Origin of the sequence: Lysobacter arenosi, from assembly GCF_016613475.2 — a bacterium.
In the GTDB taxonomy this organism is placed as follows: domain Bacteria; phylum Pseudomonadota; class Gammaproteobacteria; order Xanthomonadales; family Xanthomonadaceae; genus Lysobacter_J; species Lysobacter_J arenosi.
The window spans coordinates 3,293,122-3,710,000 of record NZ_CP071517.1; the positions used below are offsets into that span (position 1 = coordinate 3,293,122).

The 416,879-nt window shown below is 66.9% G+C and carries 365 protein-coding genes, 3 tRNA genes, 8 pseudogenes and 1 riboswitch (2 of these 377 only partly in view); of the genes and pseudogenes, 200 read left to right on the plus strand and 176 right to left on the minus strand.

What is annotated here, in order from left to right:
- Together HIV01_RS15135 and HIV01_RS15140 are read right to left on the minus strand one after the other, a co-directional pair.
- Positions 1-6,075 carry the 5' end (the start) of an SdrD B-like domain-containing protein gene (locus HIV01_RS15135; RefSeq protein ID WP_207526997.1) on the minus strand. The gene continues 6,549 nt to the left of window position 1, outside the view, so only the first 6,075 of its 12,624 coding nucleotides appear in the window; its start codon is at positions 6,073-6,075; its stop codon lies beyond the left edge, outside the window.
- 320 nt (positions 6,076-6,395) lie between these two features.
- Positions 6,396-7,943, minus strand: coding sequence for an arylsulfatase (locus HIV01_RS15140; RefSeq protein ID WP_200609241.1), 1,548 nt, complete (start codon positions 7,941-7,943; stop codon positions 6,396-6,398).
- A 208-nt stretch (positions 7,944-8,151) separates the two neighbouring features.
- Here HIV01_RS15140 and HIV01_RS15145 point away from each other — a divergent pair, with 208 nt between their 5' ends.
- Together HIV01_RS15145 and HIV01_RS15150 are read left to right on the plus strand one after the other, a co-directional pair.
- Positions 8,152-8,637, plus strand: coding sequence for a DUF202 domain-containing protein (locus HIV01_RS15145; protein WP_200609239.1), 486 nt, complete (start codon positions 8,152-8,154; stop codon positions 8,635-8,637).
- Positions 8,638-8,700: 63 nt separating this feature from the next.
- The gene (locus HIV01_RS15150) at positions 8,701-9,273 is read left to right on the plus strand and encodes a MarC family protein (protein WP_280633601.1); all 573 of its coding nucleotides are present in this window, start codon (positions 8,701-8,703) and stop codon (positions 9,271-9,273) included.
- A 3-nt stretch (positions 9,274-9,276) separates the two neighbouring features.
- On the opposite strand, the gene HIV01_RS15155 is transcribed toward HIV01_RS15150, so the two are convergent.
- Entirely contained in the window at positions 9,277-9,660 is a 384-nt protein-coding gene (locus HIV01_RS15155) for a hypothetical protein (RefSeq protein ID WP_207526999.1), read from the minus strand.
- Complete coding sequence (locus HIV01_RS15160) at positions 9,661-10,446, minus strand: mechanosensitive ion channel family protein (protein ID WP_207527000.1); 786 nt, start codon at positions 10,444-10,446, stop codon at positions 9,661-9,663.
- An 18-nt stretch (positions 10,447-10,464) separates the two neighbouring features.
- On the opposite strand from HIV01_RS15160, the gene HIV01_RS15165 reads away from it, so the two are divergent.
- Positions 10,465-11,247 (plus strand): response regulator transcription factor, encoded by a 783-nt coding sequence (locus HIV01_RS15165; RefSeq protein WP_245156828.1) that lies wholly within the window; start codon positions 10,465-10,467, stop codon positions 11,245-11,247.
- A 9-nt stretch (positions 11,248-11,256) separates the two neighbouring features.
- Here the strand turns inward: HIV01_RS15165 and HIV01_RS15170 are convergent, their stop codons facing one another.
- Positions 11,257-12,594 (minus strand): sensor histidine kinase, encoded by a 1,338-nt coding sequence (locus tag HIV01_RS15170; protein ID WP_200609233.1) that lies wholly within the window; start codon positions 12,592-12,594, stop codon positions 11,257-11,259.
- A 301-nt stretch (positions 12,595-12,895) separates the two neighbouring features.
- Here HIV01_RS15170 and HIV01_RS15175 point away from each other — a divergent pair, with 301 nt between their 5' ends.
- From HIV01_RS15175 to HIV01_RS15185, 3 genes are all read left to right on the plus strand, one after another.
- On the plus strand, positions 12,896-14,938 hold the full coding sequence (locus tag HIV01_RS15175; protein ID WP_200609231.1) for a S8 family peptidase: 2,043 nt from the start codon (positions 12,896-12,898) through the stop codon (positions 14,936-14,938).
- A 116-nt stretch (positions 14,939-15,054) separates the two neighbouring features.
- A complete protein-coding gene (locus tag HIV01_RS15180; RefSeq protein ID WP_200609229.1) occupies positions 15,055-18,837 on the plus strand; it encodes an ESPR-type extended signal peptide-containing protein in 3,783 nt (1,260 codons plus the stop codon).
- 135 nt (positions 18,838-18,972) lie between these two features.
- A complete protein-coding gene (locus HIV01_RS15185) occupies positions 18,973-20,853 on the plus strand; it encodes a S8 family peptidase (RefSeq protein ID WP_200609227.1) in 1,881 nt (626 codons plus the stop codon).
- A 577-nt stretch (positions 20,854-21,430) separates the two neighbouring features.
- Here HIV01_RS15185 and putA read toward each other — a convergent pair.
- Entirely contained in the window at positions 21,431-24,652 is a 3,222-nt protein-coding gene (gene putA / locus HIV01_RS15190; RefSeq protein ID WP_200609225.1) for a bifunctional proline dehydrogenase/L-glutamate gamma-semialdehyde dehydrogenase PutA, read from the minus strand.
- 514 nt (positions 24,653-25,166) lie between these two features.
- Here putA and coxB point away from each other — a divergent pair.
- From coxB to HIV01_RS15210, 5 genes are read left to right on the plus strand one after another with little or no spacing between them, the layout of a single operon-like run.
- Positions 25,167-26,108 (plus strand): cytochrome c oxidase subunit II, encoded by a 942-nt coding sequence (coxB, locus tag HIV01_RS15195; RefSeq protein WP_200609223.1) that lies wholly within the window; start codon positions 25,167-25,169, stop codon positions 26,106-26,108.
- 41 nt (positions 26,109-26,149) lie between these two features.
- Positions 26,150-27,763, plus strand: coding sequence for a cytochrome c oxidase subunit I (gene ctaD / locus HIV01_RS15200; protein ID WP_200609221.1), 1,614 nt, complete (start codon positions 26,150-26,152; stop codon positions 27,761-27,763).
- 14 nt (positions 27,764-27,777) lie between these two features.
- Positions 27,778-27,909: a hypothetical protein gene (locus HIV01_RS18225; RefSeq protein WP_280633569.1), complete on the plus strand. Its 132-nt coding sequence runs from the start codon at positions 27,778-27,780 to the stop codon at positions 27,907-27,909.
- Complete coding sequence (locus HIV01_RS15205) at positions 27,906-28,499, plus strand: cytochrome c oxidase assembly protein (protein ID WP_200609219.1); 594 nt, start codon at positions 27,906-27,908, stop codon at positions 28,497-28,499. Before HIV01_RS18225 ends, HIV01_RS15205 begins: the two co-directional genes overlap by 4 nt.
- A gap of 46 nt (positions 28,500-28,545) precedes the next feature.
- Positions 28,546-29,427: a cytochrome c oxidase subunit 3 gene (locus HIV01_RS15210; protein ID WP_200609218.1), complete on the plus strand. Its 882-nt coding sequence runs from the start codon at positions 28,546-28,548 to the stop codon at positions 29,425-29,427.
- Between the two features lie 143 nt (positions 29,428-29,570).
- Here HIV01_RS15210 and HIV01_RS15215 read toward each other — a convergent pair whose 3' ends face one another.
- Positions 29,571-29,786, minus strand: coding sequence for a twin transmembrane helix small protein (locus tag HIV01_RS15215; RefSeq protein ID WP_158732522.1), 216 nt, complete (start codon positions 29,784-29,786; stop codon positions 29,571-29,573).
- Between the two features lie 66 nt (positions 29,787-29,852).
- Between HIV01_RS15215 and HIV01_RS15220 the strand changes: the two genes are divergently transcribed.
- The 5 genes from HIV01_RS15220 to HIV01_RS15240 are packed head-to-tail and all read left to right on the plus strand — an operon-like array spanning position 29,853 to position 34,715.
- Positions 29,853-30,575, plus strand: a complete 723-nt coding sequence (locus HIV01_RS15220) for an SURF1 family protein (protein WP_200609216.1) — start codon at positions 29,853-29,855, stop codon at positions 30,573-30,575.
- A gap of 10 nt (positions 30,576-30,585) precedes the next feature.
- Positions 30,586-31,191: a hypothetical protein gene (locus tag HIV01_RS15225; RefSeq protein ID WP_200609214.1), complete on the plus strand. Its 606-nt coding sequence runs from the start codon at positions 30,586-30,588 to the stop codon at positions 31,189-31,191.
- A gap of 19 nt (positions 31,192-31,210) precedes the next feature.
- On the plus strand, positions 31,211-32,404 hold the full coding sequence (locus tag HIV01_RS15230; protein ID WP_200609212.1) for a COX15/CtaA family protein: 1,194 nt from the start codon (positions 31,211-31,213) through the stop codon (positions 32,402-32,404).
- A gap of 26 nt (positions 32,405-32,430) precedes the next feature.
- Positions 32,431-33,354 (plus strand): heme o synthase, encoded by a 924-nt coding sequence (gene cyoE / locus HIV01_RS15235; protein WP_200609210.1) that lies wholly within the window; start codon positions 32,431-32,433, stop codon positions 33,352-33,354.
- Between the two features lie 29 nt (positions 33,355-33,383).
- A complete protein-coding gene (locus HIV01_RS15240; protein WP_200609208.1) occupies positions 33,384-34,715 on the plus strand; it encodes a Xaa-Pro dipeptidase in 1,332 nt (443 codons plus the stop codon).
- Between the two features lie 27 nt (positions 34,716-34,742).
- Here the strand turns inward: HIV01_RS15240 and HIV01_RS15245 are convergent, their stop codons facing one another.
- The 5 genes from HIV01_RS15245 to rpsU form a co-directional block, all read right to left on the minus strand.
- On the minus strand, positions 34,743-35,192 hold the full coding sequence (locus HIV01_RS15245; RefSeq protein ID WP_200609206.1) for a hypothetical protein: 450 nt from the start codon (positions 35,190-35,192) through the stop codon (positions 34,743-34,745).
- 199 nt (positions 35,193-35,391) lie between these two features.
- Positions 35,392-37,395 (minus strand): S9 family peptidase, encoded by a 2,004-nt coding sequence (locus HIV01_RS15250; RefSeq protein WP_200609204.1) that lies wholly within the window; start codon positions 37,393-37,395, stop codon positions 35,392-35,394.
- Between the two features lie 46 nt (positions 37,396-37,441).
- A complete protein-coding gene (gene dnaG / locus HIV01_RS15255) occupies positions 37,442-39,223 on the minus strand; it encodes a DNA primase (protein ID WP_200609202.1) in 1,782 nt (593 codons plus the stop codon).
- A gap of 25 nt (positions 39,224-39,248) precedes the next feature.
- Complete coding sequence (locus HIV01_RS15260; RefSeq protein ID WP_200609200.1) at positions 39,249-39,695, minus strand: GatB/YqeY domain-containing protein; 447 nt, start codon at positions 39,693-39,695, stop codon at positions 39,249-39,251.
- Between the two features lie 150 nt (positions 39,696-39,845).
- Positions 39,846-40,061, minus strand: a complete 216-nt coding sequence (gene rpsU / locus HIV01_RS15265; RefSeq protein ID WP_031371286.1) for a 30S ribosomal protein S21 — start codon at positions 40,059-40,061, stop codon at positions 39,846-39,848.
- Positions 40,062-40,261: 200 nt separating this feature from the next.
- On the opposite strand from rpsU, the gene tsaD reads away from it, so the two are divergent.
- The 4 genes from tsaD (at position 40,262) to HIV01_RS15285 (ending at position 43,134) form a co-directional block, all read left to right on the plus strand.
- Complete coding sequence (tsaD, locus tag HIV01_RS15270; RefSeq protein WP_200609198.1) at positions 40,262-41,296, plus strand: tRNA (adenosine(37)-N6)-threonylcarbamoyltransferase complex transferase subunit TsaD; 1,035 nt, start codon at positions 40,262-40,264, stop codon at positions 41,294-41,296.
- 52 nt (positions 41,297-41,348) lie between these two features.
- Positions 41,349-41,702 (plus strand): dihydroneopterin aldolase, encoded by a 354-nt coding sequence (gene folB / locus HIV01_RS15275; RefSeq protein ID WP_200609196.1) that lies wholly within the window; start codon positions 41,349-41,351, stop codon positions 41,700-41,702.
- 9 nt (positions 41,703-41,711) lie between these two features.
- On the plus strand, positions 41,712-42,194 hold the full coding sequence (folK, locus tag HIV01_RS15280; RefSeq protein ID WP_200609194.1) for a 2-amino-4-hydroxy-6-hydroxymethyldihydropteridine diphosphokinase: 483 nt from the start codon (positions 41,712-41,714) through the stop codon (positions 42,192-42,194).
- Between the two features lie 109 nt (positions 42,195-42,303).
- Positions 42,304-43,134 carry a DUF6159 family protein gene (locus tag HIV01_RS15285; RefSeq protein ID WP_200609192.1) on the plus strand — a complete coding sequence of 277 codons (831 nt, stop codon included), beginning with the start codon at positions 42,304-42,306 and terminating at the stop codon, positions 43,132-43,134.
- Positions 43,135-43,181: 47 nt separating this feature from the next.
- Here the strand turns inward: HIV01_RS15285 and HIV01_RS15290 are convergent, their stop codons facing one another.
- Complete coding sequence (locus HIV01_RS15290; RefSeq protein ID WP_200609190.1) at positions 43,182-43,922, minus strand: pteridine reductase; 741 nt, start codon at positions 43,920-43,922, stop codon at positions 43,182-43,184.
- Positions 43,923-43,981: 59 nt separating this feature from the next.
- Between HIV01_RS15290 and HIV01_RS15295 the strand changes: the two genes are divergently transcribed.
- From HIV01_RS15295 to HIV01_RS15305, 3 genes are all read left to right on the plus strand, one after another.
- Complete coding sequence (locus tag HIV01_RS15295) at positions 43,982-45,160, plus strand: class I SAM-dependent methyltransferase (RefSeq protein ID WP_200609188.1); 1,179 nt, start codon at positions 43,982-43,984, stop codon at positions 45,158-45,160.
- An 11-nt stretch (positions 45,161-45,171) separates the two neighbouring features.
- Entirely contained in the window at positions 45,172-45,561 is a 390-nt protein-coding gene (locus HIV01_RS15300; RefSeq protein ID WP_200609186.1) for a VanZ family protein, read from the plus strand.
- A 148-nt stretch (positions 45,562-45,709) separates the two neighbouring features.
- The gene (locus tag HIV01_RS15305; RefSeq protein WP_200609184.1) at positions 45,710-48,220 is read left to right on the plus strand and encodes a TonB-dependent receptor plug domain-containing protein; all 2,511 of its coding nucleotides are present in this window, start codon (positions 45,710-45,712) and stop codon (positions 48,218-48,220) included.
- Between the two features lie 127 nt (positions 48,221-48,347).
- Here the strand turns inward: HIV01_RS15305 and HIV01_RS15310 are convergent, their stop codons facing one another.
- The 3 genes from HIV01_RS15310 to HIV01_RS15320 are packed head-to-tail and all read right to left on the minus strand — an operon-like array spanning position 48,348 to position 52,631.
- On the minus strand, positions 48,348-49,571 hold the full coding sequence (locus tag HIV01_RS15310) for a multifunctional CCA addition/repair protein (RefSeq protein ID WP_200609182.1): 1,224 nt from the start codon (positions 49,569-49,571) through the stop codon (positions 48,348-48,350).
- Positions 49,572-49,614: 43 nt separating this feature from the next.
- Entirely contained in the window at positions 49,615-50,514 is a 900-nt protein-coding gene (locus HIV01_RS15315) for a complex I NDUFA9 subunit family protein (RefSeq protein ID WP_200609180.1), read from the minus strand.
- A 26-nt stretch (positions 50,515-50,540) separates the two neighbouring features.
- A complete protein-coding gene (locus HIV01_RS15320) occupies positions 50,541-52,631 on the minus strand; it encodes a lytic transglycosylase domain-containing protein (RefSeq protein ID WP_200609178.1) in 2,091 nt (696 codons plus the stop codon).
- A 99-nt stretch (positions 52,632-52,730) separates the two neighbouring features.
- Between HIV01_RS15320 and HIV01_RS15325 the strand changes: the two genes are divergently transcribed.
- From HIV01_RS15325 to HIV01_RS15345, 5 genes are all read left to right on the plus strand, one after another.
- Positions 52,731-53,531 carry a sulfite exporter TauE/SafE family protein gene (locus HIV01_RS15325; protein ID WP_200609177.1) on the plus strand — a complete coding sequence of 267 codons (801 nt, stop codon included), beginning with the start codon at positions 52,731-52,733 and terminating at the stop codon, positions 53,529-53,531.
- Positions 53,532-53,828: 297 nt separating this feature from the next.
- Entirely contained in the window at positions 53,829-56,732 is a 2,904-nt protein-coding gene (locus HIV01_RS15330) for a TonB-dependent receptor (protein ID WP_200609175.1), read from the plus strand.
- 192 nt (positions 56,733-56,924) lie between these two features.
- Positions 56,925-57,488: a hypothetical protein gene (locus tag HIV01_RS15335; protein ID WP_200609173.1), complete on the plus strand. Its 564-nt coding sequence runs from the start codon at positions 56,925-56,927 to the stop codon at positions 57,486-57,488.
- A 66-nt stretch (positions 57,489-57,554) separates the two neighbouring features.
- Entirely contained in the window at positions 57,555-57,881 is a 327-nt protein-coding gene (locus HIV01_RS15340) for a hypothetical protein (protein ID WP_207527001.1), read from the plus strand.
- 282 nt (positions 57,882-58,163) lie between these two features.
- Complete coding sequence (locus HIV01_RS15345; protein ID WP_200609169.1) at positions 58,164-58,415, plus strand: YdeI/OmpD-associated family protein; 252 nt, start codon at positions 58,164-58,166, stop codon at positions 58,413-58,415.
- Between the two features lie 9 nt (positions 58,416-58,424).
- On the opposite strand, the gene HIV01_RS15350 is transcribed toward HIV01_RS15345, so the two are convergent.
- Complete coding sequence (locus HIV01_RS15350) at positions 58,425-59,237, minus strand: arginase family protein (protein ID WP_200609167.1); 813 nt, start codon at positions 59,235-59,237, stop codon at positions 58,425-58,427.
- A 308-nt stretch (positions 59,238-59,545) separates the two neighbouring features.
- Here HIV01_RS15350 and HIV01_RS15355 point away from each other — a divergent pair, with 308 nt between their 5' ends.
- The 15 genes from HIV01_RS15355 to HIV01_RS15425 all read left to right on the plus strand — a co-directional run bounded on the left by HIV01_RS15355 (position 59,546) and on the right by HIV01_RS15425 (position 70,322).
- On the plus strand, positions 59,546-59,761 hold the full coding sequence (locus HIV01_RS15355) for a hypothetical protein (protein WP_200609165.1): 216 nt from the start codon (positions 59,546-59,548) through the stop codon (positions 59,759-59,761).
- A 34-nt stretch (positions 59,762-59,795) separates the two neighbouring features.
- The gene (locus HIV01_RS15360; RefSeq protein ID WP_245156829.1) at positions 59,796-61,352 is read left to right on the plus strand and encodes a multicopper oxidase family protein; all 1,557 of its coding nucleotides are present in this window, start codon (positions 59,796-59,798) and stop codon (positions 61,350-61,352) included.
- The gene (locus HIV01_RS15365) at positions 61,349-62,494 is read left to right on the plus strand and encodes a hypothetical protein (RefSeq protein WP_200609161.1); all 1,146 of its coding nucleotides are present in this window, start codon (positions 61,349-61,351) and stop codon (positions 62,492-62,494) included. Before HIV01_RS15360 ends, HIV01_RS15365 begins: the two co-directional genes overlap by 4 nt.
- A 2-nt stretch (positions 62,495-62,496) precedes the next feature.
- On the plus strand, positions 62,497-63,072 hold the full coding sequence (locus HIV01_RS15370; protein WP_200609159.1) for an SCO family protein: 576 nt from the start codon (positions 62,497-62,499) through the stop codon (positions 63,070-63,072).
- A 161-nt stretch (positions 63,073-63,233) separates the two neighbouring features.
- Positions 63,234-63,593, plus strand: coding sequence for a hypothetical protein (locus HIV01_RS15375; protein ID WP_200609157.1), 360 nt, complete (start codon positions 63,234-63,236; stop codon positions 63,591-63,593).
- Positions 63,594-63,653: 60 nt separating this feature from the next.
- Complete coding sequence (locus HIV01_RS15380; protein ID WP_200609154.1) at positions 63,654-64,010, plus strand: hypothetical protein; 357 nt, start codon at positions 63,654-63,656, stop codon at positions 64,008-64,010.
- Positions 64,011-64,188: 178 nt separating this feature from the next.
- Positions 64,189-64,566: a hypothetical protein gene (locus HIV01_RS15385; protein ID WP_207527002.1), complete on the plus strand. Its 378-nt coding sequence runs from the start codon at positions 64,189-64,191 to the stop codon at positions 64,564-64,566.
- A 97-nt stretch (positions 64,567-64,663) separates the two neighbouring features.
- Positions 64,664-65,113 carry a hypothetical protein gene (locus HIV01_RS15390; RefSeq protein WP_200609151.1) on the plus strand — a complete coding sequence of 150 codons (450 nt, stop codon included), beginning with the start codon at positions 64,664-64,666 and terminating at the stop codon, positions 65,111-65,113.
- 82 nt (positions 65,114-65,195) lie between these two features.
- A complete protein-coding gene (locus HIV01_RS15395) occupies positions 65,196-65,672 on the plus strand; it encodes a YbbD-related protein (protein ID WP_200609149.1) in 477 nt (158 codons plus the stop codon).
- Between the two features lie 364 nt (positions 65,673-66,036).
- Positions 66,037-66,429 carry a hypothetical protein gene (locus HIV01_RS15400; RefSeq protein WP_200609147.1) on the plus strand — a complete coding sequence of 131 codons (393 nt, stop codon included), beginning with the start codon at positions 66,037-66,039 and terminating at the stop codon, positions 66,427-66,429.
- Between the two features lie 820 nt (positions 66,430-67,249).
- The gene (locus tag HIV01_RS15405) at positions 67,250-67,858 is read left to right on the plus strand and encodes a hypothetical protein (RefSeq protein WP_207527003.1); all 609 of its coding nucleotides are present in this window, start codon (positions 67,250-67,252) and stop codon (positions 67,856-67,858) included.
- Positions 67,859-67,980: 122 nt separating this feature from the next.
- Positions 67,981-68,235 (plus strand): hypothetical protein, encoded by a 255-nt coding sequence (locus HIV01_RS15410; RefSeq protein ID WP_207527004.1) that lies wholly within the window; start codon positions 67,981-67,983, stop codon positions 68,233-68,235.
- 167 nt (positions 68,236-68,402) lie between these two features.
- Entirely contained in the window at positions 68,403-69,032 is a 630-nt protein-coding gene (locus HIV01_RS15415; RefSeq protein WP_200609141.1) for a hypothetical protein, read from the plus strand.
- A 73-nt stretch (positions 69,033-69,105) separates the two neighbouring features.
- The gene (locus HIV01_RS15420; protein WP_200609138.1) at positions 69,106-69,711 is read left to right on the plus strand and encodes a hypothetical protein; all 606 of its coding nucleotides are present in this window, start codon (positions 69,106-69,108) and stop codon (positions 69,709-69,711) included.
- Between the two features lie 125 nt (positions 69,712-69,836).
- The gene (locus HIV01_RS15425) at positions 69,837-70,322 is read left to right on the plus strand and encodes a hypothetical protein (RefSeq protein ID WP_200609136.1); all 486 of its coding nucleotides are present in this window, start codon (positions 69,837-69,839) and stop codon (positions 70,320-70,322) included.
- Between the two features lie 21 nt (positions 70,323-70,343).
- Here the strand turns inward: HIV01_RS15425 and HIV01_RS15430 are convergent, their stop codons facing one another.
- From HIV01_RS15430 to HIV01_RS15460, 6 genes and pseudogenes are all read right to left on the minus strand, one after another.
- Positions 70,344-70,895: a sugar O-acetyltransferase gene (locus HIV01_RS15430; protein WP_245156830.1), complete on the minus strand. Its 552-nt coding sequence runs from the start codon at positions 70,893-70,895 to the stop codon at positions 70,344-70,346.
- Positions 70,896-70,955: 60 nt separating this feature from the next.
- Positions 70,956-72,302: an SUMF1/EgtB/PvdO family nonheme iron enzyme gene (locus HIV01_RS18190; RefSeq protein WP_245156831.1), complete on the minus strand. Its 1,347-nt coding sequence runs from the start codon at positions 72,300-72,302 to the stop codon at positions 70,956-70,958.
- A gap of 40 nt (positions 72,303-72,342) precedes the next feature.
- Complete coding sequence (gene nirK, locus HIV01_RS15445; RefSeq protein WP_200609129.1) at positions 72,343-73,860, minus strand: copper-containing nitrite reductase; 1,518 nt, start codon at positions 73,858-73,860, stop codon at positions 72,343-72,345.
- A 19-nt stretch (positions 73,861-73,879) separates the two neighbouring features.
- Positions 73,880-74,035 (minus strand): hypothetical protein, encoded by a 156-nt coding sequence (locus tag HIV01_RS15450; RefSeq protein WP_200609127.1) that lies wholly within the window; start codon positions 74,033-74,035, stop codon positions 73,880-73,882.
- Between the two features lie 429 nt (positions 74,036-74,464).
- Positions 74,465-76,798: pseudogene (locus HIV01_RS15455) on the minus strand (nitric-oxide reductase large subunit).
- Positions 76,799-76,936: 138 nt separating this feature from the next.
- The gene (locus tag HIV01_RS15460; RefSeq protein ID WP_425600237.1) at positions 76,937-77,617 is read right to left on the minus strand and encodes a DUF7010 family protein; all 681 of its coding nucleotides are present in this window, start codon (positions 77,615-77,617) and stop codon (positions 76,937-76,939) included.
- A 44-nt stretch (positions 77,618-77,661) separates the two neighbouring features.
- Between HIV01_RS15460 and HIV01_RS15465 the strand changes: the two genes are divergently transcribed.
- Positions 77,662-78,045, plus strand: coding sequence for a YbjQ family protein (locus tag HIV01_RS15465; RefSeq protein ID WP_200609123.1), 384 nt, complete (start codon positions 77,662-77,664; stop codon positions 78,043-78,045).
- Positions 78,046-78,108: 63 nt separating this feature from the next.
- On the plus strand, positions 78,109-78,807 hold the full coding sequence (locus HIV01_RS15470; protein WP_200609121.1) for a hypothetical protein: 699 nt from the start codon (positions 78,109-78,111) through the stop codon (positions 78,805-78,807).
- A gap of 34 nt (positions 78,808-78,841) precedes the next feature.
- On the opposite strand, the gene HIV01_RS15475 is transcribed toward HIV01_RS15470, so the two are convergent.
- The 4 genes from HIV01_RS15475 to HIV01_RS15490 all read right to left on the minus strand — a co-directional run bounded on the left by HIV01_RS15475 (position 78,842) and on the right by HIV01_RS15490 (position 82,264).
- Complete coding sequence (locus HIV01_RS15475; protein WP_200609119.1) at positions 78,842-79,600, minus strand: endonuclease/exonuclease/phosphatase family protein; 759 nt, start codon at positions 79,598-79,600, stop codon at positions 78,842-78,844.
- Between the two features lie 19 nt (positions 79,601-79,619).
- Positions 79,620-80,444 (minus strand): thiol:disulfide interchange protein DsbA/DsbL, encoded by an 825-nt coding sequence (locus tag HIV01_RS15480; RefSeq protein ID WP_200609117.1) that lies wholly within the window; start codon positions 80,442-80,444, stop codon positions 79,620-79,622.
- A 127-nt stretch (positions 80,445-80,571) separates the two neighbouring features.
- On the minus strand, positions 80,572-81,231 hold the full coding sequence (locus HIV01_RS15485) for a thiol:disulfide interchange protein DsbA/DsbL (protein WP_200609116.1): 660 nt from the start codon (positions 81,229-81,231) through the stop codon (positions 80,572-80,574).
- A 151-nt stretch (positions 81,232-81,382) separates the two neighbouring features.
- Positions 81,383-82,264 carry a c-type cytochrome gene (locus HIV01_RS15490; RefSeq protein WP_207527005.1) on the minus strand — a complete coding sequence of 294 codons (882 nt, stop codon included), beginning with the start codon at positions 82,262-82,264 and terminating at the stop codon, positions 81,383-81,385.
- 217 nt (positions 82,265-82,481) lie between these two features.
- Here HIV01_RS15490 and yihA point away from each other — a divergent pair, with 217 nt between their 5' ends.
- Positions 82,482-83,102: a ribosome biogenesis GTP-binding protein YihA/YsxC gene (yihA, locus tag HIV01_RS15495; protein ID WP_200609112.1), complete on the plus strand. Its 621-nt coding sequence runs from the start codon at positions 82,482-82,484 to the stop codon at positions 83,100-83,102.
- Positions 83,103-83,199: 97 nt separating this feature from the next.
- On the opposite strand, the gene HIV01_RS15500 is transcribed toward yihA, so the two are convergent.
- The 3 genes from HIV01_RS15500 to HIV01_RS15510 all read right to left on the minus strand — a co-directional run bounded on the left by HIV01_RS15500 (position 83,200) and on the right by HIV01_RS15510 (position 88,871).
- A complete protein-coding gene (locus HIV01_RS15500; protein ID WP_207527006.1) occupies positions 83,200-85,947 on the minus strand; it encodes a TonB-dependent receptor in 2,748 nt (915 codons plus the stop codon).
- Positions 85,948-86,245: 298 nt separating this feature from the next.
- Positions 86,246-87,244: an alpha/beta hydrolase gene (locus HIV01_RS15505; RefSeq protein WP_207527007.1), complete on the minus strand. Its 999-nt coding sequence runs from the start codon at positions 87,242-87,244 to the stop codon at positions 86,246-86,248.
- A 7-nt stretch (positions 87,245-87,251) separates the two neighbouring features.
- Positions 87,252-88,871 (minus strand): alpha-glucosidase family protein, encoded by a 1,620-nt coding sequence (locus tag HIV01_RS15510; RefSeq protein WP_200609107.1) that lies wholly within the window; start codon positions 88,869-88,871, stop codon positions 87,252-87,254.
- A gap of 219 nt (positions 88,872-89,090) precedes the next feature.
- Between HIV01_RS15510 and HIV01_RS15515 the strand changes: the two genes are divergently transcribed.
- The 3 genes from HIV01_RS15515 to HIV01_RS15525 all read left to right on the plus strand — a co-directional run bounded on the left by HIV01_RS15515 (position 89,091) and on the right by HIV01_RS15525 (position 94,651).
- A complete protein-coding gene (locus HIV01_RS15515; protein WP_245156832.1) occupies positions 89,091-91,379 on the plus strand; it encodes a glucosidase family protein in 2,289 nt (762 codons plus the stop codon).
- Positions 91,380-91,459: 80 nt separating this feature from the next.
- Positions 91,460-92,947, plus strand: a complete 1,488-nt coding sequence (locus HIV01_RS15520; protein ID WP_200609106.1) for an MFS transporter — start codon at positions 91,460-91,462, stop codon at positions 92,945-92,947.
- A 9-nt stretch (positions 92,948-92,956) separates the two neighbouring features.
- Positions 92,957-94,651: an alpha-amylase family glycosyl hydrolase gene (locus HIV01_RS15525; protein ID WP_200609105.1), complete on the plus strand. Its 1,695-nt coding sequence runs from the start codon at positions 92,957-92,959 to the stop codon at positions 94,649-94,651.
- A 1-nt stretch (position 94,652) separates the two neighbouring features.
- Here HIV01_RS15525 and HIV01_RS15530 read toward each other — a convergent pair whose 3' ends face one another.
- Positions 94,653-95,696, minus strand: a complete 1,044-nt coding sequence (locus HIV01_RS15530) for a LacI family DNA-binding transcriptional regulator (RefSeq protein ID WP_425600238.1) — start codon at positions 95,694-95,696, stop codon at positions 94,653-94,655.
- 337 nt (positions 95,697-96,033) lie between these two features.
- Here HIV01_RS15530 and HIV01_RS15535 point away from each other — a divergent pair, with 337 nt between their 5' ends.
- A complete protein-coding gene (locus tag HIV01_RS15535) occupies positions 96,034-97,398 on the plus strand; it encodes a glutamate--cysteine ligase (RefSeq protein WP_200609103.1) in 1,365 nt (454 codons plus the stop codon).
- A gap of 56 nt (positions 97,399-97,454) precedes the next feature.
- A complete protein-coding gene (locus tag HIV01_RS15540) occupies positions 97,455-98,792 on the plus strand; it encodes an amidohydrolase family protein (RefSeq protein WP_200609102.1) in 1,338 nt (445 codons plus the stop codon).
- 47 nt (positions 98,793-98,839) lie between these two features.
- On the opposite strand, the gene HIV01_RS15545 is transcribed toward HIV01_RS15540, so the two are convergent.
- Positions 98,840-100,480, minus strand: coding sequence for a tetratricopeptide repeat protein (locus HIV01_RS15545; RefSeq protein WP_200609101.1), 1,641 nt, complete (start codon positions 100,478-100,480; stop codon positions 98,840-98,842).
- Between the two features lie 158 nt (positions 100,481-100,638).
- On the opposite strand from HIV01_RS15545, the gene ppc reads away from it, so the two are divergent.
- The 4 genes from ppc to fghA all read left to right on the plus strand — a co-directional run bounded on the left by ppc (position 100,639) and on the right by fghA (position 106,192).
- Positions 100,639-103,395: a phosphoenolpyruvate carboxylase gene (gene ppc / locus HIV01_RS15550; protein ID WP_200609100.1), complete on the plus strand. Its 2,757-nt coding sequence runs from the start codon at positions 100,639-100,641 to the stop codon at positions 103,393-103,395.
- Positions 103,396-103,560: 165 nt separating this feature from the next.
- The gene (locus HIV01_RS15555; RefSeq protein ID WP_200609099.1) at positions 103,561-104,670 is read left to right on the plus strand and encodes an S-(hydroxymethyl)glutathione dehydrogenase/class III alcohol dehydrogenase; all 1,110 of its coding nucleotides are present in this window, start codon (positions 103,561-103,563) and stop codon (positions 104,668-104,670) included.
- Between the two features lie 81 nt (positions 104,671-104,751).
- Complete coding sequence (gene gfa / locus HIV01_RS15560; RefSeq protein WP_200609098.1) at positions 104,752-105,333, plus strand: S-(hydroxymethyl)glutathione synthase; 582 nt, start codon at positions 104,752-104,754, stop codon at positions 105,331-105,333.
- 28 nt (positions 105,334-105,361) lie between these two features.
- A complete protein-coding gene (gene fghA / locus HIV01_RS15565) occupies positions 105,362-106,192 on the plus strand; it encodes an S-formylglutathione hydrolase (RefSeq protein ID WP_200609097.1) in 831 nt (276 codons plus the stop codon).
- On the opposite strand, the gene HIV01_RS15570 is transcribed toward fghA, so the two are convergent.
- From HIV01_RS15570 to HIV01_RS15600, 7 genes are all read right to left on the minus strand, one after another.
- A complete protein-coding gene (locus tag HIV01_RS15570) occupies positions 106,189-106,860 on the minus strand; it encodes a Dph6-related ATP pyrophosphatase (protein ID WP_200609096.1) in 672 nt (223 codons plus the stop codon). The two genes, fghA and HIV01_RS15570, sit on opposite strands and share 4 nt — an antisense overlap.
- Entirely contained in the window at positions 106,857-107,201 is a 345-nt protein-coding gene (locus HIV01_RS15575) for a hypothetical protein (RefSeq protein ID WP_200609095.1), read from the minus strand. Before HIV01_RS15575 ends, HIV01_RS15570 begins: the two co-directional genes overlap by 4 nt.
- Positions 107,202-107,257: 56 nt before the next feature.
- Complete coding sequence (locus HIV01_RS15580) at positions 107,258-108,205, minus strand: DegV family protein (protein ID WP_200609094.1); 948 nt, start codon at positions 108,203-108,205, stop codon at positions 107,258-107,260.
- Positions 108,206-108,361: 156 nt separating this feature from the next.
- Positions 108,362-109,009 carry a 2-hydroxychromene-2-carboxylate isomerase gene (locus tag HIV01_RS15585; RefSeq protein WP_200609093.1) on the minus strand — a complete coding sequence of 216 codons (648 nt, stop codon included), beginning with the start codon at positions 109,007-109,009 and terminating at the stop codon, positions 108,362-108,364.
- Positions 109,010-109,022: 13 nt separating this feature from the next.
- Positions 109,023-109,427, minus strand: a complete 405-nt coding sequence (locus HIV01_RS15590) for a DUF1761 domain-containing protein (protein WP_158732474.1) — start codon at positions 109,425-109,427, stop codon at positions 109,023-109,025.
- Positions 109,428-109,561: 134 nt separating this feature from the next.
- Positions 109,562-110,863 carry an amidohydrolase family protein gene (locus HIV01_RS15595; RefSeq protein WP_200609322.1) on the minus strand — a complete coding sequence of 434 codons (1,302 nt, stop codon included), beginning with the start codon at positions 110,861-110,863 and terminating at the stop codon, positions 109,562-109,564.
- A gap of 44 nt (positions 110,864-110,907) precedes the next feature.
- Complete coding sequence (locus tag HIV01_RS15600; protein ID WP_200609091.1) at positions 110,908-112,392, minus strand: amidohydrolase; 1,485 nt, start codon at positions 112,390-112,392, stop codon at positions 110,908-110,910.
- A 217-nt stretch (positions 112,393-112,609) separates the two neighbouring features.
- Here HIV01_RS15600 and HIV01_RS15605 point away from each other — a divergent pair, with 217 nt between their 5' ends.
- Positions 112,610-113,386, plus strand: a complete 777-nt coding sequence (locus HIV01_RS15605; protein ID WP_200609089.1) for an AMP nucleosidase — start codon at positions 112,610-112,612, stop codon at positions 113,384-113,386.
- A gap of 144 nt (positions 113,387-113,530) precedes the next feature.
- Here HIV01_RS15605 and HIV01_RS15610 read toward each other — a convergent pair whose 3' ends face one another.
- Positions 113,531-113,830: a hypothetical protein gene (locus HIV01_RS15610; RefSeq protein ID WP_200609087.1), complete on the minus strand. Its 300-nt coding sequence runs from the start codon at positions 113,828-113,830 to the stop codon at positions 113,531-113,533.
- A gap of 233 nt (positions 113,831-114,063) precedes the next feature.
- On the opposite strand from HIV01_RS15610, the gene HIV01_RS15615 reads away from it, so the two are divergent.
- From HIV01_RS15615 to HIV01_RS15625, 3 genes are all read left to right on the plus strand, one after another.
- Complete coding sequence (locus tag HIV01_RS15615; RefSeq protein ID WP_200609084.1) at positions 114,064-114,630, plus strand: lysozyme inhibitor LprI family protein; 567 nt, start codon at positions 114,064-114,066, stop codon at positions 114,628-114,630.
- A gap of 2 nt (positions 114,631-114,632) precedes the next feature.
- Complete coding sequence (locus tag HIV01_RS15620) at positions 114,633-115,184, plus strand: DUF924 family protein (protein WP_200609082.1); 552 nt, start codon at positions 114,633-114,635, stop codon at positions 115,182-115,184.
- Between the two features lie 149 nt (positions 115,185-115,333).
- Positions 115,334-115,474, plus strand: a complete 141-nt coding sequence (locus HIV01_RS15625) for a hypothetical protein (RefSeq protein WP_200609080.1) — start codon at positions 115,334-115,336, stop codon at positions 115,472-115,474.
- A 186-nt stretch (positions 115,475-115,660) separates the two neighbouring features.
- On the opposite strand, the gene grxD is transcribed toward HIV01_RS15625, so the two are convergent.
- Entirely contained in the window at positions 115,661-116,587 is a 927-nt protein-coding gene (gene grxD, locus HIV01_RS15630) for a Grx4 family monothiol glutaredoxin (protein ID WP_200609078.1), read from the minus strand.
- Between the two features lie 101 nt (positions 116,588-116,688).
- Here grxD and HIV01_RS15635 point away from each other — a divergent pair, with 101 nt between their 5' ends.
- On the plus strand, positions 116,689-117,474 hold the full coding sequence (locus HIV01_RS15635) for a polysaccharide deacetylase family protein (protein ID WP_200609076.1): 786 nt from the start codon (positions 116,689-116,691) through the stop codon (positions 117,472-117,474).
- Positions 117,475-117,482: 8 nt separating this feature from the next.
- On the opposite strand, the gene HIV01_RS15640 is transcribed toward HIV01_RS15635, so the two are convergent.
- Genes HIV01_RS15640 through HIV01_RS15650 form a run of 3 tightly spaced genes read right to left on the minus strand, consistent with a single transcriptional unit; the run spans position 117,483 to position 120,078 of the window.
- Positions 117,483-118,193: a class I SAM-dependent methyltransferase gene (locus HIV01_RS15640; RefSeq protein WP_200609074.1), complete on the minus strand. Its 711-nt coding sequence runs from the start codon at positions 118,191-118,193 to the stop codon at positions 117,483-117,485.
- On the minus strand, positions 118,190-118,819 hold the full coding sequence (locus HIV01_RS15645; RefSeq protein ID WP_200609072.1) for an SGNH/GDSL hydrolase family protein: 630 nt from the start codon (positions 118,817-118,819) through the stop codon (positions 118,190-118,192). The genes HIV01_RS15640 and HIV01_RS15645 overlap by 4 nt, the downstream gene beginning before the upstream one ends.
- Before the next feature lie 5 nt (positions 118,820-118,824).
- Positions 118,825-120,078: an aminotransferase class I/II-fold pyridoxal phosphate-dependent enzyme gene (locus HIV01_RS15650; RefSeq protein WP_200609070.1), complete on the minus strand. Its 1,254-nt coding sequence runs from the start codon at positions 120,076-120,078 to the stop codon at positions 118,825-118,827.
- A gap of 216 nt (positions 120,079-120,294) precedes the next feature.
- On the opposite strand from HIV01_RS15650, the gene rsgA reads away from it, so the two are divergent.
- Positions 120,295-121,452, plus strand: coding sequence for a ribosome small subunit-dependent GTPase A (gene rsgA, locus HIV01_RS15655; protein WP_425600239.1), 1,158 nt, complete (start codon positions 120,295-120,297; stop codon positions 121,450-121,452).
- 75 nt (positions 121,453-121,527) lie between these two features.
- Positions 121,528-122,790: a flavohemoglobin expression-modulating QEGLA motif protein gene (locus tag HIV01_RS15660; RefSeq protein ID WP_200609068.1), complete on the plus strand. Its 1,263-nt coding sequence runs from the start codon at positions 121,528-121,530 to the stop codon at positions 122,788-122,790.
- 137 nt (positions 122,791-122,927) lie between these two features.
- Here the strand turns inward: HIV01_RS15660 and HIV01_RS15665 are convergent, their stop codons facing one another.
- The gene (locus HIV01_RS15665) at positions 122,928-124,268 is read right to left on the minus strand and encodes a hypothetical protein (RefSeq protein ID WP_200609066.1); all 1,341 of its coding nucleotides are present in this window, start codon (positions 124,266-124,268) and stop codon (positions 122,928-122,930) included.
- Positions 124,269-124,394: 126 nt separating this feature from the next.
- Between HIV01_RS15665 and HIV01_RS15670 the strand changes: the two genes are divergently transcribed.
- On the plus strand, positions 124,395-126,692 hold the full coding sequence (locus HIV01_RS15670; protein WP_200609064.1) for an NADP-dependent malic enzyme: 2,298 nt from the start codon (positions 124,395-124,397) through the stop codon (positions 126,690-126,692).
- Here the strand turns inward: HIV01_RS15670 and HIV01_RS15675 are convergent.
- The 4 genes from HIV01_RS15675 to HIV01_RS15690 all read right to left on the minus strand — a co-directional run bounded on the left by HIV01_RS15675 (position 126,689) and on the right by HIV01_RS15690 (position 131,748).
- Positions 126,689-127,072, minus strand: coding sequence for an STAS domain-containing protein (locus HIV01_RS15675; RefSeq protein ID WP_200609062.1), 384 nt, complete (start codon positions 127,070-127,072; stop codon positions 126,689-126,691). The genes HIV01_RS15670 and HIV01_RS15675 overlap by 4 nt on opposite strands.
- A 47-nt stretch (positions 127,073-127,119) precedes the next feature.
- Positions 127,120-127,536, minus strand: a complete 417-nt coding sequence (locus tag HIV01_RS15680; protein ID WP_200609060.1) for an ATP-binding protein — start codon at positions 127,534-127,536, stop codon at positions 127,120-127,122.
- Positions 127,536-129,518 (minus strand): SpoIIE family protein phosphatase, encoded by a 1,983-nt coding sequence (locus tag HIV01_RS15685; RefSeq protein WP_200609058.1) that lies wholly within the window; start codon positions 129,516-129,518, stop codon positions 127,536-127,538. The genes HIV01_RS15680 and HIV01_RS15685 overlap by 1 nt, the downstream gene beginning before the upstream one ends.
- 91 nt (positions 129,519-129,609) lie before the next feature.
- Complete coding sequence (locus HIV01_RS15690) at positions 129,610-131,748, minus strand: TonB-dependent receptor family protein (protein WP_207527009.1); 2,139 nt, start codon at positions 131,746-131,748, stop codon at positions 129,610-129,612.
- A gap of 55 nt (positions 131,749-131,803) precedes the next feature.
- On the opposite strand from HIV01_RS15690, the gene HIV01_RS15695 reads away from it, so the two are divergent.
- The 6 genes from HIV01_RS15695 to HIV01_RS15720 all read left to right on the plus strand — a co-directional run bounded on the left by HIV01_RS15695 (position 131,804) and on the right by HIV01_RS15720 (position 142,928).
- Positions 131,804-132,121, plus strand: coding sequence for a hypothetical protein (locus HIV01_RS15695; protein WP_200609054.1), 318 nt, complete (start codon positions 131,804-131,806; stop codon positions 132,119-132,121).
- Positions 132,122-132,385: 264 nt separating this feature from the next.
- Positions 132,386-135,088 carry a pyruvate dehydrogenase (acetyl-transferring), homodimeric type gene (gene aceE / locus HIV01_RS15700; RefSeq protein WP_200609052.1) on the plus strand — a complete coding sequence of 901 codons (2,703 nt, stop codon included), beginning with the start codon at positions 132,386-132,388 and terminating at the stop codon, positions 135,086-135,088.
- 426 nt (positions 135,089-135,514) lie between these two features.
- Entirely contained in the window at positions 135,515-137,026 is a 1,512-nt protein-coding gene (locus HIV01_RS15705) for an ATP-binding protein (RefSeq protein ID WP_200609050.1), read from the plus strand.
- Positions 137,019-139,853: a Z1 domain-containing protein gene (locus HIV01_RS15710; RefSeq protein ID WP_200609048.1), complete on the plus strand. Its 2,835-nt coding sequence runs from the start codon at positions 137,019-137,021 to the stop codon at positions 139,851-139,853. The genes HIV01_RS15705 and HIV01_RS15710 overlap by 8 nt, the downstream gene beginning before the upstream one ends.
- A complete protein-coding gene (locus tag HIV01_RS15715; protein WP_245157013.1) occupies positions 139,837-140,847 on the plus strand; it encodes a PD-(D/E)XK motif protein in 1,011 nt (336 codons plus the stop codon). The genes HIV01_RS15710 and HIV01_RS15715 overlap by 17 nt, the downstream gene beginning before the upstream one ends.
- Positions 140,844-142,928, plus strand: a complete 2,085-nt coding sequence (locus HIV01_RS15720) for an AIPR family protein (protein WP_200609044.1) — start codon at positions 140,844-140,846, stop codon at positions 142,926-142,928. The genes HIV01_RS15715 and HIV01_RS15720 overlap by 4 nt, the downstream gene beginning before the upstream one ends.
- A 101-nt stretch (positions 142,929-143,029) precedes the next feature.
- On the opposite strand, the gene HIV01_RS15725 is transcribed toward HIV01_RS15720, so the two are convergent.
- Together HIV01_RS15725 and dcm are read right to left on the minus strand one after the other, a co-directional pair.
- Positions 143,030-143,491 carry a very short patch repair endonuclease gene (locus HIV01_RS15725; RefSeq protein WP_245156833.1) on the minus strand — a complete coding sequence of 154 codons (462 nt, stop codon included), beginning with the start codon at positions 143,489-143,491 and terminating at the stop codon, positions 143,030-143,032.
- A 31-nt stretch (positions 143,492-143,522) separates the two neighbouring features.
- A complete protein-coding gene (gene dcm, locus HIV01_RS15730) occupies positions 143,523-144,896 on the minus strand; it encodes a DNA (cytosine-5-)-methyltransferase (protein WP_200609040.1) in 1,374 nt (457 codons plus the stop codon).
- A 190-nt stretch (positions 144,897-145,086) separates the two neighbouring features.
- Between dcm and HIV01_RS15735 the strand changes: the two genes are divergently transcribed.
- Positions 145,087-145,839, plus strand: coding sequence for an HNH endonuclease (locus HIV01_RS15735; protein ID WP_200609038.1), 753 nt, complete (start codon positions 145,087-145,089; stop codon positions 145,837-145,839).
- Between the two features lie 18 nt (positions 145,840-145,857).
- On the opposite strand, the gene HIV01_RS15740 is transcribed toward HIV01_RS15735, so the two are convergent.
- Complete coding sequence (locus HIV01_RS15740; protein ID WP_200609037.1) at positions 145,858-147,174, minus strand: type II restriction endonuclease; 1,317 nt, start codon at positions 147,172-147,174, stop codon at positions 145,858-145,860.
- Between the two features lie 207 nt (positions 147,175-147,381).
- On the opposite strand from HIV01_RS15740, the gene HIV01_RS15745 reads away from it, so the two are divergent.
- From HIV01_RS15745 to HIV01_RS15755, 3 genes are all read left to right on the plus strand, one after another.
- On the plus strand, positions 147,382-147,969 hold the full coding sequence (locus HIV01_RS15745; protein ID WP_200609035.1) for a hypothetical protein: 588 nt from the start codon (positions 147,382-147,384) through the stop codon (positions 147,967-147,969).
- 183 nt (positions 147,970-148,152) lie between these two features.
- Positions 148,153-148,899: an SDR family NAD(P)-dependent oxidoreductase gene (locus HIV01_RS15750; protein ID WP_200609033.1), complete on the plus strand. Its 747-nt coding sequence runs from the start codon at positions 148,153-148,155 to the stop codon at positions 148,897-148,899.
- Positions 148,900-149,037: 138 nt separating this feature from the next.
- Positions 149,038-149,859, plus strand: a complete 822-nt coding sequence (locus HIV01_RS15755) for an energy transducer TonB (protein WP_200609031.1) — start codon at positions 149,038-149,040, stop codon at positions 149,857-149,859.
- 12 nt (positions 149,860-149,871) lie between these two features.
- Here HIV01_RS15755 and HIV01_RS15760 read toward each other — a convergent pair whose 3' ends face one another.
- The 3 genes from HIV01_RS15760 to HIV01_RS15770 all read right to left on the minus strand — a co-directional run bounded on the left by HIV01_RS15760 (position 149,872) and on the right by HIV01_RS15770 (position 151,701).
- Complete coding sequence (locus tag HIV01_RS15760) at positions 149,872-150,600, minus strand: oxygen-binding di-iron domain-containing protein (RefSeq protein ID WP_200609029.1); 729 nt, start codon at positions 150,598-150,600, stop codon at positions 149,872-149,874.
- 109 nt (positions 150,601-150,709) lie between these two features.
- Positions 150,710-151,261 (minus strand): hypothetical protein, encoded by a 552-nt coding sequence (locus tag HIV01_RS15765; protein ID WP_200609027.1) that lies wholly within the window; start codon positions 151,259-151,261, stop codon positions 150,710-150,712.
- 29 nt (positions 151,262-151,290) lie between these two features.
- Complete coding sequence (locus tag HIV01_RS15770) at positions 151,291-151,701, minus strand: DUF2784 domain-containing protein (RefSeq protein ID WP_245156834.1); 411 nt, start codon at positions 151,699-151,701, stop codon at positions 151,291-151,293.
- A 90-nt stretch (positions 151,702-151,791) separates the two neighbouring features.
- Between HIV01_RS15770 and HIV01_RS15775 the strand changes: the two genes are divergently transcribed.
- The gene (locus HIV01_RS15775) at positions 151,792-152,916 is read left to right on the plus strand and encodes a helix-turn-helix domain-containing protein (protein ID WP_245156835.1); all 1,125 of its coding nucleotides are present in this window, start codon (positions 151,792-151,794) and stop codon (positions 152,914-152,916) included.
- Here HIV01_RS15775 and HIV01_RS15780 read toward each other — a convergent pair.
- Complete coding sequence (locus HIV01_RS15780) at positions 152,881-153,576, minus strand: DUF2306 domain-containing protein (RefSeq protein WP_200609025.1); 696 nt, start codon at positions 153,574-153,576, stop codon at positions 152,881-152,883. The two genes, HIV01_RS15775 and HIV01_RS15780, sit on opposite strands and share 36 nt — an antisense overlap.
- Positions 153,577-153,742: 166 nt before the next feature.
- Here HIV01_RS15780 and HIV01_RS15785 point away from each other — a divergent pair, with 166 nt between their 5' ends.
- Together HIV01_RS15785 and HIV01_RS15790 are read left to right on the plus strand one after the other, a co-directional pair.
- Positions 153,743-154,978 carry an MFS transporter gene (locus tag HIV01_RS15785; protein ID WP_245156836.1) on the plus strand — a complete coding sequence of 412 codons (1,236 nt, stop codon included), beginning with the start codon at positions 153,743-153,745 and terminating at the stop codon, positions 154,976-154,978.
- Between the two features lie 87 nt (positions 154,979-155,065).
- Complete coding sequence (locus HIV01_RS15790; RefSeq protein WP_200609021.1) at positions 155,066-155,575, plus strand: DUF1697 domain-containing protein; 510 nt, start codon at positions 155,066-155,068, stop codon at positions 155,573-155,575.
- 12 nt (positions 155,576-155,587) lie between these two features.
- On the opposite strand, the gene HIV01_RS15795 is transcribed toward HIV01_RS15790, so the two are convergent.
- Positions 155,588-156,127 carry a DUF6630 family protein gene (locus tag HIV01_RS15795; RefSeq protein ID WP_200609020.1) on the minus strand — a complete coding sequence of 180 codons (540 nt, stop codon included), beginning with the start codon at positions 156,125-156,127 and terminating at the stop codon, positions 155,588-155,590.
- A gap of 170 nt (positions 156,128-156,297) precedes the next feature.
- On the opposite strand from HIV01_RS15795, the gene HIV01_RS15800 reads away from it, so the two are divergent.
- The gene (locus HIV01_RS15800) at positions 156,298-156,696 is read left to right on the plus strand and encodes an SRPBCC family protein (RefSeq protein ID WP_200609018.1); all 399 of its coding nucleotides are present in this window, start codon (positions 156,298-156,300) and stop codon (positions 156,694-156,696) included.
- On the opposite strand, the gene HIV01_RS15805 is transcribed toward HIV01_RS15800, so the two are convergent.
- The gene (locus HIV01_RS15805) at positions 156,693-157,556 is read right to left on the minus strand and encodes a hypothetical protein (RefSeq protein ID WP_200609016.1); all 864 of its coding nucleotides are present in this window, start codon (positions 157,554-157,556) and stop codon (positions 156,693-156,695) included. The genes HIV01_RS15800 and HIV01_RS15805 overlap by 4 nt on opposite strands.
- A 142-nt stretch (positions 157,557-157,698) precedes the next feature.
- Here HIV01_RS15805 and HIV01_RS15810 point away from each other — a divergent pair, with 142 nt between their 5' ends.
- From HIV01_RS15810 to HIV01_RS15830, 5 genes are read left to right on the plus strand one after another with little or no spacing between them, the layout of a single operon-like run.
- Positions 157,699-158,343, plus strand: a complete 645-nt coding sequence (locus tag HIV01_RS15810; RefSeq protein ID WP_200609014.1) for a hypothetical protein — start codon at positions 157,699-157,701, stop codon at positions 158,341-158,343.
- 57 nt (positions 158,344-158,400) lie between these two features.
- Positions 158,401-158,994 (plus strand): TetR/AcrR family transcriptional regulator, encoded by a 594-nt coding sequence (locus tag HIV01_RS15815; RefSeq protein ID WP_200609012.1) that lies wholly within the window; start codon positions 158,401-158,403, stop codon positions 158,992-158,994.
- Positions 158,991-159,455 carry a PaaI family thioesterase gene (locus HIV01_RS15820; RefSeq protein WP_200609010.1) on the plus strand — a complete coding sequence of 155 codons (465 nt, stop codon included), beginning with the start codon at positions 158,991-158,993 and terminating at the stop codon, positions 159,453-159,455. Before HIV01_RS15815 ends, HIV01_RS15820 begins: the two co-directional genes overlap by 4 nt.
- 36 nt (positions 159,456-159,491) lie before the next feature.
- Positions 159,492-160,685, plus strand: coding sequence for an acetyl-CoA C-acyltransferase (locus HIV01_RS15825; RefSeq protein WP_200609008.1), 1,194 nt, complete (start codon positions 159,492-159,494; stop codon positions 160,683-160,685).
- A gap of 52 nt (positions 160,686-160,737) precedes the next feature.
- Positions 160,738-161,445, plus strand: coding sequence for an SDR family oxidoreductase (locus HIV01_RS15830; RefSeq protein WP_200609006.1), 708 nt, complete (start codon positions 160,738-160,740; stop codon positions 161,443-161,445).
- A gap of 42 nt (positions 161,446-161,487) precedes the next feature.
- Here the strand turns inward: HIV01_RS15830 and HIV01_RS15835 are convergent, their stop codons facing one another.
- The gene (locus HIV01_RS15835; protein ID WP_207527010.1) at positions 161,488-162,129 is read right to left on the minus strand and encodes a hypothetical protein; all 642 of its coding nucleotides are present in this window, start codon (positions 162,127-162,129) and stop codon (positions 161,488-161,490) included.
- Positions 162,130-162,245: 116 nt separating this feature from the next.
- Positions 162,246-162,740 carry a hypothetical protein gene (locus HIV01_RS15840; RefSeq protein WP_200609002.1) on the minus strand — a complete coding sequence of 165 codons (495 nt, stop codon included), beginning with the start codon at positions 162,738-162,740 and terminating at the stop codon, positions 162,246-162,248.
- Between the two features lie 195 nt (positions 162,741-162,935).
- On the opposite strand from HIV01_RS15840, the gene HIV01_RS15845 reads away from it, so the two are divergent.
- The gene (locus HIV01_RS15845; protein WP_200609000.1) at positions 162,936-163,922 is read left to right on the plus strand and encodes an NAD-dependent epimerase/dehydratase family protein; all 987 of its coding nucleotides are present in this window, start codon (positions 162,936-162,938) and stop codon (positions 163,920-163,922) included.
- Positions 163,923-163,973: 51 nt separating this feature from the next.
- Here the strand turns inward: HIV01_RS15845 and HIV01_RS15850 are convergent, their stop codons facing one another.
- The 4 genes from HIV01_RS15850 to HIV01_RS15865 all read right to left on the minus strand — a co-directional run bounded on the left by HIV01_RS15850 (position 163,974) and on the right by HIV01_RS15865 (position 166,473).
- The gene (locus HIV01_RS15850; protein ID WP_245156837.1) at positions 163,974-164,423 is read right to left on the minus strand and encodes a hypothetical protein; all 450 of its coding nucleotides are present in this window, start codon (positions 164,421-164,423) and stop codon (positions 163,974-163,976) included.
- A 171-nt stretch (positions 164,424-164,594) separates the two neighbouring features.
- A complete protein-coding gene (locus HIV01_RS15855) occupies positions 164,595-165,194 on the minus strand; it encodes a hypothetical protein (protein WP_200608998.1) in 600 nt (199 codons plus the stop codon).
- 259 nt (positions 165,195-165,453) lie between these two features.
- Positions 165,454-165,795, minus strand: a complete 342-nt coding sequence (locus tag HIV01_RS15860) for an RcnB family protein (RefSeq protein ID WP_200608996.1) — start codon at positions 165,793-165,795, stop codon at positions 165,454-165,456.
- 303 nt (positions 165,796-166,098) lie between these two features.
- Positions 166,099-166,473: a YciI family protein gene (locus HIV01_RS15865; protein ID WP_200608994.1), complete on the minus strand. Its 375-nt coding sequence runs from the start codon at positions 166,471-166,473 to the stop codon at positions 166,099-166,101.
- A 410-nt stretch (positions 166,474-166,883) separates the two neighbouring features.
- Between HIV01_RS15865 and HIV01_RS15870 the strand changes: the two genes are divergently transcribed.
- Both HIV01_RS15870 and HIV01_RS15875 read left to right on the plus strand, forming a co-directional pair.
- On the plus strand, positions 166,884-167,822 hold the full coding sequence (locus HIV01_RS15870; RefSeq protein ID WP_200608992.1) for an ABC transporter ATP-binding protein: 939 nt from the start codon (positions 166,884-166,886) through the stop codon (positions 167,820-167,822).
- Positions 167,819-168,580, plus strand: coding sequence for an ABC transporter permease (locus tag HIV01_RS15875; protein WP_200608990.1), 762 nt, complete (start codon positions 167,819-167,821; stop codon positions 168,578-168,580). The genes HIV01_RS15870 and HIV01_RS15875 overlap by 4 nt, the downstream gene beginning before the upstream one ends.
- On the opposite strand, the gene HIV01_RS15880 is transcribed toward HIV01_RS15875, so the two are convergent.
- From HIV01_RS15880 to HIV01_RS15895, 4 genes are all read right to left on the minus strand, one after another.
- Positions 168,577-169,137, minus strand: a complete 561-nt coding sequence (locus tag HIV01_RS15880; RefSeq protein ID WP_200608988.1) for a DUF3016 domain-containing protein — start codon at positions 169,135-169,137, stop codon at positions 168,577-168,579. The two genes, HIV01_RS15875 and HIV01_RS15880, sit on opposite strands and share 4 nt — an antisense overlap.
- 134 nt (positions 169,138-169,271) lie before the next feature.
- The gene (locus tag HIV01_RS15885; RefSeq protein WP_200608986.1) at positions 169,272-169,511 is read right to left on the minus strand and encodes a DUF3297 family protein; all 240 of its coding nucleotides are present in this window, start codon (positions 169,509-169,511) and stop codon (positions 169,272-169,274) included.
- A 106-nt stretch (positions 169,512-169,617) separates the two neighbouring features.
- Positions 169,618-170,106, minus strand: coding sequence for a DUF4019 domain-containing protein (locus HIV01_RS15890; protein ID WP_200608984.1), 489 nt, complete (start codon positions 170,104-170,106; stop codon positions 169,618-169,620).
- 73 nt (positions 170,107-170,179) lie between these two features.
- The gene (locus tag HIV01_RS15895) at positions 170,180-170,464 is read right to left on the minus strand and encodes a DUF4031 domain-containing protein (RefSeq protein ID WP_200608982.1); all 285 of its coding nucleotides are present in this window, start codon (positions 170,462-170,464) and stop codon (positions 170,180-170,182) included.
- Between the two features lie 271 nt (positions 170,465-170,735).
- Here HIV01_RS15895 and HIV01_RS15900 point away from each other — a divergent pair, with 271 nt between their 5' ends.
- Entirely contained in the window at positions 170,736-170,945 is a 210-nt protein-coding gene (locus HIV01_RS15900) for a cold-shock protein (protein WP_158732419.1), read from the plus strand.
- A 161-nt stretch (positions 170,946-171,106) separates the two neighbouring features.
- Here the strand turns inward: HIV01_RS15900 and HIV01_RS15905 are convergent, their stop codons facing one another.
- From HIV01_RS15905 to HIV01_RS15915, 3 genes are all read right to left on the minus strand, one after another.
- Positions 171,107-171,517 carry a DUF3037 domain-containing protein gene (locus tag HIV01_RS15905; protein WP_200608980.1) on the minus strand — a complete coding sequence of 137 codons (411 nt, stop codon included), beginning with the start codon at positions 171,515-171,517 and terminating at the stop codon, positions 171,107-171,109.
- Positions 171,504-172,271: a HipA family kinase gene (locus HIV01_RS15910; RefSeq protein ID WP_200609313.1), complete on the minus strand. Its 768-nt coding sequence runs from the start codon at positions 172,269-172,271 to the stop codon at positions 171,504-171,506. Before HIV01_RS15910 ends, HIV01_RS15905 begins: the two co-directional genes overlap by 14 nt.
- A gap of 70 nt (positions 172,272-172,341) precedes the next feature.
- A complete protein-coding gene (locus HIV01_RS15915; RefSeq protein ID WP_425600240.1) occupies positions 172,342-173,613 on the minus strand; it encodes a CynX/NimT family MFS transporter in 1,272 nt (423 codons plus the stop codon).
- Between the two features lie 311 nt (positions 173,614-173,924).
- Between HIV01_RS15915 and HIV01_RS15920 the strand changes: the two genes are divergently transcribed.
- Positions 173,925-174,347: a PepSY domain-containing protein gene (locus HIV01_RS15920; RefSeq protein WP_200608976.1), complete on the plus strand. Its 423-nt coding sequence runs from the start codon at positions 173,925-173,927 to the stop codon at positions 174,345-174,347.
- A gap of 153 nt (positions 174,348-174,500) precedes the next feature.
- Entirely contained in the window at positions 174,501-176,180 is a 1,680-nt protein-coding gene (locus tag HIV01_RS15925; protein WP_200608974.1) for a M28 family metallopeptidase, read from the plus strand.
- Between the two features lie 85 nt (positions 176,181-176,265).
- Here HIV01_RS15925 and HIV01_RS15930 read toward each other — a convergent pair whose 3' ends face one another.
- Both HIV01_RS15930 and HIV01_RS15935 read right to left on the minus strand, forming a co-directional pair.
- The gene (locus HIV01_RS15930; RefSeq protein WP_200608972.1) at positions 176,266-176,838 is read right to left on the minus strand and encodes a cysteine hydrolase family protein; all 573 of its coding nucleotides are present in this window, start codon (positions 176,836-176,838) and stop codon (positions 176,266-176,268) included.
- A 117-nt stretch (positions 176,839-176,955) separates the two neighbouring features.
- Positions 176,956-177,282 (minus strand): DUF6249 domain-containing protein, encoded by a 327-nt coding sequence (locus HIV01_RS15935; protein ID WP_200608971.1) that lies wholly within the window; start codon positions 177,280-177,282, stop codon positions 176,956-176,958.
- A 168-nt stretch (positions 177,283-177,450) separates the two neighbouring features.
- On the opposite strand from HIV01_RS15935, the gene HIV01_RS15940 reads away from it, so the two are divergent.
- The 3 genes from HIV01_RS15940 to HIV01_RS15950 all read left to right on the plus strand — a co-directional run bounded on the left by HIV01_RS15940 (position 177,451) and on the right by HIV01_RS15950 (position 179,896).
- Positions 177,451-178,020, plus strand: a complete 570-nt coding sequence (locus HIV01_RS15940) for an RNA polymerase sigma factor (RefSeq protein ID WP_245156839.1) — start codon at positions 177,451-177,453, stop codon at positions 178,018-178,020.
- Complete coding sequence (locus tag HIV01_RS15945; RefSeq protein WP_245156840.1) at positions 178,017-178,511, plus strand: hypothetical protein; 495 nt, start codon at positions 178,017-178,019, stop codon at positions 178,509-178,511. Before HIV01_RS15940 ends, HIV01_RS15945 begins: the two co-directional genes overlap by 4 nt.
- A gap of 104 nt (positions 178,512-178,615) precedes the next feature.
- Positions 178,616-179,896, plus strand: coding sequence for an aminopeptidase (locus tag HIV01_RS15950; RefSeq protein WP_200608967.1), 1,281 nt, complete (start codon positions 178,616-178,618; stop codon positions 179,894-179,896).
- A gap of 40 nt (positions 179,897-179,936) precedes the next feature.
- Here HIV01_RS15950 and HIV01_RS15955 read toward each other — a convergent pair whose 3' ends face one another.
- The 6 genes from HIV01_RS15955 to HIV01_RS15980 all read right to left on the minus strand — a co-directional run bounded on the left by HIV01_RS15955 (position 179,937) and on the right by HIV01_RS15980 (position 184,131).
- Positions 179,937-181,160 carry an RtcB family protein gene (locus tag HIV01_RS15955; RefSeq protein ID WP_200608965.1) on the minus strand — a complete coding sequence of 408 codons (1,224 nt, stop codon included), beginning with the start codon at positions 181,158-181,160 and terminating at the stop codon, positions 179,937-179,939.
- A gap of 67 nt (positions 181,161-181,227) precedes the next feature.
- Positions 181,228-182,352: a slipin family protein gene (locus HIV01_RS15960; RefSeq protein WP_200608963.1), complete on the minus strand. Its 1,125-nt coding sequence runs from the start codon at positions 182,350-182,352 to the stop codon at positions 181,228-181,230.
- Positions 182,353-182,688: 336 nt separating this feature from the next.
- Positions 182,689-182,756 (minus strand) — tRNA-Pro (locus HIV01_RS15965).
- 1 nt (position 182,757) lies between these two features.
- A tRNA-OTHER gene (locus HIV01_RS15970) sits at positions 182,758-182,828 on the minus strand.
- A 395-nt stretch (positions 182,829-183,223) separates the two neighbouring features.
- Entirely contained in the window at positions 183,224-183,541 is a 318-nt protein-coding gene (locus HIV01_RS15975; protein WP_200608961.1) for a hypothetical protein, read from the minus strand.
- Positions 183,511-184,131, minus strand: coding sequence for an arylesterase (locus HIV01_RS15980; RefSeq protein ID WP_245156841.1), 621 nt, complete (start codon positions 184,129-184,131; stop codon positions 183,511-183,513). Before HIV01_RS15980 ends, HIV01_RS15975 begins: the two co-directional genes overlap by 31 nt.
- 145 nt (positions 184,132-184,276) lie before the next feature.
- On the opposite strand from HIV01_RS15980, the gene HIV01_RS15985 reads away from it, so the two are divergent.
- Together HIV01_RS15985 and HIV01_RS15990 are read left to right on the plus strand one after the other, a co-directional pair.
- Positions 184,277-184,990 carry an ABC transporter ATP-binding protein gene (locus tag HIV01_RS15985; RefSeq protein WP_200608957.1) on the plus strand — a complete coding sequence of 238 codons (714 nt, stop codon included), beginning with the start codon at positions 184,277-184,279 and terminating at the stop codon, positions 184,988-184,990.
- Positions 184,987-187,485 (plus strand): ABC transporter permease, encoded by a 2,499-nt coding sequence (locus HIV01_RS15990; RefSeq protein WP_207527011.1) that lies wholly within the window; start codon positions 184,987-184,989, stop codon positions 187,483-187,485. The genes HIV01_RS15985 and HIV01_RS15990 overlap by 4 nt, the downstream gene beginning before the upstream one ends.
- 7 nt (positions 187,486-187,492) lie before the next feature.
- On the opposite strand, the gene HIV01_RS15995 is transcribed toward HIV01_RS15990, so the two are convergent.
- Entirely contained in the window at positions 187,493-187,753 is a 261-nt protein-coding gene (locus tag HIV01_RS15995; RefSeq protein ID WP_200608953.1) for a hypothetical protein, read from the minus strand.
- 146 nt (positions 187,754-187,899) lie between these two features.
- Between HIV01_RS15995 and HIV01_RS16000 the strand changes: the two genes are divergently transcribed.
- The 3 genes from HIV01_RS16000 to HIV01_RS16010 are packed head-to-tail and all read left to right on the plus strand — an operon-like array spanning position 187,900 to position 190,414.
- Entirely contained in the window at positions 187,900-189,036 is a 1,137-nt protein-coding gene (locus HIV01_RS16000) for a class I SAM-dependent methyltransferase (protein ID WP_200608951.1), read from the plus strand.
- Positions 189,033-189,740, plus strand: coding sequence for a pseudouridine synthase (locus tag HIV01_RS16005; RefSeq protein WP_200608949.1), 708 nt, complete (start codon positions 189,033-189,035; stop codon positions 189,738-189,740). Before HIV01_RS16000 ends, HIV01_RS16005 begins: the two co-directional genes overlap by 4 nt.
- Positions 189,737-190,414 (plus strand): HAD family hydrolase, encoded by a 678-nt coding sequence (locus tag HIV01_RS16010; RefSeq protein ID WP_200608947.1) that lies wholly within the window; start codon positions 189,737-189,739, stop codon positions 190,412-190,414. The genes HIV01_RS16005 and HIV01_RS16010 overlap by 4 nt, the downstream gene beginning before the upstream one ends.
- A 6-nt stretch (positions 190,415-190,420) precedes the next feature.
- On the opposite strand, the gene HIV01_RS16015 is transcribed toward HIV01_RS16010, so the two are convergent.
- Positions 190,421-190,966, minus strand: a complete 546-nt coding sequence (locus tag HIV01_RS16015) for a DUF1415 domain-containing protein (protein WP_200608945.1) — start codon at positions 190,964-190,966, stop codon at positions 190,421-190,423.
- A 7-nt stretch (positions 190,967-190,973) separates the two neighbouring features.
- Positions 190,974-191,456, minus strand: coding sequence for a YajQ family cyclic di-GMP-binding protein (locus tag HIV01_RS16020; RefSeq protein WP_200608943.1), 483 nt, complete (start codon positions 191,454-191,456; stop codon positions 190,974-190,976).
- 162 nt (positions 191,457-191,618) lie between these two features.
- On the opposite strand from HIV01_RS16020, the gene HIV01_RS16025 reads away from it, so the two are divergent.
- The gene (locus tag HIV01_RS16025; RefSeq protein WP_200608941.1) at positions 191,619-192,698 is read left to right on the plus strand and encodes an NAD(P)-dependent alcohol dehydrogenase; all 1,080 of its coding nucleotides are present in this window, start codon (positions 191,619-191,621) and stop codon (positions 192,696-192,698) included.
- 56 nt (positions 192,699-192,754) lie between these two features.
- Positions 192,755-193,597, plus strand: a complete 843-nt coding sequence (locus HIV01_RS16030; RefSeq protein ID WP_200609309.1) for a DMT family transporter — start codon at positions 192,755-192,757, stop codon at positions 193,595-193,597.
- Between the two features lie 80 nt (positions 193,598-193,677).
- Here HIV01_RS16030 and HIV01_RS16035 read toward each other — a convergent pair whose 3' ends face one another.
- Both HIV01_RS16035 and HIV01_RS16040 read right to left on the minus strand, forming a co-directional pair.
- Positions 193,678-193,872 carry a hypothetical protein gene (locus HIV01_RS16035; protein WP_200608940.1) on the minus strand — a complete coding sequence of 65 codons (195 nt, stop codon included), beginning with the start codon at positions 193,870-193,872 and terminating at the stop codon, positions 193,678-193,680.
- Positions 193,873-194,050: 178 nt separating this feature from the next.
- Positions 194,051-194,701, minus strand: coding sequence for an OmpW/AlkL family protein (locus HIV01_RS16040; RefSeq protein ID WP_200608938.1), 651 nt, complete (start codon positions 194,699-194,701; stop codon positions 194,051-194,053).
- Positions 194,702-195,000: 299 nt separating this feature from the next.
- Here HIV01_RS16040 and HIV01_RS16045 point away from each other — a divergent pair, with 299 nt between their 5' ends.
- The 4 genes and pseudogenes from HIV01_RS16045 (at position 195,001) to lpdA (ending at position 199,833) form a co-directional block, all read left to right on the plus strand.
- Positions 195,001-195,822, plus strand: a complete 822-nt coding sequence (locus tag HIV01_RS16045; protein ID WP_200608936.1) for a DUF2884 family protein — start codon at positions 195,001-195,003, stop codon at positions 195,820-195,822.
- 105 nt (positions 195,823-195,927) lie between these two features.
- Positions 195,928-197,349 (plus strand): dihydrolipoyllysine-residue acetyltransferase, encoded by a 1,422-nt coding sequence (locus HIV01_RS16050; RefSeq protein WP_200608934.1) that lies wholly within the window; start codon positions 195,928-195,930, stop codon positions 197,347-197,349.
- A gap of 26 nt (positions 197,350-197,375) precedes the next feature.
- Positions 197,376-198,023, plus strand: coding sequence for a hypothetical protein (locus HIV01_RS16055; RefSeq protein WP_200608933.1), 648 nt, complete (start codon positions 197,376-197,378; stop codon positions 198,021-198,023).
- Positions 198,024-198,038: 15 nt separating this feature from the next.
- A pseudogene (lpdA, locus tag HIV01_RS16060) lies at positions 198,039-199,833 on the plus strand (dihydrolipoyl dehydrogenase).
- 216 nt (positions 199,834-200,049) lie between these two features.
- Here lpdA and HIV01_RS16065 read toward each other — a convergent pair.
- Positions 200,050-200,265, minus strand: a complete 216-nt coding sequence (locus HIV01_RS16065) for a DUF2061 domain-containing protein (protein WP_200608929.1) — start codon at positions 200,263-200,265, stop codon at positions 200,050-200,052.
- Between the two features lie 321 nt (positions 200,266-200,586).
- Here HIV01_RS16065 and HIV01_RS16070 point away from each other — a divergent pair, with 321 nt between their 5' ends.
- From HIV01_RS16070 to glmU, 10 genes are all read left to right on the plus strand, one after another.
- Positions 200,587-200,955 carry a hypothetical protein gene (locus HIV01_RS16070; RefSeq protein ID WP_245156842.1) on the plus strand — a complete coding sequence of 123 codons (369 nt, stop codon included), beginning with the start codon at positions 200,587-200,589 and terminating at the stop codon, positions 200,953-200,955.
- A gap of 10 nt (positions 200,956-200,965) precedes the next feature.
- A complete protein-coding gene (gene atpB / locus HIV01_RS16075) occupies positions 200,966-201,796 on the plus strand; it encodes a F0F1 ATP synthase subunit A (RefSeq protein ID WP_200608928.1) in 831 nt (276 codons plus the stop codon).
- A 71-nt stretch (positions 201,797-201,867) separates the two neighbouring features.
- Complete coding sequence (gene atpE, locus HIV01_RS16080; RefSeq protein ID WP_158732391.1) at positions 201,868-202,164, plus strand: F0F1 ATP synthase subunit C; 297 nt, start codon at positions 201,868-201,870, stop codon at positions 202,162-202,164.
- Between the two features lie 90 nt (positions 202,165-202,254).
- Positions 202,255-202,725, plus strand: a complete 471-nt coding sequence (locus HIV01_RS16085; RefSeq protein WP_200608926.1) for a F0F1 ATP synthase subunit B — start codon at positions 202,255-202,257, stop codon at positions 202,723-202,725.
- A gap of 8 nt (positions 202,726-202,733) precedes the next feature.
- Positions 202,734-203,261, plus strand: coding sequence for a F0F1 ATP synthase subunit delta (locus HIV01_RS16090; protein ID WP_200608924.1), 528 nt, complete (start codon positions 202,734-202,736; stop codon positions 203,259-203,261).
- A gap of 50 nt (positions 203,262-203,311) precedes the next feature.
- Positions 203,312-204,862 carry a F0F1 ATP synthase subunit alpha gene (gene atpA / locus HIV01_RS16095; RefSeq protein ID WP_200608922.1) on the plus strand — a complete coding sequence of 517 codons (1,551 nt, stop codon included), beginning with the start codon at positions 203,312-203,314 and terminating at the stop codon, positions 204,860-204,862.
- A gap of 85 nt (positions 204,863-204,947) precedes the next feature.
- Complete coding sequence (gene atpG, locus HIV01_RS16100) at positions 204,948-205,811, plus strand: F0F1 ATP synthase subunit gamma (protein WP_200608920.1); 864 nt, start codon at positions 204,948-204,950, stop codon at positions 205,809-205,811.
- An 84-nt stretch (positions 205,812-205,895) separates the two neighbouring features.
- Positions 205,896-207,296, plus strand: a complete 1,401-nt coding sequence (gene atpD / locus HIV01_RS16105; protein ID WP_200608918.1) for a F0F1 ATP synthase subunit beta — start codon at positions 205,896-205,898, stop codon at positions 207,294-207,296.
- Positions 207,297-207,362: 66 nt separating this feature from the next.
- Positions 207,363-207,788 (plus strand): F0F1 ATP synthase subunit epsilon, encoded by a 426-nt coding sequence (locus tag HIV01_RS16110; RefSeq protein WP_158732385.1) that lies wholly within the window; start codon positions 207,363-207,365, stop codon positions 207,786-207,788.
- Positions 207,789-207,955: 167 nt separating this feature from the next.
- The gene (gene glmU / locus HIV01_RS16115) at positions 207,956-209,326 is read left to right on the plus strand and encodes a bifunctional UDP-N-acetylglucosamine diphosphorylase/glucosamine-1-phosphate N-acetyltransferase GlmU (protein WP_200608916.1); all 1,371 of its coding nucleotides are present in this window, start codon (positions 207,956-207,958) and stop codon (positions 209,324-209,326) included.
- Positions 209,327-209,362: 36 nt separating this feature from the next.
- On the opposite strand, the gene HIV01_RS16120 is transcribed toward glmU, so the two are convergent.
- The 6 genes from HIV01_RS16120 to HIV01_RS16145 form a co-directional block, all read right to left on the minus strand.
- Positions 209,363-210,682 carry a sensor histidine kinase gene (locus HIV01_RS16120; protein ID WP_200608914.1) on the minus strand — a complete coding sequence of 440 codons (1,320 nt, stop codon included), beginning with the start codon at positions 210,680-210,682 and terminating at the stop codon, positions 209,363-209,365.
- A gap of 4 nt (positions 210,683-210,686) precedes the next feature.
- Positions 210,687-212,024: a sigma-54-dependent transcriptional regulator gene (locus HIV01_RS16125; RefSeq protein ID WP_200608912.1), complete on the minus strand. Its 1,338-nt coding sequence runs from the start codon at positions 212,022-212,024 to the stop codon at positions 210,687-210,689.
- A 79-nt stretch (positions 212,025-212,103) separates the two neighbouring features.
- A complete protein-coding gene (locus HIV01_RS16130; RefSeq protein ID WP_200608910.1) occupies positions 212,104-213,342 on the minus strand; it encodes an ABC transporter permease in 1,239 nt (412 codons plus the stop codon).
- Positions 213,343-213,353: 11 nt separating this feature from the next.
- The gene (locus tag HIV01_RS16135) at positions 213,354-214,676 is read right to left on the minus strand and encodes an ABC transporter permease (RefSeq protein WP_200608908.1); all 1,323 of its coding nucleotides are present in this window, start codon (positions 214,674-214,676) and stop codon (positions 213,354-213,356) included.
- Positions 214,677-214,686: 10 nt separating this feature from the next.
- Positions 214,687-215,424 (minus strand): ABC transporter ATP-binding protein, encoded by a 738-nt coding sequence (locus tag HIV01_RS16140; RefSeq protein WP_200608906.1) that lies wholly within the window; start codon positions 215,422-215,424, stop codon positions 214,687-214,689.
- Between the two features lie 40 nt (positions 215,425-215,464).
- Positions 215,465-216,754: an efflux RND transporter periplasmic adaptor subunit gene (locus HIV01_RS16145; RefSeq protein ID WP_200608904.1), complete on the minus strand. Its 1,290-nt coding sequence runs from the start codon at positions 216,752-216,754 to the stop codon at positions 215,465-215,467.
- 197 nt (positions 216,755-216,951) lie between these two features.
- Here HIV01_RS16145 and glmS point away from each other — a divergent pair, with 197 nt between their 5' ends.
- The 4 genes from glmS (at position 216,952) to HIV01_RS16165 (ending at position 220,384) form a co-directional block, all read left to right on the plus strand.
- Positions 216,952-218,784: a glutamine--fructose-6-phosphate transaminase (isomerizing) gene (gene glmS / locus HIV01_RS16150; protein ID WP_200608902.1), complete on the plus strand. Its 1,833-nt coding sequence runs from the start codon at positions 216,952-216,954 to the stop codon at positions 218,782-218,784.
- A gap of 106 nt (positions 218,785-218,890) precedes the next feature.
- Positions 218,891-219,286 carry a cupin domain-containing protein gene (locus HIV01_RS16155; protein ID WP_200608900.1) on the plus strand — a complete coding sequence of 132 codons (396 nt, stop codon included), beginning with the start codon at positions 218,891-218,893 and terminating at the stop codon, positions 219,284-219,286.
- A 267-nt stretch (positions 219,287-219,553) separates the two neighbouring features.
- Entirely contained in the window at positions 219,554-219,811 is a 258-nt protein-coding gene (locus tag HIV01_RS16160; RefSeq protein WP_200608898.1) for a GlsB/YeaQ/YmgE family stress response membrane protein, read from the plus strand.
- Positions 219,812-219,958: 147 nt separating this feature from the next.
- Positions 219,959-220,384, plus strand: a complete 426-nt coding sequence (locus HIV01_RS16165; RefSeq protein ID WP_200608896.1) for a DUF4019 domain-containing protein — start codon at positions 219,959-219,961, stop codon at positions 220,382-220,384.
- Between the two features lie 9 nt (positions 220,385-220,393).
- Here the strand turns inward: HIV01_RS16165 and HIV01_RS16170 are convergent, their stop codons facing one another.
- Complete coding sequence (locus HIV01_RS16170) at positions 220,394-220,651, minus strand: hypothetical protein (protein WP_200608894.1); 258 nt, start codon at positions 220,649-220,651, stop codon at positions 220,394-220,396.
- 403 nt (positions 220,652-221,054) lie between these two features.
- Between HIV01_RS16170 and HIV01_RS16175 the strand changes: the two genes are divergently transcribed.
- The gene (locus tag HIV01_RS16175; protein ID WP_200608892.1) at positions 221,055-221,756 is read left to right on the plus strand and encodes a PH domain-containing protein; all 702 of its coding nucleotides are present in this window, start codon (positions 221,055-221,057) and stop codon (positions 221,754-221,756) included.
- A 51-nt stretch (positions 221,757-221,807) separates the two neighbouring features.
- Here the strand turns inward: HIV01_RS16175 and HIV01_RS16180 are convergent, their stop codons facing one another.
- Complete coding sequence (locus tag HIV01_RS16180) at positions 221,808-222,629, minus strand: alpha/beta fold hydrolase (RefSeq protein ID WP_200608890.1); 822 nt, start codon at positions 222,627-222,629, stop codon at positions 221,808-221,810.
- Between the two features lie 226 nt (positions 222,630-222,855).
- On the opposite strand from HIV01_RS16180, the gene HIV01_RS16185 reads away from it, so the two are divergent.
- Positions 222,856-223,566 (plus strand): HD domain-containing protein, encoded by a 711-nt coding sequence (locus HIV01_RS16185; protein ID WP_200608888.1) that lies wholly within the window; start codon positions 222,856-222,858, stop codon positions 223,564-223,566.
- Between the two features lie 7 nt (positions 223,567-223,573).
- On the opposite strand, the gene HIV01_RS16190 is transcribed toward HIV01_RS16185, so the two are convergent.
- The 4 genes from HIV01_RS16190 to HIV01_RS16205 all read right to left on the minus strand — a co-directional run bounded on the left by HIV01_RS16190 (position 223,574) and on the right by HIV01_RS16205 (position 225,959).
- On the minus strand, positions 223,574-224,461 hold the full coding sequence (locus HIV01_RS16190; RefSeq protein WP_200608886.1) for an RNA polymerase sigma-70 factor: 888 nt from the start codon (positions 224,459-224,461) through the stop codon (positions 223,574-223,576).
- A gap of 91 nt (positions 224,462-224,552) precedes the next feature.
- Positions 224,553-224,966 carry a cupin domain-containing protein gene (locus HIV01_RS16195; RefSeq protein ID WP_200608885.1) on the minus strand — a complete coding sequence of 138 codons (414 nt, stop codon included), beginning with the start codon at positions 224,964-224,966 and terminating at the stop codon, positions 224,553-224,555.
- 55 nt (positions 224,967-225,021) lie between these two features.
- Positions 225,022-225,453, minus strand: a complete 432-nt coding sequence (locus tag HIV01_RS16200; protein ID WP_200608884.1) for a cupin domain-containing protein — start codon at positions 225,451-225,453, stop codon at positions 225,022-225,024.
- Positions 225,454-225,479: 26 nt separating this feature from the next.
- Complete coding sequence (locus HIV01_RS16205) at positions 225,480-225,959, minus strand: carboxymuconolactone decarboxylase family protein (RefSeq protein ID WP_200608883.1); 480 nt, start codon at positions 225,957-225,959, stop codon at positions 225,480-225,482.
- 258 nt (positions 225,960-226,217) lie between these two features.
- Here HIV01_RS16205 and HIV01_RS16210 point away from each other — a divergent pair, with 258 nt between their 5' ends.
- The 6 genes from HIV01_RS16210 (at position 226,218) to HIV01_RS16235 (ending at position 235,036) form a co-directional block, all read left to right on the plus strand.
- A complete protein-coding gene (locus HIV01_RS16210) occupies positions 226,218-226,451 on the plus strand; it encodes a sigma factor-like helix-turn-helix DNA-binding protein (RefSeq protein WP_200608882.1) in 234 nt (77 codons plus the stop codon).
- 59 nt (positions 226,452-226,510) lie between these two features.
- On the plus strand, positions 226,511-227,548 hold the full coding sequence (locus HIV01_RS16215; RefSeq protein WP_245156843.1) for a LysR family transcriptional regulator: 1,038 nt from the start codon (positions 226,511-226,513) through the stop codon (positions 227,546-227,548).
- A gap of 246 nt (positions 227,549-227,794) precedes the next feature.
- Positions 227,795-228,322, plus strand: coding sequence for an Ohr family peroxiredoxin (locus tag HIV01_RS16220; protein ID WP_200608878.1), 528 nt, complete (start codon positions 227,795-227,797; stop codon positions 228,320-228,322).
- A 31-nt stretch (positions 228,323-228,353) separates the two neighbouring features.
- Complete coding sequence (locus HIV01_RS16225) at positions 228,354-229,634, plus strand: cytochrome b (RefSeq protein WP_425600286.1); 1,281 nt, start codon at positions 228,354-228,356, stop codon at positions 229,632-229,634.
- Positions 229,635-229,692: 58 nt separating this feature from the next.
- The gene (locus HIV01_RS16230; protein ID WP_200608874.1) at positions 229,693-230,454 is read left to right on the plus strand and encodes an SDR family oxidoreductase; all 762 of its coding nucleotides are present in this window, start codon (positions 229,693-229,695) and stop codon (positions 230,452-230,454) included.
- A gap of 214 nt (positions 230,455-230,668) precedes the next feature.
- Positions 230,669-235,036: an ATP-binding protein gene (locus tag HIV01_RS16235; protein ID WP_207527012.1), complete on the plus strand. Its 4,368-nt coding sequence runs from the start codon at positions 230,669-230,671 to the stop codon at positions 235,034-235,036.
- Between the two features lie 62 nt (positions 235,037-235,098).
- Here HIV01_RS16235 and HIV01_RS16240 read toward each other — a convergent pair whose 3' ends face one another.
- Together HIV01_RS16240 and HIV01_RS16245 are read right to left on the minus strand one after the other, a co-directional pair.
- Complete coding sequence (locus tag HIV01_RS16240) at positions 235,099-235,854, minus strand: FkbM family methyltransferase (RefSeq protein ID WP_200608870.1); 756 nt, start codon at positions 235,852-235,854, stop codon at positions 235,099-235,101.
- Positions 235,855-235,914: 60 nt separating this feature from the next.
- Entirely contained in the window at positions 235,915-238,566 is a 2,652-nt protein-coding gene (locus HIV01_RS16245; RefSeq protein WP_200608868.1) for a hypothetical protein, read from the minus strand.
- Between the two features lie 561 nt (positions 238,567-239,127).
- On the opposite strand from HIV01_RS16245, the gene HIV01_RS16250 reads away from it, so the two are divergent.
- On the plus strand, positions 239,128-244,749 hold the full coding sequence (locus HIV01_RS16250; protein WP_200608866.1) for an ESPR-type extended signal peptide-containing protein: 5,622 nt from the start codon (positions 239,128-239,130) through the stop codon (positions 244,747-244,749).
- A gap of 112 nt (positions 244,750-244,861) precedes the next feature.
- Positions 244,862-245,689 carry an OmpA family protein gene (locus tag HIV01_RS16255; RefSeq protein ID WP_200608864.1) on the plus strand — a complete coding sequence of 276 codons (828 nt, stop codon included), beginning with the start codon at positions 244,862-244,864 and terminating at the stop codon, positions 245,687-245,689.
- A 161-nt stretch (positions 245,690-245,850) separates the two neighbouring features.
- Here HIV01_RS16255 and HIV01_RS16260 read toward each other — a convergent pair whose 3' ends face one another.
- From HIV01_RS16260 to HIV01_RS16270, 3 genes and pseudogenes are all read right to left on the minus strand, one after another.
- A complete protein-coding gene (locus HIV01_RS16260) occupies positions 245,851-246,492 on the minus strand; it encodes a response regulator (RefSeq protein WP_200608862.1) in 642 nt (213 codons plus the stop codon).
- 489 nt (positions 246,493-246,981) lie between these two features.
- A pseudogene (locus HIV01_RS18415) lies at positions 246,982-247,671 on the minus strand (CheR family methyltransferase); the annotation flags it as partial.
- Positions 247,672-247,883: 212 nt separating this feature from the next.
- The gene (locus tag HIV01_RS16270; RefSeq protein WP_200608858.1) at positions 247,884-248,357 is read right to left on the minus strand and encodes a hypothetical protein; all 474 of its coding nucleotides are present in this window, start codon (positions 248,355-248,357) and stop codon (positions 247,884-247,886) included.
- A 225-nt stretch (positions 248,358-248,582) separates the two neighbouring features.
- Between HIV01_RS16270 and HIV01_RS16275 the strand changes: the two genes are divergently transcribed.
- From HIV01_RS16275 to HIV01_RS16315, 9 genes and pseudogenes are all read left to right on the plus strand, one after another.
- Positions 248,583-250,211: a TldD/PmbA family protein gene (locus HIV01_RS16275; protein WP_200608856.1), complete on the plus strand. Its 1,629-nt coding sequence runs from the start codon at positions 248,583-248,585 to the stop codon at positions 250,209-250,211.
- 50 nt (positions 250,212-250,261) lie between these two features.
- A complete protein-coding gene (locus HIV01_RS16280; protein WP_200608854.1) occupies positions 250,262-251,596 on the plus strand; it encodes a TldD/PmbA family protein in 1,335 nt (444 codons plus the stop codon).
- A gap of 68 nt (positions 251,597-251,664) precedes the next feature.
- Entirely contained in the window at positions 251,665-253,290 is a 1,626-nt protein-coding gene (locus HIV01_RS16285; RefSeq protein ID WP_200608852.1) for a TldD/PmbA family protein, read from the plus strand.
- Positions 253,287-253,988 carry a DUF4159 domain-containing protein gene (locus HIV01_RS16290; protein WP_200608850.1) on the plus strand — a complete coding sequence of 234 codons (702 nt, stop codon included), beginning with the start codon at positions 253,287-253,289 and terminating at the stop codon, positions 253,986-253,988. Before HIV01_RS16285 ends, HIV01_RS16290 begins: the two co-directional genes overlap by 4 nt.
- 22 nt (positions 253,989-254,010) lie before the next feature.
- Positions 254,011-255,006: an AAA family ATPase gene (locus tag HIV01_RS16295; RefSeq protein ID WP_200608847.1), complete on the plus strand. Its 996-nt coding sequence runs from the start codon at positions 254,011-254,013 to the stop codon at positions 255,004-255,006.
- An 11-nt stretch (positions 255,007-255,017) separates the two neighbouring features.
- The gene (locus HIV01_RS16300) at positions 255,018-255,932 is read left to right on the plus strand and encodes a DUF58 domain-containing protein (RefSeq protein ID WP_245156844.1); all 915 of its coding nucleotides are present in this window, start codon (positions 255,018-255,020) and stop codon (positions 255,930-255,932) included.
- Positions 255,929-257,089, plus strand: a complete 1,161-nt coding sequence (locus HIV01_RS16305; RefSeq protein ID WP_200608845.1) for a BatA domain-containing protein — start codon at positions 255,929-255,931, stop codon at positions 257,087-257,089. Before HIV01_RS16300 ends, HIV01_RS16305 begins: the two co-directional genes overlap by 4 nt.
- A 5-nt stretch (positions 257,090-257,094) precedes the next feature.
- Positions 257,095-259,252, plus strand: a pseudogene (locus HIV01_RS18420) (hypothetical protein).
- Positions 259,249-261,093 carry a hypothetical protein gene (locus HIV01_RS16315; protein WP_200608843.1) on the plus strand — a complete coding sequence of 615 codons (1,845 nt, stop codon included), beginning with the start codon at positions 259,249-259,251 and terminating at the stop codon, positions 261,091-261,093. The pseudogene HIV01_RS18420 and the gene HIV01_RS16315 overlap by 4 nt, the downstream one beginning before the upstream one ends.
- Before the next feature lie 6 nt (positions 261,094-261,099).
- Here the strand turns inward: HIV01_RS16315 and HIV01_RS16320 are convergent, their stop codons facing one another.
- From HIV01_RS16320 to HIV01_RS16380, 13 genes are all read right to left on the minus strand, one after another.
- Positions 261,100-261,447, minus strand: a complete 348-nt coding sequence (locus tag HIV01_RS16320; RefSeq protein ID WP_200608841.1) for a GFA family protein — start codon at positions 261,445-261,447, stop codon at positions 261,100-261,102.
- A gap of 66 nt (positions 261,448-261,513) precedes the next feature.
- Entirely contained in the window at positions 261,514-262,008 is a 495-nt protein-coding gene (locus HIV01_RS16325; RefSeq protein WP_200608839.1) for a nuclear transport factor 2 family protein, read from the minus strand.
- Between the two features lie 28 nt (positions 262,009-262,036).
- Positions 262,037-262,525 (minus strand): DUF2269 family protein, encoded by a 489-nt coding sequence (locus HIV01_RS16330; protein WP_200608836.1) that lies wholly within the window; start codon positions 262,523-262,525, stop codon positions 262,037-262,039.
- Positions 262,522-263,670 carry a saccharopine dehydrogenase family protein gene (locus tag HIV01_RS16335; RefSeq protein ID WP_200608835.1) on the minus strand — a complete coding sequence of 383 codons (1,149 nt, stop codon included), beginning with the start codon at positions 263,668-263,670 and terminating at the stop codon, positions 262,522-262,524. The genes HIV01_RS16330 and HIV01_RS16335 overlap by 4 nt, the downstream gene beginning before the upstream one ends.
- A gap of 120 nt (positions 263,671-263,790) precedes the next feature.
- On the minus strand, positions 263,791-264,213 hold the full coding sequence (locus HIV01_RS16340) for a hypothetical protein (RefSeq protein WP_200608834.1): 423 nt from the start codon (positions 264,211-264,213) through the stop codon (positions 263,791-263,793).
- Between the two features lie 14 nt (positions 264,214-264,227).
- Positions 264,228-264,623, minus strand: coding sequence for a hypothetical protein (locus tag HIV01_RS16345; protein WP_200608832.1), 396 nt, complete (start codon positions 264,621-264,623; stop codon positions 264,228-264,230).
- A 57-nt stretch (positions 264,624-264,680) separates the two neighbouring features.
- Positions 264,681-264,998, minus strand: coding sequence for a hypothetical protein (locus HIV01_RS16350; RefSeq protein WP_200608830.1), 318 nt, complete (start codon positions 264,996-264,998; stop codon positions 264,681-264,683).
- Between the two features lie 23 nt (positions 264,999-265,021).
- The gene (locus tag HIV01_RS16355) at positions 265,022-265,336 is read right to left on the minus strand and encodes a hypothetical protein (RefSeq protein WP_200608828.1); all 315 of its coding nucleotides are present in this window, start codon (positions 265,334-265,336) and stop codon (positions 265,022-265,024) included.
- Positions 265,333-265,647 (minus strand): hypothetical protein, encoded by a 315-nt coding sequence (locus HIV01_RS16360; RefSeq protein ID WP_200608826.1) that lies wholly within the window; start codon positions 265,645-265,647, stop codon positions 265,333-265,335. The genes HIV01_RS16355 and HIV01_RS16360 overlap by 4 nt, the downstream gene beginning before the upstream one ends.
- 109 nt (positions 265,648-265,756) lie before the next feature.
- Positions 265,757-268,321, minus strand: a complete 2,565-nt coding sequence (locus tag HIV01_RS16365) for a TonB-dependent receptor (protein WP_200608824.1) — start codon at positions 268,319-268,321, stop codon at positions 265,757-265,759.
- A 53-nt stretch (positions 268,322-268,374) separates the two neighbouring features.
- The gene (locus HIV01_RS16370) at positions 268,375-270,402 is read right to left on the minus strand and encodes a tetratricopeptide repeat-containing sulfotransferase family protein (RefSeq protein WP_200608822.1); all 2,028 of its coding nucleotides are present in this window, start codon (positions 270,400-270,402) and stop codon (positions 268,375-268,377) included.
- Positions 270,403-270,529: 127 nt separating this feature from the next.
- Complete coding sequence (gene pcaF / locus HIV01_RS16375) at positions 270,530-271,726, minus strand: 3-oxoadipyl-CoA thiolase (RefSeq protein WP_200608820.1); 1,197 nt, start codon at positions 271,724-271,726, stop codon at positions 270,530-270,532.
- Between the two features lie 22 nt (positions 271,727-271,748).
- Complete coding sequence (locus HIV01_RS16380) at positions 271,749-272,564, minus strand: IclR family transcriptional regulator domain-containing protein (RefSeq protein ID WP_200608818.1); 816 nt, start codon at positions 272,562-272,564, stop codon at positions 271,749-271,751.
- 175 nt (positions 272,565-272,739) lie between these two features.
- Between HIV01_RS16380 and HIV01_RS16385 the strand changes: the two genes are divergently transcribed.
- The 15 genes and pseudogenes from HIV01_RS16385 to HIV01_RS16450 all read left to right on the plus strand — a co-directional run bounded on the left by HIV01_RS16385 (position 272,740) and on the right by HIV01_RS16450 (position 292,455).
- Entirely contained in the window at positions 272,740-274,056 is a 1,317-nt protein-coding gene (locus tag HIV01_RS16385; RefSeq protein ID WP_200608816.1) for an aminotransferase family protein, read from the plus strand.
- 60 nt (positions 274,057-274,116) lie between these two features.
- On the plus strand, positions 274,117-275,685 hold the full coding sequence (locus tag HIV01_RS16390; protein ID WP_200608814.1) for an aldehyde dehydrogenase family protein: 1,569 nt from the start codon (positions 274,117-274,119) through the stop codon (positions 275,683-275,685).
- 7 nt (positions 275,686-275,692) lie between these two features.
- Positions 275,693-276,541, plus strand: a complete 849-nt coding sequence (locus HIV01_RS16395; protein WP_245156845.1) for a CoA transferase subunit A — start codon at positions 275,693-275,695, stop codon at positions 276,539-276,541.
- Positions 276,538-277,332, plus strand: a complete 795-nt coding sequence (locus HIV01_RS16400; protein ID WP_207527014.1) for a CoA-transferase subunit beta — start codon at positions 276,538-276,540, stop codon at positions 277,330-277,332. Before HIV01_RS16395 ends, HIV01_RS16400 begins: the two co-directional genes overlap by 4 nt.
- Before the next feature lie 41 nt (positions 277,333-277,373).
- The gene (locus HIV01_RS16405; protein WP_200608810.1) at positions 277,374-278,705 is read left to right on the plus strand and encodes an acetyl ornithine aminotransferase family protein; all 1,332 of its coding nucleotides are present in this window, start codon (positions 277,374-277,376) and stop codon (positions 278,703-278,705) included.
- Positions 278,706-278,740: 35 nt separating this feature from the next.
- Positions 278,741-281,239, plus strand: coding sequence for a CehA/McbA family metallohydrolase (locus tag HIV01_RS16410; RefSeq protein ID WP_245156846.1), 2,499 nt, complete (start codon positions 278,741-278,743; stop codon positions 281,237-281,239).
- Positions 281,240-281,243: 4 nt separating this feature from the next.
- The gene (locus HIV01_RS16415) at positions 281,244-283,337 is read left to right on the plus strand and encodes a S9 family peptidase (RefSeq protein WP_245156847.1); all 2,094 of its coding nucleotides are present in this window, start codon (positions 281,244-281,246) and stop codon (positions 283,335-283,337) included.
- The gene (locus HIV01_RS16420) at positions 283,334-284,491 is read left to right on the plus strand and encodes a DmpA family aminopeptidase (RefSeq protein ID WP_200608809.1); all 1,158 of its coding nucleotides are present in this window, start codon (positions 283,334-283,336) and stop codon (positions 284,489-284,491) included. The genes HIV01_RS16415 and HIV01_RS16420 overlap by 4 nt, the downstream gene beginning before the upstream one ends.
- 46 nt (positions 284,492-284,537) lie before the next feature.
- Positions 284,538-285,866 carry a Xaa-Pro dipeptidase gene (locus HIV01_RS16425; protein ID WP_200608807.1) on the plus strand — a complete coding sequence of 443 codons (1,329 nt, stop codon included), beginning with the start codon at positions 284,538-284,540 and terminating at the stop codon, positions 285,864-285,866.
- A gap of 95 nt (positions 285,867-285,961) precedes the next feature.
- Positions 285,962-287,335, plus strand: coding sequence for an APC family permease (locus HIV01_RS16430; RefSeq protein ID WP_200608805.1), 1,374 nt, complete (start codon positions 285,962-285,964; stop codon positions 287,333-287,335).
- Between the two features lie 72 nt (positions 287,336-287,407).
- Entirely contained in the window at positions 287,408-288,604 is a 1,197-nt protein-coding gene (locus tag HIV01_RS16435; RefSeq protein ID WP_200608802.1) for an aminomethyl transferase family protein, read from the plus strand.
- Positions 288,604-290,184: a phytoene desaturase family protein gene (locus HIV01_RS16440; protein ID WP_245156848.1), complete on the plus strand. Its 1,581-nt coding sequence runs from the start codon at positions 288,604-288,606 to the stop codon at positions 290,182-290,184. Before HIV01_RS16435 ends, HIV01_RS16440 begins: the two co-directional genes overlap by 1 nt.
- Before the next feature lie 2 nt (positions 290,185-290,186).
- A pseudogene (locus HIV01_RS18425) lies at positions 290,187-290,339 on the plus strand (FAD-dependent oxidoreductase); the annotation flags it as partial.
- A gap of 73 nt (positions 290,340-290,412) precedes the next feature.
- The gene (locus tag HIV01_RS16445; protein ID WP_245156849.1) at positions 290,413-291,708 is read left to right on the plus strand and encodes a phytoene desaturase family protein; all 1,296 of its coding nucleotides are present in this window, start codon (positions 290,413-290,415) and stop codon (positions 291,706-291,708) included.
- 45 nt (positions 291,709-291,753) lie between these two features.
- Positions 291,754-292,455, plus strand: coding sequence for a DUF998 domain-containing protein (locus HIV01_RS16450; protein ID WP_200608798.1), 702 nt, complete (start codon positions 291,754-291,756; stop codon positions 292,453-292,455).
- Here HIV01_RS16450 and HIV01_RS16455 read toward each other — a convergent pair.
- Positions 292,452-293,564, minus strand: a complete 1,113-nt coding sequence (locus HIV01_RS16455; RefSeq protein ID WP_200608796.1) for an aromatic ring-hydroxylating oxygenase subunit alpha — start codon at positions 293,562-293,564, stop codon at positions 292,452-292,454. The two genes, HIV01_RS16450 and HIV01_RS16455, sit on opposite strands and share 4 nt — an antisense overlap.
- Before the next feature lie 261 nt (positions 293,565-293,825).
- Here HIV01_RS16455 and HIV01_RS16460 point away from each other — a divergent pair, with 261 nt between their 5' ends.
- On the plus strand, positions 293,826-294,446 hold the full coding sequence (locus tag HIV01_RS16460) for a hypothetical protein (RefSeq protein ID WP_200608794.1): 621 nt from the start codon (positions 293,826-293,828) through the stop codon (positions 294,444-294,446).
- Positions 294,447-295,661, plus strand: coding sequence for an NAD(P)/FAD-dependent oxidoreductase (locus HIV01_RS16465; protein ID WP_200608792.1), 1,215 nt, complete (start codon positions 294,447-294,449; stop codon positions 295,659-295,661).
- A gap of 545 nt (positions 295,662-296,206) precedes the next feature.
- Here HIV01_RS16465 and btuB read toward each other — a convergent pair.
- The 3 genes from btuB to HIV01_RS16480 form a co-directional block, all read right to left on the minus strand.
- Complete coding sequence (btuB, locus tag HIV01_RS16470) at positions 296,207-298,096, minus strand: TonB-dependent vitamin B12 receptor (protein ID WP_245156850.1); 1,890 nt, start codon at positions 298,094-298,096, stop codon at positions 296,207-296,209.
- A gap of 164 nt (positions 298,097-298,260) precedes the next feature.
- Positions 298,261-298,480, minus strand: a riboswitch (cobalamin riboswitch).
- Between the two features lie 33 nt (positions 298,481-298,513).
- Entirely contained in the window at positions 298,514-298,903 is a 390-nt protein-coding gene (locus HIV01_RS16475; protein ID WP_200608790.1) for a TfoX/Sxy family protein, read from the minus strand.
- Positions 298,900-299,385, minus strand: a complete 486-nt coding sequence (locus HIV01_RS16480) for a GAF domain-containing protein (RefSeq protein WP_200608788.1) — start codon at positions 299,383-299,385, stop codon at positions 298,900-298,902. The genes HIV01_RS16475 and HIV01_RS16480 overlap by 4 nt, the downstream gene beginning before the upstream one ends.
- A 63-nt stretch (positions 299,386-299,448) precedes the next feature.
- On the opposite strand from HIV01_RS16480, the gene bioD reads away from it, so the two are divergent.
- From bioD to HIV01_RS16500, 4 genes are all read left to right on the plus strand, one after another.
- Positions 299,449-300,138, plus strand: a complete 690-nt coding sequence (bioD, locus tag HIV01_RS16485) for a dethiobiotin synthase (protein WP_200608786.1) — start codon at positions 299,449-299,451, stop codon at positions 300,136-300,138.
- Positions 300,139-300,312: 174 nt separating this feature from the next.
- The gene (locus HIV01_RS16490) at positions 300,313-301,506 is read left to right on the plus strand and encodes an efflux RND transporter periplasmic adaptor subunit (protein ID WP_200608784.1); all 1,194 of its coding nucleotides are present in this window, start codon (positions 300,313-300,315) and stop codon (positions 301,504-301,506) included.
- Positions 301,507-301,515: 9 nt separating this feature from the next.
- Complete coding sequence (locus tag HIV01_RS16495) at positions 301,516-304,689, plus strand: efflux RND transporter permease subunit (RefSeq protein ID WP_200608782.1); 3,174 nt, start codon at positions 301,516-301,518, stop codon at positions 304,687-304,689.
- Positions 304,690-304,912: 223 nt separating this feature from the next.
- Positions 304,913-305,545 carry a hypothetical protein gene (locus tag HIV01_RS16500; protein ID WP_200608780.1) on the plus strand — a complete coding sequence of 211 codons (633 nt, stop codon included), beginning with the start codon at positions 304,913-304,915 and terminating at the stop codon, positions 305,543-305,545.
- Positions 305,546-305,780: 235 nt separating this feature from the next.
- Here the strand turns inward: HIV01_RS16500 and HIV01_RS16505 are convergent, their stop codons facing one another.
- Positions 305,781-306,179 carry a phasin family protein gene (locus tag HIV01_RS16505; protein WP_200608778.1) on the minus strand — a complete coding sequence of 133 codons (399 nt, stop codon included), beginning with the start codon at positions 306,177-306,179 and terminating at the stop codon, positions 305,781-305,783.
- A 232-nt stretch (positions 306,180-306,411) separates the two neighbouring features.
- Between HIV01_RS16505 and HIV01_RS16510 the strand changes: the two genes are divergently transcribed.
- Positions 306,412-308,682: a patatin-like phospholipase family protein gene (locus tag HIV01_RS16510; RefSeq protein WP_200608776.1), complete on the plus strand. Its 2,271-nt coding sequence runs from the start codon at positions 306,412-306,414 to the stop codon at positions 308,680-308,682.
- Between the two features lies 1 nt (position 308,683).
- Here the strand turns inward: HIV01_RS16510 and queD are convergent, their stop codons facing one another.
- Both queD and HIV01_RS16520 read right to left on the minus strand, forming a co-directional pair.
- A complete protein-coding gene (queD, locus tag HIV01_RS16515) occupies positions 308,684-309,040 on the minus strand; it encodes a 6-carboxytetrahydropterin synthase QueD (protein ID WP_200608774.1) in 357 nt (118 codons plus the stop codon).
- 10 nt (positions 309,041-309,050) lie between these two features.
- Positions 309,051-310,181, minus strand: a complete 1,131-nt coding sequence (locus tag HIV01_RS16520) for a serine hydrolase domain-containing protein (protein WP_207527015.1) — start codon at positions 310,179-310,181, stop codon at positions 309,051-309,053.
- 296 nt (positions 310,182-310,477) lie between these two features.
- Between HIV01_RS16520 and HIV01_RS16525 the strand changes: the two genes are divergently transcribed.
- Positions 310,478-310,768 carry a BON domain-containing protein gene (locus HIV01_RS16525; RefSeq protein ID WP_245157016.1) on the plus strand — a complete coding sequence of 97 codons (291 nt, stop codon included), beginning with the start codon at positions 310,478-310,480 and terminating at the stop codon, positions 310,766-310,768.
- Positions 310,769-310,859: 91 nt separating this feature from the next.
- Here HIV01_RS16525 and HIV01_RS16530 read toward each other — a convergent pair whose 3' ends face one another.
- The 8 genes from HIV01_RS16530 to HIV01_RS16565 form a co-directional block, all read right to left on the minus strand.
- A complete protein-coding gene (locus HIV01_RS16530) occupies positions 310,860-311,669 on the minus strand; it encodes an alpha/beta hydrolase family protein (RefSeq protein WP_200608770.1) in 810 nt (269 codons plus the stop codon).
- Positions 311,653-312,855: a DUF3182 family protein gene (locus tag HIV01_RS16535; protein WP_207527016.1), complete on the minus strand. Its 1,203-nt coding sequence runs from the start codon at positions 312,853-312,855 to the stop codon at positions 311,653-311,655. Before HIV01_RS16535 ends, HIV01_RS16530 begins: the two co-directional genes overlap by 17 nt.
- Positions 312,856-312,861: 6 nt before the next feature.
- Complete coding sequence (locus HIV01_RS16540) at positions 312,862-313,143, minus strand: hypothetical protein (RefSeq protein WP_200609334.1); 282 nt, start codon at positions 313,141-313,143, stop codon at positions 312,862-312,864.
- Between the two features lie 30 nt (positions 313,144-313,173).
- The gene (locus HIV01_RS16545) at positions 313,174-314,370 is read right to left on the minus strand and encodes a BamA/TamA family outer membrane protein (RefSeq protein WP_200608766.1); all 1,197 of its coding nucleotides are present in this window, start codon (positions 314,368-314,370) and stop codon (positions 313,174-313,176) included.
- Between the two features lie 31 nt (positions 314,371-314,401).
- Complete coding sequence (locus tag HIV01_RS16550; protein ID WP_200608764.1) at positions 314,402-315,355, minus strand: SphA family protein; 954 nt, start codon at positions 315,353-315,355, stop codon at positions 314,402-314,404.
- A gap of 22 nt (positions 315,356-315,377) precedes the next feature.
- On the minus strand, positions 315,378-317,969 hold the full coding sequence (locus HIV01_RS16555; protein WP_200608762.1) for a hypothetical protein: 2,592 nt from the start codon (positions 317,967-317,969) through the stop codon (positions 315,378-315,380).
- A gap of 79 nt (positions 317,970-318,048) precedes the next feature.
- Positions 318,049-318,600 carry a hypothetical protein gene (locus tag HIV01_RS18195; protein ID WP_245156851.1) on the minus strand — a complete coding sequence of 184 codons (552 nt, stop codon included), beginning with the start codon at positions 318,598-318,600 and terminating at the stop codon, positions 318,049-318,051.
- Positions 318,597-319,397: a DUF2092 domain-containing protein gene (locus HIV01_RS16565; protein ID WP_200608760.1), complete on the minus strand. Its 801-nt coding sequence runs from the start codon at positions 319,395-319,397 to the stop codon at positions 318,597-318,599. The genes HIV01_RS18195 and HIV01_RS16565 overlap by 4 nt, the downstream gene beginning before the upstream one ends.
- A 490-nt stretch (positions 319,398-319,887) precedes the next feature.
- Here HIV01_RS16565 and HIV01_RS16570 point away from each other — a divergent pair, with 490 nt between their 5' ends.
- Positions 319,888-320,568 carry a YoaK family protein gene (locus HIV01_RS16570; protein ID WP_200608758.1) on the plus strand — a complete coding sequence of 227 codons (681 nt, stop codon included), beginning with the start codon at positions 319,888-319,890 and terminating at the stop codon, positions 320,566-320,568.
- 44 nt (positions 320,569-320,612) lie between these two features.
- Here HIV01_RS16570 and HIV01_RS16575 read toward each other — a convergent pair.
- Positions 320,613-320,689: transfer RNA gene (locus tag HIV01_RS16575), tRNA-Met, on the minus strand.
- Between the two features lie 147 nt (positions 320,690-320,836).
- Here HIV01_RS16575 and HIV01_RS16580 point away from each other — a divergent pair.
- The 3 genes from HIV01_RS16580 to bfr all read left to right on the plus strand — a co-directional run bounded on the left by HIV01_RS16580 (position 320,837) and on the right by bfr (position 322,346).
- The gene (locus tag HIV01_RS16580) at positions 320,837-321,442 is read left to right on the plus strand and encodes an RNA pyrophosphohydrolase (RefSeq protein ID WP_200608757.1); all 606 of its coding nucleotides are present in this window, start codon (positions 320,837-320,839) and stop codon (positions 321,440-321,442) included.
- Positions 321,443-321,536: 94 nt separating this feature from the next.
- Positions 321,537-321,740 (plus strand): (2Fe-2S)-binding protein, encoded by a 204-nt coding sequence (locus HIV01_RS16585; RefSeq protein WP_200609288.1) that lies wholly within the window; start codon positions 321,537-321,539, stop codon positions 321,738-321,740.
- 135 nt (positions 321,741-321,875) lie between these two features.
- On the plus strand, positions 321,876-322,346 hold the full coding sequence (gene bfr, locus HIV01_RS16590; protein ID WP_158732279.1) for a bacterioferritin: 471 nt from the start codon (positions 321,876-321,878) through the stop codon (positions 322,344-322,346).
- 153 nt (positions 322,347-322,499) lie between these two features.
- Here the strand turns inward: bfr and HIV01_RS16595 are convergent, their stop codons facing one another.
- Entirely contained in the window at positions 322,500-323,081 is a 582-nt protein-coding gene (locus HIV01_RS16595) for a DUF4126 domain-containing protein (RefSeq protein WP_200608755.1), read from the minus strand.
- 77 nt (positions 323,082-323,158) lie between these two features.
- On the opposite strand from HIV01_RS16595, the gene HIV01_RS16600 reads away from it, so the two are divergent.
- From HIV01_RS16600 to HIV01_RS16625, 6 genes and pseudogenes are all read left to right on the plus strand, one after another.
- Complete coding sequence (locus HIV01_RS16600) at positions 323,159-323,902, plus strand: DUF6776 family protein (RefSeq protein WP_200608753.1); 744 nt, start codon at positions 323,159-323,161, stop codon at positions 323,900-323,902.
- 77 nt (positions 323,903-323,979) lie between these two features.
- Positions 323,980-324,360, plus strand: a pseudogene (locus tag HIV01_RS16605) (bactofilin family protein); the annotation flags it as partial.
- A 92-nt stretch (positions 324,361-324,452) separates the two neighbouring features.
- Positions 324,453-325,268 (plus strand): DUF6776 family protein, encoded by an 816-nt coding sequence (locus tag HIV01_RS16610; protein WP_245156852.1) that lies wholly within the window; start codon positions 324,453-324,455, stop codon positions 325,266-325,268.
- A gap of 87 nt (positions 325,269-325,355) precedes the next feature.
- Positions 325,356-325,733 carry an iron-sulfur cluster insertion protein ErpA gene (erpA, locus tag HIV01_RS16615; protein ID WP_200608749.1) on the plus strand — a complete coding sequence of 126 codons (378 nt, stop codon included), beginning with the start codon at positions 325,356-325,358 and terminating at the stop codon, positions 325,731-325,733.
- Between the two features lie 2 nt (positions 325,734-325,735).
- A pseudogene (nudC, locus tag HIV01_RS16620) lies at positions 325,736-326,687 on the plus strand (NAD(+) diphosphatase).
- A 126-nt stretch (positions 326,688-326,813) separates the two neighbouring features.
- Positions 326,814-327,761: a cobalamin biosynthesis protein gene (locus tag HIV01_RS16625; RefSeq protein WP_200608747.1), complete on the plus strand. Its 948-nt coding sequence runs from the start codon at positions 326,814-326,816 to the stop codon at positions 327,759-327,761.
- Positions 327,762-327,792: 31 nt separating this feature from the next.
- Here HIV01_RS16625 and HIV01_RS16630 read toward each other — a convergent pair whose 3' ends face one another.
- Positions 327,793-328,137 (minus strand): CD225/dispanin family protein, encoded by a 345-nt coding sequence (locus tag HIV01_RS16630; RefSeq protein ID WP_200608745.1) that lies wholly within the window; start codon positions 328,135-328,137, stop codon positions 327,793-327,795.
- A gap of 80 nt (positions 328,138-328,217) precedes the next feature.
- Positions 328,218-330,104: an MFS transporter gene (locus tag HIV01_RS16635; protein ID WP_200608743.1), complete on the minus strand. Its 1,887-nt coding sequence runs from the start codon at positions 330,102-330,104 to the stop codon at positions 328,218-328,220.
- Between the two features lie 148 nt (positions 330,105-330,252).
- Between HIV01_RS16635 and HIV01_RS16640 the strand changes: the two genes are divergently transcribed.
- Complete coding sequence (locus tag HIV01_RS16640) at positions 330,253-330,525, plus strand: hypothetical protein (protein ID WP_200608741.1); 273 nt, start codon at positions 330,253-330,255, stop codon at positions 330,523-330,525.
- Between the two features lie 36 nt (positions 330,526-330,561).
- Here HIV01_RS16640 and purD read toward each other — a convergent pair whose 3' ends face one another.
- The 6 genes from purD to prmA form a co-directional block, all read right to left on the minus strand.
- Positions 330,562-331,863 carry a phosphoribosylamine--glycine ligase gene (gene purD, locus HIV01_RS16645; protein ID WP_200608739.1) on the minus strand — a complete coding sequence of 434 codons (1,302 nt, stop codon included), beginning with the start codon at positions 331,861-331,863 and terminating at the stop codon, positions 330,562-330,564.
- Positions 331,864-331,978: 115 nt separating this feature from the next.
- The gene (locus HIV01_RS16650; RefSeq protein WP_200608737.1) at positions 331,979-332,476 is read right to left on the minus strand and encodes a GNAT family N-acetyltransferase; all 498 of its coding nucleotides are present in this window, start codon (positions 332,474-332,476) and stop codon (positions 331,979-331,981) included.
- A 127-nt stretch (positions 332,477-332,603) separates the two neighbouring features.
- Positions 332,604-334,190, minus strand: coding sequence for a bifunctional phosphoribosylaminoimidazolecarboxamide formyltransferase/IMP cyclohydrolase (purH, locus tag HIV01_RS16655; RefSeq protein WP_200608735.1), 1,587 nt, complete (start codon positions 334,188-334,190; stop codon positions 332,604-332,606).
- A gap of 98 nt (positions 334,191-334,288) precedes the next feature.
- Positions 334,289-334,561: a DNA-binding transcriptional regulator Fis gene (gene fis / locus HIV01_RS16660; RefSeq protein WP_158732267.1), complete on the minus strand. Its 273-nt coding sequence runs from the start codon at positions 334,559-334,561 to the stop codon at positions 334,289-334,291.
- 136 nt (positions 334,562-334,697) lie between these two features.
- A complete protein-coding gene (locus HIV01_RS16665) occupies positions 334,698-335,510 on the minus strand; it encodes a DUF3426 domain-containing protein (RefSeq protein ID WP_200608733.1) in 813 nt (270 codons plus the stop codon).
- Between the two features lie 232 nt (positions 335,511-335,742).
- On the minus strand, positions 335,743-336,663 hold the full coding sequence (gene prmA / locus HIV01_RS16670) for a 50S ribosomal protein L11 methyltransferase (protein ID WP_200608732.1): 921 nt from the start codon (positions 336,661-336,663) through the stop codon (positions 335,743-335,745).
- 186 nt (positions 336,664-336,849) lie between these two features.
- On the opposite strand from prmA, the gene HIV01_RS16675 reads away from it, so the two are divergent.
- Both HIV01_RS16675 and HIV01_RS16680 read left to right on the plus strand, forming a co-directional pair.
- A complete protein-coding gene (locus HIV01_RS16675; protein WP_245156853.1) occupies positions 336,850-337,878 on the plus strand; it encodes a hypothetical protein in 1,029 nt (342 codons plus the stop codon).
- Positions 337,875-338,297 carry a hypothetical protein gene (locus HIV01_RS16680; RefSeq protein WP_245156854.1) on the plus strand — a complete coding sequence of 141 codons (423 nt, stop codon included), beginning with the start codon at positions 337,875-337,877 and terminating at the stop codon, positions 338,295-338,297. Before HIV01_RS16675 ends, HIV01_RS16680 begins: the two co-directional genes overlap by 4 nt.
- 122 nt (positions 338,298-338,419) lie before the next feature.
- Here HIV01_RS16680 and accC read toward each other — a convergent pair whose 3' ends face one another.
- The 6 genes and pseudogenes from accC to cutA all read right to left on the minus strand — a co-directional run bounded on the left by accC (position 338,420) and on the right by cutA (position 344,243).
- Positions 338,420-339,787, minus strand: a complete 1,368-nt coding sequence (accC, locus tag HIV01_RS16685) for an acetyl-CoA carboxylase biotin carboxylase subunit (protein ID WP_200608730.1) — start codon at positions 339,785-339,787, stop codon at positions 338,420-338,422.
- Between the two features lie 9 nt (positions 339,788-339,796).
- A complete protein-coding gene (gene accB / locus HIV01_RS16690) occupies positions 339,797-340,267 on the minus strand; it encodes an acetyl-CoA carboxylase biotin carboxyl carrier protein (protein WP_200608728.1) in 471 nt (156 codons plus the stop codon).
- A gap of 72 nt (positions 340,268-340,339) precedes the next feature.
- A pseudogene (gene aroQ / locus HIV01_RS16695) lies at positions 340,340-340,772 on the minus strand (type II 3-dehydroquinate dehydratase); the annotation flags it as partial.
- A 132-nt stretch (positions 340,773-340,904) separates the two neighbouring features.
- The gene (locus HIV01_RS16700; RefSeq protein WP_200608724.1) at positions 340,905-341,507 is read right to left on the minus strand and encodes a TlpA family protein disulfide reductase; all 603 of its coding nucleotides are present in this window, start codon (positions 341,505-341,507) and stop codon (positions 340,905-340,907) included.
- The gene (locus HIV01_RS16705; RefSeq protein ID WP_207527017.1) at positions 341,507-343,909 is read right to left on the minus strand and encodes a protein-disulfide reductase DsbD; all 2,403 of its coding nucleotides are present in this window, start codon (positions 343,907-343,909) and stop codon (positions 341,507-341,509) included. Before HIV01_RS16705 ends, HIV01_RS16700 begins: the two co-directional genes overlap by 1 nt.
- Complete coding sequence (gene cutA / locus HIV01_RS16710; protein WP_200608720.1) at positions 343,902-344,243, minus strand: divalent-cation tolerance protein CutA; 342 nt, start codon at positions 344,241-344,243, stop codon at positions 343,902-343,904. Before cutA ends, HIV01_RS16705 begins: the two co-directional genes overlap by 8 nt.
- Before the next feature lie 130 nt (positions 344,244-344,373).
- On the opposite strand from cutA, the gene HIV01_RS16715 reads away from it, so the two are divergent.
- Positions 344,374-344,862 carry a hypothetical protein gene (locus tag HIV01_RS16715; protein WP_200608718.1) on the plus strand — a complete coding sequence of 163 codons (489 nt, stop codon included), beginning with the start codon at positions 344,374-344,376 and terminating at the stop codon, positions 344,860-344,862.
- A 6-nt stretch (positions 344,863-344,868) separates the two neighbouring features.
- Here HIV01_RS16715 and HIV01_RS16720 read toward each other — a convergent pair whose 3' ends face one another.
- Positions 344,869-345,270, minus strand: a complete 402-nt coding sequence (locus HIV01_RS16720; protein ID WP_200608716.1) for a helix-turn-helix domain-containing protein — start codon at positions 345,268-345,270, stop codon at positions 344,869-344,871.
- 518 nt (positions 345,271-345,788) lie between these two features.
- Here HIV01_RS16720 and groES point away from each other — a divergent pair.
- From groES to glnE, 5 genes are all read left to right on the plus strand, one after another.
- A complete protein-coding gene (gene groES / locus HIV01_RS16725) occupies positions 345,789-346,076 on the plus strand; it encodes a co-chaperone GroES (protein WP_200608714.1) in 288 nt (95 codons plus the stop codon).
- A gap of 107 nt (positions 346,077-346,183) precedes the next feature.
- Complete coding sequence (groL, locus tag HIV01_RS16730; RefSeq protein ID WP_200608712.1) at positions 346,184-347,821, plus strand: chaperonin GroEL; 1,638 nt, start codon at positions 346,184-346,186, stop codon at positions 347,819-347,821.
- Between the two features lie 95 nt (positions 347,822-347,916).
- Entirely contained in the window at positions 347,917-348,525 is a 609-nt protein-coding gene (locus HIV01_RS16735) for a DUF6445 family protein (protein WP_200608710.1), read from the plus strand.
- Between the two features lie 334 nt (positions 348,526-348,859).
- Positions 348,860-351,418, plus strand: a complete 2,559-nt coding sequence (locus tag HIV01_RS18230; protein ID WP_207527018.1) for a S8 family serine peptidase — start codon at positions 348,860-348,862, stop codon at positions 351,416-351,418.
- A 325-nt stretch (positions 351,419-351,743) separates the two neighbouring features.
- The gene (glnE, locus tag HIV01_RS16745; RefSeq protein WP_486624456.1) at positions 351,744-354,557 is read left to right on the plus strand and encodes a bifunctional [glutamate--ammonia ligase]-adenylyl-L-tyrosine phosphorylase/[glutamate--ammonia-ligase] adenylyltransferase; all 2,814 of its coding nucleotides are present in this window, start codon (positions 351,744-351,746) and stop codon (positions 354,555-354,557) included.
- 10 nt (positions 354,558-354,567) lie between these two features.
- Here glnE and HIV01_RS16750 read toward each other — a convergent pair whose 3' ends face one another.
- Positions 354,568-355,524 (minus strand): mitochondrial fission ELM1 family protein, encoded by a 957-nt coding sequence (locus HIV01_RS16750; protein WP_245156855.1) that lies wholly within the window; start codon positions 355,522-355,524, stop codon positions 354,568-354,570.
- Positions 355,525-355,657: 133 nt separating this feature from the next.
- Between HIV01_RS16750 and HIV01_RS16755 the strand changes: the two genes are divergently transcribed.
- The 6 genes from HIV01_RS16755 to HIV01_RS16780 all read left to right on the plus strand — a co-directional run bounded on the left by HIV01_RS16755 (position 355,658) and on the right by HIV01_RS16780 (position 360,330).
- Positions 355,658-356,260 carry a malonic semialdehyde reductase gene (locus HIV01_RS16755; protein ID WP_200608704.1) on the plus strand — a complete coding sequence of 201 codons (603 nt, stop codon included), beginning with the start codon at positions 355,658-355,660 and terminating at the stop codon, positions 356,258-356,260.
- A 38-nt stretch (positions 356,261-356,298) separates the two neighbouring features.
- Complete coding sequence (locus HIV01_RS16760) at positions 356,299-356,889, plus strand: YceI family protein (protein WP_200608702.1); 591 nt, start codon at positions 356,299-356,301, stop codon at positions 356,887-356,889.
- A gap of 10 nt (positions 356,890-356,899) precedes the next feature.
- On the plus strand, positions 356,900-357,607 hold the full coding sequence (locus tag HIV01_RS16765) for a pirin family protein (protein WP_200608700.1): 708 nt from the start codon (positions 356,900-356,902) through the stop codon (positions 357,605-357,607).
- Positions 357,608-357,682: 75 nt separating this feature from the next.
- On the plus strand, positions 357,683-357,880 hold the full coding sequence (locus HIV01_RS16770) for a zinc-finger domain-containing protein (RefSeq protein WP_200608698.1): 198 nt from the start codon (positions 357,683-357,685) through the stop codon (positions 357,878-357,880).
- Between the two features lie 34 nt (positions 357,881-357,914).
- Positions 357,915-359,042, plus strand: coding sequence for a glycosyltransferase (locus HIV01_RS16775; RefSeq protein ID WP_200608696.1), 1,128 nt, complete (start codon positions 357,915-357,917; stop codon positions 359,040-359,042).
- Positions 359,023-360,330 (plus strand): O-antigen ligase family protein, encoded by a 1,308-nt coding sequence (locus HIV01_RS16780; RefSeq protein ID WP_200608694.1) that lies wholly within the window; start codon positions 359,023-359,025, stop codon positions 360,328-360,330. The genes HIV01_RS16775 and HIV01_RS16780 overlap by 20 nt, the downstream gene beginning before the upstream one ends.
- A 12-nt stretch (positions 360,331-360,342) precedes the next feature.
- Here HIV01_RS16780 and lpxL read toward each other — a convergent pair whose 3' ends face one another.
- A complete protein-coding gene (gene lpxL, locus HIV01_RS16785) occupies positions 360,343-361,278 on the minus strand; it encodes an LpxL/LpxP family Kdo(2)-lipid IV(A) lauroyl/palmitoleoyl acyltransferase (RefSeq protein ID WP_200608692.1) in 936 nt (311 codons plus the stop codon).
- A gap of 78 nt (positions 361,279-361,356) precedes the next feature.
- Here lpxL and waaA point away from each other — a divergent pair, with 78 nt between their 5' ends.
- Positions 361,357-362,652 carry a lipid IV(A) 3-deoxy-D-manno-octulosonic acid transferase gene (gene waaA, locus HIV01_RS16790; RefSeq protein WP_200608690.1) on the plus strand — a complete coding sequence of 432 codons (1,296 nt, stop codon included), beginning with the start codon at positions 361,357-361,359 and terminating at the stop codon, positions 362,650-362,652.
- A 61-nt stretch (positions 362,653-362,713) separates the two neighbouring features.
- On the opposite strand, the gene HIV01_RS16795 is transcribed toward waaA, so the two are convergent.
- The 3 genes from HIV01_RS16795 to HIV01_RS16805 form a co-directional block, all read right to left on the minus strand.
- Positions 362,714-364,138, minus strand: coding sequence for a TolC family outer membrane protein (locus HIV01_RS16795; protein ID WP_200608688.1), 1,425 nt, complete (start codon positions 364,136-364,138; stop codon positions 362,714-362,716).
- Positions 364,139-364,207: 69 nt separating this feature from the next.
- Positions 364,208-364,855: a protein-L-isoaspartate O-methyltransferase family protein gene (locus HIV01_RS16800; RefSeq protein ID WP_245156856.1), complete on the minus strand. Its 648-nt coding sequence runs from the start codon at positions 364,853-364,855 to the stop codon at positions 364,208-364,210.
- A gap of 202 nt (positions 364,856-365,057) precedes the next feature.
- Complete coding sequence (locus HIV01_RS16805) at positions 365,058-365,741, minus strand: TetR/AcrR family transcriptional regulator (RefSeq protein ID WP_200608684.1); 684 nt, start codon at positions 365,739-365,741, stop codon at positions 365,058-365,060.
- 122 nt (positions 365,742-365,863) lie between these two features.
- Here HIV01_RS16805 and HIV01_RS16810 point away from each other — a divergent pair, with 122 nt between their 5' ends.
- Positions 365,864-366,931, plus strand: coding sequence for an efflux RND transporter periplasmic adaptor subunit (locus tag HIV01_RS16810; protein ID WP_200609278.1), 1,068 nt, complete (start codon positions 365,864-365,866; stop codon positions 366,929-366,931).
- A gap of 3 nt (positions 366,932-366,934) precedes the next feature.
- Positions 366,935-370,096 carry an efflux RND transporter permease subunit gene (locus tag HIV01_RS16815; protein ID WP_207527019.1) on the plus strand — a complete coding sequence of 1,054 codons (3,162 nt, stop codon included), beginning with the start codon at positions 366,935-366,937 and terminating at the stop codon, positions 370,094-370,096.
- A gap of 7 nt (positions 370,097-370,103) precedes the next feature.
- On the opposite strand, the gene HIV01_RS16820 is transcribed toward HIV01_RS16815, so the two are convergent.
- From HIV01_RS16820 to thrA, 14 genes are all read right to left on the minus strand, one after another.
- Entirely contained in the window at positions 370,104-370,736 is a 633-nt protein-coding gene (locus HIV01_RS16820) for a hypothetical protein (RefSeq protein ID WP_200608680.1), read from the minus strand.
- 73 nt (positions 370,737-370,809) lie between these two features.
- Positions 370,810-371,898, minus strand: coding sequence for a 3-isopropylmalate dehydrogenase (gene leuB / locus HIV01_RS16825; RefSeq protein ID WP_200608678.1), 1,089 nt, complete (start codon positions 371,896-371,898; stop codon positions 370,810-370,812).
- Positions 371,888-372,493 (minus strand): 3-isopropylmalate dehydratase small subunit, encoded by a 606-nt coding sequence (gene leuD, locus HIV01_RS16830; protein WP_200608676.1) that lies wholly within the window; start codon positions 372,491-372,493, stop codon positions 371,888-371,890. Before leuD ends, leuB begins: the two co-directional genes overlap by 11 nt.
- Complete coding sequence (gene leuC, locus HIV01_RS16835; RefSeq protein WP_200608674.1) at positions 372,493-373,941, minus strand: 3-isopropylmalate dehydratase large subunit; 1,449 nt, start codon at positions 373,939-373,941, stop codon at positions 372,493-372,495. Before leuC ends, leuD begins: the two co-directional genes overlap by 1 nt.
- A gap of 62 nt (positions 373,942-374,003) precedes the next feature.
- Positions 374,004-375,590 (minus strand): 2-isopropylmalate synthase, encoded by a 1,587-nt coding sequence (locus HIV01_RS16840; protein WP_200608672.1) that lies wholly within the window; start codon positions 375,588-375,590, stop codon positions 374,004-374,006.
- Complete coding sequence (locus HIV01_RS16845) at positions 375,587-376,681, minus strand: threonine dehydratase (protein ID WP_200608670.1); 1,095 nt, start codon at positions 376,679-376,681, stop codon at positions 375,587-375,589. Before HIV01_RS16845 ends, HIV01_RS16840 begins: the two co-directional genes overlap by 4 nt.
- A gap of 4 nt (positions 376,682-376,685) precedes the next feature.
- Positions 376,686-377,657 carry an aminotransferase class IV gene (locus tag HIV01_RS16850; protein ID WP_245157018.1) on the minus strand — a complete coding sequence of 324 codons (972 nt, stop codon included), beginning with the start codon at positions 377,655-377,657 and terminating at the stop codon, positions 376,686-376,688.
- Positions 377,654-377,890: an ACT domain-containing protein gene (locus tag HIV01_RS16855; protein WP_200608666.1), complete on the minus strand. Its 237-nt coding sequence runs from the start codon at positions 377,888-377,890 to the stop codon at positions 377,654-377,656. The genes HIV01_RS16850 and HIV01_RS16855 overlap by 4 nt, the downstream gene beginning before the upstream one ends.
- On the minus strand, positions 377,874-379,613 hold the full coding sequence (gene ilvG / locus HIV01_RS16860) for an acetolactate synthase 2 catalytic subunit (protein WP_200608664.1): 1,740 nt from the start codon (positions 379,611-379,613) through the stop codon (positions 377,874-377,876). The genes HIV01_RS16855 and ilvG overlap by 17 nt, the downstream gene beginning before the upstream one ends.
- A complete protein-coding gene (gene ilvC, locus HIV01_RS16865) occupies positions 379,613-380,770 on the minus strand; it encodes a ketol-acid reductoisomerase (RefSeq protein ID WP_280633570.1) in 1,158 nt (385 codons plus the stop codon). Before ilvC ends, ilvG begins: the two co-directional genes overlap by 1 nt.
- Entirely contained in the window at positions 380,691-382,439 is a 1,749-nt protein-coding gene (gene ilvD / locus HIV01_RS16870; protein WP_200608660.1) for a dihydroxy-acid dehydratase, read from the minus strand. The genes ilvC and ilvD overlap by 80 nt, the downstream gene beginning before the upstream one ends.
- A gap of 337 nt (positions 382,440-382,776) precedes the next feature.
- The gene (thrC, locus tag HIV01_RS16875; RefSeq protein ID WP_200608658.1) at positions 382,777-384,063 is read right to left on the minus strand and encodes a threonine synthase; all 1,287 of its coding nucleotides are present in this window, start codon (positions 384,061-384,063) and stop codon (positions 382,777-382,779) included.
- Entirely contained in the window at positions 384,060-385,055 is a 996-nt protein-coding gene (locus tag HIV01_RS16880) for a homoserine kinase (RefSeq protein ID WP_200608656.1), read from the minus strand. The genes thrC and HIV01_RS16880 overlap by 4 nt, the downstream gene beginning before the upstream one ends.
- Positions 385,052-387,601: a bifunctional aspartate kinase/homoserine dehydrogenase I gene (gene thrA / locus HIV01_RS16885; protein ID WP_200608654.1), complete on the minus strand. Its 2,550-nt coding sequence runs from the start codon at positions 387,599-387,601 to the stop codon at positions 385,052-385,054. Before thrA ends, HIV01_RS16880 begins: the two co-directional genes overlap by 4 nt.
- 477 nt (positions 387,602-388,078) lie before the next feature.
- On the opposite strand from thrA, the gene thiC reads away from it, so the two are divergent.
- From thiC to HIV01_RS16915, 6 genes are all read left to right on the plus strand, one after another.
- On the plus strand, positions 388,079-389,956 hold the full coding sequence (thiC, locus tag HIV01_RS16890; protein WP_200608652.1) for a phosphomethylpyrimidine synthase ThiC: 1,878 nt from the start codon (positions 388,079-388,081) through the stop codon (positions 389,954-389,956).
- A gap of 137 nt (positions 389,957-390,093) precedes the next feature.
- Positions 390,094-390,771 carry a potassium channel family protein gene (locus HIV01_RS16895; protein ID WP_245156858.1) on the plus strand — a complete coding sequence of 226 codons (678 nt, stop codon included), beginning with the start codon at positions 390,094-390,096 and terminating at the stop codon, positions 390,769-390,771.
- Between the two features lie 337 nt (positions 390,772-391,108).
- Entirely contained in the window at positions 391,109-393,379 is a 2,271-nt protein-coding gene (locus HIV01_RS16900) for a winged helix-turn-helix domain-containing protein (RefSeq protein ID WP_207527020.1), read from the plus strand.
- Positions 393,380-393,523: 144 nt separating this feature from the next.
- Entirely contained in the window at positions 393,524-394,441 is a 918-nt protein-coding gene (locus tag HIV01_RS16905; RefSeq protein ID WP_200608648.1) for a helix-turn-helix domain-containing protein, read from the plus strand.
- A 381-nt stretch (positions 394,442-394,822) separates the two neighbouring features.
- The gene (locus HIV01_RS16910) at positions 394,823-397,663 is read left to right on the plus strand and encodes a TonB-dependent receptor plug domain-containing protein (RefSeq protein WP_245156859.1); all 2,841 of its coding nucleotides are present in this window, start codon (positions 394,823-394,825) and stop codon (positions 397,661-397,663) included.
- 153 nt (positions 397,664-397,816) lie between these two features.
- Positions 397,817-398,803, plus strand: a complete 987-nt coding sequence (locus HIV01_RS16915; RefSeq protein WP_200608645.1) for an aspartyl/asparaginyl beta-hydroxylase domain-containing protein — start codon at positions 397,817-397,819, stop codon at positions 398,801-398,803.
- A 60-nt stretch (positions 398,804-398,863) separates the two neighbouring features.
- On the opposite strand, the gene ppa is transcribed toward HIV01_RS16915, so the two are convergent.
- Together ppa and HIV01_RS16925 are read right to left on the minus strand one after the other, a co-directional pair.
- On the minus strand, positions 398,864-399,418 hold the full coding sequence (gene ppa, locus HIV01_RS16920) for an inorganic diphosphatase (RefSeq protein WP_200608644.1): 555 nt from the start codon (positions 399,416-399,418) through the stop codon (positions 398,864-398,866).
- A 761-nt stretch (positions 399,419-400,179) separates the two neighbouring features.
- Positions 400,180-402,210 (minus strand): sodium-translocating pyrophosphatase, encoded by a 2,031-nt coding sequence (locus HIV01_RS16925; protein WP_200608642.1) that lies wholly within the window; start codon positions 402,208-402,210, stop codon positions 400,180-400,182.
- Positions 402,211-402,464: 254 nt separating this feature from the next.
- Between HIV01_RS16925 and HIV01_RS16930 the strand changes: the two genes are divergently transcribed.
- Positions 402,465-402,983 (plus strand): hypothetical protein, encoded by a 519-nt coding sequence (locus tag HIV01_RS16930; protein WP_200608640.1) that lies wholly within the window; start codon positions 402,465-402,467, stop codon positions 402,981-402,983.
- A gap of 51 nt (positions 402,984-403,034) precedes the next feature.
- Here HIV01_RS16930 and HIV01_RS16935 read toward each other — a convergent pair whose 3' ends face one another.
- The 3 genes from HIV01_RS16935 to HIV01_RS16945 are packed head-to-tail and all read right to left on the minus strand — an operon-like array spanning position 403,035 to position 405,516.
- A complete protein-coding gene (locus HIV01_RS16935) occupies positions 403,035-403,502 on the minus strand; it encodes a DUF2846 domain-containing protein (protein ID WP_200608639.1) in 468 nt (155 codons plus the stop codon).
- 11 nt (positions 403,503-403,513) lie between these two features.
- On the minus strand, positions 403,514-404,215 hold the full coding sequence (locus tag HIV01_RS16940) for a hypothetical protein (protein ID WP_200608637.1): 702 nt from the start codon (positions 404,213-404,215) through the stop codon (positions 403,514-403,516).
- A gap of 44 nt (positions 404,216-404,259) precedes the next feature.
- Positions 404,260-405,516: a 6-phosphofructokinase gene (locus HIV01_RS16945; RefSeq protein WP_200608635.1), complete on the minus strand. Its 1,257-nt coding sequence runs from the start codon at positions 405,514-405,516 to the stop codon at positions 404,260-404,262.
- A gap of 191 nt (positions 405,517-405,707) precedes the next feature.
- Here HIV01_RS16945 and HIV01_RS16950 point away from each other — a divergent pair, with 191 nt between their 5' ends.
- The 3 genes from HIV01_RS16950 (at position 405,708) to HIV01_RS16960 (ending at position 408,486) form a co-directional block, all read left to right on the plus strand.
- Positions 405,708-406,286: an adenylate kinase gene (locus HIV01_RS16950; RefSeq protein WP_200608633.1), complete on the plus strand. Its 579-nt coding sequence runs from the start codon at positions 405,708-405,710 to the stop codon at positions 406,284-406,286.
- A 142-nt stretch (positions 406,287-406,428) separates the two neighbouring features.
- Complete coding sequence (locus tag HIV01_RS16955) at positions 406,429-407,829, plus strand: Mur ligase family protein (RefSeq protein WP_425600287.1); 1,401 nt, start codon at positions 406,429-406,431, stop codon at positions 407,827-407,829.
- Between the two features lie 66 nt (positions 407,830-407,895).
- Positions 407,896-408,486 carry an LON peptidase substrate-binding domain-containing protein gene (locus HIV01_RS16960; RefSeq protein WP_200608631.1) on the plus strand — a complete coding sequence of 197 codons (591 nt, stop codon included), beginning with the start codon at positions 407,896-407,898 and terminating at the stop codon, positions 408,484-408,486.
- A gap of 14 nt (positions 408,487-408,500) precedes the next feature.
- Here HIV01_RS16960 and HIV01_RS16965 read toward each other — a convergent pair whose 3' ends face one another.
- Positions 408,501-410,495, minus strand: a complete 1,995-nt coding sequence (locus HIV01_RS16965) for a bifunctional DedA family/phosphatase PAP2 family protein (protein WP_200608629.1) — start codon at positions 410,493-410,495, stop codon at positions 408,501-408,503.
- A 121-nt stretch (positions 410,496-410,616) separates the two neighbouring features.
- Here HIV01_RS16965 and HIV01_RS16970 point away from each other — a divergent pair, with 121 nt between their 5' ends.
- On the plus strand, positions 410,617-411,297 hold the full coding sequence (locus HIV01_RS16970) for a protein kinase family protein (protein WP_200608627.1): 681 nt from the start codon (positions 410,617-410,619) through the stop codon (positions 411,295-411,297).
- A 35-nt stretch (positions 411,298-411,332) separates the two neighbouring features.
- On the plus strand, positions 411,333-412,181 hold the full coding sequence (locus tag HIV01_RS16975) for an SDR family oxidoreductase (RefSeq protein ID WP_200608625.1): 849 nt from the start codon (positions 411,333-411,335) through the stop codon (positions 412,179-412,181).
- A gap of 4 nt (positions 412,182-412,185) precedes the next feature.
- Here the strand turns inward: HIV01_RS16975 and HIV01_RS16980 are convergent, their stop codons facing one another.
- The gene (locus tag HIV01_RS16980; protein ID WP_200608623.1) at positions 412,186-413,058 is read right to left on the minus strand and encodes an ion transporter; all 873 of its coding nucleotides are present in this window, start codon (positions 413,056-413,058) and stop codon (positions 412,186-412,188) included.
- Positions 413,059-413,207: 149 nt separating this feature from the next.
- Between HIV01_RS16980 and HIV01_RS16985 the strand changes: the two genes are divergently transcribed.
- Entirely contained in the window at positions 413,208-414,434 is a 1,227-nt protein-coding gene (locus tag HIV01_RS16985) for an acetylornithine/succinyldiaminopimelate transaminase (protein ID WP_200608621.1), read from the plus strand.
- Between the two features lie 42 nt (positions 414,435-414,476).
- On the opposite strand, the gene hemL is transcribed toward HIV01_RS16985, so the two are convergent.
- Entirely contained in the window at positions 414,477-415,760 is a 1,284-nt protein-coding gene (gene hemL, locus HIV01_RS16990; protein WP_200608619.1) for a glutamate-1-semialdehyde 2,1-aminomutase, read from the minus strand.
- A 51-nt stretch (positions 415,761-415,811) separates the two neighbouring features.
- A complete protein-coding gene (gene thiE / locus HIV01_RS16995) occupies positions 415,812-416,474 on the minus strand; it encodes a thiamine phosphate synthase (protein WP_200608617.1) in 663 nt (220 codons plus the stop codon).
- Between the two features lie 92 nt (positions 416,475-416,566).
- Here thiE and HIV01_RS17000 point away from each other — a divergent pair, with 92 nt between their 5' ends.
- Entirely contained in the window at positions 416,567-416,758 is a 192-nt protein-coding gene (locus tag HIV01_RS17000) for a rubredoxin (protein ID WP_158732207.1), read from the plus strand.
- A gap of 46 nt (positions 416,759-416,804) precedes the next feature.
- Here the strand turns inward: HIV01_RS17000 and HIV01_RS17005 are convergent, their stop codons facing one another.
- A protein-coding gene (locus HIV01_RS17005) for a DUF192 domain-containing protein (protein WP_200608615.1) crosses the window boundary here: on the minus strand, positions 416,805-416,879 show its end. The gene runs 375 nt beyond the window's last position; the window shows 75 of its 450 coding nt (coding positions 376-450); its start codon lies beyond the right edge, outside the window — the gene reads right to left on this strand; its stop codon occupies positions 416,805-416,807.

Genomic DNA, 416,879 nt, shown 5'->3' on the forward strand with positions numbered 1-416,879 from the left:
GCCCGAACCCAGCGGTATGCCGACGACCCGGGAAGGAATGTCTCCCTGCACGCTGGCCGTACCGCTGCGAACGCCGTTGATGTTGCCGCGGTCGGTAAGGCCGTCCGTGGTCGACGGCGGCTGGGTGGGCTCGGTCAGGGTGTACAGGCCCGGGCGCAGGCCCTCGAACAGGAAGTTACCCAGCGGACCGGTCGTGGTGGAGACGTTGACCGTTTGCAGCAGATCATCGACACCCGACAACGTGATCGTGACATTGCCGATGCCTATCTCGACGCCGTCCTGCACGCCGTTGCGGTTGCCGTCGATGTAGACGCGGCCGGTGATCGTGCCCGGCGGAATCTCGCCGAACAGGTAGCCGTCGACCTGCTGGCTCACCGCCAGCGTGATGCCGGCCACGCGCGAAGGTGTCGTCGACGCTGCGGTGGCGGTGCCACCGCCGGTGCCGGCGACCGTGGTCCCGCTCAGCGTGCCGGTCGGTTGCGTCGGTTCGATGAGGACATAGGTGCCCGGCGGCAGGCTGGTGAATTCCCAGGTCCCATCGGGGTTGCTGGTGAGCGAACGCGTCACCGCGCCGCCGCCGGTGACGACGCCGGCCAAGTCGATCTGCACGCCGCCGATGCCGTTCTCGCCGGCGTCGATCACGCCGTTGTTGTCGCTGTCCAGCCAGACCCTGCCGGCGATCGCACCGTCGGCGATCTCGCCGAACAGATTGTTGATCGATGCATTGCCGGCCCCCAGCGCAATGCTGGCGATGGCCGACGGCGTGGTCGTCACCGGCGTCGCCGTGCCGGCCGGTGTGCCGTTGATCGTGCCGGGCGTGGTGATGCCGTTGGTGGTGCCCGGCGGCTGCGTGGGCTCGATCAGGGTGTAGTTGCCGGGTCGCAGGTCGGTGAAGGCATAGGCGCCGGTGCCATCGGTGGTGGCGCTGGTGTTGACGGCAACGCCGGTGTCGGTGGTGCCGGTGAGCGTGACCGTGACGCCGGCGATGCCGACTTCGCCGCCGTTGATCAGGCCGTCGTTGTTGAAGTCGTAGAACACGCTGCCGGCAATCGAGGCCGGCTGGATCTCGCCGAAGTTGTAGCCAGTGCCGGCGACGGAGATGGGAATCACGATGGCGCTGATCGCCGACGGCGTCGTCGCCAGGTCGGTGGCGGTGCCGCCGAGGCTGCCTGGAACGGTGATGCCGTTGAACGTGCCCGGCGGCTGGGTCAGCTCGGTCAGCGTGTAGGTTCCGGGCACCAGTGCGGGGAAGCCGTAGTTGCCATCGGCATCGGTCGTGGCATCGCGCAGCACCGGCACGCCGTTGTTGGTGGTGCCGGCCAGGCGGATGCCGATGCCGGCGATGCCGCTTTCGCCGGTGTCGATGACGCCGTTGTTGTTCAGGTCGAGCCAGACGCGGCCACTGAGCGCGCCGTCCTGCGGGTTCTCGCCGAAGTTGAACTCGGTGCCCTGGCCATTGCCGACGGCCAGGTCGATGGTGGAGATGCGATCGGTCGTCAGCGGGTCGCCGCCGACCGCGGTGCCGCGTACGCAGCCGCTGACGCACGGCGCGCCGCTGATCAGGCCCGGATTGACTGCCAGCGGCGCGTTGTTGAAGTTGCCGGCCGGCAGCGGCTCGCGCAGCGTGTAGACCACGAGCGGATCGAGGTTGGCGAAACTGTATGCGCCGTTGGCGTCGGTAGTGGTGGTCTGCAATACGCCGCTGGTGGTGGCATCGAGCAGTTCCACCGTGGCGCCGGCGATCGGCGCGTCGGTGCCGGCGTCGCGGGTGTTGTTGAAATTGTTGTCCGCATAGACGAAGCCCGACAGCGTCGCGTTGATCAGCTCGGGGAAGTTGTAACGAACGCCTGCATCCTGGCGGCCGACGGGAATGGTCGCGAAACTCGAATTCGGCGTGCCGCGTGCGTACGCGCCGCCCAGGGACGGTGCATCGGGACCCGTCGCCGGCGGATCGACCGGCCCGTTCACGAACCCGGTCGGCTGCGTCTGCGTGATCGTGTAGCCGCTGGCGTCGGACGGCGACAGTTCGCCGAACGTGAAGTTGCCGCTGGCATCCGTCGTCGTGGTCAGGCTGATGGCGTTGCCGTAGACGTCGGTGCCGGCCAGCGCCAGCGTCACGCCCGGGATGCGCGGCTCGGCGCTCGCATCCTGTGGCACGCCGCCATTGGCGCCGGCACGGTCGCGGTCCTCGAACACGGTGCCGGAGAGGGTCGAGGCGATCACGCCCAGCGGCACCGTCACCGTGTCGTTGCCGTTGACGTTGTCGACCTGCTGGGTCGAGACCGTGGCGGTGTTGCTGCTGGTGCCGCCAGGCGGCACGGCATCCCAGCGCGCCGGCACGATGATTCGCACGCGCCCGCCGGTTCCCGGCACGAAGGTCAGGTCGCCGACCGTGCAGTCGATGGCGCTGCCGTTGAGCGTGCAGGTGCCGGTGCCGTTGGGCACCTCATCGCCGCCCGGCGGATCGGGTCCGACCTTCTCCCAGGTGATCGGGCCAGTGACGATCACGCCCGCGGGCAACGTGTCGGTGACGCGCGTGCCCGGCCCGTTCAGCGGATTGGTGCCGCTGCGGTCGAGGCTGAGGCTGGAGCCAGGCCCGTTGTTGAAGGCCTCGATGACATAGAAGAACGGCTCGCGCACCGTCACCGGGTCGACGGTCGGCGGCAGCGCCACCGTCGGGCTGGCCGCCGGCGCCTGCGTGACCGTGGTCTTGGAGACGGCCAGGTCGGTGCGCGTGCGGATGCTGGTGCTTTCGTCTTCGGTGTTGTTGGCCGGCTGCGTGTCGGTCTCGTTGGCCTGCGAGGTGGCCTCGTCGACCAGCGTGTCGCCGGTCGCCGACGGCGGAGTCAGGTACTCGAATCGCAGGTACAGCTCGCTTTCCGCATCGACGTTGATCACGCCAGGCTGGTTGGTGGGAAAGCCTGCGCCCGGCATCACGCACGACAGCCCGAGCGTTGCCGGGCCGGTGACGGGGTTGGTGCCTGACGTGATGGTGCAGGCAGCGAGGATGAATGTGCCGGTCGCGCTGTTGGAAGCGCCGACAAAGCGGATCGAGGCCCCGGCCTGCGGCGTGATGGTGTCGGTGATGCTGACGCCGGTGGCGATGGACGGCCCGCCGTTGTTGCGGACAGTGATGCGATAGGTGATGAGGTTCTGTGTCGTATCGGTGGGGTCATAGCCCATCGGGTCGACGCCGCCGGTGAAACCGATGTCCACCTTGTTGGTGATGAGGTCCACTTCACCCGTCGCGAACGTCAGCACCGCCGTCTTCACGTCGTCTGCAGGCGTGGCGATCGTGTTGAACTCGAAATCGCCCGAGGCGTCGGTGCCGCCGCTCGGGTCGGCCGCGCCGTCGCCGTCGCGATCGAAGAAGAAGGTCGCGGTGTCGGGGAAGGCGCGGGCCGGGTTGCCGGTCAGGTTGAAAATGGGGGTTATCGACACGGTCAGACTGTTGGTCTGTCCGCTGGCCATGTCCAACGGGGTGCAGGTGATCGTGACCTCACCCGCCGCGCCGCCCTCGGTGAAGAAGCGCGGCCCTGCGGGCGTCGGGACGACGCTCACATTGGCGCCGGGGGCGAGATCGCACGTGGTGGTGCCGCCACCGTCCCGCGTCGCCGAGTTGATGACGAAGCCCGAATCGTTCGGCGGCAGCGCGATGACGTCACGGAAGACTACGGCCGTGGCCGTCGACGGCCCTTCGTTGCGGTAGTCGATGCGCGATTCGCTGGGAACGCCGACCTGGCCCGTCGTGCCGGTGGTGATGGTCTTGGCCGTGGTCTGGACATTGGCGACGCGTGGAATGCGGACGAAGTCCGATGCGCTGTTGTTGCTGTCGTCCACTTCGCCGATCGCACCGGGAACGGCGGGGTCGACGGCGACACCGGCGGTGTTGCACCACGACCCGGCGGGCATCGCGACGGCACCGCAGGTCCCGGCAGGGCGCGTGGCGCTGTCGTCGAGGGGTCCGTTCACGGTGACGGTGGCGGTCGCGCTGGCGCCGGGCGCCAGTTGCGTCGCGCCGGACCGGCACACCACGCTGCCACCGCCGTCGACGCCGCAGGTCCAGGCCGGTGGCGCCACCACGCTGGCGGTGCTGCGACCGCCGATGAATCCGGGGATCGGGTCGTTGATGACCACGCCTGGCGTGGCGTTCGGCCCTGCATTGGTGACGGTGATCGTGTACGTGAAGCTGGTGTAGGTGACCGGCAGCGTGTTGTCGGCCGTGCCCGGTCCGTTGGTCTGCTTGGTGATGCTCAGGTCGGCCGATTGCGTGGTGCTGCCGCTGCCGTCGCCGGAGCAATCGTTGCCGGGATTGCCGTCGACGTTGGCGCCGCCGCTGGTGATCGGCTCGAGCGAGCCGCCGGAACCGCCGGTGCAGGCGTTGTTGGTCAGCGTGCCGGCTTCGCGGGCACGCGTGGTGATGGTGAGCGGTGGAGCGCTCGCTCCCGATGCCAGCGGCAGTGCGGAGGCATCGAGCGTGCAGGTGACCGTCTGCGGCGTTCCCGGTCCGATGTAGACCGGCGGCGCGACCGTGCAGGTCCACGGTGGCGTCGGGCCTGCGCCAAGGAACTGCTCGCCCGGCGCCAGCACGTCGACCACCTGCAGCTGACCGGTCACCGTGTCCGGACCCTGGTTGGTGACGTTGATGGTCGTCGTCATCTGGCTGTCGAGGTCCGGCTCGGTGCCGTCCCACACGTTGACCAGCGCTGGCTGCTTGTCCTTGGTCAGGGCGAGGTCGGCGCCGGGCGTCAGCACCGTGAAGGTGACGCTGCTGCTGTTGTCGTTCGGCTCGGGATCGGCCGTGGTCGTGGTCACGGTGGCGATGTTGGTCTGGTCGCCACTGCTGCCCGGTCCGCTCGACGGCACGGTCGCGGTGATCGTGAATGTGTCGCTGGAACCGGCCGGGTACGGACCGTTGTGCGTGCACGTGCGCTGGCCGCCGAGGGGACCGGTGGTGCACGTCCATCCGGCCGGTTCGTTGCCACCGGTGACGGTGAAGCCCGGCGGCATCGGATCGGTGAAGCTGACGTTCTCCGCGTCGCCCGGCCCGTTGTTCTCGACGATGATGGTGAACGTGACCGTCTGGCCCGCCGTCGCCGGTGCCGGGCTCACGCTCTTGTTGATCTCCATGTCGGCGCCGGCGCCGATGCCGACGGAGACGTCGGCAGTGTTGTTGGCCGGATTCGGGTCGGGTGTGCCGGTTGCAGTGACGGTGGCGCTGTTGACCACGCTGCCGCTGGTCGAGGTCACCTGCGCCTGGAACGTGTAGGTCGCGGTCTGGCCAACCGGAAGCGTGCCGGGGAATGTGCCGTTGGGGCCGCTGAACGTCCATCCCGCACCGCTGGTGCTACCGGCGACGAAGTTCAGGCCTGTTGGAAGCGTGTCGGTGACGCTGAAGTTGGTGGCGTCGCTGGGACCGTTGTTGGTGACGGCGATGGTGAAGGTGACGATGCCGCCGGCCACGGCGGGGTTGGGCGAGGCGGACTTCGCCAGCGAGAGATCCGCCGAATCGATCAGGGTTGTCGATTGCGAGTTGCGGTTGTTGGCCACAACAGCATCGCCGGAGAAGAAGGGATCGGTATCGGGCAGCTCCGCCAGCGTGATGGTCGGTGCCGGGATCGGCAGGTGACCTATCGCGGCGTTCAGCGTGATGATCCCGGGCGCTTGCCCGGCGGTGTTGACCTGGATCTGGAAGGTGAAAGGCTGTCCGCCGATCAGTACCCCTGCCAGGGTGCCGTTGCTGCACTCGATGCGGGTCGGAACCGCCGCGTTCGGCGAGCAGAACGCGGGCAATGAAGCAGCGGTCGTCCCGGCGGGCAGGTCGAAGAGCGTGAAGACACCGGACGCCGAGTCGGCCGCAGTGTTCACGATCGTCACGCTGTAAGTGACGACGCCACCGGCAGGGGTCGGGTCCGAACCGGTATCGGAGAGGTCGGAGATCTGAAGATCGATCGCCAACGCGGGAAAGCTTGCTGCGCACAGGAGCAGGCTCAGCGCCAGCGTGCGCACGAGACGGGTCGCGACATCTAGTATCGGCTCGCCATCCCGTTTCGGACTGACCCGTCCCAGAGCCATGCAAGCCCCTTAGTCGTCGAATACTTCGTCCTCGACCTTCGACTTGCACAATCAGCCATTCGTCGACACAAGCTCGTGCGCCGTGCTGTTTCGTGGTGGCGCAATCGGGAGCGATGAACAGTTCCTTAAGATTGATTTTGCGACGTGGAAGTAATGTGAAACTTGTCACGCGCTCGTTAAGGATGCGCGGGAGCGCTGCCGCGGTGGGTGATATGCCGCACTCAGAAATGTGAAGCACCGGGCCTGACAACAAACACGCAAGTAAAAAATGCGGCCCGCTTCACGCGGGCCGCAGTGATGACTGCATGAAGCCTGGTGCGTCAGGTCCCCGAGGACGCCTCCTTCATCTTTTCCAGAACACCGTCGAGACTGAAGCTGGCCGCCTTCTGCCTTGGCGGGAATTCCTTGAAGGTCATCAGGAACTCCTGGACGATGGCCTGCGCCGGCACGAGCAGGTAGATGTGCCGGAACATCCAGTCGTAGAACGTGTTCGAGGTGATCTCGGCGCGTTCGTAGGGATCCATGCGCAGATTGAAGATGTATGGCGTGCGCAGTACCACGAACGGTTCCTGCCAGATCTTGAGCGTGCCCCTGACGCGCTGCTCCATGAACAACATCTTCCAGTTGTCGTAACGCAGGGCGGCAACATCGCCTTCATCGGTGAAGTAGATGAAGCCTGGCCGCGGGCTCTTCTTTTCCTTGCCGGTCAGATAGGGCAACAGGTTGTAGCCGTCGAGGTGGACCTTGAAGGTCTTGTCGCCAGCCTTGTGACCCTTCTTCAGCTTCTCCTTGATGTCGGGTTCGCCGGCCAGCGCGAGGATGGTGGGGAACCAGTCGAGGTGGCTGACGATCTCGTTGGATTCCTGTCCCGCGGCGATCTTGCCGGGGAACCTCACCATGCACGGGATGCGGTAGGCGCCTTCCCAGCTCGAATTCTTCTCGTTGCGGAACGGCGTGGTGCCCGCGTCCGGCCAGGTGTTCATGTGCGGGCCGTTGTCGGTGCTGTACTGCACGAAGGTGTTGTCGGCGATGCCGAGTTCGTCGAGGAGGTCGAGCATCTCGCCGATGCACTTGTCATGGTCGATCATCACGTCGTGGTACTCGGACTGCCAGCGACCCGACTGCCCGCGACTCTCCGGCTTCACATGCGTCCATGCGTGCATGTGCGACGTATTGAACCAGACGAAGAACGGCTCGCCCGCTTCGTGCGCGGCCTTGATGAACTTCTTGGCCGCAGCCATGAACTCGTCGTCGCACGTCTCCATCCGCTTGCGTGTCAACGGCCCGGTGTTCTCGATCTTCTGCCCACCCTTGCCGTCGGCCCAGCAATGCAGCACGCCGCGCGGACCGAACTTCTTCTTGAAGTCGGGGAAGTCCTTCGCGTTGGGATAGTCAACCTCTTCCGGCTCTTCTTCGGCGTTGAGGTGATAGAGATTGCCGAAGAACTCGTCGAAGCCGTGCATGGTCGGCAGGTGTTCGTCGCGATCGCCCAGGTGGTTCTTGCCGAACTGGCCGGTCCGGTAGCCCAGTGGTTTCAGCGCTTCGGCGACGGTGATGTCTTCAGCCTTCAGGCCAAGCTCGGCGCCGGGCAAGCCCACTTTGGTCAGGCCCGTGCGCAGGCCGCACTGGCCGGTAATGAATGACGCCCTTCCCGCAGTGCAGCTTTGCTCCGCGTAGGAATCAGTGAATATCACGCCTTCCTTCGCGATCCGGTCAATGTTGGGTGTTCGATAGCCCATCACCCCTTTCGTGTAGCAACTCAGGTTCGCCTGGCCGATGTCGTCGCCCCACATGATCAGTACGTTGGGACGTGCAGTGCCTTTTTCTGCACCTTTCTCGGCCTTTCCTGCTGCTGGCTTTGCGGCCATCGCCTTTCTCCGGGGACGCCGCGGGGAGGGCGGCGGGGGATTGTTGTCCCGCGCCGGTTAAAGCGGTGTGGCGATACGACCGGCATCGCAGGGGCGTCACCAACCTGAAGTGCGCTTGGCGTTGCCACGCCCGGCGACTTCACGCCATTACCACTTTGCCCGGCCGATGCTTGCGCGATTGTACTCGCGTGGCCTATCAGGAGCTGTCATGGACGTTCCCGCACCGCCACAGCTTCCGGCGGACATCGCCTCCGAGATCGATGGCAAACCCGACGTCGCAACCTCGTCGACGCGGCTGTCGATCTATCGCACGCGCCTTTCGGTATACCGCACGCAGGTCTCGAACCTGCGCTCGCATCTGGCCAACGAACGCACCCATCTGAGCTACCTGCGCACGACCGTGTCGCTGGTCGGATTCGGCATCACCCTCAACCGCTTCAGCCTGTACCTGGTCCAGCAGAAGGAGCTCTCGGAACAACACACCCGACATTTCCTGCGCGATGCCGGCAACGCCGGCCTGGGCATGGTCGTGCTGGGACTGCTGCTGCTGATGTGGTCGATCTACCGGTACTGGGCCGTCAGCAGGGACATCGAGCGCGGCCAGTACGTCTCCCATCAAAAGGGAACGATCGGCGCCAGCGTCGGGCTGCTCTTGCTGGGCGGCCTGACCGCCGTCTGGCTCTTCGTACGGTGAGGTGACGTGATGCTCCAGCAGGTCCAGCATGAAACGGTCTATGTCCTCACGACAGGCAACGTGATGCTGTTGTTCTTCATCATGCTGGGTCCGGTGAAGATCCTGGCGCCCTTCCATCGAGCGACTGCGACGATGGAACCAAAGGCCGTGCGAAGGATGGCGATCAAGGTCGCGCTGATCAGCGCAGGCACGTTGCTGATTGCCGGGTTGATCGGCAGCGCGATGATGCAGAAGTGGCGGATCACCATTCCGGTGATGGAGCTGACCGGCGGCATCGTCTTCCTGCTGGTTGCACTGAAGCAGGTGCTGGAGCAGTACGGCGATCCGGCCCCGCCCCCGGATTCCGAGCCGCGGCTCATGCATCTGGTCTTTCCGGTGGTCGTCACGCCTTATGGCATCGCTGCGCTGATCGCGCTGATGGCGCTCAGCAGCGACACCGCGCGCTCGACGACGCTGCTCGCCGGCGTGATGGCGGTGATGGCGATCAACCTGGTGGCGATGATGTTCGTGCGCCAGGTCATGCGCGGCGTCGGACCGCTGCTGCTGCAGATCTTCGGCGCGGTGCTGGCGGTTCAGCAGGTGGCGCTGGCGCTGCAGCTGGTCGTGGTGGCCTTGAAGGGGATGGGGGTCGGGTGATCGTCACGGCGCAGGTGGCGCGTCGTTGTCCGATCCCTCCGCGTCTTCCTGGATCTGGCGCTGCGCGTCCTCCTTGGCGTCGTTGCGCGAGAGTCGCGCCCGCTCGTGTGGCGCCAAGGTCGCCTGCGCCTCGGCGGGATGGGAGGCGGTACCGGAGCGCTTTCCGTGCATCGCCTCGACAGCGTCGGTGCCCTTCAGGTCGAACATGCTTCGCAGGTGTACTTCCAATTGCGGCAGCGAGTTGGCAATGCCGTACTTGCGCAGGGAGGTATCCAGCTCCCACATGTAAGCCGCCCGGATCGCGGCGTTCCGGCGCGCGGCGGCTTCCGTCAACCAGACTGCCAGGACGAAATCCGAGGAGCTGTCGCCAAACTTCTCCAGCCACACCTAGGGTTGCTTGTGCCCTTCCATCGCCAAAGTGAACGGGACGTTTGACGCTGCCTCCAGCGCGGCTTTCTTGACCAGCTCCTTGTCGACATCGGGTCCCACCGAGAACGTCACGCGGATGCGCCGGTTCTCCGAACCGTGCGTCCAATTGATCAGGCGCTTGGTGACGAACTCGGAGTTCGGCACCAGTACGTCGATGTTGTCGTTTGTCGTGATCCGCGTGGAGCGGATGTTGATCGAGCGCACGATGCCGCGTATGTCGCCTTCAAGTGCGACGAAGTCGCCGATCTTGAGGGAACGGTCGAACAGCAGGATCAGTCCGGAGATGAAGTTGCTGAAGATGGCCTGCAGGCCGAACCCAAGTCCCACGCCGAGCGCGCCACCAAACAATGCAAGCTCGCTTAGCGGAATGCCCGCCAGGCGAAGCGCCACCAGGGCGGCGATGACGAAGAACGTGTACCGCAGCAGGCGGGAAAGGGTATACAGCGACGCTTGATCAACGTCCTCGTGACCCGTGGCGTAACGCCGCAACAGCGCCTGCAGCACGGCCGACAGTGCGAGGATGGCCGCGACCGCGACGATGGCGGAGACGGCGTCGCCAATCGAGACCGTCCAGCCGAATGTGTCGAGCGGCTCGTGGGCGAGAAGTTTGCGAAGTTTGCCCGGTTCGCCTGGCGATGCGGCGCGAGCCATGGTGAGGGCGCTGGCCTGGATATCCACTGGACAGTACTCCGCTGGAGTTGACATTCTGCGCCCACCCAAGCGGTCAGAATCTTCACGTCCCATTCGCGCTGAAGACCTAGCGTGGCGGACATTGGCGCTACTCTGGCGCCAAGAAGGTCCGACCTCTTCAGCCTGGTGCCCGTCGCTATGCCCACAAATCCACGTCCTGCCTCAAGTGTCCTGCTGCTCGAGGACGACGCCGAGTTGCGGGAGGATGTGCTGTTGCCGGGGCTGGCCGACTACGGTTTCTCGGTGGTCGGCGTCGATACCGCGGCCGCGCTCTACGACATGTTGCGCAACCAGGGCTTCGACGCCGTTGTCCTGGACGTCGGCCTTCCCGACGCGGACGGCTTCAGCGTGGCGCAAGCAGTGCGCGCAATGGTCCCCGGGATTGGCATCGTCATGCTGACCGGCCAGGGCAATGTCGCCGACCAGGTGCGTGGACTGAACCAGGGTGCGGACGCTTACCTTGTGAAGCCGGCGCAAGTCGAGGTTCTCGCGGCCACGCTGCACAGCGTGCTGCGCCGACTGCGTGGCAGTGAGAAGCCCAAGCTGGACCCGCGGTGGCAGATCGATACCGGGCAATGGTGCCTGGTGTCGCCCCAGGGCCGGTCGGTGCCGTTGACCAAGACCGAACAGCGACTGATCACGCGCCTTGCCGGGACCCTGGGTCAACTGGTGACGCGGGACGAGCTTGTCCTTGCGGTCGCTGACAACGTGCACGAGTTCGATCCCCACCGCATCGAGATGGTCATTCACCGATTGCGCCGCAAGGTTCTCAGCCGCTGCGGCGAAGCGCTGCCGCTGGTCGCGGTGCATGGCCAGGGCTATGTGCTGCACGACGAGCCGCAGCCGGACGCCTGATCGCAGCCTTCAGCCCTCTGGCGAACCGCTGTCCGGCTCGACCTCGGGCAGGCGGATGTGGAACACGCTGCCTTGGCCGGGCACGCTTTCCACAGAGATCTCGCCGCCCGAGGCCAGGATCATGTCGTGGATCACGGCCAGCCCCAGGCCAGTTCCGCCGCTGTCGGTCTTGGTGCTGAAGAACGGGTCGAAGATCTTCTCGCGGGTCTGGGCGTCCATGCCGTGGCCCGTGTCGGACAGAAGCAGGCGAGTACCGCCGGAAGCATCGGTGGCTAGGTCAACTCGAAACGTTCCCCCGTCGGGCATCGCGTCACGCGCGTTGGCGGCAATGTTGATGACCATCAATTCGAACTCGCTGCGGTCGACGCGCACGGGATGCGCATGCAGGTTGTCCGGCAACTCCACGCGAACCGAGGCAGGGAACAACTGCCGCAGCATGGGGCGCATGCCGACGACGGCCTGGGCGGCATCGAAGACCTTGACCCGTGCGAGATCGTGGCGACTGAACGACAGCAACTTGCGGGTGATCGCCGTGCCGCGCTCTGCTGCAGTGTCGATGCCGTCCAGGGCTTTCGCGATCGCGGCCTCCTGCAGGTCGCGACGCTCGATGTCGAGGATGCGGTCGCGCTGACCGGCATAGCCGCGGATCAGACTGAGGATGTTGCCGAAATCGTGGGCAATGCCACTGGCAAGGCGGCCGGTTGCCTCCAGCTTCTGCGCGTGAATCAGCCGGGTTTGCGCCTTTTCGCGGGCCTGCATCTCGAGCTGCAGGTTGCGTCCGCGTTGGTCGGATTCCGCCATGGTCTCGCGCAATGCATTGGCGGCCCTGTCGATGATCACGGCGATTACGAACTGCATGGCGACCGCTGTCAGAAGGTTGGCGAATGATGCGTCGACCTGCTCGGTCCGCAGCAGGTCGACGACGAACCCGCTCGCATTGATCACCTGCAAGCTGGCGAAGATCGCCCATAGCGCGCGCCGTCCGAGCATGAGGCCGGCAATGGCCAGGACCATGAACGGCTCGACGTCTCCTCGCGAACTCATCTCCCGGAAGCCGGCATCGAGGGTTTCAACCACCATGCCGGCCAGCACGGCGGCGAGACCCAAGCGGACCGCGAGGCCGAAGCGGCCGCGGCGGATCAGGGCGACGCAGGCCAGTTGCACAGTGGCTATCACCAGCGATGTGGCGAGCGAGATCAGGCCACCGCGCGGCATGCCCGCGTACGCGATGTGGAATGCCCACATCGCGGGCACCGTGATACCCAGGAACAGGAAAAGCGCCTGCATGACGGGCGCATTGCGCCGATCGACCGGGTCGTCGATGGGGACGTCGCTCAGCCAGTGCACGAATGGATGCCAGAACTTCACGTCAGGCCCTGAAAAAAAGTGATGGGACGCGCGCTGGGAGATTAGCGCTGCAGCGTTCGGCGCGTGCCGGCGGGCCGCAGGCACAGGTGAGCAATTGGTGAGCATGCGGTGAAAGGTGCGTGCGTGACAACGCTTGCACCGTTCCTTAGGTTCTCGAACTCGGCAGCCGGCCCAGGACGACGAAGTCAACCCCTGCCGGCAGGGGATTCTTGAGGGGCGCTCGCGTGGACGCAGCGACACCCTTCGCCACTTCGCTAAGCAGTACTGGGGAACCGTAGAGATGAACAAGCGTAAGCAGATCCTTGGCGCCAGCGCACTCGCTGCCGCCGTCATGGCGGCCATGTCCGCGCTGGCCGCCAGCTACGACGCCAAGGGCACGCTTGCGCCGGCTGCCAGGACCACCGAATCGACCGGCGCTGCGGGCGCAGCGATCGCCGCGACCGGGTCGATCCGGACTCTGGGTGGGTCCCTGTCGACGGCGTCGGAGCAGGGCCAGTTCGACCGTTTCATCGTGCGCTACAAGGACGACGCGGTTGCGTCTCGCAGCCAGGCGGCCGTGCTCGGCGCGTTCAACGCCAGCGCCCAGCGCGCAGGCGTGGCCGGCGTGAGGGTCGGTGCCAACGGCGTCGCCACCGCCATGACCGCGAAGTACGTGCGCAAGATGAGCGTGGGCGCCGACGTGATCCAGCTTTCGCGCGCCCTCGACGCAGTCGAGGCCAACGTCCTGCTCGAGCAGCTGCGTGCCGATCCGGCAGTGGCCTACGCGGAACCGGACCTGCTCATGCAGGAGTACGCCGACTTCGTGCCCGACGACACCCACTACGGCACGCTGCAGTGGCACTACTACAACACCAGCGGTGCGACGCTGCCGACCAGCGCCGGCGGCATCAACCTGCCCAAGGCGTGGGGCAGCAACATCGCCACCAACGGCGCCGGCGTGGTCGTGGGCGTCCTCGATACCGGCTACGTCGACCATGCCGACCTCAACGCCAACATCGTGCCTGGCTACGACTTCATCAGCGCCTATACCGCCACACCGACTCCCAACAACCCGGACATGGCCGGTGACGGCGACGGACGCGACGCCGATGCCCACGATGCGGGCAGCTGGGTCACCGCCGGCCAGTGCGGCAGCGGCTCGGCACCGAGCAACTCCAGCTGGCACGGCACCCATGTCGCCGGCACAATCGCCGCGGTCACCAACAACGGTGTCGGCGTGGCGGGCGTGGCTTACAACGCCAAGGTCATGCCGGTGCGCGTGCTCGGCCATTGCGGTGGACTGACCTCCGACATCGCCGACGCAGTGACGTGGGCCTCCGGCGGCAGCGTCCCCGGCATCCCCGACAACGCCAACCCGGTCGAAGTCATCAACATGAGCCTGGGTGGCTCGGGCACGTGCGCCGCCAGCTCGGCGATGCAGCTGGCGGTCAACGGCGCGGTCTCGCGCGGTGTGTCGGTCATCGTGGCGGCCGGCAACAATGGCAGCAATGCCGCCAGCTTCAGCCCCGCTTCGTGCGCGGGGGTGATCACGGTGGGCGCTACCGGCGTCGACGGTTCCAAGGCGTTCTACTCCAATTACGGCCTGAACGTCGCCCTGTCGGCGCCGGGCGGCGGTGCCATCGCCAGCAGCGATGCCCTCGACGCCAGCAATGTCATCTGGTCGACGCTCAACAGCGGCACCACCACGCCGGTGGCCAGCCCGGCCGGTGACCTCTACGCCGGTTACGTCGGCACCTCGATGGCGGCCCCGCACGTGGCCGGCGTTGTCGCGCTGATGCAGAGCGCGGCAGTCGCCGCGGGCCGGCCCGCGCTGACCCCGGCGCTGGTGCGCCAGGTACTGTTGAGGACGGCGCGCGCCTTCCCGACGCAAGTGTTGCCGCCCACCAACACGCCGATCGGCGTCGGCATCGTCGATGCGAACGCCGCGGTGACCATGGCCAAGTCCGCGGTCACGCCGGATCCGGCGATCACGCTGGCCAACCGCACGGCCCGGCAGATCACGAGCACCAGCAAGAACCCGATCTACAACACGACCGCGGGTAGCAGCAACCTGTTCGTGCTCAACAGCGTGCCGGCGGGCAAGGCCAGTCTCAACATCCGCACCTATGGCGGCGTCAACAGCCCGGCGGCAGGTGTAACCAGTGACGTGGCGTTGTACGTCAAGCGCGGCGCGGCGCCGACCACCACGGACTTCGACTTCAGTTCCGTCCGGGCCGGCACTGCCGAGTCGGTGATGATCACCGAGCCCGACGCAGGCAACTACTACGTGCTGGTGGTCAACACCAAGGCCTCGACCGACGAGTACGTCCTGGCCGCGTACTGATCGGCTCATCCGGGCCCGGAAGTCACCGGGCCAACCACACATTCGCGACAACGTCCACGGACGCCCGCTGATCCGGGCATCCGAGGGCGGATATTCGGCTGATCAAAGGATTCATTGTGAACAAGATCTACAGCAAGGTTTGGAACAAGGCGCTGGGCCAGATGGTCGTGGCCTCCGAGTTGGCCAGCAGCGACACGGTCGGCGTGGTTACGGGTGCCAGGCGTTTGTCGCCGGCGCGTCATCCGCTGGGCATGGCGCTGGCCCTCGTGTTGATCAGCGCAACGTCGCTGGTCGCACACGCCGGCGAGGGCATCCATGTCAATGACGGTTCCGACGCGGACTGTGTGGCAGTGCCGGACGACACCAGCGGCGCCGTGCTCGCCATTTCCGACGCCGCGCGCTGCGGCACGTCCGACGCAGACACGCAAACCGACCGCGTGCTGTTCCATGGCGATGGTGCCGGTGCCAACTCGCTCAGCCTGGGCGGCGCTCTCAGTGTCAACAGTGGCCGCATCAACCTGGGTGGCGGCGCTAGTGGCGACATGATGCTTGGCGATGCGTCGACCACGGCCACCGGCGGCAACGCCGTGGCCATCGGTTCGTCGGCGTTTGCCGGCAACAGCAACGCGATTGCGGTGGGTACCGTTGCGACCGCGACCGGCCTGGGCGCCATCAGCGTCGGCGACAACAGCTTCGCGCTGGCCGACAACGCCCTCGCCGCCGGCGTCAACAGCGTCGCGGTCGGCACCGAAAGCAATGCGGTCGGCTACAACAGCAACGCACTGGGCAACAACAGCACGGCCGTGGGCAGCTTCAGTTTCGCGATGGGCGATGGCAGCACCGCCACCGGTTACACCGCCAGTGCGCTCGGCCTCAACAGCACGGCCAATGGTTACGGCGCCGCGGCAGGTGGCAGCTACGACGTGGCGATCGGCCACAACGCCACGACCGATGCGTATGGCTGGAACGTCGCCATCGGCGGCAACAGCTACGCACTGGCGAACGGCGTCTCTGTCGGCTTCCGCTCGTCGGCCAATGGCGGCAGCGCCATCGCCGTCGGCTTCACCACCAACGCCTACGGTGCATATGCCACCGCCATGGGCGCCTTCGCCAACGCCGGCGATGGTTACGCGACCGCGCTGGGCAACGGTGCACGGGCCATGAAGTGGCAAGCCGTTGCGGTGGGGTCGTCCGCCAGCGCGACCGGGTATGGCAGTGTGGCCGTGGGCCCGTATGCATCAGCGTCGGGCGGCAACGCGCTGGCCGTGGGTGGCTCAAGCGCCGCCAGTGGCAATCAGTCCATCGCCATCGGCGTCGACAGCCTGCAATCGGCGTCCGTCGTGGGTGCGATGGCCGAGGGTTCAGAGAGCCTGGCCATTGGCTCCGAAGCCCGGGCCAGCGGCGACAGCAGCGTGGGGCTTGGTGCCCACGCCTGGGGTGGCAACGAGTTCGCCACCGCGGTGGGCGCGGAAAGCTGGGCGACCGGCGCGGCCGCCACTTCGCTGGGCTACAACAGTTATGGCTTCGGAGACAACGCGCTTGCCATCGGCGCCAACGCCTGGGCGATGGCACTCAACAGCACGGCGCTGGGTTCCGAGACCTCGGCCACGGCAGAGAACAGCGTGGCGATCGGCCACGGCTCGGCCACCGGAGATCGCGTCGATACGGTCTCGATGGGCGCGGCACAGACGTGGACCGACGACTACGGTTTGGTCCATGCGGCGATCGACCGTCAGGTCACCAACGTTGCCGCAGGCACCGAGGCGACCGATGCGGTCAACAAGGCGCAGCTGGATGAAGTGGCCGACGGCATCGCCGACGCCAACGACTACTTTGCCGCCACCGGTAGCGGCGACGGCAGCGATGTGGCCGTCGCCACCGGCGATCACGCCACCGCAGCTGGCGCATTCAGCACGGCGACCGGGGTGGAGAGCAGCGCGTTCGGCTTCCAGAGCAGCGCGTGGGGCGATTACGCGACCGCGGCCGGCAGCGGCAGCCTCGCCCTGGGCACATACAGCACCGCGGTCGGCACCGCCTCCACGGCGGTCGGCGACTACAGCACCGCGCACGGCTTCCAGGCGCAGGCGCTGGATGTAGGCGCGACTGCGATGGGCTCCGGTTCGGAGGCCAACAAGTACGGCAGCACGGCGATCGGCACCGATTCGGTGTCCTCCGGTCGCCTGTCGAGTGCGTTTGGCGCGCTGGCCACGGCGACCGGCGAATCCGGCATCGCGATGGGCGTCAACAGCAATGCCTCCGGCAGCTTCGGTAGCATCGCGATGGGTTACGGTGCCGCATCTTCGGGCAATCGCACCGTCGCCATCGGTGCGAGCAGCATGGCGACGGGTAATTTCGGCGTTGCCATCGGCGAAGCCAGCAATGCCACCGGACTGCATTCGCTCGCACTGGGCGGCAAGTCGCACCCCAGCCTCTTTGGCGCACCGCGTGCGACCCAGGCACTCGGCCAGAACTCGATGGCTGTCGGAGCAGGCGCGTACACCGAGGGCAGGAATGCCATCACGATCGGCCCGGGCACCACATGGGGCGAGAACTCCATTGCGGTGGGCCTGAAAGCCTTCGGTCAGTTCAAGGACTCGGTGGCGCTTGGCCCCAATGCGCGCAGCATCCACGAAGGTTCGGTCGCGCTCGGCGCCGGATCGCAGACCAACCGGCTGGGCAGCATTGCGATCGGCAATTCGACCACCGGCCTGACCCGCCAGATCACTGGTGTCGCGGCCGGCACCGAGGCGACCGATGCCGTCAACAAGGCGCAGCTCGATGCCATCGCCACGACCGTTGGTGGCGTCGCTGCGAACGCGGTCGGCTACGACGGCGCGAGCAAGGATCTGGTCACCCTCGGTGGCGCCGCGGGCACCAGCATCGCCAACCTGAAGGCCGGCACCAACGCGATGGACGCGGTGAACTTCGCGCAGTTGTCGTCGCTCGCCGCGGCACTCGGCGGCGGCGCAGCCTTCGACGGCAATGGCCTGATGGTCGCACCCGCCTACACGATCCAGGGTGGCGCTCATGGCGATATCGGCTCGGCGTTCGGCGCGATCGACAGCACGCTGAGCGGCATCATCGGCCGACTTGGCACGCTCGAGCAGACGCCGGGCGTGGGCATGCCGGTCGGCAGCGGTGACGGCCTGGCCATTGGCGATGGCAGCCATGCGCAGGGCGCAAGCGACAGCGCGTACGGCAACGGCGCCACCGTCGCCGCCGACGGCAGCACCGCGGTGGGCAGCAACGCCACGATCAGCGTCGAGGCAACCAACGCCGTCGCTGTCGGCGCCGACAGCAGCGTCACCGCCGCATCGGGCACGGCGCTGGGCCAGGGCGCGTCGGTCAGTGCCGACAACGCGGTCGCGATCGGCCGTGGTTCGGTGGCCGACCAGGCCAACACCGTGTCGATGGGCAGCGCGGGCAGCGAACGTCGCGTGACCAACGTCGCCGCCGGCACCGCCGCGACCGATGCCGCCAACGTGCAGCAGATGCAGGACGGTGACGCGGCAGCGGTGGCCTCGGCCAACGCCTACACCGACACCACCGCGACGCAGACGTTGACGCGCGCCAACAGCTACACCGACAGCAGGCTGCAGGCGTTGGACGACAACTTCAGCAACCTCAGCAACGAGATCGGCCTGCGCCTGGGCAAGCAGGACGAGCGCATCGACCGCCAGGGTGCGATGAGCTCGGCCATGATGAACATGTCGATCAACGCCGCCAACTCGCGCAGCCAGCGCGGCCGCGTGGCGGTGGGTGCCGGCTGGCAGAACGGCGAAAGCGCGCTGTCGGTGGGCTACTCCAAGGCAGTCGGCGAGCGCGCCTCGTTCTCCATCGGTGGTGCCTTCAGCAGCGACGAAAGCTCCGCCGGCGTGGGCTTCGGCATCGATCTGTAAGTCGCATTCCGTCGGCAGCGCGTGAGCCTGCCGACGGACCTCTTGCGGCCAATTCGAATTCAGAAATGCAGGCGAAGCGGCAGGGCAGCGCCACAGCCCGCTTCGCCCCTTCACCATCTTCGGGAGTAGGAACACATGAGCAAGCAAACGCGCGTCATCGGCGCCAGCATCCTCGGCACCGCCATCGTGGCGGCGCTGTCGGCCTTCGCTGCCGGCCACATCGGCGAAGGCGGCACCGCGTTGACCCAGGCCAAGGTTGCTGCGATCAACACCGCCGCGACCGGCACCGGCGCGGACGCATCCCCGGCAAGCAGCACGCACCTGACCACGCTGCTGCCAGCCGCACCGGCGGCGCAGGCAGGTTTCGATCGCTTCATCATCAAATACAAGGATGACGCCGTGGCCGCTCGCAGCCGCACGGCGATGATCGGCGCGATGGGCAATGCTGTTGCCCGCGCAGGCATCCGCGCCGCTGCCGGTGGGGCCGTGGAGGTCAGGCACCTGCGCCGCATGGGCGTGGGCGCCGACGTGGTCAAACTCGGACGTGCACTCGACCGCGTCGAGACCGAAACCCTGTTGGCGCTGCTGCGTTCGGATCCGTCGGTGCAGTACGCGCAGCCCGACCTGCGCCTGCAGCGACTGGACTTCGTGCCCGATGACACCCGTTACGAGCTGCAGTGGCACTACCTCGACAATGCTGCCGGCATCCGCGCGCCGAAGGCGTGGGACCTCTCGCGGGGCGCAGGCATCAAGGTGGCAGTGCTCGATACCGGCTACCTGGACCACCAGGACCTGGGTGCGAACATCGTTCCCGGCTACGACTTCATCAGCGATGTTGCGATCGCCAACGACGGCGACGGCCGTGACGCCGACGCACACGATCCGGGCGACTGGGAAGGCAGTGAGCGCAGTTCCTTCCACGGCACCCACGTGGCCGGCACCATCGCTGCGGTGACCAACAACGCCAAGGGGCTGGCCGGCGTCGCCTTCGATGCCAAGGTCATGCCGGTGCGCGTGCTCGGCACCGGCGGCGGTGACCTTTCCGACATCGCCGATGCGATCACCTGGGCGTCGGGCGGTGCAGTCGATGGCATGGAGGTCAATGCCGATCCGGCCGAGGTCATCAACATGAGCCTGGGTGGTGCTGGAACCTGTTCCAGTACCCCTGCGCTGCAGGCGGCGATCGATGGCGCGATCTCGCGCGGCGTCACGGTGGTTGTCGCCGCCGGCAACAACGGCGCCGATGCCGCCAACTTCACCCCGGCCAGCTGCCCCGGCGTGATCACGGTCGGCGCCCATGGTAGCAACGGCGCCCGTTCGTACTTCTCCAACTACGGCAACACCGTGACGCTGTCGGCACCAGGTGGCGACGCCAGCGGCAGTGCCGATGCGAACGACCGCTGGATCTGGTCGTTGGGTAACAGCGGCACCACCACGCCGGTCGCCAGCCCGGACGGTGACCGCGTCGTCGGCATGATCGGCACGTCGATGGCCAGCCCGCACATTGCCGGCGTGGTCGCGTTGATGCAGACCGCCGCCGTCGCCGCGGGCCAGCCGGCACTCACGCCGGCGCAGGTGCGTTACATCCTGCGCAAGACCGCACGCCCGTTCGTTGTCGCGCCCCCGGCAAGCACGCCGATGGGCGCGGGCATGGTCGACGCCACGGCCGCCGTCCTGGCTGCGCGGACACCGGTGCCGACCAATCCGAGCACGCTGCTGACCAATCGCGTTGCATTGAACGGCCTGGCAGGTGCGATCGGTGAGGGGCTGATGTTCGAGGTCACCTTGCCGGCCGGTCGCCCGAGCCTGAACCTGCGCACTTACGGTGGTAGCGGTGACGTGACCCTGTACGTCTCTCCCGAGATCAAGCCGAGCACGGTCCTGTACGACCGCAAGTCGGACAAGTTCGGCAACGGCGAGGCGGTGGTCTACTCCTACCCGCAGGCCGGCACGTACTACGTGTACGTGGTCGGCGCCAAGGCGTTTGCCGGCGTCTCTGTGATGGCGACCTACTAGCAACAGCAAAAGGGGCGGGGATCGTTCCCCGCCTCGGGACTCGTGGGCCGAGGTCGGCCCACGACGTAAGTTGCATCGGCGCAGCTCACGTCAGCTCCGGCGCCTTCGTTTCGATCGCCTCCTCCGGGTGAGAGGCGGCCTCGAGATCACCGTCTCTTCCACGGCACGTCCTCACGCTGGGCAGTCGCACACTCCGACGATGGGGCGCGAATGCGATGGGGAGTCGATGGGAAGTCGGAGGTAGAGGGGAATGTCGCGAATGGGCGCAATGCTCATCGCTGGAGATGAAGTCGACGTCGATGACGTTGACGTGCTCACCACCAAGACCGTCGACAATCCCGCGCCGGACGTCAGTGCGCCGAGTAGCGGGCAACCCCGTCACATGCAGCGGCGCAGCGTGCCCGCCTGCCGCACTGACGGTCTCCAGCCTGTTGTCGGGGGTGACCCTGGCAACCCTCGCCCCGGCGGCGCCGGACAACACTGCAACGTTTACGTTCACCTGCAATGTGCCCTAGCGGGCACATTCACCGTCCCCTTTCCCTGGCCGCCGAGGCGACCAGGGAAGAGCAGTGCCTTGTTAGTCGCCCAGCGTCAGCAGCGACGCATTGCCGCCGGCCGCCGTCGTGTTGACGGTGATCGTCTTCTCGGTGGTGAAGCGCGGCAGGTAGTGCGGGCCGCCGGCCTTGGGGCCGGTGCCGGACAGGTTCTGGCCGCCGAAGGGCTGCACGCCGACGACCGCGCCGATCTGGTTGCGGTTGACGTAGCAGTTGCCCACCTTCACCCGCGCGCTGATCTTCTCGATCGTCTCGTCGATGCGCGAGTGGATGCCCAGCGTGAGGCCGTAGCCGGTCGCGTTGATCGCGTCGATCACGGCATCGAGCTGATCGGCCTTCCAGCGGATCACGTGCAGCACCGGGCCGAAGACTTCCTTGTGCAGCTGGTCCAGCGACTTCAGCGCATACGCACGCGGGGCGAAGAAGCTGCCGTGCGCGGCGTCGGCGTCGATGGCCACTTCGCCGATCCTGGTCGCTTCCACGTCCATGCGCGCGGCATGGTCGACCAGCATCTTCAGTGCGTCCTCGTCGATCACCGGGCCGACGTCTGTCGACAGCAGGCCCGGGTCACCGACCTTGAGCTCGGCCATCGCGCCGGCCAGCATCGAGGTGACCTTGTCGGCGATGTCGTCCTGCACGAACAGCACGCGCGCTGCCGAGCAGCGCTGGCCGGCCGAGGTGAAGGCCGAGCCGATCGCATCCTTGACCACCTGTTCCGGCAGCGACGACGAGTCGGCGATCAGTGCGTTCTGGCCACCGGTCTCGGCGATCAGCACGCCGATCGCGGCGTCGCGCGCGGCCAGTGCACGGTTGATCGCACGCGCGGTGTCGGTCGAGCCGGTGAAGGCGACGCCGGCGATGCGCGGATCACGCGTGAGCGCGGCGCCGACGGTGGCGCCGTCGCCCGGCAGGAACTGCAGCACGGCCTCGGGGACGCCGGCTTCGTGCAGCAGCTTCACGGCGTAGTAGCCGATCAGGTTGGTCTGTTCGGCCGGCTTGGCGATGACGGTGTTGCCGGCGGCGAGCGCGGCGGCAATCTGGCCGGCGAAGATCGCCAGCGGGAAGTTCCACGGGCTGATGCAGACGAACACGCCGCGGCCGGACAGCTGCAGCGTGTTGGACTCGCCGGTCGGGCCCGGCAGCGCTTCCACCGCGAACAGCTTGCGTGCCTGGCCACCGTAGTAGCGCAGGAAGTCGACTGCCTCGCGCACTTCGGCGACGCCGTCGGGCAGGGTCTTGCCGGCTTCCTTGGTGCACAGCGCCAGGTACTGCGGCATGCGCTGCTCGAGCAGGTCGGCGGCGTACTCGAGGATCGTGGCGCGGCTGGCGGCCGGCAGGGTGTTCCAGGCGTCCTGGGCGGCGACGGCGTTCTTCAGCGCCAGCTCGACCGTGGCGGCGTCGGCGGCCTGCCACTGGCCGACGGTCTCGCGACGGTCGGCCGGGTTGGTCACGGCAATGCTCGGGCCGCTGACAGTCGCGCCCGGCACGAGCGGAGTGGCGCGCCAGTCGCTGCGCGTGGCCTGGTTGACCTGCTCGGCGAGTGCGCGCAGTTGATCGTCGTTGGCGAAGTTGATGCCCATGGAATTGGTCCTGTCGATGCCGAAGCTGCGGTACAGATCGACCGGCTGCGGGATGCGCGGGTGCGCGATGGATTCGAATGCGGAAACGGTGGCGACCGGATCGTGGATGAGGTCATCGATGGCGATGTCCTCGTCGGTGATGCGGTTGACGAAGCTGGAGTTGGCGCCGTTCTCGAGCAGGCGGCGCACCAGGTACGGCAGCAGGTCCTCATGGCTGCCGACCGGCGCGTACACGCGGCACGGTACGTCCAGGCGCTCGGCCGGGATCACTTCGGCGTAGAGGTCGTCGCCCATGCCGTGCAGCTTCTGGAACTCGAAGTGCTTGGCACGGCCCATCGACTTGGCGCGCTGGTGGATCGTGGCGATGGTCTGCGCGTTGTGGGTGGCGAACATCGGGTAGATGGCGTCGCCGGCCTCGAGCATGCGGCGCGCGTTGGCCAGGTAGCTGACGTCGGTGTTGGGCTTGCGCGTGAACACCGGGTAGCCGGACTGGCCGTCGACCTGGGCGCGCTTGACCTCGCTGTCCCAGTACGCGCCCTTGACCAGGCGCACCGGGATGCGACGGCCGTGGCGGCGGGCGAGGTCGGCGATGAAGGCGATCACTTCCGGCGCGCGCTTCTGGTAGGCCTGGATCGCCAGGCCGTAGCCTTCCCAGCCGTTGAGCGAGGCGTCGGCGTAGGCGCCGGCGATCACGTCCAGCGACAGTTCGAGGCGGTCGGCTTCCTCGGCGTCGATGGTGAAGCCGATGCCGTACGACTTGGCCAGCTGCGCCAGCTCGAGCACGCGCGGGGTGAGCTCGGCGAACACGCGTTCGCGCTTGGCGTGCTCGTAGCGCGGGTGCAGCGCCGACAGCTTGACCGAGATCGAAGGTGCGGCGAACACATCGGTGCCGATGAAGTTTCCGCTCTTGCCGATCGCGTGGATCGCATCGCGGTACGCCTGCAGGTAGCGCAGCGCGTCCTTGGTGGTCAGCGCGCCTTCGCCGAGCATGTCGAAGGAATAGCGGTAGCTGGCGTTGGCGCCCTTGGTCGAACGCGCCAGCGCTTCGCCGATCGTCCGGCCCATCACGAACTGGTGGCCCATGATCTTCATCGCCTGGCGCACGGCCAGGCGGATGACCGGCTCGCCGACGCGACCGAGCAGGCGCTTGAAGGCGCCGTGCACGTCGCGCTTGGTCTCGTCGTTGAGGTCGACCAGGTGCCCGGTGAGCATCAGGCCCCAGGTGGAGGCGTTGACCAGCACCGAGTCGGACTGGCCCATGTGCCGCTTCCAGTCGGCATCGCCGAGCTTGTCGCGGATCAGCTTGTCGGCGGTGTCCTGGTCCGGAATGCGCAGCAGCGCCTCGGCGACGCACATCAGCAGCACGCCTTCCTCGCTGCCCAGGTCGTACTGGCGCATGAAGGCTTCGATCGCGCCCTGGTCCTTGGCGCGGGCACGCACGCGCTGAACGATGCCGGCGGCGGTGGCCTGGGCGGCCTCGCGCTCGGCGTCGGGCAGGCGCGCCAGTTCGAGCAGGTCGCGCACGTGCGCGGCCTCGTCGCGGACCCAGCCGGCGGTGATCGCGGCACGGGGGGCGGCCGGCGCGGGCGGGAGTTCGGGGCTGAGCAGGGTTCGCGTCGGCGGCGGGCTGTCGCTGGCGACGGCGGGGGAAGCGTTGATGGTCATCGGGCCCGGGGAGACTGCCGTGGGAAGCCCGATAGTTTAGAGGCTATGGATGTCTCTGGCCTGTGCGCCGGGGGCCGGAACGGGGTCGCGGGCACGGGCAGGGCGACGTCCCTGGATCCCCGCCTTCGCGGGGATGACGGTGAGGGGGTGGGGAGGCGGAAGCTCCTGGGGGGCGGCGGGGCTATGCCCCGCGAGTCCAAAAGGCCCTCAAGCGTGGCAAAGAGCCGTTTTTGCAAGGTCTGTGAGCACCATCATGCGTCGCGCGGGTTGCCGCAACAGTGGTCGGCGGCTACCATTTCTCGGTTATCCGTAGCGCTATGGGGCTGTCCGCCCCGGCGTGATGGGCCCCGAATCAGTGTCCAGGGGCTCGCCAGCCACCTCCGTCCGGACGGTCCCCGCGGGTTGCGCGGCCGGTGCCGGGAGAGGCAGCCCGCGGAGCACGACAAGCAGCCTTGCTCGGTTGCCTGCTCGGTTATTACTTACCTAGGTTTGATATTTTCTGGGGCTCGAACAGATGAAAGTCGGTCGTTTCAAGCAGTGGGCAGCGGGCATCGCCGCGATGGCGCTGCCGGTCCTTGCGTTTGCGCAGGCGGCCGACCCTAAGCGGTGGCAGCTGAACATGGGCAAGGGCGTCACCGCCCAGTCCGTCAATGCCTACGAGGCCCACATGCTCGCGCTGTGGATCTGCGTGGTCATCGGCATCCTGGTGTTCGGCGCGATGGCCGTGGCCATGTTCAAGTTCCGCCACTCCAAGGGTGCGGTGCCGGACAAGGATTTCACCCACTCGACCAGGCTCGAGATCATCTGGACCGTGGTCCCGGTGGTGCTGCTGGTGGCCATGGCGTTCCCGGCGACCAGCAAGCTGATCAAGATGTACGACACCCGCAATGCCGAGATGACCGTCAAGGTCACCGGCTACCAGTGGATGTGGAAGTACGAGTACCTGGGCGAGAACGTGGCCTTCACCAGCCGCCTGGACCGCAAGAGCGACGAGATCCGCCAGAGCAAGGCCATCCCGGACGCCGCCCAGAACCCGCACTATCTGCTCGACGTCGACAACGTCCTGGTGCTGCCGACCGAGACCAAGATCCGCTTCGTGATCACCGCCGACGACGTGATCCACGCCTGGTGGGTGCCGGCCCTGGGCTGGAAGCAGGATGCGATCCCGGGCATCGTCAACGAGGCCTGGACCGACATCAAGGAGCCGGGCATCTACCGCGGCCAGTGCGCCGAGCTGTGCGGCAAGGACCATGGCTTCATGCCGATCGTGGTCAAGGCCGTGCCGAAGGCGGAGTACCAGCAGTGGCTGGCGTCCGAGAAGGCCAAGAACGCCCCGGCCCCGGCACCGGCGCCCGCCGCTCCCGCCGAGCCTGCCGCTGCCCCGGCCGAACAGCCGCAGCCGGAAGGCACCACCCCGAACACCGAAGCCGTCGCCGCTGTCGCGGTTGCGGGCTGATCGGCCCGCGGCATTTAGTCAAGAATTCTCTGAGGTAGGCCATGGCCGTCACGCACGCTGACACCCATCACGATGATCACGCCCACAAGCAGGGCTTCATCGAGCGTTGGTTCTTTTCGACCAACCACAAGGACATCGGCACGCTGTACCTGATCTTCAGCTTCATCATGTTCATCATCGGCGCGGCAATGTCGGTGGTGATCCGGACCGAGCTGGCGCATCCGGGCCTGCAGCACGTCAGTCCCGAGTTCTTCAACCAGATGACGTCGATGCACGCGCTGGTGATGATCTTCGGTGGCGTCATGCCGGCCTTCGTCGGCCTGGCCAACTGGATGATCCCGCTGCAGATCGGTGCGCCGGACATGGCGCTGCCGCGCATGAACAACTGGTCCTTCTGGATCCTGCCGTTCGCCTTCAGCCTGCTGCTGCTGACGCTGTTCCTGCCCGGCGGCGGCCCCGCCGGCGGCTGGACGCTGTACCCGCCGCTGTCGCTGCAGGGTGGCAGCAACGTCGCCTTCACCATCTTCGCCATCCACATGATGGGCATCAGCTCGATCATGGGCGCGATCAACGTGATCGCGACCGTGCTCAACATGCGCGCCCCGGGCATCGACCTGCTGAAGATGCCGATCTTCTGCTGGACCTGGCTGATCACCGCGTTCCTGCTGATCGCCGTGATGCCGGTGCTGGCTGGCGCGGTGACGATGCTGCTGACCGACAAGTTCTTCGCCACCTCGTTCTTCAACGCGGCTGGCGGCGGCGACCCGGTGATGTTCCAGCACATCTTCTGGTTCTTCGGTCACCCCGAGGTCTACATCATGATCCTGCCGGCGTTCGGCGTGGTCTCGGAGATCATCCCGACCTTCAGCCGCAAGCCGCTGTTCGGCTACCAGGCGATGGTGTACGCGACCGCCTCGATCGCCTTCCTCTCGTTCATCGTGTGGGCGCACCACATGTTCACCGTCGGCATGCCGCTCGGTGGCGAGATCTACTTCATGTTCGCCACCATGCTGATCGCGGTGCCGACGGGCGTGAAGGTGTTCAACTGGGTCACCACGATGTGGCGCGGCTCGATCTCGTTCGAGGCGCCGATGCTGTGGGCGATCTCGTTCGTGATCCTGTTCACCATCGGCGGTTTCTCGGGCCTGATGCTGGCGATCGTGCCCGCTGACTTCCAGTACCACGACACCTACTTCGTGGTGGCGCACTTCCACTACGTGCTGGTGACCGGCGCGCTGTTCTCCATCATCGCCGCCGTGTACTACTGGTGGCCGAAGTGGACCGGCCGCATGTACAACGAAGGCATGGCCAAGTTCCACTTCTGGTGGACGATGATCTTCGTCAACCTGCTGTTCTTCCCGCAGCACTTCCTGGGCCTGGCCGGCATGCCGCGCCGCATCCCGGACTACAACGTCGTGTTCGCGGACTGGAACCTGGTCAGCTCGATCGGCGCGTTCGGCATGTTCGCCACGCCGTTCATGATGGCCTTCATCCTGTGGCGCTCGAAGGCGGTTGGCGTCAAGGCCGAAGCCCGCGCCTGGCCGACCGCGCGTGGCCTGGAGTGGACCGTGCCGAGTCCGGCGCCGCACCACACCTTCACCACGCCGCCGGTCATCCGTGACGGCGACCTCGCCCACGGCGACATCACGCATTGATTGAAGTCGAAGTCATGACCCCGATCACCGACCCCGCAGACGTTGCAGCGCGCCGCAAGGCGGCGCGTCGCACCGCCATTTGGGTGGCGGTGGTCGCGGTCACGATCTATGCGCTGTTCCTGCTCAGCGGAGTGCTCGGCAAATGAGCGACGACGTGCAGCAGAAGAAGAACAGCGCCGGCCTCGCCAAGATGGTGGTCGTGGCGATCTTCGCCTTCGGCCTGACCTTCGCGCTGGTGCCGCTGTACCGCATCGCCTGCGAGAAGGTCTTCGGCATCCGCCTGGAGCGCACCGCCGCCGAAGGCGTCGCCGACGCCAAGGCGCCGGCGGCCAAGCGCGTGATCACCGTGCAGTTCGACGGTGGCGTCAACTCCAAGCTGCCGTGGGACTTCACCCCCAACCAGGTCACGATGCAGGTCGTGCCCGGCGAGCAGTACGAGACGACCTACCACGCCCGCAACACCGCGCAGCGCACCATCGTGGGCAGCGCGGTGCCCTCGGTCGCGCCGGCGCGCGCCTCGGGCTACTTCAGCAAGACCGAATGCTTCTGCTTCACCGCCCAGACGCTCCAGGCCGGTGAAGTGCGCGAGATGCCGGTGCGCTTCATCGTCGATCCGAACCTGCCGGCCGACGTGAAGACGATCACCCTCTCGTACACCTTCTTCAAGAACGACACGCTCACCGCACAGGCGCAAGGCACGGCGAAGGCCGCGACCACGCCGGCGTCGGCACCGTGACGTTGCCCCTTTCCTCGTAATCGCACCACTCAGACGGAACGCCGCCATGGCCCAAGCCCATTCGCCAGACGCCAGCCACTATTACGTGCCGCACCACAGCCGCTGGCCGTTCCTCGGTTCGATCGCGCTGTTCATCACCATGATCGGCATCGCCGCCTGGTTCTCGGAACTGGGCACCTGGGGCAAGCCGGCGTTCTTCTTCGGCCTGGCGCTGATCATCGGCGTGCTGTTCGGCTGGTTCAGCGACGTCGTGCGCGAGTCGGTGCGCGGCAACTACAACAAGCAGGTCGACACCTCGTTCCGCATGGGGATGATCTGGTTCATCTTCTCGGAAGTGATGTTCTTCGGCGCCTTCTTCGGCGCGCTGTTCTACGCCCGCCAGCTGGCAATGCCGTGGCTGGGTGGCGTCGGCGACGGCGTGATGACCAATGCGCTGCTGTGGCCGGAATTCAGCGCCGCATGGCCGAGCAACGGCCCGGGCGCGATCGGTGGCGTCTACCAGACCATCCCGGCCTGGGGCCTGCCGCTGCTCAACACCCTGATCCTGCTGACCTCGGGCATGACCGTCACCATCGCGCACCACGCGCTGAAGGCCGGCCACCGCAAGCAGCTGCTGGTGTTCCTGGGCCTGACGGTCCTGCTCGGCGCACTGTTCCTGTTCTTCCAGGCCGAGGAGTACATCCACGCCTACAAGGAACTGAACCTGACGCTGGGCTCGGGCATCTACGGTTCGACCTTCTTCATGCTCACCGGCTTCCACGGCGCGCACGTCACGCTCGGCACGATCATGCTGGCGGTGATCTGGTTCCGTTGCCTGAAGGGCCACTTCACCAAGGACCAGCACTTCGCCTTCGAGGCAGTGGCCTGGTACTGGCACTTCGTCGACGTGGTCTGGCTCGGCCTGTTCCTGTTCGTCTACGTGCTGTAAGCACCGCGACCCGGACCAGGGTTCGCAATCGGCTACAGCGGCGTCGAAAACCTGGTCCAGCAAAAAAGCGACGGCATGCCGTCGCTCTTTTGTTTTATCGGGGGCCGCTTTTTGAGCGGCCGGGTTTCAGGTAGCGCTGGCGGTCAGGGACCGCCGTGGAACTTGATCCAACCCATGTAGTTGGCCAGCACCACCAGCAGTATCAGCGCGATGGACAGCGCGATGCGGCGGGTCAGCGCATTGACGGTGCGCTTGCTCTCGCCTTTGTCCACGAGCATGTAGTAGAGACCGGCGCCCAGGTTCCAGAGAATGACGATCAGGAAGGCGATGATCACCAGGGTCTTGAGTGAATCGTTCATGGCGGCCTCCAGTCGGCTCCATGGCAGGGCGAGGCATTCATTATTGCAGCCGCGCGGAGCGAACGCGTGAGCAGGCGCCGCAACCTCGTCGTCGGCTGGGTCCTGGCCGCGCTCGTCATCGCCGGGTTCGTGCGCCTGGGCCTGTGGCAGACGCACCGCGCCGTCGAGAAGGAAGCGATGCTCGCCGCTGCCGCGCAGGTGCTCGAACGGCGCGATCCGCAGTCGCTGGCCGTCGCCGACGACATCAAACGCGCCCATGCCTACGACTGGGCGCTGGGCCGCGGCGAGTTCGACAAGCGTGACGTGCTGCTGCTGGACAACCAGCAGCGCCACGGCCAGGCCGGCGTGCGCGCCTACCGGATCTTCCTGCCCGAACACGGCGGCCCGTTGCTGGTCGACCTTGGCTGGCTGCCGTTGCCCGGCGATCGGAAGCTGCCGGCGGTGCCGCGACCGGAGGGCACGCTCGAGCTGCGCGGTCTGCTGGCGCCGCCGCCGTCGACCGGACTGGCGCTGGGACCGGCGCTGGGCCGCGACCACGCGGCGTGGCTGATGACGCGCGTCGACCTGGGCGCGATGGAGAAGGCCACCGGCCTGTCGGTGCCGCTGGCGCCGCGCGTGCTGCGCCTGGATCCGGCGATGAAGATCGGCTACGAGCGCGACCTGGAGTTGCTGCCCAACACCCTGCCACCGGAGAAACACCGCGGCTATGCCGTGCAGTGGTTCGCACTGGCCCTGGCGGTGCTCGCCACCGCATTGATCCTGACTTTCCGAAAGCGCCGCCAGGCCTGAAGGACGAAACATGCAACAAGACCTCCACGCCCACGAGCACAACCGCAAGCGCAACCGCATCGCGTTGCTGCTGATCTTCGCCCTGTTCTTCGGCACCATGCTGGTCGCCGGGCTGCTGCGCTTCTCCGGCTGGCGTCCGCAGGGCAGCAAGAACTTCGGCGAGCTGCTCAAGCCGCCGGGCGACCTGCGCGAGATATCACCGCGCCTGCTCGATGGCGGCGAGTACGTGTGGAAGAGCGGCGAGCGCACGTGGCGCATTGTGGTGGCGCCGCCGGCCGACTGCGGCGCCAAGTGCAGCAAGCTCGCCCAAGACATCGACACGGTGTGGCAGCTGTTCGGAAAGGATGCCGACGACGTGCACGTGCTGTGGTCGTGCGCCACGGTCGATTGCAAATGGCCGGCGAGCACGCCGGCACCGGCCACGCTCAAGCTGTTGCAGCCCGACTCGCGCCTGCGCGCGGGCCTGCCGCGCCTGGATGAGCGCGTGCCCGGCAAGGACGGCGATCTGCCCGTCTACGTCGTCGACCCGTACGGCTTCGTCATTCTGCGCTACCCTCCCGGCTTCGATCCGGCCGGGCTGCGCGCCGATGTCGCCAAGCTGCTCAAGCTGAAGTGATCTCATCAAGACGCCAACCATGAACCAAGCCGTGGACTCCAAGCCAGCCGACAGCCGCGCCCCGCGCGCGGTGCAGTACAGGCCGGCGACCTATCGTCACTTCCATCGAATCGCCTGGCTGGCCGTCGCGCTGGCGCTGGGCGTGATCGTGTTCGGCGCGTTCGTGCGCCTGTCCAACGCCGGCCTGAGCTGCCCGGACTGGCCGACCTGCTACGGCCGTGCCGCCTGGCCGACCGTCGCCCACGAGATCGTCGACCACGCCGCCACCGCCATCCGCCCGGTCGAAGTGCACAAGGCCTGGCGCGAGCAGTTCCACCGCATGATCGCCGGCGCGCTGGGCGTGCTGACGCTGACGCTGGCGCTGCTGGCCGCGCGCAAGCGCCGCTACGGCATCGCCCAGGTGCTGGCCGCCGCCGCGCTGGTCGCGATCGGCATCCCGATGTACATGCACGGCGAACACGTCGCCGCCTCGGTCCTGGCGATCGCCGGCGAGGCGATCCTGCTGTTTGCCGCGTTGCGCTGGAGCAACCTCGACCTGGCCCGCGTCGCCGCGATCACCCTGGCGGTGATCATCTTCCAGGCGCTGCTGGGCATGTGGACGGTGACCTGGCTGCTCAAGCCCATCGTGGTGATGGGCCACCTGCTCGGCGGCCTGCTGACGTTCTCGCTGCTGCTGTGGATGGCCTGGCGCGCCACCGACCTGCCGATCCGCCTGGCCGAAGCGGTGACGGTGCGCCGGCTGGTGATCGCCGGCATCGTGCTGCTCGGCGTGCAGATCGCGCTCGGTGGCTGGACCAGCGCCAACTACGCCGCGCTCGCCTGCGGCAACGACTTCCCGCGCTGCGTCGGCCAGTGGATGCCGGCGCATGATTTCCGCGAAGCCTTCGTGCTGTGGCGCGGCATCGGCGTCGATTACGAGGGCGGCATCCTCGACGGCGAGGCGCGCATCGCCATCCAGCTCGCGCATCGCGGCATGGCACTGGTGGTGTTCGCCTACCTGATGTGGCTGGCGTTCAAGCTGGTGCGCACGCCGGGCATGCGCGGCTGGGCGACGCTGCTGGGCCTGCTGGTGCTGGCGCAGGTCGGCCTGGGCATCGCCAACGTCAAGCTCGGCCTGCCGCTGACCGTGGCCGTGCTGCACAACGCCGGTGCGGTGTTGCTGCTGTTCGTGCTGGTCTCGCTGCTCGCGCGCCTGCGCACTCCGGAGCCGTGATGAGCGCATCCCCGTCCAAAGCCCCCATGCCGCATGGCACCGCCAAGCAGTACTGGGACCTGACCAAGCCGCGCGTGGTTGCGCTGATCGTGTTCACCGCGCTGGTGGGCATGTTCCTGGCCGTGCCGGGCCTGCCGCCGCTGAAGGAATCGGTGCTGGGCTTCCTCGGCATCTGGCTGGCCGCATCGAGCGCTGCCGCCATCAACCAGCTGCTGGACTCGCGCATCGACGCCAAGATGGCGCGCACCTCGTGGCGCCCGATCGTCGCCGGGCAGATCACGCCGGCGCAGGCGCTGGTGTTCGCGCTGATCCTGGCGGCGCTGTCGATGGCCATCCTGGTGATCTGGGTCAACACGATCACCGCGCTGCTGACGTTCGCTTCGCTGATCGGCTATGCGGTCGTCTACACCGTGTTCCTCAAGCGCGCCACGCCGCAGAACATCGTCATCGGCGGCATCGCCGGCGCGGCGCCGCCGCTGCTGGGCTGGGCGGCGATCACCGGCATGCGCGGCGAGTGGGACTGGCCGCACGCGCTGCTGCTGGTGCTGATCATCTTCGTCTGGACGCCGCCGCACTTCTGGGCGCTGGCGATCTTCCGCCGTGCCGACTACGCGCGCGCCATGGTGCCGATGCTGCCGGTCACGCACGGCGTGCAGTACACGCGCTGGCAGATCCTGTTCTACACCGTGCTGCTGGTCGCCGTGACCGTGCTGCCGTGGGTGGCCGGCATGAGCGGCCTGTTCTACCTCGGCGGCGCACTGGTGCTGGGCGCGGTCTTCCTGGGCTATGCCTGGAAGCTGATGAACCCGCCCGACGAGATGTATGCGATGAAGGTCTTCAATTACTCCATCGTCTACCTGATGGCACTGTTCGCGTTCCTGCTGCTCGACCACTGGCTGCTGCCGTTCCTGCAGCCGGCGGCGGTGATGGAACTGCAACCGGTACGCTGAACCCTTTCCACCCAACCACGGAACCGTCCATGCTGAAGCAGCGAGATCGCCTGACCCTGTCGTTGTCCTCGCTGTTTGTTGCATTGGCCTTCGCCGGCACCGCGCCGGCCCAACCCGTCACCCCCGGCCAGCCCGCCGAAGGCAAGGGCGAGGTGGTGGTGACGGCGCAGCGCCTGTTCGATGCGCGCAGCGGCCGTTATGTCGACAGCCCGCAGGTGCTGATCCGCGACGGCCGCATCGTCTCGGTCGGCCACGCCGGCGATGCCGCGCCGGCCGGCGCCCGCCGCGTCGACCTGCCCGGCATGACGCTGCTGCCGGGCCTGATCGACATGCACGTGCACCTCGACAGCGACCCGAGCTACGGCGGTTACACCGGCCTGCAGTTCGGCGACCGCTTCTGGTCGATGCTGATGGTGCCGCACGCACAACGCACGCTGATGTCCGGCTTCACGACCGTGCGCAATGTCGGCGCCGATGCCTGGAACGACGTCGGCCTGCGCCAGGCCATCGACGAGGGCAAGATCGTCGGCCCGCGCGTGGTCACCGCCGCCTACTCGTTCGGCGCCACCGGCGGCCACTGCGACTCGACCTTCTTCCCGCCGTCGATGCACCAGCAGAGCGAGTTCAGCGCCGACAGTCCGGAAGAAGCGCGCAAGCGCGTGCGCGAGCTGCGCAAGTACGGCGCCCAGGTCATCAAGATCTGCGCCACCGGCGGCGTGTTCTCGCGCAACACCGAGCCGGGCCAGCAGCAGATGAGCTTCGAGGACATGAAGGCCGTGGCCGACGAGGCGCACCTGTGGGGCATCAAGGTCGCCGCGCACGCGCACGGCGCCGGTGGCATCAAGGATGCGATCCGCGCCGGTGTCGACACCATCGAGCACGCCAGCCTGATCGACGACGAAGGCATCCGCCTCGCCCGCGAGCGCGGCGCCTGGCTGTCGATGGACATCTACAACACCGACTACACCCAGTCCGAAGGCAAGAAGAACGGCGTGCTGGAAGACAACCTGCGCAAGGACCGCGAGGTCGCCGACATCCAGCGCGAGAACTTCCGCAAGGCCAACAAGGCCGGCGTGAAGATGATCTTCGGCACCGACGCGGGCATCTATCCGCACGGCAACAACGGCAAGCAGTTCGCGGTGATGGTCCGCTACGGCATGACGCCGGCGCAGGCGATCCAGGCGGCCACCGTCAACGCCGCGCAGGCGCTGGGTCGCGAGGACGTGGGCGTCGTCGAGGCCAATCGCTGGGCCGACCTGATCGCCGTCAGCGGTGACCCGACCCAGGACGTGACGTTGCTGGAGTCGGTGCCGTTCGTGATGAAGGGCGGCGTGGTGGTGAAGGGCGCCACCGCGCTGTAAGCGCAAGCGCCTGCCTGCGTCGCGGCGCTAGTACGCCGCGACGGTGGCAGCCGGCGAGCCGACGATGACCGGCTTGGCCGAGACCAGGCGCGCGGGATCGAGCAGCGCGCCCATGGTCGGATCGTTCGGATAGCGCGTGCCGTCGAACTCGAGCGCGACCTGGCCTGACTCGCCCTCGCTGCCGACGGTCACCAGCAGGTCGCGCCAGCCGCGATTGCGGCGGTCGGCGACCGCGATCGGTGCCCGCGTGGACACCGAGTCGCTGACCAGCTGGTAGCCGGCCGCACCGCCACGGAACACCAGCAGCGTGCAGCCGTCGGCATCGCACCAGTTCTGGTCGTCCAGCAGCATCAGCAGGTCATCGATGCCGTCGCCGTCGAGATCGACGGTGCCGTCGCGGTGCGCCGGCACTTCGCGGATGCTGCGTGAGGCGAGGAAGGCCGTCAGCGCTGCCTGCGCCCGCTCCTTCTCGTTCATTGGCGCCGGCGCCTGAATGGCGAGAGGCACGGTGGTGGTGGAATGCTTCGCGCACCCGCCGACCAGGACGATAAACAGGGGAATGACCAACCACAGGTTTCGCATGGCCACACTCCAGTGAATGTGGCCAGACTAGGCGCCCGCGTGTGGTGGCCGGGTCAACGTCGGCGACGTCGACCCGGCGTCCATCAGGACACGATCATGAACCCGGTTGCGCTTGCTCGGCGCCGATCAGGTTCTGCTGCCAGAACAGGATCGAGGCGGCGCCGAAGTAGTCGACGTTGGACTTCTTCCTGAAGCCATGGCCCTCGTCGTCGAACAGCAGGTACCAGACCGGCTGGCCGTTGCCGCGCACCGCCTTCACGATCTGCTCGGCCTCGCTGTAGGGCACGCGCGGATCGTTCTTGCCCTGGGCGACGAACAGCTTGGAGGCGATGCGGTCGGCATGGTTGAGCGGCGAGATCTGCTCGAACACCTGTGCCATCTGCGGGTCGCGCTCGTCGCCGTACTCGGCCCGGCGCAGGTCGCGGCGGTAGCTCTCGGTGTTCTTCAGGAACGTGCCGAAGTGCGAGATGCCGACGACATCGATGCCCGCCTTGATGCGGTCGCTGTAGTGCATCAGTGACGACAGCACCATGTAGCCGCCGTAGCTGCCGCCGTACACACCGATGCGGCTGGCATCGAGCTCGGGCTGCTGGCCGATCCAGTCGAGCAGGGCGCCGATGTCCTTGACCGAGTCCTCGCGCTTGGCCGCGTTGTCCAGGTCGAGGAAGGTCTTGCCGTAGCCTTCCGAGCCGCGCACGTTCGGCAGCAGCATCGCCACGCCGAGTTCATTGGCGAGGAACTGCGCGGTCGGGTTGAACGTCGGCAGCGACTGGCCTTCCGGGCCACCGTGGATGTTGATCACCACCGGGATGCGCTTGCCGGCCGGCACGTTGGCCGGGCGGTAGTAGAACGCCGGGATCATGCGCGGCTTGCCGTCGACGGTGTCGAACGTTGGGTAGTGGACCAGGGTCGGGGCGACGAACTTCGCCGGATCCAGGCCACCGACTTCGCTGCGCGTCCAGCGCGTGAGCGATGCCTTGCCCAGGTCGACCACGTGCACATCGCTGGGCGAGGTCGCCGAGTTCATCGTTACCGCCAGGCGCTTGCCGTCGGGCGAGAAACCCAGGTTCACGACCAGGCCGATCGGCAGCTCGGGCAGCTTCACCGGCTTGTGCGAGGGCAGGGCGAGCACGTGCAGCTTGTAGATGCCGTCCTCGTTGGTGGTGTAGGCCAGGTGGCGGCCATCGTCGGCGATCTCCAGGTCCTCGACGTCCCACGGCGTGCTCGCGGTGAGCACTTCGAACTTGCCGGTGGCCGGGTTGTGGAAGCGCAGGCTATGGAACTCCTGCGCCCTGTCATCGATCTGCTCGTTGGAAATGAAGTAGACCGACTTGCCGTCCGGCGCGAACTTGAAGCCCTTGAACGACGCCTTGCCGCCGTCGACCGGGAACATCGTCAGCTTGCCGCTGTCGACATCGACCAGTCCCGGATAGGCCTCGGCCGCCGAGACGTACTTCATCACCAGCAGCTGCCTGCCGTCCGGCGAGAAGTCCATCGCGTTCCACAGGCCACCTTCGGTGACCAGCGCGCGCGACTTCTTCGTGGCGAAGTCCATCACCCACAGGTCGGTGTCCTTGCCGTTGCGCGCGGTGCTGCTCCAGGCGAAGCGGCTGCCGTCGTGGGCGAACAACGGACCCTGGTTGCGCGCCTTGCCGTCGCTGAGCAGCGTGGTGGCGCGCGTCTTCAGGTCGAACCAGTGCAGCTGCCAGAACTCGTTGCCGCCGACGTCCTTGCCGAAGACGAAGCCGTCGAGCTTCGACGCGGCCGGTGCGGCCTCGATCGCGGCCAGCGGCTCGGCGTAGAAGGTGAGCTGCTCGCGCATGCCCAGCGGCTGGCAGACGCGGTGCGCCTGTGCGGTCTCGGCGAAGCGCGTACTGATCAGCATGCAGTCGCCGTTCCAGCCGGCGAAGGTCGCGCCGCGGGTGTTCTGGTAGCGGTTGAGCTGCTCCATCAGCGCCGGCGGAATCGCCGGGATGTTCTCGCTGGTGCGGTTGCCGACCTGTTCGCGCTTGACCTGTGGTGAATTCGACTGCGCCGCGGCGGGCAGGGCGCAGGCCAGCAGCAGCGCGGGCAGGAGGGTGGAAAAGCGTGGCGTCATCGCGTCGGTCCCCAGGGATGAAGGGCCGAGCTTACCGTGGCGAAACCTAGCCGCGGGGGATGGCCCGCGCCCGGCTCGCGCGCAGGCTCAGCAGCTCGCGCATTTCATGCTTCTCGGCCTCGTCCAGCTCCGAGGTGCGCCGCGACTGCAGCGCCTCGATGCGCTGTTGGATCGCCTGCTCTTCCAGGCGCGAGACTGCATCGAGGAACGCCTGCTGGCGCTTGTCGGCATCGTCGAGGACGCGTGCATCCAGCGGTGTCGCCGCCGTGGTTTCCACCGCGCGCGCAGTGGCCAGCTTGGTCAGCGCCGGCGCTTCGCTGCGGTCGGCGAAGTGTTCGAGGATCAGCCCGGTCGAGATGTCAGGGCGCTCGTGCACCAGCTCCACCAGTTCCACCAGCAGGCCGACGCCGGGCTGGTCGAGCGAGGCGAAATGCAGCGAAGAGGGCACCGCGAGTGCGATCGCCGGTTGCTGCAGCAGCATCGTGATGGCGCTGCGTACCAGCGACGGCTTGTTGGCCGTCGGCGTGCTCGCGCGCTGCGGACGCTGCGCGGTCGACTCCGGGCTGTTGGCGCGCGCGCCCACGCCGGTCAGTTCGGTCAGGCGCTGCTTCATCAGGTCGCCGAAGGCGCCATCGGGAATCTGCGCGAGCAGCGGCTTGGCGCGCTCGGCCAGGCGGCCGCGGCCTTCCAGCGTGCCCAGGTTGACGTCGCCGGACAGCGAGTCGAAGAAGAACTGCGACAGCGGCGTGGCCTCGCGCAGGCGCAGCTCGAAGCCATCACGGCCTTCCTTGCGCACCAGCGAATCGGGATCCTCGCCTTCGGGCAGGAACAGGAAGAATGCCTGGCGGCCGTCCTTCATGCGCGGCAACACCGACTCCACCGCCTTCCACGCGGCGCCGCGGCCGGCGCGGTCGCCGTCGAAGCAGAAGTACACGTCGGGTGCATTGCGAAACAGCAGCTCGGCGTGGTCGGGCGTGGTCGCCGTGCCCAGCGTCGCCACGGCGCAGTCGACGCCGTGCTCGAACAGCGCGACGACGTCCATGTAGCCTTCGACGACGATGAGCTTGTCGATCTTGTTGTGCGCCTGGCGCACCTGCCACAGGCCGTACAGCTCGCGGCCCTTGTGGAAGAGCGCGGTCTCGGGCGAGTTGAGGTACTTGGGGCCGTCATCCTTGTCGAGGACGCGGCCACCGAAGGCGATCGTGCGCCCGCGCCGGTCGTGGATCGGGAACATCACCCGGTCGCGGAACTTGTCGTAGACGCGGCCGCTGTCGTTCTTTGAGAACAGGCCGGCGCGTTCGAGCAGCGACATGCGCCGGGCATCGGTGCCGAGCGCGTCACGCAGCGCGTTGAAACCGTCGGGCGCGTAGCCGATGCCGAACTGGGTGCGGACCGCGGCGCTGACGTCGCGGCCATCGAGGTAGGCCTGCGCCTTGGGGCTGCCGGCGAGCTGCTTCTGGAAGAACTTCGATGCGGCCTCGACGGCGGCATAGAGGTCGACGCTGTCGGGATTGACGTTGCGCTGCTGGGTGTCGCGCGGCACTTCCATGCCGGTGCGCTTGGCCAGCTCTTCGACCGCGTCGAGGAACTCGAGGCGGTCGTAGTTCATCAGGAAGCTGATCGCGGTGCCGTGGGCTCCGCAGCCGAAGCAGTGATAGAACTGCTTGGTCGGCGAGACCGTGAAGCTGGGCGAGCGCTCGTCATGGAACGGGCAGCGCGCCGAGTACTCCTTGCCCTGGCGCTTCAACGGCACCCGCGACCCGATCAGCTCGACGATGTCGGCGCGGGCGAGCAGGTCGTCGATGAATGCGTCGGGGATGCGGGCCATCGGAGCTTTGTACCGCGGGAGCGCCTCAGCCTGCCAGACGCTTCTTCACCAGTACCGACACCAGCCCCATGTCGGCCTGGCCGGCCAGCTTGGCCTTCAGCGGGCCCATCAGCTTGCCCATGTCGGCCGGGCCGGTGGCACCGGTCTCGGCGATGGCGGCGTCGATCGCAGCCAGGATCTCGGCCTCGCCCATCTTGGCCGGCACGTAGCGCTCGATCACCACGATCTCCTCGCGCTCGACCTGGGCCAAGTCCTCGCGGTTGGCGGCCTCGTACTGGCTGACCGAGTCACGGCGCTGCTTGACCATCTTGTCGAGCACGGCAATCACGGCGGTGTCGTCGAGCTCGATGCGCTCGTCGACTTCACGCTGCTTGATGGCGGCGTTGATCAGGCGGATCACGCCCAGGCTGTGCTTGTCGCCGCTCTTCATCGCGGCCTTCATGTCATCGGTGAGTCGCGTCTTGAGGCTCATCGGGCTGCTCCCTGGCTGGCGTCCACCCGGCAAGGGTGGCGCGAAGTAAAACACTCGGAAACACAAAAAGCCGGCGGCGCATCGGCGCGGCCGGCTTGTGTGATGCGCTCGTTGACGGGTCCGCGCGTTGCGCGGGGCCCGCTGGGGCGATCAGTACAGGCGCTGACGCTTGGTCACGTCGCGCGAGGCGCGACGCGCCTGGCGCTTCACCGCTGCGGCGGCCTTGCGCTTGCGTTCCTGGGTCGGCTTCTCGTAGAACTCGCGCTTGCGGGTCTCGGCCAGGACGCCGGCCTTCTCGCAGGTGCGCTTGAAGCGACGCAGAGCAAACTCAAAAGGCTCGTTTTCGCGGACTTTGACGCTGGGCATACGTAATCTCGTTTCGGGAACCGGCCCGGGCAGGCCGGGGAAGAGCCGCGCATTATAGCGATGGCCGCCTTGAAGGTGCAACATGGTTCCCCCATCAAGTGCGCAGGCCCTTGATTCCAGACCGTAACGGCCTCGCAACCGCCTCTATGGCGCGCTGCGGTACGTTTTTCTCCCCCCAACCATTCCCTGGACCCAGACCTTTGAAAGTCCTAGGCATCGAAACCAGCTGCGACGAGACCGGTGTGGCCGTCTACGACACCGACACCGGGCTGCGCGCGCACGCTCTATATAGCCAGATCGCCCTGCACGCCGAGTACGGTGGCGTGGTGCCCGAGCTGGCCAGCCGCGACCACGTCCGCAAGCTGCTGCCGCTGGTCCGCCAGACCCTGTCCGAGGCCGGCCTGGCCACCACGGACATCGACGGGGTGGCCTATACCGCCGGCCCCGGCCTGGTCGGGGCGCTGCTGGTCGGTGCCGGCGTGGCCCGCTCGATGGCCTGGGCGCTGGACGTTCCGGCGATCGGGGTCCACCACATGGAAGGCCACCTGCTGGCGCCGCTGCTGGAAGACGATCCCGAGCGCGGCCGCCCGGAGCCGCCGTTCGTGGCGCTGCTGGTATCCGGTGGCCATACCCAGCTGGTCCACGTCGAGGCGATCGGCCAGTACCGCCTGCTCGGCGAGACCCTGGACGATGCCGCCGGCGAGGCTTTCGACAAGACCGCCAAGCTGATGGGCCTGCCGTACCCCGGCGGGCCGCAGCTGGCCGCGCTGGCCGAACAGGGCCGGCCGGGGACGTTCAGGTTCTCGCGGCCGATGACCGACCGGCCCGGACTGGACTTCAGTTTCAGCGGCCTCAAGACCCAGGTGCTGCTGGCCTGGCGCGACAGCGACCAGGCCGAGCAGACCCGCGCCGACATCGCCCGCGGCTTCGAGGATGCGGTGGTCGAGACGTTGGCCATCAAGTGCGAACGCGCGCTGGAAGCGTCCGGCTGCGAGACCCTGGTGGTCGCCGGCGGCGTGGGCGCCAACAAGCGCCTGCGCGCGCGGCTGGAGGAGATGGCGCGCAAGCGTGGCGGCCGCGTCAGCTTCCCGCGCCCGGCGTTCTGCACCGACAACGGCGCGATGATCGCTTTCGCCGGTGCGCTGCGACTGCAGGCCGGCCAGCACGGCGACCTGGCCGTGCGGGTGACGCCGCGCTGGGACATGGCGACGCTGGAAGTCGTGGGTTCGCCGTAATATTCCCCACCCCCAGCCCCCAAACACAGAGCCCGTTGCGGTCATCGCCCCCATGGACCACGTCTTCATCGAAGGCCTCGAGATCGAGGCGCTGATCGGCATCTACGACTGGGAACGGCGCATCCGCCAGCCACTCGTGTTCGACATCGAGATGGCCTTCGACAACCGCATCCCTGCGGCCAGCGATGCCATCGAGGACACGCTGAACTACAAGGCGGTCAGCAAGCGCATCGTCGACTACGTGACGCAGTCGGACTTCGGACTGGTGGAGACGCTGGCCGAACGCGTGGCCGCGATCATCATCGAAGAGTTCGGCGTGAAGCAGGTCCGCCTCAAGCTCAGCAAGCCCGGCGCGGTGCGCGGTGCGCGCGCGGTCGGCGTGTCCATCGTCCGTACCGCGGGCTGACTGCCGCGCATGAGCCTTGCCTACCTGAGCCTCGGCAGCAATGTCGACGCCATTACCCATCTGGGGGCCGCGCTGGCGGAACTGCGTGAGCGCTTCGGCGATGTCGTGTTGTCGGCCGTGTACCGGACGCGCGCCGTCGGCTTCGACGGGCCCGATTTCTACAACGCCGCGGCGATCATCGCCACCGACCTGGAGCCGCAGGCGCTCAACACCTGGTTGCACCAACTGGAAGACCGCCACGGTCGCGACCGCAGCGGTCCGCGCTATGGCGACCGCACGCTCGACATCGACATCGTGCTGTTCGATGACCGTGTGCTGGAAGGCACCGGCAACCTGCGCATCCCGCGGCCGGAACTGAAGCACGCATTCGTGCTGCGGCCGCTGGCGGAGATCGCGCCGGACGTGGTGGTGCCCGGCAGCGGGCAGACGTTGGCGCAGCTTTGGGCCGTGCATCCGGAGCATGGCGCGGACTGGGAGGCGGTTCCGCTCTGAGCAGGAAGTGGGTCGGCCGTCCTGTTTCCGCCCCCGCCCCACTTGCCCTCGTCGCCGCCCGGCCCGAGGATGCGCTCTCGGTCCATGGGGGATCAGCAAGGGGATTGCGATGTTCGAGAAGTTCTCGCGCAGTTGGGAGCTGGTGAAGGCGAGTGCGGCAGTGCTGCGCTCGGACAAGGAGCTGATGATCTTCCCGATCGTGTCCGCACTGGCCACGCTGGTGGTGCTGGCGACGTTCATGGTGCCGATGCTGGGCTGGCGCATTTTCCAGCACGGTTTCGGCGTGACCGGCATGGTCTGGATGTTCATCTTCTACTTCTGCCAGTACACGGTGATCATCTTCTTCAACTGCGCCCTGGTCGGCGCGGCGATGATCCGCCTGGAAGGCGGCGATCCGACGCTGGCTGACGGCCTCAACGCCGCCAAGGCGCGGCTGCCGGCGATCCTCGGCTATGCCGCGATCGCGGCAACGGTGGGCATGCTGCTGCAGGCACTGCGCAACAAGGAGAACAACTTCCTCGTGCGCATGCTCGGCAGCGGCCTGGGCGCGGCGTGGACGCTGGCGACCTTCCTGGTCGCGCCGGTGCTGGTCAGCGAGGAGATCGGTCCGGTCGAAGCGCTGAAGAAGAGCGCCGGCCTGCTGCGCCACACCTGGGGCGAGAACGCCATCGGCAACGTCGGCATCGGCCTGGCCTTCAGCCTGATCATGATCGGCGTGGGCGTGGTGGGCGCATTGATCGCATTCGTCGCCGCGCAGCTGTCGATCGGCCTGGCGGTGACCATCGTGATCGTGTTCGTGATCGCGCTGCTGCTGCTGGGTGTGTACCAGGCGGCGCTGAGCGGAATCTATTCGGCTGCGTTGTACCGCTATGCGACGCAGGGCGAGACGCCGCCGGAGTTTCACGACCTGCGGCTGGAGCAGGCGTTCGCGGTGAAGTAACCGGGGCGTCCCTCTCCCTCGCGCGAAGCGCCGGGGAGAGGGGCCTCTCAGGCGTTCAGTAGCCTGCCGCCATCCAGATGCAGCACCTGCCCGGTGCTGTACTTCGCATCCACCAGCAGCCAACGCACCGCTTCGGCGACTTCCGCCGGCGTGCCGGTGCGTCCCATCGGCGTGCGTCCGAGCATCGCCTCCTGCGCAGCGACATTGGCCGATTCTTCCGGCCACAGGATCGCGCCCGGCGACACCGCGTTGACGCGCACCTCCGGCGCCAGCTCCAGCGCCAGCGACCGCGTCAGCATCAGCAGCGACGCCTTGGCCATGCAGTACAGCGAGTGCTCGCGCAAAGGCCGCTCACCGTAGATGTCGGTGAGGTTGACGATGCCGCCGTGCGCGGCACGCAGGTGCGGCGCGGCCGCCTGCGCCAGGAAGAACGGCGCGCGCGCATTGCTGGCGAAGACCTGGTCCCACTGCGCCGGAGTCGCCGTGCCGATCGGGGTCGGGGTGAAGCTCGAGGCGTTGTTGACCAGTGCGTCGAGCCGGCCGAAGCGGCCGACCGTCTGCGCGACCAGTTCCGGCAGGCGGTCGAACTCGCCCAGGTCGGCCGGCAACAGCTGCGTGCTGCCGGCGCGGATGCCTTCCAGTTCCGCCGACAAGGCCTCCACGTCGGCGCGCGAGCTGCGGTAGTGCAGGGCGAGGTCGTAGCCGGCGCCATGCAGGGTGCGCGCGATCTGCGCGCCGATGCGCTTGGCGCTGCCGGTGATCAGGGCGACGGGGCGGGGTGCTGGCATGGAGGCGATTCTAGGGTGCCTGCATCTTTCCTGCGTCCTGGTCGGGGATAATCGCGTCCATGTCGTCACTCCCTCCCCCAGACGCCGACGCCCTGGCGCACAGCGCCCGCCTCGACACCCTCATCCGCACCCAGATCGCCGGCAACGGCGGGGCCATCCCGTTTTCGCGCTTCATGGAGCTGGCCCTGTATGCGCCGGGCCTGGGCTACTACAGCGCCGGTGCCAGCAAGTTCGGCGAAAGCGGCGACTTCGTCACCGCGCCCGAGATCGGTCCGATCTTCGCCGCCTGCGTCGCCGAAAGCGTCGCACCGGTGTTCCACCAGATCGGCGCGGGTGGCCGCTTCCTCGAGCTGGGCGGCGGCACCGGCGCCTTCGCCGAAGTCGCGCTCAAGCGCCTGATGGAACTTGATGCGCTGCCCGACCGCTACGCCATCCTCGAGCCCAGCGCGGAGCTGCGCGAGCGCCAGCGCGAGCGCCTGCAGCAGCGACTGACGCCGCCGCTGTTCGAGCTGGTCGAATGGCTCGATGCCCCCTTCAACGACGACTGGGACGGCGTGCTGTTCGCCAACGAAGTCATCGATGCCCTGCCGACGCCGCGCTTCGCCATGGAGGCCGGCGAGGTCTACGAGGAGCACGTCGCGATCGAGGAAGGCGCGCTGATCCGCGTGCTGCGCCCGGCCGACGCGTTCCTGGGCAATGCCGTGCGCCACCTCGAACGCAACCTCGGGCGCGAGTTCGAGCAGGGTTTCCGCTCCGAGACGCTGCCGCAGTTGCCCTACTGGGTGCAGGCCGTGTCCGGCGGCATGCGCAGCGGCGCGATGCTGTTCGTTGATTACGGCTACGTGCGCAGCGAGTACTACCTGCCCGAGCGCAACGACGGAACGCTGCGCGCGTTCTACCGCCACCGCATGCACAACGAGCCGCTGCTGTGGCCGGGGTTGCAGGACCTGACCGCCTCGGTCGACTTCACCGCATTGGCCGAAGCCGGCGTCTCGGCCGGCTTCGATTTCGCCGGCTACTGCTCGCAGGCCAGCTTCCTGCTCGGCAACGGCCTGGCCGGCGTACTCGAACGCATCGAGCGCATCGCCGACGAAGGCGAGCGCCTGCGCCGCACCCAGGAGGTCAAGCGCCTGACCCTGCCGTCGGAAATGGGCGAGCGCTTCCAGGTGATGGGCTTCGAGAAGGGCGTCGAGTTCGGCGCCGCCTTCCTCGCCGGTGACCTGAGCTTCCGCCTGTGACGGCGACGAGCATGTTCCGCGACCTGCGCTGGCCCGGGCTGTGGTCTGGCCTGTGGCTGCTGATGGTCGCGGCGGTGGTGGTCACCTCGCTGCTGTCGGCGTCCGACCTGCCGCCGCCGCCGTTCGACGGGGTCGACAAGCTCGAACACTTCCTCGCCTATTTCGTGCTCAGCGGCTATGCGGTGATGCTGCTGGAGCGGCGCCGGCCGCAGGCGGTGGTCGCCGTGGCGCTGATCGCCCTTGGCGTGGGCCTGGAGGTCGCCCAGGGCGCCCTGACCGTCTCCCGCCGCGCAGATTCGGCCGATGCCCTGGCCAATTCCCTCGGCGTGCTGGCCGGGCTGGTGCTCGCGGCGACCCCGGCTTCACGCGCGCTGCAATGGCTGGAAGCCCGGTTCCGCTAGTGTGACGGGCGTCATTTGGCGGGAAAACCGCCATCACACCAGATAAGGCACAGCGAGGCTAGGTATTGCGCAAAGGTTAAAAGGTGGTTAAAGCTCTGGGTCGGGCTCAACAGGGGGAGTCCGCCCACCCTGAGTGAAGGAAGCACCGATGCCTGCAATCACCCGCAATCGATTGGCCCTGGCCGTCACGGCCAGCCTGGCCGCCAGCTTGTTCAGTCCCGCAGTCCTGGCCCAGGAACCCACTGCGGCCCAAGTCCGCTCCGAGGCCACCACCCTCGACCGCATCCAGGTCACCGGCTCGCGCGTGCGCGGCCGCACCGCCGAAGACACGGCCGCACCGGTCGACGTCATCGGCAAGGAAGAGCTCAACGCCACCGGCGCCATGGAGCTCGGCCAGATCCTGCAGATGCTGGAGCCGTCGTTCAATTTCTCCCGCACCTTCGTCAGCGACGGTACCGACATCCTGCGGCCGGCGACGCTGCGCGCGCTGGGTCCGGACCAGGTGCTGGTGCTGGTCAACGGCAAGCGCCGCCACCAGCAGGCGCTGGTCAACGTGCAGCAGACCATCGGCCGCGGTTCGGCCGGTACCGACATCAACTCCATCCCGGTGTCGGCGATCGAACGCGTCGAAGTGCTGCGTGACGGCGCCGCGGCGCAATATGGTTCTGACGCCATCTCTGGCGTGATCAACATCATCCTCAAGGAACAGACCGACCACACCGACATCTCGGTGGAAGGTTCGCAGTACTACGCCGGCGACGGCGAGATGCTGCACGGTTCGGTCAACACCGGCTTCAAGGTCGGCGGCGACGGCTTCATCAACCTGTCGGCCGAAGCGCGCAACCGCAACGAGACCAACCGCGCAGGACCCGACAGCCTGCGCGTGGATCCGCCGCGGGTGACCCAGCGCCTGGGCGATGCCGATGCCAAGGACTACTACCTGTGGTTCAACAGCGGCCTGCCGCTGGCCGGTGGCGAGCTGTACCTGTTCGGTGGCGCGTCCAAGCGTGAAGGCGACTCGTCGGGCTTCTTCCGCAGCGCCGGCGACAACCGCACGGTGCCGGACCTGTACCCCAACGGCTTCCTGCCCAACATCCTGACCACGGTCGAGGACGCCTCGATCGCGGTCGGCTTCAAGCAGCCGATCAACGAGCGCTGGGACTGGGACATTTCGGTCGTCACCGCGCGCAACAAGTTCGGGTTCGAGGAAGGCAACTCGGTCAACGTCAGCTGGTGGTACGAGCCGATCAATCCGGCCAATCCCGCCGGCCCGATCTTCGCCGCCTCGCCGACCAGGGCCGACACCGGCGAGCTGCAGAGCGACCAGACCACGTTCAACCTCGACTTCAGCGGTTATGTCGACGGCATCGGCGGCACGCCGCTGTACCTCGCCACCGGCCTGGAATGGCGCCAGGACGATTACAAGATCCGTCCGGGCGATCCGGTGTCGTACACCTACGGCCGCAACAACGACCGCAACGTCGTCATCGTCGGCCAGACCGGCGACATCGCCCAGCCGGGCATGCAGGGCTTCCCGGGCTTCTCGCCGACCGAAGCGGTCGATGACGGTCGCGACAGCTGGGCGGTCTACCTCGATGCCGAAACCAACCTGAGCGAGAAGTTCCTGCTCGGCGCGGCGGTGCGCTTCGAGGACTACTCGGACTTCGGCAACACCACCACGGGCAAGCTGTCGGCGCGCTTCGACGCGACCGAGGCCTTCGCCGTTCGCGGCACGCTGTCGACTGGCTTCCGCGCCCCGGGCGTGCAGCAGCTGTTCTACAGCCAGCGTTCGACCAACCTCAACTCCGACGGCGTGCTGACCGACACGCTGACCGCGCGCCAGGACAGCGATGTCACCCGCGCGTTCGGCATCGAGCCGCTGCAGGAAGAAACCTCGACCAGCGGCACGCTGGGCTTCGTCTACACGCCCAATGACCGCCTGTCGGTGACCCTCGACGTGTTCCAGATCGACATCGACGACCGCATCATCTTCTCCAGCAACATCGCGCCCGAGTCGGTCGGCACCGACGGCAATGCCTGCACGCCGACCAACAGCAACTGCCCGATCCAGGCCATCCTCGCCCCGATCGGCGTCGGCCAGGTGCTGTTCTTCACAAACGCCATCGACACCCGCACCACCGGCGTCGACCTGACGGTCAACCACAACACCACCTTCCAGGGTGGCAGCACGTTGAACCTGACGGCACTGGTCCACTTCAACGAGACCGAAGTGCGCTCGCGTCGTTCGCAGTCGCCGATCCTGTCGCCGACGCAGCTGTTCGACGACACCCAGGTGACCCTGCTCGAAGAGGGCCAGCCGGGTGCGCACCATGTGTTCCAGGGCATCTGGGAAGACGGCCCGTGGCAGGTGACCGGCCGTGCCAACTACTACGGGTCGGTGTCGGGCGAGGGCTTCACGCCCGGCGTCAAGCAGACCTGGGACGGCAAGTGGCTGTTCGACGCGCAGGTGCGCTATGCCATCAACGACTCGATGGCGGTCACCGTTGGCGGCAACAACATCTTCGACCAGTACCCGGACAAGTGGGATCCGGTGACCGGCGCACCGTTCCCGCAGTTGGGCTTCAAGTACGGCTGGGAGACAATGCCGTTCGGCATGAATGGCGGCAGCTATTACGTCCGCTTCGACTACAGGTTCTAGTCAATACGATTGAACCGGCAGCGGCGAGTCGGCCTTCCGGGGCCGACTCCGCCCGCGGACCTGAGGAAACCGAAAGGGGAGAGAAACGCCGGGCGACGGGGAGGTTGCCCGGCGCTGCTTTTTTCCCTCAGCGCTTCCCGGTCGCCGCGGCGATCGCTTCGATCCGCGCCTTCTGCATCGCCTCGCCCACGGCGGGGCCACTCAACCCAGGCGCGACCTGGTCGGACCGCACCGCCATCGCCGCCGCATGCGCCTCTTGCAGCGCGCGACCTTGCGGGTAGTCGTCATCTTCGTGCCCGGTGCGCCCACGCTTGTCGGCCTCGCAGGCGATCGCCATCTGGGCGATGCGCGCGGGTTTGCGGAAGCCATCGCAACGGCTGATCAGCTCGTACACGGTCTTAGCCTTCAACTCGTCGAAGCGGTGCACGTTGAGGTGTTCGCGGCACACGGCTTCGGCGAGCTGGCGGTGTTCGGTCGGCACCTTGAGGCGTTCGCACAGGGCTTTCAATGGCTTCAAGCCGGCGTGTTCGTGGCCGACGTGGCGCGGCAGTTCATCCGCCGGCGTCAGCGCCTTGCCCAGGTCGTGGGTGAGTGCGGCGAAGCCGATCAGCTCGTCGCCCGGCGCCAGACGCGCGGCCATGTCGCAGACCAGTTCGATGTGGATGCCGGTGTCGACTTCGGGGTGGAACTCCGCGCGCTGCGGCACGCCGTATAGCGCTTCGACCTCCGGCAGCACGACGGCGAGCGCACCGGCATCGTGCAAGGTACGCAGAAACGCTGACGGCGCCGGGCTGGTGATCGCGCGCCGAAGTTCCTTCCAGACGCGCTCGGGCACCAGTGCGGACAGCTCGTCGGACGCGACCATCGCGCGCATCAGCGCCATGGTTTCCGGGGCGATAGTGAAGCCGAGCGGGGCGAAGCGGGCCATGAAGCGCCCGGCACGCAGCACCCGCAGCGGGTCCTCGGCGAATGCCGGCCCGACATGGCGCAGCACGCGCGCCTGGATGTCACGCGCACCGCCATACGGGTCCACCAGCTGGCCGTGCTCGTCCTGGGCAATGGCGTTGATGGTGAAGTCGCGGCGCTGCAGGTCCTGTTCGAGCGTCACCGAGGGATCGGCATCGACGACGAAGCCGCGGTAACCGCGACCGCTCTTGCGCTCGGTCCGCGCCAGCGCGTACTCCTCGCCGGTCTGCGGGTGCAGGAACACCGGGAAGTCGAGGCCGACCGCGCGGAAACCGGCCGATTCCATGGAAGCCTGTGTTTCGCCGACGACGACCCAGTCACGGTCGCCGGCAGGCAGGCCGAGCAGGCGGTCGCGGACGGCGCCGCCGACGAGATAGGTCTTCATGCGGGGATCTTAGCGAAAGCCCGATTCCCTGGGCCGTCGCGGCTCAGCAGCCCGCGAGTATCTCGGGCAGCTTCGGTTCGATGGCCGTCGGCGTGATGCCAAGGCGGCGCAATCCGTCCTCGAAACTCACCGAGTCGAGCTGCAGCGAGCGCCAGTTGTCACGGCTGATCGGCTTGCCCGGAAGGAACTCGCCGATGCCGGCCTGCAACTGGCCGAGCTTCTGCGGCAGGCCGAGGACGACGCGGTAGCGACCGCGTCCACGCGCGGCCAGGCGGACGATGCGCCGCAGCGACATCACGTCCGGGCCAACCAGGTCGAAGCTCTCGCCGATGCTGCGGCGATCATCGAGCGCGCGCGCGAATGCTTCGACCACATCGCCGACCCACACCGGCTGGAAGCGGGCGTCGGCGCGGCCAATCGGCAGCACCGGGGCGAACCGGAGCAGGCCATCGAAGCGGCAGAACAGGCCGTCGCCTGGACCGGCGATCACCGACGGCCGGAACACGGTCCAGTCGAGCCCCGAGGCGCGCACCCGCTGTTCGGCGCGGCCGCGTGATTGCAGGTAGTGGCTGTCGCCGTGGCCGGCGTTGAGCGCGCTCATCTGCAACAGGCGACGCACGCCCATGTCCTTCATCGCTGCGATCAGCGACTCGGTGATGCCGACGAAGACGCGCTCGAAGCCGTCGCCGCGATCGCCCTTCTCGTTGAGGATGCCGATCAGGTTGACCACCGCGTCGGCGTCGTCGAGCACGGCCGACAGGAAGCCGCGGTCGCTGACGTCGCCCTCGATCAGGCTGGCGCCGGTCGGTCGCAACGCACGCTTGCCGGGGTCGACGCCACGACTGAGCACGGTGACGCGGTCGCCCGCCTGCAGCAGGCGCGCAACGAGATGCCGGCCGACAAAACCGGATCCACCCAGGATGACGACGTGACGTTGTGCCATGCCGCGAGTTTAAGGTCGCACGGCCTTCACCGCTGTGATGGGCGCCGTGGTTGGGCAGGGGCATTCGTCGGCGCCGGTGCGGCCGGCGATGCGGCCGGCGCTGCCGGCTGCGGACAGACGAACTGCGTGCGCTTGCCGTCGACGCGGCCGCGCATGCGGTCGCTGACCCTGACCGCGTCGCCGTTGAGACGCCAGTCGTAGAGGACGCTGAAGGCGAGCACGCGTGCCACGTAGTCGCGGGTTTCCTTGTAGCTGATCGTCTCGATCCAGAAGTCCGGGTCCATGCCCGGCCGCTGCGATTGCCAGCGCGACAGCGGCGACGGCCCGGCGTTGTAGCCGGCAATCACCTGGTAGGGCTGGCCGCCGTACTTGTCGAGCAGTTCGCGCAGGTAGGCGGTGCCGAGGATGATGTTGGTGTCCGGGTCGTAGAGGCTTTCCGCGCCGCCCCAGGGCTGGCCGATGCGAGCGGCGACGCCGGAACCGGTGCCGGGCAGGATCTGCATCAGCCCCATCGCGTTCGCACTGGAGCGCGCGCGCGTGTAGAACACGCTCTCGGCGCGGATCTCGGCGGCGACCCAGGCCGGATCGATGCGATTGCTCGCCGCCTCGCGCCGGATAGTGGCCTCGTGGTGCAGCGGGAAGCGAAGGCCGTACAGGCGCAGCTCGTCAGGAATTGCCTTGCCCTGCGCGTTCTTGCCCAGTGAGAACACGGCGCGGTCGAACCAGCCGTTGCCCTGCGCGACTTCCACGGCGATGCGACGCTGATCGTCGTTGAAACGCGACAGTGCATCGTCCCACTCGCGCACGGCCCAGCCGACGCGGTCGATCTTGAACAGCCCCATCGCCCGCACGATCGCCGGATCGCCTGCGATCGCCGCCTGTGCCGAGGCGCTGTCATTGGGCAGCCACGGGCACAGCGCATAGGGCAGCGCGAGCTTGTCGGCGGCCAGGAAGCCGTGGAAGTCGGGCTTCTTCGCTGCCTCGCGGTACAGGCTGTCGGCGGTGGACTTGCTGCCGGCGCGCTCGTTCAGTCGTGCCTCGAAATACATCCAGCGCGTATCGGCGCGCTGCTTGGCGCCCATCTTGTTGATCGCGGCCAGCGCAGCCGACCAGTCCGAGCGCGACATCGCCTCGCGCACGCGCCACTCATGCAGGCGATCGTCGTAAGCGACCGCGGGCACGGCGTTGAGTCGCCGCGCCGAATCGGGTTCGTAGGACGCCACCGACCACAGCGCGATCTGGTACAGCGCGCGACCGCGCTCTTCGTCGCTCAGGCCGAGCGCATCGGCATAGCGCGGCAGGATGGCTTCGGCCGATGCCGGCGACGCCTTGCCGAACTTCGCCAGTCCCTGCGAGGCGATGGCGCGACTGCGTGCGGTCCTGGGCCAGGTCAGCGCACGCTCGTGCGGTGCATCGAGGAAGGCGGCGTAGTCGTTGGCCAGGGCCAGCTGGTCGGCGGGCAGGCCGCGCGCAGCGGCGCGCATCACGCCCGGCTGCCATTCGGCGGCGGCCAGGTCGATGCGTTCCCAGCGAAGCTCCGGCGTCAGACCGCCCTGCGTCGACAGTGCCGCCATCGGCGCATCGCATTGCTCCGGCAGCGACTTGCCGGTGCTGCGCCAGATCGCCTGCGCGTCACTGGTCCATTGCGCATCGGCGCGGCCCTGTGCGAGGCGCGCGCTGAGTTCACCGCAGCGCAGTGCGGTGCTCTTGATCTGCGGACTCCACGCGGCAAGGAACGATGCCCAGTCCTGGCGGCGCGCGGTCGCGGTGAGCCAGCTCTCGCGGAACGATTCGGCGACGGCCTGGCCGCGGTAACGCGACAGGAACGATTGCGCCTGGCCGGCGCTGAGGTTGTCGATGTCGCGGCGCAGGTCGGCGAACTCGACCCAGCCGTAGAGCGGGTGACGCGCGATGTCGGCGTATTGCCCCGCATCGAAGCGGCCCAGTTCGGCCGCCTCCAGCGCGGCGCGCACGCGCGGCAGTTGCGGATCGACGGTGGCCTTGGGCAAAGCGGGCAATTGCACTGGCGGTGCCGCCGCCGTGCTTTGTGCACAGGCAGTTGCGGCAACCGCTGCAATGGACGCAGCGAGTACGATTGTGAACGGGCGGGGGACCATGCATGGGACTATAGCCCAGCGTTGTGAAGTGACCGTCGCCGCAGCGCGCAGTGCAGTCAGTTGCCGTTGTTGTCCGCAAGAAAATTCTCGGGGAGTCCCATGATCACCGCACTGCTCATCTTCCTCGCGCTCGGCTGCATCGCCGGCATTCTCGCCGGCCTTCTCGGTGTGGGCGGTGGCCTGGTGCTGGTGGCGGCGCTCGCATGGCTGCTACCGGGAATGGGCATTCCAAAAGAGGCGGCGATGCATGCCGCACTGGCCAGCTCGCTTGCCAGCATTGTCCTGACCGCGGCGGCATCGGCGCGCGCGCATGCATCGCGCGGCAGCGTGCTGTGGCCGACGGTGGCGTGGATGGTGCCGGGGTTGCTGCTCGGTGGCTGGCTCGGCAGTGGCCTGGCCGTGCGCGTGGACGACAGCGTGCTGCGCTGGATCGTCGCCGGCTACTGCTTCCTTGCCGCGGCGCAGCTCACCTTCGGTCGCAGCCGCGGCACGGGCGATGCCAACCTGCCCGCGCCGACCGGCGTGGCGATGTCGGCGGCCGGGCTCGGCATCGGCGCGGTATCGGCCGTGGTCGGCATCGGCGGCGGCAGCATGACCGTGCCGCTGCTGGTCTGGCGCGGCATCGCGCCGGTGCGCGCCATCGGCACCTCCTCGGCCTGCGGCGTCGCCATCGGCCTCGCCAGCGCGGTCGGCTATGCGCTGCACGCGCCGGCTGGCGCCCTGCCCGAGCATGCAATCGGCTACGTCTACCTGCCGGCGGCGATCGGCGTGGCGGCTGCGTCGGTGTTGTCGGCGCCGTATGGCATGCGCCTGGCGCATCGACTGTCCGGCGACACCCTCAAGCGGGTGTTTGCCGGCTTCCTCGCCCTGGTCGGCACCAGCCTGGTGTTCGGCGGCTGACCCATTTGCTGGTTTCCGACGTACGGTCGGCTTCGCTCATCTCAATGAAGTGAGCGACAGAACCCAGTTTCGCGTCCAATTTCCATACCGAAGTCGCCAGGACGGTTTGGAACTCCGGCCCTGATCGCTCAAAAAGTCAGAAATTCCAGCTCATTCGGCCAACTGTGCCGAAAGTGACGCCGACTTTTTGCCGCTTGTGGCGGCTTTACGAATTGTTTACAACTCAGGGACGCCGCCTGTAGGGGGGTAGGCGCGTACAGCTGTTCAGCCTGATTTTTTCTTTTTTGGAGAGAGTCGATGAAAGCACTACGCCGGCAGTCCCTCACCAGAGCCATACAACTTTCACTGCTGCTCAGCCTGCCTGGTATCGCAGCCGCACAGGACGCAGCCGCGCCCGCGCAGCCCGGATCAGCCACGACCCTCGACACGGTTACCGTCACCGGCAGCCGCATCAAGCAGACCAACGTAGTCACCGCGCAGCCGGTGTACGTGCTCGACCGCAGCAAGATCGAGGCCACCGGCCTGCAGAGCGTGGGCGACCTGCTGCAGCAGCTCAGCTCGAGCGGCAAGGCGCTCAACGCCAAGTTCAATTCCTCCGGCAACTTCGGCTATCCGCCCGACGGCGGCGGCATCGGTGCCGGTTCGGCCCAGGTCGACCTGCGCAACCTGGGTTCGCAGCGCACCCTGGTGCTGGTCGACGGCGTGCGGTGGGTCAACGAGTCGTCCGCGTCGGGTGTGAGCGGCAGCGCCGACCTCAACACCATTCCGCTGGCGATCGTCGAACGCATCGAAGTGCTGGAAGACGGCGCCTCGGCGATCTACGGTTCAGACGCCATCGCCGGCGTGGTCAACATCATCACCCGGCGCAAGTTTGACGGCGCCGAAGTGCACGCCTACTACGGCGAGTACGAAGACGGCGGCGAGACCACCGAAGCCAGCCTGACCATCGGCGGCAGCGGCGAGCGCTGGTCGGGCATCTTCACCGCCAGCTACTTCGAGCAGCAGGAGATCAGCTCGGGCAGTTGGGAGCAGTCGCGGTTCCCGACGCCGGGCACCGGCGTGCGCGGCGGTAGCTCCGGCATTCCGCAGGGTCGCTTCTTCTTCTGCGACCCGACCCGACCGACCACCGGCGTGGGCGGCTGCGATGCCGACACCGAGAACTGGTACGACGTGACCTTGAACAACGGCACCACCACGCCGGTGTTCGATCCCACCAACCCCAACGGCGGCACCTACAACCAGTTCGACCTGTCGGACCGGTTCAACTTCGCGCCGTACAACTTCCTGCTCACGCCGAGCAAGCGCAAGTCGATCTTCGCCAGCGCCACCTATGACCTGAGCGATGACGTCCGCCTGCACGTGAAGGGCCTGTACAACAACCGCACCTCCACCAACCAGGCCGCACCCGAGCCGATCTTCGTCGGCCCCGGCGCCGGCACCGGCGGCATCGCCGACACGATCAGCATCCACCAGGACAACCCGTTCAATCCGTTCGGCTACACGCTCGACGCGAACTCGAACCTGCTGGTGGTGACGCGTCGCCCGGTTGAAGTCGGCCCGCGCATCTTCCACCAGGATGTCGACACGACGTACTTCAACATCGGCCTCGACGGCACCTTCGGCATCGGCGACCGCACGCTGGGCTGGGATGCCAACTACGCCCACTCCGAGAACAAGGCCACGCAGGAATTCCTCAACGGCTACAACGTGGCCAAGATGAAGCTCGCACTGGGTGATCCGGCGATCTGCGCACTGGTCGCAGGCTGCACGCCGCTCGACCTGTTCGGCGGCCAGGGCCGGCCGATGACGCAGGACCAGATCGACTACATCCGCACGCGCCAGATCGATTCGAGCAAGCAGGTGCTGGACCTGTTCCAGGGCAACATCACCGGCGACCTGTTCGACATCGGCGACCGCACTGCCGGCTTTGCCGCGGGCGTGGAGCACCGCCGTTATCGCGGCGACTTCAATCCCGACCCGCTGCGCCAGACCGGCGAATCGCAGGACTCGTTCGCAGCACCGGTGTCGGCTTCGTACGAAGTGGACGAGATCTACACCGAGTTCAGCTTCCCGGTGCTGGCGTCGCTGGATCTCAGTGCCGCGATCCGCTACTCCGACTACTCGACCTTCGGCAACGAAACCACCGGCAAGGTCGGTTTCCGCTGGCAGCCGATCGAGGACGTCGTCGTGCGCGGCACCTACTCCACCGGCTTCCGCGCTCCGAACCTCGGTGAGCTGTTCGGCCTCACCCAGTTCGGCGCAACGCTGGTGGATCCCTGCGGCTCGACCGGTCGTCCGGGCCCGGCGTCGCCTGACCTGGCGGCAGGTTGCGCGGCACAGGGTGCGCCGCCGAACTTCGTCCAGGCCAACACGCAGATCACCACCTTCACCGGTGGCAACCCCGATCTGCAGCCGGAGACGTCCGACAGCTGGACCTTCGGCGTGGTCTACGCGCCGAGCTGGGGTACCGACCAGGCGTGGTCGGACCGCCTCGACTTCGAAGTGGGCTACTACAACATCGAGATCGAGGATGCGATCCAGGCCCGCGACCTGCAGGCGTTGCTGGAGACCTGCCTGCGCGAGGGCGGCGTCAATTCGATCAACTGCACGCCATTCACGCGCGGCGCCGGCGGCAACCTCAACCCGCCCAACAACTTCCTCGACAACCTGGGTTCGATCAAGACCGACGGCGTCGACATCAAGGCCAACTGGGCCGGTCCGGAGTGGAGCTGGGGCCGCCTGAATGCATCGCTGCAGTCGACCTACGTCAACGACTACGAGGCCGTCGACGTCGACGGCAACCGTTCGCAGCGCGAGGTCGGCATCGAAGTCGACGACAGCGCCATCCCGGAATGGCAGACCAACGTGCAGCTGGGTTGGACGCGCGGTGATTTCAACGCCGGTTGGACCGTGCGCTACATCTCGTCGGTGAAGGAGGACTGCGACAACGTGCCTGTCGCCGGTGCGCCGGGTTGCCTGGGCGACACGGAGTTCAACGAGCTCGGTTCGACCACGTTCAACGATGCGCAGTTCAACTGGTCAAACGCGTTCACCGAAGGGCTGAAGCTGACGGTCGGCGTGAACAACATCTTCGGCAAGGAGCCGCCGGTGTGCCTGACTTGCTCGCTTAACGGCTACGACGCCGGTACGTATGACCTGCCGGGTGCGTTCTGGTACGTGAGCGCGGACTATCGCTTCTGATGGTGCGCTCGTGATCGCGCGCTCATGAAGGCGTGATCGCGAACCGGAGTGGAACGGGGACGGCCGATGCATGCATCGGCCGTTTTCTTCTTCGGAGGCGCGTCGATCCAAGTGCGGACGTTCGACAGGCACGGGCAGAGTTCCTGCCTCTTCGCCTAAGATTGATCTCGACAGGGGGGGGCAACTGCCGACATGAAAGACGGGGACATCGATTACTCGAAGTACGAACGACACGAGCTGGAAGAGGCGCTTGAGCGAATCAACGCCGATCTGTACCCAAGGAACCACGCGAACCTGCGTTCTGCCTACCAGGCATTGGTGGGCAAACAGCCGCCTCCCCCTAACGTTCCCCGCCTCCGGCCAGAACCTGCCCAGTTCGAGGACGAGCCGCCGCCTGTTCCGAAGTACGACGAGCATGGCCGCTACGTGCCCAATCACATTCCCGCGGGCGAGCGGCTCAGTCTGGTCGCCCTCTCGCTGCTGCTGTTGACATACGGCAGTTACGGAGTCTGGACGAACGACCTCTACCTTCCCGCGAGGCGAGGCGGAATCCATCTGAATGACTCTTCGGCATGGGCCATGCTCGGCGCGTTTGCGTGCGCTTTCCTCTGCATGCTCGTGTTGGTCGCCGACCACTACGACCGCCGCAACAACGAGCTCAACTATTGGCGCGCGAGTCGCGTTGTCGGCGGGCTTGGCTGGTCATGCTTCGTGCTGTCACTGATCCTCTGGATCTTTCAGAGGTTCCATCAGTAGGAGCGCAATGGCCGCTCCTGGCCGATAGCAGTCATAGGGCCAGGCGGCTCGGTCGGACCAGTGCTAATGTCCGCTTCTGACCCGAAGCGGACACTGGCCTTAGGCGGGGATATGGCAGGCATCCTGATCATCGCGACGGCATTCATTCTGGTCGTGCTGAACACAGTCGCGACTCGAACGGTTGTTTCAGGAGATTTCCCCAAGCGGCAGAAGATGGGCCAATGCCTGCTCATCTGGCTTATGCCGTTCGCTGGAGCAATCCTTGTCTTGGCTTTGGATCGCGATTCACTTCGAGGTGGCCATGACCACCAATCCGTAGACGATAGCTTGCTCGACACAGTGGTTAAGAGCGCTCCTTTCGATCATGCGCCACCGGGGGCTGACGATCACTGACCGAAACGCCCGCTTCTGGCCGTAGCGGATGTCGGGGCTACCCATTCAAGCCGAAGCCGCTTCGCGGCTCGGCTTAACTCAGGCGTTGGCGAATGTCCGCTTCTGGCCGATAGCGGACACTGGTGCCTGCCTGGGAGTCGGGGCCGGTGCTAACGTCCGCTTCCGATCCAAAGCGGACGTATTTTGGTCCACGCGTCTCGTTAACGGCTCTCGGGGAATTGCATGACCACGGACGCAAAAGAGAAGATTCTTGCACTGGTTGCCGAGAACACGGATTGACATATGACCGCTCAAAAGCTCGCTGGCGGCACGGTTCATGAGCTGCCTGCCGATTTCCGGGAAGCCATCGAGTCCGATGGCACGGCCAGGGAACTCTGGGCCGACATCACGCCGCTGGCGCGGAACGAGTGGATCTGTTGGGTCACTTCACCCAAGCAGGAAGCGACCAGGAAGCGTCGCATCGAAGTCGGAATCGACAAGATGCGAGGAGGCATGCGCAGGCCATGCTGTTGGCCCGGGTGTCCGCACCGCTGACCTGCTTGCTCACTTGGCCTGAGAGGGCGGGGCGACTGCCGCCTCGCAGAGGCGTTCTATCACCCGGCTGCCGGCGCGGGCTTCATGTTCGTTGGCGGGAGCAAACTCGGTCACGGTAAAGCCGACCAGATCCGCTTCGCGTGCGATACGCCCCACGAGCGCGATCGCATCGTCAATGCGCAGCTTGCCGTCTGGATAGGCGACGTAGGGAAACTCAAGCGGATCCAGCGCATCCAGGTCGAAATGGATGTGCACCGGTCCGTCGATGGCTGCCTGCGGGGCCAGCCGTTGCAGGTCCAGCTCGCGTTGCAGTTCCCAATCGCCATCGTCGCCCACCTGGATGCCGACGTAGCGAAAGCGCGCCGGCTCGAGCGGCTTTCCAAGGTACGGTCGCATCGGTCCAGGCGCGCGCCCCAGGATCGCGCTGACGGGCATGCCGTGGAAATTGCCGCTGGGGGAGGTTTCCGGTGTATTGGCGTCGAGGTGTGCATCGATCCAGATGACCCGAAGATCCGGATGCACGCCCTTCAAATAGTCGATCACCGCGACATCCACAGCGCAGTCGCCGCCGGCGGTCAGGACGCGCCTGGCGCCCGAGCTGGCGAGGATGTTCTGCGCACTGCGGAACTGCGTGAAGATCGATTGCCAGCGGTGAACGCCGTGGAGCAACTCGTCATCGACTTCGTCATGCGCAGGCGGAACCTGGACCAGCGGGGCAAGCCGTCCGCAGATTTCAGCGGCGGCTTCGGCGCCGCGCGGCAGGTTCGCGTAGCGCCCCGATCCCTGCCATTGCGGGTAAGAAAGACTGAGGTCGAACGGCATGGTTCCGTGCTCCTGTCAGGTCGCCACTATAAGTCCACCATCGAGTCCGGTGTATTTCACCTCTCACGTCGTGCGGCATATCGTGCGCCTGCCTGTGCTTTCACAAGGCCGAAGTGATCCAGTGATCGGATCAGCGCCTTGCCTGCATGACGGCGTTGCGGAAATCGCAGGGTCGGGCCATCGAGATGGTCTATTGCGGCCGCAGCGCGAGCCGCGCTTGCGGCACTGAACACAGATGAACAAAAGAAGATGCCTATGGAACCTACAGCCTCCTGAGTACGCGCGGTGATAATGGCCGCCGTCGGCGCATGGCGACGTTGGATCTTCTTGATGCAGGTCAGCGGTACAAGCGCAACCACGTGCTGGAGCATCTGGCCGATGGGCTGTTCCTGTTCTGTCTCGTCGTCAGCACCATTGCCACCGGCTACATCGCCTGGGTGGTGAGCGAGTTCCAGCACCGGGTTCTCGCGGAAGGGCCCGAAACCGGACGCGAAACGCCGCGCAGGCGCCGGCCAACGAGGTGAACCAATGGAAGCCCACGTGCAAGGAAGTGTTCCCGTGAATCGCCGGCCGTCTGCCCGCAGCAGTGTCGGTGTCCTCGCTGCCGCGTTCGCGCTGCTGCTGTTGGCGGCAGGGTGTACCACCGAGCACAAGGCAAGCACGGCATCGGAGCCACTGCGCGCGCCGAAGGAGTTCAGCTACGGTGCCGATGGCGTCACGCATGCGGACCTGCGGGCATCCCTGACGCATGTCAGCGTCGGCAACGAGCGTTACACCTCACTGGTCTTCAACGACGACTACAACGCACCGCTGATCCGCACGCGTCCCGGCGGAGTCATGTCGATCCGCCTCGACAACGGGATGGACGAGAAGACCAACCTGCATTTCCACGGCATGACGGTGTCTCCGCTGGAAGCAGGCGACAACATCTTCCGCGAGACCCTGCCGCACCAGGTCGGTGTCTACAACCTCAAGCTTCCGCCCGACCACAGTCCGGGCGCGTACTGGTACCACTCGCACTTCCACGGTGGCTCGCAGCGTCAGGTGGAAGCCGGCATCGCCGGACCGATCCTCGTCGACGGCATGCTCGATCCGTTCCCGGAGCTCAAGGGCATCCAGGAGCGAGTGCTGGCGCTGCGCAATTTCCAGAAGACCGCGACCGGCAAGGTGGCCAGCGAGATCATCACCTCCGCCGCATCGATCCGCACCGTCAACGGCCAGGAGCAGCCGATCATCGAGATCCAGCCGGGCGAAACCCAGCTGTGGCACCTGCTCAACATTTCGGCCAACCAGTATTTCCGCGTGCGGGTGAAAGGACAGCCGGTGCAGATCCTTTCGCAGGACGGCAACACGGTCAACCAGGAGGTCATGACCGATGAAATGCTGATCGGCCCTTCCGCCCGGGTCAGTGTCCTCGTGGTGGGTCCGCAGGCGGGCGACCACGCTGTGGAGCTCGGTTCGGGCAACACCGGACCCGCCGGCGACCAGTACAAGGGCGCGCAGTTGGCGGTGCTGCGCTCCAGCGGCGCGCCCGTGTCGACGCGACGGATCGCCAGCGCCTACCCGCAGCTGGAAGATCTCAGCAAGGAGCCGGTCGCGCGGACGCGGCAGTTCGCGTTCGAGGATTCGCCCACCGACGGCAATGCCTTCCTGATCAACGGCCGCCGCTTCGATTACGGCCGGGTCAATACCACCGTCAAGCTGGGCGATCTCGAGGAGTGGCGGCTGTACAACCCGTCGCAGGAGCTGCACCAGTTCCATATCCACCAGACCGACTTCCAGGTCACGCAGATCAACGACAAGCCGGTGCCGTTCATCGGTTATCGCGACAACGTGTACATCCCGGCGACCGGGTCGATCACGGTGCGCATCCCGTTCCGCGATCCCACCATGCTCGGCAAGTTCGTCTACCACTGCCACATCCTCGAGCACGAGGACGGCGGCATGATGCAGGTCGTGCAGGTGGTCAAGCCCGAGGACTACGAGCAGGCGCTGAAGCTCGAGCCGCTGGGCGGCATCTATGGCGAGAACCAGTTGTGCAGCTACCTCAAGAACACCGGTGAGGACCTCAAGGTTCCATACCCGAGCAGCTGGCCGACCGGAGGTGCGCCATGAGCCGGGCAAGGGCAGGGGCCCTGGTACTGGGCACGCTGTGCGGATCGATCGGACTTGCGCCGGAAGCGCGCGCCGACGACGGCCAGTACCCGAACTTCGGCATGGACTACAGCGCACAGCTGCAGTACGACTTCAGCCGCCTCGACGGCGACACCAATGGCGGCCCGCGCAACACCACCGATTTCTATCCGGACATCACCACGTCCTTCTACCTGCGCTTCAGCACGGACGACCAGATCCGCCTGACCACCGAGATCAATCCGGCCGATCCGCCCAACCCGGGCGAGAAGCGCACGTTCGGCGACATCGGGCTGGTGATCGACGAGTTGAACTACTACAAGCTCACCTCACGCACATCCTGGATGATCGGCAAGTTCCAGGTGCCGTTCGGCCGGGCAATGGACCAGGCGCCGGGGCTTTACACCAACGACTACGTGGCGGCCTATGACCTGGGCGGAATGCTCGGTGGAACGTTCGGATACCGCCACTTCAGCCAGAAACTCGGCCTGATCGAGCCCGACATCAGCCTCTACACCTTCGACACGACCGAACTGAGCCGCACCTTCCTGCGCGGCGGTGGTCGCGCGCAACGCTCCGACGGCGGCCCGGCGAACACCGGCAAGCTCGATTCCTACTCGGTCGCGCTGAACTGGACCAGCATTCCGGCGCTGCCGTTCCTCGAGCTGCAGGCCGGCTATATGCGCAACCAGAAAGGCGTGGGCCAGAACGACGGTACCTTGCCGGGCGACGAAGTGGTGCGGATCGTCTCGGCGCGCTACATGTGGGCACGCCTGCCCAGCACCGATCTGGGCGAGACGCTCAGAGGCCACTACCTGGATATCGTCCCCTTCATCGAATACGCCGACGTGGACAACGAGAACGCGGTGCAGGGCAACGACACCAGTTACCTGACCACTTCGCTCACGGTCGACTACGGCCCCTGGTCGATGGGCGCCACGCGCACCGACAAGAAGCGCCCGCCGATCGCCGGTGCCGGCCGCCACGATTACCTCAACGAGCTGAGCGTGACCTACAACATCACCGGCCGGCTGAGCATCGGCTTGTCGGCCGGGACGCAGAAGGAAGCCGGGCAGCGCTCGGACCTGTACGGATTGCAGCTGGCCTACTCTGGAGCGTACTGAGCATGCGCATGCACGCGTTCATCGTCGCCGCGGCGCTCGCGCCGTCGCTGCTGCTGGCAGCGACGCGGACCGACATCGGTGGTTCGTTCAAGCTCACCGACCAGTCCGGCCGCGCCGTCACCGACCGGACCTACCACGGCAAGCCGGTGCTGATGTACTTCGGTTTCGCGTCATGCCCGGATGTCTGCCCGACCGACCTGGCGCGGATGGCGCGCATTGCCCGGCAGGCCCAGCAGGCCACCGGCGTGGCGTTGACGCCGATCTTCGTCACGGTCGACCCGGAGCGCGACACGCCGGAAAGGCTGAGGCCCTACGTCGGCGTCTTCGGAAAGGACTTCGTCGGTCTGACCGGCACCCCGGCCCAGATCAAGGACATCACCGACAAGTACCACGTGTTCTGCAAGAAGGTCCCGTACGGCAAGCAGGGGCAGTACACGATGGACCACTCGACTTTCATGTTCCTGCTCGACAGCAAGGGCCGCTACCAGAATCACTTCGGTCGCAGCGTCGACGAGGCCACGGTAGTGCAACGCATCAGCGCCGACCTGAAGCAGGCCGGCGCCACCGCGGCTAAATAGTTGCTGCGAGCATCATGCACGGGCCGCCCGTCTGATGGGCGGCCGCGGAATGGGAGTGGACGCCTCTTACCCGCTGGGTCCGTCTATGCGCCGGCTTGTTAGCCGGACCCGGCTTGCATAAGCTCAGGCCGAATCAGGCGTCAGGCTCGGGGGGGGGCAGTTTGAATTCCATCGAAAAGCGCGGGCGCATCTACCTGGCTGGGTTCGTTGCGGTCTTGGTCCTCGGCGACCTGCTGCTCAAGGGCTTCCTCCTTGCGGCGGGTACCTTGCGTTGGAGTCAGGTGGTCGGTACTGGCGTCACGCTCCTCGTCTCTTGGTTCCTCTGGCGCGGCTCGGGTTTCGCCTATTGGCTCATGGTCATCTGCACCTCGGCAGCAGTCGTATTCGCCCTTCTTGCGGCGAGTACTATCCCCGCTGGATTGGCAGTTGGGCTCGGGGTGTTCATGTGCTCACTCCTCGTAGTCCTCCTGGTGCCGGCCACTCGTAAGTTCGTTGTGTACCAACGTGCGGCCCGCGCCTGACAGTTCAACCAAGCCGACACCGCTCCGCGGTGCGGCTTAACCCAGGTGTCAGCTACCCATATGAGCCTACAGATCGCTCTGGTGTTCGCACTCGCGGCAGGCATCACGGCGGAGCCGTCACTATGCTCCGGCGTCGAGAGCAAGATTGAACCGGACATGCGGATTCTTGAGTCGGATATCAGTCATGAAAAAGCAATTGCCGCTGCAGACCAGCTCCGAGGCATGATCGAGAGCGACGAACTTGGTGGTGAGTTCCACTTCGCAGCCTTGAACCAGCTGAAGATCATTCAAGGACATGTGCTGCTCACGCAGGCTCATTCCGACCGCCGAGAGTTAGGGCCCAGCTCTGCTGAGGCGGGAGACTCGACCAGGGCACTGTGCGGTTGGCTCGGCAAAGAGGGCTTCTGGTATGACTAGCTTTCCGCGGGCGGTGCCTGGCAATTCAGGGGGCAGCCTGCGAGAGAAGACGCAGCACCTGCTTCGTGCCAGAGGGCACCGTCGTTCTGCCTCCTGACGGCCCTTCCTTTGATCGGCGCTCGACACTCATCCGTCGGCGGCTTCAACCTATCGCCGCCTTCCCAGGACGACCGAATCCGTGAGCCCACTTGCAATAATCGTGATGCACACATTTGCCGCAGGCGCCTTTGGCATTCTTGTGCGCCTCTACATTTCGGCATTTCTGCTTTCGACCGAATCGGTGGATAGTCCAAACGTTGTGGCACGCATCGTTTACAGGTACATGATCTTCAGCCTCCACTACATGGTGTCGTTCATGCTGACGCCATTGCTGATCAAACCATTCCTCGGATACTTTCAAAGCATGTCGGCGCAGGACGATGCGAACAGCTACCTGTACCTGGCGCTATGCTTCCCACTTGCGGCGCTCCTCTACTATCTGGACCACAAGGTCATGATGTGGGGCGACGTCAGGAAGCTGGAAGGTCGGGAGAGGTTGCGGCATCAGCGGCTCTAGTCCTGACAAGTCACTGTGAGGTCCCGATGCGCCTCATTCGGATTCAGTCGTTAATGAATACCTGCAGCTCGTGTACCCGTCGCAGGAAGCTCGACCTATGAGAGACGGCGATGTCGACTACTCCAGGTACACACTTCTCGAACTCGAGGAGGCGCTCGTCGGCATTAACAGAGACCTGTACCCCAAGAACTTCGCGAATCTCCGCGTTGCGTTCGAGCGGCTGAGCACCGCTTCGGCGGAAACCTCTCTGCAAGGCACAGCGGTCGAGGATCACGCGGTGGAACGTGAGCCCCTTCAAGGAAGGCAATGGAGGAAGTTCTGGGATTCGCGCCCCGTCGCTGTGTTCGGGGGCGTCATCTGCGTTTGGTGGGCCCTTGATCTGATGGACGGACCGGAGGCTTGTCACCCCGGAAGGAAGCTGATCGGTCGACTCATCAACGCAGCATGCGAGAACCTTGGCCACACTGCCGCGGCCGGCATTCTGCTGGTTCTTGGACTCATCATCGCTGCCTATGCCGTAATCCCGAGGCGGAGGGCCGATTCCTGAGTCACGCTGTCCCTGGTTGGACGCGGGCACCATCGCTGTCGACAATCTCTTTCTGCACACTCGCGGTGACTGAATGCCTACCATGAAGGTGATCGGATGGTTGGTTCTGCTGGGCTTCGTGCTGTGGTGTTGGTCGCTGATCGGGGCCGACTTCGTGCGCACGGATACTTACGAGGCGCATGCGGACGCGATGCGGAGTGGGGCCATCGAGCGCGGTTGGTTGCCTCGCGAGATGCCCGCCTCCGCAACGAAGATCCTTGAAACGTACGTCATCGATACTTCGGAGATCTGGATGCGCTTCAACGCAGACAGCGATGGTATCGACGAGCTGCTTGATCGCTGCACCGCATCTACGGTGGCCGGGTTACCGAACAAGAGAAGGACGTTGCGGAACGCCCCCTGGTGGCCAGTTCAGTTGACTACCGGTAATGAGGTCGCCGCGGCGCGCGGCGGATGGAGCTTGCGTTCCTGCCCTGAAATGCATCATGCGCAGCAGCCGACGCTGGCAGGCGTCGCCGTGAATCGCGCTAGTGGGACCGTCTGGTACTGGGTGAACTGACGCAGGGGCCCGGATGCGCGAAGCGGATCCGGGGCTTCTGCGGAAGGCGCCGGGCCTGCAATGGCAGGCCTGCCATGCGAGCAGATGGCTACTTGGGGATGTCCGCTCCTGGCCGACAGCGGACATCGGGACTTCCTGGGGTGGCTGGGCCGGTGATAACGTCCGCTTCCGACCCGAAGCGGCCCCAGAGAGAGTGGAACGGATGTCTTTCGATGGAGTGGCAATCCGCGTGAGCTGTCGAGCATTGGGCGCGATGCTCGCGGCATACCTTGGGACAGCATGCTCACCGGCCCCTGATCGCCAGGCTCGGTCAGATAAGCAGGAGGTGGGGGACTACGTCGAGAACCCAACGACGGGATTGCCCATGAACCCCTCAAAGCGTCGCCTGCCGAGCTCCGTCAAAATTGTGTCGGACGGAACCGAATATTTCGGTATCGAACTGTCGACACTCACTAGAGAGCAGAGATCGATTGTCGAATCTGCCTGGGTGAACTACAGAGCCATTCTCTCCGGCGGACACCCCGAGTGCCCGCCGGCGCCGTTCGCCCCCTCAGACGGGGGCACGCTCATTTACTTTTGCGATGGGTACGACATAGCTCGCGTACACGGCATGTCGCGCACAGAAGAAGCGTTTGGTTACGACTACGGGCCTTCGCTGGATTTCCTTAATGGACAGCATGTGGAACGACTCAGGTTTTTGACCGAGGCAGAGATGTCCAAGCTCGATCAGGCCTCAACAAGGGCACGGGCGAAGTGAGTTCCAGCGCGACGGGTACGTCCGCTTCTGGCCGCAAGCGGACGCTCGGCTAGATCCATCGCTGGGGGCGGTGTTAACGTCCGCTTTCGACCCATAGCAGTCATTCGAGGGCGAAGGTAAGCTCGCCTGGGGCGTCGGTCGAGAAGCACTCTCGGATCTTGCGGTTCATCATTCGATTCGTGAGCAAGAGGTGCGAAATGAGGTTTGGCGTTGCGCCAATTTGGGGAATAGCAATGCGGCGAGTTGCAGTAGTGGGGCTGTTGATCGTAGCGATGGCGCCAACTGCGTTCGGCGCATCGTCTGATGTGCAGGTACTGGAGTCATCCCCAATCTGCGTGAAAGACCGGCTCGGGCAAGTGTCGATCACGCTCGGAGATAGGGAGCCAAACCTGCGCACTGGAATGGAGCCGAGTTCCGTCAGCTACCGCAAGGCATTCGAGAAGCTCGAGGGGGCTGCTCGCGCGAGAGGCGGTGAAGCCGTGGTCTTGCGTGGACATGAAGCCGCTTACTTCACAAAGAGTGCGAGACCGGCTCGGCGTCCAACCTTTCTGTTGCTACAGGGGGCGGTAGTGAACCTTGATGCGCATGGGGCCGGTTGCGCGCTCGCCCGACTTGACCCTAAGGAGTTTGAGCGCGATGCGATGTCGCGCCGGCGCGAGAATCTCGCCAAAGATACAGGGATGGACTTCTAGCGAAGGACGTCCGCTTCTGGCCGACAGCGACCCCTCCCGGGCGGCCGCCAGGGTGACTACCGGAGCGCGGTGCGTCCGTGATAGCGTCCGCCGACCAATTCTCCATGGGGTGCAGGATGCGCAGGTGGATGGAGTTCAGTTTTGGTATCGCCGCCGCCTTCTTCTCGGCGCAGGCCTCAGCGGCTGATCTGGCGCCGCTGAATGACGAGCAGTTGCAGGCGTTCGTGCGCATGCAGGCGCTTTCGGACCGCTGCCAGAAGAAGTTGCCGGGCCTGAAACCGCAGCTACTGGATGCCCGCGGCAAATGGTTGGCGGTGGCTTACGCAGCACAGCTACAGGCCGCCGAGGTGTATGCAAAAAGCAAGGACGGCAAGAGGCTGGCGAAAGACACCGACACCAGCGCTTTCAAGGCATTTGATCGCAATGTACTGTCGGCCGCCGCGACCTGTATCGCCTTGCTCAAGGACTACGACGTTGCCTATCCGTCACCGGTCGCTACTGCGGTGCCCGCGGACAAGGTCCAGTGGCACCTGGACAACTTTGCGCCCATGGTCCTTGCTGCACTGAAATGCTCGCGCCTGGACGCAATCGACGTGGCGCCAACGCCGAACGGTGAAGAAACCTGGACATACCGCGGTTGCGGCCGAACAGAGTTGGTGCGCGTGGCGCCCGCCGGGGAAGCCTGGCCGATGGATGGTGCGACCGCGGATCGCTTGTTCGCCGCTATGGTCGACTGACCGCGACACTGGCGCCGATGGAAAGCCTGATCAGCTCGGCAATGTGGATTGCGCTCCTGCCGCTATCCGCGCTCATTGCCAGGCGCCTCTTGCCTTCGTTCAGGCCCCGCAGGCACCGCCCCATGGCCTTTGTTGCCGGCTTCGTTCTCTTTGCAGCGCTCGGCGTGGGTGCGGTTCTTGCAACCCAGAAGTTCATCGATTCCGGTGCATTCCACGTCGCGAGCCGAAGCTTCGGGAAGCTCGACTATCTGGTTGTTCATCAACCTCTTCAGTACTGGGCAGCAATTTCAGTGCTGTACGGCGTGGGCGTGTATCTCACAGGGTGCGGTATAGCGATTGCCTGCCTTTGCTTTCGTAGGTCGTCCGGGGAGGCCTAGCAACTCTGGGGAGCCTCCCGGGGCGGTTTGTTACGGTCTCGGAGTGACCGCATCTGGCCGGTAGCGGACACGGGCAAAGCCGCGGACCCCCTTATCTATAGCCCGAGCGCTTTATGCTTGGCTACAGGGAAGCCGAAGCTGGCCCATGCGGCCTTGGGGAGCCACAAATGAAGTTGTGCAAGAGACTGGCAATCGTCTGGCTGGCATTGCCGTTTGCGGCCGGATTCACAAGTGACGATCTGAAGACGTATCCAGCGGGGAGGGCAGACACGCAGATTGTCGACGAGGCCGTCGCCAGGGGGGCTACGACCTGCCGCTATAACCTCGAAGATCTGATCGTTCATGCTCTGGGAGATCGGGACAGGGACGGCTTCACGACGTACCCGATAGGCGCGGAGGCGAACAGGCCATCCGCGGGAATCTATGTGACCAAGTATCCCAACGGAGACGAGTCGCATCTTCAGTGGGTCGTCGGGCCGGATGCCAGCGGGTACTGCACGCTCTACTGGACCGAGTCCAGGCATTGGAAGCAGACCTGCGCCAAGGTGTTGGCCCGCTACGAAGGTGACGAGTGGGGGACTCCGCAGAGCCTCGGTGGCAGCACGCTACTTGTTGGGCGACAAGAGAAAGGGAATGGCCTGAGGGTAGTTGCCACGCCAGTGGACAGCGGATGCATGGTTACGGAATCCGAGATGGCCTGGCGTATCGATCCTGATGAGACGGCGCGGGAATGGATCAAGGCCGATCATGGATACGACCCGGACGACAGGTCGTCGGACGTCGGCGCGGCGAAGTAGACTTGCCTGAGGCTGGCGTCGAGCTGGTGCTAAGGGTCCGTCTATCGCGTGGTTGGGCATCAAGGGACAGTCCATGCACGTTGACTTGGCTCTCTTTGAGGGTGATGTGCTGCTCGGCCGCCACGATTTTCACGTCGGCGCCACACGAACAGTCAGTGGCTTTCCTCTGTTTCAGGTCACCCATGGCCTGGGCCAGGATGCGGCGGACATTGTTCTGTCCGACTTTCCTGCACATGTCGACCTCAAGACCATCAACCTTGACATGCCAATCCATGAATCCGCAGATTGGGAATCGATTGATCTTGGCAGGTACACGCTGGTCTTCTGGTGCCGGCTGGATGCCTCACAATTCATGCAAGCCGGCACCGTTCCTCAGCGCCGCGTAGTTCAGGCGTCGCTCCGTTGGGGGTCGTTGGCACTCGCCGTCGCGCCCACCCTGATGGTGCTGGCGATGTTGGCTCGCGTGTGGGCATTCGGCGACCGGGCCACACCCGACCACCCAATCTGGCCCGTCTTTTTCCTGCAACTAGGTGCCATTGCCACATTCTGCTGGCACGCGCTTGGCAACAGGCACCTTGAGAATGGCGGTGCGGCTGGATGGATGCTTCGGTTTGTGGTTCTCATCCCATTCGGCATGATCGAGTACTGGTGCAAGTACTTGTGGCCTCCCGCGCGTTAACGTCCGTTTCCGACCCAAAGCGGACATTCGCCTCGCTCGGGGCCGGAATGCTTCATCCTGGCCGAACCCGATGCTAGCGTGCGCTTCCGACCCAAAGATGTCTTCGCAAGAAGGGGCTCCAAGTCATGGCAACCAAGCAGTCCGCCTGCGTTCTGTTCGTAGTGATTGCGGTAGCCGGATGCCGTGCGCAAGATCCTTCTGTGGACGGCGCGAAGATCGAGCGGCCGCGGCAACGTGACTGCGTGATGGTGGGGAATGATCCGGCGCGACTTCTCTGCGCAGTCACCTATGTCCAACTGCTCGCATATCCCGAGCGTTACGACCAGAAGCGGATCAAGATGCTCGCATGGGCCCAGCCCTCTGAAAGCAAGCGAGTCGTGCTTTTCCCCTCGGCCGACTCCCTGCAAAATGCTGAGTTGATCGCGACCGTGGTTGTTGATGACGCTCAACAGCTTCCCGGTATACAGCGTCATCTGGCGGCCGGTAATCCCGAAGGGGCGCCTCGCCCAATCTACATTGCCGGTACGTTCTCATTTGCCTCCGAACCGACGAGGCATTCCGATGGAATAGGGACCCTGCGGGGCATCGAGTTGTTCGGAGCTGGTCCCTGAGTCCGGTAGCCCCATCATCGATTACTTGAGGCGCGCAGGATTGCCCAGCACGGTCGCACCGGCAGGTACGTCGCGGGTCACGACGCTGCCAGCGCCGATGATCGCGTCGTCGGCAACGCAGACACCGGGAAGGATGATGGCACCCGCGCCGATCCATACATTGCGACCGATCCGGACAGGCCGGCCAAACTCCAAACCACTGGCACGCTCGTCCGGGTTGCGGGGATGGTCTGCAGTCAGTATCTGCACGCCCGGACCGATCTGGGTCAAGTCACCGATGGTGACTTCGACGACATCGAGAATGACGCAGTTGAAGTTCAGGAATACGCCTGCGCCCACGCCGATGTTGAAGCCGTAATCACAGTGGAAAGGCGGGCGGATGACGGCGCCTTCGCCGACCTGGGCCAAGCGTTCCTGCAATAGGCGGTGCCATGCGGAGGGGGCGTGCGCGAGGCCGGCGTTGTACCTTGCCAGCCAGGCGCGTGTTGCCGCCTGGTCCGCCTGGATCTCGGGCGAGCTGGCGTTGTATAGCGCCCCAGCAAGCATCTTCTGCTTTTCGGTGGGCTGCGACATCTGTTCTCCAGGGGGCAGCGACGGGGATGTGCGCAAGACGATCGCGGAAGCAGGCCGTTCTCAACGCCCTTGAGGTCTCACGGCACCTGGACCCTCGTGCGACACCCTGCGTACCTCCTGCAGGAACTCGGGATCCGCCTTGCTGCCCACCTGTTCCGTGCGTGCCACCACGCGACCGTCCGCATCTAGCAGGATCAATGCGCTGGTGTGGTTGAACTCGCCGTCCTCCAGCTTGCGAAAACGCACACCAAGGACATTCGCGACGTCGCGCACCTGGGAGGGGGCTGGACTCGCGAGCGTCCATTGGCGAGTGTCCAGTCCCCGCTTCTTGACCACCGCCGTCAGCGCGTCGGGCGTATCGCGGGCAGGATCCATGCTGACGAGCAGAATGCCCATGTTCGCGCGCTCGCCAGGCGTCAACGTGCGCTCCACGGCCTTGCCACTGTCAACAATCAGCGGGCAGATGTACTGGCAGGACGTGTAGAACATCGCCACGATCTGTGGCCGGCCGCGACGCGCGCTCCAGGCCCAGGTCTTCCCGGACTGGTCTGTCAGCCGCACCGGCAGCTGGTAGACAGAGTCCTTGGGCAAGGCGGTGGTCGCCGGACTGGCGATGGCGGTCATGGTTGCCGCGAGCAGCGCGGTCAACAACAGGGAAACGGGCTTCATGGCTGGCTCCTCGCGCATCGGAATCCAAGGTTGGCGGTGGTGTCGCGCCCGCCCAGCGACGAGAGCATCGCCACGCGCATCATCACCGCATAGTTTTCGCGATCGTCCACCGAGAGCGCGCCAGCCCCACAGAACTGTGTCTTGTCCGGGTCGCCCTTGGTCACGGTTGTCGGCTGACACCAGCAGCGAGGAGTAGTCCTCGGTCCATTCCCAGACCAGGCCATGCAGGTCCTGGATTCCGTAGGCATTGGGCATCTGCAGTCCAGCCCGCTGCAGTGGCTTGTTGGATGGCGTGGAGTACCACGTCAGGATGCGCTCGCGCCACGCCGGATCCCGACGCGCGTCGCGACGCGTCTCGTCCGCCGCCGCCGCGTACTCCCACTCCGACCACGTCGGCAGGCGGGCGTCGAGCGATTCGCAGTAGGCACTCGCGGCAAACCAGCTGACCTGCGTGACCGGCTGCTGCGGCAAGGCGCGAGGACCCAGCGACGTCGCCGATTCCCAATGCGACAGGTAGCGCGGTTCGGCCAGTACGCTGGCGACCTGGTCGCGCCGCCACTGCGGGTTGGCTGTCACGAATGCCAGGAATTCGGCATTCGTGACAGGCCTGCGCATCAACGCGAACGGCGCAATGCGCACCCCCTGCTTTGCATCCTCGTACTTCAACACCGACTTGAACACGCCACCGGGCAAGCCCGCGTACATCGCCGCGCTGCCGGCCAGCGTCGCCAGCGGCACGGCGATCAGCAGCGCGGTGAGAACTAGTCGGCGCATCGCATCAATGGCCTTCCGAAGCGTTGGCTGGCTTCGCCTGGCGAACCTGGGCCGCCTCCGCGCTTGTCACGCGGCCGCCCGGATTGCCCCAGCTGTTGAGCACGTAGGTCGAAATGTTGGCGACCTCGTCGTCGGTCAGCTGGCTCATCGGTGGCATGTTGGAGTTGTAGTCCTGGCCGTTGACCTTCACCGCTCCAACCAGGCCATGCAGGATCACGCTCGGCACGCGCTTGGGATCGGCGGCGATGTAGTCCGACTTGGCCAGCGGTGGGAAGACGCCTGGCATGCCCTGTCCTTCGGGCTGGTGGCAGGTCGAGCACGTGCCGGCGAACAGGGCCTTGCCGGCCTCGATCTGCTGCTCCACCGACAGATCCCCGGTCTTGGCCGACGCGGCCGCGGTGGCCACGGCCTGCATGTTCGACGCTGCACGGTCGCCAAGGTAGACGTAGTCGACCTCCTTGCCGGAGTAGATCGCCTTGTTCTCCTGGCCATCGGCCTTGAGGATGGCCAGTGCGCCCTTGTTGAACGCGCGGAAGATCGAATGATCGACCAGCACGTAGCTGCCGGGCACCTCGAGATGGAAGTCCATCATCGCCGCGCCGCCGGCAGGAATGAGCGTGGTCTGCACGTTCTCCTGGAACCGGGTGCCGCCCTCGAACCAGACCTTGTCGAAGATCTCGCCGATGACGTGGAAGCTCGACACGAGGTTGGGACCGCCATTGCCGACATAAAGGCGCACCGTCTCGCCGACATTGGCCTTCAGGGCCTTGTCGCCGGTGAGCGCGCCTTCGTTGCCGTTGAACAGCACGTAGGTGGGCTGCTCGATGATGGCCTTCTCCATGTCGAATGGCTGATGGCCCTTCTCGCGGTACTTGCCAGTCGTGTAGAAGTCGCCCTGCATCACGTAGTACTCGCGGTTGACCGCCGGCATGCCCTCGGGCGGCTCGACAAGGATCAGCCCGTACATTCCGTTGGCGACGTGCATGCCCACCGGCGCGGTGGCGCAGTGGTAGACGTACAAGCCTGCGTTGAGTGCCTTGAAGGTGAATCGGGACGAATGGCCGGGTGCGGTGAAGCTGGAAGCAGCGCCGCCGCCGGGGCCGGTTACCCCGTGCAGGTCGATGTTGTGCGGCATCTTCGACTCCGGCAGGTTCCGCAAATGGAACTCGACCGTGTCGCCCTGGCGGACGCGGATGAAGCTGCCGGGCACCGTGCCGCCGAAGGTCCAGAAGGTGTAGGTGACACCTTCGGAGATCGGCATCTCCTTCTCGATCACGTCGAGTTTGACGATGACCTTGGCCGGCGCGGTGCGTCCCGTCGGCGGCGGCACGTTCGGCGGAGCAGTCAGCACTGCATCCACGGGCTTGCCTTGCGGCGGACCGAAATCACCCTTGCGCGAGCCGCCGCTGTCAGCGGCCTCCTCGGTCTTGCCGGCTTCAACCGGCTTGTCCCGACAGCCGCCGAGGGCCAGTGCAGCAAACGCGATTGCAACGACCAACGATTGTGAATGCACTGCCTTCATTTCCGACTCCTTTGATCGTTCAGAAGGGCGTGGACATCGTCGGCGGCGGTGACTGCGTGGTGGCTTCATGGGCCACCTGTCCGTACCTGCCGTAGGCGATCGATACGGCGGCGGCCATCGCGACGAGGATCAGGGCAAACGAGAGGGTGGTGTGACGAGCGCTGACGGATTTCATGCTACGGCTCCAGACGGTATCCACATGTGAGTGCGGGGCCAGTCTGTTCCCGCCCCGGGCGCTGGATACTGATCCTGGTCAATCCCCCACGAGTGGCTGGGACCAATCGCGCGGCCAGTTGACATAGATCAAGGGCATGCCGGGCAGGCGGTCTTGCCGTAACGTACTTTTGACGCTGCAGGACTGCGTCGGGGCGGGGAATCGTCCTGCTCATGGCAGCCACGCCTGCAACGAACCTAGCGGATGATGCGCGCGAGTCGCGAACACCGCGCCGCTGAGCACGGCGACAACGATGTGGAAATGCTTGATCTGAGGGTAGAACTCGACCATCGCTGCCTCTGAGGGGTTTGCCATCGGCGCTGAGCGCCACGCAGGAGCAAACAGACTTCGGGAGCGGCAGGCGGTGATCACCGCCTGCCGCCAAGGCCATCAACCGCGGTCGGCGGGCTCGCCTTCTCCGGACAGTGCCGTGTCGGGCTTCGGCGCGATCCACAGACGCAGCACGAACCAGGCCAAGGCCACGGCGCCGACGCTGAAGATCGTGTCGCCGGGGACGCGCATCCAGACCAGCATCGAAACAATTGGTTTCTGCATGAACTCCGCAGAGCGCGCGTAGGCGTAGCCGTGCTCGATTGCGGCGAGCAGTTGCATGGTGCCCAGCGGCAACAGGGTCAGCAGGGCCATCAGGGCCAGTCCGATGTTCAGGCACCAGAACGCAGTCCTGAGCGCCCCGTTGTTCCAGCGCATCTGGCCGCGCAGCCCGCGCAGGCAGAACAGCACCAGGGCGATGCCCAGCATGCCGTACACGCCGAACAGGGCGGTATGACCGTGCAGGGGCGTCAGGTTGAGTCCCTGCATGTAATACAGCGAGAGCGGCGGATTGATCAGGAAGCCGAACAGGCCGGCACCCACCAGGTTCCAGAACGACACCGAGATGAAGAACAGCACCGGCCAGCGATAGCGCACCATCCACGGCGTGGACTGTCCCAGCTTGTAGGTGTGGTACGCCTCGAATCCAAGGTAGGCCAATGGCACCACTTCCAACGCGCTGAAACTGGCACCCAGGGCCACCACCGCGGTTGGTGTCCCGACGAAGTACAGGTGATGCAGCGTGCCGAGCACGCCGCCGGCCATGAACACGATCGTGGCGAACAGCACTGCCACTGTCGCCGTAGAAGTTCTGATGAGACCCAGGCGGGTAAAGATCAGCGCCATCACCGCCGTCGCGAAGACCTCGAAGAAGCCTTCGACCCACAGGTGCACCAACCACCAGCGCCAGTACTCCACTTCGGAGATGTGAGTGTGCTCTCCCCACATCAATGCCGAAGCGAAGAACAGGCCGATGGCCGCCGTCGACATGAACAACAGGCCGATGATGTGGCGCGACTCATTGGTCTTGTCGCGAAGCACCGGCCACAACGCCCTTCCGACCAGACCGACCCACAGCAACAGTCCGACGAACAGATACCACTGCCAGAAGCGGCCCATGTCGGCGTATTCCCAGCCCTGGTGGCCGAACCAGAAGTTGCGTTCGAGTCCCAGCTTCTGCATCACCGCCAGCCACTGGCCAGTGAAGGATCCAACGACGATGACCAGCAGCTACACAAACAGGAAGTTCACGCCGAAACGCTGGTACTTCGGTTCGTGGCCGGACAAGGCCGGCGCGATGTAGAGCCCCGTGCCAAGCCATGCCACCGCAATCCAGAGCACGGCCAGCTGCGTGTGCCAGGTCCGCGACAGCGAGTATGGCAAGACTTCGGACAGCGCAAATCCGTAGGCGTCCTGACCTTCCACCTGGTAGTGCGCGGTGATGGCGCCAAGCAGGATCTGGACAAGGAACAATGCCAGCACGACCCAGAAGTACTTGGCCACCGCTCGCATCGACGGCGTGACGCGCAACGTGGCAAACGGATCGGTGGCGGGAACGGTATGCGCCGGCTCGTCCTTGTCATGGGAGACCGCGTGGTGCCAGCCGAGCAGCCCGATGCCCAGGATCAGGAACAGCACGCTGAAAGCCGACCACACCCACAGCGGCGCTGGTGGTGTATTGCCTACCAGAGGCTCGCTGGGCCAGTTGTTGGTGTAGGTGACCTGCTTGGACATCACGCCGGGCTGATCCGGAACCATCGCGTCGCCGGCTTCATTGGGGCGCTCGGTCGTTGCCGCCCAGGCAGTCCACCAGAAGAACGCGGTGAGGGCCCGCCGGTGCTCCGCATCGGGCACCGTGTCCTGCTTCATCGCATACGCCTTGCGCAGATCCAGCGTCGCAGGATCGGAGCCGAACAGGCTTTCGTAGTGGGCCGCCACGTTCGAGATCGCGGCGATGCGGTCCTGCGTCAGCGTGACCGTCTTCGTAGCCGGGTCGTAGGTGTTCTTGCGCATCTGCGCCTGCAGGCGCCCCTGCAATGCGGCCTGCTCTTCCGCAGGCAGTTGCGCGTAGGTGGCCATGCCGCTATCGGCACGCGCCCACAGGTCCAGGATGGTGGTGGCTTCACGGTGCAGCCAGTCTGCACTCCAGTCCGGTGCGACATAGCCTCCGTGGCCCCAGATCGACCCGAGTTGCATGCCGCCGATGGACTGCCATACCTGACGGCCCTTCTCGATGTCTGCTCGCGTGTAGAGGACCTGGCCGCCGTCGGCAACAACCTTCTCCGGGACGGGAGGCGCTGCGCGGAATATCTCGCTGCCGGCCCACAGCAGCACCGAGAACGATGCGACAAGCAGGACCGCCAGGCCCAGCCACAGCTTTCGAGCACTGCTCATGCAAGCCTCCTGCAGAGGGCGCCGTGGATCCACGTGCCAACTCTGCTCGCCGTGCCAGACACATTGGCCAAGCTGCTCCGCCCGCCACCTTACGATGTAGGCGTTAGGATTGCGTGGACGCCCCTGGCCGAGCCCGCGTCACTGGATGCGGTGATGCGGAACTTGCGTCGCCACGGAGACTTCCGACGACAGGCTTGGCGTGCGACGTGCCATCTCCACCAGCGTGACCACGTAGGCCGCCACCACCACTGCAGCGCAGGCGGTTACCGGGTTGGACGGGAACGCAAACCAGGCTGCTACCAGGCCGACGGTGCGACCGATGGCGTGCCGGTATCCGAGAGGGTGGTCGATGATCCAGGAGTACACGATCCAATGCAGTCCCAGGCCGATCCCGACGCTCAACGGGACGAATGAGGGCGCTTTCAGGTATAGCGGGATGTGCAACGCCCACAGCAGGTTGACCATCAACACGCTTGCGCCCATCAGCCGCGCCAGGGGGTTGGCCCGGGATGTCAGCTGCTCGTTGCGCATCCTCGCGATCGGAAGCGCCAGCGGAAAGATCACGCTAACCCCGAGGATGAGTATGGTCACCGCCATCTTCAGCGGAAACAGCAATCCTGCGATGCCAATCACTGCCCAGGCGATCATTCCCGCGATGGGCATCGACATGGAGCGGTTGCTCCTCGTTTCGAAATCCGTGCGCAGTGCAGCCAGTGAGTCCATTGGCGTCTTTCTCCAGGATTGGAAAATGGTGGACGGCGGCCGAGAGGATAATCGAGTCCGACACCCGGGAGCATCTGGCGACGACCAGGTCCACATGCATAATCACGGTCATGACCAGCCGCCCACCAGCAGGAAGAAGGATGACTGACCCATACAACTCTTCCGCGATCCGATCGGCGCCGTCACTCCTGAATGACACGATGGTCACGACGGCGCTCGACCTGCCTGGCTATCGGACAGTTCGCAACCTTGGCCTCGTGCGCGGCATAACGGTGAGGTCCCGCTCGATCGTCGGCAACTTCCTTGGCGGGTTGCAGACCATTTTCGGCGGCAACATCACCATCTACACCGAGCTTTGCGAGCAGGCCCGTCACGAGACCTATCGCGACATGGTGCAGCACGCCAGGCAGCTTGGCGCCAATGCAATCATTGCTGTCCGCTATGACGCCACCGAGCTGATGGCAGGGCTGACCGAAGTGCTTTGCTACGGCACGGCGGTGGTGGTCGAGCCGAAGGACACCTGACAACAACCGGGATGGTACGAGCCAGCTCGCTGGCCAGTTGATGCAGGCGCATGGAGGCCACAGATGTCGTTGCCGTTGAGAATTGCCTGGGCTGTCTTCGCAGGCCTCTGTGCATTGATGCTCCTGGGCATGGCTGCACTGCACATCGCGTCGACCACTGTGCGAGCGCGCATCGACCTCGTTCCAGGCGCACAAGTCTCGATGGTGGTTCTCCGTCTCGCGCCGGATGCGCCGCGCCTGTCGATGGAGTTTGAAGACCCGGCGCAGGCGCATCCTCCGATGGGATATTGGCGCTCGCGGCCCGAGTTGGGAGAGTGGCGTCCCATCCGCAAAGACGGCTCGTTGCGATTCGGGAACCCTGGTGAAACGGTCAAGCTTCGCGTTGTCGACCAAGCGCAGGCGCAGATTTTCGAGGCCCTCCCGGACGGTGGGCGCAGCGAGGGTCTGGTGCACCGGGATCTGGTGCGATTCGTCGACGACGGTGATGCCCGGACGTTCCGTTGGCCGCCCTTGCTTGCCTCCAGGTCGATTCCCGCGGGCCGGTCAGCGCTGGAGGTCTCGGTATTGGAAGTCGGTGATGCAATCAGGGGTGAGAGCGTCACCCTGGTCGCCGAGCCGCCGTTGGGATTCAAGCGCGGAACCGGCGGCGCGATCGACTGGCTCTGGTACCTCTACTTCTGGCCGGCATACGCACTGGTTCTTGGTATCACGGGGGTCGTGCTTGCGCGCATCACCCGGAAGTCGTCCGCTGCTGCGCCATAGCGGGCGCTCGGCAGGCGACGCTAGCCGGCCACCATCAGCGCAATGCGCTGTCCGGCACATCCAGTTGGATCGACAGCGCGAGATGGTCCGACTGCGCCGCCGGCAATGCGCGTGCATTTGATGTGCGCAGGCCGTCGCCGACCAGGATGTGGTCGATCGCGCGCTGCGGGCGCCAGCTCGGGAAGGTCGGTACGTCGCCCTCGGGTGGTTGCAGGCGGGTGCTGCGGAACAGCGCCTGCATTTCCGGGCGGTCGATCGAGCAGTTGAAGTCGCCCATCAACACCGCGTGCGGGTGGTCGTGCAGCAGTTCGGCGATGAAACCAAGCTGCGCGGCGCGCGAAGTGGCACCGAGCGAGAGATGTGCCACCGCGACCAGCAAGGCGGCGTCGCCTTCGCCATAACGCGCCAGCAGCACGCCGCGGCCGGAGATGCGGCCGGGCAGTGGGTGGTCGATGACTTCGCGCGGTTCCAGCCGGCTCAGCAGGCCGTTGGCGCTGGAAGCGACACCGCCGACGCGGCGGTTGGGCTGGTGGCTCCAGTAGTCGAAGCCGCCGCGCTGAGCCAGGTAGTGGGTCTGGTTGGTGAACCCGGAGCGCAGGCTGCCGGGGTCACTTTCGTTGAGGCCGACGATGTCGTGTTCGCCGGCCAACTGCGCGATCGTGTCGAGGCTGCCGCGCTTGTTGCCGGCCGGCAGCACGTGCGACCAGCTGCGCGCGACGTAGTCGTGATAGCCGCGCGTGCTCGACCCCGCCTGGATGTTGGCGCTTAGCAGGCGGAGCCGGCGCGTCTCCATTCGGGGCAGGGTCGCCAGGTCAGCCGCCGGCCGGGGCCGGGGCAGCGGACTTGGCGCGCTCCTGCGCGACCAGGTGGTCGGCGATGCGCAGGCTGTCCTCGAAGCTCTTGCCGACGACCTTGTACTTGCCGTTGACCACCAGCGACGGAGTCGAGTCGACGCCGGCGCGGGCGATGAAGTTGCCGGCGCGCTTGAGCTTGGCATCGACCGCGAAGCTGCTCATGGTGCTTTCGAACTGCTTGGGGTCGACGCCGTACTTGGCGTAGAAGCCGGCGATCTGGGCGTCGGTCGGCAGCGGCTGCACCGGCAGGGTGTGGTCGACGTGGATGGCGTTGAACATCGCCTCGTGGGTCTTGTCGAGCACGCCCATCGCCTGCGCGGTGTAGAACGCCTTGGCGTACGGCATCCAGTAACCGCCGAACGGCGCGGCCAGCGCGACGAACTTCACGTCAGCCGGCTGCTTGGCCTTCCAGGCCTCGACCAGCGGCTCGAAATGCGCGCAGTGCGGGCAGGTGTAGCCGAACACTTCGATGACCTCGATCTTGCCGCTGGTGGGCTCGTAGGTCTGGCCGCCGGCGATCTCGACGTAATCGGTGCCCGCGACCGGGGCCGGGCCCTGCGGCGGCGTGGCAGCTGCTGCCGGCGCCGCCGGAGCAGGCGTTTCGGCTGGCGCGGTTTCGGTCGGTGCCGGAGCGGCGGGTGCCGTCTCGGCGGGAGCTTCAGTGGTGGCAGCCGGAGCAGCCGGAGCGGCGGTGTCGGCCGGTGCCGGGGCCTGCTTGGAGCAGGCGGACAGGGCGAGCAGGCCGGTCAGAACCACGGCAAGGTGGGGCAGGCGCGAGGTCATGGATCGAATTCTCCGCAGGTGGCTATTGCTGGAAGGTGTGGCCGGCGCACGAATGCGTCCGGGCCATCAAGAGGTGTTGTCGCAAGAATACCGGCCGCCGGGGCCGACCGGTATGGCGGGTGCGCAGTCAGCGAGTCGCGCGTTCGCGCGCGACCAGCTGGTCGGCGATGCGCAGGGTGTCGTCGAAGCTGCGGCCGAGGATGCGGTACTTGCCATTCACGACCAGCATCGGCGTGCCTTCCACGCCACTGGTGCGGATGAACTGCTCGGCCTTGTCCATGCGCGCCTGCACCTGCGGGCTGTCGTAGGTGCTGGCGAAGCGCTGCGCGTCGACGCCATAGCGCGAATAGAACGCGGCGATCTCGTCGACCGACGGGTTGCGCAGCGGCAGGGTGCCATCGGTGTGCAGCGCCAGGAACATCGCGTCATGGCTGCGGGTGGCCACGCCCAGCTCCTGGGCGGCATAGAAAGCCTTGGCGTAGGGCGTCCAGAAGCCGCCGAACGGCGCCGCCATCGGCACGAAGCTGACCTGCTTGGCGTTCTGGGCCTGCCATTTGGCGATCTGCGGCTGGAAGTGCGCGCAGTGCGGGCAGGTGTAGCCGAACACCTCGACCACCTCGACCTTGCCCTTGACCGGCGCAAATGGCTTGCCGCCGGCGATGACCTCGTAATCGGTGCCCTCGACCAGCGCGGGTGCGGGATTGGCGGCCATCGCGCCGGAGACCAGCGCCGCGGCAGGCAGCAGGGCAAGCAGAAGCAGTGACTGCAGGAACGGACGGCGGCTCATCGATCGTGGTCTCGTCAGGGCTGGCGATGGGAAGGAGGCGGATCGCGCCTCCCGGAAAACAAAACGCCGGTCGTGTGGACACGACCGGCGCAAGCGAACAACAGGAGGAGATGATCGCTGTGACCGTGGGTCACCGGCGAAAGTTCCGCCTTTATGAACCGGTGGCGGGTGCCGCCGGCTCCTGGGTCGGGGCAGGCGCCGGAGCGGGGGTCGCCGCCGGGGCTGCCGGAGCCGGTGCCGGGGCTGCTGCGGCCGGTGCCGGCGACTTGGCCGCGGCCAGGTCGTCGTGGCTCGGGTGCAGGCCCTGCAGGTAGCTCGACAGCGAGCCGATTTCCTCGTCGCTCAGCTGCTTGGCGACGGTGGCCATCACGTTGAACAGGTGGGCATCGCGCTGGGTGGTGGTGCCCGTGCGGTATTCCTCGAGGCGGCGCTGGGTGTAGGCCGACTGCTGGCCCGCGATGTGCGGGTAGGCCGGGCCCGGGTTGCCGGCGCCGTCGGGGCCGTGGCAAGCCATGCAGGCCGGGATGCCGCGGTCCTTGTCGCCCGAGCGGAACAGCTGCTGGCCGACTTCGAAGAACTTCTTGCCCGAGTTCGGGCCGGTCGCGATGACGGTGTCGTCGGCGACGCCGGCGCCAGCCTTCTGGGTGGCGAAGTAGGCGCCGATGTCGCGCGCGTCCTGGGCACTGAGGGCGTCGGCGAACGGCTTCATGACCGCCGCCATGCCGGTGTTGCGCTCGCCGCTCTTGAACAGGGCGATCTGGTGGGCGAGGTAGCGCTCGCTCTGGCCGGCCACGCGCGGGTACTGCGGATCGGTCGGGTTGCCGTCCAGGCCGTGGCAGGCGGCGCAGGTGCCGGCCTTGGTCGCGCCAGCCTTGGCGTCACCCCAGACGACCTTTTCCGGCGCGGTGTTCAGCGCAGCGGCCTGGACCGGAGCGTTGTCCGGGACCGGGGTAACGGTGGTCTGGGCGTAGGCGACGGCAGCGGCCGCCATTGCGGCGAGGCCGATCATGCCGAGGACGCGGGCTTGGCTCATGTAGCTGGGCTCCGAAACACTTTAAGAGGCGCCCAGGATTGCGGACGCCGGAACCGCGGAATTATCGTCGCCGCTCCCGGTCGGGTCAACGCGGATTAAGCGTGTGAACTGCCCGAGTCAGGCGTTTTGCTGTGTTTTCGGCCTTTTGCATGGGCCTGGATCGCGGCTTCGGGTGGCAATTCCGGCGGTCGGGGGCGTCGCCATGCGATCCTATGGCATGGCCAATCCCTTTGTTCGCGCCCGCTACCTGCTGGCGGCGCATAACCACAAGCAGCTGCCGCCCGAGGGCGGGACCGAGGTCGCCTTCGCCGGCCGCTCCAATGCCGGCAAGTCCAGCGCGCTCAATGCGTTGTGCCAGCAGAACGCGATGGCGCGGGTCTCCAAGACCCCCGGCCGGACCCAGCAGCTGGTCTATTTCGACATCACCCCGCCCAGCGAGGAGCCGATCCCCGGCAACTACCTGGTCGACCTGCCCGGCTACGGCTACGCCAAGGTGCCGCAGGACCTGCAGGCGCACTGGCAGGCCTTTATCCACCAGTACTTCCAGACCCGCGAGTCGCTCAAGGGCCTGGTGGTGGTGATGGACATCCGCCATCCGCTGCGCGAGTACGACCGGCAGATGCTCGGTTATGCGGTCAACCGCGGGCTGCCGGCGCATGCGCTGCTGACCAAGGCCGACAAGCTCGGGCGCGGGCAGCAGACGCAGACGCTGCACGCGGTCAGGCGCGATCTGTTCAGTGCCTTCGGCGACACGGTCAGCGTGCAGACCTTCTCGGGCGAGTCCAAGCAGGGCGTCGACGAGGCGCGCGCCGTGGTCGCCGGCTGGCTGGGCCTCTGAGATTCCCGTCGTCCCGGCATCCGCCGGGATGACAGGCAATAAAAAACCCCCGCCGGATCGCTCCGGCGGGGGTTCGTTCTTCAGCCCGGGAGGGGGATCAGAACTTGTACGACGCGCCCACCAGGTAGGTGCGGCCCCACTCGATGTACTCGAGCGGACGATCCTTGCTGCTGGCGTAGGTCTGGTACGGCGAGTTGGTCAGGTTGCTGCCCTGCAGGTACAGGCTCAGGCCCGACATCGTGCCTTCGCCGAACTCGTAGCTGATCTGCGCATCAAGCTGGTCGTCGCCCACCACGTAACGCAGCGTGCGGTTGCCGTTGAAGTTGCCGATCTCGCCGATGAAGTCCGAACGCCAGCGCTGGCTCACGCGCGCCTCGAAACCGCCGCGCTCGAAATACGCCGTGAAGCTGTACACCTCGTCCGAAAGGCCCGGCAGCGTGATCGGGTTCGAGCCGACGCTGCTCGCGCTGTCCGGATCGACGATCTCGATGTCGCTGTCGTTGAAGCTGGCGTTGGCGACGATGCCGAAGCCCTGCAGCGGCTCCCACAGCATGTCCAGCGGCAGCGACGCACTCAGCTCCAGGCCCTGCAGCATGCCGCCCTCGCCGTTGTACGGCGCAGTGAAGTTGCCCGTGGTCTGGGCCGGCACGCCACCCGGCGGCGGCACGTAGTCGGCGACGAAGCTGCTGAAGTCGTAGTTGTCCTGCGTCTGCTTGTAGATGTAGCTGCGCAGGTCCTTGTAGAAGTACGCGGCCGCAACGTAGGCGCGGTTGTCGCCGAAGTACTTCTCGTAGGAGATGTCGAACGCGTTGGCACGCCACGGATCCAGGCGCGGGTTGCCGCCGCTCGCGCCGGGCTTGCCGGTCGAGGTGTCGACGCCGAACTCGAGCGAGGCACGCAGGTCGTCCACGCGTGCGCGGGCCACCTGGCGGGCCAGGGCGAAGCGCAGGGTCTGGTCATGCTCGAACGAGAACGCCAGGTTCAGGCTCGGCAGCACGTCGGTATAGGTCGTGCCGTCTTCGAACGGCTTGGCCGCACCGGCGCCACCGTTGGCGGTGCCATCCCAGTAGTTCGCATTCGACGACTGGTCGGTGTGCTGGATCTGCACGCCGACGTTGCCGCGGACACCGACCGAACCCCATTCGGTGTCGATGTCGGCCTGCACGTAGCCGGTGGTGATCTTCTCGTTGACCGTCCAGGCCTTCGACACCAGGTACGACAGGTCGGACACCGGATTGAAGGTCATGTAACGACCGACCGCGCCCGGGACATTCCACGACGGGATGTAACCGACGCCAGCGAAGCCGAGGTTGACCGGGTCGAACTGCAGGTCCGACGCGATCGTCGTATCGCCCTGCGCGCCGAGGTTGATGTTGCCCTCGGGCTGGGTCTTCTGCTTCTCGCGATCGGCGTAGTTCAGGCCGATGTCGATGTTCGACAGCCAGCTCGTGGCAGCCGGAGCCGGCAGCGAGACGACGACGCGTGCACCCTTGAGCTCGTCTTCGACGCTGGGAACCTTGCCGTAGCCCGAACCGTAGATGGTGTTGGTCAGGTACAGGTTGCCCGGGTTGGAGTAGTCCAGGCCCGGGTTCAGCTGCGAGAAGTCGCTGTTGCTGAAGCCCAGGTTGACCGTGTCGAGCTGCGGCGCGGGCAGGCGCTGGGTGTTGTTTTCCAGGTTCAGCTCGTCGCGGCTGGCCTTGGAGTAGCTGAGGTCGGCGTTGACGCGGGCATTGCCCACGGCGAAGTCGTTGTTCCAGCCGAACGCGTTGATCTCGTCTTCGCGCTTGTTGTACATGCCGCGGACCAGCGGGTACACGCCGCTGGCGGCGCCGCCGACGAAGGTGTTGTTGCCATTGACCTGCGCGCCGGTGATGTTCAGGCCCGGGGTGTAGTTGCCGTTGTATCCGCCGATGTGCACTTCGAACTGGTTGGCCGTGTCGACCTGCTCAGCCTCGGTGTGGAACACGTCGAGCGTGCTGGTCCAGGCGTTGGACGGGCGGTACTGCACGGTGGCCATGATGCCGTCGCGTTCGGCGTAGCCGGTGCGGCGCAGGGCCTTGATGCCGTCGGAGTAGAACGTGCCCGCAGGCACGCCCGGGCGCGCGCCGGCGCCAACGGCCGACCACGGCTCGTACAGGCCGACCTGCTCTTCCTGGATCGGCGTCTCGAGGTGCGAGTAACCGATCGAGATGCCCAGGGTGTTGTCGAGGAACTGGCCGATGTAGCTGGCGTTGACGCGGTTGCCGTCGCCGTCGCTGTCGGCGGCCGAACCCAGCGAGTTCTTCTGGTAGCGCGCACCGAAGACCGCGACCGGCTCGCTGTAGCTCAGCGGACGCACGGTCTGCATGTCGATGGTGGCCGACAGACCCTCGCCGACCAGGCTTGCATCGGGGGTCTTGTACACGGTCACGCCGTTGAACAGCTCCGACGGGTACTGGTCGAACTCGACGCTGCGGTTGTCGCCGGTGCTGACCACTTCGCGGCCGTTGAGCAGCGTGGTGGCGAAGTCGGGCGACAGGCCGCGGACGCTGATGACCTGCGCGCGGCCGGCCACGCGCTGGGCGGCCAGGCCCGGCAGGCGGGCGATGGATTCGGCGATGCTGATGTCAGGCAGCTTGCCGATGTCCTCGGCCGAGATGGCTTCGACGATCGAGGTCGAATCCTTCTTGGTCGAGATGGAACTTTCGATACCGGCGCGGATACCGGTGACCACCACCGAGTCCAGCGTCGTGGCGTCCTGGCCAGGCGTACCCGGCTGGCTCGTTTCCTGCGCCTGGGCGCCTGCGGCGATCAGCATCGTCGCCGATGCCAGTGCCACGCTCAGCAGATTGCGCTTGAGTTGCATCTCCCCTCCCACTGCATAGTGATTTTTATAGTCGGCTTGCGTACGTCGCGGCGATTGCGCCGCCGATCGTCGAAGCCCGCGCGCCAGGATTGGCAATATGAAAGACCGTTCCAGAACGTAGCGCGATGGTAGACGCAGGCATCACTGCACAAATTCCATTGCATACGTATTCATCGCCACGGCATGCAGGCAGTTGGGGGCTGCAATCGTTTTCGGGGCGCACGCAGCCGGCGCCTTCCCTCTTCAGGGCGGGCGGTGCGGGATGGCCAGGCACCGGAAGGCGCAGGCCGATCAGCGCCTAAGGCGCTGGTGTTGGCGCAGCAGGTGCCGGCAGGTAATCGCGACAGCGCGGCATCGCGCTCGCCGCGGGCGTGGCATAGGCCCAATGCAGGAATACCGGCAGCATGCGAGCCCATGACGCCTGGTTGTGGCAGCCGTCGGCGAGCAGCAGGAAATCGATGTCGGACTGCGGGCGGCACGGCTCGTACGCCAGCGACACCCGATATCCCAGTCCCGTCAGGCCCTGCAATTCGCGTTCGCCTTCGCGGCCGCCGCGGATCAGGGTGAGGGCGTCGTCGAGGGCGTCGAAGACGCCATCGTGGTCGCGATCGTCGGTCTCTTCGGCGCTGCCCACCGCGATGAACATGCGCAGGCCCTCGCGCCTGGGGCCACGCTCGACCATGGATTGCGCCAGCCGTTCATCGCCCGGCGCGCGCGATGGCGGCAACCAGAACGAGGGTGAGAATGCGCCCACACGTCCGAACAGTTCCGGGTACTGCCAACCCATGTCGAACGCCTGCAACGCGCCCAGCGACCAGCCCAGCATGCTGCGGCCGGAGGCCTGCGGCACGGTGCGGTAGTGGGAGTCGATGTACGGCACCAGCGTGCCAGCCAGCCATTGCGCGTAGTCGTGCGCGCGCGTGCCGATCGGGCCGAAGCGCGAGCTGCCGGGCCGGCTTGCTCCGGCGGCGCGGTCGGACAGGCCGTACGTGCCCATGCGATCGGTGAGCATGTCGATGGCGACCACGATCACCGGCTCGATCGCCTGCTGCGCGTACAGGCGCGACAACGTCGATTCGAGGCCGACGGCCGGCATGTCCTCGCCGTCATTGATATAGAGGACGCTGTAGCGGCGGTCGGCATGGTCGCCGTAGCCCGGTGGCAGGTACACCGAGAGCTTCACCTGCTCCGGCGCGAAGGCCGGTGCGTCCAGTTGCACGCGAACCGGTTCGGCCCGCAGCGGCAGCGCGAACGATGCGATCAGCGCGAGTGCGGCAATGGCGGCACTCGCGCGCATCGATCGATCAGCCGATTCGCGCGTAGAACACGCCGTGCGCCGGCAGGTGCAGCTGGCCTGCGTCGATATGTCCGGCCAGCAAACCATGGTCGTCAACCGGCGCCAGCGCGCCCAGATTCGCGGGAATCGCCCACTGCTGCGGCTGTGCCGACAGGTTGAACACCACCAGCAGGGATTCGTCCTCGCTGCGGCGGGTGAAGGCCAGCACCGGCTCCGGTGCGTCCAGGAACGTGATGTCACCGGCGACCAGCGCCGGATGCGCCTTGCGCCAGCGCATCAGATGGCGAACGCCGTTGAGCACGGAATCGGTTTGCGAATCCTGCACGGCGACGCTGCGCGCGCTGTGCGTTTCGGCCACCGGCAGCCACGGCTTGCCGTCGCTGAAGCCTGAATGCGTGCCGCCGTTCCACGGCATCGGCGTGCGGCAGCCGTCGCGGCCCTTGAAGTTCGGCCAGAACGCGATGCCGTAAGGGTCCTGCAGCGATTCGAACGGAACCTCCGCTTCGGTCAGTCCGAGTTCCTCGCCCTGGTACAGGCAGACCGAACCGCGCAGCGAGCACACCAGCGCCACCAGCTGCTTGGCGAGGGCGTCGGGCGCGTTGTCGCCACCCCAGCGCGTCACCGCGCGGCGGACGTCGTGGTTGGAGATCGCCCAGCACGGCCAGCCGCGCGTCATCTTCGCTTCCAGGTCCTCGACCGTGCCGCGGATGTAGGCGGCGCTGAAGTCGTCGGTCAGCAGCTCGAAGCTGTAGCCCATGTGCAGGCGCTGCTCGTTGACGTACTCGCCCATCGTCGCCAGCGAGTCTTCCGAGGAGATCTCGCCCAGCGTGGTCGCGCCCGGGTAGCGATCGAGCAGGGCGCGCAGGTCCTCGAGGAAGTCGAGGTTCTGCGGCTGCGTGTTGTTGTAGTGGTGGTACTGGAACGCGTACGGATTGTCCGGGCTGAATCCGCGCCCGGTGCGCAGTTCCGCCGGCTTGGGCGGGTTGTCGCGCAGCTGCTGGTCGTGGAAGCAGAAGTTGATCGCGTCCAGGCGCAGGCCGTCGACGCCGCGGTCGAGCCAGAACTTCACGTTGTCCAGCGTCGCCTCGCGCACGGCCGGGTTGTGGAAGTTCAGGTCCGGCTGCGACGACAGGAAGTTGTGCAGGAAGTACTGGCCGCGGCGCGGTTCCCAGCGCCAGGCAACGCCGCCGAACAGCGACAGCCAGTTGTTGGGCGGCGTGCCGTCGGGCCTGGCATCGGCCCAGACGTACCAGTCGGCGCGCGCGTTGTCGCGGCTCTCGCGGCTTTCCTTGAACCAGGCGTGCTCGACCGAGGTGTGGCTGAGCACCTGGTCGATCATCACGCGGATGCCGAACGAGTGCGCCTTGGCCAGCAGGCGGTCGAAGTCGTCCAGCGTGCCGAACAGCGGGTCGACGTCGCGGTAGTCGGCGATGTCGTAGCCGAAGTCGGCCATCGGCGACTTGAAGAACGGCGAGATCCAGATCGCATCCACGCCGAGGCTGGCGACATAGTCCAGCCGCTCGATGATGCCGGGCAGGTCGCCGACGCCGTCGCCATTGGTGTCGAGGAAGCTGCGCGGGTAGATCTGGTAGATCACCGCGCCGCGCCACCATGCTGCGTCCTGCATTGCCGCCTTCCTGTCCGTTGTGACTGCCGCCATCGTCATCCGCGCGCCGCTTGTGTGTCGTTGGGCGCGCCGGGGGGCACGCATTGGTGCGCACTATTCCATGCCGGGTAGCCGTCGGGATTGCCAGGTCCGCCTGCTTGGCGATGAATACGTATGCAGCAAGCGCGTGCGCATCGGTGCCGCGAACTACCATGGCCGCTGTTCGCAAAGGGGCGATGCATGAGTCAAGCCGCAACCGCACGCCGTCAGGCCAGGGTTCCAGGCCTTGTCGCGGGTGCGCTCGCCATCGCCTGCTCGGTCGCATCGGCGCAGCCGCCTGCCGCTCCAGCCGATGCTGCATGGCAACACGGTTTGTCGTGGCGCGGACAGAGCGTCGAGATGGCACAGGGCGGCCAAGGGTACGTGCTGTCCGGTGCCGCCAGGCCGCGCACCATCCCGTCGCAGCCCCTGCGCAGCCAGACCGCCAGCCCGCTGTTCGACGGCCTGTTCGCGCTGGCCCAGCTCGAGGTTCAGCAGGCGCAGGTCGAATCGATCACCGACAGCGCCTTCGACAACGGCAAGCCGATTGCCTGCCCTTGCTTCGAGACCGGCGAGAAGTGGCGTTACGTCTGGACCCGCGACCTCTCCTACGCGGCGGACCTCGGTTTGGCGCGGGTGTCGCCCGAGCGCACGCGTGCCTCGTTGCGCTTCAAGCTGTCCGGCGTCAGGCCGCCCGCGGCCGCGGGTGGATTCTTCGTCGCCCAGGACACCGGCTCGGGCGGAAGCTGGCCGATCAGCAGCGACCGGGTGGTGTGGTTCCTGGCGGCGCGCCATCTGATCGATGGCAAGGATGCCGACGGCAGCCGCTTCGCCGACGAAACCTGGCGCGCGCTGACCTACACGCTCGCGCAGGACCGGCAGTTCGTCTTCGACGACAGCGTCGGGCTGTATCGCGGCGAAACCTCCTACCTCGACTGGCGCGAGCAGTCCTACCCGCGCTGGACCGCGAACGATGTCGCCTTCATCGCGCAATCGTTCGCGCTGTCGACCAACGTCCTGCAGTACCAGGCACTGCGCCTGGGCGAGCAGATGGCCAGGCGTCGCGGCGATGCCCGCGCGGCGACCTATGCGCGCCAGGCCGATGCGCTGGCCAAGGCCATCGACCGTGCGTTCTGGCGCGAGGATCGCGGCCTGTACATGAGTTACATCGGCACGGCCGAGCATCGCGTCCCGTTCGAGGCGTATGACCTGCTGGGCCTGGCGCTGGTGATCGAAAGCGGCATCGCCCCGCCCGATCGCGCGCGCCGCGCGCTGTCGCGCTACCCGGCGCTGGAAAGCGGCAGCCCGGTGATCTGGCCGCAGCAGCCCGACACCGCGATCTATCACAACCGCGCGATCTGGCCGTTCGTCAGCGCCTACTCGCTGCGCGCCGCGCGCACGGTCGGGCATGCGCCGCGCATCGCCCACGAGATCCGCTCGCTGATGCGCGGTGCCGCGCTGGCCGGATCGAACATGGAGAACTTCGAACTGGTCACGCAGGCCGTGCACGTCGACGACGGCGCACTCAGTGGGCCGGTGGTCAACTCGCCGCGTCAGCTGTGGTCGGTGGCGGCCTATCTGGACATGGTCATCGAAGGCGTCTTCGGCGTCGGCGAGGACGGCAGCGTCAAGCCGATGCTGCCGGCCCAGCTGGTGCCGATGCTGTTCGGCGACCGCGACGAGATCTCGCTGCAACTTGTCCAGCGCAAGGTCACCCTGCGTCGTCCGCGTGCGATCGAAGGTGACTTGCTGGTTGCCGGCACGACGCGCGTCGACGGGGTAAACACCGTTGTCGACCTGGTCGCCACCCGCAGCACGCAGGCAACGCTGGCCACGGACGCGGCGGCGTTCGCGCCTGCCTCGCCACAGGCGCCGCTGGTGCACGCGGCCGGCACGCAATGGCGGGTCACGCTGCCACCGGGCACGCGGCTGTATGTCGACGGCCAGCGCCGCGCCGATGCCGGCACGTCGTCCATTGCGGTGACGCTGGCCAGGCAGCCGTACCAGCAGTGCCTCAGCCTGACCCGGATCGGCGAGGGCGGCATCGAATCGCTGCATGGTCCTACCCACTGCATCGCTGACCAGACCACGGTCGCCGGTGAATGGCCGCGACAATGGACGGCCACGTCGGGCGGACGCTTCTCGGTGCGCCTGGACTTCGTCAATCCGCACGGTCCGATCAACACCGGCATCACCGCGGCGGTGAAGACGCTGGTGGTGGACTGCCCCGGCCAGCCGCAGCAGACCGGGACACTGGTGATGCCGCACGGCCAGGCCCGGCAGCTGTCCAGCGCGGTCGTGTTCGACGCCAGGGCCGGAGCGCAATGCCGCTTCGACCTGCGCGACGGCTTCAACATGAGCTACCTGAGCCACTTCGCCCATTACACCGGCGGCACCGGTGGCGCGGCCGGCGCGTTGAACTCGGCCGAACTGGGCGAGCTGCATGTGGTCCGACTTGCCGACCTCCCCGCGAAGGCGGGGACCCAGTGACTTCCGCCGTGATCGAAGTCAAAGTCGCTGGGTTCCCGCCTTCGCGGGAATGACGGCATCTATCTCAGGGGATCGGCGCAATGACCACCAAACCGCAGCTGTCGTTCTGGCAGATCTGGAACATGTGCTTCGGCTTCCTCGGCATCCAGTTCGGATTCGCCCTGCAGAACGCCAATGTCAGCCGCATCTTCCAGACCCTCGGCGCCAGCGTGGACGAGATCCCGGCGCTGTGGATCGCCGCGCCGCTGACCGGGCTGATCGTGCAGCCGATCGTCGGTTACCTCAGTGACCGCACCTGGACGGGCCTGGGCCGGCGCCGCCCCTACTTCCTGATCGGCGCGGTGCTGGCGACTCTGGCCCTGTGCGCGATGCCGAACTCGCCGACGCTGTGGATCGCCGCCGGCCTGCTGTGGGTGCTCGACGCGTCGATCAACATTTCGATGGAACCGTTCCGCGCCTTCGTCGGCGACCAGTTGCCGACCTCGCAGCGCGCCAGCGGCTTCGCCATGCAGAGTTTCTTCATCGGTGTCGGCTCGGTGATCGCCAGCCTGCTGCCGTGGTTCCTGGCGCAGGTCGGTGTCGGCAACACCGCCGGCCCGGGCGAAGTGCCCGACACCGTGCGCTACGCCTTCTACTTCGGCGGCGCGGTGCTCATGCTCTCGGTCGGCTGGACGATCGTGCGCACGCGCGAGTACCCGCCAGAGGTGCTCCGCGCACACGACACGCTGCAGCGTGCGCCACAGCGCACGCTAGACCACGTGCGTGCACGCCGCAACGGCGCGGTGTGGCTGCTGCTTGGCGCAGCCGGTGCGTACGTGGTCATGCATTACAACCTCGACCGCCAGCTCTACGTGCTCGCCGGCCTGGCCGCCGGCTACGGCCTGGCGCTGCTGGTGGTGACGCTGTTGCGGCGCGATAGCGCCTTCGCCCACATCATCGGCGACATGCACGACATGCCCGCCGAGATGCGTCGCCTGGCGGTGGTGCAGTTCTTCTCCTGGTTCGCGCTGTTCGGCATGTGGATCTACACCACCGGCGCGGTCACCGGCGTCCACTACGGCACCAACGACACCGGCTCGGCGCTCTACAACGAAGGCGCCAACTGGGTCGGCGTCCTGTTTGCCGCCTACAACGGGTTCGCAGCGCTGGCCGCCATCGTGATCCCGTGGATGGTGCGCCGCATCGGCCTGCGCATGAGTCATCTGATCAATGTGTGGCTCGGCGGGCTCGGCTTGATCTCGTTCCTCTTCATCCGCGACCCGCATTGGCTGCTGCTGTCGATGGTCGGCGTCGGTTTCGCCTGGGCCTCGATCCTGTCGCTGCCCTACGCCCTGCTGGCCGACAGCGTGCCGGCGGAGAAGATGGGCGTGTTCATGGGCATCTTCAATTTCTTCATCGTGATCCCGCAGCTGGTCGCGGCCAGCCTGCTTGGCTTCCTGCTCAAGACCTTCTTCGGCGGCCAGCCAATCCAGGCGCTGACGATCGGCGCCGTCAGCCTGTTCGTCGCCGGCCTGTGCGTGCTGCGCGTGCAGGATCCCCGCGCGGCCACGCTTGCCACCAGCCACTGAGACCAATCGATGCCGAACCCGAAGTTTCGACCGCTCGCCGCCACGCTGCTGGCCGTACTCTCCGCACAAGCGGCAGCTGCCGACCGGGCGCCGGACTACTACGGCACGCTCGAACCCTTCGCCAGCGAGTCGGTGTACTTCGTCGTCACCGACCGCTTCGTCAACGGCGACACCGGCAACGACCATCGTGAGCAGGGCGGGCCGGATCCGGCCACGCGCAGCTTCGACCGCCCGGTGCCGGGACCGGACGGCGAGACCGACAACATCGGCTACCTCGGCGGCGACTTCAAAGGCGTGCTCGACAACGTAGGCTACATCCGCGACATGGGCTTCACCGCGGTGTGGATCACGCCGATAGTGGACCAGCCCGATGCCGCCTTCACCGGCGGCAAGCCGGTCAGCTGGGGCAGCTTCTGGACCGACCAGGGCAAGACCGGCTATCACGGCTACTGGGGCGTGAACTTCTACAAACTCGATGAGCACCTGCCCAGCCCGGGCCTGGATTTCGCCGGTTTCACCAAGGCGATGCACGGCCAGGATATGAAGGTGGTGCTCGACATCGTCGGCAACCACGCTTCGCCCGCGTTCTCGATGCCGAAGAGCCAGCCGGAGTTCGGCAAGGTCTACGATCGCGACGGCAAGCTGCTCGCCGATCACCAGAACCTGCCGCCGGAGAAGCTCGACCCCGAGCACAATCCGCTGCACGCGTTCTACCGCTCGCCGGCGGAGATCGCCGAACTGGCCAGCTTCAACGACGGTAATCCGGCCGTGCTCGACTACCTGTCCGGTGCCTACCTGCAATGGCTGGGGCAGGGCGCCGATGCATTGCGCATCGACACCATTGGCTGGATGCCGCATACCTTCTGGAAGCAGTTCGCCGACCGCATGCGCGCGCAGCGGCCGGGACTTTTCATGTTCGGCGAGAACTTCGAGTACGACCCGGACAAGATCGCCCCGCATACCTGGGCGAAGAACGGCTCGATCAGCGTGCTCGACTTCCCGATGAAGGAGCGGATGGCGCAGGTGTTCGGCCGTGGCGACAAGCCGCACGGTTACGAGAACCTGCAGCCGCGCCTGTACCTGCAGGGCGGGCCGTACGCCAACCCGTACGAGCTGATGACGTTCTACGACAACCACGACATGCCGCGCCTGGATGCCAGCGACGAGGGTTTCATCGACGCGAACAACTGGTTGTTCACCGCGCGCGGCATCCCGGTGATCTATTACGGCTCGGAAGTCGGCTTCATGCGCGGCCGCGCCGAGCATGCCGGCAACCGCAACTACTTCGGCCAGGAGCGGGTCGATGCCGCGGTCGGCAATCCGATCCGCGAGAACCTCAAGCGGATCGCGAAGGTCCGCGCGGCGTCACCGGCGTTGCAGCGCGGCGTGCAGCTGGACGTGCTGCTGAAGGCCGACAAGGCCGCGTTCTACCGCGTCTACCAGCACCAAGGCGTGTCGCAGATCGCGCTGGTGCTGCTCAACAAGGGCGACCAGCCGGCGCAGTTCGAGGTGAAGCGCTGGTTGCAGGCGGGCCGGTGGAAGGCGGCGATCGGTGGCGGTGAGCTCAACGTCGCCGAAGGCAAGGCGCTGAACACAACCGTGCCGGGGCATGGCGTCGAGGTTTATCTACTGGATGCACCGGTTCAGCGCGCCGACCTTCGGCGCGAACTGGATACGGCGATGCGGACCAAGCGTCCGCAGTAACTCAGGCCCCGCTCGATTTCCTCACCACCAGCGACGCCGGCAGCGTGATGCTCTGCGTCGCCTCGCCGTGCACCTGCCGCATCAGCGTCTCCACCAGCAGTTCGCCGGCGCGCTTGGTGTCCTGGAAGATCGTCGTCAGCGGCGGCGTGGCGAAGCGCGCCATCGGGATGTCGTCGAAGCCGACCACGGCGACGTCTTCTGGCACGCGCAGGCCGGCATCGGCCAATGCCCGCATCGCGCCGATGGCGATCAGGTCGCTGGCGGCGAATACCGCGTCGAAGGCGCCGCCACGTTCCAGCAGTTCGGCGGCGGCGTTGTAGCCATCCTCTTCCGAGCTTTCCGCATCGACCTGCAGGATCGCCTCCATCGCCGCGCCGACTTCGCGCAGGGCGGCGTCGCAGCCGCGGAAGCGGTCGAAGAATTCCGGGCAGTGGCTGGACGCGCCGCCCAGGAAGGCAATACGGCGACGGCCCTCGCCAACCAGGTGCTCGCCGGCGAGGCGGCCACCGTTGAAGTTGTCGCAGCCGATCGACTGGCCGGGCTGGTCCGGCAGCACCGCGCCCCAGCGGACGAAGCGCGTGCCTTGCTCGACGAGCTTTTCCAGCTTGCCCTGGTAGGCCAGGTAGTCGCCGTAGCCGAGCAGGATCAGGCCGTCGGCCTTCATGCTGTCCTCGTAGTCGGCGTGCCAGTCGTCGGACAGCTGCTGGAACGAGATCAGCAGGTCCTGGCCCTCGCGCGCACAGGCGCGGGTGATCGAGCCGACCATCGACAGGAAGAACGGATTGATGTGCGACTCGTCCGGGGTCGGGTCCTCGAACAGCAGCAGCGCCAGGGTGCCCGAGCGCTGGGTGCGCAGGCTGGAGGCGTGGCGGTCGACCTTGTAGTTGAGTTCGCGGACGGCGTCCTCGACCCGGCGCCGGGTCTCGGCATTGACCAGGGGGCTGCCGCGAAGCACGCGCGATACCGTCGCCTGCGAGACACCGGCCCGGTGGGCGATGTCGAGCGAGGTGGTCTTGGTCTTCTTGCTGCGACCGACGAACTGCATTTGGGACATCCGTGCAGTGTAGGCAGCACGGTCAGCCAAGGCATGCCGCAGCGCGGCATCGCGCCTGCTCAAACCCTCCCGCAGGGCAGACCGGAAGCCCCAGCAACCTCAAATGACGACCTACAGCGTTTCAGGGCCGCCATTGTTCCAGACGCGCCCGCCGCTACACTGCGCAAGGCTTGCTATCAGCGGGGATGTCCCCACCATGCTGGTCAGGTGGGTGCCTTCACGTCGCTTGCAAGTTCAAACGCGACACTGCACCGCCGTTCCGCGCTTTGGCCACATCGCGCGAGCAGGGCATCAGCCCTGCAGATGGAGTTTCCCCCGCGAGGTGCATGTGTCCGGTCCCAGTCATGTCAAGGAAGTAGCCATTGAGGGCCGGGCCGACCTGGTCGAGTTCCTCAGCTCCGGCGCGCGCCCGCGCGAGGACTGGAAAATCGGCACCGAGCACGAGAAGTTCGGTTTCCGCAACGATGACCTGCGCCCGCCCACCTTCGACGGCGATCGTGGCATTGAGGCATTGCTCAAGGGCCTGACCCGTTTCGGCTGGCAGCCGGTGGAAGAGCACGGCCGCGTCATCGCGCTCACCCGCGACCAGGCCTCGGTGTCACTGGAGCCGGCCGGCCAGCTCGAACTGTCCGGCGCCCCACTCGAGAACCTGCACCAGACCTGCAGCGAGACCTCCAGCCACCTCAAGGAAGTGCGCGCGGTCGCCGAGCCGATGGGCCTGGGCTTCCTCGGCATGGGCTTCCAGCCCAAGTGGCGCCGCGACGAAATGCCGTGGATGCCCAAGGGTCGCTACAAGATCATGCGCGAGTACATGCCCAAGGTCGGCTCGCTCGGCCTGGACATGATGACGCGCACCTCCACCGTGCAGGTCAACCTCGACGTCGGCTCCGAAGCCGACATGGTCAAGAAGTTCCGCGTCTCGCTGGCGCTGCAGCCGATCGCCACGGCGCTGTTCGCCGACTCGCCCTTCACCGAGGGCAAGCCCAACGGTTATCTGAGCTACCGCTCGCACATCTGGACCGACACCGATGCCGGCCGCACCGGCCTGCTCGATTTCGTCTTCGAGGATGGCTTCGGCTACGAGCGCTACGTCGACTACCTGCTCGATGTGCCGATGTACTTCGTCTACCGCGACGGCGAGTACATCGATGCGTCCGGCCAGTCGTTCCGCGACTACCTCGACGGCAAGCTGCCGGCCTATCCCGGCCACCGCCCGCTGCTGCGCGACTGGGCCGACCACAGCACCACCGCCTTCCCGGAAGTGCGCCTGAAGAAGTACCTGGAGATGCGCGGCGCCGATTCGGGCCCGTGGAACCGCATCTGCGCGCTGCCCGCGTTCTGGATCGGCCTGCTCTACGACGATGCCGCCCTCGACGCCGCCTGGGACCTGGTCAAGGACTTCACCCTGGAAGAACGCCATGCCTTGCGCGACGGCGTGCCGCGTCAAGCGCTGAAGTTGCCGTTCCGCGGCGGCACCGTGCTCGACCTCGCCCGCAAGGCGCTGGAGATTTCCGCGCACGGCCTGGCCAGGCGCGCACGCCTCAACCGCAACGGCGCCGACGAGTCGATCTACCTGGATCCGATGATGGAGTTCGCCGAAGCGGGCATCACCCCGGCCGAGCGCAAGCTCGAGCTGTTCCATGGTGCCTGGGGTGGCAGCGTCGATCCGGTGTTCACCGAGTTTGCCTACTGACCCCGAGCCCGTGCAGGTAGGCTAGGCGCTACTGACCGTTGACCGGGGTGGCTGCAATGCACGGATTCCGACGTGGCTGGTGGCTGGCACTGCTGTTGTTGACCGGCGCGGCCGATGCCGCCGAACGCATTGCCCTGGTCGGCGGCACCCTCGTCGACGGCACGTTGCGCGAACCGATCCAGGACAGCGTGGTGCTGATCGACGGCGAGCGCATCACCGCCGTCGGCAGCGTCGGCACGCTGCCGGTACCGGCCGGCACGCGGGTGATCTCGACCGAAGGCATGACCGTGCTGCCCGGGCTGTGGGACATGCACGTGCACCTGATGATCAACGGCCACGCCGATTACGAGCATTGGGACAAGACCTATCCGGATCGCTTCCGCGACGTGATCATGCCGGCCTCGGCCAAGCAGCTGCTGCTGGCCGGCGTGACCGGTGCGCGCGACCTGGGTGGACCGCTCGAGGACAGCATCGCCGTGCGCGATGCGATCAACAGCGGAAAGATCCCGGGCCCGACGCTGTTCGTGTCCGGGCCTTTCATCCAGAAGAAGCCCTATCCCGGCACCGAGCAGTTCCGCTGGGGCGTCGACTCGCCGTCGGATGCGCGCCGCAAGGTGCGGCGGCTGGCTGAAGCCGGCGTCGACGTGGTCAAGCTGATCGACCAGGACCAGATGAGCGAGGCCGAGGTGCAGGCCATCGTCGACGAGGCGCACAAGCACAAGCTGCCGGTGGTGGCGCACGCGCATCGCCCGGAAGAAATCCGGCGCGGACTAAAAGCCGGTGTCGACTGCTTCGAGCACACCGGGCTGGGCGCGTCGCCGGAGTACCCGGAGGACGTCATGGCCGCGTTGCGCGAGCGCACCGGCAACATGGCCGCCGGCCCGATCTTCTGGACGCCGACGATCGAAGGCTTGTTCAACTTCCCCTACACCGTGCGCAACCACGAGTTCATCGATGGCGATGCGTGGCACGAAGGCCTGCCGCCGGACATCGTCGCCGACATCCGCCACTCACTCGAGCACCCCGAGCGCATCGCCTACTTCCAGCAGACACCGCAGCGCTGGCCGACGCTGAAGCGCAAGTTCCAGCAGCTGCGCGAATCGGGCGTGGTGATGCTGGTGGGCACTGACTCGGGCATCCCGATGAAGTTCCACAGCGGCAGCACCTGGAACGAGCTGGACGTGTGGGTCAACCAGCTTGGCGTGCCGGCAGTGGACGCGATCCGCGCCGCCACCTATTGGCCGGCCGTGGCGATGAAGGCCGACAAGGATTACGGCAGCGTGGTCGAGGGCAAGTACGCGGACATCATCGCGGTGAAGGGCGATGTGTTGAAGCAGGTGGCGTTGTTGCAGCGCGTCGATGTCGTCATCAAGCACGGCAAACAGGTGAAATGATCCGGCACCAAAGGTAGGAGCGAGCAAGCCCGCTCCTGCGTAACCGGTCAGAACCGCGAAGCCATCAGCTTCACATCCGCCCATTCCCATGCCGCCGCGTACCGCCGCTCGGTCTCGCTCGCGTCCTGCTTGAGCTTCTTCTGCGCCTGCGCCAGGCCATACAGCGACCAGCCGTTTTCCGGATAGGTCTTGAGGTCTTCCTCGTAGACCGCCACCGCTTCCTTGGCGCGCCCGGCATCCAGCAACGCCGCGCCCAGGTATGGCCGCACCGGCAGCGGCCAGTCCGGCGGTTCGTTGTAGTTGAGCTTGTCCTCGGCGGCGATGGCTTCGCGCAGCGCGGCCAGTCCAGGTTTGCGCTGCTTCTGCGCCAGCGCGATCTCGCCACGCAGCATCGGCTCGGCCACGGCCAGCACGCGGTCGGCACTGTTCATGCCGAACAGACCGACCTTCGCCAGTTCCGGATCCGCGGCGATCGCCTTCAATGCTTTCAGTTCCTTGAGCGCGGCAGCCGGCTTGTCGGTGCGCACCAGGGCCATGCCGCGGGCGAAGTGCCAGACACCGCGCGGGAACGGCAACGCCGCCGGCGCCGCTTCCGTGGCGAGGATCGCATCCCACTCACCGAAGCGGACCTGTGCGAACAACGGCGTGACCAGGAACTGCTGCATGAAGCTCATCGCTTCCATCTGCGGCGGATCGACCCGCTTGGCGGTCTGCTCGGCGGCCTGCATCGTCAGCGTGCGCGAGCCATGCAGCGCCGCCGACATCGCCGCGAAGTGCCAGTTGTGCGGGACGTAACCCAGCGGGTAGGCGCCATTGCTGCCGCGGCACACGGCTAGGAATTCCTTGTCGGCGGTGCTGGCGGCGAAGTTGCTCAGGGTGGCGTCGTGGTAGCGGCCGATGCGGATGTAGACATGCGCCGGCATGTGCACCAGGTGACCGGATCCTGGCGCCAGTGAAGCGAGCTTGTCGGCATAGCCTTCGGCACGCTTGGGGTCGTTCGATGCTTCGACGGCGTGGATGTAGTAATGGGCCGCGCCAATGTGGTCGGGATTGCGCTGCAGCACCTTCTCCAGCATCGCGACCATGGTCCCGGTGTGCAGGCCCGGTTCGCCGGCGGGCGTCCAGTACGCCCACGGCGACAGGTCCATCAACGATTCGGCGTAGAGCGTGGCGATGTCGTCGTCATCGGGGAACTGCGCCGCCGCTTCACCCATCGCCTTCGCATAGGCCTCGTCGAGCGGCTTGCGATCGTCGGGCGAGGGCGCGGTGTAACGCTTGCCCAACGCCGCGATCAGCGCGCGGTCGGCCGGCTTGGCGCCCTTGGCCAGGTCCTGCGCGCGCGTGGCCAGCAGCGTCGCGTCGGCCGCCAGTTCCGGCGGCATCGGCAGGTTGATGTTCGGCCCCAGCACCAATGCCTGGCCCCACACGCACATCGCGCACTTGGGGTCGAGGCGTTCGGCTTCGGCAAATGCGCGGCCGGCCGCTTCGTGGTTGAAGCCGTAGGCCAGGCGCAGGCCCTGGTCGAAATAACGTTGTGCCTCCGGCACGCGCGTGCCGATGTCGCGGTGCAACTGGCCGAAGGTGTCGAACAGCGGCGGTGCCGCCGCGGCCTTCTCGTCGCGGGTGGTCGGGGCCTCGCAGGAGACCAGGGCGAAACAGCTGAGCAGGAGGACCAGGGCTCGAGTCATGGCGATCGCACGGATAGGGGCCGGGACTATTAAACGTCAGGCCCGGCCACCGCAGGCCGACCGGCGCCATGAACAGGCCCGCAAACGGCCCCGACCATCCGTTGCGGCTGAAACGGTCGCCGTCAAATGTTGCAGTGCGGTAGGCTCGGCGGATGACCATGAGCCGCGCCGTCGAGTCCGCCTCCGAGCAAGTTGCGGAGCCCGCCGAAGAACCCCTGCGAATCGTCGAGTTCGCTTCCTCCGACGCCCTCCTGCGCGAGGACGTCAAAACCGTCGGCGCCCTCGTCGGCGAGATCCTCGCCGAGCAGCGCGGCCCGCAGTTCCTGGCCGAAGTCGAACGCCTGCGTCGCGCGGCCATCCGTCGCCGCGAAAGCCACGCGCCGGTGTCCGAACTCACGCAGGCACTCGCCGGCATCGAGCTGTCCCACGCCGGCGACCTGGTGCGCGCCTTCGCGACCTACTTCCAGGCCGTCAACGTCGCCGAGCGCGTGCACCGCATCCGTCGCCGTCGCGATTACGAACGTCGCGGTGCCGGCGCGCAGCCGGGCAGTCTGCGCGAAGTGCTGGCCTCGCTCGCGGCGCAGGGCGTGAGCCTGGACGAAGTGGTCACGCTGCTCTCGCGGCTGCGCATCGAACCGGTGTTCACCGCGCACCCGACCGAGGCGGTGCGGCGCGCGCTGCTGGAAAAGGAACGGCAGATCGTCACCTGCCTGATCGACGACATCGACCGCAGCCGCACGCCCTACGAACACCGCGCCGACCTCGAGCGCATGCGCCTGGCGCTGACCGCAGGCTGGCAGACCGCCGAAGCCTCGCCGGTCAAGCCGAGCGTCGCCGACGAGTTCGAGCACGTCGGCTTCTATCTGTCCGACGTGCTGTACCGCGTGTTGCCCGTCTTCTACGAAGTGTTCGAGGACGCCCTGCGCGAAACCTATGGCGAGGCCACGCCGGCACCGGACGTGATCGGCTTCGGCACCTGGGTCGGTGGCGACATGGACGGCAACCCGAACGTTGGCGCCGACACCATCGCCGCCAGCCTGGCGGGCCAGCGCAAGCTGGTGCTGAGCGCGTACCGCCAGGAAGTGACCGCGCTCGGCGAACTGCTGAGCCAGTCGCTGGGTCGCGTCAGCGTCGCCGATGAGGTCATGGCACGCATCGAGGAATACCGCTACCTGCTGCCCAAGGCCGCGGCGGCGCTGCGCCCTCGCCACGCCGACATGCCTTACCGCAACCTGCTGGCCCTGGCCGGCGCGCGCCTGCGCGCCACCGCCGAGGACCATGTCCACGGCTATCCGGATGCGGCCGCATTCCTGGCCGACATCCAGATGATCGAGCGCAGCCTCGGCGCCCACCAGGGCGAACATGCCGGCGGCTTCGCCGTGCGCCGGCTGCGTCGACGCGTCGAATGCTTCGGCTTCCACCTCGCCAGCCTCGACCTGCGCCAGGACTCGGCCACGCACGACGCGGCGCTGGCCGAACTGCTCGCCGATCCGGACTGGGAGTCGCACAGCCGCGAGCAGCGCGCGCAACGCCTGCACGCGCTGCTCGATGGCAGCGCGCCGGCGCCGACGACCGGCAACGGCCAGGCACGGCCGACGCTGGACGTGTTCCGCGCCGTGGCGCGACTGCGCCCGCGCTACGGCCCGCGCGCGTTCGGCCCCTATATCGTCAGCATGAGCCGCAGTGCCGCCGATGCGCTGGCCGTGCTGGCGCTGGCGCGCATCGCCGGCTGCGTCGATGGCGATGGCCGCGTGCCGCTCGATGTCGCGCCGCTGTTTGAAACCGTCGACGACCTCGATGCCGCGCCGGATACGCTGCGCGCGCTGTTCGCCGATCCGGTCTATCGCACGCATCTGGCCGCACGCGGTAATCGCCAGGTGGTGATGCTGGGCTACTCCGACAGCGCCAAGGATGGCGGCATGCTCGCCTCGCGCTGGGCGCTGCAACGCACCCAGATCGCGCTGGCCACGCTGGCTCAGGAGAGCGGCGTGCGCATCGCCTTCTTCCACGGCCGCGGTGGTTCGATCAGCCGCGGTGGCGGCAAGACCGAGCGCGCCGTCATCGCCGCGCCGCGCGGCTCGGTCGATGGCTACCTGCGCCTGACCGAGCAGGGCGAGGTGATCCACCGCAAGTACGGCATCCGTGCGATCGCGCTGCGCAACCTCGAACAGGCCACCGGCGCGGTGCTGCGCGCAACGTTGCGGCCGCGTCCGCCGGAGCCGCGCGAGGCCAGCTGGCGCGCGATCGCCAACGAACTGTCGGCCAGCGCGCGCAGCCACTATCGCGCGCTGGTGCACGAGCATCCGGATTTCCCGGCGTACTTCCGTGCCGCCACGCCCATCGACGTGATCGAGCGCCTGCGCATCGGCTCGCGCCCGAGCAAGCGCGCCGGCGACGGCGACGTGTCGTCACTGCGGGCGATCCCGTGGGTGTTCGCGTGGTCGCAGAACCGCGCCGGCCTGACCGCCTGGTACGGCGTCGGCAGCGCGCTGACGCAGGCACTGGAGAAGCACGGTCGCGAGACGATGGCGGAGATGGCGCGTGACTGGCCGTTCTTCGGCACCCTGGTCGACGACCTGGAGATGATGCTGGCCAAGTCCGACCCGGCCATCTTCGAGCAGTACTCGCTGCTCGCCGGGGAACTGCACGAGCGCTTCCATCCGGGCATCGCCGCCGAGTTCGAGCGCACCCGCGCGGCGGTTCTGGCGATCAAGGGCAGCGACGAACTGCTGGCGGGCGACTACCGCCTGCGCCTGTCGATCCGCCTGAGGAACCCGTACGTCGATCCGATCAGCCTGCTGCAGGTCGACCTGCTGGCGCGCTGGCGCGCCGCCGGCCGCCCCGACGACGAACTGCTGCAGGCACTGGTGGCGACGGTCAACGGCATTTCCGCAGGCATTCAAAATACCGGCTGATTGTCTCCCTCCCCTGCAAGCAGGGGAGGGTTGGGGAGGGGTGCTTTCCACACAAGCACCAGCACCGGCAACACCAGCTTTACACCCGGGGCCTAGAATCATCGGCTGGATCCCCGCCTGCGCGGGGATGACCCATCCATATTCTCCGTTCCGGACCCGCCTCCCATGAAAAGCCGTGCCGCCGTCGCCTTTGCCCCGGGCCAGCCTCTGCAGATCGTCGAGATCGACGTCGCCCCGCCCAAGGCCGGCGAAGTGCTGGTGAAGATCACCCACACCGGTGTCTGCCACACCGACGCGTTCACGCTCAGCGGCGACGACCCGGAAGGCATCTTTCCCAGCGTGCTCGGCCATGAAGGCGGCGGCGTCGTCGTCGAAGTCGGCGAAGGCGTCACCAGCGTCAAGCCCGGCGACCACGTGATCCCGCTGTACACCGCCGAATGCCGCAAGTGCAAGTTCTGCCTGTCGGGCAAGACCAACCTGTGCCAGGCGGTGCGCGCGACCCAGGGCAAGGGCCTGATGCCGGACGGCACCACGCGCTTCTCCTACAACGGCCAGCCGATCTACCACTACATGGGCACCAGCACCTTCAGCGAGTACACGGTGGTGGCGGAAGTCTCGCTTGCCGTGGTCAACCCGCAGGCGCCGCTGGAAAAAGTCTGCCTGCTCGGTTGCGGAGTCACCACCGGTATAGGTGCTGTCCACAACACCGCCAAGGTCAAGGAAGGCGACAGCGTCGCCGTGTTCGGCCTGGGCGGCATCGGCCTGGCGGTGATCCAGGGCGCGGTGCAGGCCAAGGCCGGGCGCATCGTCGCCATCGACACCAACCCGGGCAAGTTCGAACTGGCGCGCAGCATGGGCGCGACCGACTGCATCAATCCGAAGGACCACGACAAGCCGATCCAGGAAGTCATCGTCGAGCTGACCGACGGCGGCGTCGACTTCAGCTTCGAGTGCATCGGCAACGTCGATGTCATGCGCGCGGCGCTGGAGTGCTGCCACAAGGGCTGGGGCGAGAGCGTGATCATCGGCGTCGCCGGTGCCGGCCAGGAAATCCGCACGCGGCCGTTCCAGCTGGTCACCGGTCGCGTCTGGCGCGGCTCGGCGTTCGGTGGCGTCAAGGGCCGCACGCAGTTGCCGGGCATGGTCGAGCAGGCGATGAAGGGCGAGATCCAGCTCGACCCCTTCATCACCCACACGATGCCGCTGGAGCAGATCAACGAGGCCTTCGACCTGATGCACGAAGGAAAGTCGATCCGCACGGTGATCCATTTCTGATGATCCTTGTCTGAGCCAGCACGCACACGGGGACGCACTCGCATCGCTGCGAACCTGCGACGCCACGATTGGAGGTGAACCATGAACAGTGCAGTGGCCATCCATCCGTCCGTCGACCAGGGCGTGCGCAAGGGCGGTGCCGCCGACTTCGCCGGCGGCACCCTGCAGTGCAAGTGCGCCGACAAGCCGGTCAAGGTCCGGATCTCCGCGCAGACCGCGCACAACCATGTGTGCGGCTGCACCAAGTGCTGGAAACCCGAGGGCGCGGTGTTCTCGATGATCGCCGCGGTGCCGCGCGACAAGCTCGAAGTGCTCGAGAACGGCGACAAGCTGGCCGTGGTCGACGACAAGGCGACGATCCAGCGCCACGCCTGCAAGGGTTGTGGCGTCCATATGTTCGGCCGCATCGAGAACCAGGAGCACGCCTTCCACGGGCTCGACTTCGTCCACACCGAGCTGTCGAAGGACACGGGCTGGTCGGCGCCCGGCTTCGCCGCGTTCGTGTCCTCGATCATCGAATCGGGCTACGCACCGTCCGGCATGGAAGCGGTGCGCGCGCGCCTGCGCGAACTTGGGCTGGAGCCGTATGACTGCCTGTCACCGACGCTGATGGATGCACTTTCCACGCACGCGGCGAAAAAATCCGGCGTGCTCAAGGCCTGAATCAAAAGTATCGACCGAAAGGAGAACGATGGAACGGATCGAACGGCATGCCTGCTTCGGCGGGCAGCAGGAAGTGTGGAAGCACGCCTCGACCTCTTTGGGCTGCGAGATGCGACTGGGCGTCTACCTGCCACCACAGGCGACGCAGCGCCGCTTGCCGGTGCTGTACTGGCTCAGCGGCCTGACCTGCAACGAGCAGAACTTCATCACCAAGGCCGGCGCCCAGCGCTACGCCGCCGAGCACGGCGTGATCCTGGTCGCGCCCGACACCAGCCCGCGCGGTCCGGGCATTGCCGATGCCGACGGCTACGACCTGGGCCAGGGCGCCGGCTTCTACGTCGATGCGACGCAGGCGCCGTGGGCCTCGCACTTCCGCATGCATGACTACGTCACCCGCGAGCTGCCCGCGCTGGTCGAGGCGCACTTCCGCACCACCGATGCGCGCGCGATCAGTGGCCATTCGATGGGCGGGCATGGCGCACTGGTGGCGGCGCTTCGCAATCCGGGACGGTACAGAAGCGTGTCGGCGTTCTCGCCGATCGTCGCGCCCACCCAGGTGCCGTGGGGGCAGAAGGCGTTCTCGGCCTACCTCGGCGACGACCACGAGGCGTGGAAAGCCTGGGACGCGCACGAACTGGTGGCCGGTGCGAGCGAGCGGCTACCGCTGCTGGTCGACCAGGGCGAGGCCGACGAATTCCTGGTGACGCAATTGCGGCCGCTGCTGTTGCAGGACGCGTGCGACGCCGCCGGCCATCCACTGGAATTGCGCATGCGCCCGGGCTACGACCACAGCTACTACTTCATTGCGACGTTCATCGGCGAGCACATCGCCCATCACGCGCGCGCGCTGGTCGATTAGGCCAACAGGAAGTCGGCGTAGGCAAACCGCTCGTCGCGCAGCACCTTCTCGCCGGGCTGCAGCGCAATGGGCCGACCCAGCATCGGCCCGGCATGCACCAGCGTGTGGAACTCGCCGTTCTCGCCGCACGGGTCGCACGACGGCGGCAGTGCGGCCAGCAGCGCGTCGTCGAACGAGCGTCCGCTGAACTCTGCCGCCAGTTGCTGCGTATCGACACAGCACAGCTGCGCCTGCAACCCGCCCGCGATCATCTCGCGTGCCAGCGCCGCGGTATCGGCGCCGAACAGCGGCGTGTCGATCGTCCAGCCCAGGCGCGCGCACGAGGCTTCGCGCCAGGCGCGCACGTCGGCCAGGTAAAGGTCGCCGAAGGCGATGCAGTCCAGCTGCGGCCAGTGGCCGCGAGCCTGCTCCAGTGCCTGCGCGAATGCAGCCTCGTAGGCGGCGTTGTCGCACTTGGGCGGGATCACCGCTTCGATCAGTGGCAACCCCGCCGACTCGGCCTGCGCGTGCAGGATGTCGCGGCGGATGCCATGCATGGCGACGCGGTCGTAGCCGCTGGTGACCGTGGTCAGCAGCGCCACCACTTCGACATCGTCGCGCTGGCGCAGGGTGTGCAATGTCCAGGCCGCGTCCTTGCCGCCGCTCCACGACAACAACCGCTGGCTCATGCCGAAGTCACGTCCCGAAGCTCCCAGCCGCTACCGGCCAGCAGGCGCAGGCGGTGCTTGAGCACCGTGCCGGAGATGGACGAGGTAACGACCAGGTCGACGTGCAGGTCTTCCTGCTCGCCGTGCACGCTGGCGCCGGGGTCGGTGGCGCCGAGCGCCGGATCGACTGCGTCGGGATCTTCCTGGCGCGCCTTCCAGCGGTCGAACAAAGCGCTGTCGCTCAGTGCCGCCTGCAACTGTTCGGCGAAGCCTTCGGCGCTGACGGCACTGAAGGAAAACGCGGCATCGCTGCCGCGGGCACGCGTCGCATCGGGAAGGCGGATGTAGTAACGGGTAGCCATGCACGATTCCGGTGTGGGGTCGCGACTACCTTACTCCGCCACCGTGACGGCGGTGATTAGCCGTGGAACTTCTGTCCCTCTGCGGCGAAGCCGACCACCACCGCGCCCTTGCCGACGTTGACCATGCCGGTCAGGCTCATCACCGACTCGAACAGCTCGATGTTGTTGTTGGCGCAGGCATGACGCAGGCGCTCGTAACCGGGAAGCTTGCGCATGTCCTCGAGTTCGCCGCCGTAGCTCAGGCACATCGTCGGGGTCAGCAGCTCGCCGGCCTCGACCCGCTGCGCGGCATGCTCGAACAGCTTCTCCACGGCCGGCTCGAAGCCCTTGATCTTGGCGACCGGGGCGGTCTCGCCGCGATTGCAGTGCAGTACCGGCTTGATGTCGAGCGCGCTGCCGAGTGCGGCGCTGATGAAGCTGACGCTGCGGTCGCCCTTGGTGCGGGCGCGGTTGCGCAGGTAGTAGAGGTCCGGCGGAACCATGTAACCCTGGGTGTGCAGCGCCAGGTGCTCCAGGCGCGCACGGATCTTCGGCGCACCTTCGCCGGCTTCGCGCAGGCGCACCGCCTCGACCGCGCCGATGCCCTGGGCGGCGAACAGGTTCTGGCTGTCGACCACGCGCAGCGCGAACGGCGTGTTGTTGCCGGCTGCCGAGCGGGCGGCCTTGTAGTCGCTGAGGATCGCGAAGCTGGCCTGCTGCGCGTTGTCGAAGATCGGACTGCGCGTCTTGGTGATCGTCATGCAGAAGACGTAGTCGTAGTCGATCACCAGCCGGCTCAGGAACAGGTCCTGGATCTGCTGCACGGTGTATGGGGTGGTCTGCGCTTCATGGCCGCGCTCGGCGACGTGGGCGTGCAGGAACTCCAGGGTCGCCTGTTCGTTGCGACGATCGGCAAGCACCGCTTCGCCGATGCGCACGGTGATCGGCAACACGTCGACGTTGTGCTGCTCCAGGTAATCCAAAGGCAGATCGCAGGCCGAATCGACCACGAGTCCAATGCGCATGTTCCCCTCCCCAAATTCCAGCGCTGGCATCGAATTGTGACGCGCAGCATACCTGCTTCGGGGCCTGCGTCTCGCTGCGGGTGCAGCAAAGCAGTGCGCGAAGGGCGCTCGGGAGAAGTCTGAACAGGCAGGTCCGATTCGACCCTGCGCCGCGGGTCAGCGCCGGCGCTGCAATCCGACCGGCAGCTGCGACACCCGCTGCATCTCGGGGTCGTCGAGGACCGCCGGTTCGCGCAGCGTCGCCAGGGCGAAATCGTGCGCGTCGTTGCCCCAGAACAGCTCGCCGCGCACCGACAGGGTCGGCACGCCGTAGACACCGGCGGCAATGGCTGCATCGGTATTGGCACGCAGCGCCGCCTTGGTCGGCGCCGCGTCGAGGTCCTCGGCGGGCACGTTCAGCACCGCCATCAGCGGCACCAGCGCTTCCATGCTGTCGCCGGAGCGGCCTTGCGCCCACAGCCAGTCGTAGATCGAATCGACCGCCTCGGGTGTATTGCCCGCGGCGATGCTCAGGCGCAGCGCCGCCAGCGGATTGAACGGATGCGCCGTCGGAAACCGCAACGGCACGCCTTGCTGGCGCGCCAGCCACAGCACGTGGCGGTAGGTGAATTCACGCTTGCCGGTGATCTCCGCCGGGCCTTTCTGGCCACAGGCGTCGAGCACGGCGGCGAACACGATCGGCACCAGCTGCACCGGCGTCCCGTCGCGCTCGAACTCGCGCAGCAGCGGCTTGAGCTTCTGCCACTGCAGGTACGAGAACGGCGAGATGAAATCGAAGTACCAGACCAGCGGTGCCTTATCCATGGCGACGGTTCTCTCAGTGCCAGGCGCCAAGGATCAGCCCGTACAGGCTGAACTGCGCGATGTGGTAGCCGGCGTCGATCATCCACATCTTCACGCTGCGCTGGGCGAAGGCGTAGTTGATGCCGAAGCTCATGGCGACGAAGAACAGGCCGACCACGAAGCCGGCGCCGAAACCATCGGCCGGGCCGGCTTCCGGCGGCAGGGCAATGGCGAACATCAGCGCCGCCAGCAGGCTGCAGCCGAAGGCGGTGGCGAAGGTCAGCTTCGGATGCGGCGGGGCGCTGTTGGGGTCGATGCCGGCCTCGCGGCACCAGACCTGCTTGAACAACGGCCCGTACCAGATGCCGCCGAGGACGAAGGCGGAGACGGCTGCGGCGATCACCGCCAGCCAGTTGAAGTCGATGTGCGGCAAGTTCATTGAATGGGTCTTCGTCGGGTTGTACGGGATGGAGCACGGGATGCACGCAGCATACCCGCCTGCTTTGCCGAAATTGGCGCCAGCGTGGTGGAGTCAGCCCCGACCGTTATGCGGGTCGGGGCTGGCCGCACGGGTCAGCGCCCTGCCGGCTGCGGATACGCCCGCGGCAGACCGCCATTCTCCGCCGGCGTGGACGAGTGGATGTAGCGATCGCGCAGTTCGGTCTGGCGGCTGCGCATCTCGATCGCACGACCGTCCATCCACACCTGCAGGGCCACCGCGCTGACTTCGAGCGGATCGCCGCTCCACAGCACCAGGTCGGCGCGCTTGCCCGGCGCGATGCTGCCCATGCGGTCGGCCACGCCGAACGCTTCGGCCGGCACCCGGGTCAGGCCGGCCAGGCCGTCGTCCCAGGGCAGGCCGTTGGCCACTGCATTGCCGGCCAGCTGGCGGATCTTGCGCGCGTTGTGCGAGGCATCGCCCGACTGCGAGAAGCCCACCGCGACACCGGCGGCACGCAGGCGCGCGGCGTTGAGCATGGTCGCGCCGATCTGGTCGAAATCGTAGGGCAGGTTGCCGAGCGGATTGACGAACACCGGCACCTTGGCCGCGGCCAGCTGCGGTGCCATGCGCCAGGCCTCGGCTCCGCCGGCGATGGCGATGCGGACGTTGTGGCGGGCCGACCAGCGCAGCAGCTGGCGGATGTCGGCGGCGCGATCCACCGCGACCACCACGCGACCACCGCCGCCGATGTAGCGCGCCAGCGTCGTCCGTCCGGCCGGCGTCAGCAGCGCGGCGTTGGCGTCGGCCGGGATGCGTCCACGCACTTCGTCGATCAGCTGGTCGAGGATCATCCACTGCGCGGCACGCGAGTTGCCGCTCAGGCCGATGGCGTCGCCGCCGATGCGCACGAACAGTTCGCGCGGCCCGACCGGATCGGCGCTGCCGTCCAGTCGCACCACGCCGCCCTGGCCGGCCACGATCGAACCGCCGGCACCGGTGCCGGCGCCGAGCAGGGTCCAGCCGATGCCTTCGATCCGCGTCACCGGCACCAGCACCGAGTCGGGGTTATAGGCCAGGGTCACGTCGAACTCGGGCCGCACCGTCATCTGCTTGGTTTCGGCACCGAGCGTCAGGGTCTCGTCGTTGGTCGCCTTCTCGCCCGACACCTCTTCCAGGCCGATCTCGGTGATGCCGCCGAACAGCGTCGGCGTCAGCGGCTTGCCCTGGGCATCGATCACCTGCGCGCCCGCCGGCGCGGCCAGACCGGTGCCGACGGCGCGGATGGTGCCGCCGCTGACCAGCACGTCGGCGTTGTTCAACGTGCCCTGCGCGGAGGCGGTGTGGACGGTGGCGTTGCGGATCAGCAGTTCCTGGCCGCAAGCAGCAGACATCGCCAGCAACAGTCCGACAGCCAACACGCCTTTGCCCGTCATCCCGGCGAATGCCGGGATCCATTTTGCTTTCACCGGAACAGTCCTCACAGCACACCTCCCTGCGCCGCGGCGCCCTGTCCCAGCATGAAATCCGACACCGGCTGGCGATTGCGGTCATTGCGGTCGAACACACGCGCTCCGTCGATGTAGACCTGCTCGGCGTGCGCATACACGCTGAAGGGATTGCCGTTCCAGACCACGACGTCGGCCATCTTGCCCGGCTCCAGCGTGCCGGTCCGGTCGAGGATGCCCAGCGCCTGTGCGGCGTTGCGGGTGAGCCAGCCGATCGCGCGCTCGGGCGCGATGTCCATGCCGGCAAGCCTGGCGTGCGCCATCACCTTGGCCGCTTCCTGGTTGAGGCGCTGGATGCCCTCGTCGGAATCGGAGTGGACGATCGCGCAGCTGTTGGCCGGGCGATCGACGATGGCGATGTTCTCCTGGATGCCGTCGAAGGCTTCCATCTTGAAGCCCCACCAGTCGGCCCACAGCGCGGCGCAGACGCCTTCGCTGGCGAGGCGGTCGGCAAGCTTGTAGGCCTCCACGCCATGGTGGAACGCGGCCACCTTGAAGCCGAACTCCTTGGCCAGGTCGAGCATGATCGCCATCTCGTCGGCGCGGTAGCAGTGGATGTGCACGCGGATATCGCCGTTGATGGCGCCGGCCAGCGTGTCGAGCTTGAGGTCGCGCTTGCCGCCGGTGTCCTTCTCGCTGTCGGCGCCGTTGCTGTTGCTCGACTGCCACCAGCGCTTCTTCTTCGCCGCCTCGTCGTTCTTCTTGCCGCCACCGTTCTTTCGGAGGTACTCGCTGGCATCGATGAAGGCGGCGCGATACCCGGCGACATTGCCCATGCGCGTGGCCGGGCCGCTCTTCTGGCCGTAGACGCGCTTGGGGTTCTCGCCGCAGGCCATCTTCAGGCCCCACGGCGCGTCCGGAAACTTCATTGCCTGGTAAGTCGTAGCCGCGACGTTCTTCAGCGTCACGCCACGGCCGCCGACCAGGTTGGCCGAGCCCGGCAGCACCTGCAGCGAGGTGATGCCGCCGGCCAGTGCCGCGGCGAAGCCGGGATCCTGTGGCCAGATCGAGTGCTCGGCCCAGACGTTGGCGGTGACCGCGCCGGTCATCTCATTGCCGTCGCTGTGCGCGCTCACGCCCGGTGCGGGGTACACGCCCAGGTGCGAATGCACGTCGATGATGCCCGGGGTCACCCACTTGCCGCTGCCGTCGACGCGGGTCGCATTGGCTGGCGCCTGCAGAGCGCTGCCGACGGCGACCACCTTGCCGTCCTGCAGCAGCACGTCGGTGTTGTCGAGGCGCTGGCCGGTGCCGGTCAGCACCGTGGCGTGCTCGATCAGGACCGGGCCGGCCGCGATCGAGCGGTAGGTGCTGGGGTAGGGGTCTTCGACGAAGCGGGATTTTGCGGAATTTGACGTCGAGGAGGACGGCTTGGAAGCGGGCGCGTCGGGCGAGGCCGCTTGGGCGACGCCAACGGAAAGCACCGCGGCGAGCGCGGTGGCCAGAGGTCGGAACATGGATTTCCCCGGAGGTGGCACGAACAACGTAATCCGCACCCTAGCCGCGGCGGACCGTCCGTGCAAACCCGACGAAGGTCATGGCCCGGCATGAGAGAATGCAGCTCCAGGCAGCCCCGCCCTGGTAGGCGCCAGCATCGCTGGCGACCGGGCGTTGGAGCTTGTCATACGTGCCAGCACGCTGGCCCCGGCAAGAGACAACGCGAGGAATACGTACGTGAAAGACAAGGAACAGATCGTAGACAACTGGCTGCCGCGCTACACCGGCGTGCCCCTGGACCAGTTCGGCGAACACATCCTGCTGACCAACTTCGGCGGCTACCTGCACACCTTTGCCCGCCTGACCGGCGCCGAAGTCATCGGCCTGGACCGGCCGATGCCCAGTGCCACCGCCGACGGCATCACCATGATCAACTTCGGCATGGGCAGCCCGAACGCGGCGACGATGATGGACCTGCTCAGCGCGATCATGCCCAAGGCGGTGCTGTTCCTGGGCAAGTGCGGCGGGCTGAAGCGGAAGAACCAGCTCGGCGACCTGATCCTGCCGATCGCGGCGATCCGCGGCGAAGGCACCAGCGATGACTACCTGCCGGCGCAGGTGCCGGCACTGCCGGCGTTCGCGCTGCAGCGCGCGGTCTCGACGATGATCCGCGACCTCGGCCACGACTACTGGACCGGCACGGTGTTCACCACCAACCGCCGCGTCTGGGAACACGACGACGCCTTCAAGGAACGCCTGCGCACGATGCGCTGCATGGCCATCGACATGGAAACGGCGACGATCTTCGCCGCCGGCTTCGCCAACCGCATTCCCTGCGGCGCGCTGCTGCTGGTCTCCGACCAGCCGATGATCCCGGAAGGCGTCAAGACCGAGGCCTCCGATGCGCGCGTGAGTTCCGATTACGTCGACAACCACATCAATGTCGGCATCGAGGCGCTGCGGCTGATCCGCCGCAACGGCAAGTCGGTGCGGCATCTGCGCTTCGACGAATAGGTTACGAGATTCCGGTTCAAGCAGCCTCGCCACCGTTCGCCCTGAGCGTAGCGCAGCGAAGTCGAAGGGTTGGCTGCCGGCCACGCCAAATGAAAAAGGCCGGCATCAAGCCGGCCTTCTTCACGTGCACGGACTTCGACGCGATCAGTCGCAATCCATTTCCCATTCGAAGCTCTGCGATTCTTCGTTGAACACCGACACCGCCGAGCAGGCGCTCTCGGCCGCGGTCGACTGTGAGGGCGCGGTAAGCGCCGGTTGCTCAGCCGGCGTCTCGGCGCTGGCGGACCGCCCGCAAACCTTGTTGACCGGCGGCAGCGTGCCGGCCGGATAGCAGACCATGCGGGGCGGATTGCAGAGCAGGGTGCACTGGATGCTCTGCGCGACCGATGCATGCGGAGCGAGCAGGCCTGCAAGCAACAGGACTGCGACAACAGACTGCTTCATGGTGAGATCCCTCTGGAGATGACATACGCGGTGGAAACATGGCGGTGGCCAGGTGACGGTGACCTGAGCGCCCGGCGGGGGCGTTCACTCTTGTGCAGGTCCCGTGAAGGCCATGTGCTCAGGCCAAGGGGTCGGCCTGAGTCAGCAAGTCTGACGGCCCGGCATCGCAGACCCTGCGACGCCCCGCAGGCACACTATCGGCAGGGAAGTTCGAGCGGAGACGGGGAAGGGACATGGACAAATTCATCTATCTGATCGCGGGTGCGGCGCTGACCTGGCTGTTCTATTTCGTCCAGCGCCGGGTCGAGCGCCGGGGCGCGGTCGAGGCGATCGAGCGCAACCAGAAGCTGCTCGACCTCAAGCAGGGCCTGGACAGCGCCAACACCAACCTGGACGACCTGCGCCAGTTCGAGCAGCGCCTGATCGGCAAGGCCGAGACCGCCGCGCGCATCGCCGACAACTACTTCACCAAGGCCGAGGAGGTCGCCCGCCAGAGCGACGATGCCGCCGTGACCCAGTCCGACATGAACGCGCAGGCGGCTGGCGAGTTGCAGCGGGTCGAGGCACGCCTGGCCACGGTGGTGGCGCACCTGCGGCGCCAGCTCGACGGCGAATCGCTGGCGGTGTTCGACGAAGCGCACCGCAGCTGGCTGGCGTTCCGCGACCGTTACGCCCGTTTCGTCTCGCAGTCGTACTCGGGCGGATCGATCCGCCCGCTGATCCACGCCGTGACGCTGGAGAGCGTGACCGAACTGTGGATCAACGAGCTGGAAACGCAGCTGGCGGACGAATCGGTGTAGTCATGCAGATCACTCCCCACGACGTCCTCGCCTTCTGGCAGCAATCCGGCTACGAGCGTTGGTTTGCGCGCGATGAGGAATTCGACGCGCGCTGCCGCGAGGAATGGCTGCCGGCGCACCACCGCGCCGCACGCCGCGAACTCGACGACTGGATGGAAACGCCGGAGGGCGCGCTGGCGCTGGCGATCCTGCTCGACCAGATCCCGCGCAACGTCTATCGCGGCAGCGGCCACGCCTATGCCACCGATCCGCTGGCGCGCCATTACGCCGCACGCGCGATCGAGCGCGGCTTCGACCACCAGGTCGATCCGGCGCTGCGGGTTTTCTTCTACATGCCGTTCGAGCATTCCGAGGCGATCGCCGACCAGGACAGGTCGGTCGAGCTGGCGTCATCGATCGGCGGCGAGTCGGGGCAGAACTACCTCGACTACGCCCGTCGCCATCGCGACGTGATCGCTCGCTTCGGCCGCTTCCCGCACCGTAACCGCGAGCTGGGCCGCATCAATACGGCGGAAGAGCAGGCCTACCTGGATGCAGGTGGCGGCTTCGCCTGAGCAGCCAGGTACGAGCGAGCTTGCTCGCGGTGCCTGTCATCGCGAGCTTGGAAACGCTGATTTTCAGATTCTGCTCATTTACCCATCCAGCAGATGCGGATAGCGTCCAGTGACATTTCGTCGCCACCCGCTGGATTGGAGTTCAAACAGTGCCTGCTTCAAAGCTGGCCTTTCTCGTTCTCGCCCTGGTTTTACTTGGCTTGTTCGCGAAGTGGAAATGGCTGAAAGTCGCCTTCATCAGCTTGGCAGCAATGGTGGCATTGCTGGCCGCAGCGGGGTTCTTCGGCTAATCGACTTGTCTCGATGTTTCTCCAGGACAGTGAGTGTCCTGGTCGCGGCAGGAGCGTGGCTCCGCATGGCAACAGCTCGAGGAGCGAGCCGACGCCATATGCGTGTTCCGAGAACGGAGAATGGCCCCGGGACTGGGTGCCGGGACCACTGAATTCACCTTGACGCGTGATGAATCGCCAGAGCGATCAGTACTTCGAAACGCTCGCGTCGATGTCCGCCCACGCGTCGATGCCGCCGACGACGTTGTAGACCTCGCGGAATCCCAGGTCGCGGAAATGCTCTGCCGCCTGCTGGCTGCGACCGCCGTGGTGGCACAGGAAGGCCAGCGCGGTGTCCTTGGGCAGCGCCTCGAGGGCGTCCAGGCCGTTGTCGAAACTGTCGAAGGCAACGGCGACGCTGGCCAGCTGGCGTTCCGGCGCCGGGCGCACGTCGACCAGGCGCAGCGTGCCTGCGGCCACGCGTGCGGCAACTTCCGCAGGTGCGATCGACTGCACTGCCGGCGGCGCATGCGGGTTCTGCACGACCAGGCCACGACCGCGCTCGTCATCAACCCAGTCGATGGTGATGCCGTCGGCGCGGCGCGCCTGCAGCCAGTCTGTCTGCACGCGCACGCCGTCGACTTCGACCGCGACGGCATTGGCATCCACCGGTGCCAGCTGCAGGCGGGCGTTGTGGCGCGCGTCGATATCGAGCTGCACCGCGTAGCCGTCGCCGGCATTGGCGATGGCGCCGCGCAGCATCTCGACCGCGGCGGGGGTGATGGTCAGTCGCGGCGGGCTGCGGTCCGGCACCGGCAGGCCGAGCACGCCGTGCAGCTCGCCGCTGCCGGCCAGCTGCTCGACGATGTCGCTGCCGCCGATCAGTTCGCCGTCGATGTAGAGCTGCGGAATCGTCGGCCAGTTGCCGTACTGCTTGATGCCCTCGCGGATTTCAGCGTCCGACAGCACGTCGACGTGGGCGTAGCCCTGCGGCAGCAGTGCGTTGAGCACGCCGACGGCCTTGGCCGAGAAGCCGCACTGCGGTGCCTGCGGCGCGCCCTTCATGAACAGGACGACGCGGTTGGACTGCAGCAGGGTTTCGATGCGCGAACGCAGGGCGGGGTCGAGGGACATTGGGGGGCCTGGCCTTGAAGGGATGTGGTGCATGTGGGGGCGGCGGTCGCCAGAGGCAAGCCCGCTCGCGCCTGACGGGCCGCGCTCGCTACCATCGGGCGATGAATTCCTTCCATCGCCCGCCCCGCCATCCCCACGCCTGGGCGTGGCTGTTCGCTGCCTCGCAGCTGGCGGTGGTCGCGATCTGGTGGCGATGGGGCTGGCAGCCGGGGCTGGCGGCGCTGCTGGTCAGTCACCTGACCCTGGTCTGGGCCACGCTGCGGCCGCAGTCGCGCCTGCTCAGTCCGGTGCTGACACGGCTGCCGACGGCCGAGCCGGTGGTCTGGCTGACCATCGACGACGGCCCGTCTGACGACACCCGGGCGATGCTCGACCTGCTCGATGCCCGCAACGCGCGGGCGACCTTCTTCCTGGTTGGCGACCGTGCGCAGGCCCGGCCGGAGCTGGTCGGCGAAATCGCGCGTCGCGGCCACGGCATCGGCCAGCACAGCCACACCCACCCGCAGGCGCGCTTCTGGGCGCTGCCACCGATGGCGATGCGGGCGCAGATCGACGATGCCCAGGCGGCGCTGACGCAACTGGCCGGCGCACCGCCGCGCTGGTTCCGCGCGGTGGTCGGCATGGCCAACCCGTTCGTGGCCGCCGCGCTCAAGCGGCACGGGCTGGCGCGCGTGGCCTGGTCAGCGCGTGGCTTCGATGCGGTGATGCAGGAGCCGGCCGGCGTGGCCTCGCGCATCGAGCGCGACCTCGCACCCGGCGCGATCGTGCTGCTGCATGAAGGTGCACGCCACGGACGCAATGTCGAAACGCTGGCGGCGGTGCTCGACCGGCTCGACCAGCACGGCTATCGAACCGTGCTGCCGGAGCAGTTGGAAGCGCAGGCTTAGACCGGCAATCAGCCGGCGATGATCAGCCAGTTGTTGAACGGCGTGCGCCCGCGCAGCGAGGTGAATGTCGCCTTCAATCCGGCATCGGCCAGTCGCGCGCGCACTGCATCCGCATCGGGATAGTTCAGCGGCGCGGCATTCATCCAGCCCACGACCTTGGCGAAGACATCGACGAAGCGGGTGACGTGGGCGCGATGGCTGCCATCGGCCAGTCCGGTGCGGATCACCAGCTTCGCGCCGGGCGTGAGCATCGCGATGGCCTGGTCGATGGCGTGCATCTGTGCGGCGACCGGCACGAACTGCAGCACGTCGAGCACGGCCACGCTGCCACGGTGCGCCGGCATGCCCTGCGCAAGGTCGGCGGTCTCGAACGCCACATCGCCCAGGTCGCAGCGGGCCGCGGCCTTGCGTGCGCGCAGGATCTTGCTGACGTCGTTGTCGTAGCCGCGGTAGGGCATGCGCTGGCCATCGGCGCGCAATGCATGCGCGAGCAGACCCAGCCCGCAGCCCATGTCGAGCAGCGGCGCCTGCGTGCCGCGCAAGGCCTCGCAGACACCGGGATACAGCGGATCGGTGCCGAACTTGCTCCAGGCGTAGTAATAGTCGCGGCGCCCGTACCAGTGCTCGCGCGGCAGGAAGGCCGACGCGAGGGCGCGTGCCTGCTTGCCCGGCAGCGGTGCTGTCGCAGCGTGCGTGGTCGCGCCGGCGGAATCGCTCATCGCGACAGCAGCTCGCGCGCCGCCGGCAGCGCCAGCGTGGTCCATTGCGTGTACATCGCCGCGGACGGATGCAGGCCGTCGTCGGCGAGCATCTGCGTTTCGCCGCCGCGTTCGCGCGACACCGGCGTGATGTCGACGAAGGCCACGCCGTTCGCCTCGCACACGACCTGCGCGGCGGCGTTGAACGTGTCGAGTTCGGCAGCAATGGCCGCCGGTGTGGCCTGCGTGGTCTTCACGAACGGCGTCGCGCCCCAGTCCGGGATCGACAGCACCAGCACGCGGTCGGCGCGGCCGCGGGCAAAGGCGATCGCGCGCTTGAGCAGGGTCTCGAATTCGCTGCGGTACTCGACCGCGCTGCGTCCGCGGTACTGGTTGTTGACGCCGATCAGCAGGGTAACGAAATCCCATTCGCCCAGCGGTTCGGCGCCATCGATGCCCCAGGTCAGCTCGTCGGTGGTCCAGCCGGTGGTGGCGATGATGCGCGGGTCGGCCAGGGCGATGCCTTCCTCGCGCAGCGCGTGCGCGAGCTGGTGTGGCCAGCGGCCCTCTGCGGCGACGCCTTCACCGATGGTGTAGCTGTCGCCGAGCGCCAAGTACGACAGTGCGGTGGCGGGAACGCTGGCCATTGCGGTCAGGCCACGGCCGCCTGCGCCTGCCCGGCTTCGCTGTCCGCGTAGCGGTCGAGCAGGCGCTCGATGCGACGGAACACTTCGCGCAGGTCGTCGGGCTGCGGCAGCAGGGTGACGCGGAAATGGTTGCGATACGGCACGTTGAAACTCGAGCCCGGCACCACCAGCACGTCCTCGGTCTCGAGCAGCTCCAGCGCGAAGCGGTGGTCGTCGAAACCCTGCGCCGCCGCACCGGTCACCGCCGGGAACGCGTACAGCGCACCGGCCGGTTCGACCAGCTGCAGGTGGCGGCTGGCCGCAACGCTTTCGATCACGGCGCGACGCGCCTCGAACAGACGCCCGCCCGGCGCGCACAACGGCGCGATGGTGTCTTCGCCATGCAGCGCTGCCTCGATCGCAAACTGGCCGGGCACGTTGGCGCACAGGCGCAAGGCGCCGAGCAGGTCCATGGCGTGGTGCAGGTTGCCGCTGGCGACCGGGTCGCCCGACAGCACCGCCCAGCCCACGCGCCAGCCGCAGGCACGGTGGACCTTGCTCAGGCCGCCGAACGACAGGCACGGCAGGTCACCGGCGATCGGCGCGATCGGGGTGAACTGGTTGCCGTCATAAAGGATGGAGTCGTAGATCTCGTCGCACATCAGCAGCAGCTTGTGGCGTGCGGCAATGGCGACGATCTTCTCGATCAGCTCGCGCGGATACGCGGCGCCGGTCGGGTTGTTGGGGTTGATCAGCACGATCGCGCGGGTGCGGCTGGAGACCAGCGAGGCGATCTCGTCCGGGTCGGGCAGGAAGCCGTTCTCCGGCAGGCAGCGGTAATAGACCGGCCGGCCGTCGTTGAGGATGGTCGCCGCCGACCACAGCGGGTAGTCGGGCGAGGGCAGCAGCACTTCGTCGCCCGGATTCAGCAAGGCGCGCAGCGACAGGTCGATCAGCTCGCTGACGCCGTTGCCGACGAACACGCGCTCCGGGCTCGCATTGGGCGTGCCGCGCTGCTTGTGGAAGCTGGCGATCGCCTCGCGCGCGGCGGGCAGGCCCTGCTGGTGGGTGTAGGGGTCGGTGTCGCTGATGTGGTCGGCGATTGCGCGCTGCAGGTGCTCCGGCGCGCGGAATCCGAATGCGCCCGGATTGCCGATGTTGAGCTTGATCAGCTTGCGCCCCTGGCCCTCCAGTTCGCGGGCTCGCCGGGCCAGTTCACCGCGGATCTCGTAGCGGACTTCGGACAGGCGTTCGCGGGTCTTCACGGGGGGCTGGGACATTGCTGCAGGCAAGATGGGGGTCGGAAAGCCAGACTAGCCGAAACTGGCGCGAACGGCAGCGGAAATGGCCCATATATGGCGGATGTGGTCGCAACTTCGACGGTGTGAGCGGTAACCGGCCGCTGCGCTCGGGATGATCAGGTTCCATGCCCGTTGGCCGCATGCGCTCGGGATGACGGCTAGAATCCCGGGCATGCACCCAGTCGCCGCAAAGTCTTGATCCCCGGTTTCGACGCCCTGCAGGCCATCGGCTGGCCCTTGAAGGCCAGTTCGCCGGTTCCGGTCGGCGGCTCGTCGACGGAAAGCTCGCCGCTCGACCAGGTCTGGCTCGACCTCATGGCCGAGCATCCCAAGGCGCGGCCGGCACGGGTCGTCGAGCAGCACCGCAGCGGCTACATCGTTTCCGACGGTCCCGATCACGGCTTCCCGGTCGAGTCCCTGCCCGAATGGCAGCGCCCGCCCGGTTACCGCAAGGGCACGGTCACGATCGACCAGCGCCCGGGCGTCGGCGACTGGCTGCTGGTGGAAGGCCGCAAGGCGGTGGCCCTGCTGCCACGCCGCAGCGCGATCAAGCGTGGCGCCGCCGGCGAGCACTACCAGCAACAGCTGATCGCGGCCAACGTCGACACCGTATTCGTGGTCTGCGGCCTGGATGCCGATTTCAATCCGCGCCGGATCGAGCGCTACCTGCTGCTGGTGCGCGGCGGCGGTGTCGAACCGGTGGTCGTGCTGACCAAGGCCGACCAGGCCGAGGCAGCCGACGCGGAGGTGCTGCCCGACGCGATGGCGGCCCTGGTCGAGCTGGCCGCGCAGGGCGTGGCCGTGCGCGCGGTCAACGCCCGCGACGCCGAAAGTGTCGCCGCCCTGAACCCGTGGCTGCAGCCGGGCTGCACCGCGGTGCTGGTCGGCAGCTCCGGTGCCGGCAAGTCGACCCTGACCAACACCCTGCTCGGCACCGAGCGGATGAAGACCGGCGAAGTGCGCGAGAACGATTCGCGCGGCCGCCACACCACCACCCATCGCGCGCTGATCCCGTTGCCGACCGGCGCCTGCCTGATCGATACGCCGGGCATGCGCGAACTCAAGCCAACCGGCGAGGAAGACGTCGCCGAGAACTTCAGCGACGTCGAAGCCCTGGCCGAGAAGTGCCGCTTCCGCGACTGCAAGCACGCGCGCGAACCCGGCTGTGCGGTCCGCGAAGCGATCGAGGCCGGCAAGCTCGACCCGCAACGTTTCGCCAACTACCTCAAGCTCAGCGACGAAGTCGCCGGCGCCGCCCATCGGCTGGCCCATCGGCGTGCGCAGAAGGCCGAGGAGAAGGTGGCGAACAAGTCGCTCAGCAAGCGGCTTGACGAGAAGTATGGGAAGCACTGAGCGAGCGGACCGCAACCACGCCGCCCCGGTCATGCCGAAGGGCGTCGCACCGTTCGTCCGGTCTGTCATCACGTCATGACCGACTTCGCGCCCGAAATCGCCCATCACGCCGCGCTCGACGCGCGCATGGTCGCTGCGGCGAAAGACGTGCGGCTGCTCGCCCTGGTCAGCTGGCCAGCGGGCCAGGAGGCGGCATTCCTGGCCGACTTCGCCCGCGGCGTGGTCAAGCTGCCGCACATCGAATACCCGAGCCTGGATTTCAGCGCCACGCGCACCGAGATGGAGGCGATCGCGGCCGCGGCCGACCCGCACCATCCGCTGGGCCAGTACCTGATCGATTCGGCGCGCAGCTGGTCGCGCGCTGCCGCACTGTGCGAGTCGCTCGGCACGGCCGCGGTCTGCGAGCACTCGATCGAGCTGTTCGGGCGGCCCGACGAGCCCCTGCCGGGCGACGGTCCGACCACGCGCGAAGCGGCGCAGCACTTCATCTCGATCGCCGACGAACTCGACCACGAGCTGATGTCACCGGCCGAGCACGTCACCATCTCCGCGACCGCGTTGCAGCTGCAGTTGCAGCGCGAACTGGACGACTACTTCGACGGGCGCGTCATCTCGGTCGAGCTCGACCCGGACCTGATCGCCAAGGCCGCCGCCGGCGCCACCCGCATCCGCCTGCGCCACGGCGCCGCCTTCAGCGACTACGACCGCCACCAGCTGCTGCAGCACGAAGCGTTCGTGCATTCGCTGACCGCGCTCAACGGTCGCGAGCAACCGGTGCTGCCGAGCCTGGCCCTGTCGTCGCCGCGCATCACCGCCACCCAGGAAGGCCTGGCGACGTTCGCCGAGCAGATCACCGGCAGCATCGACATCGGCCGCATGAAGCGCATCAGCCTGCGCATCGAAGCGGTGGCGATGGCGCTGTCCGGCGCCGACTTCATCGAAGTGTTCCGCTACTTCCTCGCCGCCGGGCAAACGCCGGAGGACAGCTTCGCCTCGGCGCAGCGCGTGTTCCGCGGCGTCCCGACCACGGGTGGCCATGCCTTCACCAAGGACACCGTGTACCTGCGCGGCCTGGTCGGCGTGCACACGTTCTTCCGCTGGGCATTGCGCGACGGAAAGCTGCAGCTGTGCCGCTGGCTGTTCGCCGGCAAGATGACATTGACCGACGTGCAGCGCTTCGAGCCGCTGTTCGCCGACGGTGTGATCAAGCCGGCGCGCTGGTTGCCGCATTGGGTGGCGCGCGCCAACGGGTTGGCGGGGATGCTGGCGTTCTCGCTGTTCGCCAACCGGATCCGGCTGGACAAGATCGTGGTGGACGGGAAAGCGCCAGAGCTCTGATGCGCTTGACCGGACTCTCGACTGTGACGCGGCTACATCGGGTGCCTGCGTCGCAAGCTGGCTTCGGCACGGCTGAGCATCGTCACCGTGCGCGGCGTCGGCTACCGGATCGAGCCCGGCAGCCGTGCCGAGTCATCTCAGCGCAGCGGCGACAACGCGCCGTCCTTGCCGATCACGTAGTCGGCTGGAGCATCGCTGGCGACCAGCACCACGCGGTCGCCGATCGGCACGCCGTCGTAGCTCGGGATGTGATGGCTCAGGCGGAGGTATATCCAGTGCTGGCCCGGGTCCATTGCACGGATCCGCACTATCTTGTTGCCGGAAGCGGCTACCGCGCGTGCGAGCGATGGCGAGAAGAGTGACTGCAACTCGCCGATCTGGTGCATGCGGCGCATGACGTTGACGCCGTGCCATGTGCTCAACAGCGCCGCCAGCACCAGCACGATGCGACCGCCGCGACCCACCCGCGACCATGCGGCGGCGCCCAGGCCTGCGATTGCAGCGGCATAACCGTAGCCGTACTGGTTGGCCGATTCGGCCAGGATCATCACCGGGCCCAATGCCGCCGCGCCCAGCAGCAGGAAGGTCAGCAGCCAGCGCGCGCCGGCGCGCCAGAACGTCCAGGCCAGCGCCAGCCAGATGCCCAGGCCGACCCACATCCGCGGCTCGGAGAAGCCTGCAGGCAGCAGGCCGGTGATACCCAGCCGGGTCGCCATCGGCGTGAACACCTGGTACTCCAGCCAGCGCAGCGGGATGAAGCCCAGGCTCCAGCCGTAGTTCGCCGCTTCGCGCGGTGAGAACAGGATCACACCCAATCGCAGCGACAGGTAGATGGCCGCCGGCACCAGCGCGCCGCAGGTCGCCAACAGCCAGCTGCGCGGACGGCCCAGCAACAGCCAGGCGATCGCGGTCAGGGCCGGAATGACGATTGCCGACTCCTTCGACAGCAGGCCGATCGCGGTCAGCGCCGCGGCACCGGCGGCGATCCACCACGGCGACCGCCCGCGCTGGGCCAGCAGTCCGGTCGCCAGCGCGCAGCCGACCCAGACAAGGTCGCCGATGGTGCCGACCCAGCCATGGGTCTGCACGGCATAAGGGCTCAGGGCGAATATCAGCGCGCCGACAAAGGCGGCCCTGGCGGGGACGTCGAAGCGACGCAGCAGCAGCGCCAGCATCACCGCATTGAGGCCGCCCCAGGCAACCATCAGGCCGTGAAAAAGGTACGGGTGCGCGAACAGGTGCTGCGACAACCACAGCCACAGGCTGAAGGTCAGTGGCCGGTACTGGAAGCTGTCCAGGCCGGTCCACAGATAGCCGCGCGAGAGCAGGTTGGCGTCGTGCCCGGCAAATGCCGCCCATTGCAGCTCGTCATGGCTGAAATAGCCGGGATTGAAGACCAGTGGCGCCTGCACCAGCAGCACCGCGGCCAGAACCGCCAGCCAGAACCACCGCTGCTGCCACCCATTCCCTGTGCCCATCGTGTCCATCGCGCGCCCTTGAGGCGGGCATTGTGCGTAACGGCCGGCAACCGCGCCATACCGTGCCGTCCTCGGCCTCCGCCGGAAGCGGCTAGAATCTGCGGCCCGCCTGTGGTTTTCCCTCAGATGTCCGACAACTCGCCCGCAAACGACCTCAAGCAAGCCGCGCTGGACTATCACCGCCTGAGCCCGCCCGGCAAGATCAAGGTCAGCGCGACCAAGCCGATGGTCACCCAGCGTGACCTGGCCCTGGCCTACTCGCCGGGAGTGGCCTTCGCCTGCGAGGCGATCGTCGCCGACCCCAACTGCGCCAGCGAACTGACCGCGCGCGGCAACCTGGTGGCGGTGATCAGCAACGGCACCGCGGTGCTCGGCCTCGGCGACATCGGCCCGCTGGCCGGCAAGCCGGTCATGGAAGGCAAGGGCGTGCTGTTCCAGAAGTTCGCCGGCATCGACGTGTTCGACATCGAAATCGACGAACGCGACCCGGACAAGCTGGTCGACATCATCGCCAGCCTGGAGCCGACCTTCGGCGGCATCAACCTGGAAGACATCAAGGCACCGGAGTGCTTCATCGTCGAGCGCAAGCTGCGCGAGCGGATGAAGATCCCGGTGTTCCACGACGACCAGCACGGCACCGCGATCATCGTCGGCGCCGCCGTGATCAACGCGCTGGAAGTGGTCGGCAAGGACATCGGCAGCATCAGGATCGCCACCACCGGCGCCGGTGCCGCCGGCATCGCCTGCCTGGACATGCTGGTTGCGCTGGGCGTCAAGAAAGAGAACATCACCGCCTTCGACCGCGAGGGCGTGATCTACACCGGCCGCGACCATCTCGACCCGGACAAGGCGCGCTACGCGCGCGACACCGCGCACCGCACCCTGGCTGAAATCGTCGAAGGCGCCGACATCTTCCTGGGCCTGTCCGCCGGCGGCATCCTCAAGCCGGAGATGGTGGCCACGATGGCCGACAAGCCCATCATCCTGGCGCTGGCCAATCCCTATCCGGAGATCCTGCCGGAGGACGCCAAGAAGGTCCGCCCGGACTGCATCATCGCCACCGGCCGTTCGGACTACCCGAACCAGGTCAATAACGCGCTGTGCTTCCCCTACATCTTCCGTGGCGCGCTCGACGTCGGCGCGACCGGCATCAACGAGGCGATGAAGCTAGCCTGCGTGCGCGCGATCGCCAAGCTGGCGCGGATGGAATCGTCCGACCTGGGCAGTGCCTATGGCGGCGAGGTGCCGACCTTCGGCGCCGAATACCTGATCCCGCGCCCGTTCGACCCGCGCCTGCTGGTGGTGCTGGCCCCGGCCGTGGCCCAGGCGGCGATGGAATCGGGCATTGCCAACCGTCCGATCGAGGACATGCGCGCCTACGAGGAAAAGCTCGGCACCTTCATCTACCGCACCGGCCTGGTGATGAAGCCGGTCTACGACCGCGCCCGCAGCGACCGCAAGCGCGTGGTCTACGCCGAGGGCGAGGAAGAGACCGTGTTGCGCGCCGTGCAGACGGTGATCGACGACGGCCTGGCCTACCCGATCCTGATCGGCCGTCCGGACGTGATCGACACGCGCATCCAGCGCTTGGGCCTGCGCATGCGCGCCGGTGTCGATTTCGAACTGACCAACATCAACGACGACCCGCGCTTCAACGACTACTGGCAGACCTACCACGCCCTGACCGAACGCCGCGGCGTGACGCCGGCGGCGGCGAAGAACCTGCTGCGCTCGCGGCCGACGCTGATCGCGGCGCTGATGGTCGAGCGCGGCGAAGCCGACGCGATGATCTGCGGCCTGGTCGGCCGTTTCCACAAGAAGCTGGGCTACATGCGCAGCATCTTCGACTTCGACCCGGGCGTGACCGGCACGGCGGCGATGACCGGCGTGATCAACGACCAGGGCGTGTGGTTCTTCCTCGACACCCACGTGCAGTGCGATCCGACCGCCGAGCAGATCGCCGAGGCGACCCTGCAGGCCAGCTTCCGCCTGAAGCTGTTCGGCATCGAGCCGAAGGTGGCGCTGCTGTCGCATTCCAACTTCGGCAGCCACGACAACGCGTCGGCGGCGAAGATGCGCAAGGTCTACCAGCTGATCAAGCAGCGCGTGCCGAAGCTGGAGATGGACGGCGAAATGCAGGCCGACACCGCGTGGGACGAGGAGCTGCGCCACCGCATCTTCCCGAACACGCTGCTGAAGGGCCGCGCCAACCTGTTCGTGATGCCGAACCTGGACGCCGCCAACATCACCTACAACATGGTGCGGGTGATGACCGAAGGCGTGGCGATCGGGCCGATCCTGATGGGCCTGGACAAGCCGGCGCACATCCTCACGCCGGCGTCGACGCCGCGCCGGGTGGTGAACATGACGGCGATCGCGGCGGTGGATGCGCAGATTCGCGCGTCGCTGGGGCAGGGCGGCTAGTCTTCGTCCTCATCCCCGCGCAGCACCTTCCTCTGCATCGCATCCAGATACGCATCGGCCTCTGCCGCTGACGAGAAGATCTCGTTCAGCGGCACCGCCTTCACCACATCGAACACCTTCTGGATCTGCGGCTGCGGGTTGAGCACCAGCACCTTGCCCGAGTGCCCCGCCAGCGCCTTGCGTGCGCGGAAGATCGAGCGGATTCCTGCCGAACTGATGTACACAAGCTCGCTCAGGTCGAGCAGCAACGACTGCATGCCGGGCAACAGCGGCTCGAGCTGGCGGTCGAACTCGGCGTAGCTGTCGGTGTCGAGGCGGCCACCGAGGGCGATGCGCTGCGAACCGTTGCTGGGCGGATCGATGTGGATCTGGAGTTCCATGGGCGACCTCGTGGGGGACTTGCCTTGCAATCAAGGGGCTTGAAGTTTCAGCGTGTACGCAGCACCACGTGCAGCACGTTGTAAGGTTCCTCGCGCACATAGCGCACGCTGCGCGCCAGTTCGCGCACCAGGTGCACGCCCAGCCCGCCGACCGGCCGGTCGAGGATGTCGGCGTCCAGTTCCGGTGGGTCGTGGTCGAGCGGGTCAAAAGGCTTGCCGTTGTCGCGGAACTCGACATGCAGGCCGTCGTCGTCGCGGGCGATGTCGACTGCGATTCGGCGCTGCGCGTGTTCGCCGCCGTCGTCACCATGTTCGATCGCGTTGCAGACCACCTCCTCGGCGATCAGGCGCATGTCGTCGCGCAATTCCCTGGCGATGCCATGCTCGAGCAAAGACTGCTCGATCGAATCGAGCAGCAGCCCCAGCTGCGTGCGTTCGCACGGGATCTGCAGGCGCAGTCGCATCAGGCATTCCCCCCGGTCGATGGATCGAAACTCAATGCCAGCACGGTGATGTCGTCGGACTGCGCGGCCCCGTCGGCGAACCGATGTGCGGCCGCCACCAGCACCTCGCACAGGCCTCGGGCGTCGGCGCCGACCGGCAACGCGGTCAGCAGGCGCTCGGTACCGAAGGCATTGTGTCCGCCGTCGAGCGCCTCGCTGATGCCGTCCGTGTAGGCCACCAACGCATCGCCGGGCTGCAGCCGGCCGCGCCATAGCGGGTAGCTGTCGGCGATGTCGACGCCCAGCGGCGGGCCGGTCGGCACGTCGAGGTACTCGCGGCGGCCATCGGCATGCAGCAGCACCGGGGCCTCGTGGCCGGCGCTGGCCAGCACCACCTCGCCGCTGCCGGCATCGATCGCTCCGCACAGCACGGTGGCGAACATGCAGGTGTCGTTGCCTTCGACCAGGCGCGCGGCGGCCACCCGCAACGCCTTGTCCGGCGTACCGCCCAGGCTGGTGGCGACTTCGAGCACCGTCATCGCCCGCGCCATGAACAGCGCCGCCGGCACGCCCTTGTCGGAAACATCGCCGATGACGAACCACAGCACGCGCTCGTCGCGGACGAAGAACGTATAGAAGTCGCCGCCGACCGCCTTGGCCGGTTCCAGTAGTGCATGTGCCTGCAGGCAGTGGCCATCGGCGTGCAGCGTCGGTGCCGGCGGCAGCATCGCCAGCTGGATGTCGCGCGCGATCGACAGTTCGCTCTCGAGCTTCTGCCGGCTGCGCGCCATGCGCTCGATTTCCGCCAGTTGCGACTTGATCGAGCTTCGCGCTCGGTCGTAGGCGCGTGCGAGCAGGCCGACTTCGTCGCGGCGGGTGGTGTGCGGCAAGGGCCAGTCGAACTCGCCGGCGGCGAAGTGGCCGGCCGACGAGGTCAATGCCAGCAACGGCCGCGTGATCGGTCGCGCAATCAGCCACAGCACCAGCACCAGGACCAGCACCGCGAGCAGGCCGCCGGCGATGACCGCCCGTGTCGTGCTGCGCAGTTGCTCCTGCGCGTACTGCTCGGAGACCGACACCGCGACTGTCCACAGGCTGTCGGGCACCGGTTGCACCAGGCCGATGCGACGCGTGCCGGTGGTCGGGTCGAGGTAGGTCACGTCGGCGCTGCGGCGCTCGCGCACGGCGTCGAGCAACGGTTGCAGCATGCGGCCTTCGACCTGACTTACGCGGTCGTCCAGGCGCACTTTCAGCTCCAGCGCCGGAGACGGGTGCACGACGTACAGGTGTTCCGGACTCAGCACCACGCGCTGCACCGGCGAGTCGGGTGTCTGCTGGCCGATCAGCGTGCGCAGGCGGCTGACCGGCACGTCGAGGCTGACCATGCCGACCGGCGTCGAGGTGTGGTCGTCGGGATCGCGGCGGATCGGTCGGTTGTAGGTGACGAACGTCTGCTCGCCGGTGGCGGCATTGCGGTAGGGCTCCGACCACCAGGCGCGACCTTCGCCGATCGTGCGTTTCCACCACGGCTGGTCGTGGTAGTCGTAGCCGCGCGAGCGCATCGGCTGGGTGTAGTAGCCCTTGCCATCGCGGCGCACGTACCAGCTGTAGGCGGCATCGCCGTCATCGAGCGCGCCAGGTTCCAGCACCAGCATCGCCCCGGCGATGTCGTCGTCGCCGGCCACGGTGGCGCGGAGCAGGGCGTCGAGCGTGCGCGGATCACGGCCGACGCCGCGCACGGCCTCGCCGAGCGTGTTGGCGCCGACTTCGACAGACTCAAGCGTTGCGTGCAGGCCGAGCGCGGTCTGTTCGGCGAGCGTGCTGATCTCGCGTTCGCTCTGCGCAGTCAGCAACCGCGCCGAACGTGCCTGCACGATGAGCGTCGCCGCCAGCAGCACGGCGACGCAGCCGACGCAGATCCACAGCACCAGGCGCGTGCGCAGGCTCCGGTACCAGGGCACCGCGCGGCCGGACGCAGGCAACTCGGCAATGAGCTGGGTCATGGCGGTACCGGATCGGGAGCCCCTTGGCCGCAGCATAGCGCCGGGATGTGATGCCGGTGCTAACGCTCGCCGTCGTTCCCGGCCCCGACCGTCATTCCCGCGAAGGCGGGAACCCAGCGCCGTTGCTCCCCCAGCCAACCCCCACCGTCACCCCACGTCCCGCCCCCGGCTCGAAGTACCGCGCATTGCCCTCGTTGACGATCACCGACCCGGCGAACTCGCGATCGAACACGTTGTCCACGCGCATGAACGCGCGCCACCCCGAGGCCGCCGCGCGCCACTGCAAACGCAGCGCGAACTGCGCATAGCCCGGCGCGTAGTCCGTGTTGCGGTCGTCGGTGGCGATGCGATCGCTGGCACGTGCTTCCAGCGCGGCGACGATCCGGCCACTGGCATCGTTCCAGGCCAGCTCGGCATAGCCATCGGCTTGCGGAATGCCGGGAATGCGATTGCCCGCCTCCACCTGCTGCACCTGCTCGACGCCACCGCTGACCACGCGATAGCTGAAAGGCTCGGTGAAGCGTGCCCGCAACCAGTTGACCGTCAGCACGTACGACCATCGCGGGTGCAAGCGCGCCTCGATGCCCGCCTCCACGCCTTCGCGACGCGTCAGTCCGGCGTTGGCGAAGCTGGCGCGGCCGCCGCGGTTGTCGGCCGGCACGATCTCGTCCTCGCCGTCGATGCGGTAGGCCGCGATGCTGGCGTCGCCGGAACCGAAACGCCAGCGCGCCCCGATTTCGGCGCTGTCGAAATGCGCCGGTTCCAGGTCGAAGTTCAATCCGGCGCCGCCATCGGGCCGATAGGCCAGCTCGGTCACCGTCGGCGTTTCGAAGCCGCGGCCGACGCTGGCGAACACTTCGCCATGGCCAAACGCACGGGCCACGCCGAGCGATGCCGCGGTCTCGCTGTAGTCGATGCTGCCGCTGTCGTCGCCATTGCCCGGCGCGATGTAGTGATCGTCGGACGAGAAGTGCAGGCGCGCATGCCGCACCGCGCCGAGCACCGTCCAGTCATCGGCCGGCCGCAGATCGCCCAGCACGTAGGCCTCGTTGCTGCGGATGCGGTTGTCCTCGTCGCGACGCAGTCGTCCGCGCACGCCGAGCTGCGTGCCGACGAAGTTCTCGTAGCCGCGCCTCTGCTCGTGCAGCCAGCCGGCCTCGGCACCGACGGTCAGCGCGCCATGCTCGCCGTCCCAGCGATGCCCGGCTTCGACACCGGTCGACTGGCGTCCCAGGTCGATCACGCCGCCGGCGCTGGTCGGCGCGCGCTGCGCCGCGATCGGGATCGCCAGGAACTGCACGACGTCACGCGCCACGCCATAACCGCCCAGCCAGTACTCGCGCCCCGTCGCGTAGGCATCCTCCCAGCGAGCGCCGGCTTGCCCGTTGTCGATGCGCTTGCGCGTGTCGAACAGCTCGGCCACCGGATCGGTCCCGTGCGGATCTCGCTGCCATTGCGCGCGGGTGAGTCCGAGCGGATCGTCGGTGTAGGGCTGATGCAAACCACCCGCGACCAGTCGCAGCCGCTGGCCTTCGCCAGGCACCCACTGCGCGATCGCATCGAGCTGTGCACGCTCGGCGGAACTATGTGGACGGTCGCCATCGGTACTGAAGTAACTGCCAAGTGCCTGCCAGCGCCATGCATCGTCGTCGCTGGCGCCTTCGATACCGGTTGCGATCCGGCCACTGGCATTGGATCCGGCCCAGGCATCGACATCGACACCGTGCCCGCCATCGAGGACTGTCTCGCCGACGATCGCACCGCCGGCCGCGTTGCCGTACTGCAAGGCCAGCGGCCCGCGCAGCACCTGGATGCGATCGAGCGCACTCAGCGGAAAGCTCGCCGCCTGGCCCTGGCCATCGAGTGCGGAGGAAGGAATGCCATCGACGATCAACTTGATCCCGCGGATGCCGAACGTCGAGCGCGCACCGAAGCCGCGGCTTTGCACCTGCAGGTCCTGCGCGTAGTTCTGGCGATCGAGCACGGTGATGCCCGGCGCCCGCACCAGAGCCTCCGACAGCGAGACCTGGCGCTGCCCGGCGCGCAGCGTGTCCCCGTCGATGACGGTGACCGAGCCGGGAAAGTCGGACAGTTCATGGTGCGCGCCGAGCACCTCGACCGTATCCAGGGTCGTGGCCGCCGGAGGCGCCTGTTGCGCCATGGCCGGGGGCAGGGCGAGCAGGCAGGCCACGGCGATGGCCGACGGCGGCCGGGGCCAGCGTGACAGCACGCATACGCAGCGGCCGATACCGTGTGCCGAGCCGTCATCCCTCGGGGGTCCAATCATGAAAGCCGCAGTCCGCCTGTTGCTGGTCCTGACCATTGTCGCCGTACCCGCCTGGCTCTGGGCGCAATCGACCCCGCCGCCGACGCCGGCCCCCGCGCCGGCTCCCGTGGCCACTGCCGCACCGCCGCCGCCGAACGACCCGATGCCGATGGACCTGGACGGCGACGGCGTCGTCACCGCGATGGAACACGCCGCCGGCGCCCGCTCGCTGTTCGAGCACATGGACGCCAACCACGACGAGCGCGTGACCCGCGAGGAGATGCTGAACTTCCAGCGCGAAGTCCTGGGCGTGCCGATCGCGCCGCCGAGCAGGTAGATCCCGTCATCCCCGCGAAGGCGGGGACCCGGCGTCTTTCATGTCTCGCCGGGACAGCAACGTCCATGGGTTCCCGCCTTCGCGGGAATGACGAAACCAGGGTGGCCCCATTCGCGCCCGTAGGGATTCCAGCCTTTCAATCCCCCTTTCGTCGCAACGCTGCGGCCCACTGCAGCAGGCTGGTCCACCGGTGTCGCCCTGTTAGAATCCGGACTCTAAACCCCCGCCCCACACGAGGCGCGGCCAATAGGGGCCGCGATACGCATGACTTCTCTCCACGCCGCGATTTCCGACATCCTCCAGAACGACCCGGACCCGACCGAGACCCGCGAGTGGATCGAGTCCGTCCAGGCCGTCATCGAGCGCGAGGGCGCCGAGCGCGCCCACCAGCTGCTCGAAGGGATGGTGGAAGTCACCCGTCGCGCCGGCGCGCACCTGCCGTTCTCGCCGACCACCGAATACATCAACACCATTCCCGCGCACATGGAGGTCAAGAGCCCCGGTGACCACGCGATGGAATGGCGCATCCGTTCGATCATCCGTTGGAACGCGCTGGCCATGGTCGTGCGCGCCAACCGCAAGCCCGGCGACCTCGGCGGCCACATCGCCAGCTTCGCTTCGGCGGCCACGCTCTATGACGTCGGCTTCAACCATTTCTGGCGCGCACCGAGCGCCGACCACCCGGGCGACGTGATCGGCGTCCAGGGCCACAGCTCGCCGGGCATCTACGCCCGTTCGTTCCTGGAAGGCCGCATCAGCGAATCGCAGCTCGACCACTTCCGCATGGAAGTCGACGGCCGCGGCATCAGCTCCTACCCGCATCCGTGGCTGATGCCGGACTACTGGCAGGTGCCGACCGTGTCGATGGGCCTGGGCCCGCTGGCCGCCATCTACCAGGCGCGCAACTGGAAGTACCTGGAAGGCCGCGGCCTGATGCCCAAGTCCGACCGAAAGGTCTGGGCGTTCCTCGGCGACGGCGAGACGGACGAGCCCGAATCGCTCGGCGCGATCTCGGTCGCCGGCCGCGAAGGCCTCGACAACCTGGTCTTCGTCATCAACTGCAACCTGCAGCGCCTCGATGGCCCGGTGCGCGGCAACGGCAAGATCATCCAGGAACTGGAAGGCCAGTTCCGCGGCGCCGGCTGGAACGTCATCAAGACCGTGTGGGGCAGCTACTGGGATCCGCTCCTGGCGCGCGACACCACCGGCAAGCTGCGCCAGCTGATGATGGAAACCGTCGACGGCGAGTACCAGAACTGCAAGGCGTTCGGCGGCAAGTACACGCGCGAGAACTTCTTCAACAAGTACCCCGAGACCGCCCAGCTCGTCGCCAACCTCAGCGACGACGACATCTGGCGCCTCAACCGCGGCGGCCACGATCCGCACAAGGTCTACGCGGCGTACCACGAGGCCGTGAACACCAAGGGCATGCCGACCGTGATCCTCGCCAAGACGGTCAAGGGCTACGGCATGGGCGCGGCTGGCGAGTCGCTCAACCCGACCCACCAGACCAAGAAGCTCGACGACGACGCCGTGCGCATGTTCCGCGACCGCTTCAACATCCCGGTCACGGATGCGCAGCTGGCCGACGGCAAGGTGCCGTTCTTCCATCCGGGCGAGAATTCGCCGGAAGTGGAATACATGATGGAGCGCCGCAAGTCGCTCGGCGGCTTCCTGCCGCAGCGCCGCCAGAAGTCCACGCAGTCGCTGGAAGCGCCGAAGCTGGAAGGCTTCGACCGCCTGCTCAAGAGCACCGGCGAGCGCGAGATCAGCACGACGATGGCGTTCGTGCAGGCGCTGAACATCATCCTGCGCGACAAGCAGGTTGGCCCGCGCGTGGTGCCCATCGTCGCCGACGAAGCGCGCACCTTCGGCATGGAAGGCCTGTTCCGCCAGATCGGCATCTACGCCCCGCACGGCCAGAAGTACAAGCCGGTCGACCGCGACCAGCTGATGTACTACCGCGAAGACGCGGCCGGCCAGGTGCTGGAAGAAGGCATCACCGAAGCCGGCGCGTTCGCCAGCTGGATGGCCGCGGCCACCAGCTACAGCACCAACGACCTCCCGATGCTGCCGTTCTACATCTACTACTCGATGTTCGGCTTCCAGCGCATCGGCGACGCCGCCTGGCAGGCCGCCGACATGCGTGCCCGTGGCTTCCTGCTCGGCGCCACCGCCGGCCGCACCACGTTGAACGGTGAAGGCCTGCAGCACGAAGACGGCCACAGCCACCTGCTCGCCGGCGCGATCCCGAACTGCCGCGCGTACGACCCGACCTTCGGCTTCGAAGTGGCGGTGATCGTGCAGCACGGCATGCAGCGCATGCTCACCGAGCAGCAGGACGAGTACTACTACATCACCCTGATGAACGAGAACTACGGCCACCCGGACATGCCGGAAGGCGCCGCGGACGGCATCATCAAGGGCATGTACCTGCTGAAGGACGCCGGCAAGGCGAAGAAGGGCGAACTGCGCGTGCAGCTGATGGGCAGCGGCACGATCCTGCGCGAAGCCATCGCCGCGGCGGAACTGCTCGACAAGGACTTCGGCGTCACCGCCGACATCTGGTCGTGCCCGAGCTTCAACGAACTGCGTCGAGATGGTTTCGATGCCGAGCGTTGGAACCGCATGAACCCGGAAGCGAAGACCCCGCGCAAGCCGTACGTGACCGAGCTGCTGGAAGGCCGCCAGGGCCCGGCGATCGTCGCGACCGACTACGTGCGCGCCTACGCCGACCAGATCCGCGCATTCGTGCCGATGCATTACACGGTGCTGGGCACGGACGGCTTCGGCCGCAGCGACACGCGTGCGAACCTGCGCCGTCACTTTGAGGTTGACCGTTACTACATCGCACACGCCGCGATCGCAGCGCTGGCGGCGGAAGGGAAGATGACGGGGAAGGATGTGGCGCGGGCCATCAAGACTTACAAGCTTGATGGGGAGAAGCCAAACCCGATCTACGCGTAGTCTTCGAGCCCCGCAAACGCGGGGCTCTTACTATCAGGCAATGCTCGACTAGGGCGCGGCCAAGCGCCAGCCGCCTGAAGCCGGTGGGTTCGCTGTGGCAGACACACCCTTTGCCCGCCAATCCGACTTGGAGCGGGTCTCACCCGCACGACCGTCCTCCCGGCCAGCGCGATCGCCCGTTCAGGAAGATCGGGTGGTGTCGAAACTGCAAGGGAGAGAAACTTTCTCGGATTCCCGCTTTCGGGTTCTCGTAAAGTTCCTTGGCCACCGTTCATTTTCTTGCTTGGACTCGCCTCGGCACGTTTCCGGCGGGGCGGAATCCAGCCAAGGAGCGTTTCCCGATTTACGGGATTTCAACGGAAGTGAAGATTGGCGCGGGGGCGCTGGTCTGGCAGATGCGATGCCGGTATCGGGGCAGGAGGGATCGTGACTATCGTGGACTTCAACTCAGACGATCAGGCGGACTACGACAATGTCCCGCCTGGCGCTTCTCTTCTGCAATCACTCAGGTCTGTCGGCTATTCCCTCCCCACCGCTGTCGCCGACATCGCCGACAACTCAATCGCAGCACATGCCCGGGTAATTCGGCTCGATTTCGTCTGGGATGGCGATCAGTCCTGCATCGCGATCATCGATGACGGCGACGGGATGTCCGAGACCGAACTCAGGGAGGCGATGCGGCCTGCTTCACGCAACCCGCTCGAAGTTCGCGACGCTTCTGACTTGGGTCGTTTCGGCTTGGGTCTGAAGACCGCGTCTTTCTCACAGTGTAGGCAGCTCTGCGTCATCTCCAAAAGAAAGGGCGGAAACCTGGCTGTCCGGACGTGGGATCTTGATTACGTCGCAGACCGGAATGAGTGGCGGTTGCTGAAGGTGATAACGCAGTCGGCCAAGCCGTATGCCGATGTTATTTCCGGGCTCGAAAGCGGGACGGCCGTGGTCTGGGGAAAGTTGGACCGAGTAGTGAATGAGGGTACGGGCGCGCAGGACCCCGTCGGGCAGACCCGATTTCATGCGCAGATTGAGGAGGTCGAACAGCACTTGGGCCTGACGTACCACAAGTTCATTGAGGCCAAAACACTGAGAATCTCAGTGAATGGTTCCGCCGTGCGTTCATGGAACCCCTACCTGGACAACGCGCTTCAGGTCATCGCGACCCCGATCGAGTCAATCGAGTATCGCGGGACCGAGATCCTCTTCCAAGGGTTCGTGCTGCCCCACAAAGATAAATTGACCAACGAGGAGTTTGAGCGGTCCGGCGGTCCAAATGGGTGGAACGCTCAGCAGGGCTTTTACGTCTATCGCAACGGCCGACTGCTCCTGTGCGGAGACTGGCTCGGCCTTGGATCGCCGACGCGCTGGACCATCCGAGAAGAGTTCAGGCTCGCGAGAATCTCGATAGAGATCGGAAATACGACCGATGCTGACTGGCACTTGGACGTAAAGAAATCAACAGCGCGGCCTCCGGCAATCGTCCGGCCTCGGCTCACACACCTAGCCGAGACAGTACGCGAACGAGCCCGGTCTGTATTTGTGCATCGCGGGCGATACGGAAAGCGGGCAGTACCGAAGGAAGAAGTTGTCAGACCGTGGCACGTGCTGAGCAACGGGTCGAAGTCACGATACGTCATCAATCGCAGTCATCCGCTTGTCGCGTCGGCGATCTCGTCAGCGGGGCAATCGGTGGAGTTCGACAGGCTCTTTCGATTGCTCGAGCAGACGATCCCGATTCAGCAGATCTGGCTGGATGCGGTTCAGGAGACGACCAGCTCAGCCTACGACGACGTCAGCTTGGATGTGATCAGGTCAGACCTTCGCTGTATCCGCGATCACTTGGAGCAGAGTGGGCTTTCGCCCCAGTTGGCCATCTCCGCGTTGAGGAACATCGAGCCCTTCATGGATTTTCCAAAGCTGATCAAGGAGCTGGAAGGTGAATAGCTGTTCGAGCAATGTTATTGGAATGTGCCAGCTCATGCTTGGCGGCGGCGGGGTAGTTTCCTCCGAGAGGATTGCGGAGGTGGTCGATCAGGTGTGCGGAATGAAGGCCTTTGAGGGTGTCGATAGGGCCGAGCTCCAGCGCGTCCTTGAAGAGCGCTTCACCGTCTACATGCCCCCGGCGCTGATTCTCGACGGCGACGATGGCCATGAAGACTGGCTGGACCAGAAACGACCGGAGATCTCCTGGAAGTTCTGGGATAGATACAAACTCCACATCTCGCCAAAGATGCCGGCAATGTCGTTTGACTTGGGCGTTGACCGAGTGACGTCAGACGTTCTGTCTCGCCTAGAGGATCCGGAACGTCCCGGAATGTGGGACCGGCGCGGTCTCGTTGTGGGTCACGTACAGTCCGGGAAGACCGCTAATTACACTGGGCTGATCGCAAAGGCCGCGGACGCGGGCTATAAGGTGATCATTGTGCTGACTGGCATGCATGAGAGCCTGCGATGTCAGACCCAGATTCGCTTGGACGAAGGCTTTCTGGGGAGGAAGAGCCAGCCACGGGGTTCCGGGGCGCAGAGCTTTGTGCCGACGGGTGTGGGACTGCTGGATCCCTCCGTCAGGGCGAATACCGGGACTAGCCGCTTTCAAGGAGGCGACTTCAACGCCGCCGTTGCAGCCCAGTTTGGGATCAGTCCTGGCGGTCTGCCACTGTTGTTCGTGGTCAAAAAGAACTCAAGCGTTCTCAAGAACATCATTTCGTGGATCACCACTGCGGCGGTTGCTCACGATCCGGAGACAGGTCGCAAATTTGTGCCCGGGGTTCCGGTGCTGGTGGTCGACGACGAAGCCGACCAGGCGTCAGTGGACACAGGACGTCAGAAGTTTGACGAGTACGGTCAACCTGATCCCGAGCACAATCCTAAGACCATCAATCGGCAAATTCGCCAGATCCTGAGACTGTTCGAGCGCGTTGCATACGTCGGATATACCGCGACGCCATTCGCCAACATCTTCATCCATGACAAGGGAAGCACTCCTGACCACGGGGATGATCTCTTCCCGCGAAGTTTCATCGTCAACATTCCGCATCCAGACAACTATGTGGGGCCGGCAAAAGTCTTTGGCTTGGATAATGACCCTGAGGTGGGGCTCGTGGGAGTAGAGGCACTTCCCCTGGTGCGTACTGTCTCGGATCATGCAGACACAGACGACGATGAAGAAACCGAAGGCTGGATGCCGCCACGTCAGCATGCAAAAACAGCGCATATTCCGCTGTATGACGGCGAATCGAGAGTTCCCCCGTCGCTGCGCGAAGCAATCCTCTCATTCCTACTCGCTGCGACCGTACGTTCTGTCCGAGCGCTGGCTCCTGCTCACAACTCTATGCTCATCCACGTCACCAGATTCACGGACGTGCAGAAGAGGGTGGCAGTTCAGGTTGAGACCGAACTCAAGGATACTGTTCGTCGCCTCGTTTACGGAGACGGGAGCCGTACTCCTTCCATTGTTGACGAGATGAGGGGGCTCTGGGAACTGAGTGAAGGTAGTTTTATCGAGACCAATCTTGGCTGCGCCAGGATTCTGGGGTCGGACGTTCCTGATCTTCCAAGCTGGGACGAAGTGCAGGCGGCGCTTCCCCAGTTGGCAAAGAGCGTGCGGGTGAAGATCATCAATGGTGAAGCCGCCGACATTCTCGACTATGAGGAGCATAAGGAAGGGCTGAACGTCATCGCTATTGGCGGTGACAAACTGTCTCGCGGACTCACTCTGGAGGGACTGAGCGTCAGTTACTTCCTGCGATCGTCAAAGATGTACGACACACTCATGCAGATGGGCCGTTGGTTTGGCTACCGCGATGGCTACGTGGATGTCTGCAGGCTGTACATTCCAAGTGAACTCATTGAATGGTTCGGCCATATCGCGATGGCGAGCGAGGAGTTACGCGTCGAGTTCGAGAAGATGGTGGCTAACAACGGTACGCCAACCGAGTATGGACTGAAGGTGCGAGCGCATCCGGTGTTGCTTGTGACCTCCGCGGTGAAGATGGCAAACGGAACGACCATGAAGCTCAGCTTCTCAGGCGATGTGGCGGAAACCATCATCTTTGACCGTAATCCGGATTGGTTGGATCGGAATCGAGAGACCACAGAGGCATGGCTGGACGGTCTTTGTACGCGAGCCTCGGGCACGAAGGCGGGCGGATATATCTGGAACGATGTGACCTCGGGCGAGGTGCTCCAGCTCCTCAAGAGCTCGGGTTACCGGACACATAAGGATGCGCGAAGGGCCGATGCGGCCATCTTGGCACGCTACATCGAGGCCCAGGTTGCGATTGGTGAACTGACGGACTGGACAGTAAAACTGTGTTCGTCTGGACTGTCGGACGCGAAGTCGAGTGCAGTTTGCGGAAAGGCAGTGGGACTTATCAGGCGGCAGCCATTTCCTGTGAGGCAGCAAAGGGATCGATACACCATTCGTCGTCTCGTCAGTCCCAGCGATGAGAGGACTGGAATTGGCACCGTGCAACTTGACGACGCGTTGGCAAGTACGCGTGAGAGGTGGTTCAGAAAGCCGGAGAAGGAACGCGACGGCAAGCAACCACCCGACAACGCGGGTGGTCGCGAGATTCGTGCGGTTCGTGGCAAGAATAATGGCCTGCTACTCCTTTACCCTCTGAATTCTGCTGAACTGGGATCTCCCCAGCCGGAGAGGGGAGTCGTCATGGGATTGGCGATAAGTTTCCCGGCAAGCGACACCGCAAAGGAAATCACTTATCGGGTCAACAAGGTGTACGGTCGTGAGGACGATGATGGCGACGCATGAACAGCTCAATGCCGTTTGGAGCGCGATCGATCTGGAATCGGGTGAACTTCCGGGGACCTATCAGCGCAGGATCGCAGACAGCGGTACGTTGGCCTGCTACGCCTCATTAGTCCGGCCGGATGGACTACGACGGTTCTCCGTCCAAGTCGTGGCGTCGGCATGTAGTCATCTTGCGTACGTGATGGGCCGGGGCTTCGAACTTGTCGTGGAGCACATTGCCCAACAGAGCGAGGCCATTCTTCATCTCCAGGAGCGGCCAGGCGCCGGAAAGGCCATTTTCGCGATCCTATGCGCCGATCTGATTGCAGTCAGCAGGGCTTCTTCCGATGTCGCCCTCGCATCTGCTCTGTTCTGCAAGCGGATCGGTGCCTGGAAGCGCTTCTTCGAGGCGCAGGGTGACGATGGAATCTCCCGCGAGTCTTATGTCGGGCTTTGGGGAGAGCTGCATGCAATGGCTTCGATGATTGCGGCAGGAACGCCGTCACCGGATGCTCTACGCGCTTGGCTGGGTCCAGTCGGAGCGCCTCAAGACTTCTCGTTTGGTCTTCGTGCCGTCGAGGTCAAGACGTCAGTTGCAGCACAAATGACGGAGGTTCACGTCAGCAATGCGATGCAGTTGGACGGCTCTGCGCTTGAGGCGCTGCATCTTGTGTGCATCCACTGTGAATTCAGGCCGAGCGCGGGGATCACTATGTCCGTTCTGCGTGATCGGATCTGCGCGGTGCTCGGGGGCGAGCTGTCTGGCTCGTTCCTTGAAACCCTGCTTTCAAGAGGGCTAGCAAATCCAGATGTCGCGCCTTGGGCCGATTGGGGCTTCAGCGTGATTCGAGAGATGGCTTTCGTTGTTGATGATTCCTTCCCATGTATCAGGATTGGTGATATCCCGGCCGGCGTCGTCGATCTCTCGTACTCGGTTCAGCTTGGTGCCTGTGTGGCGCATAGAGTCGATGTCGCATCCGTCCTATCCGCAGCCAGATTTGGAGAACAAGCTTGAGCGGCAGAGATCTTCAGACGTTCTATGGCGAGCTTGAAGCTGACGTCACCACCGAGGCGAATCCGGCGGGCGGTCTTCGTGCCAGCTTCCGCGAAGATGCTTTTGTCCGCATCGTCGCCGACGATCTGGAGCAGGCGGGCGTTCTCGAGTCTCCCACCATCTGCCATCACGAGTGGGGGCAGGGGAATACGTCATTCAAGGTGAATGGCTACGGGTTTCCCGAGGAGGACTCAAGGCTCGACGTAGTCGTCGCCGAGTACCGTAACGTTTCCGAACGGCCCGACTCCCTGACATCTGCTGACATAGAACGCGCTTTCCGGCGTGTGGACCGCTATCTTGCCCGCGCTTGGGATGGTCTATTTGATGAGATTGATGTGGCAGACGAACGGCGCTCCATGGCTGAAGCAATTCACGCCCGACGTCAGAGCATAGACCGCATTCGCATAATACTTGTAACGAATGCACGGCAGAGTCAGCGCAAGGAAGCAACATTCAAGGAAAAGATCCGCGGCGTTGAAGCGTCATACGACATCTGGGACATCGAGCGCATTCGCCGGCTTCGGGAAGGCGGTGTCGTTGCCGAAGCCCTTGAAGTTGACCTCACTAGGCACCTTGAACAAGGTCTGGTCTGTACTCGCATGAACGCAGACGAGCGCGGCCACCACACCTGCGTTTCGCTTCTGCCCGGCAAGGTTCTCGCGGATCTTTACGACGAGCACGGGGCACGCTTGCTTGAGCTCAATGTACGGTCGTACCTGCAGGCTAGAGGTAAGGTGAACAAAGGCATCTTGGAGACAATCCGCGAAAGACCAGGCGACTTTGTCGCGTACAACAACGGCGTGACGATCGTAGCCGAAGAGATCGTATACGGCCGCACTGGTGCTGGCCAAGATGTTATCCGATCTATCAAGGGGTTGCAGATTGTGAATGGCGGGCAGACCACGGCCTCGCTACACAGAGCGAAGTCGTTAGGAGCATCGCTCGATGATGTGTTCGTGCAGGCCAAGGTCATCCAAGTGGATCGCGACAGGTTCTTCGAAGTAGTGCCGCTGATCTCGCGCTTCTCGAACAGCCAGAACAAGGTCAGCGAAGTTGACCTGAGTGCGAGCCATCCCTTCCACGTAGCTTTCGAACGAGTTTCACGTAGGGAGTGGACCCCTGGGCTGGCATCGAAATGGTTCTATGAGAGGACCCGGGGAGGCTACCAAACGGCTAGGAGTCGCGAGGGCACGACGGCCGCGCGGATGAGGGATTTCGACAGCCGCCATCCGACTAGCCAGCGCCTGACAAAGGAAGAGCTCGCCCGGAGCGAGGTTGCTTGGCGGGCAATGCCACATATAGTCAGTCTTGGCGCTCAGAAGTGCTTCACCCACTTCATGTCGTCCTTTGTCGATCCAGCGTCGCGAGCGGCCGATTTCGACATCTCGACCGAGATCTACCGTCGGCACATTGCGAAGGCAATCCTGTTCCGCGAAGTACACGCAATTGTCCGCTCGATACAGGAGATCACGAAGTATCGGATCAATGTTGCGATCTACACGCTGTCTCTGATCACCAACGCTTCGGCGCGCCGTATCGATCTTGATCGGATCTGGCAAACCCAGCAAATCTCCCCGGCACTCACTAGTCTTGTCACAGAGTGGGCTCCGGTCGTACTTGAGAAGATGAAGGAAGTGGCCTCAACTCTTTCTTACGAAGAGGCTGAAAGCTTCAAGAAGTCCGCATTCTGGGACAGGCTCCGGGCTTTTGAGTGGACCATTCCGACCAGTGTCGATTCGGAGCTAGTGGCCGTTAGCGGCGACGCCGACGGCGGCGCGGTCCGACCAAGGAAGGGGCGTACGGTTGCACCATTGAGTTCTGAGCACCAGAGCAACATCGCGAGAACTCTGGAGATATCCGCGGATGACTGGCTCAAAATCGCAGCCTGGGGCAGGGAAACCGGCGAACTGGAGCAATGGAAGCTAGGTCTCGTGACGACGCTTGCCAGTTATGCAGCCCAAGGACGCAAGGCGATATCAGAGAAGCAGGCCTTGCATGCGGCCAGCATCATTGCGAAGGCCCGGGAGTCTGGTGTGATCTAGTCGGTCTGCGCGCACCGCCGGAACTTGACGTCATTGAATGCGGTCAGCTGGATTTGACCCGTTCCCTGTCGAGAACCGTGAGCTGCGTGCCCGGTCCATGTTCACTGCACCTCGGACGCTGGGTCACTCGACCCGTATTCTTCACGCAAGCCGTCGGGGCCAAGTTCGCAAGTGGGAGCATCCGAGAGCAACCATGATGCGGATAGCTGTGCCAAGTCCTCGGGCGTGAGTCTCGTTGGCCCCTTCAGCGCACACTCCCAGATTGTAAGAACGCGCCATCCTGCAGCCGCCAATGCCAAGAGAGCCGCTCGGTCCCGCTTCTGGTTGGCCGAAATCTTCGACAGCCAGAAGTCGGTCCGTGTGCCGGGGACTTTGAACATATGGCAGCGGTGACCGTGCCAGAAACACCCATGTACGAGGATCACCGCCTTGTGCTTTGGAAATACGATGTCCGGCGTGCCGGGCAACGCCCTGACATGGAGCCGGAACCGGAAGCCAAGGCGGTGCAGGATCTTCCGGACCGCCAGCTCCGGCTTTGTGTCACGTGCGCGTATCGCGCGCATGTTCCGCGCGCGTGCTTCGGGGGCATGGACGTCAGACACGCCTGCGTTTGACTGCCTTCCTTGTGGTGGTGGTCTTTTCAGATTTCTTCGCCACGAGGATTCGTGGCTTCATCAGCTTTGCGACCGCGGAGAACACCGGAACGACGACTGAGTTTCCGAACTGCTTGTAGGCTTGAGTATCCGACACCGGAATTCGGAATTCCGATTCGCCCGGTGCGTCATAACCCATAAGACGGGAGCACTCCCGGGGCGTCAGGCGACGTGGGCGATTCTTCAGATTCTTTGGGTCTTCGAGCGGCTTGCAATGATCAAAGCCACGATCCACGAGAATCTCTGAGCCGTCCTTGTAGTAGCGGGCGGACAGTGTCCGGGTCACGCTGTCTCTGGAGACCAGGCCGTAGCCGAACCCGTTTCCTTTGGCCTTGTGCTTGATCGAGTAGTTGAACAGGTACTCCCACAGCTTGTGAGTGAGGATGTACTTGTCATCGACCTTCTTGTCGAGAATGTCGCCCAGCGCGGGCTTGTCCTTCGGGAAGTGCTTTGCAACATCCCTGAGCGTGAAGCCCTCATGGACATTAAGGTCCTTCCGAAACCCCACCAGCACGATGCGCTCGCGATGCTGCGGGACGAAGTTCCTCCCGTCGATGACCTTAGGATCCTTCTCTGCGTCATGTACGAGGTCGGAAACCCAATAGCCGAGCTCACTAAGGGTCTCGACGATGACCTTGAACGTGCGACCCTTGTCATGACTCTTCAGATTCTTGACGTTCTCAAGGAGAAATGCGGCAGGACGCTTCGCCGCCAGTATCCGGGCGACGTCAAAGAACAGCGTCCCTTGCGTCTTGCACTCAAAGCCGTGAGCGCGGCCCAATGCATTTTTCTTGGAAACTCCGGCGATCGAGAACGGCTGGCAGGGAAAGCCGGCCAGGAGTACATCGTGATCAGGCACCACTTCATCAATGTGCCGGTAGGCCTTTGCCTCGGATACATCATCGCGGTCTGACAAGGTGATCTCACGAATATCACCGTTAAAAGTGTGATGTTCCGGATCGCAGTGGTAGTTGGCCTTGTAGGTGCGCACGGCCTCCTTGTTCCACTCGCTGGTGAGCACGCAGCGCCCGCCTATTGCCTCGAAACCTCGCCTGAGTCCGCCGATGCCAGCAAACAGATCGATGAAATCGAACTCGTGCGACTTTGTGCTGGCGGGCTTTGGCAGCAGAGCCTCCAGCGCCTTGTACTCGACATGGCTAAGGCTCGTTGAAGCTTTTCCATTGAGCCAGCGGTTGAGGGTTTCCCGACACGGCGCGCCCGGGCTCACGGAGGCCAGGTAGGCCGCGATGTATTTCTGGTCGTAGCTTTCCAGTACTCGCCGGAGAAGTACGAGCTCTTCTTCTTGTGGGGTCATGTCTTTGTTCGCCCTGATTTAGTGACAATCTATCACTCATTTGACCCAGCGATCCACCGAGACCGGTCTGCGTTCAATTGTCCGGGCTCGCGTCGCATGCGCTGAGAATCCGGACCGGTCGCAGCCTGTTGAGGTCCGGTGCAATCACCAATAGCCTTATGAACCTCGGTCGACCCGGACTCAGTGCGCAATGCCACTCGCATGGAGCGAAATCTTTGAGAACTTCGGTGTCAAGCGGGTCTCGGCGACTGACATCAAGAGGTCCGCCTATGTTCTCAATAAACCGCAGCTCGCTGTCATTGAGGCGGCCGGGCTCAGACCTTCGCCGCATCGCCCGGGAACCCAGTTCAATGTCACATTGCTGTTCGATCCCAGGCCGTCCGTCAGGGCGAGCTACTACCACGCTATGCGCGAAGGGGCGGGGCGCCCGCCCGAAGCACGGCTTGGCACTGAGATCATCAGCGCCTGGTTGGAGAAGGGTGACGCCGTCGTCTTGGGAAACATCGGGTCCCAGGTCTACGCAGCGAAAGTGCCATCATCGGATGTCACCGTCCTGGACGTAGCAGATGCCGTGGCAAGCAGGGCGACGCCTGCCAGCCGGCGGGCGCTGATTGCCAGGGCGAAGCAGGCAAAAGGAAAGCCCGCAAGGAAGACGGTCACCAGCAACGACTTTGTTCGTGACCCCTTAGTGGTTATGGGCGCGCTGGCGCGGGCTGATGGCAGATGCGAAATGCCCGGGTGCACACGTGCCCTGTTCAAGCGAACAGACGGTAGGGTGTACTTGGAGGTTCACCACATCCAAAGGCTGGCTGACGAGGGTGATGACACCTTGGACAATGCCGCCGCGCTATGCCCGAGCTGCCATCGCGAGCTACACCACGGTGCCGAGCAATACGGACTGCAACAGGCACTGGCGGACCAAGTCGGCAGCCTTTCCGTCTGAGCAGGTGTTCGCGAGAGCTCAGGTCAGGTGAAACACAGGAGCGCGAATGAGGGCAGGACGCCGGTCTCGCACCTGGTCCCGGAAAAACTGCGCGAACGTGATCACGTTGCCGTGCTTGTCGTAGTCGCTTTCTTTCAGCGATTCGGGAACGACTAGGCATATCGAATGTGCCGACATGTCGATGATCGCATCGTCGGAAATCCGATCGTCAACGGTGGCCAGAAAGATGGGGCTGGCGAATCGCTCCAGCGTGATCTGCTTCCAGCGCTCCCGCAGCGTGGTCTTGGCAGACAGCACCAGTGAAATGCCGTGCTCCTTCGCCTTGGGCCCCAGTGCTGCTCCGTCGGGCATGACGAAATCCGGCCGCCGCCCCCCAGTCACGGCTTGGGCCTGGTAGCGGACGCCGCCGTCTTCAAGCATCCGGCGAATGTGGTGCTCGAAGGACATCCCTGCCCTTGACTTGCGGTGCTGGCTGGCACTGAGGAAAGTTGCATTCAGATCACTGAAGCCGCGCACAACTGAGGTGGCAATATCGGTGCTTCCGCCTTGACTGGTGAGGATCCGCAGTACCTCGGCCGCGCGATGACGCATCTCTGCACGCCGATACAGCCGATACTCGATGTCGCGACTGATTTCCATGACCGCGTTGCCCGGCGCGTCGAGTTCAAAAGGGTTCAGCGAACCAGACCGCCCCCTGAGGAACTCCTCCTGGGCCATCAAAGCCAGTGTTTCCGTGGCGGGCAGGGCGGCCGATGCAATGAACGAAGCAAGCGTCCCGCACTTGAGCGCTTCGGTCAGTTCTTCAATGAGCATTTCATTCTCGTCGCGGGCCCGACTGATGAAATCTGCCGGATTGACGAGAATGCTGTGGAAGTTGCTGTCGAGATCGAAGAAGGTCTCGAGGACGCTGGCTGTCTCTGATGCGGAGTCGACCACAAGGGCCCACCAGGCTGGGCCGTCGGCGCCTTCAAATGAACCCATGACCAGGATAGATGCCGGAGTAAGGCCGGCGAACTGTTCCCGGGGCAGGCGCGTGAGATGCGTTTCAGGTCCCTTGTTCGAGTAGTGGACGACGCGGGAGAGCTTCAGCTCACCGGTTTCTGGCCAGACGGTCTGAATAAGGGCTTCGAAGATGTGCGACTTGTCGGCATTGACGTTGGAGAGTGCAGGAAAAAATCCGGCGGCACGGATGTCGTGGGGTACATAGAAGCCAGCCTGATGCTTGTCCCGGTCATCGGCCCAGGAGCAGTCGTTGCGGGAAAGCTTCTTGATCCATACGGTCTGGCTCTTCCCAAGCCATCCCAGGATCTGCGGCCAGTCGACTTCGTACGACAAGGACAGCGCCCCAATTCGGCATAGCCGTGGGCAGCAAGCGTAATACACATTCTCCGCCACGATGCTACCGATCAGGCGGATGGATGACGCTTGGTGGCCCTAACAGGGCCAACCATCGCCACCCCAAGAATTCGTCCCATCCCCCACCGCCGGGCCATGCGCTACCCTCCGGCCGTGCCGGCAACCGGCACTACTACAGGGGAAAACATGAAGATCGTTCACAAGGCAGCGCTGGCCTTGGCCGCCTGCTGCGCGGTGGGGACCGCGTTCGCTCACGAGTTCGTCAACGGCACCTACGGCATCGTCGGTGGCAGCTACAGCATCAAGGTCGAGAAGCAGGGCGATTCGCTGGTGGTCGTCGAGCCGAACAAGACGTCGACCTATTCGCCGCAAGCCGACGGCAGCTACCATTTCTTCAATCCCAACACCAACGCGACGTATGGCCTGCGCGTGGTCGATGGCGACACCATCGAGGCGTTCAAGCCCGGTGTCGACGGCAACGTGCCGACCCAGCTCGACCTCATCAGCGCCGCCAGCGCCGCCGCGATCGCGAGCGATGACGGCGACGGCGACGGCATCGGCTCGATTGCCGAGAAGTACGAGGCGCTGGCCAAGAGCGATCCGGGCAACGCCCACGTCTGGAGCGCCTGCGCGACAGCGGCCTACTCGCGCAGCACGTCCAACGACGCCGAGTTCGCCGAGTACGTCGGCCTGGTGACACAGATGCTCAAGCCGATCATGACCGACGTTTCCGGCACGCCGTGCGCGGATGCGATTCCGGCAAGCCTCTGGTGACGGACCGTGAATCGCGCCATCGGTGGCGCGATTCACCTTCCCTCGGGTCGTCGTCCCGCCATCCCGCACGCGGGATGTTCATTCCCTGAAATCCCCTCTTATCTCCGCCTGGGCTGGCTCCAAGTCTTCCGGGAGCGGTGGCCATTCGCCATTGCCTATCTCCCACTTCCGGAAAAAAAGATCATGAGCAAGCTTGCAGGCAAGGTCGCCGTCGTTACTGGCGCTTCCAAGGGCATCGGCGCCGCCATCGCTACCGCACTGGCCGCCGAAGGCGCGTCGGTCGTCGTCAATTACGCGTCCAGCCAGGAGGCCGCCGACGCGGTCGTGGCGCGCATTACCGCCGCTGGCGGCAAGGCCGTCGCCGTGCGCGGCGACGTGTCCAGCAAGGTCGACGCCGAGGCGATCGTGGATGCGGCCGTTGCAAAGTTCGGGCGCCTCGACATCCTCGTCAACAACTCGGGCGTCTACAACTTCGCGCCGCTCGAAGATGTCACCGAGGCTGACTTCCACCGCCACTTCAACATCAACGTGCTGGGCGTGCTGCTGACCACGCAGGCAGCGGCCAAGCACCTGGGCGAGGGCGGCAGCGTCATCAACATCGGCTCGCTGGTCTCCCGCATCACGCCGCCGGGCAGCGCCGTATACACCGCCACCAAGGGCGCGGTGGATGCGATCACCGGTGTGCTGTCGCAGGAACTGGGCCCGCGCAAGATCCGCGTCAACTCGATCAACCCGGGCATGGTCGAAACCGAGGGCTCCATCGCCGCGGGCTTCATAGGCTCCGACTTCAACCACCACGCCGTCGCGCAGACCCCGCTGGGTCGCATTGGCCAGCCCGATGACATCGCGTCGATCGCGGTCTTCCTGGCTTCGGACGCCTCCGGCTGGCTCACCGGTGAGCTGCTGAACGCGGCTGGCGGCATGCGCTGACCGTTCGGCGGGACGGAGGCACCGTGCCTCCGTCCCGCCTGCTTGCGGGCGCCGGGTCGTGCGAATATCGCCGGGCTGACGCGATGCCTGGGGAGGCCGCGCAGCTGGAGGGGCCGTAGCGCTCCGCTGGGGGATCTCTTGAGAGCACGCAACGCCGTCGCGTGGATGGCGGTCGCCATTGCCCTTCCGCTTGCCGGGAGCTGCCTTGCCGCGGACCCGGTAGTGACGCCGCCGCCGCCAGTGCCCGCTCCGCCGCCGATTCCGCCTCCGCCATCGGCGCCCGCGTCGGATCCCGCGCAGTCCGTGCGGCTGCCCGCGTACGTTCCGCCCTTCAAGCTCAGCAACCAGCCGCCCAGACTGCCGGAGGTGGCGTTGTGCCGGCAGCTGACGGGCCTGACCAAGCTCCTGCTGACCATCTCGCCGGCAGGATCGGTGGTGGACGCGGTCGTCGAGAAGTCCAGCGGGCATCCGTCCCTGGACAGCGCTGCCTACGCCGCGGCCAAGGAATGGAAGTTCCGGCCGGCATTCGAGTACGGCGTTCCGGTTCACTCCAGGGCACGCGTCCCGGTGGACTTTGTCGCTCCAGCGGAATGGCCGCACTGCAGCCAGGGCGTACGCGTCCTGTCCACCTTTACCCAGCTCGGAGCCGAAGGCAGCGACACGGGCGCGGCCATGTTCACGCCGATGTTCGCGCCGAGCGACAAGGTCAGCGCGGTCGTCGAGTATGTGCTGACTTCCCCGGACGCAGTGGGCCAGTCGCTGAGCGTCCGCTGGATCTACCTGGACGACGCCGGTCATCCGGTGGTCCACCACGAACAGACTTCGCCGCTGCAGGAAGGCGGGCGCAAGCGTTTCGTCCTGTCCGGTGCGCAGCCCGGCGGTTGGAAGCCCGGGCGCTACCAGATTGAAGTGCGGCTCAAGGACGACATCCTCGGGCAGGGGGAATTCGCCGTCCGCTGAAGAGGCTGCTGGCTAGTGCGCCAGCTCCGCCGCCAGCGCGCGCAGCAGTGCCGCACCGTCCCCGCGCCATGCACTGCCGTGCATGCACGCCAGGGTGTGCGGGTTCGCCTGCGCCAGCTTCTCCAGGATCGCGCCGCTGTTGGTCGCGTGCGCGTAGTAATCCATCTGATGGCGGAAGGCTTCGCTGGGCCCGAGCACGTCGGTCTCGGTCAACGACAGGTGTCCGGTCCCCGGTTGGGTGAACAGGTCGCCGCAGAACATCGTGGCGGTGTGTTCCTCCATCAGGTAGCCGCATTCCCAGCCATGCGGCAGGTGCGGTGCGTCGAACCAGCGCACGCGATGACGGCCAAGCGACAGCACTTCGCCGTCGGCGAGTGCGCGCGGCGGCCGGTCGGCGAGGTCGTTCATCGACACCATCGCCGCGATCGTCCCGCACAGCGGAGTGGCGTGCGGTGCCACTGCCAGCCACTGGTTCATCGAACCGCATTCATCGGCCTCGACATGCGAGAACGCCACATGCCGCAATCGCTCAAGCGGCATCACGCTGGCCACCGCCTCGGACACCATCGGGAACAACCCGCGCAGCCCGGTATGGAACAGCAGCGGCTCGTCATCGACGACCAGGTACTGGTTGAACGAGAACGGCGTGTTCCCCGGCAATGCCACCGGCGTATTGATCCGGTAGATGTGCTCGGCGATCTCGTGGACGTTGGTGCCTGACTGGCGGTTGGTGATGGTCATGGCGGCTCCGGGGGCGGCCGCGGGCGGAATTCGGGCCGACATTCCGGGTCAACGCAAGGACCCGGGCGAGGGGGTCAGAGAAGGAGCCGGACAAGCCGGACGGTGACCTTCAGGGATCTTCGTCCAATTGGGCCGTGAGCTCGTCCATGAAGAGCTGGTGAGCCTTGGGCCAGATTGCAAGGATGGCCTTCGCTTGAAGGATCTCGGTCCGTATCCGGTCTGCTTGCGGCTCCAGCAGGTCCTTAAGATCCTGAATGCCTTCGCTGGTACGCAGGTTGAACCCTTCCAGAAGGTGATGCGCCAACTGGTTTCGTTCGTTGACCAGGGCCGCTAACTGAGCTGTCTTCCACGCTTGATACTCCGGCCCTTGAATCCGGAACTGGACGCGAATGGTCGCCGGTGACTCAGCGGGCTCGGTGGAGTCACCTTCGCCGAACACTGTTTCACGATAGCGCCCAATCAACTGGCCGAGCGACTGCTTCGCCAAGGAGGCGCGTCGCGCTTCCAGGCATGCCTCGAGCTGATCCTGATTTGAGCCTTCCAGATCGCTGATGGTAGTAAGTAGCTTCAGTGCCATTTCCAAATGCTGGAAAAGCACGAAATTTCGACCAAGCATGCGGAACGCTTCGTCGCGGGTCGCCTTCAATGGATCTTCGTTCATGTCACGACTGTAGCTCTAGTAGAAGAGCCTCAGCCAGCTCGCCGCCGCGGACGAACAAACACCCACTCCACCACCACCAGCGCGGCGAACGCCGAGTACGCCGCGACGAACGCCCACCACGGCGCTTCGAAGAAGATCAGCCGCGACAGCCAGTGGGCGATGAACGACTCGCGGTAGACCGGCTGTCCTGCGTGTTCGCGCAGTGCCTGTTCCCAGATCGTCAGCGGGCACAACGCACCGAGCCAGGCCTGTGCGGCGATAAAGACCATCAGCAGCACGTGCGCCAGCCGCCAGCGGAAGCCTCGCACCCACTGCCACCCGCGCAGGCCGCCGATCAGCACCGCCACCGCGCCCAGTACGACGAAGGCGACGATACCGACGTGGAGGACCAGGATGGCGTCGGCCAGAAGGGCCGCGGTGGTGGGGGACATCATGTCCATGACGCGGACTCTACCGGGGTGGTCAGGCAGTCGCCGACCGACGCCGCTTGCTTCAAGATGCCGCGGTCGCCGTCAGGTCAGCCACCACCCGTGAACTTCTGGAGTCTCGTCTTCCTGATCGGTGCCGCGCAGGCCGCGCTGCTGGCGCTGGCGTTGTGGCGGCGGCCGGTCAATGTGCAGGCCAATCGCGTGCTGGCGGCCTGGATCGCGGTGATCGGCTTCGACCTGGCGGTGAAGGCGGCGTACTTCCACGGATCCTCGATCGAGCTGCTCAAGCTGTATCGCTTCGTCGGGTTGTTCCCGTTCCTGTATGGCAGTGCGTTCTACCTCTACGTCCGCACGCTGACCCAGGGCCGCGCGCCGGGTTTGCGCGATGGCGTGCATCTGTTGGGCTTCGTCGCCGCGCTGGCGGTCAACGCGCAGTGGTTCCTGATGGATCGCACGCAGACGCAGGCCTTCCTGGCGGACCTGGCGGCAGGCGGATACTGGCCGGGCGCGCCGTGGCTGGATATCGGCCTGTTCGGCTACAGCCTGTCGTACGTGGTGGCGGGGCTGGTGCGCGTGCGCCGCTATCGCCGAGAACTGTTGCAGCGTCGTTCCGATGCCGATCGCATGTCGTTGCACTGGATCGATGCGATGGCCGCCTCGCAGATCGTGATCTGGTGCATCGCCGTGACGCAGTGGCAGCTGCGCATCCCGTGGATCGACTATCCGCTGATCTATGGCGCCGTCGTGGCGTGGGTGTTCGTGGTCGGCTACCTGAGCCTGAGCCAGGTGGCGGTTGCGGTGCAGGCGCCAGCGGCGAGCGAGCCCGCTGCCGAGATTCCGGCCGTCGACGATCCGCGCTTCGCCGAAGTCGAGGTACGCCTGACCCAGTTGATGGAGCGCGATCACCTTTTCAGCGAACCGGCCCTCACCATCGGCCAGCTGGCCAAGCGCAGCGGCTATCCGGAGTACCTGGTGTCGGCGGTGATCAACCGGCGCTTCGCCGGCAACTTCTGGGACTACATCAACCGCCAGCGCATCGAGGCCGCGCGCGCCTGCCTGGCCGATGCCGGCGACGCGCGCACCATCCTCGACATCGCCTATGCCTGCGGCTTCACCTCGAAGTCGACCTTCAACGCCGCCTTCAAGCGCCAGCTGGCGGTGACGCCGAGCGCGTACCGCCAGGCGCAATCGTCAACCGTGGCCGACGCCGACGCCGACACGCGATAGCGGACGCGGGGACAACCACTTCGCGCGGATCGATGGCCAATGCAGCCACAACTCGCTCAGCGCCAGGTTCACCGTCCAGCAACTCCACGCCGCGAAGATGTAGACCGGCACGAAGGGCAGGTGCAGGACGCCCTGGCCGATGCCGAGCGTCAGCCGCAGGGTGATGGCCGAGGCGGTGAGGGCGATGCTGCGGATCATCCAGCGCCGGTGCAGGGCGAGGTCGCCGGCGATCGCATGGCGTATGCCGATGCCGGTCACGCCCATCCACAGGACGGCGAGCAGGGCGAAGGCGATCCCGGAAGCGGCACCGCCGGTGGCATGCGTCGACAGGGACAGCCCGCCGAGGCCGCCGATCAGCACGCCCGCGGTGTAGAGACCGCCGCTGAGCCGGTGCAGGCGGGGCACGTAGCGGCGGATCGACCCGCTCAGTTGCAGCGGCGCCAGCAGCAGCGCCAGCCCGGCGCCCATGAAGTGCGCCGGCACGTCGAGGCCGGACAGCACGAACTTGGCCGACATGAAGTCCTGGGGCCCGTGGTAGCGATACATGTAAGTGAAGGCGTAGGCCGAGACCGCCAGGCACAGCAGCAGGAACAGCAGGGCGAGCGTCCAGCGCAGCGCCCGCGAACCGAGTCTTCCGAAACGTTGCCAACCGCGATTCATTGCCTGCCTCCTTGGTCTGGGAGGCCTGAGGTTGGTCGTCTGGACGTGCGCAGTCGTCCGAATCGGGGGAGTCGTACGCCCTGCGGGGGCGCTACCGCCAATAGCTGCAACGCTGTGGCCCGCCAGCACGGTCCCGTCACTTGCTGCAATGCAGCATAATGGCCCCATGCCTGCTTCTCTTCCCCACGCCGCGCCCGCCGCGGCGCCGTCGCCCGTTCTTTCGCCGCGCCAGGTCGCGCTGATCCTGTTCGCCCTGGCCATGGGCGGCTTCGCCATCGGCACGAGCGAGTTCGTGGTGATGGGGCTGATCAACGAGATCGCCCGCAGCATGGGCGTCAGCGAGCCGCAGGTCGGCCACGTGATCAGCGCCTATGCGCTGGGCGTGGTCGTCGGTGCGCCGCTGCTGGCAATCCTGGGTTCGAAGCTGTCCCGCCGCAGCCTGCTGCTGGCGCTGATGGGCTTCTATGCCTTCGGCAACCTGGCCAGCGCGATGGCGCCGGATTACCACACGCTGATGCTGGCCCGCTTCGTTGCCGGCCTGCCGCACGGTGCCTACTTCGGCATCGCCGCGCTGGTCGCCGCGCGCATCAGCCGACCGGAGCAACGCGGCGCCGCGGTCGGCCGGGTGATGCTGGGTCTGTCGATCGCGTTGCTGGTCGGCAATCCGCTGGCCACCTGGCTCGGCCAGGCGTTCGGCTGGCGCTGGGCATTCGCGCTGGTGTCGGTGATCGCGCTGGCGACCGTGGCCATGACCATGCGCGTACTGCCGCGCGGCATGAACGCACCACGCCCGGATGCGCTGCGCGAGTTGCGCGACTTCAACCGCAAGCCGGTGTGGCTGGCGCTGGGCATCGGCGCGATTGGCTTCGCCGGCATGTTCTGCGTCTTCAGCTACCTCGCGCCAACGCTGGTCAACGTCACCGGCGTGTCCGAAACCTTCATCCCGTTCGGCCTGGTCGCCTTCGGCATCGGCGGCATCATCGGCACGGTCGCCGGCGGCTGGCTGTTCGATCGGCTGCAGTTCCGCGCCGCGCCCGTGGTGCTGGTGTGGTCGATTCTGGTGCTGCTGCTGTTCCCGCTGGCCGCGAAGTCTGTGTGGACGGTGCTGCCGGTGGTGGTCGCGGTCGGCACGATGGGTGCACTGGCGACGATCCTGCAGGCGCATCTCATGGACGTAGCCGCCGAGGCACAGACGCTCGCCGCGGCCTCCAACCACTCGGCCTTCAACATGGCCAACGCGCTGGGCCCGTGGCTGGGCGGCATGGCGATCACCGCCGGTTACGGCTGGACCTCGACCGGCGTGGTCGGTGCGGCCATGGCGGTGCTGGGCTTGCTGATCTATGCGTGGGCGCGGCGTGATGCGGCGCAGGCGCTCGACGTTGTCCCCGCGAAGTCGGTATGACGTGATGCCGTTGCCAGGCTGAGGGCCTGGGTCCCGGCGTTCGCCGGGACGACGGCTTGGGGCGTGCGACCGCTATCCTTCCCGCCCATGGCCACCTACATCGCCCTGCTTCGCGCCGTGAACGTCGGCGGTACCGGCAAGCTGCCGATGGCCGACTTGCGCGCCATGTGCGAAGCCGCCGGTTTCAGGAACGTGCGCACCTACATCGCCAGCGGCAATGTCGTGTTCGAAACGCCGGGTACCGCGGCCAAGGCCAAGGCGGCGCTGGAGACGGCGCTGGAAAGCTATGCCGGCAAGCCGATTGGCGTGGCGATCCGCACCGCGGCGGAGATGGCGCAGGTGCTGGCCGACAATCCCTTCCCCGATGCGGCGCCGAATCGCGCGCTGGCCATCTTCCTCGACGCGGCGCCACCGGCAGACGCGCTGGCCACCGTGCGCCATCGCAGCGACGAGAAAATCGCGCTGGGAAAGCGCGAGATCTACGTGCACTACGGCGAGGGCATGGCTGCCTCGAAGCTGGTCATCCCGGCGGCGAAGGCCGGCACGGGGCGCAACCTCAATACCGTGGCGAAACTCGCGCAAATGGCCGCGACGTAGCGGCCAGGCGCATCACCCCGCGCCCGGGCGCACGTGGAATCCCAGCGCGCCGGCAACGGTCCGCAACGCTTCGTCGTCACGCTGCAGGGTCATGAAACCGGCGTGCGTGTCGTGCCCGGTTTCCCAGGTCCACAGGGTGTAGTGGTGTTCGCGCAGGCGGTCGTAGGCGACGTTGATCAGTGACGGGACCTCGGCGTCGGACAGGAAGTCCTCGTCCGTCGGGTCTTCCACGCCCCATTCGATGCGCAGGTTGAAACGCGACGCCAGCTCGTCCAGCACTTCGATCAGCCCGGCCGGGTCGCTGTCCTCGACATGGAAGCCCGACTTCCAGTCGATCACGTCGCGGATCAGTTCCACCGGATCCTCGCCTTCGTCGAGCGAATCGCGACAGGCCTGGAACTGCTGCATCGCCGCGTCTTCGTCGCCGGGGTTGATCAGCAGCAGGAGTTGCCACGCCACCGCTTCCAGCGCCGCTTCCTCGTCGATGTCGGCGTCCGCGCTGAATGAACGGGCGAAGTTGTCGTCGGGGTCGTATTCGGTGTGGGTGCTCATGGCGCGCTCCGCCGATTGGCCGGGGTCAACAGGATACGGCGATCGCGCGTGTCGCGCTCTGTCCGGCGGAGGTCGTGCCTCACGTCGGGTTGTTCGCAGGCACGCTATCTTCCGCATCGGCAGGGCACGAAGCTTGCCGTCTTCACGTGCAATCGACCGGAGGTGGTGGCATGGCATCGATCCGCAGGGAGATCCAGGTCGCGGTCCCGCCCGCACAGGCCTGGGATGCGCTGCGCGACGTGGGCCGCATTCATGAGCGGCTGGTGCGCGGCTTCGTCACCCGGTGCGAGCTCGAAGGTGACGTCCGCGCGATCACGTTCGCCAACGGCATGTCGGTGCGCGAGCGCATCATCGATGTCGACGACGCCGAACGCCGCGTGGTCTGGTCGGCACTCGGCGACCCGTTCGCCCATCACAACGCTTCCGTGCAGGCCTTCGAGTCCGGCGACGGCGGCACGCGCCTGGTCTGGATCGCCGACCTGCTGCCCGATGCCCTGGAAGAGAAGGTGGCCGGCCTGATCGAGCAGGGCCTCGGGGCGATGAAGCAGACGCTCGAAGGCGTCGACTAGAACCGGTACGCGAAGTTCACGCCGTACAGCACTGTCGAGTCGACGTCTTCGTCGATGCGAAGACCGGTATCGTCCTCGAACTCGTGGCTGCGGTCGAACTCGTAGCCGACGACCGCGTCGAGGTGCCAGTTCGAGGTGATCGCCCACTGCGCCAGCAACTGTGCGCGCCAGGCCTCGGTGACGTAGAAGAACTCCGCACCGTCGCGCTCGTCGCTGACCACATGCCAGCGGCCGCCGGCCGGGGCGATGTCGAAGCCGAGGTTGACGCTGGGGTGCACTTTCCAGTCGACGCGCGTGCGCGGCCAGCCCAGTTCGAGCGTGACCGTGTCGCCATCGCGCAACAGCGACAGCACGGGATAGGCGCGCTCGTCGCCGAACGAATCGTCATAGGCCGCGCCTGCGCGCCAGCCCCAGCCGCCGGAGGGGAGGCGTTCGATGCTGGCGTCGCCGTACAGCGAGAAGTCGTCACTGCCACCGCGCGAGAACAGGTCCTTGAAGACGTTGGAGGACGCGGCCGCGACCGGAGTGATTCCGATCCGGGCGTGGATGGGCGAGGCACCGGTCCAGGTCATTGGCAGCTCCAGCCGATGCAGGTCGCGATCACGCGTGGCCAGTCCGCGGTAGTCGTAATGCGTGTAGGTGTAGTCGGCGGCGACGTCGAAAGCGCCGCCGGCGAAGTCGAACTTCGGCGTGCGCAGCAACAGGCCATCCTCGCGGCCACCGAGTTCTGCGCCGTCGCCAAAGTCCGCATCTGCGAGCGTGACGTGGCTCAGTTCGATCACGGCCTGGCCATTGGCAGGGCTGCTGGTCAGCACCAGAAGCATCGCGGCCGGTAAGCCAAGGGTTCGGAATGCGGCCATGCGGGCCTCCGAAACTGCAACGCGGTAGCGGCAAGGATAGCGCTTGGCGCGATCGATTCCGGCGCACATTCAGACGAATCTGATGGGGTCGCGGCCATCGCTGCGTTCAACTTTCTCGTCCAGTCAGAGTGTTGTTGCAGTCATGGGCGAGCGGGAACGTTTCTACGACGCGTTGTGCGGCTTCAGCGGGTTCGTGCCGGTGCCGCTGCGCGATCAGCATGTCGCCCTGATCCGCGAAATCCGCTTCGACTGGATGCCGACCGACACCGGTGCCCCTTGCGTCAATCCGGTCACGCCGCTGCACCTGGACGAGGACGGCTTCGCGTCCTTGCGACGCATGACCGCATTACCGGACGAAGGCGAGCGCCTGCGCGCCTTCCTGGAGGCCGCCTTCGCGCTGCCGGAGTTCATCGAGAAGGCGAGCCTCCTGCCCGGCGACTACTACCTGCCTCGCGACATCGCCGAGTTCCTCGATGCCCCCCGTTCGGGGATGCAGGGCGATTTCTTCCGCATAACCCCCGAGCACGTCAAGTTGCTCAAGGCCGCCTCATGGCGCACCCGCCAGGTGTTCTCGCCCTTGCCCTACATCGCCCCGCGTCGCCCGTATGGAGACTTCGCCGATGTCCCCATGGATGCGGCGCTGGTGCTGGGCTGGCGCAGGAGCTACAGCCACCTCCACACCGAACCGCTGGAGCCGCTGAGCCGGGACCAGCGCGCGCAGCTGGCTGAATTGCACTACCAGACCCTTCCGGCGATCCATGCCTTCGTCCGCTACGCCCAGGTGTGACCACGGTGCCCTGGCAGCCCCCTTGAACTTGATATGATCGGCGTCATATAACGCAACATGCGTTATGACTGCGACCACAAGCTCCAGACCCGCCAGCGCGTGCTGCGGGCCGCCGCACGCGCCATCCGCAGCGACGGCCCGACCCGCGTCGGCGTTGCCGGCGTCATGCGCGAGGCCGGCCTGACCCACGGCGGCTTCTACGCCCACTTCCAGTCGAAGGACGAGCTGATCGCCGCCGCGATCACGCAGATGTTCGAAGACTCCATCGCGCACTGGCACCGCGCGCACGACGGCAAGGGCGATGCGGACGGTCTGGCCGCCTATTTGCGTGTCTATCTGTCTGCGGCGCATCGTGATGCGCCGGGGCATGGCTGCCCGATTGCGGCCCTGTCCGGCGAGATACCGCGGCTGGATGTCGCCGCCCGCGACGCGTTCAGCGCAGGCTCGCGCCGGTTGCAGGACGCATTGGCGGCCTCGCTTGAACGCCTCGGTCACGACGACGCGCCGGCATTGGCTGCATCGGTGCTGGCCGAACTGGTCGGCACCCTGGCAATGACCCGTTGCGAAAGCGATCGCGCCCGCTCCGATGCCCTGCTGGCGTCATCGCGCCGGCAACTGGGCCAACGCCTCAACCTGGAGATCGATGCATGAGCATGGTCGATGAGATCGGCGCCGGACTCGATGGTCTGTCGCAGCTGCGCGCGCTGATTGCGTCCGGCCGCAAGCCGGGAATCCTGCACTCGCTGGACTTCGACTTCATCGAGGTCGAGCCCGGTCGAGCGGTGTTCGCCGGCACGCCCGGCGACCACGCCTACAACCCGATCGGCATGGTCCACGGCGGCTACGCCGCGACGCTTCTTGATTCCGCCTGCGGCTGCGCCGTGCATTCACAGCTGAGCGCGCAGCAGGCCTACACCACGCTTGAACTCAAGGTCGCGTATCACAAGGCGGTGACGCGCGATTCCGGCTTGCTGCGCGCCGAAGGCAAGGTCGTCTCGATCGGTCGCCGCGCCGCGTTCGCCGAAGCACGCCTGACCGGCGCCGACGGTCGGCTCTACGCCACCGCGACGTCCACCTTGCTGGTGATCGACCGGCCCGCTGCGTCCGTGTAGCAACAGTTTTCCCGCTCCTTCCCCCACGAGTTGTCCATGTCCCCTGCCCACGACCCCATCGTCATCGTCTCCGCCGTCCGCACGCCGCTGGGACGTTTCCTCGGCGACCTGTCGCCCGTGACCGCGCCGCAACTTGGTGCGCACGCCATCTCCGCGGCGCTCGATCGCGCGGGCCTGGCACCCGAGCGCATCGACGAAGTGCTCATGGGCTGCGTGCTGCCGGCAGGCCAAGGCCAGGCCCCGGCGCGTCAGGCCGCACGCGCGGCCGGCTTGCCCGATGCCGTGGGCGCGACGACCGTCAACAAGGTCTGTGGCTCCGGCATGAAGGCGACGATGATCGCCCACGACCTGCTGCTTGCCGGATCTGTCGACCTGGTCGTTGCCGGCGGCATGGAATCGATGTCGAACGCACCGTACCTGCTGTCGAAGGCGCGCAGCGGCTACCGCGTCGGCCACGACCGCATCTTCGACCACATGATGCTCGACGGTCTCGAGGACGCATACGAACCCGGTCGCGCGATGGGCGAGTTCGGCGAAGTCGCCGTGGCCAAGTACGGCTTCAGCCGCGCCGACCAGGACGCGTACGCGGTCGAGACCCTGACCCGCGCCCGCAGCGCGATCGAAAGCGGCGCGTTCGCCGACGAGATCGTGCCCGTGCCGGTGCCGGTCAAGGGTGGCGAGCGCATCGTCGACACCGACGAACATCCGCTGAAGGTGTCGCCGGAAAAGATCCCGTCGCTCAAGCCGGCGTTCGCCAGCGACGGCACGATCACTGCCGCCAGCGCATCGGCCAACGCCGACGGCGCCGCCGCGCTGGTGCTGACGCGCAAGTCGCTGGCACAGCGCGAGGGTCTGCCGATCCTTGCCGAGATCCGTGCCCATGCCACCCACAGCCAGGCGCCGGCCTGGTACACCACCGCGCCGATCCCGGCGATCAGCAAGCTGCTCGACAAGGTCGGCTGGAGCGTCGACGACGTCGATCTGTTCGAGATCAACGAGGCCTTTGCCGTGGTGGCGATGGCCGCGGCGCAGGACCTGGGCATCGACCGTGACCGCCTCAACGTCAACGGCGGCGCCTGCGCGCTGGGGCATCCCATCGGCGCCACCGGCGCGCGCCTGATCGTCACCCTGCTGCATGCGCTGCAGCGTCGCGGTCTTTCGCGCGGCGTCGCGGCGCTGTGCATCGGCGGCGGCGAAGCCACCGCCATCGCCATCGAACGTCCGCAGTAACCGCTACTCCCCGACGCGACACTCCCGCGACACTCCCCCACAGAGGTGCACGATGGATATCAAGAATGCCGTTGTACTGGTCACTGGCGCCAACCGCGGTCTCGGTCGCGCGCTGGTCGAGGCGCTCAAGCAGGCCGGCGCGGCCAAGATCTATGCAGCCGCGCGCAATCCCGCCGCGATCGACCAGCAAGGCGTCACCGCGATCGCGCTGGACGTGACCTCGCCCGACAGCATCGCCGCGGCTGCCAAGGCCTGCCCTGATGTCAACGTCGTGATCAACAACGCCGGCATCGCCCGCGGTGGCGTGCTGCTGTCAGACACCGGCGAGCAGACGGCACGCGAGGAGATGGACACCAACTTCTGGGGCCCCTGGCGGGTCACGCAGGCCTTCGCGCCGACGCTGGCGCGCAACGGCGGCGGCGCGCTGGTGAACGTGCTGTCGGTGCTGAGCTGGATCAGCCTGCCGGGCACGGCGACCTACTGCGTCTCGAAAGCCGCGGCCTGGTCGCTCACCAACGGTCTGCGCAATGAACTGCGCGGGCAGGGCACGCAGGTGGTGGGCGTCCACCTGGGACTGATGGATACCGACATGACCGCAGGCTTCGACGCACCGAAGATCGCGCCGAAGGATGTCGCCGAGCAGATCGTGCGCGCGTTGCAGGATGGCAGCGAGGAAGTCCTCGCCGACGACACCAGCCGCCAGGTCAAGGCCAGCCTGTCCTCGCCGCAGGCGGCGTACCTGTCGGCCGGCAGCGAATAAGCGTCCACGCGCTGGCTGGAGGCAACCTGTCTCCAGCCAGCCTCAGTTGCGGCCGTAGAAATCCGACCAGCGTCCAATGCGGAACACGAACCGCATCAGGAATGCGAGGGATGACCAGCAGGCGATCGCGAATGCCGGCACCGCGACCACTGTTCCCATCACGACATGGACGGCGCTGGCCTGGTACTCGAGCACGTCGAGTTGGCCGAACCGACCGGGCTGGGCATTGGCATAGGCAACCTGCACGGTCGGGTCGTCTGTGGCGAAGCTGGCGGAGTAGGTCGTTCCGTCGACAGTGAAGGTGTAGAGGTCCCGGTCTGTTCGCCCCGTTGGCAGCAGCCGATCCAGCACGGTGTCCGCTTTTGCGGGAACCGCGACGGCGATGCCGTGATCGACGAGGATCGCTCTGGCATGCCGGTACTCGCGCAGCACGCCCTGCACCGTGTGCACCGACGCCATGAAGAAGATCAGCAGGAACAAGTGGCGCCCGACGATGGTGACCGCGGCGTGTCCGTCCTCTGAAAGTTCGACCCGCGGCATGCGTTCAAGCAGGTCGAGAATCTGGTTGTGCAGCCGACGAAAGCGCCGCCGCGTGGGCTCGTCCCGTCCATGGGTCATCGAGCGTACGTCCGTGTTTGACTGCGGCCGATCGTTGCACGGCTGCATCTGGGCGCAATAACGCAAGCCACCTGTCGCGGGCATGGCCTACGACGATTTCTGCACAACTCCTACCACTGACGTCCCGGACGCAGCGGGGGGCGCCCGATCCCCCGCTGCGACCTCTGATCCGCGCAATCCGCTTACGGCAGCGGCAGCGGCGTGCCCTGGTCGGCAATGGCCAGCCAGCGGTGGCCGTCATGGCTGTAGGTCACTCCGGTCAGTGCGCGCTGGCGAAACCCGATGCGCGGGATCTCGTACATCGTCTCGTAGAGGATGAAGGCCGAGTTGCAGCCATCGACCACGCGGTACTTCTCGGTCCAAGTCCACACCGCTTCGCGACCGGCGAAGTGGCTGGCCAGCGCGGTCATGATCGCGTCGATGCCATAGCGCACCGCGCCGCTGCCGAAGATGGTGACTGCGCGATCGTCGTGGACCGCGCGGAAGGTTGCTTCGTCGTAGTCACGGAAGGACTCCATGTCCATCCGCTGGGCCAGTTCGAACTGGCGGGCGCAGCCGCGGGCGTTGCCGTGGCCGCCTGCCAGCACGGCCGGCGCCAGCGACAGGGCCACCAGGGCCAGGACGGCCGAAGCCAGGGGACGCGCGATGCGGCGGGTCTGGGTATTCCGGGTATTCATCGTCAACCTCTCCATGGGTTTGGGGAGCGCGGTCGACGATAGGAGCGCAGGCGGACCCATGCGAGAGCCAATAATGGCCATGTCGGCAGGGCCAATCGGCCGCCCGCGGGCGACGCTGCGTTGCAGTTTTGGAGTCCGGACTCGGCCCCGATCCGCATACTCTCGAGCAAGGCATCCAGCCACAGGAGCGCACGCATGACGATTCTCGTGACCGGGAGCGCCGGCCACCTCGGCGAAGCCCTGATGCGCAAACTGCGCGCGGCCGGCCGGCCTGCCGTCGGCATCGACATCAAGCCCTCGCCATTCACCGACCACGTCGGTTCAATCAACGATCGCGACTTCATCCGCAAGCGCATGCCGCATGTGCAGGCGATCATCCACACCGCCACGCTGCACAAGCCGCACGTGGCCACCCACCCGCACCAGGACTTCATCGACACCAACATCAGCGGCACGCTGGTGCTGCTGGAGGAAGCCGTGGCCGCGGGCGTCGCCTCGTTCGTGTTCACCAGCACCACCAGCACCTTCGGCGCGGCATTGACGCCGGCGCCGGGCTTGCCGGCGGCGTGGATCACCGAGGACGTCGCGCCGATTCCCAAGAACATCTACGGCGTGACCAAACTGTCGGCCGAGCACCTGTGCCAGCTGTTCTTCCGCAAGCGGCGCCTGCCGGTGGTGGTGCTGCGCACCTCGCGCTTCTTCCCGGAGCCCGACGACAGCATCGACATGCGCAGCGGTTACGTCACCGCCAATGCCCAGGCCAACGAACTGCTGTATCGCAGGCTCGACATCGAGGACGCGGTCGACGCGCACCTGCTGGCGGTCGAGCGTGCGCCCGAGATCGGGTTTGATCGCTACATCGTCTCGGCGACGACGCCTTTCAGCGAAGCCGACCTCGACGAGCTCCGGCGCGATGCACCCGCCGTGGTCCATCGCCTGTTCCCCGAGGCGGCATCGCTGTACGCGGCACGGGGCTGGCGGATGTTCCCGCAACTCGATCGCGTCTACGTAAATTCGCGGGCGCGGTCAGAGCTGGGCTGGGAGCCGGGCTACGACTTCCGCGGCGTGCTCTCGGCACTGGGCAGCGGCGGCGAGTTTCGCAGCGCGCTGGCCGAAGCGGTCGGCAGCAAGGGTTATCACGACACGGTCTTTGTCGACGGGCCGTATCCGGTCAGCGGCTGAGGTCCAACACCGTGCACCTCTCCCGCATGGGGAGAGGCCACGGGGGAATGATCAGCGGCCGCGTTCGATCTTGAACGCACCCACGTCCACGCCAAGGTTGATGCCTTCGCCGCCGCCGGCCAAGGCCAGCGACACCGGACCCTTGGTCAGTACCTGTGCTTCGCCGGATTTGACGATGCCGGCGTTGGCGCTGGCTTGGACGTAACGGCCGAGCACGTCGTTGATGCTGTGCACGTCGGTGAAGCGACCCTTGCCGTTGTCGATCTGCCATTTGCCAGCGGTCAGGCCGACAGCCTTGGCGCTGACGTGGACCGGGATCGACTGACCGTTGTCGCAGGTGACGGTGCCCTTGCCGGAGGTCTGCTTGTAGATGAAAGACCAGCCGTCGAGTTTGTAGGTGAGCTTGCAATCGATGTCGGCGGCGCGGGCCGTGGTCGGCGACACCATGCCGATGACGATCGCGCAAGTGGCGGCGAGTGCTGCGAGAGGCTTGGTGCGCATGCGGGACCTCCATGAAGACTGTTCCTGCTTCGAGTCTCCACCGCGCGCATGAACGCGAAGAAACCCGGGCTGGCAGCCTTCAGCCCGCGGTCGCGGAAGTGCTGGCGGCGTGAATGCCGCACATGAAATAGGGCGGCACAGGGCCGCCCGTCTTCTTTGCCGCAGGAAGCGTCACTTCCTGGGGTTGATCGACACCGCCGCCGCTTCGGTGAAGGCGATGCGCAACATGTCGCCGACCTTCAGCGTCTTCAGCCGCGCCTGGTGCTCGGGCTTCTTGACGTCGAGGGTGACCACGTTGCCGCGCGGACCTTTCACCGTGATCGTGTTGTTGACGGTGTCGATCGCCTCGATCGGGGCCAGCACCGTGACCACTTCGGCCTTGCCATAGCGCGGCTTCTCACCGGTCTTGGCTATGTCCTGGTTTTCCTTGATATACGCGCCAGGCTCGGCGCTGCCGGCCGGCTGGATGTCGATGGTCACCGCATTGACGTAGTCGATCTGGACCACGTCGCCGACGCGGACCTGGTCGAAGTTGCGGACGGTCTCGTCGGCATGCACTTCGACCTGCTTGCCGTCTTCGCCCTCGATGGTGAGCAGGCGCGAGGGGCTGTCGATGTTCACGATCTTGCCGGTGGCTTGCACGCTCATCGCGACCGTCTCGCTCGGACCGGTGTCGGCCGGGGCGGTGGTCGAGCAGGCCGTGGCCAGCGCCAGGGCCAGGGAAAGCGCCAGAACGGAGGGAAGGGTGCGCGACAGGGAGGATGTCTTCACTACGGTCTCCATTGATTGCTTTGACGATGCGATCCGCAGGAACGCTGCCGGACAGCGTGAGGGGACGCCCGTGGCGTGGCGGCGACCGGATGGGCCGGTCGGCGATTGCCGTGCTGGAGGGCGCCCCGATTCAGTCTGCGCAGGGGGAAGTGAAGGCGGGGTATGCCCGCAGCCCCGGGACGCCGGGCAGCCGTGCCATTCCCGGAAAACAAAAAGCCCCGCCGGGGCGGGGCTTTTTGCGCGTGCAGGTCGACCGGCGTCAGTGGTGCAGCAGCACGTCGGCGATGATGCCGGTGGCCACTGCGATCAGCACGTACTTGCCGTCGTCGCTGCGCACCCAGCGGTGGCCGCGCGGCGGCTCGTGCAGGTGGTAGCGCGGGTAGTCGTCGACATAGACGCGACGCTCGACGTAGACCACGCCACGGCGGTATTCCTGCTTGTGGTGGCCGCGGTGGTGGCCACGGTCGTGGTCGTGGCGATCATCACGGTCGTGATCGTCATGGTGGTGATGGTCGTTGCCGTGCTTCTTGCCATAGGCGGAAGCCGCCACCGGCGCCAGGCACACGAAACCGATAATGAGGACAGACAGCAGACGCTTCATGGGTTCCCCTGTGGATTGCCGATGCACTTGTGGAGTGCCGGTGCGCTGCGATCCTACGTCGACGCGGGCGACGGCAAGGACCTCCATTCAAGAACTATGACCGCCGTCGCTGTTTGCAGGCGATTGCCTTCATATGGCCTTTAAGTAAGCGCTTTCAGTCCCCGGCATAGGCCGATCCGGGCAAAAGCCGGGGCGGCGGACAGGGCCCAGTCCGTACGCCGCCCCGCTGTCTCCCTGACGAGGAGGCGGCCAGTGTCGGCGGCGGCCGTCGCACCGGACGAGACGGCGTGCCGGGAAGCAGGCTCAGGCGCCTACGCGATCGCGCACCGCTTCCATGTCGCGCACCGGGCGGACTTCGATCGAGCCGACCCGGATCCATGGGAACGAGTGGGCGATCTCGAGTGCTTCATCGATGTCCCTGGCTTCGATCAGGTTGAACCCGGCGAACACTTCCTTCGCCTCGGCGAACGGCCCGTCGAGAATCGTCGTGTTGCCGTTGCGCGCGCGCACCGACTTGGCCGTGACCGGTTCCTCCAGCTGCTGCGCATCGAGCAGAGTTCCACGGGCGCGCAGTTCGTCGGCCTTTTGCAGGCAGCCGCGCATCATGCGGTCGAACTCGCCCTCGGGCAGTGCATCCATCAGCTTGGGGTCGGTGTACACCATAAGCAGAAACTTCACTGGGGCCTCCTGGCAGGGGTTGGATCGTCGGAACCGGCATTGTGGCCGATCGCGGTGCGGACTCATGTGCCAAAGGCGACAGATGCGAGGCGACAGACGCGCGATTCGCCCGCTCACGGGATGATTCTTCCCCGGATCAGTGGCCTATCGCGGCAGCCGTCCCTGCCTACTCTGTCCACACCCCCCGCTGACCGAGCGCCCCCCATGTCGACGCCCGCCAACGCCCGCCCCGCCTTCCTCCGCCTGCTGTCATCGCTGGTGTCGCGCTTGACTCGCGCGCTGGCCGCTCCGCCCGTGCGCAGCTTCGGAGCGATGGGCTGAACCGAGCCGATCGCACCGTTGCAGCCGGCTCGGCTGCCAGCCCGCTCGGTTACGATGCGGCGCTGACAGCCGTGCAAAAGGATTCACGCGTGCCCCCGGTCATCGATGTCCGCAATCTCACCAAGACCTACGCGTCGGGTTACCAGGCGCTCAAGGGCATCGACCTGCAGATCCGTCGCGGCGAGATATTCGCCCTGCTCGGACCCAACGGCGCCGGCAAGACCACGCTGATCAGCATCATCTGCGGCATCGTCAACGCCAGCTCCGGCACGGTGCTGGCTGACGGCCACGACATCGTGCACGAGTACCGCCTGGCACGCAGCAAGATCGGCCTGGTGCCGCAGGAGCTGTCGACCGACGCCTTCGAGAGCGTGTGGGCGACGGTGAAGTTCAGCCGCGGCCTGTTCGGCAAGGCGCCCGATCCGGCCTACCTGGAGAAGGTGCTGCGCGACCTGTCGCTGTGGGACAAGAAGGACAGCAAGATCATGGCGCTGTCGGGCGGCATGAAGCGTCGCGTGCTGATCGCCAAGGCTTTGGCGCACGAACCGCAGATCCTGTTCCTCGATGAACCCACCGCCGGCGTCGACGTCGAGTTGCGCCACGACATGTGGCAGATGGTGCGGCGCCTGCGCGAGAACGGCACCACGGTCATCCTCACCACGCACTACATCGAAGAGGCCGAAGACATGGCCGATCGCATCGGCGTGATCAACCACGGCGAGCTGATCCTGGTCGAGGACAAGGCCACGCTGATGCGCAAGCTCGGCAAGAAGCAGCTGACGCTGCAGTTGCAGTCACACCTGGACAAGATCCCCGAGGGCCTGTCGGACTATCCGCTGGAGCTGTCCGAGGACGGCACCACGCTGGTCTACACCTTCGACGTGCAGGCACAGGAGACCGGTATCGCCGCGCTGCTGCGGCGCCTGCACGAACAGGGCATCGACTTCCGCGACCTGCATTCCAGCGAGAGTTCGCTGGAGGAGATCTTCGTCAGCCTGGTGCGCCAGGGCCGGGAGGCGCGGGCATGAACTTCCATGCGATCCGCGCCATCTACCGCTTCGAGATGGCCCGCACCTTCCGCACGCTGATGGAGAGCATCGTCTCGCCGGTGCTGTCGACCTCGCTGTACTTCGTCGTGTTCGGCGCGGCGATCGGCGCGCGCATGGGCGAAGTCGACGGCGTCAGCTACGGCGCCTTCATCATCCCGGGCCTGATCATGCTGTCGCTGCTGAGCGAGAGCATCTCCAACGCGTCCTTCGGCATCTACATGCCCAAGTGGGCCGGCACCATCTACGAGCTGCTGTCGGCGCCGGTGTCGGCGTTCGAAATCGTGCTGGGATATGTCGGCGCGGCGGCGACCAAGTCGCTGATGCTCGGCGCGCTGATCCTGGTGACCGCGCGATTCTTCGTGCCCTACGAGATCGCCCACCCGTTCTGGATGCTGTGCTTCCTGCTGCTGACCGCGGTGACCTTCAGCCTGTTCGGTTTCATCATCGGCCTGTGGGCGGACAGCTTCCAGCGGCTGCAGATCGTGCCGCTGATGATCATCACCCCGCTGACCTTCCTCGGCGGCGCGTTCTATTCGATCAACATGCTGCCGCCGATCTGGCAGAAGATCGCGCTGTTCAACCCGGTCGTGTACCTGATCAGTGGTTTCCGCTGGAGCTTCTACGGCATTGCCGACGTAAACGTCGGCATCAGCGCGGCAGCCATCCTGGGCTTCCTGACGCTGTGCCTGGCGATCGTGTGGTGGATCTTCCGCACCGGCTGGAAGCTGAAGAACTAGGTCTGCGGAGCGCCGATCTCGCGCGTCAGCCAGCTGTCGATCATGCTCTTCTCGTAGCGCAGGATGTCATTGTTGTTGACCGGGCTGGCGCCGACCATGAAGCCGTTGTCGCTGAGCTTGCGCTCGCCTTGCGACAGCACGCGGCCGTCGGCATCGGTGTAGCGGAAGCTCACGGTCATCCGCGGCGGATAGATGTCGCGGATGATGCGCGTGTCGTCGAGGTCGGGGCCGTGCCACGGCTCGTACATGCCGGCGCGGCGGATGTCGAGGATATCGATGTCCAGGCGCTGGCCGGGCGCGAGCCGCTTCTCGCCGCTCTTGCGCATGTGCTCGGCAAGTTCTTCGACCCAGTTGCCACGACGCGCCTCATAGCGGTTGCCGCTATGGCGCAGGTCGCTGAACGTGGACGGGTCTTCCCAGCGCACGCTGACCGGACCCTGTTCGGGCAGGGCGCGAGGCGCATCGGGATCGGTGACGTTGCGAGTCCGCGCGTCGGCGGGCACGCCGGCGCTGACGATCGCCAGCGCGATGGCAATGAGGGCGGGCCGCAGGTTCATGGCAGGCTCCGAGAGGTACCGGTCTGGTACGGACCCATTGTCTGCCTGGCCCTGCGCAGCCGCCATGGGCGGCGCGCAGGTCGTACAGCGGCGGTTTCTGAAGGTGGACGGTCGCGCCGCGTCGGTCAGACCGGTCAGCTCAGGAACCAGGCTTCGATCGTGCCCTTCATCTTCATCGTCATCGGGTTGCCGTGGCGGTCGAGCGACTTGCCGACCGGCAGCCGCACCCAGCCTTCGCTGATGCAGTACTCCTCGACATTGGTGCGCTCCACGCCGTTGACTTTGATGCCGACGCCGCGCTCGAGCAGGGCTTCGTTGTAGTGCGGGCTGCGCGGGTCGTTGGAGAGGCGGTCGGGCGGGGTGGTGTCGGTCATGGTCGTCGTGGTCCGTTATGGCTTCTGCCGCGGCAACGATGTGCCGCGGGGCCATAAAGGATACCGGCAGGAGATTCCCGCGAGCGGTCCGGCTACACCGGCGTCGCTATTTTAGGACGTAGCCGGCCAGGCGCCAGGTCCCGTCCTCGTCCTGGCGGAACGAGATCAGCTCGTGGCCGCTGCGGTTGCCGGAGAACTGGGTGTCGAACTCGACATTGGCGTAGGTGCCGGCCGGGAGCTGTTCGGTGCCGGCGGTCGAGTGGCGGCTCACCAGGGTCCAGCGTCGCGCCGTAGTCGCCCCCAGGGGTGTGCGCTGGGCGGTCAGGGAGTCGGTGAACTTCTTGCGGTCGACGCTGCGCTTGGCGATGGCCGAAGCGCCGTCCCAGACCTCGCCGGCGCGACCGGCGTCGATCAGCTGCGCCGCCTGGATCGCGGCGGCGGCCAGGCTGTTGGGGTCGATGTCGCGCGCGGGTGCAGCCGCTCTCGGTGCCGCCTGGGGCGCCGCCGGTGGGGTCGCCTGCTGCGCCAGCACCGGAATCAACGCGGCGCTGAGGACCAGGCAGACAAGGGCGTGAATTTTCCTCGGGGCGGTCATCGGGCGACTCCAGTCGGGACGGGCGGAGTATGCCCAAGCGCCGATGAGGGCCCGTGAAGCTCCCGCGACACGGTCACGGATGCTCGCCGCGGCCCTGCAGCTTGGCGACGTGGATGACGGCACGGACCTTTTCGCGGTCGGTGTGGCGGGAGATGGCGACCGCGCCGAGGGCGATGGCGCGCTCGCGCAGGTCGGCCGGGACGTCGTAATGGGCGCCGGAGGTCTTGTCCTGGAAGGCGCGCCGGGGAATGTCGAGGCGGGCGGCCATGGCGTGCAGCTCGTCCAGGGTGTCGGCCATCAGGTGCGCCCAGCGGCGGCCGCGCCAAAGATGAACAGCGTCGTCGACGTAGACGGTCATGGTGGGCTGGGGCCTGTCATCCGGGGCTCCTGGAGGTCATGGAGGGCGTCTGGAGGGGGCGATCGGACGGTCTCTGAACAGAATTGCATCCCTGCCATTGCTTTGCGAGGCAATAGCGTCTAACGTTTGCCGCGCTGAGTTAGCCAAGGGTCACCGTGAATGTGGCCCGATGTAGATCAAGATTTACTCCATCGTTGCACCTCGTTTTCTCCTTGCAACCAGCCTCACGCCGCGAAAGCGGCAATTCACCATGTTCCAAGGAGTAAACAAAATGTCGAACCGTGAAACCGGTACCGTCAAGTGGTTCAACGATGCCAAGGGCTTCGGCTTCATCAGCCGCGAGAACGGCGAGGACGTGTTCGTCCACTTCCGTTCGATCCAGGGCTCGGGCTTCAAGTCCCTGCAGGAAGGCCAGAAGGTCACCTTCACCGTCGTCCAGGGCCAGAAGGGCCTGCAGGCCGACGCCGTGCAGGCGGTCTGAGTCTGACATCGTCTCGGCGCTAACGCGCTGACGAAGGAAAAACCCGGCCTCGGCCGGGTTTTTTTTTGGCTTCTTTGCGCGTGGGCGGCGGGGACGCTGCCGCTGTCACGGCAGGTGGCGCGGGACCCTGGATGAAAGCGCGTGGCGGACCACGCGCGTGCTCAGGCCCTGGCGACCCGCACCATCTTCGCCATCAGGTGCTCGATCGCCGAACCGACCGCCGGGCAGCGGCCCATGTGAACCGGCGAGGTCTGGATGATCGAGCTGCGCTTGGCGGTCAGCCAGTGGAAGCGCGCGCGCTGCGGCAGCTGGCCGATCGGGCCACTGCCGGGGCCGCCGGCGCAGATCACTTCGATCGCGGCCAGGTGGCGACGCACGGTTTCCAGGTCGACCTGCGGATCGATCGCGAGCAGGCGCGCTTCGTCCAGTTCGATGCGCGCTTCCAGGAACTTCGCGCCGGCGCACGACAGGATGATGCCGACGTTGACGAATTCCTCGCGCTCCACGCGCGGCACCACGCGGATCACCGCGTAGTCATAGGTGTCGTGTCGTTGCGGGTCAGGCGCGTGCATTGACGGCCTCCTCGACGAAACGCTGGCGCTGCGCCAGTCGCTGCATGAAATGTTCGACGTAGGCGGCGCGGTGCTCGGCCGGGTCGGCGGGAGTGTCGGCGCCGACCAGCCAGGCATCGGGCACCATCGCCATGATCGCGGCGAAGTCCTCGCGCGCCAGCTTCGGTGCCAGGCGCGCGTCGGCGCCGGCGATGTCGTCGGCGCCGGCCAGCAGCACGTGCTCGCGGATCATCGGGAACGCGCTGCCGGCATGGCTCGGAGAGCCGTCCCAGCCGTGATGGAAATACAGCGCCGCGCCGTGGTCGATCAGCCACGGCTTGCGGTGCCAGATCAGCAGGTTGGGATTGCGGAAGCTGCGGTCGACGTTGCTGACGAACGCGTCGAACCAGACCACGTCCGAGGCCAGCGCGCCGTCGACCTGCTCGGCGACCGGATCGAAGTTGATCGAGCCGGGCAGGTAGTCGAGGGCGAGGTTGAGGCCGGCGCTGTCCTTGATCAGTTGCTGGATCTCGGGGTCGGGCTCGGTGCGCGCCAGTTCCGGATCGAGATCGACGAACACCAGCTCCGGCATCGGCAGCCCCAGCGCGCGGGCGATCTCGCCGGCGACGAGCTCGGCGACCAGCGCCTTGGGCCCTTGTCCGGCGCCGCGGAACTTCAATACGTACAGGCCGTCGTCATCGCCTTCGATGACGGCAGGCAGCGACCCGCCTTCGCGCAGCGGCGTGACGTAGCGGGCGGCAGTGATGGAACGCAGGGACATGGGCGCGGCCAATGAAAAGCCGCGACAGGTTACCTGCAACCCATGGCAAAGGCGCGGTATGTCACTACCAGGTGTCCTCGAGCATGCGCGGCTGGCAGGCGAGCCAGCCCCCGATCAGCAGCACCGCCAGGCAGACCAGCAGGAAGGCAAATGGCCATGCCCAGCCGTGGGTCGCTTCGTGCAGCAGGCCGAACAGCAGCGGCCCCAGGCAGCTGAGGCTGTAGCCAACGCCCTGCATGAAACCCGACAGCTTGGCCGAACCGACCTGCGAACGCGTGCGCAGGTTGATCAGCGTCAACGAAAGCGGGAACGTGCTCGGCCCCAGGCCCAGCAGTGCGACCCACAGCAGCGGTGCCGCCATCGGCGCCAGCAGCAGGCCGGCGAACGCGGCGACATAGGCGACGGCGCACGCGATCACGATCGGATACGGATTGCTCACCCGCACCGCAACGGCCGGCAGCACCAGCGCGCTGATCAGTCCAAGCGTCGAGAACAGCGCGACCATGCTGCCGCCCAATGCCGGGCTGCCGCCAGCCTCGACCAGCAGCTTCGGCAACCAGGTGAACATCGAATAGGTGATCAGCGAGGTCATGCCGAACATCAGCGCCAGACCCCATGCCACCGGCGAGCGCGAGACCCGACCCGGGCAGGCAGGCTCGGCCAGCTCGGGCGCTTCGTCGCCGACTTTCACCGCGCAGTCGTGCGCATGCGCCAGTGCCTGCGCCTGGCGGGAATGGCCAAAGCGTTCCATCCACAGCACCGCGATCCACGGCAATGCCGCCGCCGCCGCGACCAGCGACCAGCCGCCGAGCGAGGCGCGCCAGCCCACGCTTTGCGCCAGCGGCACCGCCAGCAGTGCCGGCAGGATCGTGCCCAGCTGCAGCACCGTGATGTAGAAGGTGCTGACCGTGCCGACGCGGTCGGCGAAATAGCGCTTGACCAGCGGCGGCAGCACCACGTTGCCCATGCCCATGCCCGACAACGCCACGGCCGATGTCAGCAGCAGCATCCAGGTATCGCCGACGAAGGCGCGTGCGAACAGGCCCACTGTCGCCAGCACCATCGCCAGCAGTGCGGTGCGTTCCAGACCGAGGCGGTGGGCGATCCCGGGCGTTGCCACACCGAACACTGCGAAGGCCGCGGTCGGCACCATGCCGAGCACGCCGGTCATGGTCGATCCGAAACCGAGCGTCTGCCCGAGGCTGTCGAGCAGCGGGGTCAGCGAAGTCACCGCCGTGCGCAGGTTGAACGCCGACAGCACGATGCCGGCGAGCACCAGCGTGCGGTCGCGCCACAGTGGGCGCGCGATCGGCAATACGGCGGAAGAAGCAGTCACGGGAAGCACCTGTTCGTGCCTGCGACGACAGGCGGGGGAGGAATGCGAGGTCCGCAGGCGGAAGGACAGCCGTGGGAGTGAAAGTGTGCGCGCCGCCTGCGGGCAAAACCAGCCGCGATCGGGAAACGCTGGGTTCCATGGTAATCGTGACGTGCTGCGCGCGGGAATCCGCGCGTGCATGACGACACATCCGGCAACGTCGCGCGCGTGAAGAGCGTGTGGATGTGCAGCTGAACGATGCCGCCCGTGTTCACTGCCGGTTCGTCCGCAAGACACAAGACTCGGACGCTGCACTGCCAAGGAGATGAACGATGAAGAAGATCGTCGCGTTGAATGCAATGCTACTGCTGGGCCTGTCCACGCCGTTGCTCGCGAAGGACGCGCTGACCGAGCACGAAGTGCGAAAGCAGCTGGCCGAGCAGGGGTACACCAAGGTCAACGACGTCGAATTCGTGGACGGCGTGTGGAAGGCCGATGCGCGCAGCGCCGAAGGCAATCGTGTCGATGTGCGCATCGATGCAAAGACCGGCCGCGTGTATCCAGATGAGCAGGTCGCGAACCTGAGCGAGGCCGATGTGCGTGCGCGCCTCTCGGCGGCCGGTTACACCAATGTCCACGATGTCGAATACGAGAACGGCATCTGGAACGCCGAGGGCGATGATCCCGGCGGCCGCGACGTCGCGCTCAGGATCGATCCGGCCAGTGGCAAGGTGATCGGCAAGGAGAAGGACTGAGCGTGCGCCTCCCCCTGCTGGCAGGGGGAGGCGTTTGCCAAAAGCGGCCAATTGGATGGCTCCAGCCGGCCCGGAGCGCCCGGGCCGTTGGTCATGCTGGCCGTGGCCGCCCTGCCTGCCTAAGATCGGCGGACTCCAACTGGTAGAGCGTCCATGAAGTTTCCTGCCGTTTCCCTGCTGGCGCTGTCGGTCTCCATGACCTTGGCGCTGGCGGTCAACCCTGCGTCGGCGGCCAAGCCGACCGCCCCGACCTTCGATCCCAAGCGCCTGTCCAACGACGTCAAGGTGCTGTCCTCCGACGAGTTCGAGGGCCGCGGCCCCGCCACCGAGGGCGAGACCAAAACCGTCGATTACGTCGTCGCGCAGATGAAGGCCGCCGGGCTCAAGCCGGGTGGCGACCTCAAGGACGGCAAGCGCGAGTGGACCCAGGCCGTGCCGCTGGCACGCGCCGAGATCAAGGGCACGCCGCAGGTGTCGGTGAAGGTTGCCGGCAAGGCGCAGGCGCTGACCCAGGGCGAGCAGATCGCCGTGCGCGCCGCGCAGAACGGCACCACCGCCATCGACATCGCCAACGCACCGCTGGTGTTCGTCGGCTACGGCGTCAAGGCGCCGGAGCGCAACTGGGACGACTTCAAGGGCGTCGACCTCAAGGGCAAGATCGCCGTGGTCCTGATCAACGATCCGGACTTCGAGAGCGGCCAGGGGGATTTCGGCGGCAAGGCCATGACCTACTACGGCCGCTGGACCTACAAGTACGAGGAAGCCGCGCGCCAGGGCGCCCTCGGCCTGCTGATCGTCCACGAGACCGCGCCGGCTTCCTATGGCTGGGCGACGGTGAAGAATTCCAACACCAACACCATGTTCGACGTCGTCCGCGACGACCCGGCCTCGGTGCATCCGACCATGGAAGGCTGGATCCAGCGCGACTTCGCCGCCGCGCTGTTCAAGGGCGCCGGCCAGGACTTCGACGCGCTGAAGAAGCAGGCCGCCACGCGCGACTTCAAGCCGGTCGAGCTCAAGGGCGCGACGCTGTCGGCCAAGTACGACGTCAACCGCGAAGTCATCACGTCGCACAACATCGTCGGCCGCATCGACGGCGCCAAGCGTCCGGACGAGACCGTGATCTACAGCGGCCACTGGGACCACCTCGGCGTCGGCCAGCCCGATGCCAAGGGCGACACCATCTACAACGGTGCGGTCGACAACGCCACCGGCATTGCCGCGATGCTCGAACTCGCCCGCGGCTTCGCCAAGGCGCCGGCACCGGACCGCTCGATCGTGTTCCTGGCCGTGACCGCCGAAGAGAAGGGCCTGCTCGGTTCGGAGTACTACGCTTCCAAGCCGCTGTACCCGCTGGGCAAGACTGTGGCCGTGATCAACATGGACGCGCTCGACCCGCATGGCCCGGCACGCAACTTCACCACGTCCGGCAGCGCCAAGCAGGAACTGCTCGACCAGCTGGTGACCACGGCCAAGCAGTGGAACCTGGACTATGTGACCGATCCGAAGCCGGAAGCCGGCCATTTCTTCCGCTCCGATCACTTCCCGTTCGCCAAGCGCGGCGTGCCGGCGATCTCGTTCGGTTCGGGCAATGACCTGGTCGACGGTGGCCTGGAAGCGGGCAAGAAGATGGAAGACGCCTACGTCGCCGACCGCTACCACCAGCCGGCCGACCAGTGGGAAGCGAGCTGGACCTTCACCGGCATGGCCCGCGACCTGCAGCTGCTGTACACGGTCGGCCACGACCTGGCCGACTCGGACCGCTGGCCGAACTGGGATTCCGCATCGGAGTTCCGCGCCGCGCGTGACGCGACCGCGAGCGATCGCAAGTAACAACTCGCTCCCTCTCCCGCCAGCGGGAGAGGGATGGGGTGAGGGCAACAGGCAAGGGCGAAGCAATGCTTCGCCCTTTGCTTTTTCAGGCCGCTACGTCCCGCAACTGCGCGATCAGCGAATCGGTATCGACCACGTCGGCAAATTCCACCCGCAAAGTCGCAAGGTGCGCGCGCTGGATCTCGTCGGCGCTGATCACGCCGCCGGCACCATCGGGAAGATCGAAGCAGGCGCAGGCATCGCCGACCACCACGGTGCGATAGCCCAGGTTGGAAGCAACGCGCGCGGTCGTCGACACGCACATGTCGGTGCTGATGCCGAACACGATCACCGTGTCGATGCCTAGCCGGCGCAAGCGAAGATCGAGATCGGTGCCGATGAAGGCGGCATTGACCGACTTGCTCACCACCGGCTCGCCCGGCAGTGGTTCGAAACCTTCGCGGAAGTCATTGCCCGGATGCCCCGATGCCAGCGAGGAACCGGGCACCACCGAATCGTGGCGCACATGGATCAACGGCAGGCCGCTTGCGCGCCAGGCTGCGAGGAGCCGCTGGCCATTGCTTTCCATGGCCGGGTTGTTTCGCGGCGGCCACCGCGGGTAATCAAAACCACGCTGCACGTCTATCGGGATCAGCACGCTGGTGTGGCCGTGGGTCATGCGTCGTCTCCGCAGGGGATGCCGACACTTTGCGCGCAGCGGCCCGCCATGCTCAACCCGGGACTTCAGCCCCGATGCGTTGCGACCGCGCATCAGGACTGAAGTCGCGCGGCAGGATCAAGCCAGCTTGCGCGATGCCGCGTACGACAGCAGGTTGCCCAGGCCGGTCATGCCCAGCAGCACGGCGATCACGCCGGGGGTGACTTCGGTCCAGCCGAAGGCTTCGATCAGCGCAAAGCCCAGGCCGAGGGCAACGAACAGGATCCCCCAGCGCAGCGAGGTGTGGCGGCGCTGCTGCGCTTCGGCCTGGACCAGCGTGCGGATCAGCTCTTCCGAGCCGTTGCCGGCGATCAGTTTGGCGCGGGTGCGGGCGTCGACCACGGCCTTGATGGCGTAGGTGACGCAGATGAACAGGGTGATCGGGATCAGCACTTCGAAGTTCATGGTCGCTCTCTTGGCTCGGTGGACGGGAAACCCGCGGTCCGGGATATGTTCGGGTTCAGGCCATCAGATACGGCCGGGCCAGGACCGGTTGCACCGGACCCGATCAAAAATCGATTGCAACCATCCCGGCCCTGCACGTATCCACATAGCCATGACGGGTGGATCGCTGTGACACCGGACGACCGCAAGCTGGTCGAGGACGTGCTGGGCAATGTGCCCGGCGCGTTCGAACGGCTCGTGCGCGAGTACCAGGGACTGTGCTGGCACATCATCCAGCGCATGGTCCGCCAGCCCGAGGACACCCGCGAGCTGTGCCAGGAGGCCTTCCTGCGCGTGCACCAGTGCCTGCACCAGTACCGTGGCGAGAGCGCGCTGAAGTCGTGGATCGGCCAGGTCGCCTATTCGGTGGCCAAGCGCCATCTGGAGAAGCGCCGCATCGCCATCGCCGACAGCGGTGACGACGAGGACGGCCTGTCGCTGCTCGACCAGGTCAGCGACGGCTTCGACCTGGAGGGTGCCTGCGCCGATGCCGAGATCGCCGCCGGCCTGCACGAGGAAATCGAGGCGCTGCCGCCCTTGCAGCGGACCTTGCTGACGCTGTATCACCTGGATGAAGTGCCCATCGTCGAGATCGCCCGGATCACCGGTCTCGCCGAAGGCACGATCAAGAGCCATCTGTTCCGGAGCCGGGCGCGCTTGCGTGAGCGCCTGCAGGCCCGGATGGGAGCCATCGCATGAATACGCCCGACGACCGCAACCCTCTCGGCAAGCAGCCCCTTCCCGCCGATGCCCAGCGCCTGGAGCGCGAGTGGCAGGCGCAGGAGCGCGCCATGGAGCAGGAGCGCCGCGGCGTCCCGCTCGATCCGGCCGACCCGCGCCTCGGCGAGTACCGCCTGATCGCCCGCGCGCTGCGGACCCCGGCGATGGAGCCGGTGCCGTTCGACCTGGCGGACCAGATCGTGCGCCGGGTCGAGGCCGCGCAGACCCTGGGCGAGCGCGTCGAGGGCTGGCTGCTGCGGATCCTGATCGCCGTCCTGGCGGTGGTGGCCGTCGGCGCCGTGGCGCTCTACGGGCCGGGCTGGGCCTCGGCGTTTGTCGCCCTGTGGCCGCAGCCCTCGGCGCAGGCCACCGGCTGGGCGGGTCTCCTCCTGGGCTGCCTGGGTTTGTCGCTGGCCTGGCAGAAGTGGGGCGGACGCCTGTTGCACCACGACCATGGACACCCTGCCTGACGGCCGTTGCCGAAGGACGGTGACCGACGTACGGTGACCGTTGAACCCGGCGGTTGGCGTTGGCTCTCCCAGCCCGGCCTCCACCCGGGAATGCGAGGCTCGCCATGAACCGTTCCCTCGTCGCCGCCGCGCTCGCGGTTGCTGTCTGCACCGCGCTTGCGGCCTGCCAGAAGCAGCCCGCGGAAGGGGCCGCCGCGCCGGCCACTCCGGCCACTGCAGCCACCGCCGCCACGCCTGCCACCGCCGCGGTGGCGGCAGTACCCAAGCCTTCGGCGACCGAGCTCGAACAGCTCGCCGAGCGCCTGGTCACCCAGTCGGCCGCGGTCAAGGAAGGCGAGGTCGTGCTCATCAGCGGCCGCTCGCAGGATGCCGAACTGATCGAGAACATCGCCGTGCAGGTGCGCAAGCTCGGCGCCTTCCCGCTGGTGACCTATGGCAGCGACCGCATGTCGCGGCGGATGTTCTTCGACGTGTCGGACAAGTACGACTCGCAGACCGACAAGCTCGGTCTGGAACTGGCCGACATCGCCGATGTCGCGATCGGCCTGAACAACGGCACCAGCGAGAACCTGTTCGAAGGTGCCGACCCCAAGCGGATGGCCGCCCGGGGCAAGTCCGACGAGGCAGTCAGCCAGGCCTTCCTCAACGAAGGCGTGCGGATCGTGGAGGTGGGCAACAACCTCTATCCCACACCATGGCGCGCCGAACGCTACGGCATGACCGAAGCGCAATTGGCCGATGCGTTCTGGAAGGGACTCAACATCGACTATGCGCAGCTGCAGACCCGTGGTGAGCAGATCAAGGCGGCGATCGCGGCTGGTAACGAGCTGCACATCACCAACCCCAACGGCACCGACCTGAAGCTGCAGGTGAAGGATCGCCGCGTGCTGGTCAGCGACGGCATCATTTCGCCTGACGACCAGAAGGCGGGCGGGCCATCGCTGGCGGCGTTCCTGCCGGCCGGCGAGGTCTACACGACGCCTGTGCCGGGCACAGCGGCGGGCAAGGTCGTGCACACGCGCACTTACTTCCGCGGCAAGCCCATCGACAACCTGACCTTGACCATCGCGGACGGCAAGATCACCTCGATGACCGGCGACGGCCCGGGGTACGGCGACTTCAAGGCCGAGTACGACGCGGTCGAAGATCCCCGCAAGGACCAGTTCGCCTTCGTCGACTTCGGCATCAATCCGAATGTCACGCTCCCGGCCAACAGCACGGTCGGCACGTGGGTGCCTGCCGGTGCGGTCACGGTGGGCACGGGCAGCAACACCTGGGCCGGCGGCGACAACTCGGTGCCGTATGGCGTCATCGCGTTCCTGCCCGGCAGCACGGTCACGCTGGACGGCAAGCCCATCGTCGAGAAGGGCGTGCTGAAGCTCTGAAGAACTTGCCCCTCCCCTGCATTCGCAGGGGAGGGAGTCATTATCCCTTCACGCACACCACCTGCCGCAACGTGTGCACCACTTCCACCAGCGCGCCCTGCGCCGCCATCACCGCCTCGATGTCCTTGTAGGCGGCCGGCGACTCGTCGATCACGCCCGCGTCCTTGCGGCACTCCACGTGCGCCGTCGCCTCACGGTGCTGCTTGAGGGTGATCTGCGCACGCGCGGCAGTACGGCTCATGACGCGGCCGGCTCCGTGGCTGCAGCTGTGGAAGCTGTCGGCGTTGCCCTTGCCGCGAACGATGAAGCTGCGCGCGCCCATGCTGCCGGGAATGATCCCCAGCTCGCCCTCGCGCGCGCTGACCGCACCCTTGCGGGTGACCAGCAACGACTCGCCGTAGTGCTGCTCGCGCTGCACGTAGTTGTGGTGGCAGTTGACCGCCTGCGCATCGAGCTGGAACTTCGGCAGGCGATGGCGCATCTCGTGCAGCACCCGCGCCATCATCGCCTCGCGGTTGGCGCGGGCGTAGTCCTGTGCCCACGACACCGCCTCGACGTAATCGTCGAACAGCGGCTCGCCCTCGAGGAAGAACGCCAGGTCGCGGTCCGGCAAGTGGAAGCCCAGCACGCGCTTCTCCAGCTGGCGGCGTGCCAGCTCGATGAAGTACGTGCCGACCATGTTGCCGGTGCCGCGCGAACCGGAGTGGAGCATCACCCACACCCGATCGGACTCGTCCAGGCAGATCTCGATGAAGTGGTTGCCACCGCCGAGCGTTCCGGTCTGGCGTTCGACCTTGTCGGGACGGATCTTCGGGTGACGCTCGCGGATCCGCGCCAGCCGCGCCATCAGCTGCGACTGCACCAGCTGGCTTTCGATGCTGTCGGGCAGGCGGCGGTGTTCACCACCGGGACCGTTGCCGACCGGCACACCGCGCTCGATCGAGCTGCGCAGCTGGGCCAAGTCGTCGGGCAGGTCGTCGGCGCGCAGCGTGGTCCGCACCGCGGCCATGCCGCAGCCGATGTCGACGCCGACCGCGGCCGGGATGATGGCGCCGCGCGTGGGCACGACCGAGCCGACGGTGGCGCCGATGCCCAGGTGGACGTCGGGCATCACCGCGACCCACGGCCCGACGAAGGGCAGGGTGGCGATGTTGCGCAGCTGCTGGCGCGCCTGGTCCTCGACCGGCACGCCGCGCACCCAGCCCTTGATCGGCGTCGCCGACCCGGGCGCGTGCAGCAGTTCGTAATCGTGTTGCGTGTTCATGGTTCCTTCCTGTGCATTTCCTGATTCATGGAATCCATGCGGCCGGTTCCTTCCGCCCGCATGGAGCTTACTGCTTGATGCTCACCAACTGCTTCAGCACGCCATCCAGGCCACCGAACACCGTCAGCTTGTCGATCTTCTCGGTCACCTTCTCCAGCGCCTCCAACTCCTTGAGGCGCATCAGCACCGGGCTCTCCTCGATCAGGCGCGCGGTGTTGAGCAGGGAACGCGTGGCGTTCGCCTCCTCGCGACGACGGATCACGTTGGCCTGGGCCGACTTCTCCGCCTGCACGACCGAGTTGAGGATGTCCTTCATCTCGCCCGGCAGGATCACGTCCTTGACGCCGACGCCGAGCACCTCGACGCCGAGCTCGCCGACCTGGCCGCGCACGTAGCCGAAGATGTCGGCGTCGAGCGAGGCCTTGTCGCCGAGCAGTTCGTCCAGCGTCTTGGCGGAAATCGCCTTGCGCAGGCCGTACTGCAGCTCGCGGTACACGTAGTCGCCGTACTTGGCGACCCTGGTACGCGCGGCCACCGGGTCGGTGACGCGGATGCTGGCGGCGAGGTTGACGCGCAGGCTGACCTTGTCGCGGGTCAGCAACTCCTGGCCCGACACCTCCAGCGACTGCACGCGCAGCTCGATGGTCTCGACGCCGACGTTCTTCTGGAAGTTCCAGAAGGCGTAGGCACCGGCGCCCAGCGTGCGCTGCAGCTTGCCGTCGACGAACACCAGGCCGGCCGACTCTTCCGGCACGACCAGCGACACCGCGACACGCTCGAGCGAGCCGAGCTGACGCAGGCGCCTGGCGACGCCGGCATCGACCTGCAGGCTTTCGTCGATCGACACCGCCTGCACCTCGATCGCGACCAGCTCCTTCCAGTACAGCTTGCGGCTGCCCGGTGCGAGGACGTCCTCGAGCTTGCCGTTCTTCAGCACCAGGCCGACCTCGTTCATGCCGAGGTTGGCCAGGACGAAGTTCTCCGGCAGCCTGTCGCCGAGCGCCGCGACCAGCACGTCGGTGTCATTGCCGCTGTACTCGCTGCGGGCGATGTTGTGCACGTTGACCTCGACCCGCGCAAACGGGTCGAGCCAGCGGTACACGCCCGGCGCGAGCACGCCTTCAAATTGACGGTTGCGATACACCAGGCCGCGCTCGCCGTCTCCGATCACGACCCTCTTGGTCCAGAACATGGGTGTCTCTCCTTGTTGGCTCTGGTGGTCCGATCCGGAGTGATGACGCGCGCGTGGTGGATCGGTTCCCACGCGCCCTGGAGTAAGTTGGAAACGCCCCTTGACGCCGATGCCGCGAAGCCCGCGTGCTGTCCACGGGGTGGTCGCGGGTCTCGCATGCAGCACGCTGCACGGTGTGACCGGCGACTGGCCCGCCTCGAGGACGTGGTCCCGGCGACATCACCGCTGCGGCGTTCGTTGCACGTCGCACACGTGGCGCGACGCCTGGCGAAACACCACACGGGGCGTTTCCTGGTTTGGGCTTGCGCCCGATGTAAACGACGTAACAGGTCGTTGTTGGAGCGGGATTTGAACCCGCGACACTCAGCTCCCTAAGCTGATGCTCTACCCATCTGAGCTATCCAGTGGTGGACGAACCGGAATCGAACCGGTGGCCAGCGGCTTTCACCGCTGCTCTGACCTCTGAGCTACCGTCCGCTCGTGAAACATCGCTTCCTGGATCTCCGGCATACGCCACGGCACAGCCACGCGCACCGGACGGGTGTGGCTTCAGGCCGCAAACCCGTACCGCTGGAAACCCATTCGTCGACGCTCCGCATTACCGCCTGTCGCCAAGCGGCAATTCATTGGCAATGCATCCCCACCGCCCGTGCCGAAGCATCCCGGCACAGCGCTTTTGCGCCTGAGCAGTGTTCCCTTCCTCGGACCAGCATGTCCGGATGCTTCGGGACGCGATGCACCGCGTTAACCGTGCTCCTTTCGCTTGAATCACTTTTGCGAACGGCAAAAAAAACGCCCCCGGGTGCTGGAACCCGAGGGCGTTCGCTTGCCTCGGGAGATCGGGGTAACCGATCTCCCATGTGTCAGGAGATCAGTCGATGGGGCCGGCTTCGTCGCCAATTCGCGGCGACAGCGCGAGCGCGTACAGGCCGTGGCCGGATGGCCGCAGCGCGTGACGCTTTGCAATGTCGAAATTGAATTTCATGACGAGGCGATGATCGAAAGAACGCTCGCAGGGAGCGAAGGGCGCGCACGTTACGCCGACGAATGAACGAATGCAATACCGTTTGTCGGGAACGACGAAAGGTAGTGCGTTGCGAACCATGTCCATCACCGTCATCCCGGCGAACGACGGGATCCATCTGCGCTTGCAGTGGCCTACTTCAACAACGGTGCCAGCTTCGTCCACACATGGTCGCGAAGCTTCGGTTGCGCACTCGCCACCGGATGCAGATTGTCGGCCTGGAATGCATTGCGGTCCAGCGCGATCGGCTCGAGCAGGAAGGGAAGAAGCGACACCTCGTACTGCTTCGCCAGCGAACTGTAGTTGTCGGCGAAACCCTGCGTGTACTCGCGCCCGAGGTTGGGCGGCATGCGCATGCCGATCAGCAGCACCTTCGCGCCAGTGTCCTTCGAAGCGCGGATCATGCGCTCCAGGTTCGTGCGCGACTGCGCGAGTGGCAGGCCGCGCAGGCCGTCATTGGCGCCCAGCTCGATCACCACCACCGCCGGTTTCGTGCGCTTGATCTCGCCGCCGATGCGGGACGCACCGCCCGCCGTGGTCTCGCCGCTGATGCTGGCATTGATGACCCGCCAGCCCGGTCGATCCTTGGCGACGCGATCGGCGGTAAGCGCCACCCAGCCCTGCGATGCGGCCAGGCCGTAGCCGGCCGAGAGTGAATCGCCCATGACCAGAACCGTGCGTGCCGGTGCCGTCGCCGGCGTGGCGCGCGCGGCCGACTGTGCCAATGCTGGCGCCGCGAAGGCCAGGGCCAGCACCAGGACGACACCCCATCCGATGGCACATTGAACGCGCCGCCGCGATGCCGCATATCCTTCGTTCAATGGTCGTAGTGACTTGGTGAACATCGTGACCCGGGCTCCGGCTGAAAAAGATATGTCCCCTTCAAGCATAGAGACGATCATGGCCGATTCAATGGAACTGCGCGCCGCTCCACCGGCCACGGCTTCGGCCACCCTTCAGGTCGAAGGCTTGGGCAAGCGCGTGATGCTGCCGTCGGGCGAGCTGCTCATCCTCGAGGACGTCGGCTTCGAGATCGCGCGTGGCGACACGGTGGCGATAGTGGGAGCCTCCGGTTCGGGCAAGAGCACGTTGCTGTCGCTGCTGGCCGGACTCGATACCCCCAGCACCGGTCGGGTGACGCTCGACGGTGAAGTCCTCTCCACGCTCGACGAGGACGGCCGTGCGCGAGTGCGCGGCGAGAAGGTCGGCTTCGTCTTCCAGAACTTCCAGCTGCTGCCCTCGCTGACCGCAATCGAGAACGTGATGCTGCCGCTGGAGCTGCGCGGTGACCGCGAGGTCGAGTCGGCCGCGCGCACGATCCTGGAGAAGGTCGGCCTGGCCCAGCGCCTGGGGCATTACCCGCGGCAGCTGTCCGGTGGCGAGCAGCAGCGCGTCGCACTGGCGCGCGCCTTCGTGACCCGCCCCGGCCTGCTGTTCGCCGACGAACCCACCGGCAATCTCGACACCCATACCGGCCAGGCGATCATCGAGCTGCTGTTCGAACTCAATGCCGATACCGGCACCACGCTGGTGCTCGTGACCCACGACGAACACCTGGCCTCGCGCTGCAGCCGCATGCTGCGCCTCGACAGCGGTCGACTGGTGGCGTCATGAGACAGATCGGGCTGGCCTGGCGGCAACTTCGCCGCGACCTCGCCGCCGGCGATGTCCGCATCCTGATCGCTGCGCTCGTGCTGGCAGTGCTGGCGGTAACCGCGGTCGGTTTCGTCACCGACCGCGCGGAACGCGCGTTGGCGATCGAAGCCAACCGCCTGCTCGGCGGCGACGCCGTGGTGCGCGCCGACACGCCGATCACCGGCGTCGTGCGCGAGGCGGCCAACGATCCGCAATTGCAGCAGACCCAGACGCAGGAACTGCAGACGATGATCCGCGTCGGCGAGCGCCTGCAGCTCGGCGACCTGCGCGGCCTCGGTCAGGGCTTCCCGCTGCGCGGCAGTTTCCGCATCGCCGACGCCAGTGGCGTCGAGCGCGATGCCGGTGCGGTGCCCGCCAAGGGCACCATCTGGATGAGCCGCGCCGGTGCCGACACCCTCGGTGCCCGCCTCGGTGACGAGATCGCCATCGGCGATGCGCAGTTCAGGCTCGCCGCGCTGGTGATGCAGGAACCCGACGCCGCGCTCGATTACTTCAACGTCGCGCCCAAGGTGTTCCTCAACCTGACCGACGTGCCGTCGACCGGCCTGGTGCAGGAAGGCAGCCGCATCCGCTACCGGCTGGTCATCGCCGGCCCCGCCGCGGCGGTCGAGCAATTCGTCGCCCGCGCGCGCCCGGCACTGGGTCGCGGCCAGCGCCTGGAGACCATCGCCGATGCGCGCCCGGAGATCCGCTCCGCGCTTGATCGCGCAGGCCGCTTCCTTGGCCTGGCCGCGCTGGTATCGGTGGTGCTGGCGGCGGTCGCGGTGGCGATGGCGGCGCGCCGGCACAGCGAACGTCATCTGTCTGGCACCGCGGTGATGCGTTGCCTGGGCGCCAGCCAGCGCACGCTGGTCGCGATCCAGGTCGGCGAACTGGTGATGCTGGGCCTGATCGCGAGCACGGTCGGCGTGCTGCTCGCCTTCGGCCTGCAATGGCTGATCGGTGGCTGGCTGGAGCAGGCGCTGAAGCTGTCGATTCCACCGGCGGGGCTGCTGCCGGCATTGCAGGGTTATGGCGTCGGCCTGATCGTGCTGCTCGCATTCGGTGCGCCGCCGGTGCTGGCGCTGCGTCGCGTGCCGGCGTTGCGCGTGCTGCGGCGCGACCTCGACCCGACCGAGCCGAGCGCGTGGCTGGTCACCATTGCCGGTTTCGCCGGCCTCGCCGCGCTGTTGTGGTGGAAGGCCGGTTCGGCCGCGCTCGGGCTGTCGATGCTGCTCGGCATCGCGGCGACGCTGGTCGTGCTCGCGCTGCTGGCGTGGCTGCTGATCCTCGTCGTTCGCCGCGTCCGCTCACGCCTGCGCGGCAGCCTGCGCTACGGCCTGGCCAACGTCAGCCGTCGCGCCGGCGCCAGCATCGCCCAAGTGTCGGCGCTGGGACTGGGGTTGATGGCGCTGCTGCTGCTCACCTTTGTCCGCACCGACCTGCTCGATCGCTGGCAGGTGGCGCTGTCGGCCGATGCACCCAACCGTTTCATCGTCAACGTCCAGGACGACCAGGAAGGCGATGTGCGCGCCTTCATCGCCCAGCAGGGCGTCGCCGAACCGACGCTGTACCCGATGATCCGTGGCCGTCTCGTCTCGCATAACGGCAAGGCGGTCACCGGCGCCGATTACGAGGAGCAGGGCGAACGCGCGCAGCGCCTGGCCGAGCGCGAGTTCAACCTCTCGGTCACCGATCACCTGCGCGATGACAATCGCGTCACCTCCGGCACCTTCTGGGGCAAGCGCAAGCCTGCGCAGCCGGAAGTGTCGGTGGAAGAGGACTTCGCGGAGAGGCTGGGCTGGAAGATCGGCGACCGCATCGCCTTCGACATCGCCGGACAACCATTCGCAGCGAAGATCACCAGCCTGCGCAGCGTCGACTGGGAAAGCTTCCGGCCGAACTTCTTCGTCGTCGCTTCGCCCGGTTCGCTCGAGAGCTTCCCGGCCAGCTACATCACCGCCGTCAGCGTGCCGCCGGCACGCACGCGCTTTACCGCCGACCTGGTCGAGCGTTTCCCGAATCTGTCGGTGATCGACATCGACGCCGTACTCAAGCAGGTGCGCAGCACTGCCGACCAAGTGTCGACCGTGGTCGAGGTGGTGTTCGTGTTCTCGCTGGCAGCGGGTCTGCTGGTGTTGATGGCGGCGGTCAGCGCCAGCCAGGACGAGCGCCTGCTCGAGGGCGGCGTGATGCGCGCCATCGGTGGCAGTCGCCGCCAGCTGCGCCTGGCGCAGGCGTCGGAGTTTGCTGCGATCGGGTTGCTGTCAGGCCTGACGGCCGCGATCGCCGCATCGGTCCTGGCCGGCGTGATCGCCACGCGCGTGTTCGACCTGCCCTCGAAGACCGACTGGCGCCTGGCCGCGGCCGGTGCCGCCGTGGGCGTGCTGGCGGCATTGCTGGCGGGCATGTTCGCGACCCGGCGCGTGCTCGATGCGCCGCCGTCGGTGACGCTGCGGGAGTTGCAGGACTGAGGCGTCGCTACTGGAAGACCGGCTGCGCCTTGGCGCCAAAGCGACGCGGGTAGCCGCGCTCACTGGCAACGCGATCGACCTCGTCGGTGGGCAGATCGGGGGCTCCGTACACCGCGTAGGCGATCTCGCCGTCACGCATGCCGATCTGGTGCAGCCGGTAGCGCGATTGTCCCGCGCCGGTGTTCTCGGGGTAATGCAGGGGCGGCTCCGCGCCGTCCAGATCCAGCTCGCTGTTGTCGACCAGTCCGCCAACGAAGAGCGCGCGCATCTCATTCTCCTTGCCTGAATCCGTAAGCCATGGTGCCGCGTTAGGCGTTGATTCGGCATGAAGCTCGGGTGTGATGGCCGTAGCGCCGTGCGCGGCCGCGTAGAATTGCGACATGACATTCGCAAAAACTCAGATGGGTGTCCGAGATGAGCGCTGAAGGCGACGACGCGGCCCTGCAAGCCCTGCTGCTCCCGTTCGTGGACGGCGTACTGACCTGGCCGAGCACCGGCGGCGTGCTGTTCCTGCGCGCGCGTGACGGCTGGCCGCTGCACCAGCGCCCGCTGCCTGGCCTGGTCTGCGAGCAGAGCTTCAAGCCCGAGGCCGAGGCGCTCGAGCGCTCCGGGTTCACTCGGGTGGAACTCGGTGAAGAGGCCAGCGACGAGGGCCGCTACGCGCTGGTGCTGGTATTGCCGCCGCGGCAGCGTGACGAGGCGCGGGCGTTGTTTGCGCGCGCCGTGGCGCACTGCGCACCGGGCGGTCGCGTGGTCGCCTGCCTGGGCAACAACGAAGGTGCAAAATCGGGAGAAACCGACCTTGCGCGCATCGCCGGCCCGGTCGGAACCCTCTCCAAGCACAAATGCCGCGTGTTCTGGACGGCGCCGCTGGACGGCCCGGCCGATCCGGAGCTGGCACGGCAATGGCGGCAGGCCGACGCGCCGCGCGCGATCGCAGATGGCCGCTTCCTCAGCCGCCCCGGCCTGTTTGCCTGGGACCGCATCGATCCGGCCTCGCGACTGCTGGTCGAACAACTGCCGGCCGGTCTGTCGGGCGAGGCCGCCGACCTGGGCGCCGGCTACGGTTACCTCGCCAGCGAGCTGCTGGCGCGATGCCCCGGCATCAGCGCGGTCGACCTGTACGAAGCCGAGGCGCGGGGGCTGGGGCTGGCCCGGGCCAATCTCGCCCCGGCGGCATCCCGGGCTGCGCTCGGATTCCATTGGCATGACGTGACCCGCGGCCTGGAAAAGCAATACGACGTGATCGTCAGCAATCCGCCCTTCCACGCGCAGGGTCGCGCCGACCGCCCCGACATCGGCCGCGCCTTCATCTCGGCGGCGGCGCAGGCACTGCGCCCGCGCGGCCAGCTGTGGCTCGTCGCCAATCGCCATCTTCCCTATGAGGAGATGCTCTCCGTGCACTTCGGCGACGTGCGCACGGTGGCGCAGCGCGACGGCTTCAAGGTGATCGCCGCCGTGGCCACGCCGCACGCGGCGCCGGCCGCGCCGGCGCCTGCCGCCAACAGGGCCAGGAGCAAGGGCAAGGCCCGCGAAAGGAACTGGAAATGAAGCTGGTCAAGCTGATCGCCAATCTCGGATACGGCAGTCGCAAGGACGTCAGCTCGATGTTCCGCGAGGGGCGCATCACCGATCCGTCCGGCGAGGTGCTCTACGCCGACGACAAGGTCGGCCACTATGCGATCCGCATCGACGGCGAGCCGCTGGATCCGCCCGCCGGTCTGACCCTGATGCTGCACAAGCCGACCGGATACACCTGTTCGACCAAGGATCCCGGTCGCGTCATCTACGACCTGCTGCCGCCGCGGTTCCGCCTGCGCTCACCAATCCTGTCGAGCGTCGGCCGGCTCGACCGCGAGACGTCCGGCATGCTGCTGATGACAGACGACGGCGCATTGCTGCACCGGATCGTCTCGCCCAAGGCGCGGCTGGCGAAGGTGTACGAGACCACGCTGGCGCAGGACCTGCGCGGCGACGAGGGCGCATTGTTCGCCAGCGGCACGCTGGTGCTCGAGTCCGAAGACACGCCGCTGGCGCCGGCGCAGCTGCAGGTCAACGATCCGCGCCATGCCGCGCTGACCCTGACCGAAGGCCGCTACCACCAGGTGCGGCGCATGTTCGCCGCGACCGGCAACCATGTCGAAGCGCTGCATCGCAGCCGCATCGGCGGGCTCGCACTGGACGACTTGCCGGCCGGGCAGTGGCGCCTGCTCGATGAGGGCGACATCGCGCGCCTGTTCGGAGCGGCGGCATGAGCCTGCTGACGCCGGTGCAGTTCAGCCCGGTCGCGGTCCTGTTCGACATGGACGGGCTGATGATCGAGAGCGAGCGCGCCCTGCTGCAATGCTGGCGCGAGACCGCGGACGAACTGGGGCTGCAGTTCGAGGATTCGCTGTGGCTGTCGTTCGTCGGCCAGTCCGATCGCGCCTGCCACGAGCTGCTGCGCACGCGCCTTGACGAAGACCAGCTTCAGGCCTTGCTGCAAGGTTGCCGCACACGCTACGACACCCACGTCGAAGCGGGCCTGCCGCTCAAGCCCGGCCTGCTCGAACTGCTGGAACTGCTGTCGCTGCGCGGCATCCCGCGCGCCGTGGTCACCTCGACCCGGCGCGAGCGCGCGATGCAGAAGCTCGAACTGTGCGGCCTGCTGCCGCACTTCGTCACAGTCATCACCGGCAGCGACGTCGTCCACTCCAAGCCGGCGCCGGACATCTATCTGCTGGCGGCGGAGCGACTGGGTGTGGCGCCGGCGCATTGCGTGGTGCTGGAAGATTCGGTGCCTGGTGTACGCGCCGCGCTGGCCGCGGGCATGACGCCGATCCAGGTGCCGGACCTGGTGGTGCCGGACGAAACCGCCCGCGCGCTGGGGCATCGCATCGTCGACTCGCTGGTGCAGGCGCGCACGCTGATCGAACCGGCGTTGCGCTGACCGGCCTTACGGCTCCAGCAACCGCCTGTAACCCTCGATCCCCAGCTTCTCCAGCGTCGCGATATTGCGCTCCACGATCACCTCGGGATCCGGGAACGCCGCCACCGCGCGCTCGACGCTGGCCTCGCGCAGCAGGTGCAGCATCGGGTAGGGCGAGCGGTTGCTGCAGTTGCCGACGTCGTCGACGGCCGTGCCGGCGAACTGGTAGTCGGGATGGAAGCTGGCGACCTGGATGTGGCCTTCCAGCCCCAGGAACGCGATCACCGAGTCGGCCTGGTCGAGGAAGTCGTTGTAATCGAGGAAATCGCCGAGCACCTGCGGATGAATCAGCAAGGTCGTGTCGGTCTGCTCCGGCTCGGTCGCGGCCAGCAGGGCCAGCTCGGAAGCGAGTTCCTCGCGCAGCGCCTCGGGCGTGGTCGCCTCGCTCAGCACGAACCGTACCTGCTGCTTGACGTACACCGACTTGGCGAACGGGCACAGGTTCAGCCCGATCACCGCGCGTTCCAGCCAGCGCCGCGTCGCGGCGATCGCCTCATGGTCATCGCCGCTCATCGCCACCTCAGTCGCGGAAGTTGTCGAACTGCAGCGGCCGCTCGTACTCGGCGGCCTTGAGCAGGGCGATGGCTGCCTGCAGGTCATCGCGCTTCTTGCCATTGACGCGCAGCTTGTCGCCGTTGATCTGGCTGTCGACCTTGATCTTGGCGTCCTTGAGGGCGCCCTGGATCTTCTTGGCCAGTTCGCGCTCGATGCCCTGCTTGACGGTGATCTTCTGCCGCGCGCCGGCCAGGTTGGTCTCGACGTCGCCGAACTCCAGGCAGCGCGCATCGATGCCGCGCGCGATCAGGCGTGCACGCAGGATGTCGTTCATCTGCTTGAGCTGGAAGTCGCTCGGGGCCGACTGGCTGATCACCTGGTCGTCCAGCTCGAACTTGGCATCGACGCCCTTGAAGTCGAAGCGCGTGCTCAGCTCGCGGTTGGCCTGGTCGACGGCATTGGTCAACTCGTGGGTGTCGACTTCGGAAACGACGTCAAAAGAAGGCATGGCCGGCTCCAGCGGAACGCAAATTCGGGGGCGCAAAGGGTAGCGCAGGCCGCGTCGTCGCGCAGCCACGGCACGCTGCGTTGCGCCCGCGCGCACGCGGCGCGGCTCCGGCGGGGGCTAGACTGGCGGCCCACTCGTGCCCGAAAGATGCCTGGACGCACCATGCTCAAGACGCCCGCCTACGCCGCGCTCGATGCCCGTTCGCCGCTCGCCCCCTTCACCATCGAGCGCCGCGAACCAGGCCCGACCGAGGTGCTGATCGACATCCTCTACTGCGGCGTCTGCCACTCCGACATCCACCAGGCCCGAGACGAGTGGGGCAGTTCGAGTTTCCCGATGGTGCCCGGGCACGAGATCGTCGGCCGGGTCGCCGGCGTCGGTGCGAAGGCGGGCAAGTTCAAGGTCGGCGACCACGTCGGCGTGGGCGTGTTCGTCGACTCCTGCCGCAGCTGCGCCAACTGCAAGGCGGGCGAGGAGCAGTTCTGCGACCAGGGCATGAGCGGCACCTACAACAGCTTCGAGCGCAATCCGGACGACCACCGCTTCGACAAGTCGCGGCCGACCTATGGCGGTTACTCCACGCGCATCACCGTTGACGAGGCGTACGTGCTGCGCATCCCGTCGGCCATCCCGCTCGACCGCGCTGCGCCGCTGCTGTGCGCCGGCATCACCACCTGGTCGCCGCTCAAGCACTTCGGCGTCAAGGCAGGCGACAAGGTCGCCGTGGTCGGCCTGGGCGGACTGGGGCACATGGGCGTCAAGCTGGCGGTGGCGCTGGGCGCGGACGTCACGGTGCTGAGCACGTCGGAATCCAAGCGCGCCGATGCGCTCGCACTGGGCGCGAAGGATTTCGCCGCCACGCGCGACGGCACCGTCTTCAAGACACTCGCGCAGCAGTTCGACTACATCCTCGACACGGTCTCGGCCGCGCACGACTACAACGCCTACCTGGAGCTGCTCAAGCTCGACGGCACCATGGTCCTGCTCGGCATCCCGGATGCACCGCAGGCCGTGGCGGCCGGAACGCTGATCCGCCGGCGCCGGCGCCTGGCCGGTTCGATGATCGGCGGCATCGCCGAGACGCAGGAGATGCTGGATTTCTGCGCCGAGCATGGCGTGGCCTCCGACATCGAGCTGATCGGCATCGACCAGGTCAACGAAGCCTACGAGCGGATGCTCAAGGCCGACGTGCGCTACCGCTTCGTGATCGACATCGGCCGCTGGGCATCGCAGGACGGATGACCGTGCCCACTGGCCCCCACCAGACGCACGCGCGGCAGACGCGCGCCATGCTGACCATGCTGGTCGCCGTGGCGCTGTTCGCGATGATGGACGCCGGCCTCAAGCAGCTGTCGGCGCACTACCCGCCGTTCCAGGTCGCATCGCTGCGCGGTGCGGCCTCGCTGCCGCTGGTGCTGGTGTGGGCGCTGGCCACGGTCGGCGTGGGCCCGCTGATCCGCGTGCGCTGGTCGCTGCACCTGCTGCGCGGCGTACTGGGCGTGGCGATGATGGCCGCCTTCGTCTACGCGGTGGCGAGGATGCCGCTGTCGACCACATATTCGATCTTCTTCGTCGCGCCGCTGATGATCACCGCGATGTCGGTGCCGTTTCTCGGTGAGAAGGTCGGTCCGCGGCGCTGGACCGCGATTGCCGTCGGCCTGATCGGCGTCCTGGTGCTGCTGCGGCCGACGGGCGAGGGGATGGTGAGCCTGGCCGCGCTGGCGGTGCTGGTGGCGGCGTTGATGTACTCGGTCAGTGCGATCACGGTGCGCATCCTCGCGCGCACCGACAGCACCCAGTCGATGATGGTCTGGCTGATGGCGATGATCGCCGTTGGCGCCGGCGTGCTGGCCTGGCCGCAGTGGGTGCCGATCCGCGGCGATGACCTGTGGCTGATTGCCGGCATCGGCGTGGCTGGCGCGCTTGGCCAGTACGCGATCACCGAGGCCTTCCGCATGGGCGAGGCGTCGCTGATCGCACCGCTGGAGTACACCGCCCTGGTCTGGGGCGTGCTGCTCGATCTCACCCTGTGGGGCGTCCTGCCCGATGCGATCACCTGGCTTGGTGCCGGGATCATCATCGCCAGCGGCTTGTACCTGCTGCGCCGCGAGCGCATCCACGCAGAAGCCGAACATCCCTGACCCGCAACGAGGCGGTCAGGGATGATGGCGCGGCGAAGCGGCCGCGCCTTCGATCCGGATTGGCCGCGGTGAAGTGGCGGTCAGTTTTCGGTGCTGGCGTTGAGTGCCGCGGCCAGGGCGGTATTGCCGCCGACCAGGTCGGCCCATCGCACTTCATGGCCGTTGCGGCGTCCCTTCTCGACCAGCTTGAGGCCATCGGCGTCGATGGTCAGCGTGTAGGGGCGTTCTTCGATCTGGATTTCGCGACGCAGCGGTTTGTCGAGCTTGGTCGTCATGCGTGACTCCTGCCTTTAGGAAACACCGCGACCCTAACTGTGGGCGGTGATTGCGGTGTGAACGCCTGTGGACACGCGCTGCGGCGCCTTGCCGCGGTGTCGTTGGCGCGTGAAGAACAACGGGCCCCGCGAGGCCCGTTGCCATTGCAGCAAATCGTGGCGCTTGGAAGCGTGAGGCTTAGAAGCGTGCGCCCACGCCCACGCCGAGCACGACCGGATTCAGCTCGGCCTTGCCCACCTTGGCGCCGTCGACGGTCACGTCCGGCTGGCCAGTGGTGTCCTGCATGTAGCGCACGTCGGCGCGCGCAAACCAGGTCGGGGTGATGTTGACGTCGACGCCGGCGGTGGCCATCGCGCCCTTGGCGGTGTCCACGCCGATGCGCTGGCCGGCCAGCGCGCCGGTCGGCTCGGCCTTCTCGCCGTCGACGTTGGCTTCGAAGTAGCCCAGGCCGACGAACGGGCGAACGGTGCTGGCCGACGTGCCGAAATGGTACTGGCCGCTCAGTGCGTACGGCTGGCTGTCGATGCTGGCGACCTTGCCGTTGGGCGTGCGCACGCGATTGCCGAACTTGTCGGCCGCGCCCCATGCCTCGATGGCGATGTTGTCGGTGGCGTACCAGCTGGCACTCAGCGTGGCGGCACCGTCACCGTCGACGTTGGTGCGCGTGCCGGCGATCTGCGGATTGCTGGTCGGCTCGGCCAGTGCGTAGCCGCCAACAACGGCGAAGCGCTTGCCGCTGCCATCGGTGGTCGTGTCCTGCGCGAAAGCAGCCGGGGCGATGGCGAGAGTGGCCACGACGGCCAGGGTCAAATGACGAAAATGCATCATGGAGAGGACTCCTCATTATTGAGAACGATCTGAGCCTTTGCAGGCCGCCTTGGGGGGAAGGCGGCGACTACCCTAGCCAGCGATGCATGAACCGTTGTTGCGCCGCGCTCGCGCAAAGCGGAACTTTCGCGGGAAGCTTCGGGTTCACTGGCGTACGCGCGTAAACACGGCGTGCATGAACTTTCGGTGACGGCGCGTCGTTGATGGCCAATCGTTGCGACAGGCGTGCGGGATCCAAGAGGGGACATCGCCGCGCGAAAGCTGCAAGATATGGACTCCAGCAGTCACAGGGGTCGGCCATGCGCAACCTGTCTTTGCCCTGCGTGCTCATTGCGCTGTCGTTGCCGGTCGCGTGCGCGCAGGCCGCCGACGTCGACGTCGACATGTCCTGCAACATGGACAGTGACTACGACCTGACGATCGACGAACGCAGCGTCATCCTCACGCGCGACAGCGGCGTGCCCAAGGCGATCGTGATGCGCCAGGGCAAGCTGTTCGTCGATGACCGCTGGGTAACCCTGAGCAGTGCCGATTCGCAACGCATCGCCGATTTCGAGAAAGGGGCGAGGGCGGCAATGCCCGAAGCCCAGGCGATCGGACGCGAAGCGGCTGACATCGCCTTCACCGTGCTTGGCGAGGTCTCGGCCGGTTTCAGCAGCGACCCCAAGGCGGCGCAGGCCAAGGTCGAGCGGGCGCGGGCGAAGATCGACACGCGCCTGGCACGTTCGGTGACGGCCACGCGCTTCAACGGCGACGACCTCGGCCAGGGCATCGGCGAGGCCGTGGCCGAAGTGATCCCGAGCATGATCGGCGACATCGTCAGCGGTGCCCTGGGTGCCGCCTTCAGTGGCGACGCCAGCCGCCTCAAGCGACTGGAGAACCTGGACGCGCAGATCGAGGCGCGCGTGGAGCCACGGGCCAAGGCGCTGGAACAGCGCGCCGACGGCCTGTGCCGGCGCATGGTCGAACTCGACCGCATCGACGATGCCCTCGAGTTCCGGCTGGCCAACGGACAGCCGCTGGACCTGATGGAGGCCCACCGCCAGCCGCGCCCCGACAAGGATGATGCCAGCCCCGAAAGGGATGCCGCGGCCGAGGCGGCCCAGGCCCGGGCGCGTTGACCTGCCGGCGTCTCGGGCCGATACCGTGACGTATGTCGGCTGCTGTTGGCGCAGTCGCTTGCAGGACGCACAATAGGGTTTTCGCGTACTGCCGGACCCCCACACATGGCTGACCTCAAAGAAGCGCGCGTTCCCGACATCGGGGACTATGACGGCGTGCCCGTGATCGAACTGCTGGTTGCCGTTGGCGACACAGTGAAAGTGGACCAGGGACTGGTCACGCTGGAGTCCGACAAGGCGACGCTGGAAGTCCCGGCGCCCTTTGCCGGTGTCGTTCGCGAACTCAAGGTCAAGATCGGCGACGAACTGTCCGAGGGCAGCGTCGTCGCACTGATCGAGCCGTCCGAGGCAGGCGCGGCCGCAGCCGCACCCGCAGAGCCGGCCAAGCCCGCCGAGCCGCCGCGCGCTGAGCCGGTCGCGCCGTCGCAGCAGGTCAAGACCGCCGAGACCGGCGCCAAGGTCGAGCCGGTCGTCGTGCCGGTGCAGGCCGATCGCATTGCCCAGGCATCGATCGACGCGCAGCGTCCGGGCACCGATCCCGAAGCGATGCCGCCGCGCACGCCGCCGGTGACCTTCGGTGCCGACGAACTGATGCCCGACAAGGTCCCCTATGCCAGTCCGGCGGTGCGCCTGTACGCACGCGAGCTCGGCGTCGACCTGTCGCAGGTGGCCGGCAGCGAGCGCGGTGGACGCATCAGCAAGGACGACGTGTCGAAGTTCGTGAAGGGCGTGATGGCAGGCGGCGCCGCACCGGCAGCAGCCGGAGCGCCGGTCGCACTGGGCGGCGGCCTCAACCTGCTGCCGTGGCCGAAGATCGATTTCAGCAAGTTCGGCGAGACCGAGACCAAGCCGCTGTCGCGCATCCAGAAGTTGTCGGGTGCGAACCTGTCGCGCAACTGGGCGATGATCCCGCACGTCACCCAGCACGACGACGCCGACATCACCGACCTGGAAGAGCTGCGTGTCGCACTCAACAAGGAAAACGAGAAGGCTGGCATCAAACTGACCATGCTCGCCTTCCTGATGAAGGCCTCGGTTTCGGCGATGCAGAAGTACCCGGCCTTCAACGCCTCGCTCGATGCGAGCGGCGAGAACCTGGTGCTGAAGAAGTACTTCCACATCGGCTTCGCCGCCGACACGCCCAACGGCCTGGTCGTTCCGGTCGTGCGCGATGTCGACAAGAAGGGCGTGGTCCAGATCGCCCAGGAAACCTCCGAGCTGGCCAAGAAGGCCCGCGACGGCAAGCTCGGCCCGTCCGACATGAGCGGCGGTTGCTTCTCGATCAGTTCGCTCGGCGGCATCGGCGGCACCAAGTTCACCCCGATCGTGAATGCCCCGGAAGTGGCCATCCTCGGTGTGTCCAAGTCGGCGATCCGGCCGGTGTGGGACGGCAAGCAGTTCGCGCCGCGCCTGATCCTGCCGCTGTCGCTGAGCTACGACCACCGCGTCATCGACGGCGCCCTGGCCGCGCGTTTCACCGCGCACCTGGCGCAGTTGCTGGCCGACATGCGGCGCGTGCTCTTATGAGGCGTGCCCTTGTGAGGGGTGCTGCCGTGAACCTGCGCGCGCTGTGCCTGGCGGCGAGTCTGCTGGCTGTGCAGGCAACGGCCACTGCCCGCGCCGACGACGAGGTGTGCAACCTCGACCTCGGCCGTGGCTGGCCGCCAGCGACGGAGAACTACGGCTCGGCCGTCGAGGGCCTGTTCGCCGCCGGCGTCAAGCCGACGCTGAGCATGACCCGCCTGCCGGCGCGCAGTGTCGAGAGCGGCGTGCAGCTGTTCGCCGGTCAAGGCGACGGCGACTGGACCTTGCGTTACAGCCAGGCCGACGAGCGCATCCAGGTCTGGAGCGACGGCAAGCGCGAGCTGCGCGTGGGCCAGCAGCCCGCCGTGCAGCAGGTGCCGATGCCGGCCGCGCTGGCGCGACGCATGGTCGCCGACTGGCAGCGTGCGCTGAGCACGCAGGTGCCGGCGGACCGCACCGCACAGTTCCACGACGACGAAGTGCTGCTGTTCGTCGTCGACGACCTGCGCATCAGCGGTCTGCAGCCCGCCTGCGGGCCTGCCAGCCAGCTCATGGAACAGGTCGGCCTGCTGATCGAGGCCACCGACGACAGCGACGAAAAGCGCATCAAGCGCTGGCGCAAGCTCGAAGAGAAGCTTGACGAACTGGAACAATCGCTCACCGGCGCCACCGGTTGAGCGCAGGAGAACTGCATGGCGACCATTGAAGTCAAGGTGCCGGACATCGGCGATTACGACGGCGTGCCGGTGATCGAATTGCTGGTCGCGGTCGGCGATACGGTGAAGAAGGACCAGGGCCTGGTCACGCTGGAGTCGGACAAGGCGACGATGGAAGTTCCCTCGTCGGCCGAAGGCGTGGTCAAGGAGATCAAGGTCAAGGTGGGCGACAAGGTCGCCGAGGGCGCAGTGATCGCGATCCTCGAGAGCGCTGGCGCCGCCGAGGAAAAGGCTCCTGCGGCACCTGCACCGGCTGCTGCTCCGGCACCTGCGGCGCCTGCTGCGGCACCTGCGCCTGCACCGGCGAGCGCCGCCCCGGCACCGAAGGCCGCCACCGGCAGCGGCCGCAAGGCCGACATCGAATGCCGCATGGTCGTGCTCGGTTCCGGCCCCGGCGGTTACACCGCTGCGTTCCGCGCCGCCGACCTCGGCCTGGACACGGTGCTGATCGAGCGCTATCCCTCGCTCGGCGGCGTCTGCCTCAACGTCGGCTGCATCCCGTCCAAGGCGCTGCTGCATGCCGCCGCGCTGATCGAGGAAGCCGCGCATTCGGCCGACATCGGCATCGACTTCGGCAAGCCGAAGATCGACATCGACAAGCTGCGCGACTTCAAGCAGAACAAGGTCGTCACCCAGTTCACCAAGGGTCTGGCCGGCATGGCCAAGCAGCGCAAGGTGCGCACGGTGCAGGGTTACGGCAAGTTCGTTTCGGCGAACGAGATCGAGATCACCGGCGACGACGGCAAGACCCAGCTCTTGCGTTTCGAGCAGTGCATCATCGCCGCCGGTTCGCAGGCGGTGAAGCTGCCGAACTTCCCGTGGGACGACCCGCGCGTGATGGATTCCACCGACGCGCTTGAACTGGTCGACGTGCCGAAGAAGCTGCTGGTCGTGGGCGGCGGCATCATCGGCCTGGAAATGGCCACGGTGTACAAGGCGCTCGGCAGCGAAGTGACCGTGGTCGAGTTCATGGAGCAGCTGATGCCGGGCACCGACAAGGACCTGGTCAGGCCGCTCGCCGATCGCCTGAAGAAGCAGGGCGTGGCCGTGCACCTCAAGGCCAAGGCGACCACCGTCGAAGCATCCAAGCAGGGCATCACCGTTTCGTTCGAAGGCGATGCCGCACCGGCAGCGATGACGTTCGATCGCGTCCTGGTGGCGGTCGGTCGCTCGCCCAACGGCGGCAAGATCGACGCCGACAAGGCCGGCGTGCAGGTCACCGACCGCGGTTTCATCCCGGTCGACCGGCAGATGCGCACCAACGTCCCGCACATCTTCGCCATCGGCGACCTCGTCGGTCAGCCGATGCTGGCGCACAAGGCCACGCACGAAGGCAAGCTGGCGGCGGAAGTGGCCGCCGGTGAGAAGCGCGAGTGGGTGGCGCGTGTGATTCCGTCGGTGGCCTACACCGATCCGGAGATCGCCTGGGTTGGTGTGACCGAGACCGAAGCCAAGGCCAAGGGCCTGGAGATCGGCGTCGGCAAGTTCCCCGTGGGCCGCTTCGGCACGCGCGGTCGGCATCGGTCGCGGCGAGGGTTTCACCAAGCTCATCTTCGACGAGAAGACGCATCGCATCATCGGCGGCGGCATCGTCGGCGTGCATGCCGGTGACCTGATCACCGAGGTGGCGCTGGCGATCGAGATGGGCGCAGAAGCAGCCGACATCGGCAACACGATCCACCCGCATCCGACCTTGAGCGAATCGGTCGGCATGGCGGCGGAAGTGTACGAAGGCACGATCACCGACCTGTACATCCCGAAGAAGAAGTAGGCAAAGTCAAAATGGATCCCGGCGTCCGCCGGGATGACGTGACTCCCAGACAAGGCGAAGCCCCGGTAGGGAGACCGGGGCTTCGGAGTGCCCGCCGTAGCTTGCTTTGACGAGGAGTAGAGACTGGGCGGGCGATCGGTAGATGGGACCGGCGGAATCGGGAAAGGTTCCGCCGAAGATGTGCCGCCTGAGTCGGCTCACAACCTGACTGCGGCCTCAGACGCTCATGGCTGCGGCGGCGCCGCGCCGATCACCGCTCCGGCGCAGCTCGATCCGCTTCCAGATCTTCTCGTGGAAGTGGAAAGCGACGGTGTTGCAGGCCGGCTCGACCAGGGCGAGCGCGCCGCCGACCCAGACGCTTCCGGTCATCAGATAGCCAACCATGAATGCGACCGTGAAGTGGACGGCCGCGAAGCTCAGGGTCTTGGTCATGACACACCCGCCAGATGAGAATGATTCTCGATTCTGCATGCTGGCGGCGTGGAGTCAAATTGAAAGTTGCACTGGCTTCGATAGGGTAGCGCTATCATCTGCTGGAGAGCCCGCGCACCTTACCTTTCAGGTAATTGAGTGCGCACGCCGGGGGCGGCACGCTGGCCGCCATGAAGCCGCCGGATGCCTTTCGCAGGAACCTGAACGGGCCTGACGCCCTTGTAAACGTGACTGGCGCAGGTTGCCGGGAAGGCCTGCGACCTCTATACTTTTGCGGCTCTACCGGGCGCTTTGCGCCTGCCCCAGACCGACGAGTCCCGCGTGCACGATCCATTGTCCGCAGGTCGCCGGCTGGCGTCGCGCGCGACTGCCTGGCAGGCCGGCGCGGCAGCGCTGGTCGCGCTGGCCTTCCTCCCCTTCGGGGCGCCTTCGGCGCTGGCGGCGGCGGTCGGCGGTGGCGCGATCGTCGCGGGCAGCGTGGTGGCGGCCCTGATGGCCCTCGGGGGCGGTGTTCAGCCGGCCGGGATGGCGGTGGGGCGGCTTCTGGCCGGGGTGATGTTGAAGTGGGTAGTGGTGTTTGCAGTTTTAACGCTCGGCCTCGCCGGGTTCAAGCTGCCGCCGTTGCCAATGCTGGTGGGAGTGCTTGCGGGAACGCTGGCATTCGTCCTCGCCAACCTTTTGAAACGATAGGTGTCTTTTCGTGAGTGAACAGACCGGTTCGGGCGGCCTGAACGAATACATTCAGCACCACCTCCAGCAGAACTCCATCGAGTTCTTCGGCGGTGCGTTCCATATCGACACCTGGGCGGTGTCGCTGGTGCTGGGCCTGATCTTCATCACCTGGTTTGGCTACTTCGCGCGCAAGGCCACTTCCGGCGTGCCGGGCAAGGGCCAGGCCTTCGTCGAACTGATCCTGGAGTTCATCGACGGCCAGGTGAAGGACAGCTTCCACGGCGACCGCCGTTCGCTGACCCCGCTGGCGCTGACCATCTTCATGTGGGTCGTGCTGATGAACTGCATGGACCTGCTGCCGCTCGACGCGCCGTACACGGCGATCAAGCTGGCCGCCGGCGCCGATGTCGCGCACCACACCTATTTCCGTTGGGTCCCGACCGCGGACCTCAACACCACGCTGGCCATGTCGGTCGTCGTGTTCTTCCTGATCCTGTGGCATTCGGTGAAGGCCAAGGGCGGCTTCGGCTTCGGCAAGGAGCTGCTGACCGCGCCGTTCCACGCGCACGGCACCGGCACCAAGATCGCGCTGGCACCGGCCAACCTCGGCCTCAACGTCATCGAGTACCTCGTCAAGCCGGTCAGCCTGGCCATGCGACTGTTCGGCAACATGTACGGCGGCGAGCTGGTGTTCATGCTCATCGCCGGCCTGCTCGGCGGCAGCCTGCTGATGTTTGTTCCGGGCGTGCTGTTCAACGCTGCCTGGGCACTGTTCCACATCCTGATCGTGCTGCTGCAGGCCTTCATCTTCATGATCCTCACCGTCGTCTACATCGCCGGCGCGTACGAGAGTCACTAAGTCGTTTTCGTTTTCGCTTCACCCTTCCGCGCTTTATCTATCCAACCAAAACGTTTCAGTAGGAGAAAACCATGGAATTCATCGCCAGTGTGCAGGGCCTGACCGCTATCGCGATCGGCATGATGGTCGGCCTCGGCGCTATCGGCGCTTGCCTCGGCATCGCGCTGATGGGCTCGAAGTTCCTTGAGTCGGCTGCCCGTCAGCCGGAGCTGGTGCCGATGCTGCAGGGCCGTATGTTCCTGCTGGCCGGCCTGATCGACGCGGCGTTCATCATCGCGCTGGCCGTCGGCCTGCTGTTCGCCTTCGGCAACCCGCTGCTGGGCGAAGTGAAGAATGCTGCTGCCGCCACCGCCGGCGCCGCGCATTAATCAGTTCGTAGTTGTAGAAGCACCGGAGCCGTCCGCAATGCGGACGGCTCTCCCGGGCATAACCGCCCGCAGCGTCCTATCGGAGCTGTCATGAATCTCAACATGACCTTCTTCGGCCAGATGATCACGTTCGCGATCCTCATCTGGTTCACGATGAAGTTCATTTGGCCGCCCCTCAACAAGGCGATCGAAGAACGTCAACACAAGATTGCCGAGGGTCTGGCCGCTGCAGAGCAGAGCCAGAAGAACCTCGCGCAGGCACAGCAAAGCGTCGACGCCGAGCTGCGCACCGCCCGTACCAAGGCCAACGAGATCATCGAGCAGGCGCATCAGCGCGCCAATCAGATCATCGACCAGGCCAAGAACGACGCGATCGCAGAAGCCAACCGCCAGAAGGCGGCGGCTGACGCCGAGATCGCAGCGAGCGCCAACCGCGCCCGTGAGGAGCTGCGCAAGCAGGTCTCCACGCTGGCCGTGTCCGGTGCCGAGAAGCTGCTCAAGCGCGAAATCGATGCCAACGCCCACAAGGCGCTGCTCGACGAGCTGGCCGCAGAAATCTGAGCTGAGCGATGACCCAGGCACTGACCCTCGCCCGTCCGTACGCCCGTGCCGCCTTCGCGCTGTCGCGTGAAAGCGGCCGCACTGCCGCATGGTCGCAGGCGCTCGCGTTCGCCGCCCGTGTGGCGGCCGATCCGCAGGCGCAGGCGCTGCTCGGCCATCCGCTGATCAACCCGGTCGACGCCGTCGGCCTGTTGGCGATGGACGGTGCCGAGGACAGCTTCACCCGCTTCCTCGGCCTGCTCGCCGACAACCGCCGCCTCGCCCTGCTGCCGGAAATCACCGGCCTGTTCGAGGAGCTGCGCGCCGATGCCGAGCGCATCGTCAAGGCCAAGGTCACTGCCGCCAGCGAATTGCCGGCCGCCGAACTCGACGCCATCAAGGCCGCGCTGGTCAAGCGCTTCGGCCGCGACGTCGAGATCGAGACCGCGGTCGATTCATCGCTGATCGGCGGCGCCGTGATCGACGCTGGCGAAGTGGTCATCGACGGCTCGCTCAAGGGCAAGCTCGCGCGCCTGCAGTCCACGCTCGCGCAATAACGAATTCATCTGCAAATTCCGGTTAGCGCCGGATCAAGGGACTCACACCCATGGCTACCACCCACCTCAACCCGTCCGAAATCAGTGAACTGATCAAGACCCGCATCGAGAAGGTCAAGCTGACCGCCGAAGCGCGCAACGAAGGCACCGTCACCTCGGTGTCCGACGGCATCGTGCGCATCTACGGTCTGGCCGACGTGATGCAGGGCGAAATGATCGAGCTGCCGAACGAGACCTACGCACTCGCGCTGAACCTGGAGCGCGACTCGGTCGGCGCCGTGGTCCTGGGCGACTACGAGCACCTGCGCGAAGGCGACGTGGCCAAGACCACCGGCCGCATCCTCGAAGTGCCGGTCGGTCCGGAACTGCTCGGCCGCGTCGTCAACGCGCTGGGCGAGCCGATCGACGGCAAGGGCCCGATCGCCGCTTCGCTGACCGCTCCGGTCGAGCGCGTCGCCCCGGGCGTGATCTGGCGCAAGTCGGTCGACCAGCCGGTGCAGACCGGTTACAAGACCGTCGACGCGATGATCCCGATCGGCCGTGGCCAGCGCGAGCTGATCATCGGCGACCGCCAGACCGGTAAGACCGCCCTGGCGATCGACGCGATCATCAACCAGAAGGGCACCGGCATTAAGTGCGTGTACGTGGCGATCGGCCAGAAGGCCTCGTCCGTCGCCAACGTCGTGCGCAAGCTCGAAGAGAACGGCGCCCTGGCGCACACGATCGTCGTCGCCGCCACCGCTTCCGAGTCGGCTGCGATGCAGTACATCAGCGCCTACTCGGGCTGCACCATGGGCGAGTACTTCCTCGACCGCGGCGAAGACGCCCTGATCGTGTACGACGACCTGTCCAAGCAGGCCGTGGCCTACCGCCAGATCTCGCTGCTGCTCAAGCGCCCGCCGGGTCGCGAAGCCTACCCGGGCGACGTGTTCTACCTGCACAGCCGCCTGCTCGAGCGCGCAGCCCGCGTCTCCGAGGAGTACGTCGAGAAGTTCACCGCAGGCAAGGTGACCGGCAAGACCGGTTCGCTGACCGCGCTGCCGATCATCGAAACGCAGGCCGGCGACGTCTCGGCGTTCGTTCCGACCAACGTGATCTCGATCACCGACGGCCAGATCTTCCTCGAGACCGACCTGTTCAACGCCGGCATCCGCCCGGCCGTGAACGCCGGTATCTCGGTGTCGCGCGTCGGTGGTGCGGCCCAGACCAAGATCATCAAGAAGCTGTCGGGCGGCATCCGTATCGCCCTCGCCCAGTACCGTGAGCTGGCTGCGTTCGCGCAGTTCGCCTCCGACCTGGACGAAGCCACCCGCAAGCAGCTCGAGCGCGGCCAGCGCGTCACCGAGCTGATGAAGCAGAAGCAGTACGCGCCGATGTCGATCGCGCTGCAGGCACTGTCGATCTACGCCGTCAACGAGGGTTACATCGACGACGTGCCGGTCAGCAAGATCCTGGCGTTCGAAGAGGGCCTGCACGCCCACTTCGTCAACACCCAGGGCGAGCTGGTCAACAAGATCAACGCCACCGGCAGCTGGAACGACGAGATCGAGGCGACCTTCAAGCAGGGTATCGCCGAGTTCAAGCAGACCGGCAGCTGGTAAGGCGTCGCAAGGACGGGCTCCGGCCCGTCCCTGCGCCAATGGCGGGCTTAGGCCCGCTCGATGACGAACGCAAAGCGAGCGATACATGGCAGGCGGCCGCGAAATCAAAACCAAGATCAAGAGCGTGCAGAACACCCGCAAGGTGACGCGCGCGCTCGAAATGGTCTCGGCATCCAAGATCCGCAAGGCGCAGGACCGGATGAAGGTCTCGCGTCCGTATGCGCGCGTGATGAAGCAGGTGATCGGTCACCTGGCCCAGGCCAACTCCGACTACCAGCATCCGTACCTGGTCGAGCGCCAGGAAGTGAAGCGCGTCGGCTACATCATCGTGTCCTCGGACCGTGGCCTGGCCGGCGGCCTCAACAACAACCTGTTCCGCAAGCTGCTCGGCGAGTTCCGCAAGTGGCAGGAGCAGGGCGTCGAGATCGACGTGGTCACCATCGGCCAGAAGGCTTCGGTGTTCTTCCGTCGCATCAACGTCAACATGGTCGGCTCGGTCACCCACCTGGGCGACCAGCCCAAGCTCGAGCAGCTGGTCGGCGTGATCAAGGTCATGCTGGACGGCTACAGCAGCGGCAACGTCGACCGCGTCTTCATCTGCTACAACGACTTCGTCAACACGATGACCCAGCGCGCGGCGTTCGACCAGCTGCTGCCGCTGCCCGAGTCGGACACGAAGGTCGCGCACCACGACTGGGACTACATCTACGAGCCCGACGCGGCCAGCGTGCTGGAGCACGTGCTGACCCGCTACGTCGAGTCGCTGGTGTACCAGGCGGTGCTGGAGAACGTCGCGTCCGAGCATGCCGCGCGCATGGTCGCGATGAAGGCCGCCTCCGACAACGCCACCAAGCTGATCGGCACGCTGAACCTGGTCTACAACAAGGCCCGCCAGGCTGCGATCACCCAAGAAATCTCGGAAATCGTCAGCGGCGCCGCCGCGGTCTGACCGCGCCGGCGCAGCCACCACCCAATCCCCGCGAGCGCGCTCGCCGCGAACGCACACCAGCTTTAAAGTTACGAGGAAACCACCATGAGTCAGGGCAAGATCGTTCAGATCATCGGCGCGGTCGTCGACGTCGAGTTCCCGCGCGAGTCCGTGCCGAAGGTGTACGACGCGCTGAAGGTCGACAACACCGAGATCACGCTCGAAGTGCAGCAGCAGCTTGGCGACGGCGTCGTGCGCACCATCGCGCTCGGCTCGACCGACGGCCTCAAGCGCAACCTGGTGGCCAACAACACCGGCAAGGGCATCTCGGTGCCGGTCGGCTCGGGCACCCTGGGCCGCATCATGGACGTGCTGGGTCGCCCGATCGACGAAGCCGGTGAAGTCACCGCTTCGGCTCACTGGGAAATCCACCGCGCAGCCCCGTCGTACGAGGACCAGTCCTCGGGCAACGACCTGCTCGAAACCGGCATCAAGGTCATCGACCTGATGTGCCCGTTCGCAAAGGGCGGCAAGGTCGGCCTGTTCGGCGGCGCCGGCGTCGGCAAGACCGTCAACATGATGGAACTGATCAACAACATCGCCAAGGCGCACTCGGGTCTGTCCGTGTTCGCCGGCGTGGGTGAGCGTACCCGTGAGGGCAACGACTTCTACCACGAGATGAAGGACTCCAACGTCCTCGACAAGGTTGCGATGGTGTACGGCCAGATGAACGAGCCGCCGGGCAACCGCCTGCGCGTCGCGCTGACCGGCCTGACCATGGCCGAGTACTTCCGCGACGAGAAGGACGCTTCGGGCAAGGGCCGCGACGTGCTGCTGTTCGTCGACAACATCTACCGCTACACGCTGGCAGGTACCGAAGTGTCGGCACTGCTGGGCCGCATGCCGTCGGCCGTGGGTTACCAGCCGACGCTGGCCGAGGAAATGGGCGTCCTGCAGGAGCGCATCACCTCGACCAAGACCGGTTCGATCACCTCGATCCAGGCCGTGTACGTTCCCGCGGACGACCTGACCGACCCGTCGCCGGCGACCACCTTCGCCCACCTCGACGCCACCGTCGTGCTGTCGCGAAACATCGCCTCGCTGGGTATCTACCCGGCCGTCGACCCGCTCGACTCGACCTCGCGCCAGCTCGACCCGAACGTGATCGGTCTGGAGCACTACGAAGTCGCGCGCAAGGTCCAGTCGACCCTGCAGAAGTACAAGGAGCTGAAGGACATCATCGCGATCCTCGGCATGGACGAGCTGTCGGAAGAAGACAAGCAGGCCGTGTCGCGCGCTCGCAAGATCGAGCGCTTCTTCAGCCAGCCGTTCCACGTCGCCGAAGTCTTCACCGGTTCGCCGGGCAAGTACGTCGCGCTGAAGGACACGATCCGCGGCTTCAAGGGCATCGTCGAAGGCGAGTACGACCACCTGCCGGAGCAGGCGTTCTACATGGTCGGCGGCATCGAGGAAGCGGTCGAGAAGGCCAAGAAGATCGCAGGCTGATCTTCGTTACCAGGGTGAGGGCATCGATTGCCCTCTCCCTCACCCCGAAAGCATCAAGAGAGTCCCATGGCATCCACCATCCGTTGCGACATCGTCAGTGCCGAGCAGGAGATCTTCCACGGCGAAGCCGAGCTCGTGGTCGCCACCGGTGAAATGGGCGAGCTGGGCATCGCGCCCAAGCACGCGCCGCTGATCACCCGCCTCAAGCCGGGCAAGGTCGTGGTGACCCTGCCGGGCGGCGAGCACCTGGACTTCGCCATCTCCGGCGGCATCCTCGAAGTGCAGCCGACCGTCGTGACCGTGCTGGCCGACACCGCCGTGCGCGCCCAGGACATCGACGAAGCCGCTGTCCGCGCCGCCAAGGAAGAAGCCGAGCGGATCCTGTCGAAGAAGGATCCGAAGATGAGCATGGAAGAAGCCCAGAGCCAGCTGGCCATGAGCATCGCCCAGCTCAGCGCGCTCGAGCGCCTGCGCAAGAACATGAAGCACTGATCGCGCAAGCGGCCATGCATTCAGCGAGAACGCCGGCCCAGTGCCGGCGTTTTTCGTTGGGGCTGTAGTAGCTGCTGCCCTGGCGATGACGATGTGTCAGGGCGACGGGGATTGCTAAGATTGGCGCCTGGCGCCGCAGCCGGCGCAGCAATCGCACAGGAACCCGCATGAGCCAGTTGCATGTCGTCATCCTCGCCGCGGGCGAGGGCAAGCGGATGAAGTCGGCCACGGCCAAGGTGCTGCAGAAGATCGCCGGGCGGCCGATGCTGGCCCATGTCATCGACACCGCCAGGCGCCTGGGCGCCGATGGCATCCACGTTGTCTACGGACACGGTGGTGAGCAGGTACGGGCCGCCTTCGCCGACCAGACCGACCTGCACTGGACCGAGCAGGAGCAACGCCTGGGCACGGGGCACGCATTGCAGCAGGCCATGCCGACCGTTCCGCAGGACGCCCGCGTGCTGGTGCTGTACGGCGACGTGCCGCTGATCACCGACGAGACCCTCAAGCATCTGCTGGCGGCGCCCGGCCGCATCGCGGTGCTGGTCGCCGACCTTGAGGATCCCACCGGCTACGGACGCATCGTGCGCGACCCGCAGGGCCGCGTCGGCCGCATCGTCGAGCACAAGGACGCCGACGACGAGCTGCGTGCCATCCGCACCGTCAACACCGGCATCCTGGTCGCCGATGGCGAGGCGCTGCGCGGCTGGCTGCAGCACCTGCGCAACGACAACGCCCAGGGCGAGTACTACCTCACCGACGTGTTCGCATCGGCCGCGGCCGAGTTCAACGCCGCCGAGATGGTGCATGTGCAGGATCCGCTCGAAGTCGAGGGCGCCAACGACCCGTGGCAGCTGGCGCAGCTCGAGCGCGCCTTCCAGCGTCGCGCTGCGCGCGCCTTGTGCCTGCAGGGCGCGCGACTGATCGACCCGGCGCGCTTCGACCAGCGCGGTGAAGTGACGGTGGGCCACGACGTCGAGATCGACGTGGATGTTGTACTCGAAGGCCGCGTCGAGCTGGGCGACGGCGTGCGCATCGGTCCGTTCTGCCGCCTCAAGGACGTGCGCCTGGGACCGGGCACCGAGGTGCGCGCGCATTGCGACATGGACGGCGTGGTCGTCGAAGGCGCGGCGCAGATCGGTCCGTACTCGCGCCTGCGGCCGGGCACCGTGCTTGCCGACGGCGTGCACATCGGCAACTTCGTCGAGACCAAGAACGCGCGCATCGGCGTGACCAGCAAGGCCAACCATCTCAGCTACATCGGTGATGCGGTCATCGGCAGCGGCGTCAACGTCGGTGCCGGCACGATCACCTGCAACTACGACGGCGTGAACAAGTCGACGACGATCATCGAGGACGGTGCCTTCATCGGCTCGAACTCATCGCTGGTCGCGCCGGTGACGATCGGCAAGGATGCGACGATTGCCGCCGGGTCGGTGATCACGCGCAATGCGCCTGAGGGTCAGCTGTCGGTGGCGCGCGCGCGGCAGACGTCGGTCGAAGGGTGGCAGCGGCCGAAGAAGCTGCCGAAGCACTGACCCGTCGTCCCGGCGAATGCCGGGGTGACGGTGAGATCACTCCACCGGCAGCGTCAGGCTCACCGTCAGACCGCCGCCGTCCCGGTTGGCCAGTGCAATCCGCCCGCCATGCGCTTCGGCGATCTCGCGCGCCAGTGCCAGGCCCAACCCGCTGCCGGTGCGCTTGGTCGAGTAGAACGGCACCAGCGCATTGGCCAGCACCGTCTCCGACATGCCCGGCCCGCGGTCGCCGACTTCCATGCGCACCATGCGGCCTATCTGGCGCACGGCCAGCGTCACCAGTTCCGGTGACGAGCCAGATTCGTGCGCGTTCTTGAGCACGTTGATCAATGCCTGCTCGATCTGCGCCGGGTCGAACCGCACCGTCGTCTCCGGCGGCTTGCCGTCCAGCTGGAACGCATAGTGCTGCTGCAAGCGCATCAGGAACGGTGACCACTGGATCGTCTCCAGCTCCGGCACCGGCAGCTTGGCGACGCTGGAGTAGGCGCGCAGGAAGCCATGCAGGTGGCGTGCACGCTCCTCGATGGTGTCGAAGATGCGGTCCAGCTTGCTGTAGTCCTCGCGGCGCAGCAGCTCGGCGCCGGAGTGGGCGAGCGAGGTGATCGGCGCCAGCGAGTTGTTGAGCTCGTGGCTGATCACTCGGATGACCTTCTTCCAGGTCGCCACTTCCTGGCGGTTGAGTTCGGCGGTCAGGCGCTTGAACAGGAACAGCGTGTGCACGCGGCCGTTGAGATGGAACTCGCGGCGGGCGAGGTGGTAGGTCTCTTCCTGTCCGCCGTACTCGAAGGTGAAGAGGCGGTCGCGGCCCTCGCCGAGCGCTTCGCGCAACGGTGCCGGTGTACGTTCGACCAGCTGCGCGAAGCGCACGCCTTCGATCTTGCGGCCGTCGTTGAACAGCTGCCGCGCGGCCAGGTTGCCGTAGACGATCGCACCGCCGGGCTCGGTCAGCACCAGTGCGGTGGGCGTGTTCTGCACCACTGTGTCGAGCAGCAGCTCGCGCTGGAACAGCGACTGCCGCTCCTGCCGCAGGACGTTGCCCAGCTCGTTATGGGCCTCGATCAGGTCATCGAGTTCGTCCTTCGACCGTCGCGCCAGGCTGAAACTGAAGTCGCCATCGCGGAAGCTGGCGACCGAACCGGAGAGGGCACGGAACAGGCTCAACTGCCGCGCCAGGTAACGATGCGCGAGCCAGGGCGCCAGCAGTGCGCACAGCAGCGCCGAAAGGCTGGCGGCCAGGACCAGGTTGTCGAGCAGGTAGTGCAGCAGCGCAGTCGCGCCGGTCGCGACCAGCGCGAACACGAACAGCAGCAAGGCCAGCTTGCCGGTCAGGGAGAAGCGGTGCGACGCCGGGCGCATGACGTCAGCGCGGAATGCCCAGCTTTTCCAGGCGCCGGTACAGCGCCTGACGGCTGAGTCCCAGTTCGGCGGCGGCCTGGCTCAGCACACCGCCGGCGCGGCGCATCGCCGCTTCGATCGCATCGCGGCCGACTTCGTCGTCACCTTGCGGTCGCGGCAGTGGCGCTGCGGTCGGCAGGCCGAGTTGCTCCGGTTCGATGCGCTCGGATTGTCCGAGCAGCAACGCACGCTGGATCGCGTTCTTCATCTCGCGCACATTGCCGGGCCAGGCATGGCGCAGCAACGCCGAGCGTGCGGCTTCGCCGAGCTGACGCTTGCCTTCGAGGAAATGTTCGGCAAGTGGCAGGATGTCGCCGCGCCGTTCCGACAACGGCGGCACGCGCAGCTCGATCACGTTGAGCCGGTAGTAGAGATCCTCGCGGAAGGTGCCGTCGCGGATCATCGCCGGCAGGTCGGCGTTGGTGGCGGCGATCACGCGCACGTCGACCTGGCGTTCGCGGTTGGATCCCAGGCGCTGGAAGCGGCCGGTCTCGAGCACGCGCAGCAGTTTCATCTGCCCGGCTGGCGGCAGGTTGCCGATTTCGTCGAGCAGCAGGGTGCCACCGTCGGCCGCTTCGAACTTGCCTTCGCGCGACTTGTTGGCACCGGTGTAGGCACCGGCATCGGCGCCGAACAGTTCGGCTTCGATCAGTTCCGACGGCAACGCGCCGCAGTTGAGCGTCACGAAAGGACCGGTGCGCACCGACGAGTTGGCCTGGATGATCTCGGCGATGCGTTCCTTGCCGGCGCCATTGGGGCCGCTGATCAGCACCGGCACGTTGGCGCGGGCGACATGGCAGGCCAGGCTGATCAGGCGCTCGCTGGCGGGATCGTCGAAGATCACGCCGCGCAGGTCGTAGTCGCGTTCCAACTCGCGGCGGCGCCGACGTTCTTCGGCGCGATGCTCGGCCAGCGCACGATTGGCCTCGCCCAGTTCGAGCAGGTTGGTCACCGCGGTCATCAGCTTGTGATCGTCCCACGGCTTGCCGAGGTAGTCGGCGGCGCCGGCCTTGACCAGGGCGACCGCGGACTCCAGTCGCGTCCACGCGGTCAGCAGGATGATCGGCAGGTCGGGGAAGCGGTCGCGGATGGTGCGGAACAATGCGATGCCTTCCTCACCGGACGTGGTGTCGGCGGTGAAGTTCATGTCCTGGATGACCAGGTCGATGACCTCGCGATCGAGCAGGTCCAGTCCTTCGTCCGGCGACTCCGCGCTCAGCACGCGCAGGTCCGCCAACGAGAACAGCACGTCGAGCGCGACGTGCACGGCATGGTTGTCGTCGATGACCAGGATCGTACGCATCGCACTAGCCTAGCAGCGGACCACGTTGCCGCAATGTGCCGGGGATGATTCCCACCCCCGGCACAAGCGGCACGATGGCCTAGACGGTGCGCGTGGCGACAGCCGGCGACACCCGGGTCGCGCGCGTGGCCGGGCCGAACACGGCCAGCTGGCCCAGCAGCAGCACGGTCAGCGCGCCGAAGGGTGCGTAGTACCAGGCCAGGCGCGGCAGCTCGTAATGCTTCATCAGCCACATGTTGAAGCCGTAGGTCAGCACCAGTCCGACCGCCACGCCGATGCCGACCACGATCAGGTTCTCGATCATGAAGTAGCGACGGATGTCGAAGCGGCGTGCGCCCAGGGCGCGGCGCGTGCCGATCTGCTTGATGCGGCGGGTGACCCAGAAGCTGACCATGCCGACGATGCCAAGGCCGGTGACGGCCAGCAGGGCGAAGATCACCGTGGTCAGCACCATGGTCATCGCGCGGTCCTGGCGGTAGCTGTCGCCGCGCACTTCCTCGATCGAACGCAGGCCACGGACGATGCGGCCGGTGTTGATCTCGCCGAGCTTGCGTTCGGCTTCCTTCATGACTTCGTCGCGGCGGCCGGGTTCGGCACGGATCAGGTAGCGCGAGCTGTTGGCGTCGAACTCACCGAGGCTGTACTGCGGCACCAGCGTGGTCTGCTCGACCTTGTCCCAGCCCACCCACGGCGCCTGCAGGCGCTCGACCACGCCGACAACCGTCACCGGCCCGTTCTTGCCGGGCAGGCTGCTGTAGATCGTCTTGCCGACCGCCGAGCCGCCCGGGAACATCTTCTCGGCCAGCGCCTGGGTGATGATCACCGAGTGCAGCGTGCCCTTGTCGTCCTTGGTGCGCGGGCTGATGTCGCCGGCATTGAAGTCGCGGCCGGCGATGAGCTTCACGCCGAGCGTGTTGAGGCCGTGTTCGTCGACCATGTAGACGGCCGAGCTTTCACGGATGCGCTTCTCCTGCGGAACGCTGTCGGGCTGGTCGGAGATGCCCTCGCTCCAGCCGCCCTGCGACAGCGGCACCGAGTTGATGGTGGTCGCGTCGATCACGCCGGGAATCGAGCGCAGTGCATCGAGGTCCTGGCGCAGGCTGCCGGCCAGGTCGAAGTCCGGCGCGAAGCCGAGGCTGTTGACGGTGAACAGCCCGGCTTCCTGCATGCCGCTGGGTCGGTTCACCTTCTCGATACGCTGCAGGATGATGAAGACGCTGTTGCAGACGATGGCCAGGGTGATGGCGACCTGCAGCACGATCAGCAGCAGGCCGGTCTTGTTGCGCATCAGCGCGTTGAGTACTGGACGGAATTCCATGGCTTGCTCCGTTACTGCGTCTTCAGTTGCGTGGCCGGCTGCACCTGGCAGGCGCGCCACGTCGGGTACAGGCCGGCGATCAGGCTGGCCACCAGCGCGATCACCAGCGACAGGCCGACCATGGTCCAGTCCAGCTGCGCCAGCTTCTCGATCGAGGTGCCGGCATAGAGCTTGCGCAGTGCGAGCAGGCCCAGGCCGGTGAAGACCAGGCCGATCACGCCACCGGCCAGGCCGACCAGGCCCGACTCGGTCAGGTACTGGGCGAACACCGCCGGCTTGCTGGCACCCACGGCGCGGCGCAGGCCAATCTCCGAGGACTTGCCCATGAACTTGGCCAGCAACAGGCCAACGGTGTTGATCAGGCACACGGCGAAGAAGGCGAACGCCAGCCACACCTGCGTGCGTGCGTCACGGCTGACCACGCGCTGCGCGACCAGCCATTCCGAGACGCTGCGCAGCTTGTTGTTGAGCGGACGCGGGAAGCGGCCGTTCTTCTTCTGGTCGCCGACGTAGTTGTTGAGGAAGCTCAGGTAGCGCTGCGCGTCGGCCTCGTCCTTCACCTGCACCCACAAGTCCATCCAGATGCACTCCGAACCCAGCAGGCCCTGGTAGCCCGGGTCGGAACGGTCTTCGTAACAGCTGTTGTTGGAGCCGCTGACGAGTTCCTTCTCGATGCCGATGCTCATCGGCACGAAGATCGCCTGCGGATCGTTGAAGGCGCCGGCAGCGATGTGATAGACCAGCGGCGTCGGGTGCCACTTCTCGAGCACGCCGACCACGGTGTAGTCCTCGCCGCTGAGGCGGATCTTGCGGCCGACGCTGTTCTCGCCGCCGAAGATCTTCTCGTTGGTCTCCTGGTCGATGACGGCCACGCGCGCGGCGTTGTCGTCCTCGGCCTGGCTCCAGCCGCCGCCGTACTTGAAGGGCGGCTCGAAAATCGGGAAGAAGCCGTGCGTGGTGAACAGCGCCTCGACCATGTACGGCTTGATCTCGCGCTGCGGCGGTTCCAGCGACAGCACGTTGGGGAAGAAGCCGGCTTCCTGCTCGGCCTTGTGCGCGGCGACCAGGTTGCGGACGTCCTGGTAGGTCATCAGGTCCGGCGCTTCGGACGGGTCGTCCTCGTCCCAGGGATCGTTGGCGTCCCAGTTGTCGAGCTGGACGCGACGGACCTGCTCGTCCTTATGCGACAGCGGATTGGCCGACATCATGTGCAGCACCGTCATCGAGGTCATCGACATGCCGATGCCCAGCGCGATGGCGGCGACCATCAGCGCGGTGAGGATGCGGTTTCGCTTGAGTGAGATGAGTGCCAGACGGAGGTAATAGCCGATCATGGCGGTGTCCTCAGTTGGCCGGCACGGTCGCGGCCGCGGCGGCGGTCGCGGCGGCGAGTTCGCCGCCCAGGCGCGGCGAGTCGTCCAGGTCGGTGACCTGGCCGTCGATGATGTGGACGTTGCGCTGCGCGCGTGCGGCCAGTTCCGGATCGTGCGTCACCATCACGATGGTGGTGCCCTGCGCGTGGATCTCCTCGAGCAGCTCCATCACCCCACGCGCCATCAGCGAGTCGAGGTTGCCGGTCGGTTCGTCGGCGAGCAGCAGGCGCGGCGAACCGGCCAGGGCGCGGGCGATCGCCACGCGCTGCTGCTGGCCGCCGGAGAGCTCGGACGGGTAGTGCTTCATGCGCGACATCAGGCCGACGCGGCCGAGCGCGTGCTCGATGCGTTCCTTGCGCTCGGCGGAGTTCATGCCGCGGTAGCGAAGCGGCACGTCGACGTTGTCGAACAGGTTCAGGTCGGGGATCAGGTTGAAGCCCTGGAAGATGAAGCCGATCTTCTCGTTGCGCAGGCGCGAACGGGCGTTGTCGTTGAGCCCCTTCACCGCGACACCGTCGAGGAGGTACTCGCCGTCGCTGAACTCCTCCAGCAGGCCGGCGATGTTGAGGAAGGTGGTCTTGCCCGAGCCCGACGGCCCGGTGACGGCGACGAACTCGCCCTCGCGCACGTGGATGTCGAAGCCGCGCAAGGCGTGCGTTTCGATCATATGGGTGCGATAGACCTTGCTCAGGTGGGTCATCTTCAACATGTTCGTGCTCCTGGTTCTTGAATGGCGATGCTTGTGTTGATCAGTTGTTGACCAGCACCTGGTCGGCGCCGTTGAAAGGGGTGATGTCGGAAATGACCACGCGCTCACCCGGCTCCAGGCCGGTGAGCACTTCCACGTCGGACAGGCTGCTGGCGCCGACCGTGATCGGGCGCTTGACCGCGGTGTCGCCGTCCAGGACGTAGGCGATGCGGCCGCCGCCGGTGTCGAGGAACGGGCCGCGCTGCACCATCAGCACGTTCGGCTTCTCTTCGATCAATACGCGGGTGCTGACGCGCTGGTTCTGGCGCAGGCCGGATGGACGACCTTCTGCCGCCTTGTCGTCGGCAAAGCGCACGCGTGCCATGACCTGGCCGTTGACCACTTCCGGCGACACCGAGCGCAGCTTGCCGGCGTACTTGTGGCCGCCGTAGCTGATCTCGGCAGCCATGCCCAGGCGCAGGTCGTCGGCGAAGCTTTCCGGCACCGGCAGCTCGACTTCCAGCTCGCGCAGGTCGACCACGACCAGCAACGCCTGGTTGGCCGGCACCACGGTGCGGTCGGTGATCGCGACGGTGCCGACGACGCCCTCGACCGGCGAGCGGATGTTGAGCTGGTCGACCTGGCGCTGCAGCTCGGTGACGATCGCCTCCTGGCGCTGCGCGAGCAGGTGCTTGTTGCGGGTGTCCAGGCTGACGCCCTGGTCCTGCAGGCTGTAGTCGTGCTTGGCGTGGGTCAGGCCGATGTCGGCCTTCTTGACCGCGTCCTGCGCACGCGCCACTTCGACCTGCGACACCGCGCCGCCTTCGAAGCCACGCTGGCCGCGCTCGAGGTCGCGCATCGCCGCGGTGCGGTCGATCTCGGCCTGGTCGAGCAACTTTCGCGCGGTAGAGCGGGCGAGCTGGGCATCGAGTGCGGCCCGGCGCGCCTCGGCCTCCAGGCTGGCCAGCGTCGACTGCTCCTGGACCAGGCGGCTGCGCAGCTCGGGGCTGTCGATCACCGCCAGAGTCTGGCCCTGCTTGATGACGTCGCCGGCCTGCACCCGCAGCGTCACCGTGCCTGCCGCCGGGGCGTAGAGGGTGGGGCTGACTGCGGCGACCATGCGGCCCTGCACCGCGACGTCGCGGATGAGGGTGCCGCGACGGACCTCGGCCACGCGCAGGCGCTCGCCGCTGACCGATTGTCCGGAGCCGAGCCAGCGGCCCAACGTGGGTACGGTCAGCGCCAGCAGCAGCACCGCGGCGATGCCGCCGCCGATCAACAGCTGCTTGCGGCGCGGGTTGGCCGGCGCCGGGGCGAGAATACGGTCCTGTCCAGAAGTGTCGCGGATCATGCGGTGGTTGGGTGCACGGGAATAGGAATGCGTTTAAACAACGCACGAACCGTGCCACCGCCTGATCCATTGAAATCAGGGGCTTGGCCGACGTGAAGGGTGTCCGCGGTGTCCGCGCGGACACCGGGGTGTCCGCCGTACAGCGGCGGTAGCCCGGCCCCGGCTAAACTAACCAGACATCTGAGGAGTGCCGCCGAATGTGTGGAATTGTTGGCGCGATCGCCGATCGCGACGTGGTGCCGGTCCTGATCGAAGGCCTCAAGCGCCTGGAGTACCGGGGCTACGATTCGGCCGGTATTGCCGTGTTCGACGGCCAGGACATGCGTCGCGTCCGTCGCACTGGCCGGGTCTCGGAGATGGAAGCGGCGGCGCAGGCCGAAGACTTCCACGCCAGCCTCGGCATCGGCCACACCCGCTGGGCCACCCATGGCGGCGTAACGGAAGCCAACGCGCACCCGCACATCAGCTTCGGCGAGCTGGCCGTGGTCCACAACGGCATCATCGAGAACCACGAAGAGCAGCGTGAGCGCCTGCGTGGTCTTGGCTACACCTTCGAGTCGCAGACCGACACCGAAGTCATCGCCCACCTGATCCATTACTACCAGTCGCAAGGTCGCGACCTGCTGGTGGCAGTGCGCTTCGCCGTGCGCGAACTCACCGGCGCTTATGCGATCGCGGTGGTCAGCAAGCACGAGCCGGGCCGCATGATTGCCGCGCGCATGGGCTGCCCGCTGCTGGTCGGCCTGGGCGAGGGCGAGAACTTCATCGCCAGCGACGTCTCGGCGATCATCCAGTCGACGCGTCGCGTGATCTTCCTGGAGGAAGGCGACACCGCCGATGTCCGCCGCGAAGGCGTCAGCGTGTTCGACATCAACGGCGAGCCGATCGAGCGCGAAGTGCATGTCTCCGACGTGTCGCTGGCCTCGCTTGAGCTGGGCCCGTACCGCCACTTCATGCAGAAGGAGATCCACGAGCAGCCGCGCGCGATCGCCGACACGATCGAAGCGGTCATGGACGGCACCGGCTTCTCGCCGGCGCTGTTCGGCGCCAATGCCGCGCAGGTGCTCGGCGCATGCGATGGCGTGCAGATCCTCGCCTGCGGCACCAGCTACTACGCCGGCATGACCGCGCGTTACTGGATCGAAGCGATCGCCGGCATTCCGTGCTCCGTCGAGATCGCCAGTGAATATCGCTACCGCAAGGCGGTGGCGAACCCGAATCATCTGATCGTGACGATCTCGCAGTCGGGCGAAACGCTCGACACGATGGAAGCGCTCAAGTACGCCAAGTCGCTGGGTCACGACAAGAGCCTGTCGATCTGCAACGTGCCCGAGAGCGCGATCCCGCGCGCCAGCAAGCTGGTCTACTACACGCGCGCAGGCGCCGAAATCGGTGTTGCCTCGACCAAGGCTTTCACGACCCAGCTGGTGGCCCTGTTTACGCTGGCTGCGACGCTGGCCAAGCTGCAGGGTCGCCTGTCGCCCGAGAAAGAAACCGAGTACCTGGAGGCCCTGCGCCACCTGCCGGGCAGCGTCCAGCACGCGCTCAACCTCGAGCCGCAGATCGTCAGCTGGGCCGAGCGTTTCGCGCCGCGCCAGCACGCGCTGTTCCTCGGTCGCGGCGTGCACTACCCGATCGCACTGGAAGGCGCGCTCAAGCTCAAGGAAATCTCCTACATCCACGCCGAGGCCTATCCGGCCGGCGAGCTCAAGCACGGCCCGCTGGCCCTGGTCGACGCGACCATGCCGGTGGTGGTGATCGCGCCCAACGACAGCCTGCTCGAAAAGGTGAAGTCGAACATGCAGGAAGTGCGCGCGCGCGGCGGCGAGCTGTTCGTGTTCACCGACGAGGACAGCCAGTTTGGCCCGTCCGACGGCGTGCACGTGATCCGCGCACCGCGCCACGTCGGCGTGCTGTCGCCGGTCGTGCATGCGATTCCGGTGCAGTTGCTGGCGTATCACGCCGCATTGGCGCGTGGCACGGATGTCGACAAGCCGCGCAACCTGGCCAAGTCGGTGACGGTGGAATAAGGCCGTCGTAAACCGGGGCGTCGGCGGACTATGCCTCCGCCGCGTCCGTTCGTAGTATCCAAGTACATGACCACTTGCCATGGTTCAACCGAACCGGGAGACATGTATGAGGTCGCAGTTCCCCTCCCCGGATGACTACTCCGCGCAGACGGCCCGCTTCGGCGGGCTGACGGTCGTGGACGTCGGCGCGTTGCACGCGACCGTGACCGAGGCGTACCGCAACGATGTGCTGGCCAACGTCAATGGCGACTGCATGCGCTTGTCGGTGTTCGAGGGCGAGTATCGCTGGCACCGCCATCCCGATTCCGACGAACTGTTCCTCGTCGTCGAAGGCCGCCTGCAGATCGACCTCGCTGGACGCGAGACGGTCGAACTGGCGCCGTGGCAATTCATCGTCGTGCCCGCGGGCACCGTGCATCGCACACGGGCGATCGGCCGCACGGTGAACCTCACCTTCGAGCAGCAGGGCGCGCGTACCGAGTTCCTCGATGAGGAAGGCTGATGCCGGATCTGATTGGTTGCATCGCTGTTCGACTGGCTGGTCGATCAAGCCAGGCTTGAAGGCTGCCGACAGTTGCGCCTGGTGTCTGGCGCGAAACGCGTTGACGCCCATAGGTTCTGTTTGAGGAAGGGCATGGTGCATGAAGCTCAGTACTTCTCCCTTGACCTGTAGAGCCTGGTAGCTCGCGAACGACTGAGAAGTTCGCCCATGGCGATGCATGCGATTGGGTCCTATCGTGGTTCGACACCCCAAGCAGGACCTGTTCCGATGAATTTCCTGATCTATCTCATCGTCGGTGGCATCGCCGGCTGGCTGGCCAGCATCGTGATGCGCCGTGACGCATCGCAAGGCATCTTCCTCAACATCGTCGTTGGCATCCTGGGTGGTTTCCTGGGCGGCTGGTTCCTGCCCAAGCTCGGGCTGGGATTCGGCGGCGGTTGGCTGGGTTTCCTGATCACCGCCTTCATCGGCGCGGCGGCGTTGCTGCTGGTCATCAACCTGCTCACGCGCGGCCGCGCGCGCTGAAGGCGCTGATCCTGGGCACGTCATGCGAACCCGCCACCGGTCAGGTGGCGGGGCTGCGATGGTTGCCGGAAACAATGGGATTCGTCCCATGGGCCGGGTGTTCGGGAATCGCTACAAAGGACTTGTCTGGTAGCGCAGGAAACCACCATGTACGAGACCTCCCATCCATCGCTCGATGCCGACCACGACATCGAGCCGAGCGCGCTGCGCGATGCCGGCCTGCGGATGGCGCTTGCCCTCGATGCCGGTCACGGCCAACAGGTATGGCGTGCGGCGTCGGTTGCGGTCAAGGAACTGCTGAGCTGCGACGAGTTCGCGCATGGCGTGTCGGCGCGGCGGAAGGCCGCCGGAAAGGTGCGGCGTCGCGAATGGCACCTGGTCAGCCGTGGCATCAGTGTGCAGTCGGGCGTCAATGGCCTGCCGCCGGGTGTCTACGCCTGTTCCGAATTCACAATTACATTCGATGACGACCGCACGGGACTGGAAGTGGTGTCGTTCAGACTGGACGAGGATGGCGTCTGGCGCTTCGTCGGAAACCACATCGAGTTCCGCGAAGAGCCGAGGCCTGGCTGAGTCCCGCTGCTACGCGGCCATCGTCACGCTGTGCGCGACTTCAAGCTCGAAGGCGTACACGTCCGCCAGCCACCGGCGCGCACCATCGGTTTGCGTGCACTCGACCATCAGCAGCTGCGGGCTGATCCCGGTTGCCGGGTATTTGAAGACCACCGTTGCGAGGTCTCCCGCTGCTGGCTGCGCGTATGTACGCGCGCGGCAGCGATGGACGCGACTGGCAGGAATGGCCTGCGTGATGCGAACGAGGTCGGACTCTGAGATGGACATGCGGACAAGGAGTGAACCGGACGACCTGCTGGCACGGTACGTCCGAAAGATGACAATGGAAGTCTCGACCCGAAGGGTTGATCTCCAACGCGAGGCGTGAATCGCATCCGCGCTGACGAGACTGTGGCAGAGCCGCGCCGGGCGATCCATGGGAATGCTCCCATTCGTAGTCACCGGTCCTGAAGCACCAACGCAATCACCGGCAATGGCACTCGCCTGCAACGCAGCGCGTGTGTGCCTTGTCACAGCATTTTCGGACGTTTCCTCTATGTGGATCGCTGCACCCGCGCTAAGAATGCGTCACCAGATCGACGGAATCGGTTCCTGCCTCGGCAAGGCGCGCGGACCGCTCGACCACGGTCCCTGGAAGGTGCTGAATGCTCGCTCGACCAGGACCGCCTGAATGAGAAATCCTGCTGGTTCCATCAGCCAACAGCACGTCGATCGCAATTCCAGGGCCGGCGCCCCCGGTGCCCAGGTGGTAACGCTCGTGCCGCCCGAAGGGGAGGCTCTGCTCAATGCGAGAAGGTCAGCGGTCGCCCGCGCCGAGCAGATCACACACGGCCGCGGCTCCCGTGACCACGTTGTCGAGATCGGTGACAGGTCAACGCAAGCTGCCAGTGACTCGTTCCGGCCGGACCAGGGCGGCAGCCTGCTGGCGGGCGAAGTGCTGACCCTGCGCATGGGCAAACGATGCGCCTGGCGACTGGCCGCGATGGGCGCCGTGGTGATCATCGCGATCTGCGCCCTTGGCTCGAAGGCTCCCGCGATCCTCACCCTGGTCGTTGCGATCTATCTGGGCATCGCCTGGGTGGACGGCGTCGGCCACCGTGTCCGCATCGGAATCGGAGGCGTCACTGCGCTGAGCATCCTCGGAAATTCGCGGCGCCTGCACTGGTCCGATGTCAGGGCGGTGTCATTCCCGCGCGGGGAAATCGTCATTCATGGTGAGGGTTCGTGCCGGGTACGCGTGCCGGCCACGTTCGACGGCCACCGTGCAGCCATCCGCCTGCTGCGCATCCGCTTGCCGCGCGCAGCCTTGAACCAGAGCCGCATCGGCCTGGAGACCCACTACCTGTGTCAGTGGGATGACAGCGAATGGTGAGCTCCCAGTCCTACCGCGTGCCGGTGACGCATCACCGGCACGCGCAGGCAGTCAGCTGCGGAAGAACGCCAGCAGGTCGCGGTTGATCTCCTCGCCATGGGTCGTGCACATGCCGTGCGGATAGCCCTTGTAGACCTTCAGCGTGGCGTTGCGCAGCAACTTGGACGAGAGCATCGCCGAGATGCCGATCGGCACGATCTGGTCGTCGTCGCCGTGCATCACCAGCGTCGGCACCTCGATGCTCTTGAGGTCGTCGGTGAAGTCGGTTTCGGAGAAGGCCGCGATGCAGTCGTACTGCGCCTTGGCGCCGCCCATCATGGCCTGGCGCCACCAGTTGGCGCGGACCGGTTCGGAGAGCGGGGTGCCCGGGCGGTTGTAGCCGTAGAACGGCACCGGGAAGTCCCAGTAGTAGCCGGCGCGATTGGCGGCCATGTCCTTGCGGATGCCGTCGAGCACTTCGCGTGGCAGGCCGTCCGGGTTGGCGTCGGTCTTGACCATGATCGGCGGCACCGCACCGATCAGCACCAGTTTGGCGACGCGACCTGCGCCGTGGCGGGCGACGTAGCGCGTGGCTTCGCCACCGCCGGTGGAGTGGCCGACGTGGATGGCATCGCGCAGGTCCAGGTGCGCGACCAGTTCGGCGACATCGGCGGCATAGGTGTCCATGTCGTTGCCGGTGGCCGTCTGGCTCGAACGGCCGTGACCACGGCGGTCGTGAGCGATGACGCGATAGCCCTGTTCGAGGAAGAACAGCATCTGTCCGTCCCAGTCGTCGCCGCTCAACGGCCAGCCGTGATGGAAGACGATCGGTTGACCGGTTCCCCAGTCCTTGTAGGAGATCTCGGTGCCGTCTTTCGTGGTGATCGATTGCATGTCGTGGTACCTCGTGGGGGATGGCGGCAGCGCATGGGCGGCTGTCAAAGACATGATGGAAACCACGCGGGCGATGCGGTAGGCACGCGGGCGGGTGCACGATGTTGTCCGTGGCGCACCAATGTCCGCCGCGCGTGGCCGGGCAGGGTATTGGTTCCGCGCAGGCAACACGGTGAGGCCGGTGCCGACGCTACCGGGTGCAGCAGCTCGCGCGTAGGTTGGCGCCATGGCCAACAGCGGAACCGAAGCCGTGACGACGTCGAATCGCACCACCGCAACCGCGAACGCGCCCTCGCCATTGCCAACTCGCCTGGTCGCGGGTGTTCCGGTGCCGGACACCGCGCTGGTCACTCGCGCCATCGAGTTCGCCCGCGCGCATTGCGATCCGTACCTGTTCAACCACGTCATGCGCTCGTGGTTGTTCGCCGCCTGCATCGCGCAGAACAAGGGCGAGCCGTACGACGCCGAAGTCCTGGCGGTGTCGGCGCTGTTGCACGACATCGGACTGACGCCGCTGGCCAGCGGTGCGCTGCGCTTTGAAGTGGAAGGGGCGAACACGGCGCGGGCCTTCGTTCGCGAGCTCGGTGTCGACGAGCGCCGCTCCCAGCTGGTCTGGGACAGCATCGCGCTCAACTCCACGCCGTCCATCTGCCTGCACAAGGAGGCCGAAGCCGCGCTGTGCGTGCTGGGCGTGGCGCTGGACTGGGGCGGGTGGGGCTTCGACAGCCTCCCGGCCGAACAGATCGCGCGGATCGTCGCGGAGTTTCCGCGGCTGCAGATGAAGCAGCGCTTCACCCAGGCCGTTTGCGGCATCTGCGAACGGCACCCGGAAATCACCTACGACAACTTCGCCCGCGACTTCGGCGAGCGCTTCGTACCAGGCTACCGCGCGCCGTCGATGGTCGACGCGCTGCAAGGTGCTCCGTTCGAAGAGTAGTTGCCGCCTAACTCAGCTTCGATGGCTGGTTGGCGGCGATCCGTCGGAGCTTCTCCGGATTACGCTGCACGTAGACCTGGGTGATGTGCTCGCCATCGGTATCGAACGACTGCGCCGACTCCAGGTGGCCATCGATATAGCGCAGCACGCCGAGCCGGCCATTGATGGTGGTGAGGCGGATCTCCAGCGCATCCTTGCCGCGCACCGACGCGGCGAACAGCAGCTGCGCGATGCGTTGCCCGCCGACCACCGGTTCGGGGAAGGTGGTGACGATACCGCCGCCGTCACCAACCAGGGTCGCCGAATCGGCCATCATCTCCTTCATGCCCTGGAAGTCGGCCTTGCTCCACGCTTCGGCGAAGCGCCGCATCAGGCGCTGGTGGGCTTCGGCCGACACCATGTAACGCGGACGCTCCTCGCGCAGCTGCGTCTTGGCGCGATGCACGATCTGGCGGACCGCCGCCTCGCTCTTGTCGAGCGTCGCGGCGATGTCGCTGTAGTCGGCATCGAACACCTCGCGCAGCAGGAATGCGGCGCGGGCTTCCGGCGACAGTCGCTCCAGCACGGTGAGGAACGCGATCGACAGGTCGCTCGAGGCCTCCTGGATCTCTTCGGGCGTGGTCGGACCCTCGGTGAGTACCGGCTCGGGCAACCAGATCCCGGAGTAGTGCTCGCGCTCGGTGCGCGCCTTGCGCAGGCGGTCGATCGAGCGCCGCGTCGTGGTGGTGATCAACCAGGCTTCGGGGTCGCTGATGTCGGCAGGGTCGGCGTCGTTCCAGCCCAGCCAGACGTCCTGGACGATGTCTTCGGCTTCAGCCAGTGAGCCGAGCATGCGATAGGCCACGCCAAGCAGGCGTGGCCGCAATCGAGTGAAGATGTCGGTGGCGTCTTGCATGCGGCCCCGGGACCCGGCAGAAGACGCGATTGTGGCGGGAAAAGCGTTCGGCGGGCGTGGAGGCCGCCGAGCGCCACAGGCACCGGCGCGGTCAGGGAACCGGAATCAGCGCCGGCTTGCCCGCATCCTTGAGCAGGAACACCACGAACTTGGCGGGCTTGTCCTTGCTGGCGTTGCGTCCGACCGTGTGCACGTCCGCCGGCCCCTCGTGGAAGGCCTGCCCGGGCATCAGCGTGACTTCCTTGCCGCCCTTCACGCCCATCACGACCGAGCCTTCAAGCACGTAGACGAATCCGTGCGCATCGTGGCGATGGACCGGGTCGGCGCCACCGGGCGGGTACTCCACGGTGATCATCAGCATTTCCTTGCCGGGGTACTCGGGCAGTGCCTGGGTCATGACCGGCGTGACGACGGGGGGAGGAGCGTCGTTACCTTGCAGGCCATGGGCCCCGACACTGCCCGAGAACAGCAGTGCGGCCACGCTCAGACAATGGGGAATGCGCATCGCGTGACTCCTGATGAGTGGTCGGAGGTTGGAACGGATGGGTGCTTCAGGCCGCTCAGGAACCGGGGATCACCGCCGGCTTGCCGACGTCCTTGAGCATGAACACGACGAACCTGGCGGGCTTGTCGTTGCTGGCATTGCGGCTGACGGTGTGGATGTCGCCGGGCGATTCGCTCCAGCTCTGTCCGGCCGTCAGGGTGACTTCCTTTCCGCCCTGCACGGCCATCACCACGGAGCCTTCGATCACGTAGACGAACGCGTGGGCATCGTGGTGGTGGAGCGGCGAGGAGCCGCCCGGCGGATAGTCGACCGTGAGGATCAGCCCTTCCTTGCCCGGATACTCGGGCAGGGCCTTGGTCAGGATTGGTTTGACCACCGGGGCCGGCGCGGCGTGGCCGGCGTGCTTGTCCTGGGCCAGGGCCGTGCCGGCAAGGGCCGTGCCTGACAGCAGCAGCGCGGTCAGCGCCAGGGAATGGTGAATGCGCATCGTGGTTCTCCTCTCAGGGATCGCGCTCAGGAAAGGCCAGCCTTATCGAGGCCGAAGGCCTTGTCGGCGGTGCCCGGCTCGGCGCGGAAGGCGACGTTGATCCGGTTCCAGGCGTTGATGGCCATCACGTCGTAGGTCAGGTCGACGATTTCCTTCTCCGAGAACTGCGTGCGCACGCGCTCGTAGATGTCGTCGGGCACGCCGAGCGGCGACAGCTGGGTCACGGCTTCGGTCCAGGCCAGCGCGGCGCGTTCACGCGGTGCAAACAATTGCGACTCGCGCCAGGTGGCCACGTGATGCAGGCGCAGCGGACGCTCGCCGTGGATGGTGGCCTCCTTGATGTGCATGTCGAGGCAGAACGCGCAGCCGTTGAGCTGCGAGGCGCGGATGTTGACCAGGTCGTGGATCGACTGCTCGATCGTCGATTTGGACGTCAACATGCTGAATTCGACGAATTTCTTGAAAAGTTCGGGGGATTGCTTCTGGTAGTCGAGGCGTTGGCTCACGGCGGAGTCTCCGTAGTGGAACAGTGGAGGACTGGCGGATGCCGTCCTGCTTGGCCGCCAATCTAGGCACCGCGGCGGTGCACCGGTAGATCGCCCACCGGACGCGCGGTGTTGAGCGCGGCGCACCAATGGGCTGTCACAAAGCACGAAGCGCCCGCAGCGGTGCGCCTTCCGGGTGTACTTTCACAGGTGCGCTGTCACAGGCGTGCCCGCTGGCACGACCTAGATGCATGACGACAGCCACAAGGAACCCAATCCATGCCTACCAAGGCTGATCGGGTCTGGTCCGAATTCATGGTCGTGCTGGACGCAATGGCGCCGGATACCCGCGCCGCGTACCTGCTGCATGAAGTATTCGAGGCCAGCTACGAGGAGATCGCATGGCTGATCGGAGAACCGGCAGACCTCTGCCGGGCCCATGTCGAGTGCGCCCGCGAACACGCGCTGGCGCACATGCAGCCATTGACCGAAAAAGAGGCGCCATCGAAATGAATTCAGTGCCGCGGATCGCCACACAGACATCTCCCGACAGGCCAGACCGGCCCGACCCGTTGTCGTCCACCTTCTCGGCGAGCTATGCCGGCGTGGTGGCCTTCATCACCGTTGCCACCGAAGGCAGCTTCGCGCGGGCGGCCGACCGCCTCGGCGTGGGGCGCTCGGCCGTCAGCCGCAGCGTGCAGAAGCTGGAGAGCCAGCTGGGCGCGCGCCTGTTCTCGCGCACGACGCGCTCGACCACGCTCACCGCCGAAGGCGAACTGTTCTACGAGAACTGCCGCCCCGGCGTCGATCGCATCATGCAGGCGCTGGAAGAGATGCGCGACCTGCGCGACGGTCCGCCGCGCGGGCAGCTGCGGATCAGTGCCACGCACGGATTCGGCCGCAAGGTCATCGCGCCGCTGATGAGCGAGTTCCACATGCGCTATCCCGGCATCGGCATCGAACTGCTGCTCGACGAGCGAACCCCGGACCTTGCCGTGGACCGCGTCGATGTCGCCTTCCGCGAAGGACGCCTGGACGACAGCCAGGTCATCGCCAAGCAGCTCATCCCGATGCAGATGCTCGTATGCGCCTCGCCCGACTATGCGCGCAGGCATGGGCTGCCGACGACGGTCGAGGAGCTGGACGCGCACGCGTGCATCAACCGGCGGATGCCGAACGGACGCCTGCGCAGCTGGGATTTCAAGGTCGACGGTCACCCGCGCAGCGTCACGCCGCAGGCCGACATCGTGCTCAACGATGATGACCTGATGCTGCACGCGCTGCTCAGCGGCCAGGGCTTGGCACAGCTGCCCGCCTTCGAGGTCCGCGACGAGCTGCGCAAGGGCACGCTGGTGACCTGCCTGGCCCAGTTCGCACCGGATGATCGCGGCCATTACCTGTGCTATCTGAGCCGGCGCCAGCTGCCCAAGCGCATCCGCGCCTTCATCGACTTCATCACGACCCAGGTGCGCGCACTGGACCTGGACTGCGCCACCACGCCGCCACGGCTCCACGCCGACGCCGACGCCGCGCCCGCAGCGGGTGCGGCGGCAGAGCGCGCGCCGCCTGGCGACCTGCTGCGCGACAACGTCGCCGTCGCACGTGCCTGACCCGGCCCGCGCCTGACCCGGCGCGATTGGTGCACGCGGGGAAACATCGTGCATCCGGTCGCAGGGCTACTGCCGACCGGGTCACCCTCCTAGCATCGCAACTCACAACGGATCTCTGCGCGGCGGGCGTGCCCGCCGGCAGCAGAGGCAAGGCGGCGCCGGCCAGAGCGGTAGCCAACGCAGGGACGAGGCACGGAGACGGATCTGCTTCGTGCATGACGACAACGACAGGGACACGCGCATCCCATGAGCCAGCTGAAGCCACCACCGGTAAGCCTGCTAGACAAGTACTACGGAGAAGACGCGCAGACCATCTACACAGGGCGCGTACGGGTCACCGGTGGCGAAGCGGCGCATGGCCGCGCGTCGGGCGTGGTCTGCTCCGATGACGGCGCGCTGCAGGTCAGTCTGCGCCTGCCGGTGGAGCTCGATGGTCCTGGTGGCGGAACCAACCCGGAACAGCTGCTGGCGGCCGGTTACGGCGCCTGCTTCCACGGCGTGCTCAAGCTGCTGGCGATACGGGCGGGAGTGGAGCTCACCGACGCGACGGTGGATACCGCGGTGACATTCGCACGCGATCCGGTGGACGGGTTGTTCCTGCTGTCGGCGGAGATCCGCGTCGCCCTCCCCGGTGTCGAGCGCGCGCTCGCCGCCGAGCTGGTCCGCAACGCCGAACGCATCTGCCCCTACGCAAAGATGTTCAGGGATGGCATCGATCACGTCGTGGCGCTTGCTTGTGAAAACGAGTCGTCGCGCGCCGGCGACGCCGACTGACCGCCGCACGCGGAAGGGCACGTCCATGGCATTGAAGATCGTCCGCATCTACCCGAAGAACCCGTTGCTGGCCTGGGTCGAGGACCGCTTGCCGGTCATCTCGTTCGTCGCCGCCCATACCAGCCGCTACCAGGCGCCGTGGAACTTCAACATCTGGTACCTGTTCGGCGGGCTGGCGGCGGTGACGCTGGTCAACCAGCTGGTGACGGGCATCTTCCTGGCGATGCACTTCAAGCCATCGGCGGCCGAGGCGTTCTCGTCGGTCGAATACATCATGCGCGACGTGGAGTGGGGCTGGCTGATCCGCTACATGCATTCCACCGGCGCCTCGCTGTTCTTCGTGGTCGTCTACCTGCACATGTTCCGCGCGCTGCTGTACGGATCGTACAAACGACCGCGCGAGCTGGTGTGGATCCTGGGCATGCTGATCTACGTGGTGCTGATGGCCGAAGCCTTCATGGGCTACGTGCTGCCATGGGGCCAGATGTCGTTCTGGGGCGCCAAGGTGATCATCTCGCTGTTTGGCGCGATCCCGGTGGTGGGCGAAAGTCTGCAGCAGTGGGTGATGGGCGACTACGTGCCGGCCGACGCCACGCTCAACCGCTTCTTCTCGCTGCACGTGGTGGCCTTGCCGATCATCCTGCTGCTGCTGGTCACCGTGCATATCCTGGCGCTTCACGAGGTCGGTTCCAACAATCCCGACGGCATCGACATCCACGACAGGATCGGACCGGACGGAACGCCGCTGGACGGCATCCCGTTCCATCCCTACTACACGGTCGAGGACCTGCTGAGCACGGTGGTGTTCATCCTGGTCGCCGCATTCCTGATCTTCTTCGTGCCGACCGTCGGCGGCCTGTTCCTCGAGCACGACAACTTCACCGAAGCCAACCCGCTGGTAACGCCCGAGCACATCAAGCCGGTGTGGTACTTCACCCCGTACTACGCGATGTTGCGCGTCATCCCGCACAAGCTCAGCGGCGTGATCGTGATGGGCCTGGCGATCTTCGTGCTGTTCCTGATGCCGTGGCTGGATCGCGGCAAGGTCCGCTCGATCCGCTACCGCGGAGGTGCCTACAAGCTCGCGCTCGGGCTGTTCGCCGTCGCCTTCGTGGTGCTGGGCTTCATCGGCATCGGTGCGATGGCGCAGCTGCTGCCGCGCCTGCTCGGCGACGGCATCGACGTCAATGCCATCGAGAACTGGATCGGCCGCGTGCTGGTGGCCATCTATTTCGGATTCTTCGCATTTACCTGGGTGTACACCCGGTTCGGCTTCGAGCGGACCCGTCCGCTGCCGGAACGGCTGACGTAGTGGCGTGGACGACGCCCGCCTGGCAGGACATTCGAGTCACCCCCCACTGGAGACAGACATGAAGATCGTAGTCATCGGCGGCACCGGCCTGATCGGCACCAAGCTGTGCAACAACCTGCGCGAGCTCGGCCACGAAGCCATTGCCGCGGCGCCCAACACCGGCGTCAACACCATCACCGGCGAAGGCCTCAAGGAAGCGCTGCAGGGCGCCGACGTCGTCGTCGACGTGGCCAACTCGCCGTCGTTCGAAGAGAAAGCGGTGCTGGAGTTCTTCGAAACCTCCGGCCGCAACCTGCTCGCGGCCGAGGCGGCGGCGGGCGTCAAGCATCACGTCGCGCTGTCGGTGGTCGGCAGTGACCGCAAGCCGGGCAATGCCTACTTCCGCGCCAAGCTGGCGCAGGAAAAGCTGATCCGCGATTCGGGGATGCCGTACTCGATCCTCCGCGCCACGCAGTTCTTCGAGTTCCTCAATGCCATCGCCCACGATGGCGCCAAGGACCAGGCGATCCACATCTCCACCGCCGCGTTCCAGCCGTTGGCTGCAACCGACGTAGCCGCGGCGCTGACCAAGGTGACCCTGGCTGAAGCGAAGAACCAGGTGGTCGAAGTGGCCGGGCCCGATCGCAGGCCGATGGTCGACTTCGTCAAGGAGTACCTGAAGTTCTACAAGGAATCGCGCGAAGTGGTCGCCGATGCCAACGCGGAGTACTTCGGTGTGGCCATCGATGACGGCTCGCTGACACCGGGTGAGAACCCGATGCTCGGTTCGATCCGTTTCGAGCAGTGGCTGGAGACCTCGCCGCCGCCCCCGCAGCGCTGACTCGGCGCTCCGGGATGCGGCCTGCAGCGCATCGCGTGAACACGGTGTACATACAAGCAGGGTAATCAGACGAGTCTGATGGTGGGGGCAGCACGCGGCGACTAACCTGCGCGCCGCGTTGCTACCCACTCCCACTACTGACATGACCAAGCTGGCGGCACCTGCTGCCCCACTGCCTCGCGCGGGCGACGGCAGGCGTGGATTGTTGTGGCGATTGACGCAGGGGACCCTGGTTCTGGCCCTGCTCACCTTGTCGGTGGCCGCATCGGCACACCAGCCGGCCGTGCAGTTGAGCCCTGAGGAGACCGCATGGCGCGATTCCCACCGCAACGTGCGCGTGGGCGTGTTCATCGGCGACCACCTGCCCGGGGAGACCTGGGCGGCCGGCCGGCCGGAAGGCTTCGGCGTCGACTACGCCCGGTTGCTGGTTGCCCGCGCGGGAATGCAGGCCGACTTCCGGCCCTACGTCGACTGGGAACAGGTGGCACATGGCCCGTCCGGCGAGCACCTGCCCTACGACCTGCTGCTGGGTCAGTCGCCCCACGTCAACCAACCGGATCGGTTCGGGTTCCTCACGCCGTACGATGCCGGTCGATTCATGCTGGTCGCCAGGCGTGACGACACGCGCATGGCCAGTGGTCAGAACCTCGTCGCCGCGCGCCTGGTGATCGAGCGCAGGTTCCGCGGACTGGCCGCCCGGCTGGCCGAGCGATACCCGAGCGCGAAGCTGCTGTACAGCGACGATGGCCGCGCCGCCATGGAGATGGTCGCCGCCGGCCAGGCCGACGCATACATCGGCGCCACGTCGGTGCGCACGCGCATGCTGATGCAACAGCGCAACCACGATGACCTGGTGATGCTCGGCGAGGTCGACATTCCGCGGGCTCCGGTCAGCCTGGCAGTGCCGGGCGACCGGCCGATGCTGATGGCGATCCTGCGCAAGGCCGAAGCCAGCCTTGCCGTCAGCGATATCGAACGCTTGCGCAAGCGCTGGGGCCTGGTCCAGGAGGCACCCGCGGAGCCGCCGCGTGCGTCCGGACTCAACCCGCACGAGCGCGCCTGGCTGGAAACGATGCGGCCGCTGCGCGTGGGCTTCGAAATCGATCGCGCCCCGTACTCCTACGCCGACGGCGACGGCCGTTTCGACGGTGTTGCCGCCGACTATGTCGACCTGCTCGGCCGCGAGCTCGGGCTGCGCCTGGAAATGGTGCCGGCGCAGGACTGGGCGAGCCTGCAGAAGATGGTGCGTGCGCGCCAGATCGACATCGTCGCCGCCACGCTGCCGCAGGATTTCGACGCGCGCGACCTTCTGGTCAGTCGCACCTACGCGCACTTTCCCGGCGTCATCGTCACGCGCCAGCACGGGACGGCGATTGTCGGCCCCGAAGACCTGGTCGGCCGGACCGTTGCCGTGCGCCAGGAGGCCGGCGTGATCCGTGCCATCCGGGCCGCGTTGCCGCGCTCGCGCCTGGTGCCGGTCGTCAGCAACGAAGCCGGCCTCGACCTGGTCACTGCCGGCGATGTCGATGCCTACGTCGGCACGCTGCCGGCCATCGACACACTGCTGCGCGACCGCTACGCGGCAAAGCTGCGCATCTCCGGTCCGGTCGGTGTCGACCAGGAGTTCTCCATTGGCATCACGCCCGAGAACGCCCGGCTGCTGCCGCTGGTGAACCGTGTGCTGGCGCGGGTGACCGAGGCCGAGCACCAGTCCATCCGCAGCCGCTGGCTGACCACCGAGTACCGCTATGGCGTGCCGTGGCCATGGGTGGCGGCCGGGATGGTGACGGCACTGGCGCTGATGCTGATCGGCGCGGTGGCGTATGCGCGCCTGCGCAGCGCGTGGCGCGCCCAGGCCAAGGCGGAGTCGGAGCTGGCCGCGCAACTGCGCCTCCAGCAGAGCCTGCTGGAGACCATTCCGCATCCGGTTTTCTTCAAGGACGTCGAGGGCCGCTACCAGGCGGTGAACCAGGCCTACGAGGCGATGTTCACCGTGCCGCGGTCGCAACTGCTCAACCGCACGCTCGCGCAGACCAAACACCTGGAGCTCGCCGACGAGGAGGGGGCCCATCGGCTCGACATCGGCGTGCTCGTCAGCGGCCGCAGGCGGCGCCTGGAGATGCGGCTGCCGCCGCTGCAACCGCGAGGCAAGCCACGCGATGTCATCCTCTGGCTGCATCGCTTCAATGTCGCTCCCGACCAGGTCGGTGGCCTGCTGGGCACGTTCGTCGATGTCAGCGACATCCGCGAGGCCGAAGCGCGTGCGCGTGCGTCCGAGCAGCGGTTGATCGACACCAACGATCGCCTGCCCGGCGTGATCGTGCGCATCAGCGTGCAGGCCGGTGGCAGGATCGTGTACGACTACGTCGCCGGGCAGACCCAGGCGTTGTTCGGTCGCTCGCGTTCGGAACTGCTCCGGTCGGGACGGCGGCTGTACGCGGTCGCCGCGGGCGAACCCGATCCGGAGGAGAAGGAGGTCGACCAGGACGAGCAGGACCCCGTGCTCGCCGCGATCAACCGGATTGTTGCCAGCGGCACCCGCCACGAAGTCGAGTTCTCCGTGCGAGTGAAGGGCGAGATGCGCTGGACGCGGGCCTCCAGCGGCACGCCACGCCATGAGGCGGACGACAGCGTGGTGTGGTGCATCTATTTCGCCGACATCACCGACGAGAAGCGGCAGGCGCAGGCGCTGGTGGAGGCCACGACGGCGGCGCGCGCGGCCGTGTCGGCACGCAGCAGCTTCCTGGCGATGATGAGCCACGAGATCCGCACGCCGATGGCCGGCGTGCTGGGCCTGGTCGAGCTGATGGCGAACACGCCGATGGACCGCGAGCAGGCGCGCATGCTCGGCATGGTCCAGGACTCGGCCGGATCGCTGCTTCAGATCCTCGACGATGTGCTCGACTTCTCGCGCATCGAATCCGGGCACCTGGACCTTGACCTGCGCGAGTTCGACCTGCGCGCGGTCGCCGACAACGTCATGGGCCTGTTCTCGGCGCGGGCGCACGAGAAGAGCGTGCGCCTGTACGCGACCATCGACTGGCGCCTGGCCGGCACGCACCAGGGCGATGCGGTGCGCATCCGGCAGGTCATCACCAACCTGGTCAGCAACGCGCTCAAGTTCACCGAAGCCGGCCACGTCGAGCTGCGCATCGAGCTGGCCGGCGAGGAGCGCGGAGTACAGCGCATCCGCATCAACATCAGCGACACCGGCATCGGCATCGAGCCGCGACAGCTGGCGCGGTTGTTCCAGCCGTTCGTGCAGGCGGAGGACTCGATCAGCCGGCGCTTCGGCGGCACCGGGCTGGGCCTGTCGATCTGCCAGCGGTTGGCGCAGATGATGGGCGGCGAGGTCCGTGTCAGCAGCACGCGCGGGCAGGGCACGACCTCGACGCTTGAGTTGCCGCTGCCGGTTGTCAGCGAGGTCGAGCCGCACGAGCAGATTGCGGGCAAGACGGCGCTGCTGTGCACGCGCGACCCGATGTTCGAGCGGGAACTGGCCAACACGCTGTCGACGCTCGGCTTCAACCTGATGGAAGTCGGGCCGGAGGAACTGAGCGAGGCCGCGGCCAATGACGCCGACCTGTTCGTGGCCGACGTCGAGCTGGTGCGCGAAGGCCGCCTGCCGGCAGGTGCGCGCTACCTGTGCCTGGTCGACTCGGTCGATGTGCGCGGCTTCCAGGTCGAAGGCGACGAGGTGGCGTTGAGTGGCAGTCCGTTGCTGACGGTGGCCGCGGCCGAGGCCTGTTGCGCCGCGCTGGGGCTGGAGCCGCCCAGGGGTACATCGCCGCTGCCCGGGGTACATGCGCCGCGCGCCGCGCGCATCCTGGTCGCCGAGGACCACATGACCAATCGCGCGGTCATCGCCCGGCAGCTGGAGCGCCTGGGCTACGCGCACACGATGGTCGAGGACGGCGAGCAGGCGCTGGAGGCGTTGACGCTGCGCCATTACGACCTGCTGATAAGCGATTGCCACATGCCGGTGCTGGATGGTTATGCGCTGACCCGGCGCATCCGCGAGCAGGAAGCCGGCAGCGATCGTCACCTGCCCATCGTTGCGCTGTCGGCCAGTGCGTTGCCCGAGGAAGTGCGCCGCTGCCACGACGCCGGCATGGACGATTTCCTGGCCAAACCGGTGCAGTTGCTCGAACTCGACAGGAAGCTGGCGGCGCATCTGCAGCACACGCAGCCAACGCCGCTGGTCGAGGTCACGGCGATATCGCCGCGCACCACCCGCAAGCTGACGCGTCTGACCGAGCTGTTCGGCGGCGAGGCGTCCCTGCGCGAGGTACTGGAGGGACTATTGGATTCGAGCCGCTGCGACATGGTGGCGCTGGATGCGGCGTTCGAGGCCGGCGACAAGGCATTGCAGCGTGACATCCTGCACCGCATCGACGGTGCGCTGCTGCTGTTGGCGGAAGGCGATCGCGAGCCGATATCGCAACTGGATCATGAAGTGCGGCGGTCGGTCCTGCTGACGCGGATCGGCAACCTGGAGACGGTGATCGGCACGCTCGATCCCGGGCGCGAACAGACGGATCCGGGCCAGGCGGACGACAGCCCGCGATCCCGAATGCATTGAGGGACCGCAGTTGACTCGCATGAAGCCGGCAGCGTCATCACGACGCTGCCGGTGCGGTGCGCTCAGATCTCGCGCAGGCGGTCGAACTCGAGGCGGGCTTCGATCGGGGCGGCGATGACGTTCTGGTGGACCATGCCCGGGAACTGGTTGTCGCTGTTGCCGGCATGGTTGTCGGCGCTGTACAGGTACGGCAGGTGCGACCAGCAGCGGTAGCCGGCGTCCTTGAGGGCTTTGACTTCGGCTGCGGCCTGTTCGATGCCGCCCAGGCGCACGTAGATCGTCGGGCGGAAGCGCCGCACCGTTTCGTCGGCGCCTTGCAACAGCGCGACCAGCGTGCCGGGCAGGTTGACCTTGATCAGGTTCAGTGCGTCCAGGCCAAGGCTGTCGACGCTGGCGCAGCGCACGCGCTCGCCGTCATTGCCGTTGCGGCTCGGGCGGGCGTCGAGCAGGCGCGTCGTTGCGGTTTCGCGTCCAAGCCACACCGAGTGCGTGTGCACGTTGACCAGGCCGTTGAGCGCGACGTTGGCGCACAGCTGCTGGAACTCGAGGCGGCGCGGTTCGGCAACGTGCACCTGGCCTTTCTCGCCGACCGTGCGCGACAGCCACAGCGCATGCGCGCCGTACTCGCCGCCGAACTCGAGCACGCTGTGTCCGTCCTGGACCAGGCCGCTGAGCAGGTCGAGTTCCTGTTCGACCCATTCACCGTAGTTGTGCAGCGAGCGTGCAACGAGACTGTCGAGAGAAACGGATGCGGTGATTCCGTAACGGGATTTCCAGAGGCGCTGAACGCCATCGAGCGAGAGAGCGGGGGTATCCATGGGGGCTTCCTGGGGTGTTTGCGGGTGGGGCGGTGGAGCGGTGGGGAATGGGTGGGTGTGTCAGGGCGTGCTGCTGGCCATGCGCATGCTCTGGTGCAGTCGCTTCCAGTGCGGATCCTGCTGGGCCGGGTCGAGGGTCCTCGCCCAGCGCGCATCGGCCTCACGCCAGATCGGCATCAGCTCGGCACGACCCGCGCCGGCCTCCCAGGCCGCGGCGCACAACTCGCATGCCGACTGTGGCTCGTCAGTGGCCAGCTGCACGCTGGCGACGACACGCAACGCGTCGGCGCCGTTGGGCGCCAGTTCGCGCAGACGGTTGGCGAGTGCCTTCATTCGCAGCGCCTGCGGCTGCCACCCGGGCGACTCGTGCGAGGGTGACCGCGCGAGCGCAACCAGCGCCGTCAGCGCGCACAGCAATGCGCGCACCTGGTTCTCCGGTGCCTGCGCAGCCGCTTCGGCCAGGCGCGCCGCCGATGCAAAGTGGGACTGTTGCGGGACGCCTTCGGTGAGCCTGGCCTGCTCGAGGTGGATCTCTGCGGTCTCCAGGTCGACAAGTGCCTGCGGCAGTTCACCCGCTGCGATCCCGGCCAGCAGCGTGCGTGCCTGGTCGAGCGTGTGCCAGCGGGTGAGGCCGAATTCGCGACCGGCGCGCATGCGCAGGTAATAGGCCCGTGCGAATCGTGTCTGCGCACCGTCGTCGGGCGAGATCGCCTCGATGCGCGTGAACAGCGACTCGGCTTCATTGAGCTTGGCCTGTGCCGCGGTGCCGTGCAGGTTGGCGGCCCAGTCGCCGAGCAGGCCGATCCATGCCAGCAGGGGATTGACGGTCCGCGCCGAGGCAAGCCAGCCTTCGACGTTGCTCTGCGCCGCCTGCAGGTGGCTGATGCGGGCGGCGCCGCTGAGGCGTTGCGCGAACGCGCGCTCGGCCTCGATCAGGCGCGTCAGCCACGCATCGTGTTGGGCTTCGCCCTGGTGCGGGATGCCAGCCTGGAGCAGCGTAGTGGCGCGCGCATGCAGCGCTGCGGCGGTACGCAGGTCGACCAGCTCCGCCCGCGCCAGCAGCAGGTTGATCCACAGCCACTGCACCGGCTCGCCGGCATCGGCCATGGTCGTGCCCCAGCGTTGCTCGACCACGCGTTCACTGCGATCGAGCCAGCGCGGGCGTTCGTCACGTGGCGAAGCGGCGGCGCGCTCGAACAGCGACTCTGCCCATTCCAGCAGCACCGCATCGTCGCGGCTGTGCCCTTCAAGATGGCGGTCGAAGACGGCAATTGCCTCGTCGAGGCTGGCCAGGCGAGCGGCGCCGGTCTGGTGGCCGGCCTGGATCAGATGGCAGCGCGCAATCATCCGCGACAACAGGTTGGCGCGGTCTGGCTCGACGCGGAGCGCATTGCGGAATGCCGACGCTGCCTGCCCGGCGGCCTCCAGCTGCCGGCCCGGCCGGTCGCGCCCGATGCGCCACCACGCCCAGCCCGCCACCGTCCACGCTTCGCCGCTGGCGCTGTCGCCATCGAGCAACGGCGCCAGTGCCGCCAGCGCCTGCTCTGGCCGGTCGGCCGTCAACGCATGCTTGGCCTGGCCGACGCGTTCGGCCACGTCCATCGACGAGGTCGGTGCCGGCGCGGTGATCACGGCAGGTGAGGGCGGCTGCCGTTCGACGGTGGGCAACGTGTCGCCCTGATGTGGCGTGGTCGACGTCGGTTGCAGCGGCAGGCCGATGTGCTCATAGCTCATCCGCGACACGCACGACGGAAGTGCACCGTTCAACACCAGCGGCGCATCGGCGACGGCGTCGATCGCGCGCAGGCGCGCGTCGGTCGAGCGCGTCGAGTCGTGCCGCAACATCGCGCCGACGGGCGATGGAGACGCGGGTCGTGGCGGGGTCATGTGGATCGCCACGGCGAGCGACGGCAGCGACAGGTTGCCGTAGTCGAAACCGGCGTTCTCCTGCGCGAGCTGGGCATCGGGCGCTTTCACCTGCGACCAGGTGATGGCGCGCGGAAGCGCAGCAGCGGCGCGCTCGCGACTGGCTTTGCGGCCATTGCGCAATGCGACGAGAACCAGCAACAGCAGCGCTAGGGCGGCGATCCACGGCCACCCGTCCCACGCCGAAGCGATCGACGGCCGCCATTGCCCGGCCGGCAGGCTCGACGGTGGTGCCAGTGCGCTCGATGACGAAGAGGTGGCGTTCGATGCCGGCGCGGACTCGGTCGCGATGGAAGGGGACATTAGCGAAGAGCCGGCCAGCGAAGAGCCGGCCGGAAACGACTCCATTGCAGTGCCGCCCGCCGCCGCGCCTCCCAGTACCGCTGGAAGCGGCTGCTCGCCGTCCGGCGCATGGTTCGGCAGCGTGGAAGCCGCCGCTTCCGTGGCCGGAACCCGCTCTCGTATGCCCGGGTTCGACAGCACGATGCGGGGCCGGGCAGGCAACGGATTGCGTGCTGCTGCGCGAGGCGTGCGGAGAGGGATGGATGCCGCGAGCGCCTCGGACACGACATCCGCCGAGGCCGCCGCCGTGCCTGTTGCCGCCGCGCCTGTTGATGGCATGCGAATGGCACGCCCGGACACGCCGTTGTCACCGGCATCCATCGCCGACAACACGTCGCCACGCTGCCCGCCGTTGAAACTGCAGCCGATGAAGATCAGTACGCCAAGCGCCAGCACGGCACGCGTGCGCCACCACGGATACGCACCGTGTGCCGTGTGCGTCAACCGGTCACATGCGCGGTTGGAGCATGCATGGTCGGAGCCGGAGTGGTGTGTCGGATTCAAGGGCGGGGCTGCCAGGTTGGCTTCACGGGGGCGGCTGCCTGAAGGACGCCATGCGCGTCGTGCAACGCAGAGTGCATGCCGCTGAACTGCCAGCAAAGTGACTGTATGGCGTCGGGGACGACGCAACAATCAGGCGATTCTTAGTTCCAAGGCGGCCGCGACGAATCTTTCGCAGTGCCGTCGTTGACGCGCGCCTGCAGTAATCACGCCTCAATCGCTCGCAAAGGCGAGCTGTCGTCGACGCATGCAGTCGCGTGTCGAGTGGATCGACTCGCATAAGTGAAGTTCGCGACTTCGTCTCGCGCACGCGCAAAAACAAGCGAGCGCATGGAGAGAAGTGCCGATCGATTGACTAATGGATGGACGCAATGTGCTCCCCTTGAGGCCGTTCTGATGGTGCTGTTGCAGTCGCATCACAACAATGCGTATTCGCACTGGTGCCCGAGCAATGGAGGGCAACGGCTGCGTTCCTTGTTACTGGACCTCGGAGCTAGATCCTTCATGAATACGATTTACAACGTTGTTTGGAACTCAACGACCGGCACCTGGGTCGTTGCGTCGGAGATGGCCAAGGGCCGCAAGAAGAAGCCTTCCACGACCAGTGGCGCGGCCGCGGCCGCAGCCGCAGTTGGTGTGGGCACGATGTTGCTGGCCGGCGGGGCCATGGCAGTGGGAAGCCGATTGCCGTCTGGTGTAATCGCAACCAAAGCTTACGGCGGGCTGGTCCTGTGCCAGTCGGAGAGTGACTTCAGTACGGTCAAGGGCATGTCGTCCGGCACCCTTGGCTCGACCGGCGCGCTTTGCAACGGTGGTCCCGCTATCGATTACGACATGTCGTTCGGGCTTTTCAACCGAAGCATTAATCAATATGGCGGGGGGTATGGGTACGACGCTACCGCGAGCGTGACCGGATTCGCCGATGGCCTTCTTGAGGTGAGGGGCACCCAGGGCATCAGCATGCTCAACACCACGCTGATGAACAACAACAAGATCACGGAGTTGGCGGCCGGCTCCGTCAGCAGCAGCAGCGCGGAGGCCATCAACGGCAGTCAGCTGTATGCCCTGCAGACGCGGGTCGATAACCTCTCCACCTCCGGTGACGTGAAGTACTTCCACACCAACACCAACCTTGGTGATTCGGTGACGACCGGCGAGCACTCCATTGCGATCGGTGGCAACGCCGCTTCCAAGGGCCTGTGGAGCGTGTCAATCGGTACGAACTCCCAGGCCACCGGCTCCAACAGCGTCGCCATCGGTAACAGCTCGGTTGCCGATCGCAACACCAGCGTCTCGGTGGGTAACTCCGGAACGCAGCGTCAGATCACCTACATGGCTGCGGGTACGCAGAACACCGATGCGGTCAACGTCTCGCAGCTCAAGGGCGTGACCACCGCGCTGGGCGGCGGTGCGCAAGTCAATACCGACGGCTCCGTCAAGGCGCCGTCCTATGTGGTGGGCGGCAACAGCTATAACAATGTGGGCGATGCCATCTCGGCGGTGTCGACCTCGGGCAGTGACAACAAGTACTTCAAGACAATCGGGGGCGGCGAGGCGCAGGTCTCCGGCAACAACTCCTCCGCTATGGGTTCTGGCGCCGCTGCTACTATTGCGTATGGCACGGCGGTCGGTTCCGAGGCAAAAGTCACGGGCTTCGAGGGAACGGCCGTGGGTTACGGCTCGAAAGTGACGGGTTACATCGGCACGGCCCTCGGTTTCGCGTCTGAGGCGAGTGGCAAGCGCTCGATAGCGATCGGTTCTCTGGCGATTGCCGATGCCGACGCCGAAAACGGTATTGCTATCGGCCGCCAGTCGCATGTGACGGCTAAAGAGGCCGTTGCGCTGGGCTCCGGTTCGCTGGCCAATCGCGAGTACACCGTATCGGTTGGTAACGTGGCGTCGGAGGGAGTCCCGGCGGTTACGCGTCAGGTGGTCAATATGGCCGCCGGCACGCAGAACACCGACGCGGTCAACGTCTCGCAGCTCAAGGGCGTGACCACCGCGCTGGGCGGCGGTGCGCAGGTCAATACCGACGGCTCCGTCAAGGCACCGACCTACAACGTTGCCGGCGGAAGCTTCAACGATGTTGGCAATGCCATCGCCGCGATGGATGCCAAAAACAGCGCCGGCATGAAGTATTTCCATACCAGTTCGACGCTGGCCGACAGCCAGGCGAACGGCGTCGAAAGCTTGGCCATTGGTGGTAACGCCGTTGCGACGGAGAATGCAGTAACCATCGGTGCCAACAGCAAGACGTCGGCTTACGGCGACGTTGTGATCGGCATGGACGCCAAGTCCATAACCAACGGCGCGAATAATGTTGGCAACGGTTCGACGGTGGTGGGGTATGCGGCCTCCAGCACTGCGATGTCCGGCACGGCGATCGGCAACGGTGCGACGGCGAACGGCATCTCCAGTTCGGCTCTCGGCCGGCTGTCCAAGGCCACGGGCCTCTATAGCGTGGCGGTAGGTAGCCGCAACCTGGCGCAGGCGGATAACTCGGTGGCGCTCGGCTCGCGCTCGCTGGCCGATCGCGCGAACACCGTTTCCGTGGGCGCGGCAACGCCGTTCGTGGATGCTGCGGGCAATCCCCAGGTGGCCAGCACGCGCCAGATCGTGAACATGGGCAAGGGCGTAGAGGACACCGATGCCGTCAACGTCTCGCAGCTCAAGGGTGTGACCGCCGCGCTGGGTGGCGGTTCGGTCGTGAGTGGCGATGGCACCGTCACGATGCCGGTCTACAAGGTCGGCGACAAGGACCAGATCGGTATCGCTGCAGCGATCGACGCGCTCGACAAGAAGCCCGGTGGCTCCAGCCCGAATGCGGTTGTGTACGACGGTGACGATCACCTGCAGATCACCCTGGCCGGCAAGGATGGTGCTGCCACCAAGATCACCAACGTGGCAGACGGCAAGCTGGAAGCAGGATCCAAGGATGCCGTCAACGGCGACCAGCTGTACAACGTCAAGAAGGACCTGGATGTAATTGCTCCGAAGCTGAAGTACCTCAAGTTCGGCGTCACCAAAGCCGACGAAGCGAACGCGGGCGGTGCAGACAGCGTGGCGATCGGCGGCAACGCCTATGCCTCCGGTGCCAGCTCGCTGGCACTGGGATTGAACGCGCGATCCTCCTCCCCCAATACCCTGGCCGCAGGTGTAGGTTCGCTGGCCGGTGCCGACAGTGCCGTGGCGCTGGGTAGCGGTGCGCGCGTTCTGGGTGCCAACTCGGTGGCACTGGGTGCTGGTTCGCAGGTCGGTTCCACCGATACCTGGGTGGTGTCGGTCGGCAGCGGGGCCAACAAGCGCCGCATCACCAACGTGGACGACGGCAAGGTCGATACCGACGCAGCCACGGTCGGCCAGATGAACAAGGCCATTGCCATTGCGATCGCGCCGAAGAGCAGCAGGTCGTTGTTGGTGCCGTTGGCAGCCCCGACGAGCAGTGTGCCGGTCGACAAGTTGATCGCAGCCGGCCCGACTACGCTAGGCGACCAGCTCCAGGTGAGCGGCGAGGATGCACTGGCCATTGGTCTGAACACCCACGCCACCGCGGACCATGCAGTGGCCAACGGTTCAAACGTCACCGTGACGAAGAAGGATGCCGTTGGCGTCGGTTCGAACGTCACCGCCGGTGGTGAGCGTAGTGTAGTGATTGGCACCGAGGTCTCTGCGACCGCCGACGATACAGCCGTGTTCGGTAGCCACAGCGCGGCGGAGGCTGTGAACAGCGTGGCGATTGGCGCGTACGCCAGCGTCGTGTCGACCGCCGACGGTTCGGTGGCGATCGGCCGCGATACGCTGGCTGAGGCAAAGGGCACCGTGGTACTGGGTCAGGGCAGCACCGACGACCTTCGTGCCAACACGGTTTCGGTGGGCACCTCCGGTGGCGCTGGAGTCAAGCGCCAGATCATCAACGTGGCCAAGGGCACGCTGGACACCGACGCGGTCAACGTCTCGCAGCTCAAGGGCGTGACCGATGCACTGGGTGGCAAGGCAGGCGTCAACGGCACGAACGGCACCATCACGGCCCCGGACTATGTGCTCGACAAGGGCATCACGACGGTGCACAACGTCGGTGACGCGATCACCAACATCGATGGCCGCGTCACCAACATCGTCCAGGGCAAGGCCGGTCTGGTGCAGCAGGCCAATTCGGGCGCCGATCTGACGGTCGGCAAGGACACCGACGGCGTGGGCGTGAACTTTGCCGGTACGGCCGGCGTTCGCATTCTCCGCGGCGTTGCCCCGGGCAAGATGGACACCGATGCGGTCAACATCTCGCAGCTCAAGGACGTGGCCTCCGTCATCAGCAAGGATGCGACCGTGGATGCCGCCACCGGAAAGGTCACCATGCCGGCCGTCACGGTCGCTGGCAAGGAGTACGACGACATCATCGCCGCGATCAATGGCGTTGCCACCGGCACCAGTCCACTGGGTGTGGTGTATGACAATGACACCAAGGCCTCGGTGACCTTCGGTGGCGGCGTCAATGGCACCGCGCTGAAGAACGTGGCCGCAGGCGTGGTCAGCACGGACAGCAAGGAAGCCATCAACGGCGGCCAGCTGTTCGCTGCCGGCAAGTCGGTGGCAGACGCCCTCGGTGGCGGTGCGACGATGGGTTCGGATGGCAAGGTGACCGCGCCGACCTTCAACATCGACGGCAAGGACAAGAACACCGTCGGCGATGCACTGGAAGCTGTGGAAGCGCTGGCGAAAACCGGCAATACGCTGGGTGTGGCGTATGACGATGAGAGCAAGGCCTCGGTCACGCTGAACAACGGCGGTGCCCCGGTCAAGCTTGGCAACGTCAAGAACGGTGTTGCACAGAACGATGCCGTCAACTTCAGCCAGCTGAAGCCGGTCGTCGATGGTCTGGGTGGCGGTGCCGAGGTCGATCCGACCACCGGCGCCGTCACCGGTCCGACCTACGAGCTTGAAGGGGGTAAGACCGAAGTGCACAACGTCGGTGACGCGATCACCAACCTCGACAATCGCACCACGCAGAACACCACCAACATCCAACAGGTGATTGATGGCAAGGTCGGCCTGGTGCAGCAGGAGGCTGCGGGTGCGAAGCTGACGGTCGGCAAGGACACCGACGGCACCGAAGTCAACTTCACTGGCAAGGCCGGCGACCGCAAGCTGACCGGCGTGGCCAAGGGCACCGCTGCCAACGATGCCGTCAACGTCTCGCAGCTGGGTGGTCTCATCGATCCGAAGGGCGATCTCCGCGACGTGGTGCTCTACGACACCGACTCCAACAAGGCCACGGTCACCTTCGGTGGCGGCGCCAACGGCACCGTGCTCAACAATGTGGCCGACGGCCGCATCGGAGCCGGCAGCCGCGAGGCCATCAACGGTGGGCAGATCGCGGCGATCAAGGATGCCCTGGAGGGCAAGATCACCAACATCGACAACCGTGTGACCAGGATCGAGAACAACGGTGTCGGTGGCGGTGCTCCGGGCTACATCTCGGCCAATGGCCTGGGCGGTTCGCCCAAGCCGGCCGACGCAGGCAACTCGCCTGGTGTGGCGATGGGCTTCGACAGCAACGCCAGCGGCGATGGTGCTTCGGCGCTCGGTGACCATGCCACGGCTGCTGGCAAGAACAGCGTGGCGATCGGCAACGATGCCAAGGCTACCGCCGCCGGTACCAACTCGGTCGCATTGGGCAATGGCTCCATCGCCGACCGTGCCGACTCGGTCTCGGTGGGTTCGGCCGGTCACGAGCGCACGGTGAGCAATGTCGCTCGCGGCACCGCCGATACCGATGCCGTCAACGTGGGTCTGTTGAATGACCGCATCAACGCCCTCGGTAACTCGTCCAACGCCTACACCGACAAGATGGTCAACGACGTGTGGAGCAACCTCAAGGAAGAGATCGACCACTCCAACCGTCAGGCCAACCGCGGTATCGCTGCAGCTTCGGCGCTGATCAACGTCACCCCGTACGTTCCGGGCCACACCACCGTCAACGCCGGTGTTGCCGGCTACCGCGGCGAGTCGGCACTGGGCGTGGGCGTGTCGCGCTGGAGCGAGAACGGTCGCGTCAACCTCAACGCCGGCGTGTCCGCGGCGCAGGGTGACGAGCCGGTGTACCGCGTCGGCATCGGCTACATCTTCTGATCGTAGCCAGGCAACGAGCATGGCGGCCCTTCGCGGGGCCGCCATTGCCCATCCACCTTCTTCACTTCGATGGCGCACGAACGTGCGCCATCGCTTCATCGAGAATCCCCTTATGTTCAATCCCCATCGTCTGACAGCGGCGCTCATGACGATCGCCGCGACGCTGGTGCTTGCCGGCTGCGGCACGAGAACCCTCAGCCAGGTCCACGACGGCAAGACCGATCAGCCGGTCTGGCCGGATGCGGCCAAGGTCCATCCGCTCATCCCGCAGACCATGCATCCCGAGCTGGCGACATTGGCCAAGGTCGTCCCGGGTGCAGCCAAGCTCGAGGTCTATCGCCTTATCGGCCACCCCATGTACCGCGAGGGCACGGTCGGCGTGCACGAATGGGACTACCTGTTCAAGCTGCCGTCGGGTGAGCCGGGCAAGTACGTTGACTGCCAGTACAAGTTGCTGTGGAACGACGAGATGCGTTTGACGCAGACCTGGTGGAATCCGGAACTCTGCGCTGCACTGGCCGGCGTCCCGGCTCCGGGCGAGCCGGTCGCGCCGCAGGAACCGCACGTCGCGGCGGCCACCGAGATCTCGGCCGACACGCTGTTCGATTTCGACAGCGCGCGCTTGGCGGCGGACGCCCCCGAGGCGATCGACCAGCAGGTACTGAAGGTGCTCGACGCCGCCGAACGGGTCGAGACCTTGCGCCTGATCGGCTACGCCGATCGCCTGGGCAGTGCTGGCTACAACCTGGACCTGTCCAGGCGCCGCGCCGAATCGGTGAAGGCCTACCTGGTGGCGAAGGGTGTGCCGGGCGAGGCCATCGATACCGAAGGCCGTGGCAGTTCCGATCCGGTGGTCCAGTGCAACGATCGTAATCGCAGGGCGTTGATCGACTGCCTGAAGCCCAACCGTCGCGTGCGCGTCGAGGTGATCGCGCGCTGAGATTCGGAGGGAGTTGCCAATGTGGCGAAACCCGCCCCGGAAACGGGGCGGGTTTTTTTGTTCGCCATTCCCGCGAATGGCGGGAACCCATGGACGTTGCCTTGGAACTGCGCGCCAGCACAAAAGATCCCGCCTTCGCGGGAATGACAGGGCGCCCTGCGCTAAACCAGCAGACCCTTCTCGCGAGCGTAGTTGTAGATCTCGCGGTCATTGCGCAGGCCAAGCTTGGCCATCGCGTCCATCTTCTGGCGGCTGATGGTCTTGGCACTGCGCTCGAGTTGCGCGGCGATCTGCGACACGGTCATCCCGGAGGCGAACATGCGAATCACCTCCGACTCACGCGGCGACAGGCGCATTTCCCTGCCGCCCGGGGCGGCCGCCTGGGCGGCGTTGATCTTCGAGCGCAGGTCGGTACTGATGTAGGTCTGCCCCTGGCTAACCGCGCGCACTGCTAGTCCCAGTTCGTCGAGTGCGTCGGCCTTGTTGAGCAGGCCGCGCACGCCGGTGTCGAGCACCGCCCGCAACAGGCCGATGTTGCTCACCATGGTCAGCACCACCAGCGGAGTCAGCGGCCATCGCTGGCGGACCAGCTCTAGCAGGTTGAGCCCGTCGGTGATCTGTCCGCCGGGCATGTTGAAGTCGGTCAGGATCAGGTCGAATGAATCGTGCTCCAGCGCCTCCACCAGCGCGTCGGCCGAGCCGACTTCGACGAATGGGCCGTACTCGCCGCTGCTCTCGAGCAGCTCTCGGATGCCGGAACGAACAATGGGATGGTCGTCGGCGATGATGATGCGAAGCGGCATGGGAGTGGGTGCGTATGCGGGGGGGGCGAGCGAAGGGGCGAGATCGCTTTGCGCGATCAGCAGGAATGAACGCTGCGTCGGCGGGGGTGCGCCATCGATGGAGTATAGTGCTGTAGCGATCATGGTGATGTACGAATATTTCTTGTGACATCACTATCGCGCGATGCCCGCAGGCGTCGACGAATCCGTATTGCTCATCGACACTGCCAGCACCGGAGCGTCGACCGCCAAGACCGCATCGGGTCGATCGATCGCATTCTCCTGTCTGCGTTCGTCCGACGAGGCGACGCCGAACACGGTCGCGTACCGGTAATGCCAATCAGCGCGCTGGTAATCGATGGGTTCGTGCGACCAGCGAGTCCACGGCCAGTCGCCCTTGGTGGGGTCTGCGGTGTGGATCTCCTCCAGGTATCGCGTCATCGGCTTGAGTCCGAGCGATTGCGTGACGCGCGACTTGAGATCCAGGTCGATCCCGTCCAGGACCAGCGTGCCGCCTGGAACGATGAGCTTCACCAGGCCCCTCAGGCACGCCTCGGCGATGGCATCGTCCATCGGCCCGAGCACGTTGCACGCGATCACCACGTCCTGCGGTCCGATGATCGCCGCGAGCCCGGGATCCGTCGCATCGGCTACGGTCCAGCTGACGCCTTCGCGGATCCAGTCCTTGATCCGGAAGTCGCCTTCGGGCGTCATGTCCATGATGTCGTTCAGCGCGTTCGGAACGGTCGTGAGTACCTTCGCGCCATTGAGTTCGAGCGTGCCGCCCTGGGGTGATGGTGTCCTGAGCCGGTAAACGCCCTTGCGGGCCACCTCGATCACGTTCGCCGATGTGTCGATTCCACGGGCGACGACCTGCAGCCACGGGTGATACCGGCGCAGCAGCCACAGCGTGGAGTAGAGCTCGGCACCGACGCTGCAACCGATCGATGCAATGCGCAGTGGCTGTCCACGCGGATGCGCGGAAACCACCTCGGTGAGCAGGCGCAGCTGCGCGATGTTGCGCAGGAACCAGGTGTAGTGCGTCTGGTCCCGGTATGTGCCGCGAACGTAGTGATCGTAGAAGAACGTCCCGATCCTGCGGGCTGGCCGTGTCTGGCGCAGCGCGACCGGCAGGCGACGCCAGATGTGGCGGACGAACGGGACGAACGGTTTGATTGTCAGTTCCAGCAATCTGCTCATCTGGGCTTCCCCGGGCTCCAACGCCGTGCGGTCGCACACAACCGCAGAGGGCCGTGCGCTGTCGTGGACGTGGGTAGCCACCAAGCCTGGGATTGGACCGCGAGCGCAGTGGCGTGCGATTCGTGCCGGGGGTCAGGGACTGACCGGCTCGACCGACTGGGCACTGCCTTTCGGGTCAATGGAAGTCAGGCCGTCGGCGACGGCCTTCGACCTCAGGCGATCGGAGGCCTGAATGGTGCCGCGTGTTGCAACCGGGGAACCGGCACGCAATCGGGAGTGGGCACGGGCGATGCCCGCGTGTCGACCAGCACCCATGGCGTGGCCGAGGCATCGACCGATGCGCCGGCAAAGCAGGGCTGCATCAGCGTGTGGGCACCCTTGGCATGCGCATGGTCGCAGTGCGGGGCGCAGGGGTCGGTGTCGGTGTGATCCTGGTCCGACGTCGCGGTCACGTCACTGCCATGGTCATTGGCGAGCAGGTCGCATCCCAGCCCCGGCGCCGGCCGCGCCATCAACCCGAGCAGCAGTAGCACCAGGAAACTGGCGCGCAGGACGCGGGAGAAGGGGCGGAGGGATCGAGGCACGAGCGTGGAATGCGACCGGTTCGGGACTGCGGCATTGGTTTCAACGCTTTGGGGGCAGGGCATCGGCCACACGGCGGCAATCGCCGAAAATGCATTGACCATGCCGATTGTGGCGGGTCGCATCAGGCCGGTTTACGCGGGCCCGTCAACAGGCGCCGACACAGTCCACACTTCGGCGTATCGAGCGCTGTGCGCCCTGGTCATATAGCCCGAACGTCACTTGACGGGCCGTAGCGCCCCTGAGCACAGTCGCGGGGGGCCTTTGCCTTCGTCTCTTGCCGGGTGTGGCAGCTGCTGCCGCGCCGGCCTTTCCGGGGAGTTACACAAGTGGATAGACGCTCATTCCTGTCGATGACCGGCGTTGGTGTGGCCGGGCTCATGCTGCCCTTCGGTCGTGCCATTGCCGCCGAGGCGCTGGTGGAAACCATCGACGTGGCCAAGAAGAAGGCCCTCGCCGACGCCGCCATGGGCGCCGCGACCGCCGCCGGCGCGTCCTACTGCGACGTGCGCATTGGCCGCTACCTGCGCCAGTTCGTGATCACGCGCGAGGACAAGGTCCAGAACGTGGTCAACACCGAGTCGACCGGCATCGGCATCCGCGTGCTGGTCAACGGCGCATGGGGCTTTGCCGCCACCAATGAACTGGGCACCCAGGGCGTGGTCAAGGCCGCCCAGCAGGCTGCCGCGATCGCCCGCGCCAATTCCAAGCACCAGACCACGCCGGTGCAGCTGGCCAAGGCGCCGGGCGTCGGCGAAGTCTCCTGGAAGACGCCGATCCGCAAGAATTCGATGGAAGTGCCGCTGAAGGAAAAGGTCGACCTGCTGCTGGGCGTCAACGCCGCGGCGATCAACGCCGGTGGCAGCTTCGTCAACTCGATGCTGTTCCTGGTCAACGAGCAGAAGTACTTCGCTTCGACCGACGGCAGCTACATCGACCAGGACGTGCACCGCATCTGGGCGCCGATGACGGTCACCGCGATCGACAAGGCCACCGGCAAGTTCCGCACCCGCGACGGTCTGTCCTCGCCGATGGGCATGGGCTTCGAGTACCTCGACGGCGCCAGCGCCGGCAAGGTCGTCTCGCCCAACGGCGTGGTCAACTACGGCCTGTCGTACGACATGATGGAAGACGCCATCGCCTCGGCCAAGCAGGCCAAGGCCAAGCTGACCGCACCGTCGGTCAAGCCGGGCAAGTACGACCTGGTGCTCGACCCGTCGCACACCTGGCTGACGATCCACGAATCGATCGGCCATCCGCTCGAGCTCGACCGCGTGCTTGGCTACGAAGCCAACTACGCCGGCACCAGCTTCGCCACGGTCGACAAGCTCAAGGACAAGTTCAGGTACGGCTCCGACAACGTCACCGTGTTCGCCGACAAGACCCAGCTCGGCAGCCTCGGCGCGGTCGGTTTTGATGATGAAGGCGTCAAGACCAAGAAGTGGAACCTGATCAAGGACGGCACGCTGGTCGACTACCAGACCATCCGCGACCAGGCCCACATCCTGGGCAAGACCGAGTCCGACGGCTGCTGCTATGCCGACTCGTGGTCGAGCGTGCAGTTCCAGCGCATGGCGAACGTGTCGCTGGCGCCGGGCAAGAACAAGCTCAGCGTCGCCGACATGATCAAGGACGTCGAGAACGGCATCTACATCATCGGCGACGGTTCGTTCTCGATCGACCAGCAACGCTACAACGCCCAGTTCGGCGGCCAGCTGTTCTACGAGATCAAGAACGGCCAGATCACCCAGCAGATCGAGGACGTGGCCTACCAGATCCGCACGCCGGAGTTCTGGAACGCCTGCGTCGCCGTCTGCGACGACAGCGATTACCGCCTCGGCGGCTCCTTCTTCGACGGCAAGGGACAACCCGGCCAGGTGTCGGCGGTCTCGCACGGCTCGAGCACGGCGCGCTTCAACGGCATCAACGTCATCAACACCGCCCGCAACCTCGGCTGATCGTCAATTTTCCCGTTTCCGCGAGCGGAAACGGGCCGGAGAAAACAACAATGAGCATCTTCACCGAAGAACAGGCCAAGGCGATCCTCGACAAGGTCATCAAGCTGTCCAAGGCCGACCAGTGCACGGCGCAGCTCGAGGGTTCCATCGACGGCAACATCCGCTTCGCCCTGAACAACATTTCCACCAGTGGCATCGTCGACAACACCGAACTGGCCGTTGAAGTGGCCTTCGGCAGCCGCGTCGGCACCGCCACCATCAACGAGTTCGACGACGCCGCGCTCGAGCGCGTGGTCCGTCGCGCCGAAGACCTCGCCCGCCTGGCCCCGGAGAACCCGGAGTTCATGCCGGCGATCGAGAAGCAGGCCTACAAGGCCAGCCCGACCTTCAGCCCGGCCACCGCCGCCATCACCCCGGAGTACCGCGCCCAGGTCGCGGCCAACTCGATCGCCCCGTGCAAGGCTGAAAAGCTGATCGCCGCCGGCTTCCTCGAGGACGGCCAGAGCTTCGTCGCGTTCGCCAACTCCAAGGGCAACTTCGGCTACCAGAAGGCCACGCGCTTCGACTACACCTGCACCGTGCGCACCGAAGACGGTCGCGGTTCGGGCTGGGTCGGTCGCAACCTCAAGGATGCCGACGACTTCAAGGCAGACCAGGACATCCGCACCGCCATGCGCAAGGCCACCGAATCGGCCGAAGCCAAGGCGCTGGAGCCGGGCAAGTACACGGTGATCCTGGAGCCGGCGGCAGCGGCGGGCCTGATCTCGTTCATGATGAATTTCTTCGACGCGCGCCAGGCCGACGAAGGCCGCAGCTTCCTGTCGAAGAAGGGCGGCGGCAACAAGCTCGGCGAGCAGGTCTACGACCCGCGCGTGAACATCACGGCCGACCCGTGGGACGAGCGCGCTCCGGTGCTGCCGTGGGACGGCGAGGGCCTGCCGCGCGAGAAGATGGCGATCGTCGAGAACGGCAAGGTCGTGGCGATGCAGTACTCGCGCTACTGGGCCAAGAAGCAGGGCAAGCGCGCCGTCGGCGAGCCGGGCAACCTGCTGGTCGCCGGTGGCGACAAGACCACCGCGCAGCTGGTGGCCAGCACCCAGAAGGGCATCCTGGTCACCCGCACCTGGTACATCCGCATGGTCGATCCGCAGACCGTGCTGCTGACCGGCCTGACCCGCGACGGCACGTTCTACATCGAGAACGGCCAGATCAAGCACCCGGTGAAGAATTTCCGCTTCAACGAGTCGCCGGTGATCATGCTCAACAACATCGAAGAACTCGGCAAGCCGGTGCGCGTGGCCGGTGACGAGTCCTCGTTCGTGATGATGATCCCGCCGATGAAGCTGCGCGATTTCACCTTCACTTCGCTGTCGGATGCGGTCTGACGCCTGAGCCGTCATCCCCGCCTGCGCGGGGATGACGGGTAGTAGTTTGTTTGTCGAGTAATCACCTGATGCAACGCCGCGACTTCCTGAATCTCACCGGCCTCTCGCTCGCCGCGATGGCGCTGCCGTTTGGCCGCAGCATCGCCGCCGAGGCGCTGCTCGAACCGGTTGATGGTGCGCGCCGCCGGCTCCTCGCCGACGCCGCGCTGACGGCCGCCCGCGCCGCGGGCGCGCAGTACTGCGACGTGCGCATCGGGCGCTACCTGCGCCAGTCGGTGATCACCCGCGAGGCGCGGGTGGAGAACATCGTCAACGGCGAGTCCTCCGGCATCGGCGTGCGCGTGCTGGTCGATGGCGCCTGGGGCTTCGCGGCGACCAACGTGCAGACCACCGATGCGGTGGCGGCCGTTGCGCGCCAGGCCGCCGCGATAGCCAAGGCCAACTCGCGCCACCAGACCAGGCGCGTCGAGCTGGCACCGACGCCCGGCGTCGGCGAGATCAGCTGGGCCACGCCGATCCGCAAGAACGCGATGGCGGTGCCGATCAAGGAGAAGGTCGACCTGCTGCTCGGCGTCAATGCCGCGGCAATGAAGGCCGGTGCCGACTTCTTCAACTCGACGCTGTTCCTGATCAACGAGCAGAAGTACTTCGCCTCCACCGACGGCAGCTACATCGACCAGGACGTGCACCGGATCTGGCTGCCGATCACCGCCACCGCGGTGGACAAGGCCAGCGGCAAGTTCCGCACGCGCAACGGCCTGTCGGCGCCGATGGGCATGGGCTACGAGTATCTCGACGCCGATCCGGCCGGCAAGTTCAAGCTGCCCGGCGGCATCACCGCCTACGGCCGCAGCTACGACGTGATGGAAGACGCCATCGCCAGTGCCCGCGATGCCCGCGCCAAGCTCAAGGCGCCGTCGGTGAAGCCGGGCAAGTACGACCTGGTGATCGACCCGACCAATCTGTTCCTGACCATCCACGAGAACGTCGGCCACCCGCTCGAGCTCGACCGCGTGCTCGGCTACGAGGCCAACTACGCCGGCACCAGCTTCGCCACGCTCGACAAGCGCGACGAGGGCTACCGCTGGGGCAGCGACATCGTCAACTTCGTCGCCGACAAGACCCGCCAGGGCAGCCTCGGCGCGGTCGGTTACGACGACGAGGGCGTCAAGACGAAGCAGTGGGACCTGGTGCGCGACGGCATCCTCGTCGACTACCAGGCCACGCGCGACGAAGCGCATATCCTCGGCCACAAGGAATCGCACGGCTGCAGCTATGCCGACTCCTGGTCGAGCGTGCAGTTCCAGCGCATGGCCAACGTCTCGCTGATGCCGGGCAAGAAGCCGCTGAGCGTGGCCGACATGGTCAAGGACGTCGAGAACGGCCTGTACATCCATGGCCGCGGCTCGTACTCGATCGACCAGCAGCGCTACAACGCGCAGTTCGGCGGCCAGCTGTTCTACGAGATCAAGCAGGGCAAGGTCACCGGCCTGGTCGAGGACGCGGCTTACCAGATCCGCACGCCGGAATTCTGGAATGCGTGCAGCGCGATCTGCGACGAGCGCGACTTCCGCCTCGGCGGTTCGTTCTTCGACGGCAAGGGCCAGCCGAGCCAGGTCTCGGCGGTGTCGCACGGATCGAGCACCACGCGCTTCAACGGCATCAACATCATCAATACCGCGCGGTCGATATGAACCGCGCGCAGTTCCTCCGCCTGATGCTGGCGGGCGCGGCGGGGGCGGTGCTGTCGCCGCTCGCGCGCGCCGCCGGCGTCGAGTACGACTTCTGGCTGACGCGCCTGAAGTACGACTCGGGGGACTGGGATGTCGACCAGCGCATGCCGGCCAACCTGATCACGTCGCTGATCGACTACACCAACCTGCGCGTGGACCCGAAGGAACACGTGCTGGCGCTGGCCGACCCGAAGATGCTGACCGCGCCCTTCTGCTACCTGGCCGGGCACAAGCTGGTCGAGTTCAACCCGGATGAGCGGCGCAACTTCGAGCGTTACGTGCGCAATGGCGGCTTCGTCTTCGTTGACGACTGCAACCATGACATCGACGGTTTGTTCGCGCGCTCGTTCGAAGCGCAGATGTCGTCGATCTTCGGGCCGAAGGCGCTGCGCAAGCTGCCCAACACGCACGCGCTTTACCGCAGTTTCTTCACCTTCAAGGACGGCCCGCCGGCCACGGGCTTCGAGCTCAACGGCTGGGGCGACGACCTGGTGCACGATTACCTGCAGGGCATCGAGATCGACGGCCGGCTCGGCGTCCTCTACAGCAACAAGGATTACGGTTGCGAGTGGGACTACGACTGGCGCAACAAGCGTTTCCTCGCCGAGGACAACACCAAGTTCGCGGTCAACATCGTGATGTACGCGTTGAACAGCTGATGCCAGAGCACCCGAGACCCTCATGAACAACACCCCCACCGAAGCCGACATCCAGGCCCAGCTCGCCAGGCTCGGCACCCTGCGCACCGCCATCGCCCAGGCCATCGTCGGCCAGGAAGCGGTCGTCGAGCAGTTGCTGATCGGCCTGCTGGCCGGTGGCCACTGCCTGCTCGAAGGCGTGCCTGGGCTGGGCAAGACGCTGCTGGTGCGCTCGCTCGGCCAGGCGCTGGAGTTGCAGTTCCGGCGCGTGCAGTTCACGCCCGACCTGATGCCCAGCGACATCCTCGGCACCGAGCTGCTGGAAGAAGACCATGGCACCGGCCATCGCCATTTCCGCTTCCAGCCGGGCCCGATCTTCACCAACCTGCTGCTCGCCGACGAGCTCAACCGCACCCCGCCCAAGACCCAGGCGGCGCTGCTGGAGGCGATGCAGGAACGCACCGTCAGCTACGCCGGCGTGACCCATCAGCTGCCGGCGCCGTTCTTCGTGCTGGCCACGCAGAACCCGCTCGAGCAGGCTGGCACCTATCCGTTGCCGGAAGCGCAGCTCGACCGCTTCCTGCTGCACATCCGCGTCGACTATCCGAGCGAAACCGAAGAGCGCGACATCCTTGCCCAGACCACCGGCACGCGCCATTCCGAGGTGCCGCAGGTGATGCACGGCGAGGAAGTGCTGGCGCTGCAGGCGCGCGTGCGCGAAGTGCACCTGGGCGACGATCTGCTCGCCTGGATCACCCGCCTGGTCCGCGCCAGCCGCCCGAACGAATCGGCACCGGCGGAAGTGAAGCAGTGGGTGAAGTGGGGCGCCGGCCCGCGTGCCGGCCAGTCACTGGTGCTCGCGGCCAAGGCACGCGCGCTGCTGCACGGGCGCCTGGCGGCAACACGCGAGGACATCGTCGCGCTTGCCGCGCCGGTGATGCGCCATCGCCTGCTGCTGTCGTTCGCCGCCGAGGCCGAGCAGAAGAGCGCCGACGACGTGATCGCCGCGCTGCTGCGCAGCGTGCCGTTCGCGGGTTGATCGCAGGACGCGTGACCAGTCCCGGTTCCAGCTTCGTCGACTTCATCCCGCCGCAGGTGCGTGCGCGGCTGAAGGACCTGCGCCTGACCTCGCGACGCGCGGTCGGCCTGCAGGGCATCGGCCTGCACCACAGCCGCAGCCGCGGCGCCGGTCTGGAGTTCGCCCAGTACCGCGCATATGAGCCCGGCGACGAGTTGCGCCAGGTCGACTGGAAACTCTACGCACGCTCCGATCGATTCTTCGTCCGCGAGGCCGAGCGTGAAAGCCCGCTCGCGGTGTGGTTGCTGGTCGATGCCACCGCCTCGATGGCGCAGGAAGACGCAGCCCGCCCCGGCTGGTCGCGCCTGTCCGCCGCCAAGGGCCTGGCCGCCTGCGTCGCCGAACTGGCCTTGCGCCAGGGCGACCGCTTCGGCCTGGCCGTGCTCCACGGCGACGGCGTGCGCGTGCTCGCGCCTGGAAGCGGCCTGCGCCAGCGCGATCGATTCATGCTCGAACTGCAGCGCGTCGAGGCCGGCGGCACCTGGCCGTCGGCCGAGCGCCTGCGCCCGTTGTGGGAACGCATCGGCGCCGGCGACCTGGTCGTGCTGCTCAGCGATGCCTTCGACGAAGGCGCGCTGGAAGTGGTGACGCGGCTGGCAGCCGCACGCCGCGAAGTCGCCGCGATCCAGATCCTGACCGCCGAGGAGCGCGACTTCCCGTTCCGCGGTGGCCATGTGTTCCGCGACCCGGAAACCGGCGAAGAACTGCGCGGCGATGGCGTGGCGATGCGCGACGAGTTCCTGCGCCGCTTCGAGGCGGCACGCCGCGAACTCGACGCGCGCCTGGATGCCAGCGGCATCCGCCATGCGCGCTACGTGCTCGACCAGGCACTGGACCTGCCGCTGCGACGCCTGTTCGGTTCGCGCGATGCCGCGGAGTACGCATGAGCCTGGCGTTCCTGTTGCCCGCCGGCCTCGCGGCGCTCGCCGCGCTGCTGCTGCCGCTGCTGATCCACCTGGCGCGGCGCAGCGAGCAGCGGCCGATCCAGTTCGCCGCACTGCGCTGGCTGCGGCAGAAGCCGAAGCCGCGTCATCGCATCCGCTTCGACGAATGGCTGTTGCTGGCGCTGCGGCTGTTGCTGCTGGTCGCGCTGGCGCTGCTGTTGGCGCGACCGGTGATGGTCGGTGGCGCGAGCGAGGCGCCGTGGATTGCCGTGGTACCGGGCGTGGATCTGAAGCAGGCGCGCGCGGTGCAGGCGCCCGAGAACGCGCGATGGCATTGGCTGGCGCCGGGCTTCCCGTCGCTGGACGAGGCGGCGCCAACGGCGTCCGCGCCGGTGACCAGTCTGTTGCGCGAAATCGATGCTGGATTGCCTGAGGGTGTCGCGCTGACCGTACTCGTGCCCGAACAGCTCGCGGGCGTCGATGCGCAACTGCCGTCCTTGAGCCATCGCATCGAATGGCGTGTGCTGCCCGGTGCGATGCCGGTCGCGCCCGCGCAGCCGGAAGCGGCTGCGTTCGCGCCAAGCATCCGCTACGCCCCGCAGCGCGAAGCGGCGATGCGTTACATGCGCGCCGCACAGGCAGCGTGGAAGGGAGGCTCGACGGTCGCTTCCGACCAGGCACCCCTCGCGCAACCCTTGCCTGCCAACACCCGACAACTGATCTGGCTGGCGCCCGGCCCCTTGCCCGCCGCGATCGACACGTGGGTTCGCGAAGGCGGCACTGCGCTGCTCGATCACGACACCGCGCTCGCCAACCTCCCGGCGACAACGGTGCTGTGGCGTGACCCCACTGGCGCCCCGCTGGTCGAAGGCGCGGCATACGGCAAAGGCCGGGTGATGCGCTTCAGTCGCGAGCTGGCGCCGCAGTCCATGCCCGTGCTGCTGGAGCCAGACTTCCCGCAGCAGCTGCGCAGCCTGTTCGATCCACCGCGAGTTGCGCCAACGCGCGTTCTCGCCGCAACGCATGAACCGCTGACAGGTGGCCCCGTGTTCCCGCAGTCGCCGCGCGACCTGCAACCGTGGCTGGTGCTGCTGATCGCGTTGCTGTTCCTGGGCGAACGCTGGCTTGCGACCGGCGCACGCCGGACGGTGGCGCCATGAGCGCAATGACCGTCCTGCAACGCGCATTGCAGCAGGCACGCTGGCGTCGCGGCCTCGATGCCGCGTTGCGCTGCCTGCCGTGGCTGCTGGTCGCTGTCGCACTGGCCTGGCGCCTGGGCGGAGCCGCCGCGGCGTTGACGGTGCTGGTGATCGCGGCCGTGGCAACGGGGGCGTTCGCCTTCCATCGCGCCCGCACGCTCGACACGCGCTGGCTGGTCCGCGAACTCGATGCCCGCCGTGCCGACATGGACGACAGCACCGACCTGCTATTCGCGCCGGCCGCCGTCATGACCGGCCTGGAGCGACTGCAACTGGGTCGCCTGCAGCAACGCATCGAGAGTGCCCCGCCACCGGACCTGCGTCCGCGCTGGTCGACGCGTGTGCATGCGATCGGCAGCGGCGTCGCCATCGTTGCGATCGCGGCGATCCTGCTGTGGCCCGCACGCCCGGGCGCGACGTTTGACGATGTCCTGTCGAGCGTCGGCGTCACTCCGGCCGCGCCGACGCAGACGAGCATCGTCCAGCAACGCCTGCAGATCACGCCGCCCGGTTACACGCGCCAACCCGCGCGCGACGACGCCACCCTCGATGCCAAGGCACCGCAGGGCACGCGCCTGCAATGGACGATCCGTTTTGCGCCGCAGCCGGCATCGGTGGAACTGGTCTTCCACGACGGCCGCCGCCTGAAGCTCACCCGCGAAGGCGACGACTGGCGCGGCAGTGACGTGCTCGCCCGCTCGGCGCTGTACCGCATCGTCGTGGCCGGTGCCCCGCCGCTGCAGCCGGCGACGCTGCACCGTCTCGACGCCATCCCCGACCGCGCGCCGCAACTGCGCGTGCTCGAACCCGACCGCAGCCTGAGCCTGATGACGCAGGGCCAGCGCAGCTGGGCGCTGGCGTTCGAGGGCAGCGACGACTACGGCGTCGCTTCCTCCGGCACGCTGCGCATCACCCTGGCGCAGGGCAGCGGCGAGAACATCACCTTCCGCGAGCAGTCGATGACGATTGCCGGTAGCAGCAGCGGCAGCGGCAGCGCGACGGTCAAGCGCTACGCCCATCGCCTCGACCTGGCCGCGCTCGGCCTGGCTGCCGGCGACGACCTGATCGTGCAGCTGAGCATCAACGACAACCGTACCCCGACTGCGCAATCGGCACGCAGCGCCAGCCTGATCCTGCGCTGGCCGTCCGACCTGGGTACCGAGACCACCGGCCTGGAAGGCATGGTCAAAGAAGGTGCTGCCGGCGTACTTCCGCAGCCAGCGCCAGATCATCATCGACGCCGAGGCGCTGCTGAAGGAGAAGCGCAAGCTCGAGGCCGACAGCTACGTGAAGCGCAGCGACGCGATCGGCGTCGACCAGCGCATCCTGCGACTGCGTTACGGCCAGTTCCTCGGCGAAGAAGCCGAGGGCGACCCGAAACCGCCGCCGACCAACGATGCCAATGACGCGCATGGCGCCGACGAAACGGCCGAGGCACCCGCCGACGAGCATGGCCACGCCGAAGCGGGCGGGGCAGGGAAGTTCGGTGAGGAGGGCGCGGTGCTCGAAGAGTACGGCCACACCCACGATCACGCCGAAGCGGCCACGCTGCTCGATCCGGAGACGCGCAAGATCCTCAAGTCGGCCCTCGACGAGATGTGGCAGTCCGAAGGTCACCTGCGACAGGGCCATCCCGAGCTGGCCCTGCCGTACGCCTACCGCGCGCTGCGTTTCATCAAGCAGGTGCAGCAGGCCACGCGTATCTATCTTGCCCGCGTCGGCCCGGAGCTGCCGCCGATCGACGAGAGCCGGCGCATGAGCGGCGATCGCGCCGGCCTGGCGCGCCGCGACGACGCGCTGGTGGCGGCCGACATCGCCGACCCGACGCTTGCGGCGCTGTGGAGTTCGCTGGACGCATCGCAGGTTCCCGCCGCGCCGATCGACTTCACCGCGCTCGAGCGCTGGCTGCGCGAGCACGAGACGCGCTTGGCGGATCCGCTCGCGTTCGTCGCCGCGATCGAAGCGCTGCGCGCCGATCCCGATTGCGCGACATGCCGCGCCGACCTGCGCGCATTGCTGTGGCCGCTGCTGCCGCGCCCGGCCACGGCCGTGCCACGGCGCAATGCCGGCGATGCCGCGGGGCGACGCTACCTGGAGGCGTTGCGCCAGGAGGAACTGAAGTGACCGCGCCAGCCTTAAACCTGCCGATGCTGGTGGCCGTGCTGCTTGCCGTCGCGATGGCGGTCGCGTGCGCGCGCTTGCTGCACCGGCAGTGGCGCGCGCCGCCGGCGCAACGCTCGCGCGGGTGGCGCGTTGCCTTGCTGCTGCTGGCGCAACCGGTGTGCGCGACGTTGCTGTACTTCGCGCTCGTGCCACCTTCGCTGCCGGGTGAAGCCGGCACGCTGATCGTCGCCACCGCCGGGGCGACGACGGCGCAGCTGGGTGCGGGCCGCGGTGGCGAGGCGTTTGTCGCCTTGCCCGAAGCAACAAAGCTGGCCGATGTCGAACGCGTCCCGGATCTCGCCACGGCACTGCGTCAGCATCCGGGCACGCAGCGCGTGCGCATCGTCGGCGCGGGCCTCGAAGCGCGCGATCGCGATGCCGTCCGTGGCCTGGCAGTGGAGTTCACCGCCAATGCATTGCCACGCGGACTGGTCGAACTGCAGGCACCTCGCCAGGTGGTAGCGGGTGCGGACTTCGTGGTCGCCGGGCGCGCGCACGATCTGCGTGGCGGCTCGGCCGAACTGCTCGATCCGGGTCGGCGCCGTGTCGATCGCGTCGCACTGCCGGCCGACGGACGCTTCACGCTGACCGCAAGCCCACGAGTCGCCGGCACCGCCAGCTTCACCATTCGCCTGCGCGATGCGCGGCAAGCCATCGTCGAAGACGTCGAATTGCCTGTGCAGGCAACTGCGGCAACCCCGCCGCGCGTGTTGTTGATGGCCGGTGCGCCTGGTCCGGAAGTGAAATACCTGCGCCGCTGGGCGCGTGACGCCGGTTTGACGCTGCAGACCCAGGTCTCGGTGGGCGGCGGCATGCAGCTGGGCGATGCACCGATCGCGATCAATGCCGGCAACCTTGGCCGATTCGACCTTGTGATCCTGGACGAACGCGCCTGGTCCGCACTCGGCGACAGCCAGCGTGCCGCCCTCACCGATGCAATCAACAACGGCCTCGGTGTGCTGCTGCGGGTCACCGCTGCACCATCGCCGGTCGAGCGTCGCCGCTTGCAGGCGCTCGGCTTCGCGGTCGCCGGCGGCAGCGATTCGGCGACGGTGAAACTTGCGCCCACTGCGCACGACGAGGACGCCACCCGTGCACGCATCGGACCCGGCACACCGGACGCGCCCAGGCTGCACGACGCGGCATTGCCCGACATCCCTGCGTTGACGCGACGCGACCTGCGCATTCCGCCCGGCGACGCAGTGCCGCTACTGCGCGACGACACCAGCACCTGGATGGGCGCATGGCGCGCGCAAGGGCGCGGACGTATCGCCTTGTGGACGCTGACCGACAGCTACCGCCTGGTACTGGCCGGTCGCGACGATCTGCATGGCGAAATGTGGAGCACCGCGCTGGCGACGATCGGCCGCGCGCAGGCCCGTAACGACCTGGTGATCGAAGGCGAACCGCGCCAGCACGAACGCATCGCACTGTGCGCCGTCGGCACGGCCGCAAATGTCAGGACGCCGGCTGGCGACACCGTCGAGCTGCTGCGCGACCCGGCCACCGGCCCGCGCAACTGCGCGGCGTTCTGGCCGCGCCATCCCGGCTGGCACCAGCTGCGATCCGGCGAGCAGTCGCTGTCGTTCTTCGTGCGCGCACCGGCGGCCGCGCCGGGTCTGCATGCAGGTGAGATACGCGATGCGACATCGCGCCTCGCCGCCGGTTCCGCCGTTACGGTCGCGGCATCGGCCTCGGTTCCCGGTCACCCCGGCGAGCGTTGGCCCTGGTGGCTGGCGTGGCTGCTGGCGAGCGCCGCCCTGTGGTGGCTGGAGCGCTCGCGCCTCGGTCGTCGAGTCTGACGAGCCTTACTTCGACTTGCCGTCGTACTCGTGGATCGGGATGGCGGCTAGGTCGATGCCCTCGAGGCAACGCAGGTTGATCGCGGCGACGGCGTTGCCCTTCGGATCAGTGCCTTCGCCGTAGGGATGGATGCCGCACACCGGGCAGAAGCGGTGTTTGATCACGTGCTTGTTGAACAGGTAGGTGCTCGCCGCGTCCTCGGGCGTCGTCAGCCGCATCTGATCGCGCGGGACGAACCACAGCAGCGATCCCTTGCGGCCGCACATCGAGCAATTGCAGGACAGGCCGCTGTCGATGGTGCCTTCCACCTCGAACGCGACGCGGCCGCAATGGCAGCTTCCCTCGTACTTCATCCTGGTGTCTCCAAAAGCCTGAGGGTGGATTGTCACCGATGGGCATTGAAGCCCATGTTCACGCGGCTATTTGTTCTCGCGGTGCCCGTAGCTGAGCACGCGGGTGATCTGCCACTTGCCATTGTTGCTGTTCCACACGATCAGGAAGTCAGCCAGCCCCTCGCATTTGCCGCTGTCGAACTGGCAGAAACGATGCGAGCCCTCCTCGATGGCGCCGAAATCCTTGATCGGGTAAACCTTGAGCGTGCCCGGCACCAGCTCGCGGCGGAAGTGGCCGCACACGTACTTCTCCGTGCTGGCGAGCATCTCCTGCCGCGACCAGGTCACGCCGCCGGTGTCGTGGTAGAACTCGACGTCCGGGGCGAAGTAGCTGGCGTGCTTCTGCAGTTGTCCCGGTTCGCTGCAGGTGTTGAACGCGGTAAACACCTCGGTATCCAGTGCCGAGATGCTGTCGAACAACGGATCTGCGGCCGCCTTCGTGCTGACGGGCCCGGAAGCGAACGACGCCCCCACTGCGGCGAAGGTCATCAGGGCGGCAATCAGCGGGATCGGCTTCTTCATGCGGGTCTCTGAGTCGGTGGGCGAGGGATCAGGGCAGCAGCTGCGACCACGTCGCGGGCTTGGCCACCATGAGGTAGAACACCGCCAGCATCGCGGCGAACGCAGGGTAGCCCAACGCCTCCCACCATTTCGCGTAACGCCAGTACCGGGCCGGCAGCTCATTGCCACCGTCGGCCGCCGCCGTCGCGATGGCTGCCATACGCACCTGCAGCCACACCACCGGCAACCAGAGGGCTCCGGTGATGAGGTAGAGAGCGATCGACAACGACAGCCATGGCGTCGCCAGCGGCCAGCCGGCCAGGTGCGCCATGAGGAAGCCACTGGCAGGCTGGATCAGGACAGCGGGCGTGGTGAACCACCAGTCCGCCCGCACCACCAGCCTCGCGACCACCGCCTGCGCCTGTACGTTGCCGCTACGGTTGCCGAAGAACAGATAGAACGCCGTACCGAATCCCGTGCCGACCAGCACGACGCTCGACAGGATGTGGATCCACTTCACCAGCAAGTAGGTCGTCATGCGGCGGTGGCGTCAGGCATGGGTTCGGAAGGGGACGAAACTGCTTCATCGACGATGTCGCTCACCATCTTCCAGCGTGCGAACTCGCCCTGGAACTCGGCCAGCTTCAGCAGCCCAGTGGCGGTGAAGGCGCCGGCCGGCATTGCGCTGCCGGCGGCCAACTTGCGGGCCAGCAGGATCGCGGGCATGCACGGAATCTCGGGTCCATGGTCGTAATCGGCGGCGATGTGCCAGGCGCGCCGGGCAGGGCGCCCGCGCCCATCGAGGCCTTCGACGCGGACGACCATCCCGCCCAGCGACGTTCCGAGGAAGTCGAAGACAACGGCGGTCCGATTCAACAATCCGGCCCATCGTTCCGGCCGCTTGAGCAGGCCACGACCACGCAGCGACGCCAGCACCGCAAAGGCGCGCTGCGTGAAACCGACCTCGAGCGCCGCCCGGAACATCACGCCGTCGCGCACGGCGTAGTGCGAGGGAAAGAGTTCGAGGTCGGGGATGTCGCACAGGGCGCCGATGCGCGGGCGCATGCGCAGGAAATCGACGCGCTCCGGCTTGGCCCAGCCCGGCGCCTCGACCCATTTCCCGCCGCGCCAGATCCGGATCGGCTCGCCGCAGTAACTGAGTACCGCCGCCAGCGTCGCCTTGCCGCGCGGCGCGGTCTGTGCAGGCGCGATGCAGATGTCGATCGAATCGATCGCAGCCCAACCCGCACACAGATGCTCGACTACCGCCGACGACAGGGCCGGAACGGTGCTCGCACCGGTGATGCCGACACGCCCGATGGTCTGGAATCGCTGATGCAGCGCCGCAGGGAAGTCGCAGACAAAGCGCCGGCCATCGGCCAGGTCGATGTAGTGCGCGCCGGCCTCGGCGGCGGCGTGGGCCACCGCGTACGATTGCCGCTGGAACGGCCCGGCCGCATGCACGACCAGCCCGACATCGAGCTGCCTGAGCGTCTGCGCGAAGTCCGGTGCAGTGAAGTCGACGGCCGCCGCGCTGGCGGTGCCATCAAGCGTGTCGACCAGCCGCTGCGCCTGGTCGCGATTGCGGCCGCCTGCCAGCAGGTCGATGGTCGGGTCGCCTGCGAGGGCGCGGCAAATCCGGGCGCCGAAGTTTCCGTAGCCACCCAGAACCAGTGTTCTCATCGAGCGCCGCCCCAGCTCAGAAACGTGTCGACAGTTTAGCTGCCGCAAGCTGTCCCGGCCTGGTGGGTCGTGCCGCGGACTGGCGTCCGACGATTGAGAGGGCCACATCGCTGGCTGCCACTACTGGCACTTGGACGTCACCCCGAGATGAGGGTCCCAGCTACTGCCAGTCTGCGTCAGGTACACCCCCATGGCCATGCAGTCATCAGGATTGCCCGAGAGGATCGCACCGACCTCAATCCGTTCACAGCGATAGAGGTCGCCGTTGCTTCGGCGATACCAGGTGACCGGCCCATAGGCCATGGTGTGGTGAACAAGCCCGGCGTTGGCGGCGACTTCATTGGCGTCGCGGACCACGGCAAGCTCTGAGTCGATAGGTGTCCACGCTTTGGAGCCAAGCACGGTGTTGCAATTTGTGGCGCAGGACGTGAGGAGAAGGGAAGTTGCAAGGACGACAGGAACTTTCATGGCAGCCGACGCACCGCGCGTCCGGTCACGAACATTGACATGCATGCGGCTCAGTTCAACTAGCGCCCCGATCATGGCGGACCCTGGCCTCACCGGAGCTCTGCCAGACACTGTTGCTTGACCGCTGCCAGTGACGATTGAGATACCGATTCCAGAGCAGCGCGACGCAGCGAGCGTTCCTGCTCCTTCGCGGCAGGATTGTCCACGTATCCAGACCCCATGAAGGAAACGCCAAAACAAGGCCTGCCCAGGGCCTGGGCCCGCAAGAACTCAGTCGGATTGATCCGGACAAAGTGGCTCGAGATCACGGCGAGATGCTCAAGTGATTCACCGGGCGGTGTTGTCTGCGCAAGCGCCAGGACCTGGTGGAATGCAGCCGCGTCACCGGAGTCAACGCGAGCGGACAGGTCCGCCACATTGGACTGGGCTGACGCCAGAAACGCGTTGAAAGTGAGCAGCAGGCCGAGTGCGAGGGAACGCTTCATGAGAACTGGCCCCAAGGTTGATCCGAGCCGCGCCGCGGCTTCGGCGTCAAGGATCTGTCAGGCCTCGTCTTCGCGCGACTCGTATGGTTCGCGAAGCCAAGGGTCTTCGGCGCGATCACGAACTGCGCACCAGCCCAGCGGCAAGTCTGCCAGGGCCAGTAGCCCGGAATCACGCTCGACCATGCAGCCAAGGCATACCAGCTTCAGGTCCTCGGTGTCCGTGGTGGTGCCACACAGGAACTGCCAATCGCCGTCAGCGTCGTGGTAGACCTCAAGGATCGGGAATCCGCCTTCCAGCACCTGTCTGGTGGTGAAGGTGCCGGTCTCAACGGGCTCCCGGAATGCCCAGGAATGGAAGTGGTGGGAATGGCTCATCTGAAGCCAAGGCCTGAGTCCTGTCAGGCCGCAGGGTAGCAGCGCCGATGCCATGCGCGGTAGGCGGCATACGTGGCAGCGCCTTGGACCAGGATGAAGAAAGCGATCACGGTCAGAACAAACAGTGGCACGAAGAAATCAACGAGCCATGGGATGAGGAGCCTGGCGAACCCCAGCGTGAGTGGCACACCAGCAAAGAAACCCAGCAGGATGCATGCGGTCGCCGCGACCTCGCTGATGCCTGTCTGCCTGGCGAAGTCCGGCTGAAACGGGGCATTTGGGCTTGAGTTGCGCAAGAAAAGCCAGAATGCCTTGCGGAAGGACAGGGGACGGGTCACGGCGGGCTTCCAGGAGACAGCCTCCTCAGAGCGTCCTCACTGTGAAGCTTGAAGAACAGCCATACCGCGATCGGCGGCGCCAGTGCAGGCAAGCCGTAGAGCCATCGGCTCTTACCTTGGGCCGCGGCGGCTTTGCCGATGAACCACGCGGCGACAACGTTGAGAAGCCAGACAGCCACGATCGCGAGATCGGCCGGATAGCCCAGTTCGGAAAGGCCCATGACTGCCCCCGTGCCTCCGAGGATCTCAAGCCCCAGGAGCCAGCCGGCTCTACGCAGATTTGTTTCAGCAAGAGAGAACGGATCGAACATGAGGTCTAACGCCTGAAAGCCGCGGCTGCGGTGCCAAAAAAACAAGCCGGCGGCAACCCCCCGATTGCCGCCGGCTTCCCTCACCCCATACCTCTTGTCGCACTTCCCCTTAGAACTTCTGCCCGAACCGGATGCCGATCGTGCGCGGCTGGTTGGTCACGGTGTAGATCTGGCCGTTCGGATACTCCGGCACCACGCCCGAAGCACCGCACACCGTCTCCGCGCAGCTGGCGAACCGGTAGATGTCCGCGCGCTCGTCGAAGATGTTGTTGATGTACATGCTCAACGACCAGTTGTTGCGGGCGACGCCCACCGAGAAGTCCGCCACGGTGTACGCATCCAGCTCGCCGAGGATGCCGCGTTCGAGGATGCGCAGGTCAGACGTGCGCTGACCCACGTGCACCACGTCGCCCTGCACGAAGGCATCCATCGAGCCCAGCGTGAAGTTGTAGCGGGCGATGATGTTGCCCTTGAACTCCGGCGTGACCGGCAGGCGCGTGCCGTCCGGTGCTTCCGGATCGGCGCAGTCGGTGACCGGGTTGCCGGCGTCGTCGGTGAAGCCGCAGTAGTTCTCGGTCAGCTGGGCGTCGTAGAACGCCACGCCGGCACCGATCTGCAGGTTGTAGGTCGCCGCCCAGTTCACGTCCATTTCCAGGCCGTCAATGCTGGCCTGGTTGGCGTTCTTGATCTCGGTCAGGCCGTTGGCGCCGAGGATGGAGAACTGGAAGTCTTCCCACTCCTGGTGGAACACCGAGCCGTTGAAGGTGACGCGGTTGTCGGCCCAGCTGGTTTTCCAGCCCATCTCGTAGTTGGTCAGGTAGTCCGACAGGTACGGCGGCAGCGTGCCGCGGCGGTTGATGCCGCCCGGACGGTAGCCTTCCGACCAGGTGCCATAGATCATCTTGGTCGGCGTGATCTGCCAGGTCAGGTTGGCCTTGCCCAGGTTGCCGCTTTCCTTGACCGTCTTGTCGAAGATCTGGCACGGGGCGCCATTGAACGACGGCCAGTTGGCCGGGTCCGGACCGAACTGCTCGATACAGATCGACTCGCCGTACGAGGAACCCGACGACCAGCCGTCACTGAAGCCGAAGAAGCCCTTGAGGCTGTTCTCCGAGCGGAAGTGGCGGCCGCCGATGGTGCCGATCAGCACTTCGGGGATGAAGTCGTACGAGAACTCGCCGAAGATCGCCTCGTCCTTGTCTTCGCGGTCCTGCTTGGTCAGCCAGATGGTGTCGGGCCAGCCGGTGATGGAGTACTGCGAACCGAAGCCGTCGATCTTGTAGCGCTGTTCGATGTCGTGCTTCTGGTCCTGGTAGAACAGGCCGGCGGTGAGGCGGAAGCGGTCTTCGCTCGGCGAGCTCAGGCGCAGCTCGTGGCTGTCCTTCTTGTAGCGGTCCTTGCCCTGGATGTACTGGGAGGGGTTGATGAAGTTGTCGTTGTCGTCGTAGGCGCTGTAGGAGGCCAGCGTGTCGTACCAGAAGCCGTAGTCGTTGTAGTCGGAGTCGACGTCGACGTCGCGCTTGAGGTGGCCGTAGGCGTAGGTCAGGTCGAAGTTGCCGATCTTGCCTTCCACCGTCATGGCGGCCTGCCACCAGCGGTCGTCCGACCTCTCCTTGTAGAAGTGGCTGATCGCCAGGTCGCCGACTTCGCGGTCGGTGAAGAAGGCGCCGTTGGCCACGGCCTTCTGGCCCATGATCATCGGCGTGATCGCCCAGTTCTCGTTGATGTCCCAACGCAGGGCCATGCGCGCGCCGGTGGTGTCGACGTCGTTGTAGTCGTCCTCGGCGCGGCCCGTGCAGACCAGCAGGTCGTTGCTGGTGCAGTTGCGGTTGGTCAGCACGCCGCCCCAGCTGCCGCGGACGTCGTCGCTGGTGTCCCCCGGCGTGCCGCCGTCGTCGACGCGGATCGGGAACTGGCGGTCCTGCGGCTTGTTGTCGATGTAGCCCGCGTCGTGCTGGTTCCAGCCGACCAGGCGGAATGCGGCCGAGTCGCTGAGCGGTACGTTGACGAAGCCTTCCTCGATGTGGCCGATGCCGCCGCCACTGACGCTGTTGAGCTCGAGGTCGTAGCCGGCGGCGAAGGCGCCGGAGTCGGGCTTGTTGGTGATGATGCGCAGCGCACCGGCCTGGGCGCTGGCGCCGTACAGCGTGCCCTGCGGGCCGGACAGCGCCTCGACGCGGGCGACGTCGTAGATGTGCAGGTCGAGCGGGCCCTGGATGGTGGTGATCGGCTGCTCGTCGAGGTACACGCCCACGCTCGGCAGCGAGCCGGAGTGGTTGCCGTCGCCGCCGCTGGCGACGCCGCGCATGTAGATCTGCGAGAAGCCGGGACCGAAGGTCTGGTAGGAGACGCTCGGCAGGAACTTAACGTAGTCCTCGAAATCGGTGACGTTGAGTTCGTCGAGCTTCTGCTCGCCCAGCACTTCGATGCTGATCGGCACCTTCTGCAGGTTCTCCGAACGCTTCTGCGAGGTCACCGTGACCGTATCGAGGACGAGCGCCTCGCGCTGGCCTGCGGTGGTCTGCGTGGGCTGGGCCGGTTGCGCCGGCTGCGTGGCGGCATCCTGGGCGAACGCCGGTGAGGCGAACGCCAGGCAGATGGCTGCCGTCAGCGGAAAGCGCTTGAGTCGCGCGGGCGCGACGTGTGTACGTGATCTACTGCCGGACTTCTGCATCGTTCTTCTCTCCCCAGACGGACGAAATAGCGCGGAAACCGAACTGCTTGCTTTCAATTTTCCCCAGGTGGCTCGGGGTAGGCGTCGAGCACCGGGCCCAGTGCCGCCTTGAGCGGTTCGAGCCAGGGTTCGTAATGGCGCCACTGATCGAGGCCTTCGCGGAAGATCGGCTTGCGCACCTGTTCGGAGCTGGCGGTGCGCACCGGCCGTTCGTTCTCGAAGAAGCGCAGGCACTGCGCCTCGAAGGGCAGGCCGCAGGCGTCGAGCAGGCGGCGGACTTCGGCCTCGGTGTCGTCGACCATGCGCTCATAGATCACGCGATGGACGCGGCCGGGCAGGACACGGTCGAAATGCGACATGAGCGCGACATAGTCGCGGTAGAAGCGGCCGATGTCGTCGAGGCTGTAGCTGAAGCCCTGGCCGCGGGCGAAGTGCTGCTTGAAGTTGGAGAAGCAGCACGCCAGCGGATGCCGGCGCGCGTCGATGATGCGTGCGTTGGGCAGCATCAGGTGGATCAGGCCGACGTGCATGAAGTTGTTGGGCATCTTGTCGATGAACAACGGCGCGTCGGTGTGGCGGTGGATACGCGTGCGGTCGAGGTAGCGGCGGCCGATCGCGCGCAGCTCGTCGCCGTCGAGCGTGGCCAGCACGTCGTGGTAACGACCAGGGCCGGCGGCATCGGCAGCGGCGCGCGAGCGCAGTTCGCGGCTGATGGTGGTGACTTCCGACAGCTCCATCGTGCCTTCGACCAGGCTGTGGCTGGACAGGATCTGCTCAAGCAGCGTCGATCCCGACCTCGGCAGGCCGACGATGAATATCGGATCACGGGCCTGCTCGCCGCTGCCCGCCCGGCGCGCGAAGAACTCGCGCGTGTACAGCTGGCGGACGTGTTCGACCTTGGCCGTGGTGGCGCCGGCGTTGTAGTCGATCTGATCGTGGCGGAGGGCATTGGCGCGCGCGTAGTGCCCGAATGAACCCTCGTAGTCGGCGCTGTCCTCGAGCGCCTTGCCCAGTGCGAAGTCCAGGTGCAGGCGGTTGTCGTCGGACAGCCGCGGCTGCGCCAGCTGCGCGCGCATGGTCTCGATGTCCTGGGCGGTGAAACGCAGGGTCTTCAGGTTGGCCAGGCTCCACCAGGCTTCGCCCAGCGACGGTTCCAGCGCGATGCAGCGGCGGTAGGCGGCGATCGACTCGTCCTGGCGGCCGGCGGTCTTGAGCGCGTGGCCGTAGCTCATCCACGCGCGTGTCTGGCGCGGGTACGCACGAAGGATGCCCTCGTAGAGGTCGATCGCCGTGGTGTAGTCGCCGATGCGGCACAGCACGGCCGCCTTGAGGTTGCGATAGCCGGGGTTGTCCGGCGCGGCGGCGAGCAGCGTGTCGATCTGCACCAGCGCCTGCTCGGACTTGTTGCCGCGGTGCAGGACCAGCGCGTAGTGCTGGCGTGCGGCGTGGAAGTCCGGGGCCAGCTCAAGGCAGCGCGCCAGCAGGGCCTCGGCGTCGCTGCCGCGGTCCAGGCGCGCGGCCAGCTCGGCGGACATGCGCAGCGCGGCCACGTCGTTGGGCGACCTCGCCAGGTGAGCGCGCAGCAGTGCCTCGGCTTCGGGAATGCGGTTCTCGGCCAGGGCTGCACCGGCGCGCAACAGTGCCGGGTCGCGGCTCGAAAAGCGAACGTGCTGGTTGTAGGCGGCCTGCGCGGCAACGCTGTCGCCGGTTGCGTGGAGGTGTTCGCCCAGGGCCAGCCAGGCCGTGGGCAGGTCGGGCTTGAGTGCGACCGCGCGCTGCAGGGCCTGCAGGGCTTCGTCGCCGCGACCGTTGCGGCCCAGCGCGATGCCCAGTTCCAGTTGCGTGCGTGCCGAACCCGGTTGCGCCTGGGCCAGCGGTTCGAGCACGGCCAATGCGCCGACATGGTCGCCGCAGGCCGTGCGCGAAGCGCCCAGCACCAGCAGCGCGGTCGGGTGGCCGGGCAGATGCTGGAGGATCTCCGCGGCCTGTGCCGCGGCCAGCGCCGGTTGCTCGTCCAGAAGCCGCACGGCATGGGCCAGTGCGATCTCGAGGGTGGCAGTGGGCTCGGGTGCGGCGCTCATGCTGGGTCTCACGCGTGACAGGACGGCGGGGGCTGGCAGTGCGGTGACGCCACCTGACTATGCCGAATCAGGCTGCAAGAATCACCAATTTTTAACAGTAAGCGGTCTGGGTGGTTCAGTGACTGGTTCACGAAACGCGCTCCAGGGCCACGGCGACACCCTGTCCCACACCGACGCACATCGACAGCAACGCCCGTTGCGGGCCCTTCCTCCCCGGAGCAAGGGTTTCCAGTTCATGCATCGCCGTCAGGGTGAGCCGGGCGCCGCTGGCCCCGAGCGGATGGCCGAGCGCGATCGCGCCGCCATTCGGGTTGACCCGCGGGCTGTCGTCGGCCAGGCCGAGCGCGCGCGTGACCGCCAGCACCTGGGCGGCAAAGGCCTCGTTGATCTCGATCGTGTCGAAGTCGTCCAGGCCCAGCCCCAGCCGCGGCAACAGCCGGCCGATTGCCGGCACCGGCCCGATTCCCATCGTCCGCGGTGCCACGCCGGCGCTGGCCATGCCGAGCACGCGGGCGCGCGGCGTCAGGCCATGGCGCGAAATCGCGTCCTCGCTGGCGAGCAGCAGTGCGCAGGCGCCGTCGTTGATGCCCGAGGCGTTGCCGGCGGTGATGCTGGTGCCGGCGCCCAGGGCTGGCGCCAGTGTCGAAAGCTTTTCCAGCGTGGTGTCGGCGCGCGGCTGCTCGTCGCTGTCGAGCTTGCCCGCCGCCATCAGTTCGCGGGCGAGGCGGCCGCTGGCGATGGCCCGCGCCGCGCGCTGCTGCGAGCGCAAGGCGAACGCATCCTGGTCGGCGCGGGCGATGCCGTGTTCGTCGGCGAGGTTCTGCGCGGTGCGCATCATCGGGTCGACGCCGTGCAGTGCCTCGAACTTCGGATTGACGAAGCGCCAGCCCAGGGTGGTGTCCTGCAGGGTCTGGTCGCGGTTGAACGCGTCCTCGGCCTTGCCCATCACATAGGGCGCGCGCGACATGCTCTCGACGCCGCCGGCGATCACCAGAGCGGCCTCGCCCAACGCAATCGCGCGCGCGGCCTGGCCGACGGCCTCCAGCCCGGACGCGCACAGACGGTTCACGGTGACGCCCGGCACCGACAGCGGCAGGCCGGCCAGCAGCAGTGCCATGCGTGCGACGTTGCGGTTGTCTTCGCCGGACTGGTTGGCGCAGCCGAGGATGACCTCGTCGATGGCCGCCGGATCGAGCCCGGCATTGCGCTGCATCAACTGCCGGATCGGCAGGGCGGCGAGGTCGTCGGCTCGCACCATCGACAGGCCGCCGCGATAACGGCCGAACGGCGTGCGCACGCCGTCGCAGAGATAGACGGGGCGCATGCCGTGCATCAGCGGACCGCCCTCATGCAGTCACCGCCTGCAACCGGTTCGCCGGTACGCAACCCTCGATCGCCTGCGCGGTCTGCTCCAGTTGCGGCAGCACGTTCTCGAGCGCGTGGCGCGAGGCATCGGGGTGGTAGGGCATGGACACGTTGATGGCCGTGGCGATCCTGCCCTGCGCATTGCGCAGCGGCACCGCGATCGAGCACAGGCCCAGTTCCAGTTCCTGCTCGACGTAGGCGTAACCCTGCATGCGCACGTCGGAGATGATCCGGCGCAGGCGGCGCAGGTCGGTCTGCGTGTGCGGCGTCAGCCGGGTCGGCTTGCACTGCGCCAGCCAGCTATCGAGTTCGGCATCGTCCAGGCCCGACAGCAGCACGCGGCCCATCGCCGCGCAGAACGCCGGCAGGCGCGCGCCGACGCCCAGGCTCACGCTCATCACGCGCTGGCCGGGCACGCGCAGCACGTAGACGATCGATTGCCCGTCGAGCACCGCCATCGAACTGCTCTGGCGCACCTTGCGCGCCAGGTCTTCCATCAGCGGCTGGGCCAAGTCGGTGAGGTTGAGCGAGCCCAGGTAGCCGAAGCCCAGTTCGAGCACGCGCGGGCCGAGCATGAACTCGCGGCCGACGGCGCGGACGTAACCCAGGTGCTGCAGGGTCAGGACCAGGCGCCGTGCCGCGGCGCGCGACAGTCCGGTGCGCGTGGCGATGTCGGCCAGGCCCAGGCGGTTGCGGTCGCGTCCGAAGGCCGACAGTACCGACAGCCCGCGCGCCAGCGACTGCACGTAGTCGCCGCCATCCTCGAACTGGTCCGAGCCCTCTGCTTTCCTCGGCATGCCGGGTTCCTTCGCTCCATCGTCGTGACGCGTTGCGGTCATCGCGCACATCGGCGCGGACCGGATTGACGACGAGATTAGGGCTTCCGTAGAGTGGTGCGCAATACGCACATCAGTGCGCATAGCGCACAAATCTGTTGCTGGGGAGGCAGGCAGTCGATGGGGTCAGTCGATAGTGATTGCTGAGCGCGACAGTGTCCTGCACAGCTGGTCGGTGCAGGCCGACTGGGACGCACCGACCGTGGTCGGTGGTCGCGGCGCGCGCCTGCGCCTGGCCGATGGTCGCGAAATCCTCGACATGAGCAGCCTGGCCGAGTGCAGCAATCTCGGCCACCAGCATCCGCGCCTGATCGAGGCCATCCGCTCCCAGGCCGAGCGGCTGTGCTTCGTCACCAACGCCTGGGGTGCCACGCCGCGCGCCGAACTGGCACAGGCGCTGCTGGAGCGTTCCGGATTCGAGGGCGGACGGGTCTTCTTCACCCTCGGTGGCGCCGACGCCAACGAGCACGCCGTGCGGATCGCACGCCAGGCCGCGCGCAAGCCCGGTGGCGCCATCATCGCCCGCGAGCGCTCGTACCACGGTGCGACGCAGCTGGCGATGGCACTGTCCGGCGACAGCCGCGCGCATTCGCTCGGCATCGATCCGCGCGCACTGGGCGTGCACCATGTGCCGCCGCCGTACGGCTATCGCTGCCCGTTTGGTGGCCGCGACGAAGTGCAATGCGGCGACCGCGCCGCCGCGGCCGTGGCCGATCGCATCGACGACCTCGGTGTCGACAAGGTCGCCGCCGTGATCATGGAGCCAGATGCCGGCACCAACGGCATCGTCGCCCCCGACAACTACTGGCCGGCGCTGCGCAAGCACACCGCCGACCGCGGCGTCTGGCTGATCGCCGACGAGGTGATGAGCGCATTCGGTCGCTGTGGCGAATGGTTCGCCTGGCAGCGCCATGGCGAGGCCGGCCGTCCCGACCTGATGACGCTGGCCAAGGGCCTCACCGGCGCCGCGTTGCCGCTGGGCGCGGTGGTGCTCAGCGCCGAGGTTGCGGCGACGCTGGAGCACGAGATGCTGTACTCCGGCCTGACCTACTGCGGCCACCCGCTGGCCTGCGCCGCCGGCGTGGCGGCGTTGCGGGCCTATGAGGAAGAAGGCCTGATCGCGCGATCGCGCGCGCTGGGTGCGCAGTTGCTGGTGCAGTTGCAGCAGCTGCAGTCGCGCCATCGCGTCATTGGTGATGTGCGCGGCGGCCACGGTCTGTTCGCGGTGATCGAACTGGTCGCCGACCGCGATAGCCGCGCGCCGCTGGCGCCGTGGCCGCAGACACCGCCGGCGCTGAAGTCGCTGGTAGATACCGCGATGGCGCAGGGCGTCTCGTTCGCCACGCGCGGAAACCTGATCGTGCTGGCGCCGCCGCTGGTGGTCAGCGAGGCCGAACTGGCCGACGCGGTATCGCTGCTCGATCGCCTGCTGGCGCAGTTCTTCGCCAAATGATCCCGAAAACAGACACGCCTTCATCCATTCCGCGATCGTCCTGACCGCAGCGAGGCCGCCATGAGCTTCCGCCTGACCTACGCCACGATGTTCAACCCGCCCGAGGCGATGCACGAGCGCTTCGAGGCCGCGATGGCCCGGGTCAGTGCCGACCTCGGCCGGCGCCACGAACTGTTCATCAACGGCGAGGACCGGCCGGCGGCGAACCACGCGCAGCGGCGCAGCCCGATCGACAGCGCGTTGTCGCTGGGCGAGTTCGCGCTGGCCAATGCCGGCGATGTCGACAGTGCGATGCGGGCCGCGCATGCCGCGTTCCCGGCCTGGCGCGCGTTGCCGGTGGCCGAGCGCGCACGCCTGATGCGCAAGGTCGGTGACCTGATGGAGGAGCGCGTCTACGACATCGCCGCGGCGCTGACCCTCGAAGTCGGCAAGAACCGCATGGAGGCGCTGGGCGAGGCTCAGGAGACGGTCGACTTCTTCCACTACTACGCCGACGACTACGAACAGAACGCCGGCTACGACCGGCCACTGCCGAACGACCCGCTCGAGGGCACCGTCTCGCGCAACCGCAGCGTGATGCGGCCGCACGGCGTGTGGGTGGTGATCGCGCCGTTCAACTTCCCGTTCGCGCTGGCCGGCGGACCGGTCGCCGCCGCGCTGGTCACCGGCAACACGGTGGTGGTCAAGGCCGCCAGCGACACGCCCTGGTCCGGCCGCCTGCTGGCCGACTGCATCCGCGACGCCGGCTTGCCGCCGGGCGTCTTCAACTACGTGTCCGGGTCGGGCCGCGAGGTCGGCGAGGCACTGGCGCAGCATCCGCTGACCGCCGGCATCACCTTCACCGGCTCGGTCGGCGTGGGCATGCAGCTGTTGCGGCAGATGGCCGGCGGCGCCTATCCGCGGCCGTGCATCGCCGAGATGGGCGGCAAGAATCCGTGCATCGTCACCGAAAACGCCGACCTCGAGCGCGCCGCCACCGGCATCGTCCGTTCGGCCTTCGGCATGGGCGGGCAGAAGTGCTCGGCGCTGTCGCGGCTGTACGTGCACGACAGCGTTGCCGACCAGTTGATCGGACTGCTGCGCGGCAAGATCGAGGCGATCCGCATTGGCGATGCACGCAGTCGCGAGAACTGGCTTGGACCGGTCATCAACGACAGCGCCTACGGCAACTACGCCCACTACATGCAGCAGCTGCAGTCCGATGGCGCGACCGTGGTCGCCGGCGGGCGCCAGTTGCGCGATGGCGACCTGGCGCGTGGCTACTACGTCGAGCCGGTGCTGGCCGAGGCCGACCTGGCGCACCCGCTGTGGAAGCAGGAGATGTTCCTGCCGATCGTGATGCTGCACCGCTATCGCGACCGCGAACACGCGATGCGCCTGGCCAACGACACCGACATGGGCCTCACCGCCGGCTTCTATGGCGGCAGCGACGAAGTGCCGTGGTTCCAGGACCGCATCGAAGCCGGCGTGACCTACGCCAACCGTCCGCAAGGCGCGACCACCGGCGCCTGGCCGGGCTACCAGCCGTTCGGCGGATGGAAGGGCTCGGGCTCGACCGGCAAGGCGATCGCCTCGTTCTATTACCTGCAGCAGTACCTGCGCGAACAGTCGCGCACGGTCGTGGAGTAAGCGGTCGATGCGATTGATGCCGTTGCGCGAAGCACTCGCCGCCCATGTCGCCGACGGCGACTGCGTGGCACTGGAAGGTTTCACCCACCTGATTCCGTTCGCCGCCGGCCACGAGTTGATCCGCCAGGGCCGGCGCAACCTGCACCTGGTGCGGATGACGCCGGACCTGATCTACGACCAGTTGATCGGCATGGGTTGCGCGAAGCGGCTGACGTTTTCCTGGGGCGGCAATCCGGGCATCGGCTCGCTGCACCGGCTGCGTGATGCGGTCGAGCACGGCTGGCCGCGGCCGCTGGAACTCGACGAGCACAGCCACGCCGGCATGGCGGCGGCGTTCTGCGCCGGCGCGGCGCGGCTGCCGTTCGGCATGCTGCGCGGCTATCTCGACAACGACCTCGACAAGGTCAATCCGCGCATCGGCCGCATCGAGTGCCCGTTCACCGGCGAGCGCCTGGCGGCGGTGCCGGCGATCAATCCCGACGTCACCATCCTGCATGCGCAGTGCGCCGACCGCGAAGGCAACGTCGCCATCCAGGGCATCATCGGCGCGCAGCGCGAAGCAGCGCTGGCGGCCGGTGCGCTGGTGGTCACGGTCGAAGAGATCGTCGACCAGCTGGCGCCGGCCATGAACGGCATCGTCCTGCCGCACTGGACGGTGGACGCGGTGGTGCATTGCCCGGGTGGTGCCTACCCGTCCTACGCACATGGCCATTACTCGCGCGACAACAGCTTCTATCAGCGCTGGGACGCGATCTCGCGCGACCGCGACGGCTTCAACGACTGGATGCGCGCGCACGTGCTGGAAACCAACGACCACGCCGGCTTCCTCGCCAGCCTGCGGGCGGAGGCGGCATGAGCGCAGCCACCCGCGATGAATGGATGACAGTGGCGGCCGCGCGCATGCTGTGGAACCGCTGCGTCTGCTTCGTCGGCATCGGCCTGCCGAGTGCGGCCTGCAACCTGGCGCGGTTCACGCATGCACCCGACATCGTGCTGATCTACGAGTCGGGCACGATCGGCACGCGGCCGGACGTGCTGCCGCTGTCGATCGGCGACGGCGAACTGGCGCAGACCGCGTCGTTCGTGGTGCCGCTGCCGGAAGTGTTCAGCCACTACCTGCAGGCCGGACGGGTCGATGTCGGTTTCCTCGGCGCGGCCCAGATCGACCGCTACGGCAACCTCAACAGCACCGTGATCGGACCTTACGAGTCCCCGACCACGCGCCTGCCGGGCGCCGGTGGTGCGCCGGAGATCGCGGCGCATGCGCGCCAGACCTTCGTCATGCTCAAGGCGTCGCCGCGCAGCCTCGTGGAGCAGCTGGATTTCCGCACCTCCGCCGGCTATCTCGATGGCCACGGCGCGCGCGCCAGGACCGGTGCGACCGGCGACGGCCCGCGCGCGGTCATCACCGATTTCGGCATCCTCACCCCGCACCCGCGCAGCGACGAGCTGCGACTGAGCGCGCTCTACGCCGGCGCCACCGTCGAGGAGGCCCGCGCGGCGGTGGCCTCGCCGTTGCTGCTGGCCGAGACGGTGGAAACCATCGCCGCGCCGAGCGAGTCGGAGCTGGCGATCCTGCGCGCGCTGCATGCGCGCACGCGCGAGGCCCATTCGCGGCCGGTAGTGCTGCCGACCCTCCTGACCTGACACTGCACGCCATCCAAGTGCACGCCACCCAAGAGCACGCCATGCGCAACGACCACATCCGTACCGAACTGCCTGGCCCGAAGGCGCGCGCGATGATCGAGCGCGACGCGCGCGTGATCTCGCCGTCGTACCCGCGCGACTACCCGTTCGTGATGTCGCACGGCCGCGGCACGCAGGTCTGGGACGTCGATGGCAACCGTTTCCTCGATTTCGCCGCCGGCATCGCCGTATGCAGCACCGGCCACGCCCACCCGCAGGTGGTGCAGGCGGTGAAGGACGCGGCCGACCAGTTCCTGCATATCTCCAGCGATTACTGGCACGAGCAGATGACCGGGCTCGGCGAGCGCCTGGCGAAGATCGCACCAATGAAAGGCGGGGAAGCCATGAGCTTCCTGTGCCAGTCCGGCACCGAGTCGGTGGAAGCGGCGATCAAGCTGGCGCGCTACGTCACCGGCCGGCCGCGTTTCATCGGTTTCCTCGGCGGCTTCCACGGTCGCTCGATGGGCTCGCTGGCCTTCACCTCCAGCAAGTACACGCAGCAGAAGGGCTTCTTCGCCACGATGCCGGGCGTCACCCACGTGCCCTACCCGAATCCGTACCGGCCGCTGTTCGCCGGCACCGACCAGGGCGTGGCCGTGCTCGACTACATCCGCATGCTGTTCGAACGCAGCGTGCCGGCGGCCGAAGTCGCCGGCATCCTGGTCGAGCCGATCCAGGGCGAGGGCGGCTATGTCGTGCCGCCCGACAGCTTCCTCGCCGGGCTGCGCGAGCTGTGCGACGAGCACGGCATCCTGCTGATCTTCGACGAAGTGCAGTCGGGCATCGGCCGCAGCGGCCGCATGTTCGCCAGCCAGCATTGGGGCGTGAAGCCCGACATCATGACCCTGGCCAAGGGCCTCGGCTCGGGCTTGCCGATCGGTGCGATGGTCGCCTCGGCCAGCCTGATGTCGCAGTGGAAGCGCGGCGCGCACGGCAACACCTACGGCGGCAACCCGCTCGCCTGCGCGGCGGCCAATGCCACCATCGACCTGGTCGCCGGTGGTTTCGCCGACAACGCCGAGCAGGCCGGTGGTTACTTCACCTCCAAGTTGCGCGAGCTGATGCGCGACTACGCCTGCATCGGCGAAGTCCGCGGCCGCGGCCTGATGATCGGCATGGAGCTGGTCGAATCCGATCCGGCGCGCACGCCGGCGCGGGCGCTGTGCGATGCGGTCATCACCCGCGCGTTCCACAACGGCCTGTTGCTGCTGTCGTGCGGCACCAGCACGGTGCGCTTCATGCCGCCGTTGAACGTTGAACGCGCCGAGATCGACGAGGCGATCGCGCTGCTGCGGATTAGTCTCGACGAAGCGCTGGCCGGAACGCGGGGCTGAGCCGGGTGCGCTGCCGCCGTCCGCGTATCTCCGCCGTGTTGCTGCTGGCGGTCGCGCTCGCAGGCGTGGACACGGCCGTCGCGGCCGGTCGCGAGCCCGTGCTCAAGCAGGTCGACCTGCCGCACAGCTACTACTGGCGCGAGCTCTACCTGCCGCAGCTGACCACCGGCCCGTCGTCGGCGAGTTTCCTGTCCGATGGCCAGTCGCTGGTGTACAGCATGGCCGGCTCGCTCTGGCGCCAGCGCATCGGCGAGACCGAAGCGGTCGAACTCACCCACGCGCAGGGCGCCTACGACTACCAGCCCGATGTCGCCCGCGACGGACGCAGCGTGGTGTTCACCCGCTACGACGGCGCCGGCATGGAACTGTGGCGGCTCGACCTCGCAAGCGGCCGAGCGCAGGCACTGACCACTGGCGGCGCGATAAATGTCGAGCCGCGACTTTCGCCCGACGGCAAGCGCATCGCCTGGGTGTCGACGCAGGGCACCGGGCATTTCAACCTGTTCATCGCCGAGATCGACGGCAACGGCCTGCACAACGCCAGGCTGTTGCTGGGCGAGCGCCGCAGCACGCTCGATCGCTACTACTACTCGGCGGTCGACCACGCGATCAATCCGTCGTGGTCGCCCGATGGCAAGCGGATTGTTTTCGTCGGCAACGCAGAAATCGCCTGGGGCAGCGGTGACATCTGGTCGGTCAGTCTCAACACCCGCGCCCCGGTCCGCATCCTGCGCGAGGAAACCAGCTGGAGCGCGCGTCCGGAACTGGCGCCCGATGGCCGTCGCCTGCTGTACGCCGGCTACCACGGTCGCCAGACCCACCAGCTGTGGCTGAGCACGATCGATGGCGCGCCGCCGCTGCCGCTGACCTTTGGCGAAGGCGATCGCCGCAACGCACGCTGGTCGCCCGATGGTCGCCGCATCGCCTTCATCGGCCAGGACGCGAACGGCAATAGCGCCTTGTCGGTGATGGAGGTGATCGGCGGTGCGACGCAGGCGGTGCTGGCGAAACAGCGACGCACGCTGGCGCCGACCGCACGCCTGCAGATCCAGGTCCGCGACGGTCGCGGCCGCGACGTGCCCGCGCGCGTGAGCGTGCAGGGCAGCGACGCCCGCGCACACGCACCGGCCGATGCCTGGATGCATGCCGACGACGGCTTCGACCGCGCGGCGCAGGCGACCGAGAGCCACTACTTCCATTGCGCTTCGCCGTGCCTGCTCGACGTGCCGGCCGGGAGCACGTCGGTCACCGTGCAGCACGGCTTCGCCCACGTGCCGTGGGCGCGCAGGCTCGACCTGGCCGCGGGCAGCACGACCACGCTGCACGCCGACCTGCAGGCACAGGCGCTGCCGTCCGCGTTCGGCAAGTGGCTTAGCGCCGACCTGCACGTGCACATGAACTACGGCGGGCACTACTTCAACTCGCCGTCCCATCTGGCCCTGCAGGCGCGTGCCGAGGACCTCGACGTCGTCGAGAACCTGATCGTCAACAAGGAACAGCGCATCCCCGACATCGGCCACTTCGGCGAGTCGGTGGATACCGGCCCGGTGCGCATCGCCAATGCGCAGGAATTCCACACCAGCTTCTGGGGCCACCTGGGCCTGCTCAACCTGCGCGACCACTACCTCACCCCGGACTTCTCCGCCTACCGCCACACGGCGATGGCCAGCCCGTACCCGCACAACGGCGTGATCGCCGATCTGGCGCATGCGCAGCAGGGCGTGGTGGGCTACGTGCATCCGTTCGACACCGTGCCCGACCCGGCCAAGGATCCGGTGCTGAGCCACCAGCTGCCGGCCGACGTCGCCAACGGCAAGGTCGACTACCTCGAAGTGGTCGGCTTCAGCGATCACAAGGCCACCGCCGCGGTCTGGTACCGGCTGTTGAACCTCGGCTACCGGCTGCCGGCCGGGGCCGGCACCGATGCCATGGCCAACTACGCGTCGTTGCGCGGGCCAGTGGGAATGAACCGCGTGTTCCTCGAACAGCGCGGCGGCGACGACCTGCTGGCATCGCTGAAGCAGGGGCACAGCTTCGTCAGCAACGGCCCGCTGCTTGGACTGCTGGTGGCCGACCGCAAGCCTGGCGACACGCTGGCGATGGCTGCGCCGGGTCCCACGAAGTACAAGGTCGCGCTGCGCTCGCCGGTGGCCGTCGATCACCTGGAGCTCGTCCACAACGGCCAGGTCGTGAAGCAGTTCGAACTCGGCGGCGACCGCCGCAGCTTCGATGGCGAGGGCGAAGTGGACGTGGCGCAGGGCGGCTGGCTGCTGCTGCGCGCCTCGAACGACGGCGCCGACCCGCAGCTGCTGGACCTGTACCCGTACGCGACCACCAATCCGGTCTGGCTCGACGTCCCGGGCGGTGCGCCGCCCGCCCGCGAGGACGCCGCCTACTTCGCCGCCTGGCTCGGCCGCGTGATCGAAGCCGCAGCCGCCCGCGACGACTACAACGACGCCGAAGAAAAACGTGCGACGCTCGACTACCTGAGCGCGGCGCAGGCCATCTACCAGGGAAAGGCGCGGGGGAAATGAGCTGATGCTGATGCGACGACGCCGGCTCTCGCCGTGGATGAACGCGCTATGGATGATTGTGCCGTGCCTGGCCGCGACCACGCTGGCGGCGCAGGCCGCAACGCCGGCACCGCCCACGCGCTTCGGCATCGCCGATCTCGACCGGCTGGCCGACGTCGCCGAGCCGGACCTGTCCGCCGACGGCGCCGCGCTCGTCTACAGCGTGTCGACCGTCAACCGCGCCGAAGACCTGGCCCAGACTGATTTGTGGCGCGTCGGCTTTGACGGCAGCGCCCGCAAGCGCCTGACCAACACGCCCAAGAGCAGCGAGTCACGGCCGCTGTGGTCGCCCGATGGCAAGTCGATCGCCTACCTGTCGGACGCCCCGCCGCCGCGCAAGCCGGAGGTGGGCAAGGAAGGCGAGGGCCGTGACGACGAGGAGGAAGAGGAGATCAGCCAGGTCTGGCTGATGCCCGCCGCCGGTGGTGCCGCGCGTCGTGTGACGTCGTTCGCCAGTGGCGTCGACGATTACGTCTGGTCGCCCGATGGCAAGCGCGTGGCGGTGATCGTGCGCGATCCGGAACGGCCGGCCGGCGTTCCGGAACCGAAGAACCCGCCGCCGATCGTCACCACGCGCTACCAGTTCAAGGAAGACGGCACCGGCTACCTCGACGGTCGACGCACCCATCTGTACGTCGTCGACATCGCCACCGGTCGCGCCGAGCAGATCACTTCCGGCGACCACGACGAGCTGCTTCCTGCCTGGTCGCCCGACGGCAAGCTGATCGCGTACGTCAGCAAGCGCGGCGTCGACCCGGACCGTCATCTCAACTACGACATCTACGTGGTCGAGCCGCGCGCCGGCGCGAGCGAGCGCCAGCTCACCACGTTTCCCGGTTCCGACCTCGATCCGTACTGGGAAACGCGCCCGTCGTGGAGCCCGGACAGCAGCCGCATTGCCTACCTGCAGAGCGGCGAGGACAAGTGGATCTACTACGCACCGTGGCAGCTGGCGGTGGTCGACGTCGCCAGCGGCAAGGCGCGCCTGGTCGCGCCGATCGACCGCTGTGTGACCAAGCCGCACTGGTCGCCCGATGGCCGCCACCTCTATGCGCTGGTCGAGCGCAGCCGCGTCACCCTCGTCGAGAAGATCGACGCCGATAGTGGCGAGAGGGCCGAGCTCACCCACGGCAACCGGTTCGATTACGACCTGGCGGTGTCGGGCAATGATCGAGTGGTCGTGCTCGGTGGCGACGACGCGCATCCCTACGAAATCTCCGCGGTCGAACCGCAGGGCCTGCGCGCACTCACCGACCACAACGCTTTCCTGCGCCAGCGCACCCTGGCGTCGGTCGAGCCGATCGCCTTCAGGAGCGACGGCATCGACGTCGAGGGACTGCTGGTCAAGCCGGTCGGGTACCAGCCCGGTAAACGCTATCCGACGATCCTGCGCATCCACGGTGGCCCGGTCTACCAGTTCAGCCATGAGTTCATGGCCGACTGGCAGGTATACGCCGCGCAGGGCTATGCGGTAGTGGCGGTCAATCCGCGCGGCAGCTCCGGTCGCGGTTTCGACTTCGCCCGCGCGATCTATGCCGACTGGGGCAATGTCGACGTCAAGGACGTGGTCGCAGGCGTCGAGCACGTGATCGGGATGGGCATCGCCGATCCGCAGCGACTCGGCCTGGGCGGCTGGAGCTACGGCGGCATCCTCACCAATGCCGTGATCGCCCGCGACACGCGCTTCAAGGCCGCCATCAGCGGTGCCGGCGCGTCGAACATGTACGCGATGTACGGCCACGACCAGTACGTGCGTGAGTACACGCTCGAACTGGGCACGCCGTGGAAAGACCGCGAGCAGTACGACCGCGCCAGCTACCCGTTCCTGCACGCCGACCGCATCACCACGCCGACGATGTTCCAGTGCGCGCAGGACGACTTCAACGTGCCGTGCCTGGGCGCCGAGCAGATGTACCAGGCGCTGCGCGCGCAGAACGTGCCGACGCAACTGGTCGTCTACCCCGGGCAGAACCATCAGCTGACCGTGCCGAGCTACCTCAGCGACCGGCTGACGCGCAACCTCGCGTGGTACGACCGCTATCTGAAGGAAACCCCATGAGTCGTCGTTGTGCTCCCGCGCTGCTTGCGTTGCTGGCGATCACGTCCGTGCACGCCGCCGAGCCACGCGCCCGCGACCTCGGCATCCCGTTCGAAGGCACGCCCGGCACGCTCAACGCGATCACCGACGTCGCTGGCGTCACCGTCGGCCAGGTCACCCTGATCGAGGACCTCGCCGACGGCCACAAGGTGCGCACTGGCGTCACCGCAATCCTGCCGCGCGGCAAGGCCAGCCTCGACACGCCGGTGTTCGGCGGCTGGTTCGCGCTCAACGGCAACGGCGAGATGACCGGCACCGCCTGGATCGACGAGTCCGGCCAAGTCGAAGGCCCGGTGATGCTGACCAACACCCACAGCGTCGGCGTCGTCCGCGACGCGGTGATCGCCGAACGCGTGAAGGCCGGTGGCGCCGATGCCAGCGGCTACTGGTGGTCGCTGCCGATCGTCGCCGAGACCTGGGACGGCCACCTCAACGACATCAACGGCTTCCACGTGAAGCCCGAGCACGTCGCGCAGGCGTTGCGCGATGCCCGCGACGGCCCGGTCGCCGAAGGCAACGTCGGCGGCGGCACCGGCATGATCTGCCACGAGTTCAAGTGCGGCATCGGCACTGCATCGCGCCGCATCAACAGCGATGGCCACGACTACACCGTCGGCGTGCTGGTTCAGGCCAACTACGGCGTGCGCGATCCGCTACGCATCGCCGGCGTGCCGGTCGGGCAATTCCTGCGCGACGACCGCGTCTATACCGATGCGGCGATCACCGGTGACACCGGTTCGATCGTGATAGTGGTGGCCACCGACGCGCCGCTGCTGCCGCACCAGCTCAAGCGGATTGCAAAGCGCGCCGGCATGGGCCTGGCGCGCATGGGCAGCTACGCCGGCAACGGCTCGGGTGACCTGTTCCTCGCCTTCTCCACCGCCAACGCGCCTGCCCAGGACTCCGGCGCGCTGCATCATGCGCAGTTCCTGGGCAACGACAACGTCGACGGTCTGTTCGAGGCGACGGTGCAGGCGACCGAAGAGGCCATCGTCAATGCCATGGTCGCCGCGCGCGACATGCGTGGCGAAGGCGGCCGCTACGCCAACGCCATCCCGCACGCACCGCTGGTGAAACTGCTCAAGCGCTACGGCCGCTACCAGGCGCCGAAGTGAATCCCGCGCTCCAATTCAATATCAACCTTCCCGATTGGCTGACTCCATGACCCATCTCACGATCAAGGCGCTGGCCGCCGCGCTGGCGCTCACCCTGGCCGGCGCCAGCGTTGCCGCTACTCCCGACGTCGTCGTCGTACGCGCCGGCCACCTGGTCGATGTCGATCATGGCCGCGTCCTCGGCGACCAGGCGATCCGCATCGAAGGCGAGCGCATCACCCGCGTGGAACCCTGGTCGGCCACGGTCGCCGGCGACGCCCGCGTGCTCGACTGGTCGGGATACACGGTGCTGCCGGGCCTGATCGACCTGCACACCCACCTGGTCGGCGACATCCAGTCCGACAACGTCGCCGCGCCACTGATGAGCACCTCCGCGCGCGACGCCCTGGTCGGCGTGCGCAATGCCCGCGACACGCTGCGCGCCGGCTTCACCACCGTGCGCGATGTCGGCACCTACCGCGCCTTCACCGATGTCGCCCTGCGCAATGCCATCAACGAGGGCATCGTCGAAGGCCCGCGGATGCTCGTGGCCGGAACGTACATCACCGTCAGCGGCGGCGGTGGCGAAGTCACCGGGCTGGCGCCGGACGTGCAGGTTCCCGCCGACATGCGCCGCGGTGTCGCCAACTCCGAGGCGGAGATCCGCCAGCGCGTACGCGAGCTGATCGCCGGCGGCGCCGACTTCATCAAGCTGATCGCCACCGGCGCGGTCCTCGCCAGCGGCACCGAACCGGGCGCGCCGGAGTACAGCGAAGCGGAGATCCGCGCGGCAGTCGAGGAAGCGGCGCTGCACGGCACCTTCGTCGTGGCGCACGCCCACGGCGCCGAAGGCATCAAGCGCGCCGTCCGCGTCGGCGTGCGCTCGATCGAGCACGGTTCCTACCTCGACGACGAGGGCATCGCGCTGATGAAGAAGCACGGCACCTGGCTGGTCGCCGATGTCTACAACGGCGACTACATCGAGGAGATCGGCCGCCGCGACGGCTGGCCCGAGGAAATCCTGCGCAAGAACACGGAGACCACGCAGACCCAGCGCGAAGGCTTCGCCAAGGCGGTCAAGGCCGGCGTGCGGATCGGCTTCGGCACCGACAGCGGCGTCTACCCGCACGGCCAGAACGCGCGCCAGTTCGCCTACATGGTGCGCAACGGGCAGACGCCGATGCAGGCGATCAGCTCGGCCACGATCAGTGCGGCGAAGTCGCTCGGTCGCGATGCGGAGTTCGGATCCGTGGCCGCGGGCAAGTCGGCCGACCTGATCGCCGTCCAGGGCGACCCGCTGGCGGATGTCGAGGTGTTGCGCCGGGTCGAGGCGGTGATCGCCCAGGGCAGGCTGGTCTGCGCGGCTCCGGAGAACCGCTGCACGGGATCCCATTGAAGTCCATGATGGCGATCGACTAAATAGACGGTCTATCTGGCGACACAATCCGCAGGACGCGCACCGCAGTAACGACTGAACAGGGGTGGCAAGGCATGCAGGACCCGCGCGTCAACGAGGCTGGCACGACCCAACACTGCGACACCCGGCCGGAGCGCAAGCTCGGCTTCTGGATGTGCACCGCGCTGGTGGTGGGCAACACCATCGGCATCGGCATCTTCCTGTTGCCGGCATCGCTGGCGCCGTATGGCTACAGCGCGATGCTGGGCTGGGTCATCACCGTGGTCGGCTGCCTGGCGATGGCACGGGTGTTCGCCCGCCTCGCGCGCGACATGCCATCGGCGGACGGCCCCTACGGTTACATCCGCGCCACGCTCGGTGAGATCCCGGCCTTCGTCGCGATGTGGTCGTACTGGATCGCGACCTGGATCACCAATGCGGCGATCGCCATTGGCGTGGTCGGTTACCTCGATACGCTGTTCCCGGCGCTGCGCGAAGTGCCCGCTTCGTTGCAGGCAGTGACGCTGCTGTGGATGTTCGTGCTGGTCAACCTGCTGGGCGTGCGCGCCGGCGGACGCGTGCAGATCGTGACCACCGTGCTGAAGCTGCTGCCGATGCTGACGGTGGCCGGGCTCGGCATATGGCTGCTGCTGACCCACCCGGCGAGCTACACCGAACACCTGCCGACGCAGCCGGTCAGCCTGGCACCGTTGATGGCTGCATCGACGATTGCCCTGTTCGCGATGCTCGGATTCGAATCGGCGGCCGTGCCGGCCGACCGCGTGCGCGACCCCGGCCGGACCATTCCGCGCGCGACCATGGTCGGCACGATGATCACGGCCGTGATCTACCTGGTCGTCTCGTCCGTTCCGCTGCTGCTGATCCCTGCGGCCGAACTGGCGCAATCGAAGGCGCCGTTCTCCGATCTGCTCGATCGCCTGGTCGGTGGCGGTTACGGCCGCGCGCTGTCGCTGTTCGTGGTGATCAGCGGCCTGGGTGCGTTGAACGGCTGGGTGCTGCTGGTCGGCGAACTGACCCGCACCATTGCCTGCAACGGCGGCCTGCCGGCGTCGTTCTCGCGCAGCAACCGCTTCGGTGCGCCGGCGCTGGCACTGGTCGCGACGGGCCTGCTCGCCAGCGCGATGATCCTGATGAACTACAGCAAGTCGCTGGTGCAGGGCTTCACCTTCATCACCACCGTCGTCACCGCCGCCAACCTGCCGCTGTACCTGTGCTGCGCACTGGCGTTGCTGGTGTTGTGGCGCCGTGGCCAGCGGCCGGCCAACAGCGACATGCTGGTGGTGGCGATCCCGGGCCTGGCGTACGCGACTTTTGCTTTCATCGGCCTTGGCAGCGAGCCGTTCGGCTGGGCTATCGTACTGGCGGCGGCAGGCCTGCCGGTTTACGCCATGCTGCGCATGCGCAACGGCAGGGCCAGCCCGCTGGTGCCGCCGGCCGCCAAGCCATGAGATAGACCCCGGCTTTCCCGAACGATTCACTCGATTCACCCGCAGCACGCAAAGCACGCACGCAGGACTCCCATGCTGGAACTCAAACGCACGCCCTTCCACGAGCGCACCTCGCGCCTGTGCCTGCCGCAGAACTGGCGGCGCTGGGCCGGGCACATCGTCGCCGGCTCCTACGACCTGCACCTGGACCGCGAGTACTGGGCGATCCGCGACGGCGTCGCCGCGATCGACGTCTCGCCGCTGATGAAGTACATCATTACCGGCCCCGACGCCGCGCGCCTGCTGCACAAGCTGACACCGCGCGACGTGCAGAAGATGGCGGTCGGCCAGGTCGGCTACACCGGCTGGTGCGATGAGGAAGGCAAGCTGCTCGACGATGGCACGATCTCGCGCCTGGCTGAAGACACCTTCCGCCTGACTTCGGCCGAACCGTCGCTGCGCTGGCTGTCGATGAATGCCGTCGGCATGGACGTCACCATCACCGAGGTCACCGAAGACGTCGCCGCGCTGAGCCTGCAAGGTCCGAAGTCGCGCGCGGTGCTCAACCGCTGCTGCGCCAAGACGCTCGACAAGCTCAAGTACTTCAAGGTGATGGCGAACACGCTGGCCGGCAAGCCGGTCACCATCTCGCGCACGGGTTACACCGGCGACCTCGGTTACGAGATCTGGATCGACAAGGCTGATGCGCTGCACGTCTGGGATGCGCTGATGGAAGCCGGTGCCGACTACGGCATCGTCCCGTGCGGCATCCTGGCGATGGACATGGCACGAGTCGAAGCGGGCTTGTTCATGATCGACGTCGACTACACCGCCGCCAACCACGCCTGGATCGAAGGGCAGAAGTCGACGCCGCTGGAGATGGGCCTGGACTGGGCGGTGCAGCTCGACAAGCCCGGCTACTTCGTTGGCCGCCGCGCGCTCGAGAAGGAAAAGCGCGAAGGCTCGGCGTGGAAGCTGGTCGGCTTCGAGGTCGACTGGGAAAAGATGGAGCCGCTGTTCGCCCGCGTCGGCCTGCCGCCGCAGATCCCCGGCATGGCGGTGCGCGAGAGCCTGCCGATGATGCAGGGCGACAGGCAGGTGGGTTATGCCTCCACCAGCACCTGGTCGCCGGTGCTGAAGAAGTACATCGCGCTGGTGCACCTGCAGCGTCCGTACTACGAGCCGGGAACGGCACTGACCATGGAAGTCACCGTCGAGCACAAGCGCCTGCAGGCGCCGGGCAAGGTGGTGAAGCTGCCGTTCTACGAGCCGGAGTGGAAGAAGAAGTGATGACCAACCAGTACGACGCCATCGTCATCGGCGCCGGCCACAACGGCCTGATCGCCGCCGCCTACCTGGCGCGCGCGGGCAAGAAGGTGGCCGTTCTCGAACGCCGCGAGGTCGTCGGTGGCGCGGCAGTGACCGCCGAACCGTTCCCCGGCTATCGCTTCAGCCAGTTCTCCTACGTGGTCAGCCTGCTGCGACCGGAGATCATCCGCGACCTGGAGCTGCCCAGGCACGGCCTGAAGATCCTGCCGCTGCCGAGCACGGTCACGCCGATGGACAACGGCGACTACCTGGCCGCGTGGGACGACCACGACCTCACGCGCCAGGAGCTCTATCGCCATTCGCCACGCGATGCCGAAGCGTCCGACGAGTACGGCCGGGTGATGGCGCGCGCGGCCAAGGCGATCAAGCCGATCATCGGCCTGGTGCCGCCGGATCCGTCGTCGTTGAGCCTGCGCGACCTCAAGGGCCTGCTCAAGCTCGGCCAGTACGGCAAGAGTCTGTCGGAGAAGGAGCTCTACCAGATCGCCAAGCTGCTCACGCAGTCGGCCGCCGACCTGCTCAACGACTGGTTCGAGTTCGACCCGCTCAAGGGCACCAAGTCGGCCAGCGGCATCATCGGTACCTTCCTCGGTCCGCATTCGCCCGGCACCGCCTACGTGCTGCTGCACCACTACATGGGCGAGATCGACGGCGCCTTCCGCGCCTGGGGCTTCTGCAAGAACGGCAACGGCGGCGTCACCCAGGCGATCGCCAGTTCGGCGCGCGCGCTGGGTGTGGAGATCCGCACCAATGCCGCGGTCGAGCAAGTGATCGTGCGCGGTGGCCGCGCTTCCGGCGTGGCGCTGGCCAACGGCGACGAGCTGCGCGCGAAGGTCGTCATCTCGGCGGCGGACCCGAAGCGCAGCTTCCTGCAGTTCGTCGAAGGCAAGCACCTGCCCGACGAGTTCGTGCAGCAGATCAAGAACTTCCGTGTCCGCGGCTCCTCCGGCAAGGTCAACATCGCCTTCAGCGGACTGCCGGACTTCACCTGCCTTCCCGGCGAAGGCCCGCTGCACCGCGGCGCGGTCTCGATCAGCCCGAGCATGGAGTACATCGAGCGCGCCTACGACGAGGCCAAGTACGGCCAGTTCGCCAAGCAGCCGTACATCGACATGATCTTCCCGTCGATGATCGACCGCGACATGGCGCCGCCGGGCCACCACGTGGCGTCGTGCTTCGTGCAGTACGCGCCGTACGACATCGAGGGCGGCTGGGACGATGCCAAGCGCGACGCGTTCGGCGAGACGGTGATCTCCACGCTCGAGCGCTACGCCCCGGACATCCGCAGCAAGATCGTCGGCAAGCAGGTGATCACGCCCAAGGACATCGAGCAGATCGCCGGCATCACCGGCGGCAACATCTTCCACGGCGAACTGTTGCTGCACCAGCTGTTCTTCCTGCGACCGGCGCCGCAGTGGGCGGACTTCCGCACGCCGTTGCCGGGCTATTACTTCGGCGCGTCCGGCGCGCACCCAGGAGGTGGCGTGATGGGCGCGGCCGGCAAGATGGCCGCGCAGGAAGTACTGAAGGACTGGAAGTGATCATGACGAACACGCGATACGACATCCTCATCGTCGGCGCCGGCCACAACGGCCTGGTCGCGGCGACTTATCTCGCCAAGGCCGGCAAGAAGGTGCTGGTGCTCGAGCAGCGCGACCGCGCCGGCGGGCAGCTCGCCACCGACACCCTCGGCGACAGCAGCTTCGACCCGTTGCACGCCGGCGCGCAGCTGCGCCCGGACATCGTCGCCGACCTCGGGCTGGCGCGGCATGGCCTTGGCGTACGAAGCCGCGACGCCGTACGTGTCATTGCAGCCCGACGGCAAGCGCCTGCATCTGTCGGCCACGGCCGGCGATGCCGCCACGCTCGAATCGATCCGCCAGTTCTCCGCGGCGGACGCCGCACGCTGGCCCGAGTTCGTCGCCTTCATGGATCGCGCCGCCGCCTTCCTCGATGCGGCTTACCGCACGCCGATGCCGCGCCTGCCGCATGTCGGCCTGGCCGAAGGCTGGCCACTGGCGAAGCTGGCCTGGACGCTGCGCCGCCTCGGCGGCCGCGACATGTTCCGGGTGATCCGGGCGATGTCGATGTCGACGGTGGAATTCACCGAGGAATGGTTCGAGTCGGAGCAGGTGAAGGCCGCGGTGGCGGCCGTCGGCATCCACGGCCATACGCTCGGCTCGATGTCGGCCGGCACCGGCTACACGCTGATGCACAACTGGCTCAACCGCGGCGGCCTCGCCCAGCGGGCGGTCGTCGGCGGCAACGGCAAGGTGGCCGAGGCGCTGGTGGCGGCATTGAAGGCCGCCGGTGGCGAGCTGCGCACGGGCGCCGGCGTCGAACGCATCCTGGTCGACTCGCTGCGGGTCTCGGGCGTGCGCCTGGACAACGGCGAGGAGATCGCCGCGACGACGGTGCTGTCGGCCGCCGATCCGCGTCGCACCCTGTTGGGCCTGGTCGGCGCGCCGGAGCTGCCGCCGGACTTCGTCTGGCAGGTGCAGTCGATCAAGATGCGCGGCGCGGTCGCCAAGGTCCACCTGCTGACCAACGGCAACCACGGCCTGCCGGCGGGAACGCTGGCGATCGCACCGACGTTGAAGTACCTCGAGCGCGCGTACGACGCAGCCAAGTACGGCGAGCTGTCGGCTCAGCCCTACCTGGAGGTCACCACCGCCGGCAAAGTCGTTTCCATCCACGTCCAGTCGGCGCCGTTCAAGCTGCGCGGAACCGGCTGGGACGAGGCGAGGGCGACGATCGAGCGCACCGCAATTGAAATCGTCGCCGGGCAGTTCCCGGCGCTGGAAGCGTCCGTGCGCGAAGTGCGCACGATCACCGCGGTCGACCTGGAACAGCAGTACGGCCTCAGCGAAGGCGACATGAACCACGGACAGCTGATCCTCGACCAGATGTTCTTCATGCGTCCGCTGCCGGGCTGGTCCAACCATGCCACCCCGGTCGATGGCCTCTACCTGTGCGGCAGTGGCAGCCACGGCGGTGGCGGCATCAGCGGCGCGGCCGGACGTAATGGCGCGCAGGCAGTGTTGAAGGCCAAGGCAAGCGCGTAAAGTCGACGGTGGCCGCGAAATCGCGGCCGCCTCGTTGGCACAGTCATGAAAGCGACGGTTCCCGTCGATGCGGCAGTCCGAAGGAAGCAGGGCGGCTTCCTCGACGGGGTAGTGCGGCAGAAGTCAGGGCTGATCTGTCTGGTGGCCGTGCTCGTCTTCCTGTCGACCTGCATCGTGCTGCAGTGGCTGCGCACCGACCTGGACTGGCGCCAGGACCCGCTCAGTGCCTATCTCAAGGGTCCGTATGGCGGCTGGCTGCGGCTGGCCTATTACTCGCTGAGCATGGCGCTGATCCTGCTGGGCGCGGGCCTGTACCGCGTGTTGCAGCCACAGGCGCGCAGCGCCGTCCCCGCAGCGCTGCTGGCCCTGGCCGGGATCGCGCTGGCGCTGACCGCGATCTCCGAAACAGATCTGCCGCTGCTGGACCATGACCAGGAAAACCAGCTGCACCGGCTGGCCGCGATGACCACGTTCCTGAGCGTGACCTCGGCGATGGTGCTGCAGTCCTGGCGCTTCCACTACGACGCGATCTGGCGCGTGCACGTGGCACTGGCGCTGCCCCTGGCCGTGGCCAGCTTCATCGCCCTGTGGATCTACGCGTACTGGCACGGCATGCCCGAGGGCCTGCGGCAGAAGACGGTGATCTCGATGATCCTGCTCTGGCTGGGGATTGCCGCGTGGTGGTTGCGGCATGAGCAGCTGGTGCGGTTGCAGCCGGTGGCCGAGACGCCGCCGGCACCGGACTAGACGCCCGCGCTCAGATCCTCATGCAGCAACCGGTGAAACAGATGTTCCCCCGCCTCGCGCCGCACCGACAGCCGTCCGGTCGAATACGCGCGTGAATGCAGCCCGCGCTGCACCGACTTGCAGATCGCCATGTCCTCGTCCTGGATCTGCTGGCCGACATCGACGCTGGCGCGGTTGCGCGCATACGCCGCTTCGGACACATCCTCGAACCAGAAGTCGAAGATCACCTCGGTCTGGTTTACGCCCAGCGGCAGCACGAGGTTGGTGTCCATCACGCCCTCGTACCAGTTGATCATCAGGTTCGGGTGCATCCAGTAGTACAGCGCACGATCGCCCTTGCGCACCGCGGCGTAGTCCTCCTGCGCCTTGGCCGTGGTCAGCGGGCTCGACTGCAGGCAGAAGCGGCCGCCGTTCTCGATCGTGTAGTTCTTGTAGTCCAGGACGCTGTCCAGGCCCTTGTGCAGGTGCGGGACGTGGTAGCCGCCGTCGAGGTAGTTGTCGACGAAGACCTTCCAGTTGCAGTCGAACAGGTAATGGCGGCGTTCGAAGAAGTGCAGTTTCGACAGCTGCAGCGGGCGGATCTGCTCGATCAGGTCGACGCCGAGGAACTCTTCCAGGCTCGGCCCCTGGGCATCCAGCCGCACGAACACCCAGTTCTCCCAGACCGCGGTCGCCACCGGCGCCAGCCCGTGCTGCGAACGGTCGAAGTGGCATTCGCTGTTGAAGCTCGGCGTGCCCTTGAGCGCGCCCTCCAGCGTGTAGGTCCAGCCGTGGTACGGGCAGCGCAGGTTCTGCGCACAGCCCGATGGCTCGGTCATTACCGCGGCGGCATGGTGGCGGCAGACATTGAAGAAGCCGCGCAGCTCGCCGTCGCTGCCGCGCACGACCAGGATGGGCTCGCCGGCGATTTCGCAGGTGACGTACTGCCCGGACTCGCGCAGCTGGTCCAGGCGCCCGGCCATCTGCCAGGAACGCGAGAAGGTCGTGCGCTTCTCGCGCTCGCTGATGCGCTCGTCGACGTACCAGGAGGCAGGAATGGTGGAGGCCTCGGCCAGCGGCAACGACGGGTCGTACTGGCCTAGAAGATCAGTTACAGATGAAGAATTCATTCGCCTCGCCCTGATGCGCGGGCCGATCCGGCCCCGGACTGCTTCCCCGCCACATACTTTCCCGCGCCCGGCGACGGTGTCAATGGCAGTCGTCCGTGCGCAAAGCGAACGCATCCAGTCGCTTTCGTGAGGAGGACATTCACTTCCGGTTGGATGTCATCGCGCGCGGATGTCGACGGCGACCAGCGAATTTTCCACGTCCGGTTAACGCCGCGGTGGCTACACGTGGACTACGCAAATCAGTCCACTGGAGTCCCGGCAATGGCCAGGAAAGCATCGATCGAACAGGATCAGGTCAACGAACTGCTGTATCAGGCGCTGGAAACCGAAATGGGGGGCATCAAGATCTACGAGACCGCCATCGGCTGCGCCGTCAACGAGGACCTGCGCGAGGAGTGGCAGGAGTACCTGTCCGAGACGAAAACGCATCGCAAGGTCCTGCTCAATGTGTTCGAGCAGCTGGGACTGGATCCGGAAACGAAGACGCCGGGTCGCGAGGTTGTTGGCCACATCGGCGCGTCGCTGGTCGCGGCGATGGACATGGCGCGCAAGAGCGGCAATCCCACCGCCGCCGAACTGGTGGCTACCGAATGCGTGGTACTGGCCGAAACCAAGGACCACCACAACTGGGAACTGATCGGACAGATTGCCAAGCACACCACCGGCGACCTGGCGAAAGTGCTCAAGCAGGCGCACGAGGCGGTGGAGAACGACGAAGACCATCACCTCTACCACACGCGCGGCTGGAGCCGTGAGCTGTGGTTGCAGTCGCTGGGCATCCCCGCCGTGCTGCCGCCGCCGGAGGAGGTCAAGCAGGTCGAGACGGCGATCGGCGCGGCGCGTGCCGAGAAGGCGCGCGAATCGATGCCGAAGAAGCACTGATTGGACCTTAAGAGCGGGTATCCCTATTGGGCCGTCAGCAACGGCCTGATGTACGCCTTTCCGCGACTGGAGGCGGATGCCCGCTGTGACGTGGCGATCATCGGCGGCGGCGTGACTGCCGCCCTGATCGCCGACGCGCTCATCGAGGACGGCCACGAGGTCGTCGTGCTGGAGCAGCGCGACATCGGCTGGGGCAGCACCGCGGCGAGCACGGCGCTGCTGCAGTACGAGAGCGACGTGACGCTGGGTGACCTGGCCAGGCAGTACGGGCTGACCGAGGCGCTCAAGTCGTACCGCGCCAGCGCCGAAACCATCGGGCAGCTGGAGGCGCTTTCGCGTCGCCTGCGTGATGTCGGCTTCGAGCGCGTGCACAGCGTGTACTACGCCAGTCGCGCCTGGCATCGACGCAAGCTCCGCAGCGAGTTCGACCTGCGCGCGGAGCACGGTTTCGATGTCGAGTGGCTGGGGCCGGAGGAGCTGCTGGAGCGCTTTGGCTTCCGCGCGCCTGCGGCGATCGTCAGTACACCGGCCGCCAGTATCGATCCGTACCGGTTGACCCACCGACTGTTCCGCGCGCTGCAGGGGCAGGGTGCGCAGGTGTTCGACCGCACCTGCGTCGAGCGCATCGAGCCGTCGGCGCGCAAGGTGGACCTGGTCACGGGCGACGGCCTGCGCGTCCGCGCCGGGCATGTGGTGGTTGCGGCGGGCTACGCATCCCAGCAGTGGCTCGACCGGCGCTTTGCCAGCAACCGCAGCAGCTATGCGTTCATTTCCGATCCGTTGGACCCTGATGTCCTGGCGTCATTGCGGCGCACGGTGATGTGGGAGACCGCCAGGCCGTACCTCTACCTGCGCACCACGCCCGACTGTCGCGTGATCGTCGGCGGTGAGGACGATGCAGTGGACATCCCGGCAAGACGCGATGGCCGCGTCGGCAAGAAGGCGGGCAAGCTGATGGAGAAGCTGTCGGGCCTGTTCCCGCAGCTGCAGCCATTGATACCTGCATTCTCATGGGCCGGCACCTTCGCCGAGACGAAGGACGGCTTGCCGTTCATGGGCGCGAACGCGCAATGGGGCCCGCGTGTGCTGTTCGCCATGGCGTATGGCGGCAACGGCATCACCTACTCGATGGTCGGTCGCGACCTGATCCGGGCGGCCATCAAGCGCCGGCAGCATCCGCTGGCGGCCTTGTACTCGTTCGATCGGATGCGTTGATCGGGGCTCGTGTCTGCGTTGTGGCGTCGTCCGCCGGGCCGGGGATTGCTCCGCCCCTTAGTCAGACATCCTGTCTGATGCGGGGCGTGGGCCATCCATGGCCCACTGCTGCGCAATCCCCGTCCCGGCGGCCGACGCTCCGGCAATTCGTTGCCCGGTCTTCGACTGCCCCTCCCCAACCCCTCTGCCGAATGGGAGAGGAGCTCAACAGCGCGAGTGGGTTTGGAACGACCACTTCCTTTCGCGGGCGTCCGGGACCCAGATCACCGAGCAGACGTGCGAATGAGCGAGGGCACGGACACCGTCCAGGGCCGGCACAGCGCGAGTCCGACCGTCGCAGCTGCATCACGCGGGCACTGCGCTCTCGCCACCAGTTGAAGTCAATAGAACAGTAGAAGCTTCCGGAAGGAGGGGGTGGGGTGTATTTCGCGAACAGTAAACGGAGCGAAGCGGAGGTTCGCGGAATACACCCCACCTCCTCCCCCACTGACCACACAAAAAAAGGCCCGGCATTGCCGGGCCTCTTCTCGGATCAAACCAACGCCTCAGTTCACCGGCGCATAACGCAGCGTGAGGAACCACTCCCGACCGGGCTGGTTGTAGAACGCAACAGTCTCGTAATCGCGGTCGAACACGTTCGCCACGCGGGCCTGCAACGTCAGGTCCTGGGTGATGGCGTACTCGGCGCGCAGGTCGAGCGTGCCGTAGCCGCCGAGGCGGCGGCTGTTGGTGACGTCGTCAAAGCGCGAACCTTCGCCGACTGCAGTCAGGCCGACGCGGAACGCACCGAAGGCGCGGTCGACGTCGAGGCGGGCGCTGTTCTTCGCACGGCGAGCCAGTTCATTGCCCTCGTAGAAACCGCGACGGTTCTCGGTGTCGAGGTAGCTGATCGCACCGGCGATGGTCCAGTCGGCGATCGTGGCGTCGGCCGACAGCTCGGCACCCTGCATGCGCGCCTTCTCGACGTTGTTGGGCAGGTTGATCGAAGCATCGAAAGCGATCAGGTCGTCGACGTCGGTGCTGAAGGTGTCGAGGTGGACGTTGAAGCCGTCGCCCAGGTAGGCCAGGCCCAGCTCCCAGGTCTCTGAGTCTTCCGGGCGCAGGTTGGGATTGCCAAAGAAGGGGAAGTACAGCTCGTTGAAGGTCGGTGCCTTGAACGCGCTGCCGTAGCCGGCGGTGACGCGCCAGTTGTCGGCGAACACCAGGCCCCAGGCGGCGCCGCCGGTGGTGTGGCCGCCGAACTGCTCGTTGTCGTCGCGGCGCACGCTGGCCTCGAGCGACTGCGCGCCGAACTTCGCCTGGTACTGCACGAACGCGGCCTTGTTGTCGCGCTCATCCTCGTCGTACGGCGTGGTGCTCTCGACGCTGTCGTTGAGCCAGTCCAGGCCGACGCTGACCAGCTGGTCGGCGGCGATGCCGAAGTCACCCTGCAGCGTCGCGCTGTCGCGGTTGGTGCTGAAGAAGTCGAGGTAGGTATCGCCGAGGAAGTTGTCGGACGAGTCGACGTTGCGGCCGGCGGTCAGGTGCACGTCGACGCGGTCGGACGGGTGCCAGCGCAGCTTGCCGCCGATCACCTGCTGCACGGTTTCGGCACGGTCGGTGAAGTCACCGTCGAACTCGTTGTCGCCTTCGTTGCGCAGCGCGTGGCCTTCCAGGCTCCACTGCTCGGTCAGGTTGATGCCGCCGCGCAGCGACAGCGCATCCTTCTCGTAGCCATCGCGATCGGGCTGCGAGTCCAGGGCGATGAAGCAACCGGCGCCGTCGAAGGTGGCCGGGTCGAAGAAGCCGTTGCAGGCGTTGATGCCGCTGGTGCGGGTGTGCTGGTAGTCGGCACCGAACCAGCCACGGTCATTGCTGCCGCCGAAACCGACGCCGTAACCGAGCGTGTCGTTGCTACCGCCGTCGAAGCGCACGCGCGGGGCGAAGGCCTGCTTGTCGCGGCGGGTGAATACCTGGATCACGCCGCCGATGGCGTCGGCGCCGTACAGGCTCGAACGCGGGCCGCGGACGATCTCGACACGGTCGATCATTTCGATCGGCAGGTCCTGGAACGCGGTCAGGCCCGAGGTCGCCGAGCCGACGCGGATGCCGTCGACCAGCACCAGCACGTGGTCGGATTCGGCGCCGCGCAGGAACAGCGTGGTCAGCTTGCCGTTGCCGCCCTGGTTGGACATCGAGATGCCGGCGCGGCCGCGCAGCAGGTCCGGCAGCGAGCGTGCCTGGCTGCGGCGGATCTGTTCGGCGTCGATGACTTCCACCGGTGCCAGCGCATCGTTGACGCTGATCGCGGTGCGGTTGGCGGTGACGATGACCTGGTCAAGCTCGGTCGGGTCGGTGGCGCCAGCGCTGTCCTGCGCGTGGGCAAGCGCGGGTGCGGCGAGCAGGCACGCGACGGCCAGGCGCACGGACAGGGACAACGGGGTACGCAATTGCATCGATGATTCTCCAACGCACGGCTCGGGCCGTGACGGGCAACTGGGAAAGTCGCGAAAGGAGAGTGCACGAGGCTGCGGTGTGGGCGCACGGCGCCAACGTCGCCGCCGCGATGCCCTCCGCATCGCAACCAGTGGTGGGCACCGCCGTACAGTCATGTACGGGCGCGTGACCCTGCTTCCAGGCCGGTCTCCGGACTCGCGAGTGGAGGGCTGTGCTCTCCGGCGCCGCGCCTTCCCGTGACTTGCACAGTGGCGGATGCAGCGCTTGTACTCGCTTACCGTTGCGGGGGCAGTGCCGGAATGATCCCTGCTGGGACGTCACCGGCTTCCCGTTTCAACCCGCCGGCAGGACGCCGCCGGGTCACCTCGAAGCGGGGCGCAGTCTACGCGATTAGCGGGGCGCTGCCCAAATGGGGTTCAGTCCCGGTCTGCCGGCTCATCCAGCAGCGACGGCATCGCCATCGTTTCCTCGGCGACCTGGGTGGTCGTCACCGGGCCGGCCGGCGGGCGGTAGCGCGGCGGCGGCAGCAGGGCGATCGCCGCTTCGGTGGCGGCGATGAGTTCGGCGCGGCGCTCGTCGGGGATCTCCTGCCAGTGGCAGTCCTGCAGCGCGCCTTCGATGGCGTACAGCAGGTTCAGCGTCGGCTTGAAGCCGGCGCGCTTGACGCGCATGAACGCCTCGACGGTCCCGACCGCGGTCAGGTCCTCGCGCGAGCGCAGTCCCACCTGGCGCAACCAGGCCGCCGACTTGGGACCGATGTTGCGCAGCTTGTCGCCGCCTTTTTCCCCGCCTTTACCGATATTCATGCCAGCGACTCCACGAAGGCCTGGGCAATCGCTTCCAAGCCGCGCTGGTCGTCGGCGTCGAAGCGGTCGAAGTGCGGGCTGTCCAGATCGAACACGCCGATCAGCTGGCCATCCCCCCCCACAAGTGGCACGACCAGTTCGGAGTTAGACGCAGAATCGCACGCAATGTGGCCAGGGAAGGCGTGGACATCGGCGATCCGCTGGGTCTGGCGGGTGGTCGCGGCCGCCCCGCAGACGCCCTTGTCGAGCGGAATCCGGATGCAGGCCGGCAACCCCTGGAACGGTCCGACCACCAGTTCGGTGCCGTCGAACAGGTAGAAACCGACCCAGTTCAGGCCGGGCAGGGAGTGGTACACCAGGGCCGAGAGATTGGCTGCGTTGGCCACACGGTCGCGTTCGCCGTGCACCAGCGCCCGCGCCTGCTCGAGCAACTGTGCGTACTGTTCGGGCTTGGGCCCGCTTAGACTTTCGCTGGTGAACATACTTGCCTCTTTCCCGCAGTCTACCAGCGTGCGGTCCACGGGCTTGCGACGGACGGTCCGGGCATGAACGGGCCCGAGGCCCGAGCCGGCTGGTTCGTCACCGGCACCGATACCGGCATCGGAAAATCACTGGCCAGTGCGACGCTGCTGTACGCGCTGCGCGCGCGCGGCCTGCGTGCGGTCGGCATGAAGCCGCTCGCCAGCGGCTGCGAGGTCACCGCCGACGGCCTGCGCAACGAAGATGCGCTGCTGCTGCAGGCGGCCAGCGAGCCACGCCCGGCCTATGACGACGTCAACCCCTATGCGCTGCTGCAGCCGCTGGCACCGGAACTTGCCGCGGCCGATGCCGGTGTCACTGTGCAGCTGCAGCCGATCCTGGATGCGCATGCACGCTTGTCGGCGATGGCCGATGCCGTCGTGGTGGAAGGCGTCGGTGGCTGGGCCGCACCGCTGTCGACCGATCTCGACCAGGCCGACCTGGTACGCGCTCTGGACCTGCCGGTGGTGATGGTGGTCGGCCTGCGCCTGGGTTGCATCAACCACGCACGATTGACCGCGCGCGCGATCGCCGCCGATGGATTACGCCTCGCCGGCTGGATCGCCAACGACATCGATCCGCAGATGGCGCGCGCCGACGACAACTTCACACTGCTACGTCACCGCTTGCCGATACCTTGCTGGGGACGCCTGCCGTTCCGCGATCGGCCCGATCCCGCCGCACTGGCGCACCTGCTTGCGCCGACCAGCGTCTGAAACGGTTTGCCAAAGCGGGCTCTGCGGACTTGCTTGTGCCTGATCCGGCGTGATCACCCCGCGCGTGACTTCTGGGGGGTGGGCGGAAAACTCAGAATGCTAGACTGGGCGGTATAGGAATTAAACCAATCTGAGCATCATCGCTCGTACATGACGGAATCGGAGTCCTCCCCCATGGTCAAGAACCCGCGCTCGGTGGCAATGGCCGCCGCGTTGGCCCTCGCACTCACCGCCTGTGGCGGCAAGGATCAGGCACAGGGGGGCGGCATGCCTCCTCCGGAAGTCGGCGTGGTCAAACTGCAACCGGGCAACGTGCCGCTGCAGAAGGACCTTGTCGGCCGTCTGGCGGCATTCCGCAGCGCCGACGTGCGCGCCCGCGTGCCGGGCGTGCTCAAGCAGCGCCTGTACGACGAAGGCACCGACGTGAAGGCCGGGCAGGTGCTGTTCCAGATCGATCCGGACCAGCTGAAGGCGTCGACGGGCCAGTCCCAGGCCGCACTCGCGGCAGCGGAAGCGACGTATGCCAACGCCAAGTCGGCTGCCGACCGCGCCCGTCGCCTGGCGCCGCAGAAGTTCGTCTCGCAGTCCGATCTCGACAATGCCCTTGCCGCCGAACGCAGCGCCGCCGCCGCGGTGAAGCAGGCGCAGGCCGCGTTGGCCGATGCCCGCATCAACCTGGGCTACGCCACCGTGCGCGCGCCGATCAGCGGTCGCGCCGGCAAGCAGCAGGTCACCGAGGGCGCACTGGTCGGCCAGGACACGGCGACGCTGCTCACCACCGTCGACCAGATCGATCCGCTGTACGTGAACTTCTCGGTCAGCGTCACCGAGCTCGAGCAGATCCGTCGCGCCCGCACCGGCGCCGGCACCGGCGAGGGCGAAGTGCAGGTGGTGCTGCCCGACGGCAGCGTCTACCAGCGCACCGGCACGATGGACTTCTCCGGTGACGTGGTCGATCCGGCAACGGGTGCGATCGCGATGCGCGCGCGCATCCCCAACCCGGACAAGAACCTGCTGCCGGGTACCTACGTGACGTTGAAGGCGACGCTCGGCGAGCAGGCCAACGCCTACCTCGTCCCGCAGGTCGGCCTGCTGCGCGATGCCAAGAGCCCGTACGTGCTGGTGGTTGGCGGCGACGGCAAGGTCGTGCGCAAGGACGTCGTCACCGATCGCCTGCAGGGTGACAGCTGGGTCGTGAGCAGCGGCCTGGCCGCCGGCGACCAGGTCATCGTCTCGGGCATCCAGCGCGCAACGCCGGGCCAGCCGGCGAAGGCAGCACCCGTTGCCGCTGCCGGTGAAGGCAAGCCTGCCCAGGACGCAAAGCCTGCCGCCAAGCCTGCCGCCGAGGCGCAGGCAAACAAGGACTGATCCCCCACCATGTCCAGATTCTTCATCAACCACCCGGTCTTCGCCTGGGTCATCGCGATCCTGATATCGCTGTGCGGCGTGCTGGCGATCTTCAACCTCGGCGTCGAGTCGTACCCGAGCATCGCCCCGCCGCAGGTCACCGTGTCGGCGTCGTACCCGGGCGCGAGCGCGGAGACGGCTGAAGGCGCGGTCACCCAGGTGATCGAGCAGCAGCTCACCGGCATCGACAACCTCGTCTACTTCAACTCCTCGTCGAGTTCGAGCGGCGGTTCCAACATCACCCTGACGTTCGCACCGGGCACCGATCCGGACATCGCCCAGGTGCAGGTGCAGAACAAGGTCGCGCTGGCAACGCCGCGACTGCCGACCGAAGTGACCCAGCAGGGCGTGGTGGTGGCCAAGGCCAACGCCGGCTTCCTGATGGTGGTCGCGCTGCGCGCCGACAGCGAGCGTTTCGACCGCGACAGCCTCAGCGACATCATCGGTTCGCGCGTGCTCGACCAGATCGCGCGCGTACCGGGCGTGGGCAGCACCCAGCAGTTCGGCAGCGAATACGCCATGAACATCTGGCTGAACCCGGACAAGCTGCGTGGCTTCGGCCTGTCGGCGACGCAGGTGCTGACCGCCGTGCGCGGCCAGAACGTGCAGTTCGCCGCCGGCAAGATCGGCGCCGATCCGGCACCGGCCGGGCAGGCGTTCACCGCGACGGTGTCGGCCGAGGGCCGCTTCAGCACGCCCGAGCAGTTCGGCAACATCATCCTGCGCACCAACACCGACGGCACCAGCGTGCGTTTGCGCGACGTTGCCCGCATCGGCCTGGGCGCGACCGCCTACGGCTTCGACAGCCGCTGGGACGGCCAGCCGGCCGCCGGCTTCGCCGTCCAGCTGGCACCGGGTGCCAACGCACTGGGCGTGGCCGAAGCCATCTACGCGCGCATGGAGGAGCTGCAGAGCACCTTCCCGCCGGGCGTGAGCTGGTTCGCGCCGTACGACAGCTCGACCTTCGTCTCGGTCTCGATCAAGGAAGTGATCAAGACCCTGTTCGAGGCGATCGTGCTCGTCTTCCTGGTGATGCTGATCTTCCTGCAGAACCTGCGCGCGACGCTGATCCCGACCCTGGTGATCCCGATCGCGCTGCTCGGCACGTTCCTGGGCATGTACTTCATCGGCTTCACGATCAACCAGCTCAGCCTGTTCGGCATGGTGCTGGCGATCGGCATCGTGGTCGACGACGCGATCGTGGTGATCGAGAACGTCGAACGCATCATGACCGAGGAGGGCCTGTCGCCGAAGGCGGCCACGCGCAAGTCGATGAGCCAGATCAGCGGCGCGGTCGTGGCGATCACCGTGGTGCTGGCGGCGGTGTTCATCCCGTCGGCGTTCCAGGGCGGTTCGGCCGGCGAGATCTACAAGCAGTTCGCCATCACCATCGCCATGGCGATGTTCTTCTCGGCGTTCCTGGCACTGGGCTTCACCCCGGCGCTGTGCGCGACGCTGCTCAAGCCGACCGCCGACCACCACCGCGACAACTTCGTCTTCCGCAACTTCAACAAGTTGTACGACAAGGTCAGCGGCACCTACATCGGCCACATCGGCGGCGCGATCAAGCACACGCCGCGCTGGATGATGGTGTTCGGCCTGCTGGTGGTGCTGTGCGGCTTCCTGTTCACGCGCATGCCGGGCAGCTTCCTGCCCGAGGAAGACCAGGGCTATGCGATCGCCCTGATCGGCCTGCCGCCGGGCGCGTCGATCACGCGCACCAACGCCGTGCTCGACCAGGTCCGCTCGACCATGCAGAAGCAGGAAGGCTTCGACGGCATCTTCCAGGTCTCCGGCTTCAGCTTCGTCGGCCAGGGTGAGAACGTCGGCATCGCCTTCATCCGCCTCAAGCCTTGGGAAGAGCGCAAGGTCACCGCCAGCGAGTTCATCCAGAACGCCAACATGGCGCTGTATGGCATCCGCGACGCGCAGATCTTCGTGATCAACCTGCCCACCGTCAGCGGCCTGGGTCAGTTCGGCGGTTTCGACATGTACCTGCAGGATCGCGGCGGCAAGGGCCGTGAGGCGCTGGCCGAGGCGCGCAACACCCTGCTGGGCAAGGCCAATCAGAACCCGGCGCTGACCGCGGTGCGACCGAACCAGCTCGAGGAGGCGCCGCAGCTCAAGCTCGACGTCGATCGTGTGCAGGCGCAGTCGATGGGCCTGTCGGTGTCGGACATCTACAACTCGATCCAGCTGATGCTGGCGCCGGTGTACGTCAACGACTTCGTCGACTCCGGCCGCGTCAAGCGCGTGACCATGCAGGCCGACGCGCCGTATCGCACCGGTCCGGGTTCGCTGGCCAACTTCTACACGCCCAGCCCCGATGGCGACGCCGACGACACCGACCCCAACGGTGCGATGATCCCGTTGTCGAACGTGGTCAAGAGCCACTGGATCACCGCATCGCCGTCGCTGACCCGTTACAACGGTTATTCGGCGGTGGAGATCGTCGGTTCGCAGGCACCGGGCCACAGCTCGGGCGAGGCGATGGACGAGATGCAGAAGATCGTCGAGGAGGACCTGCCGGAAGGCTTCGGTTACGACTGGACGGGCCAGTCGTATCAGGAAATCCTTTCGGGCAACCAGGCGCCGGCGCTGTTGGCGCTGTCGATCCTGGTGGTGTTCCTGTGCCTGGCGGCGTTGTACGAGAGCTGGTCGGTGCCGGTGGCGGTGCTGCTGGTGGTGCCGCTGGGTGCGCTGGGTGCGGTGCTGTTCTCGCTGCTGCGCGGCCTGCCCAACGACATCTACTTCAAGATCGGCCTGATCACCGTGATTGGCCTGGCGGCGAAGAACGCGATCCTGATCGTCGAGTTCGCGATCGAGCAGCGCCAGCACGGCAAGACGCTGCGCGAGGCGACGATCGAGGCGGCGCACCTGCGCTTCCGTCCGATCCTGATGACCTCGTTCGCGTTCATCATGGGCGTGTTCCCGCTGGCCATCTCCAGCGGCGCCGGCGCCAACTCGCGCCATGCGATCGGCACGGGCGTGATCGGCGGCATGATCTTCGCCACCTTCCTGGGCCTGCTGCTGATCCCGGTGTTCTACGTGGCGGTGCGTCGTGTGCTCGGCGACAAGCTCGACGAGAAGCCGGTGCTGGTCCACGACGATGACGAGGAACCGCTGACGCGCCCGGCGACCTGATCGCCGCACGCGTTGCGAATGCAAACAGCCCGCCAATCGGCGGGCTGTTTGTTTGCGGGGCGCGGGTTCGAGCTGCATCGCCATGAGATTCGTCTCATGCGCTGACGAAGGGGCCAGACGTTGCTGCGAGATTGTCCCATGGCGTGTGGCGCTGACGATCGCCCACGCTATGCGGCTGCGCGTGGCTACGCGCTGCACATCCCCCACGTAAGGAACACAGCAGATGAAGAAGACCCTGATGGCCCTGGCATTGGTTGCCATTGCCGCTCCGATTGCGTCCCAGGCCAGCGAGGCCAATGGCATCGGTTACAACTATGCGCAGCTCGACTACGTCTATTCCGACAGCGACGCCTTCGACATGGACGGCGGCACGCTCAGCGGTTCGTATGCCTTCACCGACAACTTCTTCACGTTCGGCGAGTACGGCAAAGTGAAGGGCGACCACGATGTCAGCGATTTCGTTTTCGAGGGCGGCTTCGACGGCATGAAAGCCGACGTCAAGGACAGTCACTGGTCGCTGGGTGCCGGCTTCAATGCTTCGATCGGCGACCGCGCCGACTGGGTGACGAAGGTGGCCTACGATCGCCACACCGTGAAGGCGTCCGGTTACGGAATGCGCATTCGCGAGCACATCGATGGTGGCTACATCACCACCGGCGTGATGGGTCGCGTCACCGACAAGCTGACCGCGAATGCCTATCTTGGCTACACCGATTACAACCGTGGTTACGAAGGCAATGCCTTCGCCGACTTCGGCGCGGTGTACGCATTCAACCCGACCTGGGGCCTGCACGTCGGCGCGGTGCTGAGCGATGCCACCGAAACCTACTCGCTGGGTGTGCGCGCCAGCTTCTGATCCGGTTATCAACGGCGACGCCCGGCGACCCGGTCGCCTGTCCTGTCGCGAATGCAAACAGCCCGCCAATCGGCGGGCTGTTTGCTTGTGAGGGGCGAGCGGGTTGCGCGCAAAAGAAAAAACCCGACAGCTTTCGCTGCCGGGTTTCAAATCCACCGCCGGGAGGGGTTGGCGGGGAGAGATAAAGGAAATCAGTGACCTTGGAGAGAGGCGGCTGTTTCGTTATCCGAATTACTTACTTGGCAGCCTTGTTGGCGGCCTTGATGGTGTTGTCGACGCTCGTCTGCACTTCCTTGGCCGAGGTCTCGAACTGGGCCTTGGCCAGCTCGGTGATCGCGCCGTGGGTCTTGAGGGTGCGGCCGAACACTTCCTGGCCGGTGCTCACGCTGCGCTCGAGGTTCTCGCGAGCCACCTGCACGCCCTTGGGCAGCAGCGACTTGGCGGCTTCGAAGTCACGCACTTCGGCGGCTTCGCCGAGGAAGGCGAACGTGGCATTGACGCGGTCTTCGATCGCGGCCAGCTGCAGGCCGATGACGGCCTCGGCATTGGCGAGGGCGAGACGGTTCACCTGCGCGGCGGTCTCCGCGAACTGGCGCGTCGCGGCGGCAAATTGCTCGTTGAACGGCTGGTACATGGTTGACTCCGTTAGGTGGTTGCAATCCGGGGAGAGGGAGTTCGGATTGTGCGGTGCAGCATAAATCCATTCGTGTTGCAGTGCAACATGGTCGGCAGGCAGGTTCAGCGGGGGGTTGGGTCTGGCCGACGGGACCGGCTGGCACAATGGCGTCACGCGATCGCCACGTGACTCCGTGTCACCGTCTGAATGCGCCGCAGCAGGGATGATGGCCTTCCAGGATGACCAGAAGATGATGCGAGACCTCGTGCCCGCCAGTTTCCGCCTCCTGCGCGCCGCATCCCGGCTCGGCCCCGGTCGGCTGGCCGCCCTGGCCTTGCTGGCGCTGCTCCCGGTTGCCTCGGCCCTGGCCCAGCAGGCCCAGCCGCCCTGCGTCGGCCTGGTCCTGGGCGGCGGCGGTGCCCGCGGCTCGGCCCATGTCGGCGTCCTCAAGGTTCTCGAGCGCGAACGCATCCCGGTGTGCCGGGTCGCCGGCACCAGCATGGGATCGATTGTTGGTGGCCTGTACGCCACCGGCTACACCCCGGCCGAAATGGAAACGCTGATCGAGACCATCGACTGGGCCGACATGTTCATCGACGACCCGCCGCGCGCGGGCCAGCCGATGCGGCGCAAGGACGCCGACTTCCGCTACCTGCTCGACCTGGAGATCGGTTACACCGACGGTCGCGTGGTGCTGCCGGTCGGCATCGTGCAGGGGCAGAAACTGTTGCTGCTGCTGCGCCGGCTGACCTTGTCGACGTGGAACGTGAAGGACTTCGACCAGTTGCCGATCCCGTTCCGCGCCGTCGCCGCCGACATCATCACCGGCGACAAGGTGGTCTTCGAAGATGGCGACCTCGCACTGGCGATCCGCTCGAGCATGTCGGTGCCCGGTGCGTTCGCGCCGGTGCGCATCGACAACCGCCTGCTGGTCGACGGCGGCATGGCCGACAACGTGCCGGTCGATGTCGTGCGCAAGATGGGTGCGCAGCGGATGATCGTGGTCGACGTCGGCTCGCCGCTGCACACCGAGGCGACGCTGACCAACCCTCTGGCGATCATGGACCAGATGATCAGCGCGCTGATGGCGGAGAAAGTGCGCGCGCAGCTGGCCACGCTGACCGACCAGGACGTGCTGATCCGCCCCGAGCTGGGCGACATCACCGCATCGGAGTTCAATCGCGGCGCAGAGGCGATCGCGATCGGCGAGAAAGCCGCCGAGGCCGCGTTGCCGCAGTTGCGCGCGATGGCCGTCGACGAAGCCACCTACGCCGCCTACCGCGAGAGCCAGCGGCAACGCAGCTTCGACCCGGGGCTGGTGCAGTTCCTCGACGTCATCAAGGTCGATTCGCCCTCGGCCAATCGCCAGGTCGAGCGCGCGGTGGCCGAGAACCTCGACAAGCCGTTCGATGTCGACGAGATCGAGAAGGACCTGGGCACCGCCTACGGCGACGGCCGCTTCCAGCAGATCGACTACCGGTTGACCGAACGCAATGGCGAGATGGGGCTGGAGATCATCCCGGTCGACAAACCGTGGCGCGCCTTCGGCAAGCTCGGCTTCCAGCTCGACGACAACTTCAACGGCCGCAACAGCTACATGGTTTCGGCCGAGCTGACGTTCAACAACATCAACAGCCTCGGCGCCGAGTGGCGCACCGTGGGGCGCCTGGGGCGAATCACCGGCGTGCTGTCGGAGTTCTACCAGCCCTTCGGCCAGACCGGCGAGTTCTACCTGAAGCCGTCGCTCGAGCTGCGCAACGAATCACTGCCGCTGTGGGCGAACGGCAACCAGTTGGCGGAGTTCCGCATCAACCGCCGCGAGGTCGCGCTGGAAGCCGGCTACACGCCGGAGCCGGAATGGCGGGTGTCCGCCCAGCTCATGCGCGGCCGCGACCGCGCTGACCTGCTGATCGGCAACCCCAACGATTTCACCGGCGGCAAGGAGGGCTACGCCGGCATCGACTACAACGCCACCTGGGACACGCTGGACAGCATCAACTTCCCGACCCAGGGCACGCGTGTCAGCGTCGACCTGGAGACCTATTACGACGTGATGGGTGCGGACGTCGAAGGCAACGTCGCCCGCCTCACCGCCGACTGGGCACGCGCGTGGGGCCGCTACCACCTGCTGTTGGGTGCGCGTTTCAGCAGCGCGCTGGAAGACGACAACTTCTTCCAGACCCAGGGCTTCCTCGGCGGGTTCCTCAACCTGTCGGGGTTCGACGAGCGCGCGCTGTTCGGCAACCAGACCGCGCTGGCGCGCGCGGTGCTGTACCGGCGCACCGGCAATACCAGTCGCCTGTTCTCGTTGCCGATGTATGTCGGCGCCAGCCTGGAAACAGGCAACGCATGGTTCAGCAAGGACCTGGTGGATGCCGACGACCTGATCCTCGCCGGCAGCCTCTTCATCGGCTTCAGCACGCCGCTGGGGCCGATGTTCCTGGCCTACGGCGGCAACGACGATGGCGAGAGCTCGTGGTACCTGACCTTCGGCTCGCTGCTGCGTCCGACCGTCAAATAGCTCAGCTGCCGCGGTAATGGCAGCCGGAGGTGCAGGTCTCGTGCACCACCACTTCCGACAGCAGCGGCAGTGCCGGCTTGAGGTTGTCCCAGATCCACACCGCCAGGCGTTCGCTGGTCGGGTTGTCGAGGCCGTCGATGTCGTTGAGGTAATGGTGGTCGAGGCGGTCGTACAGCGGCTGGAAGGCGGCCTTGAGATCGCTGAAATCCATGACCCAGCCCAGGTGCGGGTCGATCTCGCCCTCGACGTGGATCTCGATGCGGAAACTGTGCCCGTGCAGGCGCGCGCACTTGTGCCCCGGGGGCACGTTAGGCAGGCGGTGCGCTGCCTCCAGGGTGAATGCCTTGAAGATCTTCATGCCGCCCAGTTTACTCCGGGCGTGGCGGCACCCCGCACTCACCCTTGCCACCGGCCCTGGCGGCGGCATTGGCGGCGCCGACATAGCGGCCCACCAGCGCCTTGAGCTGGTCGAACTCCTCGCGGCGGGTGACCGCGCCGGCGATGGTCCGGCCCGACACCGGCTCGCGCACCACCAGCGTGCCCCAGAAGCCGGAATGGCCGGTCGCGGCGACGCCGTCGAACGAGTAGGTCAGCAAGCCCAGGCGATATGGGCTGTCGGCGGGCAGGCCGACCGGGGACTGCATCAGCGCCAGCGTGGCGCCGTTCCGGAAGACCCGGCCGGCCAGCAGGGCGTCGAAGAAGGTCGCCATGTCGGCAGGCGTGGCGACGATGCCGCCGCCGCCGAACAGGTCCATCGACGGATCCCAGTCGTAGGTGTCGTCGCCCTCGAAGAACTGGTGCGCGCGCGTGCGTCCACGTGCCGGTTCGGCGCGTTCCCACCAGGTGTCGGGCAGGCCGCGGCCGCTCAGCGCGAGCTGCGTGCGTACCGCCTTCGGCAACGGCTGGCCGCTGACGCGCTCGATGATCGTGCCGAGCAGGATGTAGCCGGTGTCGGAGTACGAATACTTCTCGCCGGGTTTGCCGACCGGCTGCGTCCACTCGACCAGGTGCGCGACATCCTCCGCCGGCGTCCATTTCGTCGCCGGGTTGGCCTTGACCGCGGCGATGAACTGCGGCGCCTGCGCGTGGTCGGCCAGGCCCGAGGTGTGGCTGAGCAGCTGGCGCACGGTCATCTCGCCGGGGTTGTAACCGTCGCGCTTGAGCAAATCGATCCATTGCGCGGGCAGGTACTGGTCGATCGTCGATTGCAGGTCGAGCTTGCCGGCTTCGTGCAGGCGCAGCGCGGTCGCGGCGACATAGGTCTTGGTCACGCTGGCGATGCGGAAACCTTCGTCGCCTTTCAACGGTGTTGCCGAAGGAGCCGCCAGCACGCGCGTGTCACGGGCACCACCGGGCGCAAGCGTCGACACGACGATCTGTCCTTTCAGCGCGCCGGCATCGAGCGGAGGCAGCGCCTGCGCGAGGCAGGCATCGGCCGCGGCTGCTGTCAGTGCGGTGGAGTACAGAAATGCGGTAACGCCAATCCGGGTCAAGGTCATCGTGGTCAGCACTCGCAGTGGTCGCCGCCATCTTGGCGTGCATTCGTGGCTGCCGACCATGGCATTGGTCACGTCAGCAGCACCGCTGGTGCAACGCGGTGTCGCATCGAGGCCCGTACACGTGGACCTCGCATCGATGAACCCCACCCCAGCATCAACGCGCGGTTATCGGCGTCTTCACGCAGCGGTACAGGCGCCGATACGCACACTGGCCGCACATCGAACCGGAGCACTACATGAGCATGAAGACGAAACTTTCCATGATCGCAGGCGCATCGCTATTGATTGCGGTTGCCATGCCGATGCAGCTGATGGCCCAGGACAAGGCCCAGTCAATGGAAGCCGAAGAGGGTGATTCGTCGCAGCCTGCGAGCGACACGTGGATCACCACCAAGGTCAAGACCGACCTGATGGCCACGGCGGACGTGCCGGGCACGACGATCGATGTCGAGACCGTCAACGGCACCGTCAAACTCGCCGGTACCGTCGACAACAAGGCGAGCGCCGACAAGGCCGTCGCCGTCGCCAAGAAGATCAAGGGCGTCAAGAGCGTCGATGCCTCCGCGTTGACGGTCGCCAAGAAGTAACCGGCAATCGCAACGCTGCCCCTCTCCCGTGCTGCGCGGGAGAGGGGTTTTGTTTGTTTCATCGCTGGGCGGTCCGCGCGGCCGACGGCGCTCAGCTGCGTGACGGCTCGCTGGTCGACGACGCGACCTTGCCGCGCTCGCGCATGCGCAAGCCGGCGGCTTCCTCACGCGCACCCATGATCATCTCGCTCAGCCACTTGATCAGGATGGCCGTATAGGCCTTCTGCGCGGGCTTCTCGGTGAAGGCATGATCGGCGCCGTCGACCGTGCGCCGGGTCAGCGAGCGCGCATGCCGGAACGCTTCGGCGTAGTTGTCGATCACCGCCTCGGGCACGATCTCGTCGTGTTCGGCGGCCACCAACAGTGCGTGCCCGCGATAGTCGGCGCAGGCGCGCAGGGCGCGGTTCTGGTCCCAGCGCAGCGTGCTGCGGCGATAAGCGCGCAGGTCGGTGTCGACGTGCAGGCGCAGCTTCGGCAGGTCCCAGCCTTCGTCCTTGTAGAGCGCAGGCGAGCGCAGCGTCAGCCAGTGCACCGGGCGCAGCGCCGTCAGCAGCGCTGCGAGGTAGCCGCCGTAGCTGATGCCGACTACCGCTATGGCCGTGGGGTCGACGTTGGGTCGCCTGACCAGCCAGTCGTAGGCGGCGAGCAGGTCGGCCAGGTTCTGCGGACGGTTTACGTTCTCCCAATGGCGCGCGGTGCGCTCGTGCCCGCGCAGGTCGAATGTCAGGCAGACACAACCGATGCCGGCGGCCTCGCGGGCGCGCACCAGGTCGTGCTCCTGGCTGCCGCCCCAGCCGTGCACGAACAGCACCCCCGGAAGGCGCGCGGCCGGAGACAGGACGGTGCCGCAGATGCGTTCGTCCTCGACGTCGAGCTCGACGGACTCAAGCCGGATGTCCATGGCGCTCGCTGTCGTGCGTTGCATCGCCGATGGGGGCGCTGCATGCCGGCGCATCGTCGGCTTCGACGATGGCGTACTTGGTGATCGACCCGACCACCGGGTCCTCGCCGCGGAACGAGACCTCGGCACCGGCAGGCACGTCGATCAGGTCGTAAACCTCGCACGAGGAAACGCAGATCCGTTTCCGGCCGGGATCCTCGTCGAACGCCCGTAAGGCCAGCACTTCTGCCGGCGATGCCCCGCCGAAACGCCACGACTGCTCCAGCACGCCGCAGCGGACTTCGCCGGCACCGTCTTCGCCATGGACGATGTCGTAGTTGCGGCGCGACGCGAAGAACTGCGGCCAGGCACGGCTGACTTCGCGGTCGTAGCCGACAGACGCGGCGATGGCACGACGTTCGCGCTCGTCGACGGCGGCCCGCAGCAGGTCATCGAGACCGCCGCGCAGGCAACGCAGCGTCGAACCACCATAAACCTCGTGCCCGGCATGGTTGCGCGTTGTCCGCTGCGTGCCGCTGTAGGCCAGGGATATCGTGCCGACCATCAGCACGCCGACGCTGTAGGTGGTCGCCGTCGCCAGGTTCAGTTCGAGCACCAGGCCGGCCTCGCCGATGGCAGCGGCATCGAGGCTGTCGATTGCCGCGTCAAGCTCCTGCGCGGTGGCGACGACGCGCTGGCCAGAGCCGCCGATGCCGTGCCCGGGCTTGCTGCGGATGGGCATGCCGGAGGCCAGCAGGGAACGACCCGCGCGCCGTGCGTCGTCCAGGTTGAACACCGTCACCCCCGGCAGCACGGACGGCGCCAGCGCATCGCCGAGCGCAGGCGACCAGCCATCGGGGAGATCGCGCGCGCCTTCCGGCGCCGGATGCGTGATCGACTTGGTCGCCACGAACGGGTGGGGCACCACGCCACCGAACAGATCCGCAGGGCCGTGGATGCCGAAGCGTTCGGCTTCGGCGGTCAGCAGCGTCCGGTCGGGTACGAAATAGACAGGCCCGTCGAACGCGCTGTCGACAACGTACTCGCCTCCGAAGCCCAAACGGAGGGCCGTTGCCAGATGCTGCGCGGCCCACTGCCGCGTGGCCTTTTCGTGAATGCCGCGCTTGCGGGTGAGGATCAGGTCGAGCACTTGGCCACGGTGCGCCTGACCACGGTTGCGTTCTCCCCGACCGATCGCGCCGGCCATCTCCAATCAGTCCCTCGGTTTGGCCGGCACGAACGGCGACACCGGATCGCTGGCCGGAAACGTCTCGTTCAATGCCTCGTCGAGGTTGTCGCTCTCGTGGCGCTTGCGGCGCGCGCGCTCGCCAGCGCCGCGGTCGTCGGCCTTGGCGATGTCGGATTTGCGAGAGCGATGAATGGGCGGATCCTTCCGGTCCTGGGGTCCGGACATCGTGTGCTCCATGGAAAAATGGGTCTCGTCGGACGATACGGACGCGACGCTAATGCGACGTGAGGACAGCGCTGCATCCATGTGCGCACGCGTTGCGATGCAGTGAAGGCATCAGTGCCAGGCGCTGCCAACCTGGATGTAGAACGTTTCATCCTCCGGGCCCCATGCGTAATCGATGCCCGTGTAGAGGCCGAGCTGGCGAGCGATCAGGTAGCGCACGCCGGTGCCCTTGGCGACTTCGCTCTGGCCATCACCGAAGCTGTTGTGCCGGCCCCAGGTGCGACCTGCGCCGGCGAATGCGATCAGCGCCCAGCGCGGCGTCATGTTCCAGCGCAGCTCGGTCTCCAGTGTCGCCGCGCGCGTGTCCTGGTAGCGGGCCGAGCCGATACCGCGCAGGTCGATGTAGGGCAGCCGGTAGAACGGGATGTCGCCGTTGGCCCAGCGCACGTCGGCTCGGCCACCCAGGACGAAGCGATCTCCGCCAGAAGACAGGCGGCCAAAGGGCAGGTAGCCGAAGGCATGGCCGCGGTAGCTCTGGAAGTCGTTGTCGCTGCCGATCAGATCATCGTAGAAGTTGCCTTCGATCATCCCCAACCAGCCGTTGTTGGGCGTGAACGTGTTGTCGCGGTCGTCGAACTCCAGCGACAGGCCCAGGCCGGAGCTTCGCTCACTGAGTTCCTTCGGGTTGAACCGGTCGCTGTCGGACTCGACATCGAATCCGATGTCCAGGTCCATGTAGATCCACGCCAGGCCCACGAACAGGTCCTGCTTGCCCAGGCGCTTGAACACCTGCTGCAACGACATGATGCCGTCCATGTTGTAGCCGATCTGCTGCGGCGGCAGGAACCGCCCGGGCGTATAGAAGTCCAGGTTGATGTCGGTCTTGGCGACGCCGCCGCGGTAACGCCAGCGGTCGTCGTCGAAGTGCAGGATCGCGCCGGCACCGTAGGCCTGGCTGCCATTGGAGGTGCGCATGGCACCGAAGCCGTAGATGTCGGGCGCAACCATCTTCTTGCGTCCGTCGTCATCGGTGCGCGTGGTTGCGCCTGCTGGCTTGTGGAAGAAGGTCAACGCAATGCCACCACCCGTACCGACGGCGGGGTCGGTGATGATGATCGGCACGGGCAGGAAGCCCTTGTGCTCGAGCAGCCAGCGCGACATGTCGAATTTGCTGTCGGCGGGGTCCTGCAGCAGTTCGCGGAATCCGTCCTTGGCCGGCGCGTCCGTCGTCACTTCGTCTGCGGCATCCACGGGTGTCGACATCACCATCGCCATCGACAGGCCAAACCCCACCAGCAATGCCTTCATCCGTTGTCCCTGGATTGTTTGCGAAGTCGGCTCAGAACGTGATGCTCGCCGAGAGCATGAACGGGTCACCCTTGAGCCGGTTCTCGACATCGAACTCCTTCAGCCAGCGCGCCGAGAATTCGACCTGGCCGCCGTCCCACTTCTTCGCGTAGGTGGCGATCGGTCCGAGCGCGAGCGAGTGGCCCTTGAAGCCGTCCAGACGGTCGGCGAGCGCACTGTCATCGTCTTCGATCTGTTCGATCCAGCCACCGACACCGCCGATGCCCCAACCGTTGCCGAAGCGCTTGACCAGCAGCGAGTCGACGCGGAACACCGCGCCGTTCTGGTAGTCGGTGGCTTCGTTCTCGGTGTAGATGTCGACCGCGGTCGTGGTGCTCCACTCCAGCGTGCCCTTCTGGAACAGCTGGGTGTAGCCGACCGTCGGCGAGAAGGTCCAGTTGTTGAGGCTGGGATTGGCCAGGCGCCCGGCTTCGTAGTCGCCGGTCGGCGCGTAGATGTACAGCGACAGCGAGACGTGGCGAAGCTGGTCGATGTGGTAGCTGGCGATCACCGGCGCGAAGAATGCGTCGAACAGCCCGCTGTCGCTGTCGCTGCGGGTGCCGGTGATCGGTCCCAGGCGCACGTCGGCATCGGCTTCGACATCGATGAAGGGAATCGTCGCCATCGAGGCGAAGTTCCAGCGGCCCTCACCGGTGTCCCAGATGTACAGGCCGGTGAGGGTGAGCATGTCGAAGGTGCCGGTCAGGCCGACCGACGTGACGCCGCCGATCGGAATCTCGCGCTCACCGCCGATGTCGCCGGAGTAGTGCGCGTAGCCGATCTGCATGTTCCAGCCCGGCGTGGGCGGGATCAGGCCCGAGTAGGACGCCGCCTGCAGGCCGGTGATCGGGCGTCCGACCGCGCCTTCGGTTGCGCATGCCGGCGCGAAGATGGCAGCGGCGCTGACGGCCGCTGCAAGGATGGATCCACGAATCGTTTTGTTCATTCAGGCCCCCCGGCCGTTGTTGTCAGCGTCGCCGGAACCCGCCGCCGCCCATGCGACCGCCACCCATGCTGGGACGGAAGCCGCCGACCGGCCGGTTGTAACCACCGGCCGGACGGTTGTAGCCGCCAGCGGGCCGGTTGTAGTTGCCGCCGGAACCCATGTTCGACGGTCGCCCGCCGTAGCTGCCGCCGGTGATGCGCTCGTTGCCGCGGTCGCGCGCCATGCGTTCGCTGTCGAGTTGGCGGGTTTCACCGCCCAGGTTCCTCGACGAATCCGGACGCGTGACCTGGCTCCAGCCGTTCTCGTCGTGCTTGTAGACGTTGCCATCCTTGCCGGCGTAGACGTTGTCGTTGATGTTGACCACGCCACCGCGACTGAGCTCGCCGGAGTCGGCGTTGTAGTGGAAACCGCCCGCGCCCTTGGCATCGACGCGATCGCCCTGGCTGTTGAACGCGCCGCCACCGGCTGCGCCATTGGGTCCGGCCACTGCGCCACCGGCACTTTGCGTCACACGTCCGGTGTTGGTGTTGACCGTGGTGCGGCTGCCGCCTGCTGCGGCCTGGCCGGTGTACGGATTGACCGCGACTCCGCCGCCGCCGGCGACGACGCGACCGGTCTGCGGGTTGTAACGGATGCCCTGCGCGCCAGCGCGCGTGGTGCCGGTATAGATGTTGGTGTTGACGCCGGCGCGGCCGACGCCGCGACCGCCGGTGGCTTCGTTGTAGTAACCGCCGCGGCCAGCGCGACCGACATTGCCGGTCCACGGATCGGCCCAGGCGGCTGCAGTGCCGCGAACGGCGGCATTGCCCCAGTGGCCATAGACATTCCACGCGGCCGCGCCACCGCCCCAGTAGCCCCAGCCATAGCCCGGGCCGTACCACGGGCCCCACCAGGGGCTGTAGGGACCGTACCAGCCGCCGTACCAGCCCCAGCCGTAGCCGAACGTCCAGCCGACCCAGGCGTTCCAGCCGAAGTACACGCCCATGCCGTAGGTCGCCGGGCAGCCGTACCAGTACGCGCCGACCCACGGGTCGCAGGCGTAGCCGGTGCCATAGACGACCACGTTGTCGGTCACTACCGTGCCGTAATAGCCCGGCGTGTAACCGACGTACACCTCGTCGTCGCTGCTGCCGTACACGCGCACGTAGGTGACGTAATGCAGCGGCGAGCTGGTCGGGATCGAATAGATCTCCGCCGGCACGCTGGTTGCCACCGTCCACGGACCGGTCGCCGAGCTGGCGTTGAACCAGATGCCCTTGTCGACCGCGTAGAAACTGTTGGCCGCGACCTTGATCACCGGCACTGCGGTGTTGTGCGCGTACTGCAGCGTGGTGCCGCCGATCGAGACGAACTGCGGCGCGCCGTCGTACTGCACGTTGAGCTTGGCTTCGTTGCGCTTGACCGTCGCGTTCTGCGGGATGTCGTTGGCGATCAGCGCCTCGCGCGATTCAGGCGTGTTCGGTATCGAGGCCAGCACGCCGCTCTTCGGGCTGTCCGGCGGAATCTTCGCGAACTCGGCCGGCAGGCTCGACGGCGGCACGTAGCGCCACGGTCCCTTGCTGGTCGCGGCAGTGAACCAGCGGCCCGACACGAGCACGTACCAGGCATTGTCGGCGGCGCCGTCGAGGATCACGTCGGCGCCGGTGTTGTCGATGTAGCTCAGTTTCGTGCCAGGGATGGCGAGGAACTGCGGCTCGCCCTGCACCGAGATCAGCTCCGACGGGTGGGTGCGCACGTATATGTCGGGCGCCCTGCCAGAAGCGAAGTCCTGCTTGAGCGCATCGGGCGGATTGTCGAACGTGTCGACGTCCTTGCCTGCCTTCGCCATCGCCTGCGTCAGCGCCGCATCGACGCTGGCAGCCGCGGTCCACGGGCCGCTCAGCGCGGGTGCCGTCGACCAGTGCCCGGCGACGTTGGTGTAGTACTTGCCGCCTTGCTGCAACAGCAGCGAGCGGGTGTTGATCACCCGTTGCACGCCCGACACGCCGCTGGGCTTGAGCACCGGATTGCCGTCGACCAGCAGCAGCACCGCCGGCGTGGTGCTGAAGATGATGTCGGGCGGGTCGTTCTTCACCGGCAGCGACGGCGGCATCTTCGCGTCGACCTCGGCTATGGCCATTGCCGACTCGAGCATGTCCAGCGACAAGGTCAGGGTCGACTTGGTCTTCAGTTGCTGCCGTGCCAGCTGCAGGTACTGGTCCTGCTTGGCCGTCGCGGTCGGGAAGCTCGCCGACGGCAGCTGCAGGTCGGTCAGCACCACCGCGCGCGCTTCCTTGTCGATCTCGGTGCGCGCCTGGAACTGCACCACGCCGTAGTCGAACGACGGCTCCGATTTGCCGTCCTTGCCGGTGTGGACGCCCGACTTCACCGCCATCACGAAGCGGCCCTTGAGCTGGTTGCCTTCCCAGCTGTCGTACTGCGGCTGGTGCACGCTGAAGCTGGTGCCCTGCACGGTGAAGTCACGCGGGAACGGACGTGCGTCGATGTTCGCCGCCGCTGACGTGCCGGTCGACGATGTCCCTTGCGCGACCACCTGCGGTACACCGAACAAGGCCGACCCGGCGAGCATGGCGATGGCCAGGCTCAGGACCGGCACGATGGGATTGATGCGCATGGGTGGCCTCTATGCAGTGAAACCGTACGGTTTGTAGCGGGGCGCGCTTTCACGCGCGCCGGATGGGTTGCCGCCCGGCTCAGCCGGGCGGATTGACGACGACGTACTGCACGGTGGTGCCCGCGTACTGCGGTTCGTACCAGGTGCTTCCGCACTGCTGGTAGGCGACGCCGTTGACCACGGAGGTCACGCAGCTGGGCGGCACCGAGTAGACGATCGATCCGATCACCGCCGAGGTCACCGCCACGGCCGTGGTGACTGCGGCGGCGGTCGCGATCGGATGGTCGTCCCAGCCGTGGTTCCAGCCGTTGTCGACATCGATGTCGATGTCGTTGTGGATGTTCACGTCGCGGTTGATGTTGGTATTGCGATTGACGTTGGTGTTGCGATTGACGTTGTGGTTGACGTTGGCGTTGCGGTTGACATTGGCATTGCCGCCACGGTTCGCGTTCGCCGCGCGGGCACCGCCGCCACCGCCGCCGCGCGGTGCCGAAGCGTGGTTGACGCTGGTGCGCGCGCCGCCACGGGCGTGCGGTCCGGCTTCGACATCGAAGCTGACTGACATCAGCGCGGTGGTACCGGCAAACAGCCCAAGACCGATACCGAGCAAGGTGAGGTTGCGGATGCTCATGGCGACTTCTCCTCTACGGCGACCACGTCGACCGCGACCATCTGGATGCGGTGGGAGTCCTTCGGCGGAGTGAAGGTGAAGGCGCTGTCCTTGAGTCCGGCGGCGGTATTCCAGGTCAGCGTGGAGGCGTACTGCGGCTGTGCCGGGTCATCGGTGGTGGTGATGACCAGGCGGCGCGGCAGCGGCTTGGGACCAGCCTCGATCCAGACCTGCCAGTCGACACCTTCCTGGCGGAAGGCGTACTGGTCGGTGACCGTGCCGTCGATGCGGGCCGGGCCGATCCGTGCCGCCGACTTCAGTGCCGACGTCGGGGCCTGGTCGGTCCCCCACAGGAACAGGTCGGCCAGCGGCATCTCGATGCCGTACGTCGATTCGACCGTGCCCAGCAGTTCGCGGATCGTCGGCGGCGCATCGACGGTGGCGTAGTACTTCGCCTTCGGGCCATAGACGGTCAGCGACTTGCCGTCGTAGAACATCTGCCGCTCCTTGCGATCGCTGTGCAGGTCAAGCTGCAATTTGTCGGGTGCTCGCACCTTGTAGTCGAGGGTGCCCGGGAACTGCAGTTTCTGACCGTCCTCCATCACCAGCTCGATGGTGGTGTCGGCATGCACGGTGAAGTCCTTCAAGGAGCGCAGGTACTTGCCCATCTTCTCCAGCGCGGCAACGGCCTCTGGCTGCACTGCCGGCGCAGCGGCGGGCGCGGCTGCCGGCGGGTCGGCCTTGGGCGGGGCGGCGGCCATGGCCAACGGCGCGGCGAGCGCCAGGCACAGACCTGTGATCAACGCGGGGTGACGCATGTCGTTCTCCTGGAATGGGACGGCCACGGGCCGCCTTCGTGCGTGCCTGCGCAGCGGGATCGCGCGGGCACCGGTACGGTCACGGGGCCTTGGCCACGGCGGGCGCTGCGCAAAGCGACAATGCTGTCACCACCTCCAGTGCAATGCCTGGAGTCGCTGGGCGGGTGTGGTGTCGTGGGGCGGTCATTCCATCGTCCTTTAGTGAGTGCGCAGCTGCTGCGTTGCCGCGCCTGCGCACGCCATGGCTGCTCGAGCAGACGGCTCACGTCGGCGGTGAACTTTCCTTGCGCGCCTACTGAGGCGGATGAATCATTGCTGGTACATTTCTGCCCGCGAAGCGTGAAAAGGCCGTGATGGCATCACGCGGCAGTGGTTGTGGCAAAACAGCGGCACGGCAAGTGCGCTGCGGCCATTCATGGTTGCGTCGCGGGCGACCAGTGAACGGGGTCCAGTCGTTGCCTGCAATCAACGTAAGGGGGCGAAACCGATCGTGATTACCAGGTTGCCCGGGTGGGTGTGGACAGGTGCGTGGGTGCTGTCGTTCATCGCCGGAATCATCAACGTCGTCGGCCTGCTCGGCTTCGGCCACCAGGCCATCACGCATCTGACAGGCACCACGTCCCTGCTCGGCGCCGCGATTGCCGATGGTGATCCGCGAGGTGCGGTCCATTTCGGTGTCATGATCCTGGCGTTCGTGCTGGGCTGCGCATTGAGCGGGTTCATCGTGCAGGACAGCGCGCTGAAGCTCGGGCGAAGATACGGCGTCGCGCTGCTGATCGAGTCGGGCCTGCTGTTCGCCGCGGTGCATCTGCTCGGCCATCGCAGTGCGCTTGGCATGTATGCCGCGGCAACCGCCTGCGGCCTGCAGAATGCGCTGGTCAGTACCTACAGCGGTTCGGTCGTGCGCACGACGCATGTCTCGGGGATGTTCACCGACCTGGGCATCTCCCTTGGGCATGTCGTGCGCGGGCTGGCCGTCGATGCACGCAGGCTGCGCCTGTGCGTGCTCGTCATCTCCGGGTTCCTCTGCGGAGGCGTCGTCGGCGCCCTGGTGTTCCGCGCATTCGACTACGCAGCACTGCTGGTTCCGGCATGCCTGACGGCCGCGGCGGCGCTGTCATACGTCGTCTACCGCTCGCGCCACGCTGGAGCGCCCCAGGCAGGACCGTGAAAACAAAAAACCCCGCGCGAGGCGGGGTTTCTTGCAGTACCGAGTGGTGGCTATGGGTGGACTCGAACCACCGACCCCAGCATTATGAGTGCTGTGCTCTAACCGGCTGAGCTACATAGCCACGCGGTGAACCGCGAATTATTCATGCCGAGGGGGTCCGCGTCAATCGTCTTTTGACGAGTCGCCCCAAGCCGCCGGCTTTGCAGACCTTGTCGTCACGGCGTACGGCATGGCAGAGTCGGACACAGTGAATTCAGGAGTCCGCATCGTGATCGATCCGGACGGCTACCGACCCAACGTCGGCATTGTACTGATGCACCCCGACGGACGCCTGTTCTGGGCGCGACGAGTGCATCGCGACGGCTGGCAATTCCCGCAGGGCGGGATGAACAGCGACGAGACGCCGCTGGAGGCCATGTATCGCGAGTTGCGCGAGGAAACCGGCCTGCTCCCCGAGCACGTCGAGGTCCTGGGCGCGACTCCCGGCTGGCTGCGCTACCGGCTGCCGCAGCGGGCGATCCGCCGCCACGACCGCCTGGTCTGCATCGGCCAGAAGCAGGTCTGGTTCCTGCTGCGCCTGACCGGCCAGGAGTCGGACCTGCGCCTGGACCTGACCGACAAGCCCGAATTCGACAACTGGCGCTGGGTCGACTTCTGGTACCCGGTGGCCCATGTGGTGATGTTCAAGCGCGGGGTCTACGCCCGCGCGCTCAACCACCTGGCCCCGGTCGCCCGCCAGGTGGCCGGCCCCCAGGCCGTGCCGGCGCCGGGCCCGGAGTTCCATTGCCAAGACCCCCGCAGCCAGCCCCGCAACCGCCAGAGGGCGCGCTGGAGGGGTCCCGGCGGGGCTGAACCGGGGCAGGGCTCGCGTTAATGACAATCACTGCCCGTATTTATTGACAATCATTCTCATTCATGGCGAAATGGTTCCCGCAGCCGAACCGGCTGTCAGCCAGAACCAAACCGCCGTGTACGTCTGCATCTGCAATGGGGTTACCGATCACGACATCCGCCAGGCCGCTGACGCGGGCTGCAGCAGCGTGACCGAACTGACCATGCGAACCGGCGCCGGCGCCAACTGCGGCAGCTGCCTGGACATGGCCGGCTCGATGCTCGAAGCCGCCCGTGCGGTCCGCGAGTTGCCCTTTGCAGTGATGCAGCAAGCCGCCTGACGCGGCACCGCGGACCAGGGTCCGCAAGCCCCAATCGCCACTGATTCCTGCTCGCGGATGCACTCGATTCGCGTTCCGTCACGTCGTTCGTGAACGGGGTAGAGTCCGGTCATTGCACGCACAAGGAGCCGGGCCATGAAGGGCGACGCCAAGGTCATCGAATATCTCAATAAGGCGCTCTATAACGAGCTGACCGCGATCAACCAGTACTTCCTGCACGCCAAGATGCTGAAGAACTGGGGCCTGAAGGAACTCGCCGACCACGAGTACCACGAGTCGATCGACGAGATGAAGCACGCGGACAAGTTGTCCGAGCGCATCCTCTTCCTCGATGGCCTGCCGAACTTCCAGGCGCTGGGCAAGTTGCGCATCGGCGAGAACCCGCGCGAAGTGCTGGCCTGCGATCTCGCGCTCGAGCTCGAGGCCCTGCCGATGCTGCGCGAGGCGATCAAGTACTGCGAGACGGTGGGCGATTACGTCAGCCGCAAGCTGTTCGCCGACATCCTCGATTCCGAGGAAGAACACGTCGACTGGATCGAGACCCAGCTGTCGCTGATCGAGCGCCTGGGCGAGCAGAACTACCTGCTGACCAAGATCGAGGAGTGAGTCGGGCGGCACGCGCCGACTTCCTCCAAAGACGAACGCCGCCGGATCTCCGGCGGCGTTTTTCGTTGTGTGGCCCCTTCTAGGAGCGTCTGCTTTGAGAAGCTTCCTATGTCGAGCGGTGGCGATGTCCGCTAGCTTTGCCGGATGCAACCTTCACACCGGACCGGGCCGTGGCGCACGGCGGAACAGCGTCCGCCACACCCACCACAGCAGCAGTGCCAGCACCACGCTGACCAGCACGACCAGCGACAGGGCGATCCAGGGATGGGCGAACACCAGAGCCAGTCCGCCGACGGTGGCAACGTCTTCGGTGATCGAGGCGGTCCAGTTGCTGACCGGTTCCGGCGACGTATTGAGCAGGGCGCGCGAACCTGCCTTGAGCACGTGGCTGGTCAGCGCCACGCCTGCGCCCGCCGCCAGTGCGCCGGCGCCGAGCTGGCCGTCGGGGGAGAGCGTCGCCGCCGCCAGGAAGGCGCCGGCCGGAACGCGCAAGAGGGTATGCAGCAGGTCCCAGCCCGAGTCGACGCCCGGGATCTTGTCGGCGAAGAACTCCGCCGCCGCCAGCACGCCCGATACGCCCAGCACCCAGGGCGAGGCGGTGACTTCGAGGGCCTGTGGCAGGTCGAGCCAGCCGAAAAAGCCGGCCAGGCCGACTCCGAACACGGTCAGGTAGACCCGGATGCCGGCGAGCCAGGCCAGGACTACACCAATTGCGAACAGGTGCGCATCCGTCACGGCTTTTACCTCGCTAGACTGTGGTTCGAGTATAGGGGCAGGGGATCCGGTGGCGCAGGCCATCGGCACGCATGCTGATGAACAAGCCGCCGCGCAAGGCGCCACCGCCGCGCTTCACCATTGTCCAGCAGCGCCCTGACCGGCGCCCGCTGATCGTCAGCGTGCTGGTCGTGGCGTGGCTGGCCTCGTTGACCGTTGCCTGGCTCGGCGCCGAACGCCGCGCCGCACCGCGCCTGCCGGAACTGACCGCCCAGCTCGACGCCGCCCGCGTGCAGCTCGATCACTGGCGTGACAAGGCCGAGACGCTGGAGCAGCGCGAAGCGACCCTGACCCGTTCGGACCAGATCAGCCGAGTCGCCAACAAGCAGGTGCAGAGCGAGCTGGCCGAACGCGAGGAAGAGATTTCCGACCTGCGCTCCAACATCGCCTTCTACGAACGCCTGGTCGGCGCCACCGGACAGGCAAAAGGCCTGAGCGTGCATTCGGCGCAGTTCACGCCGGAGACCGGCGGAACCTGGCGCTACCAGATCGTGCTGACGCAGAACCTCAACAAGGGCGCGATCAGCCGCGGCAAACTGCGCTTCAACGTCGAAGGCGTACGCGACGGCAAGCTCACCTCGATCGGCTGGAACGAGCTGCACCAGCGCAACGACTGGCCGGCGCAGGACTACTCGTTCCGCTACTTCCAGCAGCTCGGCGGCAGCGTCATGCTGCCGGCCGGCTTCACCCCGCAGCGGGTGCGGGTGTCGCTGCAGAACGGCGACGTCGCCATCGAACAGAGCCTGGGCTGGAGCCATGGCGGCACGATTGCCAGCCTCTGAGCCCCAGCCTCCCAGCAAGATCCACACATGGCAGCAACGGTCCGCTGGCGCGGGCCAACAACCGGAAGCAATGACTGATGTTCAAGAACAAGACGGCCGCGCACGATGGCCAGGTCGACACCCTGATCGGGCCGCAGGTGGTGATCCGCGGTGACCTGCATTTCAGCGGCGGGCTGTATGTCGAAGGCCGGATCCTCGGCAAGGTGATCGCCCAGGAAGGCCAGAAGGCGACGCTGACGCTGGCCGAACAGGGCAGCATCGAGGGCGAGGTCCGCGCGCCGGTGGTGGTGATCAACGGCCAGCTCAGCGGCGATGTGTATGCCAGCGAGCGCGTCGAGCTGGCGGCCAAGGCCCGCGTCCAGGGCAACGTCCACTACCAGGTCGTCGAAATGCTGGCCGGATCGGTCCTGACCGGCCGCCTGATCCATGCCGAGGCCCATGCCGAAGCCCGCGCCATGGCTGAAGGCCATCTGGACGCCCACGCCGCTTTGGGCTGACCGTCACAGTCAGGCGCGGTAGGCTGGTCGCCGGCATTCCCGTGGCGACCGGCATGACCCAACCCGTTCCCGAGGCTCCTCAAGCACCCCAGGCTCCCCAGGCCACCGAGCCTGGCGAACCCGCCGAGGCTGCCGCAGCGGAGGCGGCGCCGGCGTGGCCGGTCATGCAGGTGCAGACGCGCTGGGTGACCATCGCCGGCCTGGCGCTGATCCTCGCGCTCGGATTTGGCGGCTGGGGCCTGTACCGGGTGTTCTCGCCCGATCCGGGCGACCCGCGCGTGGTGCTGGAAAACAGCCAGCGCGCCGCCCGCGGCCAGCAGACGCAAATCGACCAGTTGCAGCAGCGCGTCTCGACCCTGACCCGTTCCGACCAGATCAGCCGCGAGGCGAACCGCGACCTGCAGAGCACCCTGGCCGAGCGCGATGAAGAGGTCGCCGCACTGCGGGCCGACGTCGCCTTTTACGAGCGCCTCGTCGGCAGCACCGCGCAGCGTCGCGGCCTGGCAGTGCATGCCCTGCGGCTGCAGCCGCAGAACGACACCGCCTGGCACTTCACCACCACCCTGACCCAGAACCTCAACCGCGGTGCGGTCAGCACCGGCGAGCTGAGCCTCACCATCGAGGGCACGCGCGCCGGCAAGTTGCAGAAGCTGGCCTGGGGCGAGCTGCGCCAGCAACCGGGCGCGACCGGTGTGCCGTACTCGTTCAAGTACTTCCAGCAGGTCGAAGGCGATGTGTTCCTGCCTGCGGACTTCACCCCGGTGCGGGTGAGCGTGCGCCTGGCGCCGAAATCCGGCGCCGCGATCGAGCAGTCGTTCACCTGGGCAGATGCCATCCGCGACATCGCGCCTGCGACCGCGACGGAGTGACCGCCAGGCCCTCCGATACGCGTGCGGAACGCATCCAACCGCCCGTGAGGCTTTGAACACGACCGCCGCGCCCCCCATCCTGATCGCATGGAAACGTTCATCCCCACGCTCGCGACGCCGGATTACCAGTCGCTCGATCGCCCGCTGCAGTTCACTTCCGCGGCCGCCAGCAAGGTCCGCGAACTGATCGCCGAAGAAGGCAACGCTGCCCTCAAGCTGCGCGTCTACATCCAGGGCGGCGGTTGTTCGGGGTTCCAGTACGGCTTCGAGTTCGACGATCAGCAGGGCGAGGACGACCTGGCCGTGCACACCGACGGCGTCACCCTGCTGGTCGACCCGCTGAGCCTGCAGTACCTGATGGGCGCGCAGGTCGACTACACCGAAAGCCTGCATGGCGCGCAGTTCGTGATCCGCAATCCGAACGCGAAGACCACCTGCGGCTGCGGCTCGTCGTTCGCGGTGTGAGTATCGAACCGGCACCTTTCGCCTTCGTCGAGGCGGGCGTCGATTCCGCCTGCCGTGCCGCCCTCGACCGCGCTGATCGCCTGCGCGACGACCCCGATGCATTGAAGGCGTCCTTGGCCACGGGCGCGCGTGGTGGTGCTCGACGAACGTGGCGATGCCTATGCCGACGACGACGGCCGCTTGCTGGCGCCATACGGCGAGCAGATCAGCGAAGGCCCCGGTGGCATCGGCGCGGCCGTGTTCCTCGGTCTGGACGCGCAAGGCGGTGCCTGGTTCGCACTGGAAGGTGCATTGACGTCATTCGTGGCGCCGCGCCGGGTCGACCTGCGCAGCGCCGCCGGACTGTGGCCCGGTTTCGAAGCCAGCGTTTTCGCCCAGGCGCGCGCGCTGCAGCATTGGCGCAGTCGCCATCGCCATTGCGGCGTATGCGGTGGCGTGGTCGCGCTGTCGCGCGCCGGCTGGCAAGGCCGCTGCGAGCAATGCGGCGCCGAACATTACCCGCGTACCGACCCGGCCGTGATCGTCGCGGTCAGCGACGGTGCGCGATTGTTGCTCGGCCGGCAGAAGTCCTGGCCGGCACGGCGTTACTCGGTGATCGCCGGGTTCGTCGAGCCGGGTGAATCGCTCGAGCAGACCGTCGCGCGCGAAGTGCTCGAGGAAACTGGCGTGCGCGTGCGCACGTGCCGGTACCTGGCGTCGCAGCCATGGCCATTCCCGGGCGCGTTGATGCTCGGCTTCAGTGCACAGGCCGAAAGCGACGAGCCGCAGGTCGGCGACGAGCTCGAGGAAGCGCGCTGGTTCACGCGCGAGGAAGTACTCGCGGCGCGTGCCCGCGGCGAATGGGGCGGTGACCGCGACGATGGCCAGGGCGCAGTGCTGTCGCCCGGCATCTCGATCTCGCGATGGCTGATCGAGCAGTGGCTGCAGGCCGGCGAAGCCACGCCGGAACGTTGATTCCACTGTCTTGCGAGCGTCACGAAGCCTGGAAAGGTGACCGCTGCCTCGACCATGACAGCCATTGGCGGATGATCCTAGAATCGACCGGTTAGCCGCTGTCGCGATGCCTGGAGAGCCTGAGCAATGTCCGCAACCCTGATCGCCGTTGTCGTCGCGCTCGTGCTCGGCCATCTGGCGCAGTCGCTGGCGGCCTCGGTGCGCGACTACAGCTGGTATCGCAACTGGCTGCGCTGGCTCGATGCGCGCCTGTCGACGAACGATTTCTGGCGCGGGCGCTGGGGCCTGGTGATCGCGCTGGTGCCGCCGCTGCTCGCGGTCGGCCTGTTCCAGCTTGCCCTGCACGAACCGCTGTGGGGATTGGCCGGCCTGGCGTTCGCCATTGCCGTGCTGTTCTACGCATGGGGTCCACGCGACCTCGACCTGGACGTGGAAGCGATTGCCGGCGCAGGCGACCCGGTTTCGCGCCGCGCCGCCGCATCGCGTCTGTGGCCGGAAGGCGAGATGCCGGCGACGCTCGATGGGGCATCGCTGATCGAAGCGGTATTCCGCAACGCCCAGCAGCGCTGGTTTGGCGTGTTGTTCTGGTTCCTCCTGCTCGGGCCGGTCGGCGCGCTGCTGTACCGCTTCACGGTACTGGCCGCGCAGGGCGAGGCTTCCGCCGAACTGCCCGTGGAGACTCGCCTTGGTGCGCGCAAGCTGCTGGCCCTGCTCGACTGGCCGGTGGCGCAGCTGATGACGCTGTCGCTGGCGCTGGTTGGCAACTTCGACACCGTGCTCGGTGCATGGCGTGAAGCCGGCGGTGCGTCGTTCGATCTCGACCGGCCGTTCCTCGGCGCGGTGGCGCGTGCCAGCGTGAAGTGCGAGCTGGCAGAGGAGGCCGCAGATTACGCCAGCGACAACGGCGGCAGCGTCGAGGTGGGCGAGGGCGGCGTGCCGGCATTGCCGGCGATACCGCCGGCCTGGTCGGCCGAACTGCCGGAACTGCGCGATGCGATGAGCCTGGTCTGGCGCAGCCTGCTGGTCTGGCTGGCGGTGCTGGCGCTGTTCGTGATCGCCGGCTGGGTCAGCTGAGGTTTCTGCAGTCCGCGGCTGGCGTCCTTCGTCAGCCGTGCAGCTGGATGCGCTCGAGTTCTTCCATGATCTGCTGGTACTTCGCCCAGCCGCCGCTGTAGAAGAACAGCGCGACCACGCACAAGCCCAGGATGATCAGGACCGTGGTGATCCAGCACCATACCTTGGCGCTGCGCGAGGCTTCGCCGGCACCGGCGTCGTCACCGGCATTGAGTTTGCGGTTGACCTGCGCGCCATAGACGATCGCGACGATGCCCGAGATCGTGCCGAGGATGCAGAAGACCAGCATCGAGGCGATCGTGATCCCGATCGCCCACGGCAGGTGACTGGGCAACGCGGGCGGCGACTGGGGCGTTGCCGGTGGCAGCGTGCTCATTGGCGGCCCTGCGAGCGTGGTCAGGGCCGATCCTAGGCAGTCGCCTGTCGTTGTGGCGTGGTGACTGCCGCGCCAATGCCTCAGGCCGCGTCGCCGCGCAGCTCGCGCACCCGCGCCTCCAGCATCGGTGCATCGGCCACGGCACCGTCGATGGGAGCCTCGGCGATCACCTCCACCGGCGCGCGGAACCGGCGCGGCACCCGCATCCGGCCCAGGCGTCCGTCGCGGCGACTCCACATGCTCGTCCACATGTTGCGCAGGGCCATCGGCACCACCGGCACCGGGCGCCGCTCGAGGATGCGCTCAACGCCGGACTTGAACGGTGCGATCGCGCCATCGCGGGTCAGCCCGCCTTCCGGGAAGATGCCGACGATTTCGCCCTCCGCCAGCGCCGCGTCGATCTCGTCGAACGCGCGCTGCATCAGTTCCGGATCCTCCTTGGCGCCGGCAATCGGAATGGCCTTGGCGGTGCGGAAGATCCAGCTCATCACCGGAATGTTGAAGATCTTGTAGTACATGACGAAGCGCACCGGCCGCGGGATGCTCGCGGCCAGGATCAGCGCGTCCATGTAGCTGACGTGGTTGCACACGATCAGCGCCGCGCCTTCGTCGGGCACGTGCTTCTCCACGCCGTGCACGCGCAGCCGGTAGAGGCCGCGCACGAGCACCCAGCTGAGGAAGCGCATCAGGAATTCGGGCACGATCGTGAAGATGTAGATCGCGACCACGACGTTGGCGATCGCCAGTGCCAGGAACACCTGCGGGATCGACCAGCCGAGCAGGCGCTGCACGGCGATGCCGAGCCCGGCGGCGAGCACGATGAAGACCGCGTTCTGGATGTTCATCGCGGCGATCACGCGCGAGACCTCGTCGCGCGGCGTGCGGCTCTGGATCAACGCGAACAGCGGCACGACGAAGAAGCCGGCGAACAGGCCGATGCCGACCAGGTCCATGGCGATGCGCCAGCTGCCCGGCTGCGACAGGAAGGCGCCGACGGTGGACACCTGCGCCGGTGCCAGGCCGCTGCGGGCGAAGTACAGGTCGACCATGAAGGCGCTGATGCCGAATGCGCCCAGCGGCACCAGGCCGATCTCGACCGTGCGCGCCGACAGCTTCTCGCACAGGATCGAACCGACGCCGGTGCCGATCGAGAACAGCGCCAGGACGAATATGTAGAGCGTGCCGCTGCCGCCGAGGTTGACCTCGGCGTAGGTCGGCAGCTGCGAGGTCAGCACCGTGCCGACGAACCAGAACCACGACACGCCGAGGATGGCGTTGCGCACCGCCGGCTGCTTGCGGGCCATGCGCAGGATCGCGACCGACTCGGGAATCGGATTCCAGTTGATCTTCAGGTCCGGCGCACCGGCTTCGGCGCGCGGGATCGCACGACTGACCAGGTTGCCGGCCACCGCCAGCAGGATGATGGAAGTCGCCGCCACGATCGGGCCGTGCGCACCGGCCACGGCGAAGATCAGGCCGCCGAAGATCATGCCGGCGAGGATCGAGATCGACGTGCCCATCTCGACCAGGCCGTTGCCGCCGGTGAGTTCCTCGGGCTTGAGCACCGACGGCAGGATCGAATACTTCACCGGCCCGAACAGCGTCGATTGCAGGCCCGTGCAGAACAGCGCGACCAGCAGAACGACCATGTTCTGGGTCAGGAAGCCGACCGCGGCCAGCGACATGATCGCGATCTCCATCGTCGTGGTGATGCGGATCAGCCGCGACTTCTCCAGCTTCTCGGCGATCTGCCCGGCGGTGGCCGAGAACAGGAAGTAGGGCAGGATGAACAACGCCGGCGCGAGGTTGGTGTAGAGCGTGCGCTGCTCCGGGCTGATGCCCAGGAAGAACAGCAGGCCGATGATGGCCTGGCGGTAGACGTTGTCGTTGAAGGCACCAAATGCCTGTGTCGCGAAGAAGGGCAGAAAGCGGCGCTGCCGCAGCAGCTCGAACTGGTTATGCGCCATGCGCTGGGGAGGCCCGGTTGCGATTTGCGCGAGACTAGCAAATGGGCGTGCCAGGCGCAGTGTGAAGGTGACGCAAAGGCGTCCATTCCGCTCCCAGCCAGCTTCCCCCGCCTACCCTGCGCCGGACACCCTTGCATAAGGAGGCGTCATGACCGCGGACACCAAGACCCCGCTCGAGCACGTCAACGACACGGTGCTGCAGCTCAAGGAGATGCGTCACTACTCCAAGAACAATGTCGAGCTGCTGACGACGCAATGGCTGCTGTTCGATGGCGAGCTGTCCAAGCTCAAGAAGGCACAGGCCATCGAGGACCTGATGTCGCGCCAGGCCGAGTTCCACGATGCGCTGGAAGCGGCGATCACCGACCTGGAAGAGGTTGCGGTGAGCCTGCAGCCGCCTCCGGAAGAGGCGGCGGGTTGACCTTGGCTCAGTGAATCGGGCTCAGGTCGGTTCGCGTCACGCCGGTTCGAGATCTGCCGTTTCGCGCTCGATCGCGCGCCAGCCGATGTCGTGGCGATGGAACTCGCCGTGCCAGGAGATGCCGGCGATCTCGGCGTAGGCGCGACGCTGCGCGGCGAGCACGGTGTCACCGAGTGCGCACACGCACAGCACGCGGCCGCCGGACGTGACGACGTGCTCGCCTTCGATCCTGGTGCCGGCGTGGAAGACCTTGGTGTCGTCCAGGTCGGGCGTGTCCCATGCACCGATCACGTCGCCGACGCGCGGCGTGCCGGGATAGCCTTCGGCCGCCATCACCACGCCCAGCGACGGGCGCGGATCCCACTTCGCCGAGACTTCGTGCAGGCGTTCGTCGATCGCGGCCTCGACCAGATCGAGCAGGTCCGACTCCAGGCGCAGCATGATCGGCTGCGTTTCCGGATCGCCGAAGCGCACGTTGAACTCGATCACCTTCGGTGCGCCGGACTTGTCGATCATCAGGCCGGCATAGAGGAAACCGGTGAACGGCACACCGTCGCTGGCCATGCCGCGCACGGTCGGCTCGACCACCTCGCGCATGATGCGTGCGTGCACCTCCGGCGTGACCACCGGTGCCGGTGAGTACGCACCCATGCCGCCCGTGTTGGGGCCGGTGTCGCGGTCGCCGACGCGCTTGTGGTCCTGGCTGGTCGCCATCGGCAGGGCCGTGGTGCCGTCGACCATCGATATGAAGCTCGCTTCCTCGCCGTCGAGGAACTCCTCGATCACCACTCGCGCACCGGCGGCGCCAAACGCGTAGTCCGAGAGCATGTCGGTGATCGCTGCCTCGGCCTCTGCCAGGGTCATCGCCACGATCACGCCCTTGCCGGCGGCGAGGCCGTCGGCCTTGATGACGATCGGTGCGCCCTTCTCCTGGATGTAATCGAGGGCTGCGTCGGCTTCGGTGAACACCGCGTAGTGCGCGGTCGGGATGCCGTGGCGGGCGAGGAAGTGCTTGGCGTACGCCTTGCTGCCTTCCAGCTGTGCAGCCTGCGCGCTCGGCCCAAAGATGCGCTTGCCGGCGGCGCGGAAGCGGTCGACCACGCCGGCGACCAGCGGGCCTTCCGGGCCGACCACGGTCACTGACACGCCTTCGCTGTCGACCAGGGCGAGCAGGCCGTCGATGTCTGTCGCGGCGACGTCGACGTTGCGGCATTTCAGCTCGGCCGCGGTGCCAGCATTGCCGGGCGCGACCAGCACTTCGCCGATGCGCGGCGACTGCGCCAGTTTCCATGCCAGCGCGTGCTCGCGACCACCAGAACCGATTACGAGGACTTTCATGCGTGCTCCTGGTGTGCCGCGGCGCGGGACTGCGGATTTTACGGGACGGATGGGGTCCTGTAATGGATCAGAACGTTGTTGTCGCCCGCAATCGGCCTGATCGGCCCGGGCCCCTTTACGGCGCGGTGAAGCTCGCGTGGTACATGACTTCACCTTCGGCGACGCCATCCCCGAACGCCAGCGCCTGGAAGTACTCCGGCGGCACATCGCCGAAGCGCAGTCCCGGCATGTGGCGGAATCCGAAGCGCTGGTAGTACTCCGGCTCTCCCAGTACCACGCAGCCCAGTGCGCCGCGCTCCGCCAGTTCGCTCAGGCCGGCGCGGATGAGCGCGCTGCCGACACCGTGCTGCTGGTCCGCCGGCGTCACCGACACCGGACCCAGGCCGTACCAGCGCTCGCTGCCGTTGCCGATGCGCACCGGCGAGAACGCCACGTGGCCGGCGATGCGGCCGTCGATGTCGGCCACCAGCGACAGGCTCAGGGCGTTGTCCGCGCGCAGGGCCTCGACGATGCGCTGTTCAGTCCGGCCCGAGCCCTCCTGGTCGGCGAAGGCAGCGGCGATGACCTGGTTGATGGCCGTGTGGTCGGCCTGCGTCTCGGTTCTTATCCACATGGCACTGTGCGCCTGGTTGTTTGGGTGGAGTGTGCCGCAGCGACGGTTACGACGCGGTCAGGACCCCACAACGCATGATCCCGGCTTGCGCCGGGATCATGGAGTGCCGCTTCAGCTAAGCGCTTGCTCAGTGGCGGAAATGACGCACGCCGGTGAAGACCATGGCGATGCCGTGCTCGTCGGCGGCGGCGATGACCTCGCCGTCGCGCATCGAGCCACCGGGCTGGATCACGGCCTTGATGCCGGCCGCGGCCGCAGCGTCGATGCCATCGCGGAACGGGAAGAACGCATCCGACGCCATTACCGAACCGGGCACGACCAGCCCGGCCTCCTCGGCCTTGAGTGCGGCGATCTTCGCGCTGACCACGCGGCTCATCTGGCCGGCGCCGATGCCGATGCTGCGGTGATCCTTCGCGTAGACAATCGCGTTGGACTTGACGAACTTGGCGATGCGCCAGGCGAACAGCAGGTCGTCGAACTGCGCTGCGGTCGGCACCAGCTTGCTGACGACCTTGAGCTCGTCGCGGGTGACTTCGCGGATGTCGCTGGTCTGCATCAGCAGGCCCGAGCCGACGCGCTTGATGTCGAAATTGTTGCGGCCTTCGCCGTGCGGAATGCGCAGGACGCGGACGTTGGCCTTCTTGCGGGCGTAGTCGAGCGCGCCATCCTCGTAGTCCGGGGCGATCAGCACCTCGACGAACTGACGATCAAGGATGGCCTTGGCAGTGGCCGCGTCGAGCGTGCGGTTGAAGGCGATGATGCCGCCGAACGCGGAGGTCGGATCGGTCGCGTAAGCCAGCTCGTAGGCATCGCCGCAGGCGACGCCCTGGGCGACGCCGCAGGGATTGGCGTGCTTGACGATCACGCAGGCCGGATGCTCGAACTGGCGCACGCATTCCCACGCGGCGTCGGCATCGGCGAGGTTGTTGAAGCTCAGTTCCTTGCCCTGCAGCTGGGTGAACGTCGCCAGCGTGCCCGGCACCGGATACAGGTCGCGATAGAACGCGCCGTGCTGGTGCGGGTTCTCGCCGTAGCGCAGGTCCATGACCTTGACGAAGTTGCTGTTCTGCTGCGCCGGGAACAGCGCGCGGCTGCCATCGGCCTGCAATGCCGAGAGGTAGTCGCTGATGCAGGCGTCGTACTGGGCGACGCGGTTGAACGCGGCCACCGACAGGGCGAAGCGCGTGGAGGCGGCGAGTGCGCCGTCGTTGCCCTGCAGTTCGCTGATGATGCCGGCGTATTGCGCCGGATCGGTGGCGACGGCGACGCGGGCGAAGTTCTTCGCGGCCGAACGCAGCATCGCCGGGCCACCGATGTCGATGTTCTCGACGATGTCTTCCATGCTGCTGGACGGGTCCGCCGAGACCTTCTCGAACGGATACAGGTTCAGCACCAGCAGGTCGATCGCGCCGATGCCGTGTTCGGCCATCACCGCATCGTCCGTGCCGGCGCGACCGAGCAGGCCGCCGTGCACCAGCGGGTGCAGGGTTTTGACCCGGCCGTCCATCATTTCCGGGAAACCGGTGACGTCCGAAACGTCCTTGACCGCCAGTCCGGCCTCGCGGATGGCCTTGGCGGTGCCGCCGGTGGACAGCAGCTCCACGCCGTGGGCGGCCAACGCCTGGGCAAGGTCGATCAGGCCGGTCTTGTCGGACACGGACAGCAGCGCGCGGCGGATCTTCACCGGCGAGGCGGGCAAACGCTCGGAAGTCATGTGGGGAGGGGGACGGCGACGGGAGCCGGGAATTATACCGGGACCGGGTCGGTCACCGCCGCAGCGGCGGGTGTCGCGGCCGGAGCCGCTGCCGCAGGTCAGTCGAGGCCGTACTCGCGCAGCTTCTTGCGCAGCGTGGCGCGATGGATGCCGAGCATCGACGCGGCGCGGCTCTGGTTGCCGTCGCAGTGCTGCAGCACTTCGATGAAAAGCGGGATCTCGAGTTCGCGCAGCGCGATCTCGTAGAGGTTCTCGGTCTCGCTGCCGTCAAGGTCGCCGAGGAAGCGGCGGATCGACGTCGCGACATGATCGCGCAACGGTACGCGCGGTGCGCTACGTGCGGAGTCGGTTCGGTCGGCGGCTGCGTTCAACATGATCCCCAGGGTGTACGCGTTGCTTCGGTGTTTCGCAGGTGCTGCGGCGGTGCCGTCGGTCCGGGCAGGGGAGCCGACGGGAAGCGGAGTCTAGCGCGGGCCTGTCGCAGGCGACAATGTGATGGCTCACCCTTCATCGGAAGTCGAAGGTAAACGCGACAATTCGCGGCGCCGGTTCGATGACATCCAGCGTCACGGTCGCGCTCTGTCCGGGCAGCAGGACGTCAGTGGCCTTTTGACCGGGACGGTACTCGCCAGGGGTGAACGCGCGCTGTCCGGCCAAGCGGCCGTCGACATCGGACAGGCCGAGCAGCAGCGTCGGCCACGGCTGCGGCCAATGCGCGTCGTTGCGGAAACTCGCTTCCACGGCGAGCACGCCGGCGCTGCCGGGTTTGGCCCGCACGTTGCGCTGGATCATGGTGAACGCCGCGGGCTCGTGCCAGGGCGGCACGTCGCAGCCGGCGACGGTGCAAAGCGCCGAAACATAGGGGCGCCAGCGTGCATCGGCGGCCAGCTCGCGGCGCTGTGCCAGCAGCAGTTGCAAGCCCAGCAGCAGTACCAGCCCGGCCAGTGCCGCGTACCAGCGCCAGTGCAGGCGTGCGTTATCAGCGGCGCGATCGCGACTGGCGAAACTGGGTTCACCCTTGCGCCGCGGACGCGCGCCGCGGCGTTGCCGTCGTGGCGCGGCGGGACGGATCGCGGCGGCCTCGATGGCCTGTTCGAATGTCGGTGTTGCCGGTTCGCTTTCGGTCGTGTCCGCTGCAGGTGCATCAGCTGCAGGCGCGCCGGCCGCCGGTTGCGCGACGACTGCGTCGGCTTGCAGCAGCTCGGTCGATTCCTGTGACGGTGTCGCCGTCGTCGGACTGGCGACATCGGCACATTCGACGGCGGGTGCATCGTCCGTCGCGATCACTTCGTCCGCAATCACGTCGGGTGACTCGACCATGCCGTCGCAACGCGGGCACCGCTGCGGTGCGCGATCGCGTGTGGCGATCAGCGCAACCAGGAATCCGCAATGAGGGCACGGGACGAACATGGCGTGAGTCGGGTTGAAGCCGGAATGGGTGAGCGGTGAGGCGACGGCACCGGACCGTCAGGCATTGCCCGGCCTTCGGCCATGCTCGTGCCCGTTGTTCGATCCGGTGAATCCCCGGTCGTATTCAAGCACGTCGACGCGGTCAGCGGCGACGTACGCCTGTGACGCGGATCCAGTCTTCGAGTCGATCGGCCTGCAGCGAGTCGAAATCGGCGGCATAGCGCGCGATCACCTCGTCCTCCTGGCCGGCAAGGATCCCCGACATGGCGATGCGGCCACCGGGGGCGACCCGTGCGGCCAGGGTGTCGGCCAGCGCCACCAGGGCCGAGGCGAGAATGTTGGCGACGACAACCGGGTAGGTTGCCGCCGGCTCCTGGTCGGGCATCCAGGCCTGCAGGCGCTCGCCGACGCCGTTGCGTTCGGCGTTGTCGGCGGTGGCAATCAGGGCCTGCGGGTCGTTGTCGACGCCGATGGCCTGTGCCGCGCCGAGCTTGAGCGCGGCCAGGGCGAGGATGCCCGAGCCGCAGCCGAAGTCGAGGACGCGGGCGCCGGCCAGCGCGCCCTCGCTGGCGAGCTGGTCCAGCCACTGCAGGCACAGCGCGGTGGTCGGGTGCGTGCCCGAGCCGAAGGCCAGGCCCGGGTCGAGGCGGACGACTGCTGCATCGGCGGCGTCGGCGCCGGCGGGAAGGTCATGGTTCCACGGCACGATCCAGGTGCGCGTGCCGAACTGGAGTGGTTCGTACTGGTCCATCCAGGCCCGTTCCCAATCCTGGTCGGCTACGTCGCGGAAGCTGGCGCGCGACCAGTCCAGGTCCTCGTCGGCGGCGCTCAGGGCGTACAGCAGCAGCTCCTGCGGCGTACCACCCTCGAACAGGGCCGTCAGCGTCAACTCGTGCCACAGCGGGGTCTGGCCGACGCCCGGCTCGAAGATCGCCTGCTCGTCCGGGGCGTCTGCGTGCGCGTCGGCGAGGGTGACGGCCAGGGCACCGACGTTCTCCAGGGCGCGCTCATAGCGCGGTTGCTGGACTTCGGTACAGGGCACGGTGAGTTCGAGGTAAGGCATGGCGGCGGGCGCGATGGACCGCGCAGGGGCAAGGGGGGCGGCCATGTTGCGGGGTGGGGCGGTCGGCGTAAAGCGAGCAAGTCTGCTCGCCAGCCGGCGGCGAGGCGGCGCGGCTTGTCCGGCCCGTCGGATTGACCCGCCCGTTCAGTCAGACCGCACGCTGTGGCGGAGTCGCCATGCCCTAGAATGGCCGCCTTATTCGCCGAAACCGGCCACATGCGGATGTCGGACACGCTGGAAACAGGATTCAGAGGGCGACCCCATGGGGGATCGGGCACGCGTGCGCGCGTCTCGGTCGCCGTGGTGGCGCTGTCGATCCTGTTCGTGGCCGGTGCGGCTTGGGTTCGCAGCCATCATTCCAATGCCGGCACGAGCGGCATCCTGAAACTGGGCGCGGTGGACGCAGCGATTGCGGAGCAGTCCATCGGTGGCGACATGCCGCCTTCGCAGGCGATCTCGGTGGCGCCGGTTGCCAGGCACGTGCCGCAGATCCGCGTCGAGTTCGAAAGTAGCGACGACCTGTTTGCGTACATGCAGTCGCTAGAACCAGCGGTGCGCCGGGGCGACGCCGAGGCGAAGTGGATGGTCAGTCGCGTCTACGACTACTGCTCCGGGTATGCCATGGCGCCCGCCGCGTTTGCGCGCGACACCCAGGTCATCCGCGAGATGGCGATGCGCGGCTCGCCGGCAATGGCTGCGGCGCGCGAACGTGTCAGCCACCGTTGCTCCCGGTTCGTGCCGCAGGACGACCTGTCGCCGCGCATGATCGTGGTCAAGCGCACCGAAGCGGCCGAAGCGGGCAGCCTGGCCGCCGAAGCTTCGCTGCTGGCCACCGGCAAGCCGGTCAAGCAAGGCGAGGACTACGCACGCGACCTCGTGGAGCGAGTGCAGGAATCGAAGGATCCCGATGCCTACTCGGCGCTGTCGCCGGGCATGGGCATCGCTTCCAGCGGTCGTGTGTCGATGACCGACCAGGTCGCCGGCACCCAGTTCTCCGAACTGGCCTGGCAACTGGCGGCATGCAGGCTCGGCCTCGACTGCGGGCCGCAGAGTTCGTTGATGACGTCTTACTGCGCCAACGGCGGGATCTGTTCGACAGACCCGTCGCAGGATTTCACCAGTTTCGTATACGACGCCGCGATTCCGCGCCAGGGCGTCGATGTGGTCAATGCAATGGTCGACTCGCTGATGCGCGAGAAGAGGAAAGGACAATGATGAAGCTTGGATTCGGCGACAAGGCGCGCCGGTACTTCTGGGTGCTGCTGTTCGCCACCTATTCGGTGTCGGCGGCTGGCGTGGTGATCGACGTGCTCGGCGACGAGTACCGGCACCTGTCCCAGGTGGCGGTGACCACGGTGGACGCCGACGAGGACGTGCGCATGTCCGGCGCGGCCCAGGTGGCGGCGGTCTATCGCGCCAGCAGCGGCGCGCCGTTCTCGACCCTGCCGCCGGGCAGCACGTTCAAGATGGTCTGGCCCGACGGTTCGAGCGAGTACGTGATGATCGTCAGTCCGTCCTCGAACGTGGGGGTCGAGTCGATTCCCGGCAGCGCGCAGAAGGCGCAGGCATTGGACAAGGGTGCCGTGGACAACGATGCCTCGGCCGATGCCTCCACGATCGTGGGCTCGCGCTGACCTGACCGCCATCCCGGCGAACGCCGGGACCCAGGCTGGCCGCCTCTCCGGCCTGGCAAGCATCATCAAATGAAAAACGGCGCCCAGGGGCGCCGTTTTTCTTTGCCGCGTCGCAGCGCCGATCACACGATCGACAGCGCCTTTTCCTTTTGTTCCTTCAGGCGCTTTTCCAGGTAGTGGATGTTCATCCCACCCTGCTGGAAACCGGCGTCCGACATGATCCGCTGCTGCAGCGGCACGTTGGTCTTGATGCCGTCGACGACCATCTCGCTCAGCGCCACGCGCATGCGCGCGATCGCGGTCTCGCGATCCGGGCCGTGCACGATCAGCTTGCCGATCATCGAGTCGTAGTTCGGCGGCACGCGATAGCCTTCGTAGATGTGGCTGTCGACGCGCACGCCCGGGCCGCCCGGGGCATGGAAGTGCTGGATCAGGCCCGGGAACGGCATGAACGTCTCCGGATCCTCGGCGTTGATGCGGCACTCGATCGCATGGCCTTCCAGCACCACGTCGCTCTGCTTGATGGCGAGCTTGTGGCCCGCGGCGATGTTGAGCTGTTCGCGCACCAGGTCGATGCCGGTGACCATCTCGGTGACCGGATGCTCCACCTGGATGCGGGTGTTCATCTCGATGAAGTAGAAGCGGCCGTTCTCGTACAGGAACTCGAACGTGCCGGCGCCGCGGTAGCCGATGCGCAGGCAGGCCTCGACGCAGACCTTGCCGATCTCGGCGCGCTGCTCGGGGGTGATGCCCGGTGCCGGCGCTTCCTCGACCACCTTCTGGTGGCGGCGCTGCATCGAGCAGTCGCGCTCGCCCAGGTGGATGGCGTTGCCCTGGCCGTCGGCGAGGACCTGGATCTCCACGTGGCGCGGGTTCTCCAGGAACTTCTCCATGTAGACCATGTCGTTGCCGAACGCAGCCTTGGCCTCGGACTTGGTGGTCTGGATGGCCACCGTCAGGTGCGCTTCGGTGTGGACCACGCGCATGCCGCGACCGCCACCGCCACCGGCCGCCTTGACGATGATCGGGTAGCCGATCTCGCGCGCGATCTTGACGTTGGTGGCCGGGTCGTCGCCGAGCGGACCGCCGCTGCCGGGCACGCACGGCACGCCGGCGGCCTTCATCGCGCGGATCGCTTCGACCTTGTCGCCCATCAGGCGGATGGTGTCGGCCTTCGGCCCGATGAAGATGAAGCCCGACTGCTCCACGCGCTCGGCGAAGTCGGCGTTTTCCGAGAGGAAGCCGTAACCGGGGTGGATGGCCTGGGCGTCGGTGACCTCGGCGGCGGCAATGATCTGCGCCATGTTGAGGTAGCTGTCGGTCGACGGTGCCGGGCCAATGCAGACCGACTCGTCGGCCATGGCGACGTGCTTGAGGTTGCGGTCGACGGTGGAGTGCACCGCGACCGTACGGATGCCCAGCGCGTGGCACGCGCGCAGGATGCGCAGCGCGATCTCACCGCGGTTGGCAATTACGACTTTATCGAGCATGGGCTGATCTCAACCGATGACGAACAGCGGCTGGTCGAACTCGATCGGCTGGCCGTTCTCGACCATCACCTTCAGCACGGTGCCGGCAACGTCGGCCTCGATCGGGTTGAACATCTTCATGGCTTCGATGATGCCCAAGGTATCGCCGGCCTTGACCGCCTGGCCGACGGTGACGAACGCCGGCTTGTCCGGCGACGGCGAGCCGTAGAACGTGCCGACCATCGGCGCGCGCACGACATGGCCCTCGGGCAGGTCTGCCTGCGGCTTGGCGTGGCCGCCGGTGGCGGCCTCGGTCGGGCCGTGCATCGGCATCACCGGCGCATGGGCGACCGGGGCGGCGTGCATGACCGGCGCGGCCACGGCGACGCCGCGCGGCGTGCGGGCCAGGCGGACGGACTCTTCGCCTTCCTTGATCTCGATCTCGGCGAGGTTGGACTCCTCGAGCAGGTCGATGAGTTTCTTGATTTTGCGCAGGTCCATGGTGGGCCTCAGGGTCGTTGATGGTGGTCGTCCCGGAATACGGGGCGACGGTCTTGAAAGGGAAATCAGGCCCAGGCGCTTGAGCGCGGCGTCGAGGGCGTAGCGGTAGCTGTCGGCGCCGAAGCCGCAGACCACGCCGACGGCGAGGTCGCTGAAGTAGCTGGTGTGGCGGAACGGTTCGCGCCGGTGCGGGTTGGACAGGTGCACTTCGTAGAAGGGGATGGCGACTGCCGCCAGCGCGTCGCGGATGGCCACGCTGGTATGGGTGAACGCCGCCGGGTTGATCAGGACCAGCGCCGTGCCGTCCTCGCGGGCGGCCTGGATGCGGTCGACCAGGACATGCTCGGCATTGGCTTGCAGGCTGTCGTAGGCATGACCGGCCGCTTCGGTGCGCTGGCGCAGGTCGGCGTCGATGTCGGCCCAGGGTGGCGTGGCCATACACCTCCGGCTCGCGGCTGCCGAGCAGGTTGAGGTTGGGGCCGTGCAGAACCAACAACTTCGCCATGGCGGACCCGCGCTGCTCCCTACGAACTGCCTCAAAGGCGGGCAGTGTGCGCGATGCCGGCCGAGGTGTCCAGACGTTCGCTACCGTATCGACGAAGTTGTCAGGATTTAAGCAGTTGTTTGAGTGGTCGCTCTAATTTGCGACCCAGTTGTCGATTTCGCCGTGCGCGAACGGGCCGATCTTCTGCTTCAGCAGTCGCCCGTCGGCGGAAACCAGCACGGTATAGGGCAAAACGCCCTTGGCATTGCCCAGTTGCACACCGGCGTCGCGCGGGCCGGCCTGGTCGAGCAGGATCGGGTAGCGGACCGGAATGCGCTGCAGGAACGCCCGCACGGAGGCGGCATCATCCAGCGCGATGCCGACCACTTGCGTGCCGTTGGCATCCTGGCTGGCCGCAAAGCGGTCGAGCTCGGGCATTTCCTCGATGCACGGGCCGCACCAGCTCGCCCAGAGGTTGATCACGATCGGACGGCCGGAATAATCGGCCGGAATCCGCACCGGCGTGCTGTCGAGTCCCGGCAGCTGAAGGGCCGGAATCGCTTCGCCGCGACGGGCCACCGCCAGGCCGGCCGGAGGGGCCGGCGCGCTGGCATCCATCACCGTCTGCAAAGCGCGCTGGCCCACTTCGCTGCGCAGCAGCGGCCCGGGACCGTTCGACCAGAGCCCGGCGAGGACGCCGAGCGTGCCGGCGGCCACGGCGACCAGCAGGATCTTGCTGGTGGCGCTCAGTGCCATCAGCGGCTGGCCTTGCCGATGCGCTCGACGAAGGGAGCGGGCGCTTCGAAGCCGAACAGGCGCAGGTTGCGGCGCTCGCTGCCATCGACGTAATACAAGGTGGCCGGCGGCCCGATGATGCCCAGCTGCTTCATCAGGGCCTGGTCGACGTCGTCATTGGCGGTGACGTCCGCCTTGAGCAGGACGAAGCCGGACAGTGCCGCATGCACCGAGGCCTCGGGGAAGGTGTACTTCTCCATCTCCTTGCAGGCCACGCACCAGTCGGCATAGAAGTCGAGCATGACCGGCTTGCCGGCGGCCTTCGCCGCGCCGACTTCGCGCTCGAGATCGGCCAATGACTTGATCTTGCGGAACGGAAGTTCAGCCGCGTGCGCAGTGTTGCCACCGCGCAGGCCGGCCAGCGGTTGCAGCGGATCGCTGCCGCCGGCCATCGCGCCGACCAGCTGCGTCGCGCCGACCACGCCCAGCAGCAGCGCCGTCGTCCAGCCGAGCACGCGCACGCCGTAGCGCTGCGCGGCCTTGATTGCCACCGCGATCGTGGCCGCCGCTGCCAGCAGCAGCACGCCCCACAGCGCCAGCGTCGCAGCACCGGGCACGACGCGCGACAGCATCCATACCGCCAGGCCGAGGAAGATGAAACCGAACGCGCGCTGCACCGCCACCATCCACGGGCCGCTGGTAGGCAGCCCCTTGCCGGCGGCGACGCCGAAGGCCAGCAGCGGCACGCCCATGCCCATCGCCAGCAGGAACAGTGCGGCACCGCCGAACACCGGATCCTGGGTCTGGCCGATATAGAGCACGCCTGCCGCCAGTGGCGGTGCCACGCACGGGCCGACGATCAGCGCCGACAATGCGCCCATCACCGCCACGCCGGCCCAGGAGCCGCCGCGCTGGTGATCGCTCATCGAGCCGAGCTTGTTGCGCAGGCCGGCCGGCAACTGCAGCTCGTAGAGGCCGAAACTCGACAGCGCCAACGCCACGAACAGCAGCGCAAACGCACCGATCACCCACGGGTTCTGGAAGGCGATCTGCAGGTTGGCGCCGACCAGGCCGGCAATCACGCCGGCGACGGTGAACACCAGGGCGCTCGCCAGCACATAGACGAAGGACAGCGCGAATGCGCGACGCGCGCCCAGGCCCGGACCGTGCCCGGCGATCAGCCCGGACAGGATCGGGATCATCGGCAGCACGCACGGCGTGAACGAGAGCAGCAGGCCGAAGCCGAAGAAGCTCGCCAGCGCCCACCAGCGGTTGGGACCGGCCAGCGATGCGGCCAGGCGGCTGTCTTCGGCGAGCTCGCCGGACTTCGTGTCCGCTCTCGACGCTCCGCTTGAAGCATCGGGCTCAACGGCAGGAGCAGCTGAGGCGGCAGCGCTCTGCTGACTTTCCTTCGAAGGCAGGGCCGGAGCCGGGTCGGGTTGAGCGTCAGCCGCAGCCGCGCCAACCACTCCGGCCGGCAGCGCAACAGAAACGGTTCGCGTCATCGGCGGATAGCAGATGCCATCGGTCTGGCATCCCTCGAAGCCTGCGGTCAGTCGCACCGTGGCCGCATCGGCCTTGCTGCGCGTGAGCGCAACCGGCAATTCGACCTGGTCGAAATAGACCACCACGTTGCCGAAGTGCTCGTCGCGGTGGGCAACGCCCTGCGGCCAGCGCGGCTTGCCCAGCGCGATGCCGGCCTTCGTCGCCGCGTCATCCAGGCGCAGCGTGGTCTTGTCGCGATACAGGTAATAGCCCGGCGCCGGAGTGAGGCGCAGCAGCAGCGTGTTGCCGTCGCCGGCAATCGCTTCGAAGCCGAAGGCCTGCTCTGGTGGCAGCGGCAAGGCATCGGTGGCGCCGGCCTTGCCGGCCAGCAATCCGCCGCCCAGCGGCACGGCGCCGCGCGCAGGACCAAAGGCGACCGCCGGTTGCGCAGCTGCCGCACTTGCCTCGGGCAGGGTGACGCTGAGGCTGCGCGTTTGCGGCGGATAGCAGATGCCGGCGTCGGCGCAGCCCTGGTAACGCACCTTCAGGGTGACCTGGCGTGCGCCGCCCTGGGCCTGGCCCGGCAACACCGCGGTGAGCGCCTGGCGATAGGTCTCGACCCGGCCGAAGAACTCGTCCTCGTGCGCCTTGCCCTGCGGCAACTGCAGCGGCTGCGCGGCGAATGCGGCATCGGACTGCACCGCAATGCGGTGCTTGTACAGGTAGTAGCCGTCGGCGATGCGCCAGTGGATCTCGATCCGGTCGCCGCCGGGCGCCTGTGCGCGCAAGGCGAACGCCTCGTCGACGGGCAGCAGGTCGTCGGGATTGATCGCGGCATGCGCCGGCGTGGCGACCAGGCCCGACGTGGCCAGTGCCGTTGCGGTGAGGACCAGGGTCAGCAGCGCGCCGCGGAGGCGAAATTGAATGGATTCAGTCATCTTTCCGGGTCTGTTCGGCCACCCACTGCAAGTAGGGGGCAAGGCCGCCAACGGCTTCGACCGCGACCGCCTCGGGCAGTTCATAGGAGTGCAGCGCCTGCAGCCGCGCGATCAGCGCGTCCTGGCGATCGGCGGTGGTCTTGATCAGCAGCAGGACTTCTTCGGCCTGCTCGATCGCCCCTTGCCAGCGGTATGTCGACGACACCCCGGGCAGGACGTTGACGCACGCGGCCAGGCGCTCGCCGACCAGGGCCCTGGCGATGGCATCGGCGCTTTGCGGATCGGCGCAGGTACTGAGGACCAGCCGTACGGGCGAGGCGGGGGACGGGGTCATGAGGGGCGCAAGTGTAGCCGCCGCCCCGCGGGCGGGCGAATCGTCCCGCCCGGAACCCGGCCTGCGCAGGCCGGCGGCGGATGACGTAGGCTGCCGGCGCCGGCCTGGTCCGGACGTTCGAGGAGGTTCGATGCCACACCGCCATTTCCCGCGGATCACCGCCGTTGCCGCCAGGGCCATCCTCGCCCTGGGGCTGTTTGCCGTGCTGCCGGCTACCGCGGCCACGCAGGCGGCGCCCGCCTACGGCATCGACGTGCACGCCGCCTGCCGCTTGGCTGCCGGCGCGACGTCGCGCCTGCTGGTGGACCTGAGCTGCGAAAGCGCCATGAGCTGCTGGGGCGAGCCGGACGCGATGACGCTGATCGACGCCACAACAGGCGAGACGGTGGCCAGCTCGCCGGGTGAGCTGCTTTATGTCGATTCCGGCGGCAATGTGCTGGCCGATCCGCCGATGCAGGGCACGATCCGCGCGATCTGGGCGGCGGCCATCGCGGCACCGCCGGCGCCGGCGAAGCTGCAACTGGCTGTCGACGGTGTCGCCGCTACCGCGGCGTTCGAGCCGGCGGCCGAATGCGCGGCATTGCCGGCCGGTGCGGTGAAGCGCCTTTCCGGCGGCTGATTCGGTTTACACGGAAGCGGGCTTGCCGCGTCCGCGCCCGGTGCGCAGCTGCGCCAGTTGCTCCACGACTTCCACCAGCGGCGCCTTCGAGCGCGTCGGCGCTTCGCGGAACGCGACCAGCAGCCTCAGCTCCAGCGGGTCGTCGACGAGCAGCGCGTCCGCGGCCGCGACCGAGTCCAGCGCGGTGTCCGCCGACAGGCTCATCGTGCCGCGGCCGGTGGCCAGCCATTCGAACTGCACGCCGGTCACCATCGCGATTTCGCGCAGGTGCGCCACGCTTGGATACTTGCCGCGTGCCGCCTCCCAATGGCCGACGGCGCTGCGTTGCACGCCGACCGCCGCGCCCAGGGCGGCCTGGGACAGGCCGCAATGGCGTCGAGCCAGGCGAATGCGCTGCTGGGGTGTCATGTGGCCTCCGACCTTGGATACCGATATTCACCAGGTGACTGAGATTCACCCAATGCTGTGCGCACTGGGTAGCACTATGCGCCGATTGCAGCAGTGAAGTTCAATAGTTTCAAGCATTCCATGAAGGACGTGATACCGGGAGTCAGCAGGACACCGCTGGTCGAAAAAGCCCGCAGGGACGAAGATTGACCCCTGCCGACAAGGGCGTTGGTAGTGACAAGGCGTCGGTTCGGGGCCGTGCGCAGGACGCGACGAGCACAGGACAGCCACCTCCGTACCAGAAAGAGCGCGTTCCCTCGGGGCGCGCTCTTTCTTTTTGTCGGGTGGACGCTCGCCCAGGACGGCGCTGACGCTTCGGCCCTTGAAAGGCCTTCACGCGGACCCAATCTCCCCCGCTGTCCCGGTTCGCCGGGTTTCTTCGTCCCTGACATTGGCACTCGTCAGGGTCGACTGCTAAAATTCAGGCCGTTTTGCTGTCCGTTCAATAACTTACGTAAATCCCTCGGAGATTTGTCGCGATGAATATCAAGCCGCTCTACGACCGCGTGGTCATCAAGCGCATGGAAGAAGAAAAGATGTCCGCTGGCGGCATCGTGATTCCGGACTCGGCCACCGAGAAGCCGATCAAGGGTGAAGTCGTCGCCGTCGGCACCGGCAAGGTCCTCGACAACGGCAACGTCCGCCCGGTTTCGGTCAAGGTCGGCGACAAGGTCCTGTTCGGCAAGTACAGCGGTACCGAGGTCAAGCTCGACGGCACCGAATACCTGGTGGTCAAGGAAGACGACATCTTCGCCGTGCTCGCCTAAGAGCGCCCGGAGCGGGCAGGGAACGTCGCGCAATGCGCGCTTCCTCCGCCCCTCGTCTTTGTTGATCCAGTTCCACATTCCCCAATTCGCTTTTGAGGTAATAGAAAATGGCTGCCAAGGAAATTCGTTTCGGTGAGGACGCGCGCGTCAAGATGCTGCGCGGCGTCAATGTGCTCGCCAATGCCGTCAAGGCCACGCTCGGCCCGAAGGGTCGCAACGTCGTGCTCGAGAAGAGCTTCGGCGCCCCGACCATCACCAAGGACGGCGTCTCCGTCGCCAAGGAAATCGAGCTTGCCGACAAGTTCGAGAACATGGGCGCGCAGATGGTGAAGGAAGTCGCTTCCAAGACCTCCGACAACGCCGGTGACGGCACCACCACCGCCACCGTGCTGGCCCAGGCGCTGATCCGCGAAGGCATGAAGGCCGTCGCCGCCGGCATGAACCCGATGGACCTCAAGCGCGGTATCGACAAGGCCGTCGTCGCTGCCGTAGACGAGCTGAAGAAGATCTCCAAGCCGTCCTCGACCAGCAAGGAAATCGCCCAGGTCGGTACGATCTCGGCCAACTCCGACGCCAACATCGGCGACCTGATCGCCCAGGCGATGGACAAGGTCGGCAAGGAAGGCGTGATCACCGTTGAAGACGGTTCGGGCCTGGAGAACGAGCTCGACGTCGTCGAGGGCATGCAGTTCGACCGCGGCTACCTGTCGCCGTACTTCATCAACAACCAGCAGTCGATGCAGGCCGAGCTGGACGATCCGTTCATCCTGCTGCACGACAAGAAGATCTCCAACGTGCGTGACCTGCTGCCCGTCCTCGAGGGCGTGGCCAAGGCTGGCAAGCCGCTGCTGATCATCGCCGAGGAAGTCGAAGGCGAAGCGCTGGCGACCCTGGTGGTCAACACCATCCGCGGCATCGTCAAGGTCTGCGCCGTCAAGGCTCCGGGCTTCGGCGACCGTCGCAAGGCGATGCTGGAAGACATGGCCGTCCTCACCGGCGGCACCGTGATCTCCGAGGAAGTCGGCCTGCAGCTGGACAAGGCCACCATCAAGGATCTGGGTCGCGCCAAGAAGGTGCAGATCTCCAAGGAGAACACCACCATCATCGACGGCGCCGGCGAAGTGTCGGGCATCGAAGGCCGCATCAAGCAGATCAAGGCGCAGATCGAGGAGACCTCCTCCGACTACGACCGCGAGAAGCTGCAGGAGCGCGTGGCCAAGCTGGCCGGCGGCGTTGCTGTGATCAAGGTCGGTGCTTCGACCGAGATCGAGATGAAGGAAAAGAAGGCTCGCGTCGAAGACGCCCTGCACGCCACGCGTGCTGCCGTTGAAGAGGGCATCGTCCCGGGCGGCGGCGTTGCGCTGCTGCGCGCCAAGGCCGCGATCGCCAACCTCAAGGGTGCCAACGAAGACCAGAACCACGGCATCCAGATCGCCCTGCGCGCGATGGAAGCGCCGCTGCGCGAGATCGTGACCAACGCCGGCGAAGAGCCGTCGGTCATCGTCAACAAGGTCGCCGAGGGCAAGGGCAGCTTCGGCTACAACGCCGCCAACGGCGAGTTCGGCGACATGATCGAGCTGGGCATCCTGGACCCGACCAAGGTCACCCGCACCGCGCTGCAGAATGCAGCTTCCATTGCCGGCCTGATGATCACGACCGAAGCGATGGTCGCCGAGCTGCCGAAGAAGGACGAGCCGGCGATGCCGGGCGGCGGCATGGGCGGCATGGGCGGCATGGACTTCTAAGTCCGTCCCTCCAGTTGCCTGCAATACAAGGAGCCCCGCAGGAATGCGGGGCTTTTTTTTTGCGGCCGCCACCCGCGCCGGCTAAGCTCGCGCGCATGCCGACCTCCCTGATCATCGTTGACGACTTCCTCAGCCCACGCGATGCACTGCAGTTGCGTGAGGTCGGGCTGAAACTGACCTATCCCGAACAGAAGGGCGCGTTTCCCGGGCGCAACTCGCTCGAGCGCATCGAGATCGACGGCCTGGAGCACGGAGTGTCCAACCTCGTCGGCGAACGCGTGCGGCCGATCTCGCCGCTGCAGTCGCATGCAAAGTTCCGCATGACGCTGGCCGCGGACATAGGCCGCGCGAAAGTGCACATCGACCAGGCCTACTGGTCCGGCATCCTCTACCTGAGCCGTCCGGAGGATTGCGTCGGCGGCACGGAGTTCTTCCGCCACCGCCCGACCCACACCGACCGCGCGCCACTCGACGACAACGAGATGCGTGCGATGGGTTTCGCGTCGATGGAGCAGATGCACCGCGAGATCATCGAACGCGACAGCACCGACGAGTCGAAGTGGGAGCTCACCATGCAGGCGCCGATGCGCTTCAACCGGCTGGTGCTGTTGCGGCCGTGGTTGTGGCACACGGCAGGACCCGCATTCGGCGATCGTCTCGAGAATGGCCGACTGGTCTACCTGATGTTCTTCGCCGCGGCGTAGTCGCGCACGCGAAGCATTCGTCACCGGCAATTTCCATGCCACTTGCCGCGCCCATTCATTGGCCGACGGGCATCCGTAAGCGCGTTTGACTCCTTGCGCTATCGCTCGAGCCCCGGGCACGGCGTGAAGCCATTGTGAAATTCCGACGCAGTCATCTTGGCTGTGTCGGGAGCGCCAATTCTTGTTGCATTGCCGCGCGCGGAGACGGCCTTTTTCAGGCAACAATGGCACCACAGGGGGCTGTTCCATTTTGCGTCATCACCTATTTAGAAGAAGGGGATTCGCAGTGAAGAAGCCATCCGTACTTGTCGTTACGGCGCTTGCGAGCGCCTGCATGGTCGCGCTCGCAGCACCGGGTGCCGCCTTGCTTAACCAGGTTTTCCCCGACGAGCCCCTTGCCGAGCCCGAAGCCGGACCGCCGAAGGATGAAACCCCGCAACGCTGGTTCGTCGAACTCAGCGCCTCGCCCACCTCCGATGGTGGCTCCGAAGCATCCGTCCAGGCCGAGAAGAAAGCCTTCCGTGATGGCGCACGTGCCGCGCGGATCAACTACCGCGAGAACTTCGCCTACAGCGATCTGTTCAACGGCCTGTCGATCACCGTAACGCGCAGCCAGCTGAGCACGGTCGCTCGCCTGCCGGGCGTCAAGGCGATCTGGCCGGTCGAAGTGATGCAGATGCCAGACCCGATCGCCAACCCGCAGCCCGACCTCTACACCGCGCTGTCGATGACCGGCGCCGACATCGCGCAGAACGAACTCGGGCTCGACGGTCGCGGCATCCGCGTGGCAGTGATGGATACCGGCCTGGACATCGACCACCCCGATTTCGGCGGCAACGGCACGAACCACAGCACCGCGTTCCCGACCGCGCGCGTGATCAGGGGCTGGGACTTCGTCGGCGATGCCTTCAATGCCGACCCCGCTTCGCCCTCGTACAACCCGGTCGCCACGCCTGACAACAACCCCGACGACTGCAACGGCCATGGCACGCACGTGGCGGGCATCATCGGCGCCAACGGCGTGGTCAAGGGCGTCGCGCCCAAGGTGAAGTTCGGTGCCTATCGCGTCTTCGGCTGCGAAGGCTCGACCACCGCCGACATCATGATCGCGGCGATGGAGCGCGCCCACCATGACGGCATGGACGTGCTCAACATGAGCATCGGCTCGACCTACCAGTGGCCGGAGTATCCGACCGCGAAGGCCGCCTCGCGCCTGGTCAACAAGGGGATAGTGGTAGTGGCTTCGGCTGGCAACAGCGGCGCCACCGGCATGTACTCCACCGGCGCCCCCAGCACCGGCGAGAAGGTCATCTCGGTTGCATCGTTCGACAACATCGCCGCGCGCCAGCGCTATTTCACGGCTTCGCCCGATGCGCTGAAGGTCGGCTTCAACCAGGCAACCGGTTCGCCGCTGGCACCCTCGTCGGGCAGCGCACCGCTGGGCCGTGTCGGCACGGCGACAACGACAGATGCCGCCTGCGCCGCGTTGCCGGCCGGCAGCCTCACTGGCCAAGTCGCGCTGATCCGTCGCGGTACCTGCTCGTTCTACATCAAGGCGATCAATGCGCAGAACGCCGGTGCGGTCGGCGCGGTGCTGTACGACAACGTCGTCGCCGCCCCGCTCAACCCGACTGTCGCCGGCACGCCGTCGGTGAACATCCCGGTGGTGGGCACGACCAAGGCGTTCGGCGATGTGCTCGATGGCCGGCTGGCGAATGGTCCGGTCGAACTGACCTGGACCGGCGCAACCGACTCGTTCCCGAACGCGGTCGGCGGCTACATTTCAGCGTTCAGTGCCTATGGCCTGTCGCCGGACCTGACGCTCAAGCCTGACATCGGTGCACCGGGCGGTGCGATCTACTCGACCTATCCGCTCGAGAGCGGTGGCTACGCAACGATCAGCGGCACCTCGATGGCATCGCCGCATGTGGCAGGCGCCGCGGCGCTGTTGCTGCAGTCGGCGCCGAACACCAATGCCAGGAACGTGGCGGCCATCCTGCAGAACTCCGCCGTGCCCAAGAACTGGTCACTCGGCCCGGCCACGGGCTTGCTCGACCATGTGCATCGTCAAGGCGCGGGCATGCTGCGCATCGACGACGCCGTGACGGCCGCGGTCCGGATCAACCCGGGCAAGCTGTCGCTGGGCGAGGGAACCAGTGGTCCTACCACGCACGCGATCACGCTGAAGAACACCGGCAAGACCGCCGTGACCTACACGTTGTCCTACGTCAACGCGATCACCACCGGTCCCAACACCTTCACGCCCACGTTCTTCGTGGGTTCGGCCGGCGTGACCTTCTACTCGCCCACCGTGACGGTGCAGAAGAAGCAGAGCGTGACCATCCCGGTGACCATCACGCCTGCGGCCGACCAGCCGGGTGGCCAGTACGGCGGCTACGTGGTGTTCACGCCAAACGATGGCAGCCCGGTGCTGCGCGTGCCCTACGCCGGCTACATCGGTGATTACCAGCTGCGGCAGGTGCTTGTGCCGACGCCGAATGGATTCCCGTGGCTGGCGAAGTTGAACGCTGGCGTCTTCACCAACCAGCCGGCAGGTGCGACGTACTCGATGGTCGGCGACGACATCCCGTTCTTCCTCGTCCACCAGGACCACCAGGCCCGCGAGCTGCGGCTGGATGTCTACGAGGCCGGTTCGGGCAAGCTCTGGTACACCGCGTACAAGGAAGAGTTCCTGGGCCGCAACCAGGCGGCGACGAGCTTCTTCGCCTATTCGTGGGACGGCATCACCACGAAGAACAGGAACAAGCAGCTGGTCGTGCCCAACGGCAGCTACATCCTGAGGCTGTACGTACTCAAGGCGCTGGGTGATGAAAACAACCCGAACCATTGGGAGCAGTGGCAGTCGCCGGTGGTGACCATCGCGCGTCCCTGACCGGTAGACGAAATGAGGTGAGCCAGACCCCGCCGAAAGGCGGGGTCTGTGTTTTTGTGCGCTCTGCGCACGCAAGCATCCTCAAATCCCTATTCAGCGAAGGTCTTTTCCACAGCTTCCTAAACCCGCGAGTTCTTTTTTGCAGTGCAGCGTGCAAGCCCCTAACGGTTCCTTCACGATCGGCCCCGCATCCCGACGTGGGGGAGGGAGCAGGCCCGCAACCGGTTCGACCGGGGCGGGCTTTTTTATTGCCCGGCCTTTCTTGCCGCGCCTTCTGACCGCCATGGGGCGCTGCTCCAGGCTGCAATGACGCACATGCCATCATCTGCCGATGGACGATGTCGAACCTTTCATTTCGCGCGCACTCGCGCGCCTGCGCGCCGCGGCACCCGAGGCCTGGCACGCCGCTCCGGCCCTTGATGCCCATCTGATCGCGTTGGCGCGCGCCAGCGACTTCGCTGTCGAGACCCTGCTGCGCCGGCCGGAACTGCTGCTGCGGCTGGCCGCCGACGTCGATGCGCCAAGTGAACCCGTGCCCGACCTGCAAGCCGGCCACAGCGAACAATGGCCCGCCCTGCTGCGGCGCTATCGGGCGTCCGAATCGACCCGCCTGGTCTGGCGCGATGTGCTCGGACTGGACGACGTCGACCAGACGCTTGCCGGCAGCACGCGCCTTGCAGAGCAATGCCTGCAACTGGGCCTGGCCGCACTGGAGCAGCAGTTCGCGCAGCGCCATGGCGTGGTGCGCGATCGCGAGGGCAACCCGCAGCGACTGGTGGTGTTCGGCCTGGGCAAGCTTGGCGGCGAAGAACTCAACTTCAGCTCCGACGTCGACCTGGTCTATGCCTACGAACACGACGGCGAGTCCGATGGGACGCGCCCGCTCGATGCCGAGCATTACTTCGCCCGCCTCGGCCAGCAGCTGGCAAAACTGCTCGACGAGCTGACGGTCGATGGCTTCTGCCATCGCGTCGACCTGCGCCTGCGCCCCTACGGCAACGCCGGCCGGGTGGCCTGGTCATTCACCGCGATGGAGCAGTACTTCCAGCGCGAAGGCCGCGACTGGGAACGCTATGCCTGGCAGAAGGCGCGGCCGGTGGCCGGCGACTTCGAGGCGGGCGAGCGCTTTCTCGATGGCCTGCGGCCCTTCGTCTACCGCCGTTATCTCGACTTCGGCGCGCTCGATGGCTTGCGCGCGATGAAGGCTGCCATCAGTGCCGAAGTCGCGCGCAAGGAACTGGCCGACGACATCAAGCGCGGTCCTGGTGGCATCCGCGAGATCGAGTTCCTGGTGCAGGCGCTGCAGCTGATCTATGGCGGCCGGGAACCGGCCCTGCGTGGCCGCCGCCTGCTGCCGGCGTTGCAGGCGCTGGTGGAGGCGCGCCAGGTCAGCGAAGAGGCCGCGGCCTTGCTGGCCCAGGCCTACCGGTACCTGCGCCAGCTGGAAAACCGCCTGCAGATGCTGCGTGACGCCCAGACCCATGCGCTGCCCGAGGCGCCGGAAGACCGTGCGCGCATCGCGACCGCATTGGCCTACGCCGACTGGGACACGCTGCGTGATTCGCTGGATGTGCAGCGCGGTCGCGTCACCGCCGAGTTCGAGGCCCTGCTCGCGCCACGTCGCCGCCGCAATGCCCCCGATGCGCTGACCGCCTACTGGCGCGCGCTGCCCGACAGCGGCGACAGCGCCGTGCTTGCCGACGCGGGCTTCATCGAGGCCGGCAATGCCGATGCGGTGCTGCGCGATTTCGCCCGCAGCCCCGGCGTGCGCGGACTGTCCGACAGTGCCCGCGCCCGTCTCGATCGCGTGCTGCCGGCACTGCTGCAGGCCGCGGCGGCGTCGAGCGAACCGATGCTCGCACTGAAACGACTGCTGTCATTGCTGCATAACGTCCTGCGCCGCAGCGCCTACCTCGCGCTGCTCGACGAGCAGCCGGCCGCGCTGGCGCGGCTGGTGGAAGTGGTCAGCCGCAGTGCCCTGCTGGCAGAACGCCTGGCCGCGTATCCGCTGCTGCTCGACGAGCTGCTCGACGCCCGCGTGGCCGGTCCGTTGCCGGGACGCGAGGCATTGCACGCCGCCTGCTTCGCTGTCGCCCAGGGCGATGACGACGATGCCGAGGCAGTGCTGCAATCCCTCAACGAAGTGCGCCAGGCATTGAGCTTCCGCATCGCGATGGCGCTGCGCGACGGCCGCCAGAGCGCGGCCGAAAGCGCCCGCCAGCTGGCATGGCTGGCCGATGGCGTGGTGATGCGCGTGTTGCACCTGGCCGACCACGAAGTCGCCAGTGCGCACGGTCGCATCGCCGGCGCGCGCTTCGCCGTGCTTGGTTATGGCAGCCTGGGCGGTGAAGAGCTGGGCTTTGGCTCCGACCTCGACCTGGTGTTCCTGTACGACGCGCCGGGCGGCGAAAGCACGCATTCGGACGGCGCGCGGCCGCTGGAAGCCTCGCGCTGGTTCGCGCGGCTTGCACAGAAGGTGGTCGCCCTGCTCGGCGCGGTCACCGGTGCCGGCCGCCTGTTCGATGTCGACGTGCGCCTGCGACCGGACGGCGCCAAGGGGCTGCTCGTCTCGAGCCTGGCCAGTTACCGCGACTACCAGCGCGAGCGTGCCTGGACCTGGGAGCACCAGGCGCTGGTGCGCGCGCGTTTCGTCGCCGGTGATGAAACGCTTGGCGCGGCCTTCGAAGACGTGCGGGCGCAAACGCTGGCGCGGCCGCGCGATGCCGCCGCGCTGTGCGGCGATGTGGTGGCGATGCGCCGGCGCATGCGCGCCGAGCTCGATCGCAGCGATGCCGCCGCCTTCGACCTCAAGCAGGGCGAGGGCGGACTGGTCGACCTCGAGTTCCTGCTGCAGTACGCGGTATTGGCCGAATCGGTAGAGCACCGCGACTGGCTGCAGCCGCGCAGCACGCCCGAGTTGATCAGGGCGATGGGCGCCGGCGCCTGGTTTGGCGCGGACGAAACCGACGCGCTGCTGCAGGCGCACACGGTCCTGCTGGAAGCCGGCCTGGCATGCACGCTGGACCGTCGCCCGCGACGGTTGCCGGTCAATGACGCGATCGGAGCGTCAAGGCGATCGATCAGCGAAGCAGCGCAGCGTCGTGGCCTGCTCTTCGACGGCGAACCAGCCGCCGTGTAGGACCTCGCTGCTACCAGCGCAGGCGTGCCTGCACCTGCGCAGCAACTCGCGCGGTTTCGCGCAGCGGCGTTACCGGGTAGGGATCGGGTGCCTGGTCCAGCGGACGGACGCGGCCGCGCTCCAGCACACTGGCGAGGAAGCGGCGCGGTCGACCGTCGACGCGCTCCACTCCGGCGACGAACACCGGAGCCCACGTGGCCGCAGCCTCGGAGATCATGTTGACCGAGTCGGCCGTGCAGACGATGCGGTCGGCCCAGCCGAGCAGGCCCGCATAAGGATTGGCGCCGTCCTCCTCGCCGCGCCAGACCACGCCCGGAAGCGCCGACAGACGCTCGCGCAGGTGTTGACGCACGGAGGCCGGAGTACGCCGCGATGCGGTTGCCATCAGGCTTCCGCCTTCGCCGCGCACGATCGCTTCCACCTGCACCAGCACGCTCTCGTACAGGGCATCATCGAAGCGCGCGTGGGCACTCGCGCCACCGAGCAGCAAGGCGGTTCGCGGGCCGGGCAGGGCGGAGAAACTGTCGAAGTCGCGGCGCGCTGCTGCCAGCCACAGGTCGTCGACCGGGTGCAGGCTGCCCAGCAGGGAGATCACGTTGTCGCCACGCAGGCGGTCGTGCTCCGGGGCGATCACCAGATCCCAATGATCGGTGGCGATGCGCGGGTCGAGGATCTGCACCGCGCGTGCGCCGCGCTCGCGCAGCAGGCGCGTGGCCAGCGCCGCCTGGCGGCCGCAGCCGATGGCCAGCCGCGGCGGCGCGGCCCGGGCGAAATCCTCGCCGAAGGCGCGTCCGGCACCGGGCCATCGGCGCGGCGCCAGCCATTGCCATGGCGCCTGCGGCTGCAAGGTCCAGTCCCGGAAAGGCTGCCCCAGCGCGTGGGCCAGCGCGTCGGCCTGGCGACGGTTGCCGGCCTTGGCGTCGCTGAGCGACCACACCGTGGAGCTGTGCGCGATTGCATTGTTCACGCTGGCGGGCCGCTGTTGTTGCACGATTGTGCTTAATCCGTTCTGGAAGCGTCGGGTGTTGCGATTGCGCCAGACTCTACACTTTCATACCTCGGCCGCGGGCAGTCCCGCCGGCTTCCACCTGGAGCACCTGATGTCGCACCCGTCCCACGCCGCCCTGCCTGATGCCGCCCTCGATCAGCTGTTCCGCACCGCCCGCACGCACAACGAGCTTACCGGCGAGGTCAGCGACGAGACCCTGCATCAGCTCTACGAGCTGGCGAAGTGGGGCCCCACCAGCGCCAACATGTCGCCGCTGCGGCTGGTGTTCGTGAAGTCGGCCGAGGCCAAGGCGCGGCTGGCGCCGGCCCTGGACGAGGGCAACTACGCCAAGACCCTGGCCGCGCCTGTCACGGCGATCGTCGGTTTCGACATGGCGTTCTACGAGAAGCTCCCGTACCTGTTCCCGCACACCGATGCGCGCTCCTGGTTCGATGGCCGCCCGGCCCACGACCTGGAGGTCATCGCCCTGCGCAATGGCAGCCTGCAGGGCGCCTATGTGCTGATGGCCGCGCGCGCGCTGGGCCTGGATTGCGGCCCGATGTCGGGCTTCAAGAACGCGCTCGTCGACGAGGCGTTCTTCGCCGGCACCCAGGTCAAGTCCAACTTCCTGATCAACCTCGGCCATGGCGATCCCGCCAAGCTGTTCGCACGTTCACCGCGGCTGTCGTTCGACGAAGCCGCGCAGATCCTCTGAATCCTTTCGTTCGCCCCCTCCACAAGGAGCTCCACCGCATGTTCAAGCGCATTGCACTGGTTGTCGCCCTCGCCGCCGCCAGCACCGTCGCCGTCGCCGCGCCGGTCACCTACAAGATCGACCCCAACCACACCGACGTGGTTGCCAGCTGGAGCCATTTCGGCTACTCCAACCCGATCGCCCACTTCGGCGACGTCGATGGCGTCATCGTCTATGACGCCGACCATGTCGGCGCCTCCAAGGTCGAAGTGACCATCCCGCTGTCGGGCCTGGAAGCCAACGTGCCGGACTTCAACGAGCACCTGCGCAGCGCCGACTTCTTCGACGCCGAGAAGTACCCGACCATCACCTTCAAGAGCACCAAGGTCGAAGCCGCCGGCGACAAGAAGCTGCGCGTGTTCGGTGACCTGACCCTGCACGGCGTGACCAAGGCGGTCGTGCTCGATACGACCATCAACAAGATCGCCGAGCACCCGATCTCCAAGCGCGCCGCGGCCGGCTTCGATGCCACCACCACGATCAAGCGCAGCGACTTCGGCGTCGACAAGTACGCGCCCAACGTCAGCGACGCGGTGACCATCCGCATCACGACCGAAGCCAGCGTCCCCAAGCCGGAAGCCAAGAAGTAAGCTTGCGGCAATGATCATCGAACGCCCATCCAGTGCCCGCGGCCACGTCCAGGCGGGTTGGCTCGACAGCCGCCACACGTTCTCGTTTGGCGGTTACTACGACCCGGCCTGGATGGGCTTCGGACCCTTGCGGGTGATCAACGAAGACCGCGTCGATGGCGGCGCGGGCTTCCCGCCACACCGGCACGCCAACATGGAGATCCTCAGCTACGTGATCTCCGGCGAGCTGGCCCACAAGGACAGCAGCGGCGGCGGTGGCGTGATCGGCGCCGGCGAGCTGCAGTGGATGAGCGCCGGCCACGGCGTCGAGCACAGCGAGTACAACGGCTCGGCAACGGCGTCGGTGCATTTCCTCCAGATCTGGATCCAGCCCTCGCGGCTGAACCATGAACCGGCGTACGCCCAGCGCGCGGCCATCGCCGCCGATGCGCGCGGCTGGACACTGCTGGCCTCCCCGGACGGCCGCGATGGCAGCCTGCCGGTGCGCCAGGACGCGATCGTGCGCGACGTGCGCCTGGATCGCGGCGAGACCGCCGAGCATCCGCTCGATCCGTCGCGGTTGTACTGGATGCAGGTGGTGGTTGGCAGCATCAGCGCCAACGGCCGCCAGCTGCAGGCAGGCGACGCACTGGGTTTCCAGGACGAATCCGGCCCGCTGCGGCTGGAAGGCATCGGCGAAGGCCGCGCCGACGTCCTGCTGTTCGACCTGACGCACTGAGCCAGGCCTCGTCCTGGGGTGGCCGGGCAGCGGCCTGCTAAACTAGCGGTCCCGCGTCGCCACCTGTCCCGTCCCATGACCGCAGCCACCGCCCATCCGACCCAGGCCAACGCCGAGAAGCGCTATGTGGTGCATCGCGGCGACCTGCCGCTGAGCTGCCCGCTGCCGTCGATGGCGCTGTGGAATTCGCACCCGCGCGTCTATCTTCCGGTCGAGGAAGAGGGCGAGGTGCAGTGCCCGTACTGCGGCTCGCATTTCGTCCTGGAAGACTGACGCTTCAGTCCACGCCCATCCGACGGGACGTGCCATGCGTCGACTGACCGTCGTCCAGCTGCTACCGGCGCTGGAATCTGGCGGCGTCGAACGCTCCACGCTCGAGGTCGCGCAGGCGCTGGTCGATGCCGGCCATCGCGCCGTGGTCGTCTCCGCCGGCGGCCGCCTGGTGCCGAGGCTGCAGGCGCTTGGCGCCGAACACATCACCCTCGACATCGGCCGCAAGTCGCTGCTGACCCTGCGCCATGTCCGCACGCTGCGCGCGCTGCTTCTGCGCGAAGGCGCCGACATCGTGCATGCGCGTTCGCGACTGCCGGCCTGGATCGGCGTGCTGGCGCTGCGCGGCATTCCCGCGCCGCAACGTCCGCACCTGGTCACCACCGTCCATGGACTCAATTCGCCATCGCGCTACAGCGCGGTGATGACGCGTGGCGAGCGGGTGATCTGCGTTTCGCAGACGGTGCGCGATTACGTGCTCCGGCATTATTCCGACACTGACGCGGCCAAGCTGCGTGTCATCGAACGAGGCATCGACCCTGCTCAGTTTCCACACGCACCGCTGCCCGACACGGCGGCGCGGGCGTGGGCTGGGTCGCTGCATCCGGCGCTGGGCGGGAGCGGTCCGCTGTTGCTGCTGCCGGGTCGCGGTACGCGATTGAAGGGCCATGCCGACGCGCTCGACCTGCTTGCGCGCCTTCGCGGCGACGGCCTCGATGCGCGGCTGTGGCTGCCCGGTGCGCGCGAAGCCGGCCGCGAGGCCTACATCGCCGAACTCGAGCGCGAGGCGGCCGAGCGTGGCATTGCCGGGGCAGTGGCTTTCACGCAAGCAACCGACGCGATCGCCCGCGCCTACGCCGCCAGCGACCTGGTGCTGCAGCTCTCGCGCAAGCCCGAGTCGTTCGGGCGCACGGTGCTGGAGGCCTTGTCGGTGGGACGGCCGCTGCTGGGCTGGAACCATGGCGGCGTCGGCGAACTGCTGGCGCGCTGGCAGCCCGACGGCGCGGTCGCACCGTTCGACCTGGGTGCGCTGCATCACAGAGCCTACGAACTCCTTACGCATCCAACGGCGCCAACGGCTAGGATTCCCGATTCGCTGCGCGCGATGCAGGAGGCCACGCTTGCCGTCTACGCCGAATTCTCCGATGACCGCCGCCGCCGCTGACACCGGTGGCGCGCCGCGCACGCACGGCTGGCGCTGGGCGCCGGCCTGGATCCTGACCTACGTCGCCCTGTGGCCGGCACCTGGCTATGCCGAGGGCGTGCTGGTGCTGGGCGCGCTGGCGGCGATCATCCACCTGGCCATGTCGCGTTTCCGCGGTGGCACGAAGCTGCTGAGCAATCCGGCCTGGGCGCTGACCAGCGTGCTGTTCTTCGCCTACTGGACGCCGGAGCTGGTGTCGGCGATCGATGCCATCGACCCCGCGCGCGCGCTCCGCGAAGCCGCGGTTGACCTGCGCTACCTGCCGTTCCTGTGGCTGGTCGCGGCGGCCGTGGCCGAGCCGCGTGGTCGCCGCGTCACCTTCACCGGGCTGGCGGTGATCCTGGCGATCTGGACGGTCGATGCGCTGGTGCAGGCGGCCACCGGCAGCAGTCCGCTGTTCTCGGGCATCGATGGCATCAAGCATGCGATCAGTGGCCACGGCATGTGCACGCCGCAGGAACTGGCCAGCGTCGACCGCCTCAGTGGCGTGCTGGGGCCATGCAACCTCAAGCTCGGCCCGGTGCTGGCGAGCCTGTCGCCATTCCTGCTGTTCGCCGGTGGACGCCGCCTGGGCACGATCGGCTGGCTGCTTGCCGCCGCCGCGCTCGGCGTCGTGCTGGTGCTGGCCGGCTCGCGTGCCTCGTGGATCACCTTCGCCGTCGCGCTGGCACTGTCGGGCTGGCGCCTGCTGGGCTGGAAGAAGCTGGCTGCCGTGTTCGTCTTCGGCGCGATCGCCGCCGCCGTGCTGAGCACGACCGTGCCGCAGGTGCGCGAGCGCATCGACCGCACCACGCACGTGCTGACTGCCGATGTCGAAGGCGTCGACAGTGCCCTGTCCGGGCGCGCCCGGATCTGGAGCGCGGCCATGTGCATGGTGCGCGACCATCCGTTCAACGGCGTTGGCGCGCGCGGTTTCCGCGAGGCCTTTCCGCATTGCGATCCGGCGCCGGGGCAGACCGCTGCGTGGGGCGGCGGACCGGCGCTGCATGCACACCAGATCGTGCTCGAGGTGTTGAGCGAGACCGGACTGTTCGGCCTGCTGATGTGGCTGGCCGGCGTCGCCCTGGCCTGGCGCGCGTGGCGCTTCGCCGACGAGCAGGCGCGCGAGCGCGCACGTCCGGCGATGTGGGCGCTGGCGGCGACGGTATTCCCGCTCAACACCCACCTGGCGTTCTACTCGACGTTCTGGGGTGGGCTGACGCTGTTGCTGGCGGCCTTGTATGCCGGCAGCCTGCTGGCGCGCGAGTAGCGGCCGTTCCTTTCAGTCGCGGCGGGCGTAAGGCGAGGTCATGCCCGGGGGGCGCCGCTTGAAGCGGCGATGGATCCACAGGTACTGGCTGGGTGCTTCGCGCACCATCGCCTCGATCGCGGCATTGACACGGGTGCTGTCGTCGGTGGCGTCGGCAGACGGAAAGTCGGCCAGTGGCGCACCGATGCGCAGCACGTAGTCGCCGCCTTCGCGGCGGTGGAAGAACGGCACGACCGCGCTGCCGCTCAGGCGCGCGAACTGGTGTGTGGCGGTGATCGTGGCAGCGGCGACGCCGAAGAACGGCGCGAACACCGTGTCCTTGCCGCGCATGTCCTGGTCCGGCGCGTACCACAGGAACCCGCCCTGCTTGAGGTGGCGGATTGCCGGGCGCACTTCCTCGTTGGTGAACATCGCCTTGGCATAGCGCAGGCGGCCACGCTTCACCGCCCACTCCATCACCGGACTGCGGTGGCGGCGGTACATGCCGGTCAGCGGCAGGTGGTCGCACATCAGCCGGCCGCACATCTCCAGGGTCATGAAATGGCCCGAGACCATCAGCACGCCGCGCCCCTGGGCGCGAATGTCGTCGAGCAGCTCCAGGCCCTCGAAGCGCACCGTGCGTCGCATCGGCGTGACCGAACCCCACCAGGCGCGCGCGAACTCGAACAGGCCGATGCCCAGGTCGCGGAAGCTTTCGCGCAGCAGGACCTCGCGCTCTTCCGGTGACTTCTCCGGGAAGCACAGCGCCAGGTTGATCCGCGCCGCGCGGCGACGGTCGGCGGCCACCAGCAGGGCCAGTGCACCGATGCCACGACCCAGCCAGCGCTGCAGCACCCACGGAAAGCGGGCGCCCAGGCACATCACGCCCAGCGCCAGCCACATCGGCCAGTGACGCGGACCGAGCGGCGGGGAGGGCGGCGAAGTGGGGGATTCGATTGCCTTGGCCATTGGGTGGATTCTAGGCAACCCGACGCGATTGGTCTCCCACTCTCCTTTCCCTCATGCACGTTGGTTATCCTAGTCGCGATGTCGACAGACCCTATCGAGCGCCTGATGCGTGGCCTGTACTCGGTCGCGCTATACCTTTTGGCGCCGATCACCGTTTATCACCTGATATGGCGCGGACTGCGCCAGCCGTCGTATTTCCTGCGCTGGCAGGAGCGGTACGCCTTCTATGCCGAGCGCCCGGAGCCGCCCACGCTGTGGCTGCACGCGGTGTCGGTGGGCGAGGTCAATGCCGCGGTGCCGCTGGTCAATGCGCTGCGCCGTACCCGGCCCGACCTGCGCCTGCTGGTCACCACCATCACGCCGACCGGATCGGAGCGGGTGCAATCGCTGTGGGGCAAGAGCGTTTCCCACGTCTACCTGCCCTATGACCTGCCGGGCGCGGTCGGGCGCTTCCTGGCCAACTACCGGCCGCACGCGGCGCTGATCATGGAAACCGAGCTGTGGCCGAACCTGCTGTTCGGTTGCCGCGACCATGGCATCCCCGCAGTGATCCTCAATGCCCGCCTGTCGGAGCGTTCGCTGCGCGGGTATCGCGTGCTGGCGCCGCTGGTGGCGCGCGCGCTGCGCACGGTGCGCACCGTGGCCGCGCAGTCGCATGCCGACGGCGAGCGCTTCGTCCGCCTGGGTGCGCGCGCCGAGCAGGTGGTCGAAGTCGGCAACCTCAAGTTCGACGTGACCGTGCCGGAGAATCTGGCCGAGTTCGCGGCGCAGTGTCGCCGCCACGCGGGCGCGCGACCGGTCTGGATCGCGGCCAGCACGCACGAGGACGAGGAGATGGCGGTCATCGCCATACACCGTCGCCTGCGCGCGATCTTCCCCGACTTGCTGCTGCTGTGGGCGCCTCGCCATCCCGAGCGTTTCCGCATGGTCGCCGACACGGCGCGCACGGCCGGCTGGCAGGTGTCGACGCGTTCGCGCACGCAATGGCCGCAGCCGGACGATGCGGTGTTCGTGATCGACACGCTGGGTGAGTTGATGAGTTTCTATGCCTGCGCCGATGTCGCCTTCGTCGGCGGCAGCCTGCAGGCGATCGGTGGCCACAACCTGCTCGAGCCGGCGGCGACCGGTACCGCCATCGTCACCGGTCCGCACCTGCACAACTTCGTCGAGATCGCGCAGCGCCTGCAGGATGCCGGTGCGGTGCGCGTCGTCGACGATGCCGAGGCGGTGCGCGAGGCGCTGGAGGAACTGCTGGCCGATCCGCAGGCACGTGAGCGCATGGCGGCGGCTGGTCGGGCCCTGGTCGAGACCGGCCGCGGTGCGCTGGCGAGGACGATGGCGCTGCTGCAGCCGCTGTTGCCGCCGGCGCCCTGATCGAAGCAAAAAAAAACCGCCGGGAGCTCCGGCGGTTTTTTGTGCTGCGACCGTTGCCGGCTCAGCCCTGGACGTCACCCGGTGCCACGTACGACTCGGTGTCGAGCGTGAGCAGGCGGTTGATGTCCTGGACGTCGGCGATGTCGAGCGTGCCGGCGGCCTGTTCGAGCAGCAGGCGGTTCTGCAGGTGGTTGTAGCGGGCGCGGGCGTATTCGAGCTGGGCGCGGAAGAGGTTGTTCTGGTTCTGCAACACGTCCAGCACCGTGCGGGTACCGACTTCCAGGCCGACCTGCGACGCGTCGTATGCGCTCTTGGCCGAAACCAGCGCCAGGCGGCGGGCTTCGACTTCGCTGACGCTGGCGACCAGGGTCTGGTAGGCGTTGCGCGTATTGCGGATCAGCGCGCGCTTCTGCGACTCGAGCTCGTCGCTGGCGACGTCGCGGCGGGCCAGCGCCTGGCGCACGCCCGACTGCACCGCGCCGCCGGAGAAGATCGGCACCGACAGCGTCACGCCCACGGCCGGGCCATACGAACGGTTGTCGATGTCGCGGGTGATGCCCAGGTCGTGCAGGGTGTTGTCGCCCCAGCCGGTGGAATCGCCGTAGCTGCCGTTGAGGTACAGGCGCGGCCAGTGGCCGGCGCGTGCGGTCTCGACGTCGGCCTCGGTCGACTGCACCTGCAAGTCCTTGGCACGCAGCGCCGGGTTGTTCTCGATGGCCGTTGCCACCCAGCCTTCGGCGTCGCGCGATTCCGGCAGCACCGGCTGGAAGTCCTTCGGCAGGCCCTTGACCCCGCGCACGTCCTTGCCGGTCAGCTCGGTCAGGCCCTGGTAGGCATCCTCGAGCACGTTGCGGGCCAGGATCGTGTTGGCGCGCGCGCTGTCGTACTGGGCGCGGGCTTCGTGCACGTCGGTGATCGGTGCCAGGCCGACTTCCAGGCGCTTGGAGGCGTAGTCGAACTGCTTCTTCAGCGCGGTCTCGGCTGCTTCGGCAGCAACCAGCGACTCCAGTGCGATCAGCACGTTGAAGTAGGCCGCCGAGGTGCGCGTGATCAGGTCGTTGCCGGCTGCCGCGAGCTGGAAGTCGCTGGCTTCGCTCAGCGCCTTCTGGCTCTTGTGGCGGGTGAAGTTGCCGCGGTCGTAGATCATCTGGCTCAGCCGGACCTCGCTGCTGCGCGTGGTCGTGTCGATCTGGCTGTTGCCGCCGCTGATGGAGCCGTCAGAGCCGACCGCGAGGTTGCCGCGGTTGTGGTTTTCCGAGCGGTTGATCGAGGCGCTGCCGTCGATCTGCGGCAGCATCGCCGCGCGGGTCTGCACCGCGCCTTCCTTGACGGCAAGGCGGCTGGATTCGGAGGCGGACAGTTGCGGGTCGCTGTCGCGCGCCAGCTCGTAGGTCTGCAACAGGTCTTCGGCGGAGGCCGTGGCCGGCATCAGGGCCGACAGGCCCATGGCAGTGGCGAGGGCGATTACGAGCGGGCGGCGGATCATGCGATGTCCTTGTCCGTGTAGCGTTCTAGTTGAACCGTCCGCATAGGCCATGCAGACGTGTGAGGGTCGTCAGAACTTGAATGCCGGGGCGGGGGCCGCACCGGCGAGGTAGGGCAGATCGGTTTCGAACAACGATTGGATGCGCGAAGCGTTGACATCGTTGCGCAGCAGCACCGCTTCCATCACCGGCGAGCGGCCGCGCACGACGAACAGTCGGCCGTCCGGCTGCAGCCAGTCGATGAAGCGCTGCGGGATGACATCCACCGCACCGGTGACGCAGATCGCGCTGAAGCGGCGGTCCGGCGTCCAGGTCATGGCATCGGCGGTGATGACCTGGGCGTTGTCGACGCCCTGTCGGGCCAGCACGGCGCTGGCGCCGTCGGCGAGGTCGGCATGGCGTTCGATGCTGACGACTTCGCGTGCAAGGCGACCCATGCAGGCAGTCAGGAAGCCGCTGCCGGTGCCGATCTCGAGCACGTCGTCACCCGGGTCCAGGGCCAGCGCCTGCAGGGTGCGGCCTTCGACCACGGGCTTCATCATCGACTCGCCATGGGCCAGCGGCAGCGCCAGGTCGGCATAGGCCAGGCGGCTGTGCTCGGCGGGCACGAAGGCCTCGCGCGGCAGCGTCGCCAGCACGTCGAGCACGCGCGGATCGAGCACGTCCCAGGGACGTACCTGCTGCTCGACCATCAGTTCGCGTGCCTTGATGTAATCCATGGGGTTCATCGGGGGGAAATCTCGCGCGGAAGACCGCGAATTGTACCGGTAATGACCCACCGGGCCGGTGCTGGCGCGGCGCACAGGATGGCCGAGCGGCGAGGTTTGGACTGAGTGCCGGAAGTAATCAAGACCAGTCACCCTCCCGTCGTCAACGGCCAGATCTGGACAGATCAAGCATGCAAGATGCTCGCATCGGCAATCAACGTGACGCCCGTACCGCAGGGGCCGGCACCGCCTCGCGCACCGCGTAGGCACGCAGGAACAGATCGACCGATGCGGCAAGGTGCGCTTCGATTTCCTCCTCCGTCGGCGCCGGGCCGCCGAACACCAGGCAGGCGTGTGGCTCGCCCTTGAGCAGGGCGAAGAACTGTCCGGCCGCGCGCGGCACATCGGCGATATCGAGTTCGCCGGCGCCGATCCGGCGCTCGAGCAGGGTGGCGAAATCGCCCTGCACCCGCATCGGGCCGGCTTCCCAGAACAGCTTGGGCAGGGCCGAGTGGGCGACCTGCGGGGTGCACAGCATGCGATGGCCGGCGACCGCTTCGGGCGAGCTGATCATGGCGTAGAAGGCGCGGGCGATCGTCGCCAGGCGCTCGCGCAACGGCGTCGCCGGGGACGGCTCGAACAACGATGACGGCAGCGACTGCTCGCAATGCGCCTCGATGGCGGCCGCGAACAGCGCGTCCTTGTCGCCGAAATGGCTGTAGACGGTGAGCTTGGAGACCCCGGCTTCGGCGGCGATCTGGTCCATGCTGGAGCCGTCGTAGCCGAGCTGAGTAAACATTCTTTTGGCCGCTTCCAATATCGCGGCGCGCTTTCCCAGATCCTTGGGACGTCCCGGTCCGGTGGACTTCGGGGGGCTGGGCTGGCGTGAAACAGTCATGCGGGAATACTAGACTATTGAGTTTGATATTTATACAGTACTGCCAGGTACAATAATTAACCTTGAGGTCACCCGCAATGCGCAGCAGTCCCCCCACCGCTGCCGGACTCGCCCTGGTTGCGATGCTTGGCCTTTCGACCCTGGCCCTGGTGGCGTGCAGCAGTGACGCCAAGCCGGAGGAGGAAGCCCGCCCGGTGCTGGTGACCCACCCGGGTGAATCGACCCAGACCGCCACCGCCTTCGCCGGCGAAGTGCGGGCGCGCGAAGAAAGCCCGCTGTCGTTCCGCGTCGGCGGCAAGCTCATCGAACGCAAGGTCGACGTCGGCGCGCACGTGCGCAAGGGCGATCTGCTGGCGGTGCTCGACCCGGGCGATCTGCAAGCGCAGGCGCGCGCGGCGCAGGCACAGCTGACCGCCGCGCAGGCCGAACTCAATCGCGCCAAGGCCGACCAGGCCCGCTTCGCCCGCCTTGCCAACGACCAGCTGGTCAGCCGCTCGACGCTCGACGCACAGAACGCCGCCACGCAGGCGGCGCAGGAGCAGGTCAACTCGGCCCGCGCCAACCTCGAAGTCGCTCGCAACCAGGCTGCCTATTCGCAACTGCGTGCGCCGGCCGACGGCGTGATCGCAACACGCAGTGCCGAGGCCGGGCAGGTGGTCGCTGCCGGCCAGGCCGTGTTCTCGCTGGCCGCCGACGGCGTGCGCGAAGTCGCCTTCGCCCTGCCCGAGGGCATCGTGTCGGAGATCAAGCCGGGCCAGCCGGTGCTGGTGGAGTCGTGGTCGCAGACCGGCAAGCGCTGGCCGGGCCGCATCCGCGAGATCTCGCCTGCTGCCGATCCCGCTTCTCGCACGTATGCGGCGCGGATCAGCGTCGATGCGCCGGCCGGTGCGCTCGAACTTGGCCAGAGCGCGCGCGTGTACCTGCCGGGCGACGGCCACGGTGGCTTGAGCGTGCCGCTTGCAGCGGTGCAGCGCGGTGCCAATGGCAATGCCGTGTTCGTGGTCGACCCGAAGACGTCGACGCTGAAGTTGCAGCCGGTGCAGACCGGACCGTTCGGCGAGGACCGCGTGCCGATCGTCAGTGGCATTGGCGCGAACGATTGGGTGGTCGCTGCCGGCGGACACCTGCTGCGTGTCGGCCAGAAGGTGCAGCCGGTCGATCGCGACAACCGTCCCGTGACGGCGAACTGACCCATGCGCTTCAACCTCTCCGAATGGGCCCTGCGCCATCGCAGCCTGATCGTCTACGCGATGCTGGTGATGGCCATCGCGGGCACCTTCTCGTACCTCAAGCTGGGCCGCAGCGAGGATCCGTCCTTCACCTTCAAGGTGATGGTGATCCGCACGCTGTGGCCGGGTGCGACCGCCGAGGAGGTCTCGCGCCAGGTCACCGAACGCGTCGAGAAGAAGCTGATGGAGACCGGCCAGTACGAGTTCATCCGCTCGTACTCGCGCGCCGGCGAATCGCAGGTGATGTTCATCGCCAAGGATTCGCTGCGCTCCAAGGACATCGGGCCGCTGTGGTACCAGGTGCGCAAGAAGATCGGCGACATCCGCCCGACCCTGCCCAGCGACGTGGTGGGTCCGTTCTTCAACGATGAGTTCGGCGACACCTTCGGCAACATCTACGCGCTGACCGGCAAGGGCTTCGACTACGCCGTGCTCAAGGACTACGCCGAGCGCGTGCAGCTGGCGCTGCAGTCGCAGCCGGACGTTGGCAAGATCGAACTGTTCGGCGTGCAGGACGAGAAGGTCTGGATCGAACTGTCGAACGTCAAGCTGGCCACGCTCGGCATCCCGGCGTCGGCGGTGCAGCAGGCGCTCGACGAGCAGAACGCGATGGTGCCGGCCGGCTTCTTCGAGACCGGCAGCACGCGCGTGCCGCTGCGCGTGGGCGGCAAGTTCAAGTCGGTCGAACAGATCCGCGAATTCCCGATCCGCGTCGGTGACCGCACCTTCCGCCTCGGCGACGTCGCCGACGTGCGCCGCGGCTTCTCCGATCCGCCGGCGCCGCGCATGCGCTTCATGGGCGAGGACGCCATCGGGATAGGGGTGGCGATGAAGGAGGGTGGCGACATCCTCAAGCTCGGCAAGACCCTGGAGGGCGAGTTCGCCGCGCTGCAGAAGACGCTGCCGGCGGGCATGGAGCTGCGCAAGGTCGCCGACCAGCCAGCCGCGGTCGAAGAGTCAGTCGGCGAGTTCATCAAGGTGCTGACCGAGGCCGTGGCCATCGTGCTGCTGGTGAGCTTCTTCTCGCTCGGCCTGCGCACCGGCCTGGTGGTGGCGCTGTCGATCCCGCTGGTGCTGGCGATGACCTTCGCGGTGATGTCGTTCTTCGGCGTCGGCCTGCACAAGATCTCACTCGGCGCGCTCGTGCTCGCGCTTGGCCTGCTCGTCGACGACGCGATCATCGCGGTGGAGATGATGGCCATCAAGATGGAGCAGGGCTTCAGTCGCCTCAAGGCGGCCGCGTTTGACTGGGAAAGTACTGCATTTCCGATGCTCACCGGCACGCTGATCACCGCGGCCGGCTTCCTGCCGATCGCCACCGCGCGGTCGAGCACCGGCGAATACACGCGTTCGCTGTTCGAGGTGGTCACCATCGCTCTGGTGGTGTCGTGGATCGCGGCGGTCGCCTTCATTCCGTATCTCGGCGACAAGCTGCTCCCCGATTATGGCCACGCTGCGGCGCCGCCGAAGCCGGGCTCGCTGCCGGCGCGCTGGCGCGGTTTCCGCGAACGCCTGGCCGACCGCTTCCCGGCCTTCCACGATTACCTCGCGCCCAAGCCGCCGATCGACGGCCACGTCCACGATCCTTACGCCAGCAAGTTCTACACCCGCTTCCGTGGCTGGGTGACGTTCTGCGTGCGTCGCCGCTGGCTGGTGATCGGCGTCACCGTCGCGGCGTTCGTGGCCTCGGTGTTCGCCTTCCGCTTCGTGCCGCAGCAGTTCTTCCCGGATTCGACGCGACCGGAACTGATGGTCGATGTCGAACTGGCCGAAGGCAGCTCGCTGCGCGCGACCTCGGAACAGGCCGAGCGCCTGGAGAAGATCCTCGCCGGCCGCAAGGACCTGGCCAGTTATGTCGCCTACGTCGGCACCGGTTCGCCGCGCTATTACCTGCCGCTGGACCAGCAGTTGCCGGCGGCCAACTTCGCCCAGTTCGTGCTGACGCCGAAGAACCTGGAAGCGCGTGAGGACATTCGCCGCTGGCTGATCGAAGACGTGTTCAAGCGCTTCCCGGAACTGCAGATGCGCGTCACGCGCCTGGAGAACGGCCCGCCGGTGGGCTATCCGGTGCAGTTCCGCGTGTCGGGCGAGCACATCGACCAGGTCCGCAAGATTGCCTACCAGGTGCAGCAGAAGATCCGCGCCAACCCGCACGTGGTCAACGTCAACTTCGACTGGGACGAGCCGAACAAGGTCGTGCGCCTGGTCGTCGACCAGGAACGTGCGCGCGCGCTGGGCGTGAGTTCGGCGCGATTGGCGCAGTTCCTGTCGAGCTCGCTGTCGGGCTCGCACGTGAGCACCTACCGCGAAGGCAACGAACTGGTCGAGATGCTGCTGCGCGGTCCGGCCGAAGAGCGCCTGCGCCTGGAAATGCTCAGCAGCCTGATGGTGCCAACGCAGAGTGGCCAGAGCGTGCCGCTGACGCAGATCGCCACCCTCGAATACGGTTTCGAGGAAGGCATCATCTGGCACCGCGACCGCAGCCCGACCATGACCGTACGCGCCGACATCTATGACGGCACGCAGCCGGCCACGGTGACCGCGCAGATCTCGCCGACGCTGGACGAGTTGCGCGCGAAGCTGCCGTACGGCTATTCGATCGATGTCGGCGGCAGTGTCGAGGACTCCGCGCGCGGACAGAACTCGATCGTCGCCGGCGTGCCGCTGTTCCTGTTCGCGGTGTTCACCCTGCTGATGATGCAGCTGCGCAGCTTCTCGCGCAGCTTCCTGGTGCTGCTGACCGCGCCGCTGGGGCTGATCGGCGTGACCTTGTTCCTGCTGGTGTTCCGCGTGCCGTTCGGCTTCGTGGCGATGCTCGGCACGATCGCGCTGGCGGGCATGATCATGCGCAACTCGGTGATCCTGGTCGACCAGATCGAGCACGACATCATCGCCGGTGCCGAGCATTGGCAGGCGATCGTCGAGGCAACCGTGCGCCGCTTCCGGCCGATCGTGCTGACCGCGCTGGCGGCGATCCTGGCGATGATCCCGCTGTCGCGCAGCGCGTTCTTCGGGCCGATGGCGGTGGCCATCATGGGCGGCCTGACGGTGGCGACGTTCCTGACGCTGCTGTTCCTGCCGGCACTGTATGCGGCGTGGTTCCGGGTGAAGGCGCCGGCGCAGTAACCGTTGCCTACCAGCCCCAGGGTGCCGGCGGTGCCGGCACCGGTCGGGTCAGGTCGAACTCGATGCGGAACCGCCGCCCCGGACGCGTGCGTTCGTAGGCGGCGATCCGGCCTGGCTCGATCTCCAGCGTCCACACGTTGGAAACGGAGTCGTTGCGCTGGTTGCGCTGGAACAGCGCCTTGGACTTGGCGTCGACAGGAAACACCTGGCGCGTGGCGCTGCCGGCATCGACCGTGACGCCGCCGTACAGCGTCAGCGCATCCGGGCTGCCGTCGCGGTTACGGCGATCGTGATCGAGCTTGAGCCCGGAAGCCGTGCGCGTTATCAGCAAGGTGCGGGAGTGATCCTCTCCGACGTGGAAGGGAATGGCGATGCGGTCGTGCTCGCACTGGCGGACATGCATGATCAACGCCTTGCCCGCATACGGCGCGCCAGGAGTCGGCGGATCGTCGGCCACGATGCGGCCCGCGAACGCCTTGCCGCAAAGCGTCTGCAGGTTGGCGAAGAAGGCGTCCGCAGGCTGCAGTGCTTGACCGCCGGACGCAGGCGACGCGTCGGCCGCGGACGGCGAGGAGCGGCATGCCGGCAGTAGCAGCAGGGTGGCGATGATCGCCGTGGCAAGCCGGAGGGTACGCGTCATGCGCGCACCCTAGCCGCGGGGGTGTGACCGCGCCATCAATGCGCGGGCCACCCGGGTCCGGGCAACGGAACCTTCAGTCGCGCATCACCACTGGCTCACATTCGATCTGCAGCTGGGCCAGTACCGCGCCTGTTGCCGCCTGGGTGCTGACGCCGCGCCCGGCTGGGGCGATGTCGGCAGTGAACACTCCGGCATCGAGCGCCGCTCCCACTGCCTTCTCGATGCAGCGCGCCTCGCTTTCCAGGCCCAGCGAATGGCGCAACAGCAGCGCGGTGCTGAGGATCGTCGCGTAGGGGTTGGCGATGCCGCGGCCGGCGATGTCCGGGGCCGAGCCATGGATCGGCTCGTAGAGTCCTACCCGGCCTTCGCCCAGTGATGCCGACGGCAACAGGCCGAGCGAGCCGGCGAGCATCGAAGCCTCATCGGTCAGGATGTCGCCGAACATGTTCTCGGTGACGATCACGTCGTACTCGCGCGGCTTGGCCAGCAAGTGCATGGCCATCGAGTCGACCAGCTGGTGTTCGAGCGTGATGTCGGGGAACTCGTCGCGGACGATCCGCGTCGTTACTTCGCGCCACAACCGCGAAGTCTCCAGCACATTGGCCTTGTCGACCGAGGTGACATGGCCGCGACGCTCGCGCGCCAGCGTGCAGGCGCGACGGACCACGCGTTCGATCTCGGCAACGGTGTACTCGCACAGGTCGCTGGCCGACTCACTGCTCCGTTGCTTGGTACCGAAGTAGATGCCGCCGGTGAGTTCGCGCACGACCATAAGATCGACGCCGTTGAGCAGGTGCGGCTTGATCGGCGAGGCGCCGAGCGCGGCCGGGTGCGGTTTGACCGGGCGCAGGTTGGCGTACAGGCCCAGCGCCTTGCGGATTGCCAGCAACCCCTGCTCGGGGCGCACCGCAGCCTTGGGGTCGGACCACTTCGGGCCGCCGACGGCACCGAGCAGCACCGCATCGGCGCGCCGCGCCGCGGCCAGGGTTTCGGGCGGCAGGGGCGAGCCGGTGGCATCGATGGCGGCGCCGCCGATCAGGTGATGCTCGAAACGGAACACGTGGCCGTAGCGCTGCGCCACCGCGCGCAGCACCTCCACTGCCGCGGCGGTGACCTCCGGGCCAATGCCGTCGCCGGGAAGAACGACGATGTCAGCTTGCATGGACGAACTCCTGGTTGGATGTGACGCGCTGGGATTCGAAACGGGCAATGGCCTCGTCCTGGCGGAGCAGGTAGCCGAGCTGGTCGACGCCTTCGAGCAGGCAGGTCCGGGCGAAGGCATCGAGCGGGAACTCGACACGGCGGCCATCGGGCAAGGTCACACTGCGCTGCGCGATGTCGATGTGCAGTTCGATGCCGGGCCGGTCGAGCAGCTCATCGACGATGGTTTCGTCGAGCACGATCGGCAGCAGGCCGTTCTTGAGGGCGTTGCTGCGGAAGATGTCGGCGATCTCGGCGCTGATCACCGCGCGCAGGCCGAGGTCGGCCAGCGCCCACGGCGCATGCTCACGCGAGGAACCGCAGCCGAAGTTGCGGCCGGCGACGAGGATGCCGGCGCCGGCGTTCTCGGCGCGGTTGAAGGCGAAGTCGGGATTGAGCGAACCGTCAGGCAGTCGCCGCCAGTCATTGAAGGCGAACTGGCCCAGACCCTGGCGCTGGGTGGTGGTCAGGAACCGCGCCGGGATGATCTGGTCGGTGTCGATGTTGCGTTCGCGCAGCACGACAGTGCGCGAAGTCAGTTCGGTAAAGGGGCGCATCAGGCCACCTCCAGGGTTTCGGCCTGCTGCGCCGGTGCCGTCGTCAGGTACGGCCTCGGGTCGGTGATCTCGCCGGCGACCGCGCACGCGGCCGCGGTCAGCGGCGACGCCAGCACGGTGCGCGCACCCTTGCCCTGTCGCCCTTCGAAGTTGCGATTGCTGGTGGACACCGCGAGCTGGCCAGGGCCGACAAGGTCGCCGTTCATCGCGATGCACATCGAACAGCCGGGCTCGCGCCATTCGGCACCGGCGGCACGCACGATCTGGTCGATGCCTTCGGCTTCGGCTTCGCGCTTGACCTGCTCGGATCCCGGCACCACCAGCATGCGCACGCGCGGATGCACGTGGCGACCGCGCAATACGCTGGCGGTTTCGCGCAGGTCGGACAGGCGCGAGTTGGTGCAACTGCCGACGAAGACCACGTCGACCGGCCGACCGGCCAGCGCCGCGCCTGGTTGCCAGCCCATGTAGTCGAGGGCCTTGGCCTGGTCGCCATCACCGGAGGCGGGAACATGCGCGGCGATGGACGCCACCTGGCCCGGATGGGTGCCCCAGGTCACCGTCGGCTGGATGTCGGCGGCATCGATGCGGACCTCGCGATCGAAGCGTGCGCCATCATCCGTGCGGAGCTGGCGCCACTGCGCGACTGCCGAATCGAAGGCGGCATCTTGCGGAGCGCGTGGGCGGCCGCGCAGGTAGTCGAACGTGACTTCATCCGGCGCGATCAGCCCGGCACGCGCACCTGCCTCGATCGACATGTTGCACACCGTCATCCGCTGCTCCATCGACAGCGCACGGATGGTGGAACCGCGGTACTCGATGACATGGCCGGTGCCGCCGTTGACGCCGATGACGCCGATCACATGCAGGATCAGGTCCTTGGCGCCGACGCCGGGTGCGAGCGCGCCGTCGACGGTGATCGACAGCGTCTTCGGCTTGCGCTGCAGCAGGCACTGCGTCGCCAGCACGTGGCCGACCTCGCTGGTGCCGATGCCGAACGCCAGCGCACCGAATGCACCATGCGTGGCGGTGTGGCTGTCGCCGCAGACGATGGTCTGGCCCGGCTGGGTCAGGCCAAGCTCCGGGCCCATCACGTGGACGATGCCGCGCTGCGGGCTGTCGTAGTCGAACAGCTCGACGCCGAAGCGCGCGCAGTTCTCGCGCAGCTTCTCGACCTGCGCGCGTGCCTCGGCATTGACGTAGGGGTGCTGTCCGTCGGCGCCGACAGGCAGGGTGGGGGTGGAATGGTCGAGCGTGCCCTTGGTCAGTTCCGGACGGCGCACCGGCAGGTTGCGTTCGTCCAGTTCGGCGAAGGCCTGCGGCGAGGTCACTTCATGGATCAGGTGCAGGTCGATGTAGAGCGTGGCCGGCGCGGTCTCGCTTTCGGGCGTGACGAGGTGGGCGTCCCACAGTTTGTCGAACAACGTTCGCGGTGCTTGGCTGGTCATTGGCTGGGCTTGATGGATATGAAGAAGGGGGGCTGGACGGGCGTTCTGGTCAGGCGCTGTTGCTAGGCAATCGCCGCCGTCCTGCGCTCGGGTTCGGCCGTACTCGCCGCGCGCGTGCGCAGCACCCGGTTGGCGATGTCCAGCCACGCCAGCGCGCTGGCTTCGAGGATGTCGGTGCTGGTACCCGAGCCGGTGACCTCGACGCCGTCGACGCGGGCGATCAGGCTGGCCTGTCCCTGCGCGTCGTCGCCGGTGGTGACGCTGGAGACCTGGTAGCTGTCGATCTCGAGCGCCAGACCGGTGGCGCGGGCCAGTGCCGCGAACAGCGCATGCACCGGGCCGTCGCCGACGGCGGCTTCGCTGACGGTGGCGCCGTCGGCATCGACCAGTTGCACGCTCGCGGTCGGCAGGCTGTCCTGGTTCACGCCCGTGCTGACATGCAGTCGGGCGAGGCGATGGCCGCGTGCGGCACGCTTGTCGGCGCCGAGCACCAGCGCCTCCAGGTCGGCATCGAACACTTCGCGCTTCTTCTCCGCCAGCGCCTTGAAGCCGGCGAACACGGAGTTCAGCTGCGCTTCGTCGAGGGCGAAGCCGAGCGTCTGCAGGCGGTCACTCAATGCCGCGCGACCGCTGTGGCGGCCCATCACCATCTGCGACTGCGCCCAGCCGACATCCTCCGGCCGCATGATCTCGTAGGTGCCGCGGTGCTTGAGCATGCCGTGCTGGTGGATGCCCGACTCGTGGGCGAAGGCGTTCTGCCCGACCACGGCCTTGTTGCGCTGCACGGCCATGCCGGTGATGCGCGACAGCAGGCGCGAGGTCGGCACCAGCCGGCGGCTGTCGATGCGGGTGTGCGCGCCGTAGTACTCGCCGCGCACGCGCAGGGCCATCACCAGTTCCTCGAGCGCGCAGTTGCCGGCGCGCTCGCCGATGCCGTTGATCGTGCATTCGACCTGGCGCGCGCCGCCCTCGATCGCGGCCAGCGAGTTGGCGACGGCCAGGCCGAGGTCGTTGTGGCAGTGCGCGGAAAACACCGCCTGCCCGGCGCCGACCACGTTCGCGCGCAGGTACTCGAACAGCGAGCGGATCTCGCTGGGCGTGGTGTAACCGACGGTGTCCGGGATGTTCAGGGTGCGGGCGCCGGCGGCAACGGCGGCACTGCAGATCTGCGCCAGGAACTCCGGCTCGGTGCGCAGCGCGTCCTCGGCGGAGAACTCGACATCGTCGGCATGCCTGCGCGCCAGTTCGACGCCCATCACCGCGCGCTCAAGCACCTGCTCGCGGCTCAGGCCCAGCTTGTGCTCCCGGTGCAGCGGGCTGGTCGAGATGAAGACATGGATGCGCGGATGAACGGCACCGTCCAGCGCCCGTGCGCAGGCTTCGATGTCGCCCTCGTGGCAGCGCGCCAGCGTCGCGACAGTGGCGCCGCGCACCTCGCGGGCAATCGCGCGCACGGCGCCCATGTCGGTTTCCGAGCTGGCCGGGAAGCCCGCCTCGATCACGTCGACGCCGAGTTCCGACAGCGCATGGGCGAATCGAAGCTTCTGCGCCGGCGTCATGCTGCAGCCCGGCGACTGCTCGCCGTCACGCAGGCTGGTGTCGAAGATCCGTACTCGGGAGGCAGGGTCCCGGGAGGCGGGGTCGTTCATGCGATGAGCTCCTCGTTGCGGGTGCGCACGGCGACGGTGCGAAAGGGTGGGTTGAGCGGGGTGGGGCGAAGCGTGGTGATGGCCGGCTCCAGTGGCGCCTGCGCCGGTTGCTCGCGATGGCGGCGGCGTGGACGTCGCGGTGCGCGCGGACGGACTTCGGAAAGCAGTTGCGCGAGCACACCGGCATCGAGGTTGCCGCCGGAAACCACCGCGCACTTGCGCTTGCCGGCGACGCGACGGCCCGCCGCCAGCGCCAGCGCACCGGCGCCTTCGGCGATGACGTGTTCTTCCAGTGCCAGGCGCACGAGCGTCTCGCGCAGTTCGGCCTCACGCACGACGATCACGTCATCGAGCAGGTGCGACAGCAGCTGACGGGTCAGTTGGCCAGGCACCTTGACGCGCACGCCGTCGGCCAGGGTCGCTGCCGGCTCACGCGGCACGCAGTCGCCACGCAATGCCCGCAGCATCGAATCGACGCCTTCGACCTGGGCGCCGATAACGCGCACACCCTGCGACTTCATCGCCAGCGCGACACCCGAAGCGAGCCCGCCGCCGCCGATCGGCACCAGCACCACGTCCGGGGCCAGCGCCGCCAGTTCCAGCCCGACCGTGCCCTGGCCGGCGATCACGTCGGGATCGTCGAACGCCGACAGCACGCGGTAATCGTTCTGCAGGGCCAGCTCGGCGGCGAAGGCCTTGGCCTCGTCGTAGCTGTCGCCATGCAGGCGCACCGTCGCCCCCCAATGGGCGACGCCGGCGATCTTGGTCTGTGGCGCGCAGCGCGGCATCACGGTGATCGCATTGACGCCGAGGCGATACGCCGCCCAGGCCAGCCCTTGCGCATGGTTTCCCGCGGACGCGGCGATGACCGTGCGATGGTCACCGCGCTCGCGCGCGGCCAGCAGCGCGTTGAGCGCGCCGCGCACCTTGTAGGAACCGGTGCGCTGCAGGTTCTCCAGCTTCAGCCAGCAGCCGAAGCGCTCGGCATAGTGGAGCGGGGTCGGTGGCAGGTAGCGGCGCAGGCGGGCCTGCGCCGCCAGTACGTCACCGACATCGACAGTCTGTACGCGAGAGCTTACGTCGCCATCCATGGCATCAGACCGCCGTCAGCCAGCCGGCATGCGCCGGCTCTTCGCCGCGCACGACGCGGGCATACAGCGCCGACAGCTCGCGCGTGACCGGGTTGTCGCCGAACTCGCGGCGGTCGAGCACGCTGATCGGCGCGGTCTCGGCGGCGGTGCCGCAAACGAAGACCTCGTCGGCATCGAGCAGCTCGTGATGGGTAACGGTGCGCGACTCCGCGCCGCTGAGCTTGATCAGCGTGTCGCGGGTGATGCCGGGCAGGGCGTCGCGGTGCTCCACCGCTGTGACCTGTCCATTTCGCACCATGAAGACGTTGGCGCCGGTGCACTCGACGACGTTGCCGTCGTCGTCGACGAACAGTGCCTCGTCGAATCCGCGCGACTTGGCTTCGCGCTTGGCGAGGATCGAGTTGACGTAGCCGCCGCACAGTTTCAGCGGCGGCAGCGCGCTGGCCGGATTGCGCCGCCACGGCGACACGGTCAGACGGGTGCGGTCACCGGCCAAGTGCACGCGCTGGGCCATGGTGGCGACCATGAAGTGCTGGCTCAGATGCGAGACGTCCAGGCCGATGCTGCCTGTGCCGAACCATGCCAGCGGGCGGATGTAGGCATCGCGATGGTCGTTGGCGCGCAGCGTCTCCAGCGTCGCCTCGAAGGCACGCTCGACGTCGAAGTCCAGGCCCAGCAGCTCCGCGCCCTTGCGCATGCGCTGCAGGTGCTCGGGCAGGCGGAACACCGCGGCGCCGTTGCGCGTGGCGTAGCTGCGGATGCCCTCGAACACGCCGGTGCCGTAGTGCATGGCATGGGTGGTCAGTGGTGCCTGCAGCGAATCGGCGCTGGCCAGTTCGCCGTCGAACCACAGCATCGGCGTGTCGGTTGACGTCGGGCGACGCCGCGCATCGTCCAGGCGCGTACCGTCGAGTAGCTGCATCGGCATCGCCGTGGCGCGCTGCCGCACGCCCTGTTGACTCTCGGTGACGGTCATTGACACGGCGACACCTCCACCGAGAGGCAGTCGTAGAGCTTGGCGAGCTGTGTCTGCAGGCTGGTGTCGGCGCGGTCGCCTTCGACGGTCAGGCGCAGGTACCAGCGGTCGCCGTCGGGCTGCGCTTCGCCATCGACCGCGAGCGGGCGGAAGCCACGTCGTTCGGCGGCGCCCAGTACACGCGCCAGCGCACCTTCGGCCTGGCGCAGGGTGAGATCAAGCTGGTATCGCATGGCGGGGATCCTCGGCGGTGGGGGTGGCAAGGGCGGCACGCGCGTCTGCTTCCGGATCGAGCATCTGCGCGTTGTTGTGGTTGGGCGGCACCAGCGGCCACACGTTGGCGGCCTGGTCGATGGCCACGTGCAGCAGGGCCGGGCCGGGGGCGGCCAGCAGCTGTTGCAGTGCGGCTTCGACGCCGTCGGCGCGATCGACGTGTAGCGCCTGCACGCCGAATGCGGCGGCTACGGCGACGAAGTCGGGGTTGTCGGACAGGTCGATCTCGGAATAGCGGCGCTCGAAGAACAGCTCCTGCCACTGCCGGACCATTCCCAGGGCCTGGTTGTCGAGCAGCACGATCTTCACCGGCAGTCCGTAGCGGCGCAGCGTGGCCAGCTCCTGCACGTTCATCAGGAACGAGCCGTCGCCGCTGACGCACACGACCTGCGCCGACGGATCCTGCATCTGCGCACCGATCGCGGCCGGCAGGCCGAAACCCATCGCGCCGAGTGCGCCGCTGGTCAGGTGCTGGCGCGGTTCCTTCATGCGCCAGTGCTGTGCGACCCACATCTGGTGCTGGCCGACATCGCAGGCGACGACGGCATTGGGCGCCAGTTCCGACAGGCGCTTGAGCAGCGATGGCGCGTACACGCTTTCACCCGGGGCGTCGTAACGCGCGGCATGTTCGCGTGCGCGCTGCTGGCAGGTCGCGCGCCAGGCACGGCGGGCAATGCCGTTGCGTCCGTGCAGGTGCGCCGCGCACGGCAGGGTCAGCGCGGTCAGGGTGGTGCGGATGTCGCCGCGCACGCCGACATCGGCGTGGCGCAGCTTGCCGATCTCGCAGGCGTCCAGGTCCATGTGGACGACGCGCGCGTTCGGTGCGAACTCGGCCAGCTTGCCGGTGGCGCGATCGTCGAAGCGCGCGCCAACGACGATCAGCAGGTCGGCTTCCTGCACGGCAAGGTTGGCCGCGCGGCTGCCGTGCATGCCGAGCATGCCCAGATTGAGGGCGTGCCCGGACGGCAGCGCGCCCAGGCCCTTCAGCGTCAGCACGGTCGGGATCTGGGTGGCGTCGACGAAGGTGCGGAACGCCGCCACGCTGTCGCCGAGCGCGATGCCGCCGCCGCCATACATCAGCGGCCGCTGAGCCTGCGAGATCAGCGCCAGCGCCGCGTGCAGCGAGGCGTCGATGGGCGCGGGCACATCGTCGATGTCCAGCGGCACGTGCGCCGGCAACTGCGAGGCATCACCGAACTGCACGTCCTTGGGCAGGTCGATCAGCACCGGACCCGGACGGCCGGAGCGGGCGATGCGGAACGCTTCCGCCACCATCCGCGGCAGGTCCTCGACCTTTCGCGGCAGGAAGCTGTGCTTGACGATCGGCATGGTCATGCCGAACACATCCAGCTCCTGGAAGGCATCCGTGCCCATCAGCGCCGTCGGCACCTGGCCGGTGATCACCACCATCGGCACCGAGTCGAGCATCGCGTCGGCGATGCCCGTCACCAGGTTCGAGGCGCCCGGACCGGAGGTGGCGACGCATACGCCGACGCGCCCGCTTGCTCGTGCGTAGCCATTGGCCGCGAATGCCGCGCCCTGTTCGTGGCGGACCAGCACATGGCGCAGGTCCGACCCGTGCAGGGCGTCGTAGAAGGGCATGATCGCGCCGCCCGGATAACCGAAGAGCGTATCGACGCCTTCAGCCACCAGAGCCTGCACCAGCCAGCGGGCACCGTTCATCACGCGGCCTCGGTCTGCGCCGGGCGCGCCGCGGTGGCCGCTGCCGGTTGCTGTGCCGATGCGCCGAGCCACTTCATGTTGGCGCGCAGCTTCTTGCCGACCGCTTCGATCGGATGGTCAAGGTCGGCCTGCTTGAGCGCCTTGTAGTTGGCGTTGCCGGCGGCGTACTCGGCGATCCACTGGCGCGCGAACGTGCCGTCCTGGATCTCGGTCAGCACCTTCTTCATCTGCGCGCGGGTGTTGTCGTCGACGACGTAGGTGCCGCGGGTCAGCGCACCGTACTGCGCGGTTTCGCTGATGAACTCGTGCATGCGGGTGATGCCGCCTTCGTAGAACAGGTCGACGATCAGCTTCAGTTCGTGCAGGCACTCGTAGTACGCGACCTCGGGCTGGTAACCGGCCTCGACCAGCGTTTCCCAGCCGGCCTGCACGAGCTTGGTGGCGCCGCCGCAGAGCACGGCCTGTTCGCCGAACAGGTCGGTTTCGGTCTCTTCCTTGAAGGTGGTCTGGATTGCGTTCTGGCGGGCGCCGCCGATGCCGGCGCAATAGGTCAGCGCGAGTTGCTCGGCGTTGCCACTGCGGTCCTGGTGGACGGCGTAGACAGACGGCACGCCGCGGCCGATCTCGTACTCGCGACGCACCAGCGCGCCCGGGCCCTTGGGCGCGACCAGCACCACGTCGAGGTCCTCGCGTGGCGTGATCTGGCCGTAGTGGACGTTGAAGCCGTGCGCGAACAGCAGGCATGCGCCCGCCGCGATGTTCGGCTCGATCACTTCGCCGTAGAGCTGCGGCTGGACCATGTCCGGCGTGAGCACGGCGACGAGCTGCGCGTTCCTGACCGCTTCGGCCGGCGTGGTGACGGTGAAGCCGTCGGCCTTGGCCTTGATCTCGGTCGGGCCGCCCGGTCGCAGGCCGATGGTGACGTCGAAGCCGGAGTCGCGCAGGTTCAGTGCATGGGCGCGGCCCTGGCTGCCGTAACCGACGATGGCGACGCGGGGTTTGGAGCTGGTGGTCATTGCAAAGTCCTTGTGATGTTCGAAGCGGAAGGAGGAGCAGGAACGAACGACTTCTGCGTGGTCAGGCGAGTGCGGGTTCGCGTGGTTCTGGGGTGCTGCTGGTTTCCGCGTCGACCAGCTGGCTTGCGATGCGGCGGTCATCGAGAGGGCCCGGTGCGGTCACGGCGCCGCGCGAGGCGGAACTGACCTGGCGCGCGTACTTGGCCAGCACGCCGGTGGTGACGCGCGGGGCGATGCGTGCAGGCAGGCGCGTGGACAGGTCGGCATCGACGTCGATGCGGCGCGTGCCGACATCGATCCGCACGCGGTCGCCTTCGCGCAGCTTCGCGATCGGTCCGCCGTGCGCGGCCTCGGGCGAGATGTGGCCAACCATGAAGCCGTGCGTCGCGCCGCTGAAGCGGCCATCGGTGATCAGCGCGACGTCGTTGCCCAGGCCCTGGCCGACCAGCGCCGCGGTGACGGCCAGCATTTCGCGCATGCCCGGGCCACCGGCAGGACCTTCGAAGCGGATCACCACGACGTCGCCGGCATTGACCTGGCGCGACTGCACCGCCGCGAACGCGGCTTCCTCCGAATCGAACACGCGCGCGGTGCCTTCGAAGTGCTCGCGGCCATGGCCGGCGAGCTTGACGATGCAGCCTTCGGGGGCGAGGTCGCCGTAGAGGATCGAATAACCGCCGCGCGGCTTGATGGGGTCGCTGATCGGGCGGACGACATCCTGCTGCGCGGGTGCCGGCACATCGTCGAGTTCGGAGAAGAACGAACGGCCGGTGACGGTCGCGATGTCCTCGATCAGACCCGCAGCACGCAGCTCGCGCGCCACCAGCGCGGTGCCGCCCTGTTCGAACATCTCCGCGGCGGTGTAGCGGCCGCCGGGCTTGAGGTCGGCGATCACCGGCGTCATGCGTGCGGCTGCTTCGAACTCTTCCAGGTCGAAGGCAACGCCGGCTTCGTGCGCGATCGCCAGCAGGTGCAGGGCGGCATTGGTGGAGCCGGCAGTGGCCGAGACCGCGCGGGCCGCGTTGCGCAACGCAGCTGGGGAGAGGATGTCGCGCGGTCCCGGCCCGCCGTTGCGCAACCGGTCCATCACCAGCGCACCGCAAGCCCGGGCGGCGGCCGGCTTGTCGGCGTGGATCGCCGGGATGTCGTTCAACTGCAACGGCGACAGGCCGAGGAAGGTCAGCACCATCGCCATCGTGTTGGCGGTGAACTGGCCGCCGCAGGCGCCGGCGCCGGGACAGGCATGGGATTCGATGCGGTGCAGCTCGGCGTCGTCGATGCGGCCGGCGGAGTGCGCGCCGACGGCTTCGAAGACGTCCTGCACGGTGAGGGGGCGGTCTGTCTCTCCCTGCTTCGACGGACATCGGCCGGGCATGATCGTGCCGCCATAGAGGATCACAGTCGGGATATCCAGGCGCGCCGCCGTCATCGCAGCGGCCGGGATGGTCTTGTCGCAGCCGACCAGCAGCACCATCGCGTCGAGGCAGTGGCCGCTGACGGCCAGCTCGATCGAATCGGCGATGGTCTCGCGCGAGGCCAGCGAACAGCGCATGCCGTCGGAGCCCATCGCGATGCCGTCGGTGACGGCGATGGTGTTGAACTCGATCGGCGTGCCGCCGTTGTCGAGCACGCCCTGGCGCACGTCCTGCGCGAGGTCGCGCAGGGTGAAGTTGCACGGCGACACGTCCGACCAGGTGTGGACGACGGCGACCAGCGGTTTCGCGATCGCGGCGTCGTCCAGGCCGGTGGCGCGCAGCATCGCGCGTGCCGGTGCATGTGCGGGGCCTTGCTTGATGGCGTTGCTTCTCACGAACTGGAGTCCTTGGTGGATTCCAGGCCCGCAAAAACAAAAACCCCGCGCCGTTTCGGGCGCGGGGTCTTTGTGTTTCAGACCTGGGTGGTGTGGTGTTGCTTACACGAACCCGTACCCCGCGCTGGCATGCCCGGTAATAAGTACGAGTACAAGAATGAGTGCCGCCGATGCGGTCAGGGTCAACGCAAGTCGCAGCGACTCGACCGTGCCTTGCGGCCGGGCCTGAGCGGTCTGCGGGTGGTTGTTGCGCTGCGTCATGGAACCGAGGTAAACATGCCCGGCGCGGGCATGTCAACAGTTTCGTATGAAACAGCGCGAGGTTGCGACGAGCGGCTCATCGCTTCAGCAATCGCTCGCGCAGTGCACCGTAATCGACGGCAAGGGACTCCGCAAAGGCAGGCCACGAAAGGGTTTCCGCCAATGCCGGCGGCGGCTCGACGGCATCGCCGACGAGCGGCTCGACGATGGTCTCGAACTTGGCCGGGTGGGCCGTCGCCACCACGGCCCAGGGGCGACGGTCGCCTTGTGCTCTCAATTGCTCGAGCACATGCAGGCCGGTGGCGGTGTGCGGGCAGGGCACGATGCCATGGCGCCGTGGCGCCTCGCCGATGGTCGCGGCGATGGTGGCATCGTCGACCGCGAATGCCTTCAAGGCGCTGCGCAACTGCGCGTCGTCGTCGTGCCAGTAGCGCAGCCGTTCGAAGTTGCTGGGCGCGCCGACATCCATGGCGTTGGCCAAGGTCGCGCGCGTTGCCTGCGGTGCGTAGTCGTCACCGGCGAAGTAGCGTGGCAGCACGTCGTTGGCGTTGCTGGCCAGCACCAGTTCGCCAATCGGCAAACCCATGCGCCTTGCGAGGAACGCCGCGCAGGCATTGCCGAGGTTGCCAGTAGGGACGATGAAGTTCAGCGGCTGGCCGTTGCGCGCGAAGAACTCCAGCGCTGCGTGCGCGTAGTAGCCGACCTGCGGCAGCAGGCGACCGAGGCTGATGCTGTTGGCGGAACTGAGGGACATCGACTGCCGCAGCGCTTCGTCCGACAGCGCCTGCTTGGCCAGTCGCTGGCAGTCGTCGAAGCTGCCGGCGACGCGGTAGGTGCGCACGTTGGCGCCCCAGCATTCCAGGCCATGCGCCTGCCGCGGCGAGACGCGGCCTTCGGGGTAGAGGATCACCACCTCAAAGCCAGGACGGCGGTGGAATGCAGCGGCCACGGCCGCGCCGGTGTCGCCCGACGTCGCTACAAGGATCGTCGTCGGCGGTGCGTCCTGCGGACGCAGCCGCGACAACGACTCGGCCAGGAAGCGCGCGGCGTAGTCCTTGAACGCGGCTGTCGGCCCGTGGAACAGCTCGAGAAGATGGTCGCCCTCGCCCGTCATTTCGCGCAGCGGCGGCGGGAAGGAATAGGCGTGTTCGCAGATTGCCGCCAGCGACTCGCGCAGGGACGAATCCGCGAAGTACGGTGCCAACACCGCGTGCGCGGTATCGGCCAGCGTGGCCCCGGGTTGCACGGCGGGCGTCGGGATCCGCTCGGGCACGTAGAGGCCGCCGTCGGGAGCGAGTCCGGCGACGAGGGCCTGGTCGATTGATGTGGGAGGTGTGTTGCCGCGTGTGCTGTTGAAATTCATGGGTTCAGCACATCCGCGCGCGGGCCCGCCACCGGCGTGACGTACGCGCGCGAGCCGTACCCTGCCTGCGCGAACGCGGCCTGCATCGCCGGCGCCGCCGCTTCCGCTTCGGCCCTCGACGCAAACCACGCGAACGTGCTCGGCCCGGCTCCGGAAATACTGGCGCCCAATGCGCCGTGGTCCAGCGCCGCAGCCTTGGCCTCGACGAAGCCCGGAATCAGCGGCGCGCGACGCGGTTCCACCAGCAGGTCGTGCAGGCCTTCGCGCAGCAGCGACGCATCGCCGCGCTGCAACCCGGTCAGGAACAGCGCCAGGTGCGAGCTTTGCTCGACCACGAGCGACAACGGGTACGGTTCGGCCAGCACTGCACGGGCGCGTCGCGTTTCGAGCATCTGGTCGGGATGGACGACCACCGCGTGCAGCCACTCGGGCACCGCCAGCGGGATCATCCGCGTGGCCGTGGCCATCACCACGCCACCGAGCAGCATCGGCGCGACGTTGTCGCCGTGACGACTGCCGCTCGACACCGACTCGCCGTCGAGGGCGAACTCGTACAGCGCTTCACGCGGCAGTGGCGCGTCGAGCAATGCGTTGGCGGCGACGAGCGCGGCCACGCAGGAGGCGGCCGAGCCGCCGAGGCCGGAGCCGAGCGGGATGCCCTTCTCCAGTTCCAGCTCGAAGCCGAAATCCAGCCCAAGCCGTGTCCGCAGCGAGATCAGCGCCTGGCCGGCGGTGTTGCGCGAAGCCTCAAGCGGCAGCGCTTCCGCGCCGGCGACGTTGCCGCGGATCGCCGCGATGCGCACTTCCGGCAGGGCTATCCGGCGCACCTGCGCGATGTCGCGCACACCGGCGATGGAGTGCCCGAGCAGGTCGAAGCCGACGCCGATGTTGCCGACGCTGCCCGGTGCGAATGCCCGGCACTCCAGGCGCCGTCCGTGCGCGGTCGCATCCGAAGCCGTCTCGATATCAATCTTCGTAGAAGCAGCACTCATGCGTGCGCCTCGGCCGGCACTCCGGCATGCAGCAGCGGCATCCCGCACGGCGAGCCCAGCGACTGCGCGATCGCCAGCACGTCGCCGAACACGCCGGCGGCGGTCACGTCGGGACCCGCGCCCGGGCCCTGTACCACCAGCGGGTTGTCGGCATAGCGACGCGTGCTGAACTGCACGAGGTTGTCGGTCAGGCGGGTATGGCAGCAGGCGTGTTCGCGCGGCAAGGCGACCACGCCGACACTGGCACGGCCGTCGCGGTCGAGGCGGGCGAGGTGGCGCAGGGCGCGCCGCTGCGCGTCGGCTTCGCGGTAGCGCGCCAGCATCGGTGCATCCATTTCCTCCAGGCGCGCCAGGAACTCGTCCCTGCTGACCGCGCGCAGTGCCTGTGGCACCAGGTTCTCCACTTCCACATCCTCCAGCGACAGCACGCGACCGGCTTCGCGCGCCAGGATCACCAGTTTGCGCGCGACATCGAGGCCGGACAGGTCGTCGCGCGGATCGGGTTCGGTATAGCCCAGCGCCTGCGCCTCGCGGACCAGCTGCGAGAACGCCACGCTGCCGTCGAAACGGTTGAACAGCCACGCCAGTGTGCCCGAGAGCATGCCGTCAATGCCGAAAAGTTCGTCGCCGGTGTCGAGCAGGTTGCGCAGCGTCAGCATCACCGGCAGGCCGGCGCCGACCGTCGCCTCGTAGCGGAAGCGGCCGCCGCCGCTGCGGCTGGCGTCCTGGATCGCGCTGTAGCGGGTCCAGTCGCCGCTGCCGGCGTGCTTGTTCGGTGTGACGACGTGGATGCCGGCGGCGAGCCAGCGCGGGTACAGCGCGGCGACGGCGGGACTGGCGCTGCAATCGACGATCAGCGCGTGCGGCAGGTGCTCGCCGCGGACGTGGCTGGCGAAACGCTCCAGGTCGACCGGCTCGGCGGCGCCGCCATCGAGGCGCGCGATCGCGTCCGCCGGCTCGATGCCGCGCTCGTCCAGGTGCATCGTGCGGCTGTTGGCGAGCGCGCGCAGGCGCAGGTCGAGTCCGGAGCGCTTGCGCAGCTGCGGCAGTGCCGCTGACAGCTGCAACAGCAGTGCGCGCCCGACCTGGCCGGGGCCAATCACGCCGACCGACAGGCTTTGCGGCGACAGCCAGAAGGCAGCGTGCGCGGCGCGCAATGCACGCGTCGCGTCCTTGTCGCCGATGGCCACCGAGATGTTCCGCTCGCCCGCGCCCTGTGCAATCGCACGGGCATTCACCCGCGCCTGTGCCAGGCCGCCCAGCAGTCGCGCCGCCACGCCCGGTGTACCAACCATGCCGTCACCGACTGCGGCCAGCACGGCGATGCCATCGGTCAGGGTCACGCCCTGCGCCTGGCTGTCGGCGATGGCGTCGGCAAAGGCGACGGCGACCGCATCGCGCGCACGCTGCGCCTGGTCGGCGCGCACCACGCAGCAGATCGAATGTTCGGAGGAGCCCTGCGAGATCATCGTCACCGACACCCCGGCGCCGCGCAGCGCGCCGAACAGGCGTTCGGCCGCGCCCGGTACGCCGACCATGCCGTTGCCGACCAGTTCGATGATGGCCATGTCGCGAACCAGGCTCAGGCCTTTCACCGGCGCGCCATCGGGATCGCTTTTCAGGCTGATCAGCGTGCCGGGCAAATGCGGCCGGCGGGTGTTGCGGATCCACAGCGGGATGCCGCGCTGCTGCACCGGCGCCAGCGTCTGCGGATGCAGCACCTTGGCGCCGAAGTAGGCCAGCTCGCAGGCTTCGGCATACGACATTGACGGCAGGCAGACCGCTTCGGGCACGAGTCGCGGGTCGGCCGACAGCACGCCGTCGACGTCGGTCCAGATGGTCAGCGCATCGGCATCGAAGAGGTTGGCGAAGATCGCCGCGGAGTAGTCGCTGCCATTGCGGCCGAGCGTGGTGGCGCGCCCTTGCGCGTCGCGCGCGACGAAACCGGTGACGACGACGTGGCCGCTGCCGTGCTGCGCGCGCCACTCGGCCAGGCGCGTGCGGCTGGCGGACCAATCGACCGCCATGCCCATCTCGCCGGGATGCACGACCAGCACGTCACGCGCATCCAGCCGCAGCCAGCCCGGTGCGGTCGCGGCTAGCGCGGCGTGCATCAGGCGCGACGACCAGACTTCGCCCCAACCGGGCAGTGCTGCCGCGAGTGCTTCGGCGTCGCTGTGATCGCCAAAGATCGCGGCGAGCTCGCTGCGTACCGACTCGAACTCCTCATCCAATGCCGACTGAAGCGCCCGGCCACCGTCGCCGTCGAGTGCATCGGCCGCTGCGCGGTGCCGCTGCCGCAACGCTTCCCAGGCGGGTGCCCAGTCCTGACCAGCGCGAGCACTGCCGACCAGGGCAATCAGCGCATCGGTGACGCCCTGCATCGCCGACACGACCACGACACGGGTGCTGGCCTGGTCATCGAGCAGGCCGGCGGCAAGGCGATACAGCCCGGCGTCGGCAAGGCTGCTGCCGCCGAACTTGTGCACGTGGCACTGCACTGCGCGTTTATTGCGATCGGGTGGTGCGGCGTCGGCGGAAGGCATGGCTCGGGCTCCTTGTGGGCCCCGCTTCCGGTCCGGGTGCACACCTGCGCACCCGGGTCGGGTGCGGAGGCGTGGTCTGGTTCAACTGGACACGCCCGTCCGCACCCCGAAAGGAGTGGTACCGGTACCAGTGGTAATCGCAATGGCCACGACCGCTACGTCCCGGTGTTCAACCGGGATGGGCAGGGTCTGCGGCGGCATGTTGCGATGCGTCATGGAGGCGAGAGAAGCACGCGGTTTCCGCGGCTGTCAACAGTTGCAAACGAAACCGGCGCCTGCGCGCGGACGACCAAGGCTGGCCCGCGCCGCCCCCGCATGGTCAAATGCGCACTGAAGCGGGGGTACCTGCGCCAGGTGGCGCCGGTTGAGACAGACCCTTCGAACCTGATGCGGTTGAGACCGGTAGGGAAGCTTCGCGACACCGCCATTGCGCGGTGCGCGCCGCCGCTTCGTCCCGCCCCCATCCGGACGAACGCCATGAATGCAGTCCCCTCCGAACTTGTCCGCCAGGCTGAGCAGCTGTCGGCCGACGTTACCCGCCCGATTCCGGGCTCGCACAAGATCCACGTCGAAGGGTCGCGTCCGGACATCCGCGTGCCGATGCGCGAGATCGCGCTGGCGCGCACGCCGACCATGTTCGGCGGCGAGGACAATGCGCCGCTGGCGGTCTACGACACCTCCGGTGCCTACACCGACAGCAGCGCGACGATCGACCTGGCCCAGGGCCTCGCGCCGCTGCGCGCGCAATGGATCGCCGAGCGCGGCGACACCGAAGCGCTCACCGGGCTGTCGTCGGAGTTCGGCCGCAAGCGCGAGCACGATCCCAAGCTCGATGCGGTGCGCTTCGGCAACCGTCCGCTGCCGCGCCGCGCGATCGCCGGCGCCAACGTCACCCAGATGCACTACGCCCGCCGCGGCATCATCACCCCGGAGATGGAGTTCATCGCGATCCGCGAGAACCAGCGCCTGGAGTCGATCCGCGAGGCGCACCTGCTGCGCCAGCACGCCGGCGAAACCTTCGGCGCCAACATCCAGAAGATCATCACGCCCGAGTTCGTGCGCGACGAAGTCGCCCGCGGTCGCGCCATCATCCCCAACAACATCAACCACCCCGAAAGCGAGCCGATGATCATCGGCCGCAACTTCCTGACCAAGGTCAACGCCAACATCGGCAACAGTGCGGTGTCCTCGGGCATTGCCGAGGAAGTGGAGAAGCTGGTCTGGTCGATGCGCTGGGGCGCCGACACGGTCATGGACCTGTCGACCGGCAAGCACATCCATGAAACGCGCGAGTGGATCATCCGCAACTCGCCGGTGCCGATCGGCACCGTGCCGATCTACCAGGCGCTGGAGAAGGTCGACGGCCGCGCCGAAGAGCTGACCTGGGAGATCTTCCGCGACACCCTGATCGAACAGGCAGAGCAGGGCGTGGACTACTTCACCATCCACGCCGGCGTGCTGCTGCGCTACGTGCCGCTGACCGCCAAGCGCGTCACCGGCATCGTCTCGCGCGGCGGTTCGATCCTGGCCAAGTGGTGCCTGGCGCACCACAAGGAGAATTTCCTCTACACGCACTTCGAGGACATCTGCGAGATCATGAAGGCCTACGACGTGGCCTTCTCGCTCGGCGATGGCCTGCGCCCGGGCTCGATCGCCGATGCCAACGATGCCGCCCAGTTCGGCGAGCTCGAGACGCTCGGCGAGCTGACCAAGATCGCGTGGAAGCATGACGTCCAGACCATGATCGAAGGCCCCGGCCACGTGCCGATGCAGCTGATCAAGGAGAACATGGACAAGCAGCTGCGCGAGTGCGGCGAAGCGCCGTTCTACACGCTGGGGCCGCTGACCACCGACATCGCGCCGGGTTACGACCACATCACCAGCGCGATTGGCGCTGCGATGATCGGCTGGTTCGGCACGGCGATGCTCTGCTACGTCACGCCGAAGGAGCACCTGGGCCTGCCCAACAAGCACGACGTGCGCGAAGGCCTGATGGCCTACAAGATCGCCGCGCACGCGGCCGACCTCGCCAAGGGACACCCGGGCGCGCAGGCGCGCGACAACGCCATGAGCAAGGCGCGCTTCGAGTTCCGCTGGGAGGACCAGTTCAACCTCGGCCTCGATCCGGAGCGTGCGCGCGAGTACCACGACGAGACGCTGCCCAAGGACGCCCACAAGGTCGCCCACTTCTGCTCGATGTGCGGCCCGCACTTCTGCTCGATGAAGATCACCCAGGACGTGCGCGACTACGCCAAGGAACACGGCGTCGACGAACAGGCCGCGCTGGACGAAGGCATGGCCGAGAAGTCGGCCGAATTCCTCGCCCAGGGCGCGCAGGTCTACCACAAGGCCTGATTGGCGGCCGCAGCCCGTGCCGCCATCGCGCGATGGCGGCACCAGGCTGGAAGGGCACCACGCTGTTAAAGCAGCACGCTGTCAAAGCACAAGATCGGCTACGCTCTGCCGCATTCACACGGACAGGGCAGGGCGAGATGGGCGAGACCCGCATGGGCTGGATGCGCTTGCGCGTGAAGGCGCGGCGCAATCCATCGGCGTTCCTGCTCGCCGCGCAGCTGCTGAGCCTGGTGCTGTACCCGCTGTTCGACGAGATGCGCTCCGGTCGCGTGCTGTTCGGCGCCTTCGGCGTGGTGGTGATGGTGCTGGCCGTGCTGGTGGTGAACAACAGCCCGGCCAGGACCTGGATCGCCCTGGTGCTGGCCGCGCCTGCAGTTCTGCTTTCGTTGATCGCCGTCGTCATCGACGACCATTCCCTGGTCACCCTCTCGGCCGCGTTCGAAGCGCTGCTGTACCTCTACGCCGCCTGCAGCCTGATCGCCTACATGCTGGGCGACCACAAGGTGACCACCGACGAGCTGTTCGCCGCCGGCGCGACCTTTACGTTGCTCGCCTGGGGTTTCGCCTACGTCTACTTCGTTTGCCAGGCGATGTACCCGGGAAGCTTTACCGGCGCGGTCAATCCCGACCAGCCGCGAACCTGGCTGGAGCTGCTGTTCCTGAGCTTCACCACGCTGTCGGCCACCGGCCTGGGCGACATCCTGCCGCTGTCGTCGCCGGCGCGGGTTCTGGTGATGCTGGAGCAGTTCGCCGGCGTGGCCTATATCGCCGTGGTCGTGTCGCGCCTGATCGGGCTGACCATCCTGCGCAAATAACGGTGCCGTGGCGGCCTGCGCCGGGTCGCAGGCAAAAAAAACGCGCCGAAGCGCGAATTCTGGAACAGAGATTTCTGTAGTACGTCGGCGAGAGAGGGCCTGGAGCCACCCCGAATGAACGGGATTAAGCCTCTGGGACGTTAGAATGTTGGCCTGACCAGCGTTTGCCCTTACCCGCCCGGGCATTTTGCCGAGTCGGTCAATTGGATGGATCCTGACCGAACGGCACATGACGGCTGTTCAGCTTGCTGTTCACCATTTTGGATCCATGCCCCGACCCACCGACCCAATATCGCCGACCACGCCATCCGACAGGATGCGCGTGGGCGATTGTCTGGTGGATGTTCCGCTGCGCGAGATCCGTGCGCCGGGCAAGCGCCGACCGCTTCGCATCACGCCCAAGTCGATGTCGGTGCTGCTCGTGCTCATCGAGCAGGCCGGGCGTGTGGTCAGTCGCGACGCGCTGATGGCCGAAGTCTGGCCCGACACGCTGCCGACCAATGACGTAGTCACCCAGGCCATCACCCAGTTGCGCAAGGCGTTCGACGACGAACGCGGCAACCCGCGCTACATCGAGACCATCGCCAAGAACGGCTACCGCCTGCTGGCGCCGGTGGAGTGGATTTATTCGCAGGGTGCCGAGGAAGCGCAGGCTGAAGACGCGCGCTGGGCCGATCCGTCACGCACGACGTCCAAGTACCCGGCGATCGCGCCGGCCGATCCGACCGAGCCGCTGGCGCCCGTGCCGTTCCCGGCCACCAGCCTGCCGCGCGGCAACTGGCGCTCGATGGCCGCGGTCGTCGGCACGGTTGCGGTGCTGGTGTCGGCGTTGTTGACCTGGGCGCTGGTTCGCGGCGGCGACGTCACTCGGTCGGTCGACGAGCAATCCACGCCGTCGATCTCGCATGGCCTGCGCAGCGAGCGGCCGTACCGCCTGATCACCTCGATGCCGGGCTTCGAGCTTGCGCCGACCTTGTCGCCCGATGCCGGCATGGTCGCCTACGTGGCCATTCCCGAAGGCCAGCGCGGCACCTCGATCATGGTGCAGACGACCGAGCAGACACAGCCGCGCCTGCTGACCCGTCCGCCGGAAGGGGCCGACGACAGCGCCCCGGCCTGGTCGCCGGACGGACGCTGGGTCGCTTTCATCCGCATCGCCGGCAACGCCTGCAGCATCCGCGTGGTCACGCCCAACGCCCGCGGCGAGCATGAAGTGGGAACCTGCGACTACCGCAGTCCGCCCACCTTCGACTGGATGCCGGATGGAAACGGGCTGTTGTTCGGCGGCATGCAGGGCGATCGCGGCAGCCTCGGCCTGCGCCTGCTCGACCTCGACAGCGGCAGCTGGCGTGAGCTGCCCTACGACCACGATTCCGACGACCTGGATTCGTCGCCGCGTTATTCGCCAGATGGCAAGTGGATCGTGTTCGTGCGCAACGCGCCGCTGGGCGATTTCTGGCGGATTCCTGCCGCCGGCGGGAAGACAGAACGCCTCAGTCGCCTGCGCGCCGACGTGAAGGGCTGGGACTGGCTGCCGCAGGGTGACGCCCTGGTGTTCAGCGTGATGATCGACGGCAACTACCGCATGTTCCGGCTCGACGCCGGTTCCGGCGAAGTGCGTTCGATGGGTCTGGACGATGCGCAGTCGCCGGTGACGGCCCCGGCTCGGCGGGCGATGGCCTTTGTCCAGCGCCGGCCGTACTTCGGCCTGTACCGGGTTGCCCTCGGGCAGCCGGGCGCGGGCAGCGTGCACGTGGTCGAACCCCTGTTCGCCTCGACCTCGCGCGACCTGCTTCCGACGATCGCACCCGACGGCCACCAGCTGGCTTTCATATCCGACCGCTCCGGTGCCAATGGCCTGTGGTGGGGCGACCTTAGCCAGCCCGACACCCTGCGCATGATGAGCGGCGTCCGGCCGGGCTCGCGCTACGCACCGGCCTGGTCGGCCGACAGCCAGCGCTTGCTGGTGACCGGTGTCGACGGTGGCAACCGCAGCATCCTTCAGGAGGTGACGCCGGCCAGCGGTCGCGTCGCCCGCCTCGACCTGCCCGAACCGGACCCGCTCCAGGCCCAGTACACCCCCGACCCGAACCGGCTGCTGGTGCTGTCGGCCAACAGCGACGGCCACCCGGCCTTGCGCCTGTACGACCGCAGCCAGAAACCCTGGCGGTCGCTGGCGCGGATCGGTGGCGTGTCCAACTTCAAGGTCGACGCCGGCCGGCGCCGGATCCTGTTCACCCGCCTGACCGAGGGCGGGCTGTGGCAGGCCGACCTGGACCTGACCGCCGCCAGCGTCACCCGCATCGACGAGGCCGAGCCGACCTCCGACCGCTACCGCCTGTGGGCCGTCGCCCCCGATGGCGAGGTCCGTTATGTCGAGCAGCTCCAGGGATGCGCCGCCAGCCTGCGCCAGATCCTGCCGGCCGGACCGGACGCTCCGACCAGCTGCATGGACCAGACACGGCGCTCGGCGATCAACGGTTTCAGCCTCGGTGGCCCGCGCGGAGATGTGGCCTACGTCGCACTTATCGAATGGGACGGTGCCGATATCGGTTACATGGAGCTTCCGGAGGAACCGAAAGCTTTCGTCCCCGGTTGGATCAACTGACTGATCCAAAAGGAGAAGTTCCTTTCGGAACTCCTTCGGCTAAGCATTCGTTGCGAATTCGTATAAGTCTCCGCCAACTTTCCTGATGTAGACGCCCGTCTCAGGCAAATCCATTGACCATTCTCGGCACATGAGGTGGACCAAATGGAGCAAGTGCAATGGGCGGACCGCGGGCAGCTGCTGCAGCTCGACACGGCCGAAGGCGCGGTTCAGGGCGGCTGCATCGGTGTTTCCCGGCTGGGCAGCGTGCAGGTCGCCGGTGGCTTCTCGATCTGGGTGCAGCTGCACGGCAGTTCGTGGGTCGAGGCCAAAGAGGGCAAGTTCCGGCTGCGTCGCGGTGACTGGATCGCCTTCGAGAAGGATTCCAAGCCGACCGTCCAGGCCGACCGCTTCGGCGTCTGCGTTGGTCTCACCCTCTCCGGAGACGCCCTCCGCGAGATGACCCGGTTCGCCGACCGCGGCCTCTACGCCGGTCGCGGCAACATGCCGCGCCGCGATGCCCGCATCGCCCTGCGCCTGTGGCGCGAGGCCGCCGCGCGCCTCGCCGAGAACCCCTCGGCGATGTTCGACGCCGCCGCGCTGCGACCGATCCTGCTGCACCTGGCCGGCGTCCAGCGCGAACTGGCCGCACGCATTCCGCGCTGCCCGGGCCGCTCGCGCAGCCGCAAGCGCCAGGTGTTCGGCCGTCTCCAGCGCGCCCGCCTGTACCTGGAAGGCAATTGCGACCGCGTGGTCCGCATCAGCGAACTGGCCGAGCTGACCAGCTTCTCCAGCTGGTACTTCTCCAAGACCTTCCACAGCCTTTACGAGGAAAGCCCGCAGGCGGCCTCCGCGCGCATGCGCCTGGAGCACGCGGCCGACCTGCTGACCAGCACCTCGATGATGATCGGCGAGGTTGCCGCGGCCAGCGGTTTCGACAACTGCTGCAGTTTCGCCCGCGCCTTCCGCGCCCGTTTCGGCGAGTCCGCGACCCGCTACCGCAGCGCGGCCGTGTCCAGCCGGGCAGCAACGGCGAAGTCCGGTACCTCGACCCGCAAGGCTGTCGAGCGCACTGGTACCTGATACACCGGCGCCTGTGCGCCAGGGGCGGCCGCAACGGCCGCCTGTACCGGCCGTCGCCCGCCGCGCTGTTGGCGGGCAATCGCAACGGCCCATCTCGAAGCACAAGAGCGAAAACCCGCGCCAAGCGGGTCCTTGTGACTCACCGTCACTCCACTGAAAGTCCAACGGCGGTTGTTGCACACCGTCGTCGGCGCGCGCCCGCAAGGCACGCCATCGCGCCTCCCGGCGCCTGCCGAGCAGACCGCACCCCCTGTGCGGCAGTGTCCTCGAGGACCGATTCGGCAAAGTCTCTCAGCGCTAGCCGCAAAGCGGTGGAGCGCACCGGAACGTAAGTTTGATGGGCGTTTAACACGCTCATAACAGTTATCTGGAGAGAGATAAATGAACCATCGCAATCTGCGCACCGCGATGCGCGTCGGCATGCTGCCGGCCGGCATCGCGATCGCATTGGCGCCGGCGTTTGCCAGCGCCCAGGAAGCTGCCGCCGAGCAGCAGGGTGCCACCACCCTTGATCGCATCGAAGTCACCGGCTCGCGCATCCGCGGCGCCGACATGGAAACGCAGCAGCCGATCATCACGCTGAGCCGCCAGGACATCGAGAAGCAGGGCTTCACCTCGGTTGCCGACGTCCTGCAGAACCTGACCTCGGCCGGTTCCCCGGCGATCTCGCGTTCGGACGCTCTGGCTTCGGGTGAAGACGTCGGTGGTTACTACATCGACATCCGTAACCTGGGCGCACAGCGCACCCTGATCCTGGTCAACGGCAAGCGCCTCGGCGCATCGACCTCGGGTCTGCAGGACCTGAGCCAGATCCCGATGTCCTCGATCGACCGCATCGAAGTCCTGAAGGACGGCGCCTCGGCGATCTACGGTTCCGACGCCATCGCCGGCGTCGTCAACATCATCACTCGCAAGCGCTATGAAGGCGCGGAAGCCAGCGGCTACCTCGGCCAGTACGGCGAAGGCGACGGCGACACGCAGGACTTCTCCTTCACGATGGGTTCGGCCGGCGATCGCGGCGGCGTGACCCTGTCGGTCGAGTACTACAAGCAGGATCCGGTGGCCGCCAAGGACCGTTGGTTCTCGGAAGACGGCAACACCGGCGGCGCGTGGAGCCCGGTCAGCCAGAACGGTTCGTTCTGCGACCCGTGCACCCCGACCGCTTCGGCTGTGTGGTGGACGCTCAATGACGGCGGTACCCCGGGCAACCGCGCGGACTACCACCGCATCACGCCGGCCGAGTACGCCAACTCGAACGAGCAGATGTTCCTGATGACGGGTATCGAGCGCCGTTCGGTGTTCGCCAACGCCAACTACGACATCACCGACAACATCACGTTCAACGCTGACATCCTCTACAACCACCGCACCACCGACCAGCAGATCGCCGGTTACCCGTACCAGTCGGGTTCCTTCGGTACGCCGCTGTCCGGCACGAGCGTGTTCAACCCGATCCCGGGCCAGAACACCGCGTTCCGCCGCCGTCTGTGGGAAGTGCCGCGCACCACCAAGAGCGACCTGGAAACCTACCGCTTCGCCGGTGGCTTCAATGGTTACTTCGAGCTCGGCGGTCGTGGTTGGGACTGGGACGTGGGCGCGTTGCTGAACCGCAACACCACCACCAAGACCGCTCACGGCGACGCCAGCCTGCTGGCCACCGAGCAGGCGCTCGGCCCGTCGTTCATCGACGCCAACGGCATCGCCCAGTGCGGTACCGCTGCCCGTCCGATCGCCGACTGCGTGCCGTGGAACCCGCTGCTGCCGTACGGCGTCGCTGGTCAGGGCTCGCTGGCTAACCCGGAACTGCAGAAGTTCCTGTTCCCGCAGTACACCGACACCGGCCTGACCCGCACCACCAGCTACACCGCCAACATCTCCGGTGGTCTGTTCGACCTGCCGGCAGGTGAAGTCGGCATGGCCGTGGGCGTGGAGCACCGCCAGGAAGAAGGTCGTTTCGTTCCGGACGCGTTCGCGCAGTCGGGCAACAGCACGGGCCTCGCTGCAACGACCACCGCCGGCGAGTACTCGCTGGACGAAGTCTACGCAGAGCTCAACGTGCCGCTGCTCGCCGACGTCGCCTTCGCCAAGGAGCTGACGATCAACATCGCTGGTCGCTACTCCGACTACAGCAACTTCGGTGACACCACCAACGGCAAGTTCGGCTTCACCTGGCGCCCGATCGACGAGCTGCTCGTCCGCGGCACCTGGGCTGAGGGCTTCCGCGCTCCGACGATCAACGACCTGTACGGCGGCATCGGCTCGAGCTTCGAGTCGTACGTTGACCCGTGCGGCCGCACCTCGCCGGGCTCGGTTGCTGGCAACGCTGCGTGCACCGGCGCCGGCGTGGCTCCGACCTACGTCCAGCTGGGCCAGGGCCTGGTGCCCTGCACCTCGTTCCCGTGCCAGACGCCGGACCAGTTCATCACCGGTTCCAACCCGAACCTGCTCCCGGAAACCTCCAAGAGCAAGACGGCTGGCATCGTGTGGAGCCCGCGTTGGGTTGAGGGTCTGGACCTGTCGCTCGACTGGTACAGCTACAAGATCGAGAACATGATCATCTCGGACAGCGTCGACCGCATCCTGCGCGACTGCTACGTCCTGGGTAACCCGGCCCGTTGCGAAGGCATCGTGCGCGCTCCGGATGGTCACATCACCGACCTGTTCTTCGGCCTGGCCAACCTCGGCCAGATGGAGACGGAAGGCTGGGATCTGGGCGTCAAGTACCGCCTGCCGGAGTTCTCGTTCGGCAAGTTCTCGGTGGATTGGCAGACCTCGTACGTCAGCAAGTACGACGAACAGGGTGAGAACTCGGACGGCGACGCGATCACCATCGGCCGCGTCGGCGAAACCGGCATCTTCCGCGTCCGCTCGAACATGGGCGTGAACTGGGAGCTGGGCGATTTCTCCGTGTCCTACATGGCTCGCTACTACTCCTCGATGAAGGAGCCGTGCGTCGGCCGTGGCGTCTGCACCCTGCCTGACCGTTACCAGAACGACGAGGCAGCTCCGCAGAAGGTCTCGGGTTCGAACACCTTCCACGACCTGCAGTTCGCTTACCAGGCACCGTGGAACGCGACCGTCGCAATCGGCGCGAACAACGTGTTCGACCACCAGGGTCCGCTGATGTACGCAAACACCTCGGGTCGTTCGAGCGACTTCCCGTACTACGGTGGTTTCGACATCGGTCGCTTCGTGTACCTGAAGTACCAGCAGCGCTTCTGATAGGCTGAAACGCAACAAGGCAACACCACTACGGCCCCGCAAGGGGCCGTAGTTTTTTCTACGGCCGGCTCTGCCATCTACGGCCGGCATGCCGAATCTGGCGCCGGGCGTGGCGGACGGTACGATAGCGGCAGTCTTCCGGTCGGATCCGCGATGAAACTGCAGGTGCCCTTCATCCAGCTGCCCCTGGCCTTCGACGCCGGCGCGCTCGCGGCCGAGATCGCCGCCCTTGGCGACGGCCCGTGGCGGCCGCATCCGCAGGGGTTCCCGGGCAACTCGATGCTGCCGCTGGTGGCCGTCGACGGCGACGCCGGCAACGAAGCCTTTGCCGGGGCGATGTCGCCGACACCGGAACTGTTGCGTTGCCCTTACCTGACCCAGGTGTTCGCCAGCCTCGGCGTCACCGCCGGTCGCAGCCGCCTGATGCGCCTGTCCGGCCACGCCGAAGTGACCCGCCATGCCGACCAGGGCTATTACTGGACCGAGCGCGTGCGCGTGCACATCCCGGTGGTGACCCAGCCGACGGTGCGTTTCGAGTGCGGCGATGCGGCGATCAACATGGCCGCCGGCGAATGCTGGATCTTCGACACTTGGCGCCAGCACCGCGTGCTCAACGACGCGGTCGAGTCGCGCATCCATCTGGTGGTCGACACCGTCGGCGGTGGCGCGTTCTGGGACATGGTCAATCGCGGCCGCCCGCACGATGCGCCGCGCCAGGGCTGGCCGCAGTTGCCGGTAACGGTGCAGCCGGGCGTGGTTGCGCGGTTCCCGTGCGAGACGGTCAACGTGCCGACGGTGATGACGCCGTGGGAACTCAACGACCATCTCGGCCTGCTCATTGCCGATGCGGTGCCGCACCCGAACCTGGGACAGGTCCGGCAGATTTCCACCCGCTTCGCCCGTACCTGGCAGGGCCTGTGGTTCGAGTACGGCGATCGAGCCGAAGGTCTCCCCGTTTACCGCGCGCTGCTGCAGCGCTTCATCGAGGAGATCCGCGTGCCGAGCCAGCCGATGGTGCTGAAGAACGAACTGCGCTGGTACAGCGCGTTGATGACGGTGGTGTGCAAGTTCGCCGTCAGTGCCGAGCAGGCGCCGGCAGCATCCGCTGCACAGCAGCGCGACGTTGGCGACAACGCCTGAGGCTGGAACGACGAAGGCCGCCCTCGGGCGGCCTTCGCTGGAGTCGGCGCAGGACCGGACTCAGAACTTCGGCTTGTCTTCTTCCGACGTCGCGTTGTAGCGCGCGATCGCGTCGTTGAGGATAGACTTGGCTTCGGCGGCATTGCCCCAGCCTTCGATCTTGACCCACTTGCCCTTTTCGAGATCCTTGTAGTGCTCGAAGAAGTGGCCGATGCGGTCGAGCCAGTGCTGCGAGACCTGTTCGATGTCGGTGATGTGGGCGTAGCCGCCGAAGATCTTCGGCACGGGCACGGCGATCAGCTTCTCGTCGCTGCCGGCTTCGTCGCTCATCTTCAGCACGCCGACCGGCACTGCGCGGATGACCGAGCCGGGCACCAGCGGCAGCGGCAGGATCACCAGCACGTCGGCCGGGTCGCCGTCGCCGCACAGGGTGTGGGGGACGTAGCCGTAGTTGCACGGGTAGCGCATCGGGGTGGACAGGATGCGGTCGACGAAGATCGCGCCCGAAGCCTTGTCGACTTCGTACTTGACCGGCTCGGCATCCTTGGGGATTTCGATGATGACGTTGATCTCATCCGGCGGGTTCTTGCCGGTGGGGACGAGGTCCAGACCCATGCGTTGCTCCAACTTCTGATGGCCGCGCCAGGACGGCGGGGCGGGATTTAGATATGCGGCCGGGCATTTTACGCGGCTGGCTGCTGCGGCGCAGCAGCGGGGGTGTTCAGGTTCTCTGAGCCCCTCTCCCGCCCGCGGGAGAGGGGTTGGGGTGAGGGCAGGGGGCTGAGAACTTTCGACGGACGTCGTCCCCTGGGCCGGCTCTCGGGGTGAGTCTTCCGAGCGGCGCCGTCCGCCGGGCCGGGGATTGCTCCGCCCCTTAGTCAGACATCGTGTCTGATGCGGGGCGTGGGCCATCCATGGCCCACTGCGGATCAATCCCCGGCCCGTCGGCCGACGCTCTGTCACTTCATTGCATGGTCTTCGACGGCGCCAAACAAACCGTCATCCCCGCGAAGGCGGGGACCCAGCGACGTTGCTCCGGCCTGGCTTTTGAACCACCTCAGCCTTTCGCGGGCGTCCGGGACCCAGATCACCGAGCAGACGTGCGAATGAGCGAGGGCACGGACACCGTCCAGGGCCCGGCACAGCGCGAGTCCGACCGGCGCAGGTGCATCACGCGGGCACTGCGCTCTCGCTACCAGTCGAAGTCAATAAAACAGTAGAAGCTTCCGGAAGGAGGGGGTGGGGTGTATTTCGCGAACAGTAAACGGAGCGAAGCGGAGGTTCGCGGAATACACCCCACCTCCTCCCCCGCCGACCACGCAAAAGAAAACGGGCCGCATCGAGCGGCCCGTCTCCTTGACTCCGGCATCCCGCAATTACAGCAGCGGCACCATCAGCAGCGCCACGATGTTGATGATCTTGATCAGCGGATTGATCGCCGGGCCAGCGGTGTCCTTGTAGGGATCGCCGACAGTGTCGCCGGTGACCGCCGCCTTGTGCGCGTCGGAACCCTTGCCGCCGTGATGGCCGTCTTCGATGTACTTCTTGGCGTTGTCCCAGGCACCACCGCCGGTGGTCATCGAGATGGCGACGAACAGGCCGGTCACGATCGTGCCGATCAGCAGGCCACCCAGCGCCTTCGGACCGAGCAGCAGGCCGACCACGATCGGCACCGCCACCGGCAGCAACGACGGCACGATCATTTCCTTGATCGCCGACTTGGTCAGCATGTCGACCGCCTTGTCGTACTCCGGCTTGCCCGTGCCTTCCATGATCCCGGGGATCTGGCGGAACTGGCGGCGCACTTCCTCGACGACGGCACCGGCTGCGCGACCGACCGCTTCCATCGCCATCGCGCCGAACAGGTACGGGATCAGGCCGCCGATCAGCAGGCCGATGATCACCAGATGATCGGACAGGTCGAACGCAAGCGTGGCACCGTTGTTCTGCGCCGAAAGGTTGTGCGTGTAGTCGGCGAACAGCACCAATGCCGCCAGCGCCGCCGAACCGATCGCGTAACCCTTGGTCACCGCCTTGGTGGTGTTGCCGACCGCATCGAGCGGATCGGTGACGTTGCGCACCTCCGGCGGCAGCTCGGCCATTTCGGCGATGCCACCGGCGTTGTCGGTGATCGGACCATAGGCGTCGAGCGCGACGATCATGCCCGCCATCGACAACATCGCCGTGGCAGCGATCGCGATGCCGTACAGGCCGGCCAGCGCGAACGCACCCCAGATCGCAAGGCACACCGCGATCACCGGCAGCGCGGTCGACTTCATCGACACGCCCAGGCCGGCGATGATGTTGGTGCCGTGGCCGGTGGTGGAAGCGGCTGCGATGTGGCGAACCGGGCCGTACTGCGTGCCGGTGTAGTACTCGGTGATCCACACGATCGCGCCGGTCAGCACCAGTCCGATCAGCGCGCACCAGTACAGGTTCATCGCACCGTGGCTGTTGTCGGCCATCAGCTGGGTGGTGATCGGGTAGAACGCGATCGCCGCCAGCACTGCCGACACGATGACGCCGCGATACAGCGCACCCATGATCGAGCCGCCTTCCTTCACCTTGACGAAGAACGCGCCGATGATCGAGGCGATGATCGACACGCCGCCCAGCACCAGTGGATACAGCACCGCGTTGCGCCCGGCATCGGCGGCCATCAGGCCACCGAGCAGCATCGTCGCGATCACCGTGACCGCGTAGGTTTCGAACAGGTCGGCGGCCATGCCGGCGCAGTCGCCGACGTTGTCACCGACGTTGTCGGCGATCACCGCCGGGTTGCGCGGGTCGTCCTCGGGAATGCCGGCTTCGACCTTGCCCACCAGGTCGGCACCGACGTCGGCGCCCTTGGTGAAGATGCCGCCGCCCAGTCGCGCGAAGATCGAGATCAGCGACGAACCGAACGCCAGGCCCACCAGCGCATGCAGCGCCGCTTCACCGGTAACGCCCAGGTAGCGCGTCAGCACCACGTAGTAGCCGGCCACGCCGAGCAGGCCCAGGCCGACCACGAGCATGCCGGTGATGGCGCCGCCGCGGAAGGCGACGTCCATGGCCGGGCCAATGCCCCGGCGCGCAGCTTCGGCGGTGCGCACGTTGGCGCGCACCGACACGTTCATGCCGATATAGCCGGCCGCACCCGACAGCACCGCGCCGATCAGGAAACCGATCGCCGTGTGCCAGCTCAGGAAGATGCCGATCAGTACGAACAACACCGCGCCAGCGATGGCGATGGTCGTGTACTGGCGATTGAGGTAGGCGCGTGCGCCTTCCTGGATCGCGCCGGCGATCTGTTGCATTCGTTCGTTGCCGGCGGGCTGCGCGTTGATCCAACGCGCGGAAATGATCCCGTAAAGGATCGCGATGACGGCGCAAACCAGCGCCAATGCCAAACCGTACTGCTCCAGCATGAACCCCTCCCCTTAAGAGTGGACACATCAGGAATTTCGAGTCGATCGCCTTGAGTTGTAGTGCTGCACGGGCCGTGGGGCCACCGCCGCAACAGCCCGACTATCGCACAGACCCCGCGCCAATCGCACCCTCGCGGGCGCAGCAGCCCCATGCGCCCCGGCACCGGTTGTGATCGAAGTCGCAGGCGTGAATCCGTCGTTCAGCGCGTCCGTGCCAGCCTTCTGGACCTGTCACCACGGGGGCCGCCCCTGCCATGCGACTGTTGCCCGCCCTGCTGTTTGCCACGCTCGCCCTGCCGGCGCTGGCTGCCAATCCGAAGTCGGACCCCAAGCCGGAAATCACCCGCGAGCCGGCCAAGCCGCAAGCGCTCAACGCCGTCCACACGCTGCGCCAGATCCCCGAGGCGTGCGCGCGCCTTGAGGGCATGTTCACCGGCCAGGCGGCCGACCCCTATGCATTCGCGGTCGTGCGCATCAGCCCGACCTGCCAGCCGCGTGCGCGTTTCGTCGATGCGGCCAAGGCCAAGCCTTCGGAGAAAACGGGCTGGAAGCTCAACGACCTGATCCGCGTGCCCAGCGCCGCCTGCGGCACCCAGTTCGCGGTCGTGCGGGTGTGGCGCAAGCCGGTAGACGTCGCCACGCCGGCGCTGGATGCGCAGGGCAAGGCGCGCATCTACCTCGACGAGGCGCGCAAGCAGGCGCAGTCGGGGCAGATGGCGGCGGTGCCGATGTTCGCCGCGCAGATGGCGGTGGAAGGCACGCCCTGTCGCTGACCGCACAAAAAAAGGGCCGCTTTCGCGGCCCTTCTGCTGTTGCGGCAACCGTCAGTTGGCGAGCTTGAGCTTGGCCGACATCGACAGGAAGGTTGCCTCGTCCGACGGCGACAGGTTCGGCCGGCCGGCGACAATGCCCATGCCCAGCGAGCCGAGCACGTAATAGGTCTCACCGGCTTCGACTTCGATCGACAGCACGTCCTTGGTTTCGCCGTGCACGTTGTACTCGTGCTTGCCCGGCTCGACGGTCGCGACGAAGTATTTGCCGCTGCGCAGCTTGCCCAGTTCGGCATCGCCCTCGCGGACCTTGAAGCCGATCGCGCCACCGACGAACTTGGACTCGCGGAAGAACACGATCTGCGCCTTGTCCTGCGGCGCGGCGGCAACGAGCTTGTTGCCAATGGCGACGGCTTCGGTGGCAGTTGCGGTGGTCGCGGGTGCGACCGCTTCCTGGGCGAAGGCAAACGCCGGGACGACCAGCAGCGACAACAGGATCGAGCGGGAAAGCTTGGAACGCATTCTGACAACTCCTACGGTTGGGTAGCGGTGCCTGTCGGCACCTCGGGTTGGTGTGGGGTAGGTTGGGATGCTTCGTCCGCAGATGCGGCGGCGACGGCGGCCGGGTCTGCGCCTTCTGCGGCAGGCTGTGGCGCGTTCAACGCAACGTCCTGGGCGAGCTTTGCCATCGCCCGCGTGCCGACGGGAATCTCGATCTCGCTGCCGTGCACGAACATCGCCACTGGACCGATCAGCATGGCCGTGGTGATCGCTGCGGTGGAAGTGTCCTTGCCGCGCGCACTGAGCTTCATCGCGCGCAGGCCGATGCGTCGGCCATCGCTGGTTTCCAGCTGGCGCGCAGCCAGCAGGAGCTCGCCGGGCTTGCCACCGGCGCGGGACGGAGAGGCGTGTATGACCTCGCCGGTGCCGATCGTTCCTGCCGGCACGTAGACATCGCTGCCGACGGTCAACGCCGTCACCAGGCGCAGCGCGAAGTGGTCGCCTTTCTTGTGTCGTTTCGAGCTGATCGGCTCGACGATCTCCAGTTCGACCGCGCTGCCTGCGCACAACGCCGTGCAGGCAGGCTTGCCGATGGCGTCCGCAGTCGTGTCGGCAACCGATCCGCTGGCAACGACCGTGTTCGGGCTGGCACCGGTGTCAACCGTAACGGCTTCTTGCGCGCAAACATTGCCGATGGCCATGGCGGCCACCAGCACCAGGAATCTCGAGACCATGCTGCCCCCCGCAGCGTGTGTCCGCCGAGGCTAGAGCAGCGCGCTCAGGTTTCCAAGGGGGTGAGCTTTTTTCTCACTGCTACGTTCTTCAAGGTCACGTACTTGGGAATGCCATCGCGCCCGTACGGCGGCGGCGCCTCGCCACGGATCAACGGTTCCAGGTAGCGACGCGCTGCCGGCGTGATGCCATATCCATCCTTGCGGATGAAGCCGGCCGGCATCTTCTTCTCGTGGTTGGCGACCTTCGACAGCGGCGCCGGTTCGATCTTCCAGCGGTACGGCGAATCACTGCTGCGCACAATCACCGGCATCACCGAGTTCATGCCCTTGAGGGCGTACTCCACGGCCTTGCGTCCGACCGCCTGCGCCTGCTCGAGGTCGGTCTTCGACGCCAGGTGCCGCGCCGAACGTTGCAGGTAGTCGGGCAGCGCCCAGTGCACCTTGTAGCCGAGCGAATCCTTGACCCGGCCGGCGAGGAACGAGGCCACGCCGCCGAGCTGGGTGTGCCCGAACGAATCCTTTCCGCCGCCGGCATCGGCGACGAAGCGGCCGTCCGCGGTCTGGATGCCTTCGCTCGCCACGACCACGCAATAGCCGACGCGTTCGACGGTGGCTTTGACCTTGGCGAAGAAGTCCGCTTCGTCGTACGGACGTTCCGGGAACAGGATCAGGTGCGGCGCCTCGTCGACGCCTTGCCCGGCGAGCCCGGCCGCCGCCGCCAGCCAGCCGGCGTGGCGCCCCATCGCCTCGTAGACGAAGACCTTGGTTGAGGTGTCGGCCATCGCCGCGACGTCGAGCGCGCACTCGCGCACCGACACCGCCGTGTACTTGGCGGCCGAGCCGAAGCCGGGGCAGCAGTCGGTGACGGCCAGGTCGTTGTCGACCGTCTTGGGCACGCCGACGCAGGTCAGGGGATAGCCGAACTCGGCGGCGAGCTGCGACACCTTGAGCGCGGTGTCGGCCGAATCGTTGCCGCCGTTGTAGAGGAACCAGCGCACGTCGTGGGCGCGGAATACATCGAGCAGCCGCTCGTAGCGGACCCGGTCCTGGTCGAGCGACTTGAGCTTGACCCGGCACGAGCCGAAGGCGCCGCCCGGGGTATGGGCCAGGGCCCGGATCGCCGCCGCCGACTCGCGGGAGGTGTCGATCAGGTCCTCGCGCAGGGCGCCGAGGATGCCGTTGCGGGCGGCCAGCACTTTGACCTTGCGGGCCCGGGCGGTCTCGATGACGCCGGCGGCGGTGGCGTTGATGACAGCGGTGACACCGCCAGATTGCGCATAAAGCAGGGTTCCGGAGGGCATGTCCATTCCTGGGGTATGGGGACAGGACCAGGCCGGGATGCGGTAAGCTGCCCGCATTATTTGCCCGGCGGGGCTGGGTCGTGAGCGAGTGTAGCGCCGCCACGGGCAGTCGCCCGCAGGCCGGGCCGCCGGCACCGCGCGCGGGCCGCGACGGGCCACGAGAAAACTTTCCCGTTCTAGGAGTGATTTTGATGCGATTGGTACTTCTGGGCGCGCCCGGTTCCGGCAAGGGCACGCAGGCCGCGCGCCTCAAGGAGCATCTGCAGGTGCCGCACATTTCCACCGGCGACCTGCTCCGCGCCGAAGTCGCCGCCGGTTCCAAGCTGGGCCTGGAGGCCAAGGAAGTCATGGCCTCGGGCAACCTGGTCAGCGACGAGATCCTGCTGGGCATGCTCGAGGACCGCTTCTCGCGTCCCGACACCCGCGACGGTTTCATCCTCGACGGCTACCCGCGCAACCTGGCCCAGGCCGACGCGCTGGACAAACTGCTGACCCGCATCCGCCAGCCGATGGACTACGCCGTGCAGCTGGACGTGCCGACCGACCTGCTGGTCGAGCGCATCGCAGGCCGCGCCAAGGCCGAAGGCCGCGCCGACGACAGCCCGGAATCGGTGCGCACGCGCCTGAAGGTCTATGACGACCAGACCGCGCCGGTGATCGAGTTCTACCGCCAGCATGGCCAGCTGACCGTCGTTGACGGCGTGGGCGGCCTGGATGATGTGTTCAACCGCATCATCGAAGCGCTGGTGCCGGCGAAGGAAGTTGGCTGATCCCTTACCCCTCTCCCCTTTGGGGAGAGGGACAGGCCGCCGAGGGCGGCCAGGGAGAGGGGGCGTTCGTCTTGGTGTGCTGCGATCGTTTTAGGACGTACTGATCTTGAAGATTCATATTCTGGGCATCGCTGGCACCTTCATGGGCGGCGTCGCCGCACTGGCACGCGAACTGGGCCACGAAGTCGAAGGCAGCGACCAGGCCGTCTATCCGCCGATGTCGACCCAGCTCGAGCAGCTCGGCATCGCGCTCAAGCAGGGTTACCAGCCGCAGCACATCTCCGCCGATTGCGACCAGGTCGTCGTCGGCAACGCGCTCTCGCGCGGCAACGCCGCCGTCGAGCAGGTCCTCGACGACGGCCGCAGCTACACCTCCGGCGCGCAGTGGCTCAGCGAGAACCTGCTGCCGGGCCGCGACACGCTCGCCGTCGCCGGCACCCACGGCAAGACCACGACCACCACCATCCTGACCTACCTGCTGCAGTCGGCCGGGCGCGAACCGGGCTTCCTGATCGGTGGCGTCGCCGAGGACTTCGGCGTGTCGGCACGCATCGGCAGCGGCCGCGAGTTCGTGGTCGAAGCCGACGAATACGACACCGCCTTCTTCGACAAGCGCAGCAAGTTCGTCCACTACCGTCCGCTGGTGGCGATCCTCAACAACCTCGAATACGACCACGCCGACATCTTTCCCGACGTCGCCGCGATCCAGCGCCAGTTCCACCACCTGGTGCGGACCGTGCCGCGCCGCGGCCGCCTGATCGTCAACGGCGAAGACCGCCACCTGGCCGAAGTGCTGGCGATGGGTTGCTGGACGCCGGTGGAGACCTTCGGACTCGATGCGAGCCTGGCGCCGCAGCCGGTGCAACCGCAGGGCCACGGCGACCGCGCCGACGAGCGAGCCGCCGCAAACGCCAGCTTCAACTGGACCGCGCGCATGATCGAAGAGGACGGCAGCGTCTTTGCCGTGATCCACGACGGCGTCGAAGTCGGTGAAGTGCGCTGGCCGCTGCTCGGCCGCCACAACGTGATGAATGCGCTGGCGGCACTGGCCACCGCCAATGCCGTCGGCGTCGATGTCGCCAGCGTGCTGCCGGCGCTGGCGCAGTTCCGCAGCGTCAAGCGCCGCATGGAAGTCATCGGTCAGGCGCAGGGCATCACCGTTTACGACGACTTTGCCCACCATCCCACCGCGATCGCGACGACCCTCGCCGGCCTGCGCGCGAAGGTTGGTGCCGCGCGGATCGTGGTGGCCATGGAGCCGCGCAGCAATTCGATGCGGCTGGGAGCGCACGCGCAGGCACTGGCACCGTCGCTGGACATCGCCGATGCGGTGGTGTTCCTGCACCGGCCCGAGCTGGCGTGGGATGCGACCACCGTGGTCTCCTCGCTGCGCGGCGAAGGCTTTGCCGTGGCCGATGCGGACGCACTGATCGCAGTGCTGCGCGAGCGCGCCCGCGCCGGCGACCACGTCGTGTTCATGTCCAACGGCGGCTTCGACGGTGCACCGCGCCGCTTCCTCGCCGCGCTGTCCGGCGGCGCCTGACCTTCGACGGGCCTGCCGTCGCCTGGCGACGGCCGCTCGGCTGCGAATCGTCCTAAACTGGCCGCAATGCCGGTAGACGACGCCCCGACCCAGTCCCTGGGATTGTTCCCGCTGCACACCGTGCTGTTGCCCGGTGCCGCGATCGGACTGCGCGTGTTCGAACCGCGCTACCTCGACCTGATCAGCGACTGCGGTCGCAACGGCAAGCGCTTCGGCATCTGCCTGATCATGCACGGCGAAGAAGTGGGCGCGCCGGCTTCGGCGGCCGCGTTCGGCACCGAGGCGGTGATCGAGGATTTCGGCCGCGGCGACGATGGTCTGTTGACCCTGCGCGTGCGCGGTGCCCGCCGTTTCCACGCGCAGCGCGTGCGCGTGCGCGACAACGGCCTGCAGGTTGCCGACGTCAGCTGGTGCGATCCCGATCCCGACGACGACCTGCGTCCCGAGCACGGCCTGCTGGCGACGCTGCTGCAACAGATCATCGATCAGGTCGGCGGCGAGCACGCCAAGGCGCCGCAGGCGAAGTTCGACGACGCCGCCTGGGTCGGATGGCGCCTGGCCGAGCTGCTGCCGCTGGACGATGCGCAACGCCAGGCGCTGCTGCAACTCGACGACCCGCACCAGCGGCTGGACCGGTTGCTGGCCCTGCTGCCCTGACGGGCAGTCGATCGTTACGGCTTGCCGGCGGTCTTCACCCGCAGCACCTGCGTCGCCCCGTGCGGGTGCGGCGACTGCTGCGATTCCAGACCCTTGAGTGCTTCGGCGACCAGCGCGTGCGCGTGGCCGTCATCGCTGGCCGGCAGCCACAGCGCAGCCGCGCCCAGCGGCTTGGTCAGGTGCAGGGTCTGCGTGCTGCCCAGCCAGAGCGGGGTGCCGTCGCCTAGCAGCACCGGCGCCGGCCACAGGCGCAGCGCGTACTGCTCGTCCTTGTGGTCGCCATCGCGCAGCATCAGCAGCGTTTCGGCCTGGGCGTCCAGCGTCGCCGGCAGCACCGGCTGCCGCTGCGTCGGCTTGTCGTCGTCGAGCAGGCCAACCGTGTCGATCCAGTTGGCTTGCGGTTGCACGCGCCAGCCCTGCGCCTGCAGGCGCGCCTGCAAAGGAGTCAACGGGCCGGCCACCTGCAGATCCAGCGGCCAGCGCCGACGCTGGTCGCGTTCGTTGCGTTGCGCCGGCAGGTCGGTCCAGCCCTGCTGCCACCATTCGTCCTGTGCCATCACCGTCGTCGGCGTCGCCGCGGCGAACTTGGCCAGCAGCGCGTCGGCCGAACGCGGCGCATGCCACAGCGCGGCAATGACGAAGGTCGAATAGAACAGCCACGCCAGCGGCCGCATCCAGAACGAGCGCGCGACGTGGCGGCGGTAGGCGATGCCCAGGATCAGCAGCCAGAGAATGCCGAACAGCGTGCCGCCGACCAGGTCGCTGGGCCAGTGAGCGCCCAGGTACAGACGGGCGAATCCCACCGCGGTCGTGACCACGCCGGCGAGCAGGTACGGCCATACCCGCGTTCGGCCCGGCAACTCGCGCGCGATCAGCACGGCGAAGAAGCCGAACACGATCGTGCACATCGTCACCGCGACCGAGGGGAAGCCGAAGCCGGCCGGCGCGGTCGGCGGACGCGGCATGTCGATCGCGGCCTCCAGCAACGAGGTCAGGGCCAGCCCGAACACCAGCGCCGCCAGCCAGTGTGCCGCCGCCATCCAGCGCTTGCGCCAGATCAGGTACGCCAGCGCCACCGCCGCGGCAGGGCCGAGCACGGCGGCATCGCCGAGGCTCGCCAACCCCGCCATCAGGCGGTCGGCAAGCGGATTGCGCAGGCCCCACATGAACTCATGGACCGTGTGGTCCAGGGCGAGCGGGCCACCGCTGGCAAGGAGTGATGCGAGCAGCGTGAACCAGGCCCAGCTGATGCCCAGCAGGCACACCGCCAGCATCAGCAGCGATGGCGATTCCGGGCGGTTCGGGTCGATCAGCGCTGCGGCGTAGCGACCCAGGTGCGGGTGATGGCGGGTCCAGTACAGGGCGCGTGCGAGCAGGTTGTCGGCGTGTGCGGCGAACCAGCGCCACGTATAGAGCACGATCGCCCAGACCAGGCCGATGGTGAGCGCCAGCGCGGCCAGCACGAGCGCCAGCCGGTCGGCGACCGCGGCGACGGCGTCATACGACTTGCCCAGCGCCCAGCCCGGGGCGAGGAAGGCCAGCGACCACACCAGGCAGGCGCCCAGGCTCGGCAGCGCATAGCGGCGCATCGGCATGTGCAGCATGCCGGCGATGGCCGGAACGAATGGCCGCACCGCGCCGACGAATCGCGCGATCACGATGCTCATGCTGCCGTGGCGACGGAACAGTGCCTCGCCGCGATCGAGCCATTGCGGGTAGCGCGAGAACGGCCAGCGGCTGCGCAGTTGCGGGCCCCAGCGGTAGCCAACCCAGTAGCTCAGTCCATCGCCGATGAAAGCGCCCAGCGTTGCGCAGGCCAGGGCATAGGGGCCGCTGACATGACCCAGCCCGACCAGCGCGCCGACCGCGAACAGCAGCGGCAGCGCAGGCACGACGATGCCGACGATAACGAGGGCATCGCAGAAGGCAATAAGGAAGATGACAGCACCGGCGGCGATAGGGTTTGCCGCGATCCATGCAGTCGCGCTTTCGATCCAGGCCGGTTCCATCGGCCGATTATAGGCAGCCCGACCATTACGGCGCGATGGTCGGTGTGCAGGGTGACTGCAAGCACGGGGAGGCCGGCATGCCGTCTCGCGGAGGCGGCGAGCGATTCCGTACACTGGCGCGATGCCCGTACGCAACGCCACCACCGACCTCGACGCGACCGAAGTCCAGGCCCTGAAGGCCGACAGTTTCGGCCGGATCGCGCTGATGCGCGACGGCGACGGCCTGTTCGTGCGCCGCGACCTGCGTCACGTGCCGCTGTGGCTGCGCCTGCCGGCATGGTGGCTGGCGCGGCGCGAAGCCCGCGGGCTCGAGCGCGTCGCGGGCCTGGCGGCGACGCCGCAACTGCTGCGCTGGGATGGCCGCCGCCTCGACCGCAGCTACATGGCCGGCGCGGCGATGTACCAGCGACCGCCGCGCGGCGACCTCGCCTATTTCCGAAGCGCGCGGCGATTGCTGCAGCAGCTGCATCGGCGCGGCCTCGCCCACAACGACCTGGCCAAGGAAGCGAACTGGCTCGTGCTGGACGATGGCGCGCCGGCGATCATCGATTTCCAGCTCGCCACGCGCGGCAGCCCGCGTGCACCCTGGATGCGCCTGCTGGCACGCGAGGACCTGCGCCACCTGCTCAAGCACAAGCGCACTTATTGCCCGCAATTCCTCACTCCCGTCGAGCGGCGCGTGCTCAAGCGCCACTCGTGGTTGCGCGAGGCCTGGTTCGCGACCGGCAAGCCGGTCTACCGCTTCGTAACGCGCAAGCTGCTGAAATGGGAAGACAACGAAGGGCAGGGGCCCAAGCCCTGAGGCCGGCTCCCGCGAGCACCACGGAGAACACCGCAATGCGTACCCTGTCTGGAAAGACCATCTTCATTACCGGCGCCTCGCGCGGCATCGGTCGCGCCATCGCCCTGCGCGCCGCGCAGGACGGAGCCAATGTCGTCATCGCGGCGAAGTCCTCGGTTCCCAATCCGAAGCTGCCGGGCACGATCCACAGCGTCGCCGCCGAAGTCGAAGCCGCCGGCGGCAAGGCGCTGGCGGTGCGCTGCGACATCCGCGAGGAAGACGATGTGTATGCCGCGGTCGCAGCCACGGTCGACCTTTTCGGCGGCATCGACATCCTCGTCAACAACGCCAGTGCGATCTGGCTCAAGAGCACGCTCGAGACGCCGATGAAGCGCTACGACCTGATGCAGCAGGTCAATGCGCGCGGCACTTTCCTGTGCGCGCAGGCGTGCCTGCCGCACCTGCTCAAGGCGCCCGACCCGCACATCCTGTCGCTGGCACCGCCGCTCAACCTGGATCCGAAGTGGTGGGCGCCGCACACCGCCTATACGCTGGCGAAGATGGGCATGAGTTTCGTCACCCTCGGCCTGGCCGCCGAGTTCGGTCCGCAGGGCGTCGCGGTCAATGCGCTGTGGCCGCGCACGGTCATCGCCACCGATGCGGTCAACATGATCCCGGGCGTGCGCCTGGAAATGTGCCGCAAGCCGGAGATCGTCGCCGACGCCGCGCACGCGGTGCTGGTGCGGCCGTCGGACGATTTCTACGGGCACTTCCTGATCGATGACGATGTGCTCTTCGCCGCCGGCGTCACCGACTTCGCCCAGTACGCGATGAACCCGTTCTGCGAACACCTGATCCCGGATCTGTTCCTGACCGACTCGCAACTGGCCAAAAAGCCGCGCTAACGGGTCAGCCCATCGGGGCAGGCAAGGCATGGCCGCAATGGCGGCAATGCAGGGCATCGGGTGCGTGGCCTTCCAGGCCGCACTCAGGGCAGCCACGGCGGTCGAGATGGCTTTGCTCGTGGCTGGCTTCACGCAGGCTGCTGGCCAGCTCCGCGGTGTAGATGCCGGTGGGCACGGCGATGATGCCGTAACCGATCAGGATCAGCAGCGAGGTGATGAAGCGCCCTAGCGATGTCTGCGGCGCGATGTCGCCGAAGCCGACGGTGGCCATCGTCACGATCGCCCAGTACATGCTGGTCGGGATGCTGACGAAGCCGTGCGCGGGACCTTCGACGACGTACATCAGCGCCCCGAATATCACTGCGATGGTGAGCAGCGCGCACACGAACAGGAAGATCTTGCGGCGACTGCGCGCCAGCGCGGTGATCAGGATCCCGCCTTCCTCGACGTAGTGGGTCAGCTTGAGCACGCGGAACAGTCGCAGGATGCGCAGGATCCGCACCGCCAGCAGGCTCTGGCTGCCGGGCAGCACCAGCGACAGGTAGGTCGGCAGGATCGACAGCAGGTCGATCAGGCCCCAGGTACTCAGCGCGTAGCGCCACGGTCGGCGCACGACCGCCAGGCGTAGCGCGTACTCCGCGGTGAACAGCACGGTGAAGGCCCATTCCAGCGGATACAGCCAATGGGCATGACGGGCGTGGATGCTGGCCACGCTGTCGCACATGATCACCAGCACGCTGGCGAGGATGGCCACGATCAGCAGCAGGTCGAAATTGCGCGCCCGCGGCGTGTCGTGGCGATAGATGATGTCGAACCAGCGCCGCCGCCAGCCGGTTTCGCTGGCCGGGTTGAGCTGGGGGTCAAGCAGCAGGCGCATGGGAAGGACCTCCTGCGGCGATTGTGCAGGATCGCCTGCAAGGGCCATTTTCACGGGCAAGGAGCGCCATCAGGGGCCGCAGGACGGTCGCAGAACGCCTGCAATAGGCGACAATGTCGCTTTCCCCGCATCGCCCGACTTCGTCCTCCATGACTGCCACCAGCGCCGACCTGTTTTCGCTCTCCGAACGCTACTACCTGCCCGTGTACCGGCCCCGCCGGATCGTGCTCGATCATGGCCACGGCGCGCGCGTGTGGGATCGCGAAGGTCGCGAGTACGTCGATTTTGGCGCCGGCATCGCCGTCAATGCGCTCGGCCACGCCAATCCGGTGCTGGTCGCGGCGCTGACCGAGCAGGCCGGCAAGCTCTGGCACACCAGCAACGTCTTCGTCAGCGAACCGCCGCTGCGACTGGCCGAAGAGCTGGTCGAGGCGTCGCGCTTCGCCGAGCGGGTGTTCTTCTGCAACTCCGGCGCCGAAGCCAACGAGGCGGCGATCAAGCTTGCGCGCAAGTGGGCGACCGCGCAGGGGCGCGAACCCGACCGTCGCGTCATCCTCAGTTTCCGCGGCAGCTTCCACGGCCGCACGCTGGCCGCTGTCACCGCGACCGCGCAGCCCAAGTACCACGAGGGCTTCGAGCCGCTGCCGCCGGGCTTCCGCTACAGCGACTTCAACGATCTCGCCGCCGCCGAAGCCGCGATGGCCGCCGGTGACGTCTGCGCGGTGCTGGTGGAGCCGGTGCAGGGCGAGGGCGGCGTCACGCCAGCCACGGAAGAATTCCTGCTCGGCCTGCGCGCGCTGTGCGATCGCCACGGCGCGCTGCTGATCCTCGACGAGATCCAGTGCGGCATGGGCCGCACGGGTCATCTGTTTGCCTGCCACGGCTACGGCGTCACGCCCGATGTCGTGACCCTGGCCAAGGCGCTGGGCAGCGGTTTCCCGATTGGCGCGATGCTGGTCGGCGCCAAGGCGGGCGAGTCGATGCAGTTCGGTGCGCATGGCACCACGTTCGGCGGCAACCCGCTGGCCGCGGCGGTCGCGCGCGCGGCACTGCGCGAGATTTCCTCACCGCAGGTGCTGGCCAATGTCGTGCGGCAGTCGCTGGCGATCCGCGATGCACTGGCCGCGCTCGATGCCGAGCTGGGCCTGTTTTCCGAGGTCCGCGGTTGCGGCCTCATGCTCGGTGCGCAGCTGCGCGAAGCGCATGCAGGCAAGGCCGGGCTGATCCTCGACCTGTGCGTGGAGCAGGGCCTTTTGCTGCTTCAGGCTGGACCGGACGTGCTGCGTTTCGTGCCGGCCCTGAACATCAGCGATGAGGATGTGGCCGAAGGCCTGAAGCGTCTGCGCGCGGCGCTGACGGCATTCGTCAACGCGTGATGGGTGTGGGAGCGGCGCAAGCCGCTCCCATCACAGCAGTCTTCAGAGCGTCGCGAACGACTCGCGGGCAGCCTCGATGGTGCGGGCGATCTCCGCCTCGCCATGCGCGCTCGACACAAAGCCGGCTTCGAACGCCGACGGCGCCAGGTACACGCCGCGCTCCAGCATCGCGTGGAAGAAGCGATTGAAGCGCGCTGTGTCGGATGCCTTCGCATCTTCGAACGTTTCCACCGGCCCTTCGCGGAAATACAGGCCGAACATGCCCGGCGCGCGCGTCGTATGGAATGCGATTCCGGCTTCGCGCGCCGCCTGTTCCAGGCCGTCGCACAGTACGTTGGTCGTGCGCTCGAGCGCATCGTGGAATCCCGGCGCCTGGATCAGCTCCAGCGTCGCCAGACCCGCGGCCATCGCCACCGGATTGCCGCTGAGCGTGCCGGCCTGGTAGATCGGACCGCTGGGCGCGACCTGCGCCATCAGATCGCGACGGCCACCATAGGCGCCCACCGGCATGCCGCCGCCGATGATCTTGCCGAAGGTGGAGAGATCCGGCGTGATGCCGTAGCGCTGCTGCGCACCGCCGAGGGCGACGCGAAAACCGGTCATTACTTCATCGAAGATCAACAGCGCGCCGTGCTTCGTGCACAGCTCGCGCAGGTGCTGCAGATAGCCGTCGCGCGGCAGGATGCAATTGGCGTTGCCGACGATCGGCTCGATGATCAGGCCGGCGATCTCGCCACCGATCTCGTCAAAAAGATTGGTCGCCGCATCGAAATCGTTGTAGGCGATGGTCATCGTCAGGTCAGCGAGCGCCGACGGCACGCCCGGTGAATTCGGCAGGCCCAGCGTCATCACGCCGCTGCCGGCCTTCACCAGGAAGCTGTCGCCATGGCCGTGGTAGCAACCTTCGAACTTGACGATGCGGTTGCGGCCGGTGGCGCCGCGGGCAACGCGGATCGCCGACAGCGTCGCCTCGGTGCCGGAGTTCACCATGCGCACCATCTCGCAGCTCGGCACGATCGCGGTGATCGCTTCGGCCATCGTCACTTCCAGCGCGTTTGGCACGCCGAAGCTGAGACCGTCACGCATGGTCTTTTCTACCGCGGCCAGCACCTTCGGATGGGCATGGCCGGCGATCATCGGTCCCCACGAACCGACGTAATCGATGTAACGGTTTCCATCGACGTCCTGCAGGTAGGCACCTTCCGCGCGCTGGGCGAAGAACGGCTCGCCGCCGACCGACTTGAACGCGCGCACCGGCGAATTGACGCCGCCGGGGATCAGTTCGAGGGCGCGGGTGAACAGGTCGTGCGATTGCGTGTGATTCATGGAAGAGTCTCTTGGCTCCCTGTCCCGTCTGCGGGAAAGGGTTGGGGGGTGTCAGATCGAAGCAGGCGCTTCGAAGCAATCGAGGTATCGCCGTACCGCAGCGGCGGGATCGGCGGCATCGAACACGCCGCTGATCACGGCGAGCAGGTCGGCGCCGGCCGCGACCAGGGGACGTGCATTGTCCGGGGTGATGCCGCCGATGGCCACCCGCGGCAATCCCAGCGAAGCCGAGTCCCGCAGTAGATCCAGGCCCGCATTGCGGGCATTGGGCTTGGTCGGCGATGGGAAGAAGGCGCCGAAGGCGATGTAGTCGGCGCCCGCTGCGGCTGCTCCTCGGGCCAGCGACAGGTCGGCGTAGCAGGACGCCCCGAGGATTGCGCCTTCCGGCAGCGCGGCGCGTGCGGCGGCGAGTTCGCCGTCGTCCTCGCCCAGGTGGGCGCCGTCGGCACCGATCGCCGCGGCCAGGCGCCAGTCGTCGTTGATGATCAGCGGCACGCGATGGTGGCGGCACAGGGGCAGCAGCGCGCTCGCCTGGCGTTCGCGCAGGGCCGGGTCGGCCGCCTTGTTGCGGTATTGCAGCCAGGCCGCGCCTGCCGCCAGCACGGTTTCGACCCGCGCCAGCAGGCGCGCGGTGTCGTTGTCGTCGGGGGTGATGGCATAGAGGCCACGCCGCGAGGCATGCCCGGAACCATGGCCACAAATCGGCGGATTCATCCTCGAAGCTTCCGTGGGCGCGGGCGCGGTGGGACAATGCGCGTTCCGCAATCCCGCATTATCCGTCCAATTCCCCCGGGTCCGATCCGTCCATGTCAGAGCTTGCCGCCGCCACCACCTACCGCACCTGGATGTGCGTCGTCTGCGGCTTCATCTACGACGAGGCCCAGGGCCTGCCGGAAGAGGGCATCGCGCCGGGCACGCGCTGGGAAGACGTGCCCGATACCTGGACCTGCCCGGATTGCGGTGTGACCAAGGACGATTTCGAGATGATGGTGCTCTGAAGCGCCGCGCCCCGACCGCCTTCGCGGTCAGGGTCGTTCAGCTCGTTCAGGGGGTTCCGAGCCCCGGCCCGAACTTCAGTTCGGCGCCATCCTTGAGGCCCAGCTTGGCCGCTTCGCCGGC

Excerpts from the sequence above, each read along its gene's own strand:
- HIV01_RS15140 (WP_200609241.1), bottom strand. The coding sequence starts at position 7,943 with ATGGCCGCAAAGCCAGCAGCAGGAAAGGCCGAGAAAGGTGCAGAAAAA.
- HIV01_RS15145 (WP_200609239.1), top strand. The coding sequence starts at position 8,152 with ATGGACGTTCCCGCACCGCCACAGCTTCCGGCGGACATCGCCTCCGAG.
- HIV01_RS15150 (WP_280633601.1), top strand. The coding sequence starts at position 8,701 with ATGCTGTTGTTCTTCATCATGCTGGGTCCGGTGAAGATCCTGGCGCCC.
- HIV01_RS15160 (WP_207527000.1), bottom strand. The coding sequence starts at position 10,446 with ATGGGACGTGAAGATTCTGACCGCTTGGGTGGGCGCAGAATGTCAACT.
- HIV01_RS15175 (WP_200609231.1), top strand. The coding sequence starts at position 12,896 with ATGAACAAGCGTAAGCAGATCCTTGGCGCCAGCGCACTCGCTGCCGCC.
- HIV01_RS15185 (WP_200609227.1), top strand. The coding sequence starts at position 18,973 with ATGAGCAAGCAAACGCGCGTCATCGGCGCCAGCATCCTCGGCACCGCC.
- putA (WP_200609225.1), bottom strand. The coding sequence starts at position 24,652 with ATGACCATCAACGCTTCCCCCGCCGTCGCCAGCGACAGCCCGCCGCCG.
- coxB (WP_200609223.1), top strand. The coding sequence starts at position 25,167 with ATGAAAGTCGGTCGTTTCAAGCAGTGGGCAGCGGGCATCGCCGCGATG.
- ctaD (WP_200609221.1), top strand. The coding sequence starts at position 26,150 with ATGGCCGTCACGCACGCTGACACCCATCACGATGATCACGCCCACAAG.
- HIV01_RS18225 (WP_280633569.1), top strand. The coding sequence starts at position 27,778 with ATGACCCCGATCACCGACCCCGCAGACGTTGCAGCGCGCCGCAAGGCG.
- HIV01_RS15205 (WP_200609219.1), top strand. The coding sequence starts at position 27,906 with ATGAGCGACGACGTGCAGCAGAAGAAGAACAGCGCCGGCCTCGCCAAG.
- HIV01_RS15210 (WP_200609218.1), top strand. The coding sequence starts at position 28,546 with ATGGCCCAAGCCCATTCGCCAGACGCCAGCCACTATTACGTGCCGCAC.
- HIV01_RS15215 (WP_158732522.1), bottom strand. The coding sequence starts at position 29,786 with ATGAACGATTCACTCAAGACCCTGGTGATCATCGCCTTCCTGATCGTC.
- HIV01_RS15225 (WP_200609214.1), top strand. The coding sequence starts at position 30,586 with ATGCAACAAGACCTCCACGCCCACGAGCACAACCGCAAGCGCAACCGC.
- HIV01_RS15230 (WP_200609212.1), top strand. The coding sequence starts at position 31,211 with ATGAACCAAGCCGTGGACTCCAAGCCAGCCGACAGCCGCGCCCCGCGC.
- cyoE (WP_200609210.1), top strand. The coding sequence starts at position 32,431 with ATGCCGCATGGCACCGCCAAGCAGTACTGGGACCTGACCAAGCCGCGC.
- HIV01_RS15240 (WP_200609208.1), top strand. The coding sequence starts at position 33,384 with ATGCTGAAGCAGCGAGATCGCCTGACCCTGTCGTTGTCCTCGCTGTTT.
- HIV01_RS15245 (WP_200609206.1), bottom strand. The coding sequence starts at position 35,192 with ATGAACGAGAAGGAGCGGGCGCAGGCAGCGCTGACGGCCTTCCTCGCC.
- HIV01_RS15250 (WP_200609204.1), bottom strand. The coding sequence starts at position 37,395 with ATGACGCCACGCTTTTCCACCCTCCTGCCCGCGCTGCTGCTGGCCTGC.
- dnaG (WP_200609202.1), bottom strand. The coding sequence starts at position 39,223 with ATGGCCCGCATCCCCGACGCATTCATCGACGACCTGCTCGCCCGCGCC.
- HIV01_RS15260 (WP_200609200.1), bottom strand. The coding sequence starts at position 39,695 with ATGAGCCTCAAGACGCGACTCACCGATGACATGAAGGCCGCGATGAAG.
- rpsU (WP_031371286.1), bottom strand. The coding sequence starts at position 40,061 with ATGCCCAGCGTCAAAGTCCGCGAAAACGAGCCTTTTGAGTTTGCTCTG.
- folB (WP_200609196.1), top strand. The coding sequence starts at position 41,349 with ATGGACCACGTCTTCATCGAAGGCCTCGAGATCGAGGCGCTGATCGGC.
- folK (WP_200609194.1), top strand. The coding sequence starts at position 41,712 with ATGAGCCTTGCCTACCTGAGCCTCGGCAGCAATGTCGACGCCATTACC.
- HIV01_RS15285 (WP_200609192.1), top strand. The coding sequence starts at position 42,304 with ATGTTCGAGAAGTTCTCGCGCAGTTGGGAGCTGGTGAAGGCGAGTGCG.
- HIV01_RS15290 (WP_200609190.1), bottom strand. The coding sequence starts at position 43,922 with ATGCCAGCACCCCGCCCCGTCGCCCTGATCACCGGCAGCGCCAAGCGC.
- HIV01_RS15295 (WP_200609188.1), top strand. The coding sequence starts at position 43,982 with ATGTCGTCACTCCCTCCCCCAGACGCCGACGCCCTGGCGCACAGCGCC.
- HIV01_RS15300 (WP_200609186.1), top strand. The coding sequence starts at position 45,172 with ATGTTCCGCGACCTGCGCTGGCCCGGGCTGTGGTCTGGCCTGTGGCTG.
- HIV01_RS15305 (WP_200609184.1), top strand. The coding sequence starts at position 45,710 with ATGCCTGCAATCACCCGCAATCGATTGGCCCTGGCCGTCACGGCCAGC.
- HIV01_RS15310 (WP_200609182.1), bottom strand. The coding sequence starts at position 49,571 with ATGAAGACCTATCTCGTCGGCGGCGCCGTCCGCGACCGCCTGCTCGGC.
- HIV01_RS15315 (WP_200609180.1), bottom strand. The coding sequence starts at position 50,514 with ATGGCACAACGTCACGTCGTCATCCTGGGTGGATCCGGTTTTGTCGGC.
- HIV01_RS15320 (WP_200609178.1), bottom strand. The coding sequence starts at position 52,631 with ATGGTCCCCCGCCCGTTCACAATCGTACTCGCTGCGTCCATTGCAGCG.
- HIV01_RS15325 (WP_200609177.1), top strand. The coding sequence starts at position 52,731 with ATGATCACCGCACTGCTCATCTTCCTCGCGCTCGGCTGCATCGCCGGC.
- HIV01_RS15330 (WP_200609175.1), top strand. The coding sequence starts at position 53,829 with ATGAAAGCACTACGCCGGCAGTCCCTCACCAGAGCCATACAACTTTCA.
- HIV01_RS15335 (WP_200609173.1), top strand. The coding sequence starts at position 56,925 with ATGAAAGACGGGGACATCGATTACTCGAAGTACGAACGACACGAGCTG.
- HIV01_RS15340 (WP_207527001.1), top strand. The coding sequence starts at position 57,555 with ATGTCCGCTTCTGACCCGAAGCGGACACTGGCCTTAGGCGGGGATATG.
- HIV01_RS15345 (WP_200609169.1), top strand. The coding sequence starts at position 58,164 with ATGACCGCTCAAAAGCTCGCTGGCGGCACGGTTCATGAGCTGCCTGCC.
- HIV01_RS15350 (WP_200609167.1), bottom strand. The coding sequence starts at position 59,237 with ATGCCGTTCGACCTCAGTCTTTCTTACCCGCAATGGCAGGGATCGGGG.
- HIV01_RS15355 (WP_200609165.1), top strand. The coding sequence starts at position 59,546 with ATGGCGACGTTGGATCTTCTTGATGCAGGTCAGCGGTACAAGCGCAAC.
- HIV01_RS15365 (WP_200609161.1), top strand. The coding sequence starts at position 61,349 with ATGAGCCGGGCAAGGGCAGGGGCCCTGGTACTGGGCACGCTGTGCGGA.
- HIV01_RS15370 (WP_200609159.1), top strand. The coding sequence starts at position 62,497 with ATGCGCATGCACGCGTTCATCGTCGCCGCGGCGCTCGCGCCGTCGCTG.
- HIV01_RS15380 (WP_200609154.1), top strand. The coding sequence starts at position 63,654 with ATGAGCCTACAGATCGCTCTGGTGTTCGCACTCGCGGCAGGCATCACG.
- HIV01_RS15390 (WP_200609151.1), top strand. The coding sequence starts at position 64,664 with ATGAGAGACGGCGATGTCGACTACTCCAGGTACACACTTCTCGAACTC.
- HIV01_RS15395 (WP_200609149.1), top strand. The coding sequence starts at position 65,196 with ATGAAGGTGATCGGATGGTTGGTTCTGCTGGGCTTCGTGCTGTGGTGT.
- HIV01_RS15400 (WP_200609147.1), top strand. The coding sequence starts at position 66,037 with ATGAACCCCTCAAAGCGTCGCCTGCCGAGCTCCGTCAAAATTGTGTCG.
- HIV01_RS15405 (WP_207527003.1), top strand. The coding sequence starts at position 67,250 with ATGGAGTTCAGTTTTGGTATCGCCGCCGCCTTCTTCTCGGCGCAGGCC.
- HIV01_RS15410 (WP_207527004.1), top strand. The coding sequence starts at position 67,981 with ATGGCCTTTGTTGCCGGCTTCGTTCTCTTTGCAGCGCTCGGCGTGGGT.
- HIV01_RS15415 (WP_200609141.1), top strand. The coding sequence starts at position 68,403 with ATGAAGTTGTGCAAGAGACTGGCAATCGTCTGGCTGGCATTGCCGTTT.
- HIV01_RS15420 (WP_200609138.1), top strand. The coding sequence starts at position 69,106 with ATGCACGTTGACTTGGCTCTCTTTGAGGGTGATGTGCTGCTCGGCCGC.
- HIV01_RS15425 (WP_200609136.1), top strand. The coding sequence starts at position 69,837 with ATGGCAACCAAGCAGTCCGCCTGCGTTCTGTTCGTAGTGATTGCGGTA.
- HIV01_RS15430 (WP_245156830.1), bottom strand. The coding sequence starts at position 70,895 with ATGTCGCAGCCCACCGAAAAGCAGAAGATGCTTGCTGGGGCGCTATAC.
- nirK (WP_200609129.1), bottom strand. The coding sequence starts at position 73,860 with ATGAAGGCAGTGCATTCACAATCGTTGGTCGTTGCAATCGCGTTTGCT.
- HIV01_RS15450 (WP_200609127.1), bottom strand. The coding sequence starts at position 74,035 with ATGAAATCCGTCAGCGCTCGTCACACCACCCTCTCGTTTGCCCTGATC.
- HIV01_RS15460 (WP_425600237.1), bottom strand. The coding sequence starts at position 77,617 with ATGTGGACCTGGTCGTCGCCAGATGCTCCCGGGTGTCGGACTCGATTA.
- HIV01_RS15465 (WP_200609123.1), top strand. The coding sequence starts at position 77,662 with ATGACTGACCCATACAACTCTTCCGCGATCCGATCGGCGCCGTCACTC.
- HIV01_RS15470 (WP_200609121.1), top strand. The coding sequence starts at position 78,109 with ATGTCGTTGCCGTTGAGAATTGCCTGGGCTGTCTTCGCAGGCCTCTGT.
- HIV01_RS15475 (WP_200609119.1), bottom strand. The coding sequence starts at position 79,600 with ATGGAGACGCGCCGGCTCCGCCTGCTAAGCGCCAACATCCAGGCGGGG.
- HIV01_RS15480 (WP_200609117.1), bottom strand. The coding sequence starts at position 80,444 with ATGACCTCGCGCCTGCCCCACCTTGCCGTGGTTCTGACCGGCCTGCTC.
- HIV01_RS15485 (WP_200609116.1), bottom strand. The coding sequence starts at position 81,231 with ATGAGCCGCCGTCCGTTCCTGCAGTCACTGCTTCTGCTTGCCCTGCTG.
- HIV01_RS15490 (WP_207527005.1), bottom strand. The coding sequence starts at position 82,264 with ATGAGCCAAGCCCGCGTCCTCGGCATGATCGGCCTCGCCGCAATGGCG.
- yihA (WP_200609112.1), top strand. The coding sequence starts at position 82,482 with ATGGCCAATCCCTTTGTTCGCGCCCGCTACCTGCTGGCGGCGCATAAC.
- HIV01_RS15500 (WP_207527006.1), bottom strand. The coding sequence starts at position 85,947 with ATGCAACTCAAGCGCAATCTGCTGAGCGTGGCACTGGCATCGGCGACG.
- HIV01_RS15505 (WP_207527007.1), bottom strand. The coding sequence starts at position 87,244 with ATGCGCGCGAGTGCCGCCATTGCCGCACTCGCGCTGATCGCATCGTTC.
- HIV01_RS15510 (WP_200609107.1), bottom strand. The coding sequence starts at position 88,871 with ATGCAGGACGCAGCATGGTGGCGCGGCGCGGTGATCTACCAGATCTAC.
- HIV01_RS15515 (WP_245156832.1), top strand. The coding sequence starts at position 89,091 with ATGAGTCAAGCCGCAACCGCACGCCGTCAGGCCAGGGTTCCAGGCCTT.
- HIV01_RS15520 (WP_200609106.1), top strand. The coding sequence starts at position 91,460 with ATGACCACCAAACCGCAGCTGTCGTTCTGGCAGATCTGGAACATGTGC.
- HIV01_RS15525 (WP_200609105.1), top strand. The coding sequence starts at position 92,957 with ATGCCGAACCCGAAGTTTCGACCGCTCGCCGCCACGCTGCTGGCCGTA.
- HIV01_RS15530 (WP_425600238.1), bottom strand. The coding sequence starts at position 95,696 with ATGCAGTTCGTCGGTCGCAGCAAGAAGACCAAGACCACCTCGCTCGAC.
- HIV01_RS15540 (WP_200609102.1), top strand. The coding sequence starts at position 97,455 with ATGCACGGATTCCGACGTGGCTGGTGGCTGGCACTGCTGTTGTTGACC.
- HIV01_RS15545 (WP_200609101.1), bottom strand. The coding sequence starts at position 100,480 with ATGACTCGAGCCCTGGTCCTCCTGCTCAGCTGTTTCGCCCTGGTCTCC.
- ppc (WP_200609100.1), top strand. The coding sequence starts at position 100,639 with ATGAGCCGCGCCGTCGAGTCCGCCTCCGAGCAAGTTGCGGAGCCCGCC.
- HIV01_RS15555 (WP_200609099.1), top strand. The coding sequence starts at position 103,561 with ATGAAAAGCCGTGCCGCCGTCGCCTTTGCCCCGGGCCAGCCTCTGCAG.
- gfa (WP_200609098.1), top strand. The coding sequence starts at position 104,752 with ATGAACAGTGCAGTGGCCATCCATCCGTCCGTCGACCAGGGCGTGCGC.
- fghA (WP_200609097.1), top strand. The coding sequence starts at position 105,362 with ATGGAACGGATCGAACGGCATGCCTGCTTCGGCGGGCAGCAGGAAGTG.
- HIV01_RS15570 (WP_200609096.1), bottom strand. The coding sequence starts at position 106,860 with ATGAGCCAGCGGTTGTTGTCGTGGAGCGGCGGCAAGGACGCGGCCTGG.
- HIV01_RS15575 (WP_200609095.1), bottom strand. The coding sequence starts at position 107,201 with ATGGCTACCCGTTACTACATCCGCCTTCCCGATGCGACGCGTGCCCGC.
- HIV01_RS15580 (WP_200609094.1), bottom strand. The coding sequence starts at position 108,205 with ATGCGCATTGGACTCGTGGTCGATTCGGCCTGCGATCTGCCTTTGGAT.
- HIV01_RS15585 (WP_200609093.1), bottom strand. The coding sequence starts at position 109,009 with ATGGATAAGGCACCGCTGGTCTGGTACTTCGATTTCATCTCGCCGTTC.
- HIV01_RS15590 (WP_158732474.1), bottom strand. The coding sequence starts at position 109,427 with ATGAACTTGCCGCACATCGACTTCAACTGGCTGGCGGTGATCGCCGCA.
- HIV01_RS15595 (WP_200609322.1), bottom strand. The coding sequence starts at position 110,863 with ATGACGGGCAAAGGCGTGTTGGCTGTCGGACTGTTGCTGGCGATGTCT.
- HIV01_RS15600 (WP_200609091.1), bottom strand. The coding sequence starts at position 112,392 with ATGTTCCGACCTCTGGCCACCGCGCTCGCCGCGGTGCTTTCCGTTGGC.
- HIV01_RS15610 (WP_200609087.1), bottom strand. The coding sequence starts at position 113,830 with ATGAAGCAGTCTGTTGTCGCAGTCCTGTTGCTTGCAGGCCTGCTCGCT.
- HIV01_RS15615 (WP_200609084.1), top strand. The coding sequence starts at position 114,064 with ATGGACAAATTCATCTATCTGATCGCGGGTGCGGCGCTGACCTGGCTG.
- HIV01_RS15620 (WP_200609082.1), top strand. The coding sequence starts at position 114,633 with ATGCAGATCACTCCCCACGACGTCCTCGCCTTCTGGCAGCAATCCGGC.
- grxD (WP_200609078.1), bottom strand. The coding sequence starts at position 116,587 with ATGTCCCTCGACCCCGCCCTGCGTTCGCGCATCGAAACCCTGCTGCAG.
- HIV01_RS15635 (WP_200609076.1), top strand. The coding sequence starts at position 116,689 with ATGAATTCCTTCCATCGCCCGCCCCGCCATCCCCACGCCTGGGCGTGG.
- HIV01_RS15640 (WP_200609074.1), bottom strand. The coding sequence starts at position 118,193 with ATGAGCGATTCCGCCGGCGCGACCACGCACGCTGCGACAGCACCGCTG.
- HIV01_RS15645 (WP_200609072.1), bottom strand. The coding sequence starts at position 118,819 with ATGGCCAGCGTTCCCGCCACCGCACTGTCGTACTTGGCGCTCGGCGAC.
- HIV01_RS15650 (WP_200609070.1), bottom strand. The coding sequence starts at position 120,078 with ATGTCCCAGCCCCCCGTGAAGACCCGCGAACGCCTGTCCGAAGTCCGC.
- HIV01_RS15660 (WP_200609068.1), top strand. The coding sequence starts at position 121,528 with ATGACCGACTTCGCGCCCGAAATCGCCCATCACGCCGCGCTCGACGCG.
- HIV01_RS15665 (WP_200609066.1), bottom strand. The coding sequence starts at position 124,268 with ATGGGCACAGGGAATGGGTGGCAGCAGCGGTGGTTCTGGCTGGCGGTT.
- HIV01_RS15670 (WP_200609064.1), top strand. The coding sequence starts at position 124,395 with ATGTCCGACAACTCGCCCGCAAACGACCTCAAGCAAGCCGCGCTGGAC.
- HIV01_RS15675 (WP_200609062.1), bottom strand. The coding sequence starts at position 127,072 with ATGGAACTCCAGATCCACATCGATCCGCCCAGCAACGGTTCGCAGCGC.
- HIV01_RS15680 (WP_200609060.1), bottom strand. The coding sequence starts at position 127,536 with ATGCGACTGCGCCTGCAGATCCCGTGCGAACGCACGCAGCTGGGGCTG.
- HIV01_RS15685 (WP_200609058.1), bottom strand. The coding sequence starts at position 129,518 with ATGACCCAGCTCATTGCCGAGTTGCCTGCGTCCGGCCGCGCGGTGCCC.
- HIV01_RS15695 (WP_200609054.1), top strand. The coding sequence starts at position 131,804 with ATGAAAGCCGCAGTCCGCCTGTTGCTGGTCCTGACCATTGTCGCCGTA.
- aceE (WP_200609052.1), top strand. The coding sequence starts at position 132,386 with ATGACTTCTCTCCACGCCGCGATTTCCGACATCCTCCAGAACGACCCG.
- HIV01_RS15715 (WP_245157013.1), top strand. The coding sequence starts at position 139,837 with ATGATGGCGACGCATGAACAGCTCAATGCCGTTTGGAGCGCGATCGAT.
- HIV01_RS15725 (WP_245156833.1), bottom strand. The coding sequence starts at position 143,491 with ATGCGCGCGATACGCGCACGTGACACAAAGCCGGAGCTGGCGGTCCGG.
- dcm (WP_200609040.1), bottom strand. The coding sequence starts at position 144,896 with ATGACCCCACAAGAAGAAGAGCTCGTACTTCTCCGGCGAGTACTGGAA.
- HIV01_RS15735 (WP_200609038.1), top strand. The coding sequence starts at position 145,087 with ATGCCACTCGCATGGAGCGAAATCTTTGAGAACTTCGGTGTCAAGCGG.
- HIV01_RS15745 (WP_200609035.1), top strand. The coding sequence starts at position 147,382 with ATGAAGATCGTTCACAAGGCAGCGCTGGCCTTGGCCGCCTGCTGCGCG.
- HIV01_RS15750 (WP_200609033.1), top strand. The coding sequence starts at position 148,153 with ATGAGCAAGCTTGCAGGCAAGGTCGCCGTCGTTACTGGCGCTTCCAAG.
- HIV01_RS15760 (WP_200609029.1), bottom strand. The coding sequence starts at position 150,600 with ATGACCATCACCAACCGCCAGTCAGGCACCAACGTCCACGAGATCGCC.
- HIV01_RS15765 (WP_200609027.1), bottom strand. The coding sequence starts at position 151,261 with ATGAACGAAGATCCATTGAAGGCGACCCGCGACGAAGCGTTCCGCATG.
- HIV01_RS15770 (WP_245156834.1), bottom strand. The coding sequence starts at position 151,701 with ATGGACATGATGTCCCCCACCACCGCGGCCCTTCTGGCCGACGCCATC.
- HIV01_RS15780 (WP_200609025.1), bottom strand. The coding sequence starts at position 153,576 with ATGAATCGCGGTTGGCAACGTTTCGGAAGACTCGGTTCGCGGGCGCTG.
- HIV01_RS15785 (WP_245156836.1), top strand. The coding sequence starts at position 153,743 with ATGCCTGCTTCTCTTCCCCACGCCGCGCCCGCCGCGGCGCCGTCGCCC.
- HIV01_RS15790 (WP_200609021.1), top strand. The coding sequence starts at position 155,066 with ATGGCCACCTACATCGCCCTGCTTCGCGCCGTGAACGTCGGCGGTACC.
- HIV01_RS15795 (WP_200609020.1), bottom strand. The coding sequence starts at position 156,127 with ATGAGCACCCACACCGAATACGACCCCGACGACAACTTCGCCCGTTCA.
- HIV01_RS15800 (WP_200609018.1), top strand. The coding sequence starts at position 156,298 with ATGGCATCGATCCGCAGGGAGATCCAGGTCGCGGTCCCGCCCGCACAG.
- HIV01_RS15805 (WP_200609016.1), bottom strand. The coding sequence starts at position 157,556 with ATGGCCGCATTCCGAACCCTTGGCTTACCGGCCGCGATGCTTCTGGTG.
- HIV01_RS15810 (WP_200609014.1), top strand. The coding sequence starts at position 157,699 with ATGGGCGAGCGGGAACGTTTCTACGACGCGTTGTGCGGCTTCAGCGGG.
- HIV01_RS15815 (WP_200609012.1), top strand. The coding sequence starts at position 158,401 with ATGCGTTATGACTGCGACCACAAGCTCCAGACCCGCCAGCGCGTGCTG.
- HIV01_RS15820 (WP_200609010.1), top strand. The coding sequence starts at position 158,991 with ATGAGCATGGTCGATGAGATCGGCGCCGGACTCGATGGTCTGTCGCAG.
- HIV01_RS15825 (WP_200609008.1), top strand. The coding sequence starts at position 159,492 with ATGTCCCCTGCCCACGACCCCATCGTCATCGTCTCCGCCGTCCGCACG.
- HIV01_RS15830 (WP_200609006.1), top strand. The coding sequence starts at position 160,738 with ATGGATATCAAGAATGCCGTTGTACTGGTCACTGGCGCCAACCGCGGT.
- HIV01_RS15840 (WP_200609002.1), bottom strand. The coding sequence starts at position 162,740 with ATGAATACCCGGAATACCCAGACCCGCCGCATCGCGCGTCCCCTGGCT.
- HIV01_RS15845 (WP_200609000.1), top strand. The coding sequence starts at position 162,936 with ATGACGATTCTCGTGACCGGGAGCGCCGGCCACCTCGGCGAAGCCCTG.
- HIV01_RS15850 (WP_245156837.1), bottom strand. The coding sequence starts at position 164,423 with ATGCGCACCAAGCCTCTCGCAGCACTCGCCGCCACTTGCGCGATCGTC.
- HIV01_RS15860 (WP_200608996.1), bottom strand. The coding sequence starts at position 165,795 with ATGAAGCGTCTGCTGTCTGTCCTCATTATCGGTTTCGTGTGCCTGGCG.
- HIV01_RS15875 (WP_200608990.1), top strand. The coding sequence starts at position 167,819 with ATGAACTTCCATGCGATCCGCGCCATCTACCGCTTCGAGATGGCCCGC.
- HIV01_RS15880 (WP_200608988.1), bottom strand. The coding sequence starts at position 169,137 with ATGAACCTGCGGCCCGCCCTCATTGCCATCGCGCTGGCGATCGTCAGC.
- HIV01_RS15885 (WP_200608986.1), bottom strand. The coding sequence starts at position 169,511 with ATGACCGACACCACCCCGCCCGACCGCCTCTCCAACGACCCGCGCAGC.
- HIV01_RS15890 (WP_200608984.1), bottom strand. The coding sequence starts at position 170,106 with ATGACCGCCCCGAGGAAAATTCACGCCCTTGTCTGCCTGGTCCTCAGC.
- HIV01_RS15895 (WP_200608982.1), bottom strand. The coding sequence starts at position 170,464 with ATGACCGTCTACGTCGACGACGCTGTTCATCTTTGGCGCGGCCGCCGC.
- HIV01_RS15900 (WP_158732419.1), top strand. The coding sequence starts at position 170,736 with ATGTCGAACCGTGAAACCGGTACCGTCAAGTGGTTCAACGATGCCAAG.
- HIV01_RS15905 (WP_200608980.1), bottom strand. The coding sequence starts at position 171,517 with ATGCACGCGCCTGACCCGCAACGACACGACACCTATGACTACGCGGTG.
- HIV01_RS15920 (WP_200608976.1), top strand. The coding sequence starts at position 173,925 with ATGAAGAAGATCGTCGCGTTGAATGCAATGCTACTGCTGGGCCTGTCC.
- HIV01_RS15925 (WP_200608974.1), top strand. The coding sequence starts at position 174,501 with ATGAAGTTTCCTGCCGTTTCCCTGCTGGCGCTGTCGGTCTCCATGACC.
- HIV01_RS15930 (WP_200608972.1), bottom strand. The coding sequence starts at position 176,838 with ATGACCCACGGCCACACCAGCGTGCTGATCCCGATAGACGTGCAGCGT.
- HIV01_RS15935 (WP_200608971.1), bottom strand. The coding sequence starts at position 177,282 with ATGAACTTCGAAGTGCTGATCCCGATCACCCTGTTCATCTGCGTCACC.
- HIV01_RS15945 (WP_245156840.1), top strand. The coding sequence starts at position 178,017 with ATGAATACGCCCGACGACCGCAACCCTCTCGGCAAGCAGCCCCTTCCC.
- HIV01_RS15950 (WP_200608967.1), top strand. The coding sequence starts at position 178,616 with ATGAACCGTTCCCTCGTCGCCGCCGCGCTCGCGGTTGCTGTCTGCACC.
- HIV01_RS15955 (WP_200608965.1), bottom strand. The coding sequence starts at position 181,160 with ATGAACACGCAACACGATTACGAACTGCTGCACGCGCCCGGGTCGGCG.
- HIV01_RS15960 (WP_200608963.1), bottom strand. The coding sequence starts at position 182,352 with ATGTTCTGGACCAAGAGGGTCGTGATCGGAGACGGCGAGCGCGGCCTG.
- HIV01_RS15985 (WP_200608957.1), top strand. The coding sequence starts at position 184,277 with ATGGCCGATTCAATGGAACTGCGCGCCGCTCCACCGGCCACGGCTTCG.
- HIV01_RS15990 (WP_207527011.1), top strand. The coding sequence starts at position 184,987 with ATGAGACAGATCGGGCTGGCCTGGCGGCAACTTCGCCGCGACCTCGCC.
- HIV01_RS15995 (WP_200608953.1), bottom strand. The coding sequence starts at position 187,753 with ATGCGCGCGCTCTTCGTTGGCGGACTGGTCGACAACAGCGAGCTGGAT.
- HIV01_RS16000 (WP_200608951.1), top strand. The coding sequence starts at position 187,900 with ATGAGCGCTGAAGGCGACGACGCGGCCCTGCAAGCCCTGCTGCTCCCG.
- HIV01_RS16005 (WP_200608949.1), top strand. The coding sequence starts at position 189,033 with ATGAAGCTGGTCAAGCTGATCGCCAATCTCGGATACGGCAGTCGCAAG.
- HIV01_RS16010 (WP_200608947.1), top strand. The coding sequence starts at position 189,737 with ATGAGCCTGCTGACGCCGGTGCAGTTCAGCCCGGTCGCGGTCCTGTTC.
- HIV01_RS16015 (WP_200608945.1), bottom strand. The coding sequence starts at position 190,966 with ATGAGCGGCGATGACCATGAGGCGATCGCCGCGACGCGGCGCTGGCTG.
- HIV01_RS16020 (WP_200608943.1), bottom strand. The coding sequence starts at position 191,456 with ATGCCTTCTTTTGACGTCGTTTCCGAAGTCGACACCCACGAGTTGACC.
- HIV01_RS16025 (WP_200608941.1), top strand. The coding sequence starts at position 191,619 with ATGCTCAAGACGCCCGCCTACGCCGCGCTCGATGCCCGTTCGCCGCTC.
- HIV01_RS16030 (WP_200609309.1), top strand. The coding sequence starts at position 192,755 with ATGCTGGTCGCCGTGGCGCTGTTCGCGATGATGGACGCCGGCCTCAAG.
- HIV01_RS16035 (WP_200608940.1), bottom strand. The coding sequence starts at position 193,872 with ATGACGACCAAGCTCGACAAACCGCTGCGTCGCGAAATCCAGATCGAA.
- HIV01_RS16040 (WP_200608938.1), bottom strand. The coding sequence starts at position 194,701 with ATGATGCATTTTCGTCATTTGACCCTGGCCGTCGTGGCCACTCTCGCC.
- HIV01_RS16045 (WP_200608936.1), top strand. The coding sequence starts at position 195,001 with ATGCGCAACCTGTCTTTGCCCTGCGTGCTCATTGCGCTGTCGTTGCCG.
- HIV01_RS16050 (WP_200608934.1), top strand. The coding sequence starts at position 195,928 with ATGGCTGACCTCAAAGAAGCGCGCGTTCCCGACATCGGGGACTATGAC.
- HIV01_RS16065 (WP_200608929.1), bottom strand. The coding sequence starts at position 200,265 with ATGACCAAGACCCTGAGCTTCGCGGCCGTCCACTTCACGGTCGCATTC.
- atpE (WP_158732391.1), top strand. The coding sequence starts at position 201,868 with ATGGAATTCATCGCCAGTGTGCAGGGCCTGACCGCTATCGCGATCGGC.
- HIV01_RS16085 (WP_200608926.1), top strand. The coding sequence starts at position 202,255 with ATGAATCTCAACATGACCTTCTTCGGCCAGATGATCACGTTCGCGATC.
- HIV01_RS16090 (WP_200608924.1), top strand. The coding sequence starts at position 202,734 with ATGACCCAGGCACTGACCCTCGCCCGTCCGTACGCCCGTGCCGCCTTC.
- atpA (WP_200608922.1), top strand. The coding sequence starts at position 203,312 with ATGGCTACCACCCACCTCAACCCGTCCGAAATCAGTGAACTGATCAAG.
- atpG (WP_200608920.1), top strand. The coding sequence starts at position 204,948 with ATGGCAGGCGGCCGCGAAATCAAAACCAAGATCAAGAGCGTGCAGAAC.
- atpD (WP_200608918.1), top strand. The coding sequence starts at position 205,896 with ATGAGTCAGGGCAAGATCGTTCAGATCATCGGCGCGGTCGTCGACGTC.
- HIV01_RS16110 (WP_158732385.1), top strand. The coding sequence starts at position 207,363 with ATGGCATCCACCATCCGTTGCGACATCGTCAGTGCCGAGCAGGAGATC.
- glmU (WP_200608916.1), top strand. The coding sequence starts at position 207,956 with ATGAGCCAGTTGCATGTCGTCATCCTCGCCGCGGGCGAGGGCAAGCGG.
- HIV01_RS16120 (WP_200608914.1), bottom strand. The coding sequence starts at position 210,682 with ATGCGCCCGGCGTCGCACCGCTTCTCCCTGACCGGCAAGCTGGCCTTG.
- HIV01_RS16125 (WP_200608912.1), bottom strand. The coding sequence starts at position 212,024 with ATGCGTACGATCCTGGTCATCGACGACAACCATGCCGTGCACGTCGCG.
- HIV01_RS16130 (WP_200608910.1), bottom strand. The coding sequence starts at position 213,342 with ATGGAATTCCGTCCAGTACTCAACGCGCTGATGCGCAACAAGACCGGC.
- HIV01_RS16135 (WP_200608908.1), bottom strand. The coding sequence starts at position 214,676 with ATGATCGGCTATTACCTCCGTCTGGCACTCATCTCACTCAAGCGAAAC.
- HIV01_RS16140 (WP_200608906.1), bottom strand. The coding sequence starts at position 215,424 with ATGTTGAAGATGACCCACCTGAGCAAGGTCTATCGCACCCATATGATC.
- HIV01_RS16145 (WP_200608904.1), bottom strand. The coding sequence starts at position 216,754 with ATGATCCGCGACACTTCTGGACAGGACCGTATTCTCGCCCCGGCGCCG.
- glmS (WP_200608902.1), top strand. The coding sequence starts at position 216,952 with ATGTGTGGAATTGTTGGCGCGATCGCCGATCGCGACGTGGTGCCGGTC.
- HIV01_RS16155 (WP_200608900.1), top strand. The coding sequence starts at position 218,891 with ATGAGGTCGCAGTTCCCCTCCCCGGATGACTACTCCGCGCAGACGGCC.
- HIV01_RS16160 (WP_200608898.1), top strand. The coding sequence starts at position 219,554 with ATGAATTTCCTGATCTATCTCATCGTCGGTGGCATCGCCGGCTGGCTG.
- HIV01_RS16165 (WP_200608896.1), top strand. The coding sequence starts at position 219,959 with ATGTACGAGACCTCCCATCCATCGCTCGATGCCGACCACGACATCGAG.
- HIV01_RS16170 (WP_200608894.1), bottom strand. The coding sequence starts at position 220,651 with ATGTCCATCTCAGAGTCCGACCTCGTTCGCATCACGCAGGCCATTCCT.
- HIV01_RS16175 (WP_200608892.1), top strand. The coding sequence starts at position 221,055 with ATGAGAAATCCTGCTGGTTCCATCAGCCAACAGCACGTCGATCGCAAT.
- HIV01_RS16180 (WP_200608890.1), bottom strand. The coding sequence starts at position 222,629 with ATGCAATCGATCACCACGAAAGACGGCACCGAGATCTCCTACAAGGAC.
- HIV01_RS16185 (WP_200608888.1), top strand. The coding sequence starts at position 222,856 with ATGGCCAACAGCGGAACCGAAGCCGTGACGACGTCGAATCGCACCACC.
- HIV01_RS16190 (WP_200608886.1), bottom strand. The coding sequence starts at position 224,461 with ATGCAAGACGCCACCGACATCTTCACTCGATTGCGGCCACGCCTGCTT.
- HIV01_RS16195 (WP_200608885.1), bottom strand. The coding sequence starts at position 224,966 with ATGCGCATTCCCCATTGTCTGAGCGTGGCCGCACTGCTGTTCTCGGGC.
- HIV01_RS16200 (WP_200608884.1), bottom strand. The coding sequence starts at position 225,453 with ATGCGCATTCACCATTCCCTGGCGCTGACCGCGCTGCTGCTGTCAGGC.
- HIV01_RS16210 (WP_200608882.1), top strand. The coding sequence starts at position 226,218 with ATGCCTACCAAGGCTGATCGGGTCTGGTCCGAATTCATGGTCGTGCTG.
- HIV01_RS16220 (WP_200608878.1), top strand. The coding sequence starts at position 227,795 with ATGAGCCAGCTGAAGCCACCACCGGTAAGCCTGCTAGACAAGTACTAC.
- HIV01_RS16230 (WP_200608874.1), top strand. The coding sequence starts at position 229,693 with ATGAAGATCGTAGTCATCGGCGGCACCGGCCTGATCGGCACCAAGCTG.
- HIV01_RS16240 (WP_200608870.1), bottom strand. The coding sequence starts at position 235,854 with ATGGATACCCCCGCTCTCTCGCTCGATGGCGTTCAGCGCCTCTGGAAA.
- HIV01_RS16250 (WP_200608866.1), top strand. The coding sequence starts at position 239,128 with ATGAATACGATTTACAACGTTGTTTGGAACTCAACGACCGGCACCTGG.
- HIV01_RS16255 (WP_200608864.1), top strand. The coding sequence starts at position 244,862 with ATGTTCAATCCCCATCGTCTGACAGCGGCGCTCATGACGATCGCCGCG.
- HIV01_RS16260 (WP_200608862.1), bottom strand. The coding sequence starts at position 246,492 with ATGCCGCTTCGCATCATCATCGCCGACGACCATCCCATTGTTCGTTCC.
- HIV01_RS16270 (WP_200608858.1), bottom strand. The coding sequence starts at position 248,357 with ATGGTCAATGCATTTTCGGCGATTGCCGCCGTGTGGCCGATGCCCTGC.
- HIV01_RS16280 (WP_200608854.1), top strand. The coding sequence starts at position 250,262 with ATGAGCATCTTCACCGAAGAACAGGCCAAGGCGATCCTCGACAAGGTC.
- HIV01_RS16285 (WP_200608852.1), top strand. The coding sequence starts at position 251,665 with ATGCAACGCCGCGACTTCCTGAATCTCACCGGCCTCTCGCTCGCCGCG.
- HIV01_RS16290 (WP_200608850.1), top strand. The coding sequence starts at position 253,287 with ATGAACCGCGCGCAGTTCCTCCGCCTGATGCTGGCGGGCGCGGCGGGG.
- HIV01_RS16295 (WP_200608847.1), top strand. The coding sequence starts at position 254,011 with ATGAACAACACCCCCACCGAAGCCGACATCCAGGCCCAGCTCGCCAGG.
- HIV01_RS16305 (WP_200608845.1), top strand. The coding sequence starts at position 255,929 with ATGAGCCTGGCGTTCCTGTTGCCCGCCGGCCTCGCGGCGCTCGCCGCG.
- HIV01_RS16320 (WP_200608841.1), bottom strand. The coding sequence starts at position 261,447 with ATGAAGTACGAGGGAAGCTGCCATTGCGGCCGCGTCGCGTTCGAGGTG.
- HIV01_RS16325 (WP_200608839.1), bottom strand. The coding sequence starts at position 262,008 with ATGAAGAAGCCGATCCCGCTGATTGCCGCCCTGATGACCTTCGCCGCA.
- HIV01_RS16330 (WP_200608836.1), bottom strand. The coding sequence starts at position 262,525 with ATGACGACCTACTTGCTGGTGAAGTGGATCCACATCCTGTCGAGCGTC.
- HIV01_RS16335 (WP_200608835.1), bottom strand. The coding sequence starts at position 263,670 with ATGAGAACACTGGTTCTGGGTGGCTACGGAAACTTCGGCGCCCGGATT.
- HIV01_RS16340 (WP_200608834.1), bottom strand. The coding sequence starts at position 264,213 with ATGATCGGGGCGCTAGTTGAACTGAGCCGCATGCATGTCAATGTTCGT.
- HIV01_RS16345 (WP_200608832.1), bottom strand. The coding sequence starts at position 264,623 with ATGAAGCGTTCCCTCGCACTCGGCCTGCTGCTCACTTTCAACGCGTTT.
- HIV01_RS16350 (WP_200608830.1), bottom strand. The coding sequence starts at position 264,998 with ATGAGCCATTCCCACCACTTCCATTCCTGGGCATTCCGGGAGCCCGTT.
- HIV01_RS16360 (WP_200608826.1), bottom strand. The coding sequence starts at position 265,647 with ATGTTCGATCCGTTCTCTCTTGCTGAAACAAATCTGCGTAGAGCCGGC.
- HIV01_RS16365 (WP_200608824.1), bottom strand. The coding sequence starts at position 268,321 with ATGCAGAAGTCCGGCAGTAGATCACGTACACACGTCGCGCCCGCGCGA.
- HIV01_RS16370 (WP_200608822.1), bottom strand. The coding sequence starts at position 270,402 with ATGAGCGCCGCACCCGAGCCCACTGCCACCCTCGAGATCGCACTGGCC.
- pcaF (WP_200608820.1), bottom strand. The coding sequence starts at position 271,726 with ATGCGCCCCGTCTATCTCTGCGACGGCGTGCGCACGCCGTTCGGCCGT.
- HIV01_RS16380 (WP_200608818.1), bottom strand. The coding sequence starts at position 272,564 with ATGCCGAGGAAAGCAGAGGGCTCGGACCAGTTCGAGGATGGCGGCGAC.
- HIV01_RS16390 (WP_200608814.1), top strand. The coding sequence starts at position 274,117 with ATGAGCTTCCGCCTGACCTACGCCACGATGTTCAACCCGCCCGAGGCG.
- HIV01_RS16395 (WP_245156845.1), top strand. The coding sequence starts at position 275,693 with ATGCGATTGATGCCGTTGCGCGAAGCACTCGCCGCCCATGTCGCCGAC.
- HIV01_RS16400 (WP_207527014.1), top strand. The coding sequence starts at position 276,538 with ATGAGCGCAGCCACCCGCGATGAATGGATGACAGTGGCGGCCGCGCGC.
- HIV01_RS16405 (WP_200608810.1), top strand. The coding sequence starts at position 277,374 with ATGCGCAACGACCACATCCGTACCGAACTGCCTGGCCCGAAGGCGCGC.
- HIV01_RS16415 (WP_245156847.1), top strand. The coding sequence starts at position 281,244 with ATGCTGATGCGACGACGCCGGCTCTCGCCGTGGATGAACGCGCTATGG.
- HIV01_RS16420 (WP_200608809.1), top strand. The coding sequence starts at position 283,334 with ATGAGTCGTCGTTGTGCTCCCGCGCTGCTTGCGTTGCTGGCGATCACG.
- HIV01_RS16425 (WP_200608807.1), top strand. The coding sequence starts at position 284,538 with ATGACCCATCTCACGATCAAGGCGCTGGCCGCCGCGCTGGCGCTCACC.
- HIV01_RS16430 (WP_200608805.1), top strand. The coding sequence starts at position 285,962 with ATGCAGGACCCGCGCGTCAACGAGGCTGGCACGACCCAACACTGCGAC.
- HIV01_RS16435 (WP_200608802.1), top strand. The coding sequence starts at position 287,408 with ATGCTGGAACTCAAACGCACGCCCTTCCACGAGCGCACCTCGCGCCTG.
- HIV01_RS16440 (WP_245156848.1), top strand. The coding sequence starts at position 288,604 with ATGACCAACCAGTACGACGCCATCGTCATCGGCGCCGGCCACAACGGC.
- HIV01_RS16445 (WP_245156849.1), top strand. The coding sequence starts at position 290,413 with ATGGCCTTGGCGTACGAAGCCGCGACGCCGTACGTGTCATTGCAGCCC.
- HIV01_RS16450 (WP_200608798.1), top strand. The coding sequence starts at position 291,754 with ATGAAAGCGACGGTTCCCGTCGATGCGGCAGTCCGAAGGAAGCAGGGC.
- HIV01_RS16455 (WP_200608796.1), bottom strand. The coding sequence starts at position 293,564 with ATGAATTCTTCATCTGTAACTGATCTTCTAGGCCAGTACGACCCGTCG.
- HIV01_RS16460 (WP_200608794.1), top strand. The coding sequence starts at position 293,826 with ATGGCCAGGAAAGCATCGATCGAACAGGATCAGGTCAACGAACTGCTG.
- btuB (WP_245156850.1), bottom strand. The coding sequence starts at position 298,096 with ATGCAATTGCGTACCCCGTTGTCCCTGTCCGTGCGCCTGGCCGTCGCG.
- HIV01_RS16475 (WP_200608790.1), bottom strand. The coding sequence starts at position 298,903 with ATGAATATCGGTAAAGGCGGGGAAAAAGGCGGCGACAAGCTGCGCAAC.
- HIV01_RS16480 (WP_200608788.1), bottom strand. The coding sequence starts at position 299,385 with ATGTTCACCAGCGAAAGTCTAAGCGGGCCCAAGCCCGAACAGTACGCA.
- bioD (WP_200608786.1), top strand. The coding sequence starts at position 299,449 with ATGAACGGGCCCGAGGCCCGAGCCGGCTGGTTCGTCACCGGCACCGAT.
- HIV01_RS16490 (WP_200608784.1), top strand. The coding sequence starts at position 300,313 with ATGGTCAAGAACCCGCGCTCGGTGGCAATGGCCGCCGCGTTGGCCCTC.
- HIV01_RS16495 (WP_200608782.1), top strand. The coding sequence starts at position 301,516 with ATGTCCAGATTCTTCATCAACCACCCGGTCTTCGCCTGGGTCATCGCG.
- HIV01_RS16500 (WP_200608780.1), top strand. The coding sequence starts at position 304,913 with ATGAAGAAGACCCTGATGGCCCTGGCATTGGTTGCCATTGCCGCTCCG.
- HIV01_RS16505 (WP_200608778.1), bottom strand. The coding sequence starts at position 306,179 with ATGTACCAGCCGTTCAACGAGCAATTTGCCGCCGCGACGCGCCAGTTC.
- HIV01_RS16510 (WP_200608776.1), top strand. The coding sequence starts at position 306,412 with ATGATGCGAGACCTCGTGCCCGCCAGTTTCCGCCTCCTGCGCGCCGCA.
- queD (WP_200608774.1), bottom strand. The coding sequence starts at position 309,040 with ATGAAGATCTTCAAGGCATTCACCCTGGAGGCAGCGCACCGCCTGCCT.
- HIV01_RS16520 (WP_207527015.1), bottom strand. The coding sequence starts at position 310,181 with ATGACCTTGACCCGGATTGGCGTTACCGCATTTCTGTACTCCACCGCA.
- HIV01_RS16525 (WP_245157016.1), top strand. The coding sequence starts at position 310,478 with ATGCCGATGCAGCTGATGGCCCAGGACAAGGCCCAGTCAATGGAAGCC.
- HIV01_RS16530 (WP_200608770.1), bottom strand. The coding sequence starts at position 311,669 with ATGGACATCCGGCTTGAGTCCGTCGAGCTCGACGTCGAGGACGAACGC.
- HIV01_RS16535 (WP_207527016.1), bottom strand. The coding sequence starts at position 312,855 with ATGGCCGGCGCGATCGGTCGGGGAGAACGCAACCGTGGTCAGGCGCAC.
- HIV01_RS16540 (WP_200609334.1), bottom strand. The coding sequence starts at position 313,143 with ATGGATGCAGCGCTGTCCTCACGTCGCATTAGCGTCGCGTCCGTATCG.
- HIV01_RS16545 (WP_200608766.1), bottom strand. The coding sequence starts at position 314,370 with ATGAAGGCATTGCTGGTGGGGTTTGGCCTGTCGATGGCGATGGTGATG.
- HIV01_RS16550 (WP_200608764.1), bottom strand. The coding sequence starts at position 315,355 with ATGAACAAAACGATTCGTGGATCCATCCTTGCAGCGGCCGTCAGCGCC.
- HIV01_RS16555 (WP_200608762.1), bottom strand. The coding sequence starts at position 317,969 with ATGCGCATCAATCCCATCGTGCCGGTCCTGAGCCTGGCCATCGCCATG.
- HIV01_RS18195 (WP_245156851.1), bottom strand. The coding sequence starts at position 318,600 with ATGAGCATCCGCAACCTCACCTTGCTCGGTATCGGTCTTGGGCTGTTT.
- HIV01_RS16565 (WP_200608760.1), bottom strand. The coding sequence starts at position 319,397 with ATGCGTCACCCCGCGTTGATCACAGGTCTGTGCCTGGCGCTCGCCGCG.
- bfr (WP_158732279.1), top strand. The coding sequence starts at position 321,876 with ATGAAGGGCGACGCCAAGGTCATCGAATATCTCAATAAGGCGCTCTAT.
- HIV01_RS16600 (WP_200608753.1), top strand. The coding sequence starts at position 323,159 with ATGAACAAGCCGCCGCGCAAGGCGCCACCGCCGCGCTTCACCATTGTC.
- HIV01_RS16610 (WP_245156852.1), top strand. The coding sequence starts at position 324,453 with ATGACCCAACCCGTTCCCGAGGCTCCTCAAGCACCCCAGGCTCCCCAG.
- erpA (WP_200608749.1), top strand. The coding sequence starts at position 325,356 with ATGGAAACGTTCATCCCCACGCTCGCGACGCCGGATTACCAGTCGCTC.
- HIV01_RS16625 (WP_200608747.1), top strand. The coding sequence starts at position 326,814 with ATGTCCGCAACCCTGATCGCCGTTGTCGTCGCGCTCGTGCTCGGCCAT.
- HIV01_RS16630 (WP_200608745.1), bottom strand. The coding sequence starts at position 328,137 with ATGAGCACGCTGCCACCGGCAACGCCCCAGTCGCCGCCCGCGTTGCCC.
- HIV01_RS16635 (WP_200608743.1), bottom strand. The coding sequence starts at position 330,104 with ATGGCGCATAACCAGTTCGAGCTGCTGCGGCAGCGCCGCTTTCTGCCC.
- HIV01_RS16640 (WP_200608741.1), top strand. The coding sequence starts at position 330,253 with ATGACCGCGGACACCAAGACCCCGCTCGAGCACGTCAACGACACGGTG.
- purD (WP_200608739.1), bottom strand. The coding sequence starts at position 331,863 with ATGAAAGTCCTCGTAATCGGTTCTGGTGGTCGCGAGCACGCGCTGGCA.
- HIV01_RS16650 (WP_200608737.1), bottom strand. The coding sequence starts at position 332,476 with ATGTGGATAAGAACCGAGACGCAGGCCGACCACACGGCCATCAACCAG.
- purH (WP_200608735.1), bottom strand. The coding sequence starts at position 334,190 with ATGACTTCCGAGCGTTTGCCCGCCTCGCCGGTGAAGATCCGCCGCGCG.
- HIV01_RS16665 (WP_200608733.1), bottom strand. The coding sequence starts at position 335,510 with ATGGTCGAGTCACCCGACGTGATTGCGGACGAAGTGATCGCGACGGAC.
- prmA (WP_200608732.1), bottom strand. The coding sequence starts at position 336,663 with ATGCCTTACCTCGAACTCACCGTGCCCTGTACCGAAGTCCAGCAACCG.
- HIV01_RS16675 (WP_245156853.1), top strand. The coding sequence starts at position 336,850 with ATGGCCGCCTTATTCGCCGAAACCGGCCACATGCGGATGTCGGACACG.
- HIV01_RS16680 (WP_245156854.1), top strand. The coding sequence starts at position 337,875 with ATGATGAAGCTTGGATTCGGCGACAAGGCGCGCCGGTACTTCTGGGTG.
- accC (WP_200608730.1), bottom strand. The coding sequence starts at position 339,787 with ATGCTCGATAAAGTCGTAATTGCCAACCGCGGTGAGATCGCGCTGCGC.
- accB (WP_200608728.1), bottom strand. The coding sequence starts at position 340,267 with ATGGACCTGCGCAAAATCAAGAAACTCATCGACCTGCTCGAGGAGTCC.
- HIV01_RS16700 (WP_200608724.1), bottom strand. The coding sequence starts at position 341,507 with ATGGCACTGAGCGCCACCAGCAAGATCCTGCTGGTCGCCGTGGCCGCC.
- HIV01_RS16705 (WP_207527017.1), bottom strand. The coding sequence starts at position 343,909 with ATGACTGAATCCATTCAATTTCGCCTCCGCGGCGCGCTGCTGACCCTG.
- cutA (WP_200608720.1), bottom strand. The coding sequence starts at position 344,243 with ATGACCCCGTCCCCCGCCTCGCCCGTACGGCTGGTCCTCAGTACCTGC.
- HIV01_RS16715 (WP_200608718.1), top strand. The coding sequence starts at position 344,374 with ATGCCACACCGCCATTTCCCGCGGATCACCGCCGTTGCCGCCAGGGCC.
- HIV01_RS16720 (WP_200608716.1), bottom strand. The coding sequence starts at position 345,270 with ATGACACCCCAGCAGCGCATTCGCCTGGCTCGACGCCATTGCGGCCTG.
- groES (WP_200608714.1), top strand. The coding sequence starts at position 345,789 with ATGAATATCAAGCCGCTCTACGACCGCGTGGTCATCAAGCGCATGGAA.
- groL (WP_200608712.1), top strand. The coding sequence starts at position 346,184 with ATGGCTGCCAAGGAAATTCGTTTCGGTGAGGACGCGCGCGTCAAGATG.
- HIV01_RS16735 (WP_200608710.1), top strand. The coding sequence starts at position 347,917 with ATGCCGACCTCCCTGATCATCGTTGACGACTTCCTCAGCCCACGCGAT.
- HIV01_RS18230 (WP_207527018.1), top strand. The coding sequence starts at position 348,860 with ATGGTCGCGCTCGCAGCACCGGGTGCCGCCTTGCTTAACCAGGTTTTC.
- HIV01_RS16755 (WP_200608704.1), top strand. The coding sequence starts at position 355,658 with ATGTCGCACCCGTCCCACGCCGCCCTGCCTGATGCCGCCCTCGATCAG.
- HIV01_RS16760 (WP_200608702.1), top strand. The coding sequence starts at position 356,299 with ATGTTCAAGCGCATTGCACTGGTTGTCGCCCTCGCCGCCGCCAGCACC.
- HIV01_RS16765 (WP_200608700.1), top strand. The coding sequence starts at position 356,900 with ATGATCATCGAACGCCCATCCAGTGCCCGCGGCCACGTCCAGGCGGGT.
- HIV01_RS16770 (WP_200608698.1), top strand. The coding sequence starts at position 357,683 with ATGACCGCAGCCACCGCCCATCCGACCCAGGCCAACGCCGAGAAGCGC.
- HIV01_RS16775 (WP_200608696.1), top strand. The coding sequence starts at position 357,915 with ATGCGTCGACTGACCGTCGTCCAGCTGCTACCGGCGCTGGAATCTGGC.
- HIV01_RS16780 (WP_200608694.1), top strand. The coding sequence starts at position 359,023 with ATGACCGCCGCCGCCGCTGACACCGGTGGCGCGCCGCGCACGCACGGC.
- lpxL (WP_200608692.1), bottom strand. The coding sequence starts at position 361,278 with ATGGCCAAGGCAATCGAATCCCCCACTTCGCCGCCCTCCCCGCCGCTC.
- waaA (WP_200608690.1), top strand. The coding sequence starts at position 361,357 with ATGTCGACAGACCCTATCGAGCGCCTGATGCGTGGCCTGTACTCGGTC.
- HIV01_RS16795 (WP_200608688.1), bottom strand. The coding sequence starts at position 364,138 with ATGATCCGCCGCCCGCTCGTAATCGCCCTCGCCACTGCCATGGGCCTG.
- HIV01_RS16800 (WP_245156856.1), bottom strand. The coding sequence starts at position 364,855 with ATGGATTACATCAAGGCACGCGAACTGATGGTCGAGCAGCAGGTACGT.
- HIV01_RS16805 (WP_200608684.1), bottom strand. The coding sequence starts at position 365,741 with ATGACTGTTTCACGCCAGCCCAGCCCCCCGAAGTCCACCGGACCGGGA.
- HIV01_RS16810 (WP_200609278.1), top strand. The coding sequence starts at position 365,864 with ATGCTTGGCCTTTCGACCCTGGCCCTGGTGGCGTGCAGCAGTGACGCC.
- HIV01_RS16815 (WP_207527019.1), top strand. The coding sequence starts at position 366,935 with ATGCGCTTCAACCTCTCCGAATGGGCCCTGCGCCATCGCAGCCTGATC.
- HIV01_RS16820 (WP_200608680.1), bottom strand. The coding sequence starts at position 370,736 with ATGACGCGTACCCTCCGGCTTGCCACGGCGATCATCGCCACCCTGCTG.
- leuB (WP_200608678.1), bottom strand. The coding sequence starts at position 371,898 with ATGCAAGCTGACATCGTCGTTCTTCCCGGCGACGGCATTGGCCCGGAG.
- leuD (WP_200608676.1), bottom strand. The coding sequence starts at position 372,493 with ATGCGCCCCTTTACCGAACTGACTTCGCGCACTGTCGTGCTGCGCGAA.
- leuC (WP_200608674.1), bottom strand. The coding sequence starts at position 373,941 with ATGACCAGCCAAGCACCGCGAACGTTGTTCGACAAACTGTGGGACGCC.
- HIV01_RS16840 (WP_200608672.1), bottom strand. The coding sequence starts at position 375,590 with ATGAACGACCCCGCCTCCCGGGACCCTGCCTCCCGAGTACGGATCTTC.
- HIV01_RS16845 (WP_200608670.1), bottom strand. The coding sequence starts at position 376,681 with ATGGATGGCGACGTAAGCTCTCGCGTACAGACTGTCGATGTCGGTGAC.
- HIV01_RS16850 (WP_245157018.1), bottom strand. The coding sequence starts at position 377,657 with ATGACCGTCACCGAGAGTCAACAGGGCGTGCGGCAGCGCGCCACGGCG.
- HIV01_RS16855 (WP_200608666.1), bottom strand. The coding sequence starts at position 377,890 with ATGCGATACCAGCTTGATCTCACCCTGCGCCAGGCCGAAGGTGCGCTG.
- ilvG (WP_200608664.1), bottom strand. The coding sequence starts at position 379,613 with ATGAACGGTGCCCGCTGGCTGGTGCAGGCTCTGGTGGCTGAAGGCGTC.
- ilvC (WP_280633570.1), bottom strand. The coding sequence starts at position 380,770 with ATGACCGCCGCATCGCAAGCCAGCTGGTCGACGCGGAAACCAGCAGCA.
- thrC (WP_200608658.1), bottom strand. The coding sequence starts at position 384,063 with ATGAATTTCAACAGCACACGCGGCAACACACCTCCCACATCAATCGAC.
- HIV01_RS16880 (WP_200608656.1), bottom strand. The coding sequence starts at position 385,055 with ATGAGTGCTGCTTCTACGAAGATTGATATCGAGACGGCTTCGGATGCG.
- thrA (WP_200608654.1), bottom strand. The coding sequence starts at position 387,601 with ATGCCTTCCGCCGACGCCGCACCACCCGATCGCAATAAACGCGCAGTG.
- thiC (WP_200608652.1), top strand. The coding sequence starts at position 388,079 with ATGAATGCAGTCCCCTCCGAACTTGTCCGCCAGGCTGAGCAGCTGTCG.
- HIV01_RS16895 (WP_245156858.1), top strand. The coding sequence starts at position 390,094 with ATGGGCGAGACCCGCATGGGCTGGATGCGCTTGCGCGTGAAGGCGCGG.
- HIV01_RS16905 (WP_200608648.1), top strand. The coding sequence starts at position 393,524 with ATGGAGCAAGTGCAATGGGCGGACCGCGGGCAGCTGCTGCAGCTCGAC.
- HIV01_RS16910 (WP_245156859.1), top strand. The coding sequence starts at position 394,823 with ATGAACCATCGCAATCTGCGCACCGCGATGCGCGTCGGCATGCTGCCG.
- HIV01_RS16915 (WP_200608645.1), top strand. The coding sequence starts at position 397,817 with ATGAAACTGCAGGTGCCCTTCATCCAGCTGCCCCTGGCCTTCGACGCC.
- ppa (WP_200608644.1), bottom strand. The coding sequence starts at position 399,418 with ATGGGTCTGGACCTCGTCCCCACCGGCAAGAACCCGCCGGATGAGATC.
- HIV01_RS16925 (WP_200608642.1), bottom strand. The coding sequence starts at position 402,210 with ATGCTGGAGCAGTACGGTTTGGCATTGGCGCTGGTTTGCGCCGTCATC.
- HIV01_RS16930 (WP_200608640.1), top strand. The coding sequence starts at position 402,465 with ATGCGACTGTTGCCCGCCCTGCTGTTTGCCACGCTCGCCCTGCCGGCG.
- HIV01_RS16935 (WP_200608639.1), bottom strand. The coding sequence starts at position 403,502 with ATGCGTTCCAAGCTTTCCCGCTCGATCCTGTTGTCGCTGCTGGTCGTC.
- HIV01_RS16940 (WP_200608637.1), bottom strand. The coding sequence starts at position 404,215 with ATGGTCTCGAGATTCCTGGTGCTGGTGGCCGCCATGGCCATCGGCAAT.
- HIV01_RS16945 (WP_200608635.1), bottom strand. The coding sequence starts at position 405,516 with ATGCCCTCCGGAACCCTGCTTTATGCGCAATCTGGCGGTGTCACCGCT.
- HIV01_RS16950 (WP_200608633.1), top strand. The coding sequence starts at position 405,708 with ATGCGATTGGTACTTCTGGGCGCGCCCGGTTCCGGCAAGGGCACGCAG.
- HIV01_RS16955 (WP_425600287.1), top strand. The coding sequence starts at position 406,429 with ATGGGCGGCGTCGCCGCACTGGCACGCGAACTGGGCCACGAAGTCGAA.
- HIV01_RS16960 (WP_200608631.1), top strand. The coding sequence starts at position 407,896 with ATGCCGGTAGACGACGCCCCGACCCAGTCCCTGGGATTGTTCCCGCTG.
- HIV01_RS16965 (WP_200608629.1), bottom strand. The coding sequence starts at position 410,495 with ATGGAACCGGCCTGGATCGAAAGCGCGACTGCATGGATCGCGGCAAAC.
- HIV01_RS16970 (WP_200608627.1), top strand. The coding sequence starts at position 410,617 with ATGCCCGTACGCAACGCCACCACCGACCTCGACGCGACCGAAGTCCAG.
- HIV01_RS16975 (WP_200608625.1), top strand. The coding sequence starts at position 411,333 with ATGCGTACCCTGTCTGGAAAGACCATCTTCATTACCGGCGCCTCGCGC.
- HIV01_RS16980 (WP_200608623.1), bottom strand. The coding sequence starts at position 413,058 with ATGCGCCTGCTGCTTGACCCCCAGCTCAACCCGGCCAGCGAAACCGGC.
- HIV01_RS16985 (WP_200608621.1), top strand. The coding sequence starts at position 413,208 with ATGACTGCCACCAGCGCCGACCTGTTTTCGCTCTCCGAACGCTACTAC.
- hemL (WP_200608619.1), bottom strand. The coding sequence starts at position 415,760 with ATGAATCACACGCAATCGCACGACCTGTTCACCCGCGCCCTCGAACTG.
- thiE (WP_200608617.1), bottom strand. The coding sequence starts at position 416,474 with ATGAATCCGCCGATTTGTGGCCATGGTTCCGGGCATGCCTCGCGGCGT.
- HIV01_RS17000 (WP_158732207.1), top strand. The coding sequence starts at position 416,567 with ATGTCAGAGCTTGCCGCCGCCACCACCTACCGCACCTGGATGTGCGTC.